Source organism: Alphaproteobacteria bacterium, assembly GCA_039980135.1.
GTDB lineage: Bacteria > Pseudomonadota > Alphaproteobacteria > UBA6615 > UBA6615 > UBA8079.
Map to the genome: position 1 here is coordinate 686,348 of JBDXCV010000003.1, position 454,732 is coordinate 1,141,079.

441 protein-coding genes, 4 tRNA genes and 3 pseudogenes (2 of these 448 cut by a window edge) are annotated in these 454,732 nt (G+C 63.8%); 234 read left to right on the forward strand and 214 right to left on the reverse strand.

Annotated elements, in window-relative coordinates:
• Window positions 1–1,093: the 5' portion of an MFS transporter gene (locus ABJ363_05210; GenBank protein MEP4378380.1), read on the reverse strand. 143 nt of this gene lie to the left of the window's left edge; only the first 1,093 of its 1,236 coding nucleotides appear in the window; its start codon is at window positions 1,091–1,093; the stop codon falls past the left edge of the window.
• A gap of 273 nt (window positions 1,094–1,366) precedes the next feature.
• Here ABJ363_05210 and ABJ363_05215 point away from each other — a divergent pair, with 273 nt between their 5' ends.
• The 3 genes from ABJ363_05215 (at window position 1,367) to ABJ363_05225 (ending at window position 4,514) form a co-directional block, all read left to right on the forward strand.
• On the forward strand, window positions 1,367–2,308 hold the full coding sequence (locus tag ABJ363_05215; GenBank protein MEP4378381.1) for an ABC transporter substrate-binding protein: 942 nt from the start codon (window positions 1,367–1,369) through the stop codon (window positions 2,306–2,308).
• A 92-nt stretch (window positions 2,309–2,400) separates the two neighbouring features.
• Complete coding sequence (locus ABJ363_05220) at window positions 2,401–3,441, forward strand: ABC transporter permease subunit (protein MEP4378382.1); 1,041 nt, start codon at window positions 2,401–2,403, stop codon at window positions 3,439–3,441.
• 2 nt (window positions 3,442–3,443) lie between these two features.
• Window positions 3,444–4,514: a betaine/proline/choline family ABC transporter ATP-binding protein gene (locus ABJ363_05225; GenBank protein MEP4378383.1), complete on the forward strand. Its 1,071-nt coding sequence runs from the start codon at window positions 3,444–3,446 to the stop codon at window positions 4,512–4,514.
• A gap of 27 nt (window positions 4,515–4,541) precedes the next feature.
• On the opposite strand, the gene ABJ363_05230 is transcribed toward ABJ363_05225, so the two are convergent.
• Window positions 4,542–5,399: an amidohydrolase family protein gene (locus tag ABJ363_05230; GenBank protein MEP4378384.1), complete on the reverse strand. Its 858-nt coding sequence runs from the start codon at window positions 5,397–5,399 to the stop codon at window positions 4,542–4,544.
• Between the two features lie 43 nt (window positions 5,400–5,442).
• A complete protein-coding gene (gdhA, locus tag ABJ363_05235; GenBank protein MEP4378385.1) occupies window positions 5,443–6,801 on the reverse strand; it encodes an NADP-specific glutamate dehydrogenase in 1,359 nt (452 codons plus the stop codon).
• A 178-nt stretch (window positions 6,802–6,979) separates the two neighbouring features.
• Here gdhA and ABJ363_05240 point away from each other — a divergent pair, with 178 nt between their 5' ends.
• Window positions 6,980–8,965 (forward strand): DEAD/DEAH box helicase, encoded by a 1,986-nt coding sequence (locus ABJ363_05240; protein MEP4378386.1) that lies wholly within the window; start codon window positions 6,980–6,982, stop codon window positions 8,963–8,965.
• Window positions 8,966–9,052: 87 nt separating this feature from the next.
• Window positions 9,053–9,922 carry an isocitrate lyase/PEP mutase family protein gene (locus ABJ363_05245; protein ID MEP4378387.1) on the forward strand — a complete coding sequence of 290 codons (870 nt, stop codon included), beginning with the start codon at window positions 9,053–9,055 and terminating at the stop codon, window positions 9,920–9,922.
• A gap of 23 nt (window positions 9,923–9,945) precedes the next feature.
• Here ABJ363_05245 and ABJ363_05250 read toward each other — a convergent pair whose 3' ends face one another.
• On the reverse strand, window positions 9,946–10,569 hold the full coding sequence (locus ABJ363_05250) for an NIPSNAP family protein (GenBank protein ID MEP4378388.1): 624 nt from the start codon (window positions 10,567–10,569) through the stop codon (window positions 9,946–9,948).
• A 97-nt stretch (window positions 10,570–10,666) separates the two neighbouring features.
• The gene (locus tag ABJ363_05255; GenBank protein MEP4378389.1) at window positions 10,667–11,554 is read right to left on the reverse strand and encodes a DMT family transporter; all 888 of its coding nucleotides are present in this window, start codon (window positions 11,552–11,554) and stop codon (window positions 10,667–10,669) included.
• A gap of 174 nt (window positions 11,555–11,728) precedes the next feature.
• Between ABJ363_05255 and ABJ363_05260 the strand changes: the two genes are divergently transcribed.
• The 8 genes from ABJ363_05260 (at window position 11,729) to ABJ363_05295 (ending at window position 18,953) form a co-directional block, all read left to right on the forward strand.
• On the forward strand, window positions 11,729–12,223 hold the full coding sequence (locus ABJ363_05260) for a VOC family protein (protein ID MEP4378390.1): 495 nt from the start codon (window positions 11,729–11,731) through the stop codon (window positions 12,221–12,223).
• 49 nt (window positions 12,224–12,272) lie between these two features.
• Window positions 12,273–13,064, forward strand: coding sequence for an SDR family oxidoreductase (locus ABJ363_05265; protein MEP4378391.1), 792 nt, complete (start codon window positions 12,273–12,275; stop codon window positions 13,062–13,064).
• 62 nt (window positions 13,065–13,126) lie between these two features.
• Window positions 13,127–14,143, forward strand: a complete 1,017-nt coding sequence (locus ABJ363_05270; protein ID MEP4378392.1) for an LLM class flavin-dependent oxidoreductase — start codon at window positions 13,127–13,129, stop codon at window positions 14,141–14,143.
• A 92-nt stretch (window positions 14,144–14,235) separates the two neighbouring features.
• Window positions 14,236–14,781: a cupin domain-containing protein gene (locus tag ABJ363_05275; GenBank protein MEP4378393.1), complete on the forward strand. Its 546-nt coding sequence runs from the start codon at window positions 14,236–14,238 to the stop codon at window positions 14,779–14,781.
• Window positions 14,782–14,884: 103 nt separating this feature from the next.
• The gene (locus tag ABJ363_05280) at window positions 14,885–15,634 is read left to right on the forward strand and encodes an SDR family NAD(P)-dependent oxidoreductase (GenBank protein MEP4378394.1); all 750 of its coding nucleotides are present in this window, start codon (window positions 14,885–14,887) and stop codon (window positions 15,632–15,634) included.
• 35 nt (window positions 15,635–15,669) lie between these two features.
• A complete protein-coding gene (locus ABJ363_05285) occupies window positions 15,670–16,428 on the forward strand; it encodes a glutathione S-transferase family protein (protein ID MEP4378395.1) in 759 nt (252 codons plus the stop codon).
• Window positions 16,429–16,518: 90 nt separating this feature from the next.
• Entirely contained in the window at window positions 16,519–17,307 is a 789-nt protein-coding gene (locus ABJ363_05290) for an enoyl-CoA hydratase (GenBank protein ID MEP4378396.1), read from the forward strand.
• A gap of 275 nt (window positions 17,308–17,582) precedes the next feature.
• Complete coding sequence (locus ABJ363_05295) at window positions 17,583–18,953, forward strand: hemolysin family protein (GenBank protein ID MEP4378397.1); 1,371 nt, start codon at window positions 17,583–17,585, stop codon at window positions 18,951–18,953.
• Between the two features lie 26 nt (window positions 18,954–18,979).
• On the opposite strand, the gene ABJ363_05300 is transcribed toward ABJ363_05295, so the two are convergent.
• From ABJ363_05300 to ccmA, 13 genes and pseudogenes are all read right to left on the reverse strand, one after another.
• Window positions 18,980–19,621, reverse strand: coding sequence for a 2OG-Fe(II) oxygenase family protein (locus ABJ363_05300; GenBank protein ID MEP4378398.1), 642 nt, complete (start codon window positions 19,619–19,621; stop codon window positions 18,980–18,982).
• Between the two features lie 106 nt (window positions 19,622–19,727).
• Window positions 19,728–20,159, reverse strand: a complete 432-nt coding sequence (locus tag ABJ363_05305) for a CBS domain-containing protein (protein MEP4378399.1) — start codon at window positions 20,157–20,159, stop codon at window positions 19,728–19,730.
• A gap of 187 nt (window positions 20,160–20,346) precedes the next feature.
• Window positions 20,347–20,769, reverse strand: coding sequence for a hypothetical protein (locus ABJ363_05310; GenBank protein MEP4378400.1), 423 nt, complete (start codon window positions 20,767–20,769; stop codon window positions 20,347–20,349).
• A 24-nt stretch (window positions 20,770–20,793) separates the two neighbouring features.
• A complete protein-coding gene (gene ccmI, locus ABJ363_05315) occupies window positions 20,794–22,089 on the reverse strand; it encodes a c-type cytochrome biogenesis protein CcmI (GenBank protein ID MEP4378401.1) in 1,296 nt (431 codons plus the stop codon).
• A gap of 191 nt (window positions 22,090–22,280) precedes the next feature.
• Window positions 22,281–22,751 (reverse strand): annotated as a pseudogene (locus ABJ363_05320) (cytochrome c-type biogenesis protein).
• The gene (locus tag ABJ363_05325; GenBank protein MEP4378402.1) at window positions 22,748–23,296 is read right to left on the reverse strand and encodes a DsbE family thiol:disulfide interchange protein; all 549 of its coding nucleotides are present in this window, start codon (window positions 23,294–23,296) and stop codon (window positions 22,748–22,750) included. Before ABJ363_05325 ends, ABJ363_05320 begins: the two are co-directional and overlap by 4 nt.
• Before the next feature lie 15 nt (window positions 23,297–23,311).
• Complete coding sequence (locus ABJ363_05330; GenBank protein ID MEP4378403.1) at window positions 23,312–25,336, reverse strand: heme lyase CcmF/NrfE family subunit; 2,025 nt, start codon at window positions 25,334–25,336, stop codon at window positions 23,312–23,314.
• On the reverse strand, window positions 25,333–25,776 hold the full coding sequence (gene ccmE / locus ABJ363_05335; protein ID MEP4378404.1) for a cytochrome c maturation protein CcmE: 444 nt from the start codon (window positions 25,774–25,776) through the stop codon (window positions 25,333–25,335). Before ccmE ends, ABJ363_05330 begins: the two co-directional genes overlap by 4 nt.
• The gene (ccmD, locus tag ABJ363_05340) at window positions 25,773–25,967 is read right to left on the reverse strand and encodes a heme exporter protein CcmD (protein ID MEP4378405.1); all 195 of its coding nucleotides are present in this window, start codon (window positions 25,965–25,967) and stop codon (window positions 25,773–25,775) included. Before ccmD ends, ccmE begins: the two co-directional genes overlap by 4 nt.
• Window positions 25,968–26,153: 186 nt before the next feature.
• Window positions 26,154–26,534 carry a cytochrome c family protein gene (locus ABJ363_05345; GenBank protein ID MEP4378406.1) on the reverse strand — a complete coding sequence of 127 codons (381 nt, stop codon included), beginning with the start codon at window positions 26,532–26,534 and terminating at the stop codon, window positions 26,154–26,156.
• A 120-nt stretch (window positions 26,535–26,654) separates the two neighbouring features.
• Window positions 26,655–27,380, reverse strand: coding sequence for a heme ABC transporter permease (locus ABJ363_05350; protein MEP4378407.1), 726 nt, complete (start codon window positions 27,378–27,380; stop codon window positions 26,655–26,657).
• Window positions 27,381–27,404: 24 nt separating this feature from the next.
• Window positions 27,405–28,070, reverse strand: coding sequence for a heme exporter protein CcmB (gene ccmB / locus ABJ363_05355; GenBank protein ID MEP4378408.1), 666 nt, complete (start codon window positions 28,068–28,070; stop codon window positions 27,405–27,407).
• 13 nt (window positions 28,071–28,083) lie between these two features.
• The gene (gene ccmA, locus ABJ363_05360; GenBank protein MEP4378409.1) at window positions 28,084–28,743 is read right to left on the reverse strand and encodes a heme ABC exporter ATP-binding protein CcmA; all 660 of its coding nucleotides are present in this window, start codon (window positions 28,741–28,743) and stop codon (window positions 28,084–28,086) included.
• A gap of 158 nt (window positions 28,744–28,901) precedes the next feature.
• On the opposite strand from ccmA, the gene ABJ363_05365 reads away from it, so the two are divergent.
• Window positions 28,902–29,318: an ester cyclase gene (locus ABJ363_05365; GenBank protein ID MEP4378410.1), complete on the forward strand. Its 417-nt coding sequence runs from the start codon at window positions 28,902–28,904 to the stop codon at window positions 29,316–29,318.
• Between the two features lie 142 nt (window positions 29,319–29,460).
• Here ABJ363_05365 and ABJ363_05370 read toward each other — a convergent pair whose 3' ends face one another.
• Window positions 29,461–29,784: a hypothetical protein gene (locus tag ABJ363_05370; GenBank protein MEP4378411.1), complete on the reverse strand. Its 324-nt coding sequence runs from the start codon at window positions 29,782–29,784 to the stop codon at window positions 29,461–29,463.
• Window positions 29,775–29,945: a hypothetical protein gene (locus ABJ363_05375; protein ID MEP4378412.1), complete on the reverse strand. Its 171-nt coding sequence runs from the start codon at window positions 29,943–29,945 to the stop codon at window positions 29,775–29,777. The genes ABJ363_05370 and ABJ363_05375 overlap by 10 nt, the downstream gene beginning before the upstream one ends.
• Before the next feature lie 102 nt (window positions 29,946–30,047).
• On the opposite strand from ABJ363_05375, the gene ABJ363_05380 reads away from it, so the two are divergent.
• From ABJ363_05380 to ABJ363_05390, 3 genes are all read left to right on the forward strand, one after another.
• Window positions 30,048–30,911 carry a LysR substrate-binding domain-containing protein gene (locus ABJ363_05380; GenBank protein MEP4378413.1) on the forward strand — a complete coding sequence of 288 codons (864 nt, stop codon included), beginning with the start codon at window positions 30,048–30,050 and terminating at the stop codon, window positions 30,909–30,911.
• Window positions 30,912–31,062: 151 nt separating this feature from the next.
• On the forward strand, window positions 31,063–33,738 hold the full coding sequence (gene acnA, locus ABJ363_05385; GenBank protein ID MEP4378414.1) for an aconitate hydratase AcnA: 2,676 nt from the start codon (window positions 31,063–31,065) through the stop codon (window positions 33,736–33,738).
• A gap of 67 nt (window positions 33,739–33,805) precedes the next feature.
• Window positions 33,806–34,603, forward strand: a complete 798-nt coding sequence (locus ABJ363_05390; GenBank protein ID MEP4378415.1) for a DUF1223 domain-containing protein — start codon at window positions 33,806–33,808, stop codon at window positions 34,601–34,603.
• 14 nt (window positions 34,604–34,617) lie between these two features.
• Here the strand turns inward: ABJ363_05390 and ABJ363_05395 are convergent, their stop codons facing one another.
• A complete protein-coding gene (locus tag ABJ363_05395; GenBank protein ID MEP4378416.1) occupies window positions 34,618–36,369 on the reverse strand; it encodes a glycosyltransferase family 4 protein in 1,752 nt (583 codons plus the stop codon).
• Window positions 36,370–36,457: 88 nt separating this feature from the next.
• Between ABJ363_05395 and ABJ363_05400 the strand changes: the two genes are divergently transcribed.
• From ABJ363_05400 to ABJ363_05425, 6 genes are all read left to right on the forward strand, one after another.
• Window positions 36,458–39,049: a helicase-related protein gene (locus ABJ363_05400; GenBank protein ID MEP4378417.1), complete on the forward strand. Its 2,592-nt coding sequence runs from the start codon at window positions 36,458–36,460 to the stop codon at window positions 39,047–39,049.
• Window positions 39,046–39,465 (forward strand): RNA-binding S4 domain-containing protein, encoded by a 420-nt coding sequence (locus tag ABJ363_05405; GenBank protein MEP4378418.1) that lies wholly within the window; start codon window positions 39,046–39,048, stop codon window positions 39,463–39,465. Before ABJ363_05400 ends, ABJ363_05405 begins: the two co-directional genes overlap by 4 nt.
• 105 nt (window positions 39,466–39,570) lie before the next feature.
• Window positions 39,571–40,035 carry a TerB family tellurite resistance protein gene (locus ABJ363_05410; protein ID MEP4378419.1) on the forward strand — a complete coding sequence of 155 codons (465 nt, stop codon included), beginning with the start codon at window positions 39,571–39,573 and terminating at the stop codon, window positions 40,033–40,035.
• Between the two features lie 36 nt (window positions 40,036–40,071).
• On the forward strand, window positions 40,072–40,413 hold the full coding sequence (fdxA, locus tag ABJ363_05415) for a ferredoxin FdxA (protein MEP4378420.1): 342 nt from the start codon (window positions 40,072–40,074) through the stop codon (window positions 40,411–40,413).
• 210 nt (window positions 40,414–40,623) lie between these two features.
• Window positions 40,624–41,451, forward strand: a complete 828-nt coding sequence (locus tag ABJ363_05420) for a CarD family transcriptional regulator (protein MEP4378421.1) — start codon at window positions 40,624–40,626, stop codon at window positions 41,449–41,451.
• Between the two features lie 140 nt (window positions 41,452–41,591).
• Entirely contained in the window at window positions 41,592–42,416 is an 825-nt protein-coding gene (locus ABJ363_05425) for a hypothetical protein (protein MEP4378422.1), read from the forward strand.
• A 19-nt stretch (window positions 42,417–42,435) separates the two neighbouring features.
• Here the strand turns inward: ABJ363_05425 and ABJ363_05430 are convergent, their stop codons facing one another.
• Window positions 42,436–43,893, reverse strand: coding sequence for a M48 family metalloprotease (locus ABJ363_05430; GenBank protein MEP4378423.1), 1,458 nt, complete (start codon window positions 43,891–43,893; stop codon window positions 42,436–42,438).
• A gap of 26 nt (window positions 43,894–43,919) precedes the next feature.
• Window positions 43,920–44,732: a thermonuclease family protein gene (locus ABJ363_05435; protein ID MEP4378424.1), complete on the reverse strand. Its 813-nt coding sequence runs from the start codon at window positions 44,730–44,732 to the stop codon at window positions 43,920–43,922.
• 126 nt (window positions 44,733–44,858) lie between these two features.
• Between ABJ363_05435 and pip the strand changes: the two genes are divergently transcribed.
• The 8 genes from pip (at window position 44,859) to ABJ363_05475 (ending at window position 50,235) form a co-directional block, all read left to right on the forward strand.
• The gene (gene pip / locus ABJ363_05440) at window positions 44,859–45,809 is read left to right on the forward strand and encodes a prolyl aminopeptidase (GenBank protein MEP4378425.1); all 951 of its coding nucleotides are present in this window, start codon (window positions 44,859–44,861) and stop codon (window positions 45,807–45,809) included.
• Between the two features lie 112 nt (window positions 45,810–45,921).
• Window positions 45,922–46,407 carry an acyloxyacyl hydrolase gene (locus ABJ363_05445; GenBank protein MEP4378426.1) on the forward strand — a complete coding sequence of 162 codons (486 nt, stop codon included), beginning with the start codon at window positions 45,922–45,924 and terminating at the stop codon, window positions 46,405–46,407.
• A gap of 20 nt (window positions 46,408–46,427) precedes the next feature.
• Window positions 46,428–47,213, forward strand: a complete 786-nt coding sequence (locus ABJ363_05450) for an SDR family oxidoreductase (protein MEP4378427.1) — start codon at window positions 46,428–46,430, stop codon at window positions 47,211–47,213.
• Complete coding sequence (locus tag ABJ363_05455; protein ID MEP4378428.1) at window positions 47,210–47,638, forward strand: dihydroneopterin aldolase; 429 nt, start codon at window positions 47,210–47,212, stop codon at window positions 47,636–47,638. Before ABJ363_05450 ends, ABJ363_05455 begins: the two co-directional genes overlap by 4 nt.
• Window positions 47,639–47,695: 57 nt before the next feature.
• Window positions 47,696–48,592, forward strand: a complete 897-nt coding sequence (locus ABJ363_05460; GenBank protein MEP4378429.1) for a polysaccharide deacetylase family protein — start codon at window positions 47,696–47,698, stop codon at window positions 48,590–48,592.
• Between the two features lie 231 nt (window positions 48,593–48,823).
• A complete protein-coding gene (locus tag ABJ363_05465) occupies window positions 48,824–49,378 on the forward strand; it encodes a sigma-70 family RNA polymerase sigma factor (GenBank protein ID MEP4378430.1) in 555 nt (184 codons plus the stop codon).
• Window positions 49,379–49,385: 7 nt separating this feature from the next.
• Window positions 49,386–50,081 carry a ChrR family anti-sigma-E factor gene (locus ABJ363_05470; GenBank protein ID MEP4378431.1) on the forward strand — a complete coding sequence of 232 codons (696 nt, stop codon included), beginning with the start codon at window positions 49,386–49,388 and terminating at the stop codon, window positions 50,079–50,081.
• 77 nt (window positions 50,082–50,158) lie between these two features.
• A tRNA-Arg gene (locus tag ABJ363_05475) sits at window positions 50,159–50,235 on the forward strand.
• A 52-nt stretch (window positions 50,236–50,287) separates the two neighbouring features.
• Here ABJ363_05475 and ABJ363_05480 read toward each other — a convergent pair.
• The 8 genes from ABJ363_05480 to ABJ363_05515 form a co-directional block, all read right to left on the reverse strand.
• A complete protein-coding gene (locus tag ABJ363_05480) occupies window positions 50,288–51,079 on the reverse strand; it encodes a DUF1445 domain-containing protein (GenBank protein ID MEP4378432.1) in 792 nt (263 codons plus the stop codon).
• Window positions 51,070–52,548, reverse strand: a complete 1,479-nt coding sequence (gene hydA / locus ABJ363_05485) for a dihydropyrimidinase (protein MEP4378433.1) — start codon at window positions 52,546–52,548, stop codon at window positions 51,070–51,072. The genes ABJ363_05480 and hydA overlap by 10 nt, the downstream gene beginning before the upstream one ends.
• A complete protein-coding gene (locus ABJ363_05490) occupies window positions 52,535–52,897 on the reverse strand; it encodes a hypothetical protein (protein MEP4378434.1) in 363 nt (120 codons plus the stop codon). The genes hydA and ABJ363_05490 overlap by 14 nt, the downstream gene beginning before the upstream one ends.
• A gap of 135 nt (window positions 52,898–53,032) precedes the next feature.
• Window positions 53,033–53,860, reverse strand: coding sequence for an ABC transporter permease (locus ABJ363_05495; protein ID MEP4378435.1), 828 nt, complete (start codon window positions 53,858–53,860; stop codon window positions 53,033–53,035).
• Window positions 53,857–54,681 (reverse strand): ABC transporter permease, encoded by an 825-nt coding sequence (locus ABJ363_05500; GenBank protein MEP4378436.1) that lies wholly within the window; start codon window positions 54,679–54,681, stop codon window positions 53,857–53,859. Before ABJ363_05500 ends, ABJ363_05495 begins: the two co-directional genes overlap by 4 nt.
• A 30-nt stretch (window positions 54,682–54,711) precedes the next feature.
• Entirely contained in the window at window positions 54,712–55,551 is an 840-nt protein-coding gene (locus ABJ363_05505) for an ABC transporter ATP-binding protein (protein MEP4378437.1), read from the reverse strand.
• Window positions 55,552–55,560: 9 nt separating this feature from the next.
• Window positions 55,561–56,688, reverse strand: coding sequence for an ABC transporter substrate-binding protein (locus tag ABJ363_05510; GenBank protein ID MEP4378438.1), 1,128 nt, complete (start codon window positions 56,686–56,688; stop codon window positions 55,561–55,563).
• Between the two features lie 296 nt (window positions 56,689–56,984).
• Window positions 56,985–57,476 carry an ureidoglycolate lyase gene (locus ABJ363_05515; protein MEP4378439.1) on the reverse strand — a complete coding sequence of 164 codons (492 nt, stop codon included), beginning with the start codon at window positions 57,474–57,476 and terminating at the stop codon, window positions 56,985–56,987.
• Window positions 57,477–57,711: 235 nt separating this feature from the next.
• Between ABJ363_05515 and ABJ363_05520 the strand changes: the two genes are divergently transcribed.
• Entirely contained in the window at window positions 57,712–59,148 is a 1,437-nt protein-coding gene (locus ABJ363_05520) for an FAD/NAD(P)-binding protein (GenBank protein ID MEP4378440.1), read from the forward strand.
• Here ABJ363_05520 and ABJ363_05525 read toward each other — a convergent pair.
• Entirely contained in the window at window positions 59,145–60,062 is a 918-nt protein-coding gene (locus ABJ363_05525) for a polysaccharide deacetylase family protein (GenBank protein ID MEP4378441.1), read from the reverse strand. The genes ABJ363_05520 and ABJ363_05525 overlap by 4 nt on opposite strands.
• Window positions 60,050–61,093 carry an aromatic ring-hydroxylating dioxygenase subunit alpha gene (locus ABJ363_05530; protein MEP4378442.1) on the reverse strand — a complete coding sequence of 348 codons (1,044 nt, stop codon included), beginning with the start codon at window positions 61,091–61,093 and terminating at the stop codon, window positions 60,050–60,052. Before ABJ363_05530 ends, ABJ363_05525 begins: the two co-directional genes overlap by 13 nt.
• Before the next feature lie 215 nt (window positions 61,094–61,308).
• Between ABJ363_05530 and ABJ363_05535 the strand changes: the two genes are divergently transcribed.
• Both ABJ363_05535 and ABJ363_05540 read left to right on the forward strand, forming a co-directional pair.
• The gene (locus ABJ363_05535; GenBank protein ID MEP4378443.1) at window positions 61,309–61,938 is read left to right on the forward strand and encodes an NAD(P)H-dependent oxidoreductase; all 630 of its coding nucleotides are present in this window, start codon (window positions 61,309–61,311) and stop codon (window positions 61,936–61,938) included.
• A 47-nt stretch (window positions 61,939–61,985) separates the two neighbouring features.
• Window positions 61,986–63,620 carry a CocE/NonD family hydrolase gene (locus ABJ363_05540; GenBank protein ID MEP4378444.1) on the forward strand — a complete coding sequence of 545 codons (1,635 nt, stop codon included), beginning with the start codon at window positions 61,986–61,988 and terminating at the stop codon, window positions 63,618–63,620.
• On the opposite strand, the gene ABJ363_05545 is transcribed toward ABJ363_05540, so the two are convergent.
• Genes ABJ363_05545 through ABJ363_05555 form a run of 3 tightly spaced genes read right to left on the reverse strand, consistent with a single transcriptional unit; the run spans window position 63,621 to window position 67,395 of the window.
• Complete coding sequence (locus tag ABJ363_05545; GenBank protein MEP4378445.1) at window positions 63,621–65,027, reverse strand: FAD-binding oxidoreductase; 1,407 nt, start codon at window positions 65,025–65,027, stop codon at window positions 63,621–63,623. It lies immediately after the preceding gene.
• A 2-nt stretch (window positions 65,028–65,029) separates the two neighbouring features.
• Window positions 65,030–66,355, reverse strand: coding sequence for a cytosine deaminase (locus ABJ363_05550; GenBank protein ID MEP4378446.1), 1,326 nt, complete (start codon window positions 66,353–66,355; stop codon window positions 65,030–65,032).
• Complete coding sequence (locus ABJ363_05555; GenBank protein MEP4378447.1) at window positions 66,352–67,395, reverse strand: aromatic ring-hydroxylating dioxygenase subunit alpha; 1,044 nt, start codon at window positions 67,393–67,395, stop codon at window positions 66,352–66,354. The genes ABJ363_05550 and ABJ363_05555 overlap by 4 nt, the downstream gene beginning before the upstream one ends.
• Before the next feature lie 257 nt (window positions 67,396–67,652).
• Between ABJ363_05555 and ABJ363_05560 the strand changes: the two genes are divergently transcribed.
• Both ABJ363_05560 and ABJ363_05565 read left to right on the forward strand, forming a co-directional pair.
• Window positions 67,653–68,420: a cysteine hydrolase gene (locus ABJ363_05560; protein ID MEP4378448.1), complete on the forward strand. Its 768-nt coding sequence runs from the start codon at window positions 67,653–67,655 to the stop codon at window positions 68,418–68,420.
• A complete protein-coding gene (locus tag ABJ363_05565) occupies window positions 68,417–68,857 on the forward strand; it encodes a cupin domain-containing protein (GenBank protein ID MEP4378449.1) in 441 nt (146 codons plus the stop codon). The genes ABJ363_05560 and ABJ363_05565 overlap by 4 nt, the downstream gene beginning before the upstream one ends.
• A 24-nt stretch (window positions 68,858–68,881) precedes the next feature.
• Here the strand turns inward: ABJ363_05565 and ABJ363_05570 are convergent, their stop codons facing one another.
• Window positions 68,882–69,679: a creatininase family protein gene (locus ABJ363_05570; GenBank protein MEP4378450.1), complete on the reverse strand. Its 798-nt coding sequence runs from the start codon at window positions 69,677–69,679 to the stop codon at window positions 68,882–68,884.
• A 455-nt stretch (window positions 69,680–70,134) separates the two neighbouring features.
• Between ABJ363_05570 and ABJ363_05575 the strand changes: the two genes are divergently transcribed.
• Complete coding sequence (locus tag ABJ363_05575) at window positions 70,135–71,301, forward strand: amidase (GenBank protein MEP4378451.1); 1,167 nt, start codon at window positions 70,135–70,137, stop codon at window positions 71,299–71,301.
• Window positions 71,302–71,318: 17 nt separating this feature from the next.
• Here the strand turns inward: ABJ363_05575 and ABJ363_05580 are convergent, their stop codons facing one another.
• The 6 genes from ABJ363_05580 to ABJ363_05605 all read right to left on the reverse strand — a co-directional run bounded on the left by ABJ363_05580 (window position 71,319) and on the right by ABJ363_05605 (window position 77,897).
• Entirely contained in the window at window positions 71,319–72,344 is a 1,026-nt protein-coding gene (locus ABJ363_05580) for an aromatic ring-hydroxylating dioxygenase subunit alpha (protein MEP4378452.1), read from the reverse strand.
• 181 nt (window positions 72,345–72,525) lie between these two features.
• Window positions 72,526–73,764, reverse strand: a complete 1,239-nt coding sequence (locus tag ABJ363_05585) for a M20/M25/M40 family metallo-hydrolase (protein ID MEP4378453.1) — start codon at window positions 73,762–73,764, stop codon at window positions 72,526–72,528.
• Window positions 73,761–75,203: a dihydroorotase family protein gene (locus ABJ363_05590; protein ID MEP4378454.1), complete on the reverse strand. Its 1,443-nt coding sequence runs from the start codon at window positions 75,201–75,203 to the stop codon at window positions 73,761–73,763. Before ABJ363_05590 ends, ABJ363_05585 begins: the two co-directional genes overlap by 4 nt.
• Window positions 75,200–75,967: a cysteine hydrolase gene (locus tag ABJ363_05595; protein ID MEP4378455.1), complete on the reverse strand. Its 768-nt coding sequence runs from the start codon at window positions 75,965–75,967 to the stop codon at window positions 75,200–75,202. The genes ABJ363_05590 and ABJ363_05595 overlap by 4 nt, the downstream gene beginning before the upstream one ends.
• A gap of 2 nt (window positions 75,968–75,969) precedes the next feature.
• Window positions 75,970–76,749, reverse strand: coding sequence for an SDR family oxidoreductase (locus ABJ363_05600; GenBank protein ID MEP4378456.1), 780 nt, complete (start codon window positions 76,747–76,749; stop codon window positions 75,970–75,972).
• Window positions 76,750–76,784: 35 nt separating this feature from the next.
• Complete coding sequence (locus ABJ363_05605; GenBank protein ID MEP4378457.1) at window positions 76,785–77,897, reverse strand: ring-opening amidohydrolase; 1,113 nt, start codon at window positions 77,895–77,897, stop codon at window positions 76,785–76,787.
• Window positions 77,898–78,204: 307 nt separating this feature from the next.
• On the opposite strand from ABJ363_05605, the gene ABJ363_05610 reads away from it, so the two are divergent.
• From ABJ363_05610 to ABJ363_05620, 3 genes are read left to right on the forward strand one after another with little or no spacing between them, the layout of a single operon-like run.
• Window positions 78,205–79,074, forward strand: a complete 870-nt coding sequence (locus ABJ363_05610) for an FAD binding domain-containing protein (GenBank protein ID MEP4378458.1) — start codon at window positions 78,205–78,207, stop codon at window positions 79,072–79,074.
• 9 nt (window positions 79,075–79,083) lie between these two features.
• A complete protein-coding gene (locus ABJ363_05615; GenBank protein ID MEP4378459.1) occupies window positions 79,084–79,554 on the forward strand; it encodes a (2Fe-2S)-binding protein in 471 nt (156 codons plus the stop codon).
• Window positions 79,551–81,833 carry a xanthine dehydrogenase family protein molybdopterin-binding subunit gene (locus ABJ363_05620; protein ID MEP4378460.1) on the forward strand — a complete coding sequence of 761 codons (2,283 nt, stop codon included), beginning with the start codon at window positions 79,551–79,553 and terminating at the stop codon, window positions 81,831–81,833. The genes ABJ363_05615 and ABJ363_05620 overlap by 4 nt, the downstream gene beginning before the upstream one ends.
• A 4-nt stretch (window positions 81,834–81,837) precedes the next feature.
• Here ABJ363_05620 and ABJ363_05625 read toward each other — a convergent pair whose 3' ends face one another.
• The 8 genes from ABJ363_05625 to puuE form a co-directional block, all read right to left on the reverse strand.
• Window positions 81,838–82,875 (reverse strand): hypothetical protein, encoded by a 1,038-nt coding sequence (locus ABJ363_05625; GenBank protein MEP4378461.1) that lies wholly within the window; start codon window positions 82,873–82,875, stop codon window positions 81,838–81,840.
• The gene (locus ABJ363_05630; GenBank protein MEP4378462.1) at window positions 82,872–83,252 is read right to left on the reverse strand and encodes a Rieske 2Fe-2S domain-containing protein; all 381 of its coding nucleotides are present in this window, start codon (window positions 83,250–83,252) and stop codon (window positions 82,872–82,874) included. Before ABJ363_05630 ends, ABJ363_05625 begins: the two co-directional genes overlap by 4 nt.
• A gap of 45 nt (window positions 83,253–83,297) precedes the next feature.
• The gene (locus ABJ363_05635; GenBank protein ID MEP4378463.1) at window positions 83,298–84,572 is read right to left on the reverse strand and encodes an amidohydrolase/deacetylase family metallohydrolase; all 1,275 of its coding nucleotides are present in this window, start codon (window positions 84,570–84,572) and stop codon (window positions 83,298–83,300) included.
• A complete protein-coding gene (locus ABJ363_05640; GenBank protein MEP4378464.1) occupies window positions 84,565–85,428 on the reverse strand; it encodes an alpha/beta fold hydrolase in 864 nt (287 codons plus the stop codon). Before ABJ363_05640 ends, ABJ363_05635 begins: the two co-directional genes overlap by 8 nt.
• 258 nt (window positions 85,429–85,686) lie before the next feature.
• A complete protein-coding gene (locus ABJ363_05645) occupies window positions 85,687–87,069 on the reverse strand; it encodes a nucleobase:cation symporter-2 family protein (GenBank protein ID MEP4378465.1) in 1,383 nt (460 codons plus the stop codon).
• A 52-nt stretch (window positions 87,070–87,121) separates the two neighbouring features.
• Window positions 87,122–87,622, reverse strand: a complete 501-nt coding sequence (locus ABJ363_05650) for an ureidoglycolate lyase (GenBank protein MEP4378466.1) — start codon at window positions 87,620–87,622, stop codon at window positions 87,122–87,124.
• The gene (gene alc, locus ABJ363_05655) at window positions 87,619–88,662 is read right to left on the reverse strand and encodes an allantoicase (GenBank protein ID MEP4378467.1); all 1,044 of its coding nucleotides are present in this window, start codon (window positions 88,660–88,662) and stop codon (window positions 87,619–87,621) included. The genes ABJ363_05650 and alc overlap by 4 nt, the downstream gene beginning before the upstream one ends.
• Window positions 88,655–90,076, reverse strand: coding sequence for an allantoinase PuuE (gene puuE / locus ABJ363_05660; protein MEP4378468.1), 1,422 nt, complete (start codon window positions 90,074–90,076; stop codon window positions 88,655–88,657). The genes alc and puuE overlap by 8 nt, the downstream gene beginning before the upstream one ends.
• 165 nt (window positions 90,077–90,241) lie before the next feature.
• Between puuE and uraH the strand changes: the two genes are divergently transcribed.
• Together uraH and ABJ363_05670 are read left to right on the forward strand one after the other, a co-directional pair.
• The gene (uraH, locus tag ABJ363_05665) at window positions 90,242–90,607 is read left to right on the forward strand and encodes a hydroxyisourate hydrolase (protein MEP4378469.1); all 366 of its coding nucleotides are present in this window, start codon (window positions 90,242–90,244) and stop codon (window positions 90,605–90,607) included.
• A 52-nt stretch (window positions 90,608–90,659) separates the two neighbouring features.
• Window positions 90,660–91,913, forward strand: a complete 1,254-nt coding sequence (locus ABJ363_05670; GenBank protein ID MEP4378470.1) for a urate hydroxylase PuuD — start codon at window positions 90,660–90,662, stop codon at window positions 91,911–91,913.
• Window positions 91,914–91,952: 39 nt separating this feature from the next.
• On the opposite strand, the gene ABJ363_05675 is transcribed toward ABJ363_05670, so the two are convergent.
• Complete coding sequence (locus ABJ363_05675; protein MEP4378471.1) at window positions 91,953–92,552, reverse strand: UbiX family flavin prenyltransferase; 600 nt, start codon at window positions 92,550–92,552, stop codon at window positions 91,953–91,955.
• A pseudogene (locus ABJ363_05680) lies at window positions 92,549–92,728 on the reverse strand (Rdx family protein). The gene ABJ363_05675 and the pseudogene ABJ363_05680 overlap by 4 nt, the downstream one beginning before the upstream one ends.
• 142 nt (window positions 92,729–92,870) lie before the next feature.
• Here ABJ363_05680 and ABJ363_05685 point away from each other — a divergent pair.
• Complete coding sequence (locus ABJ363_05685; GenBank protein ID MEP4378472.1) at window positions 92,871–93,200, forward strand: c-type cytochrome; 330 nt, start codon at window positions 92,871–92,873, stop codon at window positions 93,198–93,200.
• Between the two features lie 40 nt (window positions 93,201–93,240).
• Here the strand turns inward: ABJ363_05685 and ABJ363_05690 are convergent, their stop codons facing one another.
• The 3 genes from ABJ363_05690 to ABJ363_05700 are packed head-to-tail and all read right to left on the reverse strand — an operon-like array spanning window position 93,241 to window position 95,847.
• Window positions 93,241–94,071, reverse strand: a complete 831-nt coding sequence (locus ABJ363_05690) for an LOG family protein (protein ID MEP4378473.1) — start codon at window positions 94,069–94,071, stop codon at window positions 93,241–93,243.
• Between the two features lie 36 nt (window positions 94,072–94,107).
• Window positions 94,108–94,962, reverse strand: coding sequence for a VOC family protein (locus ABJ363_05695; GenBank protein ID MEP4378474.1), 855 nt, complete (start codon window positions 94,960–94,962; stop codon window positions 94,108–94,110).
• Between the two features lie 18 nt (window positions 94,963–94,980).
• Entirely contained in the window at window positions 94,981–95,847 is an 867-nt protein-coding gene (locus ABJ363_05700; protein ID MEP4378475.1) for a VOC family protein, read from the reverse strand.
• Between the two features lie 231 nt (window positions 95,848–96,078).
• Here ABJ363_05700 and ABJ363_05705 point away from each other — a divergent pair, with 231 nt between their 5' ends.
• From ABJ363_05705 to ABJ363_05720, 4 genes are all read left to right on the forward strand, one after another.
• A complete protein-coding gene (locus ABJ363_05705) occupies window positions 96,079–99,447 on the forward strand; it encodes a PAS domain S-box protein (GenBank protein ID MEP4378476.1) in 3,369 nt (1,122 codons plus the stop codon).
• Window positions 99,448–99,891 (forward strand): response regulator, encoded by a 444-nt coding sequence (locus ABJ363_05710; GenBank protein MEP4378477.1) that lies wholly within the window; start codon window positions 99,448–99,450, stop codon window positions 99,889–99,891. It abuts the gene before it with no gap.
• A 36-nt stretch (window positions 99,892–99,927) separates the two neighbouring features.
• On the forward strand, window positions 99,928–100,779 hold the full coding sequence (locus tag ABJ363_05715) for a response regulator (protein MEP4378478.1): 852 nt from the start codon (window positions 99,928–99,930) through the stop codon (window positions 100,777–100,779).
• Window positions 100,780–101,005: 226 nt separating this feature from the next.
• Complete coding sequence (locus ABJ363_05720; protein MEP4378479.1) at window positions 101,006–102,763, forward strand: EAL domain-containing protein; 1,758 nt, start codon at window positions 101,006–101,008, stop codon at window positions 102,761–102,763.
• A gap of 39 nt (window positions 102,764–102,802) precedes the next feature.
• Here the strand turns inward: ABJ363_05720 and ABJ363_05725 are convergent, their stop codons facing one another.
• Complete coding sequence (locus ABJ363_05725) at window positions 102,803–103,237, reverse strand: hypothetical protein (GenBank protein MEP4378480.1); 435 nt, start codon at window positions 103,235–103,237, stop codon at window positions 102,803–102,805.
• 377 nt (window positions 103,238–103,614) lie between these two features.
• On the opposite strand from ABJ363_05725, the gene ABJ363_05730 reads away from it, so the two are divergent.
• The 10 genes from ABJ363_05730 (at window position 103,615) to ABJ363_05775 (ending at window position 112,252) form a co-directional block, all read left to right on the forward strand.
• Window positions 103,615–104,712 (forward strand): PQQ-dependent sugar dehydrogenase, encoded by a 1,098-nt coding sequence (locus tag ABJ363_05730; protein MEP4378481.1) that lies wholly within the window; start codon window positions 103,615–103,617, stop codon window positions 104,710–104,712.
• A gap of 92 nt (window positions 104,713–104,804) precedes the next feature.
• Window positions 104,805–105,416 (forward strand): DM13 domain-containing protein, encoded by a 612-nt coding sequence (locus ABJ363_05735; protein MEP4378482.1) that lies wholly within the window; start codon window positions 104,805–104,807, stop codon window positions 105,414–105,416.
• Between the two features lie 64 nt (window positions 105,417–105,480).
• Window positions 105,481–106,251, forward strand: coding sequence for a glucose 1-dehydrogenase (locus ABJ363_05740; protein ID MEP4378483.1), 771 nt, complete (start codon window positions 105,481–105,483; stop codon window positions 106,249–106,251).
• A gap of 14 nt (window positions 106,252–106,265) precedes the next feature.
• Entirely contained in the window at window positions 106,266–107,126 is an 861-nt protein-coding gene (locus tag ABJ363_05745; protein ID MEP4378484.1) for a fumarylacetoacetate hydrolase family protein, read from the forward strand.
• Window positions 107,127–107,496: 370 nt separating this feature from the next.
• Complete coding sequence (gene cueR, locus ABJ363_05750; protein MEP4378485.1) at window positions 107,497–107,895, forward strand: Cu(I)-responsive transcriptional regulator; 399 nt, start codon at window positions 107,497–107,499, stop codon at window positions 107,893–107,895.
• A gap of 1 nt (window position 107,896) precedes the next feature.
• Window positions 107,897–110,218 carry a heavy metal translocating P-type ATPase gene (locus ABJ363_05755; GenBank protein MEP4378486.1) on the forward strand — a complete coding sequence of 774 codons (2,322 nt, stop codon included), beginning with the start codon at window positions 107,897–107,899 and terminating at the stop codon, window positions 110,216–110,218.
• The gene (locus ABJ363_05760; protein ID MEP4378487.1) at window positions 110,215–110,583 is read left to right on the forward strand and encodes an SHOCT domain-containing protein; all 369 of its coding nucleotides are present in this window, start codon (window positions 110,215–110,217) and stop codon (window positions 110,581–110,583) included. Before ABJ363_05755 ends, ABJ363_05760 begins: the two co-directional genes overlap by 4 nt.
• Before the next feature lie 91 nt (window positions 110,584–110,674).
• The gene (locus ABJ363_05765; GenBank protein ID MEP4378488.1) at window positions 110,675–111,055 is read left to right on the forward strand and encodes a hypothetical protein; all 381 of its coding nucleotides are present in this window, start codon (window positions 110,675–110,677) and stop codon (window positions 111,053–111,055) included.
• A gap of 84 nt (window positions 111,056–111,139) precedes the next feature.
• Window positions 111,140–111,901 (forward strand): ABC transporter permease, encoded by a 762-nt coding sequence (locus ABJ363_05770; GenBank protein MEP4378489.1) that lies wholly within the window; start codon window positions 111,140–111,142, stop codon window positions 111,899–111,901.
• Window positions 111,902–111,994: 93 nt separating this feature from the next.
• Window positions 111,995–112,252, forward strand: a complete 258-nt coding sequence (locus ABJ363_05775) for a DUF5676 family membrane protein (protein ID MEP4378490.1) — start codon at window positions 111,995–111,997, stop codon at window positions 112,250–112,252.
• A gap of 119 nt (window positions 112,253–112,371) precedes the next feature.
• Here the strand turns inward: ABJ363_05775 and ABJ363_05780 are convergent, their stop codons facing one another.
• Window positions 112,372–112,914 (reverse strand): Crp/Fnr family transcriptional regulator, encoded by a 543-nt coding sequence (locus ABJ363_05780; protein ID MEP4378491.1) that lies wholly within the window; start codon window positions 112,912–112,914, stop codon window positions 112,372–112,374.
• 64 nt (window positions 112,915–112,978) lie between these two features.
• Here ABJ363_05780 and ABJ363_05785 point away from each other — a divergent pair, with 64 nt between their 5' ends.
• On the forward strand, window positions 112,979–113,572 hold the full coding sequence (locus tag ABJ363_05785; protein MEP4378492.1) for a hypothetical protein: 594 nt from the start codon (window positions 112,979–112,981) through the stop codon (window positions 113,570–113,572).
• A 47-nt stretch (window positions 113,573–113,619) separates the two neighbouring features.
• Here ABJ363_05785 and ABJ363_05790 read toward each other — a convergent pair whose 3' ends face one another.
• From ABJ363_05790 to ABJ363_05835, 10 genes are all read right to left on the reverse strand, one after another.
• Complete coding sequence (locus ABJ363_05790) at window positions 113,620–114,519, reverse strand: cytochrome c (GenBank protein ID MEP4378493.1); 900 nt, start codon at window positions 114,517–114,519, stop codon at window positions 113,620–113,622.
• Window positions 114,520–114,528: 9 nt separating this feature from the next.
• On the reverse strand, window positions 114,529–115,113 hold the full coding sequence (locus ABJ363_05795) for a cytochrome c (GenBank protein MEP4378494.1): 585 nt from the start codon (window positions 115,111–115,113) through the stop codon (window positions 114,529–114,531).
• A 102-nt stretch (window positions 115,114–115,215) separates the two neighbouring features.
• Window positions 115,216–115,554 (reverse strand): hypothetical protein, encoded by a 339-nt coding sequence (locus ABJ363_05800; GenBank protein ID MEP4378495.1) that lies wholly within the window; start codon window positions 115,552–115,554, stop codon window positions 115,216–115,218.
• Between the two features lie 128 nt (window positions 115,555–115,682).
• The gene (locus tag ABJ363_05805; GenBank protein MEP4378496.1) at window positions 115,683–116,156 is read right to left on the reverse strand and encodes a cytochrome c; all 474 of its coding nucleotides are present in this window, start codon (window positions 116,154–116,156) and stop codon (window positions 115,683–115,685) included.
• A gap of 96 nt (window positions 116,157–116,252) precedes the next feature.
• Window positions 116,253–117,647 (reverse strand): CoA-binding protein, encoded by a 1,395-nt coding sequence (locus ABJ363_05810; GenBank protein ID MEP4378497.1) that lies wholly within the window; start codon window positions 117,645–117,647, stop codon window positions 116,253–116,255.
• 155 nt (window positions 117,648–117,802) lie between these two features.
• Entirely contained in the window at window positions 117,803–118,849 is a 1,047-nt protein-coding gene (gene gtdA, locus ABJ363_05815; GenBank protein ID MEP4378498.1) for a gentisate 1,2-dioxygenase, read from the reverse strand.
• A 192-nt stretch (window positions 118,850–119,041) separates the two neighbouring features.
• Window positions 119,042–120,361, reverse strand: coding sequence for a TRAP transporter large permease (locus tag ABJ363_05820; GenBank protein MEP4378499.1), 1,320 nt, complete (start codon window positions 120,359–120,361; stop codon window positions 119,042–119,044).
• Window positions 120,358–120,936, reverse strand: coding sequence for a TRAP transporter small permease (locus ABJ363_05825; protein MEP4378500.1), 579 nt, complete (start codon window positions 120,934–120,936; stop codon window positions 120,358–120,360). The genes ABJ363_05820 and ABJ363_05825 overlap by 4 nt, the downstream gene beginning before the upstream one ends.
• A 41-nt stretch (window positions 120,937–120,977) precedes the next feature.
• Complete coding sequence (locus ABJ363_05830) at window positions 120,978–122,030, reverse strand: TRAP transporter substrate-binding protein (protein MEP4378501.1); 1,053 nt, start codon at window positions 122,028–122,030, stop codon at window positions 120,978–120,980.
• 163 nt (window positions 122,031–122,193) lie between these two features.
• Complete coding sequence (locus tag ABJ363_05835; GenBank protein MEP4378502.1) at window positions 122,194–122,649, reverse strand: thioesterase family protein; 456 nt, start codon at window positions 122,647–122,649, stop codon at window positions 122,194–122,196.
• A gap of 153 nt (window positions 122,650–122,802) precedes the next feature.
• Between ABJ363_05835 and ABJ363_05840 the strand changes: the two genes are divergently transcribed.
• Window positions 122,803–125,079, forward strand: coding sequence for a penicillin acylase family protein (locus ABJ363_05840; protein ID MEP4378503.1), 2,277 nt, complete (start codon window positions 122,803–122,805; stop codon window positions 125,077–125,079).
• A gap of 26 nt (window positions 125,080–125,105) precedes the next feature.
• Window positions 125,106–126,638 (forward strand): GH3 auxin-responsive promoter family protein, encoded by a 1,533-nt coding sequence (locus ABJ363_05845; protein MEP4378504.1) that lies wholly within the window; start codon window positions 125,106–125,108, stop codon window positions 126,636–126,638.
• 3 nt (window positions 126,639–126,641) lie between these two features.
• Here the strand turns inward: ABJ363_05845 and ABJ363_05850 are convergent, their stop codons facing one another.
• The 4 genes from ABJ363_05850 to ABJ363_05865 are packed head-to-tail and all read right to left on the reverse strand — an operon-like array spanning window position 126,642 to window position 130,346.
• Entirely contained in the window at window positions 126,642–127,502 is an 861-nt protein-coding gene (locus ABJ363_05850; GenBank protein ID MEP4378505.1) for an isocitrate lyase/phosphoenolpyruvate mutase family protein, read from the reverse strand.
• A 28-nt stretch (window positions 127,503–127,530) separates the two neighbouring features.
• On the reverse strand, window positions 127,531–128,745 hold the full coding sequence (locus tag ABJ363_05855) for a CoA transferase (protein ID MEP4378506.1): 1,215 nt from the start codon (window positions 128,743–128,745) through the stop codon (window positions 127,531–127,533).
• Window positions 128,746–128,766: 21 nt separating this feature from the next.
• Window positions 128,767–129,525, reverse strand: a complete 759-nt coding sequence (locus tag ABJ363_05860) for a CoA-transferase (protein ID MEP4378507.1) — start codon at window positions 129,523–129,525, stop codon at window positions 128,767–128,769.
• Window positions 129,522–130,346 (reverse strand): CoA-transferase, encoded by an 825-nt coding sequence (locus ABJ363_05865; protein ID MEP4378508.1) that lies wholly within the window; start codon window positions 130,344–130,346, stop codon window positions 129,522–129,524. The genes ABJ363_05860 and ABJ363_05865 overlap by 4 nt, the downstream gene beginning before the upstream one ends.
• Window positions 130,347–130,420: 74 nt before the next feature.
• Between ABJ363_05865 and ABJ363_05870 the strand changes: the two genes are divergently transcribed.
• On the forward strand, window positions 130,421–131,623 hold the full coding sequence (locus tag ABJ363_05870) for an acyl-CoA dehydrogenase family protein (GenBank protein MEP4378509.1): 1,203 nt from the start codon (window positions 130,421–130,423) through the stop codon (window positions 131,621–131,623).
• 58 nt (window positions 131,624–131,681) lie between these two features.
• Window positions 131,682–134,087, forward strand: a complete 2,406-nt coding sequence (locus ABJ363_05875; protein ID MEP4378510.1) for a xanthine dehydrogenase family protein molybdopterin-binding subunit — start codon at window positions 131,682–131,684, stop codon at window positions 134,085–134,087.
• Between the two features lie 59 nt (window positions 134,088–134,146).
• Here ABJ363_05875 and ABJ363_05880 read toward each other — a convergent pair whose 3' ends face one another.
• A complete protein-coding gene (locus ABJ363_05880; protein MEP4378511.1) occupies window positions 134,147–134,512 on the reverse strand; it encodes a DUF983 domain-containing protein in 366 nt (121 codons plus the stop codon).
• Between the two features lie 120 nt (window positions 134,513–134,632).
• Between ABJ363_05880 and ABJ363_05885 the strand changes: the two genes are divergently transcribed.
• From ABJ363_05885 to ABJ363_05905, 5 genes are all read left to right on the forward strand, one after another.
• A complete protein-coding gene (locus ABJ363_05885; GenBank protein ID MEP4378512.1) occupies window positions 134,633–137,023 on the forward strand; it encodes a xanthine dehydrogenase family protein molybdopterin-binding subunit in 2,391 nt (796 codons plus the stop codon).
• A gap of 202 nt (window positions 137,024–137,225) precedes the next feature.
• Window positions 137,226–138,338, forward strand: coding sequence for a DUF2652 domain-containing protein (locus ABJ363_05890; GenBank protein MEP4378513.1), 1,113 nt, complete (start codon window positions 137,226–137,228; stop codon window positions 138,336–138,338).
• An 89-nt stretch (window positions 138,339–138,427) separates the two neighbouring features.
• On the forward strand, window positions 138,428–139,120 hold the full coding sequence (locus ABJ363_05895) for a glutathione S-transferase family protein (protein ID MEP4378514.1): 693 nt from the start codon (window positions 138,428–138,430) through the stop codon (window positions 139,118–139,120).
• Window positions 139,121–139,227: 107 nt separating this feature from the next.
• A complete protein-coding gene (locus tag ABJ363_05900) occupies window positions 139,228–139,689 on the forward strand; it encodes a glycine/sarcosine/betaine reductase selenoprotein B family protein (GenBank protein ID MEP4378515.1) in 462 nt (153 codons plus the stop codon).
• Window positions 139,690–139,707: 18 nt separating this feature from the next.
• Entirely contained in the window at window positions 139,708–140,463 is a 756-nt protein-coding gene (locus ABJ363_05905) for a hypothetical protein (protein ID MEP4378516.1), read from the forward strand.
• Between the two features lie 89 nt (window positions 140,464–140,552).
• Here ABJ363_05905 and selD read toward each other — a convergent pair whose 3' ends face one another.
• The 8 genes from selD to ABJ363_05945 form a co-directional block, all read right to left on the reverse strand.
• A complete protein-coding gene (gene selD / locus ABJ363_05910; GenBank protein ID MEP4378517.1) occupies window positions 140,553–142,775 on the reverse strand; it encodes a selenide, water dikinase SelD in 2,223 nt (740 codons plus the stop codon).
• A 63-nt stretch (window positions 142,776–142,838) separates the two neighbouring features.
• Window positions 142,839–142,934 (reverse strand) — tRNA-Sec (locus tag ABJ363_05915).
• Between the two features lie 139 nt (window positions 142,935–143,073).
• Window positions 143,074–143,697 (reverse strand): nitrile hydratase subunit alpha, encoded by a 624-nt coding sequence (locus ABJ363_05920; GenBank protein MEP4378518.1) that lies wholly within the window; start codon window positions 143,695–143,697, stop codon window positions 143,074–143,076.
• 16 nt (window positions 143,698–143,713) lie between these two features.
• Complete coding sequence (locus ABJ363_05925) at window positions 143,714–144,016, reverse strand: SH3-like domain-containing protein (GenBank protein MEP4378519.1); 303 nt, start codon at window positions 144,014–144,016, stop codon at window positions 143,714–143,716.
• A gap of 2 nt (window positions 144,017–144,018) precedes the next feature.
• Complete coding sequence (locus tag ABJ363_05930; protein MEP4378520.1) at window positions 144,019–144,378, reverse strand: nitrile hydratase; 360 nt, start codon at window positions 144,376–144,378, stop codon at window positions 144,019–144,021.
• Window positions 144,379–144,398: 20 nt separating this feature from the next.
• Complete coding sequence (locus tag ABJ363_05935) at window positions 144,399–145,211, reverse strand: ABC transporter ATP-binding protein (protein ID MEP4378521.1); 813 nt, start codon at window positions 145,209–145,211, stop codon at window positions 144,399–144,401.
• Between the two features lie 149 nt (window positions 145,212–145,360).
• On the reverse strand, window positions 145,361–146,368 hold the full coding sequence (locus ABJ363_05940; GenBank protein MEP4378522.1) for an ABC transporter substrate-binding protein: 1,008 nt from the start codon (window positions 146,366–146,368) through the stop codon (window positions 145,361–145,363).
• 52 nt (window positions 146,369–146,420) lie between these two features.
• A complete protein-coding gene (locus tag ABJ363_05945; protein MEP4378523.1) occupies window positions 146,421–147,248 on the reverse strand; it encodes an ABC transporter permease in 828 nt (275 codons plus the stop codon).
• Between the two features lie 171 nt (window positions 147,249–147,419).
• On the opposite strand from ABJ363_05945, the gene ABJ363_05950 reads away from it, so the two are divergent.
• The gene (locus ABJ363_05950) at window positions 147,420–148,328 is read left to right on the forward strand and encodes a LysR family transcriptional regulator (GenBank protein ID MEP4378524.1); all 909 of its coding nucleotides are present in this window, start codon (window positions 147,420–147,422) and stop codon (window positions 148,326–148,328) included.
• Between the two features lie 88 nt (window positions 148,329–148,416).
• On the opposite strand, the gene ABJ363_05955 is transcribed toward ABJ363_05950, so the two are convergent.
• The 4 genes and pseudogenes from ABJ363_05955 to ABJ363_05970 form a co-directional block, all read right to left on the reverse strand.
• Complete coding sequence (locus ABJ363_05955; protein ID MEP4378525.1) at window positions 148,417–149,322, reverse strand: DUF1036 domain-containing protein; 906 nt, start codon at window positions 149,320–149,322, stop codon at window positions 148,417–148,419.
• Window positions 149,323–149,364: 42 nt separating this feature from the next.
• Window positions 149,365–149,757, reverse strand: coding sequence for a cupin domain-containing protein (locus tag ABJ363_05960; protein ID MEP4378526.1), 393 nt, complete (start codon window positions 149,755–149,757; stop codon window positions 149,365–149,367).
• A gap of 137 nt (window positions 149,758–149,894) precedes the next feature.
• Window positions 149,895–150,218: pseudogene (locus ABJ363_05965) on the reverse strand (redoxin domain-containing protein).
• Window positions 150,219–150,230: 12 nt separating this feature from the next.
• Window positions 150,231–150,365: a hypothetical protein gene (locus ABJ363_05970; protein MEP4378527.1), complete on the reverse strand. Its 135-nt coding sequence runs from the start codon at window positions 150,363–150,365 to the stop codon at window positions 150,231–150,233.
• A gap of 182 nt (window positions 150,366–150,547) precedes the next feature.
• Between ABJ363_05970 and ABJ363_05975 the strand changes: the two genes are divergently transcribed.
• Window positions 150,548–150,895 (forward strand): hypothetical protein, encoded by a 348-nt coding sequence (locus ABJ363_05975; protein ID MEP4378528.1) that lies wholly within the window; start codon window positions 150,548–150,550, stop codon window positions 150,893–150,895.
• A 57-nt stretch (window positions 150,896–150,952) separates the two neighbouring features.
• Here the strand turns inward: ABJ363_05975 and ABJ363_05980 are convergent, their stop codons facing one another.
• Window positions 150,953–151,744, reverse strand: a complete 792-nt coding sequence (locus tag ABJ363_05980; protein ID MEP4378529.1) for a cupin domain-containing protein — start codon at window positions 151,742–151,744, stop codon at window positions 150,953–150,955.
• Between the two features lie 14 nt (window positions 151,745–151,758).
• Window positions 151,759–152,640 (reverse strand): MBL fold metallo-hydrolase, encoded by an 882-nt coding sequence (locus tag ABJ363_05985; protein MEP4378530.1) that lies wholly within the window; start codon window positions 152,638–152,640, stop codon window positions 151,759–151,761.
• Window positions 152,641–152,742: 102 nt separating this feature from the next.
• Here ABJ363_05985 and ABJ363_05990 point away from each other — a divergent pair, with 102 nt between their 5' ends.
• Together ABJ363_05990 and ABJ363_05995 are read left to right on the forward strand one after the other, a co-directional pair.
• Window positions 152,743–153,546: a phytanoyl-CoA dioxygenase family protein gene (locus ABJ363_05990; protein MEP4378531.1), complete on the forward strand. Its 804-nt coding sequence runs from the start codon at window positions 152,743–152,745 to the stop codon at window positions 153,544–153,546.
• Window positions 153,547–153,812: 266 nt separating this feature from the next.
• Window positions 153,813–154,424 (forward strand): BON domain-containing protein, encoded by a 612-nt coding sequence (locus ABJ363_05995; protein MEP4378532.1) that lies wholly within the window; start codon window positions 153,813–153,815, stop codon window positions 154,422–154,424.
• Window positions 154,425–154,457: 33 nt separating this feature from the next.
• On the opposite strand, the gene selB is transcribed toward ABJ363_05995, so the two are convergent.
• Entirely contained in the window at window positions 154,458–156,368 is a 1,911-nt protein-coding gene (selB, locus tag ABJ363_06000) for a selenocysteine-specific translation elongation factor (protein MEP4378533.1), read from the reverse strand.
• Window positions 156,365–157,771, reverse strand: a complete 1,407-nt coding sequence (gene selA / locus ABJ363_06005) for an L-seryl-tRNA(Sec) selenium transferase (protein ID MEP4378534.1) — start codon at window positions 157,769–157,771, stop codon at window positions 156,365–156,367. The genes selB and selA overlap by 4 nt, the downstream gene beginning before the upstream one ends.
• A 192-nt stretch (window positions 157,772–157,963) precedes the next feature.
• Here selA and ABJ363_06010 point away from each other — a divergent pair, with 192 nt between their 5' ends.
• Genes ABJ363_06010 through ABJ363_06025 form a run of 4 tightly spaced genes read left to right on the forward strand, consistent with a single transcriptional unit; the run spans window position 157,964 to window position 161,805 of the window.
• Window positions 157,964–158,866 (forward strand): DMT family transporter, encoded by a 903-nt coding sequence (locus ABJ363_06010; GenBank protein ID MEP4378535.1) that lies wholly within the window; start codon window positions 157,964–157,966, stop codon window positions 158,864–158,866.
• Window positions 158,867–158,898: 32 nt separating this feature from the next.
• Window positions 158,899–159,918 (forward strand): LLM class flavin-dependent oxidoreductase, encoded by a 1,020-nt coding sequence (locus ABJ363_06015; protein MEP4378536.1) that lies wholly within the window; start codon window positions 158,899–158,901, stop codon window positions 159,916–159,918.
• Between the two features lie 58 nt (window positions 159,919–159,976).
• Window positions 159,977–160,771, forward strand: coding sequence for a 3-hydroxybutyrate dehydrogenase (locus ABJ363_06020; GenBank protein ID MEP4378537.1), 795 nt, complete (start codon window positions 159,977–159,979; stop codon window positions 160,769–160,771).
• Complete coding sequence (locus tag ABJ363_06025; protein MEP4378538.1) at window positions 160,768–161,805, forward strand: patatin-like phospholipase family protein; 1,038 nt, start codon at window positions 160,768–160,770, stop codon at window positions 161,803–161,805. Before ABJ363_06020 ends, ABJ363_06025 begins: the two co-directional genes overlap by 4 nt.
• Before the next feature lie 3 nt (window positions 161,806–161,808).
• On the opposite strand, the gene ABJ363_06030 is transcribed toward ABJ363_06025, so the two are convergent.
• Entirely contained in the window at window positions 161,809–162,378 is a 570-nt protein-coding gene (locus ABJ363_06030; GenBank protein MEP4378539.1) for a cupin domain-containing protein, read from the reverse strand.
• Window positions 162,379–162,567: 189 nt separating this feature from the next.
• Between ABJ363_06030 and ABJ363_06035 the strand changes: the two genes are divergently transcribed.
• The 5 genes from ABJ363_06035 (at window position 162,568) to ABJ363_06055 (ending at window position 165,366) form a co-directional block, all read left to right on the forward strand.
• On the forward strand, window positions 162,568–163,695 hold the full coding sequence (locus tag ABJ363_06035) for a hypothetical protein (GenBank protein ID MEP4378540.1): 1,128 nt from the start codon (window positions 162,568–162,570) through the stop codon (window positions 163,693–163,695).
• Window positions 163,696–163,836: 141 nt separating this feature from the next.
• Window positions 163,837–164,166 (forward strand): thioredoxin domain-containing protein, encoded by a 330-nt coding sequence (locus ABJ363_06040; protein ID MEP4378541.1) that lies wholly within the window; start codon window positions 163,837–163,839, stop codon window positions 164,164–164,166.
• A gap of 43 nt (window positions 164,167–164,209) precedes the next feature.
• On the forward strand, window positions 164,210–164,455 hold the full coding sequence (locus ABJ363_06045) for a hypothetical protein (GenBank protein MEP4378542.1): 246 nt from the start codon (window positions 164,210–164,212) through the stop codon (window positions 164,453–164,455).
• A 114-nt stretch (window positions 164,456–164,569) separates the two neighbouring features.
• Window positions 164,570–164,830, forward strand: coding sequence for a hypothetical protein (locus ABJ363_06050; GenBank protein MEP4378543.1), 261 nt, complete (start codon window positions 164,570–164,572; stop codon window positions 164,828–164,830).
• On the forward strand, window positions 164,830–165,366 hold the full coding sequence (locus ABJ363_06055; GenBank protein MEP4378544.1) for a hypothetical protein: 537 nt from the start codon (window positions 164,830–164,832) through the stop codon (window positions 165,364–165,366). The genes ABJ363_06050 and ABJ363_06055 overlap by 1 nt, the downstream gene beginning before the upstream one ends.
• 173 nt (window positions 165,367–165,539) lie before the next feature.
• Here the strand turns inward: ABJ363_06055 and ABJ363_06060 are convergent, their stop codons facing one another.
• Window positions 165,540–167,864, reverse strand: a complete 2,325-nt coding sequence (locus ABJ363_06060; protein MEP4378545.1) for a xanthine dehydrogenase family protein molybdopterin-binding subunit — start codon at window positions 167,862–167,864, stop codon at window positions 165,540–165,542.
• 223 nt (window positions 167,865–168,087) lie between these two features.
• Here ABJ363_06060 and ABJ363_06065 point away from each other — a divergent pair, with 223 nt between their 5' ends.
• Window positions 168,088–169,185 (forward strand): amidohydrolase family protein, encoded by a 1,098-nt coding sequence (locus ABJ363_06065; GenBank protein ID MEP4378546.1) that lies wholly within the window; start codon window positions 168,088–168,090, stop codon window positions 169,183–169,185.
• Between the two features lie 132 nt (window positions 169,186–169,317).
• Window positions 169,318–170,412, forward strand: coding sequence for an amidohydrolase family protein (locus tag ABJ363_06070; GenBank protein ID MEP4378547.1), 1,095 nt, complete (start codon window positions 169,318–169,320; stop codon window positions 170,410–170,412).
• A 121-nt stretch (window positions 170,413–170,533) separates the two neighbouring features.
• On the opposite strand, the gene ABJ363_06075 is transcribed toward ABJ363_06070, so the two are convergent.
• From ABJ363_06075 to ABJ363_06100, 6 genes are all read right to left on the reverse strand, one after another.
• Window positions 170,534–171,907 carry a TRAP transporter large permease gene (locus ABJ363_06075; GenBank protein ID MEP4378548.1) on the reverse strand — a complete coding sequence of 458 codons (1,374 nt, stop codon included), beginning with the start codon at window positions 171,905–171,907 and terminating at the stop codon, window positions 170,534–170,536.
• Between the two features lie 3 nt (window positions 171,908–171,910).
• Window positions 171,911–172,531, reverse strand: coding sequence for a TRAP transporter small permease (locus ABJ363_06080; protein ID MEP4378549.1), 621 nt, complete (start codon window positions 172,529–172,531; stop codon window positions 171,911–171,913).
• A gap of 114 nt (window positions 172,532–172,645) precedes the next feature.
• Window positions 172,646–173,644: a DctP family TRAP transporter solute-binding subunit gene (locus tag ABJ363_06085; GenBank protein MEP4378550.1), complete on the reverse strand. Its 999-nt coding sequence runs from the start codon at window positions 173,642–173,644 to the stop codon at window positions 172,646–172,648.
• A gap of 156 nt (window positions 173,645–173,800) precedes the next feature.
• Window positions 173,801–174,865 (reverse strand): Ldh family oxidoreductase, encoded by a 1,065-nt coding sequence (locus ABJ363_06090; protein ID MEP4378551.1) that lies wholly within the window; start codon window positions 174,863–174,865, stop codon window positions 173,801–173,803.
• Entirely contained in the window at window positions 174,862–175,752 is an 891-nt protein-coding gene (locus ABJ363_06095) for an alpha/beta hydrolase (GenBank protein MEP4378552.1), read from the reverse strand. The genes ABJ363_06090 and ABJ363_06095 overlap by 4 nt, the downstream gene beginning before the upstream one ends.
• Window positions 175,753–175,756: 4 nt before the next feature.
• Window positions 175,757–176,779 (reverse strand): methionine synthase, encoded by a 1,023-nt coding sequence (locus tag ABJ363_06100; GenBank protein MEP4378553.1) that lies wholly within the window; start codon window positions 176,777–176,779, stop codon window positions 175,757–175,759.
• Window positions 176,780–176,944: 165 nt separating this feature from the next.
• Between ABJ363_06100 and ABJ363_06105 the strand changes: the two genes are divergently transcribed.
• Window positions 176,945–177,781: a polysaccharide deacetylase family protein gene (locus ABJ363_06105; GenBank protein MEP4378554.1), complete on the forward strand. Its 837-nt coding sequence runs from the start codon at window positions 176,945–176,947 to the stop codon at window positions 177,779–177,781.
• A gap of 4 nt (window positions 177,782–177,785) precedes the next feature.
• Entirely contained in the window at window positions 177,786–178,310 is a 525-nt protein-coding gene (locus ABJ363_06110; GenBank protein ID MEP4378555.1) for a hypothetical protein, read from the forward strand.
• Between the two features lie 9 nt (window positions 178,311–178,319).
• Here the strand turns inward: ABJ363_06110 and ABJ363_06115 are convergent, their stop codons facing one another.
• Entirely contained in the window at window positions 178,320–179,075 is a 756-nt protein-coding gene (locus ABJ363_06115; GenBank protein ID MEP4378556.1) for a glucose 1-dehydrogenase, read from the reverse strand.
• Between the two features lie 32 nt (window positions 179,076–179,107).
• Between ABJ363_06115 and ABJ363_06120 the strand changes: the two genes are divergently transcribed.
• Together ABJ363_06120 and ABJ363_06125 are read left to right on the forward strand one after the other, a co-directional pair.
• Window positions 179,108–180,163: a D-glycerate dehydrogenase gene (locus tag ABJ363_06120; protein ID MEP4378557.1), complete on the forward strand. Its 1,056-nt coding sequence runs from the start codon at window positions 179,108–179,110 to the stop codon at window positions 180,161–180,163.
• Window positions 180,156–181,043 (forward strand): DMT family transporter, encoded by an 888-nt coding sequence (locus ABJ363_06125; protein MEP4378558.1) that lies wholly within the window; start codon window positions 180,156–180,158, stop codon window positions 181,041–181,043. Before ABJ363_06120 ends, ABJ363_06125 begins: the two co-directional genes overlap by 8 nt.
• Before the next feature lie 129 nt (window positions 181,044–181,172).
• Here ABJ363_06125 and ABJ363_06130 read toward each other — a convergent pair whose 3' ends face one another.
• On the reverse strand, window positions 181,173–183,563 hold the full coding sequence (locus ABJ363_06130; protein ID MEP4378559.1) for a transketolase: 2,391 nt from the start codon (window positions 183,561–183,563) through the stop codon (window positions 181,173–181,175).
• Between the two features lie 131 nt (window positions 183,564–183,694).
• Between ABJ363_06130 and ABJ363_06135 the strand changes: the two genes are divergently transcribed.
• The 6 genes from ABJ363_06135 to ABJ363_06160 all read left to right on the forward strand — a co-directional run bounded on the left by ABJ363_06135 (window position 183,695) and on the right by ABJ363_06160 (window position 190,071).
• Complete coding sequence (locus ABJ363_06135; GenBank protein ID MEP4378560.1) at window positions 183,695–184,195, forward strand: Lrp/AsnC family transcriptional regulator; 501 nt, start codon at window positions 183,695–183,697, stop codon at window positions 184,193–184,195.
• 266 nt (window positions 184,196–184,461) lie between these two features.
• Window positions 184,462–185,658, forward strand: coding sequence for an amidase (locus ABJ363_06140; GenBank protein ID MEP4378561.1), 1,197 nt, complete (start codon window positions 184,462–184,464; stop codon window positions 185,656–185,658).
• 123 nt (window positions 185,659–185,781) lie between these two features.
• Complete coding sequence (locus ABJ363_06145) at window positions 185,782–186,486, forward strand: transglutaminase-like cysteine peptidase (GenBank protein ID MEP4378562.1); 705 nt, start codon at window positions 185,782–185,784, stop codon at window positions 186,484–186,486.
• A 9-nt stretch (window positions 186,487–186,495) separates the two neighbouring features.
• Window positions 186,496–187,716 (forward strand): MFS transporter, encoded by a 1,221-nt coding sequence (locus ABJ363_06150; protein ID MEP4378563.1) that lies wholly within the window; start codon window positions 186,496–186,498, stop codon window positions 187,714–187,716.
• Window positions 187,717–187,864: 148 nt separating this feature from the next.
• Window positions 187,865–189,061, forward strand: coding sequence for a phosphoglycerate kinase (locus tag ABJ363_06155; protein ID MEP4378564.1), 1,197 nt, complete (start codon window positions 187,865–187,867; stop codon window positions 189,059–189,061).
• 8 nt (window positions 189,062–189,069) lie between these two features.
• A complete protein-coding gene (locus tag ABJ363_06160; GenBank protein ID MEP4378565.1) occupies window positions 189,070–190,071 on the forward strand; it encodes a hypothetical protein in 1,002 nt (333 codons plus the stop codon).
• 42 nt (window positions 190,072–190,113) lie between these two features.
• Here the strand turns inward: ABJ363_06160 and ABJ363_06165 are convergent, their stop codons facing one another.
• The 3 genes from ABJ363_06165 to ABJ363_06175 form a co-directional block, all read right to left on the reverse strand.
• On the reverse strand, window positions 190,114–193,698 hold the full coding sequence (locus ABJ363_06165; protein ID MEP4378566.1) for a calcium-binding protein: 3,585 nt from the start codon (window positions 193,696–193,698) through the stop codon (window positions 190,114–190,116).
• Window positions 193,699–194,020: 322 nt separating this feature from the next.
• The gene (locus tag ABJ363_06170; protein ID MEP4378567.1) at window positions 194,021–201,064 is read right to left on the reverse strand and encodes a calcium-binding protein; all 7,044 of its coding nucleotides are present in this window, start codon (window positions 201,062–201,064) and stop codon (window positions 194,021–194,023) included.
• A 231-nt stretch (window positions 201,065–201,295) separates the two neighbouring features.
• Window positions 201,296–202,447: a DUF2336 domain-containing protein gene (locus ABJ363_06175; GenBank protein MEP4378568.1), complete on the reverse strand. Its 1,152-nt coding sequence runs from the start codon at window positions 202,445–202,447 to the stop codon at window positions 201,296–201,298.
• Between the two features lie 164 nt (window positions 202,448–202,611).
• Here ABJ363_06175 and ABJ363_06180 point away from each other — a divergent pair, with 164 nt between their 5' ends.
• A complete protein-coding gene (locus ABJ363_06180) occupies window positions 202,612–202,848 on the forward strand; it encodes a hypothetical protein (protein ID MEP4378569.1) in 237 nt (78 codons plus the stop codon).
• Between the two features lie 17 nt (window positions 202,849–202,865).
• Here the strand turns inward: ABJ363_06180 and ABJ363_06185 are convergent, their stop codons facing one another.
• From ABJ363_06185 to ABJ363_06210, 6 genes are all read right to left on the reverse strand, one after another.
• Window positions 202,866–203,498 (reverse strand): septation protein A, encoded by a 633-nt coding sequence (locus ABJ363_06185; protein MEP4378570.1) that lies wholly within the window; start codon window positions 203,496–203,498, stop codon window positions 202,866–202,868.
• A 99-nt stretch (window positions 203,499–203,597) separates the two neighbouring features.
• Entirely contained in the window at window positions 203,598–204,461 is an 864-nt protein-coding gene (locus ABJ363_06190; protein MEP4378571.1) for an EamA family transporter, read from the reverse strand.
• A complete protein-coding gene (ftsY, locus tag ABJ363_06195) occupies window positions 204,458–205,414 on the reverse strand; it encodes a signal recognition particle-docking protein FtsY (GenBank protein MEP4378572.1) in 957 nt (318 codons plus the stop codon). Before ftsY ends, ABJ363_06190 begins: the two co-directional genes overlap by 4 nt.
• Window positions 205,411–206,679, reverse strand: coding sequence for a tRNA (N(6)-L-threonylcarbamoyladenosine(37)-C(2))-methylthiotransferase MtaB (gene mtaB / locus ABJ363_06200; GenBank protein ID MEP4378573.1), 1,269 nt, complete (start codon window positions 206,677–206,679; stop codon window positions 205,411–205,413). The genes ftsY and mtaB overlap by 4 nt, the downstream gene beginning before the upstream one ends.
• Window positions 206,672–207,523, reverse strand: coding sequence for a diaminopimelate epimerase (dapF, locus tag ABJ363_06205; protein ID MEP4378574.1), 852 nt, complete (start codon window positions 207,521–207,523; stop codon window positions 206,672–206,674). The genes mtaB and dapF overlap by 8 nt, the downstream gene beginning before the upstream one ends.
• Window positions 207,524–207,585: 62 nt before the next feature.
• Complete coding sequence (locus ABJ363_06210) at window positions 207,586–207,903, reverse strand: helix-turn-helix transcriptional regulator (protein MEP4378575.1); 318 nt, start codon at window positions 207,901–207,903, stop codon at window positions 207,586–207,588.
• 686 nt (window positions 207,904–208,589) lie between these two features.
• Between ABJ363_06210 and ffh the strand changes: the two genes are divergently transcribed.
• The 11 genes from ffh (at window position 208,590) to ABJ363_06265 (ending at window position 217,132) form a co-directional block, all read left to right on the forward strand.
• Window positions 208,590–209,981, forward strand: a complete 1,392-nt coding sequence (ffh, locus tag ABJ363_06215) for a signal recognition particle protein (GenBank protein ID MEP4378576.1) — start codon at window positions 208,590–208,592, stop codon at window positions 209,979–209,981.
• Window positions 209,982–209,998: 17 nt separating this feature from the next.
• The gene (locus ABJ363_06220) at window positions 209,999–210,379 is read left to right on the forward strand and encodes a VOC family protein (GenBank protein ID MEP4378577.1); all 381 of its coding nucleotides are present in this window, start codon (window positions 209,999–210,001) and stop codon (window positions 210,377–210,379) included.
• A 5-nt stretch (window positions 210,380–210,384) separates the two neighbouring features.
• On the forward strand, window positions 210,385–210,774 hold the full coding sequence (locus ABJ363_06225; protein ID MEP4378578.1) for a VOC family protein: 390 nt from the start codon (window positions 210,385–210,387) through the stop codon (window positions 210,772–210,774).
• 59 nt (window positions 210,775–210,833) lie between these two features.
• Window positions 210,834–211,391, forward strand: coding sequence for a 30S ribosomal protein S16 (gene rpsP, locus ABJ363_06230; protein ID MEP4378579.1), 558 nt, complete (start codon window positions 210,834–210,836; stop codon window positions 211,389–211,391).
• 66 nt (window positions 211,392–211,457) lie between these two features.
• Window positions 211,458–212,063, forward strand: a complete 606-nt coding sequence (gene rimM, locus ABJ363_06235; GenBank protein MEP4378580.1) for a ribosome maturation factor RimM — start codon at window positions 211,458–211,460, stop codon at window positions 212,061–212,063.
• Window positions 212,056–212,802, forward strand: coding sequence for a tRNA (guanosine(37)-N1)-methyltransferase TrmD (trmD, locus tag ABJ363_06240; GenBank protein MEP4378581.1), 747 nt, complete (start codon window positions 212,056–212,058; stop codon window positions 212,800–212,802). Before rimM ends, trmD begins: the two co-directional genes overlap by 8 nt.
• Window positions 212,799–213,263 carry a 50S ribosomal protein L19 gene (gene rplS / locus ABJ363_06245; protein MEP4378582.1) on the forward strand — a complete coding sequence of 155 codons (465 nt, stop codon included), beginning with the start codon at window positions 212,799–212,801 and terminating at the stop codon, window positions 213,261–213,263. The genes trmD and rplS overlap by 4 nt, the downstream gene beginning before the upstream one ends.
• Before the next feature lie 93 nt (window positions 213,264–213,356).
• Window positions 213,357–214,769 (forward strand): 3-isopropylmalate dehydratase large subunit, encoded by a 1,413-nt coding sequence (gene leuC, locus ABJ363_06250; GenBank protein MEP4378583.1) that lies wholly within the window; start codon window positions 213,357–213,359, stop codon window positions 214,767–214,769.
• A 90-nt stretch (window positions 214,770–214,859) separates the two neighbouring features.
• Window positions 214,860–215,480, forward strand: coding sequence for a 3-isopropylmalate dehydratase small subunit (gene leuD, locus ABJ363_06255; GenBank protein MEP4378584.1), 621 nt, complete (start codon window positions 214,860–214,862; stop codon window positions 215,478–215,480).
• Window positions 215,481–215,645: 165 nt separating this feature from the next.
• A complete protein-coding gene (gene leuB, locus ABJ363_06260) occupies window positions 215,646–216,758 on the forward strand; it encodes a 3-isopropylmalate dehydrogenase (protein MEP4378585.1) in 1,113 nt (370 codons plus the stop codon).
• A gap of 77 nt (window positions 216,759–216,835) precedes the next feature.
• On the forward strand, window positions 216,836–217,132 hold the full coding sequence (locus tag ABJ363_06265; protein MEP4378586.1) for a hypothetical protein: 297 nt from the start codon (window positions 216,836–216,838) through the stop codon (window positions 217,130–217,132).
• A gap of 15 nt (window positions 217,133–217,147) precedes the next feature.
• Here ABJ363_06265 and ABJ363_06270 read toward each other — a convergent pair whose 3' ends face one another.
• Genes ABJ363_06270 through ABJ363_06280 form a run of 3 tightly spaced genes read right to left on the reverse strand, consistent with a single transcriptional unit; the run spans window position 217,148 to window position 218,231 of the window.
• Entirely contained in the window at window positions 217,148–217,561 is a 414-nt protein-coding gene (locus tag ABJ363_06270) for a hypothetical protein (protein ID MEP4378587.1), read from the reverse strand.
• Window positions 217,562–217,867: an antibiotic biosynthesis monooxygenase family protein gene (locus ABJ363_06275; GenBank protein MEP4378588.1), complete on the reverse strand. Its 306-nt coding sequence runs from the start codon at window positions 217,865–217,867 to the stop codon at window positions 217,562–217,564. It abuts the gene before it with no gap.
• 10 nt (window positions 217,868–217,877) lie between these two features.
• Window positions 217,878–218,231 (reverse strand): DUF962 domain-containing protein, encoded by a 354-nt coding sequence (locus ABJ363_06280; protein MEP4378589.1) that lies wholly within the window; start codon window positions 218,229–218,231, stop codon window positions 217,878–217,880.
• 47 nt (window positions 218,232–218,278) lie between these two features.
• On the opposite strand from ABJ363_06280, the gene ABJ363_06285 reads away from it, so the two are divergent.
• From ABJ363_06285 to ABJ363_06295, 3 genes are all read left to right on the forward strand, one after another.
• A complete protein-coding gene (locus ABJ363_06285; GenBank protein ID MEP4378590.1) occupies window positions 218,279–219,082 on the forward strand; it encodes a methyltransferase domain-containing protein in 804 nt (267 codons plus the stop codon).
• 111 nt (window positions 219,083–219,193) lie between these two features.
• Window positions 219,194–220,228: an aspartate-semialdehyde dehydrogenase gene (locus tag ABJ363_06290; protein ID MEP4378591.1), complete on the forward strand. Its 1,035-nt coding sequence runs from the start codon at window positions 219,194–219,196 to the stop codon at window positions 220,226–220,228.
• A 96-nt stretch (window positions 220,229–220,324) separates the two neighbouring features.
• Window positions 220,325–220,996 (forward strand): hypothetical protein, encoded by a 672-nt coding sequence (locus tag ABJ363_06295; GenBank protein ID MEP4378592.1) that lies wholly within the window; start codon window positions 220,325–220,327, stop codon window positions 220,994–220,996.
• Here ABJ363_06295 and ABJ363_06300 read toward each other — a convergent pair.
• The 6 genes from ABJ363_06300 to ABJ363_06325 form a co-directional block, all read right to left on the reverse strand.
• Complete coding sequence (locus tag ABJ363_06300) at window positions 220,993–221,913, reverse strand: EamA family transporter (GenBank protein MEP4378593.1); 921 nt, start codon at window positions 221,911–221,913, stop codon at window positions 220,993–220,995. The two genes, ABJ363_06295 and ABJ363_06300, sit on opposite strands and share 4 nt — an antisense overlap.
• On the reverse strand, window positions 221,910–222,488 hold the full coding sequence (locus ABJ363_06305; protein MEP4378594.1) for an NUDIX hydrolase: 579 nt from the start codon (window positions 222,486–222,488) through the stop codon (window positions 221,910–221,912). Before ABJ363_06305 ends, ABJ363_06300 begins: the two co-directional genes overlap by 4 nt.
• A complete protein-coding gene (locus tag ABJ363_06310; protein MEP4378595.1) occupies window positions 222,485–223,228 on the reverse strand; it encodes a TerC family protein in 744 nt (247 codons plus the stop codon). Before ABJ363_06310 ends, ABJ363_06305 begins: the two co-directional genes overlap by 4 nt.
• A gap of 27 nt (window positions 223,229–223,255) precedes the next feature.
• Window positions 223,256–223,978, reverse strand: a complete 723-nt coding sequence (gene phbB / locus ABJ363_06315) for an acetoacetyl-CoA reductase (GenBank protein ID MEP4378596.1) — start codon at window positions 223,976–223,978, stop codon at window positions 223,256–223,258.
• Window positions 223,979–224,089: 111 nt separating this feature from the next.
• The gene (locus ABJ363_06320; GenBank protein ID MEP4378597.1) at window positions 224,090–225,265 is read right to left on the reverse strand and encodes an acetyl-CoA C-acetyltransferase; all 1,176 of its coding nucleotides are present in this window, start codon (window positions 225,263–225,265) and stop codon (window positions 224,090–224,092) included.
• A gap of 124 nt (window positions 225,266–225,389) precedes the next feature.
• The gene (locus ABJ363_06325; GenBank protein ID MEP4378598.1) at window positions 225,390–226,637 is read right to left on the reverse strand and encodes an alpha/beta fold hydrolase; all 1,248 of its coding nucleotides are present in this window, start codon (window positions 226,635–226,637) and stop codon (window positions 225,390–225,392) included.
• A 365-nt stretch (window positions 226,638–227,002) separates the two neighbouring features.
• On the opposite strand from ABJ363_06325, the gene phaR reads away from it, so the two are divergent.
• Complete coding sequence (phaR, locus tag ABJ363_06330; protein ID MEP4378599.1) at window positions 227,003–227,593, forward strand: polyhydroxyalkanoate synthesis repressor PhaR; 591 nt, start codon at window positions 227,003–227,005, stop codon at window positions 227,591–227,593.
• A 25-nt stretch (window positions 227,594–227,618) separates the two neighbouring features.
• On the opposite strand, the gene ABJ363_06335 is transcribed toward phaR, so the two are convergent.
• Window positions 227,619–229,322 carry a GGDEF and EAL domain-containing protein gene (locus ABJ363_06335; protein MEP4378600.1) on the reverse strand — a complete coding sequence of 568 codons (1,704 nt, stop codon included), beginning with the start codon at window positions 229,320–229,322 and terminating at the stop codon, window positions 227,619–227,621.
• A gap of 305 nt (window positions 229,323–229,627) precedes the next feature.
• On the opposite strand from ABJ363_06335, the gene ABJ363_06340 reads away from it, so the two are divergent.
• The 3 genes from ABJ363_06340 to ABJ363_06350 all read left to right on the forward strand — a co-directional run bounded on the left by ABJ363_06340 (window position 229,628) and on the right by ABJ363_06350 (window position 232,664).
• The gene (locus ABJ363_06340) at window positions 229,628–230,026 is read left to right on the forward strand and encodes a hypothetical protein (GenBank protein MEP4378601.1); all 399 of its coding nucleotides are present in this window, start codon (window positions 229,628–229,630) and stop codon (window positions 230,024–230,026) included.
• 88 nt (window positions 230,027–230,114) lie between these two features.
• Window positions 230,115–231,668 carry an acyl--CoA ligase gene (locus tag ABJ363_06345; protein MEP4378602.1) on the forward strand — a complete coding sequence of 518 codons (1,554 nt, stop codon included), beginning with the start codon at window positions 230,115–230,117 and terminating at the stop codon, window positions 231,666–231,668.
• Window positions 231,669–231,677: 9 nt separating this feature from the next.
• Entirely contained in the window at window positions 231,678–232,664 is a 987-nt protein-coding gene (locus ABJ363_06350; protein MEP4378603.1) for a 2-dehydropantoate 2-reductase, read from the forward strand.
• A gap of 1 nt (window position 232,665) precedes the next feature.
• Here ABJ363_06350 and ABJ363_06355 read toward each other — a convergent pair whose 3' ends face one another.
• The 5 genes from ABJ363_06355 to ABJ363_06375 are packed head-to-tail and all read right to left on the reverse strand — an operon-like array spanning window position 232,666 to window position 238,078.
• Window positions 232,666–233,898: an MFS transporter gene (locus ABJ363_06355; GenBank protein ID MEP4378604.1), complete on the reverse strand. Its 1,233-nt coding sequence runs from the start codon at window positions 233,896–233,898 to the stop codon at window positions 232,666–232,668.
• A 34-nt stretch (window positions 233,899–233,932) separates the two neighbouring features.
• Entirely contained in the window at window positions 233,933–235,081 is a 1,149-nt protein-coding gene (locus ABJ363_06360; protein ID MEP4378605.1) for a serine hydrolase domain-containing protein, read from the reverse strand.
• Window positions 235,078–236,574: a glycerol kinase GlpK gene (glpK, locus tag ABJ363_06365; GenBank protein ID MEP4378606.1), complete on the reverse strand. Its 1,497-nt coding sequence runs from the start codon at window positions 236,572–236,574 to the stop codon at window positions 235,078–235,080. Before glpK ends, ABJ363_06360 begins: the two co-directional genes overlap by 4 nt.
• A 10-nt stretch (window positions 236,575–236,584) precedes the next feature.
• Window positions 236,585–236,854, reverse strand: a complete 270-nt coding sequence (locus ABJ363_06370; GenBank protein MEP4378607.1) for a SemiSWEET transporter — start codon at window positions 236,852–236,854, stop codon at window positions 236,585–236,587.
• An 18-nt stretch (window positions 236,855–236,872) separates the two neighbouring features.
• Window positions 236,873–238,078, reverse strand: a complete 1,206-nt coding sequence (locus tag ABJ363_06375) for an amidase (protein MEP4378608.1) — start codon at window positions 238,076–238,078, stop codon at window positions 236,873–236,875.
• A gap of 87 nt (window positions 238,079–238,165) precedes the next feature.
• Between ABJ363_06375 and ABJ363_06380 the strand changes: the two genes are divergently transcribed.
• On the forward strand, window positions 238,166–238,966 hold the full coding sequence (locus ABJ363_06380; protein MEP4378609.1) for an enoyl-CoA hydratase-related protein: 801 nt from the start codon (window positions 238,166–238,168) through the stop codon (window positions 238,964–238,966).
• 19 nt (window positions 238,967–238,985) lie between these two features.
• A complete protein-coding gene (locus ABJ363_06385; GenBank protein MEP4378610.1) occupies window positions 238,986–240,218 on the forward strand; it encodes a CaiB/BaiF CoA-transferase family protein in 1,233 nt (410 codons plus the stop codon).
• A 27-nt stretch (window positions 240,219–240,245) separates the two neighbouring features.
• On the opposite strand, the gene ABJ363_06390 is transcribed toward ABJ363_06385, so the two are convergent.
• Entirely contained in the window at window positions 240,246–241,088 is an 843-nt protein-coding gene (locus tag ABJ363_06390; protein MEP4378611.1) for an alpha/beta hydrolase, read from the reverse strand.
• 85 nt (window positions 241,089–241,173) lie between these two features.
• Here ABJ363_06390 and ABJ363_06395 point away from each other — a divergent pair, with 85 nt between their 5' ends.
• Window positions 241,174–241,791 (forward strand): pyridoxamine 5'-phosphate oxidase family protein, encoded by a 618-nt coding sequence (locus ABJ363_06395; GenBank protein MEP4378612.1) that lies wholly within the window; start codon window positions 241,174–241,176, stop codon window positions 241,789–241,791.
• A gap of 48 nt (window positions 241,792–241,839) precedes the next feature.
• The gene (locus ABJ363_06400; GenBank protein MEP4378613.1) at window positions 241,840–242,724 is read left to right on the forward strand and encodes a hypothetical protein; all 885 of its coding nucleotides are present in this window, start codon (window positions 241,840–241,842) and stop codon (window positions 242,722–242,724) included.
• A gap of 174 nt (window positions 242,725–242,898) precedes the next feature.
• Here the strand turns inward: ABJ363_06400 and ABJ363_06405 are convergent, their stop codons facing one another.
• Window positions 242,899–243,462 carry a cupin domain-containing protein gene (locus ABJ363_06405; GenBank protein ID MEP4378614.1) on the reverse strand — a complete coding sequence of 188 codons (564 nt, stop codon included), beginning with the start codon at window positions 243,460–243,462 and terminating at the stop codon, window positions 242,899–242,901.
• Between the two features lie 90 nt (window positions 243,463–243,552).
• Here ABJ363_06405 and ABJ363_06410 point away from each other — a divergent pair, with 90 nt between their 5' ends.
• From ABJ363_06410 to ABJ363_06440, 7 genes are all read left to right on the forward strand, one after another.
• Complete coding sequence (locus tag ABJ363_06410) at window positions 243,553–244,440, forward strand: alpha/beta fold hydrolase (GenBank protein MEP4378615.1); 888 nt, start codon at window positions 243,553–243,555, stop codon at window positions 244,438–244,440.
• A gap of 315 nt (window positions 244,441–244,755) precedes the next feature.
• Entirely contained in the window at window positions 244,756–245,640 is an 885-nt protein-coding gene (locus ABJ363_06415) for an amidohydrolase family protein (GenBank protein MEP4378616.1), read from the forward strand.
• Window positions 245,641–245,740: 100 nt separating this feature from the next.
• On the forward strand, window positions 245,741–248,065 hold the full coding sequence (locus ABJ363_06420; GenBank protein MEP4378617.1) for a xanthine dehydrogenase family protein molybdopterin-binding subunit: 2,325 nt from the start codon (window positions 245,741–245,743) through the stop codon (window positions 248,063–248,065).
• 11 nt (window positions 248,066–248,076) lie between these two features.
• Window positions 248,077–248,781 carry a dienelactone hydrolase family protein gene (locus tag ABJ363_06425; protein MEP4378618.1) on the forward strand — a complete coding sequence of 235 codons (705 nt, stop codon included), beginning with the start codon at window positions 248,077–248,079 and terminating at the stop codon, window positions 248,779–248,781.
• Window positions 248,782–248,791: 10 nt separating this feature from the next.
• A complete protein-coding gene (locus ABJ363_06430; GenBank protein MEP4378619.1) occupies window positions 248,792–249,850 on the forward strand; it encodes an alpha/beta hydrolase in 1,059 nt (352 codons plus the stop codon).
• Window positions 249,851–250,162: 312 nt separating this feature from the next.
• On the forward strand, window positions 250,163–250,990 hold the full coding sequence (locus ABJ363_06435; GenBank protein MEP4378620.1) for a deiodinase-like protein: 828 nt from the start codon (window positions 250,163–250,165) through the stop codon (window positions 250,988–250,990).
• An 87-nt stretch (window positions 250,991–251,077) separates the two neighbouring features.
• The gene (locus ABJ363_06440) at window positions 251,078–252,250 is read left to right on the forward strand and encodes an MFS transporter (protein MEP4378621.1); all 1,173 of its coding nucleotides are present in this window, start codon (window positions 251,078–251,080) and stop codon (window positions 252,248–252,250) included.
• A 47-nt stretch (window positions 252,251–252,297) separates the two neighbouring features.
• Here the strand turns inward: ABJ363_06440 and ABJ363_06445 are convergent, their stop codons facing one another.
• Window positions 252,298–254,022, reverse strand: a complete 1,725-nt coding sequence (locus ABJ363_06445; protein ID MEP4378622.1) for a CocE/NonD family hydrolase — start codon at window positions 254,020–254,022, stop codon at window positions 252,298–252,300.
• A gap of 203 nt (window positions 254,023–254,225) precedes the next feature.
• On the opposite strand from ABJ363_06445, the gene ABJ363_06450 reads away from it, so the two are divergent.
• The 3 genes from ABJ363_06450 to ABJ363_06460 are packed head-to-tail and all read left to right on the forward strand — an operon-like array spanning window position 254,226 to window position 256,974.
• Window positions 254,226–255,191 carry an amidohydrolase family protein gene (locus tag ABJ363_06450; protein MEP4378623.1) on the forward strand — a complete coding sequence of 322 codons (966 nt, stop codon included), beginning with the start codon at window positions 254,226–254,228 and terminating at the stop codon, window positions 255,189–255,191.
• Between the two features lie 26 nt (window positions 255,192–255,217).
• Window positions 255,218–256,423, forward strand: coding sequence for a CoA transferase (locus ABJ363_06455; GenBank protein MEP4378624.1), 1,206 nt, complete (start codon window positions 255,218–255,220; stop codon window positions 256,421–256,423).
• A gap of 5 nt (window positions 256,424–256,428) precedes the next feature.
• Window positions 256,429–256,974, forward strand: a complete 546-nt coding sequence (locus ABJ363_06460; protein ID MEP4378625.1) for a VOC family protein — start codon at window positions 256,429–256,431, stop codon at window positions 256,972–256,974.
• 10 nt (window positions 256,975–256,984) lie between these two features.
• Here the strand turns inward: ABJ363_06460 and ABJ363_06465 are convergent, their stop codons facing one another.
• Window positions 256,985–257,791: an N-acyl homoserine lactonase family protein gene (locus tag ABJ363_06465; protein MEP4378626.1), complete on the reverse strand. Its 807-nt coding sequence runs from the start codon at window positions 257,789–257,791 to the stop codon at window positions 256,985–256,987.
• A gap of 81 nt (window positions 257,792–257,872) precedes the next feature.
• Between ABJ363_06465 and ABJ363_06470 the strand changes: the two genes are divergently transcribed.
• Both ABJ363_06470 and ABJ363_06475 read left to right on the forward strand, forming a co-directional pair.
• Window positions 257,873–258,751, forward strand: coding sequence for an NAD(P)-dependent oxidoreductase (locus ABJ363_06470; protein MEP4378627.1), 879 nt, complete (start codon window positions 257,873–257,875; stop codon window positions 258,749–258,751).
• Entirely contained in the window at window positions 258,748–259,506 is a 759-nt protein-coding gene (locus tag ABJ363_06475) for a glucose 1-dehydrogenase (protein MEP4378628.1), read from the forward strand. Before ABJ363_06470 ends, ABJ363_06475 begins: the two co-directional genes overlap by 4 nt.
• Window positions 259,507–259,590: 84 nt before the next feature.
• Here ABJ363_06475 and ABJ363_06480 read toward each other — a convergent pair whose 3' ends face one another.
• Together ABJ363_06480 and ABJ363_06485 are read right to left on the reverse strand one after the other, a co-directional pair.
• Window positions 259,591–260,433 carry a CmcJ/NvfI family oxidoreductase gene (locus ABJ363_06480; protein MEP4378629.1) on the reverse strand — a complete coding sequence of 281 codons (843 nt, stop codon included), beginning with the start codon at window positions 260,431–260,433 and terminating at the stop codon, window positions 259,591–259,593.
• A 21-nt stretch (window positions 260,434–260,454) separates the two neighbouring features.
• Window positions 260,455–261,429 (reverse strand): hypothetical protein, encoded by a 975-nt coding sequence (locus ABJ363_06485; GenBank protein ID MEP4378630.1) that lies wholly within the window; start codon window positions 261,427–261,429, stop codon window positions 260,455–260,457.
• Between the two features lie 123 nt (window positions 261,430–261,552).
• Between ABJ363_06485 and ABJ363_06490 the strand changes: the two genes are divergently transcribed.
• Genes ABJ363_06490 through mmsB form a run of 3 tightly spaced genes read left to right on the forward strand, consistent with a single transcriptional unit; the run spans window position 261,553 to window position 264,676 of the window.
• Complete coding sequence (locus tag ABJ363_06490; GenBank protein ID MEP4378631.1) at window positions 261,553–262,692, forward strand: acyl-CoA dehydrogenase family protein; 1,140 nt, start codon at window positions 261,553–261,555, stop codon at window positions 262,690–262,692.
• 24 nt (window positions 262,693–262,716) lie between these two features.
• A complete protein-coding gene (locus ABJ363_06495) occupies window positions 262,717–263,766 on the forward strand; it encodes an enoyl-CoA hydratase/isomerase family protein (protein MEP4378632.1) in 1,050 nt (349 codons plus the stop codon).
• A gap of 22 nt (window positions 263,767–263,788) precedes the next feature.
• Window positions 263,789–264,676 (forward strand): 3-hydroxyisobutyrate dehydrogenase, encoded by an 888-nt coding sequence (gene mmsB / locus ABJ363_06500; GenBank protein ID MEP4378633.1) that lies wholly within the window; start codon window positions 263,789–263,791, stop codon window positions 264,674–264,676.
• A 20-nt stretch (window positions 264,677–264,696) separates the two neighbouring features.
• Here mmsB and ABJ363_06505 read toward each other — a convergent pair whose 3' ends face one another.
• On the reverse strand, window positions 264,697–264,909 hold the full coding sequence (locus ABJ363_06505) for a hypothetical protein (protein MEP4378634.1): 213 nt from the start codon (window positions 264,907–264,909) through the stop codon (window positions 264,697–264,699).
• A gap of 309 nt (window positions 264,910–265,218) precedes the next feature.
• On the opposite strand from ABJ363_06505, the gene ABJ363_06510 reads away from it, so the two are divergent.
• Window positions 265,219–266,856, forward strand: coding sequence for a choline dehydrogenase (locus ABJ363_06510; protein ID MEP4378635.1), 1,638 nt, complete (start codon window positions 265,219–265,221; stop codon window positions 266,854–266,856).
• A gap of 11 nt (window positions 266,857–266,867) precedes the next feature.
• Here ABJ363_06510 and ABJ363_06515 read toward each other — a convergent pair whose 3' ends face one another.
• From ABJ363_06515 to ABJ363_06525, 3 genes are read right to left on the reverse strand one after another with little or no spacing between them, the layout of a single operon-like run.
• Window positions 266,868–267,269 (reverse strand): RidA family protein, encoded by a 402-nt coding sequence (locus ABJ363_06515; protein ID MEP4378636.1) that lies wholly within the window; start codon window positions 267,267–267,269, stop codon window positions 266,868–266,870.
• 27 nt (window positions 267,270–267,296) lie between these two features.
• Window positions 267,297–267,611, reverse strand: a complete 315-nt coding sequence (locus tag ABJ363_06520; GenBank protein MEP4378637.1) for a YciI family protein — start codon at window positions 267,609–267,611, stop codon at window positions 267,297–267,299.
• 5 nt (window positions 267,612–267,616) lie between these two features.
• Window positions 267,617–268,543 carry an NADP-dependent oxidoreductase gene (locus ABJ363_06525; GenBank protein ID MEP4378638.1) on the reverse strand — a complete coding sequence of 309 codons (927 nt, stop codon included), beginning with the start codon at window positions 268,541–268,543 and terminating at the stop codon, window positions 267,617–267,619.
• A gap of 195 nt (window positions 268,544–268,738) precedes the next feature.
• On the opposite strand from ABJ363_06525, the gene ABJ363_06530 reads away from it, so the two are divergent.
• A complete protein-coding gene (locus ABJ363_06530; GenBank protein ID MEP4378639.1) occupies window positions 268,739–269,677 on the forward strand; it encodes a fumarylacetoacetate hydrolase family protein in 939 nt (312 codons plus the stop codon).
• A 62-nt stretch (window positions 269,678–269,739) separates the two neighbouring features.
• Here the strand turns inward: ABJ363_06530 and ABJ363_06535 are convergent, their stop codons facing one another.
• On the reverse strand, window positions 269,740–271,086 hold the full coding sequence (locus ABJ363_06535; protein ID MEP4378640.1) for an NAD(P)/FAD-dependent oxidoreductase: 1,347 nt from the start codon (window positions 271,084–271,086) through the stop codon (window positions 269,740–269,742).
• A 215-nt stretch (window positions 271,087–271,301) separates the two neighbouring features.
• On the opposite strand from ABJ363_06535, the gene ABJ363_06540 reads away from it, so the two are divergent.
• The 3 genes from ABJ363_06540 to ABJ363_06550 all read left to right on the forward strand — a co-directional run bounded on the left by ABJ363_06540 (window position 271,302) and on the right by ABJ363_06550 (window position 274,273).
• Window positions 271,302–272,327: a 2-dehydropantoate 2-reductase N-terminal domain-containing protein gene (locus tag ABJ363_06540; GenBank protein ID MEP4378641.1), complete on the forward strand. Its 1,026-nt coding sequence runs from the start codon at window positions 271,302–271,304 to the stop codon at window positions 272,325–272,327.
• Between the two features lie 8 nt (window positions 272,328–272,335).
• Window positions 272,336–273,934: an NAD(P)/FAD-dependent oxidoreductase gene (locus ABJ363_06545; protein ID MEP4378642.1), complete on the forward strand. Its 1,599-nt coding sequence runs from the start codon at window positions 272,336–272,338 to the stop codon at window positions 273,932–273,934.
• Between the two features lie 75 nt (window positions 273,935–274,009).
• Window positions 274,010–274,273: a histidine kinase gene (locus tag ABJ363_06550; GenBank protein MEP4378643.1), complete on the forward strand. Its 264-nt coding sequence runs from the start codon at window positions 274,010–274,012 to the stop codon at window positions 274,271–274,273.
• Between the two features lie 7 nt (window positions 274,274–274,280).
• Here ABJ363_06550 and ABJ363_06555 read toward each other — a convergent pair whose 3' ends face one another.
• Window positions 274,281–275,483, reverse strand: a complete 1,203-nt coding sequence (locus ABJ363_06555; protein MEP4378644.1) for an MFS transporter — start codon at window positions 275,481–275,483, stop codon at window positions 274,281–274,283.
• A 100-nt stretch (window positions 275,484–275,583) separates the two neighbouring features.
• Here ABJ363_06555 and ABJ363_06560 point away from each other — a divergent pair, with 100 nt between their 5' ends.
• A complete protein-coding gene (locus ABJ363_06560) occupies window positions 275,584–276,432 on the forward strand; it encodes a CoA ester lyase (GenBank protein ID MEP4378645.1) in 849 nt (282 codons plus the stop codon).
• Window positions 276,433–276,471: 39 nt separating this feature from the next.
• Here ABJ363_06560 and ABJ363_06565 read toward each other — a convergent pair whose 3' ends face one another.
• On the reverse strand, window positions 276,472–276,747 hold the full coding sequence (locus ABJ363_06565; GenBank protein ID MEP4378646.1) for a hypothetical protein: 276 nt from the start codon (window positions 276,745–276,747) through the stop codon (window positions 276,472–276,474).
• A gap of 462 nt (window positions 276,748–277,209) precedes the next feature.
• Here ABJ363_06565 and urtA point away from each other — a divergent pair, with 462 nt between their 5' ends.
• The 13 genes from urtA (at window position 277,210) to ABJ363_06630 (ending at window position 288,128) form a co-directional block, all read left to right on the forward strand.
• Window positions 277,210–278,493, forward strand: coding sequence for an urea ABC transporter substrate-binding protein (gene urtA / locus ABJ363_06570; protein MEP4378647.1), 1,284 nt, complete (start codon window positions 277,210–277,212; stop codon window positions 278,491–278,493).
• 99 nt (window positions 278,494–278,592) lie between these two features.
• Window positions 278,593–280,290, forward strand: coding sequence for an urea ABC transporter permease subunit UrtB (gene urtB, locus ABJ363_06575; protein ID MEP4378648.1), 1,698 nt, complete (start codon window positions 278,593–278,595; stop codon window positions 280,288–280,290).
• 15 nt (window positions 280,291–280,305) lie between these two features.
• Window positions 280,306–281,448 (forward strand): urea ABC transporter permease subunit UrtC, encoded by a 1,143-nt coding sequence (urtC, locus tag ABJ363_06580; GenBank protein ID MEP4378649.1) that lies wholly within the window; start codon window positions 280,306–280,308, stop codon window positions 281,446–281,448.
• Complete coding sequence (gene urtD, locus ABJ363_06585) at window positions 281,441–282,220, forward strand: urea ABC transporter ATP-binding protein UrtD (GenBank protein MEP4378650.1); 780 nt, start codon at window positions 281,441–281,443, stop codon at window positions 282,218–282,220. Before urtC ends, urtD begins: the two co-directional genes overlap by 8 nt.
• A gap of 2 nt (window positions 282,221–282,222) precedes the next feature.
• Window positions 282,223–282,918, forward strand: coding sequence for an urea ABC transporter ATP-binding subunit UrtE (gene urtE, locus ABJ363_06590; GenBank protein MEP4378651.1), 696 nt, complete (start codon window positions 282,223–282,225; stop codon window positions 282,916–282,918).
• A gap of 19 nt (window positions 282,919–282,937) precedes the next feature.
• Window positions 282,938–283,762 carry an urease accessory protein UreD gene (locus ABJ363_06595; protein MEP4378652.1) on the forward strand — a complete coding sequence of 275 codons (825 nt, stop codon included), beginning with the start codon at window positions 282,938–282,940 and terminating at the stop codon, window positions 283,760–283,762.
• A gap of 13 nt (window positions 283,763–283,775) precedes the next feature.
• Window positions 283,776–284,078, forward strand: coding sequence for an urease subunit gamma (locus ABJ363_06600; protein MEP4378653.1), 303 nt, complete (start codon window positions 283,776–283,778; stop codon window positions 284,076–284,078).
• Between the two features lie 7 nt (window positions 284,079–284,085).
• Window positions 284,086–284,397 (forward strand): urease subunit beta, encoded by a 312-nt coding sequence (locus ABJ363_06605; GenBank protein MEP4378654.1) that lies wholly within the window; start codon window positions 284,086–284,088, stop codon window positions 284,395–284,397.
• A gap of 3 nt (window positions 284,398–284,400) precedes the next feature.
• Window positions 284,401–286,110: an urease subunit alpha gene (gene ureC, locus ABJ363_06610; GenBank protein MEP4378655.1), complete on the forward strand. Its 1,710-nt coding sequence runs from the start codon at window positions 284,401–284,403 to the stop codon at window positions 286,108–286,110.
• A complete protein-coding gene (locus ABJ363_06615) occupies window positions 286,107–286,574 on the forward strand; it encodes an urease accessory protein UreE (GenBank protein MEP4378656.1) in 468 nt (155 codons plus the stop codon). The genes ureC and ABJ363_06615 overlap by 4 nt, the downstream gene beginning before the upstream one ends.
• Entirely contained in the window at window positions 286,564–287,271 is a 708-nt protein-coding gene (locus tag ABJ363_06620; GenBank protein MEP4378657.1) for an urease accessory protein UreF, read from the forward strand. Before ABJ363_06615 ends, ABJ363_06620 begins: the two co-directional genes overlap by 11 nt.
• Window positions 287,268–287,921 (forward strand): urease accessory protein UreG, encoded by a 654-nt coding sequence (gene ureG / locus ABJ363_06625; GenBank protein MEP4378658.1) that lies wholly within the window; start codon window positions 287,268–287,270, stop codon window positions 287,919–287,921. The genes ABJ363_06620 and ureG overlap by 4 nt, the downstream gene beginning before the upstream one ends.
• A 21-nt stretch (window positions 287,922–287,942) precedes the next feature.
• Complete coding sequence (locus ABJ363_06630) at window positions 287,943–288,128, forward strand: HupE/UreJ family protein (protein ID MEP4378659.1); 186 nt, start codon at window positions 287,943–287,945, stop codon at window positions 288,126–288,128.
• A gap of 15 nt (window positions 288,129–288,143) precedes the next feature.
• Here the strand turns inward: ABJ363_06630 and ABJ363_06635 are convergent, their stop codons facing one another.
• Both ABJ363_06635 and ABJ363_06640 read right to left on the reverse strand, forming a co-directional pair.
• Window positions 288,144–290,471 (reverse strand): xanthine dehydrogenase family protein molybdopterin-binding subunit, encoded by a 2,328-nt coding sequence (locus ABJ363_06635; protein ID MEP4378660.1) that lies wholly within the window; start codon window positions 290,469–290,471, stop codon window positions 288,144–288,146.
• Window positions 290,472–290,606: 135 nt separating this feature from the next.
• Entirely contained in the window at window positions 290,607–291,443 is an 837-nt protein-coding gene (locus ABJ363_06640; GenBank protein ID MEP4378661.1) for a fumarylacetoacetate hydrolase family protein, read from the reverse strand.
• Between the two features lie 112 nt (window positions 291,444–291,555).
• On the opposite strand from ABJ363_06640, the gene ABJ363_06645 reads away from it, so the two are divergent.
• Complete coding sequence (locus tag ABJ363_06645; GenBank protein ID MEP4378662.1) at window positions 291,556–292,410, forward strand: amidohydrolase family protein; 855 nt, start codon at window positions 291,556–291,558, stop codon at window positions 292,408–292,410.
• 160 nt (window positions 292,411–292,570) lie between these two features.
• Entirely contained in the window at window positions 292,571–293,590 is a 1,020-nt protein-coding gene (locus tag ABJ363_06650; GenBank protein ID MEP4378663.1) for an aldo/keto reductase, read from the forward strand.
• A gap of 6 nt (window positions 293,591–293,596) precedes the next feature.
• Here ABJ363_06650 and ABJ363_06655 read toward each other — a convergent pair whose 3' ends face one another.
• On the reverse strand, window positions 293,597–294,817 hold the full coding sequence (locus ABJ363_06655; protein MEP4378664.1) for an MFS transporter: 1,221 nt from the start codon (window positions 294,815–294,817) through the stop codon (window positions 293,597–293,599).
• Window positions 294,818–295,186: 369 nt separating this feature from the next.
• On the opposite strand from ABJ363_06655, the gene ABJ363_06660 reads away from it, so the two are divergent.
• Window positions 295,187–295,972 carry an alpha/beta hydrolase gene (locus ABJ363_06660; protein MEP4378665.1) on the forward strand — a complete coding sequence of 262 codons (786 nt, stop codon included), beginning with the start codon at window positions 295,187–295,189 and terminating at the stop codon, window positions 295,970–295,972.
• Window positions 295,973–295,984: 12 nt separating this feature from the next.
• Here ABJ363_06660 and ABJ363_06665 read toward each other — a convergent pair whose 3' ends face one another.
• Window positions 295,985–297,784 carry a hydantoinase B/oxoprolinase family protein gene (locus ABJ363_06665; protein ID MEP4378666.1) on the reverse strand — a complete coding sequence of 600 codons (1,800 nt, stop codon included), beginning with the start codon at window positions 297,782–297,784 and terminating at the stop codon, window positions 295,985–295,987.
• A 14-nt stretch (window positions 297,785–297,798) separates the two neighbouring features.
• Window positions 297,799–299,874 (reverse strand): hydantoinase/oxoprolinase family protein, encoded by a 2,076-nt coding sequence (locus ABJ363_06670; GenBank protein ID MEP4378667.1) that lies wholly within the window; start codon window positions 299,872–299,874, stop codon window positions 297,799–297,801.
• A 124-nt stretch (window positions 299,875–299,998) separates the two neighbouring features.
• Here ABJ363_06670 and ABJ363_06675 point away from each other — a divergent pair, with 124 nt between their 5' ends.
• On the forward strand, window positions 299,999–300,625 hold the full coding sequence (locus ABJ363_06675) for an isochorismatase family protein (protein ID MEP4378668.1): 627 nt from the start codon (window positions 299,999–300,001) through the stop codon (window positions 300,623–300,625).
• Here the strand turns inward: ABJ363_06675 and ABJ363_06680 are convergent.
• The gene (locus tag ABJ363_06680; protein MEP4378669.1) at window positions 300,622–301,434 is read right to left on the reverse strand and encodes an enoyl-CoA hydratase/isomerase family protein; all 813 of its coding nucleotides are present in this window, start codon (window positions 301,432–301,434) and stop codon (window positions 300,622–300,624) included. The genes ABJ363_06675 and ABJ363_06680 overlap by 4 nt on opposite strands.
• A gap of 24 nt (window positions 301,435–301,458) precedes the next feature.
• Window positions 301,459–303,216, reverse strand: a complete 1,758-nt coding sequence (locus ABJ363_06685) for an AMP-binding protein (GenBank protein MEP4378670.1) — start codon at window positions 303,214–303,216, stop codon at window positions 301,459–301,461.
• Between the two features lie 151 nt (window positions 303,217–303,367).
• Here ABJ363_06685 and upp point away from each other — a divergent pair, with 151 nt between their 5' ends.
• The gene (gene upp / locus ABJ363_06690) at window positions 303,368–303,997 is read left to right on the forward strand and encodes a uracil phosphoribosyltransferase (protein ID MEP4378671.1); all 630 of its coding nucleotides are present in this window, start codon (window positions 303,368–303,370) and stop codon (window positions 303,995–303,997) included.
• Window positions 303,998–304,020: 23 nt separating this feature from the next.
• On the opposite strand, the gene ABJ363_06695 is transcribed toward upp, so the two are convergent.
• Window positions 304,021–304,551 (reverse strand): nuclear transport factor 2 family protein, encoded by a 531-nt coding sequence (locus ABJ363_06695; GenBank protein ID MEP4378672.1) that lies wholly within the window; start codon window positions 304,549–304,551, stop codon window positions 304,021–304,023.
• 191 nt (window positions 304,552–304,742) lie between these two features.
• Here ABJ363_06695 and ABJ363_06700 point away from each other — a divergent pair, with 191 nt between their 5' ends.
• Genes ABJ363_06700 through ABJ363_06710 form a run of 3 tightly spaced genes read left to right on the forward strand, consistent with a single transcriptional unit; the run spans window position 304,743 to window position 308,161 of the window.
• Entirely contained in the window at window positions 304,743–304,946 is a 204-nt protein-coding gene (locus tag ABJ363_06700) for a hypothetical protein (protein ID MEP4378673.1), read from the forward strand.
• 19 nt (window positions 304,947–304,965) lie between these two features.
• Entirely contained in the window at window positions 304,966–307,050 is a 2,085-nt protein-coding gene (locus tag ABJ363_06705) for a M3 family metallopeptidase (GenBank protein MEP4378674.1), read from the forward strand.
• Between the two features lie 55 nt (window positions 307,051–307,105).
• Window positions 307,106–308,161, forward strand: coding sequence for an isocitrate/isopropylmalate family dehydrogenase (locus ABJ363_06710; protein MEP4378675.1), 1,056 nt, complete (start codon window positions 307,106–307,108; stop codon window positions 308,159–308,161).
• On the opposite strand, the gene ABJ363_06715 is transcribed toward ABJ363_06710, so the two are convergent.
• From ABJ363_06715 to ABJ363_06725, 3 genes are all read right to left on the reverse strand, one after another.
• A complete protein-coding gene (locus ABJ363_06715; protein MEP4378676.1) occupies window positions 308,158–309,450 on the reverse strand; it encodes a TRAP transporter large permease in 1,293 nt (430 codons plus the stop codon). The genes ABJ363_06710 and ABJ363_06715 overlap by 4 nt on opposite strands.
• On the reverse strand, window positions 309,450–310,010 hold the full coding sequence (locus tag ABJ363_06720) for a TRAP transporter small permease (protein ID MEP4378677.1): 561 nt from the start codon (window positions 310,008–310,010) through the stop codon (window positions 309,450–309,452). Before ABJ363_06720 ends, ABJ363_06715 begins: the two co-directional genes overlap by 1 nt.
• A 96-nt stretch (window positions 310,011–310,106) precedes the next feature.
• Window positions 310,107–311,126 (reverse strand): TRAP transporter substrate-binding protein, encoded by a 1,020-nt coding sequence (locus ABJ363_06725; protein MEP4378678.1) that lies wholly within the window; start codon window positions 311,124–311,126, stop codon window positions 310,107–310,109.
• A gap of 306 nt (window positions 311,127–311,432) precedes the next feature.
• Between ABJ363_06725 and ABJ363_06730 the strand changes: the two genes are divergently transcribed.
• The 12 genes from ABJ363_06730 (at window position 311,433) to ABJ363_06785 (ending at window position 323,848) form a co-directional block, all read left to right on the forward strand.
• Window positions 311,433–312,293, forward strand: a complete 861-nt coding sequence (locus tag ABJ363_06730; GenBank protein ID MEP4378679.1) for an alpha/beta hydrolase — start codon at window positions 311,433–311,435, stop codon at window positions 312,291–312,293.
• Window positions 312,294–312,316: 23 nt separating this feature from the next.
• Complete coding sequence (locus ABJ363_06735; GenBank protein MEP4378680.1) at window positions 312,317–313,186, forward strand: NmrA family NAD(P)-binding protein; 870 nt, start codon at window positions 312,317–312,319, stop codon at window positions 313,184–313,186.
• Window positions 313,187–313,230: 44 nt separating this feature from the next.
• The gene (locus tag ABJ363_06740) at window positions 313,231–313,890 is read left to right on the forward strand and encodes a hypothetical protein (GenBank protein MEP4378681.1); all 660 of its coding nucleotides are present in this window, start codon (window positions 313,231–313,233) and stop codon (window positions 313,888–313,890) included.
• Window positions 313,891–313,940: 50 nt separating this feature from the next.
• A complete protein-coding gene (locus tag ABJ363_06745) occupies window positions 313,941–314,219 on the forward strand; it encodes a hypothetical protein (protein ID MEP4378682.1) in 279 nt (92 codons plus the stop codon).
• Window positions 314,220–314,354: 135 nt separating this feature from the next.
• A complete protein-coding gene (locus tag ABJ363_06750) occupies window positions 314,355–314,624 on the forward strand; it encodes a hypothetical protein (GenBank protein MEP4378683.1) in 270 nt (89 codons plus the stop codon).
• Between the two features lie 270 nt (window positions 314,625–314,894).
• Entirely contained in the window at window positions 314,895–315,833 is a 939-nt protein-coding gene (locus tag ABJ363_06755) for a LysR family transcriptional regulator (GenBank protein ID MEP4378684.1), read from the forward strand.
• A 118-nt stretch (window positions 315,834–315,951) separates the two neighbouring features.
• On the forward strand, window positions 315,952–318,051 hold the full coding sequence (locus ABJ363_06760) for a hydantoinase/oxoprolinase family protein (protein ID MEP4378685.1): 2,100 nt from the start codon (window positions 315,952–315,954) through the stop codon (window positions 318,049–318,051).
• A gap of 2 nt (window positions 318,052–318,053) precedes the next feature.
• Window positions 318,054–319,793 (forward strand): hydantoinase B/oxoprolinase family protein, encoded by a 1,740-nt coding sequence (locus tag ABJ363_06765; GenBank protein ID MEP4378686.1) that lies wholly within the window; start codon window positions 318,054–318,056, stop codon window positions 319,791–319,793.
• Window positions 319,794–319,866: 73 nt separating this feature from the next.
• Complete coding sequence (locus ABJ363_06770) at window positions 319,867–320,841, forward strand: tripartite tricarboxylate transporter substrate binding protein (protein ID MEP4378687.1); 975 nt, start codon at window positions 319,867–319,869, stop codon at window positions 320,839–320,841.
• A 97-nt stretch (window positions 320,842–320,938) separates the two neighbouring features.
• Entirely contained in the window at window positions 320,939–321,385 is a 447-nt protein-coding gene (locus ABJ363_06775; GenBank protein MEP4378688.1) for a tripartite tricarboxylate transporter TctB family protein, read from the forward strand.
• 4 nt (window positions 321,386–321,389) lie between these two features.
• Window positions 321,390–322,916, forward strand: a complete 1,527-nt coding sequence (locus tag ABJ363_06780) for a tripartite tricarboxylate transporter permease (protein MEP4378689.1) — start codon at window positions 321,390–321,392, stop codon at window positions 322,914–322,916.
• On the forward strand, window positions 322,913–323,848 hold the full coding sequence (locus tag ABJ363_06785; GenBank protein MEP4378690.1) for a fumarylacetoacetate hydrolase family protein: 936 nt from the start codon (window positions 322,913–322,915) through the stop codon (window positions 323,846–323,848). Before ABJ363_06780 ends, ABJ363_06785 begins: the two co-directional genes overlap by 4 nt.
• A gap of 21 nt (window positions 323,849–323,869) precedes the next feature.
• Here the strand turns inward: ABJ363_06785 and ABJ363_06790 are convergent, their stop codons facing one another.
• The 3 genes from ABJ363_06790 to ABJ363_06800 form a co-directional block, all read right to left on the reverse strand.
• On the reverse strand, window positions 323,870–324,898 hold the full coding sequence (locus ABJ363_06790; GenBank protein ID MEP4378691.1) for a Gfo/Idh/MocA family oxidoreductase: 1,029 nt from the start codon (window positions 324,896–324,898) through the stop codon (window positions 323,870–323,872).
• A 25-nt stretch (window positions 324,899–324,923) separates the two neighbouring features.
• Window positions 324,924–325,589 carry a hypothetical protein gene (locus tag ABJ363_06795; protein MEP4378692.1) on the reverse strand — a complete coding sequence of 222 codons (666 nt, stop codon included), beginning with the start codon at window positions 325,587–325,589 and terminating at the stop codon, window positions 324,924–324,926.
• Window positions 325,590–325,957: 368 nt separating this feature from the next.
• Window positions 325,958–326,047: transfer RNA gene (locus tag ABJ363_06800), tRNA-Ser, on the reverse strand.
• A 290-nt stretch (window positions 326,048–326,337) separates the two neighbouring features.
• On the opposite strand from ABJ363_06800, the gene rplU reads away from it, so the two are divergent.
• The 14 genes from rplU (at window position 326,338) to ABJ363_06870 (ending at window position 338,441) form a co-directional block, all read left to right on the forward strand.
• On the forward strand, window positions 326,338–326,883 hold the full coding sequence (gene rplU / locus ABJ363_06805) for a 50S ribosomal protein L21 (protein ID MEP4378693.1): 546 nt from the start codon (window positions 326,338–326,340) through the stop codon (window positions 326,881–326,883).
• A gap of 6 nt (window positions 326,884–326,889) precedes the next feature.
• Entirely contained in the window at window positions 326,890–327,147 is a 258-nt protein-coding gene (gene rpmA / locus ABJ363_06810; GenBank protein ID MEP4378694.1) for a 50S ribosomal protein L27, read from the forward strand.
• Window positions 327,148–327,222: 75 nt separating this feature from the next.
• Complete coding sequence (obgE, locus tag ABJ363_06815) at window positions 327,223–328,317, forward strand: GTPase ObgE (GenBank protein ID MEP4378695.1); 1,095 nt, start codon at window positions 327,223–327,225, stop codon at window positions 328,315–328,317.
• A complete protein-coding gene (gene proB, locus ABJ363_06820) occupies window positions 328,314–329,444 on the forward strand; it encodes a glutamate 5-kinase (protein MEP4378696.1) in 1,131 nt (376 codons plus the stop codon). The genes obgE and proB overlap by 4 nt, the downstream gene beginning before the upstream one ends.
• A 10-nt stretch (window positions 329,445–329,454) precedes the next feature.
• On the forward strand, window positions 329,455–330,360 hold the full coding sequence (locus ABJ363_06825) for a DMT family transporter (GenBank protein ID MEP4378697.1): 906 nt from the start codon (window positions 329,455–329,457) through the stop codon (window positions 330,358–330,360).
• Between the two features lie 72 nt (window positions 330,361–330,432).
• Window positions 330,433–331,722, forward strand: a complete 1,290-nt coding sequence (locus ABJ363_06830; GenBank protein MEP4378698.1) for a glutamate-5-semialdehyde dehydrogenase — start codon at window positions 330,433–330,435, stop codon at window positions 331,720–331,722.
• Window positions 331,722–332,366 carry a nicotinate-nucleotide adenylyltransferase gene (locus ABJ363_06835; protein MEP4378699.1) on the forward strand — a complete coding sequence of 215 codons (645 nt, stop codon included), beginning with the start codon at window positions 331,722–331,724 and terminating at the stop codon, window positions 332,364–332,366. The genes ABJ363_06830 and ABJ363_06835 overlap by 1 nt, the downstream gene beginning before the upstream one ends.
• 106 nt (window positions 332,367–332,472) lie before the next feature.
• The gene (rsfS, locus tag ABJ363_06840) at window positions 332,473–332,814 is read left to right on the forward strand and encodes a ribosome silencing factor (GenBank protein ID MEP4378700.1); all 342 of its coding nucleotides are present in this window, start codon (window positions 332,473–332,475) and stop codon (window positions 332,812–332,814) included.
• 24 nt (window positions 332,815–332,838) lie between these two features.
• A complete protein-coding gene (locus ABJ363_06845) occupies window positions 332,839–333,291 on the forward strand; it encodes a 23S rRNA (pseudouridine(1915)-N(3))-methyltransferase RlmH (GenBank protein MEP4378701.1) in 453 nt (150 codons plus the stop codon).
• A gap of 96 nt (window positions 333,292–333,387) precedes the next feature.
• Entirely contained in the window at window positions 333,388–334,029 is a 642-nt protein-coding gene (locus tag ABJ363_06850) for a 2,3-bisphosphoglycerate-dependent phosphoglycerate mutase (GenBank protein MEP4378702.1), read from the forward strand.
• Window positions 334,030–334,042: 13 nt separating this feature from the next.
• Entirely contained in the window at window positions 334,043–335,344 is a 1,302-nt protein-coding gene (locus ABJ363_06855) for a peptidoglycan DD-metalloendopeptidase family protein (protein MEP4378703.1), read from the forward strand.
• 35 nt (window positions 335,345–335,379) lie between these two features.
• A complete protein-coding gene (locus tag ABJ363_06860; GenBank protein ID MEP4378704.1) occupies window positions 335,380–336,612 on the forward strand; it encodes a S41 family peptidase in 1,233 nt (410 codons plus the stop codon).
• Between the two features lie 24 nt (window positions 336,613–336,636).
• Window positions 336,637–337,956 carry a divergent polysaccharide deacetylase family protein gene (locus ABJ363_06865; protein ID MEP4378705.1) on the forward strand — a complete coding sequence of 440 codons (1,320 nt, stop codon included), beginning with the start codon at window positions 336,637–336,639 and terminating at the stop codon, window positions 337,954–337,956.
• The gene (locus ABJ363_06870) at window positions 337,953–338,441 is read left to right on the forward strand and encodes an RNA pyrophosphohydrolase (protein MEP4378706.1); all 489 of its coding nucleotides are present in this window, start codon (window positions 337,953–337,955) and stop codon (window positions 338,439–338,441) included. The genes ABJ363_06865 and ABJ363_06870 overlap by 4 nt, the downstream gene beginning before the upstream one ends.
• On the opposite strand, the gene ABJ363_06875 is transcribed toward ABJ363_06870, so the two are convergent.
• The 7 genes from ABJ363_06875 to ABJ363_06905 form a co-directional block, all read right to left on the reverse strand.
• Window positions 338,429–339,277 carry a ferritin-like domain-containing protein gene (locus ABJ363_06875; GenBank protein MEP4378707.1) on the reverse strand — a complete coding sequence of 283 codons (849 nt, stop codon included), beginning with the start codon at window positions 339,275–339,277 and terminating at the stop codon, window positions 338,429–338,431. The genes ABJ363_06870 and ABJ363_06875 overlap by 13 nt on opposite strands.
• 121 nt (window positions 339,278–339,398) lie before the next feature.
• Window positions 339,399–339,821: a F0F1 ATP synthase subunit epsilon gene (locus tag ABJ363_06880; GenBank protein MEP4378708.1), complete on the reverse strand. Its 423-nt coding sequence runs from the start codon at window positions 339,819–339,821 to the stop codon at window positions 339,399–339,401.
• Window positions 339,822–339,842: 21 nt separating this feature from the next.
• On the reverse strand, window positions 339,843–341,264 hold the full coding sequence (gene atpD / locus ABJ363_06885) for a F0F1 ATP synthase subunit beta (GenBank protein ID MEP4378709.1): 1,422 nt from the start codon (window positions 341,262–341,264) through the stop codon (window positions 339,843–339,845).
• 33 nt (window positions 341,265–341,297) lie between these two features.
• Entirely contained in the window at window positions 341,298–342,200 is a 903-nt protein-coding gene (locus ABJ363_06890; GenBank protein ID MEP4378710.1) for a F0F1 ATP synthase subunit gamma, read from the reverse strand.
• A 29-nt stretch (window positions 342,201–342,229) separates the two neighbouring features.
• On the reverse strand, window positions 342,230–343,759 hold the full coding sequence (atpA, locus tag ABJ363_06895) for a F0F1 ATP synthase subunit alpha (protein ID MEP4378711.1): 1,530 nt from the start codon (window positions 343,757–343,759) through the stop codon (window positions 342,230–342,232).
• A gap of 3 nt (window positions 343,760–343,762) precedes the next feature.
• Complete coding sequence (locus tag ABJ363_06900; GenBank protein ID MEP4378712.1) at window positions 343,763–344,320, reverse strand: F0F1 ATP synthase subunit delta; 558 nt, start codon at window positions 344,318–344,320, stop codon at window positions 343,763–343,765.
• 274 nt (window positions 344,321–344,594) lie between these two features.
• Entirely contained in the window at window positions 344,595–346,811 is a 2,217-nt protein-coding gene (locus tag ABJ363_06905) for a primosomal protein N' (GenBank protein MEP4378713.1), read from the reverse strand.
• Between the two features lie 110 nt (window positions 346,812–346,921).
• Here ABJ363_06905 and fsa point away from each other — a divergent pair, with 110 nt between their 5' ends.
• From fsa to ABJ363_06920, 3 genes are read left to right on the forward strand one after another with little or no spacing between them, the layout of a single operon-like run.
• Window positions 346,922–347,611, forward strand: coding sequence for a fructose-6-phosphate aldolase (fsa, locus tag ABJ363_06910; GenBank protein MEP4378714.1), 690 nt, complete (start codon window positions 346,922–346,924; stop codon window positions 347,609–347,611).
• A 24-nt stretch (window positions 347,612–347,635) separates the two neighbouring features.
• Window positions 347,636–348,367 carry a DUF484 family protein gene (locus ABJ363_06915; protein ID MEP4378715.1) on the forward strand — a complete coding sequence of 244 codons (732 nt, stop codon included), beginning with the start codon at window positions 347,636–347,638 and terminating at the stop codon, window positions 348,365–348,367.
• A complete protein-coding gene (locus ABJ363_06920; GenBank protein MEP4378716.1) occupies window positions 348,346–349,317 on the forward strand; it encodes a tyrosine recombinase XerC in 972 nt (323 codons plus the stop codon). The genes ABJ363_06915 and ABJ363_06920 overlap by 22 nt, the downstream gene beginning before the upstream one ends.
• Here the strand turns inward: ABJ363_06920 and ABJ363_06925 are convergent.
• Window positions 349,314–350,030 carry an FkbM family methyltransferase gene (locus ABJ363_06925; protein ID MEP4378717.1) on the reverse strand — a complete coding sequence of 239 codons (717 nt, stop codon included), beginning with the start codon at window positions 350,028–350,030 and terminating at the stop codon, window positions 349,314–349,316. The two genes, ABJ363_06920 and ABJ363_06925, sit on opposite strands and share 4 nt — an antisense overlap.
• Before the next feature lie 169 nt (window positions 350,031–350,199).
• On the opposite strand from ABJ363_06925, the gene ABJ363_06930 reads away from it, so the two are divergent.
• Window positions 350,200–351,888: an ATP-binding protein gene (locus ABJ363_06930; GenBank protein MEP4378718.1), complete on the forward strand. Its 1,689-nt coding sequence runs from the start codon at window positions 350,200–350,202 to the stop codon at window positions 351,886–351,888.
• 4 nt (window positions 351,889–351,892) lie between these two features.
• Entirely contained in the window at window positions 351,893–352,261 is a 369-nt protein-coding gene (locus ABJ363_06935; GenBank protein ID MEP4378719.1) for a response regulator, read from the forward strand.
• A 20-nt stretch (window positions 352,262–352,281) separates the two neighbouring features.
• Here the strand turns inward: ABJ363_06935 and lpdA are convergent, their stop codons facing one another.
• The 9 genes from lpdA to ABJ363_06980 form a co-directional block, all read right to left on the reverse strand.
• Entirely contained in the window at window positions 352,282–353,694 is a 1,413-nt protein-coding gene (gene lpdA / locus ABJ363_06940; protein ID MEP4378720.1) for a dihydrolipoyl dehydrogenase, read from the reverse strand.
• A 7-nt stretch (window positions 353,695–353,701) separates the two neighbouring features.
• Window positions 353,702–355,321 carry a 2-oxoglutarate dehydrogenase complex dihydrolipoyllysine-residue succinyltransferase gene (odhB, locus tag ABJ363_06945; protein MEP4378721.1) on the reverse strand — a complete coding sequence of 540 codons (1,620 nt, stop codon included), beginning with the start codon at window positions 355,319–355,321 and terminating at the stop codon, window positions 353,702–353,704.
• Between the two features lie 28 nt (window positions 355,322–355,349).
• Entirely contained in the window at window positions 355,350–358,310 is a 2,961-nt protein-coding gene (locus tag ABJ363_06950) for a 2-oxoglutarate dehydrogenase E1 component (GenBank protein MEP4378722.1), read from the reverse strand.
• A gap of 78 nt (window positions 358,311–358,388) precedes the next feature.
• Window positions 358,389–359,264: a succinate--CoA ligase subunit alpha gene (gene sucD, locus ABJ363_06955; GenBank protein MEP4378723.1), complete on the reverse strand. Its 876-nt coding sequence runs from the start codon at window positions 359,262–359,264 to the stop codon at window positions 358,389–358,391.
• A 4-nt stretch (window positions 359,265–359,268) separates the two neighbouring features.
• Window positions 359,269–360,465: an ADP-forming succinate--CoA ligase subunit beta gene (gene sucC, locus ABJ363_06960; protein MEP4378724.1), complete on the reverse strand. Its 1,197-nt coding sequence runs from the start codon at window positions 360,463–360,465 to the stop codon at window positions 359,269–359,271.
• Window positions 360,466–360,664: 199 nt separating this feature from the next.
• Complete coding sequence (gene mdh / locus ABJ363_06965) at window positions 360,665–361,642, reverse strand: malate dehydrogenase (GenBank protein ID MEP4378725.1); 978 nt, start codon at window positions 361,640–361,642, stop codon at window positions 360,665–360,667.
• A gap of 113 nt (window positions 361,643–361,755) precedes the next feature.
• Window positions 361,756–362,721: an ABC transporter ATP-binding protein gene (locus tag ABJ363_06970; GenBank protein MEP4378726.1), complete on the reverse strand. Its 966-nt coding sequence runs from the start codon at window positions 362,719–362,721 to the stop codon at window positions 361,756–361,758.
• Between the two features lie 70 nt (window positions 362,722–362,791).
• Window positions 362,792–363,934: a cell division protein ZapE gene (zapE, locus tag ABJ363_06975; protein ID MEP4378727.1), complete on the reverse strand. Its 1,143-nt coding sequence runs from the start codon at window positions 363,932–363,934 to the stop codon at window positions 362,792–362,794.
• 61 nt (window positions 363,935–363,995) lie between these two features.
• Window positions 363,996–365,351, reverse strand: coding sequence for a Gfo/Idh/MocA family oxidoreductase (locus ABJ363_06980; GenBank protein ID MEP4378728.1), 1,356 nt, complete (start codon window positions 365,349–365,351; stop codon window positions 363,996–363,998).
• Between the two features lie 77 nt (window positions 365,352–365,428).
• Between ABJ363_06980 and ABJ363_06985 the strand changes: the two genes are divergently transcribed.
• Window positions 365,429–365,986, forward strand: a complete 558-nt coding sequence (locus ABJ363_06985) for a hypothetical protein (GenBank protein MEP4378729.1) — start codon at window positions 365,429–365,431, stop codon at window positions 365,984–365,986.
• Window positions 365,987–366,107: 121 nt separating this feature from the next.
• Here ABJ363_06985 and ABJ363_06990 read toward each other — a convergent pair whose 3' ends face one another.
• Window positions 366,108–366,911 (reverse strand): phytanoyl-CoA dioxygenase family protein, encoded by an 804-nt coding sequence (locus ABJ363_06990; protein MEP4378730.1) that lies wholly within the window; start codon window positions 366,909–366,911, stop codon window positions 366,108–366,110.
• 112 nt (window positions 366,912–367,023) lie between these two features.
• Here ABJ363_06990 and ABJ363_06995 point away from each other — a divergent pair, with 112 nt between their 5' ends.
• Complete coding sequence (locus ABJ363_06995; GenBank protein ID MEP4378731.1) at window positions 367,024–367,374, forward strand: hypothetical protein; 351 nt, start codon at window positions 367,024–367,026, stop codon at window positions 367,372–367,374.
• Window positions 367,375–367,380: 6 nt separating this feature from the next.
• On the opposite strand, the gene ABJ363_07000 is transcribed toward ABJ363_06995, so the two are convergent.
• The 6 genes from ABJ363_07000 to sdhC are packed head-to-tail and all read right to left on the reverse strand — an operon-like array spanning window position 367,381 to window position 372,336.
• On the reverse strand, window positions 367,381–368,004 hold the full coding sequence (locus ABJ363_07000) for an FMN-binding negative transcriptional regulator (protein ID MEP4378732.1): 624 nt from the start codon (window positions 368,002–368,004) through the stop codon (window positions 367,381–367,383).
• A gap of 27 nt (window positions 368,005–368,031) precedes the next feature.
• Window positions 368,032–368,949, reverse strand: coding sequence for a hypothetical protein (locus ABJ363_07005; GenBank protein MEP4378733.1), 918 nt, complete (start codon window positions 368,947–368,949; stop codon window positions 368,032–368,034).
• Window positions 368,946–369,725: a succinate dehydrogenase iron-sulfur subunit gene (locus ABJ363_07010; GenBank protein ID MEP4378734.1), complete on the reverse strand. Its 780-nt coding sequence runs from the start codon at window positions 369,723–369,725 to the stop codon at window positions 368,946–368,948. The genes ABJ363_07005 and ABJ363_07010 overlap by 4 nt, the downstream gene beginning before the upstream one ends.
• A 31-nt stretch (window positions 369,726–369,756) precedes the next feature.
• Entirely contained in the window at window positions 369,757–371,550 is a 1,794-nt protein-coding gene (gene sdhA / locus ABJ363_07015) for a succinate dehydrogenase flavoprotein subunit (GenBank protein MEP4378735.1), read from the reverse strand.
• 10 nt (window positions 371,551–371,560) lie between these two features.
• A complete protein-coding gene (gene sdhD / locus ABJ363_07020) occupies window positions 371,561–371,938 on the reverse strand; it encodes a succinate dehydrogenase, hydrophobic membrane anchor protein (protein ID MEP4378736.1) in 378 nt (125 codons plus the stop codon).
• A 2-nt stretch (window positions 371,939–371,940) separates the two neighbouring features.
• Window positions 371,941–372,336, reverse strand: a complete 396-nt coding sequence (sdhC, locus tag ABJ363_07025; GenBank protein ID MEP4378737.1) for a succinate dehydrogenase, cytochrome b556 subunit — start codon at window positions 372,334–372,336, stop codon at window positions 371,941–371,943.
• Window positions 372,337–373,713: 1,377 nt separating this feature from the next.
• Here sdhC and pdxY point away from each other — a divergent pair.
• Both pdxY and ABJ363_07035 read left to right on the forward strand, forming a co-directional pair.
• Window positions 373,714–374,592, forward strand: coding sequence for a pyridoxal kinase PdxY (pdxY, locus tag ABJ363_07030; GenBank protein MEP4378738.1), 879 nt, complete (start codon window positions 373,714–373,716; stop codon window positions 374,590–374,592).
• Window positions 374,593–374,689: 97 nt separating this feature from the next.
• Window positions 374,690–375,346 (forward strand): LysE family transporter, encoded by a 657-nt coding sequence (locus ABJ363_07035; protein ID MEP4378739.1) that lies wholly within the window; start codon window positions 374,690–374,692, stop codon window positions 375,344–375,346.
• 13 nt (window positions 375,347–375,359) lie between these two features.
• On the opposite strand, the gene ABJ363_07040 is transcribed toward ABJ363_07035, so the two are convergent.
• Window positions 375,360–375,962: a glutathione S-transferase gene (locus ABJ363_07040; GenBank protein MEP4378740.1), complete on the reverse strand. Its 603-nt coding sequence runs from the start codon at window positions 375,960–375,962 to the stop codon at window positions 375,360–375,362.
• 122 nt (window positions 375,963–376,084) lie between these two features.
• On the opposite strand from ABJ363_07040, the gene ABJ363_07045 reads away from it, so the two are divergent.
• Window positions 376,085–376,945 carry a methyltransferase domain-containing protein gene (locus tag ABJ363_07045; protein MEP4378741.1) on the forward strand — a complete coding sequence of 287 codons (861 nt, stop codon included), beginning with the start codon at window positions 376,085–376,087 and terminating at the stop codon, window positions 376,943–376,945.
• Here ABJ363_07045 and metW read toward each other — a convergent pair.
• The gene (gene metW, locus ABJ363_07050) at window positions 376,845–377,477 is read right to left on the reverse strand and encodes a methionine biosynthesis protein MetW (GenBank protein MEP4378742.1); all 633 of its coding nucleotides are present in this window, start codon (window positions 377,475–377,477) and stop codon (window positions 376,845–376,847) included. The two genes, ABJ363_07045 and metW, sit on opposite strands and share 101 nt — an antisense overlap.
• Complete coding sequence (locus ABJ363_07055) at window positions 377,474–378,685, reverse strand: homoserine O-acetyltransferase (GenBank protein MEP4378743.1); 1,212 nt, start codon at window positions 378,683–378,685, stop codon at window positions 377,474–377,476. The genes metW and ABJ363_07055 overlap by 4 nt, the downstream gene beginning before the upstream one ends.
• A gap of 157 nt (window positions 378,686–378,842) precedes the next feature.
• Between ABJ363_07055 and pheA the strand changes: the two genes are divergently transcribed.
• The 3 genes from pheA to ABJ363_07070 are packed head-to-tail and all read left to right on the forward strand — an operon-like array spanning window position 378,843 to window position 381,769.
• A complete protein-coding gene (pheA, locus tag ABJ363_07060; GenBank protein MEP4378744.1) occupies window positions 378,843–379,712 on the forward strand; it encodes a chorismate mutase in 870 nt (289 codons plus the stop codon).
• Window positions 379,713–380,804, forward strand: coding sequence for a histidinol-phosphate transaminase (hisC, locus tag ABJ363_07065; GenBank protein MEP4378745.1), 1,092 nt, complete (start codon window positions 379,713–379,715; stop codon window positions 380,802–380,804). It begins immediately after the preceding gene.
• A complete protein-coding gene (locus tag ABJ363_07070) occupies window positions 380,801–381,769 on the forward strand; it encodes a prephenate/arogenate dehydrogenase family protein (GenBank protein MEP4378746.1) in 969 nt (322 codons plus the stop codon). The genes hisC and ABJ363_07070 overlap by 4 nt, the downstream gene beginning before the upstream one ends.
• A 13-nt stretch (window positions 381,770–381,782) precedes the next feature.
• On the opposite strand, the gene ABJ363_07075 is transcribed toward ABJ363_07070, so the two are convergent.
• Window positions 381,783–382,859, reverse strand: a complete 1,077-nt coding sequence (locus ABJ363_07075; protein ID MEP4378747.1) for a DUF2125 domain-containing protein — start codon at window positions 382,857–382,859, stop codon at window positions 381,783–381,785.
• A 113-nt stretch (window positions 382,860–382,972) separates the two neighbouring features.
• Between ABJ363_07075 and ABJ363_07080 the strand changes: the two genes are divergently transcribed.
• Window positions 382,973–383,620 (forward strand): gamma-glutamylcyclotransferase, encoded by a 648-nt coding sequence (locus ABJ363_07080; protein MEP4378748.1) that lies wholly within the window; start codon window positions 382,973–382,975, stop codon window positions 383,618–383,620.
• A gap of 341 nt (window positions 383,621–383,961) precedes the next feature.
• Here the strand turns inward: ABJ363_07080 and ABJ363_07085 are convergent, their stop codons facing one another.
• Genes ABJ363_07085 through ftsE form a run of 4 tightly spaced genes read right to left on the reverse strand, consistent with a single transcriptional unit; the run spans window position 383,962 to window position 386,927 of the window.
• Window positions 383,962–384,720 (reverse strand): lysophospholipid acyltransferase family protein, encoded by a 759-nt coding sequence (locus ABJ363_07085; GenBank protein MEP4378749.1) that lies wholly within the window; start codon window positions 384,718–384,720, stop codon window positions 383,962–383,964.
• Window positions 384,721–384,727: 7 nt separating this feature from the next.
• The gene (locus ABJ363_07090) at window positions 384,728–385,345 is read right to left on the reverse strand and encodes a YdcF family protein (protein MEP4378750.1); all 618 of its coding nucleotides are present in this window, start codon (window positions 385,343–385,345) and stop codon (window positions 384,728–384,730) included.
• Window positions 385,345–386,217, reverse strand: a complete 873-nt coding sequence (locus ABJ363_07095) for a cell division protein (protein ID MEP4378751.1) — start codon at window positions 386,215–386,217, stop codon at window positions 385,345–385,347. The genes ABJ363_07090 and ABJ363_07095 overlap by 1 nt, the downstream gene beginning before the upstream one ends.
• A complete protein-coding gene (gene ftsE, locus ABJ363_07100; protein ID MEP4378752.1) occupies window positions 386,217–386,927 on the reverse strand; it encodes a cell division ATP-binding protein FtsE in 711 nt (236 codons plus the stop codon). The genes ABJ363_07095 and ftsE overlap by 1 nt, the downstream gene beginning before the upstream one ends.
• A gap of 202 nt (window positions 386,928–387,129) precedes the next feature.
• Between ftsE and ABJ363_07105 the strand changes: the two genes are divergently transcribed.
• Both ABJ363_07105 and ABJ363_07110 read left to right on the forward strand, forming a co-directional pair.
• Window positions 387,130–387,792: an MJ0042-type zinc finger domain-containing protein gene (locus ABJ363_07105; GenBank protein ID MEP4378753.1), complete on the forward strand. Its 663-nt coding sequence runs from the start codon at window positions 387,130–387,132 to the stop codon at window positions 387,790–387,792.
• A gap of 145 nt (window positions 387,793–387,937) precedes the next feature.
• Window positions 387,938–388,327, forward strand: a complete 390-nt coding sequence (locus tag ABJ363_07110) for a response regulator (GenBank protein MEP4378754.1) — start codon at window positions 387,938–387,940, stop codon at window positions 388,325–388,327.
• A 35-nt stretch (window positions 388,328–388,362) separates the two neighbouring features.
• Here ABJ363_07110 and ABJ363_07115 read toward each other — a convergent pair whose 3' ends face one another.
• The 4 genes from ABJ363_07115 to argH are packed head-to-tail and all read right to left on the reverse strand — an operon-like array spanning window position 388,363 to window position 393,805.
• On the reverse strand, window positions 388,363–390,879 hold the full coding sequence (locus tag ABJ363_07115; protein MEP4378755.1) for a DUF4175 family protein: 2,517 nt from the start codon (window positions 390,877–390,879) through the stop codon (window positions 388,363–388,365).
• Between the two features lie 37 nt (window positions 390,880–390,916).
• Complete coding sequence (gene lysA / locus ABJ363_07120) at window positions 390,917–392,188, reverse strand: diaminopimelate decarboxylase (GenBank protein MEP4378756.1); 1,272 nt, start codon at window positions 392,186–392,188, stop codon at window positions 390,917–390,919.
• Between the two features lie 47 nt (window positions 392,189–392,235).
• Window positions 392,236–392,382 (reverse strand): lipoprotein, encoded by a 147-nt coding sequence (locus ABJ363_07125; GenBank protein MEP4378757.1) that lies wholly within the window; start codon window positions 392,380–392,382, stop codon window positions 392,236–392,238.
• Between the two features lies 1 nt (window position 392,383).
• Entirely contained in the window at window positions 392,384–393,805 is a 1,422-nt protein-coding gene (argH, locus tag ABJ363_07130) for an argininosuccinate lyase (GenBank protein ID MEP4378758.1), read from the reverse strand.
• Between the two features lie 52 nt (window positions 393,806–393,857).
• On the opposite strand from argH, the gene ABJ363_07135 reads away from it, so the two are divergent.
• Complete coding sequence (locus tag ABJ363_07135) at window positions 393,858–394,433, forward strand: TlpA disulfide reductase family protein (GenBank protein ID MEP4378759.1); 576 nt, start codon at window positions 393,858–393,860, stop codon at window positions 394,431–394,433.
• A 119-nt stretch (window positions 394,434–394,552) separates the two neighbouring features.
• On the opposite strand, the gene ABJ363_07140 is transcribed toward ABJ363_07135, so the two are convergent.
• The 6 genes from ABJ363_07140 to ABJ363_07165 all read right to left on the reverse strand — a co-directional run bounded on the left by ABJ363_07140 (window position 394,553) and on the right by ABJ363_07165 (window position 399,205).
• On the reverse strand, window positions 394,553–395,425 hold the full coding sequence (locus ABJ363_07140) for a 3-hydroxybutyryl-CoA dehydrogenase (GenBank protein ID MEP4378760.1): 873 nt from the start codon (window positions 395,423–395,425) through the stop codon (window positions 394,553–394,555).
• 41 nt (window positions 395,426–395,466) lie between these two features.
• Window positions 395,467–396,420: an FAD-binding protein gene (locus ABJ363_07145; protein MEP4378761.1), complete on the reverse strand. Its 954-nt coding sequence runs from the start codon at window positions 396,418–396,420 to the stop codon at window positions 395,467–395,469.
• Window positions 396,420–397,169 (reverse strand): electron transfer flavoprotein subunit beta/FixA family protein, encoded by a 750-nt coding sequence (locus ABJ363_07150; GenBank protein MEP4378762.1) that lies wholly within the window; start codon window positions 397,167–397,169, stop codon window positions 396,420–396,422. Before ABJ363_07150 ends, ABJ363_07145 begins: the two co-directional genes overlap by 1 nt.
• Window positions 397,170–397,321: 152 nt before the next feature.
• A complete protein-coding gene (locus ABJ363_07155) occupies window positions 397,322–398,359 on the reverse strand; it encodes a zinc-binding dehydrogenase (protein MEP4378763.1) in 1,038 nt (345 codons plus the stop codon).
• A gap of 23 nt (window positions 398,360–398,382) precedes the next feature.
• Window positions 398,383–398,967, reverse strand: coding sequence for a cob(I)yrinic acid a,c-diamide adenosyltransferase (locus ABJ363_07160; protein MEP4378764.1), 585 nt, complete (start codon window positions 398,965–398,967; stop codon window positions 398,383–398,385).
• 25 nt (window positions 398,968–398,992) lie between these two features.
• Complete coding sequence (locus ABJ363_07165) at window positions 398,993–399,205, reverse strand: twin transmembrane helix small protein (protein ID MEP4378765.1); 213 nt, start codon at window positions 399,203–399,205, stop codon at window positions 398,993–398,995.
• Window positions 399,206–399,512: 307 nt separating this feature from the next.
• Between ABJ363_07165 and ABJ363_07170 the strand changes: the two genes are divergently transcribed.
• A complete protein-coding gene (locus ABJ363_07170; protein MEP4378766.1) occupies window positions 399,513–399,716 on the forward strand; it encodes a hypothetical protein in 204 nt (67 codons plus the stop codon).
• A 24-nt stretch (window positions 399,717–399,740) separates the two neighbouring features.
• Window positions 399,741–400,592 carry a DUF4743 domain-containing protein gene (locus tag ABJ363_07175; GenBank protein ID MEP4378767.1) on the forward strand — a complete coding sequence of 284 codons (852 nt, stop codon included), beginning with the start codon at window positions 399,741–399,743 and terminating at the stop codon, window positions 400,590–400,592.
• Window positions 400,593–400,604: 12 nt separating this feature from the next.
• Here ABJ363_07175 and gluQRS read toward each other — a convergent pair whose 3' ends face one another.
• Window positions 400,605–401,510, reverse strand: coding sequence for a tRNA glutamyl-Q(34) synthetase GluQRS (gene gluQRS / locus ABJ363_07180; protein ID MEP4378768.1), 906 nt, complete (start codon window positions 401,508–401,510; stop codon window positions 400,605–400,607).
• Between the two features lie 79 nt (window positions 401,511–401,589).
• Here gluQRS and ABJ363_07185 point away from each other — a divergent pair, with 79 nt between their 5' ends.
• The 3 genes from ABJ363_07185 (at window position 401,590) to ABJ363_07195 (ending at window position 403,611) form a co-directional block, all read left to right on the forward strand.
• Entirely contained in the window at window positions 401,590–402,207 is a 618-nt protein-coding gene (locus tag ABJ363_07185; GenBank protein ID MEP4378769.1) for a DNA-3-methyladenine glycosylase 2 family protein, read from the forward strand.
• A gap of 43 nt (window positions 402,208–402,250) precedes the next feature.
• A complete protein-coding gene (locus tag ABJ363_07190; GenBank protein ID MEP4378770.1) occupies window positions 402,251–402,913 on the forward strand; it encodes a dienelactone hydrolase family protein in 663 nt (220 codons plus the stop codon).
• A gap of 137 nt (window positions 402,914–403,050) precedes the next feature.
• Window positions 403,051–403,611, forward strand: a complete 561-nt coding sequence (locus ABJ363_07195; protein ID MEP4378771.1) for an HNH endonuclease — start codon at window positions 403,051–403,053, stop codon at window positions 403,609–403,611.
• Between the two features lie 5 nt (window positions 403,612–403,616).
• Here the strand turns inward: ABJ363_07195 and ABJ363_07200 are convergent, their stop codons facing one another.
• The 4 genes from ABJ363_07200 to ABJ363_07215 all read right to left on the reverse strand — a co-directional run bounded on the left by ABJ363_07200 (window position 403,617) and on the right by ABJ363_07215 (window position 405,687).
• Window positions 403,617–404,192 (reverse strand): demethoxyubiquinone hydroxylase family protein, encoded by a 576-nt coding sequence (locus ABJ363_07200; GenBank protein ID MEP4378772.1) that lies wholly within the window; start codon window positions 404,190–404,192, stop codon window positions 403,617–403,619.
• Window positions 404,189–404,722 (reverse strand): disulfide bond formation protein B, encoded by a 534-nt coding sequence (locus tag ABJ363_07205; protein MEP4378773.1) that lies wholly within the window; start codon window positions 404,720–404,722, stop codon window positions 404,189–404,191. Before ABJ363_07205 ends, ABJ363_07200 begins: the two co-directional genes overlap by 4 nt.
• Before the next feature lie 23 nt (window positions 404,723–404,745).
• A complete protein-coding gene (locus ABJ363_07210) occupies window positions 404,746–405,327 on the reverse strand; it encodes a YqaA family protein (GenBank protein ID MEP4378774.1) in 582 nt (193 codons plus the stop codon).
• A gap of 105 nt (window positions 405,328–405,432) precedes the next feature.
• A complete protein-coding gene (locus ABJ363_07215; protein MEP4378775.1) occupies window positions 405,433–405,687 on the reverse strand; it encodes a hypothetical protein in 255 nt (84 codons plus the stop codon).
• Window positions 405,688–405,842: 155 nt separating this feature from the next.
• Here ABJ363_07215 and ABJ363_07220 point away from each other — a divergent pair.
• A tRNA-Leu gene (locus tag ABJ363_07220) sits at window positions 405,843–405,929 on the forward strand.
• A 150-nt stretch (window positions 405,930–406,079) separates the two neighbouring features.
• A complete protein-coding gene (locus tag ABJ363_07225) occupies window positions 406,080–407,357 on the forward strand; it encodes a DUF2254 domain-containing protein (GenBank protein ID MEP4378776.1) in 1,278 nt (425 codons plus the stop codon).
• Here the strand turns inward: ABJ363_07225 and ABJ363_07230 are convergent.
• Entirely contained in the window at window positions 407,354–407,659 is a 306-nt protein-coding gene (locus ABJ363_07230) for a hypothetical protein (GenBank protein ID MEP4378777.1), read from the reverse strand. The genes ABJ363_07225 and ABJ363_07230 overlap by 4 nt on opposite strands.
• 33 nt (window positions 407,660–407,692) lie before the next feature.
• Window positions 407,693–408,748 (reverse strand): AI-2E family transporter, encoded by a 1,056-nt coding sequence (locus ABJ363_07235; protein ID MEP4378778.1) that lies wholly within the window; start codon window positions 408,746–408,748, stop codon window positions 407,693–407,695.
• 231 nt (window positions 408,749–408,979) lie between these two features.
• On the opposite strand from ABJ363_07235, the gene ABJ363_07240 reads away from it, so the two are divergent.
• From ABJ363_07240 to ABJ363_07255, 4 genes are all read left to right on the forward strand, one after another.
• On the forward strand, window positions 408,980–409,552 hold the full coding sequence (locus ABJ363_07240; GenBank protein MEP4378779.1) for a carboxymuconolactone decarboxylase family protein: 573 nt from the start codon (window positions 408,980–408,982) through the stop codon (window positions 409,550–409,552).
• A 47-nt stretch (window positions 409,553–409,599) separates the two neighbouring features.
• Window positions 409,600–410,841: an LLM class flavin-dependent oxidoreductase gene (locus tag ABJ363_07245; GenBank protein ID MEP4378780.1), complete on the forward strand. Its 1,242-nt coding sequence runs from the start codon at window positions 409,600–409,602 to the stop codon at window positions 410,839–410,841.
• A gap of 76 nt (window positions 410,842–410,917) precedes the next feature.
• Window positions 410,918–412,507 carry a gamma-glutamyltransferase family protein gene (locus tag ABJ363_07250; protein ID MEP4378781.1) on the forward strand — a complete coding sequence of 530 codons (1,590 nt, stop codon included), beginning with the start codon at window positions 410,918–410,920 and terminating at the stop codon, window positions 412,505–412,507.
• A 43-nt stretch (window positions 412,508–412,550) separates the two neighbouring features.
• Window positions 412,551–413,132 (forward strand): carboxymuconolactone decarboxylase family protein, encoded by a 582-nt coding sequence (locus tag ABJ363_07255; GenBank protein ID MEP4378782.1) that lies wholly within the window; start codon window positions 412,551–412,553, stop codon window positions 413,130–413,132.
• 1 nt (window position 413,133) lies between these two features.
• On the opposite strand, the gene ABJ363_07260 is transcribed toward ABJ363_07255, so the two are convergent.
• On the reverse strand, window positions 413,134–414,171 hold the full coding sequence (locus ABJ363_07260; protein MEP4378783.1) for a dienelactone hydrolase family protein: 1,038 nt from the start codon (window positions 414,169–414,171) through the stop codon (window positions 413,134–413,136).
• Window positions 414,172–414,276: 105 nt separating this feature from the next.
• Here ABJ363_07260 and ABJ363_07265 point away from each other — a divergent pair, with 105 nt between their 5' ends.
• Both ABJ363_07265 and ABJ363_07270 read left to right on the forward strand, forming a co-directional pair.
• Window positions 414,277–415,050, forward strand: coding sequence for a glutathione S-transferase family protein (locus tag ABJ363_07265; protein ID MEP4378784.1), 774 nt, complete (start codon window positions 414,277–414,279; stop codon window positions 415,048–415,050).
• Window positions 415,047–415,850: a glutathione S-transferase family protein gene (locus tag ABJ363_07270; protein ID MEP4378785.1), complete on the forward strand. Its 804-nt coding sequence runs from the start codon at window positions 415,047–415,049 to the stop codon at window positions 415,848–415,850. The genes ABJ363_07265 and ABJ363_07270 overlap by 4 nt, the downstream gene beginning before the upstream one ends.
• Window positions 415,851–415,970: 120 nt before the next feature.
• Here the strand turns inward: ABJ363_07270 and ABJ363_07275 are convergent, their stop codons facing one another.
• Window positions 415,971–416,282 (reverse strand): muconolactone Delta-isomerase family protein, encoded by a 312-nt coding sequence (locus tag ABJ363_07275; GenBank protein ID MEP4378786.1) that lies wholly within the window; start codon window positions 416,280–416,282, stop codon window positions 415,971–415,973.
• A gap of 40 nt (window positions 416,283–416,322) precedes the next feature.
• Entirely contained in the window at window positions 416,323–417,717 is a 1,395-nt protein-coding gene (locus tag ABJ363_07280; GenBank protein ID MEP4378787.1) for an SLC13 family permease, read from the reverse strand.
• A gap of 200 nt (window positions 417,718–417,917) precedes the next feature.
• On the opposite strand from ABJ363_07280, the gene ABJ363_07285 reads away from it, so the two are divergent.
• Complete coding sequence (locus tag ABJ363_07285; GenBank protein ID MEP4378788.1) at window positions 417,918–420,047, forward strand: 3-hydroxyacyl-CoA dehydrogenase NAD-binding domain-containing protein; 2,130 nt, start codon at window positions 417,918–417,920, stop codon at window positions 420,045–420,047.
• A gap of 115 nt (window positions 420,048–420,162) precedes the next feature.
• Here the strand turns inward: ABJ363_07285 and ABJ363_07290 are convergent, their stop codons facing one another.
• Window positions 420,163–420,930 (reverse strand): SDR family oxidoreductase, encoded by a 768-nt coding sequence (locus tag ABJ363_07290; GenBank protein ID MEP4378789.1) that lies wholly within the window; start codon window positions 420,928–420,930, stop codon window positions 420,163–420,165.
• A gap of 99 nt (window positions 420,931–421,029) precedes the next feature.
• On the opposite strand from ABJ363_07290, the gene ABJ363_07295 reads away from it, so the two are divergent.
• The 3 genes from ABJ363_07295 (at window position 421,030) to ABJ363_07305 (ending at window position 423,890) form a co-directional block, all read left to right on the forward strand.
• On the forward strand, window positions 421,030–422,262 hold the full coding sequence (locus tag ABJ363_07295) for an acyl-CoA dehydrogenase family protein (protein MEP4378790.1): 1,233 nt from the start codon (window positions 421,030–421,032) through the stop codon (window positions 422,260–422,262).
• The gene (locus ABJ363_07300) at window positions 422,262–422,588 is read left to right on the forward strand and encodes an antibiotic biosynthesis monooxygenase (GenBank protein ID MEP4378791.1); all 327 of its coding nucleotides are present in this window, start codon (window positions 422,262–422,264) and stop codon (window positions 422,586–422,588) included. Before ABJ363_07295 ends, ABJ363_07300 begins: the two co-directional genes overlap by 1 nt.
• A 66-nt stretch (window positions 422,589–422,654) precedes the next feature.
• On the forward strand, window positions 422,655–423,890 hold the full coding sequence (locus ABJ363_07305) for an amidohydrolase family protein (GenBank protein ID MEP4378792.1): 1,236 nt from the start codon (window positions 422,655–422,657) through the stop codon (window positions 423,888–423,890).
• Between the two features lie 103 nt (window positions 423,891–423,993).
• On the opposite strand, the gene ggt is transcribed toward ABJ363_07305, so the two are convergent.
• Window positions 423,994–425,616, reverse strand: a complete 1,623-nt coding sequence (gene ggt / locus ABJ363_07310; GenBank protein ID MEP4378793.1) for a gamma-glutamyltransferase — start codon at window positions 425,614–425,616, stop codon at window positions 423,994–423,996.
• Between the two features lie 88 nt (window positions 425,617–425,704).
• On the opposite strand from ggt, the gene ABJ363_07315 reads away from it, so the two are divergent.
• The 3 genes from ABJ363_07315 (at window position 425,705) to ABJ363_07325 (ending at window position 429,399) form a co-directional block, all read left to right on the forward strand.
• Window positions 425,705–426,952 (forward strand): Zn-dependent hydrolase, encoded by a 1,248-nt coding sequence (locus ABJ363_07315; protein MEP4378794.1) that lies wholly within the window; start codon window positions 425,705–425,707, stop codon window positions 426,950–426,952.
• A 297-nt stretch (window positions 426,953–427,249) separates the two neighbouring features.
• A complete protein-coding gene (locus ABJ363_07320) occupies window positions 427,250–428,896 on the forward strand; it encodes an AMP-binding protein (GenBank protein ID MEP4378795.1) in 1,647 nt (548 codons plus the stop codon).
• A gap of 35 nt (window positions 428,897–428,931) precedes the next feature.
• Entirely contained in the window at window positions 428,932–429,399 is a 468-nt protein-coding gene (locus ABJ363_07325) for a MaoC family dehydratase (GenBank protein MEP4378796.1), read from the forward strand.
• A gap of 103 nt (window positions 429,400–429,502) precedes the next feature.
• Here ABJ363_07325 and ABJ363_07330 read toward each other — a convergent pair whose 3' ends face one another.
• Both ABJ363_07330 and ABJ363_07335 read right to left on the reverse strand, forming a co-directional pair.
• Complete coding sequence (locus ABJ363_07330; GenBank protein ID MEP4378797.1) at window positions 429,503–430,576, reverse strand: phosphotransferase; 1,074 nt, start codon at window positions 430,574–430,576, stop codon at window positions 429,503–429,505.
• 7 nt (window positions 430,577–430,583) lie between these two features.
• Window positions 430,584–431,057 carry a MaoC family dehydratase gene (locus tag ABJ363_07335; GenBank protein MEP4378798.1) on the reverse strand — a complete coding sequence of 158 codons (474 nt, stop codon included), beginning with the start codon at window positions 431,055–431,057 and terminating at the stop codon, window positions 430,584–430,586.
• Between the two features lie 117 nt (window positions 431,058–431,174).
• Between ABJ363_07335 and ABJ363_07340 the strand changes: the two genes are divergently transcribed.
• A complete protein-coding gene (locus ABJ363_07340) occupies window positions 431,175–433,268 on the forward strand; it encodes a 3-hydroxyacyl-CoA dehydrogenase NAD-binding domain-containing protein (protein MEP4378799.1) in 2,094 nt (697 codons plus the stop codon).
• Here the strand turns inward: ABJ363_07340 and ABJ363_07345 are convergent.
• The 3 genes from ABJ363_07345 to ABJ363_07355 are packed head-to-tail and all read right to left on the reverse strand — an operon-like array spanning window position 433,265 to window position 436,012.
• Entirely contained in the window at window positions 433,265–434,722 is a 1,458-nt protein-coding gene (locus ABJ363_07345; GenBank protein MEP4378800.1) for an NADH:flavin oxidoreductase, read from the reverse strand. The two genes, ABJ363_07340 and ABJ363_07345, sit on opposite strands and share 4 nt — an antisense overlap.
• Before the next feature lies 1 nt (window position 434,723).
• Window positions 434,724–435,224 carry a MarR family transcriptional regulator gene (locus ABJ363_07350; protein ID MEP4378801.1) on the reverse strand — a complete coding sequence of 167 codons (501 nt, stop codon included), beginning with the start codon at window positions 435,222–435,224 and terminating at the stop codon, window positions 434,724–434,726.
• Entirely contained in the window at window positions 435,224–436,012 is a 789-nt protein-coding gene (locus tag ABJ363_07355) for an SDR family NAD(P)-dependent oxidoreductase (GenBank protein ID MEP4378802.1), read from the reverse strand. The genes ABJ363_07350 and ABJ363_07355 overlap by 1 nt, the downstream gene beginning before the upstream one ends.
• Before the next feature lie 66 nt (window positions 436,013–436,078).
• Here ABJ363_07355 and ABJ363_07360 point away from each other — a divergent pair, with 66 nt between their 5' ends.
• From ABJ363_07360 to ABJ363_07390, 7 genes are all read left to right on the forward strand, one after another.
• The gene (locus ABJ363_07360; protein MEP4378803.1) at window positions 436,079–436,474 is read left to right on the forward strand and encodes a RidA family protein; all 396 of its coding nucleotides are present in this window, start codon (window positions 436,079–436,081) and stop codon (window positions 436,472–436,474) included.
• A gap of 94 nt (window positions 436,475–436,568) precedes the next feature.
• Window positions 436,569–437,744 carry an ABC transporter substrate-binding protein gene (locus ABJ363_07365; protein ID MEP4378804.1) on the forward strand — a complete coding sequence of 392 codons (1,176 nt, stop codon included), beginning with the start codon at window positions 436,569–436,571 and terminating at the stop codon, window positions 437,742–437,744.
• An 82-nt stretch (window positions 437,745–437,826) separates the two neighbouring features.
• Entirely contained in the window at window positions 437,827–438,750 is a 924-nt protein-coding gene (locus ABJ363_07370) for a branched-chain amino acid ABC transporter permease (GenBank protein MEP4378805.1), read from the forward strand.
• Between the two features lie 8 nt (window positions 438,751–438,758).
• Entirely contained in the window at window positions 438,759–439,721 is a 963-nt protein-coding gene (locus tag ABJ363_07375; GenBank protein MEP4378806.1) for a branched-chain amino acid ABC transporter permease, read from the forward strand.
• Window positions 439,718–440,494, forward strand: a complete 777-nt coding sequence (locus ABJ363_07380) for an ABC transporter ATP-binding protein (GenBank protein MEP4378807.1) — start codon at window positions 439,718–439,720, stop codon at window positions 440,492–440,494. The genes ABJ363_07375 and ABJ363_07380 overlap by 4 nt, the downstream gene beginning before the upstream one ends.
• A complete protein-coding gene (locus ABJ363_07385; GenBank protein ID MEP4378808.1) occupies window positions 440,494–441,195 on the forward strand; it encodes an ABC transporter ATP-binding protein in 702 nt (233 codons plus the stop codon). Before ABJ363_07380 ends, ABJ363_07385 begins: the two co-directional genes overlap by 1 nt.
• Window positions 441,196–441,282: 87 nt before the next feature.
• Window positions 441,283–442,005, forward strand: a complete 723-nt coding sequence (locus ABJ363_07390) for a hypothetical protein (GenBank protein ID MEP4378809.1) — start codon at window positions 441,283–441,285, stop codon at window positions 442,003–442,005.
• Between the two features lie 350 nt (window positions 442,006–442,355).
• Here the strand turns inward: ABJ363_07390 and ABJ363_07395 are convergent, their stop codons facing one another.
• From ABJ363_07395 to boxC, 4 genes are all read right to left on the reverse strand, one after another.
• Complete coding sequence (locus ABJ363_07395; GenBank protein ID MEP4378810.1) at window positions 442,356–443,072, reverse strand: hypothetical protein; 717 nt, start codon at window positions 443,070–443,072, stop codon at window positions 442,356–442,358.
• 79 nt (window positions 443,073–443,151) lie between these two features.
• Window positions 443,152–444,735 (reverse strand): benzoate-CoA ligase family protein, encoded by a 1,584-nt coding sequence (locus tag ABJ363_07400; protein MEP4378811.1) that lies wholly within the window; start codon window positions 444,733–444,735, stop codon window positions 443,152–443,154.
• Between the two features lie 11 nt (window positions 444,736–444,746).
• On the reverse strand, window positions 444,747–446,165 hold the full coding sequence (gene boxB, locus ABJ363_07405) for a benzoyl-CoA 2,3-epoxidase subunit BoxB (GenBank protein MEP4378812.1): 1,419 nt from the start codon (window positions 446,163–446,165) through the stop codon (window positions 444,747–444,749).
• 4 nt (window positions 446,166–446,169) lie between these two features.
• A complete protein-coding gene (gene boxC / locus ABJ363_07410) occupies window positions 446,170–447,825 on the reverse strand; it encodes a 2,3-epoxybenzoyl-CoA dihydrolase (protein ID MEP4378813.1) in 1,656 nt (551 codons plus the stop codon).
• Between the two features lie 123 nt (window positions 447,826–447,948).
• Between boxC and ABJ363_07415 the strand changes: the two genes are divergently transcribed.
• Window positions 447,949–448,752, forward strand: coding sequence for an alpha/beta hydrolase (locus tag ABJ363_07415; protein MEP4378814.1), 804 nt, complete (start codon window positions 447,949–447,951; stop codon window positions 448,750–448,752).
• Window positions 448,753–448,811: 59 nt separating this feature from the next.
• Window positions 448,812–450,140 carry a dihydroorotase gene (locus ABJ363_07420; GenBank protein MEP4378815.1) on the forward strand — a complete coding sequence of 443 codons (1,329 nt, stop codon included), beginning with the start codon at window positions 448,812–448,814 and terminating at the stop codon, window positions 450,138–450,140.
• A gap of 330 nt (window positions 450,141–450,470) precedes the next feature.
• Here the strand turns inward: ABJ363_07420 and hisI are convergent, their stop codons facing one another.
• Complete coding sequence (gene hisI / locus ABJ363_07425; GenBank protein ID MEP4378816.1) at window positions 450,471–450,950, reverse strand: phosphoribosyl-AMP cyclohydrolase; 480 nt, start codon at window positions 450,948–450,950, stop codon at window positions 450,471–450,473.
• A gap of 108 nt (window positions 450,951–451,058) precedes the next feature.
• On the opposite strand from hisI, the gene ABJ363_07430 reads away from it, so the two are divergent.
• From ABJ363_07430 to ABJ363_07445, 4 genes are all read left to right on the forward strand, one after another.
• Complete coding sequence (locus tag ABJ363_07430; protein ID MEP4378817.1) at window positions 451,059–452,204, forward strand: GTP-binding protein; 1,146 nt, start codon at window positions 451,059–451,061, stop codon at window positions 452,202–452,204.
• Window positions 452,205–452,396: 192 nt separating this feature from the next.
• On the forward strand, window positions 452,397–452,684 hold the full coding sequence (locus ABJ363_07435) for a GIY-YIG nuclease family protein (protein MEP4378818.1): 288 nt from the start codon (window positions 452,397–452,399) through the stop codon (window positions 452,682–452,684).
• A 129-nt stretch (window positions 452,685–452,813) separates the two neighbouring features.
• The gene (locus tag ABJ363_07440; GenBank protein ID MEP4378819.1) at window positions 452,814–453,593 is read left to right on the forward strand and encodes an enoyl-CoA hydratase-related protein; all 780 of its coding nucleotides are present in this window, start codon (window positions 452,814–452,816) and stop codon (window positions 453,591–453,593) included.
• Window positions 453,594–454,732, forward strand: the 5' portion of a protein-coding gene (locus tag ABJ363_07445; protein MEP4378820.1) for an MFS transporter. The gene runs 118 nt beyond the window's last position; 1,139 of the gene's 1,257 nt are visible here — the first part of the coding sequence; its start codon is at window positions 453,594–453,596; its stop codon lies beyond the right edge, outside the window.

A 454,732-nucleotide genomic window follows, 5' to 3' on the forward strand; every position in this document is an offset into this window, starting at 1 on the left:
AGCCGAGAGCCATGCCGGCGCCCGCGCACAGCAACACAAGCCCGGTGCGCCGGCCGGCGGTGGCCGCCGGCAGCAATTCGCGCACGATGACCGGATAGCAGGGCAGGATGCCGCCATAGCCCAGTCCGAACAGCGCGGCGGCGGCATAGAGTCCCGGCAGGCTCTCGACGAAAGCCAGCGCCGCGAGCAGCAGCGCCTGGCACGATGAAAAAACGAAGATCGCACGCAGGCCACCGAAGCGGCCGCCGAGAAAGCCGACGCCGAAGAAGCTGGCGAGCGCCGAGCAGGCAAGCATCAGCGACAATGTTTCCGCGCCTCGTGCCGGGTCGTAGCCGAGATCGCTGACATGGCTGACGATATGGGCCAGCGGCAAGGACATGGCGACGCAGCAGCCGATTGCCGCCGTCGAAAGGGCGGCCTGCACCGCGCGCGCAGACATCGGTGCGCGCCGCGGCGCGCGCGGTTCCGGCCTGTTGGACGCGACCGGACGGCGCGGTTTGGGTGCGGGCGGTGTCTGGCGCAGGATCAACGCCAGCGGCAGCATCGTCGCCAGCGCGAACAGGCCGTAGTAGAACGCCGCCTGGCGCCAGCCGACGGTGGCGATGAGATGGTGGAAGGCCTGCGGCCAGATCATCCCGGCGAGACCCTGGCCGGACCCGACGACGCCAACGGCGAAGCTCCGGTTGTGCTCGAACCAGCGGGTGATGTTGGCGGTCAGCGGTGCGAACAGTGTCGAACGGCCAAAGAAGCCGAGCATCCCGCCATAGATGATGTAGAGCTCGAGCGGACTCGAGGCGTAGCTTGTCAGGATGCCGCCGAGGCCGATCATGGCGGCGCCGACGGTCGCCGGGATCCCCATGCCGCATCTGTCGAGGCACCAGCCCATGAAGATGCCGCCGACGCCGGCGCCGGCATATTGCAGCGCGTAGGCGATCGATGGCACGGCGCGCGGCCAGCCGAACTCGGCGGTGATCAGTTTCAGCGCGACGACAATGAAATAGATGCTGCCCGAGCCAATCAGCATGAACAGGAGCGAGGCGATGAGCACCGTTGTTCGTCGGCGCGTGGCGGTATCGGAGAGGAGGTGCTGCATTGTCTTTTCGGCTACGGGCAAGAATCTTAGACGGGCGATGGGCACTCTAGCCGCTTAAGGCGTCACATGCCGTCGGATTCCGGGACGGCACCTTGAGGCGTATCTTCGCGTCCCGTAAGCTAGGCGACCAATCAACATTTCCGATAAATGGCGAAGGTGGCGACAACGTTACTTGCGGTCGGGTCGGTGTGACACACAGAGTTAGGAAGGAGAATCAGAGCCATGAGCGGAATTTTTTCCAACACGCTGAAATTGGCGGCCGTCGCGGTCGCCATGAGCGCGGCCGTCGGCGCCGGTGCAACGGACGCCCATGCCGATTGCGGAGAGGTGTCGATCACGGAGATGAACTGGGCGTCGGCGTCGGTCGTCACGAATGTCGCAAAGTTCATCATGGAGCAGGGTTACGGCTGCGAGGTCGCCGTCGTGCCGTCCGACACCGTGCCCGCGGCGACGTCGCTGGCCGAGAATGGCGAGCCCGACATCGCGACCGAGATGTGGATCAACTCCGCACCGGTCTACCAGAAGCTGGAAGACGAAGGGAAAGTGAAAACCATCGCCAACGTTTTGTCCGACGGCGGCGCCGAGCATTGGCTGGTACCGAAATACCTGGCCGACAAGCACCCCGAACTGAAGACCATCGAGGGTGTGCTGGCCAACCCCGAACTGGTCGGCGGGCGCTTCCACAACTGCCCGGAAGGCTGGGGCTGCCGGATCGTCAACGACAGCCTCAAGCAGGCTTTCGATCTTGAGGGCAACGGCATCGAGGTTTTCGACCATGGCTCGGGCGAGACGCTCGCCGGCTCCATCGCGGCGGCCTATGCCGACGAGAAACCCTGGTTCGGCTACTACTGGGCGCCGACCGCGCTGCTCGGCAAGTATGAGATGGTGCCCGTCGATCTCGGCCCGTACAACGACGACATCCACCAGTGCAACCGGAACCCGGAATGCAACAGGGTCGGCAAGTCGCCCTATCCCTCTGCCCGGGTCGTGACCGGCGTCACGACCACATTCGCCGACCGCGAACCCGAAGTCGTCGAGATGCTGTCGAAGCTGAGCTTCACCAACCAGCAGATGGGTTCGGTGCTCGCCTGGAAGGAAGAGAACAACGCGTCTTCGGAAGAGGCCGCCGTGCACTTCCTGACCACCTACAAGGACAGCTGGGGCAGCTGGCTCAACGACGGGGCCAGGACCAGGCTGGCCGGTTTGCTCAAGTAGCGCCGAGAAACGAAACGTCTTCACGCGGGACCGGGTATCGCATGCGCCCGGCCCCGCGTCCGCCTGTCTGAACTTTTCGGGGAAACCGCGCGATGTCGAACTATGAGTCGGTTTTCTCGATGCTCGGTCTCGAGCAATGGTGCGCGCGCGGCGAGACGTCCGGTGGCGGACCGGTGTCCATGGCGGATTTGCTGGCGCAGAACGCCGGGACCGACACCCCGCCGCCGTCGATCTGGGAGCTGCCGTTCCCGTCGATGGACACGCTGCACGAGGCCTGCGGCGCGTTCCCGCAATCGCGCGCGCTGACCAAGGGCATCGAGAACGGGTTCCTCAGCATCAAGGACGGGTTGAGCTTCTTCCTCGATCCGCTGACCCAGCCGCTCAGCTGGTTCCTCGAAGGCGCGCTGTGGCTGTTCGAGACCACCCCCTGGTGGATCATGATCCCGGTGCTGCTGGTGGTCGCGTTGCTGGTCAGCCGGTCGGTAAAGCTCGTGGTCTTCGTGGCGGTGAGCCTCCTGACCTTCGCGTTCATCGACTATTACAGCTTCGCCGCCCAGACCCTCGCGGTGATATTCGTCTGCGCGGCCCTGTGTGTTGTGCTCGGCGTGCCGATCGGGATCGCGATGTCGCGCAGCGACCGCCTGCAACGCGCCATTATCCCGGTCCTCGACATGCTGCAGACCCTGCCCGCATTCGTGTACCTGATCCCGCTGATCTTCCTGTTCTCGGTGACCGAGCCGAAGCTCTACGGCATCGCCATCATCCTCTATGCGATCGTGCCGGTGGTGCGGCTGACAGATCTCGGTATCCGCCTGGTGGACCGGGATGTCGTCGAGGCCGCGGACGCGTTCGGTATGACCGACCATCAGAAACTCTGGAAGGTGCAGGTTCCGCTGGCCCTGCCCAACATCATGGCCGGCGTGAACCAGACCATCATGATGAGCCTGTCGATGGTGGTGATCGCGTCGCTCGTCTCCGCGCCGGGCCTCGGCGTGCTCGTCCTGCGTGGCATCCGGAACCTCGAACTGGGGGTCGGCCTCGTGTCCGGCCTCGGCATCGTCGTGCTGGCCGTCATCCTGGACCGCACCACCAAACTCGCACTGGCGCGAATCAGCGCGGGGCAGGACCGATGAGCATGCGCGCGACCGAAGCCCCGACAAAGATCGAGATCCGGAACCTCTACAAGATTTTCGGACCCGACCCGCAGCGCGCGCTCGAAGCGTTCAGGAATGAAGGCCTCGGCAAGCCGGAACTGCTGGAACGGTACGGCCATGTGCTCGGGCTCGAGGACATCAACGTCGATGTGAAGGCCGGCGAGATCACGGTCATCATGGGCCTGTCCGGGTCGGGAAAATCGACCCTCATCCGCCACGTCAATCGCCTGATTGACCCGACCGCGGGGGAGATCATCTTCGACGGGAGCGATATCCTCAAATGCTCGAACGAGGCGCTTCGCCGGATTCGCCGTGAGCAGATGTCGATGGTGTTCCAGAAGTTCGCGCTCCTGCCCCACAAGACCGTCGCGGAGAACGCGGCGCTCGCGCTCGAGGTGCGCGGTATTTCGCGGAGCGCGTACATTCCCGAGGCGAAAAAATGGCTGGATCGCGTCGGGCTCCACGGCTACGGCGACAGCTATCCGCACCAGCTGTCCGGCGGTATGCAGCAGCGCGTCGGGATTGCACGCGCGCTCACGTCCAACGCCGACATCATGCTCATGGATGAGGCCTATTCCGCGCTCGATCCCCTGATCCGGACCGACATGCAGGACCTGCTTCTCGAACTCCAGAAGGAGCTCCAGAAGACCATCCTGTTCATCACTCACGATTTGGACGAGGCGCTGAAGCTCGCCGACCACCTGGTGATTCTCAAGGACGGGCGCATCGTCCAGCAGGACGAACCTCAGACCATCCTGCTGGAGCCGAGCGACCCGTACATCGTCGACTTCATCTCCGACATAAACCGTGCCCGTGTCCTGCGAGTGCGCACCGTCATGGAGAAAACCGGTGCGACGGATGACGTCCTGATCGCCGGCGAGATCGACCAGGAAGAGAATCTGGAATCCGTCATCGCCATGGCACAGGGCGATACCCGGAAGACCTACCTGGTCAAGGACGGTACGCAGGATGTCGGCATTCTGCGGATGGAAGCCCTGATCAAGTCGCTCGTGCCGACCGAAGCATCCGACGACGGCATCCGGTCGCAGTAATCCGCGCTCTCGGACAAGTCAGGTCGATCAGGCCCCGCCGGGCGACCAGCCGTAGATGCGCTGCGCGTTGCCGCCCATCAGCGCGGCGCGGTCGCCATCGGACAGCCAGTCGCCCTGCCGGAACGCCGCGACGCCCTGATCGTAGCTCAGAAGTTCGACTGCGCGCGTCCAGTCCGTTCCCCACATGCAGCGCGCGACACCGAAGGCATCGAGAATACGGCGCACAGGGTCGTGGATATCGGGGAAGGGAAACGCCTCATGAGACAGCGTGCATGCGCCGCTGATCTTGACGCTGACGTTCCCGTATTCGGCCAAAGCCAACAGGTTCGGCAACTCGGTCCAGCCGTCCTCGGGTGCCGGCGGGTGGAACGGCTGGACGAGCCCCATATGGTCCACCACCAGCGACACGTCGGGAAATTTTGCAGCGATTTCGGCGACCTGCGCGTGCCGCTGGGTGCAGTAGACATTGACCGGGATGTCATGCTGGCGGGCCGCGGTGAGAAGATTGGCGATACCGGCATCGCCGGCGGCGTCGGCAATGCCGTGCGCCAGCAGCAGGCGGACACCGACAGTGCCGTCCGTCGCCGCCCAGTCCGCGACCTTTTCACCGACCGCAGGATCGGCGGCATCGAAGGGTGTGACCAGCCCGAACCGGCCGGGATATTCGCCAAGCACCTCGAGCGCGAAACTCGGGTCATAGCGATACATGGTGTAGGCCGAGACGAGGATCGCGCCGTCGACGCCCACCGCGTCCATCGCGGCCACCATTTCCGCGCCGTTGGCCGAGGGCGGCCCGGTGAGTATGGCGGCCCAGGGGCGGCCCGGATGGTCGGCCTCGTAGGCGTGAACCTGCGCGTCGATGATCGGTGTCTGCTCGTTCGGCACGACCGGGTCTCCTCTGGCGGACACTAATGCCTTCGTGGCGGTCTCAGACGACCCCGTAGGCGAGCATCGCGTCGGCGACCTTCACAAACCCGGCGATGTTGGCGCCGCGGACATAGTCGATATGTTCGCTGCCGCTCGTCCCGCCATACTCGACGCAGCGGTTGTGGATGCCGTGCATGATCTCGACGAGATGGTCCTGCAACTCCAGCTCTTTCCAGGAAATGCGAGCAGAATTCTGGCTCATCTCCAGCCCCGAAATGGCAACCCCGCCAGCATTCGCTGCCTTGCTTGGCGCGAACAGGATTTCGGCCGCCTTGAACACGTGCACCCCGTCGAGGTCGGTGGGCATATTGGCGCCTTCCGAGACCCCCATGCAGCCGTTCTTGACCAGCATCCGTGCATCGTCGCCGCTGAGTTCGTTCTGCGTTGCGCAGGGCAGGGCGAGGTCACAATCCACCGCCCAGGGCCGTTCATCCTCGTGGAATGTGGCGCCCTTGAATTCGTCGGTGTATTCGCGGATGCGGCCACGGCGCACATCCTTGAGTTCCTTGACCCAGGCCAGCTTGTCGGCATCGATGCCGTCCGGGTCGTGGATGAATCCGCCCGAATCCGACAGGGTCAGGATCTTGCCGCCCAGCTGGTTGATCTTCTCGGCGGCATAGATCGCGACATTGCCTGAGCCCGACACCACGCAATTCTTGCCGTCGATGGCATTGCCGACGCGTTCGAGCATGTTCTGGAGGAAGTAGACCGTGCCGTAGCCGGTCGCCTCGGTGCGGATCAGGCTGCCGCCATACTCGAGCCCCTTGCCGGTCAACACGCCGGAGAACTGGTTGGTAATCCGCTTGTATTGGCCGAACATGTAGCCGATCTCGCGCGCCCCGACCCCGATGTCGCCGGCGGGCACGTCAACATCCGCGCCCACATGCCGATAAAGCTCGGTCATGAAGGACTGGCAAAACCGCATCACCTCGTGATCGGATTTTCCCTTCGGGTTGAAGTTCGAGCCGCCCTTGCCGCCGCCCATGGGCAGGCCGGTCAGGCTGTTCTTGAAAGTCTGCTCGAAGGCGAGGAACTTCAATACGCTCTCGGTTACGGTCGGATGAAAGCGGATGCCGCCCTTGTAGGGACCGATGGAGTTGTTGTTCTGCACCCGCCAGCCGCGCTGGACGCGGATGTTGCCGTTGTCGTCCTCCCAGCAGACCCGGAAGCTGACGACCCGGTCGGGTTCGGCGATGCGACGCAGGATCTGATACTCGTGATACTCCACCTTGTCCTGAATATGGTCGAAGATGTCCTCGGCGACCTCCTGGACCGCCTGCACGAATTCAAGCTGGCCGGGGTTGCGTTTCTTGACGCCTTCGATGAACTGCTCGAAGTTCACATGATCGGTCACGCTCATCATTTATCTCCCCGGTGTTGAAATCGGCACTGACTGTAATAGGAGGTTAAGCATGCCCCGTCACAGCGCAAGCGCTGAGATCGTGCCTGACTTTTGCACGGGCATGATATAGGACGGCCCTGGGTGACGGGTTCGACCCGGTACCGACCGCACCTGCCCGGCATTTGATAGAGAAAACATGACAGAATTCGAAGGCGTTGCACCGCCGCTCCAGCAGGCTTTGACCCAGCGCGGCTACACCCAGTTGACCCCGGTGCAGACGGCAATCCTTGCGCTCGAAAACAAGGATGCGGACGCACTGGTGTCCGCCCAGACCGGTTCCGGCAAGACGGTTGCTTTCGGGTTGGCGCTGGCGCCGACCCTGTTGGCGGGCGCCGATCGATTCGCCCGGGCGGACGTGCCGCTGGCGCTCGCCGTCGCGCCGACCCGCGAACTGGCCCTGCAGGTTCGCCGCGAACTCGAATGGCTGTACGCACCGACGGGGGCGGCCTTCGCGTCCTGTGTCGGCGGCATGGATGCGCGCGCCGAACGCATGGCGCTGCAGCGCGGCGCGCATATCGTGGTCGGTACGCCGGGGCGTTTGCGCGACCATATCGAACGCGGTTCGTTCAACACGACGGGCCTCAAGGCCGTGGTGCTTGATGAGGCCGATGAAATGCTTGATCTGGGCTTTCGCGACGATCTCGAATTCATCCTCGATGCCGCGCCTGCGGACCGGCGCACATTGTTGTTTTCCGCCACCGTGCCGCGCGCCATCGCCAACCTCGCCAAGCGTTACCAGCGCGATGCGGTGCGGGTCTCGACATCGGCGGAACAGAGCCAGCATGTGGATATTGAGTACCGCGCTCTGACGGTCGCACCCAACGATGCCGAAAATGCCATCGTCAATGTGTTGCGCTTTTTCGATGCGAAGAATGCACTTGTATTTTGCGGCACACGCGCCGCCGTCAACCGGATGACCAGCCGGTTTGCCAACCGGGGCTTTTCCGCCGTGGCGCTGTCGGGCGAACTCAGCCAGAACGAACGCACCCATGCCCTGCAGGCGTTGCGCGACGGGCGCGCTCGGGTGTGCATCGCCACCGATGTGGCGGCACGGGGACTGGACCTGCCCAATCTGGAATTGGTGATCCACGCGGACATTCCCAAGAACCGGGAATCTCTCCTGCACCGGAGCGGGCGAACCGGTCGCGCGGGCCGCAAGGGAGTGTGCGCGTTGATCGTGCCGCACAATATGCGCCGGCGTACCGAGCGGCTTCTGAAGAACGCCAACGTGGAAGCCACTTGGGCCAACCCGCCTTCCGCGCACGAGATCATGCAGCGCGACCGCGAGCGAATTTTCACGGACCCGGCATTGAGCGCGCCGTTGAGCGATGACGAACGCGCCTTCGCAAAGGAGCTTCTGTCGCACCATGACGCGGAGCAGATCGCCGCCGCGTTTCTGCGCCGCCATCTCGAAGACCAGACCGCCCCGGAAGAATTGCTCGATGCCGCCCCGCCCGAGCCGCGCAAGGATCGTCGGGACAACTTCAAGGACAGCGTCTGGTTCACCCTCTCGGTCGGGCGAGATGAGCGCGCCGAGGCGCGCTGGTTGATGCCGATGCTGTGCCGCGCCGGGCACCTGACCAAGGCGGATATCGGTGCGATCCGGATCCAGGCCGGCGAGACCCATGTGGAACTCGCCGCGAGCTCCGTGGACCGCTTCCTTGAGGGCATCGGTCCCAGCGGCAAGGTGGAGAAGAACATTGTCGTGACGCGGCGGGAAGGCGATCCGACCGGGGGCGCGGACAAACCACGTGAGACGACCGCCAAGCCTTATGCGAATAAGAAGCCCTATGGCGACAAGCCCTACTCGAAGAAAAAGTCTTACGAAAAAAAACCGCGAACAGAGAACACGGGCCAGGGCGGGAAACGCCATGCCGGACCGACCTCCGGCGCGTCGGCGGGCGACGAGAGAATGCCCTGGGAAGCGGAAGAGAAGAAGCCCTGGGTGAAGAAGGGCAAGAAGAAGTCGAAGAAAGCCGGGAACAAGAGCCCCGGGAGCAAGAATCCCGGGAAGGGAAAACTCGGGCTCAAGGCACCTAAAATGAGTGCGAAGGCGCGCGCGGCGATTCAATCTGGCCACGCGCCCATGAAGCGCAAGAAACCCAAACGGGACCGCGTCTAGAAAGACGCCGCACCGAGGCCTGAAACCGTCCGGATGCTCTACGCTGGCCGGACCCATGATCGGGGGCGCGACCCCAGGGAGGATGCCATGACCGAACCCAGCACCGCACCGAAGACCTTTCGCCAGCTCGCCAACGAGGCCGCACCGCTCGTCATCCCCGGCGCCCATGACGCGCTGACCGCCCGGCTGATCGAACAGACCGGCTTCGATGCCTTCATGATCGGTGGCTTCCAGATTGTCGGGTCGCGTTACGGCGTGCCCGATATCGGGCTGCTTGGGCTGGGCGAGATTTCAGCCGGCGTGCGCGACATCCTCGCCGTCACCGACCTGCCGTGCCTTGTCGACGTCGACACTGGCTACGGTGACGTCAAGAATGCGGTCTACACATTGAACCATTACGAGAAGATCGGCGCGCAGGCGATCTTCATGGAAGACCAGCTCGCGCCGAAGCGCTGCGGCCATATGGCCGGCAAGCGCATCGTGCCCGTCGAGGAGATGGAGGCGAAGCTGCGCGCGTGCGCCGGCGAACGCCTGAACCCCGACACCTTCATCATCGCGCGCACCGACGCCATCGCCACCGACGGCCTCGACGAGGCGCTGCGGCGCGGCGAGCGCTACATGAGGGCGGGTGCGGACGCGCTGTTCATCGAGGCGCCGACCTCGATCGAGGACATGCGGCGCATCTGCGAGGAACTGCCGGTGCCCCAGCTCTCCAACATGATCGAAGGGGGCGTCACGCCGCTGCTGGCACCCGCCGAGCTCGGGGAGATCGGCTACAGCATCGCGAGCTACGGCATCACCACCCTGATGCTGGCGGCGCGCACGATCCGCGACACCCTGGCCGACATCAAGAGCGGCGAGTTCAAGCTCGCCAACACGGGGCTGTCCTTCCCGGAATATCTCGACATCGTCGAGATGCCCCGCTGGTCGGGCATCGAGGACCGCTACGAAAACTGAGCGGCGGCCCGCGTCCTGCCGCCCTAACGCAGCGGCGAGAACGCCGGCGCCAGCAGCAGCTTGTTGTCCTGGGTGATGATCGCGCCCTTGGGCGATCCCTTGGGCGGCCAGACCCCCTTCGCCACACCTTCGGCGCGCACCTGCGCGCGTTGCTCGAAGCTCTCATACGCCCAGATGTGGACGTATTTGTTGAGCCCGCCGATATCGGTGTGCATCGCCATGGCGCAGGGCGAGAGCTCCATCCGCGCGTCGATCGCGTCCTTCCAGCCGTTGATGATCCCGGGGATTGTCCCGGCGTGGACCGCGTATTCCCGGTACTCGAACAGCGGGCCGTGCTCGCCGTTCAGGAACTCGGTCATGAACGGGAAGGGGGTAAAGACCTCGGCCTTCATCTCGTGGATCATGTCGTTGATGTCGGGTGGCCAGACGCCAGTCTTGACCGCCTCGGCGCGCACCGCCTCGCGCTCGGCGAGATCCTTGTAGGGCCAGATATGAATGACCTCGTTGAGCGGGCCGACTTCGGAATAGAAGAAGGCGGCGAGCGGCGACAGCTGCTTGCGCCCGTTCTCGTAAGCGGCCTCGAATTTCTCCATGAATTCGGGAACCGTGCGGAGTTTCAGCCGGTAGGTGCGTACTTCGTAGATCATCGTGTTTCCCCCTGGGATTCGTGCGGCATCGCGTATTGTTGGTTTCCAGTCTGGCCGGTCGCGAATGGCGCGTCCAGACGTTCCGCCATGTCGGACGCTAGTTCTCGATCGTCGGGAGGGGCCGTTGGACACCCCGCACGACATCCCGCCGCGCCATATATGTCGTGCCGACGACGACGATGCCGGCGCCGACCCATGTCCAGGTGTCGGGGAATTCGGCGAAGACCACATAGCTGATCGCGGCCGCCCAGACCATGCGCATCGCGCTGACCGGTTCGACGAGGCTGACATCCGCAAGCCTGTATGCATGGGTGAACAGCAGGTGCTCGGTGGTGCCGAAAAGGCCGATGGCCGTGAGCCACAGCAGTTGCTCGCCGGTTGGCCACTGCCAGACGAAAAGCGCCGGGATCAGGGTGATGGGGGTCATGAACAAGGTGAGATAGGCGACGATCGTGGTCGGCGAATCGTAGCGCGACAACATCTTGGCCATGATCCTCGAATTCGAGACCAGCAGGATCGAGGCAAGCGCCAGCATGGTGCCGAGACTGATTTCCACGAATCCCGGCCGGAGGATGACGAATGCCCCTGCGACCGCGAGCGCAATACCGAGCCAGCGGCGTGGCCCGACCTTTTCGCCCAGGAACAGGATCGCCAGCAGGGCAACGAAAACAGGCCCGATCAGACTGATGGCCACGACATCACCCACCGGAATCAACGCCAGTGCCGCAAGCACGCAGATCATCGACGCGGCGTTCACCAACCCCCGGGCGAAATGCCAGGGCAGTTTTTCGGTTCGCAGCAGGCCGATCCCCTGGCGTGCGATCACGGGAACGAAAATGATCAATCCGAAGAAGCTGCGGAAGAATGCCACTTCGAAGGCATGCAGGCCTTGTTCGAACGTCAGGTAGCGGACGATGTTGTGCATCGTCGCGGCGAGACCGGCAGCGCCGATCACGAGCAATATCGCCCTTACCGAATTCGACATGGCATCCTCGGCATTGGTGCGCGCCAATTGAATGGGTGTCGCCGCCGGGGTGCCGACGGTGTGATTCCGATTTGGAAGCCTGCCGATTGTAAGTAATGTTCCGGCCAATCATACTTCTATTATCCGGGACCCCTTTTTTCAGCGCTTCCGGGTACAGACTCAGAGGACCGATCCATGGCCATTTCTCATCTCGAACATTTTCTCGTCGTCGCCCAGGACTATGCGGCGACGGTGCAGTGGTATATCGACAATCTCGGCTTCGAGGAGGGTCCGCACCCGGATTTCGGTGCCGACGTCGAGGTGACCTGGCTCTATCTCGGTGAGCGCGACATCATCCATGTCGTACCGCCGCGCCCGGATGACGAGGCCCGCCCGGCGCCCGACCCGAACGCGACGCCCGAGGATATCGCGCAGGGCAGCCGCCCGATTCACCACATTGCGTTCCGTGCGGCCAACCGCGTGGAAATGACTGACCGCTTCAAGGAACGCGGCGTGACCTATCTCGAGCAGCAGGCGAGCAAGGAAGACCTGTATCAGGTCTTCGTGCGTGACCCGAACGGCATCACGGTCGAGCTCAACTTCCCCGCCGAGGAAGCCGCCGACATGGAGGGCCTCGCGCAACTGGCGCTGCGGCCGGAGAAGTGGAAGGACGAAGTGCCGACGGGATAGGCACGCACCCGCCGAAACCTCACACGCCACATTTAAGGGAACAGACGTCATGGATTTGGGATTGAAGGGCAAACGTGCCCTCGTGCTCGGCGGCAGCCGGGGTATCGGTTTCGGCATCGCCAATGAACTCGCCGCCGAGGGCGCGCGGGTCATGCTGGCCAGCCGCGATGCCGCGGCTTGCGAGGCGGCCGCGGCGGGTATCGGCAAGGATCATGGCGTCGAGGTGTTGAGCCGGGCTTGTGACATGTCCGATCTGGATTCCGTCGACGCGACGGCCGCCGCTGCCGAGGCCGAACTGGGCGGGGTGGACATCCTGATCAACAACACCGGCGGCCCGCCACTGGGGCCGATCAGCGCCGTGGACACCGACACCTGGGCGCAATATTTCGAGGCGATGGTGCTCAGCGTCATCCGAATGACCGGCCACCTGTTGCCGGGGATGCGCGAGCGCAGATGGGGCCGGGTCATCACGGTGTCGTCGTCGGGTGTGGTCGAGCCGATTCCGGTTCTCGGCATCTCGAACACGCTCCGGGTGGCGCTGGTCAACTGGTCGAAGACGATCAACCTCGAGATCGCGCCGGACGGGGTGACAATCAATGTCATCATGCCGGGGCGGATCGAGACGGACCGGCTTCGCTCCACGCGCGCGGCGATGGCCGAGAAGCGGGGGATCAGCCTCGAAGAGGCCGCGGCGGCCCAGGCTGCGGACATTCCCGTCGGCCGCGTCGGCACGGTCGAGGAGTTCGCCGCACTGGCGGCGTTCCTGGCCAGCGAGCGGGCGAGTTTCCTGACCGGGCATACCTATGCGGTCGATGGCGGCATGATCACCAGCACACGCTGATGTCTGTGCCGGTATTTGGCGCAGACACTGCCCTGGCGGCGGGCTTGCGCTAGAATAACGCCATGGTGAAACTCTCCGTTCTCGACCTCGCCTATATCGGCGAGGGATTCACGCCCGCCGACGCGCTGGCCAATGCCCGCGACCTCGCGCAGCATGCCGAGGCCGCCGGCTATAACCGTTTCTGGCTGGCCGAACATCACAACCTCGCCGGCATCGCCAGCGCGGCGACCGCCGTGTGTATCGGCCATGTCGCGGGCGGCACGAAGACGATCCGCGTCGGTGCCGGCGGCATCATGCTGCCGAACCATTCGCCGATGGTCGTCGCCGAGCAGTTCGGCACGTTGGCCACTTTGTTCCCCGGTCGCATCGATCTGGGTCTGGGGCGCGCGCCAGGCACCGACCAGCGCACCTTGCAGGCGCTGCGGCGCGGCCCGGAATCGTCGGAAAATTTCCCCCAGGACGTGGTCGAACTGCAGGCGTTGCTGGGCCCGCCGCAGGAGAATCAGGTGCTTCACGCGATCCCCGGGGAAGACACCAACGTGCCGCTGTGGATTCTGGGGTCCAGCCTGTTTGGCGCCCAGCTCGCCGCCATGCTGGGCCTGCCCTACGCGTTCGCCTCCCACTTCGCGCCCCAGGCGCTGATGCAGGCGGTGGAGATCTACCGCGACCGGTTCGAGCCTTCGGCCCAGCTCGCCGAGCCCTATGTGATGATTGGCTGCAACGTGGTTGTCGCCGATACCGAGGACGAAGCGCGGCGGCTGTTCACCACGCCCCAGCAGCAGTTCACACGCATGGTGCGCGGCACGCGCGGCCAGTTGCCGCCGCCGGTCGATGATATCGAGGATTACTGGTCGCCGATGGAAAAGTCCCAGGCCTCATCCATGCTGGGCTGCTCCTTCTATGGCGCGCCGGAGACGATCAAGTCCAAGCTGGACCCGCTGATCGAGGCGACCGGCGCAGACGAGCTGATGGTCGTGGGCGCGATCTGGGAGCATGCCGCGCGGGTGCGGTCCTACGAGCTGCTGGCCGCGGCGATGAGCCAGGTCGACGAGACATCCGGGGGCGAAATCGCCGGTTGAGGCTCTATAATCGAGAAACGGTGCCGCAAATCGCCGGACCCGTCCTGGTCGGGTAAAATCTCAGGCACCACGGAAAAAAGGGAGATCATCTCATGATGCCAGAAGCACGCGTGTGGACCCGCGACGAAATGATGAAACGCGTGGCCCTGTTCAAGGACCAGAGCGGCTCCAAGGAGGGACTGCCCGAAAGTCACCTGCCGCAGTGTGAGAAGGAACTCATCAATATCATCGGTTTCCGCCCGCCCGAGGACGACAGCATGGAATCGCCGGTGGGTGCGGAATCGTCCATGCGCGCCGCCATCGACATCTTCGAAGGCTTCAATCTGGGTTTCGTGAAGTGCAAGCCGGGCAAGGGCCCGCTGATGCACAACCACGACACCAACGAGACCTTCATGCCGATCAACGGCAAGTGGCGGTGCCATTGGAACGAGGGTGACGATTATGAGTATGTCGACGCCGGTCCATGCGATGTCGTGTCGTTTCCGCCGGGTGTGATCCGCCGGTTCTCCTGCCTGGAAGCACCGGAGGGCGAGGAAGAGGCGCTGATGCTGTTCGTGATCGGCGGCGAGTTTCCCGAGGCCGAGTATACCGAGGACGCCCATCGCATCATTGCGGAGCACGACGCCGCACAGGGCTAGATATCTGGGTTTTGCGAATTCAGGCGCCCGGGTGCGGCGGCACTGGGAGCGGCTGGCCGGGGCGGGTCGCAATGTGGTGGAACTTCAATAGAAAGACGTGGCGATGAACCTGACGGGCAAGACGATCATCATCACGGGCGCGGCGTCCGGGATCGGCAAGGCGAGCGCCTTCGCATGCGTGCAGGCGGGTGCCAACGTGGTCCTCAACGATATCGAGGGCGACAAGCTTGCCGCGACGGTCGACGCGTTCGCGGCGGCAAACCTCGATGGGACGGCGCTCGGCGTCGCCGGCGATATCCGCGACGGCGATCAGGTCGCCGGCCTGTTCGACCAAAGCGTCGAACGGTTCGGCCGCCTCGACGGGATACTCGCCAATGCCGGTATCACAGGCACCCGCGAGCCGATCGCCGAGCTCGATTTCGACAGCTGGGACGCGGTCATGGACGTCAACCTGAACGGCACGTTTCGGGTTGTGGCGGAAGCGTCCCGCCGGCTTCTGGCGCAGGGTGAAGGCGGCAGTATCGTCATCACCGGATCGTCCCAGGGTATCCGCCCGCTGCCGGGATTTATCGCCTACGCCGCCAGCAAGGGCGCGCTGCATAATCTGGCGCAATCGCTCGCCTTCGAACTGGCCGCGCACAAGATCCGCGTGAATGTCCTGGTTCCGGGCACGACCAACACCGAACTGGTGCGCGCGATACCCGGGCATGGCGAACGGGTGGCGAAGACTTTTCCGCTGGGTGAGCTGGCCGAGCCCGAGGAGCTGGCGCAGTTCGTCGTGTTCGCCATGTCGGACCTGGCACCGCACATGACGGGCACGTTGCTGAAGATCGATTCCGGGCGTCTTATCTGAGGCGCAGTCGGCAAACGAGTTTCGAGGAGTCCACCATGATCACGCTCTATCACGCCCATCACTCGACCTGCAGCCAGAAGGTGCGCGTCGTCCTGGCCGAGAAGGGGCTGCCGTTCGACACGGTGTTTCTCGAACTCGGCAAGAAGGACCAGCTCGATCCCGAATATCTGAAACTCAACCCGAACGGCGTGGTGCCGACCCTCGTGGACGGGGACGACGTGATCCTGGAATCGAGCGTCATCTGCGAGTATCTCGACGAGCGCTATCCAGGGGTCGAGCTCTCCCCCGATGATGTGGTCGAGCGCGCCCGGATGCGGGCCTGGATGCATTTCGCCGAAGAGGTGCCGGTCCCCGCGATCCGCGTGCCATCCTTCAACCGGGCCTTCCTGTATCGCTTCGAGGGCCTCGATCAGGCGCAGTTCGAGGACGAGCAGATGAATGTCCGCAAGGTGCGCCGGGAGATGTTCCAGCGCATGGGCAAGCCGACCGGTTTCAGCCGCAAGGATGTCAATATTGCGCTGGGCCAGCTCGACGATACCTGCGCGCGTATGCAGGCTGCGCTCGAACACGGCCCGTGGTTGATGGGAGACCAGTTCACCCTGGCCGACGTGCTGGTGATCCCCGCGATCGACCGCATGGCCGACCTGGATCTCGCCGGGATATGGGAGGACAATTATCCCCTTGTCGGCGCCTGGTATGAACGGTTTCAGGCCCGGCCGTCCTTCGCCGCGACTTACTACGAGGGATCACGGGTTTCGGACTTCCTCGAACTCCACCCGCTGTATATTGATTGAGCGCACACTGTCTGACCTCGCGGGAAACCAACCAGATCGAAACAGGCATTTAGCCGCCAATACGGCCCGTTGAATGGCCAGGAGAGACACATGACCACCGACCGGATCATCAGCCGACGCGAAGGCGCAATCGGCCACATCATTTTCAACAATCCCGAGCGCCACAACGCCATGTCGCTGGAGATGTGGCGCGACGGCGCCGCTGTGATCCGCGAATTCTGTGCGGCGGGCGATGTCCGGGTGATCATGCTGTCCGGGGCGGGCGAGAAGGCCTTCGTCGCCGGCGCGGATATCTCGAAATTCGGCGAAGAGCGGGATTCGAAGGCGGCGGTCGACGAATACAACGCCTCGGTCAAGGACTTCCAGGAGACGCTGACCAATGTGCCCATGCCGACCATCGCGAAGATCGGCGGCTACGCCATCGGCGGCGGCCTGGCGATCGCCCTGTGCTGTGACATCCGCATCGCGTCGGATGATTCGCGCTTCGCCGTTCCGGCCGCCAAGCTCGGCCTGGGTTACGCGGCAGCCGGTATCGAGCGGTTGATGCAGGTCGTCGGGCCTTCCTTTGCGATGGAGATCTTCTATACCGCGCGCCAGTTCGATGCAGACGAGGCGTTGACCATGGGGCTGATCAACCGGGTGATGCCGCGCGGCGAGCTGGAGGCCTATTGCGATGGTTATGCCAAGCGCATCTCCGGCAACGCCCCGCTGACCATCCGGGCGGTAAAGACGGCCGTGCAGGAAAACCTGAAAGCGCCGGCGGACCGGGATACGGCACTCTGCGCCGAACAGGTCGCGGCCTGTTTCGCCAGCCAGGACTATATCGAAGGCCGCACGGCGTTCATGGAGAAGCGCAAGCCGGTTTTCACCGGCGAGTAGACGCGACGGCGTTGCGCAAAGGCTTTCGAAACCTCTGCGATTAATTGGCGAAATAGCCGCAGGTCGGTCCGGTGCAGGCGTTTGTCCGGTTGCGTGACGCGGCCGGTCCATTGTCTTTCCGGCTGGCACTTGCAATGGCCTTGCGGCACATGGATGTCGGAGAACCCCGGTGTTGCGTGCCCGGGTTCCGGTTTTGGTCCTCGACGGCAACCTCCCGTCGGACTACACGATGCGCAGAATACTTCTGAAACAATCACCTGGAAATGGTCCCGACCATGGATAGTCCACTCTTGAGCCTGCTGGTGGCGGTCCTGCTGCTGGGCGCGAACGCATTTTTCGTCGCCGCCGAATTTTCCCTGGTCAAGGCGAAGGGCTTCAGAATCGACGCCGCCGCCGAAGGGGGCGGTCGCTCGGCGCGCCTGACGGTTCATATGCTCAAGCATATCGAGCCCTATCTGGCCGCCTGCCAGCTCGGTATCACGATGGCTTCCCTGGGCCTCGGTTGGGTGGGTGAACCCACGGTTGCCGCACTGCTCACCCCGGTGTTGGAACCCCTGGCCCTGAGCGAGAAAACCCTGCACACGGTCGCCTTCATCGTCGGGTTTCTGGTGTTCTCGTCCCTGCATATCGTGGTCGGTGAACAGGTGCCGAAGACCCTGGCCATTCGCAAGGCCGAACAGATGTCGATCTCTCTCGCCTATCCGCTGCAGGTCTCCTATCTCCTTTTCTATCCGTTGACCTGGGTTCTGAACAAGGCGTCCGCCTCAATCCTGCGCATGATGGGTGTCGCGGAGGCCTCCCATGCGGACATCCTGACCGATACCGAGCTGCGCGGGCTGGTCGATGCTTCCGCCGTCCATGGCGAACTTCATGTCGACACGGCGGAGATGATCCACAACGTCTTCAAGTTCGATGAACGTTCGGTAGGCCGCGTGATGATTCCGCGGATCGAAACCGACGTGCTCAGGCTCGACGGGCCGCCCGATGCCAGCCTCGCCACGATGCGCGAGCAGGGCCATTCACGCTATCCCGTGGTCGAGGGCGAGTCGGACAATCTTGTCGGTATCGTTCTCATGGTCGACCTGATGCATTCCCTGCTGGCGGGGCAGGAGGCACCCTGGAGCAACTTGCATATCTTCACGCGTGAGCCGCTGGTGGTTCCCGAGACCCTCAAGGTCGCGCGCCTGTTCGAGGAGATGCGCGAGAAGCGCGCCCATATGGCCTGCGTTGTCGATGAATACGGCACCTTCGTCGGCCTGGTTACGCTCGAGGATCTGATCGAGGAGATCGTCGGTGAAATCGCCGATGAAACCGATATCTCCGAGCAGGTCTTCCCGGTCGAGGAAAAGGACGGTCACTGGATCGCCCACGGCCTGGCATCGCTCGCCGATCTTGAGCGCGACACCGGGTTTACGGTGCCCGATTCACTCGATGCCAACACGATCTCCGGTTTCCTGATGGCCCATCTCCAGCGGATCCCCGAATCGGGGGACGTCGTCGAGGAGGAGGGTTTCCGGTTCACGGTCGAGGATATCAAGGGCCGCCGCGTCCAGCGGGTTCGGATTGACCCCATGAACGAAGCGACGCCGGAAGGTGACGCGGCCGACGCGGATGCGCCGTCCGGTGCGAAGTCCGACGACGACTGAACCGTTGTCGCGTTGGGGCGCTGGCGTTACCCGGCGGCGGTGCTCTTCCACATGGGCGCGCTCATCGCTTCGCCGTAATTCCGGAACATCACGTTGAACGCAATCGAAACGCGGTCGGCGTCCGACTGGTTGATCGGCACCTCGTGATCGAGCCAGCCGGGGAACATCACCAGATCGCCCTCGGCCACCGGCATGATCACATTGTTGGAGTTGAACCGGTTGCGGTTCTGCGTCGGCGGCGCCATGACCGATGTCTGGCCGCGCGGGTCGGAGAATTTGATCCGGTCGCCGCCCGCACCCGCCGTGACGTAGTAGGAGCCTGACAGGAAATTGTTCGGGTGATTATGGCGGATATGCTGGGCACCCGGCGGGTTCACATTGGCCCAGCAGCCGGTGATGGCGATGTCGTGATTCTCGATCTCTAGGTCGGTCAGCACATTGAGTGCGGCATCCTGAATCATCTGTGCCAGCGGTGCGAAGACCGGGTTCTCATGCAAATCCTGACCGGTCTGCCAGGTGCCGCCGGCGGGGGTTGTTGTGCGGTCGCCGACCAGCCGGGTGATTTCGGCGCCCAGCGCCGCATTCAGGCCGGGCCGCTCTTCGGGTTCGACCTGGAACTTCCAGATCAGCGTCGGGAAGAACTCGAAGCGATCAACGTCGGAAAACATGTGCGGCCTCGCTGCCGTAGAGATACGCCGGCATGATGACCGCCGGGCCCGTCTGGCTCAATTGCGCATCCTGTCGCGGGGCGCCGCGGCACGGCCCGCGCGCCGTCTAGCCGGCCGCGATATAGGCCTTGAGGGCCTCGGCCTCGTGTTCGGTTTCCCGGATCCGGTGCTTCACCACATCGCCGATCGACACCAACCCGATCAGTTCATTGTCCTCGACGACGGGCAGATGCCGGATTCGATGCTCGGTCATGGTTTCCATCAGATGGGCGATATTGTCTTCGCTGGTGCAGGTGACGACCTCGTGGATCATGATGTCGGCGATCCGCAGGTCCAGAATCTCCGCGCCGGCCCGCGCGATATGCCGGATGACATCGCGTTCCGAGATGATGCCGTCGACCTGCCGGCCATCCTCGCTTACCACGAGGGCGCCGATCTTGAGTTCGGTTAGCCGGGCGCAAGCCTGTGACACCGTCAAATCGGGCCGTATGGTCTCGATGCCATTGCCCTTGTTTTTGAGGATTGCTGCAACGTTCATGGGTGCCCCTTTCGCTTGTGGGCGCACCCGTGGGCCGGTCCTTGCCTGATCTCGCACCAGCCCGGCCAAGATGCGCTCCACTCGATGTCCTGTACAAAATCTCGCAGAACCGCGTCAGATTGTCGCATAAATTTTCGAGCATGGCGAATGGCCACCGCATCCGTGCGGAAAGTCAGGCAGACCGCGGCTAGTCCAGGGATAATCCGGCCGCCGCGTCTTCGCAAATTTGGGCGGTGGTGGTGCCGGCCTTGTCGGCGCCGTCCAGCGGGCAATGCCGGATCAGGAACGCGCATGATTCCAGGACATTCGAATATTGTGGCGAGTCCGGGCTCCGCGCGGGCCGTTCGACTTCCGCCTGGCGCAGGTTGATGATCCGCTCGCCACGCAACAGGACGGTATTCTCATGGGCCACGCATTGCGCGCCGCTTGTCGTAAGCTGGTTGATCGAGATGGCGACGAGAATGACGGCACCAAGTCCGATAATCAGCCGAGCTCGAAAGGCACCCAGCCGGGGGAAGCGCCAGCGCAGGCCGCGATAGAGCCCGTACAGAATGCCGGCGGCGGCGGCGAGCGCGACGGTCAGCCGCAAGAGATCGAGCGCGATATCCATCGTCAGCCGTCCGGGACCGAGGCGTCAACGTCCCGGATCATCTGCGATATCCTCGTCGAGGCGGGCGATGGCTTCGCTGACCATGCGATGGGCATCGGCTTCCGGCGGGATCAGCTCGCGCAGGCGCACGAAATGTTCGCGCGCCACTTCCAGACTGCCGGACTCCGCCGACGTGACGGCGGCCCGGAACAACGTCTCGGGATGGTCCGGGTCCAGCGCAATCGCCTGCGCATAGGCTCGTGCCGCCGCCCCCGGATTGCCGAGCATTTCCCACGAGCGTGCGAGCATGCGCCAGCCCGACAGGTCGTCGGGTTCGTCTTCGAGGCGCGCGGCCAGATTGTCGACCATGCCCTGAATCATCGCCTGACGTTCGGCGTCGTCGAGATTCGCGGCCGCGGCGATATCTTCGTCGGTCGGGCCGCGAAGACCCGGGGCTGTGGCGGCGGTATCCCGCGGCAGCCAGTCCGCCGGGTCGTGGCCCAGTTCACGTGCGGTATCGGTGACGCGCGCGCGGACCGTCGCCAGCCACGGCGCGTCCGCCGGTGCGTCACCGGCGAGCGACGACCATGCTTCCAGCGCGTCCTGTTCGTACCCGGCCTGATAATCGGCCAGCGCCAGGAAATATCGTGCGCGCGGATCGGCCGGATCGCCCGAGAGTGCGGCCTCGAAAGCCTGGCGGGCCGCCGGGGTGACCAGTCCTTCGGCGATGCGGGCGAGGGATTCGCCATGCGCGGATGCGATATCGGTGCGCGCCGGGTCGAGTTCACGGGCGCGCGCCAGCGCGATCTCGGCCCCGTCGATGTCACCGGAGACGAGGCGCAGGCGGCCCAGGTCGAACCAGGGTTGGGCGTCGTTGGGTGTCGCGACCGTGCGCGCCTCGGCTTCCTGCAGGCGCGCCCGCGCCGCCGCGACAACGCCGCCGGTCGCTTCGGGGGGCGTCTCGCGCGCGGCGAAGGGCAGGTTGGGCAGGCCGGGTGTGCCCAGGCCGAGATAGAGCGAGCCGCTGGCGACCGGCACCAGGATGGCGATGATGGCGGCGAGCGTCAGATGGCGCCGGGACCGCGGTTGGTCCCCCGACAAACCGGCGGCGCGTCCTGCGGCCAGTAGCCGGCGTTCGATCTCGCCCCGGGCTGCCTCTGTCTGGGCGTCGTCGATCAGACCGCGTGCGCGATCACGTTCGAGTTCCTGAAGCTGGTCGTAGTAGACAGCGGTATCATATTCGGCGCGCGCCATATTGCCCGCAACCGGGCGCCACAACGGCCAGGCGATCCAGACGACCAGCGCCGCGGTAAGGGCCGCAAGAATGATCCAGAAAATCATGTCTGCCGTGGGGTGTCGGCGGTCCCGGCGGGACGGTCGCCGTCTCCGAGGTCGGATTCGTTGACCTGGGCATCATCGGGATCGGGCGCGCCATCTTCGGCCGGTGGCCTCAGCCCCTCTTCGATCTCGGCGCGGAACTGGCTGCGATACGCGTTGTCCGGGTCGGGCGGGCTGTTGTCGGCGATCCGCTCGACCAGCGCATCGAGTTCCGCCCGGTCGGTGGGAGACAGGGGGTCGGGTTCCGCACCGGCTGCGCGTCGCCGCTGGTAGGTCTGATAAAACAGCACCGAGAGGGTCGCGATGACGATCGCCATGACCGGCGGCCCGAGCCAGAGTGCCAGGGTGTTGGGCTGGAAGGGCGGGCGGAGCAGCACGAAATCGCCATATCGCGCGACGATGTAGCTGACGACCTGTTCGTCGTCATCGCCGGCGACCAGACGCTCGCGGACCAACAGGCGCAGGTCGCGGGCGATGTCGGCGTCGGAATCGTCGATCGACTGGTTCTGGCAGACAACGCATCGCAGGTCGGCCGAGATCGCACGCGCACGCCCCTCGAGGACGGGGTCCGCCAGCACCTCGTCGGGCTCCACCGCCAGCGATGGTGCACCGCCGGTCAGGAGGACCAGTATCGTGATGGCCAGGAGGGCCGAGACTTGCTTCATCCGCCTTCTACTTCGCGCAGTTTCGGGAGGATTTTCCGATTGAGTATGTCGGGCGTGATCGGTCCCGCATGCTTGTAGGCAATCACGCCTTCGGCATCGATGATGAATGTTTCGGGGACACCCGTCACCCCCCATTCAAGAGACGCGCGCGCATCGGCATCGAAGCCGATGGCCTTGTAGGGATTGCCGTGGCGGCGCAGCCAGGTGACGGCATCGGCCGCCTTGTCGCGATGGTTGATGCCGTAGACCCGCACGCCGTCCGCCGCAAGTTGGGTGATCAGCGGGTGCTCGGCCAGACAGGGAACGCACCAGGAGGCGAAGACATTGACGACCGTGACCTCGCCGATGAGCTCTGTGGTCGAAAAGCCGCCGGGTATGTTGTCGGCGACGCGCGGCAGGTTTATCGCCGGGGCGGGTTTTCCGACCAGCGGCGAGGGCAGGCGCGAGGGATCGTTGTTGCGTTCGCCGTCGGTCAGCAGCGAGGCCATGACCCCCAGCAATCCGGCGAACAACAGCACGGGCAGTATGACGATGAACCGTCGCATGATCTGGCGCGGGTCCTACTCGGCGGGAGCCGGCAAGGGTTGGGACGGCGGGTTGGCGGGCGGGGCATTCGCCGCGCGACGCGGGGCGCCGACCCGGTGGCGCCGGTCGCTCAACGACAGGAAACCGCCGAACACCATGGACAGTGCGCCGAGCCATATCCACGGGACGAGTGGGTTCACGAAGAACCGCACGGTCCATGCATTCGCGGTCTCGGGCGTCCGCCCGCGCTCGCCGATCACGCCATACAGGTCGGCCAGCAGGGTCGTACGGATGCCGGCCTCCGTGGTCGTCTGGTTTGCCACCGGGAAGAATCGGCGCTCGGTGAACATCCTGGTCACCGGTTGCCCGTCCTCCTCGATCAGCAACGTGCCGCGCTCGAAGCTGTAGTTGGGTCCGCGACCCTCGGTGACGGATTCGAGCGTCACCGAATAGCCCGCGCCTTCGACCGTTTCGCCCGGTGAAAGCGTGGTTACAAGCTCGGCACGCCAGGCCGATGATCCGGTGATCCCGACGATCATGATCGCCAGGCCCAGATGCGCCAGGCTCATGCCGCTCGCCGAGCGCGGCTGGCCGGACAGGCGGCGCAGGGCTACGGTTGGCGGGGAGCTGAACAATCTGATGCGCCCGCCCCACTCGGCGATGGTGCCGGCGCCCAGCCAGGCGGCCAGCCCCATGGCGAAGGGCGCCAGCGCGGGGCCATCGGGCACGGCCAGGAATGTCACCGCGATCGCCAGAATCGCCGCGATGGCGGCCGGGACGAGCTTGTGCGATGCGGTGCGCAAATTGCCGCGTTTCCATGCCATCAGCGGGCCCAGCGCGACCAGCAGCACCAGCGGCACCATGATCGGGCCGAAGGTCGCGTTGAAAAACGGCGGGCCGACGGAGACCCGTGATTCGCCGCCCGACAGCGCCTCGAGGATCAGCGGATAAAGCGTCCCCAACAAGACCGTCGCCGCGGCCAGGGTCAGCAGCATGTTGTTGGCAACAAGCGCGCCCTCGCGGCTGGCCGGCGCGAACAGGCCGCCGCCTTTCATGCCGGGCGCGCGGACGGCAAACAGGGTCAGCGCGCCGCCGATGGCGATCGCGAGGATGGCGAGGATGAACACACCGCGTTCCGGGTCGGTCGCGAATGCGTGCACCGAGGTCAGTACGCCCGAGCGTACGAGGAAGGTCCCGAGCAGGCTCATGGAGAAGGTCAGGATCGCCAGCAGAATGGTCCAGCTCTTCAACGCATCGCGTTTCTCGACCACGACCGAGGAGTGGAGCAGCGCCGTGCCGAACAGCCAGGGCATGAAGCTCGCATTCTCGACCGGGTCCCAGAACCACCAGCCGCCCCAGCCGAGCTCGTAATAGGCCCACCAGCTGCCCAGCGCGATGCCGCCGGTCAGAAAGGTCCAGGCGGCCAGGGTCCAGGGGCGGACCCAGCGGCCCCAGGCGGCATCGACCCGCCCCTCGATCAGGGCGGCGATCGCGAAGGAGAAGGCCATCGAGAAACCCACATAGCCGAGATAGAGCAGCGGCGGGTGGAAGGCCAGGCCCGGGTCCTGGAGCAGCGGGTTCAGGCCCGTGCCGTCGAGTGGTGCGGGGCTGAGCCGAGTGAAAGGGTTCGATGTGAAGATGATGAAGGCGAGGAAGGCGAACCCGATCATCGCCTGTATGGATAGAACGCGCGCCTTGAGCGCCGGCGGCAGGTTGCGGCCCCAGACCGCGACCGCGGCGCTGAAAAGCGCCAGCACCAGCACCCAGAGAAGCATCGACCCCTCATGGTTCCCCCACACGCCGCTTACCTTGTAGAGCAGCGGCTTGAGGGAATGGCTGTTCTGGTAGACGACGGACAGCGAGAAATCAGAGGTGACGAAGCCGTGGGTGAGTGCGGCGAACGCGATCAGCAACGCGGCGGCCTGGGCGATGGCCGTGCGGTCGCCGAGGGCCATCAATCCGGCCGCGCCGCGCGCCGCCCCCCAGAGCGGCACGACCGCCTGGATTCCTGCCAGTACGAGGGCGGCGATCAGGACATACTGGCCGATCTCGGCGATCACTGCGCGGCCTCGCCGTCGCGCCACTGCCCGCTTTCGCGCAGGGCGTCCGCGACTTCCTTGGGCATGTAGGTCTCGTCATGCTTGGCCAGCACCTCGCTGGCCGTGAAGCGGCCGTCCGGTCCCAGCGTACCCTCTGCCACGACTCCCTGGCCCTCGCGGAACAGGTCCGGCAGCACGCCGGTGTAGCTGGCCGGGATCGTCCGGTTCAGGTCGGTAACGACGAAATGCGTCGTGGCACCCTCGGTGCGCACGCTGCCTTCCTCGACCAGCCCGCCGAGGCGAAAAAGATTCGCCGGCGGTGCGGGGCGTTCGGCCAGGTCCGAGGGGGTGTAGAAGAAGACGAGGCTGTCCTCGACGGCGTTCAGGACGAGTGCTGCGGCGGAGCCCAGCAGACCCAGCGACACGGCGACGACCATCAGGCGGCGGTGCTTGCGTTTCATGTATCGTTCCCCGCCCGGCGTCGTCGGTTCGGCGACGCGGCTTCGGCGGCGGCAAGCGCGGCCTCGCTGCGACGCAGCCGGCGGACGCTGACGATCGCCATGCCCGCCAGGATCACGGTCGCGATTCCCAGCGACGGCCAGACGAAGGCGGCGTGGCCGCCCATACTCAGAAATGCTGTGAAGTCTTCCACGTTTCCGGAACCATCTCGGTCAAACGCGCGGCAAGACGCGGGGCTGCTGAAACCAGTCGAACTCGATCCGTCTGGATTTAACGGTACCTGACAGTGTAACCCAATCCTTCCGCGATCACATTCATGTGGGATCGCCGGGTTGTGAGACCAATGGCCGCACGGCCGAGCCACAGGCCACGCTCGGCGCTACTGGGTGACGCTCTTCAGATAGGCGATCACGTCGGCGCGCTGTTCGGGCTTCTTGAGGCCCGGGAAGGCCATGCGGGTCTTCGGCACCATCTTGCGCGGGTTTTCCAGATACTCCGACATCGTCGCGTCGTCCCAGACGATGCCCGACGCTTTCATCGCGTCGGAGTATTTGTATCCGGTCGGTCGGGCACCGGCGGTGCTGCCGAAGATTTCCCAGAGATTTGGCCCCACCTTGTTCTTCCCGCCTTCGTCCACCGTGTGGCAGGCGGTGCAGCGGCGGAACACCTTCTTACCGGCGTCGACGTCTTGCGCGTAAACCAGGGTCGGGGTGGCAACGGTCATGATGGACAGGGCGGCGGCGGCAATGAGTGTTTTCACGGAAAATGGTCTCTTCTGGGTTCGGAAATGAAGCGCGTCGTTCTTAGGCCAGACATCCGGCGAACGGCAACGCGGAAATGATCAACATCACGTGCGACCTATCTACACATGCAATTGCGGCTATTCGGCGGCGGAAAGCTGCAGCGCCCGGGCGCGGGCGGCGTTCAGGTCGGCGCGCATCCGGATCAGCAGCATGGTGACGAAGTAGGCCATGAAGGCGAGGCCCATCAGCAGCAATGGCGTCAGCATCGCCGGGTCGATTGCCGGCCGGTCGAGGCGGGTCAGGCTGGCGGGCTGGTGCAGGGTGTTCCACCAGTCGACCGAGAATTTGATGATCGGAATGTTCACGAATCCGACCAGAGCCAGCACGGCAGCGGCCTTCGCGCCGCGTTGCGGATTGTCGAAGGCGTGGGTTAGCGCGATATGGCCGAGATAAAGAAAGAACAGCACCAGCACCGAGGTGAGCCGTGCGTCCCACACCCACCATGTGCCCCAGGTGGGCTTGCCCCAAAGGCTGCCGGTGGTCAGGACGATGATCGTGAAGCCCGCGCCCAGGGGGGCCGCGGCGCGCGCGGCGATGTCCGCCAGCGGGTGCTTCCAGATCAGCGATGTCGCGCTCATGACGGCGATGAAGGTGTAGCAGGCCATCGCCATCCAGGCCGAGGGCACATGCACATACATGATGCGCACGGTGTCGCCCTGCTGATAGTCGGCCGGCGACACGATCAGTACGAAATAGATACCGGCGGCGAACAGCAGGCCGGTCAGCGTGGCCGACCAGGGCAGAACCCGCGCGGCGATGCGCGAGAAGCGGGCGGGATTTGCGAAGCGATGGAGCAATTTCACATCCGTTTATAGAAGGCGCCAACTCTACTCGATCGCCTGACGCAGCGCAGCCGCTGTCGCCCAGGGCGCGAGCGCCAGCGCGGCCAGCAGGAAACCGCCGAGGATCATAAGTTGGGGTGTGATGTCGCGTCCCGCAATGGCGCCGTCGATGGCGCCGGCGCCGAAAATCAGCACCGGGATGTAGAGCGGCAGCAGGAGAAGCGCGAGCAGCACCCCGCCACGTCGTGCGCCCAATGTGAGGGCGGCGCCGATCGCGCCGACGAGGCTCAGCGTGGGTGTGCCCAGGGCCATGGTCGCGACCAACGGCAGGAATGCCGCGGACGGCAGATTGTAGAGCAGTGCCAAGACCGGCGACGCGATCAGCAACAGCACGCCGGTCGTCAGCCAGTGGGCGATGGCCTTGGCCAGCGCAAGCTGACCCAGCGAGACCGGCGACAGGAAGAGCAGGTCGAGGCTGCCGTCTTCATGATCGCCGGCGAACATGCGCTCGAGGGACAGCAGCGCGGCGAGCAGGGCGACCACCCAGATGATCCCGCCGCCGATCCGCGGCAGGATCGCGGCGTCGGGGCCGACGCCGAACGGGAACAGGATGGCGGCGAGCACGAAGAAGATGACGCCCATCATCGCATCGGTGCCCCCGCGCAATGCGAGGCGCAAGTCGCGCCGGACCAGAAGTACCAACCCGATCACGTCGCTGTCCCGGTCATGAATTTCGCGGTCCTGCGACGAAACCACCCATGTCGAATCTCTCGGCATGCCCGTCGAGCAGCTCGTCGAGCCGGCCGCCATGGGTCGAGACGATCGCCACGCCTTCGTTGGACAGATGGGCGAGGATCGAGTTCGCGAGCATCGAGACCGCGTCGGGGTCGAGCCCCGTTGCCGGTTCGTCGAGCAGCCAGAGAGGCGGTCCGGCCTGGGAATTCTGGCCGAGCGCCAGGCGGGCCAGGGTCACGCGACGGCGCTGGCCGGCCGACAGATAGCGCACGGGCACGTCCGCCAGCGCCTCGATGGAGAACTGGAACAGCGCGGGCTCGACATTCGGGTCGAACCCGTAAAGCCGCGCCCAGAAGGTCAGGTTCTCGGCGGCGGTCAGTGACGGTTTGAGCGGGTCGGCATGGCCGATATAGGCGACGCGGGCGCGATGCCCGTCGCGGTCGTCAGTGATATCGCTGCCTTCCCAGTCGATCCGCCCGGACGCCGGCGGGAGCAGGCCGGCGAGTACCCGGAGAAGGCTCGACTTGCCGCTGCCGTTCGGGCCCGACAGCAGCATCGCCCGGCCGGGATTCAACGCAAGGTCCAGCCCGGCGAAGACCGCGCGCTCGCCGCGAATGCATCCAAGCTTGTGTGTGGTGAGCCCCTGCACGTTTCCTCGATTTCACGCGTCGCTGGTTTTACGCCGATGTCCCGGCGGCGCGCGAACCTAGCAAAGTGCGCGCCGTCTGCCGAGCGTGCTTGTCGATAGGGGCCGGACGGGCAACACTCGGTGCACATCATCGACACCACAACCCGGGGGGAGGAATCATGTCGCTCGAAGACAACAAGGCCGTGGCGCGGAAATTTTTCGAGGAATTCACCAGGGGAAATCTTCAGGCCGTGGCCGACCTGATGCATGAAGATCATGTGTTCCATTTCCCGCTGTTGCCGGGGCCGGTCGACAAGCCCGGTCATGTCGCCGGGCAGGCGGCGGTGAAGGCGGCGTTCCCGGACTATGCGATGGACGTCACCGAGCAGATCGCCGAGGGCGACATGGTGTTCAACCGGTTGCACATCACCGGCACCCATGAGGGCGAGTTCATGGGGCGGCCGGGCAGCGGGAAGACCTTCGAGCTCGCCACCTTCAATGTGATGCGGATCCGCGACGGCCGGGTCGTCGACGAGTGGGACGAGTTCGACACGCTCGGCTTTCTCGCCCAGCTGGGGATCGTCGAGAGACCGTAGGCGCGGGACCGGAAGGAGAACGAAAAAGGCCGCCGGTTGGGGGTTCCGGCGGCCTTTAAGGGCCTGGATCAGCGTCGGCCCGAAGGGGATCGGGGCGACGCCTTGGAGGCAAACCGAAAGCGTTGATGGGGGACGCTATCGGTCAGCCTTCAACATGGTGTGCCAGTTTGGCGAGAGATGGGTCGCAATGCGGCGGAAATGTGGTTTCTGCGTTCGCTTGCAAACCCGCCAGATCCCGCGCCCGGGCGGCGCGGCTGACCTCGTCGATCACCGCATATGTCAGACCGATATCCCGCAGGATGCGAGGGTCGAGGGCCTGCAGTTCCCGACGCCAGCGCGCATGGGCGCGGCGGGCCAGCCAGCGGTCGTGCCAGTCGGCGATATGGCGCAGCAGTTTGTTGGTTCGCGGCAGGGCCGAGCGGGGCGCGGGCCGCGCCCGACGGAGCCGTTTGTCCTTCATATCCATACCCCGATCCTTCCCTGGGTGAGTTCCAGGGATGTCTGACCGACCGGCAGATCCGTTTGCCGACCCGCCGGATGCTTCGGTAGCTCGCCCGCGGCGCAGATGATCGCCTGCAAGCCCATATTTTCCAGAATGCGTCGGATGTACCGATTGTGTCGGGTCATGTCGGTCCTCGTTCGGTTGTCTGTCACGGGAGATAATTGCGACCGGCCGATACTTAAATCCAACGAATAGTTTTGATTGAAAACATCAGAAAAATTGATAATATGCCCGCCATGAACGAGACCCTCGATATCCCGCTCTTGCGCACCCTTCTGGCGGTCGTGGATTCCGGCAGCTTCACCCGGGCGGCGACCCAGGTGCACCGGACACAATCCGCGGTCAGCATGCAGATCAAGCGGTTGGAAGATGTGGTCGGGCGCAGCCTGTTCGAACGGGCGGGCCGCCGTTCCGCGTTGACCCGCGAGGGCGAGGCGCTGACCGAATATGCCCGGCGTATCCTGCATCTGCATGACGAGGCCCTGACCACCATCAGCGCGCCGGAAATTGTCGGCGCCGTGCGTCTGGGCGTACCCGACGACTATGTCAGCGGGTTCCTGCCCGGCGTTCTGTCGGCGTTTGCCGATACCTATCCGCTGGTCGAGGTGGAGCTCCATTGTGCGAGCAGCACGAAGGTCTCCCGCGCCCACGAGGCCGGCGCGGTGGACATCGGTCTCGTGACCATGGAGATGGTCGAACAGGCGTGCCAGCTTGTCCGCCGGGAACAGGTCGTCTGGGCCACGTCGCGGCGCCATGTCGTGCATGAACGCACCCCGGTGCCGCTCGCGGTGTTCGAGCCCGGCTGCTCGTTTCGCAAATGGGCGGTCGAGAGCCTCGACGCGGCGAGGCGTTCCTACCGCATCGCCTACTCCAGCGAGAGCGTTGCCGGGCTGGTAACGGCCGTCGAGGCGGGGCTCGCCGTGACGATCTTGCCGCGCAGCGGCATGCCGGCGGATTTCCGCGAACTTCTGCCCGATGAGGGCTTTCCGGTCCTGCCTGTCGTCGATATCGGGCTTATTCCGCCACGCAGCGATGCGGGTCCCGCGGTGCATGCGCTGGCCACCCACATCGCCCAGGGCGCGTCGTCCTAGGATCGCGTCTCAAGATTTATGACATCCCGAAGCTTGGAGTCACCGGGCGTTTGGCATATAACCGCCCCGAATTGGCGCTGCCCGGGTCACCACCCGTTCGCCAGCTTCCGTATCATCAGATGAATTCCCATTCGGGAAGGAGAAAACGTCCATGAGCGTGACCGGCCAGGACAGCCTGAAGACCCGCCGTACCCTGAACGTTGCGGGCCAGAGCTATGACTATTTCAGCCTCGAAGCCGCCGCCGAGAAACTCGGCGATGTTTCGCGTCTGCCCTATTCCCTGAAGGTGCTGCTGGAGAACATGCTGCGCTACGAGGACGGACGCACCGTCTCGACCGACGATGTGCAGGCGCTGGCGGACTGGCTCAAGGAGCAGCGCTCACCGCGCGAGATCGCCTATCGACCGGCCCGCGTACTGATGCAGGATTTCACCGGCGTACCCGCGGTCGTCGATCTGGCGGCGATGCGTGACGCCGTCGACAATCTCGACGCCGACCCGCGCCTGATCAACCCGCTCTCGCCGGTCGATCTGGTGATCGACCATTCGGTGATGGTCGATCATGCCGGCGACGATGCCGCCTTCGCCAAGAATGTCGAGCTCGAGTTCGAGCGCAACGGCGAGCGTTATGAGTTCCTGCGCTGGGGCCAGGGCGCCTTCGACAATTTCCGTGTCGTCCCGCCGGGAACCGGAATCTGCCATCAGGTGAATCTCGAGTATCTGGCCAAGACGGTCTGGACCGCCGAGGAAGACGGCAAGACGATCGCCTATCCCGACACGCTCGTCGGCACCGACAGCCACACGACCATGGTCAATGGTCTTGGCGTGCTGGGCTGGGGCGTGGGCGGCATCGAGGCCGAGGCCGCGATGCTCGGCCAGCCGATCTCGATGGTCGTGCCCGAGGTCATCGGGTTCCGTCTCGATGGCGAACTCAAGGAAGGCATGACCGCGACCGATCTGGTCCTGACGGTCACGCAGATGCTGCGCGCCAAGGGTGTCGTCGGCAAGTTCGTCGAATTCTACGGTGACGGCCTCGACCATCTGACCCTGGCCGACCGCGCCACCATTTCGAACATGGCGCCGGAATATGGCGCTACCTGCGGCATCTTCCCGGTCGATGAGGAAACCCTCCGCTACATGCGCTTCACGGGGCGTAGCGACGAGACCGTCGCCCTCGTCGAGGCCTATGCCAAGGCCCAGGGCATGTGGCGCATCAAGGGAGAGTGGAACCCGGTCTTCACCGACAGCTTGTCCCTCGATCTGTCCAGCGTTGAGCCCTCCCTCGCCGGGCCGAAGCGCCCGCAGGACCGCGTGGCCCTGTCGGGTATGGTCGAGTCGGCCAAAACCGCGCTTGCGGATATGGGTGCGGGCAAGGCCACGGCCGTCGAAGGTACCGATTACGATATCTCGCCGGCCGACGTGGTGATCGCCGCGATCACCAGTTGCACCAACACCTCCAACCCGTCCGTGCTGGTCGCCGCGGGGCTCGTTGCCAAGAAGGCGCGCGAACTCGGCCTCGACCGCAAGCCCTGGGTGAAGACATCCTTCGCACCGGGCAGCCAGGTGGTCACCGACTATCTCGAGGCGGCGGGTCTGCAGACCTATCTCGACGAGATCGGCTTTGATCTTGTCGGCTATGGCTGCACCACCTGTATCGGCAATTCAGGCCCGCTGAAGCCGGAGATTCACGAGGCGATCGTCGAGGGCGATATCGGCGTCGGTGCGGTGCTTTCGGGCAACCGCAACTTCGAAGGCCGGGTGCATCCGCTGACCAAGCTCAACTATCTGGCCTCGCCGCCGCTGGTGGTCGCCTATGCGATCGCGGGTTCGATGCTGGTCGATGTTTACAATGACGCGCTGGGTCAGGATTCCGACGGCAACGACGTGTTCCTGAAGGACATCTGGCCGAGCAACAAGGAGGTGCAGGATATTCTCGAGAACGTCCTGACCGCCGAGATGTTCCGCAAGCGCTACGACAACGTGTTCGAGGGCGACAAGGCCTGGCAGGACATCAAGACTTCGGCCGGGCTGACCTATGAGTGGAACGACGGCTCGACCTATGTCCGCCATCCCAGCTTCTTCGAGGACATGGCGCCGGAACCCGGCGCGATGTCCGATGTGATCGGCGCGCGCCCCCTGGCGATCCTCGCCGACAGTGTGACGACCGACCATATTTCGCCGGCTGGCTCGATCAAGGAAGACGGCCCCGCGGGGGATTACCTGAAAATGCATCAGGTCCGGCCGATCGACTTCAACTCGTTCGGCTCGCGCCGCGGCAATCACGAGGTGATGATGCGGGGCACGTTCGCCAATATCCGCATCCGCAACGAGATGGCCCCGGGCACCGAGGGTGGCGAGACGATCCATTATCCGTCGGGCGAACAGATGTCGATCTACGATGCCGCCATCCGGTATCAGGCCGAAGAGGTGCCCCTGGTCATCGTCGGCGGTCGCGAATACGGCACCGGGTCGTCGCGCGACTGGGCCGCAAAGGGCACGCGCCTGCTGGGGGTCAAGGCGGTGATCGTCGAGAGCTTCGAACGCATCCATCGCTCGAACCTCGTGGGCATGGGCGTGTTGCCGCTGCAGTTCCCCGACGGCACCGACCGCAAGTCACTGGAGCTAACCGGCCGTGAGATGTTCGACATTGTCGGCGTGGCCGGCGGGCTCAAGCCGCGGGCGAACCTCGGCTGCACGATCTCCTATGAGGATGGTTCGTCCAAGGAGGTCGAACTTCTCTGCCGGATCGATACCCTCGATGAGGTGGAATATTACCGCCATGGCGGCATTCTCCAGTATGTGCTGCGCAATATGCTGGAAGCCGCTTGAGGCGTTTGTCACCGTCAGTTGATTGGTCCGTGACGGGCCCGGCGTCCATATTCGTGGCATGTCGCAGATGTTGATCAGTTCCGCGCGGCGCCCCTGGGGCGCGTTGCGCCGTGGTGCCTCCGCCCTCGCGCGCGTTGCGCTGTTGGCGGCCGGGCTTGGCATGGCATCGCTTGCGTCAGTTTCGGCATATGCGGATCAGCAGCTCACGGTGGTTGAACTCTACACCTCGCAGGGCTGTCCGGCCTGTCCGGCGGCAGACAAACTGCTGGCCAAACTGGCCGATCGGCCCGGTATCCTGGCGCTGAGTTTCCACGTCGATTACTGGGACTATATCGGCTGGGCGGACCCGTTTGCGAACGAGGTCTATGCCGCGCGCCAGCAACGCTATCTGGAACAGCTGAAGCTGCCCTATGTCTACACGCCGCAGATGGTCGTGGACGGCAAACTGCATGCGTCGGGCAACAAGAAACACCGGGTCGAGTCCAATATCGAACACGCGCGCGACCAGAAACAGGGCCGTGTGTCCGTCACGGTGACCCGCATATCCGAGGGCCAGGTGCGCGTCCAGATCCCCAGTGCCGATGCGCTCTATCGCGGCGAGGCGGACATCATGCTCGTCCGGTTCGACGAGAAGCATGTGACCGACGTGACCCGTGGCGAGAACAAGGGAAAGACCCTCATCAACCACAACGTCGTCAGGCTGCTGCGGCCTGTCGCGGACTGGAACGGCGAGGCGGTGGATCTGGTGATGCGCCTGCAGGATATCGGTGGCGCCGACCCGGCCTACTGCGCCATCTTCGTCCAGGAGCGCGGCCAGGGCCGAATCCTCGGCGCTTCCGTGGTGGATATGCGCCCCCGTTCCTAGAGCATTTCGTGCTCTCAGACGGGTGTCAGCCTAACAATCCCCAGTTTGGCCAGCCATAAAATGGACCGCCGCGTCGCGCGCGCGGGCGTTCTGGCGGCCGCTATGAGCGTGCCCACATCAATGCCTTCCGTGCCTTCCCCGTCGGGGATCGCGCCGAGCAACGACCGCAAATCCGGCCCGGACAGCATGAGCCCCACGCCCGCACTGTTGATGGTGTGCCGCACCAGCGCCTCAAGGTCGCCGTCGGGCGCGCGCCGCGTGACGCGCGTGCCGTCGCGCAACGCGGCGCTCGGATATCCGGCGAAGACCTTGTACGGATCGTCGCGCAGGGGGTCGGTCGCCCGGCCGGAGACGGGTGCGGCGACCTCCGGGTCGTGTCGGCGCCGGTCCGCGAGGTCGGTCCATAGTGCCTCATAGGCCGGGATGATGACCGACCAGTCATAGACGGACCGTGCCCGCGCGCGCCCGTCGTTGCCCATCTTGCGGCGCAGGTCCGGGTCGTCGATCAGGCGCATATAGGCAGCCGTCGCCGCGTCGATGTCCACCGCGGTGAACTGTGCGGTACGGGCGATATAGCCGCCATAGCTGAACCGGCCGCTCCGGTAGCGCGATACGATATCCAGGCCGTCGCCCGGGGCAGCGGAGATTGTCGGGATTGCGATGCCCTGCACGCCGTCCTCGATGGTGTCGCGATAACCGTTCCAGTCCGTCACCACGACGGGCAGGCCGGACGCCATGGCCTCGATCGGCGTCAGTCCGAATGTCTCCTGAATATTGTCGGAGAGCGAGGTGAACAAATCCGCCCCCGACCAGGCCTGACGGCGCGCATCGGCGTCACGACCGTCGACGATGTGAACGGGTATGTCCGGGCAGGCGTCCCGCGCGAGGTATTCGATCTGGTGGCGCTCCGCGTCGGTCTCGAACCAGCCCGCGAGGATCAGATGCACCTTGCGGCCGGTCTTCTCGTGCGCCGCCTGCAAGCCCAGAAACATGGGTAGCGGATGCGCCTTGGCGGTCGCCGACAGGCGGCCGAGGAACAGCGCTGCAACGGCGTCGTCGGCGATATCATGCGCGGCCCGGAATGCGGCGCGGGCGGCGGGGTCGGGGTCGAAGGCGACGGTGTCGATGCCCAGCGGGATCACCGGCAACTGCAGGCCGGCCGCGTTGCGTCCGGTACCGGCGAGGGCGCCGAGCCGCGATTCGAGATAGTCCCCCCATTCGTCGAGTACGCCAGCCAGCGTATCGCGCACGGCCTGCGAGGTGCAGATGACGGCGTCCCAGGGCTGCAGCGGCGCGGTGGCGAGGCTGCCGATCGCCTCCATGACCGTGTCGCTGGCGGTGGTATGGGTGATCCCGCACAGGCTCCACCCGCGCTGGTCGTACGCCCGGCGCAGCCAGGCCTGATCCGCGATGGTCGGGCTGGGATAGAACAGGCATCCGGTCTCGGCCAGGCGTTCGGGGGTGTCGACGGAGACCCAGCGTGCGCTGTGCAGGGGACGCGATCCGTCCAAGGCGGCCTTGCGTGTCGTCTCGGCGAATTCTTCCGCCGAGGCCCGATTGGGTGCCATGCACACCATATCGCGCGAACGGCCATGCCGTGCGAGGCCGGCGAGAAAACTCGCGCCCGCCGATTGCCGTCCCATGAGGCGTTCGCCGGCCATCGTGTAGCCGTCGGATTTGTAATAGACGACGACGTTCTCGGCCGGATCGCTTTTCGCCGGGCGGGCGGCGGGCGCGTCGGGGTCGTCCGGGGAATCGATCGGCATAGAGGTGGTTACTCCTTCTTCGAGCCATGATTCTAGTCGGGCCATGTGACCGGTTGCAATCGGATGCGGGAGTGGGGATGCTTGGGCCATGTCCGTTCATGCTTCCCGTCCCGTCAAAGCCGTTCTGGGGCCGACCAACACCGGTAAAACCTATCTCGCGATCGACCGCATGCTCGGCCATGCCAGCGGGATGATCGGGTTCCCGCTGCGCTTGCTGGCGCGCGAGAATTACGACCGCGTCGTGCAGTTGAAGGGTGCTGCCGCGGTGGCGCTGATTACCGGCGAGGAGCGGATCGTGCCGGCCAATCCGCGCTATTATCTGTGTACCGTCGAGGCAATGCCGCTTGATCTGGAAGTGGATTTCCTGGCGATCGACGAGGTCCAGCTCTGCGCCGATCCGGAACGCGGCCATGTTTTCACCCATCGTTTGCTGCGCGCGCGTGGGCGCGAGGAAACGATGCTGCTGGGCGCAGAGACCATGGCGGCGATCATCCGCCGCCTGATCCCCGACGTGCAAATCGAGCGCCGCGAACGTTTCTCCAGGCTCGGCTATGGCGGATACCGCAAGCTCACGCGGCTGCCGCCGCGCAGCGCGGTCGTCGCCTTCTCCGCTGCGAACGTCTATGCGCTGGCTGAATTGCTGCGCCGTCAATGCGGCGGCACCGCTGTCGTGTTGGGCGCGCTCAGTCCGCGCACGCGCAACGCCCAGGTGGCGATGTACGAGGCCGGGGAGGTCGATTATCTGGTCGCCACCGATGCGATCGGCATGGGACTCAACATGGGCATCACCCATGTCGGTTTCTCGGCCATGACCAAGTTCGACGGCCACGGGTTCCGCCGCCTGTCGCCCAGCGAGGTGGGGCAGATCGCCGGGCGCGCGGGCAGATACATGGAAGACGGCACCTTCGGCCCGACCGCGGACCTGGACCCGTTCGAGCCGGAACTCGTCGCGGCCGTCGAGGCCCATGAATTCGATCCGGTACTGTCGATCTTCTGGCGCAACGCCAATCTCGATTTTTCCACCGCCGATGCGCTCAAGCGCAGCCTCGAAGAACCGCCCCCCGACCGTGAGCTCCGCCGCACACCACCCACGGATGATTACAACGCGCTGCTCGCGATGCGCGAGCATGACGATATCCGGGACATGGCGACCAACCCCGAGGCGGTACGCGCGCTCTGGGACACGTGCCAGATTCCCGACTTCAGCGGCGATCTGTCGGGCAACCACACACGCCTGGTGGCGCGCATCTACCGTTTTCTGATGGCGGAGGCCGGGCGTATTCCCGCCGACTGGATCGAGCGTTCGATCGGCCAGTTCGATCGCGTCGATGGCGATATCGATACGCTGATGGCGCGGATCGCCGGGGTGCGCACCTGGTCCTATATCTCCCACCGGCAATCCTGGCTCGATGACCCCGACGGGTTGCAGGCCCGGGCGCGGGAACTGGAGGACAAGCTCTCCGATGCCCTGCATGAATGCCTGACCCAGCGCTTCGTCGACCGCAAGGCGTCGGTGATCACGCGGGGTTTGCGCGAGAAGGACAAATTGCTGGCGGGCGTGTCGGATGAAGGAACCATCACCGTCGAGGGCGAGGAGGTCGGCCGGCTCGACGGATTCCGGTTTGTGCCGCTGGATGAAGAGGTTGCGGCGAGCCCGCGGCTGATGGCCGCCGCCAACCGCGCCGTCCGCGAATCGATCGGCGCTCGGACCGCGGCACTGGCCGGCGCCGATGACGAGGCCTTTACCCTCGATCGTGCGGGCGCCCGGATCATCTGGCAGCAGGCTCCCGTCGCGCGGTTGACGTCCGGTGCCGACATTCTGCATCCGCTGGTTGAAGTGCTGCCGAGCGATTTGCTCGATGTGCCGTTGCGCGAAGACATGCGGGTGCGGCTGCAGGGGTGGCTTGAGGCGACGCTCGGTGCCGATCTCGCGCCGTTGTTCGCGCTGACCCGGGCGAAGTTCTCCGGGGCCGCGCGGGGGCTCGCCTTCCGTCTCAGCGAGGGCCTGGGATGCGTCGCGCGGGTGAAGGGCGATGATCCGGCCAACCACCTCACCGACGAAGACCGCAAGGCGCTGGCCAAGGTCGGGATTCGCATCGGCGTTGCATCGGTCTATCTGCCGGCCCTGCTCAAGGGACGGGTGATGGAACTCAAGGCGATGCTGTATCGCATTCGTGCGGATGGCGAGGCTGCCGAAACCCTGACAGGGTTGCCCGACGGTGGCGCCACGGCGATGCCGCGCTCCGAGTTGATCGACAGTCATTGGTATCTGTCGCTGGGGTTCTGTCCGGCCGGACCTGTTGCCGTGCGCGCGGATGAGCTGGAGCGTCTGTCGGCGGCGATCCGGCGTGGTACCAAGGCGGGCGCGTTCACGGTCAGCCCCGACCTGTTGTCGCGCATTGATGCCCCCGCCGATGTTTTCGCCCGGATGATTCGCAGCTTCGGCTACGCCGTGCGCGAGGAGGACGATGTCATCAAGGTCACGCGCCGCGCGCCCCGGCACCGCCCCGGCCATAAGGCGCAGGGCAATCGCGTGGCGGACAAGCAGGGCGCCGGCAAAAAGGGAGGACCGCCCCGCAAGAAGGGAGCCGGTAAACCGAGGACGAAGAAGGCGGCGCCGGCCTATGATCCCGATTCACCTTTCGCGGCGCTGGCAGTCCTGAAGGAACGGGGACGTTGAGCGCGGGCGCAGGCGGGGCGGCGCCGGAAAGCCCGGCCGGCCGCAACGCGGCCTCGCTGCGCCTCGACAAGTGGCTCTGGTATGCGCGGTTCTGCAAGACCCGCAGCCTGGCGACCGCCATGTGCCGCGCCGGGCAGGTCCGGGTAAACAAGGTGCCGGTCCGGAAATCGAACCAGTCGGTGAGGGCCGGCGATGTACTGACATTCTCGCAAGGCCCGCGCATACGCGTCATCCGCATTGCGGCGCTTGCGACCCGCCGCGGCCCCGCGCCGGAAGCCGCCACATTGTATGAGGATATATCGCCGCCCATGCCGCCACGTCCGGCCCGTCCGGCGGCGGTGGGCCTGCGTGAACCGGGCGCGGGGCGCCCCACCAAGCGCGACCGCCGCGCCCTCGATCGTCTGCGTGACAATTGAGGCGGTTTTGCGAATTCGCTCTGCTTCACACGACTGTCGGTTGTTCGCCGCCCGCCCGGTCATGTAAGGCAAGTTCATGTATGGCGACAGGTTTGGGAGGTGATCATGCTTGATCGATTGAAATCCATGTTTTCACCGGATGCGGGCGGCGCACCCGCGCGCGCCCACGGCCCGGATGAGCTGCAACTTGCGGCGGCGGCGCTCCTGGTCGAGGCCGCGCGGATGGATGATGACTATGACGCCGGTGAGCGGGCCCTGATCGGGTCGCTGTTGCGGGACCGTTTCGATCTCGATGCGCCCGACATCGAGGCGCTGCTGGCGGCGGCGGATGCGGCAACGGAAGATCTTGTCGAGGTGTATGGTTTTGCGCGTCAGGTGAAGGATGCATTCGAACATGACGAGCGCGTCCGGATGATCGAGATGCTGTGGGAGGTGGTTTATGCCGACGGTGAAGTTCACGACCATGAGGCAAATTTGTTGCGACGCGTTGCGGGCCTCATCTACGTTAGCGATAGGGAGAGCGGGGATGCGCGTAAACGGGTGCTTGACCGACGGCGCGCAGCTTCGTAAGTCCTCTCTCGAGATTGGCCGAAAGGAATTCTGAAGATGCCGTACGTCGTCACCGAAGCCTGCATCAAATGCAAGTACACGGACTGTGTGGAAGTCTGCCCCGTCGATTGTTTCTACGAGGGTGAGAACATGCTGGTGATTCACCCGGATGAGTGCATCGATTGCGGTGTATGCGAGCCGGAATGCCCGGCCGAGGCGATCATTCCCGATGTCGAGCCGGAAGCCGAGAAATGGCTCGAGATGAATCGCGAATATTCGGAAGGCAAGTGGCCGAATATCACCGCGAAGAAGGACGAGGCGCCGGAAGCGGACAATTTCAAGTCCGAAGAGGGCAAGTTCGAGAAGTACTTCAGCGCCAATCCGGGAAGCGGCGATTAGGCATTATCGTCGAGCTGGTGCCTGACGGGCGCAGCTGCCTACCAAAACCGCGATAAATCTGTTATAATGAGCGTCATTCGAGGGACGGCTGTCGCCGTCCCTTGTTCTTGCATTCTACGCTGGAATACGGCTAACCCCCTTGAATCGCGCCCATTTCGCGGTCCGTATGCGGTTGTGCCCCGTTTCGGCAGACAGGTAACGGAACTGAACATGGCGAAAACGACGAAAACCACCAAGGCGGCAAAAAAACCGGCGGCAAAGGCCAAAACGGCATCCAAATCCGCCGCGAAGTCCACCGCGAAGGCCGCTTCCAAGCCGGCGGCCAAGCCGGCAGCGAAGACGGCGGCGAAAAAGTCCGCTCCGAAGGCCAAGCCGGCGGCCAAGAAGCCGGCAGCAAAGAAGCCCGCGGCGAAGAAAGCCGCGCCGAAGGCGGCGGCCAAGAAAAGCGCGGCGCCGAAGGCTGCCGCCAAGAGGGCCGCTGCGCCCGCTACCACGGCGAAAGCGGCCGCGCCGGCAAAGCCGGCCGCCAAGCGCACGCCGGCGAAGAAGGTGAAGCTCGAATTCGGGGCCGGCGATTTCGTCGTTTACCCGACCCACGGCGTCGGCCAGGTGACCGGCGTCGAGACCCATGAAATCGTGGACCAGAAGCTCAAGCTCTACATCATCAGTTTCGAGCGTGAGCGGATGACCCTCAAGGTTCCGATCGACAAGGTTGTTGATTCGGGCCTGCGCAAGCTTTCGAGCCGCAAGGTCATGGACAATGCGCTGAAAACCCTCAAGGGCCGCGTCCGGATCAAGCGCACCATGTGGAGCCGCCGTGCCCAGGAATATGAGGCGAAGATCAATTCCGGCGATCCAATTTTCATTGCGGAGGTCGTTCGCGACCTTCACCGCAAGGAAGATCAGCCCGATCAGTCCTATTCCGAGCGGCAGATGTATCAGGCTGCGCTGGACCGTCTGGCGCGTGAGCTCGCGGCCGTTGAAAGCTCCGATCATGAGGGCGCCGTCGAGAAGCTGGAAGGCATTCTCGCGACCTAGCCAGCCGACCTGCATGAACGCGTTGTTCGATCGAAGAGCCGGGCTCCCTTGGACCCGGCTTTTTCGTTTTCGTACACCGCGCAATCTCTCCTTGCGGCGACGCGAACCACTGATTCATCGTGCCGCCGAAGGAGCGCCGCATGTCACCCATCGTCGTCAATCGAGACAAGATCGCCGTCTTGCATGGCGGCCGCAGGGTCTGGGCGGTCGGCGCGGTCCATGGCGAGGCCGACCGGCTGCGTCGTCTGCACCGCATGATCGCGGACCGCTTCGAGCCCGGCGACCGGCTCGTCTATCTCGGAAATTTCCTCGGACATGGCGATGGCGTCCGCGAGAGCGTTGACGAAATCCTGCGATTCCGGAGCGCCGTTATCTCTGCGCACGGGATGTTCGCGGCCGACGTTTCCGTGTTGCGCGGTGCGCAGGAAGAGATGTGGCACAAGCTCTTGCAACTGCAGCTCGCGCTCAACCCGGCGGACGTTCTGGCGTGGATGCTTGACCAGGGCGTCGGCGCCACCATCGCCGCTTATGGCGGCAGCGTGGCCGAAGGGCAGGTTGCCACGCGCGCGGGCGCGGCAGCATGCGCGCGCTGGACATCTGATCTGCGCGATCGCGTCAATGCCTCGGCCGGCCATACGCAGATCATGTCGGCCCTGCGCCGCGCCGCCGTGAATATCGGCGAGGACTCCCAGTCGCGGATGCTGTTCGTCAATGCGGGCATCGATCCCGCGCGGCCGCTGGAGACCCAGAAGGACAGCTTCTGGTGGCCGCCCGGGGATATGGACGATTTCAGCGAACCCTATGAATCATTCGCGCGTATCGTGTGCGGTTACGACCGGCAGAATCGCGGCGTGCGGGAAACGCCGTTCATGGTCTCGCTGGATGGCGGTGCGGGTCGCGGCGGGGCGCTCGCGGCGGGCTGTTTCACCGCCGGGGGTGAACTGATCGAAACTCTCGAGGTCTGACCGCCGGATCCGCAGCGCGCTAGTCCACCACGATTTTGACCACCTGTCCCGGCGCCGGTTCCTGACCGGGAGACATGCCGTTGAGGACGCGGAACCATTCATCCTTCGGCCCCTCCATCGGCAAATTGCGCGATAACCCCGCCACGTTGTCACCGCTGCGCACGACACGCATTTCGATCCGCCAGGGGCCGTAGCGGGCCCGGTCGGCTGCCGTCAGCGTCCGGAAACTGAACGTGGTGCGCCGCAGTTCTTCGCTGAGCGCCGCCGTTTGTGCGGGCCGGGTGAGGAACATGAACCGGTAGATGTTGTCCGGATCATGGCGGATCGCGACCAGCCGCGCGTCGAAAGTGCCGGTCTGGTTGCGAATCCGGGTGCGCCCCGTCGCACCCTGCAGCCCGTTGACGTCGATGGTCTCGACATCCGCCAGGGACGTGTTCTTGGCCCAGACGCGCGTGAGATAGGATGTCATGTCGCCGCGATGGGGTATTTTCCCGCCGCTGAACAGGATCAGGGATTCGTCCGGTCCCCGCGCGGCCACCTGTTGGGCGCCGTTGAACAGCGTGAAGCCCTGCGGCACCTCGAACATGAAATTCGCGGGCTCATGGACGAAGCGACGGCCGCGCACATAGCCTTCGTTTTCGGAATCGCCGAAAATGACGCCGTCGATGGCGGCAAGATATTCGCGGTTGCCCGTCTTCGGGTTGGCAACCGGTTTGACGTTGGCGACCCGGGTGGCCGCGGTCACCCGATCGCCGGTGCGCGGATGGGTGGACATGATGTTGTAGCGCGAGGCGGGGTCCGGCAGGCCGCTGACCTTGGCCTCCAGCGCACTGTATGCCTCAAGCGACGACAGGAAAGAGGCCATGGCGCCGGTCTCGTAGCCGGTGCGTGCGAGATAGCGCACACCGAGCGTATCGGCCTCGAATTCATGCTCGCGCGAAAAGCCCTGGAGATACACGCCGGCGCTCTGGCCGACGGCGTCCCCCACCGCCGAGGTGCCGAGGAACACCGAACTCAGGATGCCGACACCCACGGTGCCGATCCCGGCGAGGACCGACTGACTGTGGCGCTGCGCGGAATGGCGCCCGGTGATATGGCCGATTTCATGGCCCAGCACGCCCGCCAGTTCCGCTTCGGTATTGGCCAGACCCAGCAGGCCGCGGGAGATGTAGACGAAGCCGCCGGGCAGGGCGAAGGCGTTGACGATATCGTCATCGAGAACCGTGAAGGTGAATTCGAGGTCGGGGAGTTCGGAGACCTGGGCGAGACCCTGTCCAATACGGTCGACATAGGCCGTGACCCTGGGGTCATTATAGGTGCCGCCGAACTGCTGGATGATTTTGGGGTGTTCTTCGCGTCCGATCTTCAGCTCGTCTTCGGGCGACATGAAGGCCGTGAAATTGCGTTCGCCGGTTGCCGGGTTGACCGAACAGGCGGCCAGGAACAGTGTCGCCGCGGCAAGGATTACGCGCGTCAAGCGCGCGTTTCGGCGGGGGTGCATCGTCATTTCGACAAAACCTCTATCTGTTCCGGGTGGGTGATATCGATCAGCGGACCGTTTCGCGATTTTAGCCAACCGCGCACGCGGATTCGACGCCCAAGATAATCGTCGGCGGAAATGCCGGCGTCGTTGAAGCGGTGCCAGTCGCGCGGCGCGACGGAAACAGTGAAATCGTTTCGCCAGTCGGACCCGTAGTTCAGAAACGTCCGGCCCCGGACGACCGCGACATCCTTCACCCGCCCCTCGACCAGCGCGTATCGGTCGAGATGACGGGCGCTGGCGATGGGGTCGAGCACGGCATAGTAGGGATGGGACCAGATTCCCCGCGCCGATTCCCGCGACGCATGCTCGTGCACCAGCATGTCCTGCACCAGTGCGCGGTTGTCGGGAAAGCTGTAGACCCGCGCAAAACCGCCGGCCAGCAGCGCGCCCTGAATCCACACGCCGTCATCGGTGTACAGGTGGGCGAGCAGCCGGTCGTGCCGGTCAATGCTGCGGCCGCCATATCCCAGGTACACGCGCTTGCCCAGGACCAGGTCCTTGAGGGCGGCCTTGGCCTCGTCGGCGAGCGGCCATTTCTCGAAACCGGGGCGGCCCAGCGGCAGTTTCGGCGCCTGTATCCCCACCAGCCGGACCTCGCGGGCGTCATCGAGAATAACCGTATCGCCGTCGATCACGGCGATCACCTGCGCCGCACCGCCGCGTTGCAGCCCGTCGGGCACCTGCGCGACGGCGGGGCCCACGCCGGGGGCCGTACCGGCGATAGCGCCGGCAAGGGTCAATGCGCAGACAAGGAGAAAACGGATGGTTGCCATGAGCGAATTATAGCGTTTGATTGAGGGCAGGGTGTCATGGCATTGCGGCAGGAAGATGATCGCCCGCGCGGTTGACTTCTCGGCTGCCGCGCGCCCACATGCCGCGGTTCCGCGACAGGAGAGAGTATTTTGCGTACGGATCTGTTCCCACCCATCGACGCCCGTGAGAGCGGCATGCTCGACCTGGACGGAACCCATGTCATGTACTGGGAGGAGTGCGGCAACCCGGACGGGGTGCCGATCCTGTTCCTGCATGGCGGGCCGGGCGCGGGAACGATGGCCGTGCATCGCCGGTTCTATGACCCGGACTATTTCCGGATCATTCTGTGCGATCAGCGTGGCGCGGGCCGATCGACACCTCCCGCCAGCCTGACCGACAACACGACCGCACACCTGTTGTCCGACCTCGAGGCCCTGCGGGTCCATCGCGATGTCGCGCAATGGCATCTGTTCGGTGGTTCATGGGGTTCCACCCTGGCGCTCGCCTATGGTCAGGCCTTTCCGCAATGCTGCCTCGGCATGGTGTTGCGCGGAATCTTTACCTGCGGGCCGCGCGAGGTCGAATGGTTTCTGGGCGGCATGGGGCGGGTCTTCCCCGAGGCGTGGCATGATTTTTCCGGCTTCATCCCCGCGGCGGAACGCGACGATCTGCTGCAGGCCTATCTGGGGCGGTTGGTCGACCCGGATTCGGGCGTGCATCTTCCCGCGGCGCGCGCCTGGGCGACCTACGAGGCCCGTTGTTCGACGCTGCGCCCGAACCCTGATGCGGTGGCGGCGATGTCCGACAGCAAGGGGATGCTCGCGCTTGCGCGGATCGAGGCGCATTACCTTGCCCATGGCGCCTTTCTGGCGCCGGACCAGCTTCTCGAAGGCATCGACCGCATCCGCCATCTGCCGGCCACGATCGTCCAGGGCCGCTACGATATGGTGTGTCCGATCGAGACGGCGGACCGGCTGGCGCGCGCCTGGCCCGAGGCAGAGTACTCGATCGTGCCGGATGCGGGGCATTCGGCGCTCGAACCGGGAACCCGCGCGGCACTGCTGCGCGCGGTGGAAGGTCTCCGGGAAGTCACGTAAGCTTGTCGATCGGGAGTTTTCGTCGGGCCCATGATCTCGTATGATGGTAGTCACGCAGGAAAGCTCCTGCGATCGATACAGGGGGATTAAAGTGCAAAAGTTAACAAGCATTATGGCGACGGCGGTTGTGGCCCTCGCGCTCACGGCCCCTGCAGCGATGGCGGACGACCCCGATTTTCTGGTGATTGGCGGCGGCTGGTATGACTGGAATGACGACAAGGACGCGTTCGACTTTCGCGCCGAGTATCGTTCCGACTACAAGCTGGCGGGGATCGTGAAACCCTGGATCGGGATCGAGGCAACCAGTGATCAGGCGGTCTACGGCGTTGGCGGCATTCTCGTCGATCTGTATTTCGGCCGCCGCTGGGTCTTCACCCCCAGCTTCGGTGCCGGCGCCTATGCCGACGGCAACGGCAAGGATCTCGGGCACACGATCGAGTTCCGCTCACAGCTCGAATTCGGGTACCGGTTCGATGACCGCTCGCGCATGTCGCTGGCGGTGAGCCACATCTCGAATGCGAGCCTGGGTGACAACAACCCCGGTACCGAGATCGCCACCATCTACTATCACATCCCCTTTTCGGACATCATCGACTAGCCGCAACGGGCGCTCGGACCATGGGTGAGATGGGCGGCGCGTTGATCACGGGGGCGGCGCGACGCATCGGGCGTTGCCTGGCTGAGGCGCTCGCCGCAGCGGGCTGGCATGTCGTCGTCCATCACAATCGGTCCGCAAACGACGCCGCAGAAACCGTGCGCGCGATCACTGCGGCCGGGGGCCGGGCGGTCGCCCTGGCGGCGGATTTGTCGGATCCCGCGGCGTGCCGCCGGTTGCTCGATGAGGCGCATGCGCTGACGGGCGGGCTCGGCTGCCTGATCAACAATGCATCCGTTTTCGTCGAGGACACGGCGCACGATGTCGATGCCGCGACATTCGACCGGGTCATGGCGGTCAATCTACGCGCGCCGGCGATCCTGTCGCAGGCATTTGCCGCCCGGCTGCCCGCCGGCGAAGCGGGTGTCATCGTCAATATCCTGGACCAGAAGCTGGCCAACCCGAACCCGGATTTCCTGTCCTATACCTTGTCGAAACACGGCCTGGCCGCGCTCACCGAGATGACGGCAATCTCTTATGGCCCGTCCGTCCGGGTGTGCGCCGTGGCCCCGGGACTGACCCTGCCGAGCGGCGATCAGCCCCAATCCCAGTTCGACACCGTCCATGGCCGCACCCCGCTGGCGCGTGGGTCGGCCCCGGAGGATATCGCGGGTGCGGTTCTGTACCTGCTGGGCGCGCGGGCGGTGACGGGGGAGACGATTTTGGTCGATGGCGGGCAGCATTTGGTGCCGAGTGCGCGTGACGTTATGTTCCTTGACCCAGACCCGACGAAGGACAGTTCTGAATGAACGTACCGGCAACCGATATGGCCGTGACCGACCCGGTCGAGCAGCGCCTGCTCGACCGCTGGCCCGAAGTGCGGAAGATATTCTTCCGTAACCTGATGCTCGACATTCACATGGGTGTGCACGAGCACGAGAAGGGCCGCACCCAGCCGGTCCGGATCAACATGGTGCTGTATCTGCGCGCCGACATCGTGCCGGAATTGGATTCGATCACCGAGGTGTTCAACTATGACCGGGTACGCACGGGCATCCTCGAGATCGTCGAGGGCCGGCACATCAATCTGCAGGAAACCCTGGTCGGTGAGATCACCGATGTTTGCCTCGGTTTCGATGAGGTTGTCGCCGCGCGCGTATCGACAGAGAAGACCGACATCTATCCCGACTGTGACGGGGTCGGATACGAACTGGTACGTGTGCGGGGCGACTAGGCCGGGCACACCCAAAGCCACTCGCGCCGCCGCGGCGCGCATGACAGGGAGACAGACATGAGCCTCGACTGGCCGACCGACAGAATCGACTACAACCCCATCAACGGCCGCGCGCCGCTGCCCCTGCCCGAGGGCCGCAAGGTCGTGGTATGGCCCTGCATCAATGTCGAAAACTGGGTGATTCAGAACCCGATGCCGCGCACGGTGGTCAACCCGCCGGGCGGGGTCGAGAAATCGGTGCCCGACATCCCCAACTGGGCCTGGCACGAATATGGCCAACGGGTCGGCTTCTGGCGTCTCAAGCGCATTTTCGACGAGTTCGGCGCCAAGTCCACGCTGGTGCTCAACGGCACCGTCTGCGACGAGTATCCGCAGATCGTCGATTCGGCGCTCGAGTCCGGCTGGGATCTGTGCGGCCATGGCTGGATTCAGCGCGCCCTGCCAGCGGTCGAAGACCAGGAGGACATGATCCACCGGGTGTTCAAGAAGTTGCGCGATTATTCGGGCCGCGACCCCAAGGGCTGGCTCGGGCCGGCCCTGGCCGAGACCCACGATACGGTGGACTGGTTGCACGAGGCGGGTTTCGAATATGTCGCCGACTGGGTGATGGACGATCAGCCTGTCGATCTGCGCACGAAGTCCGGCACCTTGGTCGGCCTGCCCTATACTCAGGAACTCAACGACCTGGCGATGCAGCTCATCCAGGGCCATCGCGCCCAGGAATATGGCGACCGGGCGATCCGCGAATTCGATCAGCTCATCGAGGATGCCACTGCCGAACCAGGCTCGACCCGGATCATGTGCTTCACACTGCATCCCTACATCATGGGTGTACCCCACCGGGCGCGGGAAATCCGACGCATTCTCGAGCATGTTTGCAACCGCGACGACACGTTCGTGTGGACGGGCGAGGAAATCCTCGACTGGTACAAAACGGTGCGGCCTGCCCAATAGGTCGGGCGGACCGGAATACGATTCAACCCGTCGGGGGTGGTTCGGGGTGATCCGGGATGGACAGGCAGGCGTAAGAGTTCCTGAAGGGAATTCTAGATGTACGCCGAAGCCCTGTATGCTGACGACCATTATGGTGATGAAAAACGGCCCGCGCGCTCCCGGCGTGCCTCGGGCGCATGGTGCGCGAATCCGGTTGTCGGCCTGCGCGCCCAAGGGAGAGGCCTAGCAAGGATGCAGGGTGAGGCCCCGGACTGGAGCGAGGTCATGCGCGCCGTGGCCGACCGGGACCGGGAGGCGTTCGCGACCCTGTTTCGGCATTTCGCGCCGCGGGTGAAGTCCTACATGCTGCGTCTCGGGTCGGACGATTCCCAGGCCGAGGAACTGGCGCAGGAGACCATGGCGAGTGTCTGGCGCAAGGCGGCGCAATTTGATCCCGCGCGGGCTGCCGCCTCGACCTGGATCTTCACGATCGCGCGGAATTTGCGCATCGACACCTTCCGCCGCATCAACCGTCCCGCACTCGACCCCCATGACCCAGCGCTGGTGCCGAACCCGCCGCCCCAGGGCGACGCGGTTCTGGAACAGAAACAGATTGCCGCACAAATTCGCTCGGCGCTGGCCACGCTGCCGGAGGATCAACGCCGGGTGCTGCACATGTCTTTCTTCGACGAGCAGAGTCACAGCCAGATCGCCGCGGCCCTCGACCTGCCCCTCGGGACCGTCAAATCGCGTATCCGGTTGGCCTTCGGGCGCGTGAAGGCGACGATCGGTGACAGCTATGAGTAGCGCGCCGATGACCATTCATCACCACCCGGATGACGAACTTCTCGTGGCCTACGCCGCCGGCGAACTGGACGAGGCATGGTCGCTGGTGATCGCCACCCATACCGCGCTCTGTCCGGTCTGCCGGTCCGATGTTCACATGGCTGAAGCCGTCGGCGCTGCGTTGCTCGAGGACATGCCGGCCGCGGAGATGGCCGTACTCGATGATGCGGCACTGGCGCGCACCCTGGCGCTGGCCGAACTGGCCGACGAAGAAACCCCGCCCGATGCTTCCTCTGCCGCCTCTGCCAGCGGTGAAACGGACGCGCCGGGCGGCATTCCGATATTGCCTCAGCCTTTGCGCGACTATGCCGGAGGCGATGCCGATACCCTGAAGTGGCGGAGGCTCGGCGCAGGTGCATTTCAGGTCCCGCTCGTAACCGGGCGGCGCGGCGCACCGACCGCACGTTTGCTCCGGTTCCCGGCCGGCACGGCGGTACCCGAGCACGGGCATGATGGTATGGAGATGACCCTCGTGCTGGCGGGCAGCTATGCCGATGCGGGCGCGCCGTTCGCACGTGGCGATGTCGATGTGAATGATGCGGAGGTCGCGCATCGACCGGTCGCGGGGGCCGGGCCGGATTGCATCTGCCTCACCGTAACCGAACGGCCGTTACGCTTCCGCGGGCTGATCGCACGACTGGCGCAGCCGTTTATCGGCGTCTGAGCGACTCCCTTCATGCCTGAACGGGCTGGCGCGCGGGCTGCGCGGGCGTTAATTAGGGGCACAACGTCGCGTGACGGGCGCTCGTAGCTCAGTCGGATAGAGCGCGGGATTCCTAATCCCGAGGTCGCAGGTTCGATTCCTGCCGGGCGCACCAATCACCTGCCGTCGGTACCTATGTGCCGGTTCGGCGCTTCACATGTGAGGCATCACTTCTGCAGCGAGCCGTTGCGCTGGTCGCTGACGAGCATCGACCCGGCGGCGTGGGTGATGAACATCGGCAATCGTGCATATTCCAGGGCGGCCAGCGCCGTCAGACCGCATCCCCAGTAGATCGGCACCTCGCCGGGTTCCGGCGTCAGCACTTCGCCGAAATCGGGCTTGCCGATATCCGCAATTCCCAGCACGGCGGGGTCGCCGATATGAATCGGCGCACCGTGGACCTTTTCGAACCTGCCGGTCACCTCGACCACCTTGTCCACGTCCTGTTCTGCAAACGGGCGCATGGAGGCGACCATCGGGCCACCGAAGCGCCCGACCGGAATCGTATCCTGTGCGGTCCGGAACAGGGATCCCTGGATGCCGAGCTCCAGATGCCGGAGGCGAACCCCGGCGTCCAGCAGCGCCTCCTCGACGGAGAACCAGCAGCCGATGGCGACGGCCACGTGGTTGTCCTGCCACAGGCCGGAAATGTCGGTCGTGCTGTCGGTCTGTTGGCCATCGCGATAGACCCAATATCCGGGCAGGTCGGTCCGGACGTCGATATCCCGACCCAGCGCCGGCATGGCGGGTTCTCCGGGCACGGTGACGGCCAGAACCGGACAGGCCCGCGCGTTGAGCTCGCAGAACGCGATGAAGTCGTCGGCGTGTTCGGCCGGCAGAATGGCGAGGTTGGCCTGCACGAAGCCGGGCGCGTGGCCCGTTGTCAGCCCGGCGAAGGCACCCGTTCGCGCCAACTGTCTCAGCTCGGCGGGCGAAGCGATTTGCCGGTCTATGCCCATCTGCGTGTATCCCCGTCAGGTACCATGGGCTGCACCGGTCCGGGCGGGCCGCATTCGAGGAACTGCCCGTGGTCGGTCCCTGACCGCAGTTCGCCATTCTCGCAAATGACCTTCCCTCTCGACAGAACGGTCATGGGCCACCCCTGGACGGACATCCCTTCGAATGGCGTGTAATCCACATTGTGGTGGAGCATGTTGTTCTCGATGACGACGCGCTTCTCCGGGTCCCAGATTGCGATATCCGCGTCGGAACCGACCGCGATCGTGCCCTTCCGGGGATACAGTCCGTAGATCCGGGCCGCGTTCGTCGAATTGAGTTCAACAAAGCGTTCCAGGCTTATTCGGCCCGCGATCACGCCCTCGGAAAACAGGATGGGCGCGCGTGTCTCCAGTCCCGGCATTCCATTCGCCACCTTGGCGAATGGCGCGTCGGTTCCGAACCGCTTTTTCCCGTCATCGTCGAACCGGTAGGGCGCGTGGTCGGAAGACAGAATGTCAAACAGCCCGTCCTTGAGGCCTTGCCACAACACCTCCTGGCTCGCCTCGTCGCGGGGCGGCGGCGAACACATGGCCTTGGCGCCCTCGAAATCGGGCATGTCGAGATCGGCCTCTGTCAGCATGAGATATTGCGGGCATGTCTCGGCCAGAATATTGACGCCCTTTGCCCGGGCACGGCGAATCTCGTCCGCCGCTTCCTGCCCGGAGACGTGAACGATCAGGATCGGTACGTCGGCGATCTCGGCGAGTGAAATGGCGCGATGCGTCGCCTCACGTTCGACGACGCCGGGTCGCGACGTCGCGTGATATTTGGGTTCGGTCTTGCCGGCGGCCTCCAGCCGCTCGGTCAGCCAGGACAGGCACTCGAAATTCTCGGCATGGATCATGACCAGCGCATCCAGTTCGCGCGCCCGGGCGAGGACATCGAGAATTTGCCGGTCGGACAGCACCATCGCCGCGTAGGTCATGTAGACCTTTATCGATGTATGTCCCGCCGCGACGAGCGCGGGCAATTCCTGGCCGAGAACGGCATTGGTCGGGTCGGAGACAATCAGGTGGAACGCATAGTCGATATGCGACTGGCCCGCGGCGCGGCGGTGATAGTCGGCAACGGCCGCGCGTACGGACTGCCCGCGATGCTGTACGGCGAACGGGATGATCGTCGTGGTGCCGCCGAATGCGGCGGACCGGGAGCCGGACTCGAAACCGTCCGCCATGACCGCGCCGCCCGACGCCAGCCCCTCTGCTTGCGGCTGGTCGAGATGGCAATGTGCGTCAATTCCGCCCGGCAGGACGAGGTGTCCGGCCGCGTCGATTTCCGTTGTGCCCGCGGTGAGATTCTCGGCCAAAGCGACAATCCGGCCACCGGAGATACCGACATCGCATCGGCTGATGCCGCCGGCGGTGGCAACTGTACCGCCGCGAATGACGAGGTCTGGTTTGCCGTGGTTTCCGTGTTCAGTTTTTTGCATCGACAGTTTGCTCGCTTGTCGGGCGAAACAGGTCGTTGGTTGCGATTTCGGTAGCGATGCGGTTCAGGGTCGCAAGCTTGGCGTCCGCGTCCCCCCCCTGCTCGGCGGCATGAAGAAGATCGATGTAGCTTTTGAAGCGCAGAAACTCGTCTTCGACCCTTTGACTGATCAGCGGTTGGTCATCGAAGGCGTTGACGAAATTCTCTGCGGCGACGGTGAGCAGGAAGTATGCGGCCGACTGGTCGGGATGGGCCTTGAGCCGGTCACGGCATGCGCGTGCACTCGCACCATATGCGCGCACCGCTTTGCCGTTTTCCTCCAGTATTTCGATTAGTTCGGTCATGCTCATAGGGTTAACTCTTCCTGACTGGTGCTGATCCTTCGTCGGCAACACCACCGACGCTCTCCGCCTGCTCTGAAACCAGAGAATGGGCGTTGATTGAATATTCCGGACTTTTCATGACGCTCGAACGTCAGGCTTGCCTTACTGGACGCGGTAGATGGACATCACGAAGGCTTCGACGACGAGCAGGATTGCGAAGATCAGAATGCCGACGCCCAGCAGCAGCAGAATTGACGATAGCAAAAGGGCGGTTTCGAAATTCTCGGCCGCGAACATGATGAGGTAGCCCAACCCGCGTTCGGCCGAGACGAATTCGCCCAGAATGACGCCGATGATGCCGAATGTGACCCCGAGGCGCAGCCCAGAGAAAATGAACGGCAAGGCGAAAGGGAACTTGATGCGCATGAAAATCTGCAGGCGGCTCGCCATCAACGAGTTCCCCATGCGCTCATATGTCGGGTTCGTCGCGTTGAGCCCGGAAATTGTTGCAACGAGGACGGGGAAGAACGCGATGAAGACCGAGAAAAGGATTGTCGCTTCGATCTCCTTGCCGAACCACAGGACGAAAACCGGTGCCAGTGCGACCTTCGGGATGAGCTGAAAGAACACGACGGTCGGGTAGATCGTATCCATGATGGTTTTCGAGTAGGACACGAGCGTCCCGAGAAAAATACCGAGCACCGCAGAGGCCAGGATTCCCCAGACCGCGGCCCAGAATGTCGGGCTGGCCTGTTGAATCATCAGCGAAAAGAACTCGATCGAAGTTTGTGCGACGAGGCTCGGTGCCGGAAGGATGACCGGGCTCACGCCCGTCATTCGCACTCCGAGTTCCCACAATCCGATCAGTACGGCTGCGGCGAGGACCGGTTGCGCCAGCCGCAGGAACCAGTCTGCCGCATTTGCGATAATCATTTCCTGCAGGCGTATGCCCGGGCGCAGGCTCTTGGCGGGATCTGGCGCAATGGTCATCGTGACATCCACCGGCTTGTGAGTATGTCCGCGGCCTGGACGAGGCCATAGAAAGCCAGCCCCATCAGGCACAGCACGGTGATCGAAGCGAGGATCAGGTCGGTTTCGAAGTTCGAGGCCCCGAGGAGAATGAGGAAACCGAGACCTTCCGATGACGAAATGAACTCGGCGACGATGACGCCGATGACCGCCAGCGTGATGGCAATCTTGCAGCCGCTGAAAAAGTAGGGAACGGACGCCGGCAGGCGCACCATCCAGAAGGTCTGCCAACTCGACGCCTTGAGCGCCGTGCAAAGGCGGACGAGGGATTTGTCCGTGCTCTGCAGGCCCGCGACCATGGAGATCAGGATCGGGAAGAATGCGATAAAGGTTGCGATCGACATCCGGGACTCCCATCCAATTCCGGCCCAGACGATGAACAGCGGTGTCCAGGCGACCTTGGGGACCAATTGGATTGTCACCAGAAGAGGATATACGGAATCACGGACATATTTGTTGATGGTGATCGCGGCGGCGAAGCCGATTCCCAGCAGCATGGCGACGAAGAAGCCCGCGATCGAATCGCGCATCGTCGGAACGGTGTGGAACCAGATGAGATCGAACCGTTCGATCAGCGCGATCCAGACGAGGCTGGGCGCCGGCAGGATGACCGAAGGGTAGTCGAAATAGGTGACCAGGAACTCCCAGAGAGCCAGTATGCCCGCCGCAAAAAGAGCCGGATATGCAAAGCTTCGGAGCGTGCCCATGTCGATGCCGACCTCGTCGAGGCGCACAATCAGGGGCTGCCAGACTTTGCGAACGCCAAGTGCTGAATCGGTCATACTGATGCTCTTATCAAGTCAGATGTTGGATCAGTCGTCTGCCATTCCAGGCAAACTCTGATGTTCGATGCGCCCGCGCAGATACCCGCAGATTTCGTTGAATTCGGTGGTTTCGCCGATCTCAAGCGTGCGCGGCCGCGGGAACGGAATGGTGATGTCTTCGATGATCCGGCCTGGCCGGCTGCTCATGACGAGCACCCGGTCGGAAAGGAACACGGCTTCGCGAATGGAGTGCGTCACGAACAATGCCGTCTTGTGATAGCTCTCCCACATGCGCATCAGCACGGCGTTCATTTCATCGCGCGTAATCGCATCGAGCGCGCTGAACGGCTCGTCCATGAGCAGCAGTTCGGGCTCGTAAATCAGGGCACGGCAGATCGCGACACGCTGACGCATGCCCCCCGACAACTGGCCGGGTTTGTGGTCGTAGAATCCGTGCAGCCCGACCTGGTCGAGCAGGGCCTCGGCGCGAACGCGAAGATCGTCCGGCGGGCGTTTGAACACGCGATAGGGGAACATCACGTTCTCGATCGCGCTTTTCCATGGCAGCAGGGTCGGGTCCTGAAACATGATCCCGATATCCTCGCGCGGTCCGGTCATGGGGGTGCCGCCGACGGAGATGTCGCCCTCTGTAATGTCTTCGAGTCCGCCGGCCATCATCAGCAAAGTGCTTTTCCCGCATCCGCTGGGTCCGAGGAGCGAGACAAACTGACCGGACTCGATGGTGCAGTCTGTCGGTGCGACGGCGTTCACCGCGCGTCGTGATTTCGGGTTGTAGGTCTTGCCGACGCCTTCGATTGAAAGGTAGGTCTCCGGCGTTCCCGAGGGAACGCCGGAGGTATCGGCCTGTACTTCTTCAAGCAAAGCCATTGTTGGTCCTTAGCTGACGAGTGCTGAATAGGTGCCGAAAGTCTCTTTGACCTGAGCCCATTCGGCCGCGTTGAGCTTGACGCCGCCCACGAACTCATTGGTGAACAGACCCGCTGAATCCGGTTTGGTATCGCCGGGCTTCGACGATGACGCGTAGATCGTGTCGGTCATCGAGGCATAGGTCGTCGGGCTCGTGAAGCCGATCGCGTTCTCGGTCTGCTCCGGCACCGTGGCGAGCGCCGCCCAGAGACCGAGGCCGACATCGGCCTGCTGCTTCGCCGTGCTCGACAGCTTGAATTCCGGCACTACGTCGAACATCGTCGCGATCGCCGCTTCCGGGTCGAGCAGGGTTGCCTTGACGCCTTCACACAGACCGACGGCGACAGCCTCGCAAAGCGCCTTGTTCTTCTCGAAATAGGCCGGCGATGTCATCAGGGAGTTGCCGTAGAAGGGCAGGCCGAACTTCGAATACAGGAACACCTTCGGTGTCTTGCCGGCTGCCAGCACCTTCGGAACCGCGCTGGTGCCGAAGGCCGAAATGGCATCCACCTGACCATCAATCAGCGCACGTTCGCGGACCTTGTTGTCGAGTGCGATGGATTTGATGGTTTCCGCATCGACGCCGACATTCTTGTAGAAGGCCGGCAGGAAGGGATACTCGCCCGACGTAAGTGTCGAGCCGACCGTCTTGCCGCCGAGTTCGCTCGGTGCCTTGATCGGGGAATCGTCGAGCACCACCACGCCCATGGACGTGTCGTAGCTCAATGTTGCCATCGTGATCAGTGGCAGGCCCTTGATCGCCTGCTGGATTCCGTTCGGGGCCGCGGGAACGCCGAACTCGTACTGGCCCTGGCCGATCTGCTGGACGGCGAGTGCCGAGCCCGAACCCTTTTCGATGCTGACCTCGATGCCTTCCTTCTCCCAGAACTGCAGTGCGGCGTATGACCAGGCCGTCGTGCCCTGGGGCAACCAGCCAAGCGTCAGCTTCACTTTGCTCTTGGTGGCCGCGTACACGGTCTTGGGAATGAATGTCGAGCCGGCCGCGGCTGCGGCGCCGGCGCCAGCGAGCGCGACGAATTTGCGGCGTGAAACGCCGGATTTCGTGTTGGTCGTATCTGGTGCTTTCTTTTTAGCCATTTTAACCCTGTTCCTTCTTCAGTTTGCCGTACCGGATTGACCGGGGCGGCGGTGGTATCCGATCGAAGGTGCTGTTCCCGGCGGGTTTTGCCTTGGCCGTTGCCAGCGTGCATCGATCAACTACCGGTAAGCTTTGCAACCGCTATGCCACAGCGGCCTCGATCCCCAAGTCGCGGAATTCCGGGATTCGGCGCGGTGTCGGGATTCCGTAAATGTTCATCTCGTGTGCAGGCCGCATGCGGATTGTGCAGTGCAGCGTCACCGAAATGGCGCGTTTTAACGAATTGCCGCGGCGATCACGGCTGCAGAACCAGATCCACGCCATAGCTGGAAAGCAGGTCGCAATCCTGGTGATCGACGATGTTGGTGTCGGCCAGTTCGAGATTGAAGAAGCCGACTTCCGCAGGTGTGAAAAACGGCCCCACATGCCAGGTGCCGAGATGCAGCTTGATCGCCACGTCTCCGGGTACCCGGAAGGCCCTGATCTCGTCGGGTTCGGGTTCTTTCCCGGGCGGGTCGGACGGGGCGGCGACCGCGATGTACCAATCCGCTCCGCCGACCGAGGCCAGACACTGGGTGACCTGCTTGTGGCGCGTGATCCGGTCGAAGCCCATGCCGCGGTTGGGCAGGCGCATGATGTAGAAGCGCGGCGTCCCGTGACTCAGATCCAGCTGGGCGTCGTGATCACCAAAAGGGACCCCGTCTTCCGTCACCTCGATGACATCGCCATAGGGGGCAAACGCCTCGGACGTGATCAGGCTGGGGGTGAGTGTGCGCGTGTTGGTCATATCTGCTGAATCTCCTTGCCGTCTGAAACTGCAAGCCATGTGCCAGCGCTATGCCCGGGAACCGTCCTGTGTTCGCACCGGTCCGGCGTTCGAACGCCCATGCTTTGAGCAACCTGACGGTAAATCAGGCAACCGGCAGCCCGCCGGAGCTCCGTCATGCCGGATATGCAGGCCTTCGCGTCTGGTATGTCGATTGCAGTTGTTGAGATAAGAACCGCAATAGAAAGACACCGCCATGCCGGATCCCATTGGCCTCGATGCACTTGAAGAATTGATCCGCCACGATCTCGAGATCATGGCGTTTCCCGACCAGGATTGGGTTCTTCCCCGCCCGGAAGTGCCAGATGGCGGCGTGCTGAACTGCGCGATCATAGGCGGCGGCCAGTATGGACTGGGCGCGGCCTTCGCGCTGGCCCGGGAATGCGTGCCGGATGTGCGCGTGTTCGACTCCAACCCTGTGGGCATGGAAGGGCCCTGGGTCACATTTGCGCGGATGGAAATGCTGCGGACGCCGAAGCAGATGACCAACCTCGATATCGGGTTCCCGAACCTTACCTTCCGCGCCTGGTATGAGGCGCAGTTCGGTTGTGATGCCTGGAACGATATGTTTCGCATCCCGCGTGTGATGTGGATGGACTACCTGATCTGGTATCGCAGGATACTGAATGTGCCGGTGCAGAATGACTCCCTTGTCGAGGACATTGTGCCGGTGGACGATGACCTGTTGCGCCTGACGATAAACCGGGCCGGGACTGCACAACATGTTCATGCGCGCACGGTCATTGTTTCGACGGGGACCGAAGGCCTCGGCAGCCGCAGTATCCCGGCATCCATCCGGGCGCTGCCCAAGTGGCTTTGGGCACACTCGAACGAAATCATCGACATGCGCGGATTCGCCGGTAAGCGGATCGGTGTTCTGGGAAGCGGCGCGTCAGCCTACGACGCCGCAATCGCGGCGGTCGACGCCGGCGCGGTAAGTGCCAGGATATGTTTCCGACGCGCGCAGATCCCGACGCAAAACCCGCGCCGCAGGATGGAAAACTCGGGCTATCTCTCACATTTCCCGGAGCTTCGCGACGCGCACCGCTGGTCTTATGTGCAGCACCTCTATTCGATCGGCCAGGGCCCGCCGGAACCGACTTTTACCAAGGCGATGTCCTATGACGCGATATCCCTGCATCCGGCTTCGCCCTGGGAGCAGGTTGAGCTGGCGGCGGATGGCAGCCTGCGGGTTGGAACCGGTTCGCAGACGTTCGAATTCGATTACCTGATCCTGGCGACCGGGAATTATGCGGATCTCGGGAGCCGGCCCGAGATGGCGTCCCTGATTGATGATATCGCGGTGTGGGGCGAACGCTACACGCCCCCGATCGAGCGTGAGGATGTCCGGTTGAACGGATATCCGTATCTCGGGAAGTTCGGAGAGTTTACCGAGAAAGTTCCGGGCACGGCACCCTGGTTGTCGCGCGTGTTCAACGTGTCACGAGGGGCAGATTTGAGCCTCGGGCCGCTGTCATCATCCAGCAGCAACATGAAGTACACCCTGCCGCGCATTGTGAAAGGCGTGACCCGGCAACTCTTCCTGGACGGCGCCGATGCCATGCTGGAAGACGTGGTGGGCGGGATCCATGACGAACTGACGCCCGAGATTCTGGCGAGCAACGCCGCCTAGGGCGTCGCTCGACCGGGCGGCGCGGGGACAATGCCTTCGGGCAGCGTCTCGATATGGGCCGCGATGCGCCCCGCATGGGTCAGCCAGACGTCGTCACGGAACGCCGCGATATGTTCCAGCACGCGCCGAATGTGCCGCAGCCGGTAGGGCCAGCCGACCAGGAACGGATGCAGAGACAGATTGAAGACCAGCGGCATGGCGCGCGACTGTTCGAGCATTTCGTCGAACTGGTCGATCAGGATATCGGCATAGTCGCGCGGCGTGTGGCCGGCGCCGTGGAGGCCGGGTATGTCGTTCGACGGGCGCGGATAGGGGATGGCGAGGATACGCCCGCCATCGCGCGTGGCCATCCAGATCGGCTGGTCGTCCGCGGCCCATTCCATCATGTAGCTGTAGCCGGCCTCCGACAGCAGGTCCGGGGTCGCCCGGCTCTGCGAGACCCAGGGGCCCATCCAGCCGGTCGGCGGGTGCCCCTCCTTCGCCGTCAGTGTGGCCGTCGTGCGTATGATGAGGTCGCGCTCCGCCGCCTCGGACATGTCGCCCTGGCGTTCGGCATTTGTGATTCCATGCCCGACAAACTCGTCGCCGCGCGCGCGAAAGGCGTCCATCACTGCGGGTGCGTGATCATACATCGCGGTGTTGGCGAGGACGGTGGCGGGCAGCGCGAGCCGGTCGAACTCCGCGAGCAACCGCCAGACGGCGACACGGTTGCCGTAGTCGCGCCATGAATAATTGACCACGTCGGGCTCGGGCTGCGCGTTGGCCAGCGGGATTCCCATGCCCTCGGCAAATGGAAAATGCTCGATGTTCAGCGCCAGATATACGGCCAGTCCCTGGCCTTTGGGCCAGTCATAAAGCGGCCGCGAAACGATCGGACTGTATTCATAGCGCCCGTGGCTGGTTAGGCCGCCCATTCGGACCCCGCCTTCTCGAGGCCTGAGGCCTCGGCTTCGCCATGGGCGATCAGCAGCTTCAGCAGCTGGCGACGCATTTCCAGCCCGGGTTCGTCGGAGGGAATGCTGACCTCGCCGCCGCGCGCCGCGCGCAACGGCACGTCGGGATCGCAGATCTCCAGAATGGCCATGTCTTCCTGGGTGACCTGGCGGTCGAAGGCGATGATGTCGGCGGCGGGTGCGTCGGCCTCGGTGTCGTTGCGCATCGCGAATTGCGTGACCATGGACCGGCCGTCGTCGATCGGGGCGGTCAGGGTGTAGATAATATGGATCAGCCCGTCCGGATAGGTGATCTTCATCTTGCGCGAAAACGGCGCATACCAGGTCTTTTCATAGTTGCGCACCGTGCGGTCGCTATCCTGCTTCAGATTCTTCTTCTGAATATCCGGGTTTTTCACCGGCACGACGGCGCGCATGATGAACCCGTCGGCGGTGGGTTCGATGGAAAGCGGCGCGGGCTCCGGTTCCTCGTTGATCCCGAAACTCTTGGCATGGACATAGGAGAAATGGGCGTTGTCGAAGCTGTTCTCCATGATTCGCAGGCCCGGCGCGTTCCAGACCTCGTGGAACTCGTCGACCCGGCGGTAGGCGGCATCGGCAGTCTCGGGCATGTCCGGGATGTCGTAGAGGGGGGAGTCGAGCGCGACCCAGATGACGCCATGGCGTTCCGCGGCGCGGTAAGAATCCGTGCGCAGCCCCTTCGGGATGCCGCCGTCGGGCCGCTGGGGGATATCGGTCACCGCGCCGGTCTTGTCATAGGTCCAGCCGTGATAGCCGCACACGAGACAGCCCTCGTCGGTCCAGCCGCGGCTCAGTTTTGCGGTGCGATGGCAGCACCGGTCGCGCAAGGCGCCGGGCGATCCGTCGGCCGTCCGCCACAGGACGATATCTTCCCCCAGGAGCGTGAACGCCATGGGCTTGTCGTCCAGCGCGGTTGCAGGGGCGACGGGGTGCCAGAACCGTCGCAGGAGCGGTTGTTGCGTGACCAGCATGATTATCTCCTAAGTCTCTCTGCTGGATGAGTTTGCAAGGACCATGCCGTGCGGGATCGCGCTGTCAGCCGACATGCGGGCGTTTCGGATGCCGCGATCTGCTCAAAAATTGAACAGCATGCCTGCCCGCAGGGCGTGGCGCTGCGACCCCGGCGCGCCCGGGACCGGCGTTCTCCGCGATCGCCGACTGGCCGCGAACTTGCAACGTGGGTGGTATGAGATACCCGTTCGAATATGTCGTCCTTCCCCATGAGCGGCCAAAGCGCCAAGTACTCGTGCTCTATGCGCACCCAGTCGAGGACAGCTTTCACGCCAGCCTGCACCGCACGGTGGTCGATACCCTTCGCGACGCCGGGCATGTCGTCGACGACTGCGATCTCTATGCCGAGGATTTCTCGCCGGTCCTCACCCGCCAGGAGCGGCTCGATTATCACGACCTCGAAGCCAACCAGCGGAATGTGAAGCCCTATGTGGAGCGCCTGCTGGCCGCCGATGCGCTGGTGATCGTGCACCCGGTCTGGATCTACGGGTTCCCGGCGATTCTGAAGGGGTTCTTCGATCGCGTGCTGATCCCGGGGGTGATGTTCGATCACATCGATGGCCGGGTCAAAATGAAGCTGCACAACATCACCAAGCTCGCCGGCGTCGTGACCTATGGCGGCACCCGGCCGCGCGCGTTCCTGGCCGGCGATCCGCCGCGCAAGAATATCAAGCGGGTGCTGCGTGCGATGGTGCATCCTGCGGCCGAATGCGCGTATCTGGCCCAGTATGCGGTGGACCTGACGGATTTTCAGGCGCGCGAGCGTTTCATCGCCAAGGTGCAGCGGGAGATGGAATTCTTCTAGTGACGGCTGTGACCCCATATTCCGTTCGGGCGGTGGAAACCGTATCCATGTTGACCCGTGATGGTGTCACTCTTGATGCCGATATCTACCGACCCGAACCAAAGCGCCCGGACGAGACGTTTCCTGTTCTGCTGATGCGACAGCCCTATGGCCGCCGTATTGCCTCGACAGTTGTTCTCGCACACCCGCGTTGGTTTGCCGCCCATGGCTATATCGTCGTTATCCAGGACATTCGCGGTCGGGGAACTTCCGGCGGCACCTATGCTCTGTTTGCCAACGATGCGGAGGACGGCGCGGATGCCGTTCGCTGGGCGGCGGCGTTGCCCGGCGCGAGCGGGAAGGTTGGGATGTACGGGTTCTCCTATCAGGGCGTAAGCCAGCTGCTCGCCGCGTCGGCGTTGATGTCGGAAGCGGGCAGTGCGAGGCCATTGCATGCCTTGGCACCGGCCATGATCGGGTACGGCATTCATGATGATTGGGTCTATGAGGGCGGCGCGTTCTATCTGGCCCCGAATATCGGTTGGGGGATTCAGATGGCGGCGGAAGAAGCGCGTCTGGCCGGTGACGAGGAGGCCTATACTGCTTTGCGGCGGGGTTTGTCTGCATTTCCGCTCGGCGGACCGGTTCCCTGCAAGCCTGACCTGCTTATGGACCGTCCGGAATATGGACATTATTCGGATTGGGTCTCGCAGCCTGCGCCGGGTCCGTATTGGGACCGGATTTCGCCGGCCGGAAAGCTCGATGGCCTTGATGTACCGGTCCTGCATGTGGGGGGTTGGTATGACCTGATGCTGCCGGGGACGCTTGCGGCGTATCGAGATCTGGTCGCCAAAACATCCGCTCCGCAGTCACTGATTGTTGGTCCGTGGACCCATATGAACTGGACTGGCTGGCACCCTGCGGGCCATTCCGGTTCGGCGGCGGAAAGCAATATCGACAGCGCGCTGGTTGCGTGGTTCGACCGATGGCTAAAGGAGCCGACAGGTCGCGGTAACGACGAGCCGTTTGTGCGACTGTTCGAGCTTGGCAGCAATTCCTGGCGGGAATTCGATGCTTTTCCCGATCCGGAACCGACGCCGTTCTATCTCTCAGGTGCCGGTCGGGCAGCGCTGATACCAGGATCCGGGGAGTTGGTTGAGTACAGCACTGATGGGCTGAGCGCTGACCCGATTGTCATGGACCCGTGGCGTCCGACACCCACCTCGGGAGGGCATTCCGATGATCCCGGGGGGCGCGTGGATCGTTCCGAAACAGATGCGCGAAGCGATGTGGGCACCTTCACCACGGCACCGTTGGTGCAGGACTTGAAGCTGGCAGGGACACCCCGTGTCGTGATTCATTGCCGGGGCGATCAGGAAAGTTTCGATCTTTCGCTGGTCCTGTCTGAGGTCCTGCCCGACGGCCGCGTGATCAATCTGACCGAGGGGTATCGTCGGGTTGCCGTCGGCGATGTCACGACCCCAATCGAAGTTGAACTCCGGCCTGTTGTCGCCTGTCTGGAGAAGGGTCGGGCCCTGCGCTTGTCGATTGCCCTGGCGAGCTTCCCGGCACACGCGCTCAATACGGGAACCGGAACCGCAGACCGTGATGCGCGCTCAATGGATGTCCCGATTACAACGGTCACGATATTACACGGCGGCGAGGCGCCGTCCTGCGTCCTCGTACCTGTGATTCGGGATTGATCAGGCAGCAGCGGGAAGAAAACTTCGCATCTTGCCAGGATTCAGCAGGCCCATTGGGTCAGCGTGTCTTTTGAAAATGCTCTGGTCGGTGGATACCGCTTTGTCAGGTGATCCGTCTTCCAGGGTCCATACATGAGGATTGGCAATCGCGACGCCGTTGGCTTCATGATAGGCGATGATTTCGTTCAGCCGTTCCTCGGTTGAAAACCGGACAAGCTGTAATCCGCAGGTGATGACCTGACCGCCAGATCGGATCATTTCCAGGTGCATGGGAACTTCGTCGCCGAATTTGCGAATCATATGGTCGACCACAGCCATGCTGTTTTCAGGGGGAAACAAGCTTTGCAGGTAGGTGAAGGACTTGTCGACCTTCATGGCGTGCAGGGTGGTGTGGTTCCAGGTGTACTCGTACAGCGGCAGTACGGATGAGGGATCATCTTCGACCGACTGCGCGTCCACGTCATAGACCACGTCGCCTCCATGCGCGGCAACCAGATCGGTAAAGCCTTGCATCGAAGACTCCGCGATCATGCAGATCACGATGTCATATCCGTCCGGGAGTTGCCCCTCGAGGCGGGGAAAGAAAGAGGGGATTGGCCAGGCGATCGGCGTGACCAGTTTTTTTACGATGGCGTCTGAAAGGGCCAGTTGCTGCCCGAAATTTGCCGCGGCTGCAAAACTGTTGAAGCTCACGACAACGTCGCGCCATGGCCACGTCGGTGCCAGCGGCATTTCAAGCTCGGTTATGATGCCGGTTGTCCCATAGGCGTGGTTAACGGCGTTGGCCTGATCGCCGCGTAATTCCAGAATTCGAGGGGCCTTCTCACAGGTGATGACGCGTGCCGCGTTGATGTTTCCGCGATCTCCGAGGACGCCATGTGTCACGGAACCAACGCCGCCCGAACCGCCAGCCACAAATCCGCCGATTGTCGCGGTGCGTTTGGTCGATGGGAACATCCTTTGTTCCCAGCCTGTGGCGCGGATTTCCCTATCGAGCTTGAGCATGAGTTTCCCGGCCTGAACCCGCACGAGGCCTGGCTTTGTCCATAGAACTTTGTCCATCTGGATCATATCGAGCACGGCACCGCCCACGAGCGGGACGGCCTGGCCATAATTGCCGGTACCCGCCCCGCGCGCCGTGACAGGGATCTCGAGCTCTGCACAAATTGACAGAATCTTGGTCACGTCAGCTTCTTGGCGCGGCGTGACCAGGATGTCGCCACGCTTCGCTGCCAGGCGTGGTTTCAGGACGGGGCTATACCAGTAGAAATCGAGCGACTTCTTTTTGACCCGGGACATATCCGTCGAGTGCGGAATGTCGCCTAGGGCGTCAATCAGCCGTTGCTTGTCGGTCTCACTGAGGGCGCGTGCCTCTGGTGTCTCGAAGGCGTCTGCGTGCCCGACCATTCTCAAGGCCCGTCGTCAAACAGGTCGTCCAGCTCGCGGTAGTCCGGCGGGGTGGTGTCGATGGCCTTTCCCCCGCGCAGAACGATGCGGTCCAACTGTGGCCGGCTGAGCAGCTCCGAGAAACCTCGACCCCGGTAGAGGACCAGGTCGGCAGCTGCGCCGGGCGCGATGACCCCGGTGTCGGCGAGCCCCATCACGGAAGCCGGGGTGACGGTCGCGGCCTGCGGCCAGTCCGTGTAGGGACGGTCCAGATGGGCGATACGCACGGCCTGGGTGAACACCTCGTGCATGTCCAGGTCGCCGAAACCGTAGAACGGATCGCGGGTATTGTCCGAGGCAACGGACACCGGTACGCCGTGCACCCGCAATTCGTGCAGCAGGGTGACACCGCGGTTTCGCGGCGTGTGTACGGGCCCGCGAGCCTGCAGGTACATGTTGCACATGGGCAGGCTGACGATGGACATCGCGGTTTCCGCGATGACACCGAGGGTCTCTTCTACATAGCCCTCGTCCTGCACCGACAACGAACAGCAATGACCGCAATTTACTCCGCCCTGGAAATCGCGCCGCCGGGCCGCCTCCGCGATGGTGCGCAGCGTGGTGGCGCTGGGGTCGAGGGTTTCGTCGACGTGAAAATCGAGGTCGAGACCGCGTTCCGTCGCCAGTTCGAAGACGAAATCGACCAGCTCTTCCGCATTCTCTTCCACCGCGGTGACCGCGCCGAAGATGCCGCCATGTTCGGCGACCACGTCGGCGATTTCCCGCATCGCATCGCGATCCTTGAAGAAGCGAAGATGGATAAGGCTGACGGCCTGGAGCTCCAGCCGGCCGGCCCATGCGTCACGGATGTCGGCGAAGACGGGCCAGCTCAGATCGGGTTGCGGCGGGATGCTGTCGATATGGGTGCGGATGGCGCGGGTGCCGTGGGCGTAGGCGGCGCGGAGCGTGAAATCCATGCGCCGCCGGACGTCTTCGGCATCCCAGCTCGCGTTGCGGTCCGACTGCACCGCCGTGCGTGCACCCGCATGGGTGCCGTCGGGATTCTGGGCGCGCGGCCAGGTGTGGCCCTTGTCGATATGGGTGTGCAGATCCACATGGCCCGACCAGACCTGCCCGCCGTCGAGGTCCAGCGCGGCGGCCGCGGAAGGCGCGGTCCCCGCGGCCTCGACCGCTTCGATGACGCCGTCTGAAATATGGAGATCGACACCGAAGAGGTCGTCGTCATGCGCCGGCGCGCCATCGGGAACGGCCCCCAGCAGGCATCCGGAAACCTGTGCGTTGGTGAGCCAGAAGTCGCGAGCGTCGGGGGTTTTGGCGAAGGCGTTCATTCCGCTGCCTGTCCGATCGGATAGGCGTTCGTGGCTTCCGCCTCGCCATGCTCGGCCAGCAGCGCGCGTAATTTGTTGCGCATCATCATGCCCGGCCGATCCGACGGCATATGCGCCTCGGACTTCGCCGACAGGTCGAGCGGCACGTCGTAGGCCGTGGTCTCGAGGATGTATCGGTCCTCGTCCGTGACCTGGCGGTCGAAGGCGTTGATGTCCGCCGCCGGCACATCCGCTTCGGTGTCGCTGCGGGCCGCGAACTGAATGACCATCGAGGATTTATCGTCGATAGGGGTGGCGCAGGTGACGATTACGTGGATGAGACCGTTGGGGTACTGAATGCGCAACCGGCGCACGAAGGGCATGAACCATGTGGTGGTGAATGTGCGCACCGTCCGGTCTGAATCGGTGCCCAGCATTTTTTTCCCGATGTCGGGGTTGGCGACCTCCAGTTCGCTGCGCATGACAAGTCCGCCCGGTGTTTCCTCGAGCTCGATCTCGCCTGGATCGGGCTCGTTCTGCATGCCGAAGCTTTTGCGATGGGTAAAGGCCACATGGGCGTTGTCGAAACTGTTTTCCATCAGGCGCAGGCCGGCGCAGTTCCAGACTTCATAAAATTGCGGGATCAGGCGATAGGCCGGGTCCTCTGCTTCATCGATTTCCGGAACCTCCGCCAGCGGCTCGCTGTCCAGACACACCCAGACATAGCCATAGCGCGTGGCGGCATTGTGGGTCCGGATCGCGAAATTGGTCCCGCGATCGGATTTCATCTGCTGGGGGACGTCGATGCAGGTGCCGGTACAGTCATAGGTCCAGCCGTGATAACCGCACACGATGTTGCCGTCTTCGACCCAACCACGGCTCAGCTTGGCGGACCGATGGCAGCATCGGTCGGTGGCCGCTGCCGGTTCGCCGTCCGGACCCATCCAGACGACGATATCTTCGCCCAGGAGTGTGAACGGCTGGGGGCCGTCGAGCAGGCTCTCGGCCGGCATGACAGGATACCAGAAGCGGCGGAGAATATTCTGTTGGGTCGCAAGCATGATCGAAGCTCCAGGATGGAACGGGTGTCGGTTTCTCCGCAAAGGTTTGCAACTACCGTGCCGTGCGGCGGACCCGCATTTCCGGCGCCGGAATCCCGTTTCGGCCCGAATTGCGCTGAAATATTGGGCAAGCTGCGCCCGGCTTGGGCAGTCGGACACCCGGTTCGTCGCGAAAATCGCCACATCGGTCCGCCATGCTCGGTGGCATGTATCGTGCATATTTTTCAGGCAACACGATCGCGACCCATGGATGTCCTATGAACCCTCTTGGAAGTGCCCCGAAGAACCAGTGGCAGGTGAGTTCAACCGACGCCGATCTCGTGCGGGCCTCGGTTCCTGCCCGCCCGATGGCGTTCGATGCCGCGCCTCAGAATCTCACGATCGATCTCGCGCGAACGGCCATCATCGTGGTCGATATGCAGAATGATTTCTGTCACCCCGAGGGCTGGCTCGCCCATATCGGGGTCGATGTCGCGCCGGCACGAAAACCGATTGCGCCATTGCAGAAACTGGTGCCGGCGTTGCGCGACGCCGGGGTCCCCGTGATCTGGCTCAACTGGGGCAACCGGCCCGACCGGCTCAACCTCAGCCCGTCCCTGATCCATGTCTACAAGCCGAGCGGGGACGGTGTCGGGCTGGGAGACCCGCTACCCGGCAGCGATGCGCCGGTGCTGGAGAAGGATTCCTGGGCCGCCGCCGTGGTGGATGAACTGGCGATTGAGCCCCAGGATATTCAGGTCGACAAGTTCCGCATGAGCGGGTTCTGGGACACGCCCCTCGACAGCATTCTGCGCAATCTGGGCGTTCAGACGATCCTGTTTGCCGGTGTCAACGCCGATCAATGCGTGATGTGCACCCTGCAGGATGCCAATTTTCTCGGCTATGACTGCGTGATGGTGCGTGACTGCACGGCCACGACATCGCCGGCGTTTTGCATGGATGCCACGGTCTATAACGTGAAGCAGATTTTCGGATTTGTCGCGGAGTCCGACGCCATACAAGCCGGGCTGGAGACATCGTCATGAGCCTGATTGTACGGCGGACCGGCGACTACAAGGCGTTTCGGATCAGCCCCGGGGATACCAACTACATGATCTGTATCGCCGATCCGGTCGCCGACGGGACGGCGGGGATCGGTTTCACCGCGATCGTCGAGGTGTATGCCGTCGGCGGCAAAACCCCGCCGAACTCTCACGCCGTCGCCCACGAGATGTTCTACGTGCTGGCCGGTGAGGGCGTGGCCTATTGCGACGGTGAAACCGTGGCGCTCGCGGCGGGGGATTCGATCGTGGTCCCGCCCGGCGCGGAGCATGTGGTCGAGAATACCGGTGCGGGCAAGCTCTATACCTTGACCGTCATGATCCCCAACGAGGCGTTCGCCGAGCTGATCCATGGCGGGACGCCGGTCCCGCTCGATACCGAGGATTTGGCGGTCATGCGCCGGGTTGCCATGCCGTCCTGACCGGCACGATCAGGGGCCGCCGGTTCATGTACGCGCCTTGATGTTTTCAAGCGGATAGCGGTCGATCTCCTGCAGCAGTTCGACGAACCCGGTTGCGGCGTTCTCGACGAGTTGCTTCCCGCGCTCAGCGTCCGCATCCAGCGCGTTGCCGACGGCGCCGGAAGGGTTGATGTCCTGGGCCTGCCAGCCGAACCCGATCCCGCCCTCGGGCCTCAGATGCCTGTAGTCCGCCTCCATCGCAATCGAGGCCGGTACAAAATTCTCCGCCTTGTCCATCTTCACCAGGTCCGGGCGCAGATGGAGCATGATCGCCGTCTCTACGGACCCGCCATGAATGCCGTGCCGGATCTCCTGATCGGGGAAAAGCCCCTCGGGTGCCAGCAGATTGTAGCTGCTCACCGTGACCACAAACATGTTCAGGCGAACCCGGAGATCGCGCGCCACAATATCCATGATCTGGGGCTGACCGCCGTGGGAGTTGAACAGAACCAGTTTCCGAAGGCCGGCACGCGCGACAGATTCGCCGATCTCCGTCCACACGCGCGTCAGGGTCTCGGCGCTCAGGGTCAAGGTGCCGGGAAAGGCGAGATGCTCGTTGCTCTTGCCGACGGGCATTGTCGGCAGGACGGTAACGGCCAGGTCGTCGGGTACGCGCTCGAGGGTCCGCGCGATGATCCCTTCGTTGATGCAGCTGTCCACATAGACCGGCAGATGCGGCCCATGCTGTTCAATCGCGGCGACGGGGAGGACGGCGATCGTGCGTGCGTCGAGTTCGGCGAAATCCTCCGTCGACATGTCCTGCCAATATTGTGTCGGTCTCATGCTTTGCCTGTCTTCGTTGGGGCGTATTCGGTCACCTGTCTGACCAGACATGTTCAAGTTTCGTGCCACGCGCTGCGCAAGCAATACGGCGCCACGGCCCGCCCGCCTGCCTGTTTCGCGGGCAATCACGTTGCGACGTGGCCACCCGTTGGGCAGTCGGGCGTGGACCGGTTGTCCTGCGCCTTTGGCGAAATGCCCGGCTCGCCTGCCGTGCGGGGCTGATCCACCGAATGGCACAGTTTCTGCTACGTCCCGATAGACCACCGTTCGCCAGACGTCTCGGCCCGTCCTTGCAGGGCCCGGGGTCCGTCGGCTTCGGCGAACAACCTCCTGTGGGTCAAGGGATGCCTTGTGAGATTTGTGTGCGTGCTCACAGGGCATCCCGCTTTCAGGACCCGCGCGACGTCCGTGTGACATCCGGGTGACCGTGAACCGGAACCAGAGAAAGAGCGAAGATGGAAGACAGCCTGGGAGCGTTTCGGCCCGATGCGATGATCCGGATTGCGGGTGCCGAAGAGGGCCCGCTCGAGGGTGTGACATTCGCGGCCAAGGATCTGTTCGACGTTGCGGGGATCGAAACCGGCGCCGGCAACCCGGACTTTCTGCGGGGTATGTCGGCGGCTCAGGCGCACGCGCCTGCCGTGCAGTCGCTGCTCGATGCAGGGGCGACGCTTGTCGGCAAGACGATCACCGACGAATTGGCGTTCGGACTGGCCGGGGAGAATTTCCATTACGGCACCCCGCTCAACAGCGCCGCACCGGACCGGATTCCCGGCGGTTCGTCCAGCGGGTCGGTTTCCGTCGTCGCCGGCGGGGTCTGCGACACCGCATTGGGCACCGACACGGGCGGCTCCATGCGTGTTCCGGCGAGCCATTGCGGCGTCTTCGGCATTCGCACAACCCATGGCCGGGTGCCGATCGACGGCGTGGTGCCGCTGGCCGACAGTTTCGATACGGTCGGCTGGTTTGCAAGCGATCCGGATATGTTCCGGCGGGTCGGTGAGGTGCTGCTGCCCGGTTTCGAACCCAAGGCGATGCCCAAGCGCCTCTTGATCGTGAATGACGCACTGGCGGAGCTGGAGCCGGCTGCGGTCGGCCCGGTGGGCGCGGCGATCGATGTCATGGCGCATCGGTTTGACGTGGTGGAACACATCACCCTCACGTCGGACGGCCTGGCGGCGTGGCGCGCGGTCTTTCGTGACGTCCAGGGGTATGAGGCGTGGCAGAATCACGGCACGTGGATCGACGACGTAAAACCGCAGTTCGGTCCCGGCGTCGACGAGCGATTCGCCGCCGTCGCCGACATCTCGCGGGACGCGTTCGCAACCGCGAGCTTGAAGCGCGCGGAAATCACCGCACAGCTGCGCGGGCTGCTGGACGCCCACACGGTCTTGTGCGTGCCCAGCGCGGCGGGTGCCGCGCCGCGCAAGTGCACCAACCCGGCCGCGCTTGAGAATTTCCGGAACCGGACGCTGAACATCTGCTGTATCGCGGGGCTCGGCGGCCTGCCGCAAATCAGCATGCCGATGGCCCTGGTCGAGAGTTGCCCGCTCGGCATCTCGCTGGTTGGCGCCGTGGGCCAGGATGAAGCATTGCTCCAGGCGGCCGTCGAACTCGGCTGATTGCGTGGGGGCGGGGGTTATTCGGCCGCCGTCTCGAACTTCGCGCGTTCCTCGGGCGGGCCGTCCAGCCATTCCGTCAACATCTGACGCATGAGGATTCCGGGGCGGTCGAGATACATATGCGCCTCGGCGTGCAGGTCGAGCGGATAGTCCGGGCCGCCGGATTCGAGGATCAGCTTGTCTTCCGCCGCAACACGGCGGTCGAACGCCGCAATGCTTTCGGCGGTGGCGTCCGCTTCCGCATCGTTGCGGTAGACGAACTGGCAGCGATGGGTGTGCTGGTCGTCGATCGGCGTCGTGAAGCCGATGATCTGATGAATCAACCCGGTCGGATACCGGATACAGATCGTGAAGACCGCCGGCAGCCGCCAGGTGATGGTCATGTAGCGAGTTGTATGGTCGTCGGCGATGTTCAGGTTGCGCTGCTGGTCTTCGCGGTTGGCGACCGGAATTTCGCTCTGGATTCCCACGCCATCCTCGATGTCGAAGAAATCGAGGGTCGGGGCCACCGGGCTGGCGTCCTCGCCGAAGGTGGCGCGGTGGACGAAGCTGATATGCGAGACGTCGAGGGCGTTCTCGCCGATCCGCAGCGCGTTCGCACTCCAGGTCTGGTCGTACTCGAAGACCTGCCGGAACGCGGGGTCTTCGGCGTAGGGGAGGTCCGGAATATCACGCACGGGTTCCTCAAGGCAGACCCAGACATAGCCGTAGCGTTCCTGGCAATGATAGGCCGTGGCGGCGTTGCGCTCGGGCGGGGCCAGGTCGGGGGTCTGGGGCACGAGCACACATCCGCCGCCGCCGTCGAACCGCCATCCGTGATACCCGCAGCGCAACGTGCCGTCGACGACCAGGCTGTCGACCGAGAGTTTCACCGAGCGATGCGGGCACTTGTCCTCGAGGGCCGCCGGCGTCCCGTCGCCCTGCTGCCAGAGGACGATTTCTTCGCCGAGCAGGGTAAAGGGCTTCGGGCCGTCCTCGAGTTCGTCGAGCCGCAGGGTCGGATACCAGAAGCGGCGAAAGATCGGTTCCTGGGTGATGAGCATGCTGACCTCCGTGTCTGACGGAGAATTTGCAAGACGGGTGCCAGATGCCTTGTCCCGAGTGCACGAGTAAATCATTGAAAAATATACATAAAAATATGCCCAATTCTTGCGCAGGGCCGCGTTTGAACGCGCGCCGTGCACGGCGGCGCTAAAAAATGTGCACACCCCGGGCCGGACGGGCCTATCCGCCGAGGAGTTCGGCGAGCGTTAGTGCGATCACATTCGTCGCCTTGCGAAGGTCGGACAGGGCGATCCGTTCGTCGGCGCGGTGCCCGTTGGCTTCGAGAACGGAACGGGGGCCGGCGCCATACATCGCCGTGGGAATACCCGCCTCGGCATAAAGGCGTGCATCGGTGTAGAGCGGCACCCCGGCGGGGGTGACCGGCTCGCCCATGACGTCGCAGGCATGGCGGCAAAGTATCTCGACGAGCGCATCGCTGCCCGGAACCGGCGCGAAGGGGCGCGCCAGCAATATTCGGTCCGTCTGGACCGAGATACCTTTCAAGTCGGCCGCTACGCCATCGATTACGGCGCGGGTTTCGGCCTCGACCGCCTCGGGATTTTCTTCGGGGATGATGCGACGGTCGATCCGGAACTTGACCTGGTCGGGTACCACATTGGTGTTGATGCCACCCTCGATGAGCCCGACCACCAATGTCGGATGGCCGATACCCGGCGTTTGTGAAGCGCGTCCGGCCAGCTCGGCGCGATGGGCGTAGAGCGCCTGCAGGATTGTCGTGGTCGCCTCCAGCGCGTCATGGCCGGTCTCGGGCCGTCCGGCATGGGCGGAAAGCCCGCGCACCGTGACCTCGAGATGCAGGCAGCCGTTATGGGCGACGATCACGTTGTAGGACAGCGCGGCGGAAAGCACGAAATCCGGCTTCGTGAGCCCCTGTTCCAGCAACCAGCCCGGCCCGGTCATCCCACCGGTTTCCTCGTCATAGGTGAAGTGCAACTCGACTGTGCCGTTCAGGTCCAGCGCCGAGTTCTGCAACGCCCGCAAGGCATATGTGTAGGTGGCGTAGTCGGACTTGGAGACCGCCGCGCCGCGCCCGAACATCCAGCCGTCGACGATTTCCGCGCCATAGGGGTCGTGGCTCCAGCCGTCGCCCGGCGGCACCACATCGCCATGGGCGTTGAGGGCCACCGTCGGCCCGCCGGCACCGAAAGTCTGGCGCACGATCAGGTTGGTTGCGCTGACCATGCCATGGCGCGCGGCGACCTCGGCCGGGACGTCGAACGCCTCGACGGGAAAGCCCATCTCCTCGAGCAGGCGCGCGGACAGCGCCCCATGGGGTGCGCAGTCACCGGGCGGATTGTCGGAGGGCTGGCGTACGAGCGCCTGCAGAAACGCGACCTCGTCGTCGAAGTTCGCGTCGATATAGGCGGCGATGCGCGCCTTTGCGTCCGGGGCGCTCACGCGGCACCGGTGTCGGCGGGCGCCGGCGATGCGCCGACAAGCGATGATATGTGCTTGTCGAGATTACGCGGTGCGGGTGCGGGCATCTGCTGGATGACGGGCTCGCCCCAGCCCGGCGCGGAGGTAAGTTCGCCGTCGCGCATGATGGTTTTCCCGCGTACGAGGGTGGCCACCGGCCAGCCGACTACGTTTCGGCCTTCGAAGGCCGAGACCTTGCCGCGCGAGTGCAGCTTGTCCGCCGCCAGCGTTTCGCGCCGTTCGAGATCGACCAGGACCAGATCGGCATCCGCATCGGGCTGGATCGCGCCTTTCCGGCCCTCGAGGCCCCAGCCCCGTGCCGGATTGGCCGAGCTGATCTTCACATACTGGTTCAGGGTCAGTCGGCCTTCATGCACGGCGGTCAGCATGAGCGGCAGGGAGGTCTCGATGCCCGGGAAGCCGCAGGCCACGTCCCAGATGCGGTTCCCGGCCTTCTCGGCGGGGGTGTGGGGTGCATGGTCGGTGGAGATCATGTCGATCGTCCCGTCCAGCATCGCGTCCCATAGCGGGGCCTGGTGATAGGGCTCGCGAATGGGCGGGTTCATGCGCAGTTTCTCGCCGCCGGGCTGATCCATGTCGTCCACGGACAGGTAGAGATATTGCGGCAGGGTCTCCACGGTCAGGTCGACGCCGCGCTCCTTGTAGAAGCGGATATAGGGTAGTGAAAGTGACGTGCTCTCATGGGCAATATGAATACGTGCGCCGGTCCACTCGGCCAGTACGCAGCTTTTTGACAGCGCCTCCAACGCGCAGATATCCGCGCGCGCGGCGAGATGATAGTGCGGCGCTTCGAGCCCGGCGGCCTTCAGGCGGTCCTCGCGCCAGAACAGGATCGGCGAATTTTCCGCATGGATGGCGCAGCGCTTGCCCAGCCGCGACAGGATCTCGAAGCCCTCCAGAACCGCGCCGTCCGATGGGCAGGGCAAATTGCCTGTCGTGTTGCCGAGGAACAGCTTGAAGCCGATGGCGCCGGCCTCGGCCAGGGGTTCGAGCTGATCGAGATTATGTTCGCCGAGAACGCCGTAGATGCCGAAATCGCAATGGGATTTTGCCCGCGCCAGTGACATCTTGAGTTCGTAATGCGCGACCGTATCCACGGGCGGGTCGGTGTTCGGCATCTCGAAAACGGTTGTGACCCCGCCCATGACGGCGGCCGTCGAGCCGGTCTCCCAATCTTCTTTTTCTTCCATGCCCGGTTCGCGGAAATGCACATGCACATCGATCACGCCGGGCAGGATATGCAGACCCGATGCATCGATTTTCTCGTCGGCGGCCGGCATCTCGTCGGCAGGCCCGACGCCGACGATCTTTCCGTCGCGGATCGCGATGGAGGCCCGGAAGGTCTTGTCTTCGGTCACGATGGTGCCGTTGTCGATCACGAGGTCTGCGTGGGTGGTCATGAAATGTCCTCGGCCGTGCCGGCCAGAATGGATGGGGAAGTCGCGCGGAAGCCGTACAGCTTGTCCACGAGGAAATGGACGGCCTCGGTGCAGGCCGCCGGTGACGGGGTCGCGACGGCGTCCTCGACCAGGATCGCGTCATAGCCGCGAAAGGTCGCCTCGGTCAGGGTCGCGAACACGCAGCGGTCGATGTTGATGCCCGTGAAGATCAGGCTGTGCACCCCGAGATTGCGCAGCACGCCATCGAAGTCGTTGTCGGTGAAACCGCCATAGCGCGACTTGTCGATGACGATGTCGGCGGGATTGGTTGCGAGGGCATCGTAGGTTGCAGCTCCCCAGCTCCCGCGTTCCAGCGCGTTGCCACGGCCGTCCGGGTCGGGGTCCGTGTAGCCGCGCCCGCCCGGTGCGTGATTGCCGACATAGGCGAGGGATGGCGGCAGGTTCAGGCCGTCCGCCCGAACGCCCCAGTTCAGCCAGATGACCGGCATGTCTTTTTCGCGCGCGAAGGCCGAAAGCCGGTTGACCGCCGGGATGGGCGCGCGCAGCGGTCCGGGGTCGATGCCCTTGCCCGCGAACCATCCATCCTCGTGGATGAAATCATTCTGCATGTCGACCACGACCAGCGCCGTGCGCGCCATGTCGATAATCACCGGATGTGGTTGCGCCGCGAAGCGGAACGGCCGCGGCGGGGAGACGGGACGGACGAGGCTGACGGCGTCGTCGCCCACGGTCCAGACATGGCGGCCGCCGAATCCGGTCTGCATGATCAGATCACCCAGCCGCCGTCGACGGCCAGGTCCTGGCCGGTGATCTGGCGGGAGAGGTCGCTGGCGAAGAACAGCACCGCGTTGGCGATGTCTTCGTCGGTGGACACGCGGCGCAGTGCATAATCCTCGGCGTGCTTCGCGCGCGCTTCATCCAGCGTGATGCCAAGACGCTCGGCCATCTCGGTGCACACCGACTGGAACCGGGGGCCGTCGACCATGCCCGGGGCGACGCAGTTGACGTTGATATTGTCCGGGCCGACTTCGAGCGCAAAGCTCTTGGTCAGGCCGCGCAGCCCCCATTTGGACGAACTGTAGCTCAGGCGCCCGGCGCGACCGCGCATCCCGAAGGTGCCGCCCACATTGACGATCTTGCCGCCACCCTGCGCGACCATGCCCGGCAGGACGGCGCGCATGGTCAGGAAGCAGCCCTTCAGGTTGAGCTCCACGATCTGGTCGAACTCCTCCGGCGTGGTCTCGATTCCCGACTTGCCGAGCGGGCCCGTACCGCCCGCGACATTGACCAGGATATCGATCTGGTCGAAGGCGGCGATGCCGTCGGCGACGGATTGCGAAACGTCGTCGGGGCTGGTCACGTCGCAGCGGCTGACGAGGGCCTGCACACCTAGTGCGGTCGCCTCGGCGGCGACGGTCTCGATGGGTGCGAGATCGCGACCAGCCAGTACGAGGTTTGCGCCCTCGCGCGCCAGCGCGAGTGAGATCGCGCGGCCCATGCCCTTGGCCGGGCCGGTCACGAAGGCTGTCTTGCCGTGAAGTTCCATATTGTCCTCTTGGTTCGGGTTGGCCGGCACTTCGGCTAGCGTGTTGCGATGACGGCGACCGGGCCGCCGCCGTCGGGGCCCTGATGTTCCGCGCCGCCGGACACGAACACGTCCGTGCGCCCGACCGCCGCCGCCACCATGCCGCCGACGACGGCGCGGGCATGCCGGGTGGCGTTGATGTCGCTGTCGTCGATCATGATGTGGCGGTTGCCGCGGATCTCGCCGGTCGTCGAAGGTTCGGCCTTGCACAGCACCGCATCGAGTCGCGCCCGCGCCGTATCATCCAGTTGCGGCGGTGACCCGAGGCCGGCACCTTCGATGGCGCGCCACAAGGCGGGTGCGTCGATCGCATCCTGCATGACGTCATGGGCGATGACCTTGTCGCCGGCCCATTGGGTCGAGTTGCCGAGCACGATGATCTCGTTGTTGAGCAGTTCGACCCCGGCGGAGGCGCTGGCACGGCCGGAAAACAGCGACCAGTCGCGGTTGATGGCGTCCTCGGTGATCTGTTCCTCGGTCAGTTCGCCCAGCGCCAGTGCAGCACCGAGTGCCGAGGCGCCGCGCGTATATCCCATTGAGGCATAGGTATCCTCCGTGACGACCTTCTGGCCGCGCGCATGGGCATCGGCGATACGCTCGGATGTGAGGAGGGGGCACTTCACTTGAGCGAAATGCACGTCATCGGGGGATTCGATACCCGCGGACTTCATGGCGCGCCGGAACGCGTCGGCGGTCTCGTGGACCATGGTCATGCGGCCCTGTTCCTCGGGCAGGAAATCACGCGTGAAGGCGGTGCCGACGGCCAGGGTCGGCAGGCCGGTGGGCGCGTGTCCGTCGGGGTGCTCGCGAATGCTGACGATAAGCAGGTGCGGCGACAGGCCGCCTTCGGTGCCGCCCGACATCACCATGGCGACGCGCTCGGCGACCTCGTCGCGGCTGCAGCCGAGCCGCTCGGCGAACATGTACTTCAGCATGTCAACGGAATAGGCGCGGGTGAAATCATTGACGCAGCCATTGCCCTCGGTCTTGCCGAAGATGGCGACGACTTCGTCGGGCGCGATCGCGCCGCTGTCGAACAGGGCCTCGAGCGAGGCGACATCGCCGGGGTCGCGGGTGGGTACGCGGAGTACAAGGGTTTCTCGGGTCATGTCGGTTTCCATCTGGTTCCAGGCGCCGGGCGCTGGGTCGGGTTTCGTGTTGGCAGGATGCCGGGCGCAGTTGCGCGGAATCAGAAGTGTCCGCCTTGCGCGCCAGACATTGCAAGGCACGGGCCAGCGCCATGCGCGACCGAAACCCGCCGGGAATGGCGGTTTCGCAGCGTTTGGGCGGAATTTTTCTGGTCAGTCGGAAGGCCGTCTGCACAAATAACAGGCAGTGCGCGGCCTGTCCTGCGGGGGATCGATCGCGTAAGCTTTCACCGTCATTTCGTTCGAATTAGCCCGGCTCTCCGGACCCATGAAACCCGCTTCCTTTGATTATGTCGCCGCCGAAAGCTGGGACGCCGCCGCCGCCCTGCTTGCTGAATATGGCGACGACGCGGTGATCCTCGCCGGTGGCCAGAGCCTCGTCCCGGTGATGAATTTCAGGCTGGCGCAACCCGCAGTACTGGTCGACGTGAACCCGGTTCCGGACGCCGCCTATCTGCGCATCGACGCCGACCGCCTGCGCATCGGTGCGCTCACCCGCCATGTGCAGTTCGAAGCACCGGGGCTGGACGGGCCGCTCGACCGTCTGTTGCCGCGCATTGCCCGGCATATCGCCCACCTGCCGATCCGCATGCGCGGGACGTTCGGCGGGTCCTTGGCCCATGGCGACCCGGCGTCGGAATGGTGCACCCTGGCGCGGACCCTCGACGCCGTGATGATCGCGCGGGATGCCGGCGGAGAGCGCCGCATCGCGGCGGCGGATTTCTTTCACGCGGCACTGGTCACCGATCTGGCGGATGGCGACGTGCTGTGCGAGATCGAATTGCCGGCGCTCGGGCCCGACTGGCGCTGCGGTTTCGCCGAGTTCAGCCGCCGGGCCGGCGATTTTGCGATCGTGCAATCGGTGGCTGCGATCGAATTGTGCGACGGGCGCATCATGGCGGCCCGGATCGGCGTCGGTGGTGCCACGGAAGTTCCCTGGCGTTGTGCGGCGGCGGAGGCGGTTCTGGTTGGCGGCGCGCCCGACAACGCACATTTTGCCGAAGCCGCCACAGCTGCCGCGGACGCTATCGAGGATCTGCTCACCGACCGGCAGGCGACGGCGGACATGCGCCGCGACCTCGTGCGGGCGATGGTTTTGCGCGCGCTCGAAGATGCGACGGGCACGGGGCGGGTCTGAGTGGCGACGATGCGGATACATCTCAACGTCAACGGCACCGACCATGGGGTCGAGGTCGAGCCGCGGTATTCGCTGGTCGATACCCTGCGCGAAGGGTGCGGGCTTACGGGCAGCCATGTCGGCTGCGAGCATGGCGTGTGCGGTGCCTGTACAGTGTTGGTCGATGAGCAGCCGGTACGCGCCTGCCTGATGTTCGCCGTGCAGGCCGACGGCAAGCGGATTCGTACCGTGGAGGGCCTGGACGACAACGGCGCCTTCAACGCGCTGCAGCAGGCCTTCCACGAACATCACGCCCTGCAGTGCGGCTTCTGCACCCCGGGGATGCTAATGCTGGCGACCTGGATCGTGGAGCGCGGCGCGCCCGTCAGCGACGACGAGCTGCGCGAGTTCATGGCGTCGAATCTGTGCCGCTGCACCGGCTACCGCAACATCCTGCGGGCCGTGCGCGCCGTCCTGGACCGGACGGAGGATGGCGCATGACCATGATCGGCGAAAGCGTCCTGCGGCTCGAGGATGGTCCCCTGCTGACCGGCACGGGTCGTTTCGCCGGGGACCAGAATTTCGACGGCCAGCTGCACATGCGTGTCGTGCGTTCACCGGTCGCTCATGGCCGTATCCGCGCCATCGACACCGACGCGGCCGCGGCGGCCCCCGGCGTCTTTGCCGTGTGGACCGGCGCTGACGTCGCCGATGTGCCGCCGATCAATCTGCGGCCCGGCAGCGCCATGCAGGACCTGGAGAAATGCCGCCAGCATGTGCTGGCCCAGAGGTTCGTGCGCTATGTTGGCGAGCCGATGGCGGTCGTATTTGCCGACGATGCCTATCGCGCCGAGGACGCCGCGGAATTGATCTGGGCCGATATCGAGGCGCTGCCGCCGGTTGTCGAGCTGATGGACCCGCCCGCGGCGTTCTCGCCGGGCGTCAGCACCGAGCCGGCGGTCTTCGTGAAGGGTTATGGCGACATCGAGGAGGCTTTCACCGGTGCGGCCCATATCGTCGAATGCGAATTCTCGGTCGGCCGCCATGCCGGTGTGCCGCTCGAGACGCGTGGCGCGCTGGCGTTCTGGAACGACAGTGCAGACCGGCTCGAATTCCACGCGGCGGCCAAGATCCCGCACACCAACCGCATCGCGCTGGCCGACCTGCTTGGACTCGAACTCGACCGCCTGCATCTGTTCGAGGGCCATGTCGGCGGCGGCTTCGGCGTGCGCGGAGAGATCTATCCCGACGAGGTGCTGGTCAACCTCGCGGCAATGCGGTACCGGCGGCCGGTAAAGTGGATCGAGGACCGGATGGAGCATCTCACCGCGGCCAATCATTCCCGCGAACAGACCCACCGGATACGGGCTGCGACCGGTGCTGACGGGCTGATTCTCGCGATCGACGACGAGTTCTGGTTCAACCAGGGTGCCTACGCGCGCACCCATGGGGCGACGGTGCCCGTCGTCTCGGCGACCATGCTGCCCGGGCCGTACAAGATTCCGGCCTATCGCGCGACCGGGCATATCCGCCTGACCAACATCACACCCGCGGGCACCTATCGGGGGCCGGGCCGCTACGAGACGACCTTCGTCCGCGAGCAACTGATGGACCGCATCGCCGCCGCGCTCGACCTCGATCCGCTGGCCGTGCGCCGGACGAATCTCATCGGCCCGGATGAAATGCCGTATGCGCGGCCGTTCGACATCGGCGGGAAACCAATTTTCTACGACAGCGGCGACTATCCCAAATCCCTTGCGCGCTTCCTTGATCATGTCGGTTACGACGCCCTGCAAGCCGACATGGATGCGCGCCGCGCGGCGGGGGAAATGGCCGGCGCCGCCGTCATCTGTTTCGTCGAGCTCGGCGGCGACGGCCCGTTCGACGATGTCCGAGTCGAAATGGCCGGCGACGGGTCCGTCGAAGTTATCACCGGCGTCGCCTCCGTCGGCCAGGGCGTCGAGACCGTAATCGCCCAGATCTGCGCGGAGACCCTCGGTATCGACTATGCGGGCATCACCGTGACCCATGGCCAGACCGACCGGATCGCCCGGGGCCAGGGCGCGCGCGCGTCCCGGGTCACGGTGATGACCGGTAATGCGACCCACAAGGCGGCGACGAAGGTGCGGGCGAAGCTTCTGGAAAAGGCGGCGGAACTCCTGCAGGCACCGACCGAATCACTGGACATCGTGGATGGCGTGATCGGGGTGTCAGACACGATCGGCGAAGGTCCGTCGCTGACGGTCGCCGCGGCGGCCGCCGAGATCCTGCGCACGCGCGACGCGCCCTGCATCGCGGTCGAGGAGACCTTTGAGAATGACCGCGCGACTTATTCCTTCGGCGCCCAGCTGGCCGCCGTCACCGTCGACCCGCTCACGGCCGGTGTCACGATCGAACGTTTCGCCGTCGCCTACGATATCGGCCGCGCGGTGAACCCCATGCTGGTCGAGGGGCAGCTCGTCGGGGGTGCGGTCCAGGGAATCGGCGGCGCGCTGTTCGAGGAGTTCCTCTACGACGAAAATGGCCAACCCCTGTCGGTCACCTTCGCCGACTATCTGATGCCGACGGCGGCCGAAGTGCCCGATATCGAGTGCCTCGTCCTGGAGGAATCGCCGAGCACCACCAACCCGCTGGCGCTGAAAAGCGGCGGCGACCCGGGTGTCACCGGTGCCGGCGCGGCGGTCGCGGCCGCCATCGGTGCGGCCATCGGCCGGCCCGGCGCGATCACGCGCCTGCCGGTCACGCCGCTTCGTCTGCGCGAAATTCTGCGAACCGGATAAGCCGCTACGCGGTCTTGAGATCGGCCACCGGCGCCAGCCGCTCGATCAGGAGATCGAGCAATTCGGGCAACGCCAGCGGCGTGGCGTTCACGCCGCCGCGGGCGTAGACCGCGTTGGCCTGCCGGGCATCGGTCCCCAGCCGCACGGACAGACGCGCGACCGCGCCCCGGCATTGCGCGATCGTCGGCAGGCATTCGATGTGCCGCTCCGGGGGCAGAAGATCGTTGGCGCCGATGAGTTGCATCCAGCCGTCGCCGACCTTGCGGCGGGAGACCACCTTGTTTTCGGCCCGCGCGTCGCGCGCGATGACGAAGCTGCGATGGGTCAGGCCGGGCGCGACCCAGGAGATAATATCGCTGTACTGCCCGCCGATCCGGTCCACGACCGCCGCCAGCACCTCTGCCATGACGTTGTGCATCAGGACATAGTGCCGACGTTCCTCATCACCCCATTTCCAGAGGTTCGCCGAGACGCGCACCGCCGTCGAATCCGCGCGCCAGGGCGAGACTGCATTGCCGCGATTTTCGAACAGCCCCGGGTCGTCATAGGCGACCGCCGGGGACGAATTGCCGTGAAATTCGGCGATATGCTCATAGGGGACCACCGCCATGGGTTCGGAGATCACCATGCGGTGAATCACCGTCCCGTCCGCGCGGGCGAGCGGTGACAGGTTCAGTACTTCGGGTGAAAAACCGTCGCCGAGCCGCGCCTGCAGTTCCTGGGGAAGGTACAGTCGTCCGGTGGGCGCGAAGCCGCTGTCGAGCAGGCGCTGGTTGATCGCCTGATGCTCGGTGGAGAACGGGTAGGGTTTTGTCTTGGTGCAGGGCATGAACAGCAGCACGCGGCGCGCGGCGTCGGGCAGGTCCGGCACATAGTCCGTCTTCACGAAGTCGATCCATTCCGCGATGCGCGGATGGCCGAGCGAATCATAATTGTCCTGCGGGCTGTACAGACACAGGCTCGGGTCGACGGCAAACGGGCTCTCGATCTTCTTCGATGAATCCTGGATGCGCGCGTCGCGGTTTTCGACGGGTATCATCATGTCTTTCTTCCCGGCTTTGATTGTTGACGTGAAGCGGCGGCCTTGCCCCCGACCAACAGCCAGACATCGCCGCGTTTCACCTCGATCGGGAGCGGCGTGAGCTGTTCGCCCTTGCACGGCCCGAACACGCACACCCCGTGCAGATCGAACAGCGCGCCATGGTTGGCGCAGCGAAGATAGCGACCATCCGGCGTGAGATACGCATCGGCTGCCCAGGGCAGGGGCACGCCCATATGCGGACAGGCGTCTTCAAAGCCGCGCGCGTTGTCCCCGTCCCGATACACGATCACCTTGCAGCTGGTCTTGCCGAGATCGGCCACATATCCCCGCGCCGACCCGTCGGGGATTTCCGTGAGCTTGCCCAGCCGGACCGACATTGCGGAAGGTTTTGTTTTGCGCACGTGAAGCGAGGGGGGCGTTGATCAGGCCGCCTGCCGGATCCATTCGGGCAGCAGGTCCGACACCGGCTCGTAGAGCTTGCCCTTGCGCAGGGTGACGACCGGCGTGAACCGCCGCGTGCCCTTGAATTTGACGCCCGCACCGTCGGCGAAGGTGTAGCGGCCCGACGTCATCTTCAGGACCGAGACATCGGCCACGCGGCCCACCTGCAGGCTGCCCATCGTGTCCGACTTGCCCATCATGGCCGCGGCGTTGGAGGTGACCATGGCGACGACCTGCGCAAGAGGAATGCCGATGGCCATCATTTCCGCCATGCAATGCACCAGGCTGAATGTGGGGGAGAACGGCACGGTATCATCCACCTCGGTCGGCTCTTCCTCGGGCCGGAACTGGCCGTTCACGTTGTAGGCGGATTCCGCGCGGGCGTTGTAGCCGTGCAGGTCCGCGCCGAGCGTATCGGGAATGATGCCCGCTTCCATCACCGCCACGGCGTTCTCGTAGCTGAAATGCGAGCCGCGCCCGACATCCAGTTTGATACCGCGGTCGATGGCCTTTTTCAGGACCGGGTGAACCTTGCCCTTCGACACGAACCCGCCGTCATGGCGGGTAAACGGATGGGCCAGGATGTCGCCCTCGCCGAGCAGCGGGACGATCTCCTTGACCAGTTTCTTGACGTCGATGGCCTTGCCGTCCTTCTCGGGCCAGAGTGTGCCGAGATGGATATAGAGCGGCAGGCCGGTCGCTTTCGATGCCTTCCTGGCCTTCTTCAGGGACTTCATGCCCCAGCGCGAATAGCCCCCCGGCTCGGCGTGAATCTTGAGGCCGCAGATCAGGTCGGGATTCTCGGCATAGCTCTGTTCGATCGCCCCGACATCGATCCCGACGGGCCCGTAGAGGTCGACATATTTGTGCCCGTAGAGCCCCCCGGCCAGGTAGGAGGACAGGAAACAGCGCACGTCGGTCTTGGCGGGCTCGGCGATGAATTTCTTGAAACCGCCCACCGTCAGCGGGCTCGGCCCGCCCTGGTCGCAGACCGATGTCACGCCGGAATACACCCCCACCGCGTCGGGGTTCAGTCCGAACTCGCCGCTGACATGCTCGAAGATATGTCCGTGGGTGTCGATCAGGCCGGGCAGCACGAGATGGCCCTTGGCATTGACGATCTTCTTGCCCTGTTTGGGAGAAAGATTCTTGTCGATGGCGACGATCTTGCCGCGGCGTATCGCGATATCGGCGATGCCGTCATGGCCGGTGGCGGGGTCGATGACGCGTCCGCCCTTGATGATGGTTTCAAACATTTATGGGCTCCTGGATGGGGCGGTTCGTGGCCGCATAGTGTCGCGACAGAAAGCGGTCGATGATGGCGTAGAAGGCCTCGGGCTGCTCGGCGGGGATGATGTGCCCCGCGCCCGGCATCTCGACCAGTTCGGCACCCGGGATATGGTCGGCCACTTCGCGCACGGCGTCCGGTGGCGTCAGGGCGTCTTCGCTGCCCGATATCACGAGCGTGGGAATGTCGAGCGCTTCGAGGCCGGCGCTGTAGTCGAAGTCCTGCAGCGCCGCCATGGCCGAGATCAGCGGCGCTTGCGGCTGGGCGGCCCGGGCGTCGATGAAGGCCTCGATATAGCCGGGGTTGGCGGCGCGAAACCCTTCGGAAAAAATGGACGTGGCTGCGATCTCGGCCCCGGCGCGCGCGCCCGTCTGGTGCATGCTCTCCAGCCGTTCGGACATGTTCGCGGCGGTCTGCGGGTCGGCCTTGCAGGTGGTGCTGACCAGCACCAGCGCGTCGATCAGATGGGGCGCCCGCGTGGCGAGCGCCTGCGCCACCATGCCGCCCTGGGAAAGCCCGACCACGCAACCCGGCAGGGCCGAAACGGATGCGAGCGCGCCGGCCCAGTCGTCGGCGAACTGCGCCATGGTGTAGGGGCCGGCGGGTTGGGACGACAGGCCATGGCCGCGGCTATCCCCGGCGATGCAGCGATAGCTGCCCGAATAGCGTTCGAGCGCCGGCACCCACATCTGCTCGTCCCACCCCAGCCCGTGAATGAAGGTCAGCGGCGGTCCGTCACCGGCCTCGACCATGTGCATCTCGATGCCGTTGGTCGGCACCAGTTGGGACTGGCTTATTTGAGCGTGTGCAAGTGCGTACGACATCAGGGTTCCGAATGTTGCGATCATGGCCCGCCGCAAGACGTCCGAAACGGCGCGCGCTCTCCCACATGGATGAGCAAACGCCGTGCCATCGCGGATCGCCGGAAATCCGGGGTTTTACTGCATTGGGTATGTCCGGGGTGATGCCGGATTGAGCAGTCAATGCCCACGAAGTCCGCTTTCGCTGAAATCCGGGCCCCGACAAAGAAAAAGCCCCGGCGACCGGCCGGGGCTTCTCCGTTTCGGATATTCGTCTGACGGTCAGTCGTCACCACCCGCCTGGGCCGCATCGTCTGCCAGTTGTTCCGGCAGGATGAGGTTCAGGATGATCGCGATGAACGCGGCCGGCAGCAGGCCCGAGGCGAGCAGCACCCGGATCGAGTCCGGGACATGCTGGAGCGCGCCCGATTCGAGCTGCAGCCCGAGACCCAACGCCAGCGACACGGCGAAGATGATCATGTTGCGCCGGTTCCAGGTCACGTCCGCGAGCATCGACATGCCCGCGGCGGCCACCATGCCGAACATCACCACGACGCCGCCCCCGAGCACCTCGATCGGGATCGTCGTGATCAGCGCACCGACCTTCGGGAACAGCCCGGCGGCGACCAGCAGGATCGCACCGAGCGTCACCACATGGCGGCTCATGACACCGGTCATGGCCACCAGGCCGACATTCTGGCTGAACGAGGTGTTCGGTAGACCGCCGAACAGGCCCGCGACCGCGGAGCCCAGGCCGTCGGCGTAGGTCGCACCGACGACTTCCTCATCCGTGGCCTCGCGGCCGGCACCACCCTTGGCGATGCCCGACACGTCGCCGACGGTTTCAACCGCCGAGACGAAGGCCATCAGACAGAAACCGACGATCGCGGCAGTCGTGAATTCGATCCCGAAGGGGAAGAATTCCGGCACCTCGAAGACGGCGGCCCGGCCCAGATTGGCGAAGCTCACCATGCCCAGAGCGGCGGCGAAGATGTAGCCGACGATCAGGCCGATCAGCACGGCCGCAACAGACCACATGCCGCGGGCGAAGAACTTGAGCCCGAGGGTCACGACGATGACGCTGCCGGCGACGGCCCAGTTCTGCAGGCTGCCATATTCCGGCTTGCCGATGGCGGGCACGCCACCCGCCGAATACTGGATGCCGACCTTCACCAGCGCCAGCCCGATCATCAAGACGACGAGCCCCGTAACCAGCGGCGGCAGCGCGAACCGGATCTTGCCGATGAACGTGCCGAGCAGCGCATGGAACAGGCCGCCGACGAGCACGCCGCCGAACAGGGCCGGCAACGCCTCGACACCCTGGCCCGCGACCAGCGGGATCATGATCGGCAGGAACGCGAAGCTCGTGCCCTGGACCACCGGCAGCTTCGCACCGACGGGGCCGACGCCGATGGTCTGGATCAGGGTTGCGACGCCGGCGAACAGCATCGACATCTGGATCATGTAGAGCAGGACCGGGAAGTCCGGGGAGTTCGATCCGAAGCCGAATCCGGCCGCACCGGCGACGATGATCGCGGGCGTCACGTTGGAAATGAACATTGCCAGCACATGCTGGATGCCGAGCGGGATCGCTTTCGCGATCGGCGGCATATAGTTCGGATCGCGGAGTTGCTCCGGTGTTCCGAGGTTGGACATGTTTGCCATCTTTAAGGTTGCCTCCAGTGGTTGGGGAGAAGCGTACGAGTGCCGATCTGCGTCAGCCTTCGGTTCCTGTTATCTCGTAGGGTTCGTCGAACCAGTGCTCCTCCAGATTTTCCCCGGGGCCGATCCTGTCGACCACGGCGAACAGCCCGGGTTCGTGGAGCGGCGTGAGGACGCCGTGCCATGTCCCCCGGTGGTAGTTGACGCCCTGACCGGGACTGGTCACGAACGCCTCGGGTTCGTGCGGGCTGCCGTTCAGGTCCCCCGCGACGATCACGAGAAACGGGTCCGCAGACATGGGCAGGAATGCCTGACTGCCGAGCGGATGCCGTTCCATCAAATCCAGCACATACGGTAGCGCGCGCGCCGTGGCCTTGAACACGCTGATTCCGGCACGCCCGCCGTCATTCTTTAGGTCGAGACCGGCGCGGTCGTGAAACCGTCCGCACATGCCCTGGTTGATCATCATGTCCGGGTCGCCCGCCGCCTCGATCACGTCGCCATAGGGCGCGAAGGCTCCGGCCGTCAGCGGCGCGATGGCAATCGTGCGGCTCATGCAACCCGGCCGAACAGGCGCAGCCGGCTGACCCCGCCGTCAGGGAAGATGTTGAGGCGCACATGGGTCGCGGTGCCCAGCTCGGCCACCTGATCGTCGACGAACTCGTGGACCGCGTCGGCGGAAAGCTTCTGCCGGTCGAGCAGGGTCGGCCAGTCTTCTGCGGCCGCAATGGCGTCATCGCCGATATCGATGCCGAGCTTCCCCAGGTCGATCGCCTGGATCGAACAGCTGTCCGGGTAGTTGCCCTTGAAATAGGCGGTGTCGACGACGGCGCGTGAAATCGTGCCGCGCATGCCGAGCGCGAGGATGATCCAGTCATGTCCCGGCCCGCGCCGTCGCCGCGTCTCCCAGCCGTCGCCCATATTCTGGCCCCGGCCGGGTGTGAGCAGGCGATGATAGGTACCGTAATGGGCGTCGGAGAAGCCGACGACCCGCCCGCCGTTCAGCGTCGCGACCAGGTCGATGTCGCGGCCCTTGAGCGATGCCGGGTCGAGATACGGCGCGCCGAACACCCGCAGCCGGGCGACTCCGCCATCGGGGTGAATATGAAACCGAAGATGGCTCCATACATTGTCGTCGCCGCAGGGCAGGAGATGGTGGGAGTCCGGTTCCAGATGCTGCATCGGCAACAGCTCGGTCCAGGCCGTGTCGTCATCGGGGTCGCCGTCGGACCGGCAGGCCTCGATCCGGCATTCGGGCGGGTGATTGCCGGTGAAGAATGATGTATCCACGTCAAACCCGTCGATCGTGCCCGGCACGGCCAGCGCGAAGATCGCGTGGTCATGGCCGCCGTCGCGCCGTCGGCGCGTTTCCCACCCGTCCATCCATTTTCCGTGATCGTCATACTTGTCGGGAATGAAGACCGGGTTCGAATCCTGCAGCATGCGGGCCAGCGGTGCGAAGAACTCGTCGCTCGCCGATATGGCCCGGGCACCCAGGCCCGCGGAAGCGAGATTGATGCCCTTGCGGGCGAATGCCGGAAGATCCCGGGACTCGATGGCGGGCTGATAATCCCGGTTGGCAATCGTCTCAATCATCTAGCAAATCCTTCAGGCGCAGCTGCGTAATCTTTTCGACCTGGCGGCAGGCCTCGTCGAATTCGGTTGGACGGTCATGGCCGACCCGGCGCTCGAACGCCGCGAGGATGTCGGCCTTGTTCAGGCCCTTCACCGCGATGATGAACGGGAAGCCGAATTTGTCGCGGTAGGTCGTGTTGAGCTGTTCGAAATGGCCGCGCTCGTCGTCGGTCAGCGCGTCGAGCCCGGCCGACGCCTGTTCGGCGGTGGATTCGTTCGTCAGTCGCCTGGCCTGCGCCAGCTTGCCGGCGAGATCCGGATGGGCGGTCAGCACGCCCAGGCGTTCGTCTTCGTTCGCGGCCCGGAATGCCCGCGCCATGGCGCCGTGCAGCCCGGTCGCCGTGTCGTGGGCGGGCCCAAGTTCCATGGCGTGGGCGCGCTCGGCGACCCAGGGCGAATGTTCGAAGATGCCGCCATAGTTGGCGATGAACGCATCCTTCGACAGCGTCGAGGGGCGTCCGGTCAAATCTGGCGCGGGGAAATGTTCGTGCCAGTGGCGTGCGATGTCGACCCGGCGGGCAAACCAGACGGCGTCGTGTGATTTTACGTATTCGACGAAGCGCTTGAGCGCCTGGATGCGGCCCGGGCGGCCGACGATCCGGCAGTGCAGGCCGACCGAAAGCATTTTCGGCGCGCCGGCCTCACCCTCCGCATACAGCGCGTCGAAGCTGTCCTTGAGATAGGTGAAGAACTGGTCGCCGGAATTGAAGCCTTGCGCCGTGGCAAAGCGCATGTCGTTGGCCTCCAGCGTATAGGGCACCACCAGCAGCGGCTTGCTGCCGGCCATGTGCCAGTAGGGCAGGTCGTCGGCATAGCTGTCGGCGGTGTAGGCGAAGCCGCCGATGTCGGCGAGCAGGTCGAGCGTGCTTGCCGTCCCCCGGCCGGTGTACCAGCCCAGCGGGCGTTCCCCGGTGGCCTCGGTGTGAATGCGGATGCCTTCCTCGATCAGACGCCGTTCCTCCTCGACGGGGAAGTCCTTCCACTCGATCCATTTATGGCCGTGGCTGGCGATCTCCCAACCGGCGTCCTGCATTGCCGCGGTCTGGCCCGGCGAGCGCTTCAGCGCGGTGCCGACCGCATAGACCGTGATGGGGATATCGGCCTCGGTGAACAGCCGGTGCAGGCGCCAGAACCCGGCGCGCGCGCCATACTCATACATGGTCTCGATGTTCCAGTGGCGCTGTCCGGGCCAGGGTTGGGCGCCGACGACCTCTGACAGGAACGCCTCCGACGCGGCATCGCCATGCAGGATGTTGTTCTCGCCGCCTTCTTCGTAATTCATCACGAACTGGACGGCGATGCGCGCACCGTTCGGCCATTGCGGGTCGGGCGGCGTGGCGCCATAGCCATGCAGGTCACGTGGATAGCGGTTCAAGTTTGTCCCCCTCGGCAAACCGACAGTTCGTATAATCGACAAAAATATGTTCGATTTTCAAAACGATACCGAAAAACGTATATCGAAACACGGGTTCCGATTCGATGTTTTAGGTGGTTGGATTGAATCCTGCCGAACGCAGGACGAAACAAAAGGGAATAGCCGATGACCGCTGACGGCGGATATTTGACGACCCATGTTCTGGACACCGCGCGTGGCGTGCCGGCCGCGGGGCTGCGCATCGAACTGTTCCGTCTTGCCGGGGACGGTCGTGAGGCCATCGGCAGCTTCGAGACCAACGCCGACGGACGCACCGACGCGCCGGTTCTCCCGGCCGGGGATTTTGCGACCGGCGAGTATGAGCTTGTCTTTCATGCCGGGGCCTATATCGCGCGGTCCGGGGCGGCCCTGGCCGAGGGTGTCTTCCTCGACACTGTGCCGATCCGCTTCACGATTGCCGACGCGGGCGCGCATTATCATGTGCCACTGCTGCTCTCGCCCTATGGCTACGCGACCTATCGCGGCAGCTGACGGGCATGAACCGAAAACGCGCGCCCCGTAGGCGGCGCAACAGAAGGGGATTTTGATGGAAACGGCGCTTGTAATGGAATGGCTGTCCTTCGCGGCGCGATGGTTTCACGTCATCGCGGGCATCGCGTGGATCGGCTCGTCCTTCTATTTCATCGCGCTCGATCTGGGCTTGCGCAGATCGCCGGATCTGCCCGAGGGCGTTTCCGGCGAGGAGTGGCAGGTCCATGGCGGCGGCTTCTATCACATCCGGAAATACATGGTCGCGCCGGCCACGCTGCCGGAGCATCTGATCTGGTTCAAATGGGAATCCTACTGGGCCTGGATGTCGGGCTTCATCCTGCTGGTGCTGGTCTACTATATGGGGGCCGAGCTCTTTCTGGTCGATCCCGACGTGCTCGACATCTCGCCGGCGGTCGGCATCGCGATCTCGTTCGGCTCGCTGGTCTTCGGCTGGATCGCCTACGATCTCATCTGCAAGAGCCCGCTGGGGCGCAACACCACCACCTTGATGCTGCTTTTGTATGTGCTGCTAGTCATCATGGCCTGGGGCTACACGCAGGTGTTCACGCCGCGCGCGGCCTTCCTGCATCTGGGTGCCTTCACCGCCACGATCATGTCGGCGAACGTGTTCATCACCATCATCCCGAGCCAGCGCATCGTCGTCGCCGACCTGAAGGCCGGGCGCACCCCGGACGCGAAGCACGGCCTCCTCGCCAAGCAGCGCTCGCTGCATAACAACTACCTGACCCTGCCGGTCGTGTTCCTGATGTTGTCGAACCATTATCCCCAAGCCTTCGCGACCGAGTTCAGCTGGGTGATCGCCAGCCTGATCTTCCTGATGGGTGTGACCATCCGGCACTATTTCAACACGATGCATGCGGGCAAGGGCAGCCCGATCTGGACCTGGGGCGCCACGGTGATGCTCTTCATCATCATCATGTGGCTGTCGGCCTTTTCCACATTGTTCGAGACGGATGTCGAGGAAAGCACGCAGCTCACGCCGTCGCAGCAGCGTTTCGCCGAGGCGCCGGCCTTCCACGAGGTGCGCAACATCGTGCAGGGACGCTGCGCCATGTGCCACGCGTCGGTTACCGCCTATGAGGGCATCATCAAGGCGCCCAAGGGCGTCAAGCTCGAGACCGACCGCCAGATCGCGGCCTATGCCCGCGACATTTACCTCCAGGCCGGCCACACCCGCGCGATGCCGCCGGCGAATGTCTCGTTCATGGAAGACGACGAGCGGCGGCTGATCGTCGAGTGGTACCGCTCGGTCGCGGGCAAGCGGTTCGCCGCGTTCCGGGATTAGCCATTTGTCCGGGGAATGCGCGACGCGGAACTCGGAATCCTAGCCGGGTGCGCCGCTCCAGCGTTCGAGCAGGTCATGCTCGATCCCGAACAGATCGAGCGCCCGGCCCACCGTGTGGTCGATCATGTCCGCGATGGTCTCGGGCCGGGGGTAGAAGGCGGGCATCGGCGGCATGATCACGGCGCCGATCTCCGAGGCCTGCGTCAGGGCACGCAGATGGCCCGTGTGGAGCGGGCTCTCGCGCACCATCAGCACGAGCCGGCGGCGTTCCTTGAGCGTCACATCCGCCGCGCGGGTCAGCAATGTCTGGGTCGCGCCGGACGCGATCTCGGCGGCCGACTTCACGGCACAGGGTGCGACGATCATGCCCAGGGTGATCATCGAGCCCGACGCGATGGCCGCACCGATGTCGTTGGGCGCGTAGACCTTGTCGGCCAACGCGTACAAATCGTCGCGGCTCAGGTCGGTCTCGTAGCCGAGGGTCATCAGCCCGGGGCGGCTGACCACCAGATGGCTTTCCACATCGGTGTCGCGCAGGGCCTCGAGCAGGCGGATGCCATAGACGATGCCCGTGGCGCCCGAGATGCCGACGATCAGGCGGCGCGGTTCACCGGGCGGAAAATACGGGTCTTGTGTCACGCGCCGTCGGCGGGCGCGGCCAGCGCGCGCACTTCGTCATCGTCGGGGAAACGCGCGGTGTCGAGTTTCGAGAACAGAAGATCGCCATCGCGGGTGATTTCGAACGCGCTGGTGCGTCCGGGCACGATCTCGACGGTCGCACCAAGTTGTTCGAGCTGGTCCCTCGCACGGAGCGCACGCGGCTCGTAGTTTCACATTCGGCAGTATTCGATCCGGAAGTTCATCTGGCTCACCTGTTGGACGCGTTGTGATGGTTCATAAGGTCTGCGATTGACCTAACGCAACCGGAAAGCTGGGTGGTCCGCTAGAATCACCATTATGCGCATAGTTGCGGCAAAATTTCTGGCCCTGTCCATCGTCATGACGGCGTCTATGGTGAACCCCGCCGCCGGGCAGGACGAGCGCGAACGGCGGGCCGGCGAGCAGCTGTCGCGGGATTTGTGCGCGGCATGCCACATCGTTTCCGAGAACCAGCGCGGGCCCGTGCTCGACGGCATGCCGTCCTTCCCTGAGCTGGCACGTTCGAAACGCACGAATGCCCAGCTGCGGGCCTGGCTTACGGACCCCCATCCGCCGATGCCCGCGCTCCCCCTGTCCGAGCGCGAGATCGCCAGCGTCATCGCCTATATCCGTTCTTTCTCGGACTGAACCGGCCATTCCCCTACAACTCATGGGGCGGCGTTTCGGTCTAGAGCGCGACGCCGGGCTCGTCGAGACCGTGGGCGGTCAGCTCGCGTGTGATGTGCTCATAGGCATCGTCGACGGAGTCGGTCCGGTGGAACAGGTCGATATCGCCTGCGCTGATGGTGCCGAACTCGATCAGCGCTTCCATGTCGATCACCCGGTCCCAGAATTCATGCCCGAACAGGACGACCGGTAGGCGCTTCTTGATCTTCTGGGTCTGCACGAGGGTCAGGATCTCGAACAGCTCGTCCAGGGTCCCGAACCCGCCCGGAAACAGGACGACCGCCTTGGCGGGGTAGGTGAACCAGAACTTCCGCATGAAGAAATAGTGGAACATCATGTTCAGCTCGCGGCTGACATAGGGGTTCTCGAAATCCTCGAACGGCAACGAGATCGTCAGGCCGATATTCATGCCCTTGGCCTCGGAGGCGCCGCGGTTCGCGGCCTCCATGATTCCCGGCCCGCCGCCGGTGCAGACGACGAAGCGGCGCTTGTCCTCGCCCAGCCCCTTCGACCATTCCGTAAGCTTGAACGCGAGCGTCCGGGCGGCCTCGTAATAGACCGACATGCGTTCGGCCCGGGCGGCCGCTTCGGCGTCACCCTCGCCACGCGCGGCCGCGGCAGCCATGGCCGCGGCGTCTTCGGCCGACTTGATGCGGGCCGACCCCATGAACACGATGGTGTCGTCGATCTCGTGATGCTCGAAACGGCTGAGCGGCTCCTGATACTCCGCCAGGATGCGGATCGCGCGCGCGTCCCGGCTGTGCAGGAAGTCCGGGTTCTCATATGCCTTCGGTGGCATGGCGGTGGGTTTTGCCGGTTGGTCGTCGCTCATGGCGCGGCTTCCTTTGTGGTGGGAACGCGATGCAGCCTAGCGATCGCTGAATTCCGGGATGTTCGGACGCGCGCCCCACATGCAGAAGGACTCGTCCTTGAACGGAAGCTGGCGCGGTCGCCAGGTCTCGTCCACGTTCCGCACCCCGCACGAATATTCATACGTCATCCCGTCGGGACCTTCGTAGTAGAGGAACATCGCGCCCGACGTGGGGTGGCGACCGGGCCCGAACCTGATCTGGACCTGATGCTCGGTCAGGAAATAGTTGGACCGCATGATGTCGTCGATGCTCTCGACCTGGAAATTGATGTGCTGGATGCCGGCATGGTCGGTCGGGAACAGGGCAATCCGGTGATGCACCGCGTCGAACGACATCAGTGCCGCATCCCCGATCCGGTCATTCGCCCGGATGTTGAACAGCCCCGACCAGAATTTTTCATCCCGCACCGGGTCGGTCGTCTTGATGCCGATATGGCTGAAATCCGTGATGCCCGCATCGCGTGACGGAAAATAGCGCCGGCCCGAATGAAACGGCCGGACCACGAGATCGACGGAATTTCCCGTCGGATCGGTGAAATTAAAGAACCCCATGACCCGTCGCGCCGCCGCCTCGGCCTCGCTGCCACGGCGCACCGCCACACCGGCGGCCTCCAAACCGCTCGCCGCCGCGTCGAGTTCTTCGAAGGTCGCGACTTCCAGGCCGAACACGTGATCGGCCGGGTCACCCTCGAAATAACAGATGTTGTGATCGCGGTGATCGCCGCGCAGATAGACCTGGCCGTCGGCGCGGTCGACCTCTTCGAGCCCGATGAAGTCCCTGGCGAATGCGACGGTCGATTCCAGGTTGGCGGTGCCAAGCCGGCAGTAACGGATGTCGACGATGTTGATCATTGGCTTGGTTCCCGATCCCTATTCGGCGGTCTTGGGGCCTTCGAGCACGCTGAGGTCGGGCTTCGAGCCCCAGGCGCAGAAAGACGCGTCGTTGACCGGGAACTGGCGGGCCCGCCAGCTGTCGTCGACCATGCGCACCCCGCACGAATATTCATAGATCATGTCGTCCGGGCCGTAGAAATACAGGAATCGCGCGCCCGACAGCGAATGCCGGCCCGGGCCGGCCTGGATGCGCACCTGGTGGTCGCGCAGGAAATAGTTGGACCGCATGACGTCGTCCGTCTCGGTGACCTGGAAGTTGATATGCTGGATGCCCGGCCGGTCCGAGGGGAACAGCGCATAGCGGTGATGCACCGCGTCGAACGTCATCAACGCTGACCAGCCGATCCAGTCGCTCGTCTTGAAGTTGAAAACTTCGGACCAGAATTTTTCCGCCGCGCGCGGGTCGGTCACCCGTAATCCGATATGGCTGAACTCGTTGATTCCCGCATCGCGGCCGGGAAAATAGCGGTGGCCGGCAGCGAACGGCCGGACGGTCAGGTCGATCGAATTGCCGCTGGGGTCTTTGAAATTGATGTACGCCATGCAGCGCCGGGCGGCGGCCTCGTCGTCGGTGCCGCGATGCACCTCGAGTCCGGCTGCCGTCAGCGCGCTCTCGGCCGCGTCGAGCACCTCGAAATCTTCGAGTTCGAGACCCAGCGTGTGATCCGTCGGATCGCCCTGGAAGTAGCAGATATTATGGTCGCGATCGTCGCCGCGCATGAAGGCGAAGCCGTTTTCACGTCCGACCACTTCCAGCCCGATCATGTCGGTGCCGAATTTGACCGTCTCGTCCAGATCGGCTGTTCCCAGCCGGCAATATCGAAAGCCCACAACATTGATCACGGCGACCCTCCCGGTTCCGGGCGCAGTCTATCGGACTTGCATGTTCGTGACGACTGTCCCGGGGGTCAGTGGGCGCGAATTTCTAGCCTTTCGACCGGCGCCGCGTCATTTTATTAGGCGAATGTTAAAGAAGGGCCGGATATCTTCGGGTTGCGGAATTCCGCGTGTTTCGCCCCCGCGAATCGTGGCGGTCCCGAATGAGAGGTGTGCCTTTTGTCTTCCAATCTGGATATGAGAGCCGACGACGACACAGCGGGTGTTTCGGGTGTGTCGGAGGATTTGTTCGCCCCCCTCGCGGCGGCGTTCTCTCATGTCCAGGATTCTGCGATCATCTATTCCGCCGAGGCCGAGATTGTCGTCTGGAACGCGGGCGCCGAGGCCCTGTTTGGCTACTCCTTCGACGAGGCGCGTCGCAGCGATGTGAGCTTCCTGTCTCCGCCCGATGAACCCGGCGGCTCGCTGAGCCTGTTCGCGCGCGCGCTGTCGGGGCAACCCATCGCCCCGCGGCAGGTCGAGCGGATACGCAAGGACGGATCGCGCGTGCGGGTTTCCGTGCGCGTAACTCCGCTCGAGAATGCCGCCGGCGATGTCTTCGGCGTTCTCTTCCTGGCGCGCGATGTGTCGTTCGAAATGAAGCGCGAGCAGCGCCTGACGGAGTTGATGCTGCGCGAGCGCGATATTGCGACGTTGGTGCCGGACGCGATCTACGTGCATCGCGAGGGAACAATTCTGTGGGCGAACCCGGCCGCGATCGAGATGTTCGGGGCGCAATCCCAGACGGATTTTATCGGGCGATCGGCCTGGGACCTGATCGACCCCGAAGACCTGCCGCGGGTCCTTGAAACATATTCCGACTACGGCGCCGTGAACGCTTCGAAGCCCATATATGTTCGCCGGCGCCGGCTGGACGGTGAGGAGTTTCCGTCGGAAGGGCATGGGGCCGGGATCACGTGGGAAGATGAACCCGCCACGCTCATGGTCGTGCGCGACCTCAGCGACCACGTGCGGACCGCCTCGGCGCTGGTCGAAAGCGAGGAGCGCCAGCGCGATTTCGCCGACATCAGCCCCGACGCTGTTATCGTGCATGTCGAGGGCGAGATCGTGTTTGCGAACGAGGCGGCCACCGAGATGTTCGCTGCAACCGACCCCGAACAGTTGATCGGACTTCAGAATTCAAGCCTCGTGACCCCGGCGGACTGGGCGCGCGTCACCGAAAGCTGGGAGCCGGGTCCGACGACGGGTGGATCGGACTTCCTGCTGGTTGAGCAAGTCCGCCTCGACGGCTCCACATTCCCCGGTCAGGGGCGTTCCAAGCCGATTGTCTGGAACGGGAAGGACGCCTTGCTGGTGGTGATTCGCGATGTCGCCGACCAGGTCGAGAGCGCCGCGGCACTGCGTGAGGCCGAGGCGCGCCAGCGGGATTTCGCGGCCATCAGCCCGGACGCCATGCTGGTTCACGTGAACGGCGAGATCGTGTTCGTGAACGCTGCCGCACTGCGCATGTTCGGTGCCGAAGCCGAGGCCGAGCTCGTCGGCCGCCCGGTGATGGACACCATCCATCCCGATGACCGCGCGGCGCTTCAGGCCAATATCGACACCACGGTCCGCGACGGGGGCGCGGATTTCTTCGAGGTTCGCCGCGTCCGGCTGGACGGCACCAGCTTCCTGGGAGAGGGCCGGTTCCAGACCATCGAGTGGCAGGGTGAGACCGGTGTTCTCGTCGTTATTCGTGACGTTACCGAGAAAGTTGCGGCGCAAAGCGCATTGCTCGAAAGCGAAGAGCGCTACCGCCAGATCGTGGATGTAAATCCGGACGCGGTTCTGGTGCATGTTGAGGACCGGATCGTCTTCGCCAACAGGGCCGCCGCCAGCGTGCTGGGGGCGTCGGGTGTGCCCGACCTTGTTGGCCGTCGCATCAACGATATTGTACCCGCCGAAGAACGCGCTCGCGCGGCGGAGCGGCGGGAAAGCATCCGCGCCGACGGCATCGTGCCGCTCCGGACCCTGCCGCGGTTGCGCCTCGATGGCACCGAGTTCATGGCCGATGTAATCGGCAGTCAGTATATCTGGGATGGTGTGCCCGCCATCCTCACCATCATGCGTGATATCACGGAGCGCATCGAGGCGGAGGCCGCCCTCCGCGAAAGCGAAGAGCGGCACCGCCGGATTGTCGAGACGATTCCCGATGCGGTCCTGATTCACGTTGACGACGAAATCGTCTTCGCCAACGGAACGTCGGTCGAACTTCTCCGCGCGGGTGGTGAAGCCAACCTCCTGGGCCGCTCGATCGAAGAGCTGATCCCCGAGCGCTTCCGGGCGCGTGCGAGCGCGCGTCGGAAACTGGCGTTCGATCAGGGCAACATAAGATCTTCCGCCAAGGAACGGCTCCGCCTCGACGGTAGTGAATTTATCGCCGATGTGTCGGCCAGCCGATATGTCTGGAAAGGCCGGCCCGCAATTCTCACGATCCTTCGCGACGTGACCGACCGGGTCGAGACCGAACAGGTTCGATTGGCGCTTGAAGAACGCAATCGACGTATTCTCGAACTATCACCGGAAGCGATCTTCGTTCACTGCGCCGGGGTGATCGAGTACGCCAATCGGGCGGCTGTGCAGATGTTCGGCGCGGGGCGTGTCGAAAGCCTTCTGGGTCGCGAGGTCATGGACCTGGTCCACCCGGATGATCATGTGAATGTCCGAGAAATCCGCAAGAGAATGACCGATAATCGCAACGTGATCCCCGAGTCAGAATATCGACGCCTGCGACTGGACGGGACAGAATTCTATACCCGAGCCACCGGTACGATCATCGACTGGGACGGCGCCGAAGGCTATCTCGTGATCGCCCGCGACATCACCGAGGAACGCGCGGCGCAAGAGGAAATACGTTTGCGGACCGAAGACCTCGAGCGCGCAAATGAAGAGCTGGAGCGCTTCGCTTATGTGGCGTCGCACGATCTGAAGGAGCCGCTGCGTATGGTGTCGAGTTTCTGCGGCCTGCTGCAGGAACGCTATGCGGATCAGCTCGATGAACAGGCCGGTGAGTTCATCGGCTTTGCCGTGGACGGCGCCCAGCGCATGCAGGGGTTGATCGACGACCTGATGAAGCTGTCGCGAACGGGAACGGCAGATATATCCGCAATACAGGTCGATTTGAATGAGGTTCTGGACGATGTGAGGCTCAATCTGGGTGCCCAGATCGAGGAAGCCGGGGCCGACGTCCGAACTGAAACCCTGCCCACTGTGCTGGGTGATCGCACGCTTTTGATGCAGTTGTTTCAGAATCTCATATCGAACGGGATAAAGTTTCGTTCGGAGGCGCTACCGGTTATCGACGTTCATGCGCAGGCGGAGGGCGATTTTTATGCGTTTTCAGTCTCGGATAACGGGATCGGCATGAATTCCAAGCATCATGAGCAGGTATTTGAAGTCTTCAAGACGCTCAACCCGAGAGGCAAGTTCGAGGGCAATGGCGTCGGATTGTCAATTTGCAAGAAAGTCGTGGAGAGACATGGCGGCAGGATGTGGGTAGATTCGGTGCCGGGTCAGGGGACCTGTTTCTGGTTTACCTTGCCGTTTGCGAATGTGGAGAAGGAGTAGATGAGTATGTCGGTTTCGGATCACGACATCCTGCTCGTCGAGGACAGTCCGGGCGATGTGATGCTCGTCCGCGAGGCGTTTGCGGGGCTGGAGCAGCCCGGCGCGCTCCATGTGGTCAACGATGGCGGTTCGGCTCTCGATTTCCTCAGGCGGGACGGCGACTTCGCCTCCGTGCCGGTACCCGACCTGATCATGCTGGACCTGAATTTGCCGGTTCTGGACGGTCGCGAGGTCCTGCGTGAAATCAAGAATCATCCCGACTGGCGGCGGATTCCCGTCGCCGTCCTCAGTACATCCGACAATGAGGACGATATCCGGGCCAGCTATGACCTCCAAGCCAACTGCTACATCGTGAAGCCGATGGACCTTGCGAGCTTTCGCAGGGCCATGGGCGCGCTTAACGAGTTCTGGTTGTCGGTTGTGAAATTCCCGCCCAAACACTAAAGGTTAAGGGCGTTTGATGACAATGGTACCCAACCCATGCCTGCGTGCAACATACTCCTCGTTGAAGACAACCATGCCGATGCGCTGATTGTTCGCACGATGCTCGGTATGGGTGGCGGTTCCGAGTTCAATATATCCCACGCGCAAACCTTGTCCGACGGTATCGACCAGCTTTCATCGGCAAGTTTTGATATCGCCCTCCTGGACCACGGCCTGCCCGACAGCAGCGGCACCGATGGTGTCAAGCGGGTATCGGAAATGCATCGCGAAATGCCGGTCATTGTTCTTACGGGCAATGATGATCGCAACCTGCCGTTCGAGGCGCTGCGTGCGGGCGCACAGGATTTTGTCACCAAGGATATTCTGATGAACCCGATGGCGGGGCGAGAGGCGCTGTTGCGATCGATCCACTATGCCCTCGCGCGCAAGAAACACGCCGCGATCGAGGAATCATTGCGTGATCTGGGTGACGCCGACGAGACCCTGATGGACCTTGTGGCCGGGCAGAGTGAATCGTCGGCGACCGCGCGCGCCATCGGGCAGGAATCCGTCGCGAGATCCGCGCCCGAATTGTTCAACGATCTGCTCACGCAATATGACGGGGCGCTCCGGGAATCCCTCGAAGATGCGGCGCATGAGGGCCGGATGGGCAAACCCGAGATATTGCAGTCCATCGGCGAAAGTATCGGCAAGACCGGCGGGACCGCGCGGGATGTGGTCGCAGTCCATGTTGCAACGTTGAAGAATTACCGGATCGACCATAATGCCGCCGAGGTTCGTCTCGCGACTGTCGAAGCACGACTCATGCTTGTGGAAGCGATGAGCTACCTGGCCTCTTACTATCGGACCCAGACGCTACGCGGCCTCGACGCACACGATCTCGGTTAGGGCAAACCCGAAGGGTCGAGCTCAATATCTACGGACCCTGTACCTGCGAACCCTATACCTGCTCAGGCGGCCTGTTGCCGGCGCGACGGTCGGCATCACGCTGCCGCGGGCGCGTATTCAGGGAGACGGCGCAGAGACCCAAACGGCCGTTCACGCCTGATTAACGCCATTCCGGTTATCATTCGGCTTGCCAGCACTTGCCCACCCATAACCCGGATTCAGCACAGTGTCCCAAGACGCCGTACAGGAGTTTGCCGCCGGATCCGATGAGTCCGGGCGGCGCATCTGCGTCCTGGTCGTGGATGACAATGAGGGTGACTATGTCCTCGTGAAATCGCTCCTGGGTCACGTCCCGGCGGTCGAGTATGAGGTGCGTTGGCTGGCCAGCGGGGACGACATCTCGGAACGTATCGCGGACATCAGGCCCGATATCTGCCTGATCGATTACAACCTCGTCGCCGAGACTGGCCTCGAACTGATCAAGACGATCACACAGCTCTTTCCACATTTGCCGTCGGTGCTTCTGACAGGGGACAGCGACCCGGACATTGATGCGGCGGCCATGCAGGCCGGCGCCGCCGATTTCATCGAGAAGTCGCGGTTCGACGCGCGCGATCTCGATCGCACCATCCGATATGCCGTCGAGCAAAAACGCGTCGAAGGCGATCTCGCCGTACGCGCGGAGACCGATGAACTGACCGGGCTCTACAATCGCGCCGGGTTCTCGGCGCGGCTTGAGCAGGCGATGGCAGTCGCGAACCGGACTGAACGCTATCTCGGGGTAATGTTCATCGACCTCGACCGGTTCAAGCATGTGAACGATTCGCTGGGGCATGCGGCCGGCGATGCGTTGTTGCAGGCGGTCGCCAGGCGCATTCACGCCTGTTGCCGCGCGACGGATGTCGTGGCGCGTATGGGGGGCGACGAATTCGCTGTCATTGCGACACATATGAAAGAGCCGTCCCTCTCGGGTCTGCTGGCGGACAAGATCGTTTCGGCGTTCATCGAACCCTTCGAGATCGATGGACATGTCGTCCATGCGGGTGCCAGCGTCGGGGTTACGACATATCCGGTGGATGACGGTTCGGCCGAGCAACTCCTCATGAATGCGGACATGGCGCTATACCGGGCGAAGGAAGAGGGCCGGAACCGGTATGCGATGTTCGACCGGGACATGGAAACGGCCGCCCGGCAGCGCCAGGAGACCGATGCGGAACTGCGCCTGGCCATTGAACGGGATGAATTGTTTCTCGAGTACCAGCCGATCATCGCGGCGGCGACCGGGCGAGTCGAGGCGATCGAGGCGCTGGTGCGCTGGGGTCATCGCGATGGGGTCCGTTATCCGGATTCCTTCATCGAGATTGCCGAATCCTCGAATCTGATCAATCTGCTCGGCGAATGGGTGCTCCGCGATGCCTGCCGGATGGCGGCGCGGCGGATCGCGTCCGGTGCCGAACCCATTCGCGTGACGGTAAATCTGTCCGCGGCGCAACTTGCCGCACCGGACCTGGTGGGTGTCGTGCAGCTTGTGCTGGCCGAGACCGGGTTGCCGGCCGAATTGCTCGAGCTCGAGATCACGGAATCCGTCATGATTCCGAACTTCGAGGGTGGCGAGCGTGTATTGACCCGCCTGCGGGAAATCGGGGTGAGCATTTCGATCGATGACTTCGGGACGGGATACACCGCGCTCGAAGTCCTCCGCGGGCTTCCCGTGCAGAAGCTCAAGATAGACCGCTCCTTTATCTGGGAAATAGACAACAGCAAACAGGTGCCACCGGTGGTAAAGGCCATCGTCGAAATTGGCCGCGCCTTCAGCCTGGACGTGATCGCCGAGGGCATCGAAACCGATGCGCAGCATGAATGCATGCGCGAGCTTGGTGTTGATTCGCTGCAGGGATTCCATATCGCGCGGCCCGCGCGCCGGGCCAGTTTCGAGACATGGCTCACACAAAGCGAAGGGGGCCGCGCGGCGCTGGCCTCGTAGTTCCCCGGTGGTGTCGCCGCGTGCTTCGCAGAGTCTCCCCTAGTTCTTCTGCGGTGAACTCTCGAACGACCAGTTCTCCGCCAGCATCGAGGCGGCCCACTCGACGAAGGCTGCGCCGGCACCGGTTTCGGGCAACTGTCCGGCGATGAAGCGTGCATGGTCCTTCATGATCTCGGCCTCGAAATCTTCGGCCCCGATTATGAATATTACGGGCTCGCGAAACGGGAGCCGGCTGTGAACCTCGTTCAGGAACCGCATGCCTTCGCGCTGGGCGTTTCGCAGATCCAGAATGACGATACTCGACGCCCGGCCCGACGCCGTGGCGAGAATGTCGATCCCGGCCTGGAACGTCTTGAGGTGCGTGACCGGATTCGTGGTGCTGCGTTCCTCGAGCTCGGCGATGAAATCGACAGCGAGCGTGTCATCGCCGGAGACCAGCAACAACTCGACAACCTGTCCGTCTGGCAGCTTCACGATGATGGACTCCTCAACGGTAAAGCCGGGTGCGTGAACAACCGGCAGTAGAAAATCTGTTTGTGCTGAGTGACTTCGCCGGAACTCGTGGAACGCGATAATCTTCGTTTTGTTGTCGGATATGGTGGCCGAAGTCCGATGGCCTGCCTGTGCCATCCGGTGGAGCCTACCACTGCCGGTGGTGTAAACTGGCGGTAACATAGCGTTGCCGCTTCCGTTTTGCGGCGTGGCATGAAACCCGCCGGCGCGGGCATGAAGGCGTTCCGGGGCCTTGTCCGTGGGCCCCGCTGACCCCACGTTCCATTCGGTGGTGCCGGTTCGGTATTGGAGGCGAAATGGTTCAGTGGAGACGCAGGGTTGCCGTTACGGCGATGGTTATGGCGGTTGTTTTGGCGGCGGCGCCGGGTCCGGCCGGGGCCGAAATGTTCGAATCTGCCGCGCACCGTTTCGAGACGGTGGTGCTGGCCGACGGGCTGGAAAACCCCTGGGGGCTCGCCTTTCTACCCGACGGTCGGATGCTCGTGACGGAAAGACCGGGCCGGTTGCGGATCTTCGACGCCGGCAAGGGCCTGTCCGGGCCGGTCTCGGGTGTGCCCGAGGTCGCCGCGCGCGGCCAGGGTGGTCTCCTCGATGTCGTCCTGCATCCCGAATACGCGACAAATGGCTGGATCTACCTGTCATACGCCAAGCCGGTCGACGGCGGCGCGCATACGGCCGTCAGCCGGGCGCGGCTCGACGGCGCGGCCCTGCGCGATCTGGAGGAGGTGTTCGTCGCCCGCAATCCGGGCTCCGGGAGCGTGCATTTCGGCTCGCGTCTCGCATTTGGTTCGGACGACAAGCTCTATGTGAGCGCGGGCGAGCGCGGCAACGCGAACCAGGCCCAGAACCCGAAGAACAACAACGGCACGGTCCTGCGCCTGAACGACGACGGCTCGATCCCGGCTGACAATCCGTTCGTCGGCCGCGACAACGCGTTGCCGTCGATCTTCACCTATGGCCATCGCAACCCCCAGGGCATGATCCGCCACCCGGTCCGCGGCGAGATCTGGGTCCATGAACACGGCCCTCAGGGCGGCGACGAGATCAACCTTCTGGTCGCCGGCGCCAACTATGGCTGGCCGGTCGTGACCTTCGGGCGCAGCTATGCGGGCTTTGCCATCGGCGAGGGCTCGGCCAAGCCCGGCATGACGCCGCCGCTGCATCACTGGACGCCGTCGATCGCGCCGTCGGGCATGGCCTTCTATGACGGCGATGCCTTCCCGCGCTGGCGCGGCAACCTGTTTGTCGGCTCGCTCAAGTTCCGCTATCTGGCCCGCCTCGTGCTCGACGGCACGCGGGTGGAGTCCGAGGAACGCCTGATCGAGCAGGATTTCGGGCGGGTCCGCGATGTGCGTCAGGGCCCGGACGGGCTGATTTACGTCCTGACCGATGAGGATGACGGGCAGTTGATCCGCCTGCAGCCCGCCCCGGAATAATCCGCGCCCGCGTGGTGTTCACGTTACAATCGCGACAGCTTTCCACCGCATAAACCAACTGTCGTACGCGACACAGCGAAAGGGTTCCCCCCATGAGACGCGCATTTCTGTACGGGTTCGGCTTCTCGGTCGTCGTGACCGCGGTCGTCGGCTGGTTCCTGATCTCGCCGCTGTTTATCGACGAGGTGGTGGACGAGCAGTTCCCCGGTGTCCCAACGCCGGATGCCCTGTCGCAGATGTCGGACGAGAAGAAGGCCGCCATGGCGGACGAGGTGCTTGAGGCCGCGCGTGGGATGCCCGACAAGGCGATGGACGACGCGCGGAACGAGATGACCGCGCCGGGTGCCCCTGTCGCGCTGGCGGCGGGTGCGTTCCGCGACGCGGACAAGCTCCACAAGGGCAGCGGTGACGCCGGGCTCTACCGGCTCGCCGACGGCAGCCATGTGCTGCGGCTCGAGAATCTCGATGTGACCAACGGACCGGACCTTCATGTATTCCTGGTGCGTCACCCGGGTCCGGTCGTGTCGTCGGATGTAACGGACGGCAACTACATCGATCTGGGTGCGCTCAAGGGCAACATCGGCAACCAGAACTACGCGGTTGCGCCGGGCACGGATCTGACCGGCTTCGCCAGCGTCGTGGTCTGGTGCAAGGCATTCGGTGTCCTCTTCTCCACCGCGCCGCTGGTGTCCGTGAGCAGTTGATTATTTACAGCCCGTAAGGCGCTACACTCGCCGGAACGAAGAGATTTTCCGGGGAGGGTCGAACATGTCCGATATATCTGCATCCGTTGAAGGGCGCGTCGTGATGATCACCGGCGCGGGCCAGGGCATCGGCCGCGCCTATGCGCTCAAATTCGCCGAGGCTGGCGCGATCCCGGTGATTGCGGAGATTGACGGCGCCAAGGGGGATGCCGTTGCCGCCGAGATCGAGGCGGCGGGTGGTGAGGCGCTGGCGATCCGGACCGACGTCACCGACCCGACCGCGGTCAAGGCGGCGATCGCCGCCACGCTCGACCGTTTCGGCAGGATCGACGTGCTGATCAACAACGCGGCGATCTTCGTGACCCTAGGCCGGCAGCCCTTCTGGGAAATCGATCTCGAGGAATGGCGCGCCGTGATGGATGTGAACATCACCGGCTGCTTCATCTGCGCCAGCGCGGTCGCCGGCCCGATGCGCGAAGCGGGCGGCGGGCGGATCATCAACATCTCGTCGTCGACCGTGCCCCAGGGCATTCCCGGCTTCACCCATTATGTGACGTCCAAATCGGCGCTGATCGGCATGACCCGCTGCATGGCGCGCGAACTTGGCGACGCGAACATCGCCGTCAACGCGGTGCTGCCTGGCATGATCGAGACCGAGATCGAGAATGCGGGCCGCAATGCTGCGGGCCGCGCGGCGATCATCAGTCACCAGTCGCTGAAGCGCCAGCAGGAGCCCATGGACATGGTCGGCACGTTGTTGTTCCTGTCGTCCCCGGCGTCGGGCTTCATGACCGGGCAATCCCTGTGCGTCGATGGCGGCGCCGCCTTTATCTAACGGAGCGCTGTGACATGCGACTTTGCCGCTACAATGATGACGAACTCGGGCTGGTGCTCGATGGCCAGCTGTTCGACGCTACGGCCGCGCTGGAATCCCTGCCGCCGCTCACCTGGCCCGTACCCCAGGGCGACCACCTGATCGCCAACCTGGACGCGCTGCGCCCCGCCATCGAACATGCCGCGGGCGATTCCCATCCCGTGCCGATTGAGTCCGTCGTGCTGAAGAGCCCGGTCGCGAATCCGAGCAAGATCATCGGGGCGCCGGTCAACTATCACAAGCATCTGGAAGAGGCGCAGGCGGACGCGGAGATCAATCTCGGCCGGGATATCAAGACCATCGACACCTACGGCCTGTTCATGAAGGCGAACAGCTCGCTGGTCGGGCCGGGCGAGGGGGTCGCGCTGCGGTTCGGCGACCGGCGCAACGATCACGAAGTCGAGCTGGCGGTGATCATCGGCGAGGGCGGGTCCGACATCGCCGAGGCCGACGCGATGGGTCATATCTGCGCCTATTCGATCGGGCTCGACATGACCGTGCGGGGCACCGAGGACCGCAGCCTGCGCAAGGGGATCGATACCTACTCGGTCCTCGGGCCGTGGCTCGTGACCGCCGACGAGATCGCCGATCCGGGACATCTGGATTTCGAAATCCGCGTCAATGACGAGGTGCGCCAGAAATCGAACACCGAGCATCTGATCTTCGATATTCCGCGCCTGATCGCCTATGCGTCATCCTTCATGACGCTCTATCCCGGCGACGTCATCATGACCGGCACGCCGGAAGGCGTCGGGCCGGTCGATCCGGGCGACACCATGCATGCCTGGATCGATCAGGTTGGCGAGATGTCGATCCCGGTGCGCGCGCACGTTTAAACCGGACCGAAATTCCAAACGCTTCCGCACCAAGCCTGTCGAAGGGCGGGTTTGTCGCGCGCGCCAACTCGTCATGCCCGGACTTGATCCGGGTATCTTCTTGGGTCGATGGATGGTGCTGAGATACGCGGGTCGAGCCCGCGTATGACGGGATGGGTTGTGTCTTTTCCGTCCCACTGCTCGTCATGCCCGCGAAGGCGGGCATCCATAAACACCGCGTCAGACGGGGCGGCCGCGGGTGACTATGGGTTCCCGCCTTCGCGGGAACGACGATTGTGCGATTTGAGCGCATTTAGCCGACTGTTCTTGACCTTCCAGTTGCTGGAAGGTCTATGTTGATCCCGTCATTCCGAGAAGCTGGAGACGGGCGATGAATATCAGCGAAGCGGCTGCGCAGGCGGGTCTGCCGACCAAGACCATCCGCTATTACGAGGATATCGGGCTGGTGGAACCGGCGCGGCGCCGCGACAACGGCTATCGGGACTATGCGGACCGCGACGTGCACATGCTTCGCTTCCTGTCACGGGCACGGGGCCTGGGGTTCTCCGTTGCGGACTGCCGGGCGCTGGTGGCGCTCTACGCCGACACGGATCGCAAGAGCGCCGATGTGAAGGAGATCGCGCTCAACCGGGTGGCGGATATCGACGCCAAGATCGTTGAGCTACAGGCGATGCGCGCGACCCTGGTCGATCTTTCCGAAAACTGCCATGGCGACGACCGGCCCGATTGCCCGATCATTGACGATCTGGCTGACCGGATGGGCCGCTGACATGAACGAGACGATGACAATGAACGTGACGGTAAATGACCCTGTTTGCGGTATGGACGTCGATCCGTCGACCACCGCGCATCATCACGAGCATGCCGGTGAGACGTATCATTTCTGCTCCGCCGGTTGCGCCACAAAGTTCGTCGGTGATCCCGAGTATTACCTGTTGCCGCCGGACGAACGGCCCGCGCCGATCGTCGTTCCGGGTGCGCAATACACCTGTCCGATGCATCCCGAGATCATTCGCGACGAGCCCGGTAGTTGTCCGATCTGTGGCATGGCGTTGGAGCCGATGAGCGTTTCGCTTGATGACGCTCCCAACCCGGAGCTCGTCGATTTCACGCGACGCTTCTGGTTTGGCGCTTTCCTGACTGTCCCCCTGCTCGTGATCGTGATGGGTGATTTGCTGCCCGGCGTTCATTTTGCCGAGTGGATTGGCACCCCTTGGTATGGCGTGTTGCAGTTCGTGCTCGGTACGCCGGTGATTCTCTGGTCGGGAAAACCCTTCTTCGAACGCGGCTGGGCATCGGTCGTGAGCCGCAACCTGAACATGTTTACGCTTATCTCGCTGGGAACCGGCGCGGCGTTCCTCTATTCGACCGTTGCCGCCTTCGTACCGGGAATTTTCCCCGACGATTTCCGTGGACCCGCCGGTGGTGTCGAAATGTACTTCGAAGCTGCGGCGGTCATCATTGTGCTGGTCCTACTGGGTCAGGTCATGGAGTTGCGTGCACGCGAACAAACCAGTGGCGCATTGCGCGCGCTCCTCGATCTGGCGCCGAAAACCGCTCGTCGGATACGCGATGACGGATCGGACGAGGAAGTGTCTCTCGATGCGATTGTGCCGGACGACAGGCTGCGAGTGCGTCCGGGCGAGAAAGTTCCCGTTGACGGGACTGTGGTCGAAGGTCGTAGCTCCATCGACGAATCGATGGTGACGGGCGAATCCATCCCGGTCGAAAAAGCGCCTGACGATACGGTGATCGGGGCCACCCTGAACGGCACCGGTGGACTGGTAATCCGCGCCGATCGAGTCGGCGCCGATACCATGCTGTCGCGGATCGTGCAGATGGTTGCGGAAGCCCAGCGATCCCGCGCCCCGATTCAGCGACTGGCGGATGCCGTCGCCGGGTATTTCGTTCCAGTGGTCGTGGTAATCGCCATTGTTGCTTTTATCGTCTGGGCGATCTGGGGGCCGCCGCCGGCCATGGCGTTTGCACTCATCTCGGCGGTGTCCGTTCTGATAATCGCCTGTCCGTGCGCCCTCGGCCTCGCCACCCCCATGTCGATCATGGTCGGGACCGGGCGCGGCGCCCAGGCCGGGGTCCTGATCAAGAACGCCGAGGCGCTCGAGAAGTTCGAAAAGGTGGACACGCTGGTGGTCGACAAAACCGGCACGCTGACGGAAGGCAAGCCGCGGCTAACGTCCATTGAAACTGCTTCCGGCACGGCAAACGACGATCTTCTGCTTCTAGCTGCCAGCCTGGAACGCGGCAGTGAACATCCGCTTGCCGCTGCCATTGTTGATGCGGCACTTGATGCGGATCTCGATCTCGTGGAACCCACAAGGTTCGAGGCAGTGACTGGTAAGGGTGTTGCGGGCGAGGTCGATGGTCAGAAAGTCCTCCTGGGGAATGCCAGGATGCTCGAACATGCAGGGATTGACCCGGGCAACTGGACCGACCACGCAGACGAGCTTCGCCGGGAGGGTGAGACAGTCATGCTGGTCGCGGTCGACGGCGCGATTGCCGGCATCATCGGTGTCGCGGACCCGGTCAAGCAATCAACTCCCGAGGCCCTGCGTTTGTTGCGCGAGGAAGGGATTCGCGTGGTCATGCTCACCGGTGACAATCGGACGACCGCAGAGGCCGTGGCGCGACGCCTCGGAATCGAAGATGTCGAAGCAGACGTTCTGCCCGAGGAAAAGGCGGCGGTCGTAAAGAAATACCAGTCCGAAGGCCGGATCGTGGCGATGGCGGGTGATGGCGTGAACGACGCGCCAGCTCTCGCGAGCGCGGATGTGGGCATCGCCATGGGCACGGGGACGGATGTCGCGATCGAAAGCGCGGGTATCACGCTGATCAAGGGCGACCTGATGGGTGCCGTGCGGGCACGGCGCCTGTCGCGCGCAACCATGCGAAACATCCGCCAGAACCTGTTCTTTGCGTTCTTCTATAACGCGCTTGGTGTGCCGATCGCGGCCGGTGTGCTGTTCCCGTTCCTGGGCATTCTGCTTAGCCCGATGTTCGCGGCCGCGGCGATGAGCCTGAGCTCGGTGTCGGTTGTCGGAAACGCGCTGCGCCTCCGAAAGGTCAGGGTATGACGAATGGGAAAACATTGGTCCGGCGCATATTTGGGGTGTCCCTCGCGACCTCGTGGGTCGTGGTCGAACCTGCAACCGTGTCGGCTATTGGGTATGGCGACGGCCTTATGGGTTGGGGCTCCGGCTTCGGTCTCGGTCATATGTTCTTCGGCGGCGTGATGATGATTGCGTTCTGGGGCACGATCATTGTCCTGTTTCTGGCAGTGCACCGGTTCTCAGGTTCGGGAACGCCGCAGCGTCAGGACGCGGCTGACCGGAGTCTCGTGTTGCGTCGTCTCGAAGAAATATATGCGAAAGGCGATATCGATCGCACCGAATTCGAAGAGAAGCGGCAAACCCTGATGCAATCGCGTGGGTCTGTCTGAGGTGGGGGGACCGAGTATGGATGTCCATGATCCGAAATGGTTCGCGGGCTTTCATCGATGGGAAAACTCTTAATCGAAAAGGATTCAAAAGATGAAAACGATACTGACTGTACTCGCTATTTCCGCAGTTCTGGTGTCACCGGCCCTGTCTCACAGTTCCAACGACGCGCTAGGCGCGCACCAGGGGTTTTCACAAATGGACCGGATGATGAATCGAGCGGATGAGACGACGGATCCAGCGGAACGTCGCGAACTTGAGCAACAACACATGACACTCATGAGCGCACAGATGGGCATGATGCACGAAATGATGGGTGGTCATCGTGATGGTCCATCAGATTCCCCGCGGATGGGTCCGGATTCGATGGAAGACCGGGCAAACCGCATGGAAGATCGCATGGACATGATGCAACAGATGATGGAGCACATGTTTGCGCAGCAGGAAATGATGATGCGTGACGAAAGCCGGTAGGATCGCGCCGTCATCCGCATTCTTTCGGATAGGGCGGTTGTGCATCTGCGTGCGACCGACCCGTTCGAATGTTGGGCCGGCACCATGAATGTTCGCGGAACCTATACCCTGTGCCGCCGCGAGACTCTGCGTTTTAGATCGGTATGGTTGCAAACGATCTTGGGGCCGGTGATCAGCGTTCTGCTCTTTGTCGTCGTGTTCACCGCGGCCTTGGGACGTAGCGATATTGTCATAAGCGGTACGTCCTACGTTGCGTTCATCGTCCCGGGGCTGGTTCTTATGGCGATGCTCCAGAACGCATTCGCGAATACGTCGTCATCGCTGCTGATCGCAAAGGTCAGCGGCACAATTGTCGATGTTCTGATGGCTCCGCTCGCGCCGTTTGAGCTTGTGATCGGATATGCCACGGCAGCCGTTTTCCGAGCGCTTATTATCGCGGCTTTGTTGGTCAGTGTGGTCGCTCCGTTTGTCGATATCGCCGTTAACAGTTGGCCCCTGCTGATTGCCGTCGGCCTTCTCGCGAGCATGGCGTTCGCCGTCCTGGGAATCATTACCGGCATACTCGCCACCCGCATGGAACATGTGGCCGGCATGTCGATGATCATCATCGCGCCGCTGACGATGCTCGCCGGTACGTTTTACTCGGTATCGACGCTGACGGAACCGTTCCAGGCCCTGAGTTATTTGAACCCGGTTTTCTATGCCGTGGACGCATTTCGGGACGCCTTCACCGGCGTGTCAGAAGGGGCTCCGGTGGCTAGTTTGATCGGCCTGATCGTCGCGAACTTCATGCTGTTTGGAACGGCAGTTCTGATGTTTCGGAACGGCTATCGCCTGAAAGGTTGAATATTTTCTGTGCTTGGTGAGGGGCGGTTTGAAGATCGGCCTGCGTGTTGAAGTTTTCGAATGGCATTCCGGAATTCTATTAGGGGACGAAAAATGGCAATCAATGCAAACAAACTGGCGATCGCCACGGCCACCGTGTTTGGCGTTCTGTGGATTATCTGTAGCGCGCTCGTTGCGATGTTTCCCGGGCCGATGCTCCGGATGACCGCCTACATGGTCCACGCGGAACCGTTGGCGTTCCAGTGGTCTCTCTCGTTGGTGGGTTTTGTCTGGGGATTGGTGCTTTGGTCTGTTCTGTCGGGCTTGATCGTCTGGATGATTGCGCGTTTTTACAACCGCATCGCGGCCTGAGTTTTCCGCTTGCATGCGGAGAAACGCCAGCCTGGCAGAATTAGCCAAATCGTGGACACTAACTGAAGAGTTGATTCCCGTGAAAGGTTCACAGGCGCGACTATTCCCAAGACATCGCATCAGCTTATTCCCGCCCGCTTTGCCAGTTCCCGGTAGAGTGCCTCGGGACTGACACCGATCTGCTGTGCGAGACTTTTCCATTCGCCCTTCGGGGGCAACGCACCATGCCAGCTTTCCCATGCCGTCAGTCGCGCTTCGATTGTCTTGAGCGACAGCACCTCGGCCCGAAACCTTGTGTTCTGAACTTCATGTGCCAGGTGCGCCATGAAGGCTTCGGCAAATGCCGGCTCGCTCCGAAGTCGTTTGCGCAGCGTGCTTCGCGGGATGCTCTGGACCGTTGTCGCCTCCCGGGCAACCGCGTCGCAGTGGTAGCTATTCGCGAACAGGGACGCCTCCGCGATCACCCCGCCGGGGCCTGTGCGTTGCAGGATGACAGCGCCGCCATTCTCATCGAATCGAACAAGATGCGCCTCGCCCTCAAGCACCAGGTAGAGGTGCCGGATGGGCTGTCCAAGATGGAAAAGATGCTCACCGGGATCGAGCTTAAGGCGGGTGCCGCGCGATGATCGCAGAAGATCAAATATCTCCGAGGACATGATCATGATCATGTCAGATTCGCGACAACGCGGGCAAGGTCCGGACTGAATTAACACGCAGGAGAGTAAAATGCTGAAGTATATTGTTACCGTTGCCGCCTTGATGTTGCCGCTTGCCGCACAGGCACAGCATGCCGATCGCATGCATAATTCCGGTATGCCCCATGTCGATCATGGCCGCGATCACGGTGTCGGGATGGAGCGAGTGGAAAGCGTCTCCGCCCGGGAACCGGGCCAGGGCGCCTTCGCCGCAATTCAGGAGATCGTCGCGCTATTGGAATCCGATGCGGGCACCGACTGGACGAAGGTAGATATCAACGGGCTCCGGGAACATCTGATCGATATGGACAACGTCACATTGCGAGCGGTCGTGACGGTGACGAACATTGATAGCGGCAAACGCTATCTGGTGACGGGCGCAGGGGCGATCCGTGATTCGATCGACCGCATGATCAAAGGGCACGCCGAGACCATGGACGGGGTGAACGGCATCAATATCTCAGCCGTCAGCTTCCCGAACGGCGCGGCGATGACCGTAACGGTTGCGGATCCCGGGAATCTGGCGAAGCTCGACGGTCTCGGCTTCATCGGGATCATGGCGCTCGGCACGCATCACCAGGATCATCACCTCATGGTCGCGAAGGGTGAAGACCCGCATGGGTGATGCCCGAGCGGCAGAAATCTGCATTTACCGAGAGGCACTCCGGTGCGTCATTTCGTATCGTTGTTGTTCAGAAGATAAAAAGCGATCGCGCGCAGGTCCTCGTTGGTCAGCCATGAGGTGCCGTCGCGAATGACCTCGCCCATGCTGCCGCCGAGCACGTCGCCATTGGGCTTGGTACCGAATCGCAGACCGAATGCGAGATTTCGCTCGGTCCAGCCTTTCTTGAGAAGTGCTTCCGGTGTGATCGGCGGCGAACGCTCATCACCGGGCAATCCGCCGGTGCCGTGGAGGGCCTGTTCCGCATCTCGGGCGCCGAGTGGATTTCGGGGGGTGTGACACGCGCCGCAGTGTGCCGGGCCGGTCACGATGTATTTGCCGCGATTCCAAAGGTCGTTCCGGGCCGGATTTCGGGTGTAGGTCTCCGATTCGAAGAACAGATTTTGCCATCCACGAAGAGCCCAGCGCTGATTGAATGGGAATTTGAGCTGCTGCGGTTTTGTGGACTCGCTCGCGTCGGGGACGGTTTTGAACGCCGCCCAGAGGTCCGCGACATCCTGATCCGTGAGCTTGGAATAGAAGGTGTAGGGAAATGCCGGATAGTACGGCTTTCCGTCCGGCGAGATTCCATGACGCAGCGCGCGCGCGAAGTCGTTGACGGACCAGTCTCCCAGACCTGCGACGGGGTCTGGCGTGATGTTCGGGCCATAGAATGTGCCAAACAGTGTCTCAAGAGGTGGTCCACCCGCCAGGAGTTCACCCCCCTCGGCTTCGTTCGTATGACACGCAATACAGCCGGCGAGACGCGCAACATACGCCCCGCGTTCCGGGTCACCTTCGAGAGACGAGATATCGGATTCCGGCGCCTGACCTCCGCGAAAAATCAGCAATGCGCCGCCTGCGGCGACCGCCACGATCACTGCGGCGGCTACCAGGAATAACTTCTTCATGGGAGTTGCCTACTGTTTTTTACGGAACTGTGTGTGACAGGCGCTGCATGTCTGCGTGAGGCGTGCGAACGCTGCATCGGGCGACATCTGCGCGAGGGCGGCCGGATCGTTCATCCGCATCCCGTCGGTCGAGCCCGTCATGGGATTACTCCGTCCCATGGGGCTCATTCCCGTGCCCCCCTGGCGCCCGCCGCGCATGCCCGGGCCGCGCGTATTTTCGGCCACCGCCGCCAAAGCATTGGCGTATCTCGTCAGGTCCTCGGACAGTTCCGAGAAACGTTCCCAATTCTGCCAGATGGCCGGCAAGGATTCGCTCGGGCCTTGAATGCTTCCCTCGGGGAACAACCGGGTCAGCTGCTCGCCGCCATGGCTGCCGATGGATTGCGCGGCGTCGCGAACGGCGGTGGCTTCGTAATTCTTTTCGCCCTGGAACATCTCCGTGATGATCTTCATGGACTTGCCCACGGAATCCATGAGGTCCATTCGTTCCTTCACAATGCCGGTGGCGCCGCCGTGGGCGAGGGCCAGGCTGGTGGACAGCAGAACCGCCGCGGCTCCGAAGAATATAGTCGTTCTGAGTTTGATATTTCGCATATTCCCATTCCCAATATTGTCTTCGCAGTGCCCTGATGGCCCACCATGTTTTGGTCGGGCGGATGGCCGCGGAAACGTTGAAAGAAATTCAACTCGTACAGGTCAGCTGACTTGGGGTTTGGGAGGAGGGGGATCAATCAGAAGATATAAAGCGGAAGGTGGTCCAAACTTTACGGAGAACGAAGCGGTGCTTCTTGTCCGTCGAAGTTCAGACGCATAGGTACCGGAGAGTGAAATGCTAGAAGAGCAGGGGGTCATGCCGTGATGGCATGATGGCAGTTCTTCGGGCTGCTTTTGACCGGAAGCCGGACCCAACACCCCGCCTGTTGCCTGTGATTCGAGATTGGTCGTTGAATTCCAGGCACCGTGCGCATGCGCATTCGAGGTGACCAGCGCCAGGAAAATGGTTACCGCCGTAACCGCGATGACGGTCAGGATCATGCGTGCGAAAATTCTTTCGGTGAGAACTCTTCGAGACCTCATCGGCGCTGCGCCTTTGGTCGTAATCCTGACCAACTGGCGTACCCCAAGAGGTGGACGGAAACCTGTGAGCTGTCTGCGACCAACGCTCAGGAGCCCCCGGCGCGCTTGTTGATGTCGGCCTGGCGCTGCCGGATTTTCTGCGGCCAGCGTGATTTGATATAGGCGAGCGAGGCCCATATTTCCTCGTCGGTCAATTTTCCATCGAAGATGGGCATATCCGATTCTACCGGTTGGCCGACGAGGGCAGCCAGACCGAACTTCGTCAGTTGAAACAGCGAAATGTCGTCGTGATGCCAGGTATGACCCGGCGCGTCATGGGGTGGCGCGGGGAGCCGACCATTCTCCTTGCGCGTACGCCAGTTGGCCTGACCTTCTAGATTTGCGCCGTGGCAGGCCGCGCACTGAGATGCGTAGACCTGCTGTCCAAGCGCCACAAGGCTTGCGTTCGCGGGATCCGCCGAAAGGGTTGCCTCGGCGGCGGGTTTGCCGATCGCAAGGTAGACAACCGCAGCAACGGCCCCGATGGCGAGAATAGCTATGAGTAGGAAACGTTTGGACATGAAACTGCTCGCTCAGTGCAGTTCTCTCCTTACTGCTTCCAGCCACTGGAAGGTCAAGCCGGTATCGACGGAAAGGGTCGACCCTTGGGTAATGACCTACACGAGCGCCGCGCGCAGTTTGGGGTACTGCGCAAGAATGCCCGCCGTCTCGGCCATGGATTCGGAATCGTTGAACGCCGGAACCCCGGCGGCCTCCATCCTCGCGAACCATTTTGACTGATGTTCCAGGGTGCCCATCATCGAGTGGAAGCAGGGCAGCCCGGCGGTTTTGGCTATGCCTGAAAGGGTATCGATGACCGGGTCCCCATCCACCATGAACGGCAGGACATGGATGGTCAGGATGGCATCGAAAATGTTGGCGCCATGGGCGAGCGCACCCTCCAGGGCCGGACCAAACCGGTCCTCGCGGGCATCCGCCAACAGATCGATCGGATTGGCCACGGCGGCCTCACCCGGCAGCAGCTCGCGCAGCATGGCGGCGTAGGCATCCGGCAGGTCGGGCATCTCCAGCCCCTCGGCGCGCAGTTGGTCGGTGGTGATCACGCCGGGCCCACCCGAGTTGGACAGCAGCAGCACCCTTGGCCCGATGCCGTCCCGGTGCAGCCCGAAACCCTTGGCCGCGAGCAGCAGGCGCCGGACCGATCGGACGCGGATCACGCCGCAATCGCGCAGATACGCGTTGATCTCCGCGTCGGGCATGGCCGCGCCCCCGGTGTGATTGCGCACCGCCGATGCGCCCCGGTCGGAGCCGCCGCCCATCAGCGCGACCACCGGTTTCTTCGCGGCGACCTTGCGGGCGACCGCGCGGAACCGGTCCGGATCGGCGATGGACTCGATGTAGAGAAGCACGCAACGACAGCTGTCCTCGTCTCCGAGATATTCGAGATAATCCGTCACCTCGAGATGGACGGCGTTGCCGACCGAAACAACGGTGCCGACGGGCAGCTCGCCGATTCTGGACTTGGCGATGATCTCTTCCGCGATTGCGCCCGACTGGGAAATTGCCGCAATCGCGCCGCCGGGGGGCAGCGCACGAAAGAAGGTCGCGGCGAACGGCGCGTCCGCGGCGAGATGGACGATGCCCGCGCAGTTCGGGCCGAATATGGTGATGCCGGCGGCGTCGGCCCTGCGCAGCAGCTCGGCCTCGCGCGCCGCGCCGTCTTCGCCCGCCTCGCGGAATCCTCCGGCCAGGATCATCACATTCCTGTGGCCGGTTGCCGCGGCCTCATCGACGATATCGAGAATCAGGTCGGGCCGGACCACCAGGACGGCCAGCTCGGCCGGTGCGTCGAGCGCCGACAGGGAGGTGGCCGCCGGCAGGCCGAGGATCTCGCCGCCCCTGGGGTTCACCGGCACGATGCGCCCGGCATAGCCAGACCCGATGAGATTGCGCAGCACCGCCCCGCCGGAACTGGTCAGGCGCTCTCCGGCGCCGACGACGGCGACGCTTTTCGGCTCAAAAAAAGGGCGGCAATCGCGGGGTGGGGTCATTGGCCGGCGCGCGGCATCGGGCAGATGCTGTCATCTGCGTGGCGCATATGGAGGTGCCGCTGGCCCGCCGCGATGCGCCGGCGCCGGGCGCCAGGCGGATGAACGCTGTTATCGTCGGCAACCCGCCCGTGCGATGCGGCGACCGTTTCCGGCATTCAGGCGTTCCCGCGATCCTCGCGCCACAGGCCGAGTTTCTGCTGGGCCGGGCGATCGGAGTAGCTGAACAGGACCGCGTCCTCGTTGGCGATGTGCTTCTGCGGCACCCAACCCGGGACGACGAAGTGATCGCGCGGCCCCCATTCGAAGGTCTGGTCGCCGATGATCGATTTGCCGGTTCCCTCGACCACGGAATAGACGGTCCCATCGGAGCATCGGTAACCCGAGGTCTCGAAGCCCTTGGGCAGGAGCTGCATGAAGGTGCCGATGGTCGGCATCGGGGAATCGCCGTTATCCGGATTGACGTAGCGCAGCTTGAGCCCGTGGCAGGGATCCCACTCGTCGGTCTTGCGCATGGTCTCGAGCGCTTCGCGCGTGCGGGTGTAGGGATAGTTGAAGATCGGCGAGGACGGGCTGCGCTGATGGTGGTCGACCGGCAGCAGGCCGGACCCATAGCGCGCGAGGGAATCGCCGCTCGGGCGGGTCCCCGCCTGGCTTGCCTCCGGGTAGGGCTCGGCGAAGGTGGTGTCGAGGGTCTCGACCAGCGGCACGTCGAGGCCGTCGAGCCAGACCATGGGCCGGTCGCTTTCATTGCCATGATCGTGCCACGTCCAGGACGGGGTGATGACGAAGTCACCAACTTCCATGATTGTCTTCTCGCCGTCGACGGCCGTGTAGGCACCTGAGCCCTCAACGATGAAACGCAGGGCCGCCTGGGTGTGGCGATGGGCCGCCGCGATCTCGCCCGGCATGATCAGCTGCAGGCCGGCGAACAGGGATGTGGTCACCCGGTAGCGCCCGCGCATGCCCGGGTTCTCGAGTATAAGCACCCGGCGCTCTGCCTGTTCCGCCGTGATCAGATCCGCCGACTTCATCAGCGTGTCGCGGATCTCGTTGTAATGCCAGATATAGGGCTCGCAGTCGCTCTTGGGCTCCTTGCGGGCGAAGGTGTGCAGCACCTCCCACAAGGGCGCGAGGTTCTTCGGGTCGCAATCATCCTTGTAGTAGGGCATCAGGTCGGGTCGGACGTCGGCGCGAATACTCATGGTGCTTCCTCGTTTGTTCGGCGTCGTTCTTGCAGTGTTCGAGGCGTTTGCGGTCCGACCGCTTCCGCCGTTTCTGTCAGGTGGCTCACACCACATCCGACAAGATCAGGGCTCCGATTCAAGTGATCAGCATATCCTGATGGGTGCGCTGATCGTTCCCCAAATACTCCACGTTTTCGTTCCTGATCCGGCTCAGTTCAGCATACGCGGCAGAATCAAGGTGATTGTTGGCAGAAACACAAGAATGACAACCCGCACGATATCAGACATGAAGAACGGGATCACGCCCTTGAAGGTCTCGATCATCGGCACGTCGCGGGCCATGGAATTTATGATGAAGACGTTCAGGCCGACCGGCGGGGTGATCAGGCCCATCTCGACCACGATGAGCGAGATGATGCCGAACCAGAGCTTGGTCTCCTCTTCGCTCATGCCGAAATCGAGACCGGCGATGATGGGCCAGAAGATCGGTACCGTCAGGAAGATCATGGACAGGGAATCCATGACAAAGCCGAGCAGGATGTAGAGCACGATCATGCCCAGCAAGATGGTCAGCGGGGCGAGTCCGGAGCTGCCGAAGAAATCCGCCGCGAAGATCGGCAGCTGGGAGAAGCCGAGAAAGGCGTTGAAGATCGCGGCACCCAGCAGGATCAGGAAGATCATGGCCGTTGTTTGCGCGGTTCCGAGCAAGGCATCGATGAAGCCCTGGAGGCGCATGCCGCCGCGGGTCACCGCGATCAGGAACGTACCGAACGCGCCTACCCCCGCACCCTCGGTGGGGGTGAAGACGCCGAAATAGATGCCGCCCATGACCAGGACGAAAATCAGCAGCACAGGCCAGATTTCGAGCAGCGCGGACCATTTCTCGGCCCGGCTCGCCCTGGGGCCGGCGGGGCCGGCCTCCGGGTTCACGCGCACGACGATGGCGATCACGGCGATGTAGCCGAGCGCGGCGAGAATCCCGGGGATGAAGGCAGCCTGGAACAGGGTGGCCACATTCGCTTCGACCATCACGGCATAGATGATCAGCACGACCGAGGGCGGGATCAGGATGCCCAGCGTGCCGCCCGCGGCCAGCGACCCGGTGGCAAGCGCGCCGGAATAGTTGAATCGCCGCAGCTCCGGCAGGGCGACCTGGCCCATGGTGGCCGAGGTGGCGAGGGACGAGCCGCTGATCGCGCCGAAACCCGCACAGCCGCCGACCGCGGCCATGGCAACGCCACCGCGATACTGGCCGAGCCAGGTGTAGGCGGCTGCGAACAGCGCCTGGCTGAGCCCGGCCTTGGCTGCGAACTGGCCCATCAGCAGGAACAGCGGGATCACCGACAGGCTTTCCGTCGTGAAGCGCCAGTAGGTCTCGGTCTTGAGATAGCTGAACAGCGCGACCTCGCCGGCGATCGTGACGTAGCCGACGATGCCGACGCCGAGCATGGCCACGCCGATGGGAATGCGCAGGCCGAGCAGGACGAACAGGACGGCGAAGCCGGCGATGCCGATCTCGAGGCCCGTCATGACGCCGTACCGTCGTTGCCGCCGATATCCTCGGCGCCGTCTTGATTGAAATAGCGCCCGGCGCGCAGCTCGGCGACGCTGCGCCCGATCGTGTAGGCGATCACGATCACCAGGAATGCCATCAGTCCGATGGACGGCGGAAAGGTCGTCCAGCGGGGGAAGTTAATGGTCATCGACAGTTCGTTGTAGTTGTACATGTCGATGCCGCCGAAGATCATCCGCCAGGTCAGCAGGGCGGCGATGGCGAGATAAACGAGACCCCCAAGCACATCGGTGAAGATCTGCGCGCGCGGCGGCGCGGCCGCCATGAAGAAGTCGACGAGAACGTTGCCGCGCACCATCTGGCACCAGGGCAGGAACGCGAAGACCGCGAGGCCCGTGCCGATGGCCACCAGTTCGAAATCACCGGAAATGGGATTGTTCAGCAGCGAGCGGCCGGTGACGCTCACCGTCGTCAGCACGGCCATGGCGCACAGGATGACGCCGCCGAAGATGGCGAGCCATTTGGCGATGGCGTAAAGCAGCCGGCCCACCGGATCGGTGGGCCGGGCGTTGTCAGATGTTGTCTCGCTCATCGGCGAAAATCCGACCGTTCATGAACGGTCCCGGGCGTCCCCTAGGAGTTGCCCGAATGCTTCTCGATCATGTCGATGGCGTCGATGACCATGGCCGGGCCATCGAGACCGCGTTTTCCGACTTCCTCGTACCAGCGGTCGAACACAGGCTGCGAGGCGGCCTTCATCTTGATGACCTCGTCTGCCGGGATCTCGTAGAACTTGTTCTTGGCCTTCGACGCGACCGCGTTGCGGCCCGGGGTCTCGACATCGATCCAGTTCTGACCGGCCAGACGGGCGATGTTGCCGCCCGCATTGTCGTCGATCACCTTCTGCAGGTCCGGCGGCAGCTTGTCGTAGCTGGCCTTGTTCATCAGGAAGGTGAAGACGTTGGTGCCCAGGCGGGGCTGCGCGCCGGCGAGGCTCGAGAAGTGGCTGACCAGATCAGGGGTCTTGACCGCCGGGGCGATCTCGAACGGCAATGTCACGCCGTCGATCACGCCCTTGGAAAGCGCCGCGGGAATCTGCGGCAGCGGCAGGCCGACGCCGACCGCGCCGAGGGATTCGAGCAGCCACACCCCGCCGCGCGAGGCGGCACGCAGCTTCATGCCCTTCAGATCCGCCATCTTCTGGACCGGTTCCTTGGTCTGGAAGAGGAAGCCCTGATGGCTGTGCAGCAGCAGCGGATGGTAGGCGCCGAGCGCCTTGTCGAGATACTTGGCCTGGAAGTCCTGAAGCGCCAGCGTGGTCGAAAGCGCGTCCTTGTGGACGAACGGCAGCTCGAAGGGCTCGACCTCGGGCATGCGGCCCGCCGAGAAGCCCGGCAGGGTCCAGACGATGTCGACAACACCGTCGCGTGCCTGGTCGAGAAGCTGGGGCGCCTTGCCGCCGAGCTGCATGGCCCAGAAGGGTTGAACCTTCAGGCGGCCGCCCGAATCTTTCGCGATCTTCTCGGCCCAGGGGGTGAGGAATGTCTTGCCCGGGTTGGCGACCGGCGGAATGAAGGTGTGCATGCGCAGGGTCACGTCCTGCGCCATGGCGGGTGCGGCACTGATTGTCAGCGCGGCGATCGCGGCGCCCGTGAGGGCGGCGGATTTAAGGATGTTCGAACTCATGCTTTTCTCTCCCGGATTGGGACGCCGGATGTTGCTTGACCGGCTGTCCATCGTGACATGGCGGCTGTTTTCATTTTTGTGCCGACAATTCGTTGGCGCGCAGTTTAGCGCATCCGGCCACATCTGCATCCGTCAAAAGTTTGACGGTTGGGCTGTTGCCCGCTCATCCGCCGCCGGCCTCGAACCGGGCGCGGAAATCGGCCGGGATATCCGCGGTGATCAGCTTGCCGGGCCTGTCGGTATCGGCCGATGCCCAGATCCGGATCTCTTCGCCGCGCACCGCCGGGGTTCCGGCGTTGGTGACCTCGTGGGTCACCACAATCGTGCGGCGGCGCCACTCGCTCACTTGGCTGGTGATCTCGAGAACGTCGCCGAACTGGCTGGGCGACATGAACTTCGCATGGGCGTCGACCAGCGGCAGGCCGACGATCTTGTATTCGTCGAGCATCACGTCGTAGCCGACCCCGACGCTGTCGAAGAGATGCCGGGTGCCGTGATCGAACCAGACGAAATAATTGGGATAGAAGACGATCTTCGCCGGGTCGCAATGGCCCCATTCGACCGGGATGCTGATCGTGTTGGTGTGCATGCCGCGCAATTCCTCGTCGGTGACCGTCATTGGCCTTCAGGGGGACATGCCATCAGTTTCGGCGGTGCGCCGGGGCGGGTCAATGGCGGCGTTGCCGGAGCGGATCACGCCATCGCAACTGGACTTTGGTACCGCGCACCTAGATTTATAGCGGAACACCGAATCAAGCTAGGAGCTGCATGCATGCGCCTCGCCAATCTGCTCGCCGGCACCGCCATGGCCACGATCCTTGCGGGCTGCGCCGTGCTCACACCGCTGCCCAAACCGGAGAGCATCGATACGCGGCTCGCCGCGATCCCGGTTGCGGGTGTGCCGATAGACTCGCCGGTGCGCATTCACTGGAATAAATTCCAGGTGCCGTTCATCGAGGCCGAGAGCGATACGGACCTCGCCGTGGCGCTGGGGGTGGTGCATGCCCATCTGCGCTGGGGCCAGATGGAGGTGGCGCGGCGCCTCGTGCGCGGGCGGGTCGCCGAGATGGGCGGGCCGCTGGCGCGCGACATCGACAAGTCCCTGCGGATACTGAATTTCGGGCGCGGCGCGGAGGCGACCCTGAAAATGATGCCCGCCGACACGAGGGCCTGGCTCGATTCCTTCGTTGCCGGCGTCAATCACTACATCGCCAATGCCGACGAACTGCCCCACGAACACCGCGTGCTGGGACTCGAACGCGAACCCTGGACCGCTACCGATGTGATCGCCGTCGGGCGGCTCGCCTCGACCGATGTGAACTGGCTTATCTGGTTCGGCATGCTGTCCCTGCGCGATCGGGCCGACTGGCCGGAGATCTGGGCGCGGGCCACGGAAAAGGGCCTCGACTCCATCCCCAGCATCGGGCCGGGCGCGGCGGATCAGGCGTCGGTGTTCCACGAATTGCTGGCGGGCTTCTCCAAGGCCGGGTCGAACTCGGTGGCCGTTTCCGGCGCACGCACGGGCACGGGCGCGGCGCTGGTCGCCAACGACCCCCATCTGGGCGTGTTCCTGCCCAATCTCTGGCTGCTGGCCGGCTACAAGTCGCCGTCCTATCACGCGGTCGGCATGATGATCCCCGGCGTGCCATTCATCGCCCTGGGCCGCAACGACCGGATCGCCTGGGGCGGGACCAACATGCGCGCCCTGTCCACGGACATGGTCGATGTGACCGACTTGCCGGCGGATGAATTCGAGACCCGCACGGAAAATATTGGTGTGCGCTGGTGGTTCGACACGGAAGCCGAAGTCCGCGAGACCCGGTTCGGCCCGGTGATCACGGATTCGCCCCTGGTGAACTCCGCGCGTGAGGGCGAGACGATCGCGCTGCGCTGGATGGGTCATCGGCCAAGCGACGAGATCACCGCCATGCTGCGGATGAGCCAGGCGCAGGATTTCGACGGGTTCCGTGCCGCGCTCGACGGATTCCACGTGCCGGGTCAGAACATGGTCTATGCGGACACCGACGGGCATATCGGCCAGGTGATGGCGGTGAAGCTGCCGGCGCGTTCACCGGTCCCGCCGCCGGATCTGCTGATCCCCGCCGCGGCGGCGGACGGGCGCGACCCCTGGGCGAGGACCGTCACCGCCGGGACGTTGCCCGCGGCGTTCGATCCGCCAAGTGGATTTGTCGCGTCGGCGAACAACAAGCCGGTCGAGGGGAGCGAGGCCGGGGTTGCGGTCGGCTGGCACTTCTCCAACGACGACCGGATCGCGCGTTTGCGTGACTTGCTGTCCGGCGATCACAAGGTCTCGGTCGATGACCTGCGGGCATTGCAACAGGACGTGTATATGGAATCCGCCGTCGCGCTGCGTGACCTGCTGCTGGGCAAGCTGGGTGCTGTCGCGCAGGCTTTGACGCCGGAACAGACAGACCTGCTCGCGACGATCCGGGCCTGGGACGGCCACTACGGTGCGGATTCTCCCGGCGCCGTCGCCTTCGAACTCACCATGTTCGCCTTTGCCGAAAAGTTCCTGAGCGAGGACGCGCGTACGCGAATCTCGGTCGGTGGGCGGTTCGACGAACAGCTCGGCGAGATGATCGGCGCGACCCCGGCAGCCGAAGTGGCGCCGGTCCTGGCGGCGGCGCTGAGCGATGCGGCGGCGCGGCACAAGGAGCTGCCGACCTGGGGTGACATGCACCGGCTGGGGCTGCGCCACCCGCTGAATTTCATCCCGCTCATCGGCGGCAAGTACCGGTTCAACGACGTGCCCATCGGCGGCAGCTCGACGACGGTGATGAAGACCGCCCATTCGGACACTGACGAACGTCATTTTACGCGGTTCGGGTCCCAATCGCGGCATATCTCCGACATGTCCGACCCGGACGCGAACTGGTTTACCCTGCTGGGCGGCCAGGACGGCTGGATCAACAGCGCGAACTTCATCGACCAGTTCGACCTGTGGCTGGCCGGCGAATATGTGCACCTGCCATTGCGGGTCGAGACGGTCCGGCAGACCTTCGCGCGGAAAACCGAGTTGACCCCCTGACGCTGTCCATGGCGTAAACTGGGGCCATGCTGAACATCACCCCCCTCGTTCGCCTGTATGGCAGTCGGCGCCTGCGCAAGCTGGCGGCGATGGATGCCGTGGATGTCCAGCAGCGCCAGCTTCTCGGCCTCGTGGCACGGGCGACCCGGACGAAGTTCGGGCGCGACCATGACTTCAAATCGATCCGCAGCATCACCGAGTTTCAGGCACGGGTGCCTCTGCGCCGGTACGAAGACTTTCAGGAACGCTACTGGGGACCGGCCTTCCCGGATTTGAGGGGCGTGTCCTGGCCGTCGCGCATTCCCTACCTCGCGGTGACATCGGGCACCACGACCGGGCGCACGAAGTATATTCCCTGCACCAACGAGATCATCTCGTCCAACACGATGGCGGGGCTCGATCTGGTCTGCCACCATCTGGCGCGTCGGCCCGACAGCAAAGTTCTGGGCGGCAAGTCCTTCATGCTCGGCGGCAGCACCGAATTCACACAGGAGGCGCCGGGGATTCGCAGCGGCGATCTTTCGGGGATCATGACCGAAAGCCTGCCCTGGTGGTTCCAGGGCCGCAGCTTTCCGTCGCGCGACGACGCGCTGGTCAGCGACTGGGAATTGAAGGTCGACCGGATGGTGCGGGCGCTGGACCGGGAGGATATCCGGCTCATTGGCGGGACGCCGTCCTGGCTGCTGATCTTCTTCGATATGCTCGCCGCCTATCGCGGCGACAGCAGCCCCGATCTCGCGAAATATTTCCCCAACCTGGAATTGCTGATCCATGGCGGGGTCGATTTTCAGCCCTACCGCGCGCGGTTCGAGTCGTTGATCGCGGATACCCATGCCGAGTTGCGCGAGGTCTACCCTGCGAGCGAGGGGTTCATCGGTGTTGCCGATCGGGGGCCGGATGACGGCCTGCGCCTGATGCTGGATACCGGACTTTTCTATGAGTTTGTGCCGGTCGACGAGCTGGAGTCGCGCCGGCCGACACGGCACTGGGCGGGCTCGGTGCAGCGGGGCATCAACTATGCGCTGGTGGTGTCGAGCTGTGCCGGGCTCTGGTCCTATGTGATTGGCGACACGGTCGAGCTGGTCAGCCGCGACCCGCTGCGGGTCAAGGTGACCGGGCGCACGAGCTATTCCATGTCGGCCTTCGGCGAACATCTGATCGCGGAGGAGATCGAGGCGGCGGTCCGCGACGGGGGCGTGGCCATCGGGAGCGATGTGCGCGACTGGTCGGTCGGCGCTGTGCACGCCAGCGACGACGACAGCCGGGGCGGGCATCTCTATATCGTCGAGTTCGCCGGCGAGGTGCCGTCTGCGGCGCGGCTTGCGCATTTCGCGCGTATTCTCGACGCGGCACTGTGCGCGACCAACGAGGATTACGAGGCCCACCGCGCAGACGGGTTCGGCATGAACGCGCCCGAGGTGGTCGCGCTGCCGCCCGGCGGTTTCCCGGAATGGATGAAGGCGCGGGGCCAGCTTGGCGGGCAGCACAAGGTGCCGCGGATCATCAACGATGCCGAACTGTTCGAAAGCCTCCGGCGTTTCGCGGCGGACCGCGCCTAGCCGTTACGCCAGGAACGCCTTCGACCATGCCGCGTAGTCATCGGCGCGCATGAACCGCTTCATGGTGTCGCCCGAAGCAACATTCTCCAGATCGTCGGGGTGGGTGCCGTCCGCGATGGCCTGCTGGGTACGCAGGAATGCGTCCATGGCGGCGGCATGGACCTTGTGCCCCTGCAGGCAGATGCGCACGCCGATGGACGCCAGCCAGTCCCGGTCCATCATCTCGCGCGACGCGCTGCCGAGGATGATCGGCGTCGAGACTTTCGATGCGATGGCCGTCAGGTCCTCGCGGCTTTTGACACCCACCAGGAACAGCGCATCGACGCCGGCTTCTTCATAAGCGTTCACACGCCGGATCGCTTCGTCGACGCCCGCGATGCCCGGCGCGCTGGTGCGCCCGGCGATGACGAGGTCCGGGTCGGTGCGCGCGTCGAGCGCGGCCTTCATCTTGCCGACGCCTTCCTCGACACTGATCAGGCTGGCCTTGTCGCCGCTGCCAAACGCGTTCGGCAGGACCGTGTCCTCGATCGAAAGCGCCGCCACGCCGGCCATCTCCAGCTCCTCGACCGTGCGGCGCACATTGAGCGCATTGCCGTAGCCATGGTCGGCGTCCACCAGCAGCGGCAGGTCGCAAGCGCGGCCGATGCGTTTTGCCTGATCGGCGAATTCCGAAAGGGTGAGCACGATCAGGTCGGGCGCGGCGAGCACCGCCATCGACGCGACCGAGCCCGCGAAAATGCCGACCTGGAAGCCGACTTCCTGGGTGATGCGGGCGGTCATCGGGTCGGCCACCGAGCCGGGATGGACGCAGGCGTCCCCGTTGAGGATGGTGCGGAAGTTTTTGCGGCGTTCGGACCAGCGCATGGCGGTTCCTTCTCGTGAAGCAGGGTTTCTAGAGTTTCCGGCGTTCGGTGACGAGCCCGCCGGATGCGGCCAGCGCCTCGATCTCGTCTTCGTCGAAGCCATGTTCGCCGAGGATCTCGCCGGCATGGGCGCCGAACGCCGGCGGGGTCGAACGGATCTCGCCCGGGGTGCGCCCGAACTTGATCGGGATGCCGGTGCCCTCATACCAGTCGAGCCTGGCCGCCATGTTGCGATGCTTTGTGTGGGGGGCGTTCATCACCTGATCGGTGTTGAGCACCGGCCCGGCGGGGATGCCCGCCGCCAACAGCTTCAGGGAAAGTTCCTCGCCATCGACCGCGGCGAAGGCGTCGATCAGTTCCTCGCGCAGCTCGTCGCGATGCTGAGTGCGGTCGGAATTGTTCGCGAAGCGCGGGTCCTCGGCGAGCTCGGGTCTGCCCAGTTCGTCGCACAGGCGCCGGAAGGCGCGATTGTTGCCCGCACCAATAAACACATCGACGGTCTTGGTCGGGAACTTGTCGTAGGGCGCGATATTGCTGTGCTGGTTGCCGGTGATGCCCGGCACCTCGCCGCCCGACAGGTAATAGTTCGGGACGTGGGGGTGCATCAGCGAGACCGCGCAGTCATACAAGGTCATGTCGATGAACTGGCCCTTGCCCGAGGTCTGGCGTTCGAACAGCGCCATGAGGATCGCCACGCAGGAGTAAAGCCCCGTGCCCATATCGACGGCGGCGATGCCGACCCGTGTGGGTTCTTTCTCTGCACCGCCGTTGATCGAGAGCCAACCCGCCATCGACTGGACGATGGCATCATAGCCGGGAAATCCGCCGAGTGGGCCGTCGGCCCCGTAGCCGGAAATCCGGCAGTGGATCAGGGACGGGTATTTCTCGGCCAGGACATCGTCATAGCCGAGCCCCCATTTCTCCATGGTGCCGGTCTTGTAATTCTCGATCAGGATGTCGGCCTCGTCGAGCAGCCGGAACAGCACCTCGCGTCCCTCGGGCTTGGTCAGGTCGAGGCCGATCGAGCGCTTGTTGCGGTTGAGACCGACGAAATAGGACGCGTCACCCTCGTGGAAGGGTGGCCCCCAGTCACGAACCTCGTCGCCCTGGGGCGGCTCGACCTTGATCACGTTGGCGCCGTGGTCGGCCAGAATCTGGGTGCAGTAGGGGCCGCCGAGCACGCGGGCGAGGTCCACCACCTTGAGGCCGGCCAGCGCGCCGAAGGGTCCGGAATTATCGGTCATGGTTTCTACCTTGAAGGAAAATCAGGCGGCGGCGGTTGTGCTGCCGAAGACACGGGCGGCGAAGGCGGGATAGGTCTCGGCGACCTCCTCGGCGACCTGGCCGCGGAGCAAATCGAGGGTTGCCGCGTCGGGAGTTTTCGTCTCGGGCACGTCATCCGACACGTCGTAATCGAAGCCGGTGTGTTCGCGGATTTCGTCCGTGTCATGCCCGGGGTGTATGGAGGCCAGTCGGAAGCGACGCTTGTCGACATCGAAATCGAATACGCAGCGGCCCGTCACCAGCGCATGGGGGCCGCCGGTACGGTGGACATCCTCATCGCTGACACCCGGCGCGCTGATGAAATCGACTTTCGGGACAAGGACGCGCGCGGTGTGTTCCTCGCGGAACAGAATCACCCGCGGCACCAGGAGATAGAGATAGGCCGAGCCGAACGAACCCGGGAAGCGGACTTTCGTGTTGGGGTAGTCGCCGATCCCGACGAGGTTGATATTCGCCTGCCCGTCGATCTGGCCGCCGCCGAGGAAGAAGGCGTCGATCCGGCCCTGGGCCGCGCAGTCGAACAATTCGCGTCCGCCGTCTGTAAACGGGCTGTGGGCCTCGCTACCGAGCATGGAGACGCGCAAGCTTCCGCCCGATTTTGCCCTTGCGAGAAGTGCGGCTGAGCCGGGGATCGGCGACTGGGCGCCGACGGCGACGTGGCGCAGGCCCGCGAGCATATCGGCGACGGTCGAGATCAGCAGTTCTTCGTCGGCAAGCGGGGCCGCGAGATCGGCGCTCATTCGGCGGCTTTCGGGGCGTAGACGAACTCGTCGAGATAGCTCGCAAACCCTTCGTCGGTGCGCGCGCGTTGGAGATAGTCGCGCAGATGGGCGTCGTCGGGCCCGTAGCGGCCGAACAGGCCGACCGGCCACGCACCGTTGGCCGCCTCGGCGAGGCTGGACACATAAAGACCGGGTATCGTGCCGGGGGCCAGTTGTTCGTCGGCGAGCAGGTCGCCGTCGTAGATTTCTTCCGCCGTGACGAAGGTCTCGCGGGCGGCATGGGCCATCACCATCATCTCCCGGCGCACCCCGATCCAGACATTGCCGTTCCGGTCGGCGAGCGGCGCGTGGATCAGGGTCACGTCGGGCCGGATCGCCTTGACCAGCACGAGCGGCCCTTCCTGCTGGCCAAACGGGTCCGTGCCGGTGGTCCAGTCGTCGCGGTGGGCCAGCAGGTCGGAACCGACGATGCCGCGTACGGGCATGTAGGGTATGCCCTTCTCGGCGGCCTGCAGGCCCGCATGGATCGCCGGACAGGTGCCGTCGATGATCTTGATGGACCCGGCCTTCGCCGCCGCCATGAAACGCGGCGCGGGGCCGTATTCATCGAGGGTCACGGCGGCAGTCTCCAGGGTCTCCACACAGCCCGCGCCGATCAGCATGTCGCCCTGGAAGCCGACCGACGGCACGCCAATCAAGTGCAGGTCTTTCGCGCGCCGGGCGATCAGCGCGCGCGCGGTCACCATCGAACAGCCCGAATAGTCGGGCGCCAATGCGACCTTGGCCCCGTCGGGGATGCGGGCGGCCAGGTCCTCGACGGATGTGAAAAGCTCGCTCATTTGCGCTTCCACCTTTCTTTTCACGATTGCCGCGATGTTAGATAGATTGACCGCAGGAATAAAGGAACGCGCGGATGGATTTTACCCTGCCTGAAGAGATTGCCGCCTTCGCGGACAATGTCGCGCGGTTCGCCGAGACCGAGATTCTGCCCGTGATCGGCGACTATGAAGCGTCGGGCGAGTTTCCACGCGCGCTCGTCGAAAGAATGGGCGCGGCGGGGTTTTTCGGCGCTGCGTTCCCGGAAGCCCTCGGTGGCAGCAATGCGGGGTTTTTGGCCGTGGCCGCGATTTCCGAGGCGATCTCGCGGGTCGCGCCGGAGTTCGGCTACTGCATGAACATGCAAGGCATGACCTGCCCCTTCACGATCTTCAACTGGGGTACCGACGACCAGATTTCCCGCTTCGTGCCCGAGCTGATCGCCGGCAAGCGCATCGGCATGTTCGCCCTGACCGAGCCGGGTGGGGGCTCGGACGCGGCGGGCGCCATGAAGACCACGGCCACGCGCGACGGCGATATGTACCGCCTGAACGGCTCGAAACAATGGATCACGTTCGCCAACGCCGCCGATGTCGGTGTGCTGTTCGCCAAGACTGATGTTGAAGCGGGGCATCGCGGCATCACCGCCTTCATCGTCGAGCCGAAAGAATATAATGGCTTCACGGCCGACCCGATCCCGATGACCGGCCTGTCGAATGCGCTCGCCTCGAACGCCGTGTTCCTTGATGACTTTATCGTTCCGGTGGAAAACCGCCTGGGCGAAGAGGGCGAGGGCTTCAAGGTCGCGATGAACGCGCTGGAGTTCGGAAGGCTGACCGTGTCGGCCCGGGCGGTGGGGCTGGCCCAGGCTTGTCTCGACGAGGCGATCGGTTACGCAAACCAACGGGTCGTTCGTGGTCATCCGATCGGCGAGTACCAGATGGTCCAGCATGTGATCGCAGACATGGCCACCCATATCGATGCCGCGCGGCTGATGGTGCATCGCATGGCCTGGCTGATGGATGAGGGACACCCCGCGACCCGGGCGGCGTCGCGGGCCAAGTATATTGCCGTCGAGGCGGCGAAAGAGGCCGCGGCGGGGGCGGCGGAAATCTTCGCCGGTTACGCATTGGCGGACGAATATCCGATCAAGAAATACACGGCTTATGTGAACATGCTTGCGGTGGGCGAGGGGACCGCGAATGTCCAGCGAATCCTGATCGGCGAGGATGCGCTGGGGATAAAGGATGCCGACCGGCACCCGGTGCGCAATCGCCTTCACAGCCCGGGTGTGGAATAATTCAGACCATGAATCCGCGCGTCAGACGCGGACCGAAATGCACGCGTGGAGAGAGACGATGACCGACGAAGCCCTGACTGACGAAGCAGCCGGCCCGGATTCGAGCGTCCTGGGGCGCCCCAACAGTTACATCGGCAAGGTGGTGCCGCGCCCGAATGTGCGCAAGCTGGTGCGCGGCAAGGGCCAGTTCGTCGATGACCTGACCCTACCCCGCATGGTCCATGCGGTGTTCCTGCGTTCACCCCATGCCCATGCGAATATAACGTCGATCGACACCAGTGAGGCTGCCGGGATGCCCGGGGTCGTGCGGGTCGTGACCGGCGCCGAACTGGCCGATTATTGCGAGCCCTGGGTCGGGGTGCTGACCCATTTCAAGGGCCTCAAATCCGCCCCGCAACATGCGATCGCCGTGAACAAGGTCAGCTGGCAAGGCGAGGCCGTGGTGGCGGTGGTGGCGAACAGCCGGGCCGAGGCCGAGGACGCCGCAGCGGCGGTGATCGTCGAGTATGCGGAACTCCCCGCCGTCACGGACGCGGAGACGGCGGGCGACCCGGACACCCCGGTGATTCATCCCGAACTGGGGGACAACATCGCGTTCGAGAACGGGGTCGAGGCCGGCGATGTGGATGCGGCCTTTGCCGCCGCGGACCTTGTCGTCGAGGAGACCTACAATTTCGACCGCCACACCGGCGTGACCCTGGAACCGCGCGTACTCCTCGCCGACTATAACGAGGCCGATGATCAGCTGACCGTGCATATGTCGAACCAGGCCCCGCACATGATGCAGCATATCTTCGCCAAGCATGTCGGTGTGCCGGAAGGCCAGGTGCGGGTCGTCTGCAAGGATGTCGGCGGCTCGTTCGGCATCAAGGTGCATGTCTATGCCGACGAGATGGCGACCGTGGCGCTGTCGAAGATGCTGTGCCGCCCGGTCAAGTTCGCAGCCGACCGGCTCGAATCCTTTCTCACCGATATCCATGCCCGCGCGCACCGGGTGCATGCGAAGATGGGTTTTACCAAGGATGGCGATATCACCGCGATCGAGATCGACGATCTGACGGGTGTCGGGCCTTACTCCATGTATCCGCGCACCAGCGCGATGGAGGCCAACCAGGTGTTGAACTTCACGGGTGGGCCGTACAAGCATCAGAATTATCGCGCCAAGGCGCAGGTCGTGTTCCAGAACAAGAATGTCATGTGCCAGTACCGCGCGGTCGGTCATCCGATCGCCTTCGCCGTGACCGAGGCCATGGTGGACAAGGGCGCGCGGGCGCTCGGGATCGACCCGGTCGATATCCGCCGGCGCAATCTGATTGCCGATGACGCCTACCCGACCAAGGGGGCGAGCGGCGTTGCGTTCGAGGGGCTGTCCCATCACCAGTCCCTCGACAAGCTGCTGGCCTCGATGGATTACGACGCGATGAAGGCGGAGCGCGACGCGCTGCGCGGCGAGGGCGTCTATCGCGGCATTGGCTTCGCAGCGATGATCGAGCTGACCAACCCGGGTGCGGCCATGTACGGCATCGGCGGGGCGCGGATTTCGTCCCAGGATGGCGCGCAGGTGCGGCTCGATTCGAGCGGCTCCATCGTCGTGCACACATCTGTCACCGAACAGGGACAGGGCACCGACGGGGTAATGGCGCAGATCGCGGCCACCGCATTCGGCACCACGCCGGACCTGGTCAAGGTGATCACGGGCGACACGGACAACGTGCCGACCGGCGGCGGCACATGGGGCTCGCGCGGGGCGGGCATTGGCGGCGAGGCCGTCCTGCGGGCGGCCAAGGCGCTGCGCTACAACATCAAGGATATCGCCGGCCAGTTGCTGCAGGCCGACCCGGCGATGCTCGATATCCGCGAGGGTGTGGTCGTCGACAACGACACGGGCAACGAGCGCATGGGCCTCGACGAGGTGGCGCGGATTTCCTATTTCCGCTCGGACCTCATCCCCAAGGGGTTCCAGCCGGAGCTGATGGCGACGCGCCATTTCGTGCCGCGGGAATACAACATTGCCTTCACCAACGGCATCCAGGCCTGTTACGTCGAGGTCGATCCCGAAACGGGCTTCCTGAAGTTCCTGAATTACTGGGTGGTCGAGGATTGCGGCACGGTTCTCAACCCGCAGCTGGTCGACGAGCAGGTGCGCGGCGGCGTGATCCAGGGGCTCGGCGGGGCTCTGATGGAGGAGTGCCGCTACGACGCGGCGGGGAACCTCGTGAACGCCAACATGGCGGATTATCTGGTGCCCATGGCGGGCGAGATGCCGGACATTATGGTTGGGCATGTGGAGACGCCGACGGCGGATTCCGAGCTCGGCGCGAAGGGCGCGGGCGAGGCCGGCACGGCCGGTGCGCCGGGGGTGATCATGAACGCGATCAACGACGCGCTGTTGCCGTTCGATGTGCGGCTCGCCCACCAGCCGATCACGCCGGAGCGGATCCTGAAGGCGCTGGGGAAGTACTAGAGGCTGTTATTCCGCCAACGTGCACAGCGCGAGGGCGGGCATGACGACTTCTATAAAGACTACGAGCTGTTCGCCCGCAACGACCAGATCGCGGCCATGAAGCCCGCCTTGGCGAACGGCAGTATCACCAGCGACAGCCCGATGATGATCGGGATCAGGATCGCCGCCGAGACCCAGGGCTCGAAATACTGATGCCTGATCATGTGGATCATCACCGGCGCCATGAGGTGGCCGACGATCAGGATCGTCAGCCAGGGGGCGGCGTCGTCGGAGCGGACCTCCGACCATGCCTCGCCGCAGTCCGCGCAATTGTCGACCTGCTTGAGGTAGGCCCGGAACAACGGCGCGTCGCCGCAATTTGGGCACCGGCCGCGCAGACTGCGCCGGATCGAAAGCCAGAGTTTCCTGTTCTCGCCCTGAATCATCCGTTCGCCACACATTCCCGATTGTGATGAGCCTTCTCCTATAGCGGGCTGGCCCCATCGTCTCCCGAGTTGTACCTTTTGACCCGATAAATTCCAAAGCGTGGAAAAGGGGCGGAAACCATGAGTGTAGCCAATGAGACCGACGAGGGCAGCGTCCTCGACCGCGTAGACAATTACATTGGCGCATCCGTGCCGCGTGCCAATGTACGTCGGCTTGTTGCGGGCGACGGGCAGTATGTCGATGACCTGACCCTGCCGCGCATGGTCCATGTCGTCTATTACCGCTCGCCTTATGCCCATGCGCGGATTGTCTCGATCGATGATACGGCGGCCCTGGCCTGCCCGGGTGTCCTGCGGGTGATCACCGGCAAGGAGGTCGCCGAGGTGTGTACGCCGTGGGTCGGCACCCTGGCGCATTTCAAGGGGATGAAATCCGCACCACAGCATGCGCTCGCTGTCGATCGCGCCTGCTGGCAGGGCGAACCGATTGCCGCGGTGGTCGCTGCCAGCCGCGCGGAGGCCGAGGATGCCGTCCAGATTCTCGAGGTCGAGTTCGAGGAACTGCCGGTTCTCGCGGACCCTGAAGTGGCGATGGACGATGCCACGCCGGTCATGCATCCCGACCTGGGCGACAATCTTCTGTTCGAGATGAATCACGACATCGGCGACACGGCCACGGCCTTCGCGAACGCCGACAAAATCGTCGAGCGGACCCTGGATTTCGGCCGCCACACCGGCGTGTGCATGGAAACCCGTTCGATCATCGCCGACTACTCGGCGTCCGAGCATCGGTTGACCGCCTATCATTCCCACCAGGCCCCGCACATGATGCAGGATCTGTTCGCGCGTCATCTGGGCATCGAGAACCAGAATGTACGCATCGTGTGCGGCGATGTGGGCGGCGCCTTCGGCGTCAAGGGCCACACCTATCCCGACGAGATGGCCACGGCGGCGATCTCGATGATCCTGAAGCGGCCGGTGAAGTTCATCGCCGACCGGCTGGAATCCTTCCTCACCGATCTGCATGCCCGCGATCACCGGGCGACGGTGCGCGCGGCCTTCGCCGCCGACGGCGAGCTGCTGGGCTTCGAGATGGACGATCTGACGGGGGTCGGCGCCTACTCGATGTATCCGCGCACCAGTGCGCTGGAAGCCCTGCAGGTCATCAACTATGTGGGCGCGCCCTACACCCACAAGAATTACAAGGCGCGCGCGCGGGTCGTGTTCCAGAACAAGACCCCGATGAGCCAGTATCGCGCGGTCGGCCATCCGGTGGCCGTGGCGATCACGGAGACCCTGATGGACGAGGGGGCGCGTGCGCTGGGCATGGACCCGGTGGATATCCGCCGGCGCAACCTGATGCCGGACGACGGGTATCCGTGCGAGTTCATCACCGGGCTCAAGATGGAGGGGCTTTCTCACGAGGCCTCGCTCGACAAGCTGCTGTCGATGTTCGACTACAAAGGCTTCCGGGCCGAACAGGCGGAGCTGCGCGAAAAAGGCATCTATCGCGGTATCGGATTCGCGACCCTGGTCGAGATGACCAATCCCGGCCCGCACACCTATGGCCTCGGCGGCGCGCGGATTTCGTCCCAGGACGGGGCGGCGGCACGGATGGATGCGACCGGCGCGGTGATCGTCCAGACCTCCATCACGGAACAGGGCCAGGGCAGCGAGGCCGTGGTTCAGCAGGTTACGGCGACCGCGTTCGGCACCACGCCCGACAAGGTGAAGGTGATCTCCGGCGACACGGATAATGTGCCGGTCGGCTGGGGCGCGGGCGGCTCGGGCGGGGCCGGCATCGCGGGTGAGGCCGCCCTGCAGGCGGCCAAGGCGCTCCGCCATAACGTGCTCGATGTGGCGGCGATCCTGCTCCAGACCGAGCGCGAGACACTGGATATCAGCGCCGGGGTTGTGGTGGACCGGGTGAGCCGGGAAGAACGCATGCCGCTCGAAGAAGTGGCGCGGGTGGCATATTTCCGGCCGGATACGTTGCCGCAGAATTTCCAGTCGGAGATGATGGCGACGCGCCATTACATCCCCAAGAAATACCCGGTCGCGATGACCAACAGCTTCCAGGCGGTGATCGCCGAGGTCGACCCGGAGACCGGGACGGTGGAACTGCTCAAATACTGGTGCGTCGAGGATTGCGGCAAGGTCATCAACCCGCTGCTGGTCGACGAGCAGGTGCGCGGCTCAATTGTCCAGGGGATCGGCGGTGTGCTGTATGAGGAGTGCCGCTATGACAGCGAAGGCAACTTCCTCAACGCCAACATGGCCGACTATCTGGTGCCCATGGCCGGCGAGATGCCGGACATCGAGATCGGCCATATCGAGACCCTGACCCGGGAATCCGAGCTCGGCGCCAAGGGCGCGGGCGAGGCGGGCACGGCCGGTGCGCCCGGCGCGATCCTGAACGCGATCAACGATGCGCTCAGTCCCTTCAACGCCTCCGTCTGGGCCCAGCCGGTGACGCCGGAACGGGTGCTCAAGGCACTGGGCAAGTACTAGGGAATGACAGTGTGAACCCACGGCTTACAAATGCGCGCGATGCCGGCTGAATCCAGGCATGTGATTTGCCTGTACGAATAATGACTGTTGGCTCTTGTCCGACATTGTCTTCAGTAAGTCTCGTTCACCTTGGTGGGAATTACGGGTAAAATATGCGTGGGTACTGGTTCACCCAGAGGCTCAGTGTTGAGGTTGGTCAATCATGACGGCACAAAACGGCTTTCTTGTTCTGGCGGATATAGCTGGCTACACGAGTTTCCTGGCGAATACTCCCACGGATATTGGCGGACAAATCACTGCCGGCCTACTCGACGAACTTGTCGCGACAGTCAATCCGCCGTTCAAGGTGGGAAATGTCGTCGGGGACGCAATTTTTATCTACGCGCCGGATGACGGGAATGCCAGCGGCCAAACGGTGCTGGAGGCGGTTGATTCGCTTTACTGTGCGTTCGCGGATCGGGTCGCGGCGTTGCGATACGGCGCCAATTGCCCCAGTGACCCAGCGCAACTGGCGGGCGCACTGGATCTGAAACTGGTCGTTCATTACGGGGAATATGCCTGTAATCGCATCGGCGATCGCGACGAGCTTTCCGGGTCTGCCGTTGTCGCCCTGCACCGCCTGGCTAAGAATACGGTCACCCAGGACACCGGACATTCCGGCTACGCCATGCTGACGTCCATCGCCGTGGATCACATGAAGCTGAGTTCGTTTTTCGAAGAGCTGGAGATCCGGACGGAGGAAATTGAGCATCTCGGTGAGATAAACGCATATGTCTATCCGCTGGTGCCCGTCTGGGAGCGTCTGCGGCGCGGGATTCGTCGTTTCGTGGAAAAATCCGAATCGTTGCTGATCGACGAACTGAACATCGATCTGCCTGTGCCGCCGTGCCGTGCCTGGGAGTTGTGCACGGAGCCGCAATATCGAACGCAATGGATCACGGGTGTCGAGGCCATCTCGTTGGAAGGGACGGATCACGGCCGAATCGGGATCGACACGGTTCAGTATTGTGACCATGGGAACAACATGATTGTTCCGGTCACGGTGTCGGATTGGCGCCCGTTCGACTACATCAGCTACCAGATCGAGACCCCGCTTGGCTTCAGTGTCGAGCAGACAATAGAAATGCAACCGATTGGAAGTGGCACCCGTTTGACAATACGTTGTGCAAAGCCAAGCGTTGACGGGATTTTTGCGCGGATGAAATCCCGTGGCAAAATCGACGCACTCCGCGACATTTTCACGGGGCTGTACGGCAACGCCAATGAGACCCTGAACAAGCTTGCGCGTTTGGAAACGAGCGCCGAGAACGCTTAGACGTGTTTCGCGGGGTCCTGGCGCAGTTGCAGCGGCGGGTGCTCAAGCCGCCGGGTAAATATTAACAAGACCGAATACGGAGACGTTACATGGCCAAAGTCGAAATCATCAGTTCTTCGAGTTGTCCGTTCGCGCAGCGCACCCGCATGGCGCTGATCGAGAAGGAAATCGACCACGAGCTCACGGCGGTCGATCTCAACGACAAGCCCGACTGGTTCCTGGAAATCTCGCCCTATGGCAAGGTCCCGGTGCTGCGCCATAACGGCGCGGTGATCTTCGAATCCGCCGTGATCAACGAGTATCTCGAAGAGGTATTCCCCGAACGGCCGCTGCTGCCGGCCGATCCGGTGCGCCGTGCCCAGGCGCGCATCTGGATCGACTTCGCCAATGTCCGCTTCACGCCCCATGTCTACAAGCTGATGTTGGCGCAGGACGCCGACGCGCAGGCGTTTCAGGCGGAGCGCCTGACCAACGCCATGCTGATGATGGAGCATGAGGGGCTCGGCAAGCTGGGCGACGGCTCCTACTGGATGGGAGACGATATCAGCCTCGTCGACCTGACCTTCCTGCCGCATATGCAGCGGGTCGGCGTGCTGAGCCACTACCGTGGCTTCCAGATCCCCGACGAATGCGTTTTGCTGAAGGGCTGGCTGCAACTCATGAGCCAGCGCCCGTCGGTTACCGTAGGGTCGGCGGCGCCCGACGTGCTCATCGAGAACTGGCGCAAATACGCCGAGAACACCTCGACCGGCACGACCGCAGCGGACATGCGCGCGGCCTGACGGTTTCCGAGCAATGCGTCGGGAGCAAAGGTGCTGTTCAGGCAGTGTCGTTGTTGCGCGCCAGCCGTGCTGATAGAGTTCCCGAAATTTCGATCTGAGGAGAATTTATGGTCCATTTGCGCGAAATGCCTGATCATCTGCGCGATGCGCTGATCAATCAGGAACTGCCCGAATATGGCGACACGCCATGGGTCACGCCCAAGCCGCTGAACGAATGCCGGGTTGCGCTGATTTCGACCGCCGGCCTGCATCGCCGCGAGGACGATCCGTTCACGCCGGGTGCGGGCGATTACCGGATCATCCCGGACGATTACGACATGGACGATTTGGTGATGAGCCATGTGTCGACCAATTTCGATCGCAGCGGTTTCTACCAGGACGTCAACACATCCTTTCCTTTCGATCGTCTGAAAGAGCTGGCCGATGAGGATGTGATAGGTTCGGTCGCGAGCCGGCACTTTTCCTTCATGGGGGCGACGCCGCCGACGGTGATGGAGCCGATCGCGCGCGACCTCGCGAAGGTTCTCAAGGCGGACAATGTCGACGCTGTCGCACTGGTCCCCGTCTGACCCCAATGCACGCGCGCCGTGGGCGGGCTTGCACATTATCTCGAAGAAGAAGGCATTCCGACGACGCAGATCGCGCTGATCCGCAAGCATGCCGAGGAAATCAAACCGCCGCGTGCACTCGCGGTACCCTTCGAACTCGGCCGCCCCCTGGGCGGGCCGAACGAGCCGGACTTCCAGCGCCGCGTGCTGCGTGAATGCCTGGAGCTACTGGAACGTGAATCGGGCCCGGTGCTCGAGGACTTCCCCGACGACCCACCGGGAGCCGATGTGGAACAGCCGGAAGGCTGGGCCTGCCCGGTCAACTTCGCCGCGCCGATCGAGGATGTCAGCGATCAGGAGCTTCTGGAGCAGACCCTGCTGCAGGAAGTCGCCCTGCTGAAGCCCTGGTATGAAGAGTCCAAACAGAGCCGTGGCGGCCGGACGAATTACGGGATATCGGGCAAGGCACCCGAGGAAATTCCGGCTTTTCTGGCCAGTCTCGTGGTGAACCGCGAAGACACAGCATCACCGATCGAGGGCAAGCCGGCGGCGTTGGCCTTCAAGCATATGGCCGACGATATCCGCTACTACTACATGGAGGCGGCGATTGCGCGGCCCGATGGCCGGGTCACCGATCTCGATATCGGCAACTGGCTGTGGGGCGAGACGACCCTGGGCAAGGTGCTCGTCGAGATCCGCAACTGGGCGATGGAGAGTGAAGATAAGGGCTTCAAGGCTCTGTCGGTAACGGCCATTGTTCCCACCCATCAGCGCCACCGCACGGCCCACGGCTGACGCGGCGTTTCTTTCGTTATTGAAAAGGCCCTCCCCGTCGGGAGGGCCTTTTTTATTCACGCGATAGCGCCGAGGTTCGAACTGGAAACTCAGGCCGGGTCCGTGAAACTGACCACGCCGACGGTTCCCCGCCGCGGGGTCACCCGCCCGATGATGGCGGCATCCGGCGCGGGACCGGCGCGCAATTCCGCGAGGCAGGCCTCGGCCCGGTCGGCGGGCAGGCCAAACAGCAAACCACCTGCGGTCTGCGGATCGAACAGCAACGGAAAACTCGGATGCGCGGCCAACGGCACGGCGTTGCCGACGGATTCCTCGTTGCCCGGCCGAAGGGTGCTCTCATGGCCCAGCGCCACCAGTTTCACGACCCCCGGCAGGATCGGCAGCGCGTCGAGCATCATTTCCGCATCGACGCCCGAGGCGTTGAGCATCTCCAGCAGATGGCCCGCGAGCCCGAATCCGGTGACGTCCGTGCCCGCCGACGCGCCGTATTTGCGGATCACGGGAATACAGGGCGCGATGGAGCGCTGCATGGATTCGAACGCGGTTGTCACGTCATCGCCATTGGCCTTGGCCCGCATGTCGGCGGCGAACAACACGCCGGTGCCGAGCGGCTTGGTCAGGATCAGCGTGTCGCCGACCGCAAGGCCGGACTTGCGCAGGATCGCGTCGCGGTCGGCATAACCGTTGATGGTCAGGCCGAAGGCCATCTCGGCACCTTCGCCCGTGTGGCCGCCGGCCAGTACGGCCCCGGCCTCGGCCAGGGTCTCGGTGGCGCCGGCCAGCAGTTGGTATAGATCGTCGGATGTCTTGTCGTCCTCGCCATGGGGCAGCATGACGGCGGCGAGCGCGGAATGGGCCTCCGCGCCCATCGCGAAGATGTCACCGAGGCAATGGTTTGCGGCGATCCGGCCGAACAGATACGGGTCGTCGATGAAGGCGCGGAACTGATCGACCGTCTGGATCAGCGCTTTGCCCGGCGGTGGTGTGAGCACCGCGGCGTCGTCGGGTGAATCCAGCCCCTGGTCGAGACCGTCCTTGTGCTGGGGCGGCAGGCGGTCCAGCGCGCGACGCAGGACCGGGGCGGGGACTTTCGCACCACAGCCGCCGCAGCGCATGGCCTCGAGCGCGTCGTCACCGTCGGCGCCGTCCGCGTCCATCTCGGGCAGTTCCTGATACTTGGCCATCCAGCGCCGGTCGATCCAGTCTTTCCAGCGCCACACCCAGGCGCCTTCCAACGCGAACGGGCCGCGCGCGGCGATGGCATAGCGGTCGCCGGTCGTGATCAGGGCGAGGGTCTGGCCCTGGGGGCGATAGGCCTTGAGCGGTCTGCCACGCGCGGCGCGGCGGAGGTTGTCGGCCAGATACGGACCCTGGCGCACGGCATACACGCCCGCCTTGGGCAGCCGGTGACCATCCATCGACGCGGCGTCGCCTGCGGCGAAGAGCCGGGGGTGGGAGGGCGAGCGGAGCCGGTCGTCGACCCGGACGAAGCCGCGATCGTCACGGGCCAGATCGGTATCGGCAAGCCAGAGGGGTGGCCCGGCGGATGTCACCAGAATCGTCTTGTCGCTGGGCAGGCTTTGCCCGTTCGAGATGTGCACCGCATCGGGCGTGACCCGTTCGACCTTCACACCCGTATGCACGGCGATGCCCCGGTCGGACAGCGCGCGGGTGAGCTTGCGCCGCGCGGCGGGGTTGTAGCCGGGCAGGAGCGTGTCCTCGGCCTCGACGATCGCAAAGTGAAAATCCGATGGTGCCTTGCCCAAACCGATCGCGGCGGCCCGCAACCGGTGACTGAGGGCCAGGGTGAGCTCGACCCCCCCGCCGCCGCCGCCGGCGATCGCGATATGGAACGGGCCGTCATGGCCGCGAATCTCCCCGGTCAGCCGGTGATAGGCCTCGAGGAATCGATCGATGGGTTTGACCGGCAGCGCGTGTTCCGCACCGTCGATATGGGTCGTCGCGGGGGTCGAGCCCGTGTCGATGGAGACAAAATCGAATGCCACGGGGGGACGCCCCGCGACCTGGACGTAATTGTTTGCAAGGTCGAGCCCCGTCGCGGCGGCGTGGATGACGCGCGCGTTGGCGAAGGCGGCCAGCGGCCGCAGGTCGATATGCGCTTCGGCCTCGCTGTAATGGTCGGCGATGTAACCCGGGATCATGCCCGAATAAGGGGTCAGCAGGTCGCGGGTGATCAGGGTGAGACGCACCCCCGGTTCGGGCTTCATGCCGAACCGTTTGAGGACCGCCACATGGCTGTGGCCGCCGCCGACCAGCACGATGTCGGAAGTGATGGGAACCGTCGGTGTCATGGCGTGAGCATAAACACCGCGCGCGCAAACCTCATCTCCGGATCACGCATGGGTGTCGTGAATTGGCGGAAGAGGGTGGGAGTCGAACCCACCAGGCACGTCTAACGCCCCTCACCGGTTTTGAAGACCGGGCGCCCCACCGGGGAACGGTCCTCCTCCACCTTTATAATCAGTGAGTCAGCACTTGCTGACAAGAGGTATGCCGGGAAATTAACACCCCGCAGGAATCTATAAATATCTGCCCATGCGGCGAGCGTTCGGCGGCTTCAACTCTGTCTGCCTGTGCCGGGCACCTGGACTAACGGGATACCCCGATCAACCGGTCGCGCGTGACGAGGGATTCCAATTCGGATGCAGTGCGCGAGCATGGGTCTTCGGGTGGTTCGGGGAGAACGAGGTAGCGCATGTCTGCGTTGCTGTCGTGGACGATCAGTTCCACGGTTTCGGGAAGATCGGTGCCGAACTCGGCGAGCACGTTGCGCGGTTCACGCACGGCGCGGGCGCGATAGGCCTTGGAGATATACCAGGAGGGAGGCTGACCGAGGATCGACCGGGGGTAGCAGGAGCACAGGGTGCACGTAATCAGATTGTGCGTGTCCGCCGTGTTCTCGACCACGACGATCTGTGCCTCGCCAACACTGATTCCGATCTCGCCGATCGCCTGTTTACCGTTCTCCAGCAACCGTGCCTTGTATTCTGGCTCGGCCCAGGCCTTGGCAACGATCTTTGCGCCCAAATGCAGACCGGGTGATTCGAGCTTTTCAATTTCCTTTACCACTTCCGGCGCTGTGAGGAGCCCGCGCGCGATCAGGACGGCCTGCAGCGCATCGACGATGATCTGGCCCTCTAGATTGCCCGCCTCGTCCTCGACGACGAGTGCTTCGTGATCGTCATGCTGATGATCATGGTCATGGTCGGTCATTAACCGGGTCCTCCATTCATGTCTGCGGTGCGAGCCAATGATCGTAGATCTCGATTACCAGCCGGTCGTGTTGCGTGTGGGTGTCGTCGCTGGGCCAGAGATCCTGCTGGCGAAAGGCGACGCGATAAAGGTCGATGGCGGGACCGCTGGTCAGACCGACCGCGAGTTCCTCGGGGTTGAGATAGGTGCCGCAATAACTCACCACTTCGCCGGCCTGGCCCCGGACGTAGAACGGGATTCGGACATGGCCCGACTTGCCCAGGTCGAGCACCGTGACCCTGTCGCCGGACTGAAACCGGTGCCCATGGTGCGTGGTCATGGTCATGAGTTTTCGCTGGAATCGGCGGCCTTCTCCCATGTTTCGCGCTTGTCCGCGGTCGCGGCGTCCAGCTCATCGCGGTTGATGACGTTCTTCTCGATCAACACGTCGATCATGGCGTCGAGCCGACGCCTGTAGAACGACAGGGTCTTGTATTTGTCCGCACCGAAACTCTCGAATCCGCGTCGCATCTCGTCCAGGGAAATGATCCGGCGCGTCCCGTCTCCAAGCAGGTTTCGGATCGCTTCGGTTTGTTTCTCCCAGTGCAACCAGGGAAGCTCGGTCTTCGGAATTCTGCTGGCGGGATCGCCGCCGATGTCATGGTATCCGCGCGGACTGGTGGGATCGGGTGTATGGGGCATTGGCTTGGTCTTTGTATGGTTCAGCGGGCCAGCTCGTCGACGCGCGCCTCGCGTTGGAAAATGTCGAGGCACCGGCTCCGCAACTCGACGAACTCCGGTTCGGTGAGCGTGTTGGCGTTGCGCGGACGCGGCAATGTGTTGTCGACCAGCGCGGCGACCCTTGACGGTCGCCGGGTGAGCAACAAGACCCTGTCGGCCATCTGAACGGCTTCCTCGAGATCGTGGGACACGAGTATCATTGTGGTACCAGACTTTTCGAACACCGACTGCAATTTTTCGCGCATCAGAAGCGTCATCTCGTAATCGAGCGCCGAGAAGGGCTCGTCGAGAAACAGCACGTCGGGTTCGGGGGCCAGCGCGCGCAGGATCGAGACAGCCTGCTGCTGCCCGCCGGACAGCGCATAGGGGTAGGCGTTCAGGTCAATCCGGATGCCGAAATCCTCGACCAGTTGTTCGACCCGTTCGTCGCGCTGTTTCTTCGGAAAACCCTTGCGTTTCAGCGGGTAGTGAATGTTGTCGATCGCGCGCAGCCATGGGAACAGCGCCTCGCGATAATTCTGGAACACGTAGGAGATGTTGGTCTCCTCGATGGTCCGGCCGTCATACAGCACCTTTCCGCCGTCGCGGGGCATCAGGCCCGAAATCATGTTGATCAGCGTGCTCTTGCCACAGCCATTCGGGCCGAAGACGCTGGTCAACGTGCCGAGCTCAAGCTCCAGATCGAAGCCGTCATAGACAACGGTTTTCCCGAATGCCTTGCGCAGTCCCTCGATCACGAGGCGGCCCCGGCGAGCCGGGCGCCCCGAGGGGGCGTCCGCGCTTGCCTGCGGCATAGCGACCGTAGTCTGATCCATTGCGCCCTCACTGACGGATGTTAAGTAGTTCATGTTTGGTTGCTCACTTCACGAACCGGCTTCGGCCGGCATGATCGGAAGGGCCAGGGAACGCACGACCGGTGGCGCTCCCTGGTCCTGACTCAAGATCAACTGCTGCCAAAGTCGCTCGTCTGGAGGATCTTTTCCCGCACATCCATCTTCTTCTTCATCACACCTTCGGAGAAGAAGACGTCGACGAATGCCTGATAGGAGTTGAGGTCGGTCTCGTTCAGTTCCGTGAAGCTGCGCAGGTACGGTTTCGCAAGCAGGTCGAGCTGACTTTCCCGAATGGCGGTATAATTCGGGATGATGGCCTTGTACTTATCGAAGTCTGCCATCGCCAACGCTGTTGCCTCGTCGATGATTTGTACGATCTTCCATGCGACCTCGGGCCGCTCCTTGATGAACTTCATGGTCAGCACCGCAGCGCCGGAATAGAACGGATCGGCGATCACCTGCGCGACGGGGTTGATCACCGCGCGATCGACACCGTCCGTGGCCGCCGCAATCGAGCCGACCGGCTCAAGCGACAGGGTCGCGTCGACACTGCCGCCCAGGACCGCGGGAACCTGCTGCGGTACCGCGAGATCGACCAGCTTCACGTCCTTATCGGGATCGAGACCCGCTGCACGCACAAGGTGGCGCGTGATCGTGCGCCACTGTATGCCGGGAACATGCCCGATTGTGTGGCCCTTGAGGTCGGCGAAACTCTTGATGTCGGACCCTGACTTCACGATCAGGCCGTCGTTGATCAGATTGACCCCGATCCCGCCGCCCTGAAGTCCGAATACCTTGAAGGTGCCGGGGAATTTCTCTTCGGCCAGCATCGCGATGCCCGCGGCCGCGCCCGGAGGTCCAAAATCTGCCCGCCCTGAGACAAGGGCATCGATGATGTGGTTGGGTGACTGCATCTTGTTCGAGTTGACCTTGATGCAGGCCTTCTCGAACAGCCCTTCTTCGTGGGCCACGTAGTAGGCCGTGGTCTGCATGATGGGTAGCCATGCCGACGTCACCTCTTCGTAGGAGTCACAAGCATGTGCGGGTCCGGCACCGATTGCCGCACCGGCGCCGATAACCGTGGCGAGCCCGGTTGCGGCAAGGAGTTTCTTGAGCATTGTTGTTGTCCTTATCTTGGGGATGGAGGAAATGCGTTGCGATTGGCCTGGGCTATTTGCCAGACCAGTGCACGAGATACTTTTCGATGGCGAGGGACAGCACGTTGAGGCCGTAGCCCATGGCGCCGGTCACCAGAATCGAGCCGTACATGTCGGTGAGGTTGTAGGAAATCTGCGCGTCGATGATCCTGTGGCCGAGACCGTCGGTGGCACCGATGAACATCTCCGCCACGATGATCACCACGAGCGCTATGGAGATGCCCGTCCGGATGCCTACGAAGGTTTGTGGAAGGGTTTCGAAGAACACCACGTCGAAGAAGATGCGCAGCCGTGAGGAGCCCATGGACTTGGCCGCCAGCATCCTCGTCCGCCGTGCGTTCATGACACCATAGGCAACGTTGAACACCACGATCAGCCAGCCCGCAAACGCGGCCACGGCGATCTTGGAGAAATCTCCGAGGCCGAAAAGCAGCAGAAACAGCGGGAACATCGCTGTCGCCGGCGTCGAACGGAAAAAATCGATCATGAACTCGACCGATCGATAGACCTTCTCGTTCACGCCGAGCACGATCCCGACCGGGACACCGAAGACCGTGGCGAAGGCGAAGGCATAGGCCACACGAACGAATGTGTACCAGAAGTCTTCGAGCATGTTGCCCGAGACGATGTTGACCCAGGTGTCGGCGAGAGTCGCGAACGGCGAAGGCAGAAGGTTTGCATCGACGAGCTGAAACTCGAACGCGATCCACCACACGCCGATCAGGATCAGTGGGCTTGCGACCAGAACAGCCGTGGCGGAGATTGCCGGGAGGAACGATTCAATATTTCGGAACAGCCCGGTTTCATGCGGGCTGGAGTTGCTGGTATCGAATGCGCTCATCGCAACGCTCCTTGCGGGTACATCGAACCTCGTCTGTCGGTCCGTGACGCGAAAATCCTCAATAACGTAGGATTGGCGAGTGTTGCGGTCTGCTGTTAGTTTAGTCCTGTTGTGGTGCAAAATATGCAACGGTTGGAAGCGTCGGTAAGTCGATGAAAAGCGAGCAGGACCATGCGTGCATTTGTGAACTTGACCTATATCGACGTGATTGCCCGCGCTGGCTCGATCCGGCAGGCCGCCGAGGTTTTATCGATAACGCCATCGGCGCTGAACCGGCGATTGCTGGCTGTTGAGGACGAGCTTGAGGTTCAAATATTCGAGCGCCTGCCCCGCGGGGTCAGGCTCAACGCGGCCGGCGAAATCCTGATCCATCACATACGCTCGCAAATTTCCGACTTCGAGCGGGTGAAATCGCAGATTGCCGACCTGTCGGGCGTACGTCGCGGCCATGTGACGATTGCCTGCAGCCAGGCGCTCCTGACGGCTTTCCTGCCGGCGCAGATCGCGCTCTACCGGGGCGAACATCCGGCGGTTACGTTCCGCGTCTTTCCGCGCGACAGAATGCAGGCGGAGGGGGCCCTCTCCGATTTTACGGCCGAACTTGCACTCGTGTTCGAACCCGTCCGCATGGTCGATTTTCAAACCCTCATTATCGTGCGTCAGGTGGTCCACGCCGTCATGGACCGCAACCACCCCCTGGCCGGACAGCCGGTTCTGCGGCTTCGCGATTGCCTGCTTCATCCGCTCGCGTTGCCGACGGCGACCTATGGCGTACGAACGCTGCTGGACCGGGCCGCGGCCCGGATCAACCAGGATGCCGTGCCGACACTGGAATCCGATAGTTTTGATTTTCTTTGCTATGCGACAAGGGGGTCGGACCTCATCGCGTTTCAGATCGATATCGGTTTGCCCCCGGATGATGAAAGCGGGGCGCTGGTCAGCCGACCCATCGACCCGCGTGATATTGCCGACGGAATGCTGCACTTGGGACAATTGCGCAGTCGGGTGTTGTCGGTGGCGACCGAACGGTTCGCGAGCCAGCTTTCTGTTTCTCTTGCTGACAGATACAAAGTCGTCTGACTTCTTGTGCAGGGGTACGGTGCGTCGTCAGAAGACCCGTGAATGCGCGTCTTAAATACGCCTGGTCCTGGCCAGCAGCTTCGCGTGATCAGGGGTCCAGAACAAGGACGTAGCCGAATTCCATGCGATCGCCTTGGGCCATGTCGATCTGGCTGAACCCGTTGCGCTCATAGTCGGCACTGCACTGGGTGTCGACGATTTCGAAAGCGTCCTCCAGCGTGCAGAAGAAGTAGTCGCCGCTATACTCACCGTCGTCGGCCTCGGCATAGACGTAATAGTAGCGGTTCTCGAACGGGCCTTCCCAGACATCGATGCACTCGTCATGCTCGATGTTCAGCCAGCCCTCGGACCGGAACAGGGTCTCGCCGGCGCTGTTTGTGCCGCCGGAGGCGGTGGCATATGCGATCGAGACGCCGTCGCCGCTGTCGTTGCAAACCTCGATGGTCGACGTCGAACTTGCAATGGCCGCGCCGTCGGTCCGGGCCGCCGCGCCGCCGGAATTGCTGTTCCAGCCGATATGATCCTCGAACTCGGCGAGGGATACGCCCCACTGGCGCACGATTTGGCGGAGATTGGCCGAGGTCAGGCCGCCGGCGGCGAGGATCGTGAAGTCCAGATTGGGGTCGTCCTCGTCGTCCAGATAGGCCTGGCCGTGAAGATTGTTGCTGTTCCAGTCGCGCATGTCCTCGACCGTGACCGAATTGCTTACATAGGCGGTGGTAAACATGATGGTGTCACACACATCGCCGTCGCAATCGAAGAACAGGACTTCGAACAATGTGTCGCCGGCCGCGCTTTCGATATCCGGATCGCCGAAGGCATCTTCGCCGAGATCGACCGGGTATCCCTCCCGCGCGAGTGCGGCCACCACATCGTCGGCGTCGACGCCGTCGGCCACGGCCGTGCCGCTGTAGCCCAGTGAGAAAACCGTGCAAAGCGCGGCACCGGCCAGAAGGCGGCTCAACCCAGAATATGCACCGTTGCGGATATTCATGGTTCGTCCCTCCGTTATGTCGGCGGCAACCCGCCGTCGATCCTAGTCCGGATAGTAGGCGCGATCGTCGTCGCTGCGCGCAAAGTCAGCGTTGGTCGGCCAGTCCTTGATGCGGGTCGAGAAGTCGCCGCCGTAACGCACGCGAAACAGCAGCGAGCGCTGGGGGCCGTTCTCATATTCGTGGAGCTCGCCCGGCGGGTGGACGATGAACGCGCCGGGGGTGACCGGGATAGTCTGGTTACCGGCGCGCATGGTGCCGCCGCCCTCGAAACAGAAATAGATTTCGGTCGCGTTGGGGTGGCAATGGTTCGGGCTCACCTGCCCGGGCTCCCAGCAGGCGACCGTGACATCGCCATCCTCGACCGTATCGAGGATTTTCTCGACATGGCGCTGCGGGTTCCATTCCTGCTCGATATTCAGGTCGTATGCGATCATCTTTGCGTCTCCTCCGGGCAAATCCAGACGCGAGTTTAACGCTGCTTTTGGTTTTGGGTAAATATTGTGCAATGAAAAGCGCCGCACCGGAGGCCCGGTGCGGCGCGATCATCATCACGTGAACAGGTCGTGAGCGGTTATTTTCGGGAATCGTAGAAATTTACCATCTTGACCACGTCGCCCGCATCGATCCGGCCCAGCGGGCCGTCGCTATAGGAGCATGCGACGACGTTGCCGTCGGCACCGACGATGAATTCCGAGGGCTGGATGATCTGACGGCGGTCTTCCCAATAGGCACCAAGCGTGTCGGCGATGTCACGCGACACGCCGAATCCGACCGGGAAATTCACCTCGTCCGCGACTTCCTGGGCCTTGTCGATGGGATCGACGCTGGCCGCGACAACCGACACACCCAGTTTGTCAAATTCGTCCTTAAGTTCTGCAAAGCCGACCAACTGACGGCGACAATAGGGTCACCAGTGGCCGCGATAGAACAGGATGACCCGATAACGCGTATCGAGGCCATCGGGCAGGCTGAGCGTTCCGCCGCCGACGAGGTCGATCGTCAACTTTGGGAAGGCCGAACCGATGCCGAGTTTCTCTGACATTCCGTTTCCTTCACTAGAAAATGCGCCGAATCCGGCGCGGATCACATGAATATCGTGCACAAAAGCGGGCTGCGCCGCAATCGACACATCGCGCTTGGCCTTGTCACCCCTGCCTGATGCATTGTAAGTCTTATGCAAGCGTTTTCGTAAAACCGCGACCGAATACGGGCAGGGGAGCCATCATGGAAGTTGTTGCCAATTTTTTCGCCAATACCGGAAATCTGATCCTGTTCGTTTTGCCGCTTGTGGTCATGACGATTGCGACCCTGGCGTTGAAGCCGGTCCTCCCGACCGAGAGCGTTGCCAACAAGACGGGCCGGCTCGCCGCATATAGCGATTTGCATCGCGAGGCCTACATCGCTGCGATCATCGCCGCCGTCGTTACCGTCGTGGCGTTCGAACTGCGTGGCGGCGAGGAGCCCTTCGTTCTGATCTGGCTGCCGCTCCTGTCGACTATCATGATCCTGCCGTTCGGCTATGGGCTTGCGCTCGCCATCGCCAGCGTGCTGGGCATGACTCGCCGGGCATAGACCGGGCTCAGACCCGCAGCCCCGGGGCGACGCGCCCCGGTATCCCCCGACGAAAGACTAGGCGGCGGCTGAGAGACTGCCCGCGCCTGTCAGCACGACATAGAGTTCAAGCGCCGTGTCGCCTGTGTTGTGAATGGCGTGGCGCTCTCCGCGCGGTACGAAGACGAAGCTGTCCTCCGTGATGTCGGACGCGCCGTCGGCATCGGACGCCGTGCCGGTACCCGCCGCCACATAGTAGATGGCTTCGGCGTTGGCCAGCGCGTGGTCTTCCAACGCATTGCCGGGGGCCAAGGATACATGCAGCAACGAGTTTTCGCTGCCATTATGGGTGCCGATCGGCGCCTTCACCTCGGCGGCGGACCATGCATCGGGTAGCGATCCTTCTGACGTGGTGTCTTGCAGTCGCACCAGGATGCCTTCGTTCAGGCGGCCGCGTTCGCGGGTGAGGTCATCCGGAGTCACCGTCGCGCAGAACTGGTAACCGGTGCCCGCCACGCTCGGTGCATTCATGTAGAAGCCGATGACCTTGGCGTCCTCGTCGGTCGTCTCGTTGTAGAAGAAATGCTCCGAGCCCTTCGGCATCAGGCGGCAATGTCCGGCCGAGACCACCGCGCGGCTCTCGCCCTGGCCGACGACGCCGTAGCCCGACAGATAGACGGCGATCTCGTCGCTGACCTCGTGGAGATGCTTGGCGTGGGTGGATCCGGGTCGAAAAATCGAATGGAACACCGTCGTGGCGCTGCCTGTCTCGCCGGTGATGGGCAGGCGAAATTCGGAGATCGCCCATCCGTCGCGCTCTTCCATGCGTTCGGGGGCCACGTCCATGGTTTGAATGATCGAAATGCTCATGTTTTTCTTTCCGTTCAGCTGGGGTCGTCGAGGAATGTGAATTTTTGCGCGTCGCCATAGCGGGTGATGCGGCCGGCGGTGGTGCCGGCGAAATGTACCGGCACCACGAGGGTGCCGGCATCCGTATGGGTATCGACGAATGCGGTGCGGCTGGCGGCTGACATCTCCATGTCCCAGCAGAAGCAGGTGCTCCATTCGGGATGTGGGACCTGGACGGGATGGTGCATCAGATCGCCGATGAAGGCGCCGCGCTCGCCGTTGGATTCGACGTTCACGATGACATGTCCCGGCGAATGGCCCGGGGTGGGTTCGAGCCAGATGCCATCCTCGATCTGATGGTCATGATCTACCAGCACGGCCTGGCCGGCCTCCATCACCGGCAATACGCTGTCGATGAAGGTCAGGCCGACCCGTTCCGAGCCCTGGGCGCTTTCTGCTTCCCAGTGGGCGTATTCATCGCGCGCGAAGACGTACTTCGCGTTCGGAAAGGTCGGTACCCAGCGACCGTCGCGCAGCTGGGTGTTCCAGCCAACATGGTCGGGATGCAGATGGGTGCACATGACGATGTCGATGTCCGCCGGGGTCAGCCCAAGGGCCTTGAGGTTGTCCATCCAGGGCCATTTTTTCATGTGGAAATCCGGATTCGCCCGTTCCTTGTCCTCGCCGACGCAGGTGTCGATCAGGATGTTGTGGCGGGGTGTCTGCAGGATGAAGCTCTGGAAGGTCAGTTTCAGCTTGCCGCTGATGATGTCGAAATAGGTTGGTGCCATCCAGTCCAGATGCGCGGCCACCGCCTCGGGCGCCGCCGTGGGGAACATATCGGCGGGCGTGATGTAGGCGCCGGTATTCTCGTGCACGGATTTGACGGAATATTCGCCGATTGTAAGAGGTTGCATCGCGCGGGTCCGGATCGGTTGATGAGCAAACAGAGTGTCTGATGTTAGGGTTGGCGGCGCAAGCTTGCGGCGGTGCCAGGTGTTGACCGGAGGACGGACGATTTGAGCGGGCCAACTGAAATACCCCGGGTCAAGGCGCCGGGCGGGGGGGGCATCCCCGACATGCTGCATGAGGAAATTGTGCGTCGATTCGCCGAAGCGGGCGTGATGATCTTCGAGGATGTGTTGCCTGCGGCACTGGTGACCGAGCTGCATGCCGCCTACAGCACGGCCTATGTGAATTATCACCATGATCGCGAATTCGCCGACGCCCTCGCGGTCGGTGACAAGCGCACGATGATCACGATCGCCGTCGACGGGCCCTTCAATGACCCGATGCTCTATGCCAATCCCACCGTGTTTCCGGTGATCGGGAAACTGCTCGGCGACGATGTGATCCTCGGCAGTTTCGTCTCGGTCACGTCGCTGCCGGGGTCGCAGGACCAGAAGCCGCATCTCGATATGCCGCTGTTGTTCGAGGCCGAGCGGGTCAGCCCCGAGCTGCCGAGTTACAGCCTCACCCTGGTGATTCCGCTGGTGGACATGAACGGGACAAACGGTACGACGGCGTTTTTCCCGGGCAGCCACAAGGTCATCGCGGATGCGCCGCCGGCGGCGCGCGCCGTCGCCCCGGATGTACCAGTCGGCGCCGCCCTGTTGTTCGATGCGCGCGTCTGGCACGGGGGCACGCCCAACCGGTCCGCCGCGCCGCGCCCGGTGCTCTACAACACCTATCAGCGGTCATGGTTCAGGGACACGGTGAATTTCCTGTCCCAGTCGCCCCTGGTGATGGATGCCGCGGAATGGGCGAAAATCCCCGAACGGCACCGGTCGCTGTTCGATTGGGTGCGGCCGCCGCAGGTCTGAACGAGGCGCGGCGCGAATTTCCGCCATCTGAGCCAGAAATCACCCCATCACGGCCACATTCGCGCGCTACATAGACAATCGGCGGCGGCGACAGGACTTGTTTGGGCTGCGCGCCGCGTGCCGGGGCGTTGACGCGTTGTCGGGGCACGCGCTACGGCAGGGGTTTGCGGGGGTCGATTGTTCGTACCCGCGCTTGGGCCAGAACGCTGAATTCGAGGAGAGAAAAAATGATGGGCAGATCGGGGAAACGACCCAAAGGAATGCTCATGCGGTTTCAAAAAGCCACGGCCGCGGCACTTCTGGCCGCGCCCTTCGTCGCCCTGTCATGGGAGCCCGCGGGCGCCCAGCTGGGAGACATTCTGAAAGCGCCGAAAACGCTGATCGATCGCGCGATTGAGGCGCGCAGCACGGCGGACATCACCAAGGACAACCGGATCGTCATCGACGTCAACGCGATCATGGCCGACCTGGGTACGATCAAGGCTTCGACGGAAATCTACGAGCAGAAGCTCCTGATCACCGGGATTTTCTCCGACCAGAAGACCCATGATGATTTTCTCGCGCAGGTTAAGCAGGTCGACGGCGTGAAGGACCTTTTCTGGCATGCCCAGGTGCTGACCGACGCGGATCGGGAGCGCCGGAAAGACGAACTCCTGGGCTGGGATGATGTCCTGGTGCTCGAGACCAAGGTGGGCGTGGAGATGGTCGCGACGCGCGGTGTGGCGGATGTGAATTTCCGTACGGCCGCCGACTCGTTCGGCACGATCTATCTGATGGGGCGCGCGCGCTCGCAGGAAGAACTTACCAAGGCGATCGCGACGGTCCGAAACACGGACAATGTTCGTCAGGTGGTCAGCTACGCCTTTGTCCGGCCCTGATTTCGTATGGGCCGGGTCTCGGTTCGACCCGGCCTAGGCGCCGAAGACTTCGGCCACGGGGCGTACCTGGTGGCGCGCATTCCCGTCGCGCCGCGACAGTCCGACACGATCGAAATATTCCAACACCTCGACAGCGAGATTCCGGCCGATGCCGGCCTGCTGGCGGAACGGGGAGACGCCCACGGTCCCGTCCGCCGCGATCATCGCCTCGAATGTCTGCGCGTGGACACGCAGCGCAGCCGGGGTGAAAAACCTGTTCTCCGCGATTTGCACGGCGAGGCCCATGCGCACGGCCTGGCGCAGGGTCTTGCCGACCCCGTTGACCGGAAGGCCGGAGGCCTGGGCGAGATCATGCACGACCGGCGGGCTATCGGGGGTCTCGTTCAGTAGGGGCAGAATGATGTCCCAGCGCTTGGCATCGTCGCCGGTCAGGCCCGGCTGATGGTCCGGGCGATGCAGCAGCATGCCGTCGCTCGACAGGGTCTTGTCCGCCACGAGCCGCGCGGTGATGGCGTCGAACAGGGGTTCGGGGATGTAGCGGCCCAGGCTCTTGCGCAGCTGGGCTGCCGCGGGCCCGAGCCGGTCGGGGTAGCGCGTGTGGAACTGGTCGAGCGCCGCCAGCAACTCGTCCTGGCGGGCCGCCCAGATGTCCGGCGAAAGGGCCAGGGCTGAAGCGTCGTCGCCCGTGACGACCGCGGCGGTGGATTCCAGTGCCGCCGCCATTTCGGCGTTGGTCAGGTTGCGGGCCGCAGAAAAATCCGCGACCGATATGCCCGTGGGTGAACGCACAAGCGCGGCGGCGAGCGCCGCGATCGGATCCGCCGTGTCGAGTGCGGTGAGCAGATCCAGGCGTTCGGGCTTGGCGCGGCCCCGGCGCGGCGGATGCAGGTCCACCACATGGCCGCCGCCCAGGGTGATCTGCGCCGACTGGTCACGGATGACGAAACGGTCGTAGACGCAGGCCCCGACGGGCGCATCGAGCACCAGCTGGGCCAGCACCGAACTCCCCGGCGCGGCGCTGTCGGCCCCGAGAACGGCCACGCGGCCGGTGACGTTGCGGGCACCCAGATGGACATGCACCGGCGTCCAGTGACGCAGCGGACGTTTTGCGTCGGCGACCACATGCAGGCGCACATCGAGCTTGCGGTGCAGGCCGAGTGCGGGATCGGCGACGAGCCAGTCGCCGCGCACGATATCGTCCTTGTCCAGCCCCGCGAGATTGAGGGCGAGCCGGTCGCCGGCCTGTCCCGTCTCGCTGTCGGCGTTGTTGGCGTGAATGCCCCGGACCCGGACCTGGGTGTCGTGTCCGGCGATCCACAGCCGGTCTTCTTTCGTCACGGTGCCGGCGAACGCGGTGCCTGTGACGACGAGCCCGGCCCCGGCGACGGTGAAGACGCGATCCACGGCCAGGCGGAAATGGCCGTTGCCCGCGCGGGCCTCGGTCTCCGCGGCCATGTCGGCCACGCGTTCTTGCAAGTCGGCGATTCCATCACCGGTGATCGCCGAGACGGGAAAGACCGGCGCGCCGGCGAGCGAGGTCTCGCCGATAAGCAGTTCGATCTCGGCCTGCACCTCCTCGGCGCGTGCCGGGTCGACGCGGTCGATCTTGGTCAGCGCGACCATCCCGCGGGAAATGCCGAGGATATTGAGGATCGCCAGATGTTCCAGTGTCTGGGGCATCGGCCCGTCATCGGCGGCTACGACCAGCAGCGCACAGTCGATGCCGGTGACCCCGGCGAGCATGTTGTGGACCAGGCGCTCATGGCCGGGCACGTCGATGAAGCCGAGGCGGGCGCCATTATCGAGGTCGGCATAGGCGAAGCCGAGATCCAGCGTCATGCCGCGCTTTTTCTCTTCCGGCAGCCGGTCGGCATCGACGCCTGTCAGCGCCTTCACCAGCAATGTCTTGCCGTGATCGATATGGCCCGCGGTCGCGACAATCATGGCGTTGGCAGTTCCTTGAGTTGGGCGCGGAATTCATCCGCGTTGTCGAGACAGCGCAGGTCGAGCCAGAGCGCATCGTCATGGACCCTGCCGATGACGGGAACCGCGAGCGCGCGCAGGCTCGCCGCGAGCCGCTTGAGCCGTGCGCCCTGGCCGCGCGGGGCGACTGGCCGGATCACCAGGGCGGCGCTGGCCAGGTTTTCGACCGGCAGGGCGCCGGAGCCGATCTGGCCGGCGCAGTCCGCCACCGACACCGTCCAGGCATCGCCCACGGTGTCGCGCATCGCCTCGATAAGCCCGTCAGCCTGCGCGCGGATGTCGGTCGGGGTTCGCGACAGCAGGCGCAGGGTCGGCAGGCTTTCGGCCAGCCGGTCGGGGTCGCGATAGAGACCGAGCGTTGCAGCGAGGGCCGCGAGTGTGGCCTTGTCGCAACGCAGCGCGCGTTTGAGCGGGTTTTTCTTGAGTTTCGCGATCAGGTCGCCCCGGCCGACGATCAACCCCGCCTGGGGGCCGCCCAGCAGCTTGTCCCCGGAGAAGGTGATGATGTCGGCTCCCGCCGCCAGCGTCTCGCGCGGGGTCGGCTCGTGGGGCAGGCCCCAGCGCTCCAGATCGACCAGTGCGCCGGCGCCCAGATCGACGGCGAAGGGAATGTCGCGGGCATGGGCGATCGCCGCCAGCTGGTCTTCCGCCACATCGGCGGTGAAGCCCTGCACGACGTAGTTCGACGTGTGGACTTTCATCACACAGGCGGTCCGCTCGCCGATGGCGGCCTCGAAATCCTTCGCGTGGGTGCGGTTCGTGGTCCCGACCTCGACCAGCTTCGCCCCGGCGCGCGCCATGATGTCGGGAATCCGGAACGCGCCGCCGATCTCCACCAGCTCGCCGCGCGAGACGGGTACTTCCTTGCGCAGAGCCAGCGCGTTGAGCAGCAGCAGCACCGCGCCCGCGTTGTTGTTCACCACGGTCGCGGCCTCGGCGCCGGTCAGCTCACACAACAACGCCTCGACATGGACGTCGCGATCGCCGCGTTTGCCGCTATCGAGATCATATTCGAGATTGCTCGCGCCGCGCGCAGCTTCGGCCATTGCCGTGATTGCCGCCTCGGCCAGAGGGGCCCGCCCGAGGTTGGTGTGCAGCACCGTGCCGGTCAGGTTAAAGACCCGGCGCAGCCCCGGCGTCGCGTCACGTTCGAGCCGCGCCGCGGCGGTCCGGGCGAATGTCTCTTCGGACAGATCGACCCCGTCGCCGGCCGCCAGCGCCGCGCGCGCCGTGTCGAGCGCCGTGCGCAATGCCGCGACGGTCGCGCTGCGGCCATGGGATTCGGCGAGTGCAATCACCGCCGGCGCCTGCAAAAGGCGGTCGAGCGACGGGATGTCGGAGAAGTCGGGTCTCTGTTCGGCCATGGGGGGTGATTGTTTCGTTCGCGGCGGCGTTGATCAAGGCCGATATACGCCAGCCACGGACCAACAGCTGTGATTTTCTGCCATGCCCATTGTTTCGGCGGCACCCTCACGCTACGAATTCCAGCTGTTCGGGGACATCCTGTCCGACCGAAATTGTTCATCGCAGCGCCCGACCGGCAACAGGCAATACATATGAATGACTGGGGAGGAATAGGCGCGGGCCTCGGTACCGTCGTCTGTGTCGTGGCCATGCTGATAGCGGGCCGGCTCGGCGCGACCACGGACGCGCTGACGATCTACGACCTGGCGGGTCTGCGCATGGGCGTCGCGGTGATCCTGGCGATCCCGTTGCTGGTGCGCTACTTCCCCTGGCGGGTGCGGCTGCGCGACCACATGATCGTCGCATTCTTCGGCGGTGCACCGTTTATCCTGATGCTGTTCGGCGGCATGACCTACGCGCCGGTGGGGCATGCATCGGTGGTCATGTATGGCGCGCTGCCCATCTTTGCGGCCCTCGTCGCCTGGGCCTGGATTGGCGACCGGCCGGGCCGCTGGCAGTGGGCCGGGATCGGTGCGATCGTCGCCGGCGTGGTCGCGGTCGGATGGGAGGCGTTCGCCGGTGGCGGCGTGGCCGGCCAGTGGCGTGGCCATCTGTTGTTTCTCGGCGCGGCGATGTCGGTGGCGATCTGGTACGGCGGCATGCGCGCCGGGCGGCTGCAAGTGATGCAGTCGCTCGCGGCCCTGCTGATCGGAAACGCGCTTGTCTATGTGCCGATCTGGCTCCTGTTCCTGCCATCGACCCTGTTCTCCGCGCCGTTCGGCGACATCGTGATGCAGTCGGTGGTGCATGGCGTGTTCGGGGCGTTCCTGTGCATCTTCGGCCATGCCTATGCGGTCAAGACCATCGGCCCGACCCGCCAGGCGGCGGTCGGTTCCCTGGTCCCGCCGCTGGCACTGGTCGCGGCGATTCCGTTCCTTGGCGAAATTCCGACTCCCGTGAACATCGCCGGCGCCGTAGTGGTCACGATCGGCATTCTGGCGACGGTGTTTCTGAAACCGCGGCCCGACCCGAGCATCGCGCGCGGGCGAACATGAGGCGCCGGGCCTGACATGCTGGAGATACTCCCATGGTGAAACTCTCCGTTCTCGACCAGTCGCCTGTGCGCCAGGACGGCGATGCCCGCCAGGCGCTCGAGGAAAGCATCGCGCTGGCGCAGGCGACGGAGCGGCTGGGCTACACCCGCTACTGGCTGGCTGAACATCATGGCACGGAGGGTTTTGCGGGATCGTCACCGGAGATCATGGTCACCCGGGTCGCCGCCGCCACCAGTCAGATACGCGTCGGCTCGGGCGGGGTGATGCTGAGCCATTATTCGCCGCTCAAGGTGGCCGAAAATTTCAAGCTGCTGGAGAATCTGTATCCCGGCCGTATCGACCTGGGTATCGGGCGCGCGCCGGGCAGTGACGGGCTGACCGCCGCCGCACTCGCCTATGGCAGCGAAGTCGGGATCGAATATTTTCCGACCAAGATCGCCGACATGGTCGCGTTCCTGGCCGATGCGCCGCCGGCCACGGAACCCTTCAAGGATGTGCGGGCCACGCCGAAGGTCGCGGATGTCCCCGAGGTCTGGCTGCTCGGCTCCAGCGATCAGAGCGCCGCCTATGCGGCGCATTTCGGACTGGCCTATTCGTTTGCGCATTTCATCGCGCCCCAGGTTACCGCACCGGTGCTCAAATATTATCGCGACAATTTCAAGCCATCGGGCAGCCTGGCGGCACCGCGGGCGAACGCCGCGGTGTTCGTGATCTGCGCCGAAACCCAGGAAGAGGCGGATTATCTGGCGACCAGCCGTGATCTGTGGCGCCTGCGGCTGAACCAGGGCCAGCACCTGCCCTATGCCCATCCGGATGAGGCGCTGGCCTATGATTATTCGGCGCAGGAGCGCCGGGTCGTGGAGGCGAACAAGGCCAACCGGATTGCCGGGACGCCCGAAAGCCTGCGCGATCAACTTTCGGCGTTCGCGGAAGAAAACGGGCTGGATGAGCTTGTAATTCTGACCATCACATACGATTTCGAGAACAGGCGGCGGTCCTATGAACTGCTGGCCGAAGCATTCGGGCTCAGCCGACGGGGCGAAGCGGTATAGGAATCACATCCCGGGCAGTCGATGCGACGATCGCGACACAGGGACGGGAGAGTTATTCATGAACGAACTGAATTTGACGGGGCGGGGCGCCGTCGTGACCGGCTCGACGAGCGGCATCGGGCTCGACATTGTACGCACACTCGCCGCCGCGGGCGCGAACGTGATGCTGAACGGGTTCGGGGACCGTGATGAAATCGAGGCGATCCGCCACGCTCTCGAGGCGGACCACGGCATCACGGCGGGATATTCGGGTGCGGATTTGTCGGACGGCGCCGCCGCGTCCGGGCTGATCGTGGCCGCCGAAGAGGCCATCGGCACGGTCGATATTCTGGTGAACAATGCCGGGATTCAGCATGTCGCACCGGTCGATGAATTCCCCCCGGCCAAATGGGAGGCGATCATCGCGATCAATCTCTCGTCGGCCTTCTACACGACGGCGGCGGCGCTTCCCGGCATGAAGGCGCGGAATTTCGGCCGGATCGTGAACATAGCGTCGGCCCACGGACTGGTCGCATCGCCCTACAAGGCAGCCTATGTGGCCGCCAAACATGGCGTGGTCGGGCTGACCAAGACCGTGGCGCTAGAGGTCGCGCAGACCGAAATCACCTGTAACGCCATCTGCCCGGGCTTCGTCCAGACGCCGCTGGTCGACGGCCAGATCGACGATCAGGCCAAGGCGAACGGGCTGCCGCGCGAAGATGTGATCCGGGACATCATTCTCGAATCCCAGCCGAGCAAGCGTTTCGTCGAATCCGCCCATATCAGCGAGCTCGCCCTTTTCCTGTGCGGGCCGGCGGGCGGGTCGATGACCGGCGCGGCGCTGTCGATCGACGGGGGCTGGACGGCACGATGAACGATAGCGACCGTGCGGCTGGCCCTGCGAAACGCATCAATCTGGCGTTGCAGGGGGGTGGTGCGCATGGGGCCTACACCTGGGGTGTCCTCGACCGGCTGCTCGAGGAACCGCGCATCGAGATCGATGCGATCAGCGGTACCAGCGCCGGCGCCATGAACGCCGCGGTCCTCGCGGCGGGAATGTCTGCTGACGGTTCGGCCGGTGCGCGCGACCTGCTCGATAAATTCTGGCAGGACGTGGCCGACCTCGACAGGTTCAGCCCTGTCCAGCGCACCTTGTGGGACTGGTTTGGCGGCGCCTACAAGCTGGACAACTCGCCAGGCCTGGCTTTCGTCGAGACCGTGACGCGGACCTTCTCGCCCTATCAGGTCAACCTCCTGAACTTCAATCCGCTGCACGGCATTATCGAAAACCTTGTCGATTTTGACCTGATCCGCCACGCCAGCCGGGTGAAACTTTTTATCCCGGCGACCAATGTCCAGACCGGCCGGGCGCGGGTTTTCGAGAATCGGGAGCTCAGCGTCGACGTCCTGCTGGCGTCCGCCTGCCTGCCGCAATTGTTCCAGGCCGTCGAGATCGACGGCGAGTATTACTGGGACGGTGGCTATATGGGAAACCCGTCGATCTTCCCGCTGATCTACGGGTCCGAGACGCGCGACATTGTCCTCGTCCAGATCAATCCCCTGGAGCGGTCGGGCGTGCCGAAAACGGCCCGTGAAATCCAGGACCGGGTGAACGAGATCAGCTTCAACAGCAGCCTCATCCATGAAATGCGGGCCATTCATTTCGTCAGCCGGTTGCTCCATTCGGGGGCGCTCGACGGCGACCTGTACAAGCTCATGCTGGTCCACATGATCGAGTCGGAGGAGGCGTTGGAGGCGTTCGGCGCGTCATCGAAGCTCAACGCGGATTGGGATTTTCTCTGTGCGCTGAAGGATATCGGCCGCAGTGCCGCGGACCGCTGGCTCGATGCGAATTTCGACAAGATCGGGGTCGAGTCCTCGCTCGACGTGCGCAATACTTTTCTCTAGCTGTCAGTCGGCGCCGACGTTGAACTTCATCGAGGTGTGGGCCTCGATCGCATCGCGCACGTCGTCGCCATATTTTCTGGCCACCTGGTCGCCCACGGTTTTGGCGTAGCCGATGTCGTTCTGGTTGCCGCCGAGGATGATCACGAGTAGCAGCGCGGTATCGTCGCCCACATTGCGAAACGCGCGTGTGACACCCAGCGGCACATCGACCATGTCGAACGTTTCGAGCACGTCGCTATGCTCGCCCGTGTCGCCCCAGCTGATCTCGAAGCGTCCCCGGAGACAGAAGAAGATCTCGTGGGTCTCCATGTGGGCGTGCAGCATGGGGCCGTCGCCCGGCGGACATTCGGCGATGGACAGGGACAGGCCGTCGGGACCCTTCGCCGAGGTGAACTGATGGGACCCCGCCGCGCTTGCGGGGGCAAGCAGGGTGTAGAGGGTCTTCGCCGTCAGCATCTCATAGGCTTCGGTGGGAATGCCCAGGGATGCGTAGTTTCCCTGCTTGGGCTGCAATTCGTTGAACCGCACGATGTGCTCGGCCATGCCGTCGGGGCCAATGTCGATGGTTTTCATGATGTTTTCCTCCCGGACACTATCTCATCACGGAAATCCGGGCTTTTTCAACATGTCAGGCGGACCAGGACCGGCTGTTGCCGTATGCGCTTGCTTAACCTTTTGTCCGCACAATAGCCGATGCACAGCGCAGACATGCGCCCGGAGATCGGGCGTATGGGCCGGATCCAGGAAGGAACGAGGCGCCAGATGAACACCAAACCCCTTTTCGCGGGCGCGATCATGTCCGCGCTATTCCTGTCCCCGGTGGCGACGGCGGAACCGTTGCGCCTGTCCGTGACGAGCGGATTGGCGGCCATACACGCCGCGCCCGAAATCGTCCGGGCGCATTTTCAAACGGAAGTCAGCCGCCGGGTGACCGAAGCGGGGGCAGGTGAAATCGTCTGGGAAGAGATGCATGGCGGAACCCTGGCCCGCATGGGCGGCGTTCTGGAGGCCCTGGAAGACGAACTCGCGCTGATCGGCATCGTGGCGGTCAATCATGAAACACGCCGCCTGCCGCTGCAGAATCTGACATTCCAGATGCCGTTTACCACCGAAGATTGCGTGATCGTGGGGGCCGCCTATCAGGCGGTGCACAGCGACCTCGACGGCATGACCGATGCGTTGTCGGCGGCGCGTCAGACCTTCCTGTCGGGCATTGCCAGCGACGGATACAATTTCATCTCGGTGCAGGCGATCCGCAACGCCGCCGAGGTGCGTGGCCTGAAGGTCGCCATGGTCGACCGGATCGAGGACTGGATCGCGGGCGTGCAGGGGATTCCCCTGCGCCTGCCCGACGACACGATGGGCGCCCGCATGGAAGCGGGTGTGCTCGGGGCCGCCGTCCTGCCGACCACCGAGATCGGACGGCTGGGCCTGAAACGCGATGCCGATCACTACACGCGGACCGGATTTGGCGCCCAGGTGCCTTTTGTCCTGACCGTGAATACCCAAGCGCTGGCGGCGCTGCCCGAGGCGGTGCGCACCGCCATCGACGAGACGCGGGCGGCGTTTACCCAACAGGCGGCGCAGGCCTATTGTCAGGCTGGCGACAAGGCGCTCGCCGACCTCAAGGCGCAGGGTGTGCGCACGACCAAATTGCTCAAGACGCGCCGGTTTCAATGGGCCGACAGCCTGCCGCCGCTGGCCCGGCGATGGGCCGCCAGGAATGATGCGGAAGGCCGACCCGGGCGTGGGGCGGTCGATATGTTCGTCGCCGAGTTGCGCGCGGCCGGGGTGACGCTGACCCGCGACTGGTCACGCGCGGCACCGCCCAGCACACTGGATGCGGCGGTCACCGCGGCTCGGGAGTTGTCGCAAGGCCCCGCCAAATAGCCGGTTTTCCGCCGGTATTCGCCAAAGCATATCGGCCATAACCGGCCCGGTGCATATCAGTTGTGACCGCGGCGCGTTTGTCGTCGGGCCCGAAATTCGCTATATATTTGATCAACAATTCGCCAAAATAGGAGTGCGATCATGGCACTGGAAGACCTTTCGATTTTTGACGATTCCAATTTTGACAACGAGGTTCTCGGCCGCGATGGCCTGACCGTCGTTGATTTCTGGTCGAAGACCTGCGTGCCCTGCAAGCAGCTCAAGAAGATTCTGGGTCAGGTCCATGAGGAACTGCCCGAGAATGTCGTGATCGGCACCGTCGATGGTGACGAGAATCTCGACCTTCTGGCGCGCTACGGTGTGCGTGGTTTCCCGACCCTGATGTTCTTCAAGGACGGCGAGGTCGTCGAGACCCGGACCGGCGTTGACCGCCGGCAGGTGATCAAGAAAGCCATCGAAGAACACGCCTGATTTTTGCTAACGTGCATTTGCACCACATGATTGAGAGAGCGATATGCCGAATATCACCCTGCTTGATGTCGAAGAGCTGAAGAAAACCAAGCTCAAACCGTATATCGAGAAATGCCTTGAGTTGCGTGCGCCGGACCCCGGCTTCCACGCCGTCATGGGCCACAACATCGACCTTGCCGAGAAGGCCTACCTTTTCTGGACCAAGGTTTTCAACGAGGGCAACCTCGACCACAAACTCAAAGAGGTTATTCGGGTGATGCTGTCGCGCATGGCCCATTGCAGTTATTGAGGCAATGTTCGATCTGCTTCGGCGAAGCGGGATGGACTTGACGAAACACTCCTCGATGACGGCATCAACAACCATGCGGATAGCACCGTCTTCACCGATAAGGAGAAGGCGATCATGCGCTATGTCGAAATCGTGGCCACGGATTCGGATTCCTTCGGCGATGCGGAATGGGAGGACCTCCGGGCCCACCTGTCCGAAGACGAAATCGCCGAACTGGGGCTGTTCCTGGTCGGTAATCTGGGCTTCCACACCTTCTTCGGATCGCTTAAATTCTATCCGATGTTCTCGCCAGACGGCGAACTGGTGACTCAGGAAGAATCTGCGGCAATCTACGGCGCGACGCCGGGATCCCTGCAGAGCGAGGCGGCGGAATAATGTCGCGTCTTGCCCCCCTGGAACTCGATCAGATCGAGGATCCCGAACTTCGTGACCTGACGGCGCAATGCGTCGAACTGGGTGTGCCCGATGAGCTGTTTCCGCGCATCGTCGCGCGCTCACCCGGGCAGGCGAAGACGCTGCTGAGTGTGATGCTTGAATTGCATATACGCGGCAATGTCGATCACCAGCTCAAGGAAATCATCCGGATTCAGCTGGCGCGCTTCGTGGAAGATCCGTATTTTTCGGCCCTGCGCTCCAAGCAGGCGATGGATGCGGGACTGACCGAGGAACGCATCGATGCCGGTTGCGATGACTATGAGGATTCGGAGTTGTTCACCGAGACCGAGCGGATGGCGTTGCGCTATACCGAACAGTTGGCCATCGACCCGGAGAAGGTGGACGCGGCCTTCTACGAGCAGATGCACGCGCATTTTACCGAAGCGCAGATCATCGAGCTCGGCACGTTCTTCGCGATCTATCATGCTGCTCATCTGTTTATGAAAACCCTGAACGCGCGGCCGCTCGCCGCCTAGGTTCATGTACCGGTATCAGAATTGAAAAGGGCGGGTCTCGGACCCGCCCTTCTTCGTCTCAAAGAACGCCCTCATGCTGAGGAGGCGCGACGCGCCGTCTCGAAGCATCACAGCGGGACCTCCATCCTTCGTGACGGGTCTTCGACCCTCCTCGGGATGAGGTATTCATAAAACTAGTTCCCGTTCAGCGCCGCCCAGACCCGCGGCGGGGTCGCCGGCATGTCCAGTTCGGTGATGCCGCGTGCCGCCATCGCGTCGACGATGGCGTTCATACCCGCCGCCAGCGCGCCGGTGGTGCCGGCCTCGCCAGCGCCCTTCGCGCCCACCGGGTTGGTGGTGCAGGGGACCGAGTGGAAACCGAGCTTCATGTCCGGCATGTCGGTCGCGCGTGGCATCATGTAATCCATGAAGGAACCGGCAAGGAGCTGGCCGCCATCGTCGTAGATGGCATGCTCGCCGAGCACCTGGCCGAGCCCCTGGGCGACGCCGCCATGGACCTGGCCGTGGACGATCATCGGGTTGATCACGGTGCCGCAGTCATCGACCGCGATATAGTTCAGTACCTCAATGACGCCCGTCTCGGGATCGATCTCGACCTCGCAGATGTGGCAACCGTTGGGATAAGTCTGTTCGGGCGAGGCGAAGTCCTCCTCGGAATCGAGGCTGTCGGGCGCGCCCTCCGGCAAGTCGCCCGATCCGGCCTTCGCGGCGAGTTCGAAGATGTCGATCGCCCGGTCCGTGCCGGTGACGCGGAACTCGCCATCGGCGTATTCGATGTCGGCCTCTGCGGCTTCCAGCACGTGGCCCGCGAGCACCATACCCTTGGCGATCACGGCATCGGCGGTGACCGAGATCGCACCGCTGGCCAGCGCCATGGAGCGCGAGGCGACGGACGCGAAGCCTGTGCCCGGGGTCTCGAAGCTGTCGCCCTCGACGATGCGGACCTTCTCATAAGGCACCTGCAGCAGGTCGGACACGACCTGTGCGAAGGAGGTGACGTGGCCCTGGCCGTTCGACTGAACCGCGAGCCGGGCCTCGACGACGCCGTCCTCGGCGAACACGAGCTTGGCGCCTTCCTCCAGCATCCCGCCGGCGGTCTCGACGAAGCAGGACATGCCGATGCCCCGCAGCTTGCCGTTGGCCTCGGATGCGGCACGCCGCGCCGGGAAGTCGTCCCATTCCGCCAACGCCAGCGCCTTGTCCATTTCGGCCTCGAACTCACCGGAATCGTAAACCTGATTGAGCGATGTGGTGTAGGGCATCTGGGCCGGTTTGACGAAGTTGCGCCGGCGCAGCTCGATCCGGTCGATGCCGAGCTCGCGCGCTGCGTGATCCATCATCCGTTCGAGGATGTACGCCGCTTCCGGCCGGCCGGCACCGCGATAGGGGCCGATGGGGACGTTGTTGGTCATGTAGCAGCGCACTCCGAATTCGAGCGCTGGATTGTCGTAGCAGCCGGTCAGGCAGTTGCAGACGTTGCGGGTTGCCGCCGCCGGGCCGTGGGACGATAGATACCCGCCCATCGCCGCGATCATGTCGACCCGGAAGCCCTGGATCCTGCCGTCGGCATCGAACGCCATGGTGCCGTTCATCACGCCGTCGCGGGCCTGGTTGTCGGCCAGAAACGCCTCGGACCGGCTGCCCTGCCATTTGACCGGCCGGCCGGTGGCCTTCGCCGCAAAAAGGATTGCGACATATTCGGGATAGGCTTGCGTCTTCATGCCGAAGCCACCGCCAACATCGTTTGTCCGCACATGCATCTGTTCGTGGGGCACCTGGAAGATCGCGTCTGCGAGCATGTTGCGCATGGCGTTCACGCCCTGGGAGCCTGTGATCAGTTCATAGCGGCTGTCGGCGGCGTCGAAACGCGCGATCGCGCTGCGCGGCTCCATCGCCGCGGCCATCAGGCGGTTGGTGGACAGGGACAGCTTCACCACATGGGCGGCGTTGTCGATGGCCGCCTGTGCCTTGCCCGCATCACCGATCTGGAAATCGAGGCACATGTTGCCGGGGATATCGTCCCAGATTTCCATGGCGCCCTCGGCGGCGGCATCCCGGATATCGACGACCGCGGGCAGCATGTCCACATCCAGGTCGATCAGGTCGACGGCGTCCTGGGCCAGCGCGGTGCTCTCGGCGACCACAACGGCGATGATCTCGCCGACATGACGGACCCGCCCCACGGCGACGGCCGGACGCTGGGTCTTGAGCATGGGCGAGCCGTCCCGGTTCATGAATGGCGTGACGTTGGGGATCGGGCCGATGCCCGAGGCCTTCAGGTCCTCGCCCACATACACGCCGATGACGCCGGGTGCGGCGGCAGCGGCCGAGACGTCGATGCTCTTGATATCCGCGTGGCCGACCGGGGATCTCAGGAAGGCGGTATAGGCCTGGCCGTCGAGGCTGCTGTCGTCGGCATAGTTGCCGCCGCCTGTAACGAGCCGCGCATCCTCGCGCCGCGTGACATGCTGGGATATCCCGAATTGACCGGATGCCATGGCTTCTGCTCCCCCTAGAGGCTCGAGTTTTGCTGGTGTGAGACCTCTTTTCCTATTCTCAAATAGATAGCATCAGGGGCAGTGGAGATGAAGTGCCGCGACCCGTTTCCTGCGGCTTCCCGTGTGATTTTCCTTCTGTATAATTGCGCGCGCCGCCGACCGGGAGTTTCCCGGAACGGCGCCGAATACAAAAACAAGCCCGCGACGCCGGGAAGGAAACAACATGCTTTTCAAATGCGGTCACCCACACGGTCACGACCATTCCCCTGCGAACCACGCCCCCGCGAGCGATGCGGGTGCGCATACCGTCAAGATCGAAAAACTCGGCGTGCGCACGGTCGATATCCATTGCCATCTGCATGTACCGGAGGCCGACGACCTGGTCGCGGACGTGTTCAAGCTCGAGAACGAGCCGCTGTTGTGGTTCGCCAACGACGAGACCCGCAAGTTCCAGATGGCCCACGGCCAGGACATCATGCCGAAGATCACGGACTCCTCGCTGCGCCTCGCGGAGATGGATGCGACCGGCGTGGATGTGCAGGCGATCTCGACCGCGCCGAACCATTATTGCTATTGGGCGGCGCCGGAACTTGGCCGCGACGTGGCGCAGCTGGTGAACAACAAGCTGGCCGACGTGGTCGGCGAGCATCCCGACCGTTTCGTCGGCCTGTGCACCGTGCCCTTGCAGAACCCGGAGATGGCGGTCGCCGAGCTCGAGCGCGCAGTCAAGGACCTCGGCATGCGCGGCGTAGAGATCAACGCCGACGTGGCCGGAGACGAATTGTCCAAGTCCGGTCTCGATCCGTTCTTTGCCAAGTGCGAGGAGCTGGACGTGGTCATCTTCATCCACCCCTCAGGCTTCGCCAAGGGTGACCGGCTGGCCGATCATTACTTCTCCAACATTATCGGCAACCCGCTGGCGACCACGGTCGCGGTCCACTACCTGATCTTCGACGGGGTGATGGACCGGCATCCGGGCCTCAAGGTCGTGCTCGCCCATGGCGGCGGCTTCCTCGGTTCCTATCCGGGGCGCATCGATCACGCCCATCCGCTGCGCGCCGACATGCAGCGCGAGCTGGGTGCGGACAAGGTGCCGGGTGACAGTCTCAACCGCTTCTATTTCGACACGGTGGTCTTCACCAACGATCAGCTGGAGTTTCTCGCCAACCATTACGGCGCGGAACATGTGATCATGGGCACGGACTATCCCTATGACATGGCCGAGACCGACCCGGTGGGGCATATCATGGGGTCGAACCTGACCGACGCCCAGAAACGCGCCATCCTCGGCGAGAACGCGGCGAAGCTGCTGAAGCTGTAGAAGCTCTTCGAATCGTCATGCCCGCCTTCGCGGGAACGACGAATGTGCGGTTTGGATCGTGCATTTGCCCGCGCTTTCGCTTGCGCTACAACGAGACCTACCGAACGACGAACACTTTCCTGGGGGACTCCAATGCTCTTTACCTGTTCCAACCCGAACCACAAGCACACCCATGCGCCGGCGGCCGATCACGGCCAGACCGTCAGCAACGGCAAGAAGCATTTCACCGTGGATATTCACTGCCATGTGCATGTGCCCGAAGCCGACGAGATGCTGAAGGGCGCCGAGGCGGCGGATCAGAAGAATCTCTATGTGGACACCAACGAAGTCACGGCCGAGATCAACCGCAAGCAGCATCAGGACATCCTCGACAAGCTGACCGAGCCGGAAGTGCGCATCGCCGACATGGATGCCTCGGGCATCGACGTGCAGGCGATCTCGCCCGCGCCGTTCCACTATAATTATTCCTATGAGGCGGGCTTCGCGCGGGACACAGCCCATGTGGTCAATGACCGGATCGCCGAGATCTGCGGCCAGCATCCCGATCGGTTCGTGGGCATGTGTACCGTGCCGCTGCAGGATGCCGACATCGCGGTCGCAGAGCTCGACCGATGCGTCAACGATCTGGGCATGCGCGGTGTCGAGATCTCGACCAATGTGAATGGCAACGACCTGACCCGTGCGGGTCTGGAGAAGTTCTTCGCCCGGGTCGAGGAGTTGGGGGTCGTGATCTTCATGCATCCCATCGGCACCTCCTTCAAGGAGCGCATGACTGACCATTATTTCCGCAACACCATTGGCCACCCGCTCGAATCCGCGCTCGCGGTCGGGCATCTGGTGTTCGACGGCTATCTGGAGACCTATCCGGGCCTGAAAATCTGCATCGCCCATGGCGGCGGTTACGTGCCGGCCTATTCGGGCCGCTTCGATCACCCGTATCACCTGCGCGACGATTGCCGTGCGGTGATCTCCAAGCCGCCGTCCGAGTATGTGAAGAAGCTCTATTTCGACACGGTGGTCTTCACCGAGCACCAGCTGCGTTACCTGATCGAGACATGGGGCGCGGACCATATCGTCATGGGCACCGACTATCCCTATGACATGGCGGAAACCGATCCGGTCGGCCATGTGGATTCGGTGAAGGACCTGTCCGATGCCGACAAGGCGCTTGTGATGGGCTCGAACGCTGCGGCGCTGCTCGGGATCGAGGTTCCGGCGGTATCCTGATCAGGGTATGGACCATCGGTGAGGTTCGGTCGGGTGGGTTTGAAACCCACCCCTACGGATTTGCTCTGTCCGTGTAGGGGCGGGTTTCAAACCCGCCCGTCACTTTTCCGGTCGTCGGGCGCTATTTCGTGATGATTTCCGGTCCCATCAGGCTGGTCGGCAGGAAGGTCGACAGGATCGGCACATAGGTCACCAGGATCAGGAAGATAAACATGATACCGACCCAGGGCAGGGCGGCGCGAACGACGTTCATGACCGACATCTGGGCCACGCCTGCGGTGACGAACAGGTTCAGCCCCACCGGCGGGGTGATCATGCCGATCTCCATGTTCACCACCATGATGATGCCCAGATGGATCGGGTCGATCCCGAGTTCGACCGCGATGGGGAAAACCAGCGGGGCGACGATAACGATCAAACCTGACGGCTCCATGAACTGACCGCCGATCAGCAGGATCAGGTTCACCATCACCAGGAACATGATCGGCCCGAAGCCGGCCGACAGAAGCGCCTCGGTGATGAGCTGGGGAATGCGTTCCTCGGTCAGGACGTGCTTCAGGATCAGCGCGTTGGCGATGATGAACATCAGCATGATGGTCAGCTTGCCGGCCTCGAGCAGGGTGCGCTTGGTGTCGGGATGGACCCAAGCTGTCAGCAGGGCGCTGGGCTTTTTGAGCAGTGAAATGGGGGTGTCACCGTCGCCCTTCAGCGGGCCCATGTCGCGGTAGATAAAATTGGCGATCAGGAAGGCGTAGACCGCGGCAACGGCGGCCGCTTCGGTCGGTGTAAAGATGCCTCCATAGATGCCGCCCAGGATGATCACAATCAAGAACAGGCCGAAACCGGCGTTCCATCCGGCGCTCAGAAATTCCCGCCAACTTGCTTTGGGTTGAGAAGGGAGGCCGCGGAACTTCGCGACGATGTAAATCGCGATCATGAGCATCAGCCCGGCCACGATTCCCGGGATGACCCCGGCGAGGAACATGCGGCCGACGGAAACATCGACCGAGGCCGCGTAGACCACCATCACGATCGACGGCGGGATCAGGATTCCGAGCGTGCCTGCGTTCGAGATCACCCCGGCCGCGAATTCCTTGGTGTAGCCGACCTCGCGCATGCCGGCGATGACGATCGAGCCGATGGCGACAACGGTGGCCGGCGAGGAACCGGAAAGCGCGGCGAACAACATGCAGGCGAACACGCCCGCGATGGCCAGGCCGCCGGGGAAATGTCCGACGCTGGCGATCGCGAAACGGATAATTCGCCGCGCGACGCCGCCGGTCGACATGAAGGCAGATGCCAGAATGAAGAACGGGATCGCCAGCAATGTGAAGTGACCGGCGAATGCGTTGAACAGGGTTTGCGCGATCGATGCCAGGGATGCGTCGGAATAGACCAGCAGAAACAGGATCGACGACAGGCCGAGACCGACCGCGATCGGTACACCGATCAGCAGCAGCACGATCACCATTGCGAAGAGGAGGACGGGTTCCATGGGTCAGACGGGGTCGCGCTTCGTCGAGACGTTCCCGAGCAGCATGTCTTCGGCTTCGTGACTAGCGATGACCAGAACCTGCCGGCCGGTGAATATGCGCCAGCCGGCCTGGATGAAGCGGAAGGTCAGAAGCGCGATTCCCAGCGGCAGGCTGAAATAGGGGATGAAGCGCGGCATCTTGTCATAGCGTTCACCCTCGTTCAGCCAGTCGGCGAGGAACTGCAGAAACTCCGGCATCACGATGTCATCGACCTGGTACCAGGCGCGTTTGCCGACGAAGGGTTCCCAATACTGCCAGGACCCGATGAGGAGCAGGACGCTGAATGCGATGCAGGCGGATACGGCGATGAGCGCCATGATGCGCCGCGGGGTCGGGGACAGGGCATTGATGATCAGGTCGACCCCGAGATGGGCCGTGGTCTTGACGCAGTAGGATGCGCCGATCAGGACCAGCCAGGCAAACAGGAAGACGGTGACTTCGAGTGCCCAGAGAATATTGTCGTTGAAGACGTAGCGGGCGATCACGTTGGCGAAGGTAACAAGCGTCATCAGTCCGAGGATGACCGCGATAAAGGTCTCCTCGATCTCGTTGACCCAGCGTCCCAGTGCCCCCGGACGTTCCATCGTCGCCGAACCTCCCCCTTCAACGCCGTGCGCCGCCGGGCGGAATAATTCCCGCCCGGCGGTTTTCACGGTTGCAGACCGGCGGTGTGAACGCGCCGGTCCGGCCAGCAGAAACTAGCTGCTCTTGTTGTAGGACACCGCCGACTCGATCGTGTCGATGCCGATTTCGCCCTGGAACTTCTCCCAGACCGGCTTCATGGCGTTGATCCAGTCCTGACGCTGTTGCGGCGTCAGCTTGCGGACCTCGCCGCCGGCGTCGATGACGAGCTGCTTGGCGCGTTCGTTCACCGCGGTGGCTTCCTTGTTCCGGGTGGCCGTGACCTCTTGCATGATCGTCGCAAGCTGGTCGCGGACGTCATCCGGTAGGCCTTCCCACCAATCCGTCGACGTCACGACGAGATAGTCGATGATGCCGTGGTTGGTCTCGGTGGTCCCGTCCTGCACTTCGAAGAACTTCTTGCCGTAGATATTCGACCAGGTGTTCTCCTGCCCGTCGACAACCTTGGTCTGCAAACCGCCATAGACTTCGCTGAAGGCCATCTTCTGCGGATTGGCCCCGAGCGCTTCGAACTGCGCGACCAGCACGTCGGACGGCTGCACCCGGAACTTGAGCCCCGCAGCATCCTTTGGCGAGATGAGCGGCTTGTTGGCCGACATCTGTTTCATGCCGTTGTGCCAGAAGGCCAGGCCCAGCAATCCCTTACGCTCCATCGAGCGGAGAAGCTTCTGCCCGTCGGGCGAGTTCTGGTAGCGGTCCACCGCGTTGATATCCTCGAACACGAAGGGCAGATCGAAGAGGCGGAACTTCTTGGTGAATGTCTCGAACTTCGAAAGCGACGGCGCCGCCATCTGGACATCGCCCTGGAGCATGGCTTCCAGGACCTTGTTGTCGTCATACAGGCTCGAGTTCGGGAACACCTCCATGCAGGCCTTGCCGTTCATCTCCTCGTTGACGCGCTTTTCGAGAAGCGTCGCCGCGATGCCCTTGGGGTGCTTGTCGGTGTTGGTCACATGAGCGAACTTGATCTGGATTTCGCCAGCATCACAGTTTGCCTGGGCCGGGGCACTGGCCAGCGACACGGCCAGTGCCGCGCCGGCAACCGTGCCGATCATCAATGCTTTCATCGTTTTCTCTCCCGTGTAGTACTGGTTGTCCTGGTCCGGTTGTCCGGACTTTTCTCAAAACCTGAGAGCGAGTATGGACCCCCATCAGCACGGTGGGTAGCGGTCCGGTATCAGCATTTGGTCGGAGACGGCGCCGCCAGGCCGCTATAGCGTCGCCGGCATGCCAATGCCCAGCGCGTCGGCTTCGGCCTTCAGCCGGTCCCAGGTGCCCGATGGCAGCGGGATGCCGTTTTTCGTCCGTTCGGCCAGGATCGCATCGCCGCGTTCCCCCGGCGCATAGATTTCGTCCACCCCGTCCGCCTTGGGCAGCGCTTTGAGCCCTTTCGCCAGCTGATCGATCTCGTCCCGGTAGGTGTCGAGGTCGGTGAAGGCGGAAATATCGATCGCCGCGGCCAGCCCGTTCTGGCGATAGCCCGTGGGGTCGGCGCCGGGCCGGATGTTGGGTTCGACCAGCGGGTTGCCGGCGAACAGGCTGACCATGCACTCGATCATCATCGACAGGCCGGAGCCCTTGGCGCCGCCGAGCGGCATGAGCGTCTTCACCGCGTTGGCGTCGTTGGTGTTGTGGCCCTCGGCGTCCAGGCCCCAGCCGTCGGGGATCGGGGTGCCGCTGTCCTGGGCCGACAGGATCTTGCCCATGGAAACGGTGGACGTGGACATGTCGAGGACCAGTGGCGGATGCTCGCCGCCGGGCACGGCGATGGCCAGCGGGTTGGTCGAGGCGCCGGCCACCCGGGAGCCGTGATAGGCCATCATCGGCCGCGAGGCGGTGATCACGATGCCCGCGAAGCCCGCGCGTGCGGCTTGCAGCGCGTAGTAGCCGATCGCGCCGCCATGGGTGATGTTGCGCACGATGCACCAGCCGACATGACATTCCCGTGCCCGGCCGATCGCCTCGTCCATCGCCATGGTCATGGCCACGGGGCCGGGGGCCCAGTCGGAATCCAGGATGGCGATGGCCCCCGCGCGCTTCTCGACATTGATGTCGGGCCGGGCGTGGATATTGCCGTTCTTCATGTAGGCGATGTAGCGGGGCACCCGCAGCACGCCGTGGGAATCCATCCCGCGCGCATTCGCCCAGACAAGGATGTCGGCCCAGGTCTCGGCATGATCATCGGCCACGTCGGAGGCCCGGAAAATCTCCTTCACGAAGGTTTTGAGCGCCGTTGTGGAAACAATATGGTGGCTGGGGTTCTGGCCGGCGCTCATGCGCTCTCCTCGGGGGTATAGACGTTTGCAGATGTGGATCCGGCCGGCCGGGTCGGCCATTGGCCGGCGGCGATTGCCGCGTGGAACTCGTCGACGGCGCGGTTGAACACCACGGGATCCTCGACATTCACAAGATGCCCGCTCTTCGGCAGCATCAGCAGCCCGGCATGGGGCATGATGCGTTTCAGAAATACATTCGTGTCGATGACGAGTTCGTCCTCGTCGCCGATCATCAAAAGCGTTGGCACGGCGAGTGCCGAAAGCGCATCCTCGAAATCATACAGCGAGGGCCGCTCGCACTGGACCTGGCGCAGCGTGTTGCCCGCGCCGATGGGGGAGAAGCCGGTGAAGTAATCCGCGCCTTCCTGCCAGATGTCCGGGCGCTTGGCCTTGAGCTGGATACGCGTCGGCCCGTCGAACATCCCCGATCCGGCGAGGGTCTCGCTGGCCAGGTACATCTCGGCGACCATGCGGGATTCTCGCAGGAATTGTTCGCGGGTGGGTGGGTAGGAACCCGACCCGCCGCTGGCCGCGGTCAGGGACAGGACCCGTGCGGGATGGTCGAGGGCGAAGCGCAGGATGTTGTACGCGCCCATGGAGAGGCCGATGAGATGGGCCTTGTCGACCTCCTGCGAGTCGAGCACGCCCAATAGATCATCGAGCGCGATCTGCTGGCCGTAGGAGTCCGCGTCGTCCGGCACGTCGGAGGGCGGATAGCCGCGCGCGTTGTAGGTGATGCAGCGGTAGCGGCCGCGGAAATGATCGACCTGCTCGCGCCATACGCGATGATCGCCACCGAACTCATGCACGAACAACAGCGGTGGAAGGTCTGTTGAGCCCTCGTCCTCGACCCAGAGGCGCACACCGTTGATGTCGAAATGCGCCATCGGGTCAGATTTCCGCGCGAACCAGTGCCGCGCCCGCGCCGAGCGCCTTGAGCTTGCCCTGCGAGACCTCGCGGGGCAGGGGGACCATGCCGCAATTGGTGCAGGGGAAGATGCGTTCGGGCGAGGTGAACTCCATCGCGTGGCGGATTACGGCGGCGACCTCCTCGGGGGATTCTGCCGTCAATGTGGTCACGTCGATGGCGCCGACGAGCACGTCCTTCTTGCCGTCGAGCAGCTTGATGACTTCCATCGGCACCCGCGAGCCCGCGAACTCAAGCGAGACCTGGTCGATGTCGCTGCCGGCAAGTGCGGGCAGGATCGCCTCATACTGGTCCCAGACATCGCCGAGCGTGGCCTTCCATTGCAGGTTCGCCTCGATCCCATAGCCGTAGCAGATGTGCACGGCGGTCGTGCAGTCGAGCCCTTCGACGGCGCGGTTGAGCGCCTCGACACCCCAGGTCGGCACCGCGTCGAGATAGACATTGAAGGCTGGCTCGTCGAACTGCAGGGCATTCACCCCGGCGGTGACGAGTTCCCTGGCTTCCGCGTTGAGGATCTCCGCGAACGCCATCGCCATCTTTGGCCGGTCGCCGTAATGCTCGTCGGCCAGGGTGTCGACGATGGTCATCGGCCCGGGCATGGTGAATTTAAGGTCGTGATCGGTCTGGGCGCGGGCGAATGTCACCTCGTCGCCGTGAATGGAGCCTGAGCGTTTCAGTTCGGAAACGACGGTCGGGCAGTCGGCGTCATAGCGGTCGTCGCGGATGCCGATCCGGGTCTTCTTGTCGAAATCGATGCCCTCGATCTTCTCGAGGATGCCGTGGACGAAATGCTGCCGGGACTGCTCGCCGTCCGTCACGATATCGATGCTGGCCTGTTCCTGGTCGCGGATCGCGAGGCGGACGGCGTCATGCTTGGCTTCCAGGAGCTGGGCCGGATCTTCCGCGGCCCATGGGGCCCAGAGTTTTTCGGGCTGAGCCAGCCATGACGGCTTGGGCAGGCTCCCGGTAATTGTGGTCTTGAGCATTGCGTCGGTCCCTGTCGGAAAATTATGTCTTCCACCGGCAATCGCGGCGGTTTTAAGTGCGTCCTTGCGGTATCATCATGCATATCATCACAGGGCAGCGCGCCCATCGCAAGAATGGCTGCCCAAGAAACACAGGCCGAGAACACGAACATCAGGGGGTAACTCATGTCCAATCAAGAACCGCCGAAGGGCTGGCCCGAAGGCAAGGCGCTCGCCGTCTCCGTCAACATCATGTGCGAGGCGTGGACCGATGACGCATCGCCCGGCATCGGCCCCATGGGCAACCCCCTGAAGGCGGGGCATCTGGACACGCAATCACGCTCCTGGGGCGAGTACGGCATGACCCATGGCGCACCGCGCCTGCTCGATATCGTCGGCGAGCTGGGCGTGCCCTGCGGCACCTATGCCAGCGGTATCATCGCCGAGAAGTGGCCCGAGCTGTTGCGCCGGATCGACGGCGACGGGCACTTCATCGGCGCCCATGCCTGGATGCAGAATAATCTGCCGGTCTATCAGGAGCGCGCCGAGGAAGAGGCCGAGCTGAAAAAGGGTGCCGCGCTGTTCGCAGACGTGGTCGGCAAGGCGCCCAAGGGGTTCGCGAGCCCGCGCGGCACGCCGAGCCCGAACACGGCCGAGCTGCTGGTCGAAAACGGCTTTGCCTGGCACATCGACTATTTCAACACCGACCTGCCGTATCGGATCGATACCAAGGCCGGGCCGCTGGCCGCGATCCCGTTCACCATGGAGATCAACGACCTGCCGCTCTACATGCGCTACGGCAACCCGCCCCAGGCCTATTCCGATGTGCTGAAGCGCATCGTCGAGAAGTACGACACGATCGGCCGCCCGCCTGCCGTGATCGACATCACCGCCCACGCCCATGTCTTCGGCCGGCCCTATGGCGCGATCGAGTTCAGGGCCGCGATCGAGGCGGTGATGAATGTGGACTGGGTTTGGATGACGACCCATAAAGAGCTCGCGGGCGTCGTCCACGCAGGATAGGCGTATGCAGTTGCGATATATCCTGGCTGCGCTGTCGGCGCTGCTGATCATGGCCGGCGGCTGGGCGCATGCCCAGACGCCGCGCGATGTCTATACGCTCGATATGGCAGCTGTCGAATGCTTTGACGTGATCGGCAAGGCACCCGAGCACCGCGAGGTCATGCAGCGCCGGAACGGTGCCGATCCGGGGCCCGCGCAGGCGTTCCTCGTTAAGATTCGTGACACGACCGTGGCGGACATCCGTGCCACGCTGCGGGATATCGAGCCGAGCCCCCATCCCGGCTTCGAGCATTTCCGGTCGAGCGCCATTCGCCTGGATATCGGCGACGATGATGCCGGCTCGATGACCCAGGTCCTGCCGCGCGACCGTTTCGTGATGTTCACCATGGCCGAGAGCGTGGTTGCGGAGATCGAAAGACAGCGCCCGCGCTGTGGCGCCCGCCTGCGCTTCGACCGCAAACCCTTCGAGGCGATGCACCGCCGGGTGCGCGATACCCTGCGCCAGATGCTCGATCAGGGCCCGGCTTAGCCGACCGCTCTAGATACATCGCCCGCCGTCGACTTCGAGACAAACACCGGTGATCAGTTCGGCCTCGTCGGAGGCGAGGAACAACACCGCATTCGCTACGTCTTCCGGCGTGGAGAGGCGGCCCAGCGGTACGGTCTGGCGAAACGCATCGCGGTTCTCCGGCGTGTCCTCGCCCAGGAACGTCGCCAGCAGGGGCGTGTCGCCCGCCACCGGGTTCACCGCATTCACCCGGATCTTGTCGTCGGCGAGTTCGACGGCCATCGACTTGGTGAGGGTCGTCACCGCGCCCTTGGTCGCGTTGTACCAGGTGAGGCCTGGGCGCGGGCGCACCGCGCCCGTCGAGGCGATGTTGATGATCGCGCCGCTGCCATTCTTGCGCATCGCGGGGATTGCGGCGTTGGCCGTGTGGAACAACCCCTTCAGGTTGACCGCGAGGATGCGGTCGAGCTCGTCTTCGGTGACGTCGAGCATGGGCTTGCGCTTGTGAGAAACGCCGGCGTTGTTGACCAGGATATCCAGCCCGCCGAAGGCCTCGACTGCCTGATCGACCATGGCCTGTACCGCGCCCGCACCGGTCACATCGGCGTGACTAAAAACCGCGCGGCCGCCCGCGTCAGTGATCTCCGCGACCACCCGGTTTCCCCCGTCTTTGTTGACGTCATTGACGATCACTGCGGTGCCCTCGCGGGCCAGAGTCCTGGCAATGCCTTCGCCGAAGCCCGAGCCCGAACCGGTCACGATCGCTGATTTTCCTTCGAGCCGCATGCGCGCGCTCCCTGTATCTGTTGGGATGTCTGTTGCCCGCACTCTACTGGGGTGGGATGGTGCAGGCATCACCGAAAATGCCGGCCGCGAAGCCGGCGATTGCAGCAGAGCCTGAGCGGATGAACGACAAGCCGAAAATTCTTGTAACCCGGCGCCACTTCGCAGCGACAGAGGACCGGCTCGCCGCCGACTATGATGCGGTGATCAATGAAGACGACCACATCATGGACGCCGACGAACTGGTTGCGGGTGCTGTTGGGATGGACGCGCTGCTGATCTGCGTGACCGAGCCGATGGACGCCGCGACCATTGACCGGCTGCCCGACAGCGTGCGGGCGATTCTTACCCTGTCCGTCGGTCTCGATCATGTGGACACGGACGCGGCCAAGGCGCGGGGTGTCGCGGTGCTGAATACGCCCGACGCGGTGACAAACCCGACGGCGGAGATCGGCATGCTGTTGCTTCTGGGTGCCGCACGGCGTGCGACGGAGGGCGCCGCGATGATGCGGGCCGGCGAATGGACCAGCTGGTCGCCCCGCCAGATGATCGGCAAGGAGATCACCGGCTCGGCGTTGGGAGTCCTCGGCATGGGCCGGATCGGCCGGACGGTCGCGGACCGGGCGCGGGCCTTCGACATGACGATCCGCTATCACAACCGCACCCGGTTGCCCTTCGAACAGGAGAAGAGCGCGAGTTATTTCACCAGCATCGAGGGTTTGCTGCCCGAGAGTCCGTTCTTCATGATCTGCGCGCCCTCGACCCCCGAGACGAGAGGTTTTCTCAACGCCGAGCGGATCGCGCTGTTGCCGGATGGCGCGATCGTCGTGAATATCGCCCGCGGTGAACTGGTCGACGATGACGCGCTGGTCGATGCCCTGCGATCCGGCAAGGTCGCGGCGGCGGGGCTGGATGTCTTCAATGGCGAACCGAACGGCATCCATCCGGCCTATCTCGAATTGCCCAACGTGTTCATGACGCCGCATATCGGCAGCGGTGCCGAGCGCTCGCGCGCGGCGATGGGCGATATGCTGCTTGACGGGCTCGACTTTCTTCTCGCGGGCGAAATGGTCCCCAACCGGGTTGTCTGACGCCTTCGCCAAACTGCCCGCACCGATACGCGGTGCGATCTGGATGCTGGGCGCATCGTTGTTTTTTGGCACCCATGGTGTGTGGGTTCGCTTCGCCGTGGATGCGGGCGCCGACCCGTTGATCATTTCTTTCTGGCGTTCGCTGGTGCTGCTCGGGCTGATCCTGCCTTGGATCATTGTCCACCGGCGCACCGCGCTGCGTTCGGCGCACCCGACCGGCCAGCTGCTACGCGTTGCCTTCTCCATGACGGGGCTCATTCTGCTGGTCACCGCCCAGGCCAATCTGCCCCTTGCCGAGGTCTCGGCGCTGACATTTGCTGCACCCCTGTTCGGGATGATGGGCGCCGCGCTTTTTCTCGGCGAGGTGGTGCGGGCCCGGCGCTGGATCGCGACACTGGTGGGTTTCGCCGGGGTCTGGATCGTGTTGCGCCCGGGCGTGTCAGACGTCAATCCGCTGTTTGCGCTGCCGCTGATCTCGGCGGTGTTCATCGCCGGATCGAACCTGTTGATTCGATACCTGTCCAAGGATGACGCGCCGACAACGACCGTCGCCTGGCTGGCGATCGGATCGGTGCCATTCACCCTGGTGCCGGCGCTGTTTGCCTGGGCGTGGCCGACGCCGATGGCCCTGTTCTGGATGGCGATGCTGGGCGCGGTGGGGCTGGGTGCGCATATCTGCCTCGTGCGCGCCTTCACGGCGGCGGAGGCGTCGGCGGTGCTGTCCTATGATTATTCCCGACTGATTTTTACATCGTCGCTGGGGTTTCTGATCTTTGCCGAGGTGCCGACTATCTGGACCTGGGTCGGCGGGGCCGTGATCGTCGGCGCGGTAGTCTACATCGCCCGGCAGGAGCGCAAAGCCGCCGACCGCGATTCATAGCAACTAGCCCGCACTTTTATCCGGGTTTCTCTTCGCGCTGCGCGTTGGCGGGCGGGTCAGAGACCCACCCCTACAGCCAATGCTGATGTTTCGGTCCAGTGTAGGGGCGGGTTTTAAACCCGCCCGGCCCTATTCGGCGGCCATGTGCTGCACGTCGCCACGCTTGCGCATGCGCTTGGTGATAACCGCCGCCGCGCCGTCGAGGATGGCGTCGGCGTCGATCCCGTGGGTCCGGTAGAGGTCGGCCAGGTTGCCGGATTGGCCGAAGCTTTCGACCCCCAGCGCTGCGACGTCATGGCTGGCGACCCCGCCCAGCCAGGCCAGGGTCGCGGGATGCCCGTCGAGCACGGTTACGATACCGGCGTCCGGGGCGAGCCGGCCCAGCAGGTTGTCGATATGGGACGGCGCGACGTCTGGTCCGCGTGCATGGGCGTGGGTCGCCGCCTGCCAATTCGCGTAGAGCCGGTCGGCCGATGTGACCGCCAGCAGCCCGGCGCCGGGGATATCCTCCAGCAACGCGTCATGGGCGGCGATCACTTCCGGTGCGACGACGCCGGTGTAGGCGATCGCGAGTTCCGCGTCGGGTGCGGGTTCGCGCAGCCAATAGGCGCCGGCGAGAACGTCGTCGGCGACGGGTGCGAAGTCGCGCGTGGGCTGGTCGATGGCCAGGGTCGAAAGCCGTAGATAGACAGAACCACCGTCGTCGGCCTGCATATGTCCGAAGCCCCACTGCATGATGTGGGCAAGTTCGTCGGCATAGGCGGGTTCGAACGATGTGAGGCCCGGCTGGGAAAGGCCGATCAGGGGCGAGTTGATCGACTGGTGGGCGCCGCCTTCCGGCGCGAGCGTGATCCCCGATGGGGTCGCGACGACCATGAAACGGGCGTCCTGGTAACAGGCGTAGTTCAGGGAATCGAGGCCGCGCGCGATGAACGGGTCATACAGCGCGCCCACCGGCAGCAGCCGGGCGCCGAACAGCTTGTCCGAGAGGCCTGCCGCGGCGAGCAACAGGAACAGGTTGTTCTCCGCGATGCCGAGCTCGATATGCTGGCCCTCGGGGCTCATCGACCATTTGAACGCCGAGGGCACCTTCTCGTCACGGAATACGTCTGCGGTGTCTTCGTGGTGGAACAGCCCGCGCTGGTTGACCCACCCGGCCATATTGGTCGTGACCGTGACGTCGGGGGTGGTGGTGACGATCCGGCTCGCCAGTTCGCTGTCGCCCCGGCCAAGATCGTTGAGGATCTGCCCGAACGCCTCTTGGGTCGACATGCGCTTGTCGCTGGGGGCGGGCAGCGCCGCGACGGGAATCTTCGGGCTGGGATCGGGATGGGGCCGCTGGGCGAACGGCACGTCGGACAGGAAAGCGCGGATGGCGTCCTCGGACAGGTCGAGCCCCTCGGCGAGGTCCCATTCATGGCCGTCGCGGATGGCGTGGCTCGTCTTGAAGGCCGCCATCTGGTCCGGGTTCATCAGGCCGGAGTGATTGTCCTTGTGGCCGGCCAGCGGGGTGTTGAAACCCTTGATCGTATACGCGACGAAGCATTGCGGCGTGTCGTCGTCGCCGACATCCGCGAAGGCCTCGAGGGTGGCGGCCATGTCGTGGCCGCCGAGATTGGTCATCAGGCGCTGCAGGGCGTCGTCGTCATGGTCGTCGAGCAGCGCCTTGACGCCTTTCACCCGTCCGATGTCTGTTTTCAGATGGGTCCGCCAGGCATCGGCACCCTGATACGTCAGCGCGGCGTAAAGCTGGTTCGGACATTCGTCGATCCAATTACGCAGCGCATCGCCGCCGGGCAATTGGAACGCGGCCTCCTGCAGCTTGCCGTATTTCAGTTCGACCACGTTCCAGCCGACGGTGCCGAAGAAGTCCTTGATGCGCTGGAACAGATAATCGTGCACGACCCCGTCGAGGCTCTGGCGGTTGTAGTCGATCACCCACCACAGATTGCGTACGTCGTGCTTCCAGCCTTCGAGCAGCGCTTCGAAGACGTTGCCTTCGTCCAGCTCCGCGTCGCCCATGAGCGCGACCAGCCGGCCGTTCGGGCGGCCCTCGGCCATGCCGTGATGATGCACATAGTCGCGCACCATCGCCCCGAAAAGCGTGGCGCCGACCCCGAGACCGACGGAGCCGGTGGAGAAGTCCACGTCGTCGGTGTCCTTGGTCCGCGACGGGTAGGACTGGGCGCCGCCGAGCGCGCGGAAATCCTGAAGCTTGGCCAGGTCCTGGCGGCCCAGCAGATACTGGATCGCGTGAAATACCGGCGAGGCGTGGGGCTTCACCGCGACCCGGTCTTCGGCGCGCAGACTATGGAGATAGAGTGCCGTCAGGAGCGTCGCCGCGGAGGCGCAGGACGATTGATGGCCGCCGACCTTCAGCCCGTCATGGTTCTCACGCAGATGGTTGGCGTTGTGGATCATCCATGACGAGAGCCAGAGGATTTTGCGCTCGAGGGCCTCGAGGGTCGGGATGTCCACATTCGAGAGGATCGTCCTGGGGTCGGCTTTGCGGCGGGGCATCGGCTTTTCCGGAGTCGGCTGAGAAGACCCTGATCGTAACAGTTCGGCCGACCTCGAGAGTTGCGAACATGGCTCGAATATCGTCAATTCAAGCAATAGAAATTGTCTAGAACCTGTTGATGGGGCGGAATATGCCAATAAATGATCTCGATACGATTGATCGAAACATTCTCGATACACTCCAGGCCGACGCGCGCATGGCCAATGCGGACCTCGCCCGGAAGGTGCATCTGTCGCCGTCGCCCTGCCTGCGTCGGGTCCGCAACCTTGAGAAAGAGGGATATATCCGGCGCTACGCCGCGCTGCTCGACCCGGCCGCCATCGGCCTGCCGGTGAGCGTCTTTGTGCAGGTGTCTCTGGAGCGCCAGGTCGACAATGCGCTGGAGGAATTCGAGCGGCGGATCGTCGAACGACCCGAAGTCATGGAGTGCTATTTGATGACCGGCGATAGCGACTATCTGCTGCGGGTGGTGGCGCCTGACCTGGACTCGTTCCAGCATTTCCTGCTGGAGCATCTGACCAGAATCCCCGGCGTGGCGAGCATCAAGTCGAGCTTCGCGCTGAAGCAGGTCAGCTATCGCACCGCGCTGCCGCTGGGGCACATCGCCGGAGACGGGCGCGCGACCGGGTAAGCACTGAAGCCCTGTGGCGACGCGGCGCATGATCATGATGACGACGACCTGCACCGTGCCCTGGATGGCCACCCCCCGCGCATTGCGGCGCATGGGAAATTCGATCCGGGTCTGCGCGAATTCGGCGCATGAAAAGGGCGCGGGGTAATCTGTCGTGACGTCGACCTGGTCGCGGGCGGACGCGCCGGGCGAGTATGTGTTGGCGGTGGCTTGGCCGGCGGCGCACGCGGACATAGACTCCCCGGCAGGTGATGGGGGAGAGTGATTTGAGTGATCTTTTCGGGACATTCGTGTCGGGCTTTTGCAGCCATATCGACAGGGTGGCCGTCGCCGGGGCATCCGACGGGCCGCTCGGGGGGCTGCGATTCGCGGTCAAGGACATCATCGATGTCGAGGGGATCGTCACGGGGGCGGGCAATCCGGACTGGTATGCCAGCCACGACCCGGCCCCACGCCACGCCGCCGTCGTGCAGTTGCTCCTCGATGCCGGTGCCGAAATGGCGGGCAAGACCATCACCGAGGAGTTCGCCTACGGCCTGATCGGGGAAAACTACCATTACGGTACGCCGGTCAATCCCCGCGCAGCGGGACGGATACCCGGTGGGTCGTCGTCGGGCTCGGCATCGGTCGTGGCGTCGGAGTTGGTGGATTTTGCGTTGGGCACGGACACGGGCGGATCGGTGCGTGTGCCGGCGTCGTTTTGCGGCCTGTATGGCATCCGGCCCAGCCACGGTCGGGTGCCGCTGGCGGGAATCATGCCGCTGGCCCCGAGCCTCGATACCTGCGGCTGGTTTGCCCGCGAAGCGCCCCTGTTCAGGTGGATCGCGCCGGTGCTTCTGGATTGGGCCGACAAGCCGCCGCCGACGCGGGTGCTGATCGCCGAGGATGCCTTCGCGCTGATGGATGACGATGTGCGTGCGGCGCTGGCCCCCGCGATCGCGCGTGTGGAAGAATTGTGTGGAGCGGCCAAGCCGATCCGCCCGAGCGAACGCGCCGGGCTGGCGGGCGGCTATCCGGATTGGCAGCAGGCGATGCAGGTGACGCGGGGCTCGGAGGCCGCCGCTTCACATCTGGCGTGGATGCGGGCGGCGGACCCGGAGATGGGCCCGTATTTCCGGGAGCGGTTCGAGGCCGGCGGCGCCTACGGGCCGGCCGATATCGCCGATGCCATGTCAAAACGCGCGATGATCGACGGCTATATGGCCGGTACCCTGGGTGACGATGCGATCCTGCTGGTTCCGGCCGCACCCGCGGCAGCACCCGTGGCCCGTGCCGGCGAGGATGTCTATGACGATTTGCGTACCCGGAACGAGCTCTATAATTGTGCCGCCCCGCTGGCACGCCTTCCGCAGGTCTCTCTGCCGCTGGGTGAAACCCCGGACGGCCCGGTGGGATTGGGCGTGATCGCCGGCCACGGGAATGACGAGATGCTGCTCGATCTGGCGGTCGCGCTCGCCGGATAGTCCGTTTTTCGCCTGCGCCGCGCGTTAACCACGCGACGAAATAGTGATTGGGGCTTGGTGGATTGCGGTGATAGCTTCTCGCTTAATGAAAGCTTAACGGGCTTTCCCACGGAGCGGCGTAAATTGGAACGACGGGCCTTTCTTTCGGCACTTGGTGCCGGTGCGGTCGCCTCACTGGCGGGAATGTCATCCTGGGCGACGGTGGCGGCCGCCGGAGTTGAAGATGTCTCCAAGCCCGGAAGCGGCTTTCCGGCGCTGTTCGGCACACGGGAATATTTCATCGGCAGCACGGTCAAGAAGCTGCCGCGCGCGCGTGCGGCGATAAAGCCGCTCGAGGCCGAGATCGCCTCGAATTTCGCGCAGAATGTGGTCAAGACCGTGCCGGTATCCGCCGTCGGCGGCGGCACGACGGACGCGATATTCCAGGCCGCCGGCGCGTTCAGCCCCCACGAACGCATGCGCATGGTCAACGATTTCGCCAACCGGATGCCGTATATCGAGGATATCGACAATTACGGGCTGCGCGATTTCTGGGCCGACACGGCGACCTTCTTCAAGAATGGCGGCGACTGCGAAGACTTCGCGATGGCCAAGTTCAAGCTGTTGGAGAAAGTGGGCTTCCACCCGGCGCGGATGCGGATCGTGCTGGTCCTCGATCAGAACCGCAATCGCCAGCATGCGGTGCTGGTGGTCAACACCGGCGGCGAGGCCTGGATGCTCGATTCGCTGATCCGCGATGTGGTGCCCCATCACAAGGCCGACCATTATCGACCCACGGTGTCGCTCAGCGGCCCGCGGCTCTATCTCCATATCGCCCCGAAAGCCTGATCGCGCTTCATGAGTTTGCACGACACCCCCACGGGTGCGCCGCGGCTGCGGACCAACTGGTTTGCCGTGACCGTCGTCGTCCTGGCATCGGTCACGGCGGCTTTCCAGATCGGCAAGGCGCCTGTCGCGTTGCCGGTAATGCAGGCCGAACTTGGCCTCACCCTGGAAGAGGGGGTCTGGATCATTTCCATTTTCAACCTGCTGGGGATCGCGTTCGGCATGTTCGCCGGCGCGCTGGGAGACCGGCTGGGGCACCGCAAGCTGCTGCTGTCCGGCTTCGTGGCGATGGCTGCGGCGAGTTTCGTTGGCGCGGGCGCCGAGGGGTTCGCGATGCTGCTGGCAAGCCGCGTCCTCGAAGGGTTCGGCTTCGTGGTGGTCGTTGCCGTCGCGCCGGCGCTTTTCCTGCAGTTTGCCGCACCGCGCCACCATCGGCTGATCTTCGGATTCTATGGTGGGTATTGGCCGGCCGGGGTGGCCGTGATGATCCTGGTAACGCCGGTCATCCTGGAAGCCGCAGGCTGGCGCGGCCTTTGGTCGGTGAACGGGGTGCTGGCGATTCTGGTGATGCTGCTCGTTGCCTATGGGACGCGCCACAAGGGCGTGATCGCGGCCCCGGCCGCTGCGCCACCCTTCGGCCAGGCGCTGCGGACCTTCACCCGGGCCGGGCCGCTGGTGTTGGCACTGACCTTCGCGACCTATTCGTCGATCCATGTGACCGTGGTGGCGCTGCTTCCAACCTTCTATGTGGAGGCGGAATCCCTCGGGCTCGGACGCGTGGCGCCGCTGACGGCGTTCGTGACCGCGGTCAACGTGGCCGGCAATGTCGTTGGCGGGATTGCAATCCATCGCGGGGTGGCGCGCTGGAAGCTGGTGATCACGACCTTCGCGTTGGTCGGGGCGAGTGCGCTGTTGATGTATGACGCGGGCCTGACCTTCGGGGTGCGTCTGGGCGCGGCCATCTTCCTGTCCTTCGTCGCGGGAATCATTCCGGCCTGTCTCTTCGCCACCGCGGCGGTCGTTGCGCCGACGGCTGCCCTGGTGGGTGCGACGACGGGCCTGATGATGCAGGGCTCGCAGCTCGGCCAGCTCGTGGGCCCGGTGGCGATGGCGAAGGTCGTCACGGTGACGCAGAGCTGGGATTCGGCACCGACGACACTGGTGGTGGCGGCATTGGCCGGCAGCGGTTTGATGCTTTTGCTGCGCCGGATCGAGATGCGGCGGGTCGGCTAGGCGGGCGGACGAGGCGGGCCATCATGTCGCATCCTGCTGTACCGTGATCTTCGCGCTGGTATAACGGGGTCACCGGCGCGCAGGTGCTGCATCCCGTCTGTATCCCGTCGGTTCACATCTCATCGGTTCACACGGAAATCCAATCAACATGAGCACGTTTCGCACCCTCGACGATCTTGATGCAGCCGGAAAACGGGTTTTGCTGCGCGCCGACCTGAACGTCCCCATGGCGAACGGAAAGGTCACGGACCGGACCCGGCTCGAGCGGCTGGCGCCGACCATTCTGGAGCTGGCCGACAAGGGCGCGAGAATCCTGGTGACGTCCCATTTCGGACGTCCCAAAGGTGAGCGGGTGCTGGAGATGTCGCTGGCACCGGTGGCCAAGGAACTGGGCGCGGTGTTGGGGCGACCGGTCGCGTTCGCGCCGGACTGTATCGGCGATGCGGCGCTCGATGCCTCGGGCGCGATGGTCGACGGTGACATTCTGGTCCTCGAAAATGCCCGCTATCATCTGGGTGAAGAATCGAACGACAAGGACTTCGCGGGCGCACTGGCCAAACTGGCGGACGCGTATGTGAACGACGCCTTTTCGGCGGCCCATCGCGCGCATGCGTCCACGGAAGGCGTCGCGCATCTTCTGCCGGCCTATGCGGGTCGCTTGATGCAGGCGGAACTCGAGGCACTGGATGGCGCGCTCGGCAATCCGCAACGGCCGGTATTGGCCGTTGTCGGCGGCGCCAAGATCGCCTCCAAGCTCGATCTTCTCGGGAACATGATCACGCGTGTCGATCATCTCGCGATCGGCGGCGGCATGGCGAATACATTTCTGAACGCCATGGGCATCGATGTGGGTGCATCGCTGTGTGAGCATGATATGGCGGACACGGCGCGCGGCATCCTTGCCCGGGCCGACGAGATCGGCTGCGAGGTGGTGCTGCCGTCCGATGTGGTCATCGCGGGAGAATTCAAGGCCGGCGCGGCGAGCCGCGTGGTGCCGGTGGATGCGGTGCCCGGCGATCAGATGATCCTCGATGTCGGGCCCGAAAGCGTGGCTGGGCTCGCGGCGCGCATTGCCGAGGTGCGCACGTTGCTCTGGAACGGCCCGCTCGGTGCGTTCGAGATCGAGCCGTTTGATATGGCCACCATCGCGGTGGCCCGCGCGGCCGCAGAATTGACGAAATCCGGCAGTCTGCTGTCTGTTGCGGGCGGTGGAGATACGGTCGCCGCGTTGAACCATGCCGGCGTATCCGATGATTTCAGCTATGTGTCCGCCGCGGGCGGCGCCTTCCTCGAATGGCTCGAAGGCAAGACCCTGCCGGGTGTCGCCGCCCTCGCAGGGTCGTAGGGGTCGTTGTGGCGACGCGCCGGGTTCGTGATCCGCAGGCCTTTGCCGATGAGGCCGCCGCCGCGTGCGAGCGGCTTCTCGATCGGAAGGCGACCGATGTCGACTGGCCTGCCAGCCAGTCGCGCCGTTCCGTGCGGGTTTACCTTGACGATCTGACGGTTATCGCGACCCGCCGTAAACGACCGCAACGCTCGATGCTCGAAGCCAATGTGCTCAAGACCCTGCACGAGCATGGCGCCCCGGTGCCGGCGGTCCATGCCTATGACGGGGTCTGGCTGATCCAGGAGTATCTGGCCGGTGAGCGTCTGCCCCATGCCCTGATGGACTGTGAACCGGCGCGCGCGCGCGATCTGCTGTCGTCTGCTGCTGCGGGACTGGCAAAGATTCACCGGATCGGTGCCGAGACGAAACTGCACGGCAAGGTGGTTCGTCTGGGGGTCGCCGACAGCTGGCTGCGGGACCTGATCGACACGCCGAACCGGATCGGCGAGGCTCTGCAAGCCGCGGCGCCCGATCTCGACGTGGACGGCCTGGTGAACCTCCTGCGGGCCGGCGAGCCCTGTTTCCTGAAGTGGGACGCGCGGCCGGGCAACGCGGTGGTACAGGACGACGGCACGATTGGCTGGTTCGACTGGGAACATTGCGGCGCGCGCAACGCGCTCGATGATTTCGCCTGGCTGCTGGCCGACGAGTATGTGCCGAACGTGTCCGGCCTGGCGGACATCGCGGTGGCGAATGCACCTGCCGAGATGTCACCGGCCGTCGCGCGGGAGTATTTCCTCACCTACGCGACGTTCCACACGGCGGTCCGGCTGGCGCTGGTGGTCCACTACAAGGATGACGGGGACTGGTGGGACGAGGCGATGTGCCTGGCCGAGGACAAGGTCAGGGTCACGGCGGCGGGCGCCTATGCGCTCTGCGCGCGGGGTGCGGAGTTCGCGATCGGCACCGACCGGACGGCACCGCTGGTGCGCTGGTTCGGTGTGATCGCCCAGCGGCTGGGCGTCTAGCGGTTCAATGTGAAGGCGATGGGCGGGGAATCGCCGTCTGTTCTACTGCAGATCGTAGGTGTCGTCGGCGAAGCTGGCCGTGCCGTGGTCGTTGAACTTGTACTCCTTGGTGACACCGCCTGTGCCGCCGTCGGCATTGTCCTGCAGGTTGATGTCGCTGATCTCGTGGCCGGCAAAAGTGGCGGATCCGCCGCTGGTGGTGAATGAAACCGTCCAGGTGCCGTCCTGATTGTTGACGAAGTTCACGTCCGCCGTGCCCACGCCCAGATCGTTGGACTGCTCGTCTTCATAGTCGATCGTGACATTGTCGCCATTCTCGAAGCCTTCGAAGAACACCAGGCCGTTCGAGAAGTTGCCGGTGTAGGTGTTGCCGTCGAAGATGAAATTGTCGCCGCCGTCGCGCGCGATGTAATAGGTATCGTAGCCGCTGCCGCCGACGAGGATGTCGTTGCCGCCGTTGGCATAGATTTTGTCGTCGAAGGTCGCGAGAGTCTGGTCGTCGGTGGTGTTGATGCCGCCGAAGATGATGTCCGAGCCTTCCGAGCCGAACAGCGTGTTCACGCCCGAGCCGCCGTCGATATAGTTGGCCGACAGGAAATTCGGCGCGCCCGGGAAGTTGCCGCCGAGGCCCACGCTCGGGTCCCAGTTGCCGACATCGCCGCCCGCCGACGCCACGATTTCAGCCTGGGTCAACGAGATGGACTGCGCGCCGCCGCCCGTATAACCGATCGTCCAGGTCCCCGTCGTGGAATTGAAGGACGGGTCGATATGGCTGAGGTCAAAATTCGTGGTCGTGACGGCGAAGAAGGAGACGAGATCGTCACCTTCGCCGCCGAAGACCAGGAACTGGTCGGCCAGCGAGGTGTCGAGGCGGCCGATGATATAATCGTCACCCGCGCCCGCGCGCACGATTTCGATATCGTTGACAAGACGCGTGTCGTTGAAGTCGATCAGGTCTGCACCCGTGCTTCCCTGGAGCGTATCGGTGCCGCTGCCACCCGTGACGAGCGTGTCCTCGAGCTCATACACGGTTTCGCTACCCAGGAGCAGCGCGGCACCGGGGTCGAAAAGCAGAATGTCGTCATGGTTGCCGCCCTCGAGCCTGTCGGCCCCGGCCCCACCGTCGAGATAGTCGTTCTGATTACCGCCCTGGAGCCGATCGACGCCCGCGCCGCCATAGAGCTGATCATTCTCGTTGTCGCCGCGCAGCCGGTCATTACCGTCGCCGCCATACAGGATGTCTTCGTCGCGCCGGCCGCGGATATTGTCGTTGCCCGAGCCGCCATAGACCACGTCATCGCCGCGCAGGCCCGAGGCGCCCGCGAAGACATCGTTGCCGCCGCCAAGTGTAATAAGCGAGCTTTCATAGAGGCCGGCCAGGGTCACGTTGTCGTTGCCGTCTTCGGGCGTCTCGGAGGCGCCATCGGCATCGAGCGCGATGGCGAAGCCGAGGCTCGCCATGGTGACGGTGATGACGTCGCTGCCGGCGCCGCCGGATATCTTGTTGGTCGATGCGGGATCGGTCCCGGCGTTGGCGTCATCGTCCCAGGCCGCGTCGAAGGTGATGTTGATCACGTCATTGCCGTCGCCGCCATGGGCCTCGAGGACGCCATCGCTGTCGGTCAGCGTGTCGTTGCCCTCGCCGCCGGTCAGGGAGTCACGGAGCCCGGCGCCGCCGGTCAGGATGTCGTTGCCGGCACCGCCGTCGAGAATGTCGTCGCCGTCATTGCCGGAGATGGTGTCGTCACCGAGCCCGCCGGAGATCGTATCGATGCCGTCTTCCTCGGTCACATCCTGCGTGCCGATGACCTTGACGTCGGTGAACTTGATCTCGGAATACTCGTCGTAATGGGTCTTCTGGTTGAGATAGCCGCCGAGCTTGATCTCGTGGTTGCCGACCGTGAGGTCGCTGACATCGATATTCACGGTGACCCAGCCGCTGTCGTAGAAGCTGTTGTTGTTCTGGCCGTCGCCATAGGCGCGGTCGATATAGTCATTGCCGCCGAGGCCGTAGAGCTGGCCGTCGATCTCGACCAGGACTTCCGTGTACTCGTTGGATTCGAAACCGTCATGGTGGATCATGCGGTAGGTGAAACTTAATGTCGTGCCGGCCGTCGCGTCCGAGACGTTGAACGTCTTGGTGAAGGCGCCCGCCATGTCGTATTCGTTGCTCGTATTGTCGCTGCCCAGGGTGATGGCGAGTTCACCGGCATTCGAATTATACGCGCCGACCGAATCGTCGGTGGTTCCCGCACCGCGGAAGTGACCGTCCGAGTAGGCGAAGCCACCGTCATTACTGGTGAAATTCTCGTTCAGCACATCGACGACGGTCGCCACGGTTTCCTGTGCGCCGCCCGTCAGGATGTCGTTGCCGGCTCCGCCCTCGATCGTGTCCGCGCCCGAGCCGCCGTCGATCGTGTCGTTGCCCGCGCCGCCGAAGATCGAGTCTTCGCCGGACTCGCCGAACAGCGTGTCGTCGCTGGTGTCCGTATCGTCGGTCAGTTGCGTGCCCTTGATCTCGACATTCGTGAAGCTGACCTCGATGTCCTCATCGGAGAAGGTCTTCTTGTTGAGGAAGCCACCCATGGTCAGGGTGTGGTTTCCGGCGGAAAGCGTACCCAGATCGACGGTGACCTCGATGAAGCCGCTGTCATAGTCGCTGCCGCCGTTGCCATTGCCCGCCTGGCGTACGATGTAATCGTTGCCGCTGAGGCCGTAGAGCTGGCCGTCGATGCTGATGAGCACCTCGCCATATTCATCGGACTCGAACTCGCTGGACATCTGCAGGCGGTACTGGAAGGTGATCTGTGTGCTCGTGGAGCTGTTGTCGACGGCGAAGGTCTTGTTGAATCCGCCGGACATGCCGAGGATGTCGTCGCCGTTCACGCCGCCGAGCGCGACCGAGATTTCGCCGTTGCCTCCATCATAGGAACCGGATTCATAGGCGCCGGCGGTGGTGCCGCGGAAGGCACCGTCGGCATAGGCGAAGCCGCCATCGTTGCTGTTGAAATCTTCCGACAACACGGTCACTTCGGTCGCGAAATTATCTTCCTGGCCGCCATAAATGGTGTCGTTGCCGACACCCCCGCGGATGGTGTCCGCACCCTCGTTGCCGTGAAGCACGTCGTTGCCCAACTGGCCATAGACGATATCCGCGCCGTCGCCGCCGGAAATGAAGTCGTCGAAATTGAAGGTCGCACCGCCGGCACCCGCGCCGGACCCGGCGTTGAACGCGGGATCCAGCCAGCCGCCGCCCCAGCCATGGGTGCCCTGATCGTCCCCGAAGGTGTCGCCGAACAGAATATCGGCGCCATCGCCACCCTGGAGGTTGTCATTGCCCATGCCGCCGACCAGCAGATCGTTGCCCGCGCCGCCGTCGAGGGTGTCGTCGTAACTCGCGGCCGAACCGGACGCGACACTGCTATAGCCATCACCAAACAGGGCGTCTTCGCCCAGTCCGCCGGTCAGGATGTCGTCGCCGCCGGCGCCGACGAGAATGTCGTTACCGTCGCCGAACAGGAAAGTCTCGTCTTCCGTCGTGCCCGCGCCGACGCGACCCGCGCCGCCGTTGAGGCCGAGCGTGTGGTCGCCGAGGACGATGCTGAGATGGTCGAGGTAGGTAATCATGGGCTCGAGGCTTTCCGATATTTGGTACTATCGTATTCCAATATGGGCGGGCTTGCGATGCACAAAACCATAACTGCCTATAGAAGAAGCAATTTTCAGGCCATGCGAACCGGCGGTTGGTGGTAATATAATTTCGGTATCATCTCATTCTGACTCATTTAATTACCGAAACCGCTCCACATTGCGACATACGGTGATACCGAATGCGACTCGCATCGTGAACGCAAGACGCCGCCGGGAGCGGCGGCGTAAGCTGTTTATCGATTGAAAAACCGGTTGATCCGGTCAGGAAAACGGCAGGGTATCCGGCTATTCCCGCGCCCTACGGCGTCAGGTCATATGTGTCGTCACTGAAGTCGTTGGTCGTGCCGCCATCGTTGAAGCGGTACTTCACGGTGATACCACCGGTGCCGCCTTCCTTGTTGTCCTGCAGGTTGATGTCGCTGATTTCGTGGCCGGCGAAGGTCACGGAGCCTTCGCTGCTGGTGAACGAAATCGTCCAGGTGCCGTCCTGGTTGTTCACGAAGCTGACGTCGCCGGTACCGACGCCGTTGTCGGCGCCGTTGCTGTCTTCATAGTCGATGGTGACATTGTCGCCATTCTCGAAGCCTTCGAAGAAGACGAGGCCGTTGGAGTAGCCGCCGGTGTTGGTGTTGCCGTCGAAAATGAAGTTATCGCCGCCGTCGCGCGCGATGTAATAGGTGTCGTAGCCGTCGCCACCGATCAGAATATCGTTGCCGCCATTGGCGTAGATCTTGTCATCGAACGTGGCTAGCGTCTTGTCATCTGTGGTGTTGATGCCGCCGAAGATGATGTCAGAACCTTCCGAGCCGAACAGGGTGTTCACGCCCGACCCGCCGTCGATGTAGTTGGCCGACAGGAAATTCGGGCTCCCCGGGAACAGGTTGCCGAGCCCTGAGCTGGGGTCCCAGTTGCCGACTTCGCCGGTGGCTGACGCAACGATGTCCGCCTGGCTCAGATTGACGGTTCTCGACCCGCTACCGGTGTAGTTGATGGTCCAGGTGTCGGTCGTTGCGTTGAAGGACGGGTCGATGTGGCTCAGATCGAAATTGGCCGTCGTGACCGAGAAGAAGGAGACGACATCGTCGCCGTCGCCGGCGAAGACCAGGAACTGGTCGTCGAGCGTTGTATCCATCTTGCCGACAACATAGTCGTCGCCCGCGCCGGCGCGCACGATCTCGATGTCCGTGAACAGCGCATCATTATTGAAATCGATGAAGTCGCCGAGCGCGCTGCCCTGCAGGGTGTCTGTGCCGGATCCACCGGTGACCTTCGAATCTTCGAGGGCATAGAAGGTGCCGAAATCGGTCTCCGTTTCGAGGCCGGGGTCGAAGAACAGGATGTCGTCGCCACCGCCGCCCTCGAGCCTATCAACGCCTTCGCCGCCGTCGAGAATATCGTTGTTGCCCTGGCCCTGCAGCCGGTCATTGCCGGCGCCGCCGTAAAGCGTGTCGTTACCGGACTGGCCCCGCAGCCGGTCATTGCCGTCGTCGCCGAACAGGATGTCGTTGCCGCGGCCACCCTTGATGTTGTCGATCCCCGCGCCGCCTTCCACCGTGTCGTCGCCGTTGCCGCCGACAAAGATATCATTGCCGCCGCCGAGCGTGATGAGCGAGCTTTCATAGAGGCCGGTCAGGGTAACCGTGTCATTGCCGTCATCCTCGCTGGCGGACGCGCCGTCGGCATCGAGCGCAATGGCGAAACCGAGGCTTGCCATGGTGACGGTGATGATATCCGCACCCGTACCGCCCGAGATGCGGTTGGTGGATGCCGGGTCGGTCGCGTTGTTGTTGTCGTCGTCCCAGTCGGAATCGAATGTCAGTGCGATGACGTCGTTGCCCGCACCGCCATGGGCCTCGAGCACACCGTCGAGGTCGGTGATGCTGTCATTGCCGTCGCCGCCCGACAGGTTGTCGCGCATGCCGTCGCCGCCGGTGATTGTATCGTTGCCCGCGCCGCCCACGAGCGTATCGTCGCCCGCGCCGCCGGTGAGCGTGTCGTTGCCCGCATCGCCGTAAAGCAGATCGTCGAGGCCGCGGCCGATCAACGTGTCGTTGCCGTCGCCGCCATGGAAGTCGAGGGTCGTGTCGAACCCGGCTTCTGCGGCCTGGGCAAGTGACGAGGCCATGGTGACCACGTCGTCGAGCGCAAGCGCGTTGTACTGGGAGCCTGCTTCGTAGCTTCCGGCCGTGACGGTATCGAAATCGACGATATCGGGAGTCTCGGTGAACAAGGAAGGCAGCTCGATATCCACCTCGACACCGTCGACGAGGACCACCAGATCTTCCCAATCCTGCACCTGGATGCCGAGATGGGTGAAGGTTTCGGTCGCGCCGGAATCCGTGTTGGCGTCGCTGTTGGTCTCGATAAATGTCTTCAGCGCCAGCAGGTCGGCATAGATGTTGGGGTTGATGAACTCGGACTGGGTCAGCGACAGGCGCAACGTATCCGTACCGGTGCCGCCGTCGAACTGGTCGATGCCGCCGCCATGCTGACCGCCGACCATCGTCGCGGTGTCGTCGCCGGCTTCGCCGTCGACCATGTCCGTGCCGTCGCCGCCATCCAGAATGTCATTGCCCGCACCGCCCATGAGCACGTCATTCGATTGACCGCCGTCAAGCGTATCGTCGCCGTCGCCGCCATCCAGCGTATCGCGATCGCCGCCGCCGCTCAGGGTGTCGTTACCGGCGCCCGCCGTCAGCGTATCGTTGCCTGTGCCGCCGTCGAGGGTGTCGTCGCCGTCACCGCCTGTCAGCGTATCGACGCCGTCGCCGCCGGTGAGCGTGTCGTTGCCCGCGCCGCCGTCGAGGCTGTCATTGCCCGTGCCGCCGGTGAGCGTGTCCACCCCGGCGCCGCCGGCGAGGGTGTCGTTGCCGTCACCCGCCGTCAGGACATCGTTGCCGTCGCCGCCATCGAGGGTATCGCTGCCGGTACCGCCGGTCAGGGTGTCGTTGCCGGCACCGCCTTCGAGGCTGTCATTGCCGTCACCGCCCACCAGGGTGTCGTCGCCGGCTTCGCCCCGCAATGTGTCGTTTCCGGTGCCGCCGGTGAGCGTGTCATTGCCGTCACCGCCATCGATGATGTCGTTGCCGCCGCCGCCCGTGAGCGTGTCGTGGCCCGCATCGCCGTCGATCCGGTCGTTCAGGTCGCGGCCCGTGATCGTGTCGTGGCCGTCGCCGCCGTGGAAGGTTTCGTTGGTGTCGTACCCGGCCTGGGATGCCTCGCCGGCATTGCCCGCCAGGGTGACCGTATCGTCGCCGTCGAGTCCGTTATACTGGGTGCCGTCGAGATATTCGCCCGCGACCACATTGTTGAAGTCGACGGTATCGGCGTTCTCGGTGAAGAGGTCGGGCAGGTTGACCTCGGTCTCCACGCCATCGACCAGGACGACCAGCGTCTCCATATCCTGAATCCGGATGCCCAGATTGGAGAAGGTCTCGGTCGCGCCACTGTCGGTGTTGGCGTCGCTGTTATTTTCGATGAACTCCTTCAGCGCCAGCAGGTCGGAGAAGATGTTCGAATTGTCGAACTGGGCCTGGGTCAGGGACACGGTCAGCGTGTCGGAGCCGACACCGCCATCGTAGATGTCGATGCCGCCGCCATTCTCACCGCCGACGAAGGTCAGGTTGTCGGCGCCGTCGCCCGCATAGATATCGTCGGTGCCCGCGCCGCCGTCGATGGTGTCGTTACCGGCACCTGCGTCGATGGTGTCGTCGCCCGCCCCGCCGTCGATGACATCGGCGCTCTCGTCCGCGGCCGTGCCCTGGGTGCCCGAGACCGACACATCGGAGAAGTTGATCTCGGAATATTCGTCGTAATAGGTCTTCTGGTTGAGATATCCGCCCAGCTTGATCTCGTGGGTGCCGGGCGCGAGATCGCTGATGTCGATATTCACTGTCACCCAGCCGCTGTCGTAGTAGCTGTTGTTGCCCTGTCCGTCGCCATAGGCGCGGTCGATATAGTCGTTGCCGTTCTGGCCATAGAGCTGGCCGTCGATCTCCACGAGCACTTCCGTGTACTCGTTGGATTCGAAGCCGTCATTGTGGACCATGCGGTAGGTGAAGCTCAGGGTCGAATCCGTTGTGGCGTCCGAGACGGTGAATGACTTCGTGAACGCACCCGCCATGTCGTATTCGTCGCTGGTGTCGTCGCTGCCAAGCGTCAGCGACAGCGTGCCGGCGTTGGAATCATACGTGCCCACGGAATCGTCCGTATTCCCCGCACCGCGGAAATGGCCGTCGGAATAGGCGAAGCCGCCGTCGTCGCTGCTGAAGTCCTCGTCGATGAGCGAGACCGTCTGTTCGCCGCCGCCGTCCTCGCCGCCGAATATCGTGTCGTTGCCGGCACCGCCGTCGATCGTGTCGGCACCCATGCCGCCTTCGATCGTGTCGTTTCCGGCGCCGCCGTCGATCGTATCGTTGCCCGCACCGCCGTCGAGCACGTCAACCCCGTCGCCGCCCGCCAGGGTATCGACACCGTCGCCACCGGCCAGATTGTCGTTGCCCGCGCCGCCGTCGAGTGAATCATTCCCGTCGCCACCGGTCAGTGTATCGTCGCCGGCCTCGCCGCGGAGTGTGTCGTTGCCCGCGCCGCCCGCCAGCGTATCGTTGCCGTCGCCGCCGTCGAGGGTGTCGTTGCCCGCGCCACCGGTCAGCGTGTCGTCGCCCGCGTCGCCGTCAATACGGTCATCCAGGCCGCGCCCGGTGATCGTGTCGTTGCCGTCGCCGCCGTGGAAGGTTTCGTTGGTGTCGAACCCGGCCTCGGTGGCCTCGGCGGCACTCCCCGCAAGCGTGACCGTGTCGTCATCGTCGAGCGCGTCATACTGGCTGCCGTCGAAATATTCGCCCGCGACCACATTGTTGAAGTCGACGGTATCGGCGTTCTCGGTGAACAGGTCCGGCAGCCGGATGTCGGTCTCCACGCCATCGACAAGCAGCACAATATTCTCCATGTCCTGGACGCGAATGCCCAGATTGGAGAAGGTCTCGGTTGCACCGCTGTCGGTGTTCGCGTCGCTGTTGTTCGTGATGAACTCCTGCAGCGCCAGAAGGTCGGCGTAGATGTCGGAATCGTCGAACTGGGCCTGGGTCAGCGACACGGTCAGCGTGTCGGAACCGACGCCGCCGTCGTAAATGTCGATGCCGCCACCATTCTCGCCGCCGATGAAGGTCAGATTGTCGGCGCCGTCGCCGGCGTAGATGTTGTCGGTCCCCGCGCCGCCGTCGATGGTGTCGTTGCCGGCACCGCCGTCGATGGTGTCGTCGCCCGCACCGCCGTCGATGACGTCTTCGCCCTCGTCGGCCGCGATGGCCTGGGTGCCGGAGACGGAGACATTCGTGAAGCTGATCTCGGAATCTTCGTCGGAATAGGTCTTCTTGTTCACATGGCCGCCGAGTGTGACCGTGTGTGAACCCGGTGCCAGGTCGCCGACGTCAATCGTGACCGTCACCCAGCCGCTGTCATAGTCGCTGCCGCCGCCGCCGTCGCCATTTACCTTGAGGACATAGTCGTGGCCACCCACGCCGTAGAGCTGCCCGTCGATGCTGACCAGGACTTCGCTATATTCGTCCGATTCGTATTCGCCGCTCATCTCCAGCCGGTAGCTGAACGTCAGCTCGCTGCCGGTGGACGTCTCGCTGACCGTGAAGTCCTTGCTGAAGCCGCCGGACATGCCGTCGGTGATGTCGTCGCCGTCGATGCCGCCGAGGGCGACCGAAATCTCGCCGTTCCCGCTGTTGTAGGTGCCGCTGGCGTACTCGCCGTTATCGGCGCCGCGGAACATGTTGTCGGCATAGGCGAAACCGCCATCGTCGCTGTTGAAGTCCTCGTCGACCAGGGTCACGACCTCGGAGCTGCCGCCGCCGTCCGATCCACCATAAATCGTATCGTTGCCGGCACCGCCGTCGATCGTGTCGGCGCCCTGGCCGCCCTCGATCGTGTCGTTGCCATCGCCGCCGTCGAGGGTGTCGTTTCCGGCCCCGCCATCCAGCGAGTCATTGCCCGCGCCGCCCTCGAGGGTGTCGTTGCCGGTCCCGCCGTCGAGCGTGTCGTCGCCCGCGCCGCCCGCGAGGCTGTCGTCGCCCGCGCCGCCGTCGAGCACGTCGTCGCCCGAATCCTCGCCGACGGCGACATCGCCGGTGATCTCGACCTCCGAGAACTTGATGAACGCGTCTTCGTTGGAGCTGGTTTTCTTGTTCAGGAAGCCGCCAAGGGTGACCGTGTGGTCGCCTGCCGAGAGGTTGCCGAGGTCGATGGTGACCGTCTGCCAGCCGTCATTGTCGCCGCCGCCCCAGTCGCGCACGACGTAGTCGTTGCCGTTCAGGCCGACGAGCTGCCCGTCGATGCTGATTAGAACGTCTGCATATTCGTCGCGATCGAGCTTGCTCGACGCGTCGAGCTGGTAGGTGAATGTGATCTGGGCGTTGGTCGCGGCGCCGCCGACGTTGAAGCTGTTGGAGAAGCCGCCGGACATGCCGTCGGTGATGTCAGTGCCGTTGATGCCGCCGAGCTCTACTTCGACATGGCCGTCCGTGCCCGAGCCGGACCCGGACGAACCACTTGCGTAATACCCGTTGTCGGTGTTGCGGAAGGCGTCGTCGGCATATGTAAACCCGCTCGCGCCGTCGTCGAAGGTCTCGGACAGGAATGTCGTGTTCTCGGTCTCGCCGGCTTCGGTTCCGCCAACGAGCGTATCGTTGCCGACGCCGCCGAACAGGGTATCGGCACCAAGCCCGCCATAAATCGTATCCGAACCCAGTTGGCCGAGGAGCGTGTCGTCGCCTGCCCCGCCGTTGAGTAGGTCATCGAATGTGTAGGTGACGCCGCTGCCGGCCGCATCACCAGTCTCGGCATCGAAGCGGGGATCTTCCCAGCCGGCACCCCAGCTATATTCGCTGTCGCCGCCGCCATAGGTGTCGCCGTAGAGCACGTCGGCATCGTCGCCGCCGCGCAATTCGTCATTGCCCATGCCGCCGACGAGCAAATCGCTGCCCGCGCCGCCGGAGAGATAGTCGTTGAACGTGACGGCGGTGCCGCTGCCGGAGCCGCCGGCCGCGGAGGCGCTGCCGCCCGTGCCGGACCCGTTGGAGCGGTCGTACCAGTCGTCGAAATAGTCGCCAAACAGCGCGTCTTCGCCCGCACCGCCCTCGACGGTGTCGGCGCCGCCCCGGGCCACGATGAAATCATTACCTGCGCCACCCTCGATGGTGTCGTTGCCTTCACCGGCCCCGAAGATGATCTCGCCACCGCCCTGGTCGCCCAGCGTGTGGTCGCCCAGAATCACCGACAGGTCGTCATAGGCTCCGCTGCCGCTACCTGAACCGCTGCCGCTACCTGAACCCGACATCTTCGTCTCCGCTCGCGTCGCATATTGCGACGACCAGTTCTCAAATTAGCGCCAGAGTGACGCATCTCGAAACACTATCGGCTAAAAACCTCGGTATGATGTTCCGACAATACAAGAACATGCAAGATTTATGCCTTCTGAATCGGCGTAAACACGTAACTTATTGAAACACAACGGGGCTAGTATTGAAATAATATTACAATCCGTTACATTCGTCGGATACACCACGGATCAGGCTGGATCGATTGCGAGGGCCTCAATCTGGCGCAGGAGGTCGAGATAGTCGGGGTTGCGGCGCCAGCGGTCCAGCACCTGTTCCGCCGCACCGGACTTGATCTGCTCGTAAAACAACTCCGGTTGCGTGCGTGAAACGGGGTAGGCCTCTTTGCGTTGCGGGCGCGCCTCGCGACACAGGCCGCGCAATGTATGAAAATCGGCGGCGGAAAAACCGATGGCGCGACACAGGATGGCCAAGCCCTCGCCGCCGGACTCGTAGATCAGGCGCTGGACGAGGGGCTGGCGTAACCCCGTCGCCTGCCCGACCATGTGTTCGAAGAGCGAGACTTCGCCGGCCCGCAGGACCTGAATAAGAAGCTCGGCGGACAGACCGTGTTGCTCGACCATTCGGCTGGCTAGTTTTGATGCCGCAACGTCGCCGGGCACCAATTCCGAATCGGCCCGGACCGCCGCCTCGATGGCCGATTCCATGACATCATCGAGCTGTGCCGCATCCAGGTCATGGCGGTCCAGAATCTCGGTGCGTAGTGCCGCGGAGACCCACCAGTACATGCGTTCGGCGAGATCCGTGGGCAGGTCCTTGCGGCGGATCAGCGGGTTCTGAAAGGCATCGACGCGCTGGGACTGCTCGACGAGATAGGTCATGGCCTGGCGTCCGATTTCGGCGCCGGGATTCTCCAGGAGCCGCTCGATGACCGTGACTTCGCTGGTCTCGACCAGCGCGTCCGAGACCGACTCGGAAAGCGATGCGCGCATGGCGACGGACAGCTGGTGCTCGAGGTCTCTATTTCGAATTATTTCAATGAGCTGGGCGTCTTTCAGGACGTCGCTGCGCATCAGTATGGGGTGGGCGATCTCCGCATTGTCGTTGGCCAGGGCATAGATGAGTTCCGACGGCGCCTGGGGTTCGTCCGACAGGCGGATCGCCAAATGCTTGCGGACCGAAATTTCGACGTCGTGGATCAGTTGCCGCAGAATGTCCGACATGGTGGCACGCTCGCGCTCGCTCAGGATGCGGTCCTGATCGAAGAACAGATCACTGATGATTTCGACGAGATCGCGCCGCGCCGCGGCGGACCTGTCGCGGGCCAGACGCAGCAATGCATCGACGTCGAGAACGCTCTCGGCCTGGCTTTCTGCAAACAACTTCGACTCCCGGATTGCGACCTCACGATGTTCGGTCGTTACGTCGCGACACTATGCGCCGTCCCGGTTGCCAACTGGTAAATGGCGATACCGGCGGCCTTAGTCATTCATTAAGTAACGGGGCCATATGTTGAACTTGTCTAAAGTTTTATCGGTAGCTGCCAATGACCGTTTCGAATACGCCTTCGTCGCTCCAGGCCATTCTCCGCCAGCTCGATCCCGCGGTACCGTCGCGAGCCCCGGGTGCGGCGCCCAACAGCCGGGACGCTGCCGCGCCGCCCGCCGCGAAAGCCGAGGCACAGCGCACGGCTGCCGCCGAACCGCGGGTCCAGGTCCCGAAGGACGCGGCGACCCTCAATCCCAACGCACCACGCGGAAGCTATCTGAACCTGGTTGTTTAGGTCGGCAGACCGCTCGCCTAATCGGTGGGTGCGGGCGGCTCGGCTGTGGCGGGTTCTTCGATTTGCTCCCGCAGGAACAGCGGTGTCTGCGCGGCCGCGAAGACAAAGGTCAGCGGCATGATCCCGAACAATTTGAACGAGACCCAGAAGTCGGTCGCGAAGTTGCGCCAGACGATCTCGTTCAGGACGGCCAACAAGACGAAAAATACCGCCCAGCGCAATGTGAGCTTGCGCCAGCCCCGATCTGTCAGCTGAACGGCAGCGCCAAACAGGGGTTTCAGGAGTGACCGGCCGGTCAGCAACCCACCAAACAAGATCAACGCGAAAAGCGTGTTGACCAGGGTCGGCTTGAGTTTGATGAAGGTCTCGTCGGCGAGGATCAGTGTCAGGCCGCCGAAAAAAACAACGAAAATGCCGCTGACGAGTGGCATGACAGGCAGGCGACGTTCCAGGCCCCAGCCGGTCACGAGGGCGATCAGGGTCGCGACCATGAACGCGCCCGTGGCCTCGAACAGACCCTGCTCGGCCATCGCGGACCCGCCCTCGGGGAGCCAGAGATTGCGAAATTCCGGCAACCCGTCGCGGCCATTCACGACGAAGAACACCACGAGCGGGCCGGCCTCGATTGCCAATTTGATCCATGGACGCATAACAGCGTGAACCTACGATTGTTGGTGGGGGGTTGAAAGGCCTGGCTGGGTCACGCCAGGTTCATGAATCATGGATCAAAGGCCATGGTCATGGGGCAGTCAGGCCGCAAACCGGATCGCGCCGGCGCCAACGGCCACGAGGATGGCGGCTGGTATTCGGCGTTTGCCGAGATGCTCGCCCAGGAGGAATGTCCCGATCAGGGCGGCGAAAACCACGCCCGTCTCGCGCAGGGCTGCAACACTGGCGACGGGGGCGTTCTCGAAGGCAAACAGGATGAGGGCGTAACTGACGACAGCGATCGTGCCACCGCCGATGCCCTTGATCGCGTTGTCGCGCATGTAGGAGATGATCCGACCGCGCCGAATGGCGAATGCGACGATGAGAATCGGGATGGCGGCGAAGACCATGAGCCAGCTCACAAACACGATCGTTGCATATTCGATTTCGGGGCCGACCGCGCGGATACCGATGGTGTCAAACAGCGAGTAGGCCGCGATCATGGCGCCGGTCAGGATGGCGAGCAAAACGGCCTTGCGATCTGCCGTCGCGAACTTCCCCGGTTCGAAGGTCAGCGCCACGACGCCGGCGACCAGGATCAGAATCGCGACAATTTCCTGCCAACTCGGAACATCGCCGACAAGCGGACCGGCCAGGGCGACGATGATCAGGGGTGCCGTGCCGCGGGCGATAACATACACCTTGCCCAGATCGCCATGGGCATAGGCGCTGATCAACAGAATGAAGTAGGCGCCATGCAACGCACCGGACCCGATCAGCCAGGGCCAGTGCTGGGGTGCGGGCCAGGGGACAAAGGCGACCGCCGTGACCAGCCCACCCGCGGCGGCAAAGCCCGCGATCATCGCGCCCGTCAGCCAGCCATCGTCGCCGCCCTTGACCAGCGCGTTCCAGCTGGCGTGCATCAGCGCCGAAGCGATGACGGCGAGGGCGACGAGCGTCGTCATTCGGGCTTGTCGGGTGGCGCGGTCGCGTCGAGGCCGAGGAGGTTCCGCGCGAACGCCGTGGCCTCGAAGGGGCGCAGATCGTCCACGCCTTCGCCGACGCCGATCGCATAGATCGGCAACTGGAACCTGTCCGCCAGCCCGACGATCACGCCGCCGCGCGCCGACCCGTCCAGTTTGGTCACGACGAGACCGCTCACATCGACCAATTGGCTGAACGTCTCGACCTGGGCGTGGGCGTTCTGGCCGGTGGTCGCGTCGAGCACCAGCAGCACGTCATGGGGTGCGTCAGGGTCCACCTTCTTGATGACACGGATAATCTTCTCGAGTTCGGCCATCAGGTCGGCCTTGTTGTGCAGGCGGCCGGCCGTGTCGATCAGGAGCAAATCCACACCGGCATTGTGTGCCTGTTCCATGGCATCGAAGGCGACAGCGGCCGGATCGCTGCCTTGATTCTGCGCAATCACGGGCACACCGACCCGCTCGCCCCATAGCTTCAGTTGGTCGATGGCGGCGGCCCGAAACGTATCGGCGGCCGCGAGCATGACCGTGCGTTCGTCTTCCGTGAACCGGGCGGCCAGCTTACCGATCGTGGTGGTTTTGCCCGTGCCGTTGACGCCGGCCACGAGGATCACACGCGGTCCGTGATGTGCCGCCGTCAGGTCGGAAAGCGGCTGTGCCACAGGCTCCAGGAGCAACGCAACGTCTTCGGCCAGCGCCTCGCGGATGGCGTTCTCGTCGGCGTCTCCGGGGAATTTCCGGGCGTCGATATCGGCGGCGAGCTTTGCCGCGGTGGTGACTCCGAGATCAGCCATGATCAGCGCGTCTTCGAGTTCGGCCAAGGTGCCGGCGTCGATCTTGCGTGCCGAGAATATGGCGCCGATCTCACCGGACAGGCGCGACGAAGATCGCGACAACCCGGCGCGGAGACGCGAAAGCCAGCTGCCTTCGTTCATGCCGCGTCCTGCAACGCCATGGCCGTCAGTTGTGCGCCGTCGGTGCCCGTGATCCGGGCCTCGATGATTTGCCCGGGTACGCCGTCGCTGGCTTCGAGGGTAACTTCGGCGAATTGCTCGGTCCGGCCCATGCCGGGTCGCTCGAGAAGCACCGCGCGTGTCTGCCCGATCTCGTCGCGCAGGAACGCGGCCAGGTTTCGCGCGCCGGCGGCGCGCAGCGTGGCGGCCCGTTCCTTGATCAGTGACCGGTCGAGCTGGGGCATCTGCGCCGCCGGGGTCTCCGGTCGGGGCGAGTAGGGAAACACGTGGAGATGGGTCAGCCCGCATTCGGTCACGAGGGCCTCGCTTTGTGCGAACATAGCTTCGGTCTCGGTCGGGAACCCGGCGATCAGGTCGGCCCCGAAGACGATATCGGGGCGCAGCCGGCGGGCCTGTTCGCAAAACGCGATGGCCTGGGCGCGGTTGTGGCGGCGTTTCATGCGCTTGAGGATCATGTCGTCACCCGCCTGAAGGCTGAGGTGCAGATGGGGCATCAGGCGGGGTTCGTCGGCGATCAGGTGCAACAGATCCTCGTCGATCTCGGCCACGTCGATCGAACTGAGCCGCAGGCGCGGCAGGTCGGGCACATTCGCCAGCAGGCGCCGGATCATCTGTCCGGCGCGCGGCCGGCCCGGAAGGTCTGCGCCGTAGGATGTCATGTCGACACCCGAAAGCACGACTTCCTGTACGCCGTGATCGACCAGGGTGCGCACCTGCGTGACGATGGTGCCGATGGGGACGCTGCGGGAATTGCCGCGACCGAACGGGATGATGCAAAAGGTGCAGCGGTGGTCGCAGCCGTTCTGGACCTGGATGAAGGCTCGTGCACGGCCGTCGAATCCTTCGATCAGATGCGCTGCGGTTTCGCGCGCCGACATGATGTCGTTCACCTGTACCGGCGCATGATCGAGATTGGCGAATCGCGTCCGGTCGAGCTTCTCCGTGTTTCCCAGCACCACATCGACCTCGGCCATCGCGGCATAATTCGCCGGGTCTATCTGTGCGGCGCAGCCGGTCACGACGATCCGCGCGTCGGGGTTCTTGCGCCGGGCCCGGCGGATGGCCTGACGCGCCTGGCGCTCCGCCTCCGAGGTGACGGCACAGGTGTTGATGATCACGGTGTCGGTGAGCCCGGCGTCATCGGCATGCTTGCGGATGACCTCGGATTCATAGGCGTTCAGCCGACAGCCGAATGTGATGATTTCAGGCGCACGCGTATCAGTCATGGTTGCCCGCCGTGAAAGCATCGTCTTCGACCGACCCGCGGAAGCTTTCTTCCGCCGGCCCGGACATCACAACATGATTGTCGTCACGCCAGTTGATGGTCAGCGTGCCGCCGTCGACGTCGACCCGCACCTGGCGGCCGGTAAGGCCGCGTCGATGGGCGGCGACCGCGGCGGCGCAGGCGCCGGAGCCGCAGGCCAGGGTCAACCCGGCGCCACGTTCCCACACGCGCAGGCGCAGGGTATCGGGGCCGACCAGCTGTGCGACGCCGATATTGGCGCGTTCGGGAAAGATCGCGTCGTGCTCGAGTTCGGGTCCGAGGCTCTCAATCGGGATCGAGGCGAGGTCATCGACGAAAAACACCGCATGGGGATTTCCCATGTTGACCGCGACCGGGTCGGAAAGTGGCCCCAGCGAAAGAGGCAGATGATCGGTGTCGCAGGCGTGTGCCAGCGGGATATCCTGCCAGGCATCGCGGGCCGGGCCCATGTCCACGGCGTAGTGGGCCGGGTCGTCTGTGCTGCGCCACGCATGGAGCAGGCCGGCGCCCGTGCGAATCGCCAGTTTCCGATTTTCGCCGGTCAGCAGCAGATGGGCGACGCAGCGCATGGCGTTACCGCATGCGGTAACCTCGCCGCCGTCGGAATTGAAGATGCGGACATCCACGTCGGCGTCATTGTCTGCCGGCGCGTCGAGCGCGATCAGCTGGTCGAAACCGATGCCGGTGTGCCGGTCGGACAACAGGCGCGTGCCGGCATCGCTGACGCGAAACGGATGTTCGCGCGCGTCGACAACGACAAAGTCATTGCCCAGTCCGTGCATCTTTATGAAGTCGCGCATGCCCATGGGCGGGATATAGGGCCGCCGGGGGGCGTGCGTCCACCCTCAATAGGCGGGGCGTTTGCGGGTCAGGCGCGGCCGAGCGACTTTACCAGTTGGACCAGCTGACGGCGGACCCGGGTGTCGGCGATTTTCTGAAAGGCCTGATTGAGGTCGAGGACCTGGCGTGCGGAACGTGAATCCGCTTCGGGTGCGGCCGTCTGGTCGGCGCTCCCGGCGCGATTGCGCTGCGGGTTGAGGCCCTCGAAAAAGAAACCGGGGGTCACGTCGAGGACGCCGCAAAGCTGCCAGAGCTTGGAGGCGCTGATCCGGTTGGCGCCACTCTCGTATTTCTGGACCTGCTGGAAGCTGATGCCCAATTGCCGCGCGAGTTCTTTCTGCGGCATGCCGCAAATCTCGCGCCGCTGGCGCATGCGCCGTCCAACATGTGTATCAACGGGATGTGGCACTTATGACGTTCCTCGTTTCCTGGATGCCGGTTTTCCCTCATCACGGGCCGCTCCGGGGAAGCATTGGCCCGGTCGAGACGAAAAACTCGCACCGTGAGGTCATCGGGCAGCTATCGCCCGGTCCCTCAGCTAGTCCTAGATTGGAAAATACTGTCCCCACCGATCCCCTGCAGGGTCTCGACGGTTTGCATATCGCACAACCCTCACATGCATACAAGGGTATAGTAACAAAAACGTCATCGAAGAAAAAATACAATAACTACAGCTATTTAGTTAATTCGTTTCATTCATGCGCCGGTTTGCCCGTGTCCGGGACATCGCGTCAAAGGACCCGCGGAAAATAACACATGGATACCGTATGCCGCAGCTTGCGACGCGATGTGCGCCAATGACACCGGAGCCACAATGCCGGTGCGCGGCGAACATGTTGCGGCCGCCCGTTATGGGCGTCGGAAGCTTGACCCGGAACCCGGGTTGCCATAGGTTCCGCGCCATTCCGCATCAATAGAGATGCGGCTCCGGCAGAGCGCCGGAGCTCCGCCAGTCCGCGAGTTTCGCGCGCTGGCGCGTTTGTCGTTGTGAACTGGTGATGAGCCGGATGTCGAATAGGAAGGCGAAGTTCTTTGTTTGAATCACTGACAGAACGCCTGGGTGACGTCTTTGATCGCCTGAAGCGCCGCGGTGCGCTGTCGGAAGACGACGTCGCGGCCGCGATGCGCGAGGTGCGTGTCGCCCTGCTTGAAGCGGATGTGGCGCTGCCGATCGTGCGCGACTTCATCGCCGCGGTGCAGGAACGTGCCGTTGGTCAGGAGGTCGTCAAAAGCGTCACGCCGGGACAGACCGTCGTCAAGATCGTCCACGATCAATTGATCGAGATGCTTGGCGGGGATGCCGTTGAGATCGATCTGAACGCCCCCGCCCCGGTCGCCATTCTGGTTGTCGGCCTGCAAGGCTCGGGCAAGACGACGACGACGGCCAAGATCGGTCATCACCTGGTCGAGAAACAGAAGAAGCGCGTGCTGATGGCGTCGCTCGACGTGCGCCGGCCGGCCGCGCAGGAACAACTGCGGGTGCTGGGCGACCAGGCCCTGATCCCGACCGTGGATATACGGACCGGCGAGATGCCCGTGGCCATTGCCAAGCGGGCCATGGACCAGGCGCGGCGGGAAGGCTACGACGTGGTCCTGCTCGATACCGCCGGTCGTCTGGCGATCGACGATGGACTGATGGCCGAGGCGACGGCCATCCGCGATGCGGCCAAACCTCACGAAACCCTGCTGGTGGCCGACGCGATGACCGGTCAGGACGCCGTGAATACCGCGCAGACTTTCAATGAGCGCGTCGGCATCTCGGGCATTGTACTGACCCGGATGGATGGCGATGCGCGTGGTGGCGCCGCACTGTCGATGCGCGCGGTGACGGGTCAGCCGATCAAGTTGATCGGTACCGGTGAGAAGATGGACGAACTCGAACCGTTCCATCCCGAGCGCGTCGCCGGTCGTATCCTCGACATGGGCGATGTGGTCGGCCTGGTCGAGCGGGCAACCGAACTCGTCGAGGAGGAGAAGGCCGAGAAGATCGCGCGCCGGATCCAGAAGGGTGAATTCGACCTCGAGGATCTGCTCGATCAGCTGCGCCAGCTCAAGAAGATGGGCGGGCTCGGCGGCGTGATGTCGATGCTGCCGGGTATCGGCAAGGTCAAGAAGCAGATGGCTGCCGCCGACATGGACGACAATCTGATCAAGCGCCAGGAGGCGATCATCCTGTCGATGACCCTGCAGGAGCGCCAGCGTCCGGCCATGGTCAAGGCGTCACGCAAGAAACGGATCGCCGCAGGGTCGGGCACCACCGTCCAGGAAATCAACAAGCTGCTGAAGCAGTATCAGCAGATGCACACGATGATGAAGAAGATGAAGAAGATGGGCGGGAAGTTGCCGCCCATGGGCGGTGGCGGAATGCCCGGCGCCGGCGGCGGGTTGCCGCCCGGCATGTTGCCGCCGGGTATGGGTCGCTAGGAGCAGACGGTATGACGATGTTTCATCATGTTTCGATCGGCGTGGCCGATCTCGAACGTTCCGCAGAATTCTATGACGCCGTCATGGCGGCGCTTGGCCATGAACGCTTCATGGAAAAGCCCGGTACCCTGTCCTGGTGGCCGAAGGGCGGGGGGCAAGCGCTCTGGATCAATCTGCGCGATGATCTGTCGGTGATCCCCGACGACGGCCGGCACATCGCGTTTCAGGCCGAGTCCCGGGCGCAGGTCGACGCGTTTCATGCGGCCGCCGTCGCTGCGGGTGCGGCCGATGACGGCGCGCCGGGCATCCGGCCGGAATATCGTGACACCTATTACGGCGCCTTCGTGCTGGATCCGGACGGGCACAAGCTCGAAGCCGTCCACGCGCCGCGCGATTGATCCCCATGGCAATGCTCGATCATATCTCTCTCGGGGTGCGGGACCTGACGGTCAGCGGTGCGTTCTACGACGCCGCACTCGAACCGCTGGGTTATCGGCGTATCCTGGAGAAGGGTATCGGATTGGCCTACGGGCCCGGACCCGACCGGGACGGCATGATGTTCTGGGTCGTCTGCCCGAACGCCGGTATATCGGCGTCACGCGGCACCCATGTGGCATTTGCCGCCGCCACCCGCGCGGCCGTCGACAGGTTTCATGCCGCGGCGTTGTCGGCGGGGGCGCGCGACAATGGCGCGCCGGGCCTGCGGCCCGAATACAGCGAAAATTACTACGGCGCGTTTGTCCTGGACCCGGATGGTCACAAGGTCGAAGCCGTTTGCCGAACCGAACACTGAAAACCGATCAATCGAACCAACACACGCAAACACATACGTAAACAAAGGAACGACACATCATGTCTCTTCGTATTCGACTCTCCCGTGGCGGCGCCAAAAAGCGGCCTTATTATCGCATTGTGGTGGCGGACTCGCGGCGTGCGCGCGATGGCCGCTTCATCGAGCGGATCGGGCACTACAACCCGATGCTGCCCAAGGACGACCCCAACCGTGTCGGGATCGACATCGACCGTGCCAAACATTGGCTGAGTGTCGGTGCGTTGCCGTCGGAACGCGTCGCGAAATTCTTCGCCGGTGAGGATCTGGTGAAACTGCCGGCCCGCCGCGACCAGACCAAGCAGCACCTGCCCAAGGCGAAGGCCCAGGAACGTGCCGCGGCCGAGGCCGAGGCGGCAGAAGCCGCTGCGGCGGCTGCGGCGGAAGCCGCGGCGGCACCGGTCGAGGAAGAGGCGCCTGCCGAGGAGGCCCCCGCAGAGGAAGCAGCGGTTGAAGAGGCTGCTGTCGAAGAAGCAGCTGCCGAGGAGGCTCCCGCGGAGGAGGCTGCTGCGGAAGAAGCCCCGGCCGAGGAAGCCCCGGCCGAGGAAGCTGCAGCCGAGGACGAAGAGAGCAAGTCCTAGTCCGTTCGGACTGGCTTGCGTTGCCCGTGCCGTTGATGCGGCGCGGGCGGGCGGAAGGCGCCGGAGATGGCCGTCGATATGGTTGAAGGTCCGGATGGGGAAGGTGATGCGCGGGTCTGCGTGGGCGTGATCAGCGGCGCACACGGGTTGCAGGGTCTGGTGCGTGTGCGCCCGTTCACAGATGTCGCGGAAGATGTGGCCGCCTATGGCCCCGTTCAAACCGAGGACGGCACCCGCAGCTTCACGCTTGACGTCCGCAATCGCACGGGCAAGGGCCAGATCCTCGTTCACATCGAGGGCGTCGGCGACCGGGATGCGGCGGAGGCGCTCAAGGGCGCGCGGCTGTATGTGGCGCGCGACCGCCTGCCGTCGCCCGACGAGGACGAATTTTACCATGCCGACCTTCTGGGGCTGGACGTGGTGACGGTCGACGGCAAGCCGCTCGGTACCGTCCTGGCGCTGCATGATTTCGGTGGCGGTGAAATGCTGGAGATCAAGGGTGCCGGCGGGCGTCTCGGGACCGTTTCATTTACCCGCGCGGCGGTTCCCGACATCGATCTGGTGGCCCGACGGGTGACGGTGGACGGCGCGGCGGTGCTGTGGCCGGGGCGGGCGCCCGAAGAATCGGCTGAATCCGGCGATTCCGGGCCGGACGGAGACGCCGATGGTTAAAGCACCCCCATGGACAGCCACCGTGTTGAGCCTGTTTCCGGAGATGTTTCCGGGGTCGCTGGGCCAGTCGCTGGCGGGCAAGGCGCTGGAGCGTGGAACCTGGCGGCTCGACGTCCGGGATATCCGGGCGCAGGCGTCGGATCGGCACGGAAGTGTCGACGATGTACCTTTTGGCGGCGGCGCCGGGATGGTGATGCGACCGGATATCGTCGATTCGGCATTTTCGGATGCCGTCAATCCGGTTGACGATCAGCGGCCGATCATCTATCTCACGCCCCGCGGGCGTCCCCTGGATCAGGCACGTGTTCAGGACTTGGCGGACGACCCCGGCGTGATACTGCTTTGCGGTCGTTATGAAGGCGTTGATCAGCGTGTGCTGGACGCCTGGCAGGCCGAGGAAATCAGCGTCGGCGACTATGTGCTTTCCGGTGGCGAACCGGCCGCACTGGTGCTGCTCGACGCGGTCGTTCGGTTGTTGCCGGGCGTGATGGGAACGGCAGAGTCACTGTCGGAAGAAAGTTTTGAAAGCGGACTGCTGGAGTATCCGCACTATACGAGGCCGGCCGACTGGGTCGACCGGCAGGGACAAAAACGTTCGGTCCCCGACATTCTGACTTCCGGCCATCACGGGCGGATCGCGGAGTGGCGGAATACGCAGGCAGAACAAGCAACCCGCACGCGCCGGCCGGATCTCTGGCAGCGCTACGCGGCGAAAGATGATGAAGGACAGAAGCGATGAATACGCTTGAGAAATTCGAAGCCGGCCAGCTCGCAAAGCTGCAAGCCGAACGGGACGTTCCCGAATTCGGCCCGGGCGACACCGTCCGCGTGAATGTGCGCGTGGTCGAAGGTGAGCGCGAGCGTATCCAGGCCTATGAGGGTGTCTGCATCGCGGTCAAGAATGACGGGATCAACTCGTCCTTCACGGTCCGCAAGATTTCCTTCGGTGAGGGTGTCGAGCGTGTGTTCCCGCTTTACGGCCCGCGCGTCGATTCGATCGACGTGATCCGCCGGGGCAAGGTTCGCCGCGCCAAGCTGTATTACCTGCGTGGCCGCACAGGCAAGCGCGCGCGTATCACGGAGCGCACCACGGGTCGCGGCATGACCCGTCGCGGCGATGTTGCTGTTCCCGAAACCGGGACCGCCGAACGGTCGGCAGATGCGGCCGCCACGCCCGAGACGGACGCCAAGACGGAATAGGCGGCACGCTCGGGCAGATGCACCGACGTAATCGAGGCAACGCCCCGGAGCTTTCGCGCACGGGGCGTTTTTCTTAGCGGAAAGACGAAAACAATGGCTCAGCCGAGAACATTATTCGACAAAATCTGGGACTCGCACCTGGTCGAAACCCAGGACGACGGTACCTGCCTGATCTATATCGACCGGCATCTCGTGCATGAGGTGACCAGCCCGCAGGCATTCGAGGGGCTGCGCATGAACGGGCGTACGGTTCGCCGACCCGATGCGACGCTCGCCGTCGCCGATCACAATGTACCGACCACGGACCGCAGTGGCGGGATCGAAGATGAGGAATCGCGCATTCAGGTCGAGACCCTGACCCGCAACTGCGAGGAATTCGGGATCGAACTGTTCGAGATGGACGATATCCGTCAGGGCATCGTGCACATCATCGGCCCGGAACAGGGTTTCACCCTGCCGGGGACAACGATTGTGTGCGGCGACAGCCACACGGCCACCCATGGCGCGTTCGGTGCGCTGGCCTTCGGTATCGGGACATCGGAAGTCGAGCATGTGCTCGCCACCCAGACGTTGCTGCAGCGCCCGGCGAAGAATTTTCTCGTTTCCGTCGACGGCGACCTTTCCGTCGGTGTGACCGCGAAGGACATGATCCTCGCCATCATCGGCGCGATCGGCACGGCCGGCGGCACCGGCCACGTCATCGAGTATGCCGGTGACGCCGTTCAGGCGCTCTCGATGGAAGGGCGCATGACCATGTGCAACATGTCGATCGAGGGCGGCGCGCGCGCCGGCCTGGTCGCACCCGACGACACGGCCTACGAATATCTCAAGGGCCTCCCGATGGCGCCGAAGGGCGCGGCGTGGGAGGCGGCCGAGGCCTATTGGCGCACACTGCCCAGCGATGCGGGCGCGGTCTACGACAAGGAAGTGCGCCTGTCCGCGCCGGATATCCCGCCGCAGGTCACCTGGGGCACCAGCCCCGAGAATGTGGTGCCGATCACCGGCGAGGTCCCCGATCCCGAGAATGACGCCCAGGACGATAATCAGCGCCAGGCCTGGGAGCGGTCGCTGGAATATATGGACCTCGCGCCCGGCACGAAGATGGCCGATGTCACGGTCGACAAGGTGTTCATCGGCTCGTGTACCAATGGACGGATCGAGGATCTGCGCGCGGTCGCCGCGATCGCCGAAGGCCGCAAGGTCTCCGACAAGGTGCATGCGATGGTGGTGCCGGGCTCGGGCCTGGTGAAGGCGCAGGCCGAAGCCGAGGGGATCGACAAGATCCTGCTGGCCGCCGGCTTCGACTGGCGCGAGCCGGGTTGCTCCATGTGCCTGGCCATGAATGCCGACAAGCTGGCACCGGGCGAGCGCTGCGCGTCGACCTCGAATCGTAATTTCGAGGGCCGGCAGGGACGTGGCGGACGCACCCATCTGGTCAGCCCGGGCATGGCCGCCGCCGCCGCGATCGCGGGCAAGCTCACCGACGTGCGTGATCTGGACGCGTGAGCGACACGATCGTCAGAGATAATTCCGCGGCGCCAGGGCTCGCATGACATGCTGGCCGGGTGCCTCGTGCTCAAACGTTAGGAGTTGGGAATGGAAAAGTTCAACAAGGTGACCGGCGTGGCCGCACCGCTGCCGCTGGTCAATGTCGACACAGACAAGATCATCCCGAAGCAGTTCCTGAAGACGATCGCCCGCACGGGCCTCGGCAAGGGCCTGTTCTACGAGATGCGGACCAACGAAGACGGGACGGCGCGTGACGATTTCATCCTCGACCGGGAACCCTACACGAATGCGGAAATCCTGATCGCGGGTGACAATTTCGGCTGCGGCTCCTCACGCGAGCATGCCCCCTGGGCGCTCCAGGATTTCGGCATCAAGGTGGTGATCGCGCCGACTTTCGCCGATATCTTCTACAACAACAGCTTCAAGAACGGCATGCTTCTGATCAAGCTGCCCCAGGAACAGATCGACGTTCTGATGTCGGTGGCGAGCGACCCGGAGAACCCGGAGATTTCGGTCGACCTGGAAAAGCAGGAAATCCATGCGCCCAACGGCGTCGTCTATCCGTTCGAACTCGATCCGTTCCTCAAGCAATGCCTGCTGGAAGGCCTCGATGATATCGGCCTGACCATGCAGCAGGGCAGCAAGATTGCGGACTTCGAGGGCGGCCAGAGCAGCGAGCAGCCCTGGCTTTACAAGAACGCATCGTAACGAACATTGATCGTCATTCCCGCGCAGGCGGGAATCCATAAACTCCGTGATTACCTGATCGGGTGCGGTGACTATGGACCCCCGCCTGCGCGGGGGTGACGATCCGGGAAATAGCACACTCCGAGCGAACGCCGCCGGAGACGAAAATAAGGGGAGATTTTATCGATGGCCGCGAACAAGAGCGTGTTGGTCCTGCCGGGCGACGGCATCGGACCCGAGGTGATGGAACAGGTCCGCCGCGTGATGGGCTGGTTCGAGGCGAAGGAAGCCGTTCGTTTCGAGATCGACGAGGCGCCGGTCGGTGGCGCCTGCTACGACGCCCACGGGGTCTCGATCCAGGAAGAGACCATGGAGAAGGCGATGACCCTCGACGCGGTGCTGTTCGGCGCCGTCGGTGGCCCGAAATGGGATGATGTGCCGCGCGAGCACCGGCCCGAAGCGGGCCTGTTGCGCCTGCGCAAGGACCTCGATCTGTTCGCCAACCTCCGTCCGGCCGTGGTGATGGACGCCATGGTCGAGGCCTCGACATTGAAACCCGAAGTGGTCAAGGGGCTGGACATCATGATCCTGCGTGAGCTCACCTCGGGCGTCTATTTCGGCCAGCCGAAAGGTGAGCAGACCCTGGAGGACGGTACCGTCCGTGTCGTCGATACCCAGGCCTATACCAAGGACGAGATCGTCCGGATCTGTCGGGTCGCCTTCGAGCTGGCACGCAAGCGCGGCAACAAGGTGCATTGCGCGGAAAAATCCAACGTCATGGAGACCGGCGTGTTCTGGCGGCAGGTCTCGGCCGAAGTGGCGAAGGAATATCCCGACGTCGAGTTCCACCACATCCTGGCCGACAATTGCGCCATGCAGCTGATTCGCTACCCGCACCAGTTCGACGTGATCGTCACCGATAACCTGTTCGGCGATATCCTGTCGGACGAGGCGGCGATGATGACGGGCTCACTCGGCATGCTGCCGTCGGCCAGCCTCGGTGCACCGGACCCGGTCACGGGCGCGCGCAAGGCGATGTACGAGCCGGTCCATGGTTCGGCACCGGATATCGCCGGGCAGGGCAAGGCCAATCCGATCGCCATGCTGCTCTCCTTCGGCATGATGCTGCGGTATTCCTACGATCTGGGCCGCGAGGCCGATCTGGTCGAACAGGCGGCGCAGAATGTGCTGAATGAGGGCTTCCGCACCGCCGACATCATGCAAGACGGCTGCACGCCGGTGTCGACCGAGGAGATGGGCAACCATTTGCTGGCCGAACTCGACCGGATTACGGCATAGCTGGCTCAATGAGGCGTGATTTGACGCCGCGCGACGTATGGGGCTAGCCTCTGTGCGACCAATCCGGGGTTTGGCCCATGCGTACGATCATTCTTGGCATTACCATCGTCGCGCCGTGCTTTCTGGCGGCGCCTGCGTCTGCGCAGCAGGTCGTCGAAACCACAACGGGCATCCAGCATGCCAGCGGGCAGTGCGGGGTCTCCCAGGCTATGCTCGCTGCGATCGAGCAGGGCGAGGCAGACCGTCAGGTCGATACCAAAACCCGTATCAACGCGTTTCTGGACAACGCGTTGGCCAGTTCTCGCAGCCGCGCGCCGGTCAAGACGGAAGGTCAGTCACCCGTCATGTTCCCGCCGTTTCGTTCCGGGGGCTGAAACCAAAAAAAACGTCTATGGCGTGATGCAGTCGTCGTTGCTGCTGTTGGCACCGACGCCGCCGATCGCGCGCAGGTAATCCGTCTCGACCCCGCGCGGCCAGATGATCTGAATGCGGTTGGGTGAAATGAAGATCACCCGCGCCGCGTCGTCTTCGCGCCTTGGCGTGGCAACGGCCGGCGGCCCGTACCAGACGAACGTACCGTCAATCCCCTCGCCGAAGACGATCGGGCGCGCGACCCTGACATTCACCCGGTTGCCGCGGACGATCAGGCAATTCTCGCGGAACCCGATGATGTTGCCATGCGCCCGCAGCGCGGTCGGCGAGGCGGCATGCCAGTCGCCGACCAGCGGGTTGTCGGGCGGGCCGCCGGCGCAGGCCGCCAGCGCCAACATCAACACGCCGGCACGCACAGACGATGAAATCACCTAGCCGTCGTTCTCGCTGTAGCAGGCTTCGACATGCGTGGTTGTGTATTCACCCGTGAAGAATCTTTCGATCGCCGGGAGGACATTGTCCTTCATGGTGCCGCTCGCTTCGTATTCGGTCATGTGGGATTCGCTGTCCCACAGGCTGAGCGTAAATCCGGCGTCGGGATCGTTGGTATCCCGAAACAGGTAACGGCCCTTGAGGCCCGGTTGCGGCCCCGCTTTGCCGACGACATCCTTGAAGGCGGCCTCGAAAGCGTCCCACTGTCCCGGCTGGATTTTCCCCCAGCTTATACGTGCGTGCATGATTTCCTCCTCAGGGTTGCGGTGAACCAGTTTTCTGACCGACGCCCGCGCCCGCGAGTTCGGAAGCCAGGCGCCCGGTCATCCAAAGGTACAACATCCGGAAGTCGCTGAGCAGTGACCAGACCGGATGGGTAAAAGTGGTGGGGCGGTTGCGTTCGACCAGCCCGTGGGCGATCCAGGCCGGACCATAGCCGGCCACCAGAGCCACGAGCACGAGCCACCACGGGCCGACGACAACGGAAAACCCGACCAGCAGCAGGCCCGCGAGCGTGCCTGCATAGTGCAGCGCGCGGGTTTGTGGGCGGGCATGGTCGCGCAGATAATGCGGCCAGAAGTCGGCATAGGTGGAAAACCGTTCGGTCATGGCGCGAATTCTGGCACATAGAAAGCCGGCAAGGCGAGGAGACAGGTGTGCCCGATATTTATGTGAACCCGGATGCGATCCCGGAAGAGATTCTGGAGGCGATGAAGGAAAGTCTGGAACGCCGTGCGGCGACCCCGCAGCAGACGGCAGCACTCCGCTCGTATCTCGCAGACGTTGACTTTCCCGCGGGCGCACGGGTGCTCGATATCGGCTGCGGCACGGGCCCCCAGTCCCGGATGATTGCCGCCATACCGGGCGTGGGCGAGGTGGTGGGTGTCGATCAGCTCGAACCTTTCCTCGAGCGTGGACGCGAGCTGGCCGCGGAACTTCCGAATGTATCCTTCGAACAGGCGGACGCGCGCGAACTGCCGTTCGGCGATGCCGACTTCGACGTCGTCGTGCTGCACACGCTGCTGACCCATGTGCCCGGCCCGGAAGCTGTTCTGGCCGAAGTGCGACGAGTCCTGAAGCCCGGAGGCGTGGTTGCGATCTATGACGGCGACTTCACGACCATGTCCGTCGCTCTGACCGACGACGACCCGTTGCAGGTCTGCGTCGATGCCTTCGTCGACGACAATGTGAATGACCGCTGGCTCGTACGCCGGTTGCCCGGCATGTTGCGCGATATCGGGTTCGACGCGGCCCCGACGCGCAGTCACGGCCATCTGGACACAGACGAACCCGTGTTGACCCTGGGCTGGACCTTGCGCGGCGCCTACTACCTGGTCGCGGCGGGCAAGATCGCGCAGGCCGAAGCCGATGCGTTGGAGGCGGAGGCCCGCCGGCGGATCGATGCCGGCACGTTCTACGGCTACATGAACTATGTGAGCATCCTCGCGCACAAGACATAGGCCGGGGTTTGCGCCGCGTTTCGGTGCACAAACCTTGCAAAACCGGCATTTCGGGCTTATGTCAACGCCCGCACCCCGGGCAATGTGGCCGGGGATCAAAGGATAGGACCCATGGGCTATAAGGTTGCGGTGGTCGGCGCGACAGGCAATGTCGGCCGCGAACTCCTGCAAACGCTGGCGGAGCGCGAGTTCCCGGCGGATGAGGTTGTCGCTTTGGCGAGCGAGCGTTCGGTCGGGCGCGAGGTCTCTTTTGGTGAGGACCAGACTCTGATCGTTCAGAACCTGGCCGAATACGACTTCGCCGGCACCGATATCGGCCTGTTCTCGCCCGGCTCGGCTGTGTCGGCGAAATACGCGCCCAAGGCCGCGGCGGCGGGCTGCATCGTCATCGACAATACGTCCCAGTTCCGCATGGATCCCGACGTGCCGCTGATCGTGCCCGAGGTCAATCCCGAGGCGGCGGCCGGCTATACCAAGCGCAACATCATCGCCAACCCGAACTGCTCGACGATCCAGATGGTCGTCGCCCTCAAGCCCCTGCATGATGCCTTCGGCATCGAGCGGGTGGTCGTCTCGACCTACCAGTCGGTGTCGGGTGCGGGCAAGGACGCGATGGACGAGCTCTTCAACCAGACGCGCGCCGTTTATGTGAACGACCCGGTCGAGCCGAAACAGTTCACCAAGCCGATCGCCTTCAACGTCATTCCCCATATCGACGTGTTCATGGATGACGGGTCGACCAAGGAAGAGTGGAAGATGACGGTCGAGACCAAGAAGATTCTCGACCCGAAGATCAAGCTGACGGCCACCTGTGTGCGGGTGCCCGTGTTCATCAGCCATGCCGAATCGATCAATATCCAGTTCGCCAAAGAGGTTTCCACCAAGGACGCCCGCGCGGCCCTGCGCGCATCACCCGGCGTGGTGCTGGTCGATCACCGTGCCGATGAGGGCTATGTCACACCCAAGGAAGCGGCCGGCGAAGACGGGGTTTATGTCAGCCGTATCCGTGAGGATTCGACGATCGACAACGGGCTGAATATCTGGGTCGTTTCGGACAATCTGCGTAAGGGCGCGGCCCTGAACACGGTCCAGATCGCCGAGTTGCTCGACCGCGACTATCTGAAGAAGGCCATCGCGGCGGAGTAGCTGAGCTAGTTTGCGACACCTCATCCTGAGCCTGGCGAAGGACAGGGTGGCGCTCCGTTCCTCATACTTCGACGCGCTCAGCATGAGGAATTCAGCATGCGTATGGACCATATCAAGTCTGCGCTTGCCGAGCACGGGCTGATCCCGCGCGGCGGGTTCCATCCGGTACTCGAAGACAAGGTGCCGGGGGATCCAGCGACCCTCGTCTTGGTCGGCAATGCCGGGCCGGACATGTGGGCGGCGTTCGATGCCGTGCGCGGCGACTATCCAGGCGATGCCAATCCTCTCGATGCGTGGATTTTGGATGTCTTGACCGACATTGCGGCGTCGCTCGGCGCCACGCCCCTGTTTCCCTCCGGTGGGCCACCCCATTTGCCGTTCCAGCGCTGGGCGCAACAGACCGAGCCGGTTTATCCCTCGCCGGTCGGTGTGCTGATCCATCCGGTGTTCGGGTTGTGGCACGCCTACCGCGGAGCCTTGGCCTTTTCTGAAAAACTCGAACTCACGACACCGGATCCAACGCCGTCACCCTGTGATAGTTGCGCCGACAAGCCCTGCCTGTCCGCCTGCCCTGTGAGCGCTTTTGACGGGTCGGCCTATGACGTGCGCGCCTGCGCCGGGCATATCACGGCGGCGGACAGCGGCGATTGCATGGGAAGGGGGTGCCTGGCGCGGCGGGCCTGTCCGGTCGGGCAGGATTACATGTATACGCCCGCCCAGGCCGCGTTCCACATGCGTGCCTTCGTGAACGCCCAGGCGGGCGGCTAGCCTCTGGCTGTCAGCATCTCGCGGGCGGCGAGCAACCCGCCCCCGACGATAAGTAAACAGGCCGCGACCAACGTCCATGTTCCCGCCGCCAGCCCGGTGGCGACCAGCAGCACGGTCGAGAGCAGGGGGGCGGCGTAGGCGGCGGCACCGAGTACCCGCAGGTCGCCATGCTTGACGCCATGATCCCAGACGAAGAAGGCTGCGCCCACCGGGCCGAGGCCGAGGCCGAGCACCGCCAGCCAGGCGATGATTCCGTCCGGCCAGACGGTCGTCTCGAGTGCGAAATGTGCGGCACATGCCAGCAACGCGGTACCGCCGCAGAAGGCGCCGACCGCGTCGGTCGAGATGTGGGCGAAGCGTCGCGACAACACCGAGTAGCCCGACCAGGCCAGCGCGGCCCCGGCAGCGGCCAGATAACCGTCGATGTAGTCCGGGCGGACCTGCAGGCTGGCGTCCCACGGGCCGTTGCCCATGACGATCAAGGCGGTGCCGGCGAAGCCCAGGGCGGCGCCCGCGAGGTGATACCAGCGCAGGCGACCGACGCCGGTGTCGGACGGTAACAGGGCCGAAAAAAGAACGATCAGCATGGGCCAGAGATAGTTGATCAGGTTGGCGTCGGCCGGCGGCGCGTTCTGGATGCCGGCGAAATAGAGCAGGTGATAGCCGAACAGACCGGTGATCCCGAGCGCCCAAACAGGCGCCGGCTGGCGCAGATGGCTCAGAGGGTTCTCGCCGCGCAGCAGCCAGATGGTTGCGGCGAGAACAAAGACGATGGTGAAGGCCATCGCCACGAGCTGCAGGGGCGGGACCGGGCCGGCAAGCGCGCCGAACAGCGCGAGTGTGGACCAGATCAGCACCGCCGACAGGCCGATCAGCGTGGCCCGGCGCCTGCTGCTTGTCCCCGGTGTGGTGTTCACCGAGGTTCGGGCCGCCGAGACGAGACCAGCGTGGCGGCTTGCATGATGATGCGGACCGTCTCGGACCAGAGCGACAATTCCCCGATCCGGTCGAGCGGCCACCATTCGGCGTGGGCGGCGTCGCCACCGGCCACGGGGTCGCCGCCGACCCAGACCGCTGCGCAATCGACGAGGGTGTAATGGTAGCGTATGCGCGCCATGTCCTGCCGTGGCGTGTCCTCTAGCGGCCTGCCATGCAGCGCGGTGACATTCGTGGCGTCGTCGTCGTTCGCCGCCGCCAGCCCAGTGTCTTCGGTGCCGATACCGGCCGTCCCGGGGCGCGGCGGGTCGCCGTCCCTGACGATCGCATCGACCACATCGACGATGCCGATCACGTCGATCTCCACGGCGGTCTCCTCGCGCACTTCGCGCACGGCGGTGTCCTGCCAGGTCTCGCCGAGTTCCTGTTTGCCGCCGGGGATGCTCCACTGGCCGAGGCGCGGCTCACGCCCGCGGCGGATCATCAGGACTTCATCCGCCCGCAGCACGACAACCCCGACCCCCACGATGGGCCGGTCGGGATATTCGCGGCTCATTCGGCGGTTTCTCGTGTCGTGCCGTTACGCCGTTTGCGGGCAATCAGGTTGAGAATTTCGATCGCCGTGGCGAAGGCGACGCCGAAATAGAGATAGCCGCGCGGGATGTGGAATTCGAACCCGTCGGCGATCAGTGCCACGCCGATCAGCAGCAGGAATGACAGCGCCAGCATTTTCACCGTCGGATGCCGTTGCACGAAGGCGCTGAGGGGTTCCGCCGCGACGATCATGACGCCGATGGCAATGGTCACGGCGGCCACCATGATGACGATCTCGTCGGCCATGCCGATGGCGGTCAGGACCGAATCCAGCGAGAAGACCAGATCGAGCAGGAAGATCTGCACCAGCACGGCGGCGAAGACCGCCGAGCCGGGTTTGCCGCCATGGCCATGCCCGTCTGTATCGCCTTCGAGCATGACGTGGATTTCGGTTGTGGCCTTGTAGATCAGGAACAACCCGCCGACCGCGAGGATCAGGTCCCGCCAGGACAATTCGATGCCCAGGAATGACGCAAACGGCGCGGTCAGTCCGATCAGCCAGCCGAGCGCGAGCAGCAGCACCACCCGGCCGCCGAGCGCCATGATCAGCCCGATCCGCCGGGCGCGCGGTTGCTGTGCGGCCGGCAGGCGCGATGTGACGATCGACAGGAAAATCACATTGTCGACGCCAAGCACGACCTCGAGCAGGGTCAAGGTCAGCAGGCTGGCCCACGCGGCCGGGTCGGTCAGCAGTTCGAGCATTTCCGGGTACTGTCGGTTCCCGGCGGCTTAGTACATATGCTGGCCACCGTTGATCGAAAGGGTCGACCCGGTGATGAAGTCGGCGTTGTCGGCCGTCAGGAAAATAACGCCGCGCGCAATGTCGTCGGCCTTGCCCAGCCGCCCGACGGGGATGCCCGCGATAATTTTCTCAAGCACGTCCGGCGGGACCGCGCGCACCATATCGGTGTCCACATAGCCCGGCGCGATGGCGTTGACCGTGATGTTCTTTGACGCGCCTTCCTGGGCGAGTGCCTTGGTGAAACCGTGAATACCCGACTTCGTGGCGGCGTAGTTGACCTGGCCATACTGGCCGGCCTGGCCGTTGATCGAACCGATGTTCACGATCCGGCCGAAGCTGCGCTCGCGCATGCCCTCGATGACTGCGCGCGAACAGTTGAATACGCCCGACAGGTTGGTGTCGATCACGTCCTTCCACTGTTCGTAGGTCATCCGGTGCATGGTGCCGTCACGGGTGATACCGGCGTTGTTGACCAGAATCTCGATGGGCCCGAGATCCTTCTCGATCTCGGCGGCGGCGGCCGCGACAGCCTCATGGTCGGAGACATCGAACTTCATGGCCTTGATGCCGGTGGCCTCTTCGAATTCGCGTGCGGCGTGATCGTTGCCGGCATAGTTGACGACGACGTCGCGGCCCGCATTTTTCAATGCGATCGCAATTGCGGCACCGATCCCTCGTGTGCCGCCTGTAACCAATGCAACTCGACCCATTTCACTCTCCCAGTTAGGCGGAATGCCGACGCCTGTAACCGGCGTTCTCGTGCTGCCCGCGTTGAAATTTGCGTTCCCCGTTATTCCGGTGCGGCTTGCGCTGCGCGACGCCTAGTCGCGTTCGACGCAGAGCGCGATGCCCATGCCGCCGCCGATACACAGGGTGGTGAGACCCTTCTTGGCATCGCGTTTCTGCATCTCGTGCAGCAGGGTGACCAGCACCCGCGCGCCGGACGCACCGATCGGGTGGCCGATGGCGATGGCGCCGCCGTTGACGTTGACGATCTCCGGGTCCCAGCCCATGTCGCGATTGACCGCGATGGCCTGGGCAGCGAAGGCCTCGTTGGCCTCAACCAGATCCACATCGTCGACGCTCCAGCCGGCCCGCTCCAGTGCCTTGCGGCTGGCCGGGATCGGGCCCGAGCCCATCACGGCGGGATCGACGCCGGCGGTCGCCCAGGAGGCGATCCGCGCCAGCGGGGTAATGCCGCGTTTGGCGGCCTCGTCCGAGCTCATCAGTACTGCCGCAGCACCGCCGTCATTGATCCCCGAGGCGTTGCCCGCGGTGACGGTGCCCTCCTTGGAGAAAGCGGGGCGGAGCTTGCCCAGCGTTTCGGCCGTGGTGCCGTGCCGGGGATACTCGTCGGCGTCGACCACGATGTCGCCCTTGCGTGTCTGGATCGTGACGGCCGCGATCTCGTCGGCGAACCGTCCGTCATTCTGGGCGGCTTCGGCCTTCTGCTGGGAGCCGGCCGCAAACGCATCCTGCTCATCACGCGTGATCTGCCACTTCTCCGCGACATTCTCCGCCGTGGTGCCCATGTGGTAGCCCATCAGCGAGCACCACAAGCCGTCATTGATCATCGTGTCGACAAATTTGACGTCACCCATCTTGGTGCCGTTGCGCATTTGCGACGCATGGGGCGACTGGCTCATGCTCTCCTGGCCGCCCGCGACGACGACATCCGCCTCGCCAAGTTTGATCGACTGGAAACCCTGGGCGACGGCGCGCAGGCCCGAGCCGCATACCTGGTTGATCAGATAGGCCGTCCGGTCTTCCGGGATACCCGCGGCCAGCAGCGCCTGGCGGGCCGGGTTCATGCCGGTCGCGGCGGTCAGGACCTGACCCATCACCACTTCGTCGACATCCGCCGCCGGGACGCCGGCCCGCTCGAGTGCGTTTGAAATGGCAACCGTACCAAGCTCCGCGCCGCTGAGGCTGGCAAGTGCGCCGTTGAAGGCTCCGACAGGTGTCCGGGCTGCCCCGGCAATCACGACGTCCGACATTTAGCTCTCCTGATTAAGGCTGCGGATCGATCCGGGTTCGTTGCGCATCGCACAAACTCCCTGAAACCCGCCGATTTTCAGACTTCATTGGATATAGACCGGGTTGGAGGCCGAGTCCAGCATACTACCGGCACGAGACATCTGACAGCCAGTCACCGAGCGGTTCCCAAACAAGTTTCCGGGCGCGAGACCCCGCGACCATCCCGATATGTCCGAGCGGCGGGCTGCTGGCTTCGGCGTTCGGCAATGCGTCGGCCAGAGATTGTGCCGATGCCGGCGGGACGATGCGGTCCTGGCGGGGGATCAGCACCCGCGCCGGGACGGTAATCGCCTCGGGACGGACCGCGGCACCCGCGATTTCCCAACGGCCTTCATGGGGCGTGTTGCGGCCGTACCAGCCGCCCATGCATTCGCGTGCAACGGGTCCGGACAACGGCACCCCGTCATTCAGCCAGTCTTCCAGCGCCACGAAGTCAGTCGCCGCCTGGCTGTTCGGTTGCGCCGTAGCAAAACGGATGAATTTGCGGGGGACCATGAACGGATCGAGCGCCGAGAACATCGACTGGATGATATCCACCGGCAGTTCGCCATATGCCTCCAGAAGGGTAGCCGAGGCCTCGACCGCGCGGGCGAGCGCTTCGGCATGGGCCTTGCGCTCGGCGTGGAAATTCCATGGGGTGGCGAGCAAGCCAAGCGCGGAGACTTCGGTCGGCCGCTGCGCCGCGAGCGCCAGCGCCAGCAGGCCGCCCATGCAATAACCGACGACCGGCACCGGTCCTTTTGCCAGTGCGACAGCCTGGCCCAGTGCACCCGCGAGCGGCCCGGTGATGTAGTCGGTGAGCGTGAAGTTGCGTTCCGCCGGTCCGGGCAGGCCCCAGTCCACCAGAAGGGGGCGAAGGCCGGTCTCGGCCGCGAGCCAGCGCATCAGGCTGCGCCGTTCGGACAGATCGAGGATATAGGCCCGGTTGATCAGGGACGGCACGAACAGAACCGGCTGTCCGTCACCGTGCCCGTAGTCGAGCAGCCGGGCCGCGCCCGATTTCCATAAGGTTGGCGGGTCGGCCAGGTCGCGATGATAGGGATGGTGCCTGTAGGCGTTCACGCCGGCGGAGAACGCGGTCAGCCGTGCGGCAATCTCGGCCTCGACGGCGTCGGCGAGAGGGTCAGCCTCGTTTTCGGCCGCCGGTTCCGCCGGCAGGTTTTTTTGCAGCTGTGCGGCCCGCGCGGCCACTTCCGGCTTCCAGACGATGGAGGCGTTCCTCAACATCGGCAAGGCGCCGCGTGAGCTCGACCAGCTGTTGATCGCGGTCATCAGGTGCAGCGGCAGCGGGCGCGGCCCCAGCCTCGGATGCATGTTGATCTTTGGGTCCATCGGATCGGTCCGTCGTTGCGCGCATATTGTCGGACATCTGCGCCATGAGCGCAGCCAGCCCGGGGGCGCCCATGGGGTTCGTGAGTCCACCCAGTTGCGTCATCGTATCGAAGAAACGTGCGGTTTGTTCGGCCAGATCGGGATCGGCCGCCATGGCCGAAAGCTGATCCTCCCATAGATCGAGATACTGCCGTGCGAGGGCTGCGAAATCCGGCTGATCGGTCATGATGTCCGACTATAGCCCCACGCTTCCGGGAATCGCCACCGGGACAATCGATGGAGACAAATATCCGCTGCGATGCAACATAATTTCTTTTTCTGCTATACTGGGGGTCTTAACGACGAACATTGCGGTTCCGTGAATCATGGCCAAATCAGACGAAACAGATCCGATCATCATCAAGAAGTACGCCAATCGGCGACTCTACAACACGTCGACGAGCAAGTACGTGACCCTCGATGATTTGTCCCAGATGGTGAAAGACGGAACCGAGTTCCAGGTGGTCGATGCCAAATCGGGCGACAATATCACCCGCTCTGTCCTGACCCAGATCATCTTTGAAGAAGAATCGAAGGGCCAGAACCTTCTGCCCGTCAGCTTCCTGCGCCAGCTTATCCAGTTCTATGGCGACAGCCTTCAGACAATGGTGCCGAACTATCTCGAAGCGTCGATGGATGCGTTTTCGAACAATCAGGAACGCATGCGCGACTATATGCAGAACGCCGTCGGCCAGACGATGAACCCGTTTGCCCAATGGGAGGAGCTCGGCCGCCAGAACATGGCGATGTTCGAACGTGCCTTCCAGATGTTCACGCCCTACGGCGCGGCTGGTGCCGGTGAACCGGGAAATGAAGAAGGCGGGTCGGCGGCCCCGTCCGATGACGAATCGAAGCTTGATGATCTGAAGACTCAGGTCGAGAGCTTGCGTCGCCAGCTCGACGATTTGGCGCGCTGAACGCCATGAGGCCCGAATTCGGGGCCTAGGCCATCCAGTCGGGGTCGATCTCCGGCCGTCCGCAATGCCAGCCCTGAAGATAGTCGACCCCTTCGCGCCGGAGGAGTTCGGCTTCCTCTTCGGTTTCGACCCATTCCGCGACGGATTCAAGCCCGATTCCCTTGGCCAGATTGATCAGGGTGCGGACGAATAAAAGATTGTCTTCGTTGTGCACCAGATCGCGTACGAACGACCCGTCGATTTTGACCATCGCGACATTGAGCGCGCGCAGATGTCGGAAGGATGTGAAGCCGGCGCCGAAATCATCCAGCGCCACCCGGCAGCCGAACTTGTTGAGCGCGTCGACGAAGCGCGAAGATTCATCGATATCGTCGAGCGCGACTGTCTCCGTAATTTCGAGGATCAGACGTGTCGCGAGATCGCGGCGGTCCTGCAGGCGTTCCTCAAGCTGCCGTAGCCACAGCGGATCGACTGCGGTCATACCCGAAACGTTGATCGACAGGTTCATCGCCGGGTTGCGCTCGAGCGCGTCGAGCCCCAGATCGAGCACTTTCCGGTCGATCAGGCGCATCAGGCCCATTTGCTCGACGACGGGTACGAATCCGCCGGCCGCGACCGGATTGCCTTCCAGATCCAGCATGCGCGCGAGGCCTTCATAGAAGATGACCTCGCCGGTCGCAGTCGACATGATCGGTTGATAGGCGAGCTTGAAACGCCCCTCGTTGAGTGCCTGTTTGACTTGCTCCGCGACCACGAGATCGGGGCGTTCCGTACGGGTATGCTCCGGCATGTCGCTGTATTCGAGATAGCAGTCGCATCCCAGGCGCCGTGCGCCGCGCAGGGCGTTGTCAGCATTGGCCACGATCTCATGTGCCGTCAACGCATCGGTCGGGAATATCGAGATGCCGATCGAGCCGGTGATCGTCATCTGACCCGCCGGCGTGGAAATGGGGGTTTCGCGGATCGTCGCCAGGAAACGGCTTGCGATTGTCGAGATCTCGGACGTGTTGCATTGGTTGACGATCACGGCGAAGCGGTCGGACCCGACCCGACCCACCACGTCGCCGACGCGCATGCTTTCCTCGATACGCCGCGCGGTCGCCAGGACGATGGCGTCGGCCGTCTCTTCGCCATACACGTCGGACACGATATTCAGCTTGTCGAGCCCGACCAGAAGCAGCCCGCCTTGCCGATTACGGTGCAGGCCCTGCTTGATTGTGTGTTCCAGCGCTTCGCGCAGTCGCAGCCGGTTGTACTGACCGGTCAGCGCGTCGTGATTCGAAAGGAAGTTTACTTCTTCCTCGGAACGTTTCCGGTCGTCGATGCAACGGACCATGCCGGTCAGTCGCATTGGTTTGCCGTTCGAAGACTTGGTGACGACGGCGCGTTCGCGAATCCAGATGAACTGGCCGGAATCGTCACGCAGCCTGAATTCGCGGTCAAAGGAATCACTGCGCACGAAGTGGTTCGACAATGCGATCATGCGGTGCGGCAGGTCTTCGGGATGGATCCGGCTGAGGAAGGTGTCTCCCGTCGCGACGCTGCCTGTATCCGAAATATTGATGATCTCCGATACCTGGCCGGTCCAGCCAATTGTGTCGGTTTCCAGATCCCATTCGTAGAAGAGGTCGCCGGATGCCACAAGCAGCCCAACCAGATCCGACAGCGGCATGCTATCGACTGGTTCGGGTACACTTCCCGCTTCGGCCATGTGGGCCAGGTCCGACATTCTGTACCTCCTACCTGAAGGTTGATTTCTTCAACCCGCACTTTCTGCGCGGACAATTCACCGGCACTTTACGTGGCCAGTTCTTAACAAAGGGTAATAATTGCCGATAAAACATTTACATAGGAAAAAAATTCCGACTAACCCCGGGTGCGTTATGGTATTTATGGTTAACGAAATATACAATTGTAAGTAATCATAGATTATTCTTTAAGAGTATTTCTGTAAATTTGTAAATATCTGAAGTTCGCAATACCGGGCGCGAAGTGACACCAAACCTACCAGGCCGTATCGGGATAGGCGCAGACGTGGCGGCAACAAATGCCGCCCGCCTGCGCGCTGCTGCCGAAGCCGCCGCTCAGCGTGTCGGATACATCTCCGCTACGCCGGGCCCCGATCAACACGAACGTCAGAATGTTCATCTGTCGTCGCGCATGGCGCGCGCGCGGGTGATTGTCGAACTGGATCTCCAGCACGAATCCCGGGCTCGGACCACGACACGCCGCGCGCCGGTGCACAATGGTCCGAACCCGCTTTTCCTGGCGCAGTATTTGGCGCAGGAGACGGCGAACGCCGATGGCGATGCCGTCGTCCGGTCCCGGGCTGCGGCGCATTATCCGTCCCTGGGGTTTGAGCAGGATATCCTGCTTCCCGGTGATGCGGGGGTCTTCGTCGGCGACGCCCCACGGGTCGACATCTACGTTTGATCGGTCGGAAATTTTGGCGCGGTCCGAACCCGGCGCATTGCAGTGACCCTCCCCTTTCGCTTATTCAAGAACAGTCACGATGTCGCGGATGGTATCGTTGGCTTCAAATGCGAGGGGGTACAAGGTGAATACGGTTTTTGAACTGATCGGGGCGGGTGCCGACGACGATATCGCGATTGCGGCACCTGAACGCACGCCGTTGACATATGGGGCGCTTCGCACACTTGTCGCGACGACCGTCGCCGACATGAACCGCCTGGGAATCGGCCGTAACGATCGGGTTGCGATCGTGCTGCCGAACGGTCCCGAGATGGCGACGTCGTTTGTGGCGGTTGCTGCCGGTGCGACAACCGCGCCGCTCAACCCGGGCTACCGGGCGGAGGAGTTCCGCTTCTATCTCGAAGATCTCAACGCCAGGGCGCTGTTTGTCGAGGCGGGAAGCGAATCACCCGCGATCGAAGTCGCGGACTCCATGGGGGTGCCGGTTCTGGAGCTCATCACATCAAGCGATGACCCGGCGGGCATGTTTGAAATTTCCGGCGATGCCGCGTCGGCCGCCGATCCGACGAAAACGCCCGGCAATGCCGGTGCGGACGATATCGCGCTGGTGCTGCACACGTCCGGCACGACCTCGCGCCCCAAGATCGTCCCGCTCAGCCAGACCAACATCTGCGCGTCCGCCGTGCACATCGGCGCGACCCTGGCGCTGACGCCGGATGACCGGTGCGTCAACATCATGCCGCTGTTCCATATTCACGGGCTGATCGCGGCCGTGCTTTCGAGCCTGGCCGCCGGGGGCAGCACCTATTGCACGCCCGGCTTCGATGCGCTGCGGGTCTTCCGCTGGTTCGAGGATGCGGTACCCAGCTGGTACACGGCGGTGCCCACCATGCATCAGGCGATTGTCGCGCGTGCCGCGCGCAACGCCGACACCCTGGCGGCGATGGATTTGCGGTTCATCCGGTCGTCGTCGTCGTCACTGCCGCCCCAGGTCATGGCGTCGCTGGAAGACACGTTCGGGTGCCCTGTGATCGAATCCTACGGCATGACCGAGGCGGCGCATCAGATGGCCTCGAACCCGCTGCCGCCGGCCGCCCGCAAGCCCGGGTCGGTGGGCATCGCGGCGGGGCCGGAAGTCGCAATCATGGACGAGGACGGCAAAATTCTGGCCCAGGGCGAGACGGGCGAGATCGTCATCCGTGGCCCGAACGTCACCGCGGGCTATGAGGCCAACGACAAGGCCAACGCCGAGGCCTTTACCGGCGGCTGGTTCCGGACCGGCGACCAGGGTCAGATCGACGACGAGGGCTATCTGAGCCTCACGGGGCGCCTGAAGGAGATCATCAATCGGGGCGGGGAGAAGATCAGCCCGCGTGAGGTGGATGAGGTCCTGCTGGATCATCCGGCGGTCGCGCAGGCGCTCACCTTCGCCTATCCTCATGACAAACTGGGTGAAGAGGTCGCCGTCGCGATCGTGCTCAAGGAAGATCAGTCCGCCGATGAGGCGAGCATTCGTGATTTCGCCGCCAAGCAGCTCGCGGACTTCAAGGTGCCGCGCAAGGTGATCTTCCTGGAGGAGATTCCCAAGGGCGCGACAGGCAAGCTGCAGCGCATCGGCCTGCATGAGAAGCTCGGGCTTTAGGGGGGCGCTGTGAAGGTTTGTATTTTCGGCGCGGGGGCGATCGGCGGCTACCTGGCGGTCGAACTGGCGGACGCGGGCAACGCCGAAGTCACCTGTATTGCGCGGGGGCCGCACCTTGCCGCCATGCGCGAAAACGGCCTGCGGCTCGTGCGCGACGATGCGGACGACAAGGTGGTACAGGTGCGTTGCACGGACAGCCCTGAAGAAGCCGGCCCCCAGGACATTGTGATTGTGACTCTCAAGGCCCATTCGGCCGCCGCCGTGGCGGACCGGATGATGCCGTTGTTCGGACCCGAGACGGCCGTGGTCACAGCCCAGAACGGCGTGCCCTGGTGGTACTTCTACAAGCTCGCCGGCGCTCATGAGGGCACCCGCGTGGCGTCGGTCGACCCGGGCAACCGGCAATGGGATGTGATCGGGCCCGAACGTGCGATCGGCTGCGTGGTGTATCCGGCCGCGGAAATCACCGCGCCCGGGGTGATCCGGCACGAATACGGCAATCGTTTCACTTTGGGCGAGCCGTCCGGCGAGAAGACCGAACGGGTACAGGCCCTGGCTGCGCTGCTCTCCGATGCCGGATTGCGTGCACCGGTCCGGCCGCGCATTCGCGACGAGATGTGGGTCAAGCTCTGGGGAAATGTATCTCTCAACCCGATTTCGGCACTGACCGGCGGTACGCTGGCGGAGTTGATCGACGATCCCGATGTCTGTTCGGTGATCCGCGCCGTGATGGTCGAGGCGCAGTCTGTGGGCGAGGCGCTCGGCGTCAAGTTCGCCATTGATGTGGACAAGCGTATTGCCGGCGCCCGCGACGTCGGCGACCACAAGACATCGATGCTGCAGGATCTGGAACTGGGTCGCCCCATGGAGATTGACGCACTTGTCGCATCCGTCCAGGAGCTTGGCCGAATCGTCGAAGTGCCCACACCGTCGATTGATATCGTGCTGGGATTGGTGCGCCAGCGCGCCCGGCTGGCCGGCTGCTACGGCGCCTGAATTATCCGGTCTGTCCCGTCTTGCCCGGGCGACGGAAGCACCGGTTCAGCCAGCTCACGAGGGGTGCGGCGATGGCCATGAATAGCAGGGCCCCGCACAAGACGGCGAAGGATGTTCGGATTCCGGCTTCACGGATGATGGGTTGCGCGACGAAGGGCAACGCGAACTGCCCGGCATAGATCGCCGCCGTCAGGCCGCCGAGCACGCGCGCGCGAACGGCAGGGTCGGTGAGGCCGAGCAGCCATGTGCTCGTGTTTGCGAACATCTGGCTCATGCCGACGCCGAAGCAGAACAGGGCGATCATTACCACGAGCAAGCTGTCGGCGAATGTGAGCAGCAGGTAGCCGATGGCCATGCCTGCGGCGATCAGCGCGTAGATCCAGGCGTTCGACAGGTGCTTGCGCAGATATGGGAACAGCGGGCCGCCGATCGCCATCAACAGGAGCGGCCAGGCGATTGCATAGCCTGCGATGCTGGCCTGGGTGACCTCGATATCGACCAGCAGGAACGGCAGGTTGAGGGGCATCTGCAAAAAGGCGCCGCCCGTGACGACAACCATCGCATAGATCGCGATCAGGGTGAGCCAAGGGGTGGGTTTTGCGGATTGCGCGCGCGGCGCGAGTGTGCCGGTCTGCGCGTCGACAGGTCTCGTCCGTGCGGGCTCGTTCACCGTCGCTATGAGGCTGGGCAGGAAGAGCAGCGCGGACAGGTAGAGCAGGAACGGTGCGCGCCAGTGAATGTCCGCCGCGATGCCGCCTGCGAGCACGAAGACGACCCCGCCGCTGGCGGTTGCGCCCGCGAAGATGGCGATCGCGCGTCGGCGCCGCGGGATGTCCTCATAGTAATCCGCGAGCAGGGCGGGCGGCAGCGTGAACAGAATGCCCATGCCGAGACCGAGGGCGGCACGGGACACCAGGATGGCCGTGAGATCGTCGAGGATATACGGCAACGCACCGGACGCGGCGTAGAGCAGGATGCCGAATATCAGAATCGGTCGGCGGCCGATGCGATCGGCGAGGCTGCCGACGATGGGGCCTGACAGGGCCAGCAAAAGCGTCGGGATCGATACTACAAGCCGGGCCAGGAGGTCGATGTTCGGCTGATCTCCGAAATGCGCGCTCAGCTCCGGTAGCGAGGGCGCCACCGCCGCCACCGACATGGCCGATAGCCCGCCGCAGGCAAACAGGGTGGCGTCACGGGTCCGCCGCCGCATTGAACTGATGGATTGGGTCAAGACAGGTCCGGTGCTGGGGCGGGGGCGAAACTTCCTAGAAGGCGGAGAACGCGGCGTCGACGATGGCTTCGGTTCGCACGCCCACACTCATGCCTTCGCTCTGGTAGTTCGACACGAAACAAAGTGCAAGATTCCTGTCCGGGTCGGCGAGTGCGCGCGCGCCGCCGGATCCGAGATGCCCGAAGGCGTTCTCGTTGGGCCCCATGACCGTCGCGCCGGGCGGGTTCTTGGCATATCCCATGGCATAGCGCATGGGCCGGCCGGTCATGCCGTCGGCCGCCTCGGTCCATTGAGTGACCGTGGCGCGCGCGATGGCTTCGGGCGATAGAATACGAACGCCGTCGATCTCACCACCATTGGCGAGCATCGCGTAGATACGTGCCATGGCGCGTGCCTCGCCGAACCCGCCGAATGACGGAATCCCGGCCGTGCGGAACGCATGACTGTTCTGCACATCGGTGTTCATGGGTTTGGGGTTGGGCCGCCAGGCCCGCGACAGAGGTGTTTCGCCGGTCGCAGCCTGTGCAGCCATCACGTTGCCGCCGGGATTGGGGGTCAGGTCGGCGACACGTTCGAGATCGGCTTCGCGCACACCGATCTGATAGTCCACACTCAGCGGCGCGCAGATATTTTCCTGAACGAATTCCCGAATCGGCGTGCCCGTCACGCGGCGCACCACTTCGCCCGCCAGATAGCCGATGTTCACCGAATTGTAGGCACCTTTGGCGCCGGCCGGCCATGCCGGTTCCTGAACTTCCAGCGCTGCGATCATGCGGTCGTAGTGGAATATGTCCCCCGGCTCCGTCGCGTCGGCGAAACACACCCCGCAATTGTGCGAGATGATGTGCCGGACCTTGATGTCCGCCTTGCCGTTCTGGGCGAATTCCGGCCAGTAATCTGAGACCGGCGCCTCGAGATCGACCAGGCCCCGGTCTGCGAGGATGTGGACGGATGTGGTGCACATGCTCTTGGCGATCGAATACATGATGCACAGCGTGTCTTCGCGCCATGGCCTGGTACGTGCCGTATCCATATGGCCACCCCAGAGGTCGACGACTTTCTTGCCCTCGTGATAGATCGCGACGGCGCTGCCGATCTCGTCATGCGCCGTGAAATTACGCGCCAGTGCCCCATGAACGGCTTTGAAATCGGGATCGCAATGCCCGTGTATCTCTATGGTCATATCGGTTCCCGGGAAGATGTTGACAGTGTTCGCGCTACGGCATCCTGCCAGCCGGCCAGCAGTTCCGTGCGTGTATCAATGCTCATTTCGGGTTTGAAGTCACGGTCGAGCCGCCAGCGATTGTCGATATCGCCCGGGTTCGCATACAGCCCGATACCGAGACCGGCGAGCATGGCGGCGCCCAGCGCCGTGGTCTCCGTCGTCACGGGGCGTTCGACGGGCATATCGAGAATATCGGCGAGGAACTGCATCAGCCAGTCGTTCGAGGCCATGCCGCCATCCACGCGAATGGTCTCGGGCTTGGCGCCACGGTCGGCGGACATGGCGTCGAGCAGATCATTGGTCTGATAGGCCACGGCCTCCAACGTGGCGCGGGCGATCTCGGCGATTCCGGAATCGCGCGTCAGGCCGAGGATCGCGCCGCGGGCCGCCGGGTCCCAATGGGGTGCACCCAATCCCGCGAAGGCCGGTACCATATAGACGCCCTGGTTCGATGACAGCGCGCGGGCCAGGGGTTCGGTTTCGGGCGCGGCCCCGATGAGATGCAGCGCATCGCGCAGCCACTGGACGGCGGCCCCGGCGACGAAGATCGAGCCTTCCAGCGCGTAGGTCGTCTCGCCCCCCAATCGGTAGTTGATCGTGGTCAGCAGGCGATTGGCGGATGGCGCGGCTTCACAGCCGGTGTTCATCAACACGAAACCGCCTGTCCCGAAGGTGCTCTTGACCATGCCCGGTGCGAAACAGGCCTGCCCGATCGCGGCGGCTTGCTGGTCCCCCGCGATCCCGCGGATGGGAATTTCGGCCCCGATGGTTGCCGAAATCGTGGTGCCGAAATCGGCGGCGCAGTCGCGCACGTCCGGCAGGATCGCGGCCGGTATCCGCCAGAGATCGAGCAGATCTTCGCGCCATTCCTGGCGATGAATGTCGAACAGCATTGTCCGGCTGGCGTTGGTCGCATCCGTCGCATGGGTGGCGCCGCCGGTCAGGCGCCAGAGCAGAAAGCTGTCGACAGTACCGAAGGCGAGATCTCCCGCTTCGGCGCGTTCGCGCGCGCCGTCGACGTGATCGAGAAGCCAGGCGATCTTCGATGCCGAGAAATAGGGATCGGGCAGAAGCCCTGTCCGCCCGGCGATCATCTCTGCATGGCCGGCCTCGGTGACAGCGCGACAAGACGGGGCGGTGCGCCGGTCCTGCCAGACAAGGGCGTTGTAAATGGGGACGCCCGTTGCACGATCCCACAGAAGCGTGGTCTCGCGCTGGTTGGTGATACCCAGTGCGGCGACGCGGTGCGTCGAACCGAGGACGTCACGGCAAACCGCGATCGTGTCGTTCCAGATGTCTTCGGGGTCATGTTCGACCCATCCCGGTTTCGGGAATATCTGCCGAAGATCGCGCCGGGCGATGTCGACGGGTGTGCCCGACGCGTCGAACAGAATGGCCCGGGTGCTGGTTGTGCCCTGGTCGATCGCGAGGATATGGGGCGCGTCGCTCATGGCGCGGGGTTCAGCCGCGCCCGCCGCGCAGCTTCATTGCAATCATCGCGGCAACCAGCATGAGAGTCACGACATTGGCGACGATGATCGGCCGGGATTCGATGATAAAACCGTAGACAAGCCAAAGCGAAAGGCCGGTCCCGAAGATCACGAACATGCCGAGCGAGATGTCGCGGGTGGACCGTGTCTGCCAGGATTTCACAACCTGGGGAACGAAGGCGATGGTCGTCAGGACCGCCGCGACGCCACCAATGAGGTCGGGATGGATGGCGTCGAGCATGGTGGCGTCTTTCTTGCGCTAGCGGATGCAGAAAGGCTGCAGTGCCACGGCGAGGTCGAGGAGGGCCTCGTCACCGCCGGGCCAGCCGATGAAGGACAGCCCGATCGGGCACCCGTCCACTTCCGCGGCCGGAATGGCGATTTGCGGCAAACCGCTGTGCCCTGAAATGCAGGTGAGCGCCATCGTGTTGGACCGGAAGAACTCGAGCGCCGCGCCGCCGACATCGGTTGCCGGCGCGGTCACCGGCGCCGTCGGCAGGCACAGGATTGTCCCCGGTGTCGCCAGCTTGCGGACCCGCTCACGCGCCCTGTCGCGCACCATATTGGCGGCCTCGATTTCCTCGGATGTCATGGCCGCCGCCATGGCGAAACGCTCGCGAATGCCGGGTCCGAGATCGGCGTTGTGTTCGACAACCCAGGGGACGTTGGTCTGTTTGACCTCGCCGGCCTGGATCACGCGGAAGGCGTCCCACCAGATATCGAGGGTATCGTCGCCCGCCACGGCCATCGGTTCGCCCACCGGGAGGAAATCGGCCGCGGCGTCCAGCACGGCCTCGAGGGCGGCGCGCACGTCTGGCGTGGCGCGGTCGAACGCGTCGGTCAGGACGAGCATTCGGCCGATGTCGCCGGAAACCGTCGCCGCGTCGAGCAGCACCGGGCCGATGGCGCGGAACAGTTCGGCGTCGTTGGTAAACCAGCCGGCCGTGTCGAAGGACGGCGCCATCGGGTGGGCGTTGGACAGGTCAACCCGGTCATGGGTCGGGCGGAGCCCGTACAGCCCGCAGAACGAAGCCGGGATGCGGACCGAACCGCCGGTGTCGGAGCCGAGCGCGAAATCGCAAAGTTCTGCCGCCACCGCCGCGGCCGAACCGGAGGACGAGCCGCCAGGCATGCAGCCGGGTGCGCGGACATTCTTCGGTGTGCCGTAATGGGCGTTGTCGCCGGACAGGCTGTAGAAGAACTCATCGCAGACGGTGATGCCGACCATGTCCGCCCCGGCGTCCAGCAGCTTCTGAACGGTCGGCGCGGTGTTGTCTTCTATCGGCGCCCACGCATAGTAGTCCGGGTTGCCGTTGGAAACCTTGCGTCCGGCGATATGGTAGAGGTCCTTCACCGCGAACGTCTTGCCGGCCAGCGGGCCATTGCCCGACCCGGCTATGGGCGCGGTGATGTTATGGGGCACGAATGCGCCGATGGGATCGTTGGGGACGGTGGGCTGGCTCATGGCTCTGGACTATACTGCGACAACAGTTGAGACAACAGACAGGCGAGGCGAACCGGCAATGTCGGTGACGCGGGCGAGGACGAGACGATGAACGAGACCGCAACCGATGCGGACGTGGTGCTGGTGGAGCGCGAGGGCGATATCGTCACCGTGGTGCTCAACCGCCCGGAGAAGCTGAACGCGCTGAACAAGGCCATGTGGACCCGGGTCGGCGAGGTCATGGGCGAACTCGGCCGCGATGACAGCATTCGCTGCGTGGTGCTGCGCGGCGCGGGCGACAGGGCCATGGGGCCGGGCGCGGATATCTCCGAGTTCCCGACCGAACGGTCCAATGCGGCGCAGGCCGAGGTCTATGGCGGGTTGATGCACAATGCGATGCACGCCATCCGCGACTGCCCCCATCCGGTCATCGCGCTTATCAAGGGGCTGTGTGTCGGCGGGGCACTCGAGATCGCGCTCATGTGCGACATGCGGATTTGCGGTGAAGGCTCGCGCTTCGGCGTGCCGATCAACCGGCTCGGCCTGGTGATGGCCTATCCCGAGGTGGAGGCGCTGGTGGGCCTGGTGGGGCGCTCGGTGGCGCTGGAAATTCTGTATGAAGCCCGCGTGTTCGATGCGGCCGAGGCGAAGGACAAGGGCCTGGTGAACCGCGTTGTGGCTGACAATGAAGTGGAAGATGAGGCCTATGCGGCCGCGCGGCGGATCGCCGATGGTGCGCCGCTGGTCAATCGCTGGCACAAGAAATTCGTGGATCGGGTGCTGGCCGGCGGGCCGCCATTGACCGACGCCGAAGCGGCCGAGGGGTTCGCCTGTTTCGACACGGATGATTTCAACACCGGCTACAAGGCCTTCCTGGCCAAGGAGAAGCCGGAATTCGACGGACGATAGATTTCGGGGAACGTTAGAGATGACGGACAAGACGACAGGAATGCTGCACGGCCTCAAGGTCATCGAGATGAGCCATATCATGGCCGCGCCCACCTGCGGCCAGATGCTCGCCGATATGGGTGCCGATGTGATCAAGGTCGAGCGCGTGCCCGGCGGCGACGATACGCGGCGCTTCGGTGAAGGACCGCAGGGCGATTCTGCCGCCTTCGCCATGATGAACCGCAACAAGCGCGGTTTCGCGGTCAACACCAAGAGCGACGAAGGCCGCGCGGCGCTGCGCCGGATCATCGCCCAGGCGGATGTGTTCATCGAGAATTACCGCAAGGGCGCGATGGAACATTTCGGCATTGGCTGGGAGGAGATGCATGCGCTCAACCCGCGGCTGATTTACTGTTCGGTCTCCGGTTTCGGGCGCACCGGCCCCTATGCCGAGCGCGGCGGGTTCGATCTGATCACCCAGGCCATGTCGGGCATCATGAGCACCACCGGGGAGGCCCCCGGGCGGCCGCCGGTCAAGGTGGGCGCGCCGATCACCGACATCACCGCGGGCATTCTTTCGGCCGTCGGCATTCTCGGCGCTGTCGCCCATCGCTACGAGACCGGTGAGGGGCAGCATGTGGACTCGTCCCTCTACGAGGCCGGGATCATGCACACCTTCTGGCAGACGGCTATCTATCAGGCGAGCGGCGAGATTCCCCAGCCCATGGGATCGGCCCATCCCCTGTCGGCGCCCTATCAGGCCTTCCCGACCAAGGACACGTCGCTGGTCGTGGGTGCGGCGAACCAGAACACCTGGCTGAAATTCGTAGAGGCGATCGACGCGCCCGAGTTGGCCGAGGACCCGCGTTTCGAGACCAGCAACATGCGGATGACCAATCTCGAAGCACTGGTCGAAACCCTGACGGAGATTCTCAGCCACCGGACGACCTCGGAATGGCTCGAGCGTCTCGAGGCGGCGGGCGTGCCGGCCGGGCCTGTCTATGACGTCAAGGAAATGAGCGAGGACCCGCACACGATCGCGCGGGGGATGATCGAGAAGGTGCCCGCCGCGACCGGCGGTGAGCACAGCGTGATCGCCCATCCGGTGAAATACTCCGAGACGCCGACGTCGATCCGCCGCGGCGCGCCGCTGATCGGCGAGCACAGTCGCGAGGTGCTGGCGGAATTCGGGTTCGCGGCCGCCGAGATCGACAGCCTGATCGCCTCGGGGGCGATTCATGAACCGGCGGCGGATGCGAAGGCGGCGGAATAAACGCGCCGTTCGTTCGCGCAGACCGCGCTAGAGATACCTGTTCAGGAACTCCCACACGGGCGATTGCGGGTCTTCGAGCCCGGCGAAAACCGCGAAATGGTTGGCACCCGGCACCACATGCAGACCTGTCTCGGTTTGCCTGGTGAGCGCGGTATGGAAATTTGCGGCCTGGCGCATGAACTCGTCGCTTTCCTCGCTGCCGTGCACGACCATGGTCGGCGGCAGCGTCCGGTCGAGCATGAGCAGCGGTGACAGCGCGGTTGTCTCTTCCTCGCTGAGCTGCAGATATTCGCGCCGGTAGCTGAGCATGAGCGGTCGCAGATCATAGTTGCCGCTGACGGTCAGGCCGCAGACGATGCCGTCGAGATCGTCTTCGTTGGCCAGCCTTACCAGGGCAGCGGCGGCCAAATGCGCGCCGGAGGAATGACCGGCGATGCACAGGCGTGTCGGGTCGATGCCGTATTCACCGGCGTTGGCCCGGATGTGCCGGACCAGCGCCGTCACGTGATCCACCATCTCCGGCAGGCGCACCCGCGGGATCATCGGAAAGGTTCCGGCGACGATGGAGACGTTGTTTTCGATCGCGGCCTCCGCCCAGGCGATGGAGACCGCCGTCCCGCCGCGTTGCCACTGGCCGCCATGCGTAAAGATAACGGCCGGTTTGGGATCCGCGCCCGCCCGGTACAGGTCGAAGCGGTTGTCCGGATCGTCGCCATAGGCGAGGTCACGCGCGTCGGCGTGGTGATTGGCGTATTCGGCCGAGCGCGTCTGTAAATCCTGCTGGGTGTCCCGGTCGTGATCGGTCACCAGGTTCGTGTATTGCAGGTCGAGTTCTTCTTGCGTGTAGTCGAGAAAGATCTTGTCGGTCATGCGGTCGTCTCAGCCTGGATTGCCTGCGATGTTGACGGAACGGCCAATGGGATACAGGCTGTCGCCAACATCGGAGGATAACACCATGCCGGATGGCGACATCAAGTCGGTTGAGGAGCTGGTCGAACATTATGGCGAGCCGCGCGGTCATCTCGCGCGCAAGGAAAAACCTGCGCTCAGCGATCACTGCAAGAATTTCATCGCGCTCTCGCCATTCTGCGTGTTGTCGACATCGGCGGCGGGCGACGGCCCCGGGGATTGCAGCCCGCGCGGCGATGCGCCGGGCTTCGTGCATGTGATCGACGACACGACCATCGCCATTCCCGACCGTCCCGGCAATCGCCGTACCGACACCTTCCACAACATCATGGAAAACCCCGAGGTCGCGGTGATGTTCATGGTGCCCGGCCTCAACGAGGTGTTGCGGCTGAACGGTCGCGCGCGCCTCTCCACGGACACCGCGCTGCTGGAAAAACTTGTCGCCAACGGCAAGACGCCGCTCGCAGCACTCGTGATCGATATTCGCTATGTCTACTTTCATTGCGGCAAGGCGGTGATCCGCGCCGATCTGTGGAACGCGGACAATCACACGGACCGCAAGGATTTTCCAACGTTGGGCCGGATCAATGCAGACTGGTACGGCGTCGATGCCGACGAGGTCGATGCCCAGCTCGTCAAGGATTATGAGAACAATCTCTATTAGGCACGGGCCAGTGTGGGACCGGCCGTGCGGATACCCGGGAGCAAGCATATGACGAAGGAAAAATTCGTGATCGCGCCGCATATGCGGCTGCAGGAATGGGTCGCCGAAGAAAAAGGCTATTTCGACGACGAAGGCCTCGATTATGTGTTCCAGGACCAGCTGACGTCCGACGACGGCAAGCAGCATGATCTGGGCGACAAGGTCGGCGCCTATCAGACCTTCGAGAAGGGCCGGAGCTGCGACATCAGCTCGGCCTGCCACTGGACGGTCAATGCCGCCGCCGCCTCCGGTCATGGCAAGCTCTACCGCGACGCCTATTCGGTTTCGCCCTGCGGCGTTTTCGTCCCGGCGGACTCCGATATCCACAAGCCCGAGGACCTGGCCGGGGTGCCGGTCTCGGTCGGCTACCAGTCGGGCAGCCACTACTCGACGATCCAGGCGCTGGAACAGTGGCTCGCGCCCGACGACATCAACCTGTCCTTCAACGACGGCCTGCTGTTCAAGCGGCTGGAGTTGCTCGTGGATGGCAAGGTGCCGGCGGCGTCCCTGTTCAGCGCGCCCTACTACGTGGTGGAGCAGCTCGGCTTCCGGAAGATCTGCGATTCGACCTTCATGATGTCCGGGATGATCAGCGGCGACCCGGACATGGAGGACGTGCGCAAATATTACAACGCGCTGCGCCGCGCCCAGCGGGACATCGACCTGCGGCCCGAGCTCTACACCCATTATTATCTCAAGGAACTGCCCGCGCGGTATCACGACATGATCGACGTGCGGCGCATGGGGCCGGGCGAGCGGATCGTGTTCGAATCCTATTCGCTCGACATCTTCGAAAATTCCCGTGCGTGGATCGCCGAACATGACATCTTCCCGGACGGGGAAGGCCTGGGCGACGCGAGCTACGAAGAGGCGACGGTCTCGCTGGCGGGGTAGCGAAATCGAATCCCGGGCGGGTCGCAGACCCGCCCCTGCAAGCACACACGTCATGCCCGGACTCGATCCGGGCATCTCTGCCTGAAGCGGAGACGAGATACGCGGGCCAAGCCCGCGTATGACGACCGTGAATGTTGACGTGGGGGCGGGTTTCAAACCCGCCCGCAATGGTCCCTACGCGTCCAGCCCGGCGTTGAAGTTGTAGCCGAGCTTCTCGATCTCGGTCATGACCTCGTCACCGAATTTTTCACGCAATTCTGCGCCCACGCTGGGCGCGTATTCCACGTCGCGGAGCGGGCCCTGCAGGGTGACGTGGAGCAGGCCCGTCTCGTCGCTGATATTCTCGAACCGGCGCATGATGCCCGGCGGGACCGCGATCGTGTCGAACTTGCCGAGCTCGGTCGCGTGTTCGCCTTCGTCACCCCATTCGATCCGGAAGCGGCCCTGCAGGCAGGTGAAGGTCTCGGTGGTGTGGGCGTGGGAGTGGAGCCCGGGGCCGTTGCCCGCCTCGCATTCCGCGATCACGACCGCGAAATTCTCCGGGCCGGGGATCGCCCCGTTGCCCCACGGCGTGTCCACGCTGGTCGACGCGATGACGGTGCGGGTCGCGCGCGCGGTCATCATCTCGCGGGCCTCGGTGGGGATATTGCCCGCCGTCCGGTCCTTGTTGGCCGGCAGTTCGTCGAAGCGCGCGATATAGCGCTCCATCTCTTCGGGGCTCAGGGTCTTGGTGCGCATGATCGTCAGTCCTGTAAAATGGTCGGCCAATACCGCGACTGCCGATAATTGACGCACGACCGGCCCGAACGATCAACCGGAAGTGCGGCTATGCAAAGTGAAGCGGCGGAATTCTATGCGGACGGGGTGCGCCTCGCCGGAACGTTCACCCATGCGAAGGCGGACAGTCCGGCCCCCGCGATTATCTGCGTACATGGATATACCGGCCGCAAGGAAACCTACATGCCGCCCTTCGTGCGCGACCTGGCGGCGGCCGGATTCCACACGCTGGATTTCTACCATCGCGGCTTCGGTGACAGCGACGGCATCGCCAACCGGATCGACCCGGAAGAACAGGTGCGCGATATCCTCGCCGCGCGGATCTGGCTTGCCCAGCGGCCGGAGGTGGACGAGACCCGGATCGGCCTCATGGGGCTGAGTCACGGCGGCGGGGCGTCGATCAAGGCCGCCGCCGTCGATCCGGGGATCGCCGTCATCGCGACCGTGGGCGCGCCCGGTAACGGCGAACGCTGGCAACGCTCGAAACGGACAGCGGAGGAATGGGCCGAGCTGCAGGAGACGTTGGCCGAGGACCGGGTCGCCCGTGTGCTGACGGGCGAATCCAGACGCCTGTCCTATCAGCAGGTCTCGCCGCCCGGACCGGCCGAGCGCGCCGCATTCAAAACCATGTACAGGACCGAGGACGCCTATCCCGACGGGTATCCGCTGGAGAATATCGACCTCGCCTGCGGCTTCCGGGCCGAGGACTGGGTCGGCCGGATTTCGCCGCGGCCGCTGCTGCTGGTGCAGGGCGAGAAGGACACAATGGTCCGGCTGGAGGAGGGCGAGGCGCTGTTCGCCAACGCCCGTGAACCGAAGGACATGATGCGGATACCCGACATCAACCATGCCGAGGTCTACGAGCCGCGCAATCCCGAGGTCTATGCCAGGGTGATCGCCCGGCTGCTGGACTTCTACCGGGCGCACCTGCAGGCCTAGCCTTTTCTCGTGCTGATCGACTCCGCCCTTCGAGACGCCCGCATTGCGGGCTTCTCAGGGTGAGGACCTTAAAAGCGGCCTCATGCTGAGGAGCCGTCGCAGAAGGCGTCTCGAAGCATAGCGTGCGGTGGCTGCATACCGGCGCTGGCGTTATCATGGCTCCGGAGTGCGCATGAGCCCTCCGTCAATGAGAGTTTCCCTTTGCGTCCGACGCCTTTCGGCCCGCCAGGAATATGTGATAGTGAAACGCGTCTGCCGTTCCGGCGGGAAATCAATTCAGAAAACGACCATAAAATTCATAGAAGAGGCCTCGCCGTGAACAGCAATATCAGAGATTGCATTGCGCCCGACCGTAACCCGCGCAAGCCGAACATCACCCTGCCCAAGGGCTCGATCGATACCCATGTGCATGTGTTCGAGGATCGCTATACGCTGTCGCCCGACCGCGGCTACAACCCGCCGGAATCCACGCTGGATGATCTCAAGCATCTGCACGCGACGCTGGGTATCGACCGCGTCGTGTTCACCCAGCCGTCGGTCTATGGGACGGACAATTCCGCCATCCTCGACGGCATGAACGCGCTGAATGCGGAGACCCCGAACCGGGCCCGCGGCGTGTGTGCCATGACCATGGATTTCACCGACGCCCAGCTCCAGGAACTGAGCGACCAGGGCATCCGCGGTGTGCGCCTGAATATCGACAACAAGGGCGGCATGCCCCTCGAGCTCGACGCGATCCCCGAGCTGGAGGCGCGCATCAAGCCGTTCGACTGGCACATCGAGTGGCTGTTCCCGGGCAAGGATATCGTCGGCCTGATGCCGGTGTTCGAGAAGATGACGACCCCGATGTCGATTGGCCATTTCGCCTATCAGCCGGCCGCCGCCGGTATCGAGGCGCCGGGCTTCCAGGCCCTGCTGAAGCTGGTGCGCGACGGCAACACCTGGATCAAGATCTCCGGCGCCAACCGGGTCAGCGCCACCGACCTGCCGCCCTATGACGATTGTCAGCCGATGGCCCGCGCGCTCATCGAGGCGAATTCGGACCGGGTGATCTGGGGCACGGACTGGCCCCATCCCAACAAGTATGAGGTCAACCCGAACGACGCCGACCCGGTCGAGGCCTTCGGCCAGTGGGTGCCGGACGAGGCCATGCGCAAGAAGATCATGGTGACCAACTCGGAAGCGTTCTACGGGTTCTAGCCGGAACAGGCCGCTTCCCGCGTCCCGTTTCTTCTCCTAGACTGTTTTCCGACCCCGGCCGCAAGAATGCCAGGGCGGATGATCGAGGGGGAGGAAATCCGTGAACGAAATTACCGCGCGTTACGGCAGCGACGATGATGCGCTGCGCAGCGAGGACGTGCCGCTCCTGACGGGAGCCGGGCGCTTCACCGACGACATCAACATTTCCGGCCAGGCCTACGGCGCCTTCGTGCGGTCGCCGGTCGCCCACGGCGTCCTGCGCGGGGTCGATGGCGCGGCGGCGCTGGCAATGCCCGGCGTGCTGGCGGTGATCACCGGCGCGGACCTCAAGGCCGCGGGGCTGGGCGATATCCCACCGGCGATCAGCTTTCCCGGTAGGGACGGCATGACCATGGCGTCCGCACCCAAGCCGGTGCTCGCCTATGAAAAAGTCCGCCATGCGGGCGAGGCGGTGGCGCTGGTCGTCGCCGACACGGCGGCCCGGGCGGCGGATGCCGCCGAGGCGGTCATTCTCGATATCGAGGACCTGCCGGCGGTTCCCGGCGTGGCCGATGCGATGGCGGATGGTGCGGCCCAGGTCTGGGAGAGTGCCGCCGGGAATGTCGCCTTCGAATGGGAACATGGCGACAATGATGCGGTGAAATCGGCGTTCGACACCGCAGCGCATGTCGCGCGCGTGGAGCTTCTGGACACGCGCCTCGCGCCGGTCTCCATGGAGCCGCGCGGCGGCATTGGCGAATGGGACGAAGGTCTCGGCCGCTACACGCTGACCGCCCCGACCCAGGGTGTCGGGCTGGTCTCCAAGATGTTCGCGGCCCAGGTGTTTAATGTGGAACCCGATCAGTTGCGGGTGCTGACCCATGATGTGGGCGGCGGCTTCGGCATGAAGGCGCATCCCTATCCCGAATATGCCGCGATCCTGTTTGCCGCGCGCCAGGTGGGGCAGCCGGTCAAATGGTGCAACTCGCGGCTGGAGAGCTTCCTCGCTGACACGGCGGGCCGCGACACGCTGATCACGGCCGAGATGGCGTTCGACGGGGACGGCGTGATCACCGGCCTGCGCGTCGATAACCGGGTCGGGATGGGCGCGTATCTCACCACCTTCTCCGCCGTGTTCGCGACCAACAACACCAAGAACTGCCTCGCGAGCGTCTACACGATCCCGGCGATCCATATCGACGTGACCATGACCCTGACCAACACCGCGCCGCTGGGGCCGTATCGGGGTGCGGGGCGGCCCGAGGCGATCATCGCCATCGAGCAATTGCTGGACAAGGGCGCATCCGAAATGGGTCTCGACCGGGTCGAGATTCGCCGCCGCAACCTGATCAAACCCAAGGCGATGCCCTACACGACGCCGAACGGGCCGATATACGATTCCGGCGAGTTCGAGGCCTGCCTCGACTCCGCACTGGCGCTCGCCGACTGGGACGGGTTCCCATCGCGCCGGGCAGCGTCCGAGGCAGCCGGGAAGCTTCGCGGGATCGGCATCGCGTGTTTCCTGGAGGTCGCCGGCGGCATTCTGGAGGAGACCGCCGATCTGCGATTCGAGGGTGACGGTTACGCGACCGTGCGCCTCGGGGTGCAGGCCATGGGGCAGAGCCATCTGTCCACCTACACAAGGCTGATCGCCGACCGGCTGGGCATCCCGCCGTCGAAGGTGCGGCTGATCGAGGGCGACAGCCTGGAGGCGCCGCCGGGCACACCTTCGGTGGCGTCCCGCTCGATGATGATGGCAGGCAGCGCCATGGCCATGTCCTGCGACACCGCGATAGAGAAGGGCCGCGCGCTGGCGGGGCACGTGCTCGAGGCGGCGGCGGCGGATATCGAGTTCGACGCGGGCGCGTTCCGGATCAGGGGCACCGACAGGACGATCGGCATTCTCGAACTGGCGGATCAGATATCTACGCTGGCGCTACCGGAAGAACTCGCGGGCGGGCTCGACGCGCGGGAATTGTTCGAATCGCCCCAGATGACGTTTCCCAACGGCTGTCACATCTGTGAAGTCGAAATCGATTCCGACACGGGCACACTCGATGTCGCGCGTTACGCGGCGGTCGACGATGTGGGCAACGTGTTCGACGAGATGGTGGTCGAGGGCCAGATTCACGGCGGCATCGCCCAGGGGCTGGGCCAGGTGCTCGGCGAGTGCGTCGTCTATGACGCGGACGGCCAGCTCATGACCGCGTCGTTCATGGATTACTTGATGCCCCGCGCCGACGATCTGCCGATGCTCGATGTCGGCCACCATTCGGTGCCGGCGACGACGAATCCATTGGGTGCGAAGGGTGCGGGCGAGTCCGGCGTGGCCGGGGCGCTGCCGTCGGGCATGGCGGCGGTGGCCGACGCGCTGGCCAGCGCGGGCAAGGGGCCGATCGATCTGCCGATGACGCCGGCGCGCATCTGGGCCGCGCTTCAGGACTAAAGGAGACCGACATGGCACGAACCGAAGACATCCGGGTGCCGCTGCGGGACGGGGCCACCATGGGCGCCCATGTCGCCTATCCGGACAAGACGCCGGCGGGCGCGATCATTGCCATCATGGAGATATGGGGCGTCAACGACACCATGCGCGAACACGCCCAGGAGTTCGCCGAGGCGGGCTGGATCACGCTCGTGCCTGATCTGTTCTGGCGGCTGGAGCCGGGGGTGGAGCTTTCCGACGGCAACAAGGACCACTGGAACAAGGCGATCGATCTCTATTACGACTTCGACTACGACCTCGGGGTCCAGGATATGGAGGACACCGCGAGTTATCTGCGCGGGATCGACGGCGGCAACGGCAAGGTGGGCACGGTCGGCTACTGCCTCGGCGGCAAGATGGGCTACCTGATGTGCTGCCGCTCGGACATCGACTGTGCGGTCGCCTATTACGGCACCTATATCGAGCATTCGATCAAGGAGGCGCCGAACCTGTCCAAACCCTTCATGCTGCATCAGGCGCTGGCGGACAAATGGGTCCAGCCGGAAGTCTGCGCCATGATCGAACGACGTTTGTCGCCAAACCCTCTCGTGGAAATTCACAAATATCCCGGCGCGGACCATGCGTTTGCGCGCCATGGTGGTGCGACCTACAGCGCGCCCGAGGCCGAGAAGGCGCTCGCCCTGTCAGTCGAGTTTTTTCACAAGCATCTGGACTGAGGAACGCGGGATGGCCGACGCGGCACTTCAGGAGACCATCGAGCATCGCTTCCCGCGGCTGATGGCCGCCGGCGTCGATTACAACGACGCCCAGACGATCCTCGCGAAGATGACCCGGATGGAAGACTGGATGCCCGTCTGGGAAGGCCTGGCCGAGACCCATGAGGGGCTCGGTGACGCGGCGCTGGGCGAGGGCCGGGCGTTGACGGCGGGCGAGGCGTTCGCACGCGCGGCGCTCTACTATCATATCGGCCAGTCGGTCTCGTTCGCGGACGCCGAGGAGAAGGCGCGGGTGCAGCGTCGCCAGCGCGCCGCCTATGCGAAGGCGGCCCCGCATCTGAGTCCGCCCGCCGAGATCATCGATATCCCGTATGACGGCGACAGTTTTCCCGCCAATTTACGCGTGCCCGATACGGACGGCCCCGCGCCCTGCGTGATGCTGACCTGCGGCGCGGACTCGACCAAGGAGGAGTTTCACACGCTCGAGAACGAATTTCTCAAGCGCGGTGTCGCCACCTGCGCCTATGACGGGCCGGGCCAGAGCCTGACCAAGCAGAAGTGGCGGATCCGTCCGGACTGGGAGGTGCCAGTTGGTGCTGTGATCGATGCGCTTGAGAAACGCCCCGAGATCGACAGCGCGCGCATCGGAATCTGGGGGCGCAGCTACGGCGGCTATGCCGCACCACGCGCGTCGGTCGACCCGCGGATCAGGGCGTGCGTGTCCATCGGCGGTTTCTACTGCATGGGGGATATCTGGGCGCGGCTGCCGTTCGCGGTACAGGACACGCTGCGGTTCGCCTTCGGGGACGACACGGTGGAAGCGGCCGCGGAGACCGCGAAGCTCTACACCCTCGAAGGAGCGCTCGGGAAAATCGGCTGCCCACTGCTGATTGTGCACAGCGGCATGGACGAGATCTGTCCGGTCGAGGAATCCCGGAAGATGATCGACGAGGCGGGCGACGATGCTGAACTGGTGGTGTTCTCCGAGGGGAACCACGTTTGCGACAATATCCCGTTCAAGTCGCGGCCGTTGATGGCCGACTGGATGGCACGCAGAATGGGCGCCTAGCCGGCGCATTGCATCCTCATCCCGTCATACGCGGGCTTGACCCGCGTATCTCCTGCGCAGTCGCCAGCAATGGATGCCCGGATCAAGTCCGGGCATGACGAAAGATGAGATGGCCCGCAGATTGATAAAGGGGGGTCTGTAGCCCGCCCGTATTCGGTCTGGCTTCGCGGCTTTTTGTTCACGGCAGTGTGACCGGCTTGGCGTTATGTGCGCCTGCAGCGCGAGGGTCCTCATTGTGCTATGATACGGGCAATTGTGCGTACAACTCATAATCAAGAACAACCGAAGCCATAGGCAAAGAGGAGGCCCACGATGTCTGATGCACCGCAGCCTGTTTACAACAACAAGCGTTTCCGCGTGGTCGATTACAACTTCGACACCTTTGTCGGCCCGCAGGCGGGCGACAAGTATATCGACGCCACGTTTACCGATCTCGAGACGCGTGAAGAGGTCAAGCTGTCGGATTTCGACGGCCAGTGGACGGTCATCGAGACCGGCTCGTCGACCTGTTCGATGTATACGAAGAACATCAAGATCTACAAGGATATCGTCGAGAAATTCCCCGACGTGAACTTCGTGATGGTCTATGTTCGCGAGGCGCATCCCGGTGAGCGCATGGGCCCGCACCAGTCGATGGACGACAAGTTCAAGTCTGCCGCCCTCGTGGCCCCGCGTTACAAGGAATTTCGGCGCGTTCTGGTCGACAATCTGGAGGGCGACTTTCACCGCGCCTATGGGGCGATGCCGAACGTCGTCTACATCATCCGCCCCGACGGCACGATCCACTATCGCTGTAACTGGGCGGCCCCGCATCTCATCGAGGCGGCACTCGAGGATCGCGAGAGCTATCACAAGATCGAGAATGCCCCGACCGCGGAACTGCGGGCCACACGCTCGATGCCGCACATGATGCGGACCATGTGGACCGGCGGCGTTATCGCGCTCTATGATTTCTTCAAGAACGCGCCCCTGACCGTTGCCAAGCATGTGCAGATCGACCGGTATTACGAAAAGCACGGGCGCTTCCGGAACCAGCCGCTGAGCCAGGACGAGGTCCAGGCGCGGATCGCCGCCGGAGAGGCGGATGCCGAGGCCGTTCCCTCGCCGGATCAGGCGTCTCCGAAGCAGGCGGCCGAATAGGCAGCGCTTCCGCGTTAGAACCGAACACGCGCCGGCCGTTCACATCATGTGGGCGGCCGGCGTTTTTTATGGGTATACCCAAACAGCATGATCGAGACCCCGTTCCGTACTTCGCTCCGCTTCGCCCTGTTCTATGGCGCGGTGTTCTTCGTGCTGGGCGTGATGATGCCGTTCTGGCCGATCTGGTTGCAGAGCCGGGGGCTGTCGGCGGGGGACATCGGGATCATCCTGGCGGTCGGTCCCTGGATGCGGGTCCTCGTCGACCCGGTGGTCACCCGGGCGGCCGACCATTCTGGCGGCGGGCGCCGGATGCTGGTCCTCGCTGCCACCGTCAGCCTTGTCGCGTTCGCCGGGTTCTCGCTGGTCACATCCTTCTGGCTCATCCTGTTGATCACGCTGGTTTTTGCGCCGAGCTACCATGCGCTCATTCCGCTCGGCGATTCCCAGGCAATGTCGGCGGTGCTGCGGCACGGCCTGGACTATGGCCGCATCCGCCTGTGGGGATCGGTCACATTCATTCTCGGTACCCTGGGGATCGGCGCCCTCCTGACCGGTCGTGATCCGGACCTGATCCTGCTGGTCGTCGGGTTGGGCCTCGTCGTCGTGCTGGCGACAACCTTGCTCCTGCGCGAGCAGAACGAGGCGCGCGGGCATGCGCGCTGGGCCGACGTGCTGACATTCGTGCGGGATCCGCGGTTCCTCGGCTTTATCCTCGCTGCCAGCGCGGTGCAGGCGAGCCATGCCGTACTCAACGGTTTCTCAGGCATCCACTGGAAGGCGGCGGGCCATTCGGAACTCGTGGTCGGGCTCCTGTGGGGCGGCAGCGTGGTTGTGGAGATTATCCTGTTTGCGTTCAGCGGCGCGGTCGTGGCGCGACTGGGCGCCTCGCGCCTGCTCGTGTTCGGCGCGGGCGCAGGGCTGATCCGCTGGCTGATTCTCGCCGGGACCACGGCCCTGCCGGGCCTGGTCGTCGCCCAACTCCTGCATGCGGTGACTTTCGGGGCGACCTATCTGGCGACGATGCACTTCATCGCCGGCCACGCGCCCGAGGGTCTGAAGGCCACGGCGCAGGGTGCGTACGCGTCTCTTTCGGGCATCGTCATGGGGCTGGCGTTGATCGCGTCCGGCGCGCTGTACAGCCAGTTCAGCGGCGGCGCGTTCTACGCGATGGCCGGGTTGAGCGCGCTGGCCCTGCTGGCGGCGCTGGCCGTCCAGCGGCGCGGCGCGCGAAAAGAGCAGGCGAGGCGTCCCGGTGCGTAATCGAAAGAGGCGACCGAAGCCGCCTCTTTCTCATTCTGCATGATCCCCTAGACCGACTTGCGGTTCTTCGGGATTACGGGCATCAGCAGATAGGATTTGTGCTTCGGCCCGGTGTGGATCGTCGTCTTGCCGCCGAAGATCTCCTTCGGACGATCTGTCGGGTGATCGTGCAGGAAGACGCCGGAACCCCGCGACGGAATATAGGCCTCCATCGACGGGCCCGGTCGGTCGAAATCCTGGCCGGCGATGTTGATCGAGATCTGAAAGCCCTTCGGCAGCATGATGCACTGGGGCCAGATTTCGACATCCACTTCGTACACCTGACCCGGCGTGATCATCTGCTTGTCGTCATGGGTGTGGTAGGGGCGCCACGGCTCGGATTTTTCCTCGTCCAGCTTGCGATGGGACACCCGCAGCCAGCCCTGGCCGAGCGGGGTCTTGGGGTCGACCGTGCCCTGGAAGTGCACTTCTCGGCCCTTGTCCGACCAGCCCTGTACCGTGACGAACAGGTCGCAATCTTCGGTGGACGAAGACACGAACAGCTTGGCCGCCATCGGGCCGGTGAATTCGGTCTCGCGGGTGAGTGGTGCAGACTTCCAAGTGATGCCCCGGGTGAGCGCGCGGAATTCCTTCTTCCGGTTCACCTTCGGTACCTTCGTGTCCAGCTTTCCCTTGCCGCTCGCGTCCAGATAATACTTGGTCCACTTGGTGCCCTTCAGCGGCCACGCGCTTTCCTTGCGCAGCTCGACCTCGTCGGTGAACGGGCGTCTCAGGTTCAGCCAGACCTTTGGCTCGCGGTTCCAGCCGTTCTTCTCGCCCTTGAGGTAATAGTCGAAGAAGCGTTTCTGCAGCTCCATGCCATATTCGAGATAGAACCATTCCTCATGGCGACCCGGATGCCCCTCGAGCCATTTCTGGCGTGATGCGGCCTGGGTGAAGGCCTCGAAGTTGCCGCGCGGATGCAGGCCAAACCCGGCCCAGCTCGCCGCACTCAGGAATGGCACCTTTACTTTCGACCAGTCCGGCGAACGCGACTGGTACCAGTCGTCATCCATCTCGCGGACGCGGAAATTCTCGAGCGTATCGGCCCGGTTGGTCTTGAGTTCGGCCGGCGACAGACGAGCCGGACCCGTGGCGCTTTCGCCCATCCAGCGGTCGCGTGGGCCCTTGGGGTTGCCGTGCTGGACCGCCTCGACCTGGCGAGGATACCAGATTTCCATGAACACATTGGACAGGATGCCGCCATGGCGCGCCCAGTCGCGATACTGATCGGCCGCGCCCTCCCACGGTATCATCGCGGTCAGATGTTTGGGCTGCAGGGCGGCGACCTGCCACTGGTTGATCGCGTAGTAGGACACGCCGTTCAGGCCGACATTGCCGTTCGACCATTTCTGTTCGCCCGCCCATTCGATGGCGTTGGCGAAGTCCCGGGTCTCGCGCGGCGAGAAAATATCGAGATAACCCGGAGAACGGCCGGCACCACGGGAATCGAGCCGCACGCAGGCATAGCCCCAGGGCACCCAGATCTCCGGATCGACGGTTTCCCAGGTCAGCCAGCGATGCCTGGAGCCCGGCAGGATATCGGGATGCATTTCGAGGAGGGAATCCCAGAGCGGCTTGTAGTGCTCCTGGTACTTCACGCCCTTGCCATAGGGGCCGCCGGCCATGACGACCGGGACCTTCTTCTTCGTGTCGGGCCGATAGACGTCCACCCGCAGCACCTGACCGTCATCCATTGTGATCGGTAGGTCGCGATCGATGATCATTTTCATTTTTTGTTCCTCCCGTATTCCCTGGCCGGCGATCCCGGGCCGAAAGTGAAGGGCCACATCACGACGGGCGTTGTCGGAAGTGAAACATGAATTTGATTATTGGAAAAATATTATTCTTAATCGCCTTTCCTTGGTTATCCGCGGGGCGAGTCGGTACGATCCCGCGATAAGGCGGAAAAAAAACGCAATCGGGGGAGAGGCACATGGCGACGTCGAACGGCGAACAGGTCATCGCGATCGAAGAGCATTACTGGGATCCTCAACTGACGCCGCATGTGGCCGAGGCGGACCGGGGCGGCGCGGGCGTGATGCAGGCCAAGCTCGAGGACCTGTTCGACGCGCGGATCGCCGAAATGGACGCCACAGGCGTCGACATCCAGGTCCTCTCCCATGGCGCGCCGTCGACCCAGCGCCTCGATCCGGCCGAGGCCGCCGAGGTGACGCGTACGACGAATGACCGGCTGCGTGATATCGTGGCCCAGCGGCCCGACCGGTTTGCCGCCTTTGCGAATCTGCCGACACCCGACCCCGATGCCTGTGCTGATGAGCTGTCGCGTTGCGTCAACGAGCTCGGCTTCAAGGGCGCGATGATCCACGGCCTGACGCACGGGGTGTTCTTCGACGATGAACAGTTCTGGCCGGTCTTCGCGCGCGCCCAGGAACTCGACGTGCCGCTGTATATGCACCCCGCCGTGCCGAACAAGACCGTCGTCGACACCTATTATGAGCCCTACATCAAGGATTTCCCCGCGCTGCTGAATGCGGGCTGGGGGTTCACGGTCGAGACCGCGACGCAAGGTATCCGGATCGTGCTCAGCGGCGTGCTGGAGAAGTATCCCGACTGCAATATCATCCTCGGCCATCTGGGCGAGGGGTTGCCGTTCCTGCTCTGGCGGATCGATCACGCGCTGTCACGCCCGGGCAACAAGTCCCTGGCCTTCCGCGAGGTGTTCAGCCGCAACTTCCACATCACCACCAGCGGCAATTTCTCCGACCCGGCGCTGATGTGCTCGATCGCCGAGATGGGCGCCGACCGGATTCTGTTCTCCGTCGACTATCCGTTCGTGCCCAACGCGCCGGGGATGGACTGGATCGAGCGGGTGCATCTGAACGCCGAAGACAAGGCGAAGATCCTCAACGGCAACGCGACACGGCTGCTCAAGCTTTAGACGTGAAATACAGATAGAGAGAAACCATGCCCCACAATCCTGCTGCCACGGTCCTCGACCATGTGAAGGTCCTCGACCTGACCCGCGTCCGCTCGGGCCCGACCTGCGTGCGCCAGCTTGCCGACTGGGGTGCCGATGTGATCAAGGTCGAGATGCCGCCCGCCGTCGAGGGGGGTGCCGCGCTCGGCGGGTCGCGCCACGGCTCCGATTTCCAGAACCTGCACCGCAACAAGCGCTCCCTCGCGCTCGACCTCAAGGCCGAGGCGGGCAAGGAGGTGTTCCGCAAGCTCGTCGCGGATGCCGATGTGGTGGTCGAGAATTACCGGCCCGATGTGAAGAACCGGCTGGGCATCGACTATGACGCGCTGTCCGCAATCAACCCACGCATCATCCTCGCCAGCATCTCGGGCTTCGGGCAGGACGGGCCCTATTCCAAGCGCCCGGGTTTCGACCAGATCGCCCAGGGCATGGGCGGCCTGATGTCGATCACCGGCGCGCCGGGGGAGGGGCCGATGCGGGTCGGCATCCCGATCGCGGACCTGACGGCGGGACTGTTCGCGGCCCAGGGCATCCTGCTGGCGCTGCTCGAACGCGAGAAATCCGGCCAGGGCCAATGGCTTCAGACATCGCTGCTGGAAGCGCAGATTTTCATGCTCGATTTCCAGTCGGCGCGCTGGCTGGTCGACGAAGACGTGCCGGGACAGGCGGGCAACAACCATCCGACCAGCATTCCGACCGGCGTGTTCGCCACGTCGGACGGGCATATCAACATCGCCGTTGCGGGCCAGGAAATCTGGGGCCGGTTCTGCCGCATCCTCGGCCACGAGGAGTGGATGACCGATCCGGAATTCGAGGATGCACCCGGACGCTCGGAGAACCGCGACCGGCTGAACGGGCTGATCGGCGAGGTGATCGCGACGAAGACGTCGGCGGCATGGGTGGACGAATTCAACGCGGCGGGCGTGCCCTGCGGGCCGATCAACGACATCGGCCAGGTCTTCGATGACCCCCAGGTCCGGCATCTGGGGATTGCGCAGCCGCTCACGTCGCCGGCGCTGGGCGAGATGCGCTTCGCGCGTCAACCGGTATCCCTGTCTCGGACACCGAGTTCGTTTGCGGTCGCGCCGCCGGAAGTCGGCGAACATACGGGAGAGATTCTCTCCGATCTTGGATATGACGCGGATGAAATCGCGGCGCTGAAAGACAGCGGTGTCGTGGCAGCAGAAGGATGAGTGACATGGATGACCAGATCAAACCCCAGCTCTCCCATGCGGGCATGTGGGTGCGGGATATGGATTCAATGGTTTCGTTTTACACACGGGTTCTCGGGTTCAACATCACCGACCGGGGTTTCGTCGAGCGCTACAACGGCCACATCACCTTCATGTCCAACGATCCGAGCATGCATCATCAGGTTATTCTGGCTGAGGGTCGGCCCGCAGAGGTGCCCAGCACGATCAACCAATTGTCGTTCAGGGTAAAATCCCTGAGCGAGCTGCGGGTGATGTATCGCCGGGTTGTGGATGAGGGCGTCGAGAATTTGCTGCCGCGCAACCATGGCAACGCCTGGTCGGTCTATTTCGACGACCCCGAGGGCAACAATATCGAGGTGTATCTGGACTCGCCGTTCCACGTGCCCCAGCCCTTCGGCGAGTATCTCGACTTCGATCTTTCCGATGACGAGATCGTCAAGCTGACCGAGAAGCTGTGTGAAGCGACCGAGGGCTACCGGCCCCGCGCCGAATGGTCGGCGGAACTCGCCGACGCGATTGCGAAGAACTAGGCGCGGATGCTCACGCGTTGGGCGTGACGTCGAGCCGGGCCGCGATCCCTTCGAGGCGCGGGTCGGGTGCCGGGTAGCGTTCCAGCACCAGCGGGTCATGGCCGGGCACGATATGCCCCGGGGTCTCGGCCTGGGCCTCCAGCGCATCGAAACCGCGCACCATATCGGCGAGGTTGTAGATCACCGGGAAAGGCATGCGCCGCTCCAGATTCTCATAGAAATGCGTGACGTCGGACGCGACCACCACCCAGCCCCGCTTGGTCAGCACGCGCACGAATTGCAGCCCCATGGAGTGGCCGCCGGTCAGATGCACCGTGATGCCCGGCGCGATCTCGGCGTCGCCGTCGCTGAAGGATACGCGGCCTTCGAAGATGTTGCGGACCATGTCGGCGACATGATCGGGGGTGAAGGAGGCGTTCACCACATGGCTGCACATATGCGGCCCCGTTGCGAACTGCATTTCCTTTTCCTGCAGGTGGAACCTCGCCGCCGGAAACTGGGCGTGGCCGCCGATATGGTCGTAGTGCAGATGGGTGACAATCACGTCGGACACAGTCGCGGCCGCGACGCCGATGGTGGACAGGCCTTCCGTGACGCTGCGGATCAGGCTGCGACCGCGGTTCTTCGCCTCGGCGTCGTCGAAGCCTGTGTCGATGACGATGGTCTGATCCTCGGACACGGCGGCCCAGACGTAATAGTCGATGGGCATGGGGCCATCGTCATGGGGGTCGAGCTTTACGAAGCTTTCGCGACGCATCCGCTCGGCGAGCGTGCCGTATTTCACGGCATAGAGTTCCCAGGTTTTCGGTGATGTCATTCTTCCCTCCCCTATGGGTTGCTCCGCTATAATGGCCCGCGAAGGCCGGCATTCGATCGGCCACAGGTGGGGGCGGTGAGCATGCCGGAGGTATCTTACGGGTTTATCGGGCTGGGAAACATGGGCGCACCCATGTGTGCCAATCTGTGCGCGGCGGGCTTTATCCCGATCGTGTTCGATGCGGCGGGTACCGCTGCGCGCGCACCCGACGGCGCGACCGTCGCCGACGATGTCGGCGCGGTGGCGCAGCAGGACACGATCTTCCTGAGCCTGCCCGACGGGAAAATTGTCGCGTCAGTCTGTGAGGAGATCCTGAAAGCACCAGACCGGAAGGTCTCGACGGTCGTGGATTTCTCGACCACGGGGCCCCAGGCGGCAAGCGAGATCGGCGCCGCGCTGGCGGCGGGCGGGATCACCTTCGTCGATGCGCCGGTCAGCGGCGGCAAGGCCGGGGCCATCGCCGGGACCGTGACCGTCATAGCGTCGGGCCCCGATGCGGCCGTGGCGGCGCTGGCCGGCCCGTTCGACGCGGTGGGCGGAAACACCTTCCATGTCGGCGCGAATCCCGGGCAAGGCCAGGCGGTCAAGCTGCTTAACAACTTTCTGTCGGCGACCGCCATGGCGGCGACCAGCGAGGCGGTCCGGTTCGGGTTGGGCCACGGGGTGGCCATGGAGACCATTCTCGACGTGGTGAACGTCTCGACCGGCCGCAACACGGCCTCGGCGGACAAGTTCCCCAAGCGGGTTGCAACCGAGACCTTCGATGCGGGTTTCGCGATGGCGCTGATGACAAAGGATGTGGCGCTGTATTTCGACGAGGTGCGCAAGTCCGGCTCGCCCGACAGCGTAGGCGCGACCATGACCGGCCTGTGGAACGCCGCCGACGCCGCCATGCCCGGCGCCGACTTCACGGAAATCTACAGGTATCTGGGCGGAGACTCAGGGGGAGAGACAAAATGAGCGATGAACAACGTCCCGTCGCGCTGGTGACCGGCGCGTCCTACGGGTTGGGCGCGGCCGTTGCGGAATCCCTCGCGCGCGACGGGTTCGATGTCGCGGTGACGGAGCTGGACCCGGCGGATCTGGCCGAGACGCTCGCGTCGATCGAGGCCGCCGGCGGCCAGTCACTCGGTGTAGCGCTCGACCTGCGGGACGATGCCAGCATCACCGCCGCCACGCAGGCCGTGCTCGAACATTTCGGACAGATAGATCTGCTGGTCAACAATGCGGCGATGCTGCTGGCCAAGCCGGCGCTGGACGTGGCGGCGGACGAGTTCGAAGCGGTGATGCGCACCAACGTGACCGGCACCTACGTGATGACCCAGCAGGTGGCGCGGCACCTGATCGAGACTGGCCGTCCCGGCCAGATCATCAACATCGCCTCGACCTTCACCACGATCGGTGCCGTCAACGTATCGCCCTACGGCATCTCGAAGGCGGCCATCGGCGGCATGACCCGCCACCTGGCGGCCGAATGGGCACCCCACGACATCCGTGTGAACGCCGTGGCGCCGGGGACGTCGATGACCAAGCTGCGGGCCGAAATCTTCGACAACGACCAGGCGCGCCGGGACGCGGGCCTGTCGAAGATCCCGCTCGGCCGTTTCACCGAACCCGAAGATATCGCCGGCGCGGTGTCCTATCTGGCGAGCCCATCTGCGACCTATGTGACGGGCCATGTGCTGGCGGTTGATGGCGGCATGACGGTGACGTGAGGGGCGATGATCCCCAAGTCTCGATAAATAAACACTACCGAGGGCAACTCTCGCCAACAAACCGTTAGCCAACAACCACTCCGGTCAGTCGTAGAACACCAGCGCGCGCATTTCGATGCTCTCGCGGATCGCCGCGTCGGGTGGTGTGTTCGGGTCGTCGAAGGCGGTGTGCGCCGTAAACCGCACGCCGGCCGAAGCGTCGGTGTCGTAGACCTTGAACACCAGCGCTTCCTCCCGCGTCATCTGCGGGAACCAGAACCAGCGGTGCGCCGGGTTGTAGGAGATGTGATACGTCTCGCCGGTGCGGTAGCGGTAGCGCCGCTGATAGGGAATGAAACCCTCTTCGGGGATCGTCTTGCCGTCGCACAGCGCGAGCGGGTCGCGTTCCACGCGCGGCGCAATCGACCGCCAAGTCTGGATAATCGCGTAGCGTTTCTCGAGCGCCGCCTCTACTTCGTCTTCAGGCAGGAAGTCGCGCACCCGCTGCGGGGCCGAGCGCTCGGTATAGTCGTTATGGACCGAATATACCGCCTTGCGCACCCGGTCGGCCTGCTGGCGCGCCTGCTCGGCGGTGCGCAGCGTATGGTCGAACACCAGCACGCGTTTCGCGCCCCCGCTATGGGCCTGGATCAGCGCCTCGGTCTCCGGGTAGTAGACCGCGCGCACTTCGTCCTCGTCATAGAAGTCTCGCACCTTCGTATCATGGTCGACGAAGGAGAAGCCGTGGGAGGGCAGGGTGAACTGCGCCGGGTCGGCGCGGCCATTATGGATGGGCACCAGCTTTTTCTCGTAGGCCGGCTTGTGGGCCTTGTGCTGCATCTCCGGCCAGTCCATGTAGCGCACCGCCGGGATGCCGTCGTCGACGATGTAGTCGAGTTCGACCTCGACGATGTCGGGATCGGTGATTAGTTCGGCGGTCTGGGTCATGAGGCGGTTCCTCGGTCGGCTTCAGGTTGCTGTCGGAGTATAGGCGACAATCGCCTCGGGCATGCTGCCGCCGGCGTGATATCCGCCGTCGACGATTTCCGCCTTCGTGACGTCGATCTTCGGCACCTCGCCGTTCCCCAGCGCGGCATGGAGATGCTTTCCGTCGTCGCTGAACAGGATGTGGAACGGCTCGTCCGCGACATTCACGACGCGACGTGAATCGAGGTCATTTGCGTCGAGCAATTCGACGAAGCCCTTGTCGTTGGGCTCGTCATAGGTGCTGACGGCGAGTGTGTTTCCGTCCGCCGACAGGAACGGCCAGCCGGGCACGCCGGTCAGCGGGTGTGTGGCGACGAGCTTGCGGGCCGCGCAGTCGATCACATGCAGCAGCGGGCGGTGGAAATCGCCGACGAACAGGCGTGAGCCGTCGTTGGAGACGCGGATGGCCTGGGCGCCGACCGGGACGGCGATCTGCGCCGTGATCTCTCGGCTTTCGATGTCGATCTCGGTGATCACCGGATATTCCTTGGCCGATGCATAGAGCGTCCTGCCGTCGGGAGAGGCGGCGAGGAAATGCCCCGGCGTCTGCAGCCAGATCGTGTGCTCGATCTCCCAGCTGTCCGGGTCGATCACCAGCACACAGCGGTTGGGGTCGACCGTCGCCCAGAGCTTTCCCTGCCGGTCGATGACCAGCGCGTGGGGACCCTTGTAGAGATCGAGATTTATATGCCCGGCGAGCGTCATGTCGGTGAGGTCGACGACGGCGATACGGTTGTCCGGCACGTTGGGCCCGTAATCGGCGCTGCCATACAGCGACACGAAGGCGCGTGTCCCGTCATTGGACACCGCCAGTTCATGGGGTTTGCCCGTGTTCAGGGTGCCGACCTCCACGCAAGCGACCGTGTCGCCGGTCTCGGCGTCCAGCGCGGTCAGGCTGACATTTTCCTTCACCGTGAGAAGTATCAGCCGGCGGGTGGGGTCGATCTCGGTGGCCATGACATTGCTCCTTGTCCGCCCAGTCTAGCGCATTCGCGCCCGTCTGCCGCTATCGCGGGCGGGGATTGGTTCCGCATGTGTGAGCGGCTAGACTCGTGTGCGACGAGAGAACGAGGCCGCACGGTGGAATTTCAGCTTACGGAAGAACAGTCCGCGATTCAGGACATGGCGCGCGGTTTTGCGACCGATGAGATGCTGCCCCATGCCGAGATGTGGGACGAGGAGTGCATCTTCCCGGTGGACACCCTGCGCGCCGCCGCGGCGCTGGGGCTGGCCGGTATCTACTGCGATCCGGAGCATGGCGGCTCGGGACTCGGACGGCTGGATTCGACGATCATCTTCGAGGAACTGGCGAGCGCCTGCCCGTCGACCGCAGCGTATATCTCGATCCACAACATGTGCGCCTGGATGATCGACAGCTTCGGCGGCGACGCCCAGCGTGCGAAGTTCCTGCCCAAACTGACGACCATGGAACACTTCGCGAGCTACTGCCTGACCGAGCCGGGTTCGGGGTCGGATGCCGCCGCGCTCCGCACCAGCGCGAAACTGGACGGGGACCATTACGTCCTCAACGGGTCCAAGGCGTTCATCTCGGGCGGCTCGGCGGCGGATGTCTATGTCTGCATGGTACGCACAGGGGATGACAGCCCGAACGGCATCAGCTGCATCGTGGTGGAAAAGGACGCGCCGGGTCTTTCCTTCGGCAAGCTGGAGAAGAAGCTGGGGTGGAACAGCCAGCCGACGGCGTCGGTGATTTTCGAGGATTGCCGGGTCCCGGCCGAAAACCTGATCGGGGCGGAGGGTGACGGGTTCAAGATCGCGATGCAGGGCCTCGACGGCGGCCGGCTCAACATCGGCGCCTGCTCGATTGGTGGCGCGCGCGCCTGTCTCGATGCGACGCGCGATTATATGAAGGAGCGCAAGCAGTTCGGCCAGCCGCTGGCGGATTTCCAGGCGCTACAGTTCCGCCTGGCCGACATGGCGACCGAGCTCGAATCCGCACGCCTGATGATCCACCGCGCGGCCTGGATGCTCGACAACAGGATGCATGGCACCACGGTGGCCGCGGCGATGGCCAAGCGGGTGGCGACCGACACCGGCTTCGAGGTGGTGAATCAGGCTCTGCAGCTGCACGGCGGCTATGGCTACCTGCGCGAGTTTCCGATCCAGCGCTATCTGCGCGATCTGCGGGTGCACCAGATTCTCGAAGGTACCAACGAGATCATGCGCGTGATTATTTCCCGAGATATTTTGCGTCAGTAGGTTTTCTCACTAGCAGGTTTCCCCATGAACGACGAACCCGACGTCCTGCTCGAACAACGCGGGCGGATTGGCCTGATCACGCTGAACAAGCCAAAGGCGCTGAACGCGTTGTCCCTGTCAATGATTCACACCATCGCCCCGGGCCTCGAAGCCTGGGCCGTCGATGACAATGTGGACGCGGTGGTCATCCGGGGGGCCGGTGAAAAGGCGTTTTGTGCCGGCGGCGATATCCGCGATCTGTATGAGGGGCGCGGCACCGGTTTCGGGGCCACCTACTATGCGGCGGAATACAAGCTGAATGTGCTGATCCACACCTATCCGAAACCCTATATCGCCTTGATGGACGGGGTGACGATGGGGGGTGGCGTGGGGATGTCGGTGCATGGTTCGCACCGTGTGGTCTCGGACCGGGTCCTGTTTGCGATGCCGGAAACCGGTATCGGCCTGTTCCCCGATGTCGGTGCAAGCTGGTTCCTGCCCTGCTGTCCGGGTGAGGTCGGCATGTATCTCGGGCTGACCGGCCACCGCCTGAGGGCCGCCGACACCCTCTATGCCGGGATCGGTGATGTTCATGTCCCGGCGGACCGGAACGATGACCTGATCGCCGCCCTGGCCGGTGCCGCGGTGCTCGACGGCGACGCGGTCGCGACGGTCCTGCGCGGTTTCTCGATCGATCCGGGTGAGGCACCTCTGGCGGCGCATCGCGACGCGATCGATCGCTGTTTTTCCGGTGACAGCGTCGAGGACATCCTGGCCCGGCTCGCCGCCGAGGACAGTGACTGGGCCCGCGAACAGATCGAAGCGCTTTTGACGAAGTCGCCGACTGCGCTGAAGGTCACCCACCGGCAGCTGCGCCTGGGTGCGCAAATCGATTCGATCGCCGAGATCATGGCGATGGAGTACCGCCTTGCCGACCGCAGTTTCCGTGGTCATGATTTGTTCGAGGGGATTCGTGCCGTTGTCATCGACAAGGACGGGGCACCGAAATGGAACCCGACGACGCTTGATGCGGTCAGCGAAGCCGATGTCGACGAATATTTTCAACCCGTGGCCGGTGAACCGAGTTTCGGGTGAAGAGAAAATCAGGGAGAGAATGATGGCGAAGATCGGATTTATCGGGTTGGGCAACATGGGCGGCCCGATGGTCGCCAACCTGGTCTCGGCCGGACACAGCGTGTCGGTGTTCGACATCTCTGCGGACGCGGTGAAACGCGCGGTGGAGAGTGGCGGGATGGCCGCCGATAGCAGCCGGGCCACGGCCGAGGGCGCCGAGGTGGTCATCACCATGCTGCCGGCAGGTGCGCATGTGCGATCTGTCTATATCGACGACGACGGGGTTTTGGATGCGCTCGAAAAGGGCGCGCTTGTGATCGATTGCTCGACCATCGATGTGCCCACCGCGCGGGACATGATCGTCGAGGGGGAAAAGCGCGGGCTCGAGGTGATCGATGCGCCCGTCTCCGGCGGTGTCGGCGGTGCTGCGGCGGGAACGCTCACCTTCATGTGCGGCGGCACGGACAGCGCCTTCGGCCGCGCGGAGCCGATCCTGCAGGCCATGGGCAAGAACATCTTCCACGCCGGCGCCGCGGGTGCGGGCCAGTCCGCGAAGGTCTGCAATAATTTGATGCTCGCGATCCAGATGATCGCGGTGTCCGAAGGCTTCGGTCTGGCCGAGAAGCTCGGCCTCGACGCCCAGAAGCTGTTCGATATTTCCTCGACCGCGACCGCGCAGTGCTGGGCGATGACCAGCTATTGTCCGGTTCCCGGGCCCGTGCCGACATCCCCGGCCAATAACGACTATGCCGCGGGCTTTACGGTGGCGATGATGCTGAAGGATTTGAAGCTGTCACAGGAGGTGGCGAACGCGACGGGCGCCAACACCCCGCTGGGCGCGCAGGCAACCGAACTCTTCGACGCCTATGCGGCGGCCGGGAATGAGGGGCTCGATTTTTCGGCGATCATCCGGCACATCACCGGCCGGTGAAGCGGCGTCGAAGGGCCGTGTCAGCCGGCCGCGACGCTGCGCTTGCGGCAGCTGCCGCACAAACGGTTGTGCCAGCCTTCGCTCTCGAACTTGTTGCCACAAACCATGCATGCGCGCTCGGTCGCGTCATCGCCCTGCGCGCGTGCGCGGCCATAGGCTTCCGTCTCGCTGACCGCGTCTCCGCTGGTCGCCTGCGCGTTCGCGCCTTCCAACTCTGCACCGATCTGTGTCACGGCCTGCTCCTTCTAGAATGGCGTTCGTCGTGTCCCGAACGCCACCAATCTTCCCCCACGAACATGCCGCTTTTGCGGCAGGATCGTACTGTAATTCGCTTTTTCTGGTCCGCCGATCGCGCGAAATATGACCGCCCCGCCATTTCGGTTTGGGCTATCATTCAGCATAATGCGTTGAAAACGCTGATTAAAATTTCACGGCCGTGGCGCCAGGAACTGCTTCAGCAGCACCCGTAAAAAAGGTCACAATGGCGGAAAAGTCAATGCGGCATTCTCGACAACCGAAATTTGAGACGTGTGGTGGGCTCCGTGAACAGTTTTGACTACATCATTGTCGGTGCCGGGAGCGCCGGCTGCGTCCTGGCCCATCGCCTGAGCGCGGATCCGAATCTGCGCGTGTTGCTGCTCGAGGCGGGTCCGCGCGATGCACATCCGCTGATCCATATCCCTGTCGGCAATGGACGGGTGATCCCCAATCCGAAATACAACTGGCAGTTCGAGACCGAGCCCCAGGAAAATCTTGCGGGTCGCCGCATTCCCTGGCCGCGCGGCAAGACCCTGGGCGGGTCATCCTCCCTGAACGGCATGATCTATATCCGCGGACATGCGCGCGACTATGACCTCTGGCGCCAACAGGGTCTAGCCGGCTGGTCCTATGCCGATGTCCTGCCCTATTTCAAACGGGCGGAAGGCAATGTCCGCGGCGGCGATGCGTTTCACGGCGGGGATGGCCCGTTGACGGTCAGCGATGCGGCCCATGATCATTCGCTGTTCGACGCGTTTGTCGCGGCCGGCGCACAGGCCGGCTATCCGACCAACAATGATTTCAACGGCCCCGAGCAGGAGGGCTTCGGACGCTACCAGTTCAACATCCGCAACGCGCGGCGCTGGAGCGCGGCCGCGGCCTATCTGCGCCCGGCGCTCGGCCGCCCGAATTTGACGGTGGAGACGGGCGCGTTGACCCGGCGTGTGGTGTTCGAGGGGGGCCGGGCCGTCGGGGTTCGATATGTGCAGGGGCGCCATGAGCATCTCGCGCGCGTCGATCGCGAGGTGCTGCTGTCCGGCGGCGTGGTGAACTCACCGCAACTGTTGATGCTCTCCGGCATCGGGCGCGCGGACGAGCTGCGCGCGCTCGGCCTCGATGTGTTTCTGGATCAGCGCGATGTGGGCGCAAACCTGCAGGATCATCTGTGTGTCCATACGGTACATATGTCCAGGGTTCGCACCCTGACCGATGACCTGACGCGGACCGAACGGGGTGCGGTTTCACTCGCCCGCGCGGCGGTGCTGCGATCCGGCCCGGCGGCGGGTTTCCCGCTGGAAGGCGGCGCGTTCCTGCGCACGTCGGAAAGCCTGGAAATGCCCGACATCCAGTTTCACTTCAGTGCCGGGAACCTGCTGTCGCTGATCCGGCGACCCTTCGCCAGTCACACACCCGACCACACGCGACCCGACGCCTTCATGTGCCATGTCTGCCAGCTGCGCCCGGAAAGCCGTGGGGAGATCAGGTTGCGATCGGCCGACCCCGGCGAGGCTCCCGTCATTGCTCCAAACTATCTGTCGGAAGCCCGCGACCGGGAAACGATGCGCGAAGGTTTCAAGATCATGCGCGAGGTCATGCACCAGCCCGCCCTGGCGGCGTTGAGCGACGGGGAGATATGGCCCGATCCGAATGTGCGCTCGGACGCCGAGATCGACGCGTTTATCCGGAACTCCGGGGGCACCGTCTATCACCCGGTCGGCACCTGCCGCATGGGCAGCGATGAGAAGGCGGTGGTTGATGAGAGGCTGCAGGTGCGCGGCGTGGAAGGACTGCGCGTGGTGGATGCCTCGGTGATGCCGACCCTCGTCGGGGGCAACACCCATGCGCCGACCGTGATGATTGCCGAGAAAGCCGCCGACATGATCCTCGACCGGCCGGCGCCGAAGCCGGAAAACTATGTCTGAACGGTTCGAGGCTAGCCGTCTTCGAGGACGGCGATGGCGCTGATTTCCACCAGGTAATCCGGATGGGTCATCTTGGTGACCTCGACCATTGTCGAGGCGGGCAAGGGCGGTGCGAAATACGCGCGGCGAACCTTATGCACCGCGTCGAAATGCTCCATGTTCCGGACGAACACATCGACCCGGCAGATGTCGGCCATCGTGCCGCCGGCTTCCTCGACGGCGGCCTTCAGATTCTCGCAGACCTGTCGGGTCTGGGCTTCGGGGTCGCCGACCCCGGCGACGGACCCGTCCGGTTTGTGCGCCGTCATGCCCGAGATGAACACGAGCTGGCCACGCGCGGCCACGGTTGTGGCGTGGGAAAAATGGCCGCCGGGGGCCTTCATTTTGGGTGAGGTGATCTGGGTCTTGGACATCGGGTTCCCTTTCGCGTCGGCGCGGCCTCAGTTGCCCTCGGCGGATTTCGGGGCGGCGTCCGGGTTCCACTGGCCGCGGCGCATGCGGGTGATTTTCACGCTCCTGAAGGTCCCCGCCTTGCGCAATGGCTCGTTCTCGGAAAACCGGTCGGCCGCCGCGCGGTCCGGCACGTTGATGATCAGCACGCTGCCGATCCGGGCCTCATTGTCGTCGGCCAGCATGGCGCCGCCGAGCACGAGAATGTCCTTATGCTCTTCCAGATAGGCAAAGTGGGCCGGTTTGTGCGCCGCGCGCAGCGCCGGCGAATCCGGCCCGTCCTCCTGGTAGATGATGTAGAGCATCGCCCCTAGCGGACCTGGATGACGAGCTTGCCTGTCAGGTGGCGGCCCGCGCTCTTCTGCAAGGCCGCTGGCGCCTCCGTAAGCGCATAAACTTCAACAGGAGGCACGTGCGCGACGCCCGCCGCCTGGAGCTCAATGATACGTTCCATGTATTTTCGGTCCCGGCCGACGGCGGGGCGCAGGGACTGCACGTCGTCGCGCGAGGAGACGGGTGCCTTCGGGCCCGAGGCGATACCGGCCAGCCGGCCGCCCGGCTTCAGGACCGCGAATGATTTTTGGGTCACGTCGCCTCCAACCGTCTCGAACACGGCGTCGCAATCCGTCAGGATTTCGGTGAAATCCTGGGCGTTGTAGTCGATTACCTCGTCGGCGCCGAGGCCGCGCACATAGTCGATATTCCGCGCGCTGCAGGTGGTGATGACATGGGCGCCGATATGTTTGGCGAGTTCGATCGCGAAACCCGCGACGCCGCCCGCGCCGCCCTGAATCAGGATCTTCTCGCCCGCCTGCAGCTTGATCGTCTCCTCGATCGAGATGATTGCCGTGAGCCCGGGCAATGCGAGTGCGGCGGCATCGATGTGGGACAGGTTGTCGGGTTTATGCGTGAGCAGCGCCTGGTTCATGGCGATCTTCTCGGCATAGGTCCCCTCCTGACCGCGCTCGCACACGCCGAACACCGCATCGCCGACGGCGAAATCGTCTGCGCCCTCGCCGAGGCTGGCGACCACACCCGAGAAATCCCGCCCCAGGATGTAGGGGAAATTCTCGATCTCGCCGTAAGTGCCGCCGGCAAGGACCTTGACGTCGGCCGCGTTCACCGAGGCGGCATGGATGTCGACGATGACCTCGCCGGGACCCGGCACCGGATCGGGGAGGTCCCCGTAGATCAGAACCTCAGGTGCACCATGGGCTTCGAAGTAGGATGCTTTCATCGTCTTTCCGTCCTTGCGGTCATGTCGGATGTGTTTCGGCTGGGCCTGAGGCTAGCGGATCATCCGGGCCGGCGCGAGGGGCAACCTTCGCTGTGGTCGCATGGCGGACGTACGGGGTCGCAACCGGGGCACCGGGTCTGCTAGAAAGCGCAGCCGGAACGGCAACGGATCGACCGATAAACTTGGGGAAGCGGGATGAAAATACTGTATTTCGACGATTTCAGACTTGGCGTGTTGCGTGGCGATGATGTGGTGGATGTATCCGCCGAAGTGCAGGATATCCCGCACACCGGCCCGCATGACCTGATCAACGGCCTGATTGCGCGGTTCGATGAATATCGCGATCGGCTGGAGAAAGCCGCCGCGTCGGGAGAGGGCATTCCCGTGGCCAGTGTGCGCATTCGCCCGCCGCTGCCCCGTCCCGGCAATATCGATTGCATGGCGGTCAACTATATGGAGAACGGCACGCTGCCGGCGCCGGCGCAGATCAATGCGTTCACCAAGGCCGGCAGCACGGTCATTGGCGATGGCGACACGATGGTCCTTGCCGATATTCCCGCGTCGATCTTCGAGGGCGAAGCGGAGCTGGGACTTGTGATCGGCAAGCGCGCGCACAACGTGCCGGCCAGCGAGGCGATGGACTACATCTTCGGCTATTTCAATTTCATCGACGGCTCTGCCCGCAACATGCCGACCCCGGTCAACGTGTTCTTCGAAGCGAAGAACCGGGACACGTTTGCACCGCTCGGTCCCTGGCTCGTGACCGCGGACGAGTTCGATGACCCGCAAAACCTGGACGTCAAGCTTTGGGTAAACGGGGACCTGATGCAGGACTTCAACACCGACGATATGGCCCACAAGATCCCGCGAATCATCGAGTATCTCAGCTCGATCCATGCGCTGGAGGTCGGCGATGTCGTCGCGACCGGCACCAACCATCGTGGGCTCAACCCGTTCCAGGACGGCGATAAGGTGGAACTCGAAGTCGAAGGCTGTGGTCGTCTGACGATAAATATCGAGGATGAACTGAAACGCACCTGGGCCCGCGTGACCCGCTTCGAACACACCTCGAAAGAGGGCCATGAGGGCCGGTTCACGCCGCAGCTCACGGGCAAATACGCGCCTGGCAGCTGACCGGGATATCAGGACTTGTGGAAGGGGCATGACCGGCGGCGGTCATGCCCCTTTTGCATTCGCTAGAACAGATTTTTGACGTCCGATGCGAAGGTCGGAAAGGCGGTGGGCGTGTTCTTGATCTGGCTCGCCGTAATCCCGTGTGTCATGGCGAAGGCAAACAGCTGGATCAGTTCTTCGCCGCTATGTCCAACCATCTGGGCGCCAACGATCTGGTCCGTGTCCGCGTCGACCAGAACCTTCGACCAGGCTACCGTTTCGCCGTAGGCCTTGCCGGAAAACCAACCGGTCATGTCGTTGGTTGTCGCGTTGACCTTCACTCCCCGTTCTTCGGCTTCGTGCTCCGTCAGGCCGACGCTGGCCAGCGCCGGGACCGTGTAGACGCAGTTCGGTACGACGGCGTAGTCAGGCGTCTCGACTGGCCCCTCCACGATATTCCTGCCGACGATGCGCCCTTCATAAGTGGCAAGGGGCGAAAGCTGGGGCGAGGTAACGAGCGCGTCCCCGCAGACCCAGACGGAAGGGTTGGAGGTCGAGCGTAGGTGCGCATCGACATCGACCGCGATGCCGTCATGTTTCACGTTGCCGGCTTCGAGGTCGAGCGTGTCGACATTGGCGACCCGGCCCGCCCCGTTGACCACGCGCGCCGCGCTGACAGTCCGGGCCTTGCCGTCATGTTCGAATTCGACCGTCAGGACGCCGCTATCCTTGCGGATTTCGGTCACTTTTACGCCGGTCTTCACGGTCACGCCGATCCGTTCGGTCTCGGCCTGAATGGCGCCAACGGCGTCGGCGTCGAGACGCGGGAGGAGTTGGGGCAGCGCCTCGAGGATCGTGACCTCGGTCCCCGCGCGCGCATAGACATGGCTGAATTCCATGGCGATGACGCCGCCGCCGATGAAGACCACGGATTCGGGCTGTTCACGCTCCGACAGCACCTCGTCCGAGGTGATCATCAACTCGGCACCCGGGATGGGCAGGCCGCGCGGCTTGGATCCCGTCGCGATGACGATGTTGTCGGCCTCGAGAGACGTGCCGTCCACGTCGATGCTGTTCGGGCCCGTGAATTTTGCATGGCCGCGGAACACCTTGCCCCGCTTTTCCGCGACCCCGGCCATGGCGTCGGGGATGAAATCGATCATGTCCTTCTCCCGATCGATCAACTTCGTCCAGTCGAGCTTCGGTTCTCCCACATCGATGCCATGCACACCGGCCAGCTCGATCTCGTGCAGCGCATGTGCGGCGGCCACAAGCACCTTCTTCGGTGTGCAGCCCCGGTTCGGGCAGGTGCCGCCGAAATCCCATTCCTCGACGAAGGCGATTGTTTTGCCGGCTTCGCTGGCCACGGCAGACACGCCGAAGCCCGCATTGCCGCCGCCGATAATGACGATGTCGAATTTGTTGCTCATGATTTCCCTCCTTGTCCGCGCCGTTCGGTCGTGGCGCGTCCCATCCCTGTCATTATGGGCCGCGGGCTGTCCCGGTCACGCGTCGCGGCGATAATTCGTCTTCACGTTTCGGTGCGGCGGGTCTCACAAGGTTTTTGGGATTCGCTTCCAACTTGCCTAATATGGGCGCCACAAGATGATCCCGGTGGAAGAACACCGGAGCGCAGGGGGAATCCATGAGCAAGAAAATCGCAGTCGTCGGGACGGGTGCCAATGGCGGCGGCACTGCCGCCGCCCTGACGCACGCCGGATTGGATGTGGTCCTGATCGATCAGTGGCCGGCGCATGTCGAGGCGATGCGCGCCAATGGGCTGCAGATCGATTTCCCCGCCGAGACAATCACCGTGCCGGTCGAGGCGTATCACCTGTGCGATGTCTGCACGCTCAACGAGATGTTCGACGTCGTGCTGGTGATGGTAAAGGCCTACGACACGCGCTGGGCCTGCGAGCTTATCAAGCCCTACCTCAAGGAAGACGGCCTCCTGGTGGGGGTCCAAAACGCGATGATGCTCGACGATATCGAGGAGATTGTCGGCCCCGAGCGCACCCTGGGCTGTGTCATGGAGATGTCGTCCGAGATTTTTACACCGGGCATTGTGCAACGGAACACGACGCGCGATCACACCTGGTTCGGGATCGGCGCCGTCAACGCGGCGACAGCCGGGCGTGTCGGCGAGATCGAGGAACTGCTGTCCCATGTCGGCAATGTCTCGATTTCGGACGAGATCATTTCCGCCAAATGGATGAAGCTGGTGGTCAACACCATGTGTCTTGGCCCGCTCGCGATGCTCGGCCTGACCCTGTATGAGGCGATGAAGATTCCGGGGATGCGGGAGTTCACGCTTCGGGCCGGCACCGAGGCGCTCGCGGTCGGCCAGACGCTGGGCCACACGATCCAGCCGATCTTCGGACTAACGCCGGAGGATGTGAAGGACACCAACCGATTGCTCGAAAAGATGCTCGACAAGCTGGCGGCCGATATCGGCCCGGCGGCCCGTGACTGTGTCCTCCAGGATCATTTGAAGGGCCGCTACAGCGAGGTCGATCTGATCAATGGGCTTGTGGTTAATGAAGGCGCGAAACAGGGCCAGGCGACGCCGGTCAACGCGGCCGTGACCGAGATCACCCGGCGCATTCAGGCGGGTGAGTTGGAACCCGACCCGTCGAACCTCGAACTGGCCCGCGAAATGATGGGTGCCTGAAGCCTGCGATGACGAAGAATACCCCTGATTTTGATGCCATTGTCGTCGGTGCCGGGTTTGCCGGCATGTATATGCTGCACCGGTTGCGCGGGCTCGGCCTGTCGGTGCGGGTGTTCGAAACCGGGGCCGATGTCGGCGGCACCTGGTACTGGAACCGTTATCCCGGTGCGCGCGTCGACACGGAGACGATGTTCTATTCCTATCAGTTCTCCGAGGAACTCCAGCAGGAATGGGACTGGCCGGAACGCTATCCGTCGCAGGCCGACCTCCATAAATATGCCTGCCATGTCGCCGACCGGTTTGAGTTGCGCCCCGATATCAAATTCGAGACGCGTGTCGATTCCACGGCCTGGGATGAGGACGCCGGTCTTTGGCGTATCGTGACAGGCGACGGCGCCAGCATGTCGGCACGCTACTGCATCATGGCTACGGGGTGTCTGTCGGCGGTGAACTACCCAGAATTCGATGGGCTAGAGGCGTTTGCGGGCGAGACATACCACACGGCCCATTGGCCGGACGATGGCGTGGATTTCACGGGCAAGCGGGTCGCGCTGATCGGGACAGGGTCTTCGGGTGTGCAGTCGATTCCCGTGATCGCCGAACAGGCCGCCCATCTCCACGTGTTTCAAAGAACCGCGAACTATGTGATTCCGTCCCGAAACCGGCCGATGGAGGCCGACGAGGTGGCCGAGATCAAGGCCAACTATCCCGAGTTGCGCGCGCGGGCGAAGGAAAGCTTCTCGGGTAATTATTTCCCCGTCGCCGGCCCGTCGGCATTGGCGGTTTCGAAAGAGGAACGCGACCGTGAGTATGAGGCGCGCTGGGCCCAGGGGGGGCTGGCCTTCATGGCCGCCTATGCGGACTTCCAGACCAGCGACGAAGCCAACGAAACCGCGTCGGAATTTATCCGGGACAAGATCCGCGAAATTGTCGACGATCCGCAGACCGCGGAGCTGCTCGCGCCCAAACAGCTGTTTCTGTGCAAGCGACTTTGCGTCGGGACCGACTATTACGAGGCGTACAATCGCGACAATGTCTCCCTGGTCGATATCAGCAAGGCGCCGATCGACCGGATCACACAGGAGGGTGTGTGCGTCGACAGTCAGGTCTACGAGGTCGATGCGTTGGTCCTTGCGACCGGTTTCGATGCGGTAACGGGGTCGCTCAAGCGGATTGATATCAAGGGGGTGGATGGCCTCGCGTTGCGCGATAAGTGGGAAGACGGACCGCGCGCCTATCTGGGCCTCGGCATCGCCGGATTCCCGAACCTGTTCACGATCACGGGGCCGGGCAGCCCGTCCGTGCTGACCAACATGATCCCTTCCATCGAACAGCATGTGGACTGGATCGCGGATTGTATCGACCATATGCGGCGCCACGACAAACACCGGATCGAAGCGGAAGCGGTGGCCGAAGAATCCTGGGTCGAACATGTCAACGAGGTGGGCGACCTGTCGCTCCGTGCGACCTGCCAGTCCTGGTACTTCGGCTCCAACATTCCCGGAAAGCCGCGGGTGATCCTGCCCTATAGCGGCGGATTTCCCGTGTATATCCGCAAATGCGACGAGGTCGCGGCCAGCGGCTATGCCGGGTTTGTGCTGAACTAAGCGCTGGCCCGGTAAGGGTTTGTTTATCCCAATGATTTAGTAAGGAACGATCGTTATCTAACGCGGAGTGCGATCATGTCTGGTTTCCTGGTGAACGACGAGAACCCTGACGGGTACAAGCTCGAAGTCATTCTCACGGCCATTCGCAATGAGATCATTCAGCGTGCGACGAAGATAATGGATGACGGCCGCCCCGAGGCGACCGCGGTGATCAATAACAACATCAAGATCCTGAATCATCTTGCCGAGAGCATCGCGCTCGCCGAGAACAGCACCTCGGTGCTGCAAAAATCGTTCGGCGACCACTCGTCCGACGTGCCGCGGATCGGCAAGGCCTGACACGCACCTAACGCGCGTGGCGGCGGGCCATGACGAACGCGATCAGACCGACTGTAACAACCCCCATCACGACGGCATATGTGTTCGACACGCTGCCCATCGTATCGGCGAGCGCGGACAGGACAGCCGTTCCGAAAATCACGCCGGCGTAAACGGGCACACCGATCCCGCCGGCCACTGCGCCGGATTGCTCGCGCGGTGCGTGCCCAACCGTCGAGCTGATGAACACGCCGGTCCAGCCGAGCGCGCTCGCCGCGAAGGCGACGAAAAAGAAGTAAACCATCCAGATTGGCCAGTTCGGCCCGATCCAGATCATGGCGAAGGCACCGGCCAGGTTCATCACGCCCATGAGGATCAGCAAATTGTCGCCGATTCCCCAACGATCGGCGATCAGCCCCCAGGCCACGCGGCCGATGATGCCGGCCGCCTGGATCGCCGCGAGAACCGCGCCGGCGGCCACCAACGAGAATTGTGCCTCGACCACCAGAATGGTGACCGCAAATGTCGAGAGCGAGAGCTGGGTAAAGGCGTAGGTGAACCCGCCGATGCTGAGCCAGCGCAGCGCCGGTATACGCCAGACCATCGACAGGGCCGCGAAGGCCCCGGCGTCGAGCCGCGCGCCCGGATTTCGGTCCGCATCCCAGCTGTTGCGCCAGGGTTGGAGGGCGAACATCAGGACCACGCAGCACACCGCCACGATCAGTGGCGCGGCCTGCCAGCCGAACGCTTCCGTGGCACCGGGCGCGATGAGACCTGCGGCCATGCCGCCAAACGGTACGCCGGTCTGTTTCACTGAAAAAACGAAGTTGCGCGCGCTGTTGGGGGTCAGTTTCATCAATACTTGGGTCGCCGACGGGTTGGTCATCCCGTAGCCAAACCCCAGGCACAACGCCCCGAGCGCCATGACCGGGACCGATGGGATGGCCGACAAGGCCGCGCCGCCACCGCACAGGCCCAGGCTGATCTGGCTCACGCGCGCCGGCCCCCAGCGTCGGAGCAAAAAATCCGACAGTGCCGAAACGGATGATGCGCCGGTATAGATCACGGCGACCTGGAAGCCGATAAACTCCACCGGAACGCCGACGCCGTCGGCCACGGCCGGCGCAATGGCGGCGACTGTCAAACTGGCGTACGTGGCCAGTACCTGCACAAGTGTGACAGCGAACAGGACCAGCCAGAGGCGTCGCGAAGCGGCGGGTGAATCACTCATTCAGGAATGTCGCGTCTGTCGGAATTGACATGAATATGCATCAGGCTGATCTTGGTTCCGATCGTTGATCAAATGTGGCCCAATCCCAAGGAATATCGCGATGCCTAATCTCTGGCGAAGCTTGTTGTTTGTTCCCGCGACCCGTCCCGACCGGTTCGAGAAAGCCGCTGCGGCGGGTGCCGATATGGTGTGCATCGATCTTGAGGACGCGGTAGCACGGGACGACAAGGAGACGGCCCGCGCGACGGCGCTCGCGTATCTCGCGGGGCCCTTGCCGGCCGGCCCGCGCTGGGTTTTGCGCATCAACAGCCCCCGCACCGCGTTGGGACTGCATGACTTGCTCGCGCTGCTGGCGAGCGATGCGGCACCGCACGCACTGTTTATCCCCAAGGCGTCGAGTGGTGAGGAGTTGCGCTGGCTCGATGAGCTGCTGTCGGCGGCGGACAAGGACATCGACCTGATACCTGTCGTTGAATCGGCGGAAGGTCTCGACCGGGTCGCAGAGATTGCCGGTTCGGTTCTGCGCAATGTCGCGGTGGGATTCGGGTCCGCCGATTATGCGGCGGAGCTGGGGAGTGACATGAGCGCTGCGGCCCTGGCCTATGGCCGCGGACGTATTGCCGCGGCGGCCGGGCAGGCCGGTATTGCTGCCATCGATGGCATTTGGCCGGATTTCAACGACGTTGACGGACTGCGTGGCGATACGGAATTGATCCGCAGCATGGGGTTTGACGGAAAAATCGCGATTCATCCGCGCCAGGTGAGTGTCATACATGCGGTGTTTGCACCGAGCGAGGAAGAGGTCGCGCGTGCCCGACGCATCGTCGCTGCGTCGGAGGCCGCCAAAGGCGGTATCGCGACTGTTGATGGCGAGATGATCGACAACCCCGTGGTCGTGGCGGCGCAGCAGATTCTCGCGGCTGCGGGGGCGGATGGGGACGGCGATTAGCGGGGCTGACGGGTAACGTTTGGCCACCACGCGGTTACGCTACCGCGGCGCCTGAATCAGCGTCGCCGGGGTCCACATGGCGCGCCGCCGTTCGCGTCGTTCCTCGAGGTTTTCCTGTGACCGGTGCACCGGGACGGGCGGGTTCGAAATCTCTGCGCGCGCGTCGAGCACGCTTGTCATGACGTTGGCAAAGGCCTTTTCGTTGCCGGGTTCGCCACCGCGATCATTGTCGGGCATGAAGGCCCCGACATAGACGCCGCAGGTCCGGCAAATCAGGAATTCCGTGCTGCCGAGCCCAAATGTGTAGCGGCTCAACTGGTCAGGATTCTTTACGCGAAAAATGACATGCCCGGTTGGGTCCGAGACGGCCGCGCTCGAATGCAGACGGCAGAATGAGCACTGGCACGCCCGCGGCACCATATCGGCTGCGGGCAGGTTGGTTTGAAAGGAAATAACGAGATTGCCGCAATGACAGCGTCCGGTCAGGTCTCTCAAGGCTTTCCGCTCCAATCGTGGCCGCTACTGCCAAGGCTGCCCGGAATTCCGGGTTCGGGCAAGCATCGGCCCCCTGTGATACGCGCACGAAGTGCATAAAAAACAGGCATCAAATTTATAATGGTCATAAAATAGGCATTTTACCTGCACAATAACTCGCCATTCCGGCGGTTCGCACGATCATAGTTACATGGATTCAAGGCCTTATAAGTCTCCGCCTGTCTGGCACGAGCTTTGCTAATTATGTTGCATCGCAACAACCATAAAGCCCGGAGGCAGAGAATGTTCAAAAGCCTAAAGACCATCGCAGCGGCGAGCGTGCTCGCAGGATCGCTGGCGATGAGCGCGTCGGCACAGGCGGCCGACACCATCAAGGTAGGGATCCTTCATTCCCTGTCCGGAACCATGGCCATCAGTGAAACTGCGCTGAAAGACGTCATGCTGTTCCTTATCGACGAGCAGAACAAGAAGGGCGGATTGCTCGGCAAGCAGCTTGAGGCTGTTGTCGTCGACCCGGCATCCGACTGGCCGCTGTTTGCCGAAAAGGCACGTGAGCTGATCGAACAGCACAAGGTCGATGTCGTGTTCGGCAACTGGACCTCGGTGTCGCGCAAATCGGTGCTGCCGGTCTTCGAAGAGCTGAACGGCATGCTCTTCTATCCGGTCCAGTATGAGGGTGAAGAATCCTCGCGCAATATCTTCTACACGGGCGCCGCGCCGAACCAGCAGGCTATTCCCGCTGTCGAATATCTGATGAGCGAAGATGGCGGCGCGGCCAAGCGCTGGGTTCTCGCGGGTACGGATTATGTGTATCCCCGCACGACCAACAAGATCCTCGAAGCCTTCCTCAAGGCAAAGGGCGTTCCGGCCGAAGACATCATGATCAACTACACGCCGTTCGGACACTCCGACTGGCAGACCATCGTGTCGGACATCAAGAAGTTCGCCGCGGCGGGCAAGAAGACGGCCGTGGTCTCGACCATCAACGGTGATGCCAACGTGCCGTTCTACAAGGAACTCGCCAACCAGGGCATCAAGGCGGAAGACATTCCCGTCGTCGCCTTCTCTGTCGGTGAAGAAGAGCTTGCCGGTATCGACACCGCGCCGCTCGTCGGCCATCTCGCCGCGTGGAACTACTTCATGAGCGTCGATGCCCCGGAGAATTCTGACATCATCGCGAAGTGGCATGCGTTCATCGGCAGCGACGAGCGTGTCTTCAATGACCCGATGGAAGCCCACTATATCGGCTTCAACATGTGGGCCCAGGCAGTCGCGCAGGCCGGCACAACGAACATCGATGCGGTCCGCCAGGCCATGTATGGCCAGGAAGTTCCCAACCTGACGGGCGGTGTGGCCGTGATGAACACGAACCACCATCTCTCCAAGCCGGTTCTCATCGGCGAAATTCAGGACGACGGCCAGTTCGCCACCGTTTGGGAGACCGAAGGTGTGGTCGTGGGTGATGCCTGGAGTGACTTCATTCCCGAAAGTGCCAAGCTCACCGCCGACTGGACCTACCCCTGGGTCTGCGGCAACTGCGAGAAGCCGAAACACCTGACGAACTAAGCGCCTACCCGATGTCGGCCGCCCTGTAATTTCCGGGGCGGCCGGTACCGGCCCCAAACAATAAATAATAATTCAAACGCTAAATCGGGACGGTTTCTTATGGCTACGGGCCATTCCACGGGCGCAGTGCGTCCAAACGGCATCATTGCCCTCTTGGGCGGTGTGTTGATGTTTCTGGTGCTCATGGCAGCGGTATCGGCGCCCGCCACCGCACAGTCTGCAACCACCGCAGACGATCCCTTCGCGAATGCGGTCCAGGCACTGGACGAACGCAAATTCTCCGACAAGGCCGCAGCTATCGACGCGCTGGGCGCGTTGGGCGACGAACGCGCTATAGACGTGCTTCAGGCCATTGCCGACGGTCGGCTTTATCGACGCAAGGCCGACAAGCTTGTCGTCATCGCCGAACGGGCCGGGGACGTGTTCAACGTAACAAGCCCCGTCACTGCGGAAGCCCTTGAGACGGCGGGCAGCCGTGAACTCAAGAAAATCATCGCCAATAACAAGCTGCGCGGACAGATCCGTGGTGTTCTCGGTCAGCTCGCACTCTTCAGTCCAAACGCGGACGACCGGTTGGAGGCGGCACGGAATGTCATTGCCAGCCCGACCGATGATGCGCTGACGTTGCTAAAAAGAGCGCGGGATCGCGAGACGGTATCCAGGATCCGAGACACGCTCGAGACGGGTATCGCGATGCTGGAGCTTGCGTCTGACGATACAGCCTTGCGCTTCGCCGCCGTCGCGACCTTGGCGGAGCGGAGCGATCCCGACATCAAGTCGGCGCTCGAGCAGCGGCTTCTCGAAATCGATGGTGCGCCGGTCGAACCGGACGCGGAGGTGCGCGCGGCACTTCAGGAGGCGGTCGACGACATCAACGACCGGCTGGCGCTGTTTGGGATTGCGGAGAACCTGATCTTCGGGCTTAGCCTGGGCTCCGTGCTTTTGCTCGCCGCGATCGGTTTGGCGATCACGTTTGGCGTCATGGGCGTGATCAACATGGCCCATGGCGAGATGATCATGTTGGGGGCCTACACAACCTTCATCGTCCAGGAAATTTTCCGCGCGACAGTATCACCGGAGTTTTTCGGGCTTTATGTGCTGGTTTCCATTCCGGCAGCCTTCTTCGTGGCCGCCGCGTTCGGTGTGCTGATCGAGCGCGGTTGTATTCGTTTCCTGTATGGCCGGCCGCTTGAGACCCTGCTTGCGACATGGGGCGTCAGCCTTATCCTGCAGCAACTCGTGCGGTCGCTGTTCGGGGCCAACAACCGAGAGGTCGCCAACCCGGACTGGATTGCCGGTGCGGTTTCGTTCGGCGGTGGTGTTTCCGTGACCCTCAACCGCATCTATATCGTCATATTCTGCATCATGGTCGTGGCGGCCCTTGCGGCCTTCATCCGCTACAGCCGGTTCGGTCTGCAAATGCGCGCCGTGACCCAGAATCGCGGCATGGCGTCGGCGATGGGTATTCGTACCGGTCAGGTCGACGCGCTGACCTTCGCGCTCGGCTCGGGCATTGCCGGCGTCGCCGGTGTGGCGTTGAGCCAGATCTCGAATGTCAGCCCCAATTTGGGCCAGAACTTCATCGTCGACAGCTTCATGGTCGTCGTGTTCGGCGGTGTCGGCAGCCTCTGGGGCACGATCGTCGGCGCCTTCAGTCTCGGGATCGTCAACAAGTTCCTCGAACCGGTCTCCGGCGCCATCCTCGGCAAGGTGGTCGTGCTCGTGATCATCATCCTGTTCATCCAGAAACGCCCACGCGGATTGTTCGCCCTCAAAGGGCGTGCAGCCGAGTCCTGATCGGAGGAACAGAAAATGGGACCGATCTCAGCACGGCTTCTGGCCATGGAAAGCAAGCGCGGCTGGACCACCATCCTGGCGCTGGGCTTCGTCGCGATCTTCGTCGTGCCGTTTCTCAATCTCGCCGTGCCGGAAGGCTCGTTCTTTCATCTCTCGACCTTCTGGGTCGCGACCCTGGGCAAGTATCTGGCCTTCGCGATCCTGGCCCTGTCGCTTGATCTGATCTGGGGTTATGCGGGCATTCTCAGTCTGGGCCATGGCGCGTTCTTCGGGCTCGGCGGCTACGCCATGGGCATGTACATGATGCGTCAGATCGGCGAACGGGGCGTCTACGGCAACCCGGATCTACCGGATTTCATGGTGTTCCTGAACTGGGATTCAGTGCCCTGGTACTGGTTCGGCTTCGACCATTTCTGGGTTGCCGCCCTGATGGTGCTGGCGGTTCCCGGGGCACTGGCCTTCGTCTTCGGCTGGCTCGCCTTCCGTTCCCGGATCACGGGTGTCTATTTCTCCATCATCAGCCAGGCGATGGTGTTTGCCTTCATGCTCGCCTTCTTCCGCAACGAGATGGGCTTCGGCGGCAATAACGGCCTGACCGACTTCAAGGATATCCTGGGTTTCGAACTGTCGCGCGATACGACCAAGGTCGGTCTGTATACCGCGACGGCCGTCGCCCTCCTGCTTGTCTATCTGATCTGCCGGGCCGTGGTGAGTTCGAAGCTCGGCCGGCTCCTGATCGCGGTGCGCGACGCGGAGAGCCGGGTCCGTTTCCTCGGTTATTCCGTCACCAACGCGAAGCTGTTCGTCTTCACATTGTCGGCCATGCTCGCCGGGCTCGCGGGTGCGCTCTATGTGCCCCAGGTGGGCATCATCAACCCGGGCGAGTTCGCGCCCGCCAAATCCATCGAGATGGCGATCTGGGTCGCCGTGGGCGGGCGCGGCACCTTGTTCGGTGCGATTATCGGGGCGTTCGCAGTCAACGGCGCGCGGACCTATTTCACCGCCGCCGCGCCGGAAATCTGGCTGTTCTTCCTCGGCGCCCTGTTCATTCTGGTGACCCTCGCCATGCCCAACGGGATCGTCGGGGTCTACAAATCGCTGCGCTCGGGTGAATTGACCGCGGCGATCGGACGGAGGCTGCGTCGTGCCGATGCTTGATCGAGCGCCCGAGGGCGCCCCCCTGACCGCGAACGAACCATCAATCCTCTATCTCGAAGGTGTGTCGGTCAGTTTTGACGGTTTCAAGGCGCTCAACAGCCTGAACCTGATCATCCGGCGCGGCGAAATGCGCGCGATCATCGGGCCGAACGGCGCGGGCAAGACGACGATGATGGACGTGGTCACCGGCAAGACCCGTCCCGATACGGGCCGCGTGCTTTTTGCCGACGACGTGAATCTCACCCATCTCGACGAGACCGATATCGCCAATCTGGGCATCGGCCGGAAATTTCAGAAGCCGACGGTGTTCGAGAGCCTTTCGGTCTTCGAGAATATCTATCTCGCGCAGAAGACCAAGCGGACGATCGCCGAGACGTTGTTTGCGCGTATCCGCGGCGAGCAATTGACCCGGATCGAGGCGACCCTGGAAACAATCCGGCTGACGGAGCGGCGCGCGGATCTGGCCGGCGACCTCAGCCACGGTCAGAAGCAGTGGCTCGAGATCGGCATGTTGCTGGCGCAGGAGCCGGAGCTGATGCTGCTCGATGAGCCTGTGGCCGGCATGAGCGACGCGGAGACCGAGCAGACGGTGGCGCTGCTGATGGAGATTGCCAAGGACCATTCGCTGGTCGTCGTCGAGCACGATATGGAATTTGTGCGCAATCTCGATTGCACGGTCTCGGTACTGCATGAGGGCAGTGTCCTTGCGGAAGGCTCGATGGACACTGTCCAGTCCGACCCGCGCGTTATCGAAGTCTATCTGGGACGCTGATCATGCTCGAAGCCACCGACATCAATCTCTACTACGGCGCCAGTCATATCCTGCGTGGCGCGCATATTTCGGCCACACGCGGCAAGATCACCTGTTTGCTCGGGCGCAACGGCGTCGGCAAGACGTCGTTTCTGCGGGGCCTGACGGGGCACACGCCCATCCGCAGCGGGTCGGTCACATGGGATGGCGAGAATATCGCCCGCCTGGCGCCGTTCGCACGTGCCCGGCGCGGGATCGCCTATGTGCCCCAGGGGCGTGATGTGTTTCCCCGGCTCAGTGTCGAGGAGAATCTGATGACCGGCTTTGCCTGTCTGCCGCGCAGCGAGGCGCGTATTCCCGACCAGGTGTTCGAGTTGTTTCCTGTCCTGTCGGATATGCTCGGGCGCCGAGGCGGAGACCTGTCCGGCGGTCAGCAACAGCAGCTTGCCATCGGCCGGGCACTGGTAACCCAGCCGAAGCTGCTGGTCCTCGACGAGCCCACCGAGGGTATCCAGCCGTCGATCATCAAGGATATCGAGGCGGTGATCCGCCTGCTCGCCGGCAGCGGCGACATGGCGATCCTGCTGGTCGAGCAATATTACGAATTTGCCCGTGATCTGGCCGACGACGTGGCGGTGATGGACCGGGGGGAGATCGTCCTATCCGGGCCGATCGGCGATTTGCCCGAATCCGAGATTCGTCGGCACCTTACGGTCTAATCAGGCAGGTTGGATACAGATGGCATCGGGGCGGGCAGAGATCGAGTTCGTTGACGCTGGCGGCCGCACCCGCCTGGCGCATCTGTATCAAAGCGACCCGCTGCGAATCCTGTTTCCGAATGCCGGGGCAGGCGAGCCCGAGACGGGTACCCTCGTGACCACGTCCGGCGGGCTGGTCGGCGGGGATACATTGTCCATCGAAATTCGCTGTGGCGCCGGGGCGGTGGGACGGATCGTCGGACAGGCGGCCGAAAAAATCTACCGTTCGACGGGCGCGGATGTGTGCATTGACATGTCCCTGATCGCCGAACCGGGCAGTTGGCTCGAATGGCTGCCCCAGGAAACCATTATCTTCGATACGGCGCGGCTACGCCGGCGGACGGTCGTTGAGGCCGCGCCCGGCGCGCAGGTTCTGGCGGGGGAGATCATCGTCCTCGGACGCACGGCAATGGGCGAAAGCCTGACCGGCGGGCTCATCCACGAGGCGTGGGATGTTAGGCGCGAAGATCGCCTCGTCTGGGCGGATGCGGTGCATCTGGATGGCGATTTGCGCGCGATCCTGGCCGCGAATGCCGGCCTCAACGGCGCCCATGCCTTCGCCAGTATTGTCTTCGTGAGCGACGACGCATCCTCCGCCTTGCCGCTGGCCCGGGAACTGTTACCCGAAGGCCTGGATCCAGCCGGGCTTTGCGTGGGTGCGACCTGCGTCGGCGATGTGCTGATCGTGCGCTGGCTCGACCGCGATGCCCGGCGCCTGCGCGACGCTTATGGGAAATTCTGGGCCGAGTTCAGGCACCATCTGGCGGATTTGCCGGCGGCGATGCCGCGTCTCTGGGCGATCTAGAAGGAACGACAATATGCATCTGACACCCCGAGAAAAGGATAAGCTTCTCGTCGCGCTGGCCGCCGACGTGGCGCGCAAGCGCATGGCGCGCGGCGTGAAGCTCAATTATCCCGAGGCGATCGCGCTGATCTCCGATTTTGTCGTCGAGGGCGCGCGCGACGGGCGTTCGGTCGCCGATCTGATGAGCGCGGGGGGCGAGGTCCTGACCCGGGCCGATGTGATGGAGGGGATCGCGGAGATGATCCACGACGTCCAGGTCGAGGCGACTTTTCCCGACGGGACCAAGTTGGTCACCGTCCACAACCCGATCCGGTGAGCCAGACATGATCCCAGGTGAAATCTTCCCCGCCGACGGCGACATCATTCTGAACGACGGCCGCGAGACGCTGTCCCTGTCGGTCGCCAACACCGGCGACCGGCCGATCCAGGTCGGATCCCATTTTCATTTTCACGAGACGAACGGCGCGCTGGAATTCGACCGGGATGCCGCGCGCGGGTTCCGGCTCGACATCCCGGCCGGGACCGCCGTCCGGTTCGAGCCCGGACAGACGTGTGAGGTCGCGCTTGTCCGCTATGCCGGATCGGGGCGGGTGTTCGGCTTCAACGGTCGCGTCAACGGCGCGCTGGAGGAGTAGACGATGGCCTATTCGATCAATCATTCCGACTACGCCTCCATGTTCGGCCCCACAGTCGGCGACCGGGTCCGACTGGCCGACACCGAACTCGTGATCGAGGTCGAGCGCGACCACACGATCTATGGCGAAGAGGTCAAATTCGGCGGCGGCAAGGTCATCCGTGACGGCATGGGACAATCCCAGGCCAGCCGTGCGGATGGTGCCGTGGATACCGTCATTACCAATGCGCTGATCGTCGATCACTGGGGAATCGTGAAGGCCGATATCGGCATCCGCGACGGCCGCATCACCGGCGTGGGGAAGGCGGGAAACCCCGACGTCCAGCCGGGAATCGATATAGTCATCGGGCCGGGCACGGAGGTCATTGCGGGCGAAGGCCGGATCGTCACCGCCGGCGCCATCGATGCGCATATCCACTGGATCAGCCCGCAGCAGATCGAGGAGGCCCTGTATTCCGGGGTCACGACGATGCTCGGCGGGGGCACCGGACCGGCCGAAGGCACCAACGCGACCACCTGCACACCGGGCCCGTGGCATCTGGCGCGCATGATTCAGGCCGCCGAAGGCTTCCCGGTTAATCTCGGCTTCTTCGGCAAGGGTAACGCGACGCTGCCCGACGCCCTGAAAGAGCAGGTGGATGGCGGCGCATGCGGCCTCAAGTTGCATGAAGACTGGGGCACGACCCCGGCGGCGATCGATGCCTGCCTGTCCGTCGCCGAGGAGATGGACGTTCAGGTCGCGATCCATACCGATACATTGAATGAATCCGGTTTTGTGGAAGATACGATCGCCGCCTTCAAGGGGCGCACGATCCACGCGTTTCACACGGAGGGCGCCGGGGGTGGCCACGCGCCGGACATCATTCGTTTATGTGGCGAGGAGAACGTATTGCCGTCCTCGACCAACCCGACGCGGCCCTACACGATCAACACGGTCGACGAACATCTCGACATGCTGATGGTCTGCCACCATCTGGATTCCCGCATTCCCGAGGATGTCGCGTTCGCCGAAAGCCGGATCCGGCGCGAGACGATCGCGGCGGAAGATATCCTGCATGATCTCGGCGCATTCTCGATGATCGCGTCCGACAGCCAGGCGATGGGCCGGGTCGGCGAGGTGGTGATTCGGACCTGGCAGACGGCCGACAAGATGAAACGCCAGCGTGGCGCACTGCCCGGCGAGGCCGGCGACAATGACAATCTGCGCGTGCGCCGTTATATCGCCAAATACACGATCAATCCGGCGCTGTGTCACGGGATCGCCGACCATGTGGGCTCGGTCGAGGCCGGCAAACTGGCCGATCTGGTGCTGTGGAAGCCCATGTTCTTCGGCGTGAAACCGGACCTGATCGTCAAGGCCGGCACGATCGCCGGCGCAGCCATGGGTGACCCCAACGCCTCGATCCCGACCCCCCAGCCGGTGCACTACCGGCCGATGTTCGGCAGTTTCGGCGCGTCGCAGACTGCGAGCGCAGTGACGTTCGTCTCTGCCGCCGCGGCGGGGACGGATATGGCCGCGCAACTCGGCCTTGCACGGGAGTTGTTGCCGATATCAGGCACACGTTCGGTGACCAAGAAGGACATGATCCTGAACGATGCGACCCCCGATATGGAGGTCGACCCGGAGACCTATGAGGTGCGCGCGGACGGTGAATTGCTGACCTGTGAACCGGCGGAGGAGCTGGCCATGGCCCAGCGGTACTTCCTGTTTTGACCCAGCGCCGCGCCATCGAGGTTTTGGGGGCCGGCAGTTGGCCGGAGACCGACGCCGTCGCCACGGTGACCCTGGCGTTCGACGACCGCCATCGCCGCCGGGTGCGCCTGGTCGATGACGCGGGCGACGCATTCCTGCTCGATCTGGACCATGCCACCCGGATGGGCGACGGGGACGGGCTGCGCCTGGAGACGGGCGGAGTCGTGCATGTTCGCGCGGCGGTTGAAGACGTGCTCGACATACGCTGCGATGATCCGCGCGATACCGTGCGTATGGCCTGGCATATCGGCAACCGTCACCTGCCGACCCAGGTGCTCGGCGATGGCACGCTCCGCATTCGCGCCGATCATGTGATCGAGCAGATGCTCGTTCGCCTCGGTGCCGACGTCGAGGCCAGGGTTGCCTCCTTCGATCCCGAGCCCGGCGCTTACGACGACGGTGCAGGTCACAGCCATGACCACTGAAATGTCGCTTTCCGGCGCGCGCCTGCAGCGCCTGATGACCTGGCTATCACCGGCTTTCCCCGTCGGCGCGTTCAGCTACTCCCATGGTCTCGAGGCCGCTGTCGAGACCGGCATGGTCACCGACCGGGACGAGCTGTCGTCCTGGGTCGAGACGATTGTTTCGTCCGGTGCGGGGCGGGTCGATGCGGCCCTTTTCCGCGCGGCGCATGATGCGGCGACGGGGGACGATCCGCACGGCCTCGCCTGGGTTCTGGAGCGCGGTGACGCCATGCAGCCCACGCGCGAACTGGGCCTCGAGACAACCAGCCAGGGGATTGCGTTTGCCGACGCGGCTGCACGTCATTGGCCCAGCCCATCGGTGCGCCGCCTGCAGGAAATGTCCTCGGCCACGGAGCGGGCCATCGCCTATCCGGTGGCGGTCGGCGCGGCAGCGGCCGATCATGGCATACCGGTGTTGCCGGGCCTCGAAGCCTATCTGCACGGCTTCGCCGCAAACATTGTGTCGGCGGGGGTGCGCGCGATCCCGTTGGGCCAGAGCGACGGCTTGCAGGTCCTGGCGATGCTTGAGCCGGTAATTGTTGCGGCGGCTGCGGCGGCGCTCGCCCGACCGGTCGAAGATATGGGTTCGGCGGCCATTATGGTCGACTGGGCGTCCAGCAAACATGAAACTCAATATTCGAGGTTATTTCGATCATGACCAAACCCTTTCGCGTCGGCATCGGCGGCCCGGTCGGTACCGGGAAAACCGCGCTCATGGATGCGCTCTGCAAGAATCTGCGTGATGACTACGATATCGCGGCCATCACGAACGACATCTACACCGAGGAGGACGCCCAGTTTCTGACCCGGTCGGGCGCGTTGCCGCCGGAACGGATCATGGGTGTTGAGACCGGCGGCTGCCCGCACACGGCGATCCGCGAGGATGCCTCGATCAATCTCGCGGCGATTTCCGAGATGGTGGGACGCTTTCCTGCGCTCGACATTGTGCTCATCGAATCCGGCGGCGACAATCTGGCGGCGACCTTCTCCCCTGAACTCGCCGACATCACGATCTATGTGATCGACGTGTCGGCCGGAGACAAGATCCCCCGCAAGGGTGGCCCGGGCATCACCCGGTCCGACCTTCTGGTGATCAACAAGATCGATCTCGCACCGTATGTGGGTGCCGACCTCGACGTGATGGATCGGGATTCGCGCAAGATGCGCGGCGAACGTCCGTTCCTGTTCACCAACCTCAAGACGGGGCTCGGTCTCGAAGACGTCGCCAGCTTCGTTTTGACTGCGGGCGGGTTCGAGGATAAATCTGGTAGTGCCTCAGGCCATTCGGCCAGTGCCGCTGCTCAATAAGAAGCCAACAGGATGATCAAGATGCAGAAGTTTTTCGCCGCCGCCGTCACATTTGCTGCAACCATCGCAGCCGTGCCGGCGTTTGCCCATGTCACGGGTTTCGAGCACAGTGCCGGTGCGGGTCATCCCGTGCTTGGGATCGATCATCTGCTGGTGCTGCTGGCCGTCGGCGTCGTGGCCGGCGTTATCTGGTTCCGCCGCCGCTAAACTCGCACCGCAACGTCAGGCGCGGGCTTCCGCGATCGCCCGCCAGACCCGGTCGGGCGTTGCGGGCATGTCGAGATCCTCGACCCCGACCTCCGCGAGCGCGTTCATAACCGCGTTCATCATGGCCGGTAGTGCCCCCACGGTGCCGGCCTCGCCCGCACCCTTGACGCCCAGCGGGTTGCGCTGGGTCGGGACGCCGTTGCCGACAATCTCGATGTCGGGGAGATTGTCTGCGCGCGGCATCGCATAGTCCATGAACGACCCGCTCAGCAACTGGCCGCTGTCGGGATCGTAGACCACCTGCTCCATGAGCACCTGGCCGAGCCCCTGGGCGATCCCGCCATGGATCTGACCCTTCACGATGGTCGGGTTGACCATAATGCCGACGTCATCGACCACCCAGTAGCCGACCGGCGTCACGACGCCCGTGTCCGGATCGATCTCGACCTCGCAGACATGGCTGCCGTTGGGATAGGTGTCGTCCTCGGGAGAGAATGTCGCGGTCTCGTAGAGCCCCGGCTCGATGCCCGCCGGTAGCCTGGCGGGCATGAACGAGGCCTTGGCCACTTCCTTCAGGGTGATTGTCTTGTCCGTGCCGGCGATCGTGAAGATGCCGTCGGCAAATTCAAGATCGGCGCCGTCGGCTTCGAGCAGGTGGGCCGCGATCCGGCGTGCCTTGTCGATCACTTTCTCGGAGGCGTAGTAGAGCGCCGACCCGCCGATTACTGTTGAGCGTGAACCCATCGTGCCGATGCCGAAGGCGACCCGGTCGGTGTCGCCGTCGATGACACGTACTTCACGCGGGTCGAGGCCGAGCCGCTCGCCGACGATCTGCTTGTACATGGTTTCATGGCCCTGGCCCTGGCTCTTGGTGCCCATCAGGACCGTGGCGCTGCCGTCGGTGTTGAATCGCACCTCAGCGAAATCCGGTGACGGTGATCCCGCCCGCTCGATCGGGTTGGAGATGCCGATCCCCCGGAGTTTTCCGCGCGCGGATGAATCCTCGCGCCGTGCCGCGAAGCCGGCATAGTCGGCCATCTCCAGGGCCTTCGCCTGGTTTTCCGTGAAAGCGCCGCAATCATAGGAAAGGCCGAGCGCCGTTTTCACCGGCATCGCGTCTGACGCGATCATGTTCCGGGCGCGCAATTCGGCCGGGTCGACACCCAATTCGCGTGCGGATTCGTCGAACATGCGTTCGATCACGAAAGTCGCCTCGGGCCGTCCCGCGCCGCGATAAGGCGCGGTCGGGTTGGTGTTCGAATGTACCGTGCGCACGGTCACATGCGCTGCCGGGATGTCGTACACCCCGATCAGGGTGCCCACATTGGCGAATACCGACAGCAGGTTCCGGATCGCCGAGAGATAGGCGCCGATATTCGCAATCGTGCTGACCCGCAGGCCGATCACATTGTTGTCGGCATCGAAGGCGAGTTCGGCCTCCGTGACATTGTCGCGGCCATGCTCATCGGCCTGGACGGCCTCGCTGCGTTCGCAATTCCATTTCACGGGGCGACCGATCTTGCGCGATGCCCACAGCACCAGCCGGTGCTCGGCATACTGCCAGCCCTTGGTGCCGAAGCCGCCGCCCACGTCGCGCGCCACAACCCGCATCGCCTGCTCGGGGATGCCGAAAATCTTCTCCGACAGGAGCTGGCGGACGCGATGGGGGTATTGGACGTCGGCATGCAGGGTGTAGCGGTCTTCGTGCTCGTCATAGGTGCCGATGGCGCCGCGCGGCTCCATATACTGGGCGAAAACCCGGCTGATGACGAAGCGGCGTTTCACGATGCGCGCGGCGTTTGCGAAGGCGGCTTCCACGGCGTCGGCGTCGCCCGCCTGGAACTGGCCCGAGACGTTGTCGGAGGAATCGTCCCACACGAGCGCCGCATCGGGTTCGACGGTTTTCGCGGTGTCGGTGATCGAGGGCAGGTCCTGATAGTCCACATCGATCAGTTCGGCGGCATCACGTGCCTGATTGAGGGTGTCGGCGACGACCAGCGCCACGGGGTCGCCCACATAGCGCACGCGGCCCAGCGCCAGCGGCGGCTGCGGGCGATACTTCATGGGTTCGCCGTCGGGGCGCTTCCACTTGGCGGGCATGCCGGGAACGCCCAGATTGTCCGCGGCGACTTCCTCGCCCGTGAATACCCCCTGTACGCCGGGCGCGGCCTTGGCTGCCGTTGTGTCGATCGACCGGATTTCGGCATGGGCGTAGGGCGATCGCAGCAGGATCGCGTATGTCTGGCCGGGAAGGTTCACATCGTTTGTGAACAGCCCGCGTCCGCGCAGGAGTCGCGGGTCTTCCTCGCGGCGCACAGCCTGACCAACACCGAATTTTTCCATCTGAATCTCTCCGAGGGCGCATGTCTTTGCCGCCGAGTCTTGATTGGCCCGGCGTGCCGCTACCCTAACAAGGATTGGTCGGCGGACAAGTGTCGGGTTCGGACCGGGAATCTCCGATCTGTTCGCCAGGCCCGATCAACCGTCCGGCTTGACGATCCTGTTGGTCAGGGTACCGATGCCGTCGATCGTGACCGTCACGACATCGCCATCATCGAGCGAAGAGGTGCGCCCCGGGGTCCCCATGAAGATCATGTCCCCGGGGTTGAGGGTGAAATACCGGCTCAGATAGCTGACGACTCTGGCCGGTTTGTGGATCATGTTCCGGGTGTTTTCCTGCTGCACGATCTCACCGTTCAGTCGGGTCGTGAGCAGCACGTTGTTTGGGTCGAGCCCCGTGACCAGGGCGGGACCCACGGGCCCGAACCCGTCCGCGGCTTTGGCGCGCATCCATTGCAGGTCGCGGCCCTGCCAGCTGCGTTCGGTCAGGTCGTTGCCGGCGGTCAGGCCGAATACGTAGCCCATGGCATCGGCCTCGGACACATTCTTGGCCGACTTTCCGATGACCAAAACCAGCTCGCCCTCGAAATGCACGTTGTTTGCATCCGGCGGTAGCTCAATGTCGCTACCGCTGCCCGTGAGGGAAGTGGGAAGTTTCAGGAACAGCGGCGGCGGGCGATCCGATGCGGAGGAGATATGACTGGCGAAGTTCATGCCGACGGCGAAGACCTTGCCCGCATCGGACGGCGGCAGAAGTTTCACGCTGTCGAGCGCGACGGTCTGCCCGGTCGGTTTTGCCCCCGTGATCGGGTCGCCGTCGAGCGTCGCGATACTGGTGCCGTTCAACTCGCCGTATGAGACCTGCCCGTTGAGGTTGAAGCGGACATATTTGGTGGTCGCGTCCTGCGCCACGGCAAGGGGACCGGCGGCGATCAGGGCAAGTGCGAGAATTCCGGGAACCAGGACCGAGCGCATCGCGGCGTCTCCGCATGTGAGGTGGAAGTATCCTTTAATCGACGAAAACTAGCATGGGTTGCATGTTGCGCCATCCCGCTGCGCGCGGCAGGATCGAAGCATGAAATTCGACATGAATAAGCTTGCTCGGCTGCTGGCGGCGGGAACCGTAATCGCCACGTTCCCGTCCCTTGTGCACGGGGACGAACCCCTCCCCGTCTTCGACGGACATGTGCACTACAACGAGGATGCGACGGTCGCCTATAGCCCGGCCCGGATCGTCGAGAAGATGCACGCGGCGGGGGTGCCCCGCGCGCTCGTGTCGAGCACGTCGGACGACAACACGCTGGCCCTGCTTGAAGAGGGCGGGCCCGGGCTGGTCGTCCCGTTCCTGCGTCCCTATGGCGGACAAATCCATTCGGGCAACTGGTATCGGCATCCCGACACGCTTGCCTATCTGCAATCCCGCTGGGACCCGGATCGCTACGCCGGGATCGGCGAGTTCCACCTCCACCAGCTCGCCGGTGCGGACAGCGCGATCGTTCGCGCCGTGGCGCAAATGACGACCGACGCGGGACGGATGTTGCATGTGCATGCGGATTCCAGGGTGATCGAGGCCATCTTTTCACACACGCCGGACGCCCGCATTCTTTGGGCGCATGCGGGTATGGTCGATCCGCCGGAGGTCATTGCGCAGACCCTAGAGGCCCATGAAAATCTCTGGGCGGAGATTTCGATCCGGGGGTACGAGATTTTCCCGGGTGGCGCGATCAATACGGACTGGCGCGAACTGTTCCTGGCCTATCCCGATCGCTTTCTGACGGCATCCGATACCTATGTGACCGAACGCTGGGACGAGTATGCGCGGGTCATCGACCACCATCGCGGCTGGCTGGCCCAGCTGCCGACGGATATTGCGCGCGGAATCGCATTCGGAAATGCCGTCCGCCTTTTCGGCGCGGGCGGCATCGCGGTGCTCGAGAAGTAGGCGTGGCGGATTCTCACGGCGGGCGTCTCGCATCTGTCGTTCGACGCGGCTATGCTGCCGCCATATTCATGCCGGAGCAGATCCGGGGAAATAAGCTCTGCCCACCAACGGCGGGCGTTTTGGAACCTGCCGCAAGCGGCAGACAAGGGGAGTGGAAATCATGACCGACATCAGCAAAGTAGCGAAACGCCAGCTCGGCGGCAGTGACCTGAAATGCGCACCCGTCGGGCTGGGCTGCATGTCCCTGTCGGGCGTCTATGGCGCGGCAGACGACGATGAAAATGTGAAATTCGTCCGCTATGCGATCGACCAGGGCGTCGATTTCCTGGATTCCTCCGACATGTATGGCTGGGGCCATAACGAAGAGGTGCTCAAACGGGCCCTGGCGGACGGTTACCGCGACAAGGTGGTGCTGGCGACGAAGTTCGGCCAGGTCCAGCTCGAAGGCGGCGGCATGGGCGTCAACGGACGCCCGGAATATGTCGCGGAGGCCTGCGACAAGAGCCTGCAGCGTCTCGGAATCGATGTGATCGATCTCTACTACCAGCATCGCGTCGATCAGGAGGTTCCGATCGAAGATACGGTCGGGGCGATGGCCAAGCTGATTGACGCCGGCAAGGTGCGGGCCATTGGTATCTGCGAGGCCAGGCCCGATACCATCCGCCGCGCCCACGCGACCCATCCGCTGGCCGCAGTGCAGAGCGAATACTCGATTCTGTATCGCGACGAGGCCGAGCAGATCCGCGCGGCCACCAGCGAGCTCGGCATTTCCTTCGTGGCCTATTCGCCGCTCGGCCGCGGACTCCTGACGGATCACTTCATCAATTCTGAAACCGTGCCGGAGGATGACCCCCATTATCGTCACCCCCGTTTCTCGCAGGGTAATTTCCAGCAGAACCGCGAGCTGGCGCTCCGGGTTGCCGAATTCGCGGCCAAGAAGAACTGCACCCCGGCACAGGTGGTTCTGGCCTGGCTGATCGGACAGGGCGATGACGTCGTCGCCATTCCGGGCACCAAGCGCGCCGAACGGTTCGACGAAAACATGGGCGCGCTCGATGTGTCGCTGTCGGCCGACGAGCTGGCCGCGATGTCTGCGGCAGTGCCGGTCGGTGCGGCGGCGGGGACGCGTTATCCCGATGCCCAGATGAAAAAGGTCTTCGTCGACTCAGCCGCGAATTAGATTTCGCTAGGGATGATCCCGCTCGGCAGAAGGCGGGACATCCTCAACCCTGCGATAGATGACCAGCGACGCCAGCAAGGCGATCACCAGCGCCCCGAACATGGTGCGGTAGGCGATCGCCGGGCTGCGGCCCAGTTCGTCGACCGGGAAGGCGTCGAGGATGGCGCCGGTGCCCATTTGCACCAGGAACACGCCCGACCATGTGCAGACGTTGATGGCGGTGAACACCCGCCCGGTGTGAGTGTCGGGAAACAGGCTGCGTGCGTGGGCGAAAATGGGTGATGCCATTGGCGCGAACAGCGCAAACCCCGAAAGCAGGATGGTGACGACAAGTACCGAGCTGCTGCTGTTGATTGCCAGCACGGCGGTCATGGTCGTGAAGGCCAGCATGCCGCAGGTTACGACGCCGCGCCTTGTGTCGAACTTGCGATCGAGCGGCCCATAGAGCACGGCGGCGATGATCCAGGTCAGCGAGACCACGAAGATGACGTTGCCGCGCGCGATGATATCGAGATCGAAAACGTCGTTCAGATAAGGGCCGATCCACAGATTTCGGATGGTCACCAGTGCGCCCACGGACACGGCGGTGACGGCAGCGAAAGAATAGATGCGCACGTCCCCGAGGACATGGCGCACGCCCAGGATGGTCTCCAGCAGGGTCTCGCTGCTGGCAGGATGCGGTGCGTCGTCGGGCCGGTCGCGCACCATGATCAGCAGCGCGACCGCAACCAGAAGCGAGAACAGTCCGACAACAAGCAGACTGGCGCGCCAGCCGTAGAGTTCCACGGCGGCGGCGAAGGGAGAGGCGGACAGCAACATGCCGGCACCGCCGACAGCGATCGAGATGGCGGTGCCCGTCGCCAGCCGGTCGCGGGCGATCCACCGCGACAGCAACACGATCACACCCATGAAAACCGGGGCCGCGCCGCAACCGATCAGGAACAGGCCGAGGGCCAGCACGATCACGCCGTGCGCGGCCGAAAAGACGATGGCGCCCAGCGCGGCTAGCGAGAACAACGCGGCCATCGTGCGCCGGGGGCCGAAGCGGTCGAGGAACACGCCCACGGGAAGCTGCATCAGTGCCGCACCCAGGAATATCGCGGCTGGCAGGCTCGAGAGTTCACCCGGCGTCAGCCCGAGTTCTGCGCGCAGGTTCGGGGCGATGACGGCCGGCGCGGAGCGCAGGAAATGCGCCAGGATGAACGTCAGCCCCAATATGGGTGCCATCCGGATTATCGCGGCGCGGCGGCTATAGGGCGCGGAGGGGGATTCGCTCGGCATGTGTTCGCAAACGGGGCTGGGGCGAAGTGTGCAGCAACCATTCTACATCGGCGGGCGCCGTGACGGACAGACCGGCAGATGAAATACCGCTTGGGAGAATTCGACGCGCGGCAGGCGGCTCGATATCTCTTTCAATCCGGACGACCACGAAAGTGAATAATCGGCGGGTATGGTCCGTGCGTCTCCCCAATCGACCCGTCACGGTCATCGACGAGATCTTGACGTTTCCGCTCTTGTTGCCTGAGATGAGTATCCGGTTCAGGCCCAATTGTGCATCGGAGCGAATGCCGCCTGCCGTCCAGGAAGGGTCTGTATATGTTGCTTCAACCGATCGTGCGTCGATTCGAAACGATGCTGGCCTTCGCCTTCGTTGCCGCTGGCTTCGTCCTGCTGGATTCGGCGCGCGCTGACTCTGAAACCATCCCGACCCGCCCCGGCGTGACGGTGCCGTTCGAAATTGACGTGCCAAGCGGCGCGCCGGCCATCGTGTTGATCTTCGAGGGGGGTGGCGGAAGCATCGAGCGGCGGGCCTTCGGCTGGGAGATACACGAGCTGCTGGTCGATGACGGGATAGGCGCCGCCTCGATCGGGGCGCCATCAGATCAGCATGGTTTCCTGGGCGGCATGCACCCGAGCTTCCGCGCGACGGACCAGCACGTGGACGATATCGATATTGTCCTGGGGGCGATCGTGTCGGAGTATGATCTGCCGATCTGGGTTTTTGGTGTCAGCATGGGCGCGGCCTCGGCCGCCATGTACGGACTGCGCCGTTCCGGGCGGGTTGCGGGGGTCGTTCTGGCTTCCAGCCCGACGCGCCCTCCACGTGGCCTTGGGGTGCACGAGCTTCCGCTGGACCAGATCACCGTGCCGCTTCTTGCCGTTGCGCATGCCGATGACGGGTGCCCGGGTACGCCGCCAACGGGCGCGCAGGAAATAGTAAACGCGGCAAGTTCTTCACCCAATGCCAGAGCAAGAATATTCTCTGGCGGTGACTCGGCAGGGTGGAGCCCATGCCGGCCTCGCAGCCACCATACGTTCTACCGGATAGAGCGCGAGGTTGGTCGTGCAGTCGCAGACTTCATCAAGTCGAATACACCCTGATGACAGGTCGGCCTAGGCCGCCCGCGCGGCGCGCAGCTCCTTGCGGCGGGCTTGCGTGGCGGCTTCATCGACTTCGAGGGATTCGTCATCGATTTCGCCGGTGAAGATCACACCATAGATATCTTTCGCCTTCTCCAGGGTCTCCCAGCCTTCCAGCACATCCACGATCACACGTTCGGTTTCGCGATCGAGCGGATCGCCATAGCCGCCCCCGGCGGAATCGCGGCCGCGGACGCGCTGGCCCGGATTGATTGTGACCTGTGCCACGTTCGGCAATCGTACCGGCTGTGTTTCGTCCTCGATCAGCCATGTCTCGCCTGATGTGCCCGGCAGGCCGCCGAGAACGCCGCGCGGTTGCGTGTGTTGGCCGTCGCACGAAATCACGGCCATCATCGGGGCATGTGTGGGACCGTACTCGATCTGCTGGGCGGGGGCGCCGCGGCGGCGTCCCGCGCCGGCGGAATCGGTCACCAGCGTAAGTGATTCCACGCGGATCGGATGCTTGAGCTCATCGACCTCGACCGAATCCCGGTACATCAGCCCTGCGATCACCGGAATGGCGTAGTTGACCCAGCCGTCCGCCTCGGAACTTGCCGGGCCGCCGTTGGTCGACAGCATCAGCCGGTTCACATAAGGCTCGGGCTCGCGCCGCAGGTCCTGGCCTGAAATCACGGCCATGCCGGCGCCCAGCCCGGCGCCGCCCTCCGACAGTCCCATGCCTTCACCCAACTGCGCGAACGCGGACTGGGTGATGTTGACCAGCCGCTCGGACACGTTGGTGGTAGAGACCGAGCAGGAATGAGGGAAGGTGGGTGCGGCGACAACGCTGTCCTCGGCATATTTGAAATGCAAACGTCGGAACGCCCCCTCGTTGCGCGGCAAATCCTTGTCGAGGGCGTTGAAGATTGCGCCCACCACGGCCGAGGTAGCTGAACCGAGCGAGGTGTTCAGGCCCGCGTCCACCGACGGCGGGTTGTCCCGCAGGTCGACATGAATGTTGCCCTCGTCCGGATCGATGTCGATCTTCACGGTCAGCTCCAGGCCGTCAGGCAACAGACCCTCCAGCGGATCCGAACGACCCTTGTTGACAAGGCTCGCCTTGGGCAGCTTGCGGATATTGTCGATCATGCGGCGCTCGGAATAGTCGAACCATTCGCGCATGAAGGCCTTGACCGTGTCTTTGCCGTATTTCTCGCAGAATGCCTCGAGGCGTCGCTCGGCGACGCGCGCCGAGCCCAGCCCGGCCAGGTAGTCGCCGTACCATTGGTCGGGCACCCGGATGCGCGCCCGGCACATGCGCATGATGTCCTCGACATTCTTGAAGTCACGCTGGATGCGCACACCGGGGAAGACCAGCGCGCCTTCCTCATACACGTCGCGGGCGCGCACGAAGTAGCTCGACGGGATCGAGTTGCCGATATCGGCCATGTGGCACTTCGAGACGGCAGTAAACAGATGCTCGCCCTCGAAGAAGACCGGGACCATGAAGGTGTGGTCGGCCGGATGGGTGTTGCCGCCATAGGGATCGTTATCGAGATAGGCGTCGCCGCGCTGGATATCACCGGCGTGATACTCGCGCATATTCGCCGTCTGGATGTGACAGCCGAAGATATGCACCGGCAATCCCTCGGCCGGGGCGAGCAGCTCGTCATTGCCGGTGACCAGGCAACAGGAAAAATCGCGCGCCGACGAGATCACGGCGGATCGTGCCGAGCGCAGCAGCGTGTTGGTCATTTCCCGGACGATTCCGTCGAGACGGTTCGCCATCACTGAGATCAGGACGGGGTCGAGGGTGGTTTCGGGTTCAGACATCTTGCTCTCCCTGATCAACGGCAGTCGAGGATGTAGCTGTCGGCGGCGCTGAGCCGCGCGGACATCCCCGGATAGACGACTATGGTGGTGGTGGGTTCCTCGATGATGGCCGGTCCCGCGACCGTATCGCCGGTCTTGAGGTCGGGGCCCCGGAAGATCGGGGTCGCCACGGGGGCCGCACCACCGAAATAGCATTCCCGCGTCGTCGTCGATTCGGACATGCGGCTATCTGTCGTCGGGTCGGGTGCGGGCGGGGGGTCGAAGGGCTGGATCGAGATGCGGCCCTTCCAGTTCACGCATTCGACCGGGCTTGCCTCGTCGCGCACCGCGTAGATGCGTTCGTGGGTCTTGTGGAATGTCTCCACCAGCTCGGCCACGTCCGCGTCGCTTTCGAGCCGCGGCTTGGGAAGTTCCGTGTCGAGTTCCCAGACCTGCGCGCGGTAGCGCGCCTCGACGAAGAACTCGATGCTGACCTGGGCGTCTTTCGAGGTTTCGAGGCTGTCGCGGAACTGCATTAGTTCGGCCTCGATCTCGTCGAGCGCGCGGTTCGCGCCGTCCCGGTCGAAACCGTTCGAATCCGTAAACCGCGAACGTGTCGCCTCGAACACGATCGAGGAATACTGCATCCCGCAGGCCGACAGCGCCGAGGCCGTGCGGGGCAGGATCACCGTGTCGCAGCCCAGTTCCTGGGCGATCGGCATGATGTTGAAACCCGCCGCACCACCGCCGGCGACGATGACGCTTTCGCGCGGATTCAGCCCGTCATTGACGGTGATCTCGCCGATCGCCTTGATCATCAGCTCGTTGGCGATGACCATGATCGAATGGGCGGTCTCGTCGACGCCCTTGCCCATGCTCTCCGCCAGTTCCGAGATCACCGCGACCGCCGCGTCGCGGTCGAGCGACAGGCGCCCGCCGTTGAAATAACCGGGGTCGATATAGCCGAGCACCAGGGCGGCATCGGTGACGGTGGGCTCCGTCCCACCCGATCCGTAGCAGGCGGGTCCGGGCACGGAACCGGCCGATTGGGGCCCGACCCGGAGCAATCCGCCCGGGTCCACCCAGGCGATCGAGCCGCCGCCCGCGCCGACCGAACGGACGTCGACGGTGGATGTGCCCATGATGTCGCCGGTCCACAGCGGGCCGAGCCAGGAATCGCGCGAGTAGATCAGGTTGCCGTCGCGCACGAGGCCGACATCGAAGGTCGTGCCGCCCGTGTCGCAGACGATCACATCCCCGCCCATCCGCTCCAGGGCGGAATAGGCGCGGGCCGCGACCGGGGCCATGGCCGGGCCCGATTTCAGCGTGTTGATCGGGCGCTCGACGAGGGATTCGACCTCTTGGCAGCCGCCGACGGCGGTGGACACGAGCAGATCGCCAGCGAAACCGGAATCGCGAAGATCGGTCTGCATCCCGCGCAGATGGGCCTGCATCAGGGGTTTCAGCGAGGCGTCGATCGCCGTCGCCGAGGCGCGGCGATACTCGCGCAGGATCGGCGCCAGCCGGTGCGACAGGGTGTAGGGCACGCCGGGCATGATTTCCTCGATCAGCTCGCCGAGCCGGGCCTCATGTGCCTCGTTGGCGATCGACCAGAGCAGGGAAACCGCGATGGCCTCGAAGCCGCGATGTTTCAGGGTCTCGATGACTTCACGCGCCTGGGCCTCGTCGAGCGGCCGGACGATTTCACCCGACGCGCCGATGCGTTCGTTGATCTCGAAGGTCCGCCGGCGTGGAATATAGGGCTGCGGATAATCGTAGCTGTAGTCATGGGGGCCGTGTTTGCCACCCTCCTTGAACACCAGGATGTCGCGGAAGCCGGCGGTGGTCAGGAATGCCGTACGCGCGGTCTGCTTGGTGACGATCGCGTTGGTGGCCCGGGTCGTGCCGTAGATCAGGAGATCCGTCGCGGCGAGCATATCCTTCGGGGTTGTCTCGAATGTCTCGGCGACGACCTCGAGGGCATTGAACATGCCCTCCGAAATCCGTTCCGGCGTCGTCAGCGCCTTGCCGACATGAAACTGGCCGTCCTCGCTGAGTACGACCATGTCCGTGAACGTGCCGCCCGTATCGACGGAAATTCGGTAAGCCATTTACGCTCCCCCCTGAACAAAATCCCGCGGCTATCGCTTCGCGTTTGCCTGCGGCGAGACGCGCTCGATGCGTCATGCTTTAATACTCTCTCACCCGTGCTGGGGACGCAACGGAGAACGGAGAATGGATTACGCCGAACGGGGTTACGGAGACGGCGACGTCGGGTGGGGTGAACGCCCCGGCGTGGTGGTCGTCGACTTCCAGCGCGGTTTCACCGATCCGGAATTCAGGATGGGCGGCGCGCCGATGATCGATGCTGCGGTCGAGCGCACCGTGGATGTGATCAAGGCCGCAAAGGACGCCGGCTTCCCCGTTGCCGCCTGCGTGATGGGCTATCACTCCCGGGCGGCCATGCCCCATTGGAAGATCGCGCCGTTGCGCGAGGAACTGGTCGAGGGGCACCCGTCGGTCGAACTCGACCCGCGGATCGCGGCGGCGGATCCCGATCTGGTGGTCATGAAGGGCGCGCCGTCGATCTTCTTCAACACCCAGGTTGCGCCGTTCCTGATCAAGCAAGGTGTGGACACGGTCGTCGTCACCGGCTGCATCACGTCGGGTTGCGTGCGTGCGTCCGTGATCGATGCGTTCAGTCTCGGCTTCCGCACGATCGTGCCGGAAGACTGCGTCGGCGATCACGACGAGGAACCACACCAGGCCAATCTGCGCGATGTCGACCGGCGCTACGCCGATGTCGTCGATGCGGATGCTGTCCTGACGGAATTCGAGCGCCTGCGCGGCCGGAACAGCTAGTCCAGGTCGCGGAACGGCGCTTCGCGTTCAGCAAGCACGTCTTGCAAAGGTTCGTCGCGCATCTTGCGCATCCAGGCACGCCCGGCGGGCGAAGCGTGCAGGGACGAGATCGCCTCGACGTTATAGAGCCACGAGCTGGTCAGCCCGGCGGTCTCCTGCTGGTGATTGATCGAGGCCTTGGCGAACTTGATCGCCGGTCCGGGAATCCGCGAGAGTTTGCGGGCGAGCCGCCGCGCCTCGTCCATCAGCTGATCGCCGGGTACGGCCCGGTTGACGAGGTGAATCCGCTCGGCCTCGCGGCCATCGACCATGTCGCCGGTGTACATCAGCCAGCGCACATGCCGGATCGGCATCGTCCAGGGCATCATTAGCGACGGCGGGCCCGAGGCATGCCTCACCTCGGGTTCGCCGAGCATCGCATCCTCTGCCGCCAAGGCCAGATCGCAGCACATGGCGAGTTCCAGCCCGCCGGCCAGCGCGAATCCGTTAACCGCGGCGATGACCGGTACCTCGGAAGACCAGATCGCCCGCAGCCGGTCGCAGTTCGCCGACATGTCTTCGCGCCAGGCTTCCGTGTCCATCTCGAAATCGTCGCTGATCAGGTCGAAGCCGGTCGTGAAGGCGCGGCCCGCGCCGGTAAGAATGATCGCGCGGATGTCCGGGTCTTTCTGCGCGTCGCGTACCGCCGCGTCGAGGGCGTCGAGAAGTTCGAGGTCGAGCGCGTTGAGCTTGTCGGGACGGTTCATGGTCAGGGTCACGAACGCGTCGTTGGGGTCGCGGTCGATCAGGAGTACGGGAGCGTCGGTCATGGTCCGGGTTCCTCGGGGTTGGCGTTACCGGGATGCATTGTTTTCGGGACAGATGATGTCGGGCCCGGGCGGGTCGCCATAAAGCCGCGCGACCAGGTCGGCACGATTTTTCAGGCATGTCTTCTGGACCAGATGGCCCTTGTCGTTGATCTCACCGGCCACGCGGTCGGGTGGTCCGTCGGCGATGGCGGCGCGGAAGACGGATGTCGAGCTGCCGGGCATGGCAGCGTTGTGGGCACGGAGTGCCTGGACCATACGCGCCTGGAGATCGCTATTTTTGTCCTCCATGGCGGTTTCCGTAGAGAACAGGATGGTCGCGATTCTGTCTTTTCCAGCGCCGGCAATGGCCACGTCCTGCACATCGGGTGCGCAGGCCGCCAGGATCGCGTGGCGGAGCGCGCCGACCTTGACCCGGGTTCCCGTCGTGAGCTTGAAATCTTCGGCCAGGCGCCCGTCGAAGCACAGGCCGCCCTCGGGCTTGTCGTCATGGAGCGCCCGGGCGAGGTCGCCGGTGCGCAGGAACTCCGCATCATCGAGCGACAACATCTTGAGGCCCTCCGATCCGACATAGCCCGGTGAAACATTTGGCCCCCGAAACCGGACTTCCACCGCGCCGTCGACAGGTGCCAAACGAAGGCTGTGTCCCGGCAACGGGAGGCCGATCTCGTCCGTCTGTCCGGCCGGTTCATGCCCGAGACACATGGTCGAGCCGGCCTCGGTGGCACCGTAGCCCGACAGGACCAGCGGCGGGCCGCCGGGTCCATGAGGTCCCGCGGTGACCGCGTCCTGCAGGCGTTGCCATGTTTGCGCACCCATCCCGGCCCCGGCGAAGAAGATCAGGTCGAGCCGCGCAAACAGCGCTGCGCGGGTATCTGCGTCGTCGGCCAGGTGGTCAAGCAGCAGATCGATGCCATAGGGCACGTTGATATGGATCGTCGGGCGCACCTCGCGGATGCGGGCCGCCAACGCGTCCATGTTGTCGGGCCCGGGCGGCAGTTCGACATGATAGGTGCCGCCGTACCAGATCATCTTGTGGAAATTGTCGAGCCCGCCGAAGACATGATGCCAGGGCAGCCAATCGATCAGCGCGGGCCGACGGGCGGCGAGAAACGGCCAGTGAACGCCATAAGCGCCCTGGCAGGACGCGATCATCCGGCGCGTTATCGTGACCCCCTTGGGGTCGCCGGTGGATCCGGATGTGAAATATATCGCCGCAGGATCGTCGGGCGATGCGACAGGGCGGGAGAACGGTCTTTCCGGGACTTCGTCATCGGGCAATTCAGCTGAATCGACGACGATTCCACAGCAGGCGGCAAGTTCTTCGGGCAATGTCTGTGCCGGGACAACCGTGAGGCGGGGGCCGGCCGCGGCGAGCAATCCTGCCAGCCGGTTGCGTCCATGTTCGGACGTGAGCAGCAATGGTGACAGCGGGACATGCACCATGCCGGCCTTGAGGCACGCCAGCTTGAGCGCGGCTTGCAGCACCCCGGCACCGTCGATGACCGCAATGCGATCGCCCTTTGCCAGCCCGTGTGCGGCGAGGTCTTCCGCGAGCGCATCGGAGCGTTGATCCATCGCGCCATAGCTGATTGTCCGGATGGTGCCGTTCGCGCGTTCGCTGATGAAAGCCGCGTCATCATCCAAAGCCACCCAGTGGTCGAACCTGTCGAGGATGTCGGGCAGCGGCTCGGGCAATGGCGCTCGGTTGTGCAACAGAATGGAACCGTCGGGCCAATCCTCGCGTTCCACTTGGTTGGGTGCCAGTCTGATATCCGCAGTCATGGGGTGTCGTTGTCGGTGCAGGATCGTTTATGCGTTTCCAAACAATGGCAGAGCCGATATCTCTTTCGCAACCAGGCGCGAAGCGGCCTCTCGCCTTTGAGCGGCGCGTTGGGCTAAATCTGTTCCGGGAATGCCAGGTGGGGGGAATGCCATGACGTCCGGTCCGACCGTGATCGATCACCCGTTGTTGCAGCACAAGATTTCGCTGCTCCGCGACAAGGAAACGCCCCCGATCATCTTTCGACTGCTGGTGCGCGAGATTGCCCAGCTCATGTTGTTCGAGGCGTCACGTGACCTGGCATTGACGGAACGGGAGATCGAAACACCCCTGACCGGGATGACAGCTCCCGTGTTGGCCGCGCCGGGGCCGGTGCTGGCGTCGATCATGCGGGCAGGCAACGTGATGCTGGACGCGGCACTGGAAATCATCCCGACGGCCGGGGTCTGCCATCTCGGCATCTATCGTGATCACGACACGCTGGAGGCTGTTGAGTATTACTTCAACGGTCCGGCGGATATCGCGGAACGCGCGCTTTTGATCGTCGACCCCATGCTCGCGACTGCCAACTCGTCGATCGACGCGATCTCCCAGCTCAAGGCACGGGGCGTGACGGACATGCGCCTGATCTGCATCCTCGCCGCCCCGGAGGGACTGGCGGCGCTGTCGAAGGCGCATCCGGACGTCCCGGTCTATATCGGGGCGATCGACTCTCATCTCGACGAAAAGGGCTATATCATCCCGGGCCTGGGCGACGCCGGCGACCGCAGCTACGCCACCTGACGCCGGAAGTCCTTGGCCAATACCTATCGATAGCTTGCGAGCGCCTGGCTGAGAATGTCGCGCGCGCCCTGGGTGCCGTCGATCGGTTCCATGTGCCGGCTCTTGATTCGCCAGCCGCCTTGTGTGCGAACGAGACTCCAGCGGTTCGCGACGACGCGATGCACCCGGAACCCGTTCGTGGTGCCGTGATTGGGTAGCTCGCGCGGTTCGGATTCCCGGTCGGGATGCAGTATCTGGATATAGGAGGTGACGAAGGCTGCGTCGCCGTCGAGCTCAATATACGGCAGGGCCGAAAGATGCGCGATTCCGCCTGCGATCGCCTTTTGGTGCGCCGGGGTCAGGGTGAAGGCGCCGATCGCCTCGTGACCGACGGCCCCGTCGAGGCCCGCGCCCCTGTCGAACACGCCGTCTTCCGTGTAGACCGCGCGGGTGTAGTAGTCGGCACCGGTGTCCGCGCTGGGCGGATGGGAAGCGATGAGATTGTAGATTTCCAATCTGTCCTCGATCGCCCGCAGGCGCTCTTCCAGTGACGTTGTGTTTCCGGTCCCGGCCATGTGTGATGCTCCCCGTATGCCAATTTTCGTTCGCTTCTCGATGCCACTTTGGCAGCCGTTTTGCGCGTCACCAAGGCGATCGTGAAGCCCGATGCAGACCGATGGCGCTCAACTGGCAATGAAACAGACAGGCGGGTATAGGTTAGGCCCCCGGGGTGAGGCGTCCCGGCTGATCGAAAGGTGGTACTGCGATGACCAAGGAACGGGCCCGGAAACGGGCAAAGGCGAAGGCGGGCGAAAAGGCGAAGAAGCGCGCGGCACAAGCCGCCCAACCGGATGCAAACATGCCGGCGGGCAAGTTCGATGCGGGGACGAATTCCATCAGGAAGCCGGGCGGGGCGACGAATAATTCGAACTTCGCCGAGGCACGGCGCGGTTCCGCACGCTCGCGCTGATCGCCAGAAGGACCGACAGATGCCAGCCAGAACGACCGCGTCGTCCGACGTCAATCCGGCCCTGATCCGCTGGGAGGGCCCCATGGGGCTGCCCGAATTCGCGCGTATCGGCGATGAGGCTTTCGCGCCGGCCTTCGCCGCCGCCTTGCCGGCGCATCTGGCCGAGATCGATGCGATCGCCAACGACCCGGCCGCGCCGACATTCGAGAACACGATCGTGGCGCTGGAACTCGCCGGCGAGATGTACAGCCGCGTGTCCGCTGTTTTCTGGATCCTGTCGGGCGCGAACACCAACGCCGCGATCCAGGAACTGGAGCGCAAACTGTCGCCGGAGCTGTCGCGTCACCATTCGGCGATCATGATGAACGGCGCGTTGTTTTCGCGGATCGACGCGCTCTATCAGGATCGGGACAATCTCGGCCTGGATCGCGAGGCTTCCCGGGTCCTGGAGCTGACCTGGAAGTCCTTCGTGCGATCCGGCGCGCAACTCGGTCCCACGGATCAGAAAAGACTGGCGGCGATCAACGAGCGGCTCGCCGCCCTGGGAACGGCCTTCTCCCAGAACATACTTGCCGACGAGCGCGACTATGCGCTTGTCCTCGAGACAGACGACGACCTTGCGGGGTTGCCGGATTTCCTGATCTCCGGCATGGCGGCGGCGGCCGAGGAGCGTGGCTACACCGGCAAACATGCCGTGACCCTGTCCCGGTCCATCATCGAGCCATTCCTGACATTCTCGACCCGCCGTGATCTGCGCGAGCAGGCCTTTCGGGCCTGGGTGGCGCGCGGGGAAGGTCCCGACGAGCGGGATAACCGGCCCCTCGTTGCGGAGATGGTCAAGCTGCGCGCCGAGAAGGCCGCCCTTCTGGGCTATGCGACCTTCGCCCATTTCAAGCTCGACAACACGATGGCCAAGACACCCGAGGCCGTCCGCAACCTGCTGGAAACGGTCTGGGAGAAGGCGCGCACCCGCGCGGCGGAGGAGGCCGGGGACTTGTCGGCTTTAATCGCGGGCGAGGGGCATAATCACGCGGTGGCGCCCTGGGACTGGCGGCATTATTCCGAGAAGCAACGCGCCGCGCGCTTCGATCTCAACGAGGCCGAAATCAAGCCCTATCTCCAGCTTGAGAAGATGATCGAGGCGGCGTTTGATACGGCCGGTAAACTTTTCGGCGTCAGCTTCCGCCGGCATCCGGACATCGAGGCCTATCATCCCGACGTCCGGGTCTTCGAGGTGCTCGACGCTGGCGGCACGCGCGTCGCGCTGTTTCTGGCCGACTATTTTGCCCGTCCGTCCAAACGCTCGGGCGCCTGGATGACCTCGTTTCAGGATCAACACAAGATGGCGGGAGTTTCGCGGGACGAGGCGCAGATTCCCATCGTCGTGAACGTGATGAATTTCGCCAAGGCCGCCGCGGGCGCGCCGGTTCTGATCACCATGGATGACGCCCGCACCCTGTTTCACGAGTTCGGCCACGCCTTGCACGGGATGTTGTCCGATGTCACCTATCCTTCGATTTCGGGCACGTCGGTGAGCCGTGATTTCGTCGAGTTGCCGTCTCAGCTCTATGAGCATTGGCTGACGGTGCCCGACGTGCTGCAGCGCTTCGCCGTCCATCACGAGACCGGCGAGGCCATGCCGGCGGCGTTGCTGGACAAACTGCGTGCGGCCGAGAAGTTCAACAAGGGCTTCGCAAATGTGGAGTTCACGTCATCGGCGCTGGTGGACATGGCGTTCCACGCGCTCGATGCGCGAGCGGCGGCGAAGGTCGACCCGGTGGCCTTCCAGGCCGAAATACTGGCCGGTCTCGACATGCCGGATGCGATTGTCATGCGCCATGCGACGCCGCATTTCGCCCATGTTTTTTCGGGCGATGGATACTCCGCGGGCTACTATTCCTACATGTGGTCGGGGGTGCTCGACGCCGACGCGTTCGGGGCCTTCACCGAGGCGGGCGATCCATTTGACGGCGAGACGGCCCGCAAACTCCACGACCACATCTATTCATCCGGCGGCGCCATGGATCCCGAGGATGCCTATGTGGCCTTCCGCGGAAAGCTACCGACAGCCGATGCGCTGCTCGAGAAAGAGGGCCTGGCCTAGGGGTGCATCGCGATTGTTTGGGCGTCGCTGACGGGACGTGAACGGAGGAAGCGAATTGGCAGATAGCTACACGATTTGTTTGCTGCCCGGAGACGGTATCGGGCCGGAGGTGATCGACTGCGCGCGCCGCGTACTCGATGCCCTCACGGCGGCGGGCGGGCCTGCATTCGCCTATGATGTGCAACCGGCCGGCCACGGTACGTTTCTCGAAGGCGGTCATTCCATGCCGGCCGCCACGATGACCGCTGCGAAAAAGGCCGACGCGGTATTCCTTGGCGCCATGGACGTTGCCGAAATTTCGCCGGACGGAGGCGACCCGTTGGGGGAGCTGCGCATTGCGCTGGAAGTCGGGGCCAGTGTCCGCCCGTCCCGGACGCTCGCCGGGATCGCGTCTCCGGCCGCAGATATCGATTGTGTCGTCGTGCGCGAAGTGACCGAGGGGCTTTATACCCGCATCGAATATCCGGTCGGCGACGACGCGGCCTGCGCGGTTCGTGTCATCACCCGCGGTGCGTCTCTCAAGACCGCGCGTATGGCGTTTGAGCAGGCGGCGGCGCGACAACGTACGCGCGCCGCCGCAGGCATCGACAAGCCGGCGCGGGTCACCGCGGTACACAAGATCGGCGTGCTCAAGCTCACGGACGGGCTGTTTCTCGACGCCTGCGCCACCGTGGCGCGGGATTATCCGGATATCGAATATGAGACCCGGAATATCGATGCCTGTGCCATGGATATGGTCCGCGAACCGGGCCACTTTGACGTCATCCTGGCGACGAATGCCTTCGGCGACATCCTGTCCGATGTCGCGGCGGGCCTCGCCGCGGGCCTCGGGCTTGCGGCGTCGGCGTGCATCGGTGATCGCTGGGCCTATTTCGAGCCGGTGCATGGCACCGCGCCGGATATTGCGGGCCGGGGGATCGCCAATCCATGCGCGACAATTCTGAGTGCGGCGATGATGCTGCGCTATCTGGGCGAAGATGCATATGCCGGCGCGGTCGAGCAGGCGGTCTATACCGTGATCGCGGCGGGTGTTGTGCGGACCGGAGATCTCGGTGGCACGGCGAACAGTTCCGAGATGACCGACGCGATCATCGAAGCCCTGGCCATCTAGGCCAGGAGCCGTGGCAACCAGAGTGCCAGGCCCGGCAGGAACACGACCGCCAGAAGCCGGACGATATCGGCGGCGAAGAATGGCACGATGCCCTTGAAGATGGCGCCCAGCGGCACGTCGGGCAGCATCGACTTGATCACGAAAACATTCAGCCCGATGGGCGGGGTGATCAGGCTGATCTCGACGACCATCACCATGACAATACCGAACCAGATCAGGTCAAAGCCCATGGCGTCGACCACCGGCACGAAAACCGGCACCGTCAGGAAGATCATCGCAAGGCCCTCGATGATCGTGCCAAGCAGGATGTAGATGGCCAGGATCACCAGAATGACGGTGATCGGCGCGATATCGAGTGACTGAATGAATGTCACGATCGCGTTGGGCAGGCCTGCGACATTGACGAAATTGTTCAGGATCAGCGCGCCGAAGGCGATGGTGAAGATCATCGCCGTCGTCTCGGCCGCCTCGGCCAGCGCGAAAAAGAAGATGCGCAGGTTCATGCGCCGCCGCGCCATGGCAAACAGCAACGCGCCGATGGCGCCGATCCCGCCGCCCTCGGTCGGGGTGAAGATGCCGAAGGAGATGCCGCCGATGATCGCCAGGAACAGCACCAGCACAGCCCAGATCTTCGACAGGGTGCGCCAGCGCACGGCCCAGCTACCGCGCTCCGCGCGCGGTGCCATACGGGGCCAGATTCTGGCCACGATCCAGATCACCGCGATGTACAGCAGGACCGTGATCAGGCCCGGGATCAGCCCGGCGATGAACAGATCGCCGATGCTTTGTTCCGTGAGGATGCCGTAGATGATCAGCGCCGCCGAGGGCGGGATTAGAATGCCCATCGTCCCGCCGGCCGCGACCGACCCGGCCGCGAAACCCTCATTGTATTCGTAGCGGCGCATGGGCGGAATCGAGACCTTCGCCATCGTCGCGGCAGTCGCCACGGACGAACCCGAGATCGACGCGAAGCCGGCGCAGGCCGCGACCGTGGTCATCGCCAGTCCGCCACGCTTGTTGCCCAGCCAGGATTGGGCCGCCTCGTAGATATCCTCGGCCAGGGCCGCCCGGAACACGAACACCCCCATCAGGACGAACAGCGGCAGGGTCACGAAGTTGGCGTTGAGCGCGAGGTCGAGGATCTGCTGGCTGACGGTCTCGAGCGCGGGACCGGTGCCGCGGATGACGGCGAACCCGGCGAACCCGACCAGAATCATGGAGAAGCCGAGCGGGAAACCCAGAAAGGCGATGATCAGCAAGACGCCGAACCCGGCAAGTGAAATCGCCATCAGCCGTCTCCCCCCGCGCCGGTCGCGCGTTTGGCGAGAAGCATCCGGACCATATAAAGCTGTGTGAGTACGCTCATCGCGCTGAGCGCCGTGAGCGCAAACAGAAGCGGTGCTGTCTCCACCTGGAGGTGGAGTGAGATTTCGTCATACTCCGCCATCTCGCGCCCGGTCGCCCACATGCGGGACGTGATGAATCCCAACACGCCTGCGTTGGCGAGAAGGACGATAATCTCGCGGACACGCTTGAAGCCCTCGCTCATGAATCCGTCGAACAACTCCACGGTGATGTGGGCGTCCTTCGCGACAACGAGCGGCAGGGCGGAGAAGATGAGAAGCCCGAGCAGGAATTCGATGATTTCGACCCCGCCGGGTATCGGGCTTGAAAAAACGTAACGCCCCGTCACATCGACAAAGGTCACGCCCGCAATAGATGCCATGAAGATGGCGGCGATGCCCGTGAGGATGCGGATCGGCCAGGCGAAACCGCCGGCCCTGGAGGCGGGGACGGCGTAGTCCTCGGCCAGGGCGTCTTCGTTGATATCGAGGGGGTCTGCGGTCAAGAGATCACCCAATTCTTGATTGAAGGCAGCGGATCAGCCGCCGTCGGGTTCAATCCCGGCGGCGGCTGCGCATGCATCGGCGTGATGCGGCGTTCGCTACTTCAACTGTTCGCGGAAGAAGGCCAGCGCGGCGGCGCCGTCGATTCCCTTGGCGTTTGCCGTTGCGACCCAATCGGCTTCCATTTTCTCGGCGAACTTACGGATTACCGCCAAGACTTCCGCGTCCGCTTCGACCACCTGGCCGCCGTCTTCCTGCAGCTTTTTCAAAGCGCCGTCGGCGATCCGGTCCATGCCCGGCCCCTTGGCCGAAACATAGGCGCCGGAAACGCTCATCACCTGGGCCTGCTGGTCGGCGGTCAGGCTGTCCCACTTGTCCTTGTTCATGAGCAGGGAGAATGTCGTGTTCGACATGCCGCCGGGGAAGGTCGTGACGGCCTTGATGTAGGGTTGCATGCGGAACGCCGGGAGTCCGTGTGCCGGAACCGCGACACCGTCCACGACACCCTTTGAAATCAGGCCGAAGATCTTCGACGGCCCGGATGCGACCGGCACGGCACCAAGTTCCTTCAGGACATTGGTGGCGACACCCGGTGAGGCACGCAGCTTGTACCCCTTGAGGTCATCGAGGGTGACGATCGGACCGGTCCCGCTGTGGATGACATTCGGTGTCAGCGAGAAAGAGCCCAGAAGCACCGCGCCGTCATACTCGTTGGCGGCGGCGAAAAACTTTTCATGCGTGTTCCACAGCGCCGCGGAAGTTTTCTCGGACGATCCCGAGTTCAACGGGATTTCCGCAACCGGCGGCATCTGGATGCGTTTCGGCTGGAACAGGTTGGCGAGAACGACGACGTCCGCGACACCCTTGGTGACGGTCTGCCAGTTCTTCGGGGGCGGACCGACAGCGGCGGCCGACAGCTTCGGCACGACCGCGCCGTTGGTGGCCTTGGCGACATCCTCGACCCAGGGCGCAACGATCTGCGTCTGGAACGGGTGCTTGGGCGGCAGGTAGTTGTTGATCAGGACTTCGGTTTGCGCCGATGCCGACGAGGCAAAAGCCAGTCCGGCGGCAACGAGTGTGCCCGATAGAATCGTCGTGACAGTCAATTTCGATGACATACGTATCTCCTCCCAGAGAATATTTCGTTCATTGTTGTTCGTCTTCGGCAAATAGATGCCGTGCATCTCCCAGAATGCGGAACTGTCTACGAGATTACCACTCGCAGGCATCGAAGTAACGGACTCGTGTAATTGCATTTCGTCTGATGACGAACTTGAACCCGGTATCCGGGGGAGTATTAGAGGCATCGTATGTTTCCATTGTGACCGGATTATCGGGGTTGGTGGGGGCCTTTTGATTGGCATCCCATCCGGCTAGGATCGGTCGAAAGGCCGGAGGCCGAAAAAAAATTGGGGAACGAGATCATGACCATCACCGACCTGCCGTCCGTTACCACCGAGGATATCGAGATTTATCGCCACGGCGACCGACCCATGGTCGTGCGGTTGATCCGCCCTGAGGGTGAGGGTCCGTTCCCGGCCATTCTCGATATGCATGGGGGCTGCTGGTGCAAGGGCGGACCCGAAGAGTGCGGCGTCCGCGGCGAGGTCTTTGCCAGGGCCGGCATGGCTTCCGCGGCGCTGGATTTTCGCCAGGCGGCCGATACCTATCCGTCGTCGCTGGAGGACATCAATTATGCCGTGCGCTGGCTGAAGGCCCACGCCGGCGCGTTGCGTCTCGACGCCGGCCGGATCGGCATTCTGGGCCAGTCCAGCGGGGGCCATCTCGCGATGCTGGCGGCGATGCGCCCGAACGAGCCGCGCTATGGCGCGCTTGCGCTTGAACCCGATGCGCCCGATGTCGATGCAAGCGTGTGCTGCGTCGGTGTGATGTGGCCGGTGATCAACCCCCTGTCGCGCTACCGGCGCGTCATGTCGCTGCGCGCCGCGGGTGACCCGCCGGGCTGGGTCGCCGACCTGCCGGAGCGCCACGACACCTATTGGGTGACGGAAGCCAACATGGAAGAGGCCAATCCGATGCTGGCACTTGAGCGCGGCGAGGCTGTCGAGACATTGCCGGCCATATGGTTCCAGGGAACGCCGGACCCGGTACACGACTATCGCGATCCGGACTCGCCCCTCGACCTCAACGAGCCCGAGCGTTTCGCCGAGAATTACCGCAAGGCGGGCGGCGCCATCGAGATCGTCCATGTGGCACAGGCCGACCGGTCGGACCCGGCGCTCCTGGGGCCGCTTGTCGCGTTCTTCCAGAAGCATCTTTCCTAGCCGCTTCCAGCGAGGGCAACGCAATGTCCGGATCTTTGATCGCCGTGACCGGCGTGACCGGAGTCACAGGCCGGCTTTTGGCGCCGCGGCTGGCGGCGCTCGGGCTCGATGTTCGCTATCTGGTGCGCGATGTGGAAAAGGCGCGCCGGGCCCTTGGGCCGGAAGCCGAACTGGTCGAGGCAGACCTCGACAACCGCGCGTCCTACGACCGGGCGCTCGCGGGCGTCCACACGCTGTACCTGAACTCGGGTCACAGTCCGATTCTCGAACAGCAGCAGGCCAATGCGATCGAGGCAGCTGTAGCCGCGGGATGCGAACGCATTGTGAAACTCTCAGGCAATGTCGATTCACCCGCGCCGATACCGGAGGCTCACAAGGCGTTGGAAGCGAAGATCGCGGCGTGCGGCCTGCGCTACACATTCCTGCGGCCGAATTTCTACATGACCAACCTGCATTACCTCGCGGCGGGGCTGAAGGACGGCGATGTGTTCACCAGCGCGATCCCGCGCGATGTGACCATGAGCATGACCGACCCGCGCGACGTGGCCGACCTGGCCGCGACGGTGCTCGCCCAGGACGGCCGACATGACGGCGAGGGTTACTACCAGACCGGCGCCGCCGTGAGCCTCGACGATGTCGCGGAGACCTTCAGCCGGGTGCTGGGCCGGGCCATCCGCTACGAGATGGTCGATGTCGAGGTCTGGGAAGATATCGTCACGAAACGCGGCCTGCCGTCCTGGCTGATCGAGCATCAGGTGAAGATGATCGGCTTCGCCGCCAACGGCGCCTATTCCTACGTCACGAACGTAACGCAAGAGATTGCGGGTCACCCGGCGCGCACGCTTGAGGAATTCATAACCGACCATGCCGGTGCCTTCGCCCTGGGGGGCTGACGGTCCGTTACATCGCGAGTTTTTACCAAGAAAAGGGGAAAAGCATGAATATCGTCCGCTTCGAGAGTGTTCCGTGGCAAGACCGTGTCAACGTCGACAACTGGCCCTGCAAGACCCGGACGCTCTATGACAATCAGGACACCGGCCTGTCCATGCGCATGGTCAACTATCCGGTCGGCTCGACCGAACCGCGCCATGTGCATGCCGGAATGCATGCCGCCACGGTGGTGCGGAACCGTGCCATTGTGGATGGCGTCACGCTTCGGCCGCTCGATGTCCTGGTGGGCCCGAGCAACGAACCGCATGGCCCGATCGAGTATCCGGAAGGGTGCTGGCTGCTGTCGGCATTTCAGGGCAGCAACCATCATTCCGAGGTCGAAAATCTCTCCGAGGAAAAATTCTACAAGCTGGTCCTGCAGGAAGAAATTCCCTGGCGATCGGAGCCCGGCGGCGGCGAATTCAAGACCCTGGTCGATCGTGGCCTCGGACAGCTCCTTGTCGAGGCGGTCCGCCTGAAGGCCGGAGAGCGGATCAAGCCGGCCTTCCTTGCGGCGCTGCTGATCGAGGGGGATGTCTCCGTGGGCGATGAAAAGCTCGAAGTCTGGGACTATGTTTACGCCGACGAGGGTGACCCTCGTGAGGATCTGGTTTGCAACGGTGATGCCAAAATGCTGGCCTGGACGATGCGCGATCTGGATGCCTAGGCCCGGAAATTTACGGTGAGCCCAGGCCGGCTTCGACCGGATCGGGCGGAATGGAAAATCTCGAAAAGGAAACTGAAATGGCGCGTTTGAGTCTTGTCGATATAGACAGTTTTACCGGCCCATTGGCGGAACGCTACGAGTACATCAAACGGTCCGTCGGACGCGTGAATACGCTGGTCAGAGTATTTGCCCACCTTCCCGAGGTGAGCAAATTCCTGATGTTCAATCCGATGGTCATACAGCGCGAGGGGGCCGGCGGAATTCTCTCGACCCGGATCAAGGAGATGGTGGTCATCAAGACCAGCCTTATCAACGGGTGCCAGCATTGAATTGAGCACAATACGTCGCTTGGTCAAGGGACGGGAATTACAGAAGAACAGTTTCAGGCAATCGAGTCTGACGACTACATGACAGCCGCGTGCCTGACGCCGCGTCAACGGACCGCCGTTCTGTGGGCCGAACATATGACGCGGAATACGGCGAAGTACCGCAAGGATGTGTTCGAGCAGCTTCAGTCGCTCTTTACCGAGCCCGAGATTCTCGAGCTCACACTGGTTTGCGGTGTTTTCAACATGAACAACCGGATAGCCGATTCACTCCACATCGATATCCATGAGAGTGACGTGAAAACGATGAAGGGGTCGATCCGGACAAACCCCGAAGACGTTCGTGGCTATCTACAGAATCTGCTCGACACCTGGCCCGAATCCTTTCCCGAGCCGTCGGACGATTGATCGGATGGCGTGACGGGCTCTGGTCGACCGAAAGAGTGTCTGTTTGTCGGGTAATCTCCGGAGCACCGTCACCGACCAGAATGCGACCCTCGACGCCACCGTTGCGTGGTGTGCGGCGGCTTTCAGGCTTCTGTTTGCTGCCGCAATAAGCCGCTATGGCATTGGGCAACACAGTGTGCCTACTATGCTCGGGCGTACCATGCGGGCAATCGAGAAAGGCTGACGATCTCGGCTCCTGCTTGCAGGGACGCCAGAGGGAGGACTCGCAAGATGGACTTCCGACGGCTCCGTTATTTTACGGCGATCGCGGAACAGTGCAGCATTAGCAAGGCTGCAAACCATTTGCGTATCAGCCAGCCCGCGCTAAGCCGTCAGTTGCGACTGTTGGAAGAGGAACTAGGTCACGCGCTGCTCATCCGCCACGGCCAGGGCGTTACCCTCACTGAAACCGGCGCCAAACTTCTTGAACAATGCGAAGTGGTATTCGAGGCGCTCGACAATGCGCGGCGCGCCATCAGCGAGAGTGTCGACGACAAGACCCCCCGAAATATCGTCGTGGGCCTCAACGGATCACCATCCCGGTTCCTGTGCCCGTTGCTGGTCGGAGAATTCTGCACCTCCCACCCACATCTGAGCCTCGAATTCAGTGTTGCATCGAGCGAGGCGTTGCAAAGCCAAATTCTCGATGGCGAGGTCGATGTGGCCATTCTGTCCAACCCGCCACCAGACAGGAACCTCATCATCACGCCCTTGCTTCTCGAGGATGTCCACATGATCCGTGCGTTGGATGACAAGGTGGATGGAAGCCCGCTGTCAATTGATGATTTCGCCGAACTGCAATTCACCACCACAGCTTATATGAAGGCTGATGCCGACACGGCGATTAACGCCTTGTTCGAACAAGCTGGCCTGCCAAAGCGCCAACCGGTGGTGATCAACTCGGTGCCGATGACACGCGAGGTACTGCTCAACCGTATCGGTTTCTGCGTCGGTCCGCCCTCGAACTACGGACCGGAGCTGTTGTCCGGTGACCTGGTATCGATGCCGGTGCCGGGCCTGAACGTCACGCGAGCGCTTGCGGTCCGGCGCGAGTATGTCGTGCTGAGCGCCTTCGTGGAACTTGAGCAGTTCCTGCGCGATAAAACGCGTCAGCTCATCGCAGATCACACATGGCCGGCCGCGAGCCTGCAGGAGGCGCACGAAATCTAGGGCTCTTCGACGGCGCCGCCCTTCCTATGGGGCACATAAGGCGATTGTATTGGCCGCCAATCGACCATCTTCCTACCGTGATTGAAGGCGAACAAATACGCCATCCGGAGAGGAATGCATGCCCGTACTGGTTGCTGTCGATATCGGCGGCACATTCACCGACATTGCGGCGTATGATGTTGACGCGCAGCGCTTCGTCATCGCCAAGGCGCTCACGACCTACGACGATTATATTGATTCCTTCGACCAGTCGGCGAAATCATCTGGCGTCGATTTGGCCGATTGCGCCGTGTTCAAGCACGGTACAACCTTGATCATCAACGCACTGATTCAACGCCGTGGCGCGGCGACGGCGTTGATCACGACTTCCGGCTTTCGCGATGTTCTGGAGATCGGCCGCGGGAACCGTGCCGATCCGTTCAACTTGCGCTACCGGCGCGACGAGCCGCTGATTTCCCGCGACCTACGGTTCGAAGTCGACGAAAGGATCGACGGTCAGGGTAAGGTTGTCACACCGCTTGATGAGGCGGGGCTCAGATCGCTGGCTGATTCGATCGTCGCACGCGGCATCGAGACCGTGGCCGTGTCTTTCCTGAACAGTTACCGCAATCCGGAGCATGAAGAGCAGGCAGTGATGTGCTTGCGACGCTGGTACCCGGATTTGTTCGTGACCTGCGGCAGCGATCTGTCGCGCGAATGGTATGAATATGAGCGTACGGCCACCGCTGCCGCAAACGCCTTCGTCGGCCCTACCGCGGCACGATATATCGCCAAGCTGGAGCATGACCTCAAGGCGCGCGGGTATGCAAATAAACTGCGTCTGATGAGTTCCTCGGGCGGTGCATTGTCGCCGCGCCAAGCAGTCAAGGCACCTATCGATCTCGTTGAATCCGGTCCGGTCGGCGGCTTGGTGGGCGCAGCCGCTTACGCCCACGCGCTCGATCTTGATCGTGTCATCGCCTTTGACATGGGCGGCACGACTGCCAAGGCGGCCATGCTTCTCGGCGGGCGATTTGACGTCAATACCGTCTACTATGTCGGCGGCTATGCGAATGGATTTCCCGTTCGCAGCAATATCGTGGATATCGTCGAGGTCGGTGCTGGCGGCGGGTCGATCGCCCGCATCGATGATGTCGGACGGCTGCATGTCGGGCCGCAGAGCGCCGGCTCGGAACCGGGCCCGGTCGCTTTTGGGCGCGGCGGCACGGAGCCGACCGTCACCGATGCCAATATTGTGCTCGGCCGCATTGACCCAAATGGCGAACTCGCCGGCGACCTTGCTCTGAATGCCGATGCTGCGCTCGAATCGATTCGCAGCAACATCGCGGAACCCCTCGGCTACAGTGGCGAAGAGGGCGAGATGCGCGCTGCGGCGGGTATTCTTGAACTGGCAAATGTCGAAATGGCGAACGCGATTCGCCGGGTGACGACCGAACGCGGCCACGACCCGCGAAAATGTACGCTGCTGGTCTATGGCGGTGGCGGTCCAATGCACGCCGTCGACCTTGCCCGCCAACTGCATATTCCTTCGATCATTGTGCCGCGTCATCCGAGCAATTTTTCCGCCTTCGGCATGCTGATGGCCGACGTCCAGCAGGAGACGGTGCGGACCTTCGTCGACATTGTGAACGAAGATGCGCTCACGCGAACGAACCGCGTCTTCACCGCCATGGCAGAAGAACTGTCCGACGCGCTGCGCCTCGATTTCGGTGTCGAGGCGACGGCGGAAATTCGACATGCGGAAATACGTTATTTCGGTCAGCAGCATACCGTGCGTATCGAACTGCCGCAGGGCTCGACCGTCGAGAGCGTGCGCGCGGCATTCGACGAAGCCTACCGCGTCAGACATGGGCACGCCGATTCGATCTCGGCGATCGAATTTGTCGGCCTCCGCCTGACTCTCAGCGCACGTGAAATTCAGCCGGTCCTCGCGTCGCCGGACATGTCTGCGGGTGCCGTCGCCGCGTCACGCCAGCGGTCGGTGTATCAGCCCGGCCATGGTCGCATTGATGTCAGCACTGTGGAGCGTGATACGTTGCCGGTGGGGCACCAAGGCGTCGGGCCATTACTGATCGAGGAATATGGAACGACGACCTTCATAGGTGTCGATGACACGTTCAAAATCGGTCCCGTGGGTGAAATTCGCATCACCGTGGCCGCGCCCCAGACCGTTGCCGGTTCTGCTTCCGAGCAAACCTTCTCACGTGTTCCCGCTTGATCATGGACACGCTCAGCCAAGATATTGATCCGATTACGACCGAGGTCATCCGCAAAAAGATGACTTCGATCGTCGAGCAGATCGAAACCAATATTGTCCGCACGGCCTACAGTCCGCTGATCTACGAGTATAAGGATTTCGCTGTCGGCGTGGTCGACTGTGACGGTCGGCTGATGGTCCAGGGATGCGGCGGCATTCCCGTATTCTCGGCGAACCTGCTCGGTCTCGCGGTGCGCGACGGGCTTGAATTGTACGGCCTCGACGGGTTCGAGCGCGGGGATATTGTCATTTGCAACCATTCCGGCGTGCTCGGCCAGCATCTCAACAATGTTGCGATGTACACACCGATCTTTGCGCCCGATGGACACGATCGAATTCTGGGTTTCATGGCGATTGTCGTGCATTGGGCGGATGTTGGTGGCCGCACGATCGGTTCTTTTACCTCTTTGCAGGGCACCGATATCTACCAGGAAGGCATCCAGTTCCGCACGCTCAAGTTATGGCGGAAAGGGGAACCGGTGCCTGAAATTTTCCGGGTGATCGAGAGCAATACGCGCTTTCCCGCCGTCGTTCTCGGCGATATCGATTCCCAGATCGCCGGCTGTCTGATGGGCCGCGATCTGTTCGAGGAAATGGTTGCGGAGTATGGGGCGACGACGATTCACCAGGTTGTCGAAATCATCTGGGAGCAGTCCGAGCGCGCCGCGCGGACCTTCATCGAGGGAATCCCGGACGGCACCTACTCGGCCGAAGCCTTCATCGACAATGACGGGAACGATCTTGTGACGCCCATCCGCATGCCTGTCACCGTCATCGTTTCGGGGGGCAAACTGACCGTTGATTATTCGCAGGTCAGCGAACAGGTTCGCGGCCCCTTCAATTCGGGCCGCAACGGCGGGGGCATTACCGCAGCGCGAATGGCGTTCAATTTCCTCGTCAATCCCGACGAAGGTGCCAATGACGGGTTCTATCGGCCGGTCGATGTCCTGCTACCGGATGGCAAGTTCCTCAGCGCTGCACCAGGTGCGGCGATGGGGCGCTACAACGCACCGCTTTCGACCCTGATCGACACGATCATCAATGCCATGGGTGCGGCCTTGCCGGATAAGGTGGCAGCGGGCCATCACGCGGATATTGGCGGCCACATGTTCACCGGCATTGACCCGGTAACGGGCGAAACCTTCAAGACCCAGGATACATCGCTCGGCGGTTGGGGTGCACTTCATGATCGCGACGGCCCCGGGCCGTTCAAGACCTATGTCCATGGCGATACGCTGAATGTGCCGGCCGAACTCCAGGAGGCCAAGTATCCGTTGCGGCTCGATCGATTCGCACTCCGCCCCGACTCCGGTGGAGCCGGCACGTACCGCGGCGGCCTTGGGACTGAGAAAACCTACACCACGCTCGTGCCATGCCGCGTCAGTCTGAATTTTGACCGCACCCTTTGCGCTCCGTGGGGCCTTGGCGGTGGCGCCAGCGGCGCGACGGGCGAAGCCATTGTCGAGCGCACCGGCGAGGCACCGCGTGTGGTCAAGAAAGGCGAGATTGACCTCGCAGCCGGAGACCGGGTGCGTCTGTATTTTGGCGGCGGCGGCGGATACGGGCCTGCGGCGGGCCGCGAACGCGCCAGTGTCGCGCGCGATGTGGCGCTCGGCTACGTCAGCCCACAGTCCGCAGAGCGTGACTATGATTTCACCGGTGAACCCATCGAAACCGGAGAGAAGGCACCGTCGCCTCGATAAGGCGGATGCGACGACGGCGCGAATTCTATCCGCCATTTGACAGCCCCATGGAGGGGCCATAAGGGAGGAATCCATGCGTTTAAACAGGATACTTGCTACGGCCGTCGGTATCGCCGGCCTCATGCTGACAGGGGTGGCTCACGCCGATGATTGGCCGAGCAAACCAATCACTCTGATCGTTCCGTTCCCGCCGGGTGGCGTCGCAGACGTGTTCCCGCGGCTCGTCACAGGCAAAGTCGGCGAACGCCTCGGACAACCCATTATTGTTGAAAACCGGCCCGGCGGTGCGACGATCATCGCCACGCGCGAGGTCGTGGGAGCCGCACCCGACGGCTACAAGCTGCTCACCGGTGTGACCCAGCTTGCCATCAATCCCCCGTTGCGTGGCGAACTGCCATATGACGAGAAAAAAGATCTTGTGCCGGTCATCTTCCTCGGTGACGCGCTGGGTCTCGTGGCCGTACACAAGGATCATCCGGCAAAAACCCTGCAGGACCTGATCGACATGGGCAAAGATACGTCGAAGACGGTCAATATCGCGCTGCCCGGCGTCGGATCGCCCTACCATGTTGCGCTGGAACAAATGAACCAGGTGGCGGGCAGCAAGTTCGTCAACATCAGCTATCGCGGCAGCGGCGCGTCGATCAAGGACGTCATCGGTGGCCATGTTCCCGTGACGGTCGACGGTATCGTGACTTCGGCACCACATGTGAAGGCAGGCACGCTACGTGCGCTTGCCATTCTCGGGCCGCAGCGCGCACCGCAACTCCCGGACGTGCCGACGACGGCCGAGCTCGGATTCCCCGATATCGTGCTCAAGACCTTCATTGGCATCATGGCGCCCGCCGGAACGCCGCAGGCGGTGATCGATCGCCTCAACAAGGAAGCGAACGCGGTCCTGAGCGAACCGTCCATTCAGGCGGAAGCCGTGCGACTGGGGCTGCGTATTGGTGGCGGCACGCCGGAAGAGGCGGCCGCCCAGCTCGAAGGATCGCGAGTCTATTATGACCGCGTCATCAAGGCGGCCGGCATCAAGCCGCCGAGTTGATCAATCCGCGTCGAGCCGGCCGGGTCGCGAGATCCGGCCGGCGATCGCGATTGATGTGTAAACTGGAACTCACACCCATTTCAGGCGCAGGAGCGTGATGCTTGCATTTCTCAAACGTCGCGACGTCGTCAGCGGACTTTCTCTCCTGACGCTCGGGCTGTTTGCCCTTTGGGAAAGCAGCCATTACAGGTTTGGTGCGCTGAGCCGGATGGGGCCCGGTTTCTTTCCGTCTGTTATTTCGTTTTTGATCGCTGCGTGTGGCGGGATTCTGGTGATCCGGTCAATCGTTGGCGCCGATGAGCCTCTCGACAAACCGGAAATTCGATCAGTGCTGGCTGGTGCCGGCGGCGTGGTTGCCTTTGCAATTTGCCTGCGTCCCCTTGGGTTGCTCATCGCGACCGCCGCGCTGATTCTTGCGTCCAACCTCGCCGGGCGTCCATTGCGGGTACGCACCCTGCTCGGACTTTTTGTCGTCCTGTCGGCACTCATCTACGTCCTGTTCATCGAGGGGCTTGGCATGCCGATTCCGTTGCTGCCGGGGTGATGGGATGGAGTTGATCGATAATCTGGCGCTCGGTTTTTCTGTCGCCCTGTCTTTCGAAGCGCTGCTGTTCTGTGCCCTCGGTGTAACCGCCGGGATGGCAATCGGCGTGTTGCCTGGCGTCGGGCCACTTGCCGCGATCGCGATGCTGCTTCCGTTGACATTCAATCTGTCGCCGATGTCGGCATTGATCATGCTGGCCGGCATTCACTATGGCACCCAGTATGGCGGTTCGATTGCCGCAATCCTGTTGCGGCTGCCGGGAACAGCATCCGCTGCCGTGACGTCGCTCGACGGCTATCCGATGGCCCAGAACGGGCGTCCTGGACCAGCACTATTCTTGACGACAGTCGCGTCTTTCTTCGGTGGCTGCGTTGCCGTCATCGTCATCGCCGGTTTCGCGCCGCCGCTCGCCCGCATGGCGCTGGCGTTTGGCCCGGCGGAATTCTTTGCGATTATCGTGCTTGGTCTGATCGCCGCCTCGACCATTTCGAGCGGATCACCGGTCAAGGGTCTGGCGATGGTGTTTGTCGGACTGCTGCTTGGTCTGGTCGGCACGGACATCAACAGCGCCGTGCTGCGGTTCACCTTCGATTTCCCCGACATTTATGATGGCGTCGGTCTCGTGCCGCTTGCCGTGGGCCTGTTCGGCATTTCAGAAGTGATTGCAAATATCAGCCGCACCGACGGTGGCGGTATCGTCACCCAGCGCATCACGCTCCGGTCGCTGATTCCGACAGGCGAGGAAATGCGGACCAGCGGGTGGCCGATCTTTCGCGGCACGATCGTCGGGTCGATTTTCGGCGCGCTCCCCGGTGCCGGTACGGCGATCGCGTCGTTCGTTGCCTATGGCGTGGAGAAGCGTATATCGCGGTACCCCGAGAAGTTCGGGAAAGGGGCCGTAGAGGGCGTCACGGCCCCCGAGAGCGCCAACAACGCCGCCGCGCAAACCGCATTCGTACCGACCCTGACCCTTGGTGTGCCCGGCGATCCGGTGATGGCGCTGCTGCTCGGTGCGCTGCTGATCTTCGGCATCACGCCCGGGCCCGGCGTCGTTACCAACGAGCCGGAACTTTTCTGGGGCCTGATCGCCAGTTTCTGGATCGGCAATCTGCTGTTGCTGATCCTCAATGTGCCGCTGATCGGCGTCTGGGTTTGGTTTCTGCGCGTGCCTCAGCGATTCCTGTATCCCGCGATCCTGCTGTTCATCTGTATGGGTGTGTACAGCATTCGATCATCGCCCACGGACCTTCTGCTGGCCGCCCTGTTCGGTGTTATCGGCTATGGCATGCGGCTGATGAAATTCGAGCCGGCACCACTCATCCTGGGCTTCATCCTCGGCCCGATGATCGAGGAGTTCGCGAGGCGTGCGTTGCTGATCTCCGGCGGCGACCTGACGACCTTCGTGACCCGGCCCATGAGCGCAACCTTCCTGGCTGTTGCCTTGCTGCTGCTCCTGCTGTCGTTCCGACGCCGACCGAAATCGCAGACTACCCAGATTCCTGAACCAGAACAGAACGAGAGAACATCATGAAGATTGGCAGATTTGGAGCAGCAAACGGTGATGTGTCGACCGGCGTTCTCGTTGATCGAGATGACGGGGTACATGTGCTCGACCTGACCCGTGCCGCCGAGGCGTTCGGAGATCCGGCCGCGGGCCTGATCCTGTGCCTGATCGCCGGTGGCAATGACCTTTTGGAACGTACCTATGCGCTCATCGAGCGCGCCAGGCGCGACGGGGAGGATACCTGGTACCACGCGCCGGACAGTGGCCGATGGGCATTGCCATGTACGCCGCATACGGTGCTGTGCGCCGGACGAAATTTTGGCCGGCATGACGCCGAGAGTGCGAAAAGCTGGGCGGCACGCGGCGACGACGCGACCGGACAGCGCGAGATACCATCGGGTTTCACCAAGATTCGTGCGAGCCTCGTCGGCGACAATGCGGAGGTCAAGCGGCCGGATGGTCTCGACACGCTGGACTACGAAGTCGAGATCGCGGTGGTCCTCGGCGCGCGGGCCCACAATATCAGCGAAGCCGATGCGCTCGACACCGTGTTCGGTTACACGATGTTCAACGACCTTTCGGCGCGTGCCTGGCAATTCCAGGAAATGAAGAACCGCATGATGATGATCGGAAAAAACTTTCCCGGCGCAGGGCCGCTTGGGCCGTGGATCGTCACCGCCGACGAAATACCCGACCCCCAGACACTCGACCTGTCGCTGACCGTCAATGGCGAGCCACGCCAGAGTTCCACCTGCGAGGACATGATCTTCAGCTTCGCCGAGATGATCTCATTCTGGTCGATGCTGGAACTCGAGCCGGGCGACGTCATCGCCTCGGGCACGCCTGAAGGCGTGGCCCATGCACATAAGCCCGACCCGCAGGAATGGTTCCTCAAACCCGGGGACGAGGTGGTTGCATCGTGCAGCCGGATCGGCGATCTGACGACGCATATCGTCTGATGTCACGCCTGTCGTGCGCCGTCAGTCACGGCCCGCGAGGCGGTAGGCGTCCTGGATGAGGTCCATGGTCCGCGCGGCGGCGCGCGGCGGCACCGGCGGGCCGTCGCCCCGGGCAAACGCTTCCAGGTAATCTCTGGCCAGGGCCTGTGCCCCGATCTGGTACGGCGGCAAGCTCTCGACGAACTCTTCATGGTCGGGCTTGAGAATTTGTAGCCCGCCGCCGAACAGGCGCAGGATCGCCTTGTCCCCGACCACTTTCATTTCCTGCTCGCCGCTGTTTTTGGGCCATGTGGCAAGGCCCGGCCAGGCCGGCATCAGGTAGCCCATTTCATTGTTGAAGATGATGCCGCTCGGCGTGCGCATCGTCGCCAGCGCGTATTCTTCGACGTCGCGCCCATCGACATGGTTGCTGATCACCGCAGAGAGAACGTCAGGCTCTTCGCCCGTGAGGTGGCGGGCAAGGTCGAACCCGTGGCTGCCGATGTTGATCATGACACCGCCGCCGGCCGCCTGGCGATCATACATCCATTCGCTGTCCCAGGGCGCGTAGCGAAGCTGGCGCGGCCGCATGCTGCGATACTGCATGTGCGAGATGGTGCCGAACTCTTCGGCCTCGATCATCTCCCGCGCCTTGAGGGTAAAGCTGTTGTAGCGGGATGAATAGGGAATCCCGGTCCACGCGCCCTTGCGCTCGGATTTCTCCACCATCTCATTGACCGTTTTCGCGTCGGTGCCCCATGGTTTTTCCATGAGAAACGGCACGCCCTCGTCGACGAGGAAGTGGAACCGCTCGGGCATATCGACATGCCGCCCCATGGCGACGACGAAATCCGGCTTCGTCTTGTGGATCATCTCGCGATAGTCGGAAAACACCTCGCCGCCAAATTCTTCGGCCCGGGCCGCAGCAACTTCCTGCTTGGGATCCGACATGCCCACAAAGGTCGCGCCGAGATCGCGGAATGTCGGCAACCATGCTGAATCGTAGCGTGCATGCCAGTGGCTTACATCGACCGCCGCCACGCGCAGCTTGTTTGCCGGTTTATCCGCCATCGGTCAGTCCTTTCAGGTCGCGCGTCTATTCGGCTGCCTGTCGGCGTGATGCCTGACCGACGGCAGGAAACCGTCCGGCATAGGCTTCGATATCGTCGATTGTCAGGCCCGATACGGCGCGTCCCTGCCGGCGGTTGTAATCCGCCGGCTCGAGCTCGACCCACAAACTGTCGTTGAAACGGTTCAACAGGTTGAAAAGGCCCGAACACATCGTGATTTCGACGATCTCGGCCTCCGTAAACAGACGCTTCATCTCGGCAAAGAGCTTCGAGTCCTGCTTGGCCGTGTTGAGGGTGTTCGCCTCGGCCCAGGCGATTGTCGCTTTGTCCCGTTCGCTGAAGGTCGCGCTGGTTTTCCAGGCATCCGTCGTCATTTCCTCGAGCTCTTTTTCTGTCAGGCCCAGCGCTTCACCATAGAGCGACGTATGCGACGTGCAGTAGTTGCACTCGTTGGTCATCGACGTCTTGATCGATGCCAGCGCGCGCAGGCGCGGCTCGGTGGTGGCGCCCAAACCAGGCTGACGCAGGGATGCGACGAGGCCGATGAACCAGCGTGACACATAGGGGCTGTGCTTGAGCAGCACCCGCGTCGAGTTCGCCGACCGCCCCAGAAGAAGCGCACAGGCATCCAGCACTTCGTGGTCCAGCACATCGGCTTCTTCGTCCGTAAGACCGGAGATACGTTGGGTCATGAATTTTCTCCCTGGATTCGACCTGATCAGTCCGAATTCGGACATCGGCATTTGCGCAAGCGGAAACGCCGGCAGCATTTCGTCAAATATTTGACTTCACGATAGGCAGGTGACCACGGGCATGCCAATACAATTGCTTTATCCGCCCCATAAGTATCTCGCTGCGGGATGCCTCGATACCGGGGCCTGCAGCCGCGCCGCCAGCCTCCGACGTTCCGGCACGCCTGAGCTCCGGGAGATGTTGCCGTTATCCAGATCTAAGGCCCGCCTGTACCTTGGCGCCCTGACCGGAATTCGTTCAGTTATTACAATAGGTTGTGATAATACTTCGGGAGACCAGAAGTGACCGATATCTCGAGAAGAAAAGTTGGCGGAGGGAGAGAGATTCGAACTCTCGGAACGCTTGCACGCTCAACAGTTTTCGAGACTGCCCCGTTCAACCACTCCGGCACCCCTCCGCCGATTTCCGGATATCGTTCGTGATATCAGAAACGGGCCTGCTCTGTGTGCAGGCGCAGGGTTTCTACCCCACCCGGTGATAAACCTGCAACCCGCTGTGGGTGGGGGATTTTAAGACGTTTCCGCGCGCGTTGGGCGGTTGACACGCGGCGCTGGCGGCGTATAGTCCGCCCGCAATTGACGGGCCGCCGGATTTATTCGCGGTCCGCGTTGTTTTTGCTGGAACATTCGGCACTCGTAGGACCGCGCTTCGGCGTGGCGCGATGGCCGCGACACAACGGATGCGAATATGTACGCAGTCATTCAAACCGGCGGGAAGCAGTATCGCGTCGCCAATGGTGATGTGATCACCGTCGAGAAGCTCGAAGGCGAGGCCGGCAGCACCCTGGCAATCGCACCGGTGCTGATGCTCGACGACGGCAAGGAAACCCAGGTCGGCACGCCGATCGTCGAGGGGGCCGCCGTCACCGCCGAGCTGGTCGAGCAGACCCGCGGCAAGAAGATCGTGGTGTTCAAGAAAAAGCGCCGCCAGGGCTATCAGCGTACTCACGGGCATCGCCAGGATCTCACGGTCCTGCGCATCGTCGACGTGACGGGCAAGGCGAAGGCGCCGGCGAAGAAAGCCGCCAAGGCGGCCCCGAAAGCCGCGCCGAAGACCGAGGACGCGCCGGCAGAGGCAGCACCGGCTGCGGAGGCGAAACCCGCCGCGAAGAAGCCTGCTGCAAAGAAGCCGGCCGCCAAGAAGGCCGCGTCCAGCACGGCGAAGAAACCTGCGGCCAAAAAGCCGGCCGCGAAGAAACCTGCGGCCAAGAAGCCGGCTGCGGACAAGGAGTAATCAGAGATGGCACATAAAAAGGCAGGTGGCAGCTCACGCAACGGCCGCGATTCAGCGGGCCGTCGGCTCGGCGTCAAGAAGTATGGCGGCGAAGCGGTCATTCCGGGCAACATCATCATCCGCCAGCGCGGCACCAAGTTTCATCCCGGCGAAAATGTCGGCATCGGCAAGGACCACACCATCTTCGCGATGAGCGAAGGAAAGGTCGAGTTCACGCGCAAGCGTGGCGGCCGGAACTTCGTGTCGGTGGTTCCGCCGGCCTAAGGGTCCGCCGCGAGACTGTATTTTTCGGGGAGATTGGCTAGCCGATCTCCCCGTTTTACGTTTAGAGACCGGATCATGAAATTTCTCGATCAGGCAAAGGTGTATCTGCGCTCCGGCGACGGCGGCAATGGCTGTGTCAGCTTCCGGCGTGAGGCGAACGTGCCCCGTGGGGGACCCGATGGCGGCGACGGCGGGCGTGGCGGCGATGTGATCGCGGTCTGCGTCGATGGTCTGAACACCCTGATCGACTATCGCTATCGCCAGCATTTCAAGGCCGATCGCGGCACCGACGGCATGGGCAAGGCGCGCTATGGCGCCGGCGGCAAGGATTCGGTCCTCGAACTGCCGGTCGGGACCCAGGTTTTTGCCGAGGACGGCGAAACCCTCATCGCCGACCTGACGAAGGCCGGCGAACAGGTCACCCTGCTTGAGGGCGGTCAGGGCGGGCGCGGCAATATTCATTTCAAGAGCTCGACCAATCAGGCACCGCGCCGCGCCGATACCGGTGGCGAGGCCCAGGAAATGTGGGTCTGGCTGCGCCTGAAACTGATCGCGGACGCCGGTCTTGTGGGGCTGCCCAACGCCGGGAAATCGACCCTGTTATCGGTCGTCAGTGCGGCGCAGCCAAAGATCGCGGATTATCCGTTTACCACGCTCTATCCCGGGCTCGGCGTCGTCGAAAGCGATGATCGGGCCTTCGTGATGGCCGATATTCCCGGGCTGATCGAGGGTGCACATGACGGCAAGGGGCTGGGCGACCGGTTCCTCGGCCATGTGGAACGCTGCCGCGTGCTCCTCCACCTCGTGGACGTGACGGCGGGTCCCGACGGCGTGACCGAGGCCTATCGCACGATTTGCGAGGAACTCGCGGCCTATGGCGGCGGCCTGGCGGACAAGCAGATCGTGGTCGCGCTGAGCAAATGCGATGCCGCGTTGCCCGATGATATCGCCGCCTGTCGCGCCGCGCTGGCCGAGATGGGCGCGGAGAACATCCACGAGATTTCCGCTATCGCCGGCGACGGCATGCTCGAAACCCTGCGCGCGCTCTGCCGGATTATCGATGCCGAGGCCGCAGCCGAGAAGGCTGCGTCGGAGAAGGTCGAGGCGGAGAAGGCCGAAGCATTTTCCGTCGCGAATGGCGCGGGGGATGTCGCGGAGCCGGTCCAGTGACCTCCGGCAGGGATCTTTCGGCAAGCAAGCGGATCGTGGTCAAGATCGGTTCGGCGTTGCTGGTCCATGATGACGGCCGGCTGCGCGCGGAATGGCTCGAGGCGCTGGCACAGGACATCGCGGCGCTGCGTGAGACCGGTGCGGAAATCCTGATCGTCTCCTCCGGCGCGATCGCCATCGGGCGGCGCTTGCTGGGGCTGGCGCGGGGGCCGCGCAATCGCGCACTCCGGCTCGAGGAAAGCCAGGCGGCCGCAGCGGCGGGCCAGGTACGTCTTGCCCACGCATGGCAGGAGACGCTCGGCCAGTGCGACGTGCCGGTCGCGCAGATCCTGCTCACCATCGAGGATACCGAGGATCGCCGCCGCCATCTGAATGCGCGCAACACGATCGGCACCCTGCTGCGCCTGGGCGTGGTGCCCGTGATCAACGAGAATGACACGGTGGCCACGGATGAAATCCGGTTCGGCGACAATGACCGGCTGGCCGCGCGGGTGGCCCAGATGATGGGAGCGGACACCTGCATAATCCTGTCCGACATCGACGGGCTCTACACCGCCGACCCGACCCGAGACGGCACTGCCCGTCACATCGCGGAAGTCGACGCGATCACGCCGGAGATCGCCGCGATGGCCGGTGAGACGGCGGGCGATGATGGTTCGGGCGGCATGATCACCAAGATCGAGGCGGCGCGCGTGGCGCTGCAGTCGGGCTGCCGTCTGGTCATTGCCGATGGCCGGGGCCTGAACCCGCTCGATGGGCTGGCGGCCGGCGCGCGGGCGACCTGGTTTGTGTCGCAGGCGGAGCCGCACACCGCGCGCAAGCGCTGGATCGCGGGGACATTGAAACCCGAAGGCACCATCACGGTCGACGCGGGTGCGGCGAAGGCGCTGGCACGCGGCAACAGCCTCCTGCCCGCCGGCGTCACGGCCGTGGAAGGTTCGTTCGAGCGCGGCGACCCGGTGATTGTGCGCGCCGGCGACGGACAGGAACTGGCGCGGGGGCTCGTCGCCTATGGCCGGGAAGACGCCCAGCGGATATTGGGCCGCCAGTCCGGCGAGATCGAGACTATTCTCGGCTATCGCGGCCGTGAGGAAATGATCCATCGCGACGACCTCGTCGAGAGCTGAGCGCCGCACGATGGCTGCCGCCCGTACCGAAAGCCCGATCACCTATACCCTCGTCCTTGTCGCTTCGCTGATCGCGGTGGCCCACGCTGCCATCTTTGTGCGCATGGCCGATGCAGATCCGCTTGTGACGGCCGCCTGGCGCATGGCGATTGCCTCGCTGGTGTTGTTGCCGCTCGCCGGCGTGACGGCGCGTGATGAAATACGGCGGCTCGGGGGACGCGAATGGAAGTTGATCGCCGGGGCTTCGGTGTTTCTGGCGCTGCATTTCGCGACATGGATTGCGTCCCTCGATTTCACGTCGATCGCGAACTCCGTGGTGCTGGTCACCCTGACGCCGGTGTGGCTGGCCGTCTGGGCGGTTTTGGCGCTGCGCCAGCCGCCGGGCCGCCGCACCTGGCTGGCGGTCGGGCTCGCCCTGGCGGGCAGCGCGGTCATGGGATGGGGCAGTGCCCGGGTCGGGTCGGCGACCCTGTTCGGTGACGGGTTGGCGCTGCTCGGCGGGATTCTGTTTGTCGGGTTTCTGCTGCTGGCCGAGGCCGCGCGGCGGACCGTCGGCATCGTCGCCTTTGTCACATTGGTCTACAGCGGTGCGGCGATCCTGCTATGGGCGGCGGTATTCGCATTGGCCCTGCCGCTTGTCGGACTGTCGCTGGAAACCTATCTGGCATTCATCGGGTTGGGGCTGGTCAGCCAGATCATCGGCCATACGGGCTTCAACTGGGCGGTGCGGGCCATCTCGCCGATGGTGCTGGCCTTGCTGCTTCTTTCCGAACCCCTGCTGAGTGCGGCGCTCGGCTGGTTCTATTTCGGCGAGGGATTTACCCGGGAGACAGCCATCGGCGGCGTGCTGATCCTCACCGCCATCTATCTGGGTGTACGGGCCGGCGGCGCGCATGTGACGGAGCAAACGGGATGATATTTGCCGGCAAATTGACTATCGTCGCCGGCAAGACCGCACAAACGGCCTGAGAAAGTAAGCGGAACGGATATGACGGCAGCACATGACATCGCGGCGGACGCCGCCGACATTCGCGCCTTGATGCACGACATCGGTGCGGCGGCGAAGGCCGCTGCCAATGAATTGGCGACGGCCACGCCCGAATCCAAGAATGCCGCGCTGCACGCGGCGGCGGCGGCTATTCGTTCGCGCAAGGACGAGATTCTGGCGGCGAACGCCAAGGACGTCGCGCGCGCGGAAGCCAATGGCGTGAAGGGGTCGTTCCTCGATCGCCTCGTCCTGAACGACGACCGTGTCGACGCCATGGCCCGGGGCCTGGAAGAGGTCGCGGCGCTGGACGATCCCATCGGCACGGTGCTGGCGGCGTGGGACCGGCCAAACGGGTTGCGGATCGCACGGGTGCGCGTGCCGCTGGGCGTGATCGGCGTGATCTATGAATCACGCCCGAACGTCACCGCGGACGCCGGCGGCTTGTGCCTCAAGGCCGGCAATGCCGCGATCCTGCGCGGCGGCTCGGAAAGTTTTGAATCCTCCAACGTGATCCTGTCCTGCCTGCAGGACGGGTTGCGCGCAGCAGACTTGCCCGAGACGGCCATCCAGGCCCCGCCGACGACTGACCGCGAGGCCGTTGGCGCGATGCTCACCATGGTCGACTTCATTGACGTGATCGTGCCGCGCGGCGGCAAATCCCTGATCGAGCGCGTACAGACGGAGAGCCGGATCCCGGTGTTTGCCCATCTCGAGGGGCTTTGCCACACCTATGTGCATGGCGCGGCCGACCCGCAGATGGCCAGGGACATCGTGCTCAATGCCAAGATGCGCCGGACGGGTATTTGCGGGGCAACCGAGACCGTGTTGATCGACCGGTCGGTGGCCCCGAATTTGTTGCGCCCCATCGTCGATGATCTGGTCGGCGCCGGTTGCGAGGTGCGCGGCGATGCGGCAGCCCGCGACATCGATGATCGGATCGTCCCGGCCAGTGATGCCGATTGGGATACGGAATATCTCGATGCCATCGTCTCGGTTCGCGTCGTCGATGACGTCGAGGCGGCCATCGACCATGTGAACAGTCATGGGTCCAACCATACCGATGCGATCGTGACGTCGGATACGGGCGTGGCGGAGCTTTTCCTCGCGCGTATCGACAGCGGCATCGTGCTGCATAACGCATCGACGCAGTTTGCCGACGGGGGCGAGTTCGGCATGGGTGCCGAGATCGGTATCTCCACCGGCAAGATGCATGCGCGCGGCCCGGTCGGGGCCGAGCAACTGACCAGCTACAAGTATGTGGTGCGCGGCGCCGGGCAGACCCGGCCCTGATCTCGGTACCGAGTTCCCGCCATCGGCTCTCCCGGCCCGGCAGCCTTCGCCATCGCGGCCGGCGGATCGGCCTTTTGGGTGGGTCCTTCAATCCCGCGCATGACGGACACCGCTATATCAGCCGGGTCGCGCTGACCCGACTGGGGCTCGATGAGGTCTGGTGGCTGGTGTCCCCCCAGAACCCGCTCAAGTCCGAAGTCGGGATGGCGCCCTTCGAGTCGCGTCTGGAATCAGCAAAACGGGTCGCCCGCGACCGGCGAATCCGGGTGTCCGCAATCGAGACGGCGCTTGGCACACGCTTTACCGCCGATACCCTGAATGCCCTGCAAAACCGGTATCCGGCGGCGAAGTTCGTGTGGTTGATGGGGGCCGACAATCTGGTCCAGATATCCCGGTGGCGCGCATGGACACAAATATTTAGCACGATGCCCATTGCCGTATTCGCGCGCGATTCATATGATTCGAAGGCGTTGTCGGCTCTCGCGTCTATTCGTTTTCGTCGCGCGCGACTTCCGGAACGTGCGGCAAGGCTGCTGCCTGACGCCGCGCCGCCTGCCTGGGTGTTCTTGCGGATCGAACCGCACCCGGCGACGGCGACGGAACTACGTCAGAACGGGGCCTGGCCGGCCAGTAGCGATGAGTGAACGCAGCGGGGCGTCCCGACTGCATTTGGAGGCGTAGTTTGAAAACGAGGATCTCGTTATAGCACGCAAGCAAAAGGCGGCTCCGCGGCCATCAGCGGAGGCAATCCTGGCTCTCGTCGAAGAATCCCTGGACGAAGACAAGGCCGACGACATCAAGGTCGTACCCCTCGTCGGTAAATCGGACATCGCAGACTTTATGGTCGTCGCCAGCGGCACGTCATCGCGTCGGCTGGACTCGATCACGGAGCATCTCATGGCGCGACTCAAATCCGCTGGCGTGAAGGATACCCACGCCGAAGGGCGGCGTTCGGGCGAATGGGTCCTGGTGGATGCGGGTGACGTCATCGTCCATCTGTTTCGACCGGAATCCCGCGAGCATTATGCCATCGAGAAATTGTGGGAAGCCGAGTTCCAGAGCGCGGCCTCGCAGGAGGCGATGCCTGCCTGACAGCGGAGGCTGGCATTGCAGATAATGATCGGCGCGATCGGCCGCCTGCGGGCGGGACCCGAGGCCGCGCTCCTTGACCATTTTCGAAAGCGGATCACCGCGTGGCCAGTGGAGCTGCGCGAGTTTGAACTGAAGCGCAAGGTTGCGCCCGACCATGTATCGGACGCGGAGGGGGAATTGCTGCTCGCCGCGATCCCTGATGGCGCCCATGTCATTGTCCTCGATGAGACCGGCAAATTGTCGACCAGCGCCGGTATCGCGCGCGATATGTCCGACCTGCAGGATTCCGGCTGCCGGAACCTGGTGTTCCTGATCGGCGGGGCGGACGGGCACGGGGATGACGTGCGCGCGCGGGCCGATAGAATGATCGCGTTCGGCCGCAACACCTGGCCGCATATGTTGATGCGAACGCTGCTCGTCGAGCAGATATACCGCGCCCAGCAAATTATTGCCCGGCACCCTTATCATCGGGCCTGAATCCTATCCTTGCGTGGTGCTGGCGAACCGCGCTCGAATCGGGCAAAACGACGCGCATACGGACGTGTCAAACCGCACAGACATAAGGGATTGCGGATGAACTATCTGATCATCATGCGCCACGGCCAGAGCCAGTGGAATTTGGAGAACCGTTTCACCGGCTGGGAAGATGTCGATCTGACCCCGGCGGGCGAGGATGAAGCCCGGCATGCCGGCACGCTGTTGAAGGGTTTTCCCATCGATGCGGTGTATTCCTCGACTCTCAAACGAGCGCGACGGACCGTTGAAATGGCGCTCGATTCCGCGGCCGGGGCGGGCGCCGACCTGTCGGCGCTGCGTGCCGGGGATGGCTGGAACATCACCCGCGACGATGCGCTGCGCGAGCGCCACTATGGTGACCTCGTTGGGCTGAACAAGGCCGAGACCGCCGAGAAATTCGGTGACGAGCAGGTCCATCTCTGGCGGCGCGGTTTCGAAGTCCGCCCGCCCAACGGCGAAAGCCTCGCCGACGTGGTCGAGCGGGTGCGTCCGTACTACGAAGGCGAAATCGAACCGCTGGTGCGCAGCGGCAAGAATGTGCTGGTCTCGGCGCATGGCAACAGTCTGCGTGCGCTCTTGCTCATTCTGGGCGAGTATACGGCTGACGAAATCACCGGCGTGGAATTGCCGACCGGCAGGCCGCTGGTGTTCGAGTTCATCGATGGCGCCAAACAGAAGAGTTACTATCTCGGCGAGTAGGCAGGGATACCGCATGGGCCGCGTCTTGTGGGGCGCGGTCGTCATGACGTTTGTCGGCGTTATCGCGGTCGACCCTGCAACGAATGATGCCCTTGCGCAGTCCGGTGAACCCGATGCGGTGGAAGGGCGCCTCGAATCGGTCCGCGAGGCAATTGAGGCCGATCGGAAGTCGGCCGACGCTCTGGCCCGGGCCGCCGAAGTCCAGGCGCGTGAACTCCAATCCCTTCGGGCCGAACTCCGCGCCGCCGCGCGCGCCGTGCAATCCCACGAAGCGGCTCTCGATACGATCGAAACTGAGCTTGCCGTGCTCCGCGGCGATGCCGCACGCAAGGAAGGCACGCTTGAGCGCCGTCGTGCGCAGCTCGACGGCACCCTGGCCGCGCTGCAACGCCTGTCCCTGCGCCCCACGGCGGCCCTGCTGGTCAGTCCCGGTGACCCGAACGACGTTGTCCGCAGCGGGTTGCTGTTGCGCACTGCGGTACCGGAGATCGAGCGCCAGGCCCGAATTCTGCGCGACGATATCGCTGAACTCGCCGCGTTGCGGAACAGGATTGAACTGCGACGCGGCGCTCTGCAGCAGGCGGCGGTCGATCTCAATCGCGATCGGGGCCGGCTGGAAGCCCTGTCGAAGACCAAGAACGACATCCTGCAGCAGACCCGCGGTGCCCGGTCCGCGGCCGATGCGCGGGTCTCCGAGTTGCGCCGGGAGGCGCAGACGCTTGAAGAATTGTTGTCACGTCTGCGTGACAGGACAGCTGCCGCGGCCCCTCAACCGCGGCCCCGGCCGGGCTCTCCGCCGGCGGATTTCGTGACGCCGACACTGGCGCCGTCTGGTCCGTCGATCGCCTCGGCACGCGGAAACCTGACGCCACCGGCCCATGGCCGGGTGATTCAGGGCTTCGGAGACGAGACCGATGCGGGCCCGCGTGCGCGCGGCGTTACCTGGCAAACCCGGGCCGAGGCGTCAGTGGTGGCGCCCTGGGACGGCCGGATCGCGTTTGCCGGGCCGTTTCGGCGCTTCGGGCAAATCTTGATCATCGATCATGGCGAGGGATATCATACACTTATCGCCGGGCTGGGGCGCATCGAGGCGGAGGTTGGCCAATGGGTCCTCGCGGGAGAACCGCTGGGCCGTACGGTCGACGGCTCAAATCAGCCTCAGGGCGCCGGCGAGGGCACGAAAAGCGGGGGGCAGGCCGCGAGGGCCGAAAACCGATCGAGCGGGTCGAAGCTCTATGTTGAGCTCCGCCACGACGGAGAACCGATTAACCCGTTGCCCTGGTTGGCAGCGCAAACGAACAGGACACAAGGCTAATGCGCAAACTGATTACCGCGTTCGCATTTTCGGCGATGCTTATCTCCGTTCCCGCCGCCGCGATTGCCGCGGAATCCGACGAGGAAACATTCCGCCAGCTCGAGTTGTTCGGCGACATCTTCGAGCGCGTGCGTTCCCAGTATGTCGACGAGACCGAAGACGGCGATCTCATCGAGGCGGCGATCAACGGGATGCTGCAATCCCTCGATCCCCATTCGAGCTACCTGAACGAGGATAATTTCCGCGACATGCAGGTGCAGACCCGAGGCGAGTTCGGCGGTCTGGGCATCGAAGTCACGATGGAGCAGGGCTTTGTCCGGGTGGTATCTCCGATCGATGAAACCCCGGCGGCGCGCGCAGGTATCGAGGCGGGTGATTTCATTACCCATCTGGATGGCGAGACGGTGCTTGGGCTGACCCTTTCCGAGGCGGTCGACAAGATGCGCGGGCGTATCGGGTCGGATATCAAGCTGACGATCCGGCGCGAAGGCGTCGATCCCTTCGATGTCGCGGTCACGCGGGATGTCGTCCGCATCAAGTCGGTACGCAGCCGGGTCGAGGGCAGAGTTGGCTACGTCCGCATCACCACGTTCAACGAGCAGACCAGTGACGGCCTTGAGGCCGCCATGGCAGACATCAAGCAGGAACTGGGTGACGAGTTGATTGGTATCGTTCTCGACCTGCGGCGCAACCCCGGTGGCCTGCTCAATCAGGCTGTACAGGTTTCCGACGCGTTTCTGGACCGCGGCGAGATTGTCTCGACCCGGGGGCGCGAAAAGGACGATTCGCAGCGCTTCAACGCGCGTGAGGGCGATCTCGCGAATGGATTGCCGATGGTGGTCCTGATCAACCGCGGTTCGGCCTCGGCATCGGAGATCGTCGCCGGCGCCCTGCAGGATCACAAGCGCGCGGTCGTCATGGGAACCGAGAGCTTCGGCAAGGGGTCTGTGCAGACGATCATGCCCATTCCGGGCCATGGCGCGATGCGCCTGACGACGGCGGCTTATTTCACGCCGAGCGGGCGCTCGATCCAGCAGACGGGCATCACGCCGGACATCAAGGTCGAGCAGGCGAGGATCGAAACCCAGAACGTGCAACAGGGGCCGCGTGAGAGGGACCTGCGCAATGCGCGCGACAATGAGGGATTGGATCGCGAAGGTGACGCCGATGGGGTGGTCGAGACAACCGCGCAGCAGGATTATCAGCTTGCCCGTGCGCTCGATCTCCTGAAGGGCATCGCGACCTACAATGTCCGGGCGACGAACTAGGCAATCCGGGGTACGGATCAAGGTATGAGCGAGGAATTCGCCGAACCGGCGTTCCGATTGAACTGGCGTGTAATTCTACCGTCTGCCGTTGCCCTCACGCTCTTTGTTGTGTTGGCCGGATTGATCGCTGCGGTCGTGGTCGGCATCACGGCCGATCCGCCGGAAGAGCCGGAGATCGCGGCGGCGCAGCCGCCAGCAGCGACGACACCTGAAGCTGCACCGGATGAGCTTGCGGGGCAGGCCGAACCGGCGCCGGCAGACCAGGCCGCCGCCCCTGCGGAGACGGCCCCCGCCGTGGCGAGCCCGGATATGTCTGCTGGCACAGCTGACGCGCAATCGACCGAGCCGACGCCGGATGTGACCGCCGGGGATGTGGCGGTGCAGAGCGAGGCGCCTGCGCCTGAACCGGCCGCCGAACCCGCTGCCGCACCGACCGTCGGCAAGCCGCCGGAAGAGCCTACCGAAACCGCCGCGGCGACGCCGCCCGCCGTGCCGAAACCGCCAAATGTTCTGCCCCGCGCGCAGACCGGCGGCGGTCTTCGCCCGGCCCCCGACCCGGCATTGATCGAACAGTCGAGCTTCGGCCCCTTGCCCCGGATCGGTGCGAACGGACGCGAGCCATGGCAGGCCTATGCGCGGCCGGTGCCCGGTGGCGATGATCGCCCCCGTGTTGCCGTTATTCTCAGTGGGCTCGGGCTTTCGAGCGCGGCGACCGAAGCCGCAATTCAGGGCCTGCCGGGAGAGGTCACGCTCGCATTTCAGCCTTTTGCCGACAATATCCAGCAATGGATCAGGCTCGCGCGTGCGGCGGGGCATGAGGTGTTGCTCAATCTGCCCATGGAGCCGGTCGATTTCCCGGCGAACGATCCTGGCCCGCGTGCGCTTTTCGTAACCCTGTCACCCGACGAGAACGAGGAGCGGCTGCGTTGGGCGCTGTCGCGCGTGACCGGCTATGTGGGAGTGGTCAACCATATGGGGTCGCGGTTCACGACCTCGCGTGAGGCGATGCAGCCCATCCTGGCCGAGATCAAGGCGCGGGGGCTGCTCTATGTCGATGCGCGTTCTTCGGCCCGCAGTATTGCCACGGTGATGGCGACGCAGATGCAGGTTCCCCGTGCGATCAATGACCGTTTTCTGGATTCGCGTGAGGTCTCGCGCGTGACAATCGATGCGCGGCTGATAGAGCTTGAACGGATCGCCAAGGATGCGGGTGTCTCGATTGCCATCGGGCAGGCATTTCCGGTCACGATCGAGCGTGTGCGTGAATGGGCCCAGACCCTGGAAGGCAAGGGCCTGGCCCTGGTGCCGGTGTCTGCGGTGGTGAATACGCAGGCCGACCGGTGAGCGCACTGGTCGCGACCGACGCCGACGCGGAATTCTATCGTCCGTGTGCCGGGGTCATGCTGGTCAATGGCGAAGGCCGGATATGGGTCGGTGAGCGCAATGATTTTCCCGGGGCCTGGCAGATGCCCCAGGGCGGCATCGATGCCGGCGAAGACCCGCGCCTGGCGGCCCTGCGCGAACTGGCCGAGGAAACCAGCGTCTCGAATGTCACCCTCCTGGCCGAGGCGCCGCACTGGCTCAAATATGATTTGCCGGCGGATCTGGCCGGGCGGGCCTGGAAGGGGCGATGGCGTGGCCAGATGCAGAAATGGTTCGCCTTTCGCCATCTCGGAGGCGATTCGGAGATCGACGTGAGCGGTGTGGAATCACCCGAATTCGCGCGCTGGCAATGGGTCGACCTCGACGAGGTTCCGCAGCTCATCGTCGAATTCAAACGCCCGGTGTACGAGACGCTGGCGGAGACCTTCCGGCCCTATATCGGCTGAGTGCCCGCGGTCGCCGGTTCGTCGCGATTGTTGGCGCGCAGGTTCATGAACCAGCAAGTGACGCGTGCAATCCAGTTGGCGATCTTGCCATGGGGTGAAAAGCCGACGGCCTTGAAAATCAAGGTCACCGCGCGTTCGACATGGTGGGTCTCGTAAAACCCATAGGCGCGTGACATATAGGCGCGAATGCACCGTTTGCGGTTATACGGTTCGCCATTGTTGTTCGCGGCGTAATAGGCGTAGGCGAGTTCGTCGTCTTCGCTCTCGCCGATCCGGCCGATTCCGACCATGAGCCGCTTGATTTTGCCCAGCCGCTCGATCGTCCGGTAGCGCTCCATATGGGTATAGAACAGCTTGTAGTGCCGGATTTCGTCCTGGGCGATGTAGCGGCAGATTTCCCGCAACACGGGTTCGTCGGTCGCTTCACGCAGCGCGGTGTAATAAGACGATGTCCCGACTTCGACCATGCACCGCGCGACCAGCTCGCCACAGCGCGTGCCGCGGACGGATTCTTCCGCGGCCATGGGCAACTGTATTTTCTTCGAGAAATCCGCAAACCGGGTTTCGAAATCGAAATCGGGGTCGGCGATCTGTGCCCAGCGTGACAGCACCTGACCATGCTGGACCTCTTCGAGCGACCAGCGCCGTGCGGCGTTCTGGAACTCCGGGTCGTCGTTGAAGACGTTGCACAGATAGTCGGCGTAGGTATCGCCATTATATTCGACCATCGCAGCCGCCTTGACGATACGGAGCATTTCCGGATCGACCTTCGACGGGTCGAACCGGTCCCACGGGATATCGTCGGGTGTCCAATGTCTGCTCTGATCTTCGATCATGACGTCACATCAACGATTGGCATACGGACCCCACGATCCGCGATACCATTATATATCGTCGGAATCGTCTCGCAGTCAAAACCCTGTGCACAGAAGTGCAAATTTGGGCAATTTGTTGATTCTACTGGTAAACCAGATTGTCGAGCGAGGTGAGTTTTGCACGGGCCGTGGCCGCACGCGCCTCTGCCAGGGCCAACTGGGCCTCGTCGCTGCCCGCGTCACGAATATCTTCATTCGCGTCCTGCAGGTCTTTCTCGACGCCCGATCGGTCGATCTCGTCGAGCGGGATGGCTTCCTCGGCCAACACCGTGCACCGCGCGGTCGTGACCTCGGCAAACCCGCCGGCCACGAAGATACGCGATTTCACCGAACCACCCTCAAACACATGGATCACGCCGGGACGAACGGTCGAAATCATCGGGGCGTGGCCCGGCAGGACACCGAAGTCGCCCTCGGCGCCGGGCACCACCACCATCTCGACATCGTCCGAGAGCAACAGCTTCTCGGGTGAAACAAGTTCGAACTGAACCGCGTTGTCCGCCACGCGCTATCTCCCGCTTGGCCGCTAGGCCGCCTCGGCCGCCATCGTCTGGGCCTTTTCGACGGCCTCGTCGATGGTGCCGACCATGTAGAAAGCCGCTTCCGGCAGGTCGTCATGGTCGCCGTTGATGATTTGCTGGAATCCCTTGATGGTATCTTCCAGGGCCACGAACTTGCCGGGTGACCCGGTGAAGACTTCCGCCACATGGAACGGCTGGGACAGGAAGCGTTGGATCTTGCGGGCGCGTGCGACCGTCATCTTGTCTTCTTCGGACAGCTCGTCCATGCCCAGAATGGCGATGATTTCCTGCAAGCCCTTGTAGCTCTGCAGGATTTCCTGGACCGAACGGGCGACGTTGTAATGCTCTTCGCCGATGACCCGCGCATCGAGGATGCGGCTCGTGGAATCGAGCGGATCGACGGCCGGGTAAATGCCCAGCTCTGCGATCTGGCGCGACAGGGTAGTCGTCGCGTCAAGATGCGAGAAGGTGGTCGCCGGCGCCGGATCGGTCAAATCATCGGCCGGTACGTAGATCGCCTGGACCGAGGTGATCGAACCCTTGTTGGTCGACGTGATGCGCTCCTGCAGGGTACCGAGTTCGGTACCCAGGGTCGGCTGATAGCCAACCGCCGAGGGAATACGCCCCAGCAATGCCGAGACTTCGGAACCCGCCTGGGTGAAACGGAAAATGTTGTCGACGAAGAACAGCACGTCCTGGCCTTCCTCGTCGCGGAAATACTCGGCCTGTGCCAGACCGGTCAGCGCGACACGCGCGCGCGCGCCCGGCGGCTCGTTCATCTGGCCGTACACAAGCGCGGCCTTGGATTCGCCGTCGGGCTGGATAACGCCGGATTCCATCATTTCGTGATAGAGATCGTTGCCTTCGCGCGTCCGCTCGCCGACGCCAGCGAACACAGAATAGCCGCCATGGCCCTTCGCGATGTTGTTGATCAGTTCCATGATCAGAACCGTTTTGCCGACACCCGCGCCGCCGAACAGGCCGATCTTGCCGCCCTTGGCGTAAGGGGTCAGGAGGTCGACGACCTTGATGCCCGTGACCAGCTGCTCGGTTTCGGTCGACTGATCGATGAAATCCGGCGCTTCACGGTGAATGGGGAATTTCTGGGACGTATCGATCGGCCCGCGCTCGTCGATCGGCTCGCCGATGACGTTCATGATCCGGCCAAGTGTCTCCGGTCCGACGGGCACGCTGATCGGGGCGCCGGTGTCGGTTGCTTCCTGACCGCGCACCAGGCCCTCGGTGGTGTCCATGGCGATCGTGCGCACGGTGTTCTCGCCGAGATGCTGGGCGACTTCGAGGATCAGGCGGTTGCCGTGGTTATCGGATTCTAGGGCGTTCAGGATCGGTGGCAGTTCGCTGTCGAACTGAACGTCGACGACGGCGCCGAGTACCTGGGTGATCTTGCCGACAATATTCTTGGACATAGTGTTCTCCTCGCCCTTTTTGAGCCGAGTGGTCTAGAGCGCTTCCGCGCCAGAGATAATTTCGATGAGTTCCGTGGTGATCGCCGCCTGGCGTGTGCGGTTGTACTGGATGGTCAGCTTGTTGATCATATCGCCCGCATTTCGTGTCGCGCTGTCCATGGCCGTCATCCGTGCACCCTGTTCCGAGGCGAAGGATTCGAGCATCGCGCGGAAGACCTGAACCGACAGGTTGCGCGGCAGCAGATCCGTGAGGATCTCTTTTTCGTCGGGTTCGTACTCGTAGGCCGCATTGCTCGCGACATCCGAGCTGTCATCCGCCGCCTCCGATTCGTCGGCCTCGGGCAGCGCGAACGGAATCAGCTGCTGCGGCGTGACATCCTGAGTCAGCGCGGAAATGAACTTGTTATAAACGATCGTGCAGACATCGATCTCGCCTGCCTCGAACATGGTGCGGACGCGCTGTGCGATCTCGACGGCGGTCTCGAAGCGGGGCGCGGGACGCGCCGTATCCTCAAGGGTATCGATGATCATGCTGTCGAACTCGGCGCGCAGAATGCCGCGACCCTTGCGGCCGACCATGAGTATCTTGACCTCCTTGCCGTCGGCGCGAAGAGCCAGAATTCGTTGGCGGGCCCACCGGGTGACGCTGCCATTGAAGCCGCCGCACAGGCCGCGATCAGTCGTCATGATCACGAGCAGGTGGACGTTGTCCTTGCCGCTACCCGCGAGCAGCGGCGGTGCATTGCCCGACGCCGCGGCACTCTCCGCGAGCGAGCCGAGCATACGCTCCATGCGCTCGGAATAGGGCCGCGCCGCAATTGCTTCTTCCTGGGCGCGGCGCAGTTTGGCAGCCGCGACCATCTTCATCGCCGACGTAATACGCTGCGTCGACTTCACGGACGCAATTCGGACTCTGAAATCCTTGAGGCTGGCCATCGTCTTGTCTTTACGCTCTCTGGCGGGTGCTAGGCGAAGGTCTTCACGAAGGCCGAAGCAGCTTCTTCGAGCTTCTTCTCGGTTTCGTCGCTCAGTGCGCCGGTGTCGCGAATGTCCGTCAGGATGTCCGCGTGGGTGTCACGCACATGATCGAGGAACTGACTCTCGAACCGGTTCACGTCGTTGATTGCAATGCCGTCGAGATGGCCGCGCACGCCGGCAAAAATAGCCACGACCTGCTCTTCCACCGCGAGCGGTGCATATTGCGGCTGCTTCAGAAGTTCGGTCAGCCGTGCACCACGCGCCAGCAACTGCTGGGTCACGCGGTCGAGGTCCGATGCGAACTGGGAGAAGGCCTCCATCTCGCGATACTGGGCGAGTTCGAGTTTGATGCTTCCCGCCACGGCCTTCATGGCCTTGGTCTGCGCGGCGGAACCCACGCGGCTCACCGACAGGCCGACGTTAATGGCCGGACGCACGCCCTTATAAAACAGGTCTGTCTCGAGGAAGATCTGGCCGTCCGTGATCGAGATCACGTTGGTCGGAATATAGGCCGACACGTCATTGGCCTGGGTTTCGATCACCGGTAGTGCGGTCAACGAACCGGAACCGCTGTCCGGGCCCATCTTGGCGGCGCGTTCGAGCAGACGTGAATGGAGATAGAAGACGTCGCCGGGGAATGCCTCACGGCCCGGCGGACGACGCAGGAGCAGGGACATCTGGCGATAGGCCGTCGCCTGCTTCGAGAGATCATCATAGAAGATGACGGCGTGCCGGCCGCTGTCGCGGAAGAACTCGCCCATGGCGCAGCCCGCGTACGGAGCCAGAAACTGCAGCGGTGCGGGTTCGGAGGCCGTTGCCGCCACGACGATGGTGTAATCCATCGCGCCGTATTCCTGCAGGGTTTTCACAACTTGGGCGACGGTCGAACGCTTCTGACCCACGGCAACATAGATGCAGTAGAGCTTCTTCGATTCGTCACCGGCGTCGTTGATCTTCTTCTGGTTGAGGATCGTGTCGATGATCACGGCGGTCTTGCCGGTCTGACGGTCACCGATGATCAGCTCGCGCTGTCCGCGGCCGACCGGCACCAGCGCGTCGAGCGCCTTCAGGCCGGTCTGCACCGGCTCGCTCACCGATTCGCGCGGGATAATGCCCGGCGCCTTGACGTCAACCAGTCGGCGCTCGCTGCTGTCGAGATCACCTGCGCCATCGATCGGGTTGCCCAGCGCGTCGACCACGCGGCCCAGCAGGCCCATGCCGACCGGAACGTCGACGATGTCGCCGGTCCGCTTGACCGTGTCGCCTTCCTTGATGTCGCGGTCATTGCCGAAAATCACGATGCCGACATTGTCGGTCTCGAGGTTCAGCGCCATACCCATGATTCCGCCCGGGAACTCGACCATCTCGCCGGCCTGAACGTTGTCGAGGCCGTAAACACGCGCGACACCGTCACCGACCGAAAGTACCTGTCCCACTTCTGAGACATCGGCCTCGGCATCGAAATTGGCAATCTGGTCTTTCAGGATCGCCGAAATTTCTGCGGCACGAATTTCCATCCTCTACGCTCCCTTCATGGCGTACTGCAGGCGCTGAAGCTTGGTTTTCAGCGATGCATCGATCATCCGCGAACCAACCCGGACCACCAGCCCGCCAATGAGCGAGGGATCCACTTTCGGTTCGACGGCTATTTTTCCACCTAGTTTTGCACGCAGGCTCTCGGTGAGCTGCTGCAGTTGTTCATCATTCAGCGTGCGGGCGGACGTCACCTCGGCGGTGATTTCGCCGCGCCGGCGCGCGAGTTCGGCCAGATAGGCATCGATCATGGCGGCCAGCGCGAACAGCCGGTTGTTTCCGGCAGCCACACCGACAAATCGCCGGGTGAGTTCGTTCGCGGCGCCTTTTTCGAGGATCACCGTCATTGCCCGCGCCTTGTCGTCGCGGTCGATCAACGGCGAACGCAGGAGCTTCGTCAGCTCTTCGCTGTCCGCAATGAGTTGTTTCAGGTCTGCGAGGTCGCCGGCCACGTCGTCGAGGCACTTGGCCTCGTCCGCGAGCTCGTACAATGCGAGCCCGTAGCGTTCCGCGATATCACCGACAACACTTGTATCTGCCGCCACTGTGCGACTGCCCCCCGGAGCCCGTTTTTGCTTGCGCGAGTAGTTGTAACCGATTGATATCTATAGATATTTTTCGGCTGCCGATTGGCGGGAAGAGACCCGTCAACGAGGCAGCCGCTTGGTAGCATACGCCTCGGGGGCTGGCAAGCGTACCGCAGTGCAAAAAACCGGAGAAAAACGCCGGGTTTTCGGTGGTTCGCATCGGGGGTTCGCTGCGGCGGCGTTTCGTCGCGCGTCGCCAACGTGATCGGTCGGTTGGGCGACAGGGCGTTTTTTAGAGAAAGCTGTAGGGATCGATGTCCACGCGTACCCGTGCGCCGGAGGGAACCCTGACCTGCGCCAGCCATGCCCGGACAAGGCCCTGGATCGGCTGGTCCAGCCCGGCTTTGAGCAGGAGCCGCCGTCGATGCTGGCCGCGCAAAAGCGAAAGCGGGGCCGGTGCGGGGCCGAGCACCCGAACGCCGGGGGCGTCGGGCGCGCAGCGCGCCAGCGCGCGCGACAGATCGTCGGCAACCCGCGGATCGCGGCTTGACACGATAATGGCGGCCAGGCGCCCGAAGGGAGGCCAGGCGCCGGTGCGCCGGGCGTCTGTCTCGAGCGTCATGAAACCGTCCCGGTTCCCGGTGGCCAGGGCCTGCATGACCGGGTGGTCGGGCTGGAAGGTCTGTATAAGCACCCGGCCCGGGCGTTCGGCGCGCCCGGCTCTGCCCGATACCTGCTGCAGGACCTGGTATGTCCGTTCGGCCGCGCGCAGGTCCCCGCCGGCGAGGCCCAGATCCGCATCGACGATTCCCACGAGAGTGAGGTTGGGGAAATGATGTCCCTTGGCCACCATCTGTGTGCCGATCAGGATGTCGATTTCCTGATTCTCGACCGAATGTACCAACCGCTGCGCGGCCACCGGGCCCCGCATGGTATCGCTGGTCATGATTTCCAGGCGCGCCTCGGGCAACAACGTTCTGACCTCTTCGGCGATGCGCTCGACACCCGGACCGCATGCCACCAGCGTGTCGGCCTTGTCGCAGGACGGGCAGTTCGTCGGGATCGGCACTTCGTATCCGCAATGGTGGCATTGCAGCCTTTTTCGGAACCGGTGCTCGGTCAGCCAGGCGCTGCAGCTCGGGCAGGCGAAGCGGTGGCCGCAGGTCCGGCACAATGTCAGCGGGGCATAGCCCCGACGGTTCAGGAACAGGAGGGCCTGTTCGCCGTCGGCCATGTTCGCGGTCAGTGCGTTTACCAATGGTTCCGACAGGAACCGGTCGGCGCGCATGTCGCCGTCGCGCATGTCGATCGTCTCGATCGTCGGCAGCGCCGACAGGCCGAAACGCTCGGGAAGCGCGATCGACTTGTAGCGTTCGCGTTCGACGTTCACACGCGTCTCCAGAGACGGGGTCGCGGAGGCAACGATGATCGGGCAATCGGCGATCCGGGCGCGTACCACGGCCATGTCGCGACCGTGATACGCCACGCCGTCTTCCTGCTTGAAAGCGGATTCATGCTCCTCGTCGACGACCACCAGGCCCAGTTCGGGAAACGGCAGGAAAAGTGCCGACCGGGCGCCGACCACGACCCGGGCCTCACCGTCGGCCACCGCGCGCCAGGTCTTGCGGCGACGGACCTGTCCGAGGTCCGAATGCCAGACCGCGGGTGCCACACCGAACCGGCGTTCGAACCGGTCGAGCCATTGCGGTGTCAGGGCGATCTCGGGCAGCAGCACGAGCACTTGCCGGCCGGTCGTCAGGGCGGCGGCGAGCGCCTCGAAATAGACTTCCGTCTTGCCCGAGCCCGTCACCCCGTCCAGCAGCGTGACCGCGAAGCAAGCCGCCGCGACGTCCTCGCAAAGCGTATGCGCGGCTCGCGCCTGATCGTCCGACAAGGCCATGCCCGGCCGGGAGACGTCCGGTGCCGCGAAGGCGGGAGGTGGCGCCAGTTCGATTCTTTCGAGGGCACCCGCATCGGCCAGCCCCTTGATGACGCTTTGCGTGACGCCGGCCTCGGTCGCCAGGTCGCGTGCTGTCAGGGGTGGCCCGTCGCGCAGCACATCGAGGACCCGTGTCCGCGCCGGAGTCATCCGCAGGCCTTCCGGCAGTCCCGCCGCCAGATAGGCCGTCACGGGCTTCGGCGGAGCCAGCGCATCGGGAGAGCGCATCGCCATGCGCAGCACCGCGCCAGGCGCGCTGAGCGTATAGGCGGCGACCCAGTCGACGAAGCGGCGCAGTTCCTCGGGTAGCGGGCGGGTGTCGATCCGGTCGGTGATCGGCCGTAACTTTTTCTCGTCCACATCGCCGGCGGCCGGGCCCCACACCACACCCGTCATCTCCCGCGAGCCCAGCGGCGCATGCACGAAGTCACCGGGTTGCACGGCCATGCCCGGCGGCACGGTGTAGTCATACGGCCCGGCGACCGGCAGCGGCAGCAAAACGCTGATCGTTTCGCCGTCCGCGTCGGTCCGGTCGTCATGTCCGGGTGTAGTGGTGTCGGTCAGGGGCATCGGGTACACTTTATCCGGCGACTCGCAACGGGCCAACGCATGGCGCAGGTGATTGCGGGAACAGAATCCTGGCGCTTCGAAAACACGGCGCAGAAGAAGGAATTCGGGGAATGAAGTTTTTTGTGGATACCGCCGATCTGGCGGAAATTCGCGATCTGGCCGACACCGGCCTGCTGGATGGGGTCACGACCAACCCCTCCCTGATCGCCAAGTCGGGGCGCAACATGCTCGATGTGATCGCCGAGATTTGTGATGTGGTTCCCGGCCCGGTCAGTGCCGAGGTCACCGGCACGGATGTCGAAACCATGCTGGCCGAGGCCGATGTGCTTGCGGCCGTAGCGTCGAATGTAGCGATCAAGGTGCCGCTGACACCCGCCGGCCTGAAGACATGCAAGACGCTGCGTGATCGCGATATCATGGTCAACGTGACCCTTTGTTTCTCGGCCGCGCAGGCGGTCCTGGCGGCCAAGGCCGGCGCGAGCTTCATATCGCCGTTCGTCGGGCGTCTCGACGACATGGGATTGCGCGGCCTCGATCTGATCGAGGATATCGTCGAGATCTATGCCCAGTATGATAATTTCGAGACTGAAGTCCTCGTCGCCTCGATCCGCGGCCCGGCGCATGTGGTCGAATCGGCCATGGCCGGCGCGCATGTCGCGACCTTGCCGCCGAACGTCTTGCGTCAGCTCTATCAGCATCCGCTGACCGATAAGGGGCTCGCCGCATTCATGAAGGATTGGGAAGCGACGGGGCAGTCGATCCTGGAACAGGCGAATGACCGGAAGAATGCCGCAGAATAGAGATTGTTTCGTGAGGGTCGGCCCGTGAGCACCAAGGCCCCGCGCCAGGATGCGCCGGCACCGATTGAGCTGAGCGAAGGCCAGGTCACCGGTTTCTTGCAAGCCAACCCGGATTTCCTGAAGCGTCATCCCGAACTTCTGTCGGTTCTCGAGGCGCCGGAACGGGCGTTCGCCGACGTCGACCCGGCGGGCGGTGAGGTGGTCGATCTGCAGGACGCCATGCTCGGGCGGGTGCGTGCGGATCTCGAGAAACAACGCGAGCAGTGCACCGACCTTATTGATGCCAGCCGTTCGAACCTGCAGAGCCAGAACCGAATCCATGCCGCCGTCGTCGCGTTGCTCAAGGCACGTTCCCTCGATCATCTGATCGAAATACTGACAATTGACCTTGTCGGGCTTTTGCATGTCGATGCGGCCGCGCTGTGTCTCGAGGGCGGCACCGTCGCCCCGGGCAACAGCCAGGGCGTGCGTGTGGTCCCCGTCGGGACCATCGAACGGCTCGTCGATATATCGCGCGCGGTGACGCTGCGCGAAGACATCGAGGGCGATCGCAGGCTGTATGGCGAAGCCGCCGGCCTCGTGCGTTCCGAAGTATTATTGCGGCTGACGGTACGCCAGGACGCGCCGGTCGCGTTGCTGGCACTCGGAAGCCGCGACCCGCAGCGTTTCCATGCCGGGCAGGGATCTGAACTCCTGGTGTTCCTGGCGGCCATCATGGAACACAGCATCCGCACATGGCTCGACCTGCCACGCTAAAGACCTTCGACCCCGCGACGGTACCCGCTGCACATGACCTGTGTGACGCGCTGGAAAATTGGCAAGCCCTGCTTCTCACCGAACGCCGTGCGTCGGAGCACACGGTGCAGGCCTATCTCCGCGACGTTTGTGCGTTTCTGGATTTCCTGTCCGAGCATGGCGGCGGGGCCGTATCGCTTGCGAGTCTTTTCGCGCTCAAACCCGGCGACTTTCGGGCCTGGCTGGCGATGCGCAGCACGACGGGATATGCCCGCAGCTCGACATCCCGGGCGCTTTCTTCCGTGCGCATGTTGTTCCGGTATCTCGATCGCGAAGGGCTCGGGCATAACCCCGCCATCGGGGCGGTGCGTGGCCCGCGCTTGCCGCGCGCGGTCCCCAAGGCACTGAGTCGGCCCGAAACGGAAGACCTGTTGCAGGCTTTGGACCAGGGGGCGGCGGCGCCGGCATGGGTCACCGCGCGGGACATGGCGGTAATCCTGTTGCTCTACGGGTGCGGGCTGCGAATCTCGGAGGCGCTGGAACTCAACAACCGCGACATGCCCCGCGACGGTAGCCTGACGGTCGTCGGCAAGGGCGGGAAGACCCGGATGGTTCCCGTGCTGCCGGCCGTTAGTGAGGCGCTCGAGACGTATCTGTCGACATGCCCCCACCCGCTGACGCCGAACGGTCCGCTGTTCGTCGGGGCCCGGGGTGGCCGGCTCGGCGCCCGGGTGGTGCAGAAGCGGGTGCAGGCGTTGCGCCTCGCACTCGGGCTTCCCCGTGAGACCACGCCGCATGCGCTGCGTCATTCATTCGCGACTCATCTCCTCTCGGCCGGTGGCGATCTGCGTGCCATCCAGGAGTTGCTCGGACACGCGTCCCTCTCGACGACCCAGCGCTATACCGATGTTGATAGTGCGCGTTTGCTTGATGTCTACAGCAAGGCGCACCCCCGTGCGCAGAAACGCTAGTCGCGAAAACAGACGACGTCATATTCCAGCATCCGCCCGTAATGCCGGCTCCAGTAGCCCGGGATCACGAGATGGGGACGCAGCCCCAGCGTCGCCAGTTGCTCCAGAAGCGGCAGGTGATCCGGCTGGCCTTCATAGATGGGCTGGATGGAGAGCTCGAGCTGAACGCCGGTGATCCGGTCCCAGCAACCCGCCGCACCCGACAGCACCTGGGCTTCGAAGCCCTGGGTATCGGATTTCAGAAATATGTGCCCCTGGCCGGTGACATGGGCCGCAAGCGCGTCGGCCACGGTGGTGACCGGCACTGTTTCGACCCCCGTCGCGCGCGTGCTGGCCAGTCGTTCCTGCGCGGTGGCATCCAGGGGAAGTATCGAACTCATATCGGATTCCGGCGAGACGTGGATATCCGTCTCGCCGGGCGCGGCACCGACCGCCGCGCGCGGGGCCACGTCCCAATCTGCGTCCCCGGCGGCCCGCACCTTGAGCTGATCATATGCGGAGGAAAGTGGCTCGAATGAAATGATCCGGCCCGGATACCCGTTCTGCCGGAGCGCGTTCGCGTACTGGCCCACATTCGCACCGATATCGAAGACACAGTCGATTTCGTGGCCGTCGAGCAGCGATACGATCTGCGACCAGTGTCTCGCACCGCCGGGGAAGGGCGCGATGTCATAGCCGAAGCGGCGGGCGATCCTGCGTGTGAATCCGACCATGGAGTATGTGCCAAGCGGTTATCGGTATGTCGGCTGCGCCGGGGGCGCAGGAACTTGAGGCTACCATCGAATCGTCAGGAATCGCACAGATGCTGTGATGGCATCGCGGGTTTGCCCGTGGCGGCGAGGGGCGTTAGCTTGCGAGGCTGTACCCGGAGAGGGTGTCCCCATGACGAATTCAGATGTTCCGTCGCGTAGCTTTGAAGCCAAGGTTTTTTGGCGGCTCGTGACGCCGTTTGTCCTCGCGGTCCTGATCGTCACGGCATCGGCGGCGTTTGTCATCAATCTCTCCGCACGCGCGCAGGACCGGATGGCGGCCGAATCGTCCCGGACTCTCGTTCGCGCGCTTGTGTCGGGTTTCGAGCGGGATCTCGATCTGCTCGTTTATGACAATAGCTGGTGGAATGTGGCCTTCGAAAACCTCGTCGAGACGCTGGACAAGGATTGGGCGGACGACAACATCGGGACCTATGCCGCCGACACCCACGGATTGTCGGAATCCTTCGTCCTGTCGCCGAATAACAAGACGAAGATCGCCTATGTCGACGGAGTCCCGTCCCTCGAGGATGCGCGGTCCTATTTCGGACCGGCGCTTGATCGCCTGGTCCAGGAGACCCGTGCATCGTCCATGTTCGAACCGGTGCCGGCGTCGGGCTATTTCCTGCGCGACGGAGAGTTGCACCTGGTCTCGGCGAGTGCGCTTACCCTGGAAAACCCGATGGGGGTCGAAACGGAACGGCATGTCCGCCACGTCCTGGTATACGGGAAGCAACTTTCGGCGACGTTGCTCGACGAGCTATCAGCCGGGTTCGGGGTCGACAATCTGCACATCGTTTTCGACCCGCCGCCGGCCGAGCCTTCCCGGCTTTCCGCATCCCTTGCCGGACCCCGGGGCGCCGTTGTTGCCTGGTTGACCTGGAACGCGCCGCGTCCCGGCAGCGATTTGCTTGCGCCCCTTCGCATCTGGCGGGCCGTTGCGGTGGCTGTGGTTGTGGCGCTGAGTCTCCTGTTTGTGCGCCAGGTGCTTCGCATGGCCCGGCGGGTTGCGGACCATAGCCGCCAGCTGGCCGAGAAAGACCATCAGCTCGCGCAGTCGAGCAAACTGGCATTGCTGGGGGAAATGGCCGCCGGTGTGGTGCATGAGTTGAACCAGCCGCTCAACATCATCCGCATGGCAACAGAGCAGACCCGGATCAAGTTTCGCGCCGCTGATGCCGGACCCGAAGGTCAGAAGATCGAAAGTCAGCTTGAAATCATCGCCGGACAGACCGAACGCATGGCCGAGACCGTTCAGTCGATGCGGATTTTCAGCCGCGATGACTATGGGCGCAAGCTCGCATTTGACCCGACCCGCTCGGTCGCGCAGGCGGTGGATTGGTTGCGGCCCGACTTCGAGGAGCGTGGGGTCGTACTCGATATCGGGATGCCGGCGCAGTGTGGCCGCGTTTTCGGGGAGCCGTCGCGCTTCGAACAGGTGATCGTCAATTTGTTGATCAATGCGCGTGATGCCGTCGAAGCGAACGCCGACGGGTCCGTCACATCGGATCCGTCGCGGGTTGTCCGCGTCACGGTATCCGACGATCCGGCGCGCGAGATGGTGAACATTGCGGTTCGGGACAACGGTCAGGGCATCCCGGTCGAGCATATCGACCGTGTGTTCGAACCCTTCTTTACCACCAAGGAACCCGGGGCCGGCACGGGCCTGGGCCTTTCGATCTCCTACGGCATCGTGAGCGGCATGAATGGCACATTGCTGGCGGAGAACACCGGAGATGGTGCCGAATTCCGCATCGAATTGCCGCGAATCATGCCGGCCGATGTTGCAGGTGCATCCGCGGCGTCGATGGAACTAGAATAGGTCCATGACCGGCGCCCACATCCTTGTTGTCGATGATGAACCGCTTGCGGCCGAACAGGTTGCGCGTTTCCTCGAAGGGCCGTCCGTGCGGACCAGTACCGCCGGGAGCGGGCGGAGCGCTCTGGCCCTGCATACAAGCGATCCGGCCGACATGATCGTGACCGATCTGCGTATGCCGGATGGCGATGGGGTGGAGTTGATCCACGCCATACGGTCGCGCGATACCGAACTGCCGATAATCGTCGTGACGGGTCAGGTCTTGCGCGAAGCCGAAGCGGAAGCCCTCGATGCGGGCGCCACGGTATTGTTGCGCAAGCCGCTTGATCTGGGTGAACTCGCCGCAGCGTTCAGCGCCAATCTGAAGGCCGGCTGACAACCGTCTTCAGTGCAAACCTAGATGTGTATGGTGCGTTTCGCGACGGCGAGCGCGGCTTCCTTGACCGCTTCGGCCAGGGTCGGGTGACCATGACAGGTCCGCGCGATGTCTTCGGCCGACGCCCCGAACTCCATCGCCACGACGATCTCGTGAATCAGGTTGCCGGCATCCGGTCCGATGATATGCGCGCCGAGAACCCGGTCGGATTTCGCATCCGCCAGGATTTTCACGAAACCGTCGGTTTCGTTGGCGGCCCGGGCGCGGCCGTTGGCGGAGAAGGGAAAGGTGCCGGCGTTGTAGGCAATCCCATCCTCTTTGAGCTGTTCCTCGGTCTTGCCCACTGCCGCGACCTCGGGCCAGGTGTAGACGATGCCCGGGATGGTTTCGTAGTTCACATGCCCGGTTTCGCCGGCGATGACCTCGGCCGCCGCGACACCCTCATCCTCGGCCTTGTGGGCGAGCATCGGGCCCGGCACGCAGTCGCCGATGGCAAAGATGCCCGCCACATTGGTCTGGAAATTTTCATCGATCCCGATGAACCCCCGGTCGTCGGTCTTGACGCCGGCATTGTCCAGTCCGAGGCCGTCGGTATAGGGGCGGCGTCCGATCGCCACCAGGACGGTATCGCAATCGAGGGTCTCGGTGTCGCCACCCGCGGCGGGTTCGACCGAGAGCTTGATCTTGGTCTTCAGTGTTTCGGCGCCGGTGACCTTGGTGCCCAGTTTGAGGGTCATTCCCTGTTTCTTGAGGATGCGCTGGAATGTCTTGGCGACTTCGCCATCCATGCCGGGCGTGATGCGGTCGAGAAACTCGACCACGGTGACCTTGGCACCGAGCCGGGCCCAGACAGACCCCATCTCGAGGCCGATATAGCCACCGCCGATCACCACCAGATGTTTCGGAACGCTCGCGAGTTCCAGTGCGCCGGTGGAGCTGACGATGCGCTTCTCGTCGACCTCGACACCGGGCAGGGGCATGGAGTCCGATCCCGTCGCAATCAGAACGTATTTGGTCTTGAGGGTTTGCGGTGCGCCGTCCGCTGGCGTCACCACGACCTCCTGGGCACTCTTGATTTCTGCGGCGCCGAAGACCGACGTGACCTTGTTTTTCTTGAACAGGAACTCGATACCTTGCGTGTTGTCGTCCACCACCTTGGTCTTGTGGGCCATCATGGCTTTCAGGTCGAACGAGACCTTGCCGACTTTGACGCCATGGGCACCCAGTCCGTGTTGCGCATGCGTGTAGTGCTCGGAAGACTGCAGCAGCGCTTTCGAGGGAATGCAGCCGACGTTGAGACAGGTGCCGCCGAGAGTGGCGCGCTTTTCCACGCATGCCACGTTGAGGCCCAGTTGCGCGGCGCGGATGGCCGCCACATAGCCGCCCGGTCCGGCGCCAATCACGACGAGGTCGAAACTCTGGTCGTCTGCCATTTTGTTCCTATACCTCGATCAGAAGACGTTCCGGGTCCTCAATCGCCTGCTTGATCCGGACCAGGAAGGTCACCGCCTCGCGTCCGTCGATGATCCGATGGTCATAGCTCAACGCCAGATACATCATCGGGCGGATGACGATCTCGTCATCGATTACGACCGGCCGCTTGACGATATTGTGCATGCCAAGAATGCCCGACTGGGGCGGGTTCAGGATCGGCGTCGAGAGCATCGAGCCGAAGATGCCGCCATTGGTGATCGTAAACGTGCCGCCCGTCAGTTCCTTCATGGTCAGCTTGCCGTCGCGCGCGCGTTGGCCGTATTCGGCGATCTGGCTCTCGATTCCGGCGAAGCTCTGCTTGTCGGCGTCGCGCAGGACCGGAACGACGAGGCCCTGTTCGCCGCCGACCGCGATCCCGATGTCGTAATAGTTCCGGTAGACGATCTCATCCCCGTGGATTTCGGCATTGACCGACGGCAGCTCCTTGAGCGCATTGATCGCGGCCTTCACGAAGATGCTCATGAAACCCAGTTTCACGCCGTGCTTTTTCTCGAAATCGTCACGGTAGCGGGCGCGCAAATCCATCACGCCCTGCATGTCGACCTCGTTGAAGGTGGTCAGCATGGCGGCGGTGTTTTGCGCCTGCTTGAGGCGGGTGGCGACGGTCTGACGCAGTTTGGTCATCCGCACGCGTTCCTCGCCGCGCGGGTCTTCGGCACGCTCCGGCAGGTCGCCTGCCGATACGAAGCCGGCGGGTGTCGCCGGCGCTGCTGCGGCGGGCGCTGCCGTGCCGCCCGATGCCGGTGTGTCGAGATGGCGCATCACGTCACCCTTTGTGATGCGTCCGTCGCGACCGGTGGCCGGAATGGCCGAGGGGTCGAGGCCGTTCTCGTCGACCAGCTTCTGTACGGCCGGGGAGAGGGGGTAGTCCAGATTTGCGCTCGCACCGGCGGCCGGCGCGGGGGCCTCTGCCGGTTCCGCCGCGGCGGGTGGCGTGTCGGCCTGCGCGGCCGCTGCCGGGGCTTCGCCCGTCGTGAAGCGGCCGACGACCGCGCCCACCTCCACGTCGACGCCCTCGCCGGCGATGATTTCGGTCAGGGTGCCGGCGCTGGGGGCTGGCAGTTCCGCGGTGACCTTGTCGGTTTCGATTTCGACCAGCGGTTCGTCGGCAGCGAAGCTTTCGCCAACCTGTTTCAGCCAGCGGGCGATGGTCCCTTCGGTGACGGACTCGCCCAGTTCCGGAACAGTTACATCCATGGTCTCGCCGCTTGTCGCAGCCGGGGCGGCGGCTGGTTCGGCGGACGCTGCTTCCGCGGGTTTATCCGCGGCCGGCGCGCTTTCCGTTTCCGTTGGTGTTTCCTCTGCTGCGGGGGCCGCCGTGGCGGTCGCATTCTCATCGATGGAGCCGATCACGGTGCCGACCTCGACATCCACACCCTCGTCGGCGCCGATCTCCGTGAGCACGCCCGTGCCCGGTGCAGGGACCTCGACCGTGACCTTGTCGGTCTCGATCTCGACCAGGGGTTCGTCGGCGGTGACGGCCTCACCGATCGCCTTGAACCAGCGCGCAACTGTGCCCTCGGTCACGGACTCGCCCATGTCGGGCACTTTGATCTCGATGGTCATCTCGTAATCCCCGTTGTGGTCGGCTGGCTCAGACGGTGAGCGCTTCGTCGACCAATTTTTCCTGTTCGCGCCGGTGACGTGCGGCATTGCCCGTGGCAGGCGAGGCCGATTCGACGCGGCCAACATATCGCGGCCGTGTGTGTTCGGCGGCGATTTCCTCGAGGACGGCCTCGAGCCTGCGATCGACAAAGGTCCAGCCGCCCATGTTCTCGGGCTCTTCCTGGCACCAGACCATCTCGGCATGCTTGAAGCGCGAAAGTTCCTCGATCAGCGCCTTGCGCGGGAAAGGGTAGAGCTGCTCGAGCCGCAGGAAGAAGACATCCTTGAGGTCGCGTTTTGCCCGCTCTTCATACAGATCGTAGTAGACCTTGCCCGAACACAGCACGACCCGTTTGACGTCCTTGTCGTCGCACAGTTTCTCATTGTCATAGAGGACGCGGTGGAAACTGGTCCCCGGTCCGAAATCCTCGAGTTTCGAGACACAGAGCTTGTGCCGAAGCAGGGATTTCGGGGTCATCACGATCAGCGGTTTGCGGAAGTTGCGCCGGATCTGGCGGCGCAGTGCATGATAGTAGTTCGCTGGCGTCGTGATGTTGCAGACTTGCATATTGTCGTCACCGCACAGCTGCAGATAGCGCTCCATCCGGGCCGAGGAATGTTCCGGACCCTGACCCTCGAACCCGTGGGGCAGAAGCAGGACCAGTCCGGACATGCGCAGCCATTTGGATTCGCCCGAGGCGATGAACTGATCGATGATGACCTGCGCACCGTTGGCGAAGTCGCCGAACTGCGCCTCCCAGAGCACGAGCGCATGGGGCTCGGCCTGGCTGTAGCCATATTCGAACCCGAGTACGCCGAACTCCGAAAGTGGGCTGTCGATCACCTCGATCGGCGCCTGGCCGTACCGAATATTCGCCAGCGGCAGATATTTTTCCTCATGGGTCTGATCGACCAGGACCGCGTGGCGCTGCGAAAAGGTGCCGCGCCCCACATCTTCGCCTGATAGCCGGACGGGCGTGGATTCACAGAGCAGTGTCCCGAACGCCAGCGCTTCGCCGGTCGCCCAGTCGATGCCTTTGCCGGTCTCGATCATTTTGCGCTTGTTCTTGAGCTGGCGGAGGATCTTCGAATTCATTTCGAGACCCTGCGGGGGCTCGGAGATGGCGTGCCCGACCTCGTTCAGGAGTTCATTGTCCACGGCCGTCTCGCCGCGGCGTTCATCGCCTTCCGCCATGCCGATATCGGCCCAGCGGCCCTCGAGCCAGTCGGCCTTGTTCGGCTTGTAGCTCTGGGCGGCCTCGAACTCCTGCTCCAGATGGGCCTGGAACTCCTCGACCATGCGATCGCCGCCACCCGCCTCGATCACGCCCTCTGCTTCGAGTTGTTGGGCGTAGAGGGCGCGCGTGGTCGGCTGTTCGGATATGGATTTGTACATCCGGGGCTGGGTGAAGGCCGGTTCATCGGATTCGTTATGTCCCGCGCGGCGATAGCCCCACAGATCCATGACCACATCGGCCTTGAACCGGTAGCGATACTCGGTCGCGATGCGCGCCACATGGACAGCCGATTCCGGATCGTCGCCGTTTACATGGAAGATCGGCGACTGGATCATCTTGGCGACGTCCGACGAATAGGGTGAAGAGCGCGCCGCCGTCGGGTTGGTCGTGAACCCGATCTGGTTGTTGACGATCAGGTGGAACGTGCCGCCGGTGCGATAGCCGCGCAGCTGGGACAGGTCGAGCGTTTCGGCCACGAGGCCCTGGCCGGCGAAGGACGCATCGCCGTGCATCAGCAGGCCCATGACCTTGTCACGTTCGGAATCATTGCGCAGTTGCTGCTTGGCCCGCACCTTGCCCAGAACGACGGTGTTGACCGCCTCCAGGTGGCTCGGGTTCGGTGTCAGCGAGAGATGCACGTTGTTCCCGTCGAAGGAGCGGTCCGACGAGGTGCCGAGATGGTATTTCACATCGCCGGAGCCCATCACGTCGTCCGGGTTCGGCGAGTTTCCCTCGAACTCCGAAAACATGGCGCGAAACGGCTTGTCCAGGAAGTTGGCCAGCACGTTCAGCCGCCCGCGATGGGGCATGCCGATGACGAGTTCGCGCAAGCCCAGCTGGCCGCCGCGTTTGACCAGCTGTTCGAGCGCCGGAATCAGGGTCTCGCCCCCTTCCAGACCGAACCGCTTGGCGCCGGTGTATTTCTTGTCGAGAAATTGCTCGAAGATTTCCGCGCGTGTCAGCGCGCCGAGGATGGCCTGTTTGCCCTGCTCGGTGAATTCGGTGTGATTGCGCACGCCCTCGATGCGTTCCTGGATCCAGGCCTTCTCTTCCGGCCCCTGGATATGCATGAACTCGATGCCGATGTTACCGCAATAGGTTTCACGCACCACATCGATAATCTGGCGCATGGTCGCGGTTTCGAGGCCGAGCACATAGTTGATGAAGATCGGTCGATCGAGATCTGAATCCGCGAAACCGTAAGTGCGCGGGTCGAGTTCCGGATGGGCGTCGGGCTTCACCAGGCCTAGCGGATCAAGGCGCGCTTCCAGGTGACCGCGCACCCGGTAGGCGCGGATCAGCATCAGCGCGCGAATGGAATCGAGGGTCGCCCGTCGAACCTGGTCGGGCGATGCCTGGGAATCGCCGCCCGCGCCATATGAGAGGGGCGCGCCTTTCAGCGGTGCGCCGTTTGCGGCAGGAGAGATGGCCGGGGCCGCGTGGCCGTTTCCGGGGTGCGCGCCACTGGCGCCGTTTGGTCCGGCGCCGCCGTTGCCACGGTCCTCACCGATCACGCGCGTGTCGCTGGGGGCCCAACTGGCACCGCGCAGATCTTCGAGCAGGGCGCGGGCGTCGTCATGCAATGTGGCGAAGAACTCTCCCCATTCGGGATCGACGCTGTCCGGTTGCTCGAGATAGTTCGCGTACAGTTCCGCAACAAATGTTGCGTTGGCGCCATTCAGAAAAGAGGAGTGGCCGATATAGCTGTTCATGTCCTAGCCGCGGTACGAGGCTGCGGTCCCTGGTTGCAAAGCGTTGGCGTCCCCCTCACCAACAGATCGGTGACCTACCTAGCCCTTCATTGCCTTCATCATCGTGGTGCCGAGCGCCGACGGCGACTCTGCGACCAGTATGCCCGCGGATTTCATGGCGTCCATTTTTGCATCCGCAGTGCCTTTACCGCCCGAAATGATAGCGCCGGCATGGCCCATGCGTTTTCCGGGAGGTGCCGTGACGCCGGCGATGAACCCGGCGACCGGTTTTTTGATCTTCGACGATTTCAGGAAATCGGCGGCGTCTTCCTCGGCCGAACCGCCGATTTCGCCGATCATGATGATGCCCTCGGTCTCATCGTCCTCCAGGAACAAATCCAGGCAGTCGATGAAGTTGGTGCCGTTCACGGGGTCACCACCGATGCCGATGCAGGTGGTCTGGCCGAGCCCGACAGCGGTCGTCTGCGCGACGGCCTCGTAGGTCAGGGTGCCGGAACGCGAGACGATGCCGATATTGCCGCGCCGGTGAATATGGCCCGGCATGATGCCGATCTTGCATTCGTCCGGCGTGATGACGCCCGGGCAGTTCGGGCCGATCAGGCGTGTGTCGGAGCCGCTCAACGCGCGCTTGACGGCGACCATGTCGAGGACCGGGATGCCTTCGGTGATGCACACCACCAGCTCGACGCCTGCGTCGATGGCTTCGAGGATCGCGTCACCCGCGAACGGCGGCGGCACATAGATGACGGAGGCATTCGCGCCCGTCGTGCTGACGGCTTCGTCCACCGTGTTGAAAACAGGCAGATCGAGATGCGAGGTGCCGCCCTTGCCCGGCGTCACGCCGCCGACCATCTGGGTGCCGTAGGCGATGGCCTGCTCGGAATGAAAGGTGCCCTGGGCTCCGGTGAAGCCCTGGCAGATGACTTTGGTGTTTTTGCCGACGAGTACGGACATGGCGTCAGGCTGCCTCCTTCACGGCGTTGACGATTTTTTCGGCCGCATCCCCGAGATCGTCCGCAGAGACGATCGGGAGGCCTGACTCAGCAAGGATCTTCTTGCCGAGATCGACGTTTGTGCCTTCGAGGCGAACCACCAGCGGAACGTGCAGGGATACTTCGCGCGCCGCGGCGACGATACCTTCGGCGATGACATCACAACGCATGATGCCGCCGAAGATGTTGACCAGAATACCTTCGACATTCGGATCGGAGAGAATGATCTTGAAAGCTGCGGTGACCCGCTCCTTGGTGGCGCCGCCACCGACATCCAGGAAATTGGCCGGCGCACTGCCGTGCAGCTTGACGATGTCCATCGTCGCCATCGCCAGGCCCGCACCATTCACCATGCAGCCGATCGAGCCGTCGAGCTTGATGTAGTTGAGCTCATGCTTCGAGGCCTCGAGCTCCATCGGGTCTTCTTCGTCTTCGTCGCGCAGCGCCTCGACATCGGCCTGACGGTAAAGCGCGTTGTCGTCGAAGTTCATCTTCGCGTCGAGCGCGATCACATCGCCCGCACCCGTCACCACGAGAGGGTTGATCTCGACCATTGAGGCGTCGAGTTCGAGGAATGCCTTGTACATCGCCGACAGGAATTTTGCGGCGCTCTTGATCTGGCTGCCCTCAAGACCGAGCCCGAAGGCGATTTCGCGGGTGTGGAAGGGCATGATGCCGGTCACCGGGTCGATGGCCACCTGGGCGATCTTTTCCGGGGTTTCCTCGGCCACGGTCTCGATATCCATGCCGCCTTCGGTCGATGCCACGATGACGATCCGGGAGGTCTCGCGGTCCACGAGCAGGCTCAGATAAAGCTCACGCGCGATATCACAGCCTTCCTCGACGTAAATGCGCTTCACTTCCTTGCCGTCGGGGCCGGTCTGCTTGGTGACCAGTGTCTGGCCAAGCATGGCCTCGGCATGGGCGCGGACTTCGTCGTCGCTCTTGGCGAGGCGCACACCGCCGCCGCCATCGGGGTTCTCGGCGAAATGCCCGGCACCGCGGCCGCCGGCATGAATCTGGGATTTCACGACCCAGATCGAGCCGCCGAGGTCCTTCGCCGCCTTGCTGGCCTCGTCGGGCGTATATGCAACCGCGCCGCGGGGCACGGAGACGCCGAACTTCGCCAGCAGGCCTTTTGCCTGATACTCATGAATGTTCATTGACGCTTGGTTCCGAAAGACAGATGAGGTGAGCAGCGGTGACGATGAACGTCCGGGATTACCGTATGATTAATTTTTTCGTCCGCCGTCGCGATTGAGGCCCGGTTCATGGGGCCGAATATGGTTAACGAGGCTCGACTTTAACACTCATGTTGCACTGCGCAACCGGGTCGTAAGCCGGGACTGGTATGTGCGGTGGCTACTTACCGGTTTTCTTGCGGGAATCACGCTGCAACTTCTTCGTGACCTGTCCCAGCGTCTCCACGGCCTTTACCGATTTGCGGAAATCGGCGCGTTCCTTTGCGTCGAGCTTGACCTCGACAATCCGCTCCACGCCCTTCGCACCGATCACGACCGGCACGCCGACATACATGTTCTTCACGCCATACTCGCCGCGCAGATAGGCCGCACAGGGCAGAACGCGCTTCTTGTCCTTGAGATAGGATTCCGCCATTGCGATGGCGGATGAGGCGGGGGCATAGAAGGCCGAGCCGTTGCCGAGCAGTTCGACGATCTCGCCGCCGCCCGAACGGGTGCGCTGAACGATCGCGTCGAGCCGCTTCTGGGTTGTCCATTTCATCTTGATCAGATCGGGCAGGGGAATGCCCGCGACCGTCGAGTAGCGCACCGACGGCACCATCGTGTCGCCATGGCCGCCGAGCACGAACGCCGTGACGTCTTCGACGGAAACGTTGAATTCGTCGGCCAGGAAATAGCGGAAGCGGGCGCTGTCGAGCACGCCGGCCATGCCAACGCACATGTTCGGCTTCAGGCCTGCGGCCTCGCGCAGGATGCCGACCATCACGTCGAGCGGGTTAGTGATGCAGATAACGAAGGCGTCGGGGCAGTTCTTCTTGATGCCCGCGCCGACAGATTCCATCACGCCGGTGTTGATGCCGATCAGGTCATCGCGGCTCATGCCGGGCTTGCGTGCCACGCCGGCGGTCACGATGACCACGTCGGCGCCGCGGATTGCGGAATAGCTGCTGGCGCCCGCCATATTGGAGTCGAAGCCTTCGACGGGTGAGGATTCTGCCAGATCAAGCGCCTTGCCCGCGGGCATGCCCTTGACGATGTCGAACAGGACAACGTCGCCCAGTTCCTTGAGGCCTACCAGATGGGCGAGCGTACCGCCGATGTTGCCTGCGCCGATCAGCGCGATCTTGTTGCGTGCCATGTCCGTATCTTCTCCGACGTCGAGGAAAGTTGCCGTGCGCGCGGTGTGTAACGCGAATTCAGGGGTGGTTCAAGGCGTGGACCCCGCAAGGATTTGTGCCGCCGGGCACAGAATCAGTCTTGCGAGCTTGCCTCGCGGACAAGCTTGTACTGCACGTCCATCGCCGACAGGCGCCGATAGAAATTCAGCAGGTCGCGCGCCGGGTTGATCATGCGCTCATAGCCGGAGATGAAGGCCACGATCGTGCCGATCTCGCTGTGGCCCCGGATCACCATCCAGCCGCCCACGAGAAGAATGCTGAGCGGCCCGATCTGGCCGATCAGGTTGTTGATGAATTTCATGAAATACTTGAGCAGGAAGATCCGAATGCGAATGTCATAGATGGACTCGATAAGCCCTTCCGCCTTGTCCGTGTTTTCGTCTTCCAATGCCATGGTGCCGAGCTCGCGGGTTTTCTTTGTTCGCGTCTCGGCCAGTTTGTTGACCTTGCCTTGTATCAGGGGGACCACGAACAGGGACGGGAGGAAGAAGCCGATCGCGACAGCCGCGACCACGGGTTCGATGATCAGCATGTAGCCTGCGACGCTGACCACGATTCCGGCCTGGAGCAGCGGGAAGGACACGCTCTCGCCGACAAACGCGCCCAGTTTCTCCGCCTCGGCGGCGATGATGGACTGGCGGGTGCCGTCATCCGAATCCGCGCCGTAATCTTCATGGTTGAGCGTGCGTCGTCGGAGCAGCCGCGTGACCCCTTCGGCCGCCCGGTTCTGGTATACGTTGCGCACATATTTGAGTCCGCCATGCGCGAGCAGGACGGCCAGATAGAGGCCGCCCAGGAGCATCAGCAGGTCGGTTGCCCCCTTGAGAATCGCGTCGTCGATGATGCGTCGCTGCAGTTCCAGCGGCGCGAGTGACAGGGGGAAGACCAGGATCGTCATCAGGCAGAGGCGAACCTGCTGGGCCGCGCTGATCTTCCAGACATAGGTGTAGAGCCGCCGGGGCATCTTTTGCAGCGGCTGCCCCCCGACCGAGGGCAGCGCCATGAAGTAGAATTCGGCGGTCAGCGGGTTTTCAGCCAACGACGTCGCTCCGTGCCAACGACCCGGATGTCTGCACCCTTTGCCTAGCGGACAATTATAACGCAGACGCTCAAGGCGTGTGCGGGCTGTTCAGATAGTCCTCGGCCTGCATCTCCATCAACCGCGACACCGTGCGTTGAAACTCGAACGCCGTATCGCCCTTCATGTAGAGCTCGCCCGGCTCGCCGTCGGCGCTGGCGAACAGGTTCACATGATGCTCATAGAGCGAATCGATCAGCACCACGAACCGCTTGGCGGCGTCGCGCTCGCGCTCGTCGAGGATGGGAATATTGTCGATCATCACGGTGTGAAACTGGGTCGCAATCGCCAGGAAATCGGAGGCGCCGCGCGGTTTGTTGCACAGTTCGTCGAACGTGAAACGCGCGATCCCGCGCGCCGCCTGGCGTGCCTCGATGCTGCGTCCCTGGACCTCGATTTCAAACGGCAACGGGTCCGCATTGTCGGTCAGGGTCGCGAAGGCCGCGTCGAGCTGGGCGGTCGCGGCCCGTCCGATCGGGGTGTGCCAGATCGGCTCGCCCTTGAGCCGGTCGAGGCGGAAGTCCGTGCCCGCACCGATATCGAGGACATCGAGCTTTTCGAGGATCAGGTCGATGAAAGGCAGGAACCGGTCGCGCTGCAGGCCGTCTTTATACAGATCGCGCGGGGCGACGTTGGACGTGGCGATGACGACCACGCCGTGATCGAAGAAGGCCTGGAACAGGCGGCCCAGGATCATCGCGTCAGCGATGTTCACGACATGGAACTCGTCGAAACACAATAACCAGCTCTCGTCGGCGACATCCGCGGCGACCTGCATCAGCGGGTCGGCGCGTTTCTCGTGTTTGCGCAGCTCGTTGAGGCGTTGCTGGATCTCCAGCATGAAGGCGTGGAAATGCACCCGCCGCTTGCGCTCGACCGGCGCGGTGTCGAAGAAAAGGTCCATCAGCATCGATTTGCCGCGCCCGACCGGTCCGTAGAGGTAGAGCCCCATCGGCGGTTCTTCGCTGCGCCGCCCGAGGCCGAAGCGATCCTTCCAGCCCGACAGGAAGCCTTCGCCGGCGGGCTGATACCCCTTCAGGGCATGATGCAGGCTCTGCAGTTTCTCGACGGCGAGCTTCTGCGTGGGGTCGCGCATCAGCTCGTTCGCCTCGCGCATGGTGCGATAGAGGTCGAGCGGCGTCGGCAGTTTCGAATCGAGGATTTCGTCAGGCATTGCGGCGGTTAACTAGGCCAGCTGGCGGCGGCGTGCAACCGGACGGGGCGCATCGGGCGGTTTACTGAGCCGCCGCGGCGGCCGGAGCGGCGAACATGGCCTCCATATCACGGCGCACCTGCACGGCCTGGATATTGGGGTCGATGTCCACATCGGCCCAGCCGACCGGCTGGTCCTTGCCCACGGCGTTCTTGAGTGTCACCCCGTGGGCCAGCCCGATGGGAAGTCCGCCCGCAGCGAGGCTGGCCGCGGCCGGCATGAGTTTGCCGTAAACGGTGAAACCGCCCTCGCCATCCAGCGCATCACCGGGTTTCAGGTCGCGCTTCGCGGTGGCCACCGCATCCCCGCGGAACCCGGTGGGAGACCCGGTCGGTTCGTTGCGCAATGCCGCGCTCGCGACGGAGATGCCGAGCTCCAGCCCGATCAGGTGATAGGGCTTCCACTGGGCGGCGTAGTTGCCCGATACATCGGTCACCAGTCCGTATTCGTCAAAACACGTACGGACATAATCGCTCGGGGCCTCGAACACCACATAGACACCCCAGCGCAGATCGCCGGTGACATGGCGGCCGTCGCGTTCCTCGGAGCTGATCACCTCGACCTGTCCCTTGTGGTGCAGTTGGCCGCCCTCGGACTTCGGGCGCATCACATGCGGCAGATCGTGGACACCGCAGGCCGGAAAGGCCAGCCCGTCGGGGGCGGGGCTCAGCCCCGTAGCGTTGGCCACGGCGGCCATCTCGATCGCCGACTTGGTCCCGTCGAGGAAAGAATTGAACATCTGCGGGTTCATACCGCCGGCTGCAGCCTGTTCGGCCGTCAGCCCGTAATGCTCCCAGACATCGTCCGGCGTCACATAGTGATAGCCGTCGAGATACTTGGTGCCCTTGCCCGCCGCGATGACATCGAGGCCGCAGGCCCGCGCCCAGTCCACTTGCTCATGAATCAGCGCCGGCTGGTCGCCATAGGCCAGCGAATAGACGATGCCCGCCTGGCGTGCACGTTCGGCCAGCAGCGGCCCGGCCAGAACGTCAGCCTCGACATTGACCATCACGATATGCTTGCCGTGTTCGCAGGCCGCGAGCGCGTGGGCGATACCTGCGGCGGGGCTGCCGGTCGCGTCGATCACCACGTCGATCCCGCCGGCGGCGACCAGCGCCATCGAATCTTCGGTCAGGTGGGTGTTGCCCCGGGACAGGGCGGTATCGAATGTCGCGGCAGACGGGTCCAGCCCGCCGACCCGCGCGCAGGCATCCCGGGCGCGTTCCGGATCCAGGTCGGCGATGGCCATGACGTGAATGCCGGGTGTGCGGGCGGCCTGGGACAGATACATGGTGCCGAACTTGCCCGCGCCGATCAGGCCCACCCGGACCGGTTTCCCGTCTTCGGCGCGCCGGCCAAGCATCGCGTGGAGGTTCATTGCGCTGTCCTTTTCATTTCCCGCTATTCTATCGGTGCAGCCTACTACGAATTGCGAACAGAATCCGGAGGGGAACCATGACCGACTACAACGAAAATGCCCGTGTACCGCATGTGTCGCGGGATGCGTTTCCCGCCGATCAGGTCGGTATCTACGACCACATCATGGAAACCCGTAAGCTCGAATTCATGGCCGAACTCTTCGCCCGGATGGCCAGCAGCCCGGGCGCGCTCGAAGCGGTGGCGTCGGTCGGCGAGCATGTCCGTTTCCACAGCGTGTTCGATGAGGTTCTGCGCGAGATGATCATCTGCACGGTCTCGAAGGAGGTCGGCAACTGGTACGAATGGACCCATCACATTCACCGGATGCCCGACGATATGCGCGCGGTGTGCGGCACGCCGGCTGCCGAGGATCTGCCCGCGCCCGTCGGCCCGGTTCTGCGTTTCTCCCGGATCGTCGCCGGCAACGGCAAGGCCGATGACGCGCTGATCGGGGAAATCCGTGCCACTCTGGGAAATCAGGGCCTCGTCGATCTGACGGTGATGGTCGGCTACTACCAGCTCATCGGCACCTTCTGCACGACGTTGCATGTGCCGATCGAAGACTCGATCGAACGCACGCCGATGCCGGACTGAACGATTCCAAACAGTTCGTCATACGCGGGCTTGACCCGCGTATCTCGTGCGTCGCTGGACGGAAAACCAGAAGAGATGCCCGGAACAAGTCCGGGCATGACGGTGAAAGGGCGGAAAACCCTTACTCAGCCGCCGCGGTGTTTTCCCGGGCCAGCGCCAGCAGGCAGTCATCGTCGAGCGGTTCGATCGGCGCGAAGTCGCGGTGGGCGATCCATTCCTCGCGCTTGAACTGGCGGATGTGATTGTCCACATGGCACAGGCTGAGATAGACGATCACCCGGCCCCAGGGGCTGATGTTCGGCGCCGAAGCGTGCACCAGGTTCGAATGGAACAGCAGGACCGAGCCCGGCTTGCCTTTCGGCGCGATCATCCCGCCTTCGTCGGCGAGTCTGGCGACGGTTTCCTTGTCGAGGGTCCACAGCGGGTAGGAGGTGGTTTGCAGATCATGCCCGGCCTCGATCACGCCGCCCTTGTGGCTGCGGGGAATCAGGTAGAGCGGGCCGTTGAACTCGGTCACCTCGTCGATGAACAGCGCGATGTTCATGGCGCGGGCCTTGGGCATCTTGTCGTCGCGCGCCCAGGTCCCGTAATCCTGATGCCATTGCCAGACGTCGCCGTCGAACGCGGCCTTTCCGTTTATCTTGTACTGGTGCATGTAGACGTTGCCGTCGAGCAGCTGCATTACCGGTTCGATCAGGCGGGGATGGCGGCCCAGGCGACGGAACGCCTCATTGTAATAATGCGCGGCAAATGCGGTACGCACGGCCTCGCCGTTAGATTCGCGCCACACCTCGTCCCGGTCCATTGCGAAAATCGTCGGCAATTCGGCCGCGAGGACATCCATTTCCGCCTGGCTGAAGACCTCGGGGAGGAACACCCAGCCCTCGGTGTCGAACTGTTCGAGTTGGTCCTTGGTCAGTTCCATGGCGCCGCTCCCGGCCAATGTGAGTTGTCTGCCCGGACTATAGCCCGCCCGACTGGTGACGCGGCACATTTAACGTTAGGTTCGCTTGGTTTTTCAACCGCCGGGTCGACTGATGCTGTCCTATCTGAATCTTGCCCTCGAACTCACAGCGAGCCCGATTGCGCTGGCCGGCTATATCGGGCTGGGCGTTTATGCCACGACCAGTTGGCGGGCTTTCAAATATGCGTTTCTTTGGGGAATGGCGGTTCAGATTTTTGCCCTGGCGCTGGGCAAGGTCTCGTTCCTCGATCTCGAGGGGCTCGTCGCCCAGACGATATTGCGCCTGATCGGTGCATTGATCGTCACGATCGGCGTCTACTATCTGTACCGCTTCATGCGCGGGCGTTCGGGCGGCAAAGGCCCGCACGACAGCGGGCCGCCGAAGCAGGACCGCAAGCCGCCGCATCTGCGCCGGGTGAAATAGCACGCGTCAGTCGGCGCGTGACCGCATCAGTGCGGCCAGGTCTCTTTCAGTCTCGCGCGCGCTTTCGGCCAGCTCGTTCGAAACATTGGCACGGTCCCCTTCGGGCCGGTTCTGGCTCAGCTTGAACTTGCCCTCGAGCCGCCCGATCGGCATTTCGAAGGCGGTGACACCCCGCAGCATTCCCTCGATATAGCGCTCTGGCTGACCATCCATTGTCCAGGCCGCGGGGCCGGTGCCCTCGAAGGCCCGGATGAGCGCCGCCTGTTGGGCCCGGACCTTCTCTATGTCCGTCACCTCCTGCGCCGTGCCATAGGCATGCACGACGGCGTAGTTCCAGGTGGGCACGGCGTCGCCGGGCGCATACCAGCGGGGCGAGATATAGGCATGGGGGCCCTCGAAAATCGCCAGCAAACTGGACTTGCCATCGAACATTTCGCCATGGGGGTTGTTCCGCGCGACGTGGGCGACGAGCGTACCGTTCACCCCGGCCGCCGGGTCGAGCATGAACGGGATATGGCTCGCGAAAGGGGCGTCGTCGCGTTGTCCGATCAGAATACCGAACGGGTTGGCCGCGATCAGGTCGTGCAGGATTCCGACGTCGGTTTCGCGAAAATGTTTCGGTACGAACATGGCGCGGCCTCCGGGATCACGCGTGTTTCAGGGCGAGGCCGGGGTCAGCGTGAAACGGCAGGTGCCGCGCGCGATGCTCCGAAACTCGATCGGCGCGCCGGGCGCAGGCAGGACGGCCTCGAACAGGTCGGACGCCTGATCCGGCACGTCGATCGTCGGCGCGGCGCCGGCATTCTCTGTGACCTGAGCGAAGCGCTGTTCGTTCGAGACCATGTAGATGCGCATGTCACCCAGGGTGCCGAACACCGCCAGCCGGTCGTCGATAACCCCTTCGAGAATAAAGTCCTTCTGCGCCAACGCGACATTGCCTTCGGGCACGGCGCATGTGCCGGTCGTCGCCAGGTCGTAATCGCCCGCCAGCGCGCGCGCCGTAGATTCGTCGCGCATGCGTTCGCCCGCGCCGACCACGCTCAGGGAATGCACTGCGGCGGCCAGCAGCACCGGTAATTCGATGGCCTCGCCGTTCGGCAACTGCATGTTCGTCCGCGCGTTCTGAAACATCTGTCCGAAGTTCGGGCTGGTCCGGGCCAATGCCTGCATAAAACCGGCCTGCACCACGATCGAAAAAGTGCCTTCGATGCTCGTCGCGACGGTATGCGCCAGTTCGTCCCGGCTGCTGTCGGCCACGCCGTTCTCGATTCCGGCCCGAACCGTTTGCATGGTCCTGGCGGTCTCCGCGCTCTGCGCCGTCATCGTATTGAGTGCCGCATTGAGGCCCTCGATGCGGGCCGGGTCGGTGGTGCCGTCGTAATACAGGAAGACGGCGCCGGGCTTGAACATGTTGGCGGGGCCGGCGGGAAATCGCTCGCTCTGGGCCTGCGCGGGACCGGCGACCGAAAACGCGAGCGCCGCGGACAGAGCCGCGGCGTTGCGCAATTTCGAAACAGGCTTGCCGACCGGGTACGTGCGCCCGACGGATGTTTCGCGATGGAAGATGCTGTTCAAACCCGGCGTTCCACCATCATCTTCTTGATTTCCGCGATCGCCTTGGCCGGGTTGAGATGCTTCGGGCAGGTGCGGGTGCAGTTCATGATGGTGTGGCAGCGATACAGGCGGAACGGATCCTCGAGCTGGTCGAGGCGGTCACCTGTCGCCTCGTCGCGGGTGTCGGCGAGCCAGCGATAGGCCTGCAGCAGGATGGCCGGGCCGAGATAGCGGTCCTCGTTCCACCAATAGCTCGGACAGGATGTCGAGCAGCAGGCGCACAGGACGCATTCCCACATGCCGTCGATCTTGGCCCGATCTTCGGGGCTCTGCAGGCGCTCGCGCTCGGGCGTCTGGCTGTCGGTCTTGAGCCAGGGTTCGATCTGCCGGTACTGGGCAAAGAAATGGGTCTGATCGGGCACCAGATCCTTGATCACCGACTGATGGGGCAGGGGGTAGACCCGTACATCGCCCTTCGCGTCGGCGATATATTTGGTGCAGGCCAGCGTGTTTCCGCCGTCAATGTTCATCGCGCAGGACCCGCACACGCCCTCGCGGCACGACCGTCGGAAGGTCAGGGTCGGGTCGACCTCGTTCTTGATCTTGATGAGCGCGTCGAGGACCATCGGTCCGCAATCGTCGAGGTCGAGATGATAGGTGTCGACCCGGGGATTGTCGCCGCTGTCCGGGGACCAGCGGTAAATCTTGAAGGCCTTTGTATTGGTCGCGCCCTCGGGCTTGGGCCACTCCTTGCCTTCGGTCACTTTCGAATTCTTCGGCAGCGTAAACTCAGCCATATCGTAAATTCTCCTCGTCGCCGGGATCGGCCTAGTAGGACCGCACCTTGGGCGGGAAGCTCTGGACTTCGTTGGTCATTGTCTGGAGGTGTACCGGGCGATATTTGAGGTCGACTTTGCCCTTCTCGTCGACCCAGGCAAGCGTGTGCTTCATCCAGTCATCGTCGTTTCGGTCGGGGAAGTCTTCGCGTGCATGTGCGCCCCGGCTTTCCTCGCGCTCTTTCGCGCCATTGATCGTGATCACCGCCTGCATCATCAGATTTTCGAGCTCGAGAGTCTCGACCAGGTCGGAGTTCCAGATGAGTGAGCTGTCGGACACGTTCAGATCGTCGCGCGCACCCCAGAGTTCGTCGAGTTTGTTCGCGCCTTCCTGCAGGACCTCACCGGTGCGGAACACGGCGCAGTTGTTCTGCATCGTGCGCTGCATTTCGAGGCGCAGTTTCGCGGTCGGTGTGCTGCCCGAGGCGTGGCGAAGCTTGTCGAAGCGCGCGAGTGCTTCATCGCCGGCATTGTCCGGAAGCGGTTCGTGCGGTGTCCCCGGCGTGACCAGCTCGGCAGCGCGAAGTGCGGCAGCCCGGCCGAACACGACTAGGTCGAGCAGCGAGTTCGAACCCAGACGGTTGGCACCATGTACCGAAACGCTCGCGGCCTCGCCGATGGCCATCAGGCCCGGCGTGACGGCTTCGGGATCGTCCTCGGTCCAGGTCCGGACTTGGCCCTGATACGTCGTGGGAATGCCACCCATATTGTAGTGACAGGTCGGCAGGACCGGGATCGGCTCCTTGGTCACGTCGACGCCGGCGAAGATGCGTGCCGTCTCGGAGATGCCCGGCAGGCGCTGGGCCAGGACGGCGGGGTCGAGATGTTCGAGATGGAGATGGATATGGTCTTTCTCGTCGCCGACGCCACGGCCTTCGCGCATCTCGATGGTCATTGACCGGCTGACAACATCGCGGCTGGCCAGATCCTTGGCCGACGGGGCATAGCGTTCCATGAAACGCTCGCCTTCTGAATTGGTCAGATACCCACCTTCGCCGCGCGATCCTTCGGTGATCAGCGCACCGGCGCCATAGATGCCGGTGGGATGGAACTGAACGAACTCCATATCCTCCAGCGGCAATCCGGCGCGCGCAACCATCGCGTTGCCGTCGCCCGTGCAGGTATGCGCGGAGGTGGCCGAGAAGTAGGCCCGGCCGTAGCCGCCCGTCGCCATGCATACGAGGTGCCCGCGGAAGCGGTGCATCGTGCCGTCGGCCAGATTCCAGGCCATGACGCCCCGGCACTTGCCGTCTTCCATGATCAGGTCGAGGGCAAAATACTCGATGAAGAACTCGGCGTTGTAGCGCAGCGACTGCTGGTAAAGCGTATGCAGGATCGCGTGGCCGGTGCGGTCGGCCGCCGCGCAGGTGCGCTGGGCCGTCCCTTCGCCGTAATTCGTGGTCATGCCGCCGAAGGGCCGCTGGTAGATCTTGCCTGCTTCCGTGCGGCTGAACGGCACGCCCTGATGCTCGAGCTCGATGATCGCCGGGATCGCCTCGCGGACCATGTATTCGATCGCGTCCTGATCGCCCAGCCAGTCCGACCCCTTGACGGTGTCATACATGTGCCAGCGCCAGTCATCCTCGCCCATATTGCCGAGTGCGGCCGAAATGCCGCCCTGCGCCGCCACTGTGTGGGAGCGTGTGGGAAACACTTTCGAGATGCAGGCCGTTTTCAGGCCCTGGTTCGCCATGCCGAATGTGGCACGCAATCCGGCACCACCCGCGCCCACGACGATAACGTCATAGTCATGGTCGATGATTTCATAATCGCCGTTGGTCGCCATCGTTAACCCCTTAATTCAATGCGATTGCGATCACGGCGTAGACCGAGGCGACGCCAAGGAAAATGGCCGCGCCTTTGACCGCGATGATCAGGCCCACTTCGAGCCAGCGTGTGTGGATGTAATCCTCGATCACGACCTGCAGGCCGAGTTGGCCGTGGTAGAAGGTGGCGACGATCAGGAGGATCAGCAGAACGGAATTGATCGGGCTGCTGATGAATTCGACGGCGGCCGCGTGGTCGGCGCCGGTCACGATGATCATGGACACGACGAACCAGATCACGAGCGGGATCAGGGCCAGTGCCGTCAGCCGCTGCATCCACCAATGGTCGGTGCCGCTCTTGGCCGATCCGAGGCCGCGCGCGCGGCTCAGGGGGGAGCGCATGTTCATCTCTATAGCCCTCCGAGGCTGGCGTATCCGGCGACCCAGCTGATGACAGTCAGGACTGCCGCAGCAATGACGACCAGCCAACCCGAGGCAAACGCGGTGCTCAGTTCGAAGCCCTTGCCGGCGTCCCAGACCAGATGCCGGATGCCGTTGCAGAGGTGATAGTAGAGCGCGAAGCTCCAGGCCAGCAGCAGGATCCGTCCGACGACCGAGCCGATGAAGTTCTGCACGGCCGCGAATTCGGTCGGGCCCGCGGCGGCGGCGATCAGCCACCAGACCAGGAGCAGGGTACCGACGGCGAGGCCGATGCCCGTGATTCGATGAAGAATCGACAGCACCGATGTGAATTGCGGGCGATAGACCTGAAGGTGCGGTGATAGCGGTCTGTTGTCGGTCGCCATGTGGCCCCCTGACGTGGCTGCAAAGCCGGAACACGGGAAATGGTTCCGGTGGGTTTTCCGTGTGCCACGCGCCGTTGAACGGTCGTTCATGCCGGTCGCGTGGGTACGAATATCTACGAAGCAGATTTAGCCTCCCACCGCCCGTTTCGTCAATGACACAGCCCCGCGCAAGAGCTTGGATCGCCGGGCACAGGCTCTCATTGAAGCAAAGCGTGTGGAAAACCTGTGGAGGAGTTGTGATCTACCGGTCGAGTTTTGCACAGGAAACTGTTTGTCGGCCGCGATTGGACATTGCCGCCTTGGGGGTGGCGGCGGAACATGTCCGCGCACGCTTTGGCGTGTCGACGGGTTTCTGTCGCGTCCGATCCTCCGCTCTGCGGCTGGCTCGGGCAGGTCCGGGGCGCTCACCAGGGGGCGAGACGGATCGGCGGGAACCGAACGCCGGACCACGGGGGTCGCCGCAAGGCGATGCCGGGTCGGGCGGGAAAGTCGGCGGATGGACATGATCCTTCGGGATCGATCGCCTCGGTGGATGTCCATTCATGTGCACGGTCCGGCATGTGGGCAACCACGCGCCGGGTGCCGGGCACGGCCGGGCGGCCAGACGGACATGGGCTTCCTCGGAAGGGCATGATCAGAGGCCGGCCGGTAAGGAAGGTGCCGTTGCGCAGACCAGCGGTCTTTCCGGTGGCGCGAACCCTTCGGGGCCCGCGCGCCGCCCTGATGTCCGCTTCGGTGGGCCCCGGGGCGAAGGAAGGATGGCGGCGTTTCGTGATCCAGGCTCTCGCCGGCCAGGAATTCGGAACGACGGCCGGGCGGAAACCGGGGCTCTTCGGAGTTGCGGGGACCAACCGGGCGGGTTTGAGGAAAGGTTGCCGACCTTAGGCTTCGACCCCTTCGGGGGCGGCATGGAACGTGTCAAAGCGGACGATGCCGGATAAGCGAAGCGCGCTGGACGACGTATCGGCCAGGGGTGCGTCCCACGCGCGGAGCGACGAGAAGCTGAACGTCAAGGTGGGTATTGGGTCGAAGCCGGCGGGGCGCAAGCCTCGCGGGTGGGGATCCGAAGGGTCTGAAGTCCAGGGGGCAACTCCGGGATCGGAAGATCGAGGAAGGCGTCAGGCGTTACGGGCTCCGCGTCCATGCACCTGGCGCCTTCTTCATTTCCGGAGACTTTATGCGACCCTTGCCAGAAGGTGATCCGTGCGCCGGGCATGAAAAGAACCCGGCGCTTTCGCACCGGGCTCTTTCTCAGGCGTCTAAAGCCGGGCCCCGCATCCAGGCAGATCAATATTCGAGAGGTATCAACGGCGTTTCGCGTCGGTCAAACGAATTCTTGTGCCGGGGCGGCGACGAAGGCAAAACCGGTCCCCAGCGATGAATATTCTCTCCATACAGTCTCAGGTCGTGTTCGGCCATGTCGGTAGCTCGGCGGCCGTATTTCCGCTTCAGTGTCTCGGACATGAGGCCTGGTCCGTCCCCACCGCGATCCTCTCCAACCATGCCGGCTATCCGGATGTTGGTGGTCATGCGATGCCGCCGGACACAGTCCGCGACCTGCTCGACGGGCTCGAGCGTCGCGGCGCCTTTCCCAGTTGTAACTTGCTGATCAGCGGCTATCTCGGCAGTGCGGCGCTCGCCGCGCTGGTCACCGACACGGTCGGCCGTGTGCGGGCGGTAAACCCGGACCTGATCTATTGCTGCGATCCGGTGATGGGCGATGAGGGATCGGGATTGTATGTGCAGGCGTCGCTGCCCGAGCATTTTCGCACCTCGGCGCTGCCGGTCGCGGACCTTATAACCCCCAACCTGTTTGAACTCGCGCTGTTGTGTGGATGCGATTTCGGGGCGTTGAAGGCGGCGTCGGCGAGCGAGATCGTCGCGGACGGCCGCAAGCTTCTGGCGCACATGCGGCCGGGTGCCAGTGTCATGGTGACCAGCGCCGACCATCGTGATCTTGACCCGGGGCGCGTGGCGGTCATTGCGTTCAACGATTCGCAGGCCTGGTCCTTGGAAACGCCGCGGCTTGCGTTTCGATCGGATCCGCATGGGGCAGGTGACCTGCTCAGCGCCCTCTTCGCGGCGGCGATGACGGATCACCGCGGCCTGGCCCGTGCACTGGAAGATAGTGTTGCCAGGGTCTTTGCCGTTCTTTCGGAAACCCGGCGGCGGTCAGGCGCCGAACTCGAACTGGTCGCGGCGCGCGATGTGATCGTGTCGCCGGCGCAATACTTCTCGGCGGTTTCGGTCGCCTGACGCCGCGCGGTTTTTTACCGTGCGCGTAATCTGCTAAGAACCACCCTGGGATGGCACGCCGCCCGGCGCGCATATCGGGGAACAGGAACCCAGTATTTTGGCCGTAACTGATTTCATTCTCATCCAGGGCATCGTGTTTGGTTTCTTCCTCGCACTGCCGGTTGGACCGGTCGGAGTATTGTGCGTTCAGCGCACCCTGTCGCAGGGGCGCATGCATGGCCTCATTTCGGGCCTTGGTGCGGCCTTCGGAGACGCGCTCTACGGTGCGGTGGCGGCGTTCGGAATATCCGCGGTCGAAGACTGGATCACTGGACATCAGGGCGGGTTGCGCCTGGCCGGCGGTGTGATTCTGTTGTTGCTGGCGCTGCGCACCGTGGCCGCGATGGTTCGTGCACATCCGGTTACCGACGGGTCCGACGAGAAAATTCAGCGGCGGATCGAGACCCACAGTCTGGTGAAGGATTTCCTGTCCACCTTCATGTTGGCGATCACCAACCCGATTACCTTTGTCGCGTTTGCCGGCCTGTTGGCGACACTCGGCTTTACCGAGGCGGGCCGCTCGATCGGCAATGCCTCGATCCTGGTCGCCGGTGTGTTTGCCGGATCGGCGCTCTGGTGGATCGCGCTGTCGACGACCGCGAGCCTGTTCCGCCCGATCGTCGATGGGTCGTATCAACTCTGGATGGACCGTATTGTCGCGTTGGTGCTGGCCGGGTTCGGGACCTACGCGTTGCTGACGTCGTTCCTCTACTAGCGCCGGGTGCCGTTCAGGCCTCCGGGTCGGTGGCCGTCATGGAAGGTCGCGCCGCGAAGGCGTCGAACCACGCGGCGAGTTTCGGCCGGCCACCGCGCCAATCGGCGTCGGCGAATCTGAAATCCCGATAGCCGAGCGCGCAGGCGACCGCGATCTGTCCGATCGTGACCGGCCCGCTCAGGTCGCCGGCCTCGGCCTCGAGCTGGTCCAGGGCTGCGTTGACGGACAGTTCCTGCCGGTCGATGAGTTTGGCCGACGCGGCGGCGCCCTCATGGAACATGCCTTCCATCCGCTCCAGGACCGACGCATCCAGGATACCGTCCGCTGCGGCGAGCTGGCGCAACGCGGTCCAGCGGGCGGGGCCGGGGTCGGGGTAAATTCTGGTCGAGCCCTGCGAATCGAGATACTCGCAGACGAGGTTCGACTGATAGAGCGGCGGGCCGTCGTCGCGCACAAGGGTCGGCACCTTGCCGACCGGATTGATGTCGCGGAAGCCGGCTGGGTCTTCCCACGGGTTGATCGCGTCCATTTCGAGCTTGTCGCCGACGCCGGATTCGATGGCGGCGATACGCGCCTTGCGCGCATAGGGGGAAGCGGCGGAGTAGATAAGCTTCATGACTTTCTCGCTTTTTTTCGGTGTCTGATGGCTGAGAGTACACGCGAACCCGAACGAACTGAATTGTGTTCGAAACGGTGCCGCCGCCCGCACCGCCGACACCCTGTGTTAACGTCGCGGCCATGATTCTCGATGTTATCGACCTGCGCGATTTCTACGCTTCCAGCCTGGGTTCCGTTGCCCGGCGCATGATCCGCCGGCAGGTGCGCGCCCTCTGGCCGGACGTGCGCGGCATGCGCGTTCTGGGGTTCGGTTACGCGACCCCTTATCTGACGCCATTCGTCGACGAGGCGGAGCGTGTGGCGGCGGTGATGCCGACGCGCATGGGGGTGTTGGCATGGCCGGAGCGGATCACCGAGGAACGCAACCTCGCCCTGGTCGCCCATGAAGACGAGATTCCGCTGCCGGACCTTTCCGTTGACCGGATTCTGCTGGTGCATGGATTGGAGTACAGCGAGAACGCCCATCTGATGCTGCGGGAGATGTGGCGTATTCTTGCAGATGGTGGCCGCCTGATGGTCGCCGTTCCGAACCGCCGCTCGATCTGGGCCCGCACGGATCACACGCCGTTCGGTCACGGGCACCCATTCTCCACCGAGCAGCTCAACAAGGCCTTGCGACAATCCATGTTCACGCCGGTTCGCGATGCGCGCGCGCTGTTTTTCCCGCCGTCCCGGCGCCGGTTCTGGCTTTCTGCCGCGCCGGCCTGGGAGCGTATGGGTCTGCGTTGGCTCAACCCCGTCGGCGGCGTCACGATTGTCGAGGCGACGAAGCAGATCTATGGCGGCGCGCTCGCGGGCGAAAAACTCCGCCGCCGTTTCTATGTCGCGTTGCCCGAAGGCGGGGCGGCGATGTCGCCCGCGATATCACCCGAGCTGTCGGCTAGCTCCGGCCGATCAGGAAAATCGCCTGCTCGGTTAACAGGTTCGTCCAGTGCCCGATCTGTTTCTGCGACTTCGCCTGACCACGATGATCGATCGTAATGATCTGCTGGGCGGTGAGGTCCAGTTCGTCCAGAAGATTCAGGAAATCGGTCAGGGTGAAGAACCGGATGTTCGGCGATTCATACCAGGCGTTGGGCAGGTTTTCCGATATGGGGCTGCGGCCGCGAAAGAGCAGGTCCGTGCGCACGCGCCAGTATCCGAAATTGGGAAAGCTGACGACGGCGCAGCGCCCGATGCGCAGGAGTTCCCGCAACACGCCCTTCACATCGAAAATCGCCGGCAATGTCTGTGACAGAAGGGCGAAATCGAATGCGTCGTCGGGGTAGTTGTGCAGATCGGTCTCGGCGTCGCCCTGCACCACGGCCAGCCCGCGCGCGACACAGGTGTTCACGCCCTCCTGGCTGAGCTCGATGCCGCGCCCGTCGACCTGGCGGTCCCGCACGAGCAGGTCCAGCAGCACGCCGTCACCACAGCCGACGTCGATGAGCCGGCTGCCGGGTGTCACCATGTCGGCGATCAGTTTCTGATCGACGCGAATGCGCGCGGTCGCGGTGGTTTCCTGTCGGTTCATGGGCCGGCCTCGATCGTCGTTCGAGCATACTGATCGGCCGCGCCGCTCAGGAAGCCCGACAGAATTCGGAAGAATTCCGGCTCCTCGAGAAGGAACGCGTCATGTCCGGAATCGGTCTCGATCTCAACGAAACTCACCGACGCGGCCACGGCATTCAGCGCATGGACGATCTGGCGTGACTCCGCCGTCGGGAACAGCCAGTCGGACGTGAAGCTGACGAGGCAGAACCGGACCGGGGAGCCTTCGAACGCCGCCGGCAACTGGCCGTCATGCTCTGCGGCCAGGTCGAAATAATCCATCGCCCGGGTGATGTAGAGATAGGAGTTCGCATCGAAGCGTTCGACGAACGAGCGGCCTTGATGGCGCAGATAGCTCTCGATCTGGAAGTCCGCGTCGAAGCCAAACGTGATTTCCTGCCGATCCTGTAGGTTGCGCCCGAATTTCCGATGCAGCGCGGAATCGGAAAGATAGGTGATGTGCGCGGCCATGCGCGCGACGGCGAGGCCGCGTTCGGGGTCGACATCCTCGCCGTAATAGGCCCCCCCGCACCAGTTCGGATCGGCCATGATTGCCTGGCGACCGACTTCGTGGAACGCGATGTTTTGAGCTGAATGACGTGCGGCGCCGGCGATCGGAATCGCGCAGTACACCATCTCGGGATTGCGTGACGCCCATTCCAGCGCCTGCATTGCCCCCATGGAACCGCCGATCACCGCAAACAGCTTGGCGATGCCCAGATGCTCGATGACGCGTTTCTGGGCGGCAACCATGTCGGCGATTGTGATGACCGGGAAATTCAGCCCGAACGGCCCGCCGGTACGGGGGTCGATATCCTTGGGGCCGGCGGTACCCATGCAGCCGCCGAGCACGTTGATGCAGATGACGAAATAGGTGTCGGTGTCGATCGTGCGGCCCGCCCCGACGATGCTTCCCCACCAGCCTTCCTTGCCGGTTATCGGATGGGTTTCCGCGACATATTGATCGCCGGTCAGGGCATGGCAGACGAGAATCGCGTTCGACTTGTCTGCGTTGAGGGTGCCGTAGGTCTGATAGGCCACCGTGAACGGCCCCAGCATTTGACCTGACGCCAGCCGCAACGGCGTGTCGGCGCCGAGGACAAGCGTATGGCCCGGAAGGTCGTTGACCGCCGGTTCGACTGCGATTGCATCGCCGGCGTTCTGCGCGCCACCTGGTTCGTGCTTTGTCATTGTCTGGGCATGGTTTGAAGCCGGTGATGTGGGGGAAAACGCCACCGCATCGGGCGCATAGCTATGTGGGGCCGAGGAGGGGTGTCAACGTTTTCTTTGCCAAATTCCCGGGGGAGCGATACATATTCGCCCGCTATTTTCCCGGATGAGTGAGACCATGAGCCCCGCGCCAGACGACCTGGCGGCGCTGCGCCGCGAGATCGATTCCATCGATGAGCAGCTGCACGACCTGCTGGTGCGGCGCGGCGAAGTCGTGTCTGAAATCGGGAGTCGCAAGGCGGCTGACGGCCAGGTCACATTCCGCCCGGCACGCGAGGCCCAGTTGCTGCACCGGCTTCTCGGGCGTGATCGCGGTGCGCTTTCGCAACAATCGATCGTCCGGCTCTGGCGCGAGATCATTGCCGCGTCGATCCGCATTCAGGGGCGGCTGACGGTCGGGTATTGCCCCATAGAGGGGCATGGCTCCGCGCTGCGCCTGGCCAACGGACATTTCGGCCTCGATACGCCGACGGTACGGTTTGAATCGGCCTCTCATGTGGTCTCGGCGGTACATCGTGGCGAGGTTTCGGTCGGCCTGGTGCCGCTCCCCGAAGCCGCCGAGACGCCTGGCTGGTGGGGTGATGTTCGCGACGCATCTGATGTGTATGTGGTGGCTCGTTTGCCCTGGTATGACGACGCGGCCAGCGGCGCCGGTGCGTCGGTCGGCGCGCTGGTGCTGGCCCGGGGGGTGCCCGAGAAATCGGGTGATGACCTCAGCTTGCTGATGTTTACCTGCCCGAAGCCCGTGAGCCGCGCGCGGGTGGGTGACGTCTGCGCCGAACATGGCCTCGCGGTCGCCGGGCAGGCGGTGACGGACGATCCCCATGCGGTCGATGAACGTATTCACATCGTCGAGCTGGATGGTTTCATCGACGCAGACGACGCCCGTATCCGTGCTGTCGCCGCGACGCTTGAGGCCTCGAATATCCGATTGCTCGGGGCGTTTGCCCGCGCCTATATGGCTGCGGATACAGCAGGAGCGAAGTAGGTGGCACCGCCAAAGGCCAAACCCGGTGTGCTCCGGATCACGCCCTACGCCGGCAGCGATGTCGGCTCGGGCGGCGCGGACCGCATTGTCATCAGTTCGAACGAAAGCGCGTTCGGGCCGTCCTGGCGCGCAATGGAAGCCTATTCGGCGACCAGTGAGGAGATGCACCGCTACCCCGAAATCGATGCGCGCAGTCTGCGTCTGGCGCTCGCGGCCCATCATGGGCTTGAGGTCGAGCGCATCATCTGTGGTTGCGGCTCCGATCAGCTCATCGATCTGATTGCGCTGGCCTATGCCGGGCCGGGCGACGAGACGATCTACAGCGAACATGGTTTCACCATGTATCCGATCGCCACGCTCGGGGTCGGCGCGACCCCCGTGGCGGCGCCCGAAACCGACCTGACCGCCGATGTAGACGCCATCCTCGAGCGTGTGAACGCGCGCACGAAGATCGTGTTTCTCGCCAACCCGAACAACCCGACGGGTTCCTATCTGGGGAATGACGAATTGCGGCGTCTGCATGCCGGCCTGCCGGAAGACGTTTTGCTCGTCCTCGATGCGGCCTATGCGGAATATGTCACGGTGTCCGACTACGACCCGGGCATCGCGCTGGTGCGCGAGGCATCGAACGTGATCATGACGCGGACCTTCTCGAAAATATACGCGCTGGCCAGCTTGCGTATCGGCTGGGCCTATGGTCCTGCCGAGATCATCGAGATCCTCGATCGGGTGCGCCCCCCTTTCAATGTGTCCACGCCGGCGATCGCGGCCGGCATCGCCGCACTCGAAGATACAGAACACACGGCGCGCTCGCGCGATTTGAATGCCGAGCTCTTGCCGTGGTTCACGTCCGAAGTCGAGGCGCTGGGCCTGACGGTAAATCCGTCGGTCGGCAATTTCGTGATCATCCGGTTCGATCCGGAGACGGACCGGAATGCCGAAGCGGCCTACCGGTTCCTGTTCGAGCGCGGGATCGTGACCCGCCGGGTGGGCGGCTACGGGCTGCCCGAATGGGTGCGCATGTCCATCGGCACACGCGATGAAATGAACGACGTCGTCGGCGCCCTGCGTGCCTTCGTAGAGGGCGTATGAGCACAACACGGATATTCGAACGCGTGGCGATCATCGGGGTCGGCCTGATTGGTTCATCGGTCGCGCATGCAATCCGCGCGAACGGACTGGCGGATCATGTGGCTTTGCATGATGCAGATGCCGACGTGCGCGCGCGGGCCGAGGCGCTCGATATCGCCGACAGTATCCATGCGGACATCGGTGATGCGGTGTCCGGGGCCGGTCTCGTGGTGGTCGCGACCCCGGTGGGCGCGTGCGGCGCGGTCGCGGAGGCCATCGGGTCGCATCTGCAAACCGGCGCCATCGTCACCGATGTCGGCTCGGTCAAGGGTTCGGTCATCGCCGCGATGACGCCGCACATCCCTGACGGGGTGCATCTGGTGCCGGGCCATCCGGTGGCGGGCACCGAGCATTCCGGGCCTGAATCCGGTTTCGCCGAACTGTTCCAGAACCGTTTCTCGATCCTGACCCCGCCGCCGGGCGCTGACGCGGTCGCCGTCGCGAAGCTCGAGGCGCTCTGGCAGGGCATGGGTGCGGATGTGGAGATCATGGATGCCGAGCATCACGATCGGGTGCTGGCGATCACCAGCCATCTGCCCCATCTGATTGCCTACACGATCGTTGCGACCGCTGCCGATCTGGAGACCGAACTCGAGGCCAAATCGCGCGACGATGAAGTGGTCACGACCCGCGAGGTGATCAAATACTCGGCCGGCGGCTTTCGCGACTTCACCCGCATCGCGGCGTCCGACCCGGTGATGTGGCGCGATGTGTTCCTGCTGAACAAGGATGCGGTATTGGAGATGCTCGGCCGCTTTGACGAGGATCTTACCGCGCTCCAGCGCGCAATCCGCCACGATGACGGGGATGCGCTGTTCGAGCTGTTTTCCCGTACCCGCGATATCCGCCGGGGTGTGATCGAGGCCCGTCAGGCCGGCCGGTTCCAATACACCGAGAACGGCAAGGCGTCCGACGACGAATCCTGACCGGTTCCGGTTCCTAGTTCCAGCTGATGACCGGCAGCCGCAGCAGCGTTATCGGGCCGATCGATAGCTGGCGGTCCTGGATCGAGACAGGCACCCGGGCCTGCGGTGATCCGCCGTTGGCCGGCGCGCGGGTCAGCACCGCCAACGCAATTCGCGCGATCGCGGCCTGTTGCGGGCGCATCCGGCCGGTTGTCTCGAGCAGATCAACGAGCCGGTCGAGGCCCGCGATCTGTGCTGTGAAGGCGCCGACGGGTTGCAGGTTGGCATCCACGGCCAGGGTGCCGTCCCCAACAACTTGCAGCGGCCCCCAGACAAGGGAGAAGTCCTCCAGCTCAAGGGTTCCGCCCGCATCGCGCCAACGTGCCATGCCGCCCGGCGACAGGTCGGTCGGGTCGAGCGCACCGCGAACCGACAGTTGACCGGCCAGTTGGTCGAGCTTGTGTCCGAGGACGTCGACGAGGTTCGGGTCGAGGCGGGCGGCCGCGAGCGAAACGCCGGACAACGCGAATGTCAGCTCCTGGCCGCCCGGGGCGGGATGGATCGCTTCGGGGTTTTCGGCCCCCGTGGACAGGATCCAGTCGACCGCCGCGCTGTCGAGGGTCGAGACGGGTTGCCGGTCGATCTCGATGTCGAGGCCGGTGGCCAGTCCGCGCAGGCCCGTGAGATAGCCTTCATTGTTGAAATTCATACGGCCGCTGAGGCCGATATTGTCGGCTTCGATCGCACGCCGTGCGGCGGGGCCGGCGCCGCCGTCAAACAGGAAGCTGTGTACACCTGGTGCGCTGAACGAGACGGTGCGCCCGAAGTCGGTGAAGAATTTCAGGGTCGTGGCGGGACCCGCCCAGCGGATCTCCCCGTCCGGGCCCGACCATGCGCCGCGCGGGGCCGCGATGTGTGTGAACAGCCGCGTCGGATAGCCCGTGATTTCAACGGACTCCCAGGATACCGCAACGGGGCCGTCCGACTGCTGGTCGGCAAATGTCTGCAGGCCGGTCCGGATTTCACCGGCGAACCAGAACCAGCCGAGCGTCCAGACGGCCACGAGCAGGGCCACCACGCCGATGGGAATTAAATACTTTCGCTGGATCATAAGCAGCCAGTTGCCTAAGTAGTTGCCGATCAACCTAGTCGGGGTTCGCGGCGGCGTCGAGACGAGCCGCATGAATTCGCCCCGTCACCCGCACCGGAACAGATCCTGCCGCCATGTCGATGTTGAAGGAACAGCCCGATCTCCGTCATCTCACCGACCAGTATGAGCTGACCGAGGACGAACTGGATTGGACCTTGCGGGCGGTCATGGAGACCCATCCGCCCGGTGAGGATCTCTGGATCTTCGGCTATGGCTCGCTGATGTGGCGGCCCGATTTCCCGTTCGTCGATCGCGCGCGGGCGCTGGTGCATGGCTATCATCGTTCGTTCTGCGTGTACTCCCATGTCTATCGCGGCACCAGGGAACGGCCGGGCCTCGTGCTGGGGCTCGACAATGGCGGCAGTTGCAGCGGCGTGGCCTACCGGGTCGCCGCCGAACATGCGAGCAGCGCCGTGGAGTATCTGATCCGCCGGGAGATGGTGACACGGGTCTATATGCCGCGCTGGGTGACGGCCCGGATCGGCGACAAGACGGTCAGGGCCCACACCTACACGGCGGCGCATAATCATGTTCAGTATGCCGGTCGCTTGTCGGAGGACGAGGCGTTACGCCTGATTCTGCAGGGACATGGCCGAAGCGGGCCCAACACCGAGTATTTGAGCAACACGGTCGAACATCTCGACGCGCTGGGAATCGCCGACCGGCCCCTGCGCCGTCTGCACAAACGGGCGGCGCAAAACGCACCCGACGGGCCGGTATAACCCCCACTTGCTAATATCTGAATAATTGCAACCGGTTCCGCCGGGAGATGTGGGCCGGTCGATGGTTTATCCACAGAACGTTAATGAGAGCCCGTGTAGCGGTTTCGGGGATGTACTGCGGGCCGAATATCAGCGTTCCCGGTCACCCGCGAAGCGAAAAGCGCGGTATTTTCCGATGTTTCACGTTTGGCTGAAAAGGAAAGTGAGCGCGCTATTGCGGCAGATGAGAAATATAACTGAAATATCGAAAGAATATGGACGCAACTCCGCCTGCCGGTTCTCGCAGGCATCGATATTTACTCGCGCCGTATTAGCCGTCCGCTTGGCATTCCTGCGGGCGGTCAGTCTTCCACAACTTTATCCACAGCCCGTCGACCATTCAAGTCAGCGGTTGTCGCAGCGCTTTCCCGATACAACCGTTCCGCCGCAGCTTCGATCGTCGTTTCAAGCTTTTTGATGAATTCGCGTCTTGGAATATCTTCGGCCAGCGGCGGCAAGAACTCGATTGTGATGACCCCGGGACGAAGCTTGAGCGAGCGTCGTGGCCAGAATAATCCGGAATTCAGCGCCACCGGGACGACAGGCACATCTAGGGCGCCATGCAGGGCCGAAATACCGGCATGGTACGGCTGCTTCGCGCTCGGCGCGACCCGGGTTCCTTCGGGATAGATTACGATCGGGCGCCCGTCGGCGAGCGCGGCCCGCGCCATCTTGACCATGCCGCGCAGCGCCGACATGCCGCCGGCCCGGTCGATGGCGATCTGGCGCGTGCGGATCAGACACCAGCCGAATAGTGGAATCCAGGTGAGTTCCCGCTTCAGCACAATGGCGGCGTCGCGGACGATCAGATTGATCGCCAGCGTGTCCCAGGCCGACTGGTGTTTGACCGCGAACAGCGCCGGTCCGTTGGGGATGTTCTCGCGTCCCACGACCCGGTGCGACAGCCCGACGGTGATGCGCAGTAGCCAGAGCGCACCGCGAATCCACAACCGGCTATAGGCCATCACCGGGCGGGGTGGCCCGAGCAGGAGCGGCAGCACCAGGAAGCCCGCGAGGGTGGTCCACCCGTAGAACAGGATGGTGAACAGGACCGGTCGCATGTCGGGGTCAGCCCCTTTCCAGTATTTGGGCGGCGAAGACCCGCAGACGGGCTGCCAGATACTTGTTGTATTCCCCGGCCAGCAGGAATGCGGTGCCGGGCCAGCGCCACCAACGTGTCAGGTGCACATTCTCCGATGTGACCGGGTCAGGCACGATTTTCACGTCGGGCAGGCGCGAATGAAATTCGAGCAGGCTGCGCGGCATGTGAAAGTCGGCGGTGACGAGGCGCAGGCTGGTGACGCCGTTCGCGGCGACCCACCCGGCCGCCTCGACGGCATTCTCGCGCGTGTTGCGGGCGGCTCGGCCCAGGGTGACACAGCAATCCAGGGTGTTGGTTTCAAGCTGTGCGGCCGGGATCACGTCGCGCGGTGCCACATTCGGGCCGACACCCGAGATCAGCATCTTCCGTGCCGCAGATTGCGCCAGCAAATTTGTGCCGTGCTCAACCCGGCCGCGGCCGCCGGTCAGGACGACGATGGCATCGGTACGAAGGGCGTCGTCCCGGTCGCCGCTCAATGCCGGGATGCGCTCGACGAACACGAACAGGCCGAACGCCCAGATGAAGATCAGCAGCCCCGCCAGGATGAAGATGCGCCGCCAGCGGCGATGTCGCTTGCGGGCCATCACGGCATGCGGGCGAGCGCGCGCAGGACGGTCAGTCGTGCCGTGAGCATTGCGATGACCACCGCACCGGCAGGGACGATCAGGAGTGCGAGCCATTCGCCGATGGTCAGGGTGACGGGCGGGAGGAAGGCCGCGTCGATGCCGCGCCCGACCCATGCGAAGATCAACAGGACGATGCCCGCCGCCGCCGCGCCGGCGATTCCGCCACGCAGTGACAATTTCATCGCCTGAATCTGGAATTGCCTCGCGATATAGGTGTCGTGGGCGCCCATCTGGTGCAGCAATTCGATAATGGCCGCGTGGACCGCCAGGCCGCTACGGGTCGTGAAAATCACCGCGACGATGGCTGCCGAGGCGATCAGCGCCAGGATGACGAAGGCGAGAATTTCAACGGTCCGGCCCAGGTTGATGAGCGCGGAAAGCCACGCCCGGTGGTCGTCGACGGTCGTGCCGGGGACCAATTGAGACAGCCGGGCCGCAAGCAGGCCGGCATCGAGGCGGGCACCGGCGGACAGTTCGATGTCGATCAGCGCGGGTATGGGAAGTCCGGAATCCACAACTTCTTCGCCCAGCCACGGAATGAGCAGCGCGCGCGCTTCGCGTGCCGGAACCGGCCGGACGGCGGCGACGCCGGGCGTCGCGTCAAGCAACGTGACCAAACTCTCGATTTCCGGACCGGTGGCGGAATCCTGCGGCACCTGGACCGTCATCCGTCCGGTCAGGGTGCTGTCCCAACTGTCGATGGTGTCGGAGACGATCAGCGCGCCGGCGAACATCAGCGCGCCGAGAAAGACCATCAACGCCACGATCCAGGGAAGGAACCGCGTGGACTGGTCGCGCTCGAACGGCAGGTCGGTCCGATGTCCGAGCACTAGGTTGCTTCCGCGTTGGACGTGCCGCCTGCCGAAGCAGACGACGCCACGGTGTGGCGGACGACCAGCTCGCCATCGTCAAGCTGCAGCACCGGGTGCCCGAACTCCTCCAGCAGCGCATGGTTATGGGTCGCGATGACGATGGTCGTGCCGGCCTTGTTGAGTTCCTCGAACAGATGCATGAGGCGCACCGCGATATGGTCGTCCACATTGCCGGTGGGTTCATCGGCCAGCAGGAGGCGTGGCCGGTTGATCACGGCGCGCGCGATGGCCACGCGCTGTTGCTGGCCGCCGGACAATGTCGACGGGCGGGCATCGAGCCGGTCGCCGAGCCCGACCCAGCGCAGCAGTTCGCGCACATGGGTGTCGATCTCGTTGTGCCGCCCACCGTTGACGCGCAGGGGCAAGGCGACATTCTCTACGGCTGTCAGATGGTCGATCAGCCGAAAATCCTGAAACACCACGCCGACGCGCCGACGCAGCGCCGGCAGATCGCCGCGCGGGGTCACGGATATGTCCTTGTCGAACAGGTGGACCAGTCCGCGCGTGGGACGCAAGGCGAGATACATCAGCTTGAGCAAGGTGGTCTTGCCGGCGCCGCTGGATCCGGTCAGGAAATGGAACGATCCCGGCGCGAGCGCGAAGCTGACATCGCGCAAAACCTCCGGCCCGATGCCGTAGCGCATTCCGACATTTTCGAAGCGCAACACGAAAAGGCGCCTCCGGTTGGGACGGGGGGACCGGGAAATATGCAGATTTCGACTCGGCCCTGTTCACCGATCACGTTGGCATGATGGCACCCGGGGGTAAAGCCATGGGGCGGCGGGCAAATACGGATTCGCGATCCGCGTCTGTGAATCGTTTATACTCGGTCTTCAATGTTGATTTACCTGTGACGGCGATAACCAGACGATGATCCTGAGTTGCCCCGACTGCCACACGCGATTTGCGATCGACGCGGCGCATCTAGCGCCCGATGGCCGACGCGTGAAATGCGGCAAGTGTGCCCATGTCTGGTACGAATCGATGCCGGAAGCGGAAGAAGAATCGCCGATTCCCATTGAAGTGACCCCCTATGACCCGGAAGAGGAGTCCGGGGGCGGCCGGCGCAACGTGCCGGCCCTCCGCCAACTCCGGCCCGGCCGCGGCGCGCGCACGGCCTGGATGGTGTCGGCAGTGCTGCTGGTGGCGATTCTGGCCGTTCTCTGGTTTGGCCGCGGGCCGATCGCGCTCGCAGTGCCGCAGGCCGAGGCGTTGTATGCGAGCGTCGGTATCGACGCCTTCCCGCCGCCGGGGGAAGGGCTTGAAGTGGAGTTCAACGTCTCTGCCGAGGATGGCAAGCTGGCGCTGAAGGGCGAAGTGATCAATGTCGCCAACGGCGTGCGTGACATTCCCGTGCTCTATGTCCTGATTTCGGATGGCGAGAAAAACACCCTCAAGACATGGTCCTTCACAATCGACACACGGCGTCTCGGCCCCGGTGAACGGGCTTCGTTTACCTCGCAGACCGGGGAAATACCGGCGAATGCGGCAAACGTTAGTGTTTTGTTTACCAATCCCGACGAAAATCCCTGACACGTGATCGTCACTCCCTCCGCCGTCGCGGAGCCTGCCCTGGTGATAGACGATCCAATTCCTTGCCCGTGGCGAAGACGGGCAAGATCGGGGAGGACATCGCAGGCATCGACATGTCCGTGATGATGAGGGGGTGGAGACAAAAATGGCACGAGTTCTGATAGCTGAAGATGACGGTGCGGTGCGCGAGTTTGTGCGCCGCGCGCTGGTCCATGGCGGGCATGAGGTGGCGACGGCCAATGACGGTCTCGACGCGCTCGATACGCTGGACGTGGACGAGAATTTCGATTTGCTCATCACCGACATCGTGATGCCGGGTCTGGATGGCATCGCCCTGGCGCTGAAGGTTGCCAAGGAGCATCCGAAGACGGCCATCCTGATGATGACCGGATATGCCGCCGAACGGCAGCGCGCCCATAATCTCGAAGAGCTTATCCACGAGGTGATCGCCAAGCCGTTCAGTCTGAAGCAGATATGCGATGCCGCGGAAGAAGCGATGTCGCAAAGAGGATCGCGAAGCCGCACGACGCACTGAACGGGCGCCGCGACGGCACACCGGCCCTCTGGTTCCTAGAAGCGGCGCAACAAGCGTTCGAGATAATTCCGCTCGAGCGTCGGGCGCGTCTGGTCGAGGGCGCGGCTCCGCAATTCGTCGAGAATCTCCAATGCACGGCGGGCCTGCTCGCCATCGCCGATTCCCTGCCGGCCGCTATCGACCCCGAACGGCTGATCCTCGTTTTCACCCGGCAGGCGGCGCCCCAGCGGATCGAAGCCTTCCTCGCCGGGTTGGGCGAGCCCCTGTTGTTGCCCCTGGCCCTGACCGGGGCCCTGGCCGGGTTGTGGCAGCAGTTGGAGCGCCATGCTCTGGGCACCCTGTTGAAGCTCGGCCAGCGCGCGCGCCTGATCGCCCAGCGCGCCGGAAAGGTCGCCGTCCTGGAGCGCGCCTTCGGCATCGCCCATCGCGTCTTCGGCATTGCCCAGATTCTCGGGTATCTGATCCGTCATCTCGCCGAGCCGGCGCATGACTTCGCCGAGCTGGCGGCGAATTTCATTCTGCGCCTCGCGCAGGCGCTGGGCCTCTTCCTCGGACAGTCGCTCGCCGCGCTGGTTGCGCTGGAAGACGTCGTCCTGCAGTTCCTGCTGGCGGCGCACCACGTCCTGAAGATCGCGGAGCATCTCCTGCGCCGGTGAATTGCCCTGCTGCTGGAGCTGGTTGGGGGCGTCGCGCAGGGCCTGAAGCATCTGCTGCATGCGTTCGAGAAGCTGTTCGACGCTTTCCGCGTCACCGAGGCGTGCCATCTGCTCAAGCTGCCGGAGCAGTTCCTGGATGGCTTGCTGGTCGATGATATCGAGCTCTTCGCCGGCCTCGGGCAGCAACGACAAGTCCATGCCTTCGAGCGCCTGGGAGAGATTCTGCGCGAGCGCCTCCAGATACCGGTCGAGCGCGGCCCGCAACTCTTCCATGAGCGCCTGGATTTCCTCGTCGCCGGCGCCATTCTCGATCGCCTGGCGCAACTGCTCCTGGACGTTGGCGAGCTCGCGCTGGGTCAGCGAAAGCGCCCCGTCTTCCAGCCGCAGCGCCGTGTCCCAGAGTTGCGACAGAATGGGTGTGGTGTCGCTTGTTGCGGGGGCGTGGACCAGCCGTGACCGGGCGGACATCAACGACAGGAAAACCACGACATCATTGTCGAAACGCTGGGGGAAGCTGCCGATATTGTGGAGCGAACGTGCCACCTCGCGCCGGCTGTCCGGCGAGAGCGCCAGCACACGCCGCTGTTCGACGATTTCGCGCGCCACGGGGTGGTTGAAGCTGCGTTCCGGTAGCAGCACCGAAAGCCGGTCCGTCTGTCCGGTCTGGCCGCGGCCGTCGGTCGCGGTGAGGCGCACATCGACTTCGAGGCCCGCCCACGGATGTTCCGTCAGATCGTGAACGCTCACCGCGCTGCCCTCGCGCGGGTCGGGCCGGGGCCGCGGCAGTTCGATGGCGACCGGCCGGAACGACGGCCCGTCGGCCACGCCGGGCCAGGTGATCTCGGCCGTGACCCCGACGATCCCGTGATCATCCGTGCCGTCATAGCTGAGCTGCAGGGTGTTGCTGGTCGTTCCCTGGGGAGATTCGACGAAGGTGATTTCCGGTGCGGTGTCCGGCAGGACGTTAATCCGCCATTCGCCGATCGTCCGTCCCGATGCGTTCACCTGCATCGGTTGCGGCCCGATCCGGTCGAGTGACGCCTCGGTCCGCCAGCTATTCTCCGAGACCGACGTCAGGTCCTGACTTGTGTCGCCGATTTGCAGGGTCGGTGCGCGGCGTGCGTGGCTGACCTGTGCCAGAAGGGTGCTGCCGACCGGAACCGTGATTTCACCCCCGCCGCTCGTGTCGGGCGCAGAGGCCGCGCCGGGGTCGGCGCTGGCGAGCAGGCGCGGCGGCAGGTTGGTGTAGTCAGGCGGCGTGATCCAGAGTTCAAGGCTCGCCGAGGGGCCGCTCGCCAGCCCCTGCAAATCCGGCGAGAAGGCCCGCGCCAACCGGTTGGACGCATCGCTGCCCGCGGCCACCACGCCGATGATGAGTAGCACCCCGAGCCCGATCCGCAGGGCATAGGGGTCGCGACCGGCCAGATTCGGATGCGGCCAGCGCAGATGGATATTGCGCGCGGCCGCGGCCGCCTGTGCCAGATGCAGGCGCCAGAGCCGGTCGGTCTCGGGGTCGATGACGCCGACGGCCGGTTTGTCGACCATGACCGTCAACGGGCGATGGGGGAGGTTGGAGTCGGTTTCCAGCCGGCGGGTCGCCTCGGCGCCCGTCGGCGGTACGATTCGGCGGATGCCGCGCCAGGCCTGCAGGGCAAAAACAATGGCGAAACCCAACAGAAGCAGCCCGTGGAGCCAGCCCGGCAGAGCGGCCGGCCCGCCGAGCAGCGCGAGGGCGAGAAACAGGCCCGCCACCCCGACGGCAGGCCAGAGCGCCGGCCAGGCGCGTTCCCAGAGCATCGCGGCCCGTGCGATGGCGCGCCGCAGACCGAGGCGCGCGGGGGCCGCCGTCATCGACGGTGGGTCGCGGTCCGGGTTCCGGTCGTTCCTGTCGCTCAATTCGGCCCCTGATCCGGCCGTCAATCGGGACGGCGCTTTACACGGTTTGCCAGTCTGCCAATGTTTCCTGCGCCAGCATTGCGGCGATATCCTGGCGCGCACGTACGACGCTGAAGCCGGCCCCGCGAACGAGCACTTCGGCGATCAGCGGACGGCTATTGTAGCCTGATGCCATCACGGCGCCATAGGCACCTGCATCGCGGATCACGACAAGTTCACCCGCCGCCAGGGCCGGTAGATCGCGCTGGGTGGCGAAGGTATCCCCGGTCTCGCACACGGGTCCGACGATATCGTAGCTGTGGGTCGCGTCGCCGGTACCCGATTCACGCACCGGCAGCACCTCGTGATGGGCGTCATACATCGCCGGTCGGACCAGGTCGTTCATGGCCGCATCGACGATGGCGAAGCTGCGGGTCTCGGCTTCCTTGATGTAGATGATTTCCGTCAGCAGGACGCCGGCGGGCCCGGCCAGGTAGCGGCCTGGTTCGAACACGAGCGTGCAGCCCAGGCCGCCCACGGTGTCGGCCACGATGGCCGCATAGTCGCGCGGGTCGGGCGGCGCGTACAGGCCGTAGTCGATCCCCAGCCCGCCGCCGAGATCGAGCTTGGTGATGTTGTGGCCGTCCGCGCGCAGTTCTTCCACCAGCGTGGCGACGCGCGTGAACGCCGTGCGAAAGGGCGTGAGATCCGTCAGCTGGCTGCCGATATGCACCGCCACCGCAATCGGCGCGATTCCCGGCAATGTCCCGGCGTGGGCATAAACCTCGCGCGCCCGATCGATGTCGATGCCGAACTTGTCATGGTGGCGCCCGGTCGAAATCTTGTGATGGGTGTCCGCGTCCACGTCGGGGTTCACGCGTACCGCCACATTGACGCTCGCGGCCGATGCGTCTGCGACCGCCGAGAGCCGTTCGAGCTCGGGGATGGATTCGACGTTGAACTGGCCGATCCCCGCCGCGATCGCCTGACGCATTTCCTCGCCTGTCTTGCCGACGCCGGAGAACACGATCTCGGCCGGGTCGACACCGGCGGCCAGCGCGCGGGCGAGCTCGCCACCGGAGACCACGTCGGCGCCCGCGCCGCATGCGGCAAGCGCCCGTACCACGGCCAGGTTCGAGTTGGCCTTCATGGCGTAGCAGACCCGCGCGTCCAGGCCGGCATCGGCAAGCGCGCCCGCGAAACGCCGATAGGCATCGGTCAGCGCCGTCTCGGAATAGACATAGACGGGCGTCCCCACGGCCTCGGCGATGCGCGACAGGGGCACGTCCTCGGCATACAGCTCGCCGTCTCTATAGTTGAAGTGGCTCATGACTTTGTCTCAAGGCTGACGGTTTTCGGGCCGTCATCCGGTCGTGTTCAGCGGGTCGGATAGGTGCGTGGGTAGGTGACTTCCTCGCCCTCGGGCGGTTTCGGCGGACCCTTCTTGCCACACGCGCTCAGCGCCACCGCCAGAACCAGGGCGACGAGAACGTGACGCGATGTCGTTTTTACCAGCCGCTGCATCTCACTCTCCCGCCCGGGACTTGATGAACCGCGCCCGCGCTTCGGTGACGGCCGCGCGGACATTGTCCGGCGCGGTGCCCCCGAAGCTGGTCCGGCTGGCGACCGAGGCCTCGACCGTGAGGACATCGAAGACATCGGCGCTGATCCGCGCGTCCACGCCCTGCATGTCGTCGAGCGAGAGCTCGGCCAGCGTCACACCCTTTTCGTCGGCCAGCGCCACGACGGATCCTGTGATCGCGTGGGCGTCACGGAACGGTACGCCGGCGGCCCGGACCAGCCAGTCGGCCAGGTCCGTGGCCGTGGAATGGCCCTTGCCCGCCGCGGCGCGCATGTTTTCCGGCTGGGCTTGCATGTCGCCCACCATGCCGGTGATCGCGGCGAGTGCCAACGCGATGGAATCCGCCGCATCGAAGACCGGTTCCTTGTCTTCCTGCATGTCCTTGGAGTAGGCCAGCGGCAGGCCCTTCATGACCGTGAGGAGGCCGATCAGCGCGCCGTATACCCGGCCCGTCTTGGCCCGCGACAGTTCGGCCGCATCCGGATTGCGCTTCTGGGGCATCATCGAGCTGCCGGTCGTGTAGGCATCGCTCAGCGCGATGAACCGGAACCCGTCACTGCACCAGATCACCAGCTCTTCGGCGAACCGCGAGACATGGGTCGTGCAGATCGCGGCGGCGGCAAGAAACTCAAGCGCGAAGTCCCGGTCCGACACCGCGTCCAGCGAATTGGCCATGGGCCGGTCGAAACCGAGGTCCGATGCTGTCGCGGCCCGGTCGATGGGAAAGGACGTCCCGGCGAGGGCGCCCGCACCCAACGGCGACTCGTTCAGCCGCGCCCGGGCATCCGCGAACCGGCCCCGGTCGCGCCCGAACATCTCCACATAGGCCAGCAGATGATGGCCGAAGGTGACCGGCTGGGCCGTCTGCAGATGGGTGAAGCCGGGCATGACGGTGTCGGCATGGGCCTCCGCCTTGTCAATCAGCGCGGCCTGCAGCCCCGCGAGCTGTGCGTCGATCGCATCGATCTCGTCACGCACCCAAAGCCGGAAATCGGTCGCGACCTGGTCGTTGCGCGAACGCGCGGTGTGCAGCCGCCCGGCCGCATCGCCCACCAGCTCGCGCAGCCGTGACTCGATGTTCATATGGATGTCTTCCAGCGCCACCTTGAACTCGAAGCTGCCCGCCGCGAGGTCTCGCGAAATCGTGTCTAGACCGTCGTTAAGGGCCTGCCCATCTTCAGCGGATAGGATGCCCTGTTCGACAAGCATCCGGGCATGCGCGCGCGACCCGGCAATATCCTGGGCGAAAAAGCGCTGGTCAAAGCCGATGGACGCATTGATGCGTTCCATGACCTCCGATGGTCCGGAGGTGAATCGGCCACCCCATTGCGCATTGGCTGGCTTGCGTGTGTCGTTTGGGCTCATGGCTTTCGGGCTCGCATTACTGGGAGCGACGTTTAACGATATGATACGCCGGATGAAAGTTTTTCTGTTCACGACCTTCGCCACACTCGCGCTTGTGATCATGGCACCATTGGGCCTGCAGACGGGTGCGGCCGCCGATTCCGGGCCCCCGATCGAGGGTCAGGTTCAGAATTACGAGCCGTTGCCGGCCCCTCTGGTGGTCCCCGATGTGACCGTTCTGGCCCAGAAAGACGGGCCGATCACGCTCGACCGGTTCAAGGGCAAGTTCGTGGTCCTGAACTTCTGGGCGACCTGGTGCGGGCCGTGTATTCGCGAGCTGCCGTCGCTGGACCGGCTGAATGCCGAGCTGGGCGGCGAGACGGCGCAGGTGGTTCTGATCAGCCAGGATCGCGGCGGTTTCAAGCAGACCGACCGGTTCCTGAAGAAACTCAAGGTCGATTTTCCGGATAACTTCATCGATGAGCGGCTGAAATTCTCCCGCGCGATCGGGGTGGTGTCCCTGCCGACGACCATCCTGATCGGGCCCGACGGCAAGGAATTGGGGCGCCTGGTCGGCTCTGCCGAGTGGGATTCACCCGAAGCCCTCGACCTGGTCAACTGGTACAGGGACAAGGCTGGCGACAGCTAGGAAGCTTGCCTGGCAAGGCCACCCCAGTCGTCATGCCCTGGCTCGACCCGGGCATCTCTTTATCGGCGTGTATGAGATGGCCGGATCAAGTCCGGCCATGACGGTGAATGTTTTTCTGCCTACCGCGTCGGGACCGGCTCGTCGCCCGAATAGTCGTAGAAGCCTCGGCCTGTCTTGCGGCCCAGCCAGCCGGCCTCGACATATTTCACCAGCAGCGGGCAGGGGCGGTACTTCGAATCCGCCAGCCCTTCATACAGCACCTGCATGACCGCCAGGCAGGTGTCGAGGCCGATGAAGTCGGCGAGTTCGAACGGGCCCATCGGGTGGTTCGCGCCGAGCTTCATGGACTTGTCGATCGAGTCCACATTCCCGACACCCTCATACAGGGTGTAGACCGCCTCGTTGATCATCGGCAGCAGGATGCGGTTGACGATGAAGGCCGGGAAATCTTCCGAAATGGTGCCGGTCTTGCCGAGCTTCTTCGTCAGTTCCTGAACTTCCGTGAAGGTATGGTCGTCCGTCGCCAGCCCGCGGATCAGCTCGACCAGCTTCATCATCGGCACCGGGTTCATAAAATGCATGCCCATGAACTTCTCCGGCCGGTCGGTGGCCGTCGCCAGGCGGGTGATCGAGATCGACGAGGTGTTCGATGCGATCAGTGCGCTGTCTTTCAGATGCGGACAGAGGCTTTCGAAGATCTTGACCTTCGTGTCCTCGTCTTCCGTCGCGGCCTCGATCACGAGGTCGCAGTCCGAAAAGGCATCGAGCCCGGTGCTGGTCGCGATGCGGGCCAGCGCAGCCGCCTTGTCTTCTTCCGCGATCAACGTCCGCTTGACCTGACGATCCATGTTGCCGTCGATCCGGCTGAGTGATTTTTCGAGCGCGTCTGCGTCGATATCAACGATGACCACGTCATGTTCCGCGAGCGCGCAGACATGGGCGATGCCGCTGCCCATTTGGCCGGCGCCGATGACGCCTATCTTGTTCAGCATTTTGATGTGTCCTGGGTGGTTCGTGTTGCCGGTCGTTCGTGTCAGCCCTGCTTCTCAAGCTCGGCGTCGAGCTCGGGCAGTGCCTTGAACAGGTCGGCGACCAGACCGTAGTCGGCGACCTGGAAGATCGGCGCTTCCTCGTCCTTGTTGATCGCAACGATCACTTTTGAATCCTTCATCCCCGCGAGATGCTGGATCGCGCCGGAAATTCCGACCGCGATATACAGTTCCGGCGCCACGACCTTGCCGGTCTGCCCGACCTGCCAGTCATTCGGCACGAAGCCCGCATCGACGGCGGCCCGCGAGGCGCCCATGGCGGCCCCGAGCCTGTCGGCGATGGGCTCGATCAGGGCGTAGTTTTCGCCCGACGCCATGCCACGCCCGCCGGAGATGACAACCCGCGCGGCGGTCAGTTCAGGCCGGTCGCCACCCGATTCCTCACGGCTGACGAAACGTGACAGTCCCGAATCCGCGGCGCCTGTAACGGCCTCGACGGCGGCATTGCCGGCTGTCGCGGTCGCGGCATCGAAGGTGGTGGTGCGCACGGTGATGATCTTGGTTGCGTCGGATGATTTGACGGTGGCCAGCGCGTTGCCGGCATAGATCGGCCGCACGAACGTGTCGGCATCGACCACGGCGCTGATTTCAGAGATCTGCTGCAGATCAAGCGTGGCCGCGACCCGGGGCATGAAGTTCTTGCCCGACGTGGAGGCCGGTGCCAGCAAGTGGGAATAGTCTCCGGCCAGACCGGTCACCAGCGCGGCGAGATTCTCCGCGAGCCCGTGTTCATACCCGGCATCGTCGGCGACCAGTACTTTTGCGACGCCGTCGATGGCGGCGGCGGCTTCACCGACCGCGGCACATCCCGACCCGGCGACCAGCACGGTGATATCGCCGGCGCCGGCATCGGACAGCTGGCGCGCCGCCATGACCGTGTTCAGAGTCGAAGGTTTGAGAGCCGAATTGTCATGTTCGGCAATGACGAGAATGGCCATCAGATGACCCTCGCTTCGTTCTTGAGCTTGTCGACGAGTTCGGCGACGGTCTCGACCATCACGCCGGCCTCGCGTTTGGCCGGTTCCTCGACCTTGAGCGTGGTCAGGCGGGGCGCGATATCGACGCCGAGTTCTTCGGGGGTCAGCGCGTCGATCGGCTTCTTCTTCGCCTTCATGATGTTCGGCAGCGAGGCGTAGCGCGGCTCGTTGAGGCGCAGATCCGTGGTCACGATCGCCGGCAGGTTGATGTCGATGTTCTCCAGCCCGCCGTCGATCTCGCGGGTCACCTTGGCGGTACCGTCGCCGAGCTCGATCTCCGAGGCGAAGGTCGCCTGGGGCCAGCCCAGCAGCGCGGCGAGCATCTGGCCGGTCTGGTTGGAATCGTCGTCGATCGCCTGCTTGCCGAGGATCACCAGCTCGGGAGATTCCCGCTCGACCAGCGCCATGAGAAGCTTGGCCACGGCCAGCGGTTCCAGTTCGTCATCGCTCGCCACATGGATGCCGCGGTCGGCGCCCATCGCCAGTGCGGTCCGGATCGTCTCCTGGCACTGGGCCACGCCCAGCGACACCGCGATGACCTCTTCGGCCTTGCCGGCTTCCTTCAGGCGCACGGCCTCTTCCACCGCGATTTCATCGAAAGGGTTCATCGACATCTTGACGTTGGATGTCTCGACGCCGGTGCCGTCGGATTTGACCCGCACCTTGACGTTGTAGTCGATAACCCGCTTGACGGGGATCAGCAGTTTCATGGGTGTATCCGCTTGTTATATGGCCCGTGACATTGCGGGGATGACGGTGAAAGCCCCGTCTGTCATGGCGTTTCCTCTTTTTTCGCACTGCAACATGCCGAACCGCCGAGAGCGAGTCAATTCATCTGCGGGGCGTTCTCACACGGTGAGCGCTAGCCGATGAGAAGTGCGGCCCGGCCCGTGACTTCCCCACCTTCGACCCGCGCGTGAAGCGCCTCGGCCTCGGTCCAGGGTCGGATGTCCGTCACCAGCGGCCAGACCTCGCCGCGGGCGACGATGTCGAGCGTTTCCTTGAGGTCGCGGCGCGAGGCGTAGCGGCTGCCGAGGATGACTTTCTCCTTGTACAGCATGTCGGATGCCGACAGCTGGAAGGTTTTTGCCCCGCCACCCAGGATCACCAGCCGTCCCCGCCGGCCGAGTGCCGCCGCCGCCGTTTCAAGCGTTGTGTCGCTCGAAACATAGTCGATGGCGACATCGACGCCGCGGCCGTCCGTCATATCCAGCAGCGCCTCGGCGACATTGCCGTCCGCCGCGTCGACCACGGCGTCGGCGCTGGCCTTGCGGCAGGCGTCGAGCTTCTCGGTGCCGAGATCGACAGCGATGACCCGGGTCTGCGCTCTTTTTGCCATCATGACCTGATGAATACCGACGCCGCCGCCCGCCCCGAAGACGGCGACGGTCTCACCGGCCTTGACACCCGCCCTGCCCAGTACCTTGTAGGGGGTCGTGAGCGCGTCGGTGATCACGCCGATTTCGGCCGGATGGGCCCGGTGGTTCAGGCCTTCGGGAAGTTTCACGAAGATATGTGCAGGCAGCTTGATGTATTCGGCATAGCCCCCGTCGCAGGTCATGCCGATGATCCCGACATCGGCGCTGCTCTCGCACAGGGGTTCGAGATCGTTCCGGCACCAGTTGCAGGTGCCGCAGACCAGCATGCCGTAGACGGTGACGGCATCTCCAACGGCAACATCGGTGACACCGGTACCCACCTCCACGATTTCCGCGGTGATCTCGTGGCCGATGATGCGGGGAAATTCGACCGGTATGCGCCCGGCCTTGACGTGCTGGATGGTCAGACCGGAGCCGCATGCCAGGACCCGGGCCACGGCTTCGCCCGGTCCGGCGACCGGGTCGGGGACATCACGCATCTCGAACGGCGCATTCGGTTGATCGAGTATCAGGGCTTTCATGCCGCGTTCCCCCGCGTCGTTTGTCAGCCTCGGGTCTGGCCGGGCTCCCAGAGAATGTCGGCCTTGCCGCCGTCATTCAGTTGGCGCGCGAGGACAAACAGGTGGTCCGACAGGCGATTGGCATATTTGAGCGCGTGGGCGTTGACGGCCTCGCGGGACGCGAGTTCCGTCAACAGCCGTTCGGCCCGGCGCACGATGGTGCGCGCCACATGCAGATGCGCCGCGGCGGGGCTGCCGCCGGGCAGGATGAACGAAGTCAGCGGCGCCAGATGCGCGTTGATGGCGTCGATCTCCTGCTCCAGCCGCGTCACCTGTTCAGCGACAATGCGCAGCGCGCCCTCTGATTTGCCGGCCGCGCGGGCGTCACTCTCCGGCGTGCACAGGTCGGCGCCGAGATCGAACAGGTCGTTCTGAATGCGCGCGAGCATGGCGTCGGTTTGCGGGTCGCCGCCGGTGTGCAGCCGGGCCAGCCCGATCACCGCATTGGCCTCGTCCACCGTGCCATAGGCCGCCACCCGCAGGTCATGCTTGGCCACGCGGTCGCCCGAGCCGAGCGAGGTATCGCCGCTGTCGCCGCCGCGGGTATAGATCTTCGTGAGCTGGACCATGTCCGTGCCGCCTGTTCTCGATGGACTAGTCGCCGGTGCTCGCCGCCAGCACGAAGAGCAGGAACAGCACGATCGCCAGCCCCTGCATCGCCACGCGCGCGCGCATCAGCTTGTTGCCGTATTTGCGGTTGAACTCGCCGCCGCGCGCCATGGCGACCAGGCCGACAATCAGGACCAGAACAACGCCGGCCAGTGCGATGGCGAGAAGAATGGCGAGGGTTTTCATGGCGTCGATCATATCGACCCCGCCTGCCGAAGACGAGGGGGCGTGACGGGTGATTCGACGTAATTGTTGACGGTGGAAGCGCGGATTTGTAGGTTCCGCGCCATGAACGGAATGCGGACCATTCTTATTGACGGCCCGGCGTACGCCCGACTTACGGGGCGGCGGCCGGGAGCGCATGTCTACGCCACGTCAATTCAAATGGAGTCCGTTCACGATGTCCTTACACAATCACTCGCATACTCAATCTGAACAACAATCCCGTGCGGTTCACTGTTTCTCGGTCCGGGCTGTCGCCGATCCGGGTATGATGCCGCGCTTGATGGAACTTTGGGCGAAGCGTGGCCTGGTGCCCGATCGGTGGCATGGTGCGCGCGACGCGACGAGTGGGACCCATGTCGACATCGATATCGAATCCGGCGAGATCGATCAGATGCTCGCCACGCAGATGGCCGCGGCGATGCGGGCGATGTTCGGCGTCTCTCAGGTTCTGGTCTCCGAAAAACGCCGCGCGGCCTGTGCCTGATTCCGGGCCGCAGGGCTGACCCTGATGGGCTTCTACGACCATATCGAGGCGTGCAACGCCCACAGCTTCGACGACAAGGTACCGTTCAATGTGGGCGGCGTGCAGGTCGGCTGGGCGCGCCGTGACCTTGCCGGTCTGATGACCCGCTGGAATCACTATTTCAAGATCACCGATACCGAGATTTCCATCCTCGAAAGCCTGAAGGATGTAGAGGAGCGTTCGAAGGCGCTGGCGGAGGCCGGCGCGGCGCTGGTCGTCAAGCAGGCGTTGCCGCGCAACCGCAAGGAGCTCTGCCCGGTGATGGAGCATTTCGGCGGCGACGTGAAGATACGCATCGATCGCGCCTGGCTCGAATCATACGGGGTCGTTTCCTACGGGGTTCACGTCAACGGTTATGTGGACACCCCGGACGGCCCCGAATTGTGGGTCGGGGTCCGTTCCAGGAGTTGCGAGGTCGCGCCGGGCAAGCTCGACAACATGGTTGCGGGCGGCCTGCCGGTTAATCTGAGCCTGGCCGAGAATGTCATCAAGGAAGCGGCCGAGGAGGCCGCCGTGCCGGAAGATCTGGCGCAGACGGCCCGGCCCGCCGGTGTGGTTACCTACATGCTCGATACCAGGAACGGCATGCGGCGCGACATGCTGTTCGTCTATGACCTCAAGCTGCCGGCGGACTTCGAGCCCGTGAACACGGATGGCGAGGTCAGCGGTTTCGTCAAATGGCCAGCCCAGCAGGTTTTGCGGGTGGTCGATGAGACCGACGAGTTCAAGTTCAACGTCAATCTGGTGATCATCGATTTCGCGATCCGGCATGGCCTCATCGCGCCCGAGCATCCCGACTATGCGCGGCTGGTGCAGGGATTGCGCGCCTGGGCCTAGAAAGGCGTCGGCTCAGAACTCGTTGGCGCTCGCGGCACCGCGGGCGATTTGCCGAATGGCCATCGCCCAGATTTCGTCCGGGTCCGTGCCCGCCTCACGCATCGCGCGCAGCGTGAAGGCCTTGTCCCGCTTGGCGAGCCGTTCGCCGTCGCTGTTCGCCAGCAGCGGGGTGTGGTGCCATTCGGGCACAGCGAGACCGAGCAGCGCCTGGAGCAGCCGATGGATATGTGTCGCGGCAAAGAGGTCCGTGCCGCGGGTGACGAGGCTGACATCCTGGGCCGCGTCGTCGACGGTCACCGCCAGGTGATAGCTGGTCGCCACGTCCTTGCGGGCGAGCACGACGTCGCCGAAGATTTCCGGCTCGGCGCTTTGTTCGCCGCGTGAGCGATCGTGCCAGGTGAGCGCCCCGGCCCGGGCGATGGCGGCGTCCATGTCGAGGCGCAGGGCGTGGGGTTCACCGTCGTTGATTCTTGCCGCGCGGGTTGCCGCGTCGAGCGATTTGCAGATGCCGGGATAAATCGGCCCATCCGGGCCGTCATGGGCATGGTGCGGCGCCGCGCCGGATTGGGCGATCTCGGCGGCGATGTCCTTGCGGGTGCAGAAACACGGATAGAGCAGGTCCATTTCGGCCAGCTTCGCGAGCGCGGCGGCATATTCATCCATGCGTTCCGACTGGCGCCAAACCGGCTGGACCCATTCCAGACCCAGCCAGGCCAGGTCCTCGATGATCGCGTCCTCGAACTCCGGGCGGCAGCGGCCCGGATCGATGTCCTCGATGCGGAGGATGAACCGGCCCCCGGCGGCACGGGCCAGCCGCCCCGCGAACAATGCGGAATAGGCATGGCCCAGATGCAGGAGGCCGGTCGGCGAGGGGGCGAACCGGGTGACGAGTTTCTCGGCGGGCGTTGGGTCACTCATCTGACGGGATTCATCCGGGGTCCGGGTTGATCTTGGCCGTGCAATCGGGGTCAATGCGCGGTGGCTGAAGGATGATGCGATGAAAACACGCAAACGGCTAGAGGCGGGGCTCGAAGAACTGGCCGCGCTCGACCCGCGCATGGGTGCGCTGTGGGCACACACGGGCACCCCCGGCCCGCGCGCGCGCCCACCCGGTTTCACCACCCTGTTGCGGGTGATCGTCGGCCAGCAGCTTTCGACCCACGCCGCCGCCGCCATCTGGAAGCGGATGGAGACGGCGGGCATCACGAAGGACCCGGCCGCCTTTGTCGTCCAGCAAGACGACGACCTCCGCGCCTACGGGCTCAGCCGGCAGAAGATCGTCTACGCGCGGGGCCTCGCGGAGGCGATCCTGTCCGGGGGGCTCGATCTCAACGGACTTCGAAAACAGGATGACGACACGGCGATCGACGCGCTGGTCGCGCTCAAGGGTATCGGTCGTTGGAGCGCCGAGGTCTATCTGCTGTTCGCGCTCGGTCGGCCCGATATCATGCCGGCGGACGATCTGGCGCTGGTCGCCTCGGCGGGCAAGCATCTGGGGGACGGCACGCGCTGGACGCCCGGGCAGCTGCGCAAGGAGGCGGCACAGCATTGGCGGCCCTGGCGCAGTGCCGCCGCACGGCTCCTCTGGCACGCCTACCGCATCGAGGCGATATGACGGGCGATAGGATGCGCCGGTCCCTGCAGGAAAGAGAGAGAACATGACCGCACCGCAACTGATCGGACCGAGCTACGGCCCCGCATCGGGCAACCCGCCCAAACAGCTCGTCGTGCTGCTGCACGGGCGCGGCGCGGACGGAAACGACCTGATCGGCCTGGCGCCGATGCTCGCCGGGGAACTGCCCGACGCCTTGTTTCTCGCCCCCGACGCGCCGAACCCGTGCGAGGGCGCGCCGTTCGGGCTGCAATGGTTCAGCCTGACGGATCGCTCACCGGAGAATATCGCGGCGGGTGTGCGCGCCGTGGCCCCGATGATTGACGCATTTCTGGATTATCATCTGGCGCGGCACGGTCTGACCGACGCGGATCTGGCCCTGTTCGGGTTCAGCCAGGGCTCGATGATGGCCTTGCATGTGGGCCTGCGGCGGTCGGCGGCACCCGCCGCCGTGCTCGGCTATTCGGGCCTGCTCGCGGCGGCCGACAGCCTCGCCGATGAGATCACCGTACGACCGCCCGTCCTGCTGGTGCATGGCGAGGCCGACGAGGTCGTTCCCCACGCCGCGCTGGCGATGGCCGAGACGGCGCTGCGTGATGCGGGGGTGTCCGTCGAGGCCGTCTCGCGTCCCGGCCTGGGGCACGGCATCGACGATGACGGGGTGGCGCGCGCCATCGCGGCATTGTCCGCCGCATTCGGTGATGGGTGAACTGGACATGCGCCGACAGAGGTGTGACAGTATCGTTACAAGCTATTGGGATTACTGAATAAAATTTTGAACTGAATCGAAAAACTCGGTTACATTTTATCTGCGGTTAGTGACGATTTAGCCCGGGGAGGGGATGGATGGACGTCGCGCTGGAAAACTGTCCGGCCCTCGTACTCAACGCGGATTTCCGCCCGCTGAGCTATTTCCCGTTGTCGGTCTGGCCCTGGCAGGACGCCGTGAAGGCCACCCTGATGGGCCGGGTCAACACGGTCGCCGAATACGACCGGGTGGTCCGTTCGCCCAATCTCGAAATGCCCCTGCCCAGCGTCGTCTCCCTGAAGGAGTATATCCGCCCGGCCGAGCGCCCGGCCTTCACCCGTTTCAACGTTTTTCTGCGTGACCGGTTCACCTGCCAGTATTCCGGCCAGCGCCTGCCCGCCCACGAACTGACCTTCGACCATGTGATCCCGCGCTCGCGCGGCGGGCGCACATCATGGGAGAACGTTGTGACCGCGTCGGGTGCGTATAATCTGGCGAAGGCGAACCGCACCCCGGAAGAGGCGGGGATGCACCTGCTGAGCAAGCCGCGCCAGCCCGACACCTGGGAATTGATCGAGAACGGCCGCGCCTTCCCGCCGAACTTCCTGCACGAAAGCTGGGGCGACTATCTCTACTGGGACAGCGAGCTGGACGAGTAGGCGTTCTAGATCCGCGTCGACAGCCAGATGGCCGCGCGTGTGCCGGTCTTGATGAACTCCGACATCACCCGATAGCCCGGCGTCGCTTCCGCGTTGTGGGCGAGCCCGGTTTCCTTGTGCTCGATTTCCTCGGCGCGGAATTCGTCGATCAGGTCGCGCAGCTCGGCCTCGTCCTCGCCGAGCCTTTCGGACTGGTCGGCATAATGCTCCTGGATGACATCCTCGACCGCGACGGTACAGGCCATGGCGGCCTTTTCGCCCATGGCCGCCGTGGCGGCACCCAACGCAAAGCCGGCCGCGTGCCAGACCGGCGATAGCAGGGTAGGGCGCACGCGTCGCGCGACGATCAGTTCGTCGAAGGCCTCCAGATGTTTCTTTTCCTGCTCGGCCATGTGGCGGATCGTGTCGCCGACCGGGTGTTTGCCCAGCACCGCGAGCTGGCCGGCATAGATACGCGCCGCGCCATACTCACCGGCATGATCGACCCGGATCATCCGCTCGATCAGGGTCTCGCGATCCGGGTCGCCGGGCAGGCGATCGTCGCCTGTCTTCCTGGGATGCTTTCTCTCGGTTTCGCTCATGCCGTCTTTCGCCAGAAACCCTGTGCCGCCCATGCGGATGCCACCGCGAGGATCACGGAGATGATCAGATTATAGCCTGCCATCGAAATTCCGAAGAGGGACCATGCCACGTCGTCGCACCGCACCAGCGGCGTGGCGAGGATTTTTGCCTTCAGCTCGGCGATGGACATGTTGGGGTCGTCGAGCCCGCCGCTGCCGCAGGTGGAAAGTCCCTCCCACCAATGCTGCTCGACCCCGACGTGAAAACCGGCCACGCCCGCGCCCGCCAGGAAAATCAGCCCGCTGATCGCGGCGAACACCGCCAGCGCGCCCGGCCCCAGCCGCCGCCCGGCCAGCACGGCCAGGCCCGCGAATCCGATCACGATCCAGTAGGGCCAGCGCTGGTAAATACACAGCGCGCAGGGCTGCAGGCCGCCGAAAATCTGGAAGGCCCAGGCGCCGCCGAGCATGGCGACGCTCGCGGCCAGGGTGAGCGTGGGCCAGGTCGCCGGGCGCCGGCGAAGCGTGGTGTGAATATCGGATGCGGCCATGAGCGGAATATGGGTCGTTGTTGCTAGAAGACGAACTTGATCAGCACGAACCCGCCGATCAGCAGAACCACGAAGGCGAGCGCCACCCAGCCGAGATAGCGCTCCACGAAGGCGCGGATCGGCGGCCCGAAATACCAGATCAGCGCGGCGACCAGGAAAAAGCGCAGGCCACGCGCGGCAGCCGAGGTGATGCCGAACACCACGGGATCGAGCTGGGTCACGCCGCTGGCGATGGTCACCACCTTGTAGGGGAAGGGTGTGACGCCGAAGGTGAAGACGATCCAGGCGCCGAACTCGTTATACTTCGCGGTGAAGGCCTCGAAGGCCTGTTCCATATGGTAGAACGCGATGACCGGCTCGCCCACGGCCTCGAACAGGGTCAGGCCGATGAGATAACCGAAATACCCGCCGAGCACCGACGCGACGGTACAGATCGCCGCCAGCCGCCATGCCATGTTGCGGGCTGCCAGGATCATCGGGATCAGCAGAATATCGGGCGGGATCGGGAAAAACGAGCTCTCGACGAAGGCGACCGCGGCCAGCCCCCAAACGGCGTGGCGCGACGCGCCGAGGCGCATGGTCCAGTCATAGAGGCCTTGCAGCATGCCGTCTCCCAACCGCCGGTGCGCGAATGCTCCGGTCATGCTCGGCCTCGTAACAGGCGGACGCGCGCCTGTCCATGTTGCGTGGTTGGTGCCCACAAATTTTGATCAGCGGCGCTTGATCTGGCGCAGATAGATGACCGTGCCGTCGGTTTGTACGTCGGCGACCCACAGCCCGGTGTGGGTGTAGGCCGTATCCTGGCGCGCAGCATGTATCGGCCGGCCCGTTTCGCTGTTCCCCGTGGCGTCGTAGCCCGGGCCTGTCGCCCGCGCGTCGGGCGCGTTCGGCCAGACCGTTAGAATTGCCAGAAAAACGGCCCAGACGGCAATCAGACCGGCGGCTTTCCGGCAGTACTGCAACATCGTCTGTCTCCAGTTTGGTTGTCTGTGCATCTTATGTATGCACCGGCGTGGCGGATTGAAGTGACGCCGGTCACAGCTTCGAGATTTCCGATTTCGGGCGCAGGCGGTTGACCCGTTGGGGCCGGTGGACTTATGGAGAGGGCACACGTCCTGGGGCCCCTGTGGCGGAATTGGTAGACGCGCTGGATTCAAAATCCAGTTCTCGCAAGGGAGTGGGAGTTCAAGTCTCCCCGGGGGCACCATTTCGCGATTTCGCGATATCACCATGACGCGAATGGACCGAAAGCGGTCGCACTGGTTTCGGTGATCTCGGTCTGGGTTCAGGAGCTGTTTGCGCCCGTCATTGCGCCCGTCCGTAAATGGTCGCGCCGGAACGCGCAGAGGAACGCCGATTGAATAGCCGTCTGCAGTGGGTTATTTCGCAATTCACCCGGCGATTGTGGTTTCGGGCGGCGCTGTACGGCGTTGTCGCGCTTGCGACCGCGCTGCTCGCCACGCTGACCGCGGATGTCTTTCCTTCAGACATGCAGAGTCTGGTCCGGGCCGACGCCATCGAAGACATTCTCAAGATACTGGCGTCGAGCATGCTGGCCGTGGCGACCTTTTCGCTGGGCACCATGGTTTCGGCATTCTCGGCAGCGGCAAGCATTGCAACGCCGCGCGCGACTAAACTTCTGATCGAGGATCCGATTTCGCAGAACGCGCTCGCGACGTTCATCGGTGCGTTCATTTTCAGCCTGATCGGAATCGTGGCGCTGAGCGCCGGTTTCTACGGTCCGGGCGGCAGGGTCGTCCTTTTCGTCGTCACGATCACCGTGATCGCGATCATCATCGTGACGTTTTTCCGCTGGATCGACTACCTGTCCAACCTGGGCCGCCTCGGCGAAGTTTTGGGAAAGGTGGAACGGGCAACCTCGGAAGCCTTGCGGCTGCGCCGCCAGTCCCCCTGCCTGGGCTGTAGCCCGGTGCAGGACGTGCCGGAGGACGCGGTGCCTTTGACGTGTGATGAAATCGGATATGTCCAGCACATCGATATCGCGGCACTCGATGCGATCGCCGAATCCGCCGATGGACAGGTTTATGTGGGGCGAACACCCGGGTCGTTCGCCGACAGTCTGCGGCCGCTTGCCTGGCTGAGCTGGGAGCCGTCCGATGCGCAACGCGAGGATATTCTGACGGCGTTTGCCGTCGACTCCGAGCGTTCGTTTGATCAGGATCCGCGGTTCGGACTTATCGTGCTGTCGGAGATCGCATCGCGTGCGCTCTCACCGGGAATCAACGATCCGGGGACGGCCATTGAGGTCATCGGACGCATCGTGAAGGTACTGACGATCTGGACCGAATCCGTCGAGGAGGACGACGTCCGTTTCCCCAACGTGTTTGTCCCCGAAATCTCCGTTGCGGACCTGTTCGATGACGCATTCACCCCGATTGCGCGCGAGGCGGCAGGGTTGCTTGAGGTCGGTATCCGTCTCCAGAAGGCGTTCAAGAGCCTGGCCATGCAGCCCAACGAACAGTTCAGCGAGAATGCACGCCGTCATGCGGCGCTGGCAATCATGCGTTCGGACGCCGCACTGACGCTGGATGAGGAGAAGCGCGTTCTTCGGGAGCTGGCGGGCGAAGTCGGTGCGCGCGGTGCCGACCGTCGAACGGGTCTTCCGCCGCGCTAGCTTTTACGCGAACTCTCGTCGTCATCGAGGTTCTGGACCAGCGCCCGCACGGCGTCACCGATGGGAGAACCCGTCGTGTCGTTTTCCTTGTCGCGATAGTCTGCGGCGTGTTCGAAATATTCCGAGATCGCGTCATAGACATGCCGGTGTTGGCGCATGGTGCGGGCGAGTGCGGCGTCGGCGCGAAACTGGTCGGCGATGGCGCGCACCGTCGCCGTATCGAGATGCTGTGACTTGTCGAGAAGCTGCTGCAGGTCGCGTACCGCGCGGTCGACCGCATCTTCATTGCTCTGTTTCGCCATTCTGACCTCTGTGTCGCCGCTTTCGGGGGCCGCCTACCGCGTTTCGATTTTTCCGTTGCCCGACAGCATGATCGCGACGGGCCGGGTTGGCGTGAAGTAGGAGCACACGATCATCACGATCATCGTCAGGGGTACCGACAGGAACATGCCCGCCAGCCCCCAGATGCTGCCCCACACGGCCAGCGAGATCAGTACGACCAGCGGTGAGATATTGAGCGACGTGCCCATCAGCCGCGGTTCGACCAGGTTACCAATCACGAATTGTGTCGCGCCCCCCGCGATCAATACCGTCAGCACCGGGCCGATCGTGGCGAACTGCACCACCGCCAGCAGGGTGGGCAGCAGGATGCCCAGCATCGAGCCGATGGTCGGGATGTAGTTGAGCAGGAAGATGATGAAGCCCCAGAAGCCGGCGAAGTCGACACCCACGACCAGCAGGATCGCGTAGCTGACCAGGCCGGTCATGGCGCTCATCAGGGTCTTGATGGCGACGTAGGTCTGAATCTGCGCCTGCATGCGATGGAGAAGGTCGCGGACGTCCTGGCGGCGTTCGGAATCGGGGAACAGTGCCGAGAACTTGCTTTCGAAGCTGCCCTGTTCGATGAGCAGGAAAACGACGTAGACGATGACGATGCCGAAGGAACCGGCGAAGCCCGCCGCTGTGGAAGCGAAGGACCGGATCAGCGCGCGGATATTTATTTCCTGGACCACATGGGCGATGTCGGGGGTCTGCTCGAAGCCGGCAAGTCGCGAGGCCTGTGCCACGAGGTTATCGAAATTGGCCTGATAGGAGGGTGCCGCGGCGGCGACATCGGCCACGCTGCCGCTGATCAGTTCCGCGACCAGCGCGATGGCCAGAGCCACGATGATCACGGCCCCGGTGAGCGCCAGCCAGTTCGGCAACCGCCAGCCCCCCAGCGGGATGCGACGCAGGAATCGCGCCAGCGCATTGAGCAGGTACCAGATGACGATGGCGACCGCGATCGGGATCAGAAGCTCGCGTCCCTCGATCAGGAAAAAGATCGTTACCGCCGCGATCAACACCGCGCCCGCGAAGGCGCCAATGCGCGCCGGAGCCGTTTCGGTCATGTCGTTCGTCCCGCATTCGTCCTAGATTTGTCATGCGCGTTTAGCACATCCGGGGGCGATTTGGCCCCCCGGGGTCGGTGTGACAAGCCTGCGATTGACGCGCGGCGTTGACGGCGGTGAGCCGATGGTGGTTTGCTTCGTCCCAGCCAAATGGCCCGGGGCATCGACCCGCACCGCGCCGATAATATTTTACCTGATCGTTTACCGACAGATTTACGGGGGAGAGAGTACGTGACCGATGGATTGGAAAATGCACGCCTGTCGCGCGTCGAGCGCGAGGATTGTCCGGCTGAATATCAGGAAGCCTATGACGAGGTGATCCGCTCGCGCGGGCGCACCAGCATGCCCAACGTGTTTGCGTTGCTGGCCAACAGCCCGGGTGCGCTTGCGGCGGTCACCCCCGTCGGCGCCCATGTGCGCTATGGCACGAAGTTCGACGACGCGCTGCGCGAATACGTCATCCTGACGGTCGCTCAGGAGCTGCGTTGTTCTTATGAGTGGGGACATCACTGGGAATTTGCGGTGAAGGTCGGCGCGCCCGAAGAGATGCTCAAGAAAGTCGGCACGCCGGCGATCGAGGCCGAGCCTGGCCTGGTCGGTACGGCCACCACATATGCCCGGCTCGTTACCCGCAATGAAGAAGTTGCCGACGACATGGTCGCGGCGCTCAAGGAAGCGCTCGGCAATGACGGCTTCGTCGATCTGACGATCATGATTGGCTACTACGGCATGCTTGCACGGTTCATCAACACGATGCGCCTGCAGCTCGAGGAGGGCAGCACGGCACCGCCGTTCAACGTCTGAACCGGGCCGAGCCGGCGCGGAAACCGGAACGCGAGGGAGGAATCGCCATGGTGAAGGTAATCGTACAGATGTACCCGATGGTTCGTGCCGAGAACCAGACGGAGCGCAAGGAGATGCGCCCGATCGGCCGCAACCGGGAACGCTACCAGGAAGCCATGGACGGCATGCCTGACCTGATCCGGGCGATGGATGATCTGGGCGTGTGGGGGGTGTCCTCGATCGAACATCACCTCCATTCGGAAGGCTATGAGGTCGGGCCGAGCATCGGCATCAACACCGGCTACTGGGCCGGCCTGTCCAAGCGGCTCAATATCGGCAGCCTCGGCTACGTGATGAGCGTGGACGACCCGATCCGGGTGGCCGAGGAAACCGCAACCCTCGACCATATGACCAAGGGCCGTTGCTTCGTGGGTTTCGCGCGGGGCTACCAGTCCCGCTGGACGAATGTGCTGGGCCAGAAGATCGGCTCGGTCGCGACCATGTCCGACAAGAGCGCGGCGGATGAGCACAACCGCAAGATCTTCGAGGAACAGGTCGACATCGTCATGAAGGCCTGGACGGAAGACGCGTTCGACTACAAAAGCGATCTCTGGGAATATCCCTATCCCCATGATGAGGGTCTCGAAGGCTGGTTCATGGGTGACGTGACCCGCCAGATGGGTGCGCCGGGAGAGATGGACGAAGACGGCAAGCTGCGGAAGATTTCCGTGGTGCCTGCGCCGTACACACGGCCTCATCCGAAGGTCTTCATCGCGTCCAACGCGTCGATTGAAACGGTCGAATATGCCGGCGCGCGCGGGTTCATCCCGTCGTATTTTTCGAGCATCGACCGTTGCGCGGATTACGGTCCGCGCTACACCGAGGTCGCGAATCAGCATGGCTACAACATCGCCCACGGCCAGAATCAGGCGATCGTGCGCTGGCCCCATGTGGGCGAGGGCCATGACGATGGCGCGCAGAAGATGCTCGACTGGTCGGGCGATATCTTTCAGAACTTCTACGGCCCGCTGTTCCCGGACTGGACCAGCAAGGCCGTCGGCGCCGACGACAAGAAGCTGATCGAGTTGATGGATTCGACGGGTCTGTTTCAGTACGGCTCCGTGTCGGAAGTGCGCGATTCCTATATCAAGCAGTGGACGCAGTTGCCGGCGGAATACATCACGCTGATCTATCACTATGCCCAGTGCCCGAAGGACGACATGATCGACCAGCTGCGAATCTTCATGCAGGAGATCAAACCGGCCCTCGACGAGATCGCCGATTATCCCGACGCGGAAGCTGCCGAATAGGCGCAGAAGGGTTTAAAGTTGTGCGGGCGGCACCGGTTGTGCCGCCCGATGTTTTTTACAGGATTGTTGGTCGCCCATGTTGAACTCAAAATTCGCACCCCACGGAATGGTGGTCGCGCCCCATCATCTCGCCGCCGAGGCCGGCCTGTCCGTCCTGCGTGAGGGCGGCAACGCGCTCGAGGCGATGATCGCCGCGGCGGCCGCCATCGCGGTCGTCTATCCGCATATGAACTCGATCGGTGGTGACGGCTTCTGGGTGGTATCGCCCGCCAATGGAGAGCCAGTCGCGATCGATGCGTGCGGGGCGGCGGGGTCTGGCGCGACGATCGAGCGCTATACCGAAGAAGGGCTGGACGCCGTGCCGTCGCGCGGCCCGCTCGCGGCCGTGACCGTGGCGGGAACCGTCTCCGGCTGGGGTGCCGCGCAGGAGTTGTCGAAAAGCATGGGCGGAAAGTTTCCGCTCTCCCGCCTGCTGGACGATGCGATCGGCTATGCCCGCGACGGGATGGCCGTCACCGAAGGCCAGGTCCGCAACACGACCGAGAAGCTGCCGGAGATGGGTCCGGCGACCGGCTTCGCCGATGTCTACACGCCGGGCGGCGCGGTGCCGTCGCGTGGGGATATCTTCCGCCAGCCGCGTCTCGCCGCGACCCTCCAACGCATTGCCGACGCCGGCACCGAGGATTTCTATCGCGGTGATCTCGCCCGGGCGATTGCCGCCGATCTCGCGGCGGTCGGCAGCCCGGTCGAGGGTGGCGATCTCGCGGCCCATCAGGCCGTCGCCAAGCCGCCGTTGTCGCTCCGGCTCGGCGATGCCACGCTCTACAACATGCCGCCGCCGACCCAGGGCCTGGCCTCGCTGCTCATCCTCGGGGCCTTCGACCGGCTCGACTGTCCGGATGCCGACGGTTTCGAGTTTGTCCATCTGCTCGTCGAGGCGAGCAAGCAGGCGTTTGCCATTCGCGACCGGCACATAACCGATCCGGCCCACATGGATCCCGCGCCCGAGACCTTCCTGACAGCCGAGGTCATTGACGGTCTGGCTGGTGCGATTGATCTAAAACGCGCCGGTGACTGGAAGCGCGGCGGCACCGACAGCGATACGGTCTGGCTGGGTGCGATCGACCGCCACGGCAACGCCGTCAGCTTCATCCAGTCCATCTACTGGGAGTTCGGCTCCGGCGTGGTGCTGCCGGAGACCGGCATCACCTGGCAGAACCGGGGCGCCAGCTTCGCGCTTGACCCGGGCGCGCTGAACCCGCTGCAGCCGGGCCGTAAACCGTTCCACACGCTCAACCCGGCGATGGCGCATTTCGACGACGGGCGGGTGATGTCCTACGGCACCATGGGAGGCGAGGGCCAACCCCAGACCCAGGCGGCGGTGTTTACCCGTCATGTGCGTTTCGGCATGCCGGTTCAGGCCGCGATCACCGCGCCGCGCTGGCTGCTCGGCCGCACATGGGGCAGCGACAGCACCAATCTCAAGATCGAATCCCGTTTCCCCGAGCCGGTCATCGAGGCGTTGCGGGCTGCGGGCCACGATATCGAGGTGGTCGGGCCGTTCAGCGACCTGATGGGCCATGCGGGCGCGCTGGTGCGCCGGCCCGACGGCATCATCGAGGCGGGGTCCGATCCGCGCAGCGATGGTGCGGCAGCGGGATATTGACGGGAACCCGGTGTTACGGCCGATCGAAGGGAAATTCAGCACGATGACGCAAGACACATCCGACGACCAGACGGACGGCCGGCTCAAGAAGTTGAGCCACGAAGACATGGACGACGCCCAGCGCGTGATCGCCGAGCGCATGGTCGCCAGCAAGACCGGGCAGATTATCGGGCCGATGAATGCCTGGCTGCGCAATCCGCCCCTTGCAGAGCGTGCCTTTGCGCTTGGTGATTTCGCGCGGCACGGAACGAGCCACGAGAAACGCATCTCCGAGCTTGTCATCGTTATGACGGCCCGCCATTGGGTGGCGCAACTGGAATGGTGCGTCCACAAGGTCGAGGCATTGAAGGCCGGTCTCGACCCGGCGATTATCGATGCCATCGAAGCTCGCACGCGACCCAGCTTCGAAAAGGCCGATGAGGAACTGGTCTACGACTTGTTCACGGAGCTTTTGGAATCGAAACAGGTCTCGGATGCGGTCTATGACCGGGCCATCGAAATGTTCGGCGAATCAAGGCTGGTCGAGCTGGTCGCGATCTTCGGCCACTACAATCATGTGGCCGCGGTGTTGAACACGTTCCGGGTGAAGGTGCCGTCGGGCTGGGCCGAGCCGCTCGAGGACTAAGCTAGCTGTCGCCGTTGAAGGCGCGCATCAGGAACGCGCCTACGTCCCGGTTGGAGCGATCGCGGACCGCGTCGTCGCGGCCGATCAGATAGCCGTCGGCATCGGAACACACGCCCAGGATCACCTTGCGCAGGAATGGTCCTGACATGGGCAGCAGGGTCAGGGTGTCGCGCACGACGCCCTTTTCATTCACGTTGAGGTCGCAGTCGGCGAGGTTGCGACCGATGGTACGGGGGCCTGCAAACCGGCCGTCCCACTGGTGATAGGCACCCTCGTAGACGATGAATTCGGCCTCCGCGCCGCCGTCTCGCAGGTCCTCGACGATCTCGCCGCAGCGCTCCGGGTCGATGATGCCGTCCTCCGACCCGGCGAGCAGTAATACGGGCGCGCCGGTCGCGCGGGTGTCGTCGAAGCGGGCGATGCAGGGGCCGTAGAAGGCCACGTGGGCCGCGAACCGTTTGCCGCCGGGGTTGAGGGTCTCGGCGGTCTGGGCAAACGCCGCGAGCATGGTCGATATGCCGCCATAGGAGAATCCCATCAGCGCGATCCGGTCGCCGTCCACCTCGGGCATCGCATCCAGATATCGCAGTCCCGCATATGCATCGGCCAGGGTCATGGTCTCGGTGATGTTGAGCAGGCGGTCGATGAACCCCGATGCCTTGTCGCGCCGCGCGCCAAAGGCATCGACGACCAACGCGGCCACCCCCATCTCGGCGAACTGGGCGCCGTAGGTCAGCTCGCGCGAACCCAGCACCCCGGCGGCGCCATGCAGCAACACCACGGCGGGAACGGGTGAGGCGGCGCTGGCGTCCTCGGGCAGAAACAACACCGCGTGCGCATCCGTCGGCGGGTCGAGGCTGTCGCTCTTGCCGACCTCCCAGAGAGTGAAGGGGCTGTGGCTGGGATAGATCACGCGTTCGCCGCGTTGGCCGTTCATGGTCGCGTGATCGGGCCAGACCGTCAGGTCGACCGCATCCGCAACGGCTTGTGTCGCCATCGCGAAGAGTGACAGGGCCAGAAGGGTGTGCAGAATGCGCATGGCGTTCGGTCGTGGGGGCGGGGGAAACGTCTCGAAGCTGTTGATATATAGGCTTGGTGCTCCGCGTCCAGAGAAGGCGCTTCAAAATATCGGGAGAAGCCGATCATGGCACTTGAACTCTATCATTCCGACCATTCGACCTGCAGCCAGAAGGTGCGCATCTGTCTGGCCGAGAAGGGCCTCGACTGGGAGAGCCATGTGATGCATTTCACGTCGGGCGATCATCTGACCGATGCGTATCTCAAGCTCAATCCCAACGGTGTCGTCCCGACCCTCATTCACGACGGAGAACCGGTGATCGAATCCTCCGTCATCGTCGAGTATCTCGACGAGATCCATCCCGAACCGTCCCTGTCCCCGGCCGACTCGCTGGGGCGTGCGCGCCTGCGGGCCTGGATGCGCTACATGGAGGAGGTGCCGACCCCGGCGGTGCGGGTACCGTCCTTCAACAAGGTGTTCCGGCCGCTGCGTTACGAGAATGCTTCGTCGGAAGACTTCGAGGCGCGGATTGAAAAAATGCCGCTCCGCAAGGCATTCTACCGGCGCATGGGTCAGGTGGACGGGTTTTCCGAAGACGAAGTCGACAACGCGATCGCGCAAATCCGCCAGACCTGCGAGCGCATCGATGCGGCCATCGCCGGGAATGGCGGGCCCTGGATACTGGGCGAACAATATTCGCTGATCGACGTGACATTAACGCCCTTGATCCAGCGCATGGCCGACCTGGGCTACGGCCCGATCTGGGAAGGCGATCTGCCGGAGATGACGGCCTGGTTCGAACGTATCAAGGCACGGCCTTCATTCGCCACGGCGTTCTATGCCAACACCAATGTGAGCGAGAAATACGCGCAGTTTTTTGCCGACAGAGAGTCCGAATGAAGATCGAGATGTATCAGGCGCCGCAATCGACCTGCAGCCAGAAGGTGCGGATCACGCTCGCCGAAAAGGGCCTGCCGGAGATGAACAAGGACTGGATCGAGCATGATGTCGATCTGGGCACGTTCGAACAGCTCGAGCCGGAGTATCTGAAGCTCAACCCCAACGGTGTGGTCCCGACCTTCGTGCATGACGGGACGGTCCTGATCGAATCCTCCGCCATCCTCGAATATCTCGAGGAAATCATTCCCGAGCCTGCGCTGGCGCCGGGCGATGCGGTCGGCCGTGCCCGGATGCGCGCCTGGATGCGCTACATCGACGAGGTGCCCACGGTGGCGGTGCGGGTGCCGACATTCGCCAACATGCTGGCGCCGATGCGGTTCGCCAAGGCGAGCAATGTCGAGTTCGCCGCCCATGCGGACCGGCTGCCGCTGCGCAAGCAATTCTACCAGCGCATGTCCCAGACGGGTTTCGGCAAGGATGAGCTCGAATATGCCGAGTTCCAGATCCGCCAGACCTGCGAGCGGATCGATGCGGCCATCGTCGAACATGGCGGCCCGTGGATCATGGGCGCCCAGTACACGATGGTGGATGCGCAGGTCACGCCGCTGATCGACCGCATGGACGACCTCGGCTACGCCTTCCTGTGGGAGGACGACCTGCCGGAGATGACCGCCTGGTTCGCGCGCATCCGGGCACGCCCGTCATATGCGGCGGCGTTCTATCCCGGCGCGCGCATTTCCCAGCGCTACCCGGACTATTACCGGCCTGTATCGGAACTCAAGGCCGAACGCGGCTACTAGGCGACTTTTGGTTTCATCCACCGGCGTCATGCGCGGACTTGATCCGCGCATCTCGCAAAGATCGAGACGGGATGCCCGGGTCGAGCCTGGGCATGACGAATGGAGAGGGGTGTTCGCCCGCTAGATCGTCGGGAACGGCCCGATCCGGTCCTCATAGGCCTGGGTCGCCGGATGCTCGATCATGGGCGTCACCTCGACGGTCATCCACGGGTGCAGCGGCAGCGAGGAGATATCGGCGTGGAAATCCTCCAGGCTGTCGGCCTCCCAGATCGAGAAGTTCGCCCGCTCGCCGACGATCCGCCAGACCTTGCGCATCCGGCCCGCCTGGATCAGCTCAATGGCCCGGTCGGCCTCCGCATCGCCCAGCGCCTTGACCTGGGACGGGTCCATCTCGCCCGGCAGTTCCACCTTGATTCGCACCATGAACAGCATTGGTCTCTCCCCGTTTGTTTGTTTGTTTTGATTCCGAATTTTACAGATAGATCCCGAGCATACTGCCCCACAGATATTGCAGCGGCAGGATGATGAGCACACCGATCACGAAATAGACCGACGTCAGCCGAAAGGCCTCGCGCATGGGCACACCGCCGACCGCCATGGCCATCGCGACGGGCGGGGCCTCGTGCGGGAAGGGGTAGATCATCCAGCTCGGGACCTGGACCAGCAGGACCGATTCCAACGGCCAGCCGGTGGCCTGCGCGATGGCATCTGAGAATGATGTCACGATGGGTGGGGCTGCCGGGAATGTCGTGACCACGCCCACGGCGGCGCTGATCGCAAAAATCTCATAGAAGGTGACAATCCCGCCATCCTTGGTCAGCGGAATGTTGGCCAGCAGCAACTCGCCCATCGCGCCGCCGAGCCCGGAATGATTGGCAATCGCGCCGACGCCGATGACCCCGGCGACGAATAGCCAGGCTCCGTAGTTTACTTCGTTCGTGATCACGGATGCCGGCAGCATTCCTATGCCCGGGGTCACACAGACCAATGCTGCGGCGAGCGCGATCCAGGCGGGTGAGATTCCGTGCAGCGAATCCGTCATCCAGAGAGCCAGCGCGACGAGCATGATCCCCATCAGACGGCGCTCGGCGCTGCTCCAGCCTGTCTGCATTGAGGCTTTGCCCTGAGGCTGCGGTTTCGCGCCAAACAGGATGGTGATCAGGACGATCACGATCAGCGCACCCAGAAAGCCGACGATGGGGAAGTTCAGGAAGGTGTAGCCGAAATAGGTGAAGCTGATGTTGAAGATGCCCTCGGAGGCACCAACGAAGGCCATGTTCACGACGTTCGACGGCAAAATCCCGAAGGCGGGAATCGTCGCACCCCAGCCGGCCGCCAACACGAGGCCGTGCCGCGCACGGGTGTTTTCCGCGAAGCCCAGTTCGGTCGCCAGCGCGACGGCCAGTGGCGCCATCATCACGGCGCGGCCGGATGCGGACGGCATGATGAAACTGAGCATGATGCCGGCGAGGGCCAGACCGCCCGCCATGGTCAGGTAGCGGCCGGGCAGATGGGTCATCAGTGCCTGGACGATACGCGCGGCCAGCCCGGATTTGTGGACCGCGATCGAGATCACGAACCCGCCGAAGACCAGCCAGGTCGCGCTGGCATGGAAACCGGAGAAGGCGACACTCGGCGGCGCGATCGAGAACACGACCGTCAGCAGGAACAGCAACAACGCCGTGATGTGGGGCGGAATGGCGCCGGTGGCCCAGAAACTGATGGCGAACAGGATGACGCCCGCCGCCGGCAACACGCCCGGCGCGTCGGTCCACAGGGGCGCGGCAAGCAGAACCGCGGCGACAATCGTCGTCAGCAGTCCGAATATCTGGGCGGCGTTCAGCCGGGTGTCCATCGGTAGGCGCATGGGAGTCCGATCATCCGGCCTGTTGTGGCCATCGGGTGATGGCGCACTTTAGCAACCGGCGGGCGGTTGCGCGATAGACCCGCTATTGTGCCGGGGCGTGGCAGGCATTCGCGCGGTGCAATCGCGACCCTTGGAGGATTGTGGATGATTCTCTTAAAGTACAATTCTGCGTTGATCAGCCTGACCGCGTCCGAGAGACCATGAGCACTGAAACATCGAATGACCCCGTCCTCTACCGGAATGTCGGTACGATCGCGGTGATCACCATCAACAATCCGCCGGTCAACGCGCTGGCGAAACATGTGCGCATGGCGATTGCGGATTATCTCGAAGCCGCGGCGGATGACCTTTCGACGCGTGCGGTCGTGATTTCCGGCAATGGCCGCAATCTGTGCGGCGGTGCGGACATACGCGAATTCAACACGCCGGACCGCCAGGTTCGTCCCATGACGCGCGAACTGATGAACCTGATCGAGGCGATGGACAAGCCCGTGGTCGCGGCGATTCACGGGCCGACCCTGGGCGGCGGGCTGGAACTCGCGCTGGGCTGCCATTACCGGGTGACTCACCGTGATGCCCGACTCGGGCTACCGGAAGTTTTACGCGGCGTCATACCCGGTGCGGGCGGCACCCAGCGCCTGCCGCGTCTCGTCGGATTCCGGACGGCGGTCGACATGATTACCAGCGGGGCCTCGGTGGATGGGCGCCGCGCCCTGGAGATCGGACTCGTCGATCGCGTGGCCGAGGGTGACGACGTCTGCGCCGAGGCGATCCGGTTTGCCGATGGACTGGTTGCATCCGATGCCGCGGGCCGCCGCTTGAGCGAGTTGCCGGTGGATCTGGACCCGGAAGCGGGCGCGGCGCTGGTTGCCGAAACCCGTGCGAAACTCGAAAAGACCGCGCGCGGCATGCGCGCACCACTGCGCTGTCTGGAAAGCGTCGCCAACACATTGACCATGCCGTTCAAACAGGGATGGGATCGCGAGGCGGAAATCAGCGCCGAGGCGGTGGCATCGGCCGAATCCCGTTCGCTGGTGCATGCATTCTTCGCCGAACGGCAGGTGTCGAAAATTCCCGATATCCCGAGCGACACGCCGCGGCGGTCCGTCGAACGCACCGCGATCATCGGCGCCGGGACCATGGGCGGCGGCATCGCCATGTCATTTGCCAATGCGGGCATGCCGGTCACCCTGATCGAGACCAGCCAGGACGCGCTCACCCGCGGCCTTGCGCGGATCGAGAGCAACTATGCCGCGACCCGCGATCGGGGTCGGCTCAGCGCCGAGGATATGGACACGCGCATGGGTCTCATCACGGGTGCGTTGGGGCTCGATGCGGTGGCCGATGCAGACCTGGTGATCGAGGCGGTGTTCGAGGAAATGGACGTCAAGCAATCCGTGTTCCGCGATCTCGACCGCCTGGCACGCGACGGCACGATCCTGGCGACCAACACGTCGACGCTGGATGTGGACGCCATCGCCGCGGTTACCGAGCGGCCGGCGGATGTGCTGGGTCTGCATTTCTTCAGCCCGGCCAATGTCATGACCCTGCTGGAGATCGTGCGGGCGGAAAAGACCGCGAAGGACGTCATCGCGACGGTGCTGGACCTGTCGGGACGCATCGGCAAAACCGGCGTCGTGGTCGGGGTGTGCGACGGGTTCGTCGGCAACCGGATGCTCGCGCCGTATTTTCGCCAGTGCGACTTCCTCATCGAAGAAGGCGCGCTGCCCCAGGACGTGGACAGGGTGATCGAGACCTTCGGCTTCCGCATGGGTCCGCTCCGGGTGTCCGATCTTGCCGGACTGGACATCAGCTGGGCGATCGAGAAGCGCCGGGCCGACACGCGGCCCGCCGACGAGCGGATCTCGCCGCTGTTGGGCCGGATCTGCGAACTGGGCCGGTTCGGCCAGAAAACCGGCGCCGGCTGGTATCGCTACGAAGGCCGCAACGCGCTGCCCGATCCCGGGATCGAAAGCCTGATCGTGGCGCGTTCGGGCGAGATGGGGATTACCCGACGGGACATCTCCGACGAGGAGATTCTCCAGCGTTGCGTCTACGCACTGATCAACGAGGGCGCGAAAATCCTTGAGGAAGGCATGGCGATCCGGGCGTCGGACGTCGATGTCGTCTGGCTCCACGGCTATGGGTTCCCGCGCTGGCGCGGCGGCCCTATGTTCTATGCAGATATGGTCGGATTGCCCGAAATCGTCGCGACCCTCGACCGGTTCCACGGCGAGTGGGGCGACAAGTGGGAACCGGCGGTGCTGTTGCGCGAACTGGCCGACGCCGGATCCGGCTTCAGGGAATGGGACGCGGGCCGGACGGGTTGAGCGGTTTTTCGCCCGCGAACCTGTAGATATTACTTCGTCATGCCCGCACTTGATGCGGGTATCTCGTCTCGGTCTATGTGAGATGCGCGGATCAAGTCCGCGCATGACGTGGTTTTTAAACAGGCACCGTCGCCCCGCCATCGATTACCAGGGTCTGACCGGTCATCCAGGTCGCCGCGTCGGACGCCAGGTACACGGCTGCGCCCGCGATATCCTCGGGCTCGCCGAGGCGCCGCAGCGGGGTCGCTGCGATCCGCGGATCGGCGAATGCCGGGTCTTCCCACAGCGCGCGCGCGAAATCCGTCTTCACCAGCCCCGGCGCGATCGCGTTGACCCGGATGTTGTCGGGGCCGAGTTCGACGGCAAGGTTGCGCGCGAGCTGCATGTCGGCGGCCTTGGAGATGTTGTAGGCGCCGATCACGTCCGAGCCGCGCAGGCCGCCGATGGACGAAACCAGCACGATGGCCCCGCCGCCTGCCGCGCGCATATCCGGCACTGCCATCTGCGCGAGCCAGAGCTGGGACTGGATGTTGGTTTGCATGATCTTGGCGAAGACCTCGTCGGGAATCTCCATCGCCGGACCGTAATAGGGGTTGATGGCCGCGTTGCAGATCAGGATGTCCGCCGGTCCTGCCTGTTTGCGCGATGTGTCTATCAGCGCCTGGAGTTCGTCCTTGCGGCCCACATTGCAGGGCACGCCCAGGGCCTGGTGTCCGGCGTCGGTGAGAGCCCCGGCGGTTTCCGCGACCCGGTCCGCATCCCGGCTCGACACGGTCACCTTTGCGCCGGCCTCGGCCAGCGCCACGGCGATGGCGCGGCCGATGCCCTTGGTCGAACCCGTGACGATGGCGACCTTGCCCGAAAGATCGAACGGCGTGGTCATGGCGACTCCCCCAACAGACATGTTGGCGGTATCCTAGGGCAAGTCTTGGCGTTCGGCATCCATCCGGGCGCAGGCAAATAAGAACCGGGGAACAGGATAATGGATTTCGAACTAACGCCGCGCTGCCTGGAAATGCGCGCAGATCTCATCGCCTTCATGGACGAGTTTGTCTATCCGAACGAGGAGACCTTCGACACGCAGCTCGACAACCAGGGAACCCGCTGGCAGACACCGCAGATCGTCGACGATCTCAAGGCAGAGGCAAGGAAGCGCGGTCTGTGGAACCTGTTCTTGCCCGATGACCATCACGGCGCGGGGCTGACCAATGTCGAATATGCGCCGTTGTGCGAGATCATGGGCCGGGTCGACTGGGCGCCGGAAGTGTTCAACTGCAGCGCGCCGGACACGGGCAACATGGAGGTGCTGCACATGTACGGCACCCCCGAACAGCAGGCCGAATGGCTGACCCCGCTTCTGAACGGCGAGATCCGGTCGGCTTTTGCGATGACGGAACCTGACGTGGCCTCGTCGGACGCGACCAATATCGAATGCTCGATCACCCGCGACGGCGATGAATATGTGATCAACGGCACCAAGTGGTGGACGTCGAACGCCCCCAACCCGCGCTGCCAGATCATGATCGTGATGGGCAAGACCGACCCAACGGCGGCACGCCATGAGCAGCAGTCGCAGATTCTGGTGCCGCGCGACATGCCCGGTGTAACAATCGAACGCACCCTGAATGTCATGGGCTATGACGATGCGCCCCACGGTCATGCGGAGGTAACATTCGACAATGTGCGGGTGCCTGTGGCGAACCTGTTGCTCGGCGAGGGGCGCGGCTTCGAGATCGCCCAGGGCCGGCTGGGTCCGGGCCGCATCCACCATTGCATGCGGGTGATCGGCGTCGCCGAGCGGGCGCTGGAGGCGATGTGCAAGCGCGCCACCGAACGCGAGACCTGGGGCAAGCTGCTGGCGGAGCGCGGCATCACCGAGGAACGTATCGCCCAGTCGCGGATTGAAATTGAAATGTGCCGCCTGCTCGTGATGAAGGCGGCCTGGATGATGGACACCGTCGGCAACAAGGAGGCGCGCCAGGAGATCGCCATGATCAAGGTGGCGGCCCCGAACATGGCGCTGGGTGTGATCGACCGCGCGCTGCAGCTCCATGGCGGCGGTGGCATGGCCGACGATTTCCCGCTGGCGTTCATGTATGCCCGGGCCCGCGCGATGCGCCTGTTCGATGGTCCCGACGAGGTCCACCGGCGCCAGATTGCGCGTATGGAGCTGCGCCGCCAGGTCGATGGTTGGCCGCGTAACCGGGGCGTCTGATGATCGCCGTCATCTTCGAGGTCTGGCCGGCCGAGGGACGGCTCGACGATTATCTCGGTATCGCCCACGACCTGGCGGCCGAGCTCGAGAAGATCGATGGGTTCGTCTCGGTCGAGCGGTTCGAGAGCATCTACAACCCGGGCAAGTATCTGGCCCTGTCGTTTTTCCGCGACGAGGAAGCGGTGCTGGCCTGGCGGAGCCACGCGGAGCATCGTGTCGCCCAGGCCAGGGGCCGGGGCGGCATCTTCGATAATTACCGCCTGCGAGTCGCCGAGGTGCTGCGGGACTACGGACCCAACGATCGGGCCGAGGCGCCGGCGAAGTAGTCACGTTGTTTGCGTCGGGTCGGGAACTGTTCGATGCTGACGTCTGGTATTTAGAGGGGAATTGTCATGAGTCTGGATCTGGTTCTACGCAATGCGCGGGTTGTGGGTGGCGACGCGGGTGCGGCCATGCAGGACATCGGGATTTCGGATGGGCGCATCGCGGCCATCGAGGCGGCGCTTCCTGAAGGCGGCGAGAGCCTCGACGTCGCGGGTGGGCTGGTGTCCGGCGGGCTGATCGAGACCCATATCCATCTCGACAAGTCGCGCATCCTCGACCGCTCCGAACCCGCGCCGGACCGTGGCATGGATCACATGAAGCGGGTCTCGGCCGTGAAGCCGGGGTTCACCGTGGAAGACGTCTATAAACGCGCCGGCGCATCGCTGGAGACTGCGATTGCCCATGGCTGCACCCAGATGCGCACCCATGTGGAGGTCGATCCCAATGTCAGGCTGAAGAGCGTCGATGCGCTGGAGCAGCTGGCGAAGGACTATGCCTGGGCGATCGACCTGCAGCTTTGCGTGTTCCTGCAGGAGGGCTGGACCGGCGTGCCCGAGGGCGACGCCAATCTGGTCGCGACCCTCGAGCGTGGCGCCACGGCCATCGGCGGCGCCCCCAGCTATGACGATGACGGCCCGGGACAGATCAACCGCATTTTCGAGCTCGCGAAGGAATACGACGTGGATGTGGACATCCACCTGGATGTCGGCCCCAACCATGATCATCTCGACATCTATCAGGTCTGCGAACTGGCCGACAAAATCGGCTGGGGCGGCCGGGTCGCCGTCGGCCACGGCTCGAAATACTCATCCATGCCGCCGGGAAAACTGGCCGATCTCGGCAAGCTGATGTCCGACAGCGGCGTGACCCTGACGGTGCTGCCGGCGACGGATCTGTTCACCGTCGGGCGGCATCAGGATCACTCGGTGATGCGCGGCGTGGCCGATGGCAACGCGCTGGCGGCCCACGGCGTGAATTGCTGCCTGTCTACCAACAACATCCTCAATCCGTTTACGCCGTTTGGCGATGGCTCGCTGATGCGGATCGCCAACATGTACGCCAACGTCGCCCAGCGTGGCACGCGGGACGAGCTGACCGAGTGTTTCGCCATGATGACCGACCGGCCCGCGAAGTTCCTCGGCCGTGACGATTACGGCGTCGCCGTCGGCAACGCCGCCGATCTGGTGGTCTGGGACGCGGAGACGGCGGCCGATGCGGTGGCCATCAACGCCGAGGCGCGGTTCGGTTTCAAGGCAGGCCGGCGGACCTTCACCCGCGCGGCAGTGGAGTTGCACCGGCCGTAGCACCAAACCTGTCATGCCCGGACTTGATCCGAGCATCTCACAATGACCGCGACGAGATACCCGCATCAAGTGCGGGTATGACGTGCGTGTAAAAGGACGACGGTCAGTACCCCACAGCCGCACCGTCCGAGCGTGGGTCCGAACCGCCGGTATAGAGCCCGGACCCCGGCTCAATAACGATGCCGTGGGCCTGTCCGGCCCGGTTGTTCCAATCCGGCCAGCGGTTGATCTTGTGGCCGCGCGCCGCCAGCGCGGTGATCGTGGCCTCGGGCATGCGCCCTTCGAGATGCAACGGGTCGCGCGCCTCACCGAGCGAGATACGCCCCGACAGGAAACGCGGCATCTCCAGCGCTTCTTGAATGTTCAGGCCGAAATCGATCATGTCCGTCAGCAGTTGCAGTTGGACCTGGGGCTGCCCGTCCGCGCCCTGGGTGCCGAACACCGACCACAGATCGTCGCCACGTTTCGTCATGGCGGCCATCAGCGTGTGCAGTGGGATCTTGCCCGGTTCGAGCCGGTTGGGATGCGCGGCGTCAAGCGAGAAATAGCTCGCCCGGTTCTGCAGCATGATGCCGGTGTTGCCAGCGACGACACCCGATCCGAAGGCCGCGAACAGGCTCTGGATCAGGGAGACCGCGTTGCCCTCGCTGTCGATCGCGGCCATGTAGACCGTGTCGCCGTCGAGGCTGCCATGGGACGGTACCTTGTCCCAGGGCAGGGCGGTTTGCATGTCGATCAGCCCGCGCCGTTCGTCGGCATAGTCTCTGGAGATCAGCCGGTCGACGGGGACGTCCACGAAGTCGGGGTCGGCCAGCAAAAGGTCCCGGTCATGGAAGGCGATCTGCTTGGCCTGAACCAGCAGGTGGATGTGATCGGGGCCGAGAAACTCCATCTTGTGCAGGTCCAGCGGCTCGATAAGGTTGAGCATCTCCAGGACCGTGAAACCTTGCGTCGGTGGTGGGGTGTTGTAGACGGTGACACCGCGATACGAACCGACCAGCGGCTCGCCCCATTGGGCTTTCTGGCCGGCGAAATCCGCCACCGTGAACACACCGCCATGCGCCGCGGCAAACCGCGCCATCTCCGTTGCGGTCTCGCCATCGTAGAATCCCGCCCAGCCGGCGTCCGCGAAACGTTCGAGGCTACGCGCGAGATCGCGATTGACCAGTTTCGTTCCCGCCGCCGGCGGCGTGCCGTTGGGCAGAAAGATGCGCGCGGAATGCTCATGCTCGCCCAGGTCGTCATGACGCTCGGCGATATGCTCCGCCAGCCGTTCGGTGACCGGGAACCCGTCGCGGGCGTAGCCGATGGCGGATTCGAGGATGCGCGGCAGGGGCAGCCGGCCATACGCCTTGTGCGCCTCGTCCCAGCTCGCCAGCGCGCCGGGCACCGTCAACGTCGCCGGAATCACCCCACGAAACGGAATTTCGGAAAGCCCGCGTTCTTCCATAGCCGCGATCGTGCCGCCCGACGCCGCTTTGCCGCCGCCGTTCAGATATCTGACCCGGCGCGTTTTCGCGTCATGGATCAGCCAGAAGGCGTCGCCGCCGATGCTGGTCATGTGGGGATAGAGCACCGCCAGCGCGGCGCTGGTGGCCATCGCCGCGTCCACCGCCGACCCGCCCGCGCGCAGCACGTCCACCCCGGCGGCCGAGGCGAGCGAATGGGGAGAGGTGACGAGCCCGTTGGGTGCCAGGGTGACCGGCCGTCCGGTTTGTGAGTCCATGATTTTGTAACGCGACCTGTGAGGAAATGACGGGAGACGGTATCATGCCCGAAAGCCGTTCTCCCACCCCGTCCCGGAACGCCGCACCATGAACGAACCGCGCAATCTTTCCATTGATGGTGATCGCCTGTGGCAGTCGATCATGGACATCGCCGAGATCGGCCCGACCGAGAAGGGCGGCAGCCGGCGCCTCGCGCTGACCGATCTCGACCGGGAGGCGCGGGACCTGTTCGTGTCCTGGTGCGAGGCCGCGGGCTGCGCGGTGACGGTGGACCAGATGGGCAACATCTTTGCCCGCCGCGCTGGGCGTGACGACAGCCTGCCGCCGGTCGTCACCGGCAGCCATCTCGACACCCAGCCGACCGGGGGGCGCTTCGATGGCATCTTCGGGGTGCTGGCCGGGCTCGAGGTGATCCGCAGCCTCAACGATCTGGATTACGAGACCGAGCACCCCATCGAGGTGGTGGTCTGGACCAATGAGGAAGGCAGCCGGTTCGCCCCGGCGATGATCTCGTCGGGTGTGTTCGGCGGCCAGTTCTCGCTGGAGCACGGCCTGTCCCGCGCCGACGCAGACGGGCTGACCATCGGCGAGGAACTGGCGCGTATCGGCTATGCGGGCGAGCTGCCCGTCGGCGGGCGTGACCTGCACGCCTATGTGGAGGCCCATATCGAGCAGGGTCCCATTCTGGAAGACGAGGAGATCACCATCGGCGTGGTTACCGGTGCCCAGGGCCAGCGCTGGTACGAGATCACCCTGACGGGCCAGGAATCTCATGCCGGCACCACGCCCATGGAGCGGCGCAAGGACGCGCTGGTCGGCGCGGCGCGGATCGTCGAGCTGGTCCACCGGGTCGGCATCGACAACGCGCCCGACGGCCGCTCGACCGTGGGGATGATCGAATCCTATCCCAATTCACGCAACGTCATCCCCGGGCAGGTCTTCATGACGGCGGAGTTCCGCCATCCCGACGACGATGTCCTGCGCGACATGGATGCCAGCCTGCGCGCCGGCATGAAGGATATCGTCGCGGAGATCGGGCTCGAAAGCATGTTCGAGGAGATTTTCTATATCGCACCGATTGTGTTCGATGAACGCTGCGTCGCCGCCGTGCGCAACGCAGCCGAAAGCCGCGGTCTCTCCGCCCGTGAGATCATCTCCGGCGCGGGCCATGACGCCTGCAACGTGGCGGCGGTGGCGCCGACGTCTATGATTTTCATTCCCTGCGTCGACGGGATTAGCCACAACGAGGTCGAGGACGCGAAGCCCGAATGGGTCGCTGCCGGCGGCCAGGTGCTGCTGGGCGCGATGCTCGAACTGGCGGGCGGGGGTTCCTAGTACCTGTCATGTCCATCTCTTCTCGTCACTCCCGCGAAGGCGGGAGTCCATAAACGCCGACGCGGGACCGGGCAGGCGCCTGTGACGATGGATGCCCGCCTGCGCGGGCATGACGATGGAGAGTGATTCACCTACTCTCCGTCGTCACGCGGACTTGATCCGCGTATCTCAGCGCAAACCGAGACGAGATGCCCGCATCAAGTGCGGGCTTGACGCCGATTGTTGTCACTGGATCCCGTTTGGCGGCGGCGTCCTATCTGGCTAGAGTCTCCCCAACAATAAACCGGGGGCTGTTCGGTGAAAATCTCACAGACATACGATGAAGCTTGGGGCGACTGGCGCTGGGACGTGCCGGACCGCTTCAATATGGGCGTGTCGGTCTGTGACGCGCAGGATCCGAAGGCCACGGCGTTGATCGTGCCGCAGCCGGACGGCGGGCGGCGTGAATATTCCTTCGGCGACCTGAAGGCGCTGGCGAGCCGGCTTTCCAACCTGTTCGTGGCGCAGGGCCTGCAACGCGGCGACCGGGTCGCGGTGCTGCTGCCGCAGATGCCCGAGACACTGGTCGCCCACATCGCCGCCTACCGCGCCGGCCTCGTGGCGATGCCGCTGGCGCAATTGTTCGGACCCGACGCGCTGGAATACCGGCTGTCGGATTCGGGCGCGCGGGCGATCATTACCGACCGGGCGAGCTGCGAGAAGATCGCGCAGATCAGGGATTCGCTCCCCGACCTGGAACTCGTCCTGTCGGTCGATGGGCCGGCGGACGATGGCGCGGGCGGCGCGCTCGATTTCCATGCCGAACTGGCGCGCGCGAAGGACAGCTTCACCCCGGTCGATACGTCGAATGGCGATCCCGCGCTCCTGATCTACACCTCCGGCACGACGGGCAATCCCAAGGGGGCGCTGCTGCCCCACCGCACCATGATCGGGCATGTGCCGGGGGTGGATTTCATCTTCGACTTCCTGCCCCGGCCCGGCGACGTCATGTGGACGAATGCGGACTGGGCGTGGATCGGCGCGCTGATGGATTCGGCGATGCCGGCGCTCTATCACGGCATCCCGCAGGTGGTGAACCCGCCCGGCCGCTTCGACCCCGAGGCCGTGTTCGATCTGCTGGCGCGCTATGGCGTGCGCTGCGCCTTCATTCCGCCCACCGGGCTCAAGGTGATGCGTCAGGTCGAGAACCCGCGCGCGCGCTACGACTATGATCTGCGCACGATGTTCTCGGGCGGCGAGGCGCTGGGGACGTCGCTCATGGACTGGGGTCGCGAACAGCTCGGCGTGACCATCAACGAGGCCTACGGCCAGACCGAGTGCAACGTGATCGTCGGCTGCTGCGCGTCGGTCATGACCCCGCCCGACGGCTCGATGGGCCGCGCCTCGCCGGGCCACACGCTGCGGATCATGGACGAAGCGGGCGCGGTCCAGGCCCCGGGCGATCTCGGCACCATCTGCGTCAAGGCGCCCGACCCGGTGATGTTCCTCGAATACTGGAAGAACCCCCGGGCGACCGAGGAGAAGTTCATCACCGACGGGAATGGCGACCGCTGGCTCGACACCGGGGACAAGGCGACGATGGACGAGGAGGGCTGGATCTACTTCGTCGGGCGCGCCGACGATGTGATCAACTCCGCCGGCTACCGGATCGGCCCCGCGGAGGTCGAGAATTCGCTCCTGACCCACCCGGCCGTCCAGACGTCGGCGGTGATCGGCGTGCCGGACGAGGCGCGTGGCGAGCTGGTGAAGGCCTATGTAATCCTGAAGGACGGGCAGACCCCGTCGGATGCGCTGGCGGCGGACATCCAGAACCACGTCAAGACACGCCTGGCGGCACATGAATTCCCCCGCGCGGTCGAGTTCGTCACCGAGTTGCCGATGACGACGACGGGCAAGATCCAGCGCAAGGTCCTGCGCGAGCGCGAAGCGGCGAAGGCGTCCTAGACGGGCGTCGACGGCGCGCGGGGGAGAAGGCAACGATGGCGAAGTTTTCCCATCCGGACGTGTTCCTCGATCTCGTCGGCACCGAGCTCGGCGTCAGCGACTGGGTGCTGATCGACCAGCCGATGATCGACGCGTTCGCGGATGCGACCAACGACCATCAATGGGTGCATGTGGACCCCGCGCGCGCCGCGCGCGAACTGCCGACCGGTACGACCATCGCCCACGGGTTCCTGGTGCTGTCTTTGCTGGCGCCGCTCAGCTACGAGATTTTCGACGTGGGTCACGTCGCCCACGAGCTCAATTACGGGCTCAACAAGGTCCGCTTCACGGCGATGGTGCCGGCGAATTCGCGGGTGCGCCTGCGCCAGGTGCTGGCCAGCGCGGAGAAGCGCGAGGATGGCGGTGTGTCGCTTGTCCTCGACGCGACGATCGAGCTGGAGGGCAGCGAACGTCCCGCCGCCGTGGTGCAGAATCTGCGCCTGATTTATCCCGAGGATGATTGAGTTCCTACAGAACCTTCGTCATGCCCGGACTTGATCCGGGCATCTTGTCTCGGTCCGCGTAGAGATACGCGGATCAAGTCCGCGTATGACTGTTTTTGGTGGGTCAGCCCGCACCCTCCACCAAACCCCATGCCCGGATCGACAGCTGCCGGGTCAGGTCGCGGCGCAGCAGCGCCTCGGGGGACGAGGCGTTGCCCTGCAGCCCGCGGTAGTAGACGCCCTGGATGATCGCCGCGAGGCGGAACAGGGACAGCACCAGATAGAAGTTCCAGTTCTCGATCTCGTCGCGCCCGGTGTGTTTGCAATAGGCGGCGACGTAATCGGCTTCGGAAGGAATGCCGGGAACAGAAGTGTCGAGCCCGCGCATGTCGCCGAAGCTTTCCTCCGGCCAGTGATAGGGCAGGCAGTTGTAGGCGAGGTCCGACAGGGGATGGCCCAGGGTCGAGAGCTCCCAGTCCAGCACCGCGATCACCCGGGGTTCGTCATGGGCGATGATCAGGTTTTCCAGCCGGAAGTCGCCGTGCACGATTGTCGTCTCGCTGTCGTCGGGCATGTTGTCGGGCAGCCAGGCCATGAGATGGTCCATCTCGGCCAGCTCGTCGGTCTTCGACGCCTCATACTGCTTCGACCAGCGGACGACCTGCCGACCCATATAGCCACCCACGCGGCCATAATCGCCGAGGCCGACCGCGTCGAAATCCACCTGGTGCAGGGCGGCCAGGGTCTCGATCATCGAGGCGGAGATCGCCGCGCGCTCTTCGGGCGAAAGATCCGGCAACGAAGGGTCGTGGAACACCCGCCCGTCGGCATGGTCCATGAGGAAGAACTCGGTGCCGACGATGGACACGTCTTCACACAACGCCAGCGTCCGCACCACGGGGACCGGCGTGTCGGCCAGCGCCGAAGTGATCCGGTGCTCCCGGTCAACCGCATGGGCTGACGGCAGCAGCTCGCCCGGCGGCTTCTTGCGCAACACGTAGCGCCGGCCGTTCGCGTCGGTCAGCAGGAAGGTGGGGTTCGACATGCCGCCCTGGAACTGGGCCAGCTCGATCGGGCCTTCGAAGCCCTCGATGTTGGCGGTCATCCACGCCACCAGGGCCGTGTCGTCGAACCGGTGCTGGTCCAGCACGGGCACGACCTGGTCGGTGCGCGAGTATGTGCGGTCGGCGGTGCTCATTCTCCTCTCAGCTCCCGATCGCTTCGGGAAACAAAAGCCGGACGGTCTGGGCGACGGCGGCGGGGCGCTCGCTGCCCTCCAGCTCGATGACGCTGTCGAGCACCAGATGCACGCTGCCGTCGGGGCGTTTTTCCGCGCTGGCCAGCGACTGGCGCAGCCGGACGCGGGAATTCACCGGCACCATGGCCGTGAAGCGCACCTTGTTGAGCCCGTAGTTGATCGTGTGGGCGAGGTTGTCGATCCGGAAGAACGGATAGCTCAGCCCCGGGATCAGCGACAGCACGAGGAACCCGTGCGCGATGGTCTTGCCGCCGGGCATCTCTTCGGCGGCGCGCGACGGGTCGACGTGCAGCCACTGATGATCGTTCGTCACGTCCGCGAATGCGTCGATCCGGGCCTGGTCGATCTCGACCCAGTCGCTGAGACCGAGCTCCTGGCCGACCTTGTCGAGGAATTCGTCGGGGTGCCCATAGTGAGACAAATCGGTGGCTCCGTTTGACCGGCCGGAACGCCCTGCGCATCATGGCCGCTGTTGCCGCATATAGTAGAACGGCGCGCCAGAATTAGCACAGGGCGAAGCGGGAATCAGGGGACGAAAATGAGTGAAGTCGTCGGATACGACATCGAAGGGCGGATCGCGGTCCTGACCATCGACAACCCGCCGGTCAACGCGCTGGGCCACGCCGTGCGCGAAGGCATCGTCGCCGGGGTGGAACGCGCCGTGGCCGACGACAGGGCCGACGCCATCGTGCTGATCGGCGCGGGCCGGACCTTTCCCGCCGGGGCCGACATCCGCGAGTTCGACCAGCCCGCGCGCGCGCCCCATCTGGTGGCGGTGATCGACCGGCTCGACGACATCGAAAAACCCGTCGTCGCCGCGATCCACGGCACGGCTCTGGGCGGCGGGCTCGAACTGACCCTGGGCTGCCATTTCCGTGTCGCGGCACCCACGGCAAGGCTCGGCACGCCCGAGGTCAATCTGGGCATCTTCCCGGGTGCCGCCGGGACCCAGCGTCTGCCGCGCGTGGCCGGGCTCGACCACGCGCTGGAGCTGATTGTCCTGGGCAAGCCTGTCAACGCGGCCACGGCGCACGAATACGGGATCGTCGACGAGATCGTCGAGGGCGATCTGCGGGCCGGCGCGGTCGCCTTCGCGGAAAAAGTTCTGTCCGATGGCACCCCGCGCCGGATCTCCAGCGAACCGCGCGAGGGGATCGGTGCGCCCGAGGAACATGCCGAGACCATCGGGAAGTATCGCGACCTCGCAAACCGGCGCTTTCGCGGTCAGGATTCCCCCCATCAGGCCATCGAGAGCGTCACCGACGGGCTGCGCATGCCCTATGACGAGGCGGTTGCGGCGGATCGTGCCCGCTTCGAGGCCTGCAAGAACAGCGGCCAGTCGGCGGCGTTGCGCTATGCCTTTTTCGCCGAGCGCGAGGCAGCGAAGATTCCCGATATCGGCAAGGACGTGGTCCCGCGCGAGATCAACACGACCGGCGTGATCGGCGCGGGCACCATGGGGCGCGGCATTGCCATCAGCCTGGTGGATGCGGGCCTGCCCGTGACCATCGTCGAGACCGGGCAGGAAGCCCTCGACGCGGGCCTGGCCGAGATCGCGAAGCTCTACGCGGCCATGGTCGCGCGGGGGCGGATCGATGAGGCGGCGAAAACCGAACGGCTCGGCCGGATCACCGGCGCGGTCGGCTACGATGCCCTGGCAGACGCGGATCTGGTGATCGAAGCCGCGTTCGAGGATCTGGACGTGAAGAAGGAAATCTTCGCAGCGTTGGAAAAAGCCGTGAAGCCGGGTGCCATTCTGGCCACCAACACCTCCTACATGGACATCGATGCCATCGCGGCGGCCACGTCCCGGCCCCAGGACATCATCGGCCTGCATTACTTCGTGCCGGCCAACGTCATGCGGCTGCTCGAGGTGGTCCGGGGTGCGGAGAGCGCACCCGACGCTATCGCCACCGGCATGGCGCTGGCCAAGCGCACCGGCAAGGTCGGCGTGCTCGCCGGCGTGTGCCACGGCTTCATCGCCAACCGGTCGCGTTTGCCGCTCGTGCGGGAGGCGACGTTCCTCGTCGAGGAGGGGGCGTCTCCGGCCCAGGTGGACAAGGTTCTGACCGATCTGGGGATGCCGCTCGGCCCGCTGGCCGTCAGCGATCTGTCGGGTCTGGATGTGAGCTGGCGGATGCGCCAGTCCTTGTCCGGCGAACGCGATCCCGACGCGCGTTACATGCATCTGGCCGACCGGATGTGCGAACGCGGCCGGTTCGGAATCAAGGCCGGGCAGGGCTGGTACGCCTATGAAGACGGTGGGCGACGGCCGCAACCGGACCCGGAGGTGGAGGCCATCGCCGCTGCCGTCGCGAAGGCGCAGGGCATCGCGCGCCGGGATATCTCCGACGATGAAATCAGGGCGCGTTGTCTCTATGCGGCGATCAACGAGGGGGCCAAGATTCTCGACGAGGGCATCGCCGCCCGCGCGTCGGACATCGACGTGATGTGGCTTTACGGCTTTGCGTTCCCGCGCTGGCGCGGCGGCATCATGCACATGGCCGACGAGATCGGGCTCGGCGAAATTCTCGACCGGGTCCGGGCCTTCGAGGCCGCCCACGGCAAGCTCTGGGCCCCGTCGCCGCTACTCGAACGGCTGGTGGCGGAAGGCGGCAGCTTCACCGGTTAGGTATCAGGCTCCCATTCCGGCGCGACCAGCCGCCGCTTGCCGTCTTGCGTCTTGGCGATCCCGGGTTCGTCCAGATTTTTCCGGTCCCAGAGCTGACAGGTCACCGGCACATGCTTCTGGTCCAGCGCCTCGCAGTAATTCGTGTACTCGCAGACCCGCACCGCCTTCCCGTGTCCGGAGCGCACCTTCCGGAACCAGTCGGGGTCGGCGAGGCTCTGGCGGGCGAAGCCGATGATGTCGGCCTTGTCGGCCTGAAGAATATCCTCGGCCTGCCGGAACCCGTGGATGCCGCCGGTCAGGACCACGGGCGTTTCGCACCCCGCCGCGCGCACCGCGTCGCGGATCGCCGCCACCGGTTCCACGTTCCGCCCGAACGGCCCGCGCGCATCGGAGATATACTGCGGCATGCATTCGTAGCCGCTCGGGCCGGTATAGGGATAGGCCGCCTGGCCGACCGCCGGGCGTTTGGCGTCCTCGAACTTGCCGCCGCGGGACAGGGACAGCACGTCAAACCCGGCCCGGGCGAACGCCGCTCCGAAATACGCCGCATCCTCGACGGTATTGCCGCCGTCGATGCAATCCTCCGACAGGAACCGCGTGCCGACCACGAAGTCGTCGCCCACGGCGGCGCGGACAGCCGCATAGACCTCCAGCGGCAGTCGCGCGCGGTCCTCGCGCGACCCGCCGTAGCCGTCGCCCCGGTTGTTCAGGGCCGAGAGGAACGAGGCCATCGTGTAGGCATGGGCGTAGTGCAGCTCGACCCCGTCGAACCCGGCGTCCCTCGCGCGTCGCGCGGCGTCGGCGAACAGGCCCGGCAGGACGGCGGGCAGTTCGGCGATCTGGGGCAGTTCGGTGTCCGTGACCCGTTCGCGATAGCCCTGATGCAGTGATTCCAGTTCCCGCGGCGTCAGCACATCGGCCAGTTCGTCCTCGGGCAGGCCTGCCAGATGGGCGCGGAGCTGATCCTCGGGCCAGTCGCTGGCATTGAGCGCGTCGCGGTGCCGGTCGGTGACCCCGAGGAACCGCTCGAAATACTTCGCCGGATCGGGCCGCCGCCGGACGGCGAGGAAATCGATCAGCTGGATGAAAAGCCGGGTGTGGCCGCCGCTCTCCCGGCGCACGGTCTCTGTGAGTTCTTTCAGCCCGGGAATGAACCGGTCGTTGCCGATCCGGAGCAAAGGCCCGGATGGAATATCCCGGATGCCGGTCGCCTCGACCACGATCGCGCCCGGCCGCCCGCGCGCGAACCGCCCGTACCAGTCCAGCACATTGTCGGTGACCTCGCCGTCGCCGGTCGCCCGCCAGGGCACCATGGCGGGCACCCATGTGCGGGCCTCAAGTTCGGTCTGGCCGATATCGACCGGCTGGAACAGCTTCGCGCCGGCGGCCTCGTCCGCGTCCGGCCAGGTGCCGGGGTCGGGTTCCCATCGAATACGCTCGGGCGGGCGCCACATTTCAGCGGTCTCCCTTGTCGGCGATCAGCGCGCCCTTCAGGCGGGCGAGATTTTCATGCAGCGCCGCGAGCTGTTTTCGGTCGACCCCCTCGAACATGCTGGCGATCCAGCCCGCATGGGCCGCGGACATCTTCGTGAAGGCGCGTTGGCCCTCGGATGTAAGTTCGATGATCTGGGCGCGCCGGTCGTTTGGGGCGGGCCGTCGGGCGACCAGATTTTCACCGACCAGCCGGTCGATGAGCGACGTGACATTGCCGTTGGTGACCATCAGGCGGCGTGACAGTTCACCCATGGTGAGACCGGCATCTGCACGGTCGAGCTGGGCCAGCAGGTCGAACCGCGCGATGGTGATGTCGAAGTCGGCGCGCAATCGTTCGCGAACTTCGCCCTCGATCATGTTCGTGCAGGTCAGGAGCCGCAGCCAGGTTCGCAGGTCGAGCCGGTCATCCGGCGTGAGACCGGTCTCGAAATCGCCGCGGGTACTGTTCGATCCGTCCGGCATCAGCCGTCCTCCGCGCCGGTAATCTCGATCGCCTGGCCCGTCACGGCGTTTGCGGCGGGGCCGCACAGCGCGGCGACCATCTCGCCGACTTCTTCCGGTTGGACCAGCCGGCCGCCGGCATTGGCGCCCGCCAGTTCGTCGCGGGCTTCGGCCTCCGACCGGCCGGTCTTCGCGGCAATGTTGCGTATGGCTTCCTGCAGCATCCCGGTATCAGTGTAGCCGGGGCAGACCGCGTTGACGTTTATGCCCTTGGCCTCGACCTCGAGCGCAAGCGCCCGGGTCAGGCCGACCACGCCATGCTTGGCCGCGCAATAGGCGGTCACGTAGGGAAAGCCTTCCAGCCCGGCGGTCGATGCGATGTTGACGATCCGCCCGTAGCCGGCCGCGATCATCGCGGGCAGGGCGGCGTGGATGCAGGCGTAGACGCTCGTCAGGTTCAGGGCCAGGGCGTCCTCCCATCGGCTGCGGTCCAGGCCTGTGAAGGGCACACTCTCCGCGCCGCCCGCGTTGTTGACCAGGATGGATGGTGGGCCCAGCGCGGCGACAAGTTCCGCGAATGCCGCGTCCACGGCGGCCCCGTCCGTGACGTCGAGGGTGCGGACGTGGACGGTTGCGTCATGCTGGTTGCGGAGTTCGACCGCGGTCGTCTTGAGATCGCGCTCGGTCCGCCCCAGCAGGACGAGGCCGGCGCCGCGCGCGGCGAGCGCCATCGCGACGGCGCGGCCAATCCCCCGCCCGCCGCCGGTGACAATCGCCAGTTTTCCGTCCAGTGGGGCAGGTTTGGTCATCTCGGCCTTGTGCGTGTTGCCATTATTATTTTATGATTAAAATATATAGAGGTGAAACATAAAGCGATGATCGAGATACTGCAACCGGAAGGCTGGGCGCGGCCCAGGGGATATTCCAACGGCATGGCCGCGTCGGGCCGTCTGGTGTTCGTGGGCGGCCAGATTGGCTGGAACCCGGAAACGGGCATGTTCGAGACAGATGATTTCGCCCCCCAGGTCGGCCAGGCGCTGGAGAATATCCGCGCGGTGCTGGCGGAGGCGGGCGCACGGCCCGAACACATCACCCGGCTCACCTGGTTCGTCACCGACAAGCGCGCCTATCTGGAAAATCCCAGGGGCGTGGGCGGTTTCTACCGGTCCGTCATGGGATCCCATTTTCCGGCCATGTCGGTGGTCGAGGTCTCGGCGCTGGTCGAGGATCGGGCGCGGGTCGAGATCGAGGCAACGGCGGTTTTGCCTTGAATTTGCGGTTCAGCCGAAAGACTTACGCGTTCGGTGCTTTCCATCGGTCGGGCGATATGGTCCGATAGGGAAAATCTCTAGGGAGGAGTTGAAAATGCTCAAGAAAATGCTTGGAACGGCTGCGGCCCTGACGCTTCTGGCGTCGCCGGCCGCCGCGGACATCAAGATCGGTTTCGTGACCACCCTGACGACCCCCGTGGCGGTCATCGGCAAGGACATGCGCGACGCCGTCGAACTGGCCGTGGAACATCTCGGCGGCAAGATCGGCGACGACGATATCGAAATCGTCTATGCCGATGACGAGTTCAATTCGCAGAAGGGCAAGCAGGCCACCGAACGCCTGGTGCTCCGCGACAATGTGGATATTGTCACGGGCTACATCTGGTCAAACGTGCTGTTGGCCTCGGCACCGGTTGTGCTCAACGCGGACAAGATTCTGATCAGCGCCAACGCCGGCCCGTCGCCGCTGGCCGGCGCGCAGTGCAACGCCAACTTCTTCAATATCGCCTGGCAGAACGACCAGACCCCGATGGCGCTCGGCGAGCTGCTCAACCAGCAGGGGGTCAAGTCGCTCTATCTGGTGGCGCCGAACTATGCCGCCGGCCAGAACATGGTTGCGGGCGTGGAACGCACCTTCAAGGGCAAGGTCGTCGGCAAGGACATGACCGTCTGGCCGTCCCAGCGGGACTGGTCGGCCGAGCTGTCCAAGGTCAAGGCGGCGAAGCCCGACGGGGTCTTCACCTTCTACCCGGGACCGGCCGGACCGGCCTTCATCAAGCAGTATCAGCAGGCCGGGCTCGAGGGCCAGGTGCCGCTCTATTCGGTCTACACGCTGGACTCGATCAGCCTGCCGCTGTTCCAGAAGGCGGGCATGGAGACCGTGCTGGGCACCAAGATGACCCAGTTCTGGGCGCCGGATCTCGACAATGCGGCGAACAAGAAGTTCGTCGGCGACTTCCGCAAGAAATACGGGCGTTACCCGTCCTTCTATGCCGCGCAGAGTTATGACGCGATCAACTACATCGCGTCTGCGGTCGCGGCCGTCGATGGCGACATGAACGACACGGACGGGCTGCGCGCCGCGCTCAAGAAGGCGGACTTCGATTCCGTGCGTGGCAAGTTCACGATGGGTAACAATCATTTCCCCATCCAGAACTTCTACGAGCGCACGGTCGTCAAGGATGCCGACGGCAACTGGACGACGGCGGTCGGCAAGGCCGTCCTGACCAACCATCAGGACCCCTATGCCAGCCAGTGCAAGATGAAATAGGCTTTCGTGAATTCGATCGTGTGGGCGGGGATGCGCAGGCATCCCCGCTTGCATATCTGAAGCCAATCACCGCCAGGGCGCGATGGACTACGTCCTCCTCACCGAACAATTCCTGAACGGGTTTCAGCTCGGCATCATCCTGTTCCTGATGGCCGCCGGGCTGACCCTGGTGTTCGGCATCATGGATCTGGTGAACCTTGCCCACGGGTCGATGTTTATGATCGGCGCGTTCGTCGGCGGCACCATCACCCTGGTGACGGGGTCCTTCATCGTCGGCGTGGTGCTGATGATCCCGGCCATGCTGATCATCGGCATCATCGTCGAGATGACGACCCTGCGGACGCTCTATCCGCGCGATCACCTCGATCATGTGCTGGCCACCTTCGGGCTAATTCTGTTCTTCAATGAGGCGACGCGCCTTGTCTGGGGGCCTGAGGGCCTCGTCGTTCCCCTGCCGGACTTCCTCGACGGCACGGTGGCGCTGGGTGCCATCACCTACCCGGTCTACCGGATCGTCATCATCGCGGTCGGCCTGCTGGTCGCGCTGGGGCTCTACATCCTCGTCTCGCGCACCCGCATCGGCATGTTGATCCGTGCCGGCGCGTCCAACCGCACCATGGCCGGGGCGCTGGGCGTCAACATCCCGCTGCTGTTCTCCATCGTCTTCGGGATCGGTGCGGTGCTCGCCGGGCTCGCGGGGCTGATCATCACGCCCATCACCGCGGCCCAGATCGGCATGGGCGAGGATGTGCTCATTCTCGCCTTCGTGGTGATCGTCATCGGCGGCATCGGCTCGATCAGGGGCGCCTTTATCGCCTCCATCGTCACCGGCGTGATCGACACCATGGGGCGGTCCTTCCTCGATGTCTTCCTGCTGTTGTTCCTGCCGGAGAACGCGGCCGAGTCCGCCGGGCCCGCCCTGTCGTCGATGATGATCTACATCCTGATGGCCGCGATCCTGTTCTTCCGGCCCCAGGGGCTGTTCCCGCCCAAGGGCGCGGGGTAGCGGCGATGATGGAGCATCTCAGAAGCCCGGCGAATATCCTGACCCTCATCGTGGTCGGCCTGTGCGCGGTCGTGCCTTTCTTGGCACCCGCGCTGGGCGAGCCCTTCTACGTGATCGTCTTCGCGCGGATCATGATCTGGGCGATCGCCGCGGTCAGCCTCAACCTGATCATGGGCTATGGCGGCATGATCAGCTTCGGCCACGCGGTCTATCTGGGGATCGGCGGCTACACGATCGGCATCCTCGCCTTCCACGGCATCACCAGCGCCTGGATCCAGTGGCCGGCGGCGATCGGCGCCTGCGCGCTCATCTCGCTGATCTTCGGCGCGATCAGCCTGCGCACCAAAGGCGTGTATTTCATCATGATCACGCTGGCGCTGGCCCAGATGATCTTCTTCCTGTCCGTCAGCGCCGAGCGCTACGGCAGCGACGACGGGCTCAACATCCTCTCGCGCAGCGATTTCGGCGTGAGCTTCTTCGACCTGAACGACAAGCTGACCATGTACTACACGATCTTCGCGGTCCTGCTGGCGAGCGTGTTCATCAGCTGGAAGCTCGTCCATTCCCGCTTCGGCGTGGTGATGCGGGCGGCGAAATCCAACGACACGCGGGTCCAGGCGGTCGGCGTCTCGACCTACAGATACCGGCTGATCGCCTTCGTCATCGCCGGCGTGATGTGCGGGATCGCCGGGCTGCTCCAGGCCAATTTCGAGCGGTTCGTCTCGCCCGACATGATGAACTGGCCGCGCTCGGGTGAGCTGATCTTCATGGTGGTGCTCGGCGGCATGTCCACATTGTTCGGCCCGGTCACGGGCGCGTTCGTCTTCCTCATGCTGTCGGAGATCCTGTCGACCTGGACGATCCACTGGCACATCATCTTCGGGCCGTTCCTGGTGCTGGTCGTGCTGTTCGCGCGCGGCGGCATCCACGGGCTCCTGACGCGGCGTTCTGACAAGGGGGTCGGACCGTGAATAGCGTCACGCCGGAAATAAGCCTGGAAGCCCGCGCGCTGCAAAAGAGCTTCGGCGGCCTGACGGCGACCGACAATCTCTCCCTCGAGGCCGCGCGCGGTGAGATCCACGCGGTCATCGGCCCCAACGGTGCGGGCAAGACCACGCTGGTGCATCTCCTGTCGGGCCTGCTCAAGCCCGACGGCGGTGAGATCCTGTTCGAAGGGCGCGACATCACCCGCCTGTCGGCCCCCGCGCGGGTCAAGCAGGGGCTGGCGCGGTCGTTCCAGATCACCAGTATCTTCCGGGACTTCACGGTGCTGGAGAATGTCATGCTGTCGGTCCAGGCCGGGCAGGGCCACAGCTTCCGCTTCTGGAAACCCGCCGCGCGCGACGAGAGCTTGCGCGAACCGGCCCGCGCGCTGCTGGAAAAGGTCGGCCTCGGAGAGCGGACCGACGTGAAGGCCGGCAACCTCGCCCATGGCGAGCAGCGCCAGCTCGAGATCGCGATCTCGCTGGCCACGAACCCGACCTTCCTGCTCCTCGACGAGCCGATGGCCGGCATGGGGCCCGAGGAAAGCCAAGGGATGATCGACTTCCTCAAGGCGCTCAAGGGCGACTACACCATGCTGCTGATCGAGCACGACATGGACGCGGTGTTTGCGCTGGCCGACCGGATCACGGTGCTGGTCTACGGCCGGGCGATCGCCACGGGCACGCCCGACGAAATCCGCAACGACGCGTCGGTGCGCGCGGCCTATCTCGGTGATGATGCAAGCGAGGAGACGGCCTGATGCTCGAGGTGCGCGCCATCGAGGCCTCCTACGGCGACAGCCAGGTTCTGTTCGGCATGGACCTCACGGTCGGCACCGGTGAGGTCGCGACGTTGCTCGGCCGCAACGGCATGGGCAAGACCACGACCGTGCGCACGATCATGGGGATCATGCGCCCCCATGGCGGCAGGATCATGTTCGAGGGCGTGGGCATCCAGGGCCTGCCGTCCTACCGGGTGGCCCAGGCGGGCATCGGGCTGGTGCCCGAAGGGCGGCAGATCTTCCCCAATCTCTCCGTGCGCGAAAACCTGATCGCCACCGCGCGCAAGCGCCGCGGGGAGGGCGAGAGCTGGAATTTCGACAAGGTGATCGACCTGTTCCCCGGGCTGGCGCCGCGGCTGGAGAGTGCGGGTAATCAGTTGTCGGGCGGTGAACAGCAGATGCTGGCGGTCGGCCGCGCCCTGATGACCAACCCGCAACTGCTCATCCTCGACGAAGCCACGGAGGGGCTGGCGCCGCTCATCCGGACGGAAATCTGGAATTGCCTCGCCGACCTCAAGACCGCCCGCCAGTCGATCCTGGTGATCGACAAGAATGTGGACGCGCTGACCCGCATCGCCGACCGACACCACATCGTCGAGAAGGGCCGGGTGGTCTGGACCGGCACGTCGGACGAGTTGCGCGCCGACGCGGCGCTTCAGGCGCGGTATTTGGGGGTTTGATAAGCACTCCTTCTGATTCTACTCCCAATCCATTGGACTAACTTGATACTTTGCTATGTCTGCGAGCTAGCAAGTGGGAGATGCGAAGTGGCAAAGCACGACTTGAAAAGCGCTGCAGAGATTAGAAAGAGGTTTATTGACGCTGGTTCCAATAACCAGATCGTAGCGGCGCGTTGGAAAGTGCTTGATGAGGCACTAGCCACCTATGTGGCTGTCGGCACCTACTTGGCAGTCGATTCAGTAGTCAATGATGAGAAGCAAGATTGCTCAAGAGCGTTGGTTTTGTTGTGTCGTATATGCTCCGAGTTGTTCGGAACTGTGGCTAACGAAATACGTTCGGACCGCTTTTACTCTGCTTCTGTGGTTCTCCGACAAATTGTCGAGGTCGAGTACCTGATGTTTATGGGGTACTTGGATATTAAGAATCTGGAGATGTGGCTGCATGCAGACGGGGAAACACTACGTAAAGAGTTCACTCCACAAAGGATGCGGAAGCGTTCTGATGGACTTTTCAGCGATCGAGAGTATTGGACACACTGTGACATTGGAGGGCATCCAAACCCGAAGGCCCGTCTGATGCTCGCTGGCTACAGTCATGTCATGCCACCAGTTGCATCGCTGCTTCCTGACTCGATACACCACGTGGTGCGTTTGTGGACTTCAACCAGATTTGTCTTGGAGGATCTCCTTGGGGACCGCATCAACAGTATAAGTTCATGTGAAACGTTTGATGTTGCGATTGAAGAATGGAGATCGAGAGAGGATGGCCTAGTACTTTCATATGACGGAATATCGCAAAATCAGAACTAAGTCGGTCATGGAAAAAATCACGTCATGCGCAGACTTGATCCGCGCATCTCGAATCTCGGTGCGAGCGGGTTTGGCGAGATGCCTGGGCCAGGCCCTGAGCTAACATTTCTAGTTTGGGATCCTCAGACGCCCCTTTTGATCGAGTTCTAGTTGGAGACCTAAGGATCTGATTTTCGCTTCGAGATTGGGATGATGCTCAATGACAATTCCATCCCAGTTAGATTGTTTGCAGATTCGACAGATCGTCACGTCCCATTGCCTCACATACTTCCAATGGTGTTCGTGAGGTTTATCGTCAATGGATGTCTCACAGAGAGCACAGTTCGCAATGATGGTCACTGTCATGTCTCCTAGTCTGTATAGAAGGTTTGTAGCCACTCAGTTTTGACGCGATGGAACTCGACGCGAGCGTATTTTGCTCCCTCCCATGAGATGGGAAGAAAAGAATCGATCATTTCGCCGACTTGGACCGCTAACTTCCCCATTTCGGAGAGAACCGCAGTCAATATCTCTTTCTCGATAAAGGGCCCGATGACCGCGTCTCCGTTCTTTTGAGGTCGCATCATCCATGACGATTTCATATTTGGGTGCGCTGCAAGCTCTGAAAATAGATCGTAAACTTCGCCTCGTTTCTTAGTCGTGAAACCGTCACGCTTATCCAGTTTTTTTCTGATTTTTGCCGGAGAGAACTCTTTCATACGAGTTATCCTGTCGGCAAATCTCCATGTCTCGATCTGCGCTCGGTCTCCACGAAACAAGTCCAATAGAAAAACTGTCTCCAAAATGTCGCGCATGATGATTGCGCTATTCTGTGAATAGCCGGAAAGAGCCAATTTCAGACTTGCGCCTAGAGCGTTGAAAATTCGCATTCCGAGTATTTGGGTTACTTTCAAATCCTCGTCTTCCGTTTCAAACTGTCGATGCAAGTCAGCAAGGTTCATTGCTGATTCTACAACTTGGAGATGCAGTCGGAGCTTCTTATCAGCTTCCAAAAGCTCCAGAGCCTTTGTTCGAAATGTTTCTTCCTGCTGGTGCAAGCTGTCTAAGTTTGTAGGAACTATGCTCATCGTTCTCTGTATTGGGTGTTGGTCCACGCCGCGTTGTGGCGATAAAACTTCAATGCAACAGTCAAGCAGGGACGAAATTTTAACCCCTTAACTTGAACCGTTGAATCTTCCCCGTCGCCGTCTTCGGCAGTTCGTCCACGAAATGCACCCAGCGGGGATATTTGTACCGCGCGAGTTCTTCCTGGCAGAAGGTCTTGAGCGCTTCGGCCAGCTCACCGGACGCGTCGCCGGGGTTCTTCAGGATCACATAGGCCTCGGGCTTGATCAGCTCTTCGTCGTCCGGGCGGCCGATGACCGCCGCCTCGAGCACCGCGTCATGGGCCACGAGCCGGGCCTCGATCTCCACCGGCGAGACCCAGATGCCGCCGACCTTGAGCATGTCGTCGCTGCGCCCCTGGCAGGTGAAGTAGCCCTCGGCGTCGACCGAATAGGAATCCCCCGTGCGGATCCAGCCGTCGGCGATGGCCGCGGCCGTGCGTTCGGGCTGGTTCCAGTAGCGCGAGGTGACGGAATCGCCCTTGATCAATAAATGGCCGATCTCGCCGATGGCGACGGGGTTCTCGTCGTCATCGACGATCCGCGCCTCGTAGCCCGGCACCAGCTTCCCCGTGGCGCCGGGCCGGGCGTCGCCGGGACGGTTGGAGATGAAGATGTGCAGGATTTCCGTCGTGCCGATCCCGTCGAGAATGGTCAGGCCGGTGCGTTCGCGCCAGCGCGCGAACAGGCTGGCGGGGAGCGGCTCGCCCGCCGACACGCACATCCGCAGGCTCGACAAATCCGCATCGCCGCCCTCCAGCGCGTGGAGCTGGGCCGCGAGCAGGGTGGGCACGGCGTAGTAGATCGTCGGGCGGTAGCGTTCGATATGGTCGGCCATGATATCCGGTGTCGGCCGCCCGGCGAACAGCACCGCCTGGCCGCCGGTCCACAACGGAAACGTCATCGCGTTGCCGAGCCCGTAGGCGAAGAACAGCTTGGCGGCGGAGAAGTGGACGTCGTCCGCGGTCACCCCCAGCGTCTCGACCCCGTAATACTGGCTGGTCACCACCATGTCCCGGTGGGCATGCACCGCGCCTTTCGGTGTCCCGGTAGAACCCGACGTGTAGAGCCAGAAACAGTCGGCGTCGGCCGTCGCGGGCGATGCTTCGAGGTCGGGCGCGGCGTTGGCCATCCGCGCGGCGAGGCTGCTGTCGTCCGCGCCGGTACCGCCCTCCGTGGGAAAATCATGCGCCGGGGCGGCCGCGGCGATGGCCGGTTCCAAGGCCGCGGCGAATTCCGGCGACCAGACGACGCAGGCGGCGCCCGAATCCTCGATGATGAACTGCAGATCCCCCGCCCGGAGCAAGGTGTTCACCGGTACGGGCACGAAGCCCGCCTTGATCGCGCCCCAGAAGGCGAAGAAGAAGGCCGGGCAGTCCTTGATGGCGAGGATCACGCGGTCGCCATGTTCCAGCCCCAGCGCCGCCAGCGCGTTGCCCGCCCGGTTCACGCCTTCGGCCAGCTGGGCGTAGGCCGTGTCGCCATCGTCGCTGCGGATCGCGATCCGGTCGCCCCGGCCTTCCGTGACGTGCTGGTCGATGAAGGCCACGGCCACGTTGAACTGCGCGGCGAAGTCGAGTTTCGCGGGGCTGGTCGATGTATCGACGGTGACGGTGTTGGGAGTCATGGCATCACCGCTCAGTGAAACAGCACATATTCGTAGTCGATGGGCTGGCCGTGGATGCCGCGCCTGGGCGGGGCGATCCAGCTGGCCATCTTGCCCGGCTCGGTGACCGGCACCATCAGGGAGTTCACATAGGCCTGGTCCTCGTCGGTCGGCAGCCATTCAGCCTTGCGCCTGGCCCATTCCTCGGCCGAGATCAGTTCGTCCTCCGGCGTCGCCTCGATGCCGGAATAGATGCCGATCGAGCGGTTGAACTTCTCGTCGGGCAGGGTGAGTTCGACGTCGATGTCATGCGCCGCAATCATCTTGTTGAAGCGGTTCAGGCCCCGCTGGCTGTCGGCGGTGTAGTCCTGGCGCAGTTTCAGGTTCATCGCCGTCAGCGCCGCGATGGTCTCGGTGTCGATGCCGCCGTCGTCGGTCACCCTGGCGATCTCCAGCTGCTCCCCGTCGAGTTTGTGGTCGTCGTCCAGCTTGGTCTCCTGATAGCGCCCCTTGAGCCCCATGGAGAAATAGTTGGCGGCGTTGGTGGAGCGCTCCGACCCGAACAGGTCGAGGCAGATCGAATAGTGGAAGTTGATCCATTTCTGGATCGTCTCCAGGTTGATCCCGCCGAACGGCCGCACGTCCGTGCTGTCATGCTCGCGCATCAATTCGCACGTCCGCTGCAAGATCCGCATGACCCCGGTCTCGCCCACGAACATATGATGGGCCTCTTCCGTCAGCATGAAGCGGCAGGTGCGCGACAGCGGGTCGAAGCCGGATTCCGCCAGTGCCGCCAGCTGGAACTTGCCGTCCCGGTCCTGGAAATAGGTGAACATGAAGAAGGACAGCCAGTCGTCGGTCTGTTCGTTGAAGGCCTTGAGGATGCGCGGGCGGTCCGGGTCGCCGGCATGGCGTTCGAGCATCTCGTCGGCCTCCTCGCGCCCGTCGCGCCCGAAATAGGCGTGCAGCAGATAGACCATCGCCCAGAGATGGCGGCCTTCCTCGACATTCACCTGATACAGGTTCCGCAGATCGTAGAGCGAGGGCGCGGTGCGGCCCAGCTGGCGCTGCTGCTCCACCGAGGCGGGCTCGGTGTCCCCCTGGGTCACGATCAGGCGGCGCAGCTCGGACCGGTACTCGCCCGGTACGTCCGCCCAGACCGGCTCGTCCTTATGGGCGCCGAAGGCGATCTTCCGGTCCGGGTCCGGCTCGGCGAGGAAAATTCCCCAGCGATAGTCGGGCATCTTCACATGGTCGAAATGGGCCCAGCCGTCGGTGTCGACGCTGATCGCCGTGCGCAGATAGACCTCGATCTCGTTGGAGTCGACCGGCCCCATATCCTTCCACCACTGGATATAGGCCGGGTGCCAGCGCTCCAGCGCGCGCAGCAGGCGCCGGTCGTCGCCCAGATGGACGTTGTTGGGGATTATCTCGTTGTAATCGGCTTTCATGATCTCAGACCCGCCTGCGGTCGAACTCGGGTTGTTTGCCGGTGCCGAACAGCTCCAGCGCGCCGTCGTCGCCCACGGCGTTGGGGCGTTGGAAAATCCAGTTCTGCCACGCGCTCAGCCGCGCGAAAATCTTGCTCTCGATGGTCTCGGGGCCGGGGAAGCGCAAACTCGCCTCCATGCCCGTCAGCGCGTCGGGCGAGAACGCCGCGCGCGCCTCGATGGCCAGCCGGACTTCATCCTCCCAGTCGATGTCGTCTGGCGCGAAGGTGACCAGACCCAGCTCCTCGGCGTCGATGGCCTCTAGGTCATTGCCGGTCTCGGCCTCGACCGCGGCCAGCGCGTCGTCGTCGCCATAAAAACGCGTCTGCAGCCGGGTCAGCCCGGTGCACATCGCAAGCGGGCCGGTATTCATCGCGGTCAGGTGGATGGTCGCGGGCGGCAGGTTGCTGCCGTCTTCCTCGAACTGCCCGTCGAGCATGTAGGAGCGGTCGGCGGCCAGCGCCAGTTCCAGCAGGGTGCCGGTGAAGCAGGAGCCGGGTTCGATCAGGGCCAGCAGGGAGCGCGCGGACACGTCAATGCGTTTCAGCGTGCGGCGCAGATAGAGCGTGATTTCGCGCACCAGCCAGTCGTCGCCATGTTCCAGCAATGCCGCGTCATGGGCCGCGACCATCTCGCTGTCGCCCTCGGTGCGGAATACCCAGCTGCCGATCTCGGTCTCGTTGAAGCGCAGATGCAGGATCGCATCGTCGAGTTCCCGCGCGACCGCAAGCGGCCAGAAGTCTGCCCCCGCCGCATGTATGCCGTCCGTGTCTTCGGGCGGCGCTTCGGCGGGCCCGCGCACGGTAAACGTCGCGGTGCGCGCGTCACGGTCGAGGGCGACCGTGACGTTGGGATAGGTGAGAGCCGTGTCGCTGATCTCGCGCACGAGCGGCGTCAGTTCGATGCCGTTTCCATCTGCCGGGCGGTCGCTTTCCGCGACCCGCGCGGCGGTGCGGTCTCCGACCGTCTCGTCGAGTTTCGATCGCGGCACCAGCGCGTCCACCAGCTTCCATTCGAGCGCGCGTTTTCCGCGCAGACCTTCACCTGTCGTGCAGAAGAAATCCGCCCGGTCGCGGCGCACATGGCGCTTGTCCACCACCCGGGTCAGCCCGCCCGTGCCCGGCAGCACCGCAAGCAGCGGCACCTCCGGCAGGGACACCGCGCTCGACCCGTCGTCGATCAGCAATATCTCGTCGCAGGCGAGTGCGAGTTCGTAACCGCCGCCCGCCGCCGTGCCGTTCACCATGGCGATATAGGCCTGGCCGGAGTTCGCGCTGGCATCCTCGATGGCGTTGCGGGTCTCGTTGGTGAACTTGCAGAAATTCACCTTGTGATCGTGGCTCGAGCCCTTGAGCATGGGGATGTTCGCCCCGGCGCAGAACACCCGGTCCATCGCCGAGGTGATGACCACGACCGCGACCTGGGGATGCTCGAACCGCAGCCGCTGGATCGCGTCATACAGCTCGATATCCACGCCGAGATCGTAGGAATTGAGCTTGAGTTCGTAGCCCGGGGCCAGCCCGCCGGCCTCGTCCACGTCGAGGGTCAGCGTGGCGACCCGCCCGTCGACGGCGACCCGCCAGTGGCGGTAGCGATCCGGATGTGTTTCGAAGGCGATCATGGGATCGCATTCTCCTCCCTTTTCCCGCTAGAACAGTAGTCGAAGCCCGACACATTGTTGACTCAACAATTGGTCGTTCCGACCAATTGGCGACACCCGCCCGCTCACCGAGGTAATTATTCGATGGCACCCGCTTCCAAGCCCGAGATGCAGCACCTGACTGCCGCCGGTCGCCGCCTCGAATATTACTGGACGGCCGCGCATGACGGCGAGGGTCCGGCGCTGATCTTTCTCCATGAAGGGCTCGGATCGGCCGGCCTTTGGCGGGATTTCCCCGCGCTGCTCACCGAAGCAACCGGGCTGCCGGCGCTTGTCTATTCCCGCTACGGCTATGGCGGTTCCGACGTGCTGGAAGCGTCCCGCGCCGTTGACTACATGCACACCGAAGCACTGGAGGTGTTGCCGGTTGTCCGCGACGCCCTCGATCTCGATGATGTGATCCTCGTCGGCCATAGCGACGGCGCGTCCATCGCCGCCATCCACGCCGGCGCCGGTGAATGGCCGGTCCGCGGCCTGATCCTCGAGGCGCCGCATTTCTTCGTCGAGGATGCGAGTATCGCCGGGATCGAGGCCGCGAAGACCGCCTATGAGACCACCGATCTCCCGGCACGCATTGCGCGCCGCCACACGGACGGGGACAAGACGTTTTGGGGCTGGAACGATATCTGGCTCAGCCCCGCGTTTCGGGACTGGAACATCGAGGAATACCTGCCCGCGATCACCTGCCCGACGCTTGTGATCCAGGGCGTGGACGATGAATACGGCACCGAGGCGCAGCCCGCGGCCATCGGAAGACAATCCGCGGGCCCGGTCGACGCCGTGATGGTGCCCGATTGCGGCCACACCCCCCATCGCGAGGCGACCGGGGGGGTGCTGGAGGTGATGGCCGATTTCGCCGTCGAGCTGACCGATGAAGGCACCGAATGACACCGCCTGTGGATGACCTCCTCTGTTCAGTGAAGGCCGTCGAATGATACGAATACGCCATGACTGAAACTTACGATCTGATCATCAGGGGTGGCGATGTCTGGGCCACCGGCGGACTGGCCCGAACCGACGTCGGCGTGCGCGACGGGCGCATCGCCCAAGTCGGCGACCTGGGCACAGCCGATGCCGGCGAAATCGTCGATGCCGCAGGCCTGACCGTCCTGCCCGGCATGATCGACAGCCAGGTGCATTTCCGCGAGCCCGGCAACGAGCAGAAGGAAGACCTCGAATCCGGCACGCGTTCCGCAGCACTCGGTGGCATCACGGCCGTCTTCGAGATGCCCAACACCAATCCGCTCACCACCAGCGCGGAAGCGCTCGCCGACAAGATTTCCCGCGCCGCGGGCCGGTCCTGGACCGATCATGCCTTCTTCATGGGGGCGGCGGCGGACAATGCCGACGATCTGGCCGAGCTCGAGCGCGTGCCCGGCTGCTGCGGGGTGAAGATGTTCATGGGCAGCTCGACGGGGGACCTGCTGGTGCCCGACGACGAGACGGTCAGGCGGGTGCTCGCCAACGGCACCCGGCGGATGTCGGTGCATTCGGAAGACGAGTACCGGCTGAACGAACGCAAGGGTGAACGGGTCGAGGGTGACCCGTCGTCCCATCCGGTCTGGCGCGACGAGGAAACCGCGATCCGTTCGACCAGGCGCCTGCTGTCCATCGCGCGGGAGACCGGGCGCCGCGTGCATGTGCTCCACATCACGACGGCCGACGAGGTGGAGATTCTCGCGCAATACAAGGACGTGGCGACATGCGAGGTCACGCCCCAGCATCTGACCCTGGCCGCGCCCGACTGCTACGACCGGCTCGGCAGCTATGCCCAGATGAACCCGCCGATCCGCGGCGAGGCCCACCGCGCCGGGCTGTGGCGCGGGATCGAACAGGGCGTGTTCGATGTCATCGGTTCGGATCACGCGCCCCACACGAAAGAGGAAAAGGCCCAGCCCTATCCCGCCAGTCCGTCCGGTATGCCCGGCGCGCAGACGACCGTGGCCGTGATGCTCGATCATGTGGCGAACGGGCGGCTCAGCCTCGCGCGACTGGTCGATCTCCTGTGTTCCGGCCCGCAACGCATCTTCAACATCGCCGGCAAGGGCCGCATCGCCCAGGGCTACGACGCCGATTTCACCTTGGTCGACCTGAAGGCGAAGCGCGAGATCACCGCCGACTGGCTGGCCTATAAATGTGGCTGGTCGCCCTATGAGGGCATGAACATCACCGGCTGGCCCGTGTGCACCATCATCCGCGGCAACGTGGTGATGCGCGACGGCGAACTGGCGGATGCGCCCGTGGGCGTGCCGGTGCGGTTCCTGGAGACGCTGTAGGCGCCTGGAACGGCGAGGGTGGGTCGCAGACCCGCCCCTACATTCGGTCAGCGGTTCGGTAGGGGCGGGTTTCAAACCCGTCCGGTCCCCATGACCTCGTCTCCGTCATGCCCGGACTCTAATAGATCGTCATACGCGGACTTGATCCGCGTATCTCGGCACAGACCCGGACGAGATGCCCGGATCAAGTCCGGGCATGACGAATTTGGCGGTGCTCTCAAACCACCCCTCTCGTCACTCCCGCGAAGGCGGGAGTCCATAAACACCGATGCATGATCGGGTTAGCGCTCGAGTGTATGGATGCCCGCCTGCGCGGGCATGACGATGTTTTTAGAGCTTCGTCGGGTTCGGCGCGTCGCCATAGACCTCGACCGGGTCGAAGACCTTTTCCGTTTCCTCGAAATTCAGCGCGACGGTTGCGTCGTCCGCGGCACCGACCGGCACCGAGCGGAAGAAGCAGGACCGGTAGCCGACATGGCAGCTCGCACCGCCCTGCACGTCGACCCGCAGCCACACCGCGTCCTGATCGTCGTCGATGCGGATCTCCTTGACCTTCTGCACCAGCCCGGACGTCGCACCCTTGTGCCAAAGGACCTTGCGCGAGCGGGACCAGTAATGGGCCTCGCCGGTCTGAATCGTCTTGGTCAGGGCTTCCGCGTTCATGTAGCCATGCATCAGCACCTCGCCGCTCTCGGCGTCGGTGGTCACGACCGGCAGCAGGCCGTCGGCATCGAATTTCGGGGCCAGCTCATGGCCTTCCTCGACCTGCTCGATGGTCTGGCGCGCGGCAAACATGGGACTATCTGACATCGGACGGCTTTCTGTATGGGGTGCGCATTGCGGCACCCGGTTTCGCGCGTGTTATAACGGTTTCCGCCCGGCGAATGTCAAGCGGGCGACGAGATTTGAGAGACGAGAATGAGCGAAGAAGCACCAGAAACCGCACCGGAAACGCCGGCCGAACTGATCCCGGTATCCCTGCTGACCGGCTTCCTCGGCAGCGGCAAGACGACGGTCCTGAACCATGTGCTGCACGACCCGCGCATGGACAAGGCCGCCGTCATCGTCAACGAGTTCGGCGAGGTCGGCCTCGATCACGAGCTGATGGTCGCGGGCAGCGAGGACATGGTGCTGCTCAACAGCGGTTGCCTGTGCTGCACCGTGCGCGGCGATCTGGTGAACACGCTGCGCGACATGATGATGCTGCGCCTGCGCGAGGACGTGCCCTCCTTCGACCGGGTGCTGATCGAGACCACGGGCCTGGCCGATCCCGCGCCCATCCTGCACACGCTCATGTCGGACGAGCTGGTGACCAACTATTTCCGCCTCGACGGGGTGATCACCACCGTCGATGCCGCAAACGGCGCGGATACGCTGGACAAGCAGTTCGAGTCCGTGAAGCAGGTGGCGGTCGCCGACCGGCTGCTGCTGACCAAGAGCGATATCGCCGACGAGGCAACCCGCAAAACGCTGGAAGAACGGCTGGTCGCGGCCAACCCCGCCGCACCGCGAATCACGGTGCTGGATGGCGACGTGGACCCGGCGATGCTGTTCAACGCCGGGCTGTATGACCCGACGACCAAGACCACGGATGTGGAGCGCTGGCTGCGTGACGAGGCCTACGCCGACAGTGCGGAAGGTGAGGACGGCGACAGGCATGACCATTCCCACGACCATGCTCACAATCATGACCATCATGGCCATGACGTGAACCGCCATGACGACCACATCACCTCATTCTGCGTGACCTATGACGAGCCGCTGCGCCTCGACGCGCTGGAGCAGTGGTTCGACACGATCATGATGCTCAAGGGCCCGGACCTGCTGCGCATCAAGGGGATCGTCAACGTGGCCGAGATGGACAGGCCCGTGGTGGTCCACGGGGTCCAGCATGTGTTCCACCCGCCCGCCGTGCTCGACGAATGGCCGTCGGACGACCGGCGCACACGGATCGTGTTCATCACCCGTGATGTGCCCCGCGAGACAATCGAGGACACGCTCACCTGGTTCTCCGACGAGAAACTCCGGGACCAGAAGAACCCGGGCGCGGGGTTGATCGGCTGACCCATTAAAAATTCCCGTCATGCCCGAACTCCACCTGCGTCATGCCCGGACCTGATCCGGGCATCTCGTCTCTCAACCCGCCTGCGTCATGCCCGGACTTGATCCGGGCATCTCGTCTCTCAACCCCACCTGCGTCATGCCCGGACTTGATCCGGGCATCTCGGCTAAAATCTCGCCGAGGGAGAAACGGCCATGCCCGGCGGCTGGGTCTACATCGTCACGAACCGGCACGGAGGTACGCTTTACGTCGGCGTAACCTCAGACATTGCGCGTCGTGCATGGGAGCATCGTGAGGGTTTTGTCGAAGGTTTCTCCAGCCGCTACCGGCTGAAGCGGCTGGTTCATGCCGAACGCTTTGACGACATGCGAGACGCAATCCAGCGTGAGAAGACAATAAAACATTGGTCTCGCGCGTGGAAAATCGACCTGATAGAGGCGGCAAATCCTGATTGGGATGATCTCTATGGCGTTTTGATCTGAGCAAGAGATACGCGGATCAAGTCCGCGTATGACGACTGGAGTTTAGTGCCCGCACACCTCGCCACCCAACCCGATTTGCGCGATACTGCGTGACCCATCGTTAGGCCGTTCCCACAAAGCGAGAACCCCATGTCCGACACCGTTCAGGTCGAGCGCCGCGACGACATCGCCATCGTGTCCCTGCACCGCACGGAGAAGCGCAATGCGCTGCGCCAGGAAGACTGGGTCGCCGTCGGCGACACCATCGATGCCCTGGGCGAGGACGACGATCTGCGCTGCATCGTGCTGCGCGGCGCGGGCGACGAGGCCTTCTGCGCCGGGGCGGACATCACCAATTTCGAGGCCGAGCGGTCCGACCGCCGGAAGGTGAAGGCCTATGAAGCGGCCACCGACCGCGCGTTTCTCGGCGTGCGCAATTCGCGCCATCCGGTCATCGCCATGATCCACGGCTTCTGCATCGGCGGCGGGTTCGAGCTGGCGCTGGCGGCGGATCTGCGCATCTCGGGCGAGTCCGGCCGCTTCGGCGTCCCGGCGAAGAATATCGGCCTCTTCCTCGGCTACCATCTGGTCGAGTATCTGGTCGAGGCCGGCGGCCGCGCCGTCGCCGCCGAGATCCTGCTCGAAGGCCGGGCGATCTCGGCCGACGAGGCGCTGGCGAAGAACCTGCTCACCCGGGTCGTGCCCGATGCCGAGCTTGAAGAAGACGTCATGAAGGCCGCGCGGCGGATCGCCGACGGCGCGCCGCTGTCGCACCGCTATCACCGGGCCGCGCTCAAGCGGCTCGCCGATCCGCGCCCGTTGAGCCGGGCGGAGCTCGAGGCGCAGTTCGACTATGCGGACAGCGAGGATTACATGGCCGGTTACAACGCGTTCAAGGCGCGCGAGAAGCCGAAATTCCGCGGCCGCTAGATGGCGGATATTCACGCCCCGCCGGGAGACCGGCCGCCGACGATACGTCTGTTCGCGCTGATCTTCCTGCCCTTCGCGCTCGGCTACTTCTTCTCCTATCTGTACCGCACCGTGAACGCGGTGATCGGCCCCGATCTCGCGCTGGAGATGTCGCTCTCGCCGGGCCAGCTGGGCCTGCTGACCAGCGCCTATTTCATCGCCTTCGCCTCGGCCCAGATTCCCGTCGGCATCTTTCTGGACAGCCACGGCCCGCGCCGGGTGGTGACCGGCCTGCTGCTGGTCGCGGCCATCGGCGCGTTCCTGTTCTCCATCGGCGAGGGGCTGTGGAGTCTCCTGATCGGCCGGGCGCTGATCGGGCTCGGCGTGGCCGCCTGCCTGATGGGGGCCTTCAAGGCGATGAGCGAATGGTATCCGGGGGACAAGCTGCCCCTGATGAACGGGCTGATCGTCGCCTTCGGCGGGCTGGGCGCGATGGTCGCGACCGCGCCGACCGAAGCGCTGGTGAGCATCGTCGGCTGGCGCTACGGCTTCGTCGCGCTGGCGATCGCGACCTTTGTTGTCGCCGTGATGATCTGGTTCGTCGCACCCGAACGCGTCCGTGCGGGCGCGGGCGAGCCGATTGCGGGGCGCATTCGCGGCATGTTCTCGATCTATCGCAGCGGCGTGTTCTGGCGCGTCGCACCACTGGCGGCGCTGTCCCAGGGTGGATTCCTCGCCATCCAGACCCTGTGGGCCGGGCCGTGGCTGCGGGACATCGCCGGACTCGATTCCCGGACCGTCAGCTTCACCCTTCTGGCGGGTGCGGCCGGGTTCGTGATCGGCAACCTCGTGGTCGGTTTCGCCGCCGAGCGGCTCGCGCGGCGCAACATCCAGCCCCTCGTCACGGCGGCGGTGGGCATGGGCCTGTTCATCCTCGTCCAGGCGCTGGTGCTGCTCGAATGGACATCCGCACCGGCACTGCTCTGGTTCGCCTTCGGCGCCACCGGCACGGCGGGCGTGGTGGTCTTCTCGGTCCTTGCGCTTGCCTTTCCGCCGGAGCTGGCCGGGCGGGCGAGCACGGCGCAGAATTTGCTGATCTTCGCGGCGGCCTTCGCCCTGCAATGGGGCATGGGGGAGATCATCAACCTCTGGCCGGTCGG

Coding starts and splice junctions, on each gene's coding strand:
- ABJ363_07185 (MEP4378769.1), top strand. CDS start 401,590: ATGAAAACACGCAAACGGCTAGAGGCGGGGCTCGAAGAACTGGCCGCG.
- ABJ363_05500 (MEP4378436.1), bottom strand. CDS start 54,681: ATGACCGATTCAGCACTTGGCGTTCGCAAAGTCTGGCAGCCCCTGATT.
- ABJ363_05940 (MEP4378522.1), bottom strand. CDS start 146,368: ATGCTCAAGAAACTCCTTGCCGCAACCGGGCTCGCCACGGTTATCGGC.
- ABJ363_06035 (MEP4378540.1), top strand. CDS start 162,568: ATGAACACCAAACCCCTTTTCGCGGGCGCGATCATGTCCGCGCTATTC.
- ABJ363_07080 (MEP4378748.1), top strand. CDS start 382,973: ATGTCGATGTTGAAGGAACAGCCCGATCTCCGTCATCTCACCGACCAG.
- ABJ363_07375 (MEP4378806.1), top strand. CDS start 438,759: ATGGAGCATCTCAGAAGCCCGGCGAATATCCTGACCCTCATCGTGGTC.
- ABJ363_05790 (MEP4378493.1), bottom strand. CDS start 114,519: ATGAAGAAGTTATTCCTGGTAGCCGCCGCAGTGATCGTGGCGGTCGCC.
- ABJ363_05705 (MEP4378476.1), top strand. CDS start 96,079: ATGAGAGCCGACGACGACACAGCGGGTGTTTCGGGTGTGTCGGAGGAT.
- ABJ363_06450 (MEP4378623.1), top strand. CDS start 254,226: ATGGCGACGTCGAACGGCGAACAGGTCATCGCGATCGAAGAGCATTAC.
- ABJ363_07440 (MEP4378819.1), top strand. CDS start 452,814: ATGTCCGACACCGTTCAGGTCGAGCGCCGCGACGACATCGCCATCGTG.
- ABJ363_05755 (MEP4378486.1), top strand. CDS start 107,897: ATGAACGAGACGATGACAATGAACGTGACGGTAAATGACCCTGTTTGC.
- ABJ363_06670 (MEP4378667.1), bottom strand. CDS start 299,874: ATGGCTTACCGAATTTCCGTCGATACGGGCGGCACGTTCACGGACATG.
- ABJ363_06660 (MEP4378665.1), top strand. CDS start 295,187: ATGTTGCTTCAACCGATCGTGCGTCGATTCGAAACGATGCTGGCCTTC.
- ABJ363_05600 (MEP4378456.1), bottom strand. CDS start 76,749: ATGGAACTTCACGGCAAGACAGCCTTCGTGACCGGCCCGGCCAAGGGC.
- ABJ363_05580 (MEP4378452.1), bottom strand. CDS start 72,344: ATGCTCATCACCCAGGAACCGATCTTTCGCCGCTTCTGGTATCCGACC.
- ABJ363_06190 (MEP4378571.1), bottom strand. CDS start 204,461: ATGACGACGCTCGTCGCCCTCGCCGTCATCGCTTCGGCGCTGATGCAC.
- ABJ363_06080 (MEP4378549.1), bottom strand. CDS start 172,531: ATGGAACGTCCGGGGGCACTGGGACGCTGGGTCAACGAGATCGAGGAG.
- ABJ363_05540 (MEP4378444.1), top strand. CDS start 61,986: ATGTTGACCCGTGATGGTGTCACTCTTGATGCCGATATCTACCGACCC.
- ABJ363_07305 (MEP4378792.1), top strand. CDS start 422,655: ATGAGTCTGGATCTGGTTCTACGCAATGCGCGGGTTGTGGGTGGCGAC.
- ABJ363_06865 (MEP4378705.1), top strand. CDS start 336,637: ATGAGCGAGGAATTCGCCGAACCGGCGTTCCGATTGAACTGGCGTGTA.
- ABJ363_06345 (MEP4378602.1), top strand. CDS start 230,115: ATGGTATCGTTGGCTTCAAATGCGAGGGGGTACAAGGTGAATACGGTT.
- ABJ363_05625 (MEP4378461.1), bottom strand. CDS start 82,875: ATGATGATACCCGTCGAAAACCGCGACGCGCGCATCCAGGATTCATCG.
- ABJ363_05605 (MEP4378457.1), bottom strand. CDS start 77,897: ATGACCCGAGAAACCCTTGTACTCCGCGTACCCACCCGCGACCCCGGC.
- ABJ363_06440 (MEP4378621.1), top strand. CDS start 251,078: ATGATCGAGACCCCGTTCCGTACTTCGCTCCGCTTCGCCCTGTTCTAT.
- ureG (MEP4378658.1), top strand. CDS start 287,268: ATGACCAAACCCTTTCGCGTCGGCATCGGCGGCCCGGTCGGTACCGGG.
- ABJ363_06075 (MEP4378548.1), bottom strand. CDS start 171,907: ATGGAACCCGTCCTCCTCTTCGCAATGGTGATCGTGCTGCTGCTGATC.
- ABJ363_05845 (MEP4378504.1), top strand. CDS start 125,106: ATGCTGAACATCACCCCCCTCGTTCGCCTGTATGGCAGTCGGCGCCTG.
- ABJ363_07385 (MEP4378808.1), top strand. CDS start 440,494: ATGCTCGAGGTGCGCGCCATCGAGGCCTCCTACGGCGACAGCCAGGTT.
- upp (MEP4378671.1), top strand. CDS start 303,368: ATGACGTCCGGTCCGACCGTGATCGATCACCCGTTGTTGCAGCACAAG.
- ABJ363_05545 (MEP4378445.1), bottom strand. CDS start 65,027: ATGGTCGGGCACGCAGACGCCTTCGAGACACCAGAGGCACGCGCCCTC.
- ABJ363_06905 (MEP4378713.1), bottom strand. CDS start 346,811: ATGCCCCTGACCGACACCACTACACCCGGACATGACGACCGGACCGAC.
- ABJ363_07045 (MEP4378741.1), top strand. CDS start 376,085: ATGATTCTCGATGTTATCGACCTGCGCGATTTCTACGCTTCCAGCCTG.
- ABJ363_07260 (MEP4378783.1), bottom strand. CDS start 414,171: ATGCGCATTCTGCACACCCTTCTGGCCCTGTCACTCTTCGCGATGGCG.
- ABJ363_05365 (MEP4378410.1), top strand. CDS start 28,902: ATGTCGCTCGAAGACAACAAGGCCGTGGCGCGGAAATTTTTCGAGGAA.
- ABJ363_05375 (MEP4378412.1), bottom strand. CDS start 29,945: ATGACCCGACACAATCGGTACATCCGACGCATTCTGGAAAATATGGGC.
- ABJ363_07330 (MEP4378797.1), bottom strand. CDS start 430,576: ATGAGCACCGCCGACCGCACATACTCGCGCACCGACCAGGTCGTGCCC.
- ABJ363_05290 (MEP4378396.1), top strand. CDS start 16,519: ATGACCACCGACCGGATCATCAGCCGACGCGAAGGCGCAATCGGCCAC.
- ABJ363_06325 (MEP4378598.1), bottom strand. CDS start 226,637: ATGGACCCAAAGATCAACATGCATCCGAGGCTGGGGCCGCGCCCGCTG.
- ABJ363_05975 (MEP4378528.1), top strand. CDS start 150,548: ATGGAAGTTGTTGCCAATTTTTTCGCCAATACCGGAAATCTGATCCTG.
- ABJ363_05930 (MEP4378520.1), bottom strand. CDS start 144,378: ATGCCCCATACACCCGATCCCACCAGTCCGCGCGGATACCATGACATC.
- ABJ363_06525 (MEP4378638.1), bottom strand. CDS start 268,543: ATGAAAGCATCCTACTTCGAAGCCCATGGTGCACCTGAGGTTCTGATC.
- ABJ363_05770 (MEP4378489.1), top strand. CDS start 111,140: ATGAATGTTCGCGGAACCTATACCCTGTGCCGCCGCGAGACTCTGCGT.
- ABJ363_06630 (MEP4378659.1), top strand. CDS start 287,943: ATGCAGAAGTTTTTCGCCGCCGCCGTCACATTTGCTGCAACCATCGCA.
- ABJ363_06370 (MEP4378607.1), bottom strand. CDS start 236,854: ATGCTCGACGCCATCCATCCCGACCTCATTGGTGGCGTCGCGGCGGTC.
- ABJ363_06390 (MEP4378611.1), bottom strand. CDS start 241,088: ATGACCGACAAGATCTTTCTCGACTACACGCAAGAAGAACTCGACCTG.
- sdhA (MEP4378735.1), bottom strand. CDS start 371,550: ATGGCGACCAACGGCGATTATGAAATCATCGACCATGACTATGACGTT.
- ABJ363_07360 (MEP4378803.1), top strand. CDS start 436,079: ATGATCGAGATACTGCAACCGGAAGGCTGGGCGCGGCCCAGGGGATAT.
- ABJ363_05615 (MEP4378459.1), top strand. CDS start 79,084: ATGCGGATACATCTCAACGTCAACGGCACCGACCATGGGGTCGAGGTC.
- ABJ363_05730 (MEP4378481.1), top strand. CDS start 103,615: ATGGCGGTTGTTTTGGCGGCGGCGCCGGGTCCGGCCGGGGCCGAAATG.
- ABJ363_05295 (MEP4378397.1), top strand. CDS start 17,583: ATGGATAGTCCACTCTTGAGCCTGCTGGTGGCGGTCCTGCTGCTGGGC.
- ABJ363_05980 (MEP4378529.1), bottom strand. CDS start 151,744: ATGAGCATTTCGATCATTCAAACCATGGACGTGGCCCCCGAACGCATG.
- ABJ363_06150 (MEP4378563.1), top strand. CDS start 186,496: ATGAGTTTGCACGACACCCCCACGGGTGCGCCGCGGCTGCGGACCAAC.
- ABJ363_07230 (MEP4378777.1), bottom strand. CDS start 407,659: ATGGCGAAACAGAGCAATGAAGATGCGGTCGACCGCGCGGTACGCGAC.
- odhB (MEP4378721.1), bottom strand. CDS start 355,321: ATGACCATCGAGATCAAAGTGCCCGACATGGGCGAGTCCGTGACCGAG.
- selB (MEP4378533.1), bottom strand. CDS start 156,368: ATGATTGTCGCGACCGCGGGCCATATCGATCACGGCAAGACATTGCTG.
- ABJ363_07200 (MEP4378772.1), bottom strand. CDS start 404,192: ATGAGCGAAACCGAGAGAAAGCATCCCAGGAAGACAGGCGACGATCGC.
- ABJ363_06170 (MEP4378567.1), bottom strand. CDS start 201,064: ATGTCGGGTTCAGGTAGCGGCAGCGGTTCAGGTAGCGGCAGCGGAGCC.
- ABJ363_07090 (MEP4378750.1), bottom strand. CDS start 385,345: ATGGCCCGCAAGCGACATCGCCGCTGGCGGCGCATCTTCATCCTGGCG.
- ABJ363_06385 (MEP4378610.1), top strand. CDS start 238,986: ATGACGGACAAGACGACAGGAATGCTGCACGGCCTCAAGGTCATCGAG.
- ABJ363_05970 (MEP4378527.1), bottom strand. CDS start 150,365: ATGTCAGAGAAACTCGGCATCGGTTCGGCCTTCCCAAAGTTGACGATC.
- ABJ363_07275 (MEP4378786.1), bottom strand. CDS start 416,282: ATGCTGTTCATGGTGCGAATCAAGGTGGAACTGCCGGGCGAGATGGAC.
- ABJ363_05420 (MEP4378421.1), top strand. CDS start 40,624: ATGGCGAAAACGACGAAAACCACCAAGGCGGCAAAAAAACCGGCGGCA.
- ABJ363_07190 (MEP4378770.1), top strand. CDS start 402,251: ATGACCGCACCGCAACTGATCGGACCGAGCTACGGCCCCGCATCGGGC.
- trmD (MEP4378581.1), top strand. CDS start 212,056: ATGGTTAAAGCACCCCCATGGACAGCCACCGTGTTGAGCCTGTTTCCG.
- ABJ363_07325 (MEP4378796.1), top strand. CDS start 428,932: ATGGCGAAGTTTTCCCATCCGGACGTGTTCCTCGATCTCGTCGGCACC.
- ABJ363_07420 (MEP4378815.1), top strand. CDS start 448,812: ATGACTGAAACTTACGATCTGATCATCAGGGGTGGCGATGTCTGGGCC.
- ABJ363_06765 (MEP4378686.1), top strand. CDS start 318,054: ATGGACACGCTCAGCCAAGATATTGATCCGATTACGACCGAGGTCATC.
- alc (MEP4378467.1), bottom strand. CDS start 88,662: ATGATTGAGACGATTGCCAACCGGGATTATCAGCCCGCCATCGAGTCC.
- ABJ363_06395 (MEP4378612.1), top strand. CDS start 241,174: ATGCCGGATGGCGACATCAAGTCGGTTGAGGAGCTGGTCGAACATTAT.
- sucD (MEP4378723.1), bottom strand. CDS start 359,264: ATGTCCGTACTCGTCGGCAAAAACACCAAAGTCATCTGCCAGGGCTTC.
- ABJ363_05955 (MEP4378525.1), bottom strand. CDS start 149,322: ATGAATATCCGCAACGGTGCATATTCTGGGTTGAGCCGCCTTCTGGCC.
- ABJ363_06950 (MEP4378722.1), bottom strand. CDS start 358,310: ATGAACAGCTATATCGGCCACTCCTCTTTTCTGAATGGCGCCAACGCA.
- ABJ363_06040 (MEP4378541.1), top strand. CDS start 163,837: ATGGCACTGGAAGACCTTTCGATTTTTGACGATTCCAATTTTGACAAC.
- ABJ363_05635 (MEP4378463.1), bottom strand. CDS start 84,572: ATGTTTGAAACCATCATCAAGGGCGGACGCGTCATCGACCCCGCCACC.
- ABJ363_05740 (MEP4378483.1), top strand. CDS start 105,481: ATGTCCGATATATCTGCATCCGTTGAAGGGCGCGTCGTGATGATCACC.
- ABJ363_07155 (MEP4378763.1), bottom strand. CDS start 398,359: ATGAAAGCCCTGATACTCGATCAACCGAATGCGCCGTTCGAGATGCGT.
- ABJ363_07205 (MEP4378773.1), bottom strand. CDS start 404,722: ATGGCCGCATCCGATATTCACACCACGCTTCGCCGGCGCCCGGCGACC.
- ABJ363_05645 (MEP4378465.1), bottom strand. CDS start 87,069: ATGGCAAACATGTCCAACCTCGGAACACCGGAGCAACTCCGCGATCCG.
- ABJ363_07270 (MEP4378785.1), top strand. CDS start 415,047: ATGAAGATCGAGATGTATCAGGCGCCGCAATCGACCTGCAGCCAGAAG.
- ABJ363_05455 (MEP4378428.1), top strand. CDS start 47,210: ATGAACGTACCGGCAACCGATATGGCCGTGACCGACCCGGTCGAGCAG.
- ABJ363_07040 (MEP4378740.1), bottom strand. CDS start 375,962: ATGAAGCTTATCTACTCCGCCGCTTCCCCCTATGCGCGCAAGGCGCGT.
- rpmA (MEP4378694.1), top strand. CDS start 326,890: ATGGCACATAAAAAGGCAGGTGGCAGCTCACGCAACGGCCGCGATTCA.
- ABJ363_07175 (MEP4378767.1), top strand. CDS start 399,741: ATGGGCTTCTACGACCATATCGAGGCGTGCAACGCCCACAGCTTCGAC.
- ABJ363_05240 (MEP4378386.1), top strand. CDS start 6,980: ATGACAGAATTCGAAGGCGTTGCACCGCCGCTCCAGCAGGCTTTGACC.
- mdh (MEP4378725.1), bottom strand. CDS start 361,642: ATGGCACGCAACAAGATCGCGCTGATCGGCGCAGGCAACATCGGCGGT.
- ABJ363_05785 (MEP4378492.1), top strand. CDS start 112,979: ATGCTGAAGTATATTGTTACCGTTGCCGCCTTGATGTTGCCGCTTGCC.
- ABJ363_06600 (MEP4378653.1), top strand. CDS start 283,776: ATGCATCTGACACCCCGAGAAAAGGATAAGCTTCTCGTCGCGCTGGCC.
- ABJ363_05760 (MEP4378487.1), top strand. CDS start 110,215: ATGACGAATGGGAAAACATTGGTCCGGCGCATATTTGGGGTGTCCCTC.
- boxC (MEP4378813.1), bottom strand. CDS start 447,825: ATGATCGCCTTCGAAACACATCCGGATCGCTACCGCCACTGGCGGGTC.
- ABJ363_06550 (MEP4378643.1), top strand. CDS start 274,010: ATGTCTGGTTTCCTGGTGAACGACGAGAACCCTGACGGGTACAAGCTC.
- ccmE (MEP4378404.1), bottom strand. CDS start 25,776: ATGAAACGCAAGCACCGCCGCCTGATGGTCGTCGCCGTGTCGCTGGGT.
- obgE (MEP4378695.1), top strand. CDS start 327,223: ATGAAATTTCTCGATCAGGCAAAGGTGTATCTGCGCTCCGGCGACGGC.
- cueR (MEP4378485.1), top strand. CDS start 107,497: ATGAATATCAGCGAAGCGGCTGCGCAGGCGGGTCTGCCGACCAAGACC.
- uraH (MEP4378469.1), top strand. CDS start 90,242: ATGACCGCTGACGGCGGATATTTGACGACCCATGTTCTGGACACCGCG.
- ABJ363_06605 (MEP4378654.1), top strand. CDS start 284,086: ATGATCCCAGGTGAAATCTTCCCCGCCGACGGCGACATCATTCTGAAC.
- ABJ363_06735 (MEP4378680.1), top strand. CDS start 312,317: ATGTCCGGATCTTTGATCGCCGTGACCGGCGTGACCGGAGTCACAGGC.
- ABJ363_05215 (MEP4378381.1), top strand. CDS start 1,367: ATGAGCGCGGCCGTCGGCGCCGGTGCAACGGACGCCCATGCCGATTGC.
- ABJ363_07140 (MEP4378760.1), bottom strand. CDS start 395,425: ATGCTGAACAAGATAGGCGTCATCGGCGCCGGCCAAATGGGCAGCGGC.
- ABJ363_06780 (MEP4378689.1), top strand. CDS start 321,390: ATGGAGTTGATCGATAATCTGGCGCTCGGTTTTTCTGTCGCCCTGTCT.
- rplS (MEP4378582.1), top strand. CDS start 212,799: ATGAATACGCTTGAGAAATTCGAAGCCGGCCAGCTCGCAAAGCTGCAA.
- ABJ363_06400 (MEP4378613.1), top strand. CDS start 241,840: ATGACGAAGGAAAAATTCGTGATCGCGCCGCATATGCGGCTGCAGGAA.
- ABJ363_05270 (MEP4378392.1), top strand. CDS start 13,127: ATGGTGAAACTCTCCGTTCTCGACCTCGCCTATATCGGCGAGGGATTC.
- ABJ363_06755 (MEP4378684.1), top strand. CDS start 314,895: ATGGACTTCCGACGGCTCCGTTATTTTACGGCGATCGCGGAACAGTGC.
- ABJ363_06640 (MEP4378661.1), bottom strand. CDS start 291,443: ATGCGCTCGGTCCTGGTTCCCGGAATTCTCGCACTTGCCCTGATCGCC.
- ABJ363_06845 (MEP4378701.1), top strand. CDS start 332,839: ATGATCGGCGCGATCGGCCGCCTGCGGGCGGGACCCGAGGCCGCGCTC.
- ABJ363_05325 (MEP4378402.1), bottom strand. CDS start 23,296: ATGCGACGGTTCATCGTCATACTGCCCGTGCTGTTGTTCGCCGGATTG.
- ABJ363_07210 (MEP4378774.1), bottom strand. CDS start 405,327: ATGCTGCAAGGCCTCTATGACTGGACCATGCGCCTCGGCGCGTCGCGC.
- ABJ363_05640 (MEP4378464.1), bottom strand. CDS start 85,428: ATGTCGTACGCACTTGCACACGCTCAAATAAGCCAGTCCCAACTGGTG.
- ABJ363_06305 (MEP4378594.1), bottom strand. CDS start 222,488: ATGAGCCGCGAATATCCCGACCGGCCCATCGTGGGGGTCGGGGTTGTC.
- ABJ363_06545 (MEP4378642.1), top strand. CDS start 272,336: ATGACGAAGAATACCCCTGATTTTGATGCCATTGTCGTCGGTGCCGGG.
- ABJ363_06935 (MEP4378719.1), top strand. CDS start 351,893: ATGACCGGCGCCCACATCCTTGTTGTCGATGATGAACCGCTTGCGGCC.
- ABJ363_05525 (MEP4378441.1), bottom strand. CDS start 60,062: ATGGGCGGCCTAACCAGCCACGGGCGCTATGAATACAGTCCGATCGTT.
- ABJ363_05520 (MEP4378440.1), top strand. CDS start 57,712: ATGCCGGATCCCATTGGCCTCGATGCACTTGAAGAATTGATCCGCCAC.
- ABJ363_06225 (MEP4378578.1), top strand. CDS start 210,385: ATGGCAATGCTCGATCATATCTCTCTCGGGGTGCGGGACCTGACGGTC.
- ABJ363_06760 (MEP4378685.1), top strand. CDS start 315,952: ATGCCCGTACTGGTTGCTGTCGATATCGGCGGCACATTCACCGACATT.
- ABJ363_05245 (MEP4378387.1), top strand. CDS start 9,053: ATGACCGAACCCAGCACCGCACCGAAGACCTTTCGCCAGCTCGCCAAC.
- ABJ363_05775 (MEP4378490.1), top strand. CDS start 111,995: ATGGCAATCAATGCAAACAAACTGGCGATCGCCACGGCCACCGTGTTT.
- ABJ363_05805 (MEP4378496.1), bottom strand. CDS start 116,156: ATGTCCAAACGTTTCCTACTCATAGCTATTCTCGCCATCGGGGCCGTT.
- rplU (MEP4378693.1), top strand. CDS start 326,338: ATGTACGCAGTCATTCAAACCGGCGGGAAGCAGTATCGCGTCGCCAAT.
- ABJ363_07250 (MEP4378781.1), top strand. CDS start 410,918: ATGTTGAACTCAAAATTCGCACCCCACGGAATGGTGGTCGCGCCCCAT.
- argH (MEP4378758.1), bottom strand. CDS start 393,805: ATGAGCCCAAACGACACACGCAAGCCAGCCAATGCGCAATGGGGTGGC.
- ABJ363_05225 (MEP4378383.1), top strand. CDS start 3,444: ATGCGCGCGACCGAAGCCCCGACAAAGATCGAGATCCGGAACCTCTAC.
- ABJ363_06025 (MEP4378538.1), top strand. CDS start 160,768: ATGAACGATAGCGACCGTGCGGCTGGCCCTGCGAAACGCATCAATCTG.
- ABJ363_05570 (MEP4378450.1), bottom strand. CDS start 69,679: ATGAGACCGACACAATATTGGCAGGACATGTCGACGGAGGATTTCGCC.
- ABJ363_06795 (MEP4378692.1), bottom strand. CDS start 325,589: ATGACCCAACGTATCTCCGGTCTTACGGACGAAGAAGCCGATGTGCTG.
- ABJ363_05410 (MEP4378419.1), top strand. CDS start 39,571: ATGCTTGATCGATTGAAATCCATGTTTTCACCGGATGCGGGCGGCGCA.
- ABJ363_05800 (MEP4378495.1), bottom strand. CDS start 115,554: ATGATCCTGACCGTCATCGCGGTTACGGCGGTAACCATTTTCCTGGCG.
- ABJ363_05895 (MEP4378514.1), top strand. CDS start 138,428: ATGGCCAAAGTCGAAATCATCAGTTCTTCGAGTTGTCCGTTCGCGCAG.
- ABJ363_05650 (MEP4378466.1), bottom strand. CDS start 87,622: ATGAGCCGCACGATTGCCATCGCGCCGCTGACGGCCGGAGCCTTCGCG.
- leuC (MEP4378583.1), top strand. CDS start 213,357: ATGGCTCAGCCGAGAACATTATTCGACAAAATCTGGGACTCGCACCTG.
- ABJ363_06980 (MEP4378728.1), bottom strand. CDS start 365,351: ATGAACCTCCACGCGATGCTTGGCCGGCGCGCCGAAGACGGGAAACCG.
- ABJ363_05880 (MEP4378511.1), bottom strand. CDS start 134,512: ATGATTCAGGGCGAGAACAGGAAACTCTGGCTTTCGATCCGGCGCAGT.
- ABJ363_06665 (MEP4378666.1), bottom strand. CDS start 297,784: ATGTCTGAACCCGAAACCACCCTCGACCCCGTCCTGATCTCAGTGATG.
- ABJ363_05445 (MEP4378426.1), top strand. CDS start 45,922: ATGGCGACGGCGGTTGTGGCCCTCGCGCTCACGGCCCCTGCAGCGATG.
- ccmI (MEP4378401.1), bottom strand. CDS start 22,089: ATGATTTTCTGGATCATTCTTGCGGCCCTTACCGCGGCGCTGGTCGTC.
- ABJ363_06875 (MEP4378707.1), bottom strand. CDS start 339,277: ATGATCGAAGATCAGAGCAGACATTGGACACCCGACGATATCCCGTGG.
- gdhA (MEP4378385.1), bottom strand. CDS start 6,801: ATGAGCGTGACCGATCATGTGAACTTCGAGCAGTTCATCGAAGGCGTC.
- ABJ363_06860 (MEP4378704.1), top strand. CDS start 335,380: ATGCTTATCTCCGTTCCCGCCGCCGCGATTGCCGCGGAATCCGACGAG.
- ABJ363_05490 (MEP4378434.1), bottom strand. CDS start 52,897: ATGAGCATGACCGAACTAATCGAAATACTGGAGGAAAACGGCAAAGCG.
- ABJ363_06275 (MEP4378588.1), bottom strand. CDS start 217,867: ATGCACGCACGTATAAGCTGGGGGAAAATCCAGCCGGGACAGTGGGAC.
- ABJ363_05855 (MEP4378506.1), bottom strand. CDS start 128,745: ATGACCGATAATTCCGGACCCTTCGGCGCGCTGGCCGGCCTCAAGGTG.
- ABJ363_05840 (MEP4378503.1), top strand. CDS start 122,803: ATGCGCCTCGCCAATCTGCTCGCCGGCACCGCCATGGCCACGATCCTT.
- ABJ363_06015 (MEP4378536.1), top strand. CDS start 158,899: ATGGTGAAACTCTCCGTTCTCGACCAGTCGCCTGTGCGCCAGGACGGC.
- ABJ363_05850 (MEP4378505.1), bottom strand. CDS start 127,502: ATGCGCTGGTCCGAACGCCGCAAAAACTTCCGCACCATCCTCAACGGG.
- glpK (MEP4378606.1), bottom strand. CDS start 236,574: ATGAGCGACGCGCCCCATATCCTCGCGATCGACCAGGGCACAACCAGC.
- pheA (MEP4378744.1), top strand. CDS start 378,843: ATGAGCCCCGCGCCAGACGACCTGGCGGCGCTGCGCCGCGAGATCGAT.
- ABJ363_07195 (MEP4378771.1), top strand. CDS start 403,051: ATGGACGTCGCGCTGGAAAACTGTCCGGCCCTCGTACTCAACGCGGAT.
- ABJ363_06090 (MEP4378551.1), bottom strand. CDS start 174,865: ATGAGCGCCGGCCAGAACCCCAGCCACCATATTGTTTCCACAACGGCG.
- ABJ363_05265 (MEP4378391.1), top strand. CDS start 12,273: ATGGATTTGGGATTGAAGGGCAAACGTGCCCTCGTGCTCGGCGGCAGC.
- pdxY (MEP4378738.1), top strand. CDS start 373,714: ATGAATATTCTCTCCATACAGTCTCAGGTCGTGTTCGGCCATGTCGGT.
- gluQRS (MEP4378768.1), bottom strand. CDS start 401,510: ATGAGTGACCCAACGCCCGCCGAGAAACTCGTCACCCGGTTCGCCCCC.
- ABJ363_06790 (MEP4378691.1), bottom strand. CDS start 324,898: ATGGCGGATAAACCGGCAAACAAGCTGCGCGTGGCGGCGGTCGATGTA.
- phbB (MEP4378596.1), bottom strand. CDS start 223,978: ATGGGTCGAGTTGCATTGGTTACAGGCGGCACACGAGGGATCGGTGCC.
- ABJ363_06700 (MEP4378673.1), top strand. CDS start 304,743: ATGACCAAGGAACGGGCCCGGAAACGGGCAAAGGCGAAGGCGGGCGAA.
- ABJ363_05610 (MEP4378458.1), top strand. CDS start 78,205: ATGAAACCCGCTTCCTTTGATTATGTCGCCGCCGAAAGCTGGGACGCC.
- ABJ363_05995 (MEP4378532.1), top strand. CDS start 153,813: ATGCGGTTTCAAAAAGCCACGGCCGCGGCACTTCTGGCCGCGCCCTTC.
- rpsP (MEP4378579.1), top strand. CDS start 210,834: ATGTCTCTTCGTATTCGACTCTCCCGTGGCGGCGCCAAAAAGCGGCCT.
- ABJ363_06555 (MEP4378644.1), bottom strand. CDS start 275,483: ATGAGTGATTCACCCGCCGCTTCGCGACGCCTCTGGCTGGTCCTGTTC.
- lpdA (MEP4378720.1), bottom strand. CDS start 353,694: ATGGCAGACGACCAGAGTTTCGACCTCGTCGTGATTGGCGCCGGACCG.
- ABJ363_06220 (MEP4378577.1), top strand. CDS start 209,999: ATGTTTCATCATGTTTCGATCGGCGTGGCCGATCTCGAACGTTCCGCA.
- ftsY (MEP4378572.1), bottom strand. CDS start 205,414: ATGAACGAAGGCAGCTGGCTTTCGCGTCTCCGCGCCGGGTTGTCGCGA.
- urtD (MEP4378650.1), top strand. CDS start 281,441: ATGCTTGATCGAGCGCCCGAGGGCGCCCCCCTGACCGCGAACGAACCA.
- ABJ363_07215 (MEP4378775.1), bottom strand. CDS start 405,687: ATGTTGCAGTACTGCCGGAAAGCCGCCGGTCTGATTGCCGTCTGGGCC.
- ABJ363_05825 (MEP4378500.1), bottom strand. CDS start 120,936: ATGAGCGAGACAACATCTGACAACGCCCGGCCCACCGATCCGGTGGGC.
- ABJ363_06655 (MEP4378664.1), bottom strand. CDS start 294,817: ATGGCACCCATATTGGGGCTGACGTTCATCCTGGCGCATTTCCTGCGC.
- selA (MEP4378534.1), bottom strand. CDS start 157,771: ATGGCCGAACAGAGACCCGACTTCTCCGACATCCCGTCGCTCGACCGC.
- urtB (MEP4378648.1), top strand. CDS start 278,593: ATGGCTACGGGCCATTCCACGGGCGCAGTGCGTCCAAACGGCATCATT.
- ABJ363_07395 (MEP4378810.1), bottom strand. CDS start 443,072: ATGAGCATAGTTCCTACAAACTTAGACAGCTTGCACCAGCAGGAAGAA.
- ABJ363_06730 (MEP4378679.1), top strand. CDS start 311,433: ATGACCATCACCGACCTGCCGTCCGTTACCACCGAGGATATCGAGATT.
- ABJ363_07000 (MEP4378732.1), bottom strand. CDS start 368,004: ATGTTCGTACCGAAACATTTTCGCGAAACCGACGTCGGAATCCTGCAC.
- ABJ363_06335 (MEP4378600.1), bottom strand. CDS start 229,322: ATGTCGGACCTGGCCCACATGGCCGAAGCGGGAAGTGTACCCGAACCA.
- ABJ363_06650 (MEP4378663.1), top strand. CDS start 292,571: ATGACCGACATCAGCAAAGTAGCGAAACGCCAGCTCGGCGGCAGTGAC.
- ABJ363_06290 (MEP4378591.1), top strand. CDS start 219,194: ATGGGCTATAAGGTTGCGGTGGTCGGCGCGACAGGCAATGTCGGCCGC.
- sdhC (MEP4378737.1), bottom strand. CDS start 372,336: ATGGCGACCGACAACAGACCGCTATCACCGCACCTTCAGGTCTATCGC.
- ABJ363_07355 (MEP4378802.1), bottom strand. CDS start 436,012: ATGACCAAACCTGCCCCACTGGACGGAAAACTGGCGATTGTCACCGGC.
- ABJ363_05960 (MEP4378526.1), bottom strand. CDS start 149,757: ATGATCGCATACGACCTGAATATCGAGCAGGAATGGAACCCGCAGCGC.
- ABJ363_05280 (MEP4378394.1), top strand. CDS start 14,885: ATGAACCTGACGGGCAAGACGATCATCATCACGGGCGCGGCGTCCGGG.
- ABJ363_05830 (MEP4378501.1), bottom strand. CDS start 122,030: ATGAGTTCGAACATCCTTAAATCCGCCGCCCTCACGGGCGCCGCGATC.
- ABJ363_06375 (MEP4378608.1), bottom strand. CDS start 238,078: ATGAGCCAGCCCACCGTCCCCAACGATCCCATCGGCGCATTCGTGCCC.
- ABJ363_06740 (MEP4378681.1), top strand. CDS start 313,231: ATGAATATCGTCCGCTTCGAGAGTGTTCCGTGGCAAGACCGTGTCAAC.
- ABJ363_05505 (MEP4378437.1), bottom strand. CDS start 55,551: ATGGCTTTGCTTGAAGAAGTACAGGCCGATACCTCCGGCGTTCCCTCG.
- ABJ363_05695 (MEP4378474.1), bottom strand. CDS start 94,962: ATGATCAACATCGTCGACATCCGTTACTGCCGGCTTGGCACCGCCAAC.
- ABJ363_05820 (MEP4378499.1), bottom strand. CDS start 120,361: ATGACGGGCCTCGAGATCGGCATCGCCGGCTTCGCCGTCCTGTTCGTC.
- ABJ363_07290 (MEP4378789.1), bottom strand. CDS start 420,930: ATGACCACGCCGTTCGATCTTTCGGGCAAGGTCGCCATCGTCACGGGT.
- ABJ363_05260 (MEP4378390.1), top strand. CDS start 11,729: ATGGCCATTTCTCATCTCGAACATTTTCTCGTCGTCGCCCAGGACTAT.
- ABJ363_06890 (MEP4378710.1), bottom strand. CDS start 342,200: ATGGCCAGCCTCAAGGATTTCAGAGTCCGAATTGCGTCCGTGAAGTCG.
- ABJ363_07165 (MEP4378765.1), bottom strand. CDS start 399,205: ATGATCGACGCCATGAAAACCCTCGCCATTCTTCTCGCCATCGCACTG.
- ABJ363_05480 (MEP4378432.1), bottom strand. CDS start 51,079: ATGGGCATAGACCGGCAAATCGCTTCGCCCGCCGAGCTGAGACAGTTG.
- ABJ363_07430 (MEP4378817.1), top strand. CDS start 451,059: ATGAGCGAAGAAGCACCAGAAACCGCACCGGAAACGCCGGCCGAACTG.
- ABJ363_06645 (MEP4378662.1), top strand. CDS start 291,556: ATGAATAAGCTTGCTCGGCTGCTGGCGGCGGGAACCGTAATCGCCACG.
- selD (MEP4378517.1), bottom strand. CDS start 142,775: ATGACACCGACGGTTCCCATCACTTCCGACATCGTGCTGGTCGGCGGC.
- ABJ363_07315 (MEP4378794.1), top strand. CDS start 425,705: ATGAACGAACCGCGCAATCTTTCCATTGATGGTGATCGCCTGTGGCAG.
- ABJ363_05285 (MEP4378395.1), top strand. CDS start 15,670: ATGATCACGCTCTATCACGCCCATCACTCGACCTGCAGCCAGAAGGTG.
- ABJ363_06705 (MEP4378674.1), top strand. CDS start 304,966: ATGCCAGCCAGAACGACCGCGTCGTCCGACGTCAATCCGGCCCTGATC.
- ABJ363_07435 (MEP4378818.1), top strand. CDS start 452,397: ATGCCCGGCGGCTGGGTCTACATCGTCACGAACCGGCACGGAGGTACG.
- ABJ363_06295 (MEP4378592.1), top strand. CDS start 220,325: ATGCGTATGGACCATATCAAGTCTGCGCTTGCCGAGCACGGGCTGATC.
- ABJ363_06595 (MEP4378652.1), top strand. CDS start 282,938: ATGGCATCGGGGCGGGCAGAGATCGAGTTCGTTGACGCTGGCGGCCGC.
- ABJ363_05380 (MEP4378413.1), top strand. CDS start 30,048: ATGCCCGCCATGAACGAGACCCTCGATATCCCGCTCTTGCGCACCCTT.
- ABJ363_06855 (MEP4378703.1), top strand. CDS start 334,043: ATGGGCCGCGTCTTGTGGGGCGCGGTCGTCATGACGTTTGTCGGCGTT.
- ABJ363_05465 (MEP4378430.1), top strand. CDS start 48,824: ATGCAGGGTGAGGCCCCGGACTGGAGCGAGGTCATGCGCGCCGTGGCC.
- ABJ363_07365 (MEP4378804.1), top strand. CDS start 436,569: ATGCTCAAGAAAATGCTTGGAACGGCTGCGGCCCTGACGCTTCTGGCG.
- ABJ363_05685 (MEP4378472.1), top strand. CDS start 92,871: ATGCGCATAGTTGCGGCAAAATTTCTGGCCCTGTCCATCGTCATGACG.
- ABJ363_06990 (MEP4378730.1), bottom strand. CDS start 366,911: ATGGAACTGACCAAGGACCAACTCGAACAGTTCGACACCGAGGGCTGG.
- ABJ363_06410 (MEP4378615.1), top strand. CDS start 243,553: ATGCAAAGTGAAGCGGCGGAATTCTATGCGGACGGGGTGCGCCTCGCC.
- ureC (MEP4378655.1), top strand. CDS start 284,401: ATGGCCTATTCGATCAATCATTCCGACTACGCCTCCATGTTCGGCCCC.
- ABJ363_06540 (MEP4378641.1), top strand. CDS start 271,302: ATGAGCAAGAAAATCGCAGTCGTCGGGACGGGTGCCAATGGCGGCGGC.
- ABJ363_06165 (MEP4378566.1), bottom strand. CDS start 193,698: ATGATTACCTACCTCGACCATCTCAGCATCGTCCTCGGCGACCACACG.
- ABJ363_05875 (MEP4378510.1), top strand. CDS start 131,682: ATGACCGACGAAGCCCTGACTGACGAAGCAGCCGGCCCGGATTCGAGC.
- ABJ363_05450 (MEP4378427.1), top strand. CDS start 46,428: ATGGGTGAGATGGGCGGCGCGTTGATCACGGGGGCGGCGCGACGCATC.
- ABJ363_06675 (MEP4378668.1), top strand. CDS start 299,999: ATGGATTACGCCGAACGGGGTTACGGAGACGGCGACGTCGGGTGGGGT.
- ABJ363_06155 (MEP4378564.1), top strand. CDS start 187,865: ATGAGCACGTTTCGCACCCTCGACGATCTTGATGCAGCCGGAAAACGG.
- ggt (MEP4378793.1), bottom strand. CDS start 425,616: ATGGACTCACAAACCGGACGGCCGGTCACCCTGGCACCCAACGGGCTC.
- ABJ363_06010 (MEP4378535.1), top strand. CDS start 157,964: ATGAATGACTGGGGAGGAATAGGCGCGGGCCTCGGTACCGTCGTCTGT.
- ABJ363_06320 (MEP4378597.1), bottom strand. CDS start 225,265: ATGTCGGACGTCGTGATTGCCGGGGCAGCCCGGACACCTGTCGGAGCC.
- rimM (MEP4378580.1), top strand. CDS start 211,458: ATGGCCGTCGATATGGTTGAAGGTCCGGATGGGGAAGGTGATGCGCGG.
- ABJ363_06685 (MEP4378670.1), bottom strand. CDS start 303,216: ATGACTGCGGATATCAGACTGGCACCCAACCAAGTGGAACGCGAGGAT.
- metW (MEP4378742.1), bottom strand. CDS start 377,477: ATGAACCGACAGGAAACCACCGCGACCGCGCGCATTCGCGTCGATCAG.
- ABJ363_06095 (MEP4378552.1), bottom strand. CDS start 175,752: ATGGCGCATTTCGACATCAACGGTGTGCGCCTCTGGGTCGAGGACGAG.
- boxB (MEP4378812.1), bottom strand. CDS start 446,165: ATGAAAGCCGATTACAACGAGATAATCCCCAACAACGTCCATCTGGGC.
- atpA (MEP4378711.1), bottom strand. CDS start 343,759: ATGGAAATTCGTGCCGCAGAAATTTCGGCGATCCTGAAAGACCAGATT.
- ABJ363_06850 (MEP4378702.1), top strand. CDS start 333,388: ATGAACTATCTGATCATCATGCGCCACGGCCAGAGCCAGTGGAATTTG.
- acnA (MEP4378414.1), top strand. CDS start 31,063: ATGAGCGTGACCGGCCAGGACAGCCTGAAGACCCGCCGTACCCTGAAC.
- ABJ363_05715 (MEP4378478.1), top strand. CDS start 99,928: ATGCCTGCGTGCAACATACTCCTCGTTGAAGACAACCATGCCGATGCG.
- ABJ363_05935 (MEP4378521.1), bottom strand. CDS start 145,211: ATGCCGCAGGCAAGCGCGGACGCCCCCTCGGGGCGCCCGGCTCGCCGG.
- ABJ363_06380 (MEP4378609.1), top strand. CDS start 238,166: ATGAACGAGACCGCAACCGATGCGGACGTGGTGCTGGTGGAGCGCGAG.
- dapF (MEP4378574.1), bottom strand. CDS start 207,523: ATGGGCATGCGCGACTTCATAAAGATGCACGGACTGGGCAATGACTTT.
- gtdA (MEP4378498.1), bottom strand. CDS start 118,849: ATGAGTATTCGCGCCGACGTCCGACCCGACCTGATGCCCTACTACAAG.
- ABJ363_05590 (MEP4378454.1), bottom strand. CDS start 75,203: ATGACCACCCACGCAGACCTCGTGATCGACAACGGCACCATCGTGACC.
- ABJ363_05495 (MEP4378435.1), bottom strand. CDS start 53,860: ATGACCATTGCGCCAGATCCCGCCAAGAGCCTGCGCCCGGGCATACGC.
- ABJ363_05250 (MEP4378388.1), bottom strand. CDS start 10,569: ATGATCTACGAAGTACGCACCTACCGGCTGAAACTCCGCACGGTTCCC.
- ABJ363_06055 (MEP4378544.1), top strand. CDS start 164,830: ATGTCGCGTCTTGCCCCCCTGGAACTCGATCAGATCGAGGATCCCGAA.
- ABJ363_05945 (MEP4378523.1), bottom strand. CDS start 147,248: ATGAGCGCATTCGATACCAGCAACTCCAGCCCGCATGAAACCGGGCTG.
- ABJ363_06135 (MEP4378560.1), top strand. CDS start 183,695: ATGCCAATAAATGATCTCGATACGATTGATCGAAACATTCTCGATACA.
- ABJ363_07295 (MEP4378790.1), top strand. CDS start 421,030: ATGGATTTCGAACTAACGCCGCGCTGCCTGGAAATGCGCGCAGATCTC.
- ABJ363_07085 (MEP4378749.1), bottom strand. CDS start 384,720: ATGCGACCGGTCCTGTTCACCATCCTGTTCTACGGGTGGACCACCCTC.
- ABJ363_05810 (MEP4378497.1), bottom strand. CDS start 117,647: ATGACCCCACCCCGCGATTGCCGCCCTTTTTTTGAGCCGAAAAGCGTC.
- ABJ363_06435 (MEP4378620.1), top strand. CDS start 250,163: ATGTCTGATGCACCGCAGCCTGTTTACAACAACAAGCGTTTCCGCGTG.
- ABJ363_06480 (MEP4378629.1), bottom strand. CDS start 260,433: ATGACCCAGACCGCCGAACTAATCACCGATCCCGACATCGTCGAGGTC.
- ABJ363_06930 (MEP4378718.1), top strand. CDS start 350,200: ATGACGAATTCAGATGTTCCGTCGCGTAGCTTTGAAGCCAAGGTTTTT.
- urtE (MEP4378651.1), top strand. CDS start 282,223: ATGCTCGAAGCCACCGACATCAATCTCTACTACGGCGCCAGTCATATC.
- ABJ363_05950 (MEP4378524.1), top strand. CDS start 147,420: ATGCGTGCATTTGTGAACTTGACCTATATCGACGTGATTGCCCGCGCT.
- ABJ363_06925 (MEP4378717.1), bottom strand. CDS start 350,030: ATGGTCGGATTCACACGCAGGATCGCCCGCCGCTTCGGCTATGACATC.
- ABJ363_07055 (MEP4378743.1), bottom strand. CDS start 378,685: ATGACAAAGCACGAACCAGGTGGCGCGCAGAACGCCGGCGATGCAATC.
- ABJ363_05835 (MEP4378502.1), bottom strand. CDS start 122,649: ATGACGGTCACCGACGAGGAATTGCGCGGCATGCACACCAACACGATC.
- ABJ363_06775 (MEP4378688.1), top strand. CDS start 320,939: ATGCTTGCATTTCTCAAACGTCGCGACGTCGTCAGCGGACTTTCTCTC.
- ABJ363_07170 (MEP4378766.1), top strand. CDS start 399,513: ATGGAACTTTGGGCGAAGCGTGGCCTGGTGCCCGATCGGTGGCATGGT.
- ABJ363_06985 (MEP4378729.1), top strand. CDS start 365,429: ATGACCGACTACAACGAAAATGCCCGTGTACCGCATGTGTCGCGGGAT.
- ABJ363_07370 (MEP4378805.1), top strand. CDS start 437,827: ATGGACTACGTCCTCCTCACCGAACAATTCCTGAACGGGTTTCAGCTC.
- ABJ363_06470 (MEP4378627.1), top strand. CDS start 257,873: ATGCCGGAGGTATCTTACGGGTTTATCGGGCTGGGAAACATGGGCGCA.
- ABJ363_06770 (MEP4378687.1), top strand. CDS start 319,867: ATGCGTTTAAACAGGATACTTGCTACGGCCGTCGGTATCGCCGGCCTC.
- ABJ363_05510 (MEP4378438.1), bottom strand. CDS start 56,688: ATGGCTAAAAAGAAAGCACCAGATACGACCAACACGAAATCCGGCGTT.
- ABJ363_05535 (MEP4378443.1), top strand. CDS start 61,309: ATGAGATACCCGTTCGAATATGTCGTCCTTCCCCATGAGCGGCCAAAG.
- ABJ363_05710 (MEP4378477.1), top strand. CDS start 99,448: ATGAGTATGTCGGTTTCGGATCACGACATCCTGCTCGTCGAGGACAGT.
- ABJ363_06280 (MEP4378589.1), bottom strand. CDS start 218,231: ATGACCGAACGGTTTTCCACCTATGCCGACTTCTGGCCGCATTATCTG.
- ABJ363_05460 (MEP4378429.1), top strand. CDS start 47,696: ATGAGCCTCGACTGGCCGACCGACAGAATCGACTACAACCCCATCAAC.
- ABJ363_06085 (MEP4378550.1), bottom strand. CDS start 173,644: ATGATCGGCACGGTTGCCGGCGCGGCACTGGCCGTGTCGCTGGCCAGT.
- ABJ363_07125 (MEP4378757.1), bottom strand. CDS start 392,382: ATGCAGCGGCTGGTAAAAACGACATCGCGTCACGTTCTCGTCGCCCTG.
- hisI (MEP4378816.1), bottom strand. CDS start 450,950: ATGTCAGATAGTCCCATGTTTGCCGCGCGCCAGACCATCGAGCAGGTC.
- ABJ363_06020 (MEP4378537.1), top strand. CDS start 159,977: ATGAACGAACTGAATTTGACGGGGCGGGGCGCCGTCGTGACCGGCTCG.
- ABJ363_06405 (MEP4378614.1), bottom strand. CDS start 243,462: ATGCGCACCAAGACCCTGAGCCCCGAAGAGATGGAGCGCTATATCGCG.
- ABJ363_05735 (MEP4378482.1), top strand. CDS start 104,805: ATGAGACGCGCATTTCTGTACGGGTTCGGCTTCTCGGTCGTCGTGACC.
- ABJ363_05780 (MEP4378491.1), bottom strand. CDS start 112,914: ATGATCATGTCCTCGGAGATATTTGATCTTCTGCGATCATCGCGCGGC.
- ABJ363_07105 (MEP4378753.1), top strand. CDS start 387,130: ATGATCCTGAGTTGCCCCGACTGCCACACGCGATTTGCGATCGACGCG.
- ABJ363_05885 (MEP4378512.1), top strand. CDS start 134,633: ATGAGTGTAGCCAATGAGACCGACGAGGGCAGCGTCCTCGACCGCGTA.
- ABJ363_06635 (MEP4378660.1), bottom strand. CDS start 290,471: ATGGAAAAATTCGGTGTTGGTCAGGCTGTGCGCCGCGAGGAAGACCCG.
- phaR (MEP4378599.1), top strand. CDS start 227,003: ATGGCCAAATCAGACGAAACAGATCCGATCATCATCAAGAAGTACGCC.
- ABJ363_05300 (MEP4378398.1), bottom strand. CDS start 19,621: ATGTTTTCCGACGTTGATCGCTTCGAGTTCTTCCCGACGCTGATCTGG.
- ABJ363_06460 (MEP4378625.1), top strand. CDS start 256,429: ATGGATGACCAGATCAAACCCCAGCTCTCCCATGCGGGCATGTGGGTG.
- ABJ363_06695 (MEP4378672.1), bottom strand. CDS start 304,551: ATGGCCGGGACCGGAAACACAACGTCACTGGAAGAGCGCCTGCGGGCG.
- ABJ363_07345 (MEP4378800.1), bottom strand. CDS start 434,722: ATGTGGCGCCCGCCCGAGCGTATTCGATGGGAACCCGACCCCGGCACC.
- ABJ363_05900 (MEP4378515.1), top strand. CDS start 139,228: ATGGTCCATTTGCGCGAAATGCCTGATCATCTGCGCGATGCGCTGATC.
- ABJ363_05690 (MEP4378473.1), bottom strand. CDS start 94,071: ATGAGCGACGACCAACCGGCAAAACCCACCGCCATGCCACCGAAGGCA.
- ABJ363_06030 (MEP4378539.1), bottom strand. CDS start 162,378: ATGAAAACCATCGACATTGGCCCCGACGGCATGGCCGAGCACATCGTG.
- sdhD (MEP4378736.1), bottom strand. CDS start 371,938: ATGAACATGCGCTCCCCCCTGAGCCGCGCGCGCGGCCTCGGATCGGCC.
- ABJ363_05765 (MEP4378488.1), top strand. CDS start 110,675: ATGAAAACGATACTGACTGTACTCGCTATTTCCGCAGTTCTGGTGTCA.
- ABJ363_06785 (MEP4378690.1), top strand. CDS start 322,913: ATGAAGATTGGCAGATTTGGAGCAGCAAACGGTGATGTGTCGACCGGC.
- ABJ363_05620 (MEP4378460.1), top strand. CDS start 79,551: ATGACCATGATCGGCGAAAGCGTCCTGCGGCTCGAGGATGGTCCCCTG.
- ABJ363_05390 (MEP4378415.1), top strand. CDS start 33,806: ATGTTGATCAGTTCCGCGCGGCGCCCCTGGGGCGCGTTGCGCCGTGGT.
- ABJ363_06430 (MEP4378619.1), top strand. CDS start 248,792: ATGGCCGACGCGGCACTTCAGGAGACCATCGAGCATCGCTTCCCGCGG.
- ABJ363_07010 (MEP4378734.1), bottom strand. CDS start 369,725: ATGGCTGAGTTTACGCTGCCGAAGAATTCGAAAGTGACCGAAGGCAAG.
- ABJ363_07150 (MEP4378762.1), bottom strand. CDS start 397,169: ATGAAACTGCTGATCCCCGTCAAGCGGGTTATCGACTACAACGTCAAG.
- ABJ363_07145 (MEP4378761.1), bottom strand. CDS start 396,420: ATGGCCATTCTCGTCATTGCCGAACATGACAATTCGGCTCTCAAACCT.
- fdxA (MEP4378420.1), top strand. CDS start 40,072: ATGCCGTACGTCGTCACCGAAGCCTGCATCAAATGCAAGTACACGGAC.
- ABJ363_06515 (MEP4378636.1), bottom strand. CDS start 267,269: ATGTCCAAGACCCAGATCACCTCACCCAAAATGAAGGCCCCCGGCGGC.
- ABJ363_06310 (MEP4378595.1), bottom strand. CDS start 223,228: ATGCTCGAACTGCTGACCGACCCGGCCGCGTGGGCCAGCCTGCTGACC.
- ABJ363_05985 (MEP4378530.1), bottom strand. CDS start 152,640: ATGCAACCTCTTACAATCGGCGAATATTCCGTCAAATCCGTGCACGAG.
- ABJ363_05220 (MEP4378382.1), top strand. CDS start 2,401: ATGTCGAACTATGAGTCGGTTTTCTCGATGCTCGGTCTCGAGCAATGG.
- ABJ363_06920 (MEP4378716.1), top strand. CDS start 348,346: ATGGCTCGACCTGCCACGCTAAAGACCTTCGACCCCGCGACGGTACCC.
- ABJ363_06265 (MEP4378586.1), top strand. CDS start 216,836: ATGCGTACGATCATTCTTGGCATTACCATCGTCGCGCCGTGCTTTCTG.
- ABJ363_06485 (MEP4378630.1), bottom strand. CDS start 261,429: ATGGCCACCGAGATCGACCCCACCCGCCGGCTGATACTTCTCACGGTG.
- ABJ363_07245 (MEP4378780.1), top strand. CDS start 409,600: ATGGTGAAGGTAATCGTACAGATGTACCCGATGGTTCGTGCCGAGAAC.
- fsa (MEP4378714.1), top strand. CDS start 346,922: ATGAAGTTTTTTGTGGATACCGCCGATCTGGCGGAAATTCGCGATCTG.
- ABJ363_05630 (MEP4378462.1), bottom strand. CDS start 83,252: ATGTCGGTCCGGCTGGGCAAGCTCACGGAAATCCCCGACGGGTCGGCG.
- ABJ363_06750 (MEP4378683.1), top strand. CDS start 314,355: ATGACGCGGAATACGGCGAAGTACCGCAAGGATGTGTTCGAGCAGCTT.
- ABJ363_06495 (MEP4378632.1), top strand. CDS start 262,717: ATGAACGACGAACCCGACGTCCTGCTCGAACAACGCGGGCGGATTGGC.
- ABJ363_06530 (MEP4378639.1), top strand. CDS start 268,739: ATGAAAATACTGTATTTCGACGATTTCAGACTTGGCGTGTTGCGTGGC.
- ABJ363_06115 (MEP4378556.1), bottom strand. CDS start 179,075: ATGCGGCTCGAAGGAAAATCAGCGATCGTGACCGGTTCGGGCTCGGGC.
- ABJ363_06745 (MEP4378682.1), top strand. CDS start 313,941: ATGGAAAATCTCGAAAAGGAAACTGAAATGGCGCGTTTGAGTCTTGTC.
- urtA (MEP4378647.1), top strand. CDS start 277,210: ATGTTCAAAAGCCTAAAGACCATCGCAGCGGCGAGCGTGCTCGCAGGA.
- ABJ363_05310 (MEP4378400.1), bottom strand. CDS start 20,769: ATGGATATCGCGCTCGATCTCTTGCGGCTGACCGTCGCGCTCGCCGCC.
- ABJ363_07075 (MEP4378747.1), bottom strand. CDS start 382,859: ATGATCCAGCGAAAGTATTTAATTCCCATCGGCGTGGTGGCCCTGCTC.
- ABJ363_05890 (MEP4378513.1), top strand. CDS start 137,226: ATGACGGCACAAAACGGCTTTCTTGTTCTGGCGGATATAGCTGGCTAC.
- mmsB (MEP4378633.1), top strand. CDS start 263,789: ATGGCGAAGATCGGATTTATCGGGTTGGGCAACATGGGCGGCCCGATG.
- ABJ363_06045 (MEP4378542.1), top strand. CDS start 164,210: ATGCCGAATATCACCCTGCTTGATGTCGAAGAGCTGAAGAAAACCAAG.
- ABJ363_07300 (MEP4378791.1), top strand. CDS start 422,262: ATGATCGCCGTCATCTTCGAGGTCTGGCCGGCCGAGGGACGGCTCGAC.
- ABJ363_06560 (MEP4378645.1), top strand. CDS start 275,584: ATGCCTAATCTCTGGCGAAGCTTGTTGTTTGTTCCCGCGACCCGTCCC.
- ABJ363_05425 (MEP4378422.1), top strand. CDS start 41,592: ATGTCACCCATCGTCGTCAATCGAGACAAGATCGCCGTCTTGCATGGC.
- ABJ363_06520 (MEP4378637.1), bottom strand. CDS start 267,611: ATGCTCTACATCATCTACCAGGAGGACGGGCCGGATTCGCCGGCGCTG.
- ABJ363_07285 (MEP4378788.1), top strand. CDS start 417,918: ATGAGCACTGAAACATCGAATGACCCCGTCCTCTACCGGAATGTCGGT.
- ABJ363_05575 (MEP4378451.1), top strand. CDS start 70,135: ATGGAAGACAGCCTGGGAGCGTTTCGGCCCGATGCGATGATCCGGATT.
- ABJ363_05920 (MEP4378518.1), bottom strand. CDS start 143,697: ATGACCGACCATGACCATGATCATCAGCATGACGATCACGAAGCACTC.
- ABJ363_06130 (MEP4378559.1), bottom strand. CDS start 183,563: ATGCCCCGCCGCAAAGCCGACCCCAGGACGATCCTCTCGAATGTGGAC.
- ABJ363_05435 (MEP4378424.1), bottom strand. CDS start 44,732: ATGGCAACCATCCGTTTTCTCCTTGTCTGCGCATTGACCCTTGCCGGC.
- ABJ363_06535 (MEP4378640.1), bottom strand. CDS start 271,086: ATGAGCAACAAATTCGACATCGTCATTATCGGCGGCGGCAATGCGGGC.
- ABJ363_05275 (MEP4378393.1), top strand. CDS start 14,236: ATGATGCCAGAAGCACGCGTGTGGACCCGCGACGAAATGATGAAACGC.
- ABJ363_05560 (MEP4378448.1), top strand. CDS start 67,653: ATGAACCCTCTTGGAAGTGCCCCGAAGAACCAGTGGCAGGTGAGTTCA.
- ABJ363_05370 (MEP4378411.1), bottom strand. CDS start 29,784: ATGGATATGAAGGACAAACGGCTCCGTCGGGCGCGGCCCGCGCCCCGC.
- ABJ363_06185 (MEP4378570.1), bottom strand. CDS start 203,498: ATGCGTCCATGGATCAAATTGGCAATCGAGGCCGGCCCGCTCGTGGTG.
- mtaB (MEP4378573.1), bottom strand. CDS start 206,679: ATGACTGATACGCGTGCGCCTGAAATCATCACATTCGGCTGTCGGCTG.
- ABJ363_05860 (MEP4378507.1), bottom strand. CDS start 129,525: ATGAGCGCCGATCTCGCGGCCCCGCTTGCCGACGAAGAACTGCTGATC.
- ABJ363_07400 (MEP4378811.1), bottom strand. CDS start 444,735: ATGACTCCCAACACCGTCACCGTCGATACATCGACCAGCCCCGCGAAA.
- ABJ363_06105 (MEP4378554.1), top strand. CDS start 176,945: ATGTCCAATCAAGAACCGCCGAAGGGCTGGCCCGAAGGCAAGGCGCTC.
- ABJ363_05865 (MEP4378508.1), bottom strand. CDS start 130,346: ATGAGCGAGCTTTTCACATCCGTCGAGGACCTGGCCGCCCGCATCCCC.
- ABJ363_06725 (MEP4378678.1), bottom strand. CDS start 311,126: ATGTCATCGAAATTGACTGTCACGACGATTCTATCGGGCACACTCGTT.
- ABJ363_07415 (MEP4378814.1), top strand. CDS start 447,949: ATGGCACCCGCTTCCAAGCCCGAGATGCAGCACCTGACTGCCGCCGGT.
- ABJ363_05470 (MEP4378431.1), top strand. CDS start 49,386: ATGACCATTCATCACCACCCGGATGACGAACTTCTCGTGGCCTACGCC.
- ABJ363_06715 (MEP4378676.1), bottom strand. CDS start 309,450: ATGGCGATTTCACTTGCCGGGTTCGGCGTCTTGCTGATCATCGCCTTT.
- ABJ363_05870 (MEP4378509.1), top strand. CDS start 130,421: ATGGATTTTACCCTGCCTGAAGAGATTGCCGCCTTCGCGGACAATGTC.
- ABJ363_06825 (MEP4378697.1), top strand. CDS start 329,455: ATGGCTGCCGCCCGTACCGAAAGCCCGATCACCTATACCCTCGTCCTT.
- leuB (MEP4378585.1), top strand. CDS start 215,646: ATGGCCGCGAACAAGAGCGTGTTGGTCCTGCCGGGCGACGGCATCGGA.
- ABJ363_06680 (MEP4378669.1), bottom strand. CDS start 301,434: ATGACCGACGCTCCCGTACTCCTGATCGACCGCGACCCCAACGACGCG.
- ABJ363_06445 (MEP4378622.1), bottom strand. CDS start 254,022: ATGAAAATGATCATCGATCGCGACCTACCGATCACAATGGATGACGGT.
- ABJ363_07255 (MEP4378782.1), top strand. CDS start 412,551: ATGACGCAAGACACATCCGACGACCAGACGGACGGCCGGCTCAAGAAG.
- zapE (MEP4378727.1), bottom strand. CDS start 363,934: ATGCCTGACGAAATCCTCGATTCGAAACTGCCGACGCCGCTCGACCTC.
- ABJ363_05565 (MEP4378449.1), top strand. CDS start 68,417: ATGAGCCTGATTGTACGGCGGACCGGCGACTACAAGGCGTTTCGGATC.
- ABJ363_07340 (MEP4378799.1), top strand. CDS start 431,175: ATGAGTGAAGTCGTCGGATACGACATCGAAGGGCGGATCGCGGTCCTG.
- ABJ363_05395 (MEP4378416.1), bottom strand. CDS start 36,369: ATGCCGATCGATTCCCCGGACGACCCCGACGCGCCCGCCGCCCGCCCG.
- ABJ363_06060 (MEP4378545.1), bottom strand. CDS start 167,864: ATGGCATCCGGTCAATTCGGGATATCCCAGCATGTCACGCGGCGCGAG.
- ABJ363_05555 (MEP4378447.1), bottom strand. CDS start 67,395: ATGCTTGCGACCCAACAGAATATTCTCCGCCGCTTCTGGTATCCTGTC.
- ABJ363_06100 (MEP4378553.1), bottom strand. CDS start 176,779: ATGCTCAAGACCACAATTACCGGGAGCCTGCCCAAGCCGTCATGGCTG.
- ABJ363_06620 (MEP4378657.1), top strand. CDS start 286,564: ATGACCACTGAAATGTCGCTTTCCGGCGCGCGCCTGCAGCGCCTGATG.
- ABJ363_05595 (MEP4378455.1), bottom strand. CDS start 75,967: ATGCAGACCGGATTCGGCGGCCGCCATGTCTGGACCGTGGGCGACGAC.
- ABJ363_05745 (MEP4378484.1), top strand. CDS start 106,266: ATGCGACTTTGCCGCTACAATGATGACGAACTCGGGCTGGTGCTCGAT.
- ABJ363_05255 (MEP4378389.1), bottom strand. CDS start 11,554: ATGTCGAATTCGGTAAGGGCGATATTGCTCGTGATCGGCGCTGCCGGT.
- ABJ363_07235 (MEP4378778.1), bottom strand. CDS start 408,748: ATGACCGAAACGGCTCCGGCGCGCATTGGCGCCTTCGCGGGCGCGGTG.
- ABJ363_06210 (MEP4378575.1), bottom strand. CDS start 207,903: ATGCCGCAGAAAGAACTCGCGCGGCAATTGGGCATCAGCTTCCAGCAG.
- ABJ363_05530 (MEP4378442.1), bottom strand. CDS start 61,093: ATGCTGGTCACGCAACAACCGCTCCTGCGACGGTTCTGGCACCCCGTC.
- ABJ363_07135 (MEP4378759.1), top strand. CDS start 393,858: ATGAAAGTTTTTCTGTTCACGACCTTCGCCACACTCGCGCTTGTGATC.
- ABJ363_05515 (MEP4378439.1), bottom strand. CDS start 57,476: ATGACCAACACGCGCACACTCACCCCCAGCCTGATCACGTCCGAGGCG.
- lysA (MEP4378756.1), bottom strand. CDS start 392,188: ATGAGCCACTTCAACTATAGAGACGGCGAGCTGTATGCCGAGGACGTG.
- ABJ363_06465 (MEP4378626.1), bottom strand. CDS start 257,791: ATGACATCACCGAAAACCTGGGAACTCTATGCCGTGAAATACGGCACG.
- hydA (MEP4378433.1), bottom strand. CDS start 52,548: ATGCAAAAAACTGAACACGGAAACCACGGCAAACCAGACCTCGTCATT.
- ABJ363_07070 (MEP4378746.1), top strand. CDS start 380,801: ATGAGCACAACACGGATATTCGAACGCGTGGCGATCATCGGGGTCGGC.
- urtC (MEP4378649.1), top strand. CDS start 280,306: ATGGGACCGATCTCAGCACGGCTTCTGGCCATGGAAAGCAAGCGCGGC.
- ABJ363_06360 (MEP4378605.1), bottom strand. CDS start 235,081: ATGACCATAGAGATACACGGGCATTGCGATCCCGATTTCAAAGCCGTT.
- ABJ363_06995 (MEP4378731.1), top strand. CDS start 367,024: ATGCTGTCCTATCTGAATCTTGCCCTCGAACTCACAGCGAGCCCGATT.
- atpD (MEP4378709.1), bottom strand. CDS start 341,264: ATGTCCAAGAATATTGTCGGCAAGATCACCCAGGTACTCGGCGCCGTC.
- ABJ363_05305 (MEP4378399.1), bottom strand. CDS start 20,159: ATGAACGTTGCAGCAATCCTCAAAAACAAGGGCAATGGCATCGAGACC.
- ABJ363_06180 (MEP4378569.1), top strand. CDS start 202,612: ATGACCGTTTCGAATACGCCTTCGTCGCTCCAGGCCATTCTCCGCCAG.
- ABJ363_07350 (MEP4378801.1), bottom strand. CDS start 435,224: ATGCCGGACGGATCGAACAGTACCCGCGGCGATTTCGAGACCGGTCTC.
- ABJ363_06050 (MEP4378543.1), top strand. CDS start 164,570: ATGCGCTATGTCGAAATCGTGGCCACGGATTCGGATTCCTTCGGCGAT.
- ABJ363_06065 (MEP4378546.1), top strand. CDS start 168,088: ATGCTTTTCAAATGCGGTCACCCACACGGTCACGACCATTCCCCTGCG.
- ABJ363_05795 (MEP4378494.1), bottom strand. CDS start 115,113: ATGCGAAATATCAAACTCAGAACGACTATATTCTTCGGAGCCGCGGCG.
- ABJ363_06070 (MEP4378547.1), top strand. CDS start 169,318: ATGCTCTTTACCTGTTCCAACCCGAACCACAAGCACACCCATGCGCCG.
- ABJ363_07265 (MEP4378784.1), top strand. CDS start 414,277: ATGGCACTTGAACTCTATCATTCCGACCATTCGACCTGCAGCCAGAAG.
- ABJ363_06110 (MEP4378555.1), top strand. CDS start 177,786: ATGCAGTTGCGATATATCCTGGCTGCGCTGTCGGCGCTGCTGATCATG.
- ABJ363_06425 (MEP4378618.1), top strand. CDS start 248,077: ATGGCACGAACCGAAGACATCCGGGTGCCGCTGCGGGACGGGGCCACC.
- ABJ363_05550 (MEP4378446.1), bottom strand. CDS start 66,355: ATGAACGCCTTCGCCAAAACCCCCGACGCTCGCGACTTCTGGCTCACC.
- ABJ363_06475 (MEP4378628.1), top strand. CDS start 258,748: ATGAGCGATGAACAACGTCCCGTCGCGCTGGTGACCGGCGCGTCCTAC.
- sucC (MEP4378724.1), bottom strand. CDS start 360,465: ATGAACATTCATGAGTATCAGGCAAAAGGCCTGCTGGCGAAGTTCGGC.
- ABJ363_07160 (MEP4378764.1), bottom strand. CDS start 398,967: ATGGTCCAGCTCACGAAGATCTATACCCGCGGCGGCGACAGCGGCGAT.
- ABJ363_07110 (MEP4378754.1), top strand. CDS start 387,938: ATGGCACGAGTTCTGATAGCTGAAGATGACGGTGCGGTGCGCGAGTTT.
- ABJ363_07280 (MEP4378787.1), bottom strand. CDS start 417,717: ATGCGCCTACCGATGGACACCCGGCTGAACGCCGCCCAGATATTCGGA.
- ABJ363_06830 (MEP4378698.1), top strand. CDS start 330,433: ATGACGGCAGCACATGACATCGCGGCGGACGCCGCCGACATTCGCGCC.
- leuD (MEP4378584.1), top strand. CDS start 214,860: ATGGAAAAGTTCAACAAGGTGACCGGCGTGGCCGCACCGCTGCCGCTG.
- ABJ363_06455 (MEP4378624.1), top strand. CDS start 255,218: ATGCCCCACAATCCTGCTGCCACGGTCCTCGACCATGTGAAGGTCCTC.
- ABJ363_05400 (MEP4378417.1), top strand. CDS start 36,458: ATGTCCGTTCATGCTTCCCGTCCCGTCAAAGCCGTTCTGGGGCCGACC.
- ABJ363_05925 (MEP4378519.1), bottom strand. CDS start 144,016: ATGACCACGCACCATGGGCACCGGTTTCAGTCCGGCGACAGGGTCACG.